At 72.5% G+C, this 461,373-nt stretch carries 406 protein-coding genes, 5 tRNA genes, 36 pseudogenes and 2 riboswitches (2 of these 449 running past the window's edge); of the genes and pseudogenes, 160 read left to right on the forward strand and 287 right to left on the reverse strand.

The features are described 5' to 3' along the window. Positions 1–621, reverse strand: partial view of an ATP-binding protein gene (locus tag J7462_RS15425; protein WP_219464680.1) — the 5' end (the start) only. The gene continues 645 nt to the left of window position 1, outside the view; only the first 621 of its 1,266 coding nucleotides appear in the window; it begins with the start codon at positions 619–621; its stop codon lies beyond the left edge, outside the window. A 168-nt stretch (positions 622–789) separates the two neighbouring features. On the opposite strand from J7462_RS15425, the pseudogene J7462_RS15430 reads away from it, so the two are divergent. The 3 genes and pseudogenes from J7462_RS15430 to J7462_RS15440 all read left to right on the forward strand — a co-directional run bounded on the left by J7462_RS15430 (position 790) and on the right by J7462_RS15440 (position 4,185). Beyond that, a pseudogene (locus J7462_RS15430) lies at positions 790–2,386 on the forward strand (PspC domain-containing protein). Continuing rightward, positions 2,383–2,619 (forward strand): annotated as a pseudogene (locus J7462_RS33315) (hypothetical protein); the annotation flags it as partial. The pseudogenes J7462_RS15430 and J7462_RS33315, both read left to right, overlap by 4 nt. A gap of 318 nt (positions 2,620–2,937) precedes the next feature. Further along, positions 2,938–4,185, forward strand: coding sequence for a phosphatidylserine decarboxylase (locus tag J7462_RS15440; protein WP_219464681.1), 1,248 nt, complete (start codon positions 2,938–2,940; stop codon positions 4,183–4,185). A 64-nt stretch (positions 4,186–4,249) separates the two neighbouring features. On the opposite strand, the gene J7462_RS15445 is transcribed toward J7462_RS15440, so the two are convergent. From J7462_RS15445 to J7462_RS15455, 3 genes are all read right to left on the reverse strand, one after another. Beyond that, on the reverse strand, positions 4,250–5,179 hold the full coding sequence (locus J7462_RS15445; protein WP_208567968.1) for a phosphatidylcholine/phosphatidylserine synthase: 930 nt from the start codon (positions 5,177–5,179) through the stop codon (positions 4,250–4,252). A gap of 348 nt (positions 5,180–5,527) precedes the next feature. After that, on the reverse strand, positions 5,528–6,547 hold the full coding sequence (locus J7462_RS15450) for an NUDIX hydrolase (protein ID WP_219464682.1): 1,020 nt from the start codon (positions 6,545–6,547) through the stop codon (positions 5,528–5,530). A 111-nt stretch (positions 6,548–6,658) separates the two neighbouring features. Next, the gene (locus tag J7462_RS15455) at positions 6,659–7,609 is read right to left on the reverse strand and encodes an NUDIX hydrolase (RefSeq protein WP_219464683.1); all 951 of its coding nucleotides are present in this window, start codon (positions 7,607–7,609) and stop codon (positions 6,659–6,661) included. A 144-nt stretch (positions 7,610–7,753) separates the two neighbouring features. Between J7462_RS15455 and J7462_RS15460 the strand changes: the two genes are divergently transcribed. Next, complete coding sequence (locus tag J7462_RS15460) at positions 7,754–8,182, forward strand: PspC domain-containing protein (RefSeq protein ID WP_219464684.1); 429 nt, start codon at positions 7,754–7,756, stop codon at positions 8,180–8,182. Between the two features lie 7 nt (positions 8,183–8,189). On the opposite strand, the gene guaA is transcribed toward J7462_RS15460, so the two are convergent. Next, positions 8,190–9,746, reverse strand: coding sequence for a glutamine-hydrolyzing GMP synthase (guaA, locus tag J7462_RS15465; RefSeq protein ID WP_219464686.1), 1,557 nt, complete (start codon positions 9,744–9,746; stop codon positions 8,190–8,192). A gap of 68 nt (positions 9,747–9,814) precedes the next feature. After that, a complete protein-coding gene (locus J7462_RS15470; protein WP_219464688.1) occupies positions 9,815–11,524 on the reverse strand; it encodes an FAD-dependent oxidoreductase in 1,710 nt (569 codons plus the stop codon). A gap of 123 nt (positions 11,525–11,647) precedes the next feature. Between J7462_RS15470 and J7462_RS15475 the strand changes: the two are divergent. Further along, positions 11,648–12,765 (forward strand): annotated as a pseudogene (locus J7462_RS15475) (LCP family protein). Between the two features lie 81 nt (positions 12,766–12,846). Here J7462_RS15475 and J7462_RS15480 read toward each other — a convergent pair. The 4 genes from J7462_RS15480 to guaB form a co-directional block, all read right to left on the reverse strand. Then, a complete protein-coding gene (locus J7462_RS15480) occupies positions 12,847–14,055 on the reverse strand; it encodes a hypothetical protein (protein ID WP_219464690.1) in 1,209 nt (402 codons plus the stop codon). Between the two features lie 634 nt (positions 14,056–14,689). Continuing rightward, a complete protein-coding gene (locus tag J7462_RS15485; RefSeq protein ID WP_219470375.1) occupies positions 14,690–16,144 on the reverse strand; it encodes a M1 family metallopeptidase in 1,455 nt (484 codons plus the stop codon). A gap of 135 nt (positions 16,145–16,279) precedes the next feature. Beyond that, positions 16,280–17,398 (reverse strand): GuaB3 family IMP dehydrogenase-related protein, encoded by a 1,119-nt coding sequence (locus J7462_RS15490; protein ID WP_208567960.1) that lies wholly within the window; start codon positions 17,396–17,398, stop codon positions 16,280–16,282. A 29-nt stretch (positions 17,399–17,427) separates the two neighbouring features. Then, on the reverse strand, positions 17,428–18,990 hold the full coding sequence (guaB, locus tag J7462_RS15495; RefSeq protein WP_219464692.1) for an IMP dehydrogenase: 1,563 nt from the start codon (positions 18,988–18,990) through the stop codon (positions 17,428–17,430). 195 nt (positions 18,991–19,185) lie between these two features. On the opposite strand from guaB, the gene J7462_RS15500 reads away from it, so the two are divergent. After that, positions 19,186–19,599, forward strand: coding sequence for a DUF5319 domain-containing protein (locus tag J7462_RS15500; RefSeq protein ID WP_208567958.1), 414 nt, complete (start codon positions 19,186–19,188; stop codon positions 19,597–19,599). A 144-nt stretch (positions 19,600–19,743) separates the two neighbouring features. Here J7462_RS15500 and J7462_RS15505 read toward each other — a convergent pair. Continuing rightward, positions 19,744–20,567, reverse strand: a pseudogene (locus tag J7462_RS15505) (response regulator transcription factor). A 254-nt stretch (positions 20,568–20,821) separates the two neighbouring features. Between J7462_RS15505 and J7462_RS15510 the strand changes: the two are divergent. Continuing rightward, the gene (locus J7462_RS15510; protein WP_208567956.1) at positions 20,822–21,205 is read left to right on the forward strand and encodes a WhiB family transcriptional regulator; all 384 of its coding nucleotides are present in this window, start codon (positions 20,822–20,824) and stop codon (positions 21,203–21,205) included. A 243-nt stretch (positions 21,206–21,448) separates the two neighbouring features. On the opposite strand, the pseudogene J7462_RS15515 reads toward J7462_RS15510, so the two are convergent. From J7462_RS15515 to groES, 4 genes and pseudogenes are all read right to left on the reverse strand, one after another. Next, positions 21,449–22,899: pseudogene (locus J7462_RS15515) on the reverse strand (non-reducing end alpha-L-arabinofuranosidase family hydrolase). A 180-nt stretch (positions 22,900–23,079) separates the two neighbouring features. Then, a pseudogene (locus tag J7462_RS33320) lies at positions 23,080–24,676 on the reverse strand (molybdopterin-dependent oxidoreductase). Positions 24,677–25,015: 339 nt separating this feature from the next. After that, positions 25,016–26,662, reverse strand: a complete 1,647-nt coding sequence (groL, locus tag J7462_RS15525) for a chaperonin GroEL (protein ID WP_208567953.1) — start codon at positions 26,660–26,662, stop codon at positions 25,016–25,018. Between the two features lie 72 nt (positions 26,663–26,734). Continuing rightward, positions 26,735–27,049, reverse strand: a complete 315-nt coding sequence (gene groES / locus J7462_RS15530; RefSeq protein WP_084261531.1) for a co-chaperone GroES — start codon at positions 27,047–27,049, stop codon at positions 26,735–26,737. Between the two features lie 376 nt (positions 27,050–27,425). Between groES and J7462_RS15535 the strand changes: the two genes are divergently transcribed. The 7 genes from J7462_RS15535 (at position 27,426) to J7462_RS15565 (ending at position 34,782) form a co-directional block, all read left to right on the forward strand. After that, entirely contained in the window at positions 27,426–28,694 is a 1,269-nt protein-coding gene (locus J7462_RS15535; RefSeq protein ID WP_219464693.1) for a methyltransferase domain-containing protein, read from the forward strand. A 9-nt stretch (positions 28,695–28,703) separates the two neighbouring features. Beyond that, positions 28,704–29,183 carry a Cys-tRNA(Pro) deacylase gene (ybaK, locus tag J7462_RS15540; RefSeq protein ID WP_219464694.1) on the forward strand — a complete coding sequence of 160 codons (480 nt, stop codon included), beginning with the start codon at positions 28,704–28,706 and terminating at the stop codon, positions 29,181–29,183. Between the two features lie 212 nt (positions 29,184–29,395). Continuing rightward, positions 29,396–30,496 (forward strand): sugar ABC transporter substrate-binding protein, encoded by a 1,101-nt coding sequence (locus J7462_RS15545; protein ID WP_219464695.1) that lies wholly within the window; start codon positions 29,396–29,398, stop codon positions 30,494–30,496. 119 nt (positions 30,497–30,615) lie between these two features. Then, positions 30,616–31,434 (forward strand): ATP-binding cassette domain-containing protein, encoded by an 819-nt coding sequence (locus J7462_RS15550; RefSeq protein WP_208567949.1) that lies wholly within the window; start codon positions 30,616–30,618, stop codon positions 31,432–31,434. Further along, the gene (locus J7462_RS15555) at positions 31,431–32,690 is read left to right on the forward strand and encodes a sugar ABC transporter permease (RefSeq protein WP_208567948.1); all 1,260 of its coding nucleotides are present in this window, start codon (positions 31,431–31,433) and stop codon (positions 32,688–32,690) included. The genes J7462_RS15550 and J7462_RS15555 overlap by 4 nt, the downstream gene beginning before the upstream one ends. A gap of 40 nt (positions 32,691–32,730) precedes the next feature. Continuing rightward, positions 32,731–33,912, forward strand: coding sequence for an ROK family protein (locus J7462_RS15560; RefSeq protein WP_219464696.1), 1,182 nt, complete (start codon positions 32,731–32,733; stop codon positions 33,910–33,912). A 132-nt stretch (positions 33,913–34,044) separates the two neighbouring features. Continuing rightward, positions 34,045–34,782, forward strand: a complete 738-nt coding sequence (locus J7462_RS15565) for a DUF4142 domain-containing protein (protein ID WP_219464697.1) — start codon at positions 34,045–34,047, stop codon at positions 34,780–34,782. A 163-nt stretch (positions 34,783–34,945) separates the two neighbouring features. Here the strand turns inward: J7462_RS15565 and J7462_RS15570 are convergent, their stop codons facing one another. The 4 genes from J7462_RS15570 to tsaB are packed head-to-tail and all read right to left on the reverse strand — an operon-like array spanning position 34,946 to position 37,568. After that, positions 34,946–35,200, reverse strand: a complete 255-nt coding sequence (locus J7462_RS15570; RefSeq protein WP_208567945.1) for a hypothetical protein — start codon at positions 35,198–35,200, stop codon at positions 34,946–34,948. Positions 35,201–35,213: 13 nt separating this feature from the next. Next, positions 35,214–36,260, reverse strand: a complete 1,047-nt coding sequence (tsaD, locus tag J7462_RS15575) for a tRNA (adenosine(37)-N6)-threonylcarbamoyltransferase complex transferase subunit TsaD (protein WP_208567944.1) — start codon at positions 36,258–36,260, stop codon at positions 35,214–35,216. After that, positions 36,253–36,729, reverse strand: a complete 477-nt coding sequence (gene rimI / locus J7462_RS15580) for a ribosomal protein S18-alanine N-acetyltransferase (protein WP_219464699.1) — start codon at positions 36,727–36,729, stop codon at positions 36,253–36,255. The genes tsaD and rimI overlap by 8 nt, the downstream gene beginning before the upstream one ends. Next, positions 36,726–37,568, reverse strand: coding sequence for a tRNA (adenosine(37)-N6)-threonylcarbamoyltransferase complex dimerization subunit type 1 TsaB (tsaB, locus tag J7462_RS15585; protein ID WP_219464701.1), 843 nt, complete (start codon positions 37,566–37,568; stop codon positions 36,726–36,728). The genes rimI and tsaB overlap by 4 nt, the downstream gene beginning before the upstream one ends. Before the next feature lie 333 nt (positions 37,569–37,901). On the opposite strand from tsaB, the gene J7462_RS15590 reads away from it, so the two are divergent. Continuing rightward, positions 37,902–38,609 (forward strand): helix-turn-helix domain-containing protein, encoded by a 708-nt coding sequence (locus J7462_RS15590; RefSeq protein ID WP_219464702.1) that lies wholly within the window; start codon positions 37,902–37,904, stop codon positions 38,607–38,609. Positions 38,610–38,800: 191 nt separating this feature from the next. Here the strand turns inward: J7462_RS15590 and ung are convergent, their stop codons facing one another. The 5 genes from ung to J7462_RS15615 form a co-directional block, all read right to left on the reverse strand. Next, complete coding sequence (gene ung, locus J7462_RS15595) at positions 38,801–39,502, reverse strand: uracil-DNA glycosylase (RefSeq protein ID WP_219464703.1); 702 nt, start codon at positions 39,500–39,502, stop codon at positions 38,801–38,803. A gap of 84 nt (positions 39,503–39,586) precedes the next feature. After that, a complete protein-coding gene (gene tsaE / locus J7462_RS15600) occupies positions 39,587–40,069 on the reverse strand; it encodes a tRNA (adenosine(37)-N6)-threonylcarbamoyltransferase complex ATPase subunit type 1 TsaE (protein WP_208568160.1) in 483 nt (160 codons plus the stop codon). A 58-nt stretch (positions 40,070–40,127) separates the two neighbouring features. Continuing rightward, positions 40,128–41,225, reverse strand: a complete 1,098-nt coding sequence (locus tag J7462_RS15605; RefSeq protein WP_219464704.1) for an alpha/beta fold hydrolase — start codon at positions 41,223–41,225, stop codon at positions 40,128–40,130. Next, positions 41,222–42,340, reverse strand: coding sequence for an alanine racemase (gene alr, locus J7462_RS15610; protein WP_219464705.1), 1,119 nt, complete (start codon positions 42,338–42,340; stop codon positions 41,222–41,224). Before alr ends, J7462_RS15605 begins: the two co-directional genes overlap by 4 nt. Positions 42,341–42,396: 56 nt before the next feature. Next, a complete protein-coding gene (locus J7462_RS15615) occupies positions 42,397–43,866 on the reverse strand; it encodes an NAD(P)H-hydrate dehydratase (protein WP_219464706.1) in 1,470 nt (489 codons plus the stop codon). A 285-nt stretch (positions 43,867–44,151) separates the two neighbouring features. On the opposite strand from J7462_RS15615, the gene J7462_RS15620 reads away from it, so the two are divergent. After that, on the forward strand, positions 44,152–44,448 hold the full coding sequence (locus tag J7462_RS15620; protein WP_219464707.1) for a hypothetical protein: 297 nt from the start codon (positions 44,152–44,154) through the stop codon (positions 44,446–44,448). Between the two features lie 568 nt (positions 44,449–45,016). Beyond that, the gene (locus tag J7462_RS15625) at positions 45,017–46,207 is read left to right on the forward strand and encodes an alpha/beta hydrolase (RefSeq protein ID WP_308290914.1); all 1,191 of its coding nucleotides are present in this window, start codon (positions 45,017–45,019) and stop codon (positions 46,205–46,207) included. 29 nt (positions 46,208–46,236) lie between these two features. On the opposite strand, the gene glmS is transcribed toward J7462_RS15625, so the two are convergent. Further along, positions 46,237–48,150: a glutamine--fructose-6-phosphate transaminase (isomerizing) gene (glmS, locus tag J7462_RS15630; protein ID WP_208568166.1), complete on the reverse strand. Its 1,914-nt coding sequence runs from the start codon at positions 48,148–48,150 to the stop codon at positions 46,237–46,239. 732 nt (positions 48,151–48,882) lie between these two features. Here glmS and J7462_RS15635 point away from each other — a divergent pair. Next, positions 48,883–49,377 carry a hypothetical protein gene (locus tag J7462_RS15635; RefSeq protein ID WP_219464708.1) on the forward strand — a complete coding sequence of 165 codons (495 nt, stop codon included), beginning with the start codon at positions 48,883–48,885 and terminating at the stop codon, positions 49,375–49,377. 91 nt (positions 49,378–49,468) lie between these two features. Continuing rightward, the gene (locus J7462_RS15640) at positions 49,469–50,665 is read left to right on the forward strand and encodes a pyridoxal phosphate-dependent aminotransferase (protein ID WP_219464709.1); all 1,197 of its coding nucleotides are present in this window, start codon (positions 49,469–49,471) and stop codon (positions 50,663–50,665) included. Positions 50,666–50,867: 202 nt separating this feature from the next. Here J7462_RS15640 and glmM read toward each other — a convergent pair whose 3' ends face one another. The 7 genes from glmM to J7462_RS15675 all read right to left on the reverse strand — a co-directional run bounded on the left by glmM (position 50,868) and on the right by J7462_RS15675 (position 56,483). After that, positions 50,868–52,223, reverse strand: coding sequence for a phosphoglucosamine mutase (glmM, locus tag J7462_RS15645; protein ID WP_219464711.1), 1,356 nt, complete (start codon positions 52,221–52,223; stop codon positions 50,868–50,870). Positions 52,224–52,338: 115 nt separating this feature from the next. Then, positions 52,339–52,812, reverse strand: coding sequence for a 30S ribosomal protein S9 (gene rpsI / locus J7462_RS15650; protein ID WP_091241865.1), 474 nt, complete (start codon positions 52,810–52,812; stop codon positions 52,339–52,341). 20 nt (positions 52,813–52,832) lie between these two features. Further along, complete coding sequence (rplM, locus tag J7462_RS15655; RefSeq protein WP_030489638.1) at positions 52,833–53,276, reverse strand: 50S ribosomal protein L13; 444 nt, start codon at positions 53,274–53,276, stop codon at positions 52,833–52,835. A gap of 211 nt (positions 53,277–53,487) precedes the next feature. Next, on the reverse strand, positions 53,488–54,801 hold the full coding sequence (locus J7462_RS15660; protein WP_208568316.1) for a nitrate/nitrite transporter: 1,314 nt from the start codon (positions 54,799–54,801) through the stop codon (positions 53,488–53,490). A gap of 330 nt (positions 54,802–55,131) precedes the next feature. Beyond that, entirely contained in the window at positions 55,132–55,425 is a 294-nt protein-coding gene (locus J7462_RS15665) for a type II toxin-antitoxin system PemK/MazF family toxin (protein WP_208568170.1), read from the reverse strand. Further along, positions 55,415–55,672 carry a DUF6364 family protein gene (locus tag J7462_RS15670; RefSeq protein WP_091241872.1) on the reverse strand — a complete coding sequence of 86 codons (258 nt, stop codon included), beginning with the start codon at positions 55,670–55,672 and terminating at the stop codon, positions 55,415–55,417. Before J7462_RS15670 ends, J7462_RS15665 begins: the two co-directional genes overlap by 11 nt. A 112-nt stretch (positions 55,673–55,784) precedes the next feature. Continuing rightward, positions 55,785–56,483: a class I SAM-dependent methyltransferase gene (locus J7462_RS15675; RefSeq protein WP_219464712.1), complete on the reverse strand. Its 699-nt coding sequence runs from the start codon at positions 56,481–56,483 to the stop codon at positions 55,785–55,787. A 150-nt stretch (positions 56,484–56,633) separates the two neighbouring features. On the opposite strand from J7462_RS15675, the gene J7462_RS15680 reads away from it, so the two are divergent. From J7462_RS15680 to J7462_RS15700, 5 genes and pseudogenes are all read left to right on the forward strand, one after another. Continuing rightward, positions 56,634–58,865 carry a molybdopterin oxidoreductase family protein gene (locus J7462_RS15680; RefSeq protein ID WP_219464713.1) on the forward strand — a complete coding sequence of 744 codons (2,232 nt, stop codon included), beginning with the start codon at positions 56,634–56,636 and terminating at the stop codon, positions 58,863–58,865. Then, positions 58,862–60,295: an FAD-dependent oxidoreductase gene (locus J7462_RS15685; RefSeq protein WP_219464714.1), complete on the forward strand. Its 1,434-nt coding sequence runs from the start codon at positions 58,862–58,864 to the stop codon at positions 60,293–60,295. Before J7462_RS15680 ends, J7462_RS15685 begins: the two co-directional genes overlap by 4 nt. Before the next feature lie 29 nt (positions 60,296–60,324). Continuing rightward, positions 60,325–62,891: pseudogene (gene nirB / locus J7462_RS15690) on the forward strand (nitrite reductase large subunit NirB). Beyond that, entirely contained in the window at positions 62,888–63,235 is a 348-nt protein-coding gene (gene nirD / locus J7462_RS15695; protein ID WP_208568175.1) for a nitrite reductase small subunit NirD, read from the forward strand. Before nirB ends, nirD begins: the two are co-directional and overlap by 4 nt. Continuing rightward, the gene (locus tag J7462_RS15700) at positions 63,235–64,323 is read left to right on the forward strand and encodes a uroporphyrinogen-III synthase (RefSeq protein WP_208568176.1); all 1,089 of its coding nucleotides are present in this window, start codon (positions 63,235–63,237) and stop codon (positions 64,321–64,323) included. Before nirD ends, J7462_RS15700 begins: the two co-directional genes overlap by 1 nt. A gap of 72 nt (positions 64,324–64,395) precedes the next feature. Here the strand turns inward: J7462_RS15700 and J7462_RS15705 are convergent, their stop codons facing one another. The 5 genes from J7462_RS15705 to J7462_RS15725 form a co-directional block, all read right to left on the reverse strand. Next, the gene (locus J7462_RS15705; RefSeq protein WP_208568177.1) at positions 64,396–65,019 is read right to left on the reverse strand and encodes an ATP/GTP-binding protein; all 624 of its coding nucleotides are present in this window, start codon (positions 65,017–65,019) and stop codon (positions 64,396–64,398) included. Then, positions 65,000–65,362: a DUF742 domain-containing protein gene (locus J7462_RS15710; protein ID WP_067313317.1), complete on the reverse strand. Its 363-nt coding sequence runs from the start codon at positions 65,360–65,362 to the stop codon at positions 65,000–65,002. The genes J7462_RS15705 and J7462_RS15710 overlap by 20 nt, the downstream gene beginning before the upstream one ends. Before the next feature lie 84 nt (positions 65,363–65,446). After that, a complete protein-coding gene (locus J7462_RS15715; protein ID WP_067313320.1) occupies positions 65,447–65,854 on the reverse strand; it encodes a roadblock/LC7 domain-containing protein in 408 nt (135 codons plus the stop codon). Beyond that, positions 65,851–69,198, reverse strand: coding sequence for a sensor histidine kinase (locus J7462_RS15720; RefSeq protein ID WP_219464715.1), 3,348 nt, complete (start codon positions 69,196–69,198; stop codon positions 65,851–65,853). Before J7462_RS15720 ends, J7462_RS15715 begins: the two co-directional genes overlap by 4 nt. Further along, entirely contained in the window at positions 69,195–69,356 is a 162-nt protein-coding gene (locus tag J7462_RS15725) for a hypothetical protein (protein WP_208568179.1), read from the reverse strand. The genes J7462_RS15720 and J7462_RS15725 overlap by 4 nt, the downstream gene beginning before the upstream one ends. A gap of 280 nt (positions 69,357–69,636) precedes the next feature. Between J7462_RS15725 and J7462_RS15730 the strand changes: the two genes are divergently transcribed. Then, entirely contained in the window at positions 69,637–70,818 is a 1,182-nt protein-coding gene (locus J7462_RS15730; RefSeq protein WP_219464716.1) for an ABC transporter substrate-binding protein, read from the forward strand. 72 nt (positions 70,819–70,890) lie between these two features. Here the strand turns inward: J7462_RS15730 and J7462_RS15735 are convergent, their stop codons facing one another. Together J7462_RS15735 and J7462_RS15740 are read right to left on the reverse strand one after the other, a co-directional pair. Further along, a complete protein-coding gene (locus J7462_RS15735) occupies positions 70,891–71,760 on the reverse strand; it encodes an ABC transporter permease (RefSeq protein WP_219464717.1) in 870 nt (289 codons plus the stop codon). Between the two features lie 100 nt (positions 71,761–71,860). Continuing rightward, entirely contained in the window at positions 71,861–72,889 is a 1,029-nt protein-coding gene (locus J7462_RS15740; RefSeq protein WP_219464718.1) for an ABC transporter substrate-binding protein, read from the reverse strand. Positions 72,890–73,151: 262 nt separating this feature from the next. On the opposite strand from J7462_RS15740, the gene J7462_RS15745 reads away from it, so the two are divergent. The 4 genes from J7462_RS15745 (at position 73,152) to J7462_RS15760 (ending at position 77,720) form a co-directional block, all read left to right on the forward strand. Beyond that, entirely contained in the window at positions 73,152–73,937 is a 786-nt protein-coding gene (locus J7462_RS15745; protein WP_208568183.1) for an ABC transporter ATP-binding protein, read from the forward strand. Between the two features lie 2 nt (positions 73,938–73,939). Then, positions 73,940–74,890, forward strand: coding sequence for an LLM class F420-dependent oxidoreductase (locus tag J7462_RS15750; protein ID WP_219470379.1), 951 nt, complete (start codon positions 73,940–73,942; stop codon positions 74,888–74,890). Further along, positions 74,887–75,195: a cupin gene (locus J7462_RS15755; RefSeq protein WP_145921730.1), complete on the forward strand. Its 309-nt coding sequence runs from the start codon at positions 74,887–74,889 to the stop codon at positions 75,193–75,195. The genes J7462_RS15750 and J7462_RS15755 overlap by 4 nt, the downstream gene beginning before the upstream one ends. 86 nt (positions 75,196–75,281) lie before the next feature. Beyond that, positions 75,282–77,720 (forward strand): hypothetical protein, encoded by a 2,439-nt coding sequence (locus J7462_RS15760; protein WP_219464720.1) that lies wholly within the window; start codon positions 75,282–75,284, stop codon positions 77,718–77,720. A gap of 1,295 nt (positions 77,721–79,015) precedes the next feature. On the opposite strand, the pseudogene J7462_RS15765 reads toward J7462_RS15760, so the two are convergent. The 8 genes and pseudogenes from J7462_RS15765 to thiE form a co-directional block, all read right to left on the reverse strand. Continuing rightward, a pseudogene (locus tag J7462_RS15765) lies at positions 79,016–80,112 on the reverse strand (IS701 family transposase); the annotation flags it as partial. A 511-nt stretch (positions 80,113–80,623) separates the two neighbouring features. Then, positions 80,624–82,216, reverse strand: coding sequence for a phosphomethylpyrimidine synthase ThiC (thiC, locus tag J7462_RS15770; protein ID WP_219464721.1), 1,593 nt, complete (start codon positions 82,214–82,216; stop codon positions 80,624–80,626). Between the two features lie 17 nt (positions 82,217–82,233). Then, on the reverse strand, positions 82,234–83,022 hold the full coding sequence (thiD, locus tag J7462_RS15775; protein WP_219464723.1) for a bifunctional hydroxymethylpyrimidine kinase/phosphomethylpyrimidine kinase: 789 nt from the start codon (positions 83,020–83,022) through the stop codon (positions 82,234–82,236). Continuing rightward, complete coding sequence (locus J7462_RS15780) at positions 83,019–83,666, reverse strand: thiamine phosphate synthase (RefSeq protein WP_219464725.1); 648 nt, start codon at positions 83,664–83,666, stop codon at positions 83,019–83,021. The genes thiD and J7462_RS15780 overlap by 4 nt, the downstream gene beginning before the upstream one ends. After that, the gene (locus tag J7462_RS15785) at positions 83,663–84,433 is read right to left on the reverse strand and encodes a thiazole synthase (protein ID WP_219464728.1); all 771 of its coding nucleotides are present in this window, start codon (positions 84,431–84,433) and stop codon (positions 83,663–83,665) included. Before J7462_RS15785 ends, J7462_RS15780 begins: the two co-directional genes overlap by 4 nt. A gap of 5 nt (positions 84,434–84,438) precedes the next feature. Then, entirely contained in the window at positions 84,439–84,639 is a 201-nt protein-coding gene (thiS, locus tag J7462_RS15790) for a sulfur carrier protein ThiS (protein WP_219464730.1), read from the reverse strand. 9 nt (positions 84,640–84,648) lie between these two features. Then, positions 84,649–85,719, reverse strand: a complete 1,071-nt coding sequence (gene thiO / locus J7462_RS15795; protein WP_219464732.1) for a glycine oxidase ThiO — start codon at positions 85,717–85,719, stop codon at positions 84,649–84,651. Further along, the gene (gene thiE / locus J7462_RS15800; protein ID WP_208568190.1) at positions 85,713–86,339 is read right to left on the reverse strand and encodes a thiamine phosphate synthase; all 627 of its coding nucleotides are present in this window, start codon (positions 86,337–86,339) and stop codon (positions 85,713–85,715) included. Before thiE ends, thiO begins: the two co-directional genes overlap by 7 nt. Then, positions 86,334–86,442, reverse strand: a riboswitch (TPP riboswitch). It overlaps the preceding gene by 6 nt. Before the next feature lie 338 nt (positions 86,443–86,780). On the opposite strand from thiE, the gene J7462_RS15805 reads away from it, so the two are divergent. Both J7462_RS15805 and J7462_RS15810 read left to right on the forward strand, forming a co-directional pair. Further along, positions 86,781–92,600 carry a ThuA domain-containing protein gene (locus J7462_RS15805; RefSeq protein WP_219464734.1) on the forward strand — a complete coding sequence of 1,940 codons (5,820 nt, stop codon included), beginning with the start codon at positions 86,781–86,783 and terminating at the stop codon, positions 92,598–92,600. Positions 92,601–92,675: 75 nt separating this feature from the next. After that, on the forward strand, positions 92,676–93,215 hold the full coding sequence (locus J7462_RS15810; RefSeq protein WP_219464735.1) for a hypothetical protein: 540 nt from the start codon (positions 92,676–92,678) through the stop codon (positions 93,213–93,215). A 70-nt stretch (positions 93,216–93,285) separates the two neighbouring features. On the opposite strand, the gene J7462_RS15815 is transcribed toward J7462_RS15810, so the two are convergent. The 61 genes and pseudogenes from J7462_RS15815 to J7462_RS16115 all read right to left on the reverse strand — a co-directional run bounded on the left by J7462_RS15815 (position 93,286) and on the right by J7462_RS16115 (position 143,461). After that, a complete protein-coding gene (locus tag J7462_RS15815) occupies positions 93,286–94,248 on the reverse strand; it encodes an aldo/keto reductase (protein ID WP_219464737.1) in 963 nt (320 codons plus the stop codon). Between the two features lie 76 nt (positions 94,249–94,324). Continuing rightward, entirely contained in the window at positions 94,325–96,004 is a 1,680-nt protein-coding gene (locus tag J7462_RS15820; RefSeq protein WP_219464738.1) for an ABC-F family ATP-binding cassette domain-containing protein, read from the reverse strand. Positions 96,005–96,045: 41 nt separating this feature from the next. Further along, complete coding sequence (locus J7462_RS15825; protein ID WP_219464739.1) at positions 96,046–96,651, reverse strand: class I SAM-dependent methyltransferase; 606 nt, start codon at positions 96,649–96,651, stop codon at positions 96,046–96,048. A 1,339-nt stretch (positions 96,652–97,990) separates the two neighbouring features. Continuing rightward, positions 97,991–98,821: a tRNA pseudouridine(38-40) synthase TruA gene (truA, locus tag J7462_RS15830; RefSeq protein WP_219464740.1), complete on the reverse strand. Its 831-nt coding sequence runs from the start codon at positions 98,819–98,821 to the stop codon at positions 97,991–97,993. A gap of 74 nt (positions 98,822–98,895) precedes the next feature. After that, positions 98,896–99,468 carry a 50S ribosomal protein L17 gene (gene rplQ, locus J7462_RS15835; RefSeq protein ID WP_219464741.1) on the reverse strand — a complete coding sequence of 191 codons (573 nt, stop codon included), beginning with the start codon at positions 99,466–99,468 and terminating at the stop codon, positions 98,896–98,898. 34 nt (positions 99,469–99,502) lie between these two features. Then, positions 99,503–100,525 (reverse strand): DNA-directed RNA polymerase subunit alpha, encoded by a 1,023-nt coding sequence (locus tag J7462_RS15840; protein ID WP_007073009.1) that lies wholly within the window; start codon positions 100,523–100,525, stop codon positions 99,503–99,505. 95 nt (positions 100,526–100,620) lie between these two features. Further along, positions 100,621–101,247 carry a 30S ribosomal protein S4 gene (gene rpsD / locus J7462_RS15845; RefSeq protein ID WP_067301470.1) on the reverse strand — a complete coding sequence of 209 codons (627 nt, stop codon included), beginning with the start codon at positions 101,245–101,247 and terminating at the stop codon, positions 100,621–100,623. Between the two features lie 14 nt (positions 101,248–101,261). Beyond that, the gene (gene rpsK, locus J7462_RS15850) at positions 101,262–101,669 is read right to left on the reverse strand and encodes a 30S ribosomal protein S11 (protein ID WP_030329919.1); all 408 of its coding nucleotides are present in this window, start codon (positions 101,667–101,669) and stop codon (positions 101,262–101,264) included. A 69-nt stretch (positions 101,670–101,738) separates the two neighbouring features. After that, positions 101,739–102,119, reverse strand: a complete 381-nt coding sequence (gene rpsM, locus J7462_RS15855) for a 30S ribosomal protein S13 (protein ID WP_091241981.1) — start codon at positions 102,117–102,119, stop codon at positions 101,739–101,741. Between the two features lie 264 nt (positions 102,120–102,383). Continuing rightward, positions 102,384–102,497: a 50S ribosomal protein L36 gene (gene rpmJ, locus J7462_RS15860; protein WP_012184307.1), complete on the reverse strand. Its 114-nt coding sequence runs from the start codon at positions 102,495–102,497 to the stop codon at positions 102,384–102,386. 92 nt (positions 102,498–102,589) lie between these two features. Next, positions 102,590–102,811: a translation initiation factor IF-1 gene (gene infA / locus J7462_RS15865; protein ID WP_007073013.1), complete on the reverse strand. Its 222-nt coding sequence runs from the start codon at positions 102,809–102,811 to the stop codon at positions 102,590–102,592. Positions 102,812–103,082: 271 nt separating this feature from the next. Continuing rightward, on the reverse strand, positions 103,083–103,718 hold the full coding sequence (locus tag J7462_RS15870) for a DUF1707 domain-containing protein (protein WP_255597744.1): 636 nt from the start codon (positions 103,716–103,718) through the stop codon (positions 103,083–103,085). A gap of 154 nt (positions 103,719–103,872) precedes the next feature. Further along, entirely contained in the window at positions 103,873–104,076 is a 204-nt protein-coding gene (locus tag J7462_RS15875; RefSeq protein WP_219464742.1) for a hypothetical protein, read from the reverse strand. 1,008 nt (positions 104,077–105,084) lie between these two features. Continuing rightward, positions 105,085–105,936, reverse strand: a complete 852-nt coding sequence (gene map, locus J7462_RS15880) for a type I methionyl aminopeptidase (RefSeq protein ID WP_219464743.1) — start codon at positions 105,934–105,936, stop codon at positions 105,085–105,087. A gap of 97 nt (positions 105,937–106,033) precedes the next feature. Then, the gene (locus tag J7462_RS15885) at positions 106,034–106,687 is read right to left on the reverse strand and encodes an adenylate kinase (protein WP_091241987.1); all 654 of its coding nucleotides are present in this window, start codon (positions 106,685–106,687) and stop codon (positions 106,034–106,036) included. Further along, positions 106,688–108,016, reverse strand: coding sequence for a preprotein translocase subunit SecY (gene secY / locus J7462_RS15890; RefSeq protein ID WP_208568320.1), 1,329 nt, complete (start codon positions 108,014–108,016; stop codon positions 106,688–106,690). It lies immediately after the preceding gene. 235 nt (positions 108,017–108,251) lie between these two features. Next, a complete protein-coding gene (gene rplO, locus J7462_RS15895) occupies positions 108,252–108,695 on the reverse strand; it encodes a 50S ribosomal protein L15 (protein ID WP_088646994.1) in 444 nt (147 codons plus the stop codon). Further along, the gene (gene rpmD / locus J7462_RS15900) at positions 108,695–108,877 is read right to left on the reverse strand and encodes a 50S ribosomal protein L30 (protein ID WP_067301451.1); all 183 of its coding nucleotides are present in this window, start codon (positions 108,875–108,877) and stop codon (positions 108,695–108,697) included. Before rpmD ends, rplO begins: the two co-directional genes overlap by 1 nt. Further along, on the reverse strand, positions 108,877–109,491 hold the full coding sequence (rpsE, locus tag J7462_RS15905) for a 30S ribosomal protein S5 (protein WP_088646996.1): 615 nt from the start codon (positions 109,489–109,491) through the stop codon (positions 108,877–108,879). The genes rpmD and rpsE overlap by 1 nt, the downstream gene beginning before the upstream one ends. Before the next feature lie 33 nt (positions 109,492–109,524). Then, positions 109,525–109,914: a 50S ribosomal protein L18 gene (gene rplR / locus J7462_RS15910; protein WP_208568202.1), complete on the reverse strand. Its 390-nt coding sequence runs from the start codon at positions 109,912–109,914 to the stop codon at positions 109,525–109,527. After that, positions 109,911–110,453 (reverse strand): 50S ribosomal protein L6, encoded by a 543-nt coding sequence (gene rplF / locus J7462_RS15915; RefSeq protein ID WP_208568203.1) that lies wholly within the window; start codon positions 110,451–110,453, stop codon positions 109,911–109,913. Before rplF ends, rplR begins: the two co-directional genes overlap by 4 nt. Positions 110,454–110,469: 16 nt before the next feature. Next, a complete protein-coding gene (rpsH, locus tag J7462_RS15920; protein WP_067301438.1) occupies positions 110,470–110,877 on the reverse strand; it encodes a 30S ribosomal protein S8 in 408 nt (135 codons plus the stop codon). A 96-nt stretch (positions 110,878–110,973) separates the two neighbouring features. After that, entirely contained in the window at positions 110,974–111,159 is a 186-nt protein-coding gene (locus J7462_RS15925) for a type Z 30S ribosomal protein S14 (protein WP_007073023.1), read from the reverse strand. A gap of 1 nt (position 111,160) precedes the next feature. Continuing rightward, complete coding sequence (gene rplE / locus J7462_RS15930) at positions 111,161–111,730, reverse strand: 50S ribosomal protein L5 (RefSeq protein ID WP_219464745.1); 570 nt, start codon at positions 111,728–111,730, stop codon at positions 111,161–111,163. Then, positions 111,730–112,050, reverse strand: coding sequence for a 50S ribosomal protein L24 (gene rplX, locus J7462_RS15935; RefSeq protein ID WP_208568204.1), 321 nt, complete (start codon positions 112,048–112,050; stop codon positions 111,730–111,732). Before rplX ends, rplE begins: the two co-directional genes overlap by 1 nt. Next, the gene (gene rplN / locus J7462_RS15940; RefSeq protein WP_007073026.1) at positions 112,047–112,415 is read right to left on the reverse strand and encodes a 50S ribosomal protein L14; all 369 of its coding nucleotides are present in this window, start codon (positions 112,413–112,415) and stop codon (positions 112,047–112,049) included. The genes rplX and rplN overlap by 4 nt, the downstream gene beginning before the upstream one ends. A 101-nt stretch (positions 112,416–112,516) precedes the next feature. After that, positions 112,517–112,798 (reverse strand): 30S ribosomal protein S17, encoded by a 282-nt coding sequence (gene rpsQ, locus J7462_RS15945; RefSeq protein WP_208568205.1) that lies wholly within the window; start codon positions 112,796–112,798, stop codon positions 112,517–112,519. Continuing rightward, positions 112,795–113,031, reverse strand: a complete 237-nt coding sequence (gene rpmC, locus J7462_RS15950) for a 50S ribosomal protein L29 (protein ID WP_013288628.1) — start codon at positions 113,029–113,031, stop codon at positions 112,795–112,797. The genes rpsQ and rpmC overlap by 4 nt, the downstream gene beginning before the upstream one ends. After that, positions 113,031–113,456 carry a 50S ribosomal protein L16 gene (gene rplP, locus J7462_RS15955; RefSeq protein ID WP_088647000.1) on the reverse strand — a complete coding sequence of 142 codons (426 nt, stop codon included), beginning with the start codon at positions 113,454–113,456 and terminating at the stop codon, positions 113,031–113,033. The genes rpmC and rplP overlap by 1 nt, the downstream gene beginning before the upstream one ends. A 3-nt stretch (positions 113,457–113,459) precedes the next feature. Continuing rightward, positions 113,460–114,332, reverse strand: a complete 873-nt coding sequence (rpsC, locus tag J7462_RS15960; protein ID WP_088647001.1) for a 30S ribosomal protein S3 — start codon at positions 114,330–114,332, stop codon at positions 113,460–113,462. Beyond that, on the reverse strand, positions 114,332–114,790 hold the full coding sequence (gene rplV / locus J7462_RS15965) for a 50S ribosomal protein L22 (RefSeq protein WP_088647002.1): 459 nt from the start codon (positions 114,788–114,790) through the stop codon (positions 114,332–114,334). The genes rpsC and rplV overlap by 1 nt, the downstream gene beginning before the upstream one ends. Before the next feature lie 40 nt (positions 114,791–114,830). Then, positions 114,831–115,112 (reverse strand): 30S ribosomal protein S19, encoded by a 282-nt coding sequence (gene rpsS / locus J7462_RS15970; RefSeq protein ID WP_088647003.1) that lies wholly within the window; start codon positions 115,110–115,112, stop codon positions 114,831–114,833. A gap of 12 nt (positions 115,113–115,124) precedes the next feature. Further along, positions 115,125–115,964, reverse strand: coding sequence for a 50S ribosomal protein L2 (rplB, locus tag J7462_RS15975; protein WP_091242024.1), 840 nt, complete (start codon positions 115,962–115,964; stop codon positions 115,125–115,127). Positions 115,965–115,976: 12 nt separating this feature from the next. Then, on the reverse strand, positions 115,977–116,279 hold the full coding sequence (rplW, locus tag J7462_RS15980) for a 50S ribosomal protein L23 (RefSeq protein WP_007465304.1): 303 nt from the start codon (positions 116,277–116,279) through the stop codon (positions 115,977–115,979). Further along, positions 116,276–116,956 carry a 50S ribosomal protein L4 gene (gene rplD / locus J7462_RS15985; RefSeq protein ID WP_208568206.1) on the reverse strand — a complete coding sequence of 227 codons (681 nt, stop codon included), beginning with the start codon at positions 116,954–116,956 and terminating at the stop codon, positions 116,276–116,278. Before rplD ends, rplW begins: the two co-directional genes overlap by 4 nt. After that, positions 116,953–117,618, reverse strand: coding sequence for a 50S ribosomal protein L3 (rplC, locus tag J7462_RS15990; RefSeq protein ID WP_208568207.1), 666 nt, complete (start codon positions 117,616–117,618; stop codon positions 116,953–116,955). The genes rplD and rplC overlap by 4 nt, the downstream gene beginning before the upstream one ends. Before the next feature lie 11 nt (positions 117,619–117,629). Then, on the reverse strand, positions 117,630–117,938 hold the full coding sequence (rpsJ, locus tag J7462_RS15995; RefSeq protein ID WP_007073037.1) for a 30S ribosomal protein S10: 309 nt from the start codon (positions 117,936–117,938) through the stop codon (positions 117,630–117,632). Positions 117,939–118,291: 353 nt separating this feature from the next. Next, positions 118,292–119,485, reverse strand: coding sequence for an elongation factor Tu (gene tuf / locus J7462_RS16000; protein WP_204924855.1), 1,194 nt, complete (start codon positions 119,483–119,485; stop codon positions 118,292–118,294). A 217-nt stretch (positions 119,486–119,702) separates the two neighbouring features. Then, entirely contained in the window at positions 119,703–121,799 is a 2,097-nt protein-coding gene (gene fusA, locus J7462_RS16005; RefSeq protein ID WP_208568208.1) for an elongation factor G, read from the reverse strand. 75 nt (positions 121,800–121,874) lie between these two features. Further along, positions 121,875–122,345 carry a 30S ribosomal protein S7 gene (gene rpsG, locus J7462_RS16010; protein WP_091242043.1) on the reverse strand — a complete coding sequence of 157 codons (471 nt, stop codon included), beginning with the start codon at positions 122,343–122,345 and terminating at the stop codon, positions 121,875–121,877. A 1-nt stretch (position 122,346) separates the two neighbouring features. After that, the gene (gene rpsL / locus J7462_RS16015; protein ID WP_007465318.1) at positions 122,347–122,721 is read right to left on the reverse strand and encodes a 30S ribosomal protein S12; all 375 of its coding nucleotides are present in this window, start codon (positions 122,719–122,721) and stop codon (positions 122,347–122,349) included. A 470-nt stretch (positions 122,722–123,191) separates the two neighbouring features. Continuing rightward, complete coding sequence (locus J7462_RS16020) at positions 123,192–123,614, reverse strand: hypothetical protein (protein WP_208568321.1); 423 nt, start codon at positions 123,612–123,614, stop codon at positions 123,192–123,194. Positions 123,615–124,133: 519 nt separating this feature from the next. After that, a pseudogene (locus J7462_RS16025) lies at positions 124,134–124,501 on the reverse strand (hypothetical protein). 134 nt (positions 124,502–124,635) lie between these two features. Beyond that, positions 124,636–128,526, reverse strand: coding sequence for a DNA-directed RNA polymerase subunit beta' (locus tag J7462_RS16030; RefSeq protein WP_208568210.1), 3,891 nt, complete (start codon positions 128,524–128,526; stop codon positions 124,636–124,638). Positions 128,527–128,645: 119 nt separating this feature from the next. Beyond that, complete coding sequence (locus J7462_RS16035) at positions 128,646–132,077, reverse strand: DNA-directed RNA polymerase subunit beta (protein WP_208568211.1); 3,432 nt, start codon at positions 132,075–132,077, stop codon at positions 128,646–128,648. A gap of 587 nt (positions 132,078–132,664) precedes the next feature. Beyond that, complete coding sequence (rplL, locus tag J7462_RS16040; protein WP_091276487.1) at positions 132,665–133,054, reverse strand: 50S ribosomal protein L7/L12; 390 nt, start codon at positions 133,052–133,054, stop codon at positions 132,665–132,667. Between the two features lie 54 nt (positions 133,055–133,108). Then, complete coding sequence (rplJ, locus tag J7462_RS16045; protein WP_088644793.1) at positions 133,109–133,657, reverse strand: 50S ribosomal protein L10; 549 nt, start codon at positions 133,655–133,657, stop codon at positions 133,109–133,111. 831 nt (positions 133,658–134,488) lie between these two features. Continuing rightward, positions 134,489–135,175: a hypothetical protein gene (locus J7462_RS16050; RefSeq protein ID WP_219464747.1), complete on the reverse strand. Its 687-nt coding sequence runs from the start codon at positions 135,173–135,175 to the stop codon at positions 134,489–134,491. Between the two features lie 541 nt (positions 135,176–135,716). Continuing rightward, positions 135,717–136,103 (reverse strand): annotated as a pseudogene (locus J7462_RS32265) (ATP-binding cassette domain-containing protein); the annotation flags it as partial. Between the two features lie 80 nt (positions 136,104–136,183). Then, positions 136,184–136,900: a 50S ribosomal protein L1 gene (gene rplA, locus J7462_RS16060; RefSeq protein WP_208568214.1), complete on the reverse strand. Its 717-nt coding sequence runs from the start codon at positions 136,898–136,900 to the stop codon at positions 136,184–136,186. A gap of 80 nt (positions 136,901–136,980) precedes the next feature. Next, a complete protein-coding gene (gene rplK, locus J7462_RS16065; protein WP_208568215.1) occupies positions 136,981–137,412 on the reverse strand; it encodes a 50S ribosomal protein L11 in 432 nt (143 codons plus the stop codon). A gap of 184 nt (positions 137,413–137,596) precedes the next feature. Then, a complete protein-coding gene (gene nusG / locus J7462_RS16070; RefSeq protein WP_219464749.1) occupies positions 137,597–138,319 on the reverse strand; it encodes a transcription termination/antitermination protein NusG in 723 nt (240 codons plus the stop codon). 38 nt (positions 138,320–138,357) lie between these two features. Further along, the gene (gene secE / locus J7462_RS16075; RefSeq protein ID WP_219464751.1) at positions 138,358–138,777 is read right to left on the reverse strand and encodes a preprotein translocase subunit SecE; all 420 of its coding nucleotides are present in this window, start codon (positions 138,775–138,777) and stop codon (positions 138,358–138,360) included. 213 nt (positions 138,778–138,990) lie between these two features. Next, a tRNA-Trp gene (locus tag J7462_RS16080) sits at positions 138,991–139,063 on the reverse strand. 127 nt (positions 139,064–139,190) lie between these two features. After that, positions 139,191–139,583, reverse strand: a complete 393-nt coding sequence (locus J7462_RS16085) for a MaoC family dehydratase (RefSeq protein WP_219464753.1) — start codon at positions 139,581–139,583, stop codon at positions 139,191–139,193. Position 139,584: 1 nt separating this feature from the next. After that, on the reverse strand, positions 139,585–140,031 hold the full coding sequence (locus J7462_RS16090) for a MaoC family dehydratase N-terminal domain-containing protein (RefSeq protein WP_219464755.1): 447 nt from the start codon (positions 140,029–140,031) through the stop codon (positions 139,585–139,587). Positions 140,032–140,164: 133 nt separating this feature from the next. Beyond that, positions 140,165–140,332 carry a 50S ribosomal protein L33 gene (rpmG, locus tag J7462_RS16095; RefSeq protein ID WP_091242082.1) on the reverse strand — a complete coding sequence of 56 codons (168 nt, stop codon included), beginning with the start codon at positions 140,330–140,332 and terminating at the stop codon, positions 140,165–140,167. A 132-nt stretch (positions 140,333–140,464) separates the two neighbouring features. Next, positions 140,465–140,537 (reverse strand) — tRNA-Met (locus J7462_RS16100). Positions 140,538–140,562: 25 nt separating this feature from the next. Beyond that, a tRNA-Thr gene (locus tag J7462_RS16105) sits at positions 140,563–140,635 on the reverse strand. 96 nt (positions 140,636–140,731) lie between these two features. Beyond that, positions 140,732–143,251: a bifunctional diguanylate cyclase/phosphodiesterase gene (locus J7462_RS16110; protein WP_219464757.1), complete on the reverse strand. Its 2,520-nt coding sequence runs from the start codon at positions 143,249–143,251 to the stop codon at positions 140,732–140,734. A gap of 63 nt (positions 143,252–143,314) precedes the next feature. Continuing rightward, a complete protein-coding gene (locus J7462_RS16115) occupies positions 143,315–143,461 on the reverse strand; it encodes a hypothetical protein (protein WP_169733070.1) in 147 nt (48 codons plus the stop codon). A gap of 481 nt (positions 143,462–143,942) precedes the next feature. Here J7462_RS16115 and J7462_RS16120 point away from each other — a divergent pair, with 481 nt between their 5' ends. The 3 genes from J7462_RS16120 to J7462_RS16130 all read left to right on the forward strand — a co-directional run bounded on the left by J7462_RS16120 (position 143,943) and on the right by J7462_RS16130 (position 145,759). Further along, positions 143,943–144,455 (forward strand): GyrI-like domain-containing protein, encoded by a 513-nt coding sequence (locus J7462_RS16120; protein WP_219464759.1) that lies wholly within the window; start codon positions 143,943–143,945, stop codon positions 144,453–144,455. Positions 144,456–144,643: 188 nt separating this feature from the next. Continuing rightward, the gene (locus J7462_RS16125) at positions 144,644–145,162 is read left to right on the forward strand and encodes a hypothetical protein (RefSeq protein ID WP_219464761.1); all 519 of its coding nucleotides are present in this window, start codon (positions 144,644–144,646) and stop codon (positions 145,160–145,162) included. Positions 145,163–145,312: 150 nt separating this feature from the next. Beyond that, complete coding sequence (locus J7462_RS16130) at positions 145,313–145,759, forward strand: hypothetical protein (protein WP_219464763.1); 447 nt, start codon at positions 145,313–145,315, stop codon at positions 145,757–145,759. Positions 145,760–145,932: 173 nt separating this feature from the next. Here J7462_RS16130 and J7462_RS16135 read toward each other — a convergent pair whose 3' ends face one another. Genes J7462_RS16135 through J7462_RS16145 form a run of 3 tightly spaced genes read right to left on the reverse strand, consistent with a single transcriptional unit; the run spans position 145,933 to position 147,230 of the window. Then, a complete protein-coding gene (locus J7462_RS16135) occupies positions 145,933–146,475 on the reverse strand; it encodes a DapH/DapD/GlmU-related protein (protein WP_255597745.1) in 543 nt (180 codons plus the stop codon). A gap of 52 nt (positions 146,476–146,527) precedes the next feature. Continuing rightward, on the reverse strand, positions 146,528–146,839 hold the full coding sequence (locus J7462_RS16140; protein WP_255597746.1) for a precorrin-4 C11-methyltransferase: 312 nt from the start codon (positions 146,837–146,839) through the stop codon (positions 146,528–146,530). Beyond that, positions 146,832–147,230 (reverse strand): hypothetical protein, encoded by a 399-nt coding sequence (locus J7462_RS16145; protein WP_219464765.1) that lies wholly within the window; start codon positions 147,228–147,230, stop codon positions 146,832–146,834. Before J7462_RS16145 ends, J7462_RS16140 begins: the two co-directional genes overlap by 8 nt. Before the next feature lie 446 nt (positions 147,231–147,676). On the opposite strand from J7462_RS16145, the gene J7462_RS16150 reads away from it, so the two are divergent. The 4 genes from J7462_RS16150 to J7462_RS16165 all read left to right on the forward strand — a co-directional run bounded on the left by J7462_RS16150 (position 147,677) and on the right by J7462_RS16165 (position 150,643). Then, a complete protein-coding gene (locus J7462_RS16150; protein ID WP_219464767.1) occupies positions 147,677–148,450 on the forward strand; it encodes a GntR family transcriptional regulator in 774 nt (257 codons plus the stop codon). Beyond that, a complete protein-coding gene (locus J7462_RS16155) occupies positions 148,440–149,342 on the forward strand; it encodes a DMT family transporter (RefSeq protein WP_219464768.1) in 903 nt (300 codons plus the stop codon). Before J7462_RS16150 ends, J7462_RS16155 begins: the two co-directional genes overlap by 11 nt. 154 nt (positions 149,343–149,496) lie before the next feature. Further along, positions 149,497–150,339, forward strand: coding sequence for a protein phosphatase 2C domain-containing protein (locus tag J7462_RS16160; RefSeq protein ID WP_255597747.1), 843 nt, complete (start codon positions 149,497–149,499; stop codon positions 150,337–150,339). A 25-nt stretch (positions 150,340–150,364) separates the two neighbouring features. Beyond that, complete coding sequence (locus tag J7462_RS16165; RefSeq protein ID WP_219464770.1) at positions 150,365–150,643, forward strand: hypothetical protein; 279 nt, start codon at positions 150,365–150,367, stop codon at positions 150,641–150,643. A gap of 225 nt (positions 150,644–150,868) precedes the next feature. Here J7462_RS16165 and J7462_RS16170 read toward each other — a convergent pair whose 3' ends face one another. The 9 genes from J7462_RS16170 to J7462_RS16210 all read right to left on the reverse strand — a co-directional run bounded on the left by J7462_RS16170 (position 150,869) and on the right by J7462_RS16210 (position 158,329). Continuing rightward, positions 150,869–152,308: a tyrosine-type recombinase/integrase gene (locus J7462_RS16170; RefSeq protein ID WP_308290917.1), complete on the reverse strand. Its 1,440-nt coding sequence runs from the start codon at positions 152,306–152,308 to the stop codon at positions 150,869–150,871. Further along, positions 152,305–152,502, reverse strand: coding sequence for an AlpA family transcriptional regulator (locus J7462_RS16175; RefSeq protein ID WP_208568231.1), 198 nt, complete (start codon positions 152,500–152,502; stop codon positions 152,305–152,307). Before J7462_RS16175 ends, J7462_RS16170 begins: the two co-directional genes overlap by 4 nt. Then, positions 152,483–153,790 (reverse strand): replication initiator, encoded by a 1,308-nt coding sequence (locus tag J7462_RS16180; RefSeq protein ID WP_219470387.1) that lies wholly within the window; start codon positions 153,788–153,790, stop codon positions 152,483–152,485. Before J7462_RS16180 ends, J7462_RS16175 begins: the two co-directional genes overlap by 20 nt. A gap of 130 nt (positions 153,791–153,920) precedes the next feature. After that, positions 153,921–154,610 (reverse strand): GGDEF domain-containing protein, encoded by a 690-nt coding sequence (locus J7462_RS16185; RefSeq protein ID WP_219464771.1) that lies wholly within the window; start codon positions 154,608–154,610, stop codon positions 153,921–153,923. An 87-nt stretch (positions 154,611–154,697) separates the two neighbouring features. Continuing rightward, positions 154,698–155,603 (reverse strand): hypothetical protein, encoded by a 906-nt coding sequence (locus J7462_RS16190; protein ID WP_219464772.1) that lies wholly within the window; start codon positions 155,601–155,603, stop codon positions 154,698–154,700. Then, the gene (locus tag J7462_RS16195; RefSeq protein WP_219470389.1) at positions 155,600–156,688 is read right to left on the reverse strand and encodes a cell division protein FtsK; all 1,089 of its coding nucleotides are present in this window, start codon (positions 156,686–156,688) and stop codon (positions 155,600–155,602) included. The genes J7462_RS16190 and J7462_RS16195 overlap by 4 nt, the downstream gene beginning before the upstream one ends. A gap of 383 nt (positions 156,689–157,071) precedes the next feature. Then, entirely contained in the window at positions 157,072–157,308 is a 237-nt protein-coding gene (locus tag J7462_RS16200) for a hypothetical protein (protein ID WP_219464773.1), read from the reverse strand. After that, entirely contained in the window at positions 157,308–157,583 is a 276-nt protein-coding gene (locus tag J7462_RS16205) for a hypothetical protein (protein WP_219464774.1), read from the reverse strand. Before J7462_RS16205 ends, J7462_RS16200 begins: the two co-directional genes overlap by 1 nt. A 419-nt stretch (positions 157,584–158,002) precedes the next feature. Further along, the gene (locus tag J7462_RS16210; protein WP_219464776.1) at positions 158,003–158,329 is read right to left on the reverse strand and encodes a hypothetical protein; all 327 of its coding nucleotides are present in this window, start codon (positions 158,327–158,329) and stop codon (positions 158,003–158,005) included. A 229-nt stretch (positions 158,330–158,558) separates the two neighbouring features. Here J7462_RS16210 and J7462_RS16215 point away from each other — a divergent pair, with 229 nt between their 5' ends. Beyond that, a complete protein-coding gene (locus J7462_RS16215; RefSeq protein ID WP_219464777.1) occupies positions 158,559–159,419 on the forward strand; it encodes a sigma-70 family RNA polymerase sigma factor in 861 nt (286 codons plus the stop codon). Between the two features lie 277 nt (positions 159,420–159,696). After that, positions 159,697–160,197 carry a hypothetical protein gene (locus tag J7462_RS16220; protein ID WP_219464778.1) on the forward strand — a complete coding sequence of 167 codons (501 nt, stop codon included), beginning with the start codon at positions 159,697–159,699 and terminating at the stop codon, positions 160,195–160,197. A gap of 520 nt (positions 160,198–160,717) precedes the next feature. On the opposite strand, the pseudogene J7462_RS16225 reads toward J7462_RS16220, so the two are convergent. Beyond that, positions 160,718–160,990: pseudogene (locus J7462_RS16225) on the reverse strand (hypothetical protein); the annotation flags it as partial. A gap of 199 nt (positions 160,991–161,189) precedes the next feature. Between J7462_RS16225 and J7462_RS16230 the strand changes: the two are divergent. Then, positions 161,190–161,420 (forward strand): GntR family transcriptional regulator, encoded by a 231-nt coding sequence (locus tag J7462_RS16230; protein ID WP_219464780.1) that lies wholly within the window; start codon positions 161,190–161,192, stop codon positions 161,418–161,420. Between the two features lie 192 nt (positions 161,421–161,612). Here the strand turns inward: J7462_RS16230 and J7462_RS16235 are convergent. Beyond that, a tRNA-Tyr gene (locus J7462_RS16235) sits at positions 161,613–161,696 on the reverse strand. Between the two features lie 148 nt (positions 161,697–161,844). On the opposite strand from J7462_RS16235, the gene J7462_RS16240 reads away from it, so the two are divergent. Further along, positions 161,845–162,339, forward strand: a complete 495-nt coding sequence (locus J7462_RS16240) for a YajQ family cyclic di-GMP-binding protein (RefSeq protein WP_219464781.1) — start codon at positions 161,845–161,847, stop codon at positions 162,337–162,339. Positions 162,340–162,453: 114 nt separating this feature from the next. Here J7462_RS16240 and J7462_RS16245 read toward each other — a convergent pair whose 3' ends face one another. Beyond that, positions 162,454–163,713 carry an MFS transporter gene (locus J7462_RS16245; RefSeq protein WP_219464782.1) on the reverse strand — a complete coding sequence of 420 codons (1,260 nt, stop codon included), beginning with the start codon at positions 163,711–163,713 and terminating at the stop codon, positions 162,454–162,456. Between the two features lie 189 nt (positions 163,714–163,902). Between J7462_RS16245 and J7462_RS16250 the strand changes: the two genes are divergently transcribed. After that, positions 163,903–164,073 (forward strand): hypothetical protein, encoded by a 171-nt coding sequence (locus J7462_RS16250; protein WP_219464783.1) that lies wholly within the window; start codon positions 163,903–163,905, stop codon positions 164,071–164,073. Continuing rightward, on the forward strand, positions 164,073–165,293 hold the full coding sequence (locus tag J7462_RS16255; RefSeq protein ID WP_219464786.1) for an MFS transporter: 1,221 nt from the start codon (positions 164,073–164,075) through the stop codon (positions 165,291–165,293). Before J7462_RS16250 ends, J7462_RS16255 begins: the two co-directional genes overlap by 1 nt. Positions 165,294–165,437: 144 nt before the next feature. Here J7462_RS16255 and htpX read toward each other — a convergent pair whose 3' ends face one another. The 7 genes and pseudogenes from htpX to J7462_RS16290 all read right to left on the reverse strand — a co-directional run bounded on the left by htpX (position 165,438) and on the right by J7462_RS16290 (position 173,224). Then, positions 165,438–166,316 (reverse strand): zinc metalloprotease HtpX, encoded by an 879-nt coding sequence (gene htpX, locus J7462_RS16260; protein ID WP_219464787.1) that lies wholly within the window; start codon positions 166,314–166,316, stop codon positions 165,438–165,440. 201 nt (positions 166,317–166,517) lie between these two features. Continuing rightward, positions 166,518–168,073 (reverse strand): annotated as a pseudogene (locus J7462_RS16265) (NADH-quinone oxidoreductase subunit N). 114 nt (positions 168,074–168,187) lie between these two features. Next, positions 168,188–169,717, reverse strand: coding sequence for a NuoM family protein (locus tag J7462_RS16270; RefSeq protein WP_219464789.1), 1,530 nt, complete (start codon positions 169,715–169,717; stop codon positions 168,188–168,190). A gap of 55 nt (positions 169,718–169,772) precedes the next feature. Further along, the gene (locus tag J7462_RS16275; protein ID WP_219464792.1) at positions 169,773–171,686 is read right to left on the reverse strand and encodes an NADH-quinone oxidoreductase subunit L; all 1,914 of its coding nucleotides are present in this window, start codon (positions 171,684–171,686) and stop codon (positions 169,773–169,775) included. Further along, positions 171,683–172,039, reverse strand: coding sequence for an NADH-quinone oxidoreductase subunit NuoK (gene nuoK / locus J7462_RS16280; protein WP_219464793.1), 357 nt, complete (start codon positions 172,037–172,039; stop codon positions 171,683–171,685). The genes J7462_RS16275 and nuoK overlap by 4 nt, the downstream gene beginning before the upstream one ends. A gap of 55 nt (positions 172,040–172,094) precedes the next feature. Further along, on the reverse strand, positions 172,095–172,637 hold the full coding sequence (locus tag J7462_RS16285) for an NADH-quinone oxidoreductase subunit J (RefSeq protein WP_219464794.1): 543 nt from the start codon (positions 172,635–172,637) through the stop codon (positions 172,095–172,097). Continuing rightward, positions 172,634–173,224 carry an NADH-quinone oxidoreductase subunit I gene (locus tag J7462_RS16290; protein ID WP_208568249.1) on the reverse strand — a complete coding sequence of 197 codons (591 nt, stop codon included), beginning with the start codon at positions 173,222–173,224 and terminating at the stop codon, positions 172,634–172,636. Before J7462_RS16290 ends, J7462_RS16285 begins: the two co-directional genes overlap by 4 nt. A 184-nt stretch (positions 173,225–173,408) precedes the next feature. On the opposite strand from J7462_RS16290, the gene J7462_RS16295 reads away from it, so the two are divergent. Continuing rightward, the gene (locus tag J7462_RS16295; protein WP_219464795.1) at positions 173,409–173,984 is read left to right on the forward strand and encodes a Uma2 family endonuclease; all 576 of its coding nucleotides are present in this window, start codon (positions 173,409–173,411) and stop codon (positions 173,982–173,984) included. Here J7462_RS16295 and J7462_RS16300 read toward each other — a convergent pair. After that, positions 173,965–174,387: an ester cyclase gene (locus J7462_RS16300; RefSeq protein WP_208568251.1), complete on the reverse strand. Its 423-nt coding sequence runs from the start codon at positions 174,385–174,387 to the stop codon at positions 173,965–173,967. The two genes, J7462_RS16295 and J7462_RS16300, sit on opposite strands and share 20 nt — an antisense overlap. 96 nt (positions 174,388–174,483) lie before the next feature. Between J7462_RS16300 and J7462_RS16305 the strand changes: the two are divergent. Together J7462_RS16305 and J7462_RS16310 are read left to right on the forward strand one after the other, a co-directional pair. Beyond that, a pseudogene (locus J7462_RS16305) lies at positions 174,484–175,529 on the forward strand (glutathione S-transferase family protein). Positions 175,530–175,880: 351 nt separating this feature from the next. Further along, complete coding sequence (locus J7462_RS16310) at positions 175,881–177,197, forward strand: S8 family peptidase (protein ID WP_219464796.1); 1,317 nt, start codon at positions 175,881–175,883, stop codon at positions 177,195–177,197. 51 nt (positions 177,198–177,248) lie between these two features. Here J7462_RS16310 and nuoH read toward each other — a convergent pair whose 3' ends face one another. After that, the gene (gene nuoH / locus J7462_RS16315) at positions 177,249–178,214 is read right to left on the reverse strand and encodes an NADH-quinone oxidoreductase subunit NuoH (RefSeq protein WP_208568254.1); all 966 of its coding nucleotides are present in this window, start codon (positions 178,212–178,214) and stop codon (positions 177,249–177,251) included. A gap of 154 nt (positions 178,215–178,368) precedes the next feature. Further along, positions 178,369–178,959: pseudogene (locus tag J7462_RS16320) on the reverse strand (NADH-quinone oxidoreductase subunit C); the annotation flags it as partial. Between the two features lie 221 nt (positions 178,960–179,180). Here J7462_RS16320 and J7462_RS16325 point away from each other — a divergent pair. Further along, positions 179,181–180,227, forward strand: a complete 1,047-nt coding sequence (locus J7462_RS16325) for a glucose 1-dehydrogenase (protein ID WP_219464797.1) — start codon at positions 179,181–179,183, stop codon at positions 180,225–180,227. Positions 180,228–180,243: 16 nt separating this feature from the next. Here the strand turns inward: J7462_RS16325 and J7462_RS16330 are convergent, their stop codons facing one another. The 6 genes and pseudogenes from J7462_RS16330 to J7462_RS16355 form a co-directional block, all read right to left on the reverse strand. Then, positions 180,244–181,560 (reverse strand): DUF2252 domain-containing protein, encoded by a 1,317-nt coding sequence (locus J7462_RS16330; RefSeq protein WP_219464798.1) that lies wholly within the window; start codon positions 181,558–181,560, stop codon positions 180,244–180,246. A 179-nt stretch (positions 181,561–181,739) separates the two neighbouring features. After that, positions 181,740–182,528: a hypothetical protein gene (locus J7462_RS16335; RefSeq protein WP_219464799.1), complete on the reverse strand. Its 789-nt coding sequence runs from the start codon at positions 182,526–182,528 to the stop codon at positions 181,740–181,742. Between the two features lie 124 nt (positions 182,529–182,652). Further along, positions 182,653–183,234, reverse strand: a complete 582-nt coding sequence (locus J7462_RS16340; protein WP_219464800.1) for an NADH-quinone oxidoreductase subunit B — start codon at positions 183,232–183,234, stop codon at positions 182,653–182,655. 171 nt (positions 183,235–183,405) lie between these two features. After that, complete coding sequence (locus J7462_RS16345) at positions 183,406–184,854, reverse strand: aminotransferase class V-fold PLP-dependent enzyme (protein WP_219464801.1); 1,449 nt, start codon at positions 184,852–184,854, stop codon at positions 183,406–183,408. 73 nt (positions 184,855–184,927) lie between these two features. Next, positions 184,928–186,460, reverse strand: a pseudogene (locus tag J7462_RS16350) (MFS transporter); the annotation flags it as partial. Between the two features lie 31 nt (positions 186,461–186,491). Further along, positions 186,492–186,806, reverse strand: a complete 315-nt coding sequence (locus J7462_RS16355) for an MGMT family protein (protein WP_088644748.1) — start codon at positions 186,804–186,806, stop codon at positions 186,492–186,494. 13 nt (positions 186,807–186,819) lie between these two features. On the opposite strand from J7462_RS16355, the pseudogene proB reads away from it, so the two are divergent. Further along, positions 186,820–187,976, forward strand: a pseudogene (proB, locus tag J7462_RS16360) (glutamate 5-kinase). 49 nt (positions 187,977–188,025) lie between these two features. Then, positions 188,026–189,267 (forward strand): glutamate-5-semialdehyde dehydrogenase, encoded by a 1,242-nt coding sequence (locus J7462_RS16365; protein WP_219464803.1) that lies wholly within the window; start codon positions 188,026–188,028, stop codon positions 189,265–189,267. Positions 189,268–189,332: 65 nt separating this feature from the next. Here the strand turns inward: J7462_RS16365 and J7462_RS32970 are convergent, their stop codons facing one another. The 7 genes and pseudogenes from J7462_RS32970 to J7462_RS32975 all read right to left on the reverse strand — a co-directional run bounded on the left by J7462_RS32970 (position 189,333) and on the right by J7462_RS32975 (position 197,355). Continuing rightward, positions 189,333–190,262, reverse strand: a complete 930-nt coding sequence (locus J7462_RS32970; RefSeq protein ID WP_219464805.1) for a prenyltransferase/squalene oxidase repeat-containing protein — start codon at positions 190,260–190,262, stop codon at positions 189,333–189,335. A 93-nt stretch (positions 190,263–190,355) separates the two neighbouring features. Continuing rightward, the gene (moeZ, locus tag J7462_RS16375) at positions 190,356–191,537 is read right to left on the reverse strand and encodes an adenylyltransferase/sulfurtransferase MoeZ (protein WP_219464807.1); all 1,182 of its coding nucleotides are present in this window, start codon (positions 191,535–191,537) and stop codon (positions 190,356–190,358) included. Positions 191,538–191,647: 110 nt separating this feature from the next. Next, positions 191,648–192,610: a DUF3152 domain-containing protein gene (locus tag J7462_RS16380; protein ID WP_308290918.1), complete on the reverse strand. Its 963-nt coding sequence runs from the start codon at positions 192,608–192,610 to the stop codon at positions 191,648–191,650. A gap of 97 nt (positions 192,611–192,707) precedes the next feature. Beyond that, on the reverse strand, positions 192,708–193,703 hold the full coding sequence (locus J7462_RS16385) for a DUF3152 domain-containing protein (RefSeq protein ID WP_219464809.1): 996 nt from the start codon (positions 193,701–193,703) through the stop codon (positions 192,708–192,710). Positions 193,704–193,900: 197 nt separating this feature from the next. Further along, positions 193,901–194,848, reverse strand: a pseudogene (locus tag J7462_RS16390) (alpha/beta fold hydrolase); the annotation flags it as partial. A gap of 45 nt (positions 194,849–194,893) precedes the next feature. Beyond that, positions 194,894–195,973, reverse strand: a pseudogene (locus tag J7462_RS16395) (hypothetical protein); the annotation flags it as partial. Between the two features lie 302 nt (positions 195,974–196,275). Beyond that, complete coding sequence (locus J7462_RS32975; RefSeq protein ID WP_219470890.1) at positions 196,276–197,355, reverse strand: hypothetical protein; 1,080 nt, start codon at positions 197,353–197,355, stop codon at positions 196,276–196,278. A 1,197-nt stretch (positions 197,356–198,552) separates the two neighbouring features. Here J7462_RS32975 and J7462_RS16405 point away from each other — a divergent pair. From J7462_RS16405 to J7462_RS16420, 4 genes are all read left to right on the forward strand, one after another. After that, positions 198,553–199,191, forward strand: a complete 639-nt coding sequence (locus J7462_RS16405) for a TetR/AcrR family transcriptional regulator (RefSeq protein WP_208568268.1) — start codon at positions 198,553–198,555, stop codon at positions 199,189–199,191. 65 nt (positions 199,192–199,256) lie between these two features. Beyond that, positions 199,257–199,484: a DUF3107 domain-containing protein gene (locus tag J7462_RS16410; RefSeq protein WP_091242202.1), complete on the forward strand. Its 228-nt coding sequence runs from the start codon at positions 199,257–199,259 to the stop codon at positions 199,482–199,484. Between the two features lie 380 nt (positions 199,485–199,864). Then, positions 199,865–201,613, forward strand: coding sequence for a DEAD/DEAH box helicase (locus J7462_RS16415; RefSeq protein WP_219464811.1), 1,749 nt, complete (start codon positions 199,865–199,867; stop codon positions 201,611–201,613). A 136-nt stretch (positions 201,614–201,749) separates the two neighbouring features. Next, a complete protein-coding gene (locus J7462_RS16420) occupies positions 201,750–202,919 on the forward strand; it encodes an SAM-dependent methyltransferase (RefSeq protein WP_219464813.1) in 1,170 nt (389 codons plus the stop codon). 6 nt (positions 202,920–202,925) lie between these two features. On the opposite strand, the gene J7462_RS16425 is transcribed toward J7462_RS16420, so the two are convergent. Beyond that, entirely contained in the window at positions 202,926–203,351 is a 426-nt protein-coding gene (locus J7462_RS16425; RefSeq protein WP_219464815.1) for a hypothetical protein, read from the reverse strand. 225 nt (positions 203,352–203,576) lie between these two features. Here J7462_RS16425 and J7462_RS16430 point away from each other — a divergent pair, with 225 nt between their 5' ends. Beyond that, positions 203,577–203,993 (forward strand): helix-turn-helix domain-containing protein, encoded by a 417-nt coding sequence (locus J7462_RS16430; RefSeq protein ID WP_219464817.1) that lies wholly within the window; start codon positions 203,577–203,579, stop codon positions 203,991–203,993. A gap of 263 nt (positions 203,994–204,256) precedes the next feature. Here J7462_RS16430 and J7462_RS16435 read toward each other — a convergent pair whose 3' ends face one another. The 4 genes and pseudogenes from J7462_RS16435 to J7462_RS16455 form a co-directional block, all read right to left on the reverse strand. Further along, positions 204,257–205,381, reverse strand: a complete 1,125-nt coding sequence (locus tag J7462_RS16435; protein ID WP_255597751.1) for a hypothetical protein — start codon at positions 205,379–205,381, stop codon at positions 204,257–204,259. 221 nt (positions 205,382–205,602) lie between these two features. Next, positions 205,603–207,902 (reverse strand): annotated as a pseudogene (locus J7462_RS16440) (DEAD/DEAH box helicase). A 133-nt stretch (positions 207,903–208,035) separates the two neighbouring features. Then, positions 208,036–208,316 (reverse strand): annotated as a pseudogene (locus J7462_RS16450) (hypothetical protein). An 85-nt stretch (positions 208,317–208,401) separates the two neighbouring features. Beyond that, positions 208,402–208,821: a DivIVA domain-containing protein gene (locus J7462_RS16455; protein ID WP_219464818.1), complete on the reverse strand. Its 420-nt coding sequence runs from the start codon at positions 208,819–208,821 to the stop codon at positions 208,402–208,404. 297 nt (positions 208,822–209,118) lie between these two features. Between J7462_RS16455 and J7462_RS16460 the strand changes: the two genes are divergently transcribed. Next, on the forward strand, positions 209,119–209,349 hold the full coding sequence (locus J7462_RS16460; protein ID WP_219464820.1) for a GntR family transcriptional regulator: 231 nt from the start codon (positions 209,119–209,121) through the stop codon (positions 209,347–209,349). A 181-nt stretch (positions 209,350–209,530) separates the two neighbouring features. Beyond that, positions 209,531–209,734 (forward strand): hypothetical protein, encoded by a 204-nt coding sequence (locus J7462_RS16465; RefSeq protein ID WP_219464822.1) that lies wholly within the window; start codon positions 209,531–209,533, stop codon positions 209,732–209,734. 165 nt (positions 209,735–209,899) lie between these two features. On the opposite strand, the gene coaD is transcribed toward J7462_RS16465, so the two are convergent. Together coaD and J7462_RS16475 are read right to left on the reverse strand one after the other, a co-directional pair. Beyond that, positions 209,900–210,370, reverse strand: coding sequence for a pantetheine-phosphate adenylyltransferase (coaD, locus tag J7462_RS16470; protein ID WP_219464824.1), 471 nt, complete (start codon positions 210,368–210,370; stop codon positions 209,900–209,902). A gap of 231 nt (positions 210,371–210,601) precedes the next feature. Beyond that, positions 210,602–211,723: a glycerophosphodiester phosphodiesterase gene (locus tag J7462_RS16475; protein ID WP_219464826.1), complete on the reverse strand. Its 1,122-nt coding sequence runs from the start codon at positions 211,721–211,723 to the stop codon at positions 210,602–210,604. A 216-nt stretch (positions 211,724–211,939) separates the two neighbouring features. Between J7462_RS16475 and J7462_RS16480 the strand changes: the two genes are divergently transcribed. Together J7462_RS16480 and J7462_RS16485 are read left to right on the forward strand one after the other, a co-directional pair. Beyond that, a complete protein-coding gene (locus J7462_RS16480) occupies positions 211,940–213,274 on the forward strand; it encodes a TrkH family potassium uptake protein (RefSeq protein WP_219464829.1) in 1,335 nt (444 codons plus the stop codon). After that, the gene (locus J7462_RS16485; RefSeq protein WP_244252651.1) at positions 213,264–213,932 is read left to right on the forward strand and encodes a TrkA family potassium uptake protein; all 669 of its coding nucleotides are present in this window, start codon (positions 213,264–213,266) and stop codon (positions 213,930–213,932) included. The genes J7462_RS16480 and J7462_RS16485 overlap by 11 nt, the downstream gene beginning before the upstream one ends. A gap of 167 nt (positions 213,933–214,099) precedes the next feature. Here the strand turns inward: J7462_RS16485 and J7462_RS16490 are convergent, their stop codons facing one another. The 7 genes from J7462_RS16490 to J7462_RS16520 form a co-directional block, all read right to left on the reverse strand. Next, a complete protein-coding gene (locus tag J7462_RS16490; RefSeq protein ID WP_219464830.1) occupies positions 214,100–215,734 on the reverse strand; it encodes a serine/threonine-protein kinase in 1,635 nt (544 codons plus the stop codon). 71 nt (positions 215,735–215,805) lie between these two features. Next, on the reverse strand, positions 215,806–217,359 hold the full coding sequence (locus J7462_RS16495; RefSeq protein WP_219464831.1) for a fused MFS/spermidine synthase: 1,554 nt from the start codon (positions 217,357–217,359) through the stop codon (positions 215,806–215,808). A 36-nt stretch (positions 217,360–217,395) separates the two neighbouring features. Next, positions 217,396–218,409: a hypothetical protein gene (locus J7462_RS16500; protein WP_219464832.1), complete on the reverse strand. Its 1,014-nt coding sequence runs from the start codon at positions 218,407–218,409 to the stop codon at positions 217,396–217,398. Positions 218,410–218,763: 354 nt separating this feature from the next. Further along, positions 218,764–219,570 (reverse strand): inositol monophosphatase family protein, encoded by an 807-nt coding sequence (locus J7462_RS16505; protein WP_219464833.1) that lies wholly within the window; start codon positions 219,568–219,570, stop codon positions 218,764–218,766. Further along, complete coding sequence (locus J7462_RS16510; protein WP_067310481.1) at positions 219,563–220,015, reverse strand: response regulator; 453 nt, start codon at positions 220,013–220,015, stop codon at positions 219,563–219,565. Before J7462_RS16510 ends, J7462_RS16505 begins: the two co-directional genes overlap by 8 nt. Further along, positions 220,012–221,886 carry an ATP-binding protein gene (locus J7462_RS16515; RefSeq protein WP_219464834.1) on the reverse strand — a complete coding sequence of 625 codons (1,875 nt, stop codon included), beginning with the start codon at positions 221,884–221,886 and terminating at the stop codon, positions 220,012–220,014. Before J7462_RS16515 ends, J7462_RS16510 begins: the two co-directional genes overlap by 4 nt. Next, entirely contained in the window at positions 221,883–223,127 is a 1,245-nt protein-coding gene (locus J7462_RS16520) for a PP2C family protein-serine/threonine phosphatase (protein ID WP_219464835.1), read from the reverse strand. Before J7462_RS16520 ends, J7462_RS16515 begins: the two co-directional genes overlap by 4 nt. Positions 223,128–223,368: 241 nt before the next feature. Between J7462_RS16520 and J7462_RS16525 the strand changes: the two genes are divergently transcribed. The 6 genes from J7462_RS16525 to J7462_RS16550 all read left to right on the forward strand — a co-directional run bounded on the left by J7462_RS16525 (position 223,369) and on the right by J7462_RS16550 (position 227,677). Continuing rightward, positions 223,369–225,765, forward strand: a complete 2,397-nt coding sequence (locus J7462_RS16525) for a M28 family peptidase (protein WP_219464837.1) — start codon at positions 223,369–223,371, stop codon at positions 225,763–225,765. Positions 225,766–225,847: 82 nt separating this feature from the next. Continuing rightward, on the forward strand, positions 225,848–226,063 hold the full coding sequence (locus tag J7462_RS16530) for a toxin HicA (protein WP_219464839.1): 216 nt from the start codon (positions 225,848–225,850) through the stop codon (positions 226,061–226,063). After that, positions 226,063–226,404 (forward strand): type II toxin-antitoxin system HicB family antitoxin, encoded by a 342-nt coding sequence (locus J7462_RS16535; RefSeq protein WP_145923058.1) that lies wholly within the window; start codon positions 226,063–226,065, stop codon positions 226,402–226,404. The genes J7462_RS16530 and J7462_RS16535 overlap by 1 nt, the downstream gene beginning before the upstream one ends. A gap of 63 nt (positions 226,405–226,467) precedes the next feature. Further along, the gene (locus J7462_RS16540; protein ID WP_204924793.1) at positions 226,468–226,917 is read left to right on the forward strand and encodes a GNAT family N-acetyltransferase; all 450 of its coding nucleotides are present in this window, start codon (positions 226,468–226,470) and stop codon (positions 226,915–226,917) included. Positions 226,918–227,036: 119 nt separating this feature from the next. Beyond that, positions 227,037–227,417, forward strand: a complete 381-nt coding sequence (locus tag J7462_RS16545) for a hypothetical protein (protein WP_219464840.1) — start codon at positions 227,037–227,039, stop codon at positions 227,415–227,417. Beyond that, positions 227,414–227,677 (forward strand): type II toxin-antitoxin system RelE/ParE family toxin, encoded by a 264-nt coding sequence (locus J7462_RS16550; protein WP_219464841.1) that lies wholly within the window; start codon positions 227,414–227,416, stop codon positions 227,675–227,677. Before J7462_RS16545 ends, J7462_RS16550 begins: the two co-directional genes overlap by 4 nt. Positions 227,678–227,683: 6 nt before the next feature. Here the strand turns inward: J7462_RS16550 and J7462_RS16555 are convergent, their stop codons facing one another. Both J7462_RS16555 and J7462_RS16560 read right to left on the reverse strand, forming a co-directional pair. Continuing rightward, complete coding sequence (locus J7462_RS16555) at positions 227,684–227,938, reverse strand: Smr/MutS family protein (protein WP_067315484.1); 255 nt, start codon at positions 227,936–227,938, stop codon at positions 227,684–227,686. Between the two features lie 68 nt (positions 227,939–228,006). Further along, on the reverse strand, positions 228,007–228,201 hold the full coding sequence (locus J7462_RS16560; protein ID WP_205789268.1) for an AlpA family transcriptional regulator: 195 nt from the start codon (positions 228,199–228,201) through the stop codon (positions 228,007–228,009). Positions 228,202–228,439: 238 nt separating this feature from the next. Here J7462_RS16560 and J7462_RS16565 point away from each other — a divergent pair, with 238 nt between their 5' ends. Beyond that, positions 228,440–228,610: a hypothetical protein gene (locus tag J7462_RS16565; protein WP_255597752.1), complete on the forward strand. Its 171-nt coding sequence runs from the start codon at positions 228,440–228,442 to the stop codon at positions 228,608–228,610. A 31-nt stretch (positions 228,611–228,641) separates the two neighbouring features. Here J7462_RS16565 and J7462_RS16570 read toward each other — a convergent pair whose 3' ends face one another. Next, positions 228,642–229,010 carry a M48 family metallopeptidase gene (locus J7462_RS16570; RefSeq protein WP_088644718.1) on the reverse strand — a complete coding sequence of 123 codons (369 nt, stop codon included), beginning with the start codon at positions 229,008–229,010 and terminating at the stop codon, positions 228,642–228,644. Between the two features lie 92 nt (positions 229,011–229,102). After that, positions 229,103–229,873 (reverse strand): ROK family protein, encoded by a 771-nt coding sequence (locus tag J7462_RS16575; protein ID WP_219464843.1) that lies wholly within the window; start codon positions 229,871–229,873, stop codon positions 229,103–229,105. A gap of 402 nt (positions 229,874–230,275) precedes the next feature. Here J7462_RS16575 and J7462_RS16580 point away from each other — a divergent pair, with 402 nt between their 5' ends. The 3 genes from J7462_RS16580 to J7462_RS16590 all read left to right on the forward strand — a co-directional run bounded on the left by J7462_RS16580 (position 230,276) and on the right by J7462_RS16590 (position 233,176). Next, on the forward strand, positions 230,276–231,913 hold the full coding sequence (locus tag J7462_RS16580; RefSeq protein WP_219464844.1) for an ABC-F family ATP-binding cassette domain-containing protein: 1,638 nt from the start codon (positions 230,276–230,278) through the stop codon (positions 231,911–231,913). Between the two features lie 37 nt (positions 231,914–231,950). Then, complete coding sequence (locus J7462_RS16585) at positions 231,951–232,265, forward strand: hypothetical protein (protein WP_208568292.1); 315 nt, start codon at positions 231,951–231,953, stop codon at positions 232,263–232,265. Between the two features lie 185 nt (positions 232,266–232,450). Continuing rightward, on the forward strand, positions 232,451–233,176 hold the full coding sequence (locus tag J7462_RS16590; protein ID WP_219464845.1) for a methyltransferase domain-containing protein: 726 nt from the start codon (positions 232,451–232,453) through the stop codon (positions 233,174–233,176). Positions 233,177–233,346: 170 nt separating this feature from the next. On the opposite strand, the gene J7462_RS16595 is transcribed toward J7462_RS16590, so the two are convergent. After that, positions 233,347–234,348, reverse strand: a complete 1,002-nt coding sequence (locus J7462_RS16595; protein ID WP_219464847.1) for a LacI family DNA-binding transcriptional regulator — start codon at positions 234,346–234,348, stop codon at positions 233,347–233,349. Between the two features lie 137 nt (positions 234,349–234,485). On the opposite strand from J7462_RS16595, the gene J7462_RS16600 reads away from it, so the two are divergent. After that, complete coding sequence (locus J7462_RS16600; RefSeq protein WP_219464849.1) at positions 234,486–235,997, forward strand: alpha-N-arabinofuranosidase; 1,512 nt, start codon at positions 234,486–234,488, stop codon at positions 235,995–235,997. 60 nt (positions 235,998–236,057) lie between these two features. Here the strand turns inward: J7462_RS16600 and J7462_RS16605 are convergent, their stop codons facing one another. After that, positions 236,058–237,551, reverse strand: coding sequence for an amino acid permease (locus J7462_RS16605; protein WP_219464851.1), 1,494 nt, complete (start codon positions 237,549–237,551; stop codon positions 236,058–236,060). 401 nt (positions 237,552–237,952) lie between these two features. On the opposite strand from J7462_RS16605, the gene J7462_RS16610 reads away from it, so the two are divergent. Together J7462_RS16610 and J7462_RS16615 are read left to right on the forward strand one after the other, a co-directional pair. Next, a complete protein-coding gene (locus J7462_RS16610) occupies positions 237,953–239,638 on the forward strand; it encodes a family 10 glycosylhydrolase (RefSeq protein WP_374197582.1) in 1,686 nt (561 codons plus the stop codon). A 171-nt stretch (positions 239,639–239,809) separates the two neighbouring features. Further along, positions 239,810–240,352 (forward strand): phospholipase, encoded by a 543-nt coding sequence (locus J7462_RS16615; RefSeq protein ID WP_208568298.1) that lies wholly within the window; start codon positions 239,810–239,812, stop codon positions 240,350–240,352. A 125-nt stretch (positions 240,353–240,477) separates the two neighbouring features. On the opposite strand, the pseudogene J7462_RS16620 reads toward J7462_RS16615, so the two are convergent. Then, positions 240,478–243,353, reverse strand: a pseudogene (locus J7462_RS16620) (NB-ARC domain-containing protein). A 187-nt stretch (positions 243,354–243,540) separates the two neighbouring features. Next, the gene (locus J7462_RS16625; protein ID WP_219464855.1) at positions 243,541–243,768 is read right to left on the reverse strand and encodes a zinc ribbon domain-containing protein; all 228 of its coding nucleotides are present in this window, start codon (positions 243,766–243,768) and stop codon (positions 243,541–243,543) included. 56 nt (positions 243,769–243,824) lie between these two features. On the opposite strand from J7462_RS16625, the gene J7462_RS16630 reads away from it, so the two are divergent. The 3 genes from J7462_RS16630 to J7462_RS16640 all read left to right on the forward strand — a co-directional run bounded on the left by J7462_RS16630 (position 243,825) and on the right by J7462_RS16640 (position 249,691). Continuing rightward, positions 243,825–245,189, forward strand: a complete 1,365-nt coding sequence (locus J7462_RS16630) for a lytic murein transglycosylase (protein WP_219464858.1) — start codon at positions 243,825–243,827, stop codon at positions 245,187–245,189. A gap of 72 nt (positions 245,190–245,261) precedes the next feature. Next, complete coding sequence (locus tag J7462_RS16635) at positions 245,262–246,278, forward strand: GNAT family N-acetyltransferase (protein WP_208568329.1); 1,017 nt, start codon at positions 245,262–245,264, stop codon at positions 246,276–246,278. Between the two features lie 140 nt (positions 246,279–246,418). Further along, positions 246,419–249,691, forward strand: a complete 3,273-nt coding sequence (locus J7462_RS16640) for a lamin tail domain-containing protein (RefSeq protein WP_219464860.1) — start codon at positions 246,419–246,421, stop codon at positions 249,689–249,691. Between the two features lie 56 nt (positions 249,692–249,747). Here the strand turns inward: J7462_RS16640 and J7462_RS33335 are convergent, their stop codons facing one another. From J7462_RS33335 to J7462_RS16675, 7 genes and pseudogenes are all read right to left on the reverse strand, one after another. Beyond that, positions 249,748–250,125, reverse strand: a complete 378-nt coding sequence (locus J7462_RS33335; RefSeq protein ID WP_308290920.1) for an XRE family transcriptional regulator — start codon at positions 250,123–250,125, stop codon at positions 249,748–249,750. 1,250 nt (positions 250,126–251,375) lie between these two features. Next, on the reverse strand, positions 251,376–252,359 hold the full coding sequence (gene hemB, locus J7462_RS16650; RefSeq protein ID WP_219464861.1) for a porphobilinogen synthase: 984 nt from the start codon (positions 252,357–252,359) through the stop codon (positions 251,376–251,378). Between the two features lie 19 nt (positions 252,360–252,378). After that, positions 252,379–253,959 carry a uroporphyrinogen-III synthase gene (locus tag J7462_RS16655; RefSeq protein ID WP_219464863.1) on the reverse strand — a complete coding sequence of 527 codons (1,581 nt, stop codon included), beginning with the start codon at positions 253,957–253,959 and terminating at the stop codon, positions 252,379–252,381. Beyond that, positions 253,956–254,924 (reverse strand): hydroxymethylbilane synthase, encoded by a 969-nt coding sequence (gene hemC / locus J7462_RS16660; RefSeq protein ID WP_219464865.1) that lies wholly within the window; start codon positions 254,922–254,924, stop codon positions 253,956–253,958. Before hemC ends, J7462_RS16655 begins: the two co-directional genes overlap by 4 nt. Continuing rightward, positions 254,921–256,305 (reverse strand): annotated as a pseudogene (locus J7462_RS16665) (glutamyl-tRNA reductase). The gene hemC and the pseudogene J7462_RS16665 overlap by 4 nt, the downstream one beginning before the upstream one ends. Next, positions 256,302–257,072, reverse strand: coding sequence for a redox-sensing transcriptional repressor Rex (locus tag J7462_RS16670; RefSeq protein ID WP_208568307.1), 771 nt, complete (start codon positions 257,070–257,072; stop codon positions 256,302–256,304). Before J7462_RS16670 ends, J7462_RS16665 begins: the two are co-directional and overlap by 4 nt. A 293-nt stretch (positions 257,073–257,365) precedes the next feature. Next, positions 257,366–257,620 (reverse strand): glutaredoxin family protein, encoded by a 255-nt coding sequence (locus J7462_RS16675; RefSeq protein ID WP_208568308.1) that lies wholly within the window; start codon positions 257,618–257,620, stop codon positions 257,366–257,368. A gap of 711 nt (positions 257,621–258,331) precedes the next feature. Between J7462_RS16675 and J7462_RS16680 the strand changes: the two genes are divergently transcribed. The 3 genes from J7462_RS16680 to J7462_RS16690 all read left to right on the forward strand — a co-directional run bounded on the left by J7462_RS16680 (position 258,332) and on the right by J7462_RS16690 (position 261,484). Beyond that, positions 258,332–259,408: an ECF subfamily RNA polymerase sigma factor, BldN family gene (locus J7462_RS16680; protein WP_219464866.1), complete on the forward strand. Its 1,077-nt coding sequence runs from the start codon at positions 258,332–258,334 to the stop codon at positions 259,406–259,408. A gap of 230 nt (positions 259,409–259,638) precedes the next feature. Beyond that, positions 259,639–260,502 carry a DUF5667 domain-containing protein gene (locus J7462_RS16685; RefSeq protein ID WP_219464867.1) on the forward strand — a complete coding sequence of 288 codons (864 nt, stop codon included), beginning with the start codon at positions 259,639–259,641 and terminating at the stop codon, positions 260,500–260,502. A 109-nt stretch (positions 260,503–260,611) separates the two neighbouring features. Then, on the forward strand, positions 260,612–261,484 hold the full coding sequence (locus J7462_RS16690; protein WP_219464868.1) for an HAD family phosphatase: 873 nt from the start codon (positions 260,612–260,614) through the stop codon (positions 261,482–261,484). Between the two features lie 108 nt (positions 261,485–261,592). On the opposite strand, the gene J7462_RS16695 is transcribed toward J7462_RS16690, so the two are convergent. The 5 genes and pseudogenes from J7462_RS16695 to J7462_RS16715 all read right to left on the reverse strand — a co-directional run bounded on the left by J7462_RS16695 (position 261,593) and on the right by J7462_RS16715 (position 265,536). After that, positions 261,593–262,450 carry a lysophospholipid acyltransferase family protein gene (locus J7462_RS16695; RefSeq protein ID WP_219470394.1) on the reverse strand — a complete coding sequence of 286 codons (858 nt, stop codon included), beginning with the start codon at positions 262,448–262,450 and terminating at the stop codon, positions 261,593–261,595. 245 nt (positions 262,451–262,695) lie between these two features. Beyond that, a complete protein-coding gene (locus J7462_RS16700; RefSeq protein WP_219464869.1) occupies positions 262,696–263,769 on the reverse strand; it encodes an NAD-dependent epimerase/dehydratase family protein in 1,074 nt (357 codons plus the stop codon). A gap of 120 nt (positions 263,770–263,889) precedes the next feature. After that, on the reverse strand, positions 263,890–263,991 hold the full coding sequence (locus tag J7462_RS16705; protein ID WP_007465623.1) for a 30S ribosomal protein bS22: 102 nt from the start codon (positions 263,989–263,991) through the stop codon (positions 263,890–263,892). Between the two features lie 233 nt (positions 263,992–264,224). Then, entirely contained in the window at positions 264,225–264,437 is a 213-nt protein-coding gene (locus J7462_RS16710; protein ID WP_091242358.1) for a helix-turn-helix domain-containing protein, read from the reverse strand. Positions 264,438–264,616: 179 nt separating this feature from the next. After that, a pseudogene (locus J7462_RS16715) lies at positions 264,617–265,536 on the reverse strand (proline dehydrogenase family protein). A gap of 135 nt (positions 265,537–265,671) precedes the next feature. Between J7462_RS16715 and J7462_RS16720 the strand changes: the two are divergent. Genes J7462_RS16720 through J7462_RS16730 form a run of 3 tightly spaced genes read left to right on the forward strand, consistent with a single transcriptional unit; the run spans position 265,672 to position 267,690 of the window. After that, complete coding sequence (locus J7462_RS16720; RefSeq protein ID WP_255597755.1) at positions 265,672–265,953, forward strand: hypothetical protein; 282 nt, start codon at positions 265,672–265,674, stop codon at positions 265,951–265,953. A 2-nt stretch (positions 265,954–265,955) separates the two neighbouring features. Next, a complete protein-coding gene (locus tag J7462_RS16725; RefSeq protein WP_219464870.1) occupies positions 265,956–267,122 on the forward strand; it encodes a glutathionylspermidine synthase family protein in 1,167 nt (388 codons plus the stop codon). A gap of 19 nt (positions 267,123–267,141) precedes the next feature. Beyond that, complete coding sequence (locus J7462_RS16730; RefSeq protein ID WP_208568315.1) at positions 267,142–267,690, forward strand: CGNR zinc finger domain-containing protein; 549 nt, start codon at positions 267,142–267,144, stop codon at positions 267,688–267,690. Between the two features lie 172 nt (positions 267,691–267,862). Here J7462_RS16730 and J7462_RS16735 read toward each other — a convergent pair whose 3' ends face one another. Both J7462_RS16735 and J7462_RS16740 read right to left on the reverse strand, forming a co-directional pair. After that, a complete protein-coding gene (locus tag J7462_RS16735; protein WP_219464871.1) occupies positions 267,863–268,669 on the reverse strand; it encodes a sugar phosphate isomerase/epimerase in 807 nt (268 codons plus the stop codon). Between the two features lie 76 nt (positions 268,670–268,745). After that, positions 268,746–269,689: pseudogene (locus J7462_RS16740) on the reverse strand (Ppx/GppA phosphatase family protein). 73 nt (positions 269,690–269,762) lie between these two features. Between J7462_RS16740 and J7462_RS16745 the strand changes: the two are divergent. Then, positions 269,763–270,575 (forward strand): hypothetical protein, encoded by an 813-nt coding sequence (locus J7462_RS16745; RefSeq protein WP_219464872.1) that lies wholly within the window; start codon positions 269,763–269,765, stop codon positions 270,573–270,575. An 18-nt stretch (positions 270,576–270,593) separates the two neighbouring features. On the opposite strand, the gene J7462_RS16750 is transcribed toward J7462_RS16745, so the two are convergent. Together J7462_RS16750 and J7462_RS16755 are read right to left on the reverse strand one after the other, a co-directional pair. Then, positions 270,594–271,277, reverse strand: a complete 684-nt coding sequence (locus J7462_RS16750) for a response regulator transcription factor (protein ID WP_091242387.1) — start codon at positions 271,275–271,277, stop codon at positions 270,594–270,596. A 21-nt stretch (positions 271,278–271,298) separates the two neighbouring features. Next, complete coding sequence (locus tag J7462_RS16755) at positions 271,299–272,582, reverse strand: cell wall metabolism sensor histidine kinase WalK (RefSeq protein ID WP_219464874.1); 1,284 nt, start codon at positions 272,580–272,582, stop codon at positions 271,299–271,301. A 211-nt stretch (positions 272,583–272,793) separates the two neighbouring features. Between J7462_RS16755 and phoU the strand changes: the two genes are divergently transcribed. After that, positions 272,794–273,447 (forward strand): phosphate signaling complex protein PhoU, encoded by a 654-nt coding sequence (gene phoU, locus J7462_RS16760; RefSeq protein ID WP_219464876.1) that lies wholly within the window; start codon positions 272,794–272,796, stop codon positions 273,445–273,447. 70 nt (positions 273,448–273,517) lie between these two features. On the opposite strand, the gene J7462_RS16765 is transcribed toward phoU, so the two are convergent. Beyond that, positions 273,518–274,285: a phosphoglyceromutase gene (locus tag J7462_RS16765; protein ID WP_208567913.1), complete on the reverse strand. Its 768-nt coding sequence runs from the start codon at positions 274,283–274,285 to the stop codon at positions 273,518–273,520. Positions 274,286–274,436: 151 nt separating this feature from the next. Between J7462_RS16765 and J7462_RS16770 the strand changes: the two genes are divergently transcribed. Next, positions 274,437–275,777, forward strand: coding sequence for an MFS transporter (locus J7462_RS16770; protein WP_219464877.1), 1,341 nt, complete (start codon positions 274,437–274,439; stop codon positions 275,775–275,777). Positions 275,778–276,583: 806 nt separating this feature from the next. Here J7462_RS16770 and J7462_RS16775 read toward each other — a convergent pair. The 3 genes from J7462_RS16775 to mshA form a co-directional block, all read right to left on the reverse strand. Beyond that, positions 276,584–277,441, reverse strand: a complete 858-nt coding sequence (locus tag J7462_RS16775; protein ID WP_219464878.1) for a hypothetical protein — start codon at positions 277,439–277,441, stop codon at positions 276,584–276,586. A gap of 76 nt (positions 277,442–277,517) precedes the next feature. Continuing rightward, complete coding sequence (locus J7462_RS16780; protein ID WP_208567910.1) at positions 277,518–278,033, reverse strand: YbjN domain-containing protein; 516 nt, start codon at positions 278,031–278,033, stop codon at positions 277,518–277,520. Between the two features lie 93 nt (positions 278,034–278,126). Beyond that, positions 278,127–279,491 (reverse strand): D-inositol-3-phosphate glycosyltransferase, encoded by a 1,365-nt coding sequence (gene mshA / locus J7462_RS16785; protein WP_219464879.1) that lies wholly within the window; start codon positions 279,489–279,491, stop codon positions 278,127–278,129. A gap of 182 nt (positions 279,492–279,673) precedes the next feature. Between mshA and J7462_RS16790 the strand changes: the two genes are divergently transcribed. Together J7462_RS16790 and J7462_RS16795 are read left to right on the forward strand one after the other, a co-directional pair. Continuing rightward, the gene (locus tag J7462_RS16790) at positions 279,674–280,441 is read left to right on the forward strand and encodes an SDR family oxidoreductase (RefSeq protein ID WP_219464880.1); all 768 of its coding nucleotides are present in this window, start codon (positions 279,674–279,676) and stop codon (positions 280,439–280,441) included. A gap of 52 nt (positions 280,442–280,493) precedes the next feature. Next, positions 280,494–281,290, forward strand: a pseudogene (locus J7462_RS16795) (class I SAM-dependent methyltransferase). Positions 281,291–281,707: 417 nt separating this feature from the next. On the opposite strand, the gene J7462_RS16800 reads toward J7462_RS16795, so the two are convergent. Continuing rightward, on the reverse strand, positions 281,708–282,799 hold the full coding sequence (locus J7462_RS16800; protein WP_219464881.1) for a UDP-N-acetylmuramate dehydrogenase: 1,092 nt from the start codon (positions 282,797–282,799) through the stop codon (positions 281,708–281,710). Positions 282,800–282,869: 70 nt separating this feature from the next. On the opposite strand from J7462_RS16800, the gene J7462_RS16805 reads away from it, so the two are divergent. From J7462_RS16805 to J7462_RS16835, 7 genes are all read left to right on the forward strand, one after another. Further along, complete coding sequence (locus J7462_RS16805; protein WP_219464882.1) at positions 282,870–283,631, forward strand: maleylpyruvate isomerase family mycothiol-dependent enzyme; 762 nt, start codon at positions 282,870–282,872, stop codon at positions 283,629–283,631. 326 nt (positions 283,632–283,957) lie between these two features. Beyond that, positions 283,958–285,265 (forward strand): ABC transporter substrate-binding protein, encoded by a 1,308-nt coding sequence (locus tag J7462_RS16810; protein WP_219464884.1) that lies wholly within the window; start codon positions 283,958–283,960, stop codon positions 285,263–285,265. 95 nt (positions 285,266–285,360) lie between these two features. Further along, positions 285,361–286,347 (forward strand): carbohydrate ABC transporter permease, encoded by a 987-nt coding sequence (locus tag J7462_RS16815; protein WP_208567903.1) that lies wholly within the window; start codon positions 285,361–285,363, stop codon positions 286,345–286,347. Then, on the forward strand, positions 286,344–287,177 hold the full coding sequence (locus tag J7462_RS16820; protein WP_204924754.1) for a carbohydrate ABC transporter permease: 834 nt from the start codon (positions 286,344–286,346) through the stop codon (positions 287,175–287,177). Before J7462_RS16815 ends, J7462_RS16820 begins: the two co-directional genes overlap by 4 nt. 120 nt (positions 287,178–287,297) lie before the next feature. Further along, positions 287,298–288,677 (forward strand): GH1 family beta-glucosidase, encoded by a 1,380-nt coding sequence (locus J7462_RS16825; RefSeq protein WP_219464885.1) that lies wholly within the window; start codon positions 287,298–287,300, stop codon positions 288,675–288,677. A 19-nt stretch (positions 288,678–288,696) separates the two neighbouring features. Then, a complete protein-coding gene (locus J7462_RS16830) occupies positions 288,697–289,704 on the forward strand; it encodes a LacI family DNA-binding transcriptional regulator (RefSeq protein WP_219464886.1) in 1,008 nt (335 codons plus the stop codon). Positions 289,705–290,143: 439 nt separating this feature from the next. Continuing rightward, entirely contained in the window at positions 290,144–291,157 is a 1,014-nt protein-coding gene (locus J7462_RS16835) for a GNAT family N-acetyltransferase (protein WP_219464887.1), read from the forward strand. 32 nt (positions 291,158–291,189) lie between these two features. Here the strand turns inward: J7462_RS16835 and J7462_RS16840 are convergent, their stop codons facing one another. Beyond that, positions 291,190–292,008 (reverse strand): EI24 domain-containing protein, encoded by an 819-nt coding sequence (locus tag J7462_RS16840; protein WP_208567898.1) that lies wholly within the window; start codon positions 292,006–292,008, stop codon positions 291,190–291,192. Positions 292,009–292,092: 84 nt separating this feature from the next. Here J7462_RS16840 and J7462_RS16845 point away from each other — a divergent pair, with 84 nt between their 5' ends. Beyond that, entirely contained in the window at positions 292,093–293,085 is a 993-nt protein-coding gene (locus J7462_RS16845; protein ID WP_219464888.1) for a YafY family protein, read from the forward strand. A gap of 22 nt (positions 293,086–293,107) precedes the next feature. Here J7462_RS16845 and J7462_RS16850 read toward each other — a convergent pair whose 3' ends face one another. Then, positions 293,108–294,025: an SDR family oxidoreductase gene (locus J7462_RS16850; protein ID WP_208567896.1), complete on the reverse strand. Its 918-nt coding sequence runs from the start codon at positions 294,023–294,025 to the stop codon at positions 293,108–293,110. A gap of 76 nt (positions 294,026–294,101) precedes the next feature. Between J7462_RS16850 and J7462_RS16855 the strand changes: the two genes are divergently transcribed. Continuing rightward, entirely contained in the window at positions 294,102–294,779 is a 678-nt protein-coding gene (locus J7462_RS16855; RefSeq protein WP_219464889.1) for a DNA polymerase beta superfamily protein, read from the forward strand. A gap of 48 nt (positions 294,780–294,827) precedes the next feature. On the opposite strand, the gene J7462_RS16860 is transcribed toward J7462_RS16855, so the two are convergent. The 5 genes and pseudogenes from J7462_RS16860 to J7462_RS33660 all read right to left on the reverse strand — a co-directional run. After that, a complete protein-coding gene (locus tag J7462_RS16860; RefSeq protein ID WP_219464890.1) occupies positions 294,828–295,385 on the reverse strand; it encodes an ester cyclase in 558 nt (185 codons plus the stop codon). 446 nt (positions 295,386–295,831) lie between these two features. Continuing rightward, positions 295,832–296,719, reverse strand: coding sequence for an alpha/beta fold hydrolase (locus J7462_RS16865; RefSeq protein ID WP_219464891.1), 888 nt, complete (start codon positions 296,717–296,719; stop codon positions 295,832–295,834). Then, the gene (locus J7462_RS16870; protein ID WP_091242743.1) at positions 296,716–297,030 is read right to left on the reverse strand and encodes a DUF2516 family protein; all 315 of its coding nucleotides are present in this window, start codon (positions 297,028–297,030) and stop codon (positions 296,716–296,718) included. Before J7462_RS16870 ends, J7462_RS16865 begins: the two co-directional genes overlap by 4 nt. A 69-nt stretch (positions 297,031–297,099) precedes the next feature. After that, a complete protein-coding gene (locus tag J7462_RS16875) occupies positions 297,100–297,882 on the reverse strand; it encodes a hypothetical protein (protein WP_219464892.1) in 783 nt (260 codons plus the stop codon). A 248-nt stretch (positions 297,883–298,130) separates the two neighbouring features. Next, positions 298,131–298,763, reverse strand: a pseudogene (locus tag J7462_RS33660) (helix-turn-helix domain-containing protein); the annotation flags it as partial. A 117-nt stretch (positions 298,764–298,880) separates the two neighbouring features. On the opposite strand from J7462_RS33660, the gene J7462_RS16885 reads away from it, so the two are divergent. Continuing rightward, positions 298,881–299,681 (forward strand): alpha/beta hydrolase, encoded by an 801-nt coding sequence (locus J7462_RS16885; RefSeq protein ID WP_308290921.1) that lies wholly within the window; start codon positions 298,881–298,883, stop codon positions 299,679–299,681. A gap of 63 nt (positions 299,682–299,744) precedes the next feature. Here J7462_RS16885 and J7462_RS16890 read toward each other — a convergent pair whose 3' ends face one another. From J7462_RS16890 to J7462_RS16905, 4 genes are all read right to left on the reverse strand, one after another. Next, positions 299,745–300,704: an asparaginase gene (locus J7462_RS16890; RefSeq protein ID WP_219464895.1), complete on the reverse strand. Its 960-nt coding sequence runs from the start codon at positions 300,702–300,704 to the stop codon at positions 299,745–299,747. 183 nt (positions 300,705–300,887) lie between these two features. After that, positions 300,888–301,715 carry a 3-keto-5-aminohexanoate cleavage protein gene (locus tag J7462_RS16895; RefSeq protein ID WP_219464898.1) on the reverse strand — a complete coding sequence of 276 codons (828 nt, stop codon included), beginning with the start codon at positions 301,713–301,715 and terminating at the stop codon, positions 300,888–300,890. 271 nt (positions 301,716–301,986) lie between these two features. Next, a complete protein-coding gene (locus tag J7462_RS16900; protein ID WP_219464900.1) occupies positions 301,987–303,099 on the reverse strand; it encodes a folate-binding protein YgfZ in 1,113 nt (370 codons plus the stop codon). Continuing rightward, positions 303,096–303,500, reverse strand: a complete 405-nt coding sequence (locus J7462_RS16905; RefSeq protein ID WP_219470400.1) for a Fur family transcriptional regulator — start codon at positions 303,498–303,500, stop codon at positions 303,096–303,098. The genes J7462_RS16900 and J7462_RS16905 overlap by 4 nt, the downstream gene beginning before the upstream one ends. A gap of 139 nt (positions 303,501–303,639) precedes the next feature. Between J7462_RS16905 and J7462_RS16910 the strand changes: the two genes are divergently transcribed. After that, on the forward strand, positions 303,640–304,482 hold the full coding sequence (locus tag J7462_RS16910; RefSeq protein ID WP_219464902.1) for an aminotransferase class IV: 843 nt from the start codon (positions 303,640–303,642) through the stop codon (positions 304,480–304,482). A gap of 252 nt (positions 304,483–304,734) precedes the next feature. Further along, positions 304,735–305,760: an IS110 family transposase gene (locus J7462_RS16915; RefSeq protein WP_219464903.1), complete on the forward strand. Its 1,026-nt coding sequence runs from the start codon at positions 304,735–304,737 to the stop codon at positions 305,758–305,760. Between the two features lie 398 nt (positions 305,761–306,158). Here J7462_RS16915 and J7462_RS16920 read toward each other — a convergent pair whose 3' ends face one another. Together J7462_RS16920 and mtfM are read right to left on the reverse strand one after the other, a co-directional pair. Next, entirely contained in the window at positions 306,159–306,746 is a 588-nt protein-coding gene (locus tag J7462_RS16920) for an FABP family protein (protein ID WP_208567886.1), read from the reverse strand. A gap of 114 nt (positions 306,747–306,860) precedes the next feature. Next, on the reverse strand, positions 306,861–306,965 hold the full coding sequence (gene mtfM / locus J7462_RS32980; protein WP_067315095.1) for a small membrane protein MtfM: 105 nt from the start codon (positions 306,963–306,965) through the stop codon (positions 306,861–306,863). 12 nt (positions 306,966–306,977) lie between these two features. Between mtfM and J7462_RS16925 the strand changes: the two genes are divergently transcribed. The 3 genes from J7462_RS16925 (at position 306,978) to J7462_RS16935 (ending at position 309,895) form a co-directional block, all read left to right on the forward strand. After that, positions 306,978–307,352 carry a DsrE family protein gene (locus J7462_RS16925; protein ID WP_208567885.1) on the forward strand — a complete coding sequence of 125 codons (375 nt, stop codon included), beginning with the start codon at positions 306,978–306,980 and terminating at the stop codon, positions 307,350–307,352. A gap of 111 nt (positions 307,353–307,463) precedes the next feature. Then, positions 307,464–307,841: an SCP2 sterol-binding domain-containing protein gene (locus tag J7462_RS16930; RefSeq protein WP_219464904.1), complete on the forward strand. Its 378-nt coding sequence runs from the start codon at positions 307,464–307,466 to the stop codon at positions 307,839–307,841. Next, a complete protein-coding gene (locus J7462_RS16935) occupies positions 307,841–309,895 on the forward strand; it encodes a glycogen debranching N-terminal domain-containing protein (protein ID WP_219464905.1) in 2,055 nt (684 codons plus the stop codon). The genes J7462_RS16930 and J7462_RS16935 overlap by 1 nt, the downstream gene beginning before the upstream one ends. A 180-nt stretch (positions 309,896–310,075) precedes the next feature. Here J7462_RS16935 and J7462_RS16940 read toward each other — a convergent pair whose 3' ends face one another. Together J7462_RS16940 and J7462_RS16945 are read right to left on the reverse strand one after the other, a co-directional pair. After that, positions 310,076–310,852 carry a hypothetical protein gene (locus tag J7462_RS16940; RefSeq protein WP_219470403.1) on the reverse strand — a complete coding sequence of 259 codons (777 nt, stop codon included), beginning with the start codon at positions 310,850–310,852 and terminating at the stop codon, positions 310,076–310,078. A 75-nt stretch (positions 310,853–310,927) separates the two neighbouring features. Further along, the gene (locus J7462_RS16945) at positions 310,928–311,428 is read right to left on the reverse strand and encodes a winged helix-turn-helix domain-containing protein (protein WP_308290922.1); all 501 of its coding nucleotides are present in this window, start codon (positions 311,426–311,428) and stop codon (positions 310,928–310,930) included. Between the two features lie 304 nt (positions 311,429–311,732). Here J7462_RS16945 and J7462_RS16950 point away from each other — a divergent pair, with 304 nt between their 5' ends. Beyond that, complete coding sequence (locus J7462_RS16950; protein ID WP_374197526.1) at positions 311,733–316,115, forward strand: S8 family serine peptidase; 4,383 nt, start codon at positions 311,733–311,735, stop codon at positions 316,113–316,115. Positions 316,116–316,316: 201 nt separating this feature from the next. Here J7462_RS16950 and J7462_RS16955 read toward each other — a convergent pair whose 3' ends face one another. Further along, entirely contained in the window at positions 316,317–317,171 is an 855-nt protein-coding gene (locus J7462_RS16955; protein WP_219464907.1) for a pentapeptide repeat-containing protein, read from the reverse strand. Positions 317,172–317,453: 282 nt separating this feature from the next. Continuing rightward, positions 317,454–317,693, reverse strand: coding sequence for a winged helix-turn-helix domain-containing protein (locus tag J7462_RS16960; RefSeq protein WP_219464908.1), 240 nt, complete (start codon positions 317,691–317,693; stop codon positions 317,454–317,456). Between the two features lie 434 nt (positions 317,694–318,127). Here J7462_RS16960 and J7462_RS33345 point away from each other — a divergent pair, with 434 nt between their 5' ends. Beyond that, positions 318,128–318,352 (forward strand): DivIVA domain-containing protein, encoded by a 225-nt coding sequence (locus tag J7462_RS33345; protein ID WP_374197527.1) that lies wholly within the window; start codon positions 318,128–318,130, stop codon positions 318,350–318,352. Continuing rightward, positions 318,349–318,597: pseudogene (locus J7462_RS16970) on the forward strand (hypothetical protein); the annotation flags it as partial. The gene J7462_RS33345 and the pseudogene J7462_RS16970, both read left to right, overlap by 4 nt. 131 nt (positions 318,598–318,728) lie before the next feature. Here the strand turns inward: J7462_RS16970 and J7462_RS16975 are convergent. From J7462_RS16975 to J7462_RS16990, 5 genes are all read right to left on the reverse strand, one after another. Next, positions 318,729–319,049, reverse strand: coding sequence for a DUF1416 domain-containing protein (locus tag J7462_RS16975; RefSeq protein ID WP_208567878.1), 321 nt, complete (start codon positions 319,047–319,049; stop codon positions 318,729–318,731). A 3-nt stretch (positions 319,050–319,052) separates the two neighbouring features. After that, positions 319,053–319,901, reverse strand: a complete 849-nt coding sequence (locus tag J7462_RS16980; protein WP_208567877.1) for a sulfurtransferase — start codon at positions 319,899–319,901, stop codon at positions 319,053–319,055. 204 nt (positions 319,902–320,105) lie between these two features. Beyond that, positions 320,106–320,234 carry an Ms5788A family Cys-rich leader peptide gene (locus J7462_RS33665; RefSeq protein WP_357538098.1) on the reverse strand — a complete coding sequence of 43 codons (129 nt, stop codon included), beginning with the start codon at positions 320,232–320,234 and terminating at the stop codon, positions 320,106–320,108. Between the two features lie 64 nt (positions 320,235–320,298). Next, a complete protein-coding gene (locus J7462_RS16985; RefSeq protein ID WP_219464911.1) occupies positions 320,299–321,078 on the reverse strand; it encodes a DUF2993 domain-containing protein in 780 nt (259 codons plus the stop codon). A gap of 163 nt (positions 321,079–321,241) precedes the next feature. Continuing rightward, positions 321,242–322,288, reverse strand: coding sequence for a hypothetical protein (locus J7462_RS16990; protein WP_208567875.1), 1,047 nt, complete (start codon positions 322,286–322,288; stop codon positions 321,242–321,244). 274 nt (positions 322,289–322,562) lie between these two features. Here J7462_RS16990 and J7462_RS16995 point away from each other — a divergent pair, with 274 nt between their 5' ends. From J7462_RS16995 to pstB, 7 genes are all read left to right on the forward strand, one after another. Then, on the forward strand, positions 322,563–323,279 hold the full coding sequence (locus J7462_RS16995) for a response regulator transcription factor (protein ID WP_088643167.1): 717 nt from the start codon (positions 322,563–322,565) through the stop codon (positions 323,277–323,279). 164 nt (positions 323,280–323,443) lie between these two features. Further along, the gene (locus J7462_RS17000; protein WP_374197528.1) at positions 323,444–324,334 is read left to right on the forward strand and encodes a polysaccharide deacetylase family protein; all 891 of its coding nucleotides are present in this window, start codon (positions 323,444–323,446) and stop codon (positions 324,332–324,334) included. A 48-nt stretch (positions 324,335–324,382) separates the two neighbouring features. Continuing rightward, a complete protein-coding gene (gene mshD / locus J7462_RS17005; RefSeq protein ID WP_219464914.1) occupies positions 324,383–325,306 on the forward strand; it encodes a mycothiol synthase in 924 nt (307 codons plus the stop codon). 326 nt (positions 325,307–325,632) lie between these two features. Continuing rightward, complete coding sequence (gene pstS, locus J7462_RS17010; RefSeq protein WP_219464916.1) at positions 325,633–326,736, forward strand: phosphate ABC transporter substrate-binding protein PstS; 1,104 nt, start codon at positions 325,633–325,635, stop codon at positions 326,734–326,736. Between the two features lie 45 nt (positions 326,737–326,781). Beyond that, a complete protein-coding gene (gene pstC / locus J7462_RS17015) occupies positions 326,782–327,876 on the forward strand; it encodes a phosphate ABC transporter permease subunit PstC (RefSeq protein WP_219464917.1) in 1,095 nt (364 codons plus the stop codon). After that, positions 327,873–328,961 (forward strand): phosphate ABC transporter permease PstA, encoded by a 1,089-nt coding sequence (gene pstA / locus J7462_RS17020; protein ID WP_208567871.1) that lies wholly within the window; start codon positions 327,873–327,875, stop codon positions 328,959–328,961. The genes pstC and pstA overlap by 4 nt, the downstream gene beginning before the upstream one ends. Positions 328,962–328,978: 17 nt before the next feature. Further along, a complete protein-coding gene (gene pstB / locus J7462_RS17025; RefSeq protein ID WP_208567870.1) occupies positions 328,979–329,755 on the forward strand; it encodes a phosphate ABC transporter ATP-binding protein PstB in 777 nt (258 codons plus the stop codon). 474 nt (positions 329,756–330,229) lie between these two features. On the opposite strand, the gene J7462_RS17030 is transcribed toward pstB, so the two are convergent. Continuing rightward, a complete protein-coding gene (locus J7462_RS17030) occupies positions 330,230–331,150 on the reverse strand; it encodes an NUDIX domain-containing protein (RefSeq protein WP_219464918.1) in 921 nt (306 codons plus the stop codon). A 235-nt stretch (positions 331,151–331,385) separates the two neighbouring features. On the opposite strand from J7462_RS17030, the gene J7462_RS17035 reads away from it, so the two are divergent. Then, positions 331,386–332,354 carry a Gfo/Idh/MocA family protein gene (locus J7462_RS17035; protein ID WP_219464919.1) on the forward strand — a complete coding sequence of 323 codons (969 nt, stop codon included), beginning with the start codon at positions 331,386–331,388 and terminating at the stop codon, positions 332,352–332,354. 54 nt (positions 332,355–332,408) lie between these two features. Here the strand turns inward: J7462_RS17035 and J7462_RS17040 are convergent, their stop codons facing one another. The 3 genes from J7462_RS17040 to J7462_RS17050 form a co-directional block, all read right to left on the reverse strand. Further along, complete coding sequence (locus tag J7462_RS17040; RefSeq protein WP_208567867.1) at positions 332,409–333,413, reverse strand: inorganic phosphate transporter; 1,005 nt, start codon at positions 333,411–333,413, stop codon at positions 332,409–332,411. Between the two features lie 4 nt (positions 333,414–333,417). Continuing rightward, on the reverse strand, positions 333,418–334,044 hold the full coding sequence (locus J7462_RS17045; protein WP_067311399.1) for a DUF47 domain-containing protein: 627 nt from the start codon (positions 334,042–334,044) through the stop codon (positions 333,418–333,420). Between the two features lie 119 nt (positions 334,045–334,163). Beyond that, entirely contained in the window at positions 334,164–335,165 is a 1,002-nt protein-coding gene (locus tag J7462_RS17050) for a PPK2 family polyphosphate kinase (protein ID WP_219464920.1), read from the reverse strand. A gap of 140 nt (positions 335,166–335,305) precedes the next feature. Between J7462_RS17050 and sigJ the strand changes: the two genes are divergently transcribed. Then, positions 335,306–336,262: an RNA polymerase sigma factor SigJ gene (gene sigJ, locus J7462_RS17055; RefSeq protein ID WP_219464921.1), complete on the forward strand. Its 957-nt coding sequence runs from the start codon at positions 335,306–335,308 to the stop codon at positions 336,260–336,262. A 48-nt stretch (positions 336,263–336,310) separates the two neighbouring features. Here sigJ and J7462_RS17060 read toward each other — a convergent pair whose 3' ends face one another. Beyond that, positions 336,311–336,817 (reverse strand): DUF402 domain-containing protein, encoded by a 507-nt coding sequence (locus tag J7462_RS17060; protein WP_219464922.1) that lies wholly within the window; start codon positions 336,815–336,817, stop codon positions 336,311–336,313. Positions 336,818–336,924: 107 nt separating this feature from the next. On the opposite strand from J7462_RS17060, the pseudogene J7462_RS17065 reads away from it, so the two are divergent. Beyond that, positions 336,925–339,150, forward strand: a pseudogene (locus J7462_RS17065) (ATP-dependent DNA helicase); the annotation flags it as partial. A gap of 64 nt (positions 339,151–339,214) precedes the next feature. Here J7462_RS17065 and J7462_RS17070 read toward each other — a convergent pair. Beyond that, positions 339,215–340,513 (reverse strand): AI-2E family transporter, encoded by a 1,299-nt coding sequence (locus J7462_RS17070; protein ID WP_219464925.1) that lies wholly within the window; start codon positions 340,511–340,513, stop codon positions 339,215–339,217. A gap of 234 nt (positions 340,514–340,747) precedes the next feature. Here J7462_RS17070 and J7462_RS17075 point away from each other — a divergent pair, with 234 nt between their 5' ends. Together J7462_RS17075 and J7462_RS17080 are read left to right on the forward strand one after the other, a co-directional pair. Further along, on the forward strand, positions 340,748–341,095 hold the full coding sequence (locus J7462_RS17075; protein WP_208567861.1) for a co-chaperone GroES: 348 nt from the start codon (positions 340,748–340,750) through the stop codon (positions 341,093–341,095). 229 nt (positions 341,096–341,324) lie between these two features. Continuing rightward, the gene (locus J7462_RS17080) at positions 341,325–341,492 is read left to right on the forward strand and encodes a hypothetical protein (protein ID WP_208567860.1); all 168 of its coding nucleotides are present in this window, start codon (positions 341,325–341,327) and stop codon (positions 341,490–341,492) included. A 46-nt stretch (positions 341,493–341,538) separates the two neighbouring features. On the opposite strand, the gene J7462_RS17085 is transcribed toward J7462_RS17080, so the two are convergent. Genes J7462_RS17085 through J7462_RS17095 form a run of 3 tightly spaced genes read right to left on the reverse strand, consistent with a single transcriptional unit; the run spans position 341,539 to position 343,654 of the window. Further along, positions 341,539–342,804 (reverse strand): glycosyltransferase, encoded by a 1,266-nt coding sequence (locus J7462_RS17085; RefSeq protein WP_208567859.1) that lies wholly within the window; start codon positions 342,802–342,804, stop codon positions 341,539–341,541. Between the two features lie 8 nt (positions 342,805–342,812). Beyond that, complete coding sequence (locus J7462_RS17090; RefSeq protein WP_219464927.1) at positions 342,813–343,439, reverse strand: tetratricopeptide repeat protein; 627 nt, start codon at positions 343,437–343,439, stop codon at positions 342,813–342,815. Further along, on the reverse strand, positions 343,436–343,654 hold the full coding sequence (locus J7462_RS17095; protein ID WP_219464929.1) for a hypothetical protein: 219 nt from the start codon (positions 343,652–343,654) through the stop codon (positions 343,436–343,438). The genes J7462_RS17090 and J7462_RS17095 overlap by 4 nt, the downstream gene beginning before the upstream one ends. 15 nt (positions 343,655–343,669) lie before the next feature. On the opposite strand from J7462_RS17095, the gene J7462_RS17100 reads away from it, so the two are divergent. Beyond that, positions 343,670–345,175 carry a hypothetical protein gene (locus tag J7462_RS17100; RefSeq protein ID WP_219464931.1) on the forward strand — a complete coding sequence of 502 codons (1,506 nt, stop codon included), beginning with the start codon at positions 343,670–343,672 and terminating at the stop codon, positions 345,173–345,175. 348 nt (positions 345,176–345,523) lie between these two features. On the opposite strand, the pseudogene J7462_RS17105 reads toward J7462_RS17100, so the two are convergent. Next, positions 345,524–347,002: pseudogene (locus J7462_RS17105) on the reverse strand (PrsW family intramembrane metalloprotease); the annotation flags it as partial. 67 nt (positions 347,003–347,069) lie between these two features. Further along, the gene (locus J7462_RS17110; RefSeq protein WP_219464933.1) at positions 347,070–348,335 is read right to left on the reverse strand and encodes an FUSC family protein; all 1,266 of its coding nucleotides are present in this window, start codon (positions 348,333–348,335) and stop codon (positions 347,070–347,072) included. Positions 348,336–348,387: 52 nt separating this feature from the next. Here J7462_RS17110 and J7462_RS17115 point away from each other — a divergent pair, with 52 nt between their 5' ends. Continuing rightward, positions 348,388–349,023: a metal-dependent phosphohydrolase gene (locus J7462_RS17115; protein ID WP_219464935.1), complete on the forward strand. Its 636-nt coding sequence runs from the start codon at positions 348,388–348,390 to the stop codon at positions 349,021–349,023. A 14-nt stretch (positions 349,024–349,037) separates the two neighbouring features. On the opposite strand, the gene J7462_RS17120 is transcribed toward J7462_RS17115, so the two are convergent. Continuing rightward, positions 349,038–349,313: a DUF4031 domain-containing protein gene (locus J7462_RS17120; protein ID WP_219464937.1), complete on the reverse strand. Its 276-nt coding sequence runs from the start codon at positions 349,311–349,313 to the stop codon at positions 349,038–349,040. A gap of 35 nt (positions 349,314–349,348) precedes the next feature. Between J7462_RS17120 and J7462_RS17125 the strand changes: the two genes are divergently transcribed. Continuing rightward, positions 349,349–350,749: an FAD-binding oxidoreductase gene (locus tag J7462_RS17125; RefSeq protein ID WP_219464939.1), complete on the forward strand. Its 1,401-nt coding sequence runs from the start codon at positions 349,349–349,351 to the stop codon at positions 350,747–350,749. Between the two features lie 38 nt (positions 350,750–350,787). Here the strand turns inward: J7462_RS17125 and J7462_RS17130 are convergent, their stop codons facing one another. Further along, complete coding sequence (locus tag J7462_RS17130) at positions 350,788–351,294, reverse strand: hypothetical protein (RefSeq protein WP_219464941.1); 507 nt, start codon at positions 351,292–351,294, stop codon at positions 350,788–350,790. 116 nt (positions 351,295–351,410) lie between these two features. Next, complete coding sequence (locus J7462_RS17135; protein ID WP_374197529.1) at positions 351,411–353,252, reverse strand: glycerol-3-phosphate dehydrogenase/oxidase; 1,842 nt, start codon at positions 353,250–353,252, stop codon at positions 351,411–351,413. 539 nt (positions 353,253–353,791) lie between these two features. On the opposite strand from J7462_RS17135, the gene J7462_RS17140 reads away from it, so the two are divergent. Beyond that, positions 353,792–356,266 (forward strand): S8 family serine peptidase, encoded by a 2,475-nt coding sequence (locus J7462_RS17140; protein ID WP_219464943.1) that lies wholly within the window; start codon positions 353,792–353,794, stop codon positions 356,264–356,266. A 108-nt stretch (positions 356,267–356,374) separates the two neighbouring features. On the opposite strand, the gene groL (J7462_RS17145) is transcribed toward J7462_RS17140, so the two are convergent. The 3 genes from groL (J7462_RS17145) to J7462_RS17155 form a co-directional block, all read right to left on the reverse strand. Continuing rightward, entirely contained in the window at positions 356,375–357,997 is a 1,623-nt protein-coding gene (gene groL, locus J7462_RS17145; RefSeq protein ID WP_208567850.1) for a chaperonin GroEL, read from the reverse strand. A 279-nt stretch (positions 357,998–358,276) separates the two neighbouring features. Continuing rightward, positions 358,277–359,002, reverse strand: coding sequence for a hypothetical protein (locus J7462_RS32290; protein ID WP_255597763.1), 726 nt, complete (start codon positions 359,000–359,002; stop codon positions 358,277–358,279). A 528-nt stretch (positions 359,003–359,530) separates the two neighbouring features. Further along, complete coding sequence (locus J7462_RS17155) at positions 359,531–359,734, reverse strand: cold-shock protein (RefSeq protein WP_067305333.1); 204 nt, start codon at positions 359,732–359,734, stop codon at positions 359,531–359,533. Positions 359,735–359,957: 223 nt separating this feature from the next. On the opposite strand from J7462_RS17155, the gene J7462_RS17160 reads away from it, so the two are divergent. Beyond that, complete coding sequence (locus J7462_RS17160) at positions 359,958–360,488, forward strand: GNAT family N-acetyltransferase (RefSeq protein ID WP_219464947.1); 531 nt, start codon at positions 359,958–359,960, stop codon at positions 360,486–360,488. Between the two features lie 431 nt (positions 360,489–360,919). Here J7462_RS17160 and paaN read toward each other — a convergent pair whose 3' ends face one another. From paaN to thrC, 3 genes are all read right to left on the reverse strand, one after another. After that, on the reverse strand, positions 360,920–362,593 hold the full coding sequence (gene paaN / locus J7462_RS17165; protein WP_219464949.1) for a phenylacetic acid degradation protein PaaN: 1,674 nt from the start codon (positions 362,591–362,593) through the stop codon (positions 360,920–360,922). A 52-nt stretch (positions 362,594–362,645) separates the two neighbouring features. After that, a complete protein-coding gene (locus tag J7462_RS17170) occupies positions 362,646–363,665 on the reverse strand; it encodes a GNAT family N-acetyltransferase (protein WP_219464951.1) in 1,020 nt (339 codons plus the stop codon). A gap of 248 nt (positions 363,666–363,913) precedes the next feature. Next, positions 363,914–365,200 carry a threonine synthase gene (thrC, locus tag J7462_RS17175; RefSeq protein WP_219464952.1) on the reverse strand — a complete coding sequence of 429 codons (1,287 nt, stop codon included), beginning with the start codon at positions 365,198–365,200 and terminating at the stop codon, positions 363,914–363,916. 9 nt (positions 365,201–365,209) lie between these two features. Further along, positions 365,210–365,345: riboswitch (SAM riboswitch) on the reverse strand. A 291-nt stretch (positions 365,346–365,636) separates the two neighbouring features. Here thrC and J7462_RS17180 point away from each other — a divergent pair. Continuing rightward, on the forward strand, positions 365,637–366,365 hold the full coding sequence (locus J7462_RS17180) for a hypothetical protein (RefSeq protein ID WP_219464954.1): 729 nt from the start codon (positions 365,637–365,639) through the stop codon (positions 366,363–366,365). A 55-nt stretch (positions 366,366–366,420) separates the two neighbouring features. Here the strand turns inward: J7462_RS17180 and J7462_RS17185 are convergent, their stop codons facing one another. Then, entirely contained in the window at positions 366,421–366,870 is a 450-nt protein-coding gene (locus J7462_RS17185) for a DoxX family protein (protein WP_219464957.1), read from the reverse strand. A gap of 871 nt (positions 366,871–367,741) precedes the next feature. Here J7462_RS17185 and J7462_RS17190 point away from each other — a divergent pair. Continuing rightward, complete coding sequence (locus J7462_RS17190) at positions 367,742–369,556, forward strand: hypothetical protein (RefSeq protein ID WP_308290924.1); 1,815 nt, start codon at positions 367,742–367,744, stop codon at positions 369,554–369,556. Between the two features lie 76 nt (positions 369,557–369,632). Here the strand turns inward: J7462_RS17190 and J7462_RS17195 are convergent, their stop codons facing one another. The 4 genes from J7462_RS17195 to J7462_RS17210 all read right to left on the reverse strand — a co-directional run bounded on the left by J7462_RS17195 (position 369,633) and on the right by J7462_RS17210 (position 373,282). After that, a complete protein-coding gene (locus J7462_RS17195) occupies positions 369,633–370,808 on the reverse strand; it encodes an ABC transporter permease (protein WP_208567933.1) in 1,176 nt (391 codons plus the stop codon). A 77-nt stretch (positions 370,809–370,885) separates the two neighbouring features. Next, positions 370,886–371,572 (reverse strand): ABC transporter ATP-binding protein, encoded by a 687-nt coding sequence (locus tag J7462_RS17200; protein WP_208567932.1) that lies wholly within the window; start codon positions 371,570–371,572, stop codon positions 370,886–370,888. 28 nt (positions 371,573–371,600) lie between these two features. Further along, positions 371,601–372,659 carry a peptidoglycan-binding domain-containing protein gene (locus J7462_RS17205; protein ID WP_308290925.1) on the reverse strand — a complete coding sequence of 353 codons (1,059 nt, stop codon included), beginning with the start codon at positions 372,657–372,659 and terminating at the stop codon, positions 371,601–371,603. A gap of 77 nt (positions 372,660–372,736) precedes the next feature. Next, complete coding sequence (locus J7462_RS17210) at positions 372,737–373,282, reverse strand: hypothetical protein (protein ID WP_208567841.1); 546 nt, start codon at positions 373,280–373,282, stop codon at positions 372,737–372,739. 125 nt (positions 373,283–373,407) lie between these two features. Here J7462_RS17210 and J7462_RS17215 point away from each other — a divergent pair, with 125 nt between their 5' ends. The 4 genes from J7462_RS17215 (at position 373,408) to J7462_RS17230 (ending at position 376,686) form a co-directional block, all read left to right on the forward strand. Next, positions 373,408–374,064, forward strand: a complete 657-nt coding sequence (locus J7462_RS17215) for a response regulator transcription factor (RefSeq protein WP_219464961.1) — start codon at positions 373,408–373,410, stop codon at positions 374,062–374,064. Then, positions 374,061–375,233: a HAMP domain-containing sensor histidine kinase gene (locus tag J7462_RS17220; RefSeq protein WP_219464962.1), complete on the forward strand. Its 1,173-nt coding sequence runs from the start codon at positions 374,061–374,063 to the stop codon at positions 375,231–375,233. Before J7462_RS17215 ends, J7462_RS17220 begins: the two co-directional genes overlap by 4 nt. A gap of 170 nt (positions 375,234–375,403) precedes the next feature. Further along, the gene (locus J7462_RS17225; protein WP_219464963.1) at positions 375,404–375,880 is read left to right on the forward strand and encodes a hypothetical protein; all 477 of its coding nucleotides are present in this window, start codon (positions 375,404–375,406) and stop codon (positions 375,878–375,880) included. 8 nt (positions 375,881–375,888) lie between these two features. Beyond that, entirely contained in the window at positions 375,889–376,686 is a 798-nt protein-coding gene (locus J7462_RS17230) for a hypothetical protein (protein WP_219464964.1), read from the forward strand. A 24-nt stretch (positions 376,687–376,710) separates the two neighbouring features. On the opposite strand, the gene J7462_RS17235 is transcribed toward J7462_RS17230, so the two are convergent. Beyond that, positions 376,711–376,935 carry a winged helix-turn-helix domain-containing protein gene (locus J7462_RS17235; protein ID WP_219464966.1) on the reverse strand — a complete coding sequence of 75 codons (225 nt, stop codon included), beginning with the start codon at positions 376,933–376,935 and terminating at the stop codon, positions 376,711–376,713. Positions 376,936–377,193: 258 nt separating this feature from the next. Between J7462_RS17235 and J7462_RS17240 the strand changes: the two genes are divergently transcribed. From J7462_RS17240 to J7462_RS17250, 3 genes are read left to right on the forward strand one after another with little or no spacing between them, the layout of a single operon-like run. Beyond that, a complete protein-coding gene (locus tag J7462_RS17240) occupies positions 377,194–377,790 on the forward strand; it encodes a hypothetical protein (protein ID WP_219464969.1) in 597 nt (198 codons plus the stop codon). Beyond that, on the forward strand, positions 377,787–378,050 hold the full coding sequence (locus tag J7462_RS17245) for a DivIVA domain-containing protein (protein ID WP_219464972.1): 264 nt from the start codon (positions 377,787–377,789) through the stop codon (positions 378,048–378,050). The genes J7462_RS17240 and J7462_RS17245 overlap by 4 nt, the downstream gene beginning before the upstream one ends. After that, a complete protein-coding gene (locus J7462_RS17250) occupies positions 378,038–378,298 on the forward strand; it encodes a hypothetical protein (RefSeq protein ID WP_219464973.1) in 261 nt (86 codons plus the stop codon). Before J7462_RS17245 ends, J7462_RS17250 begins: the two co-directional genes overlap by 13 nt. A 106-nt stretch (positions 378,299–378,404) precedes the next feature. On the opposite strand, the pseudogene J7462_RS17255 reads toward J7462_RS17250, so the two are convergent. Next, positions 378,405–379,345, reverse strand: a pseudogene (locus J7462_RS17255) (ABC transporter permease). Next, positions 379,345–382,215: an alpha/beta fold hydrolase gene (locus J7462_RS17260; protein WP_219464974.1), complete on the reverse strand. Its 2,871-nt coding sequence runs from the start codon at positions 382,213–382,215 to the stop codon at positions 379,345–379,347. Before J7462_RS17260 ends, J7462_RS17255 begins: the two are co-directional and overlap by 1 nt. 368 nt (positions 382,216–382,583) lie before the next feature. Between J7462_RS17260 and J7462_RS17265 the strand changes: the two genes are divergently transcribed. The 7 genes from J7462_RS17265 to J7462_RS17295 all read left to right on the forward strand — a co-directional run bounded on the left by J7462_RS17265 (position 382,584) and on the right by J7462_RS17295 (position 391,271). Then, entirely contained in the window at positions 382,584–383,771 is a 1,188-nt protein-coding gene (locus J7462_RS17265; RefSeq protein WP_219464975.1) for a hypothetical protein, read from the forward strand. Further along, entirely contained in the window at positions 383,758–386,574 is a 2,817-nt protein-coding gene (locus J7462_RS17270; protein ID WP_219464976.1) for a nitrate- and nitrite sensing domain-containing protein, read from the forward strand. The genes J7462_RS17265 and J7462_RS17270 overlap by 14 nt, the downstream gene beginning before the upstream one ends. After that, positions 386,571–387,041: a roadblock/LC7 domain-containing protein gene (locus J7462_RS17275; RefSeq protein WP_208567835.1), complete on the forward strand. Its 471-nt coding sequence runs from the start codon at positions 386,571–386,573 to the stop codon at positions 387,039–387,041. Before J7462_RS17270 ends, J7462_RS17275 begins: the two co-directional genes overlap by 4 nt. Continuing rightward, a complete protein-coding gene (locus J7462_RS17280) occupies positions 387,038–387,511 on the forward strand; it encodes a DUF742 domain-containing protein (RefSeq protein ID WP_208567834.1) in 474 nt (157 codons plus the stop codon). Before J7462_RS17275 ends, J7462_RS17280 begins: the two co-directional genes overlap by 4 nt. 132 nt (positions 387,512–387,643) lie before the next feature. Beyond that, on the forward strand, positions 387,644–388,246 hold the full coding sequence (locus tag J7462_RS17285) for an ATP/GTP-binding protein (RefSeq protein ID WP_219464977.1): 603 nt from the start codon (positions 387,644–387,646) through the stop codon (positions 388,244–388,246). 44 nt (positions 388,247–388,290) lie between these two features. Then, on the forward strand, positions 388,291–388,902 hold the full coding sequence (locus J7462_RS17290; RefSeq protein WP_219464978.1) for a hypothetical protein: 612 nt from the start codon (positions 388,291–388,293) through the stop codon (positions 388,900–388,902). 41 nt (positions 388,903–388,943) lie between these two features. Beyond that, entirely contained in the window at positions 388,944–391,271 is a 2,328-nt protein-coding gene (locus J7462_RS17295; protein WP_219464980.1) for an AAA family ATPase, read from the forward strand. A gap of 605 nt (positions 391,272–391,876) precedes the next feature. On the opposite strand, the gene J7462_RS17300 is transcribed toward J7462_RS17295, so the two are convergent. The 5 genes and pseudogenes from J7462_RS17300 to J7462_RS17320 all read right to left on the reverse strand — a co-directional run bounded on the left by J7462_RS17300 (position 391,877) and on the right by J7462_RS17320 (position 396,362). After that, complete coding sequence (locus tag J7462_RS17300; RefSeq protein ID WP_208567931.1) at positions 391,877–392,389, reverse strand: GNAT family N-acetyltransferase; 513 nt, start codon at positions 392,387–392,389, stop codon at positions 391,877–391,879. Positions 392,390–392,733: 344 nt separating this feature from the next. Continuing rightward, positions 392,734–393,264 (reverse strand): DUF3263 domain-containing protein, encoded by a 531-nt coding sequence (locus J7462_RS17305; RefSeq protein ID WP_219464981.1) that lies wholly within the window; start codon positions 393,262–393,264, stop codon positions 392,734–392,736. Between the two features lie 173 nt (positions 393,265–393,437). Continuing rightward, positions 393,438–394,451, reverse strand: coding sequence for an ABC transporter permease subunit (locus tag J7462_RS17310; protein WP_208567829.1), 1,014 nt, complete (start codon positions 394,449–394,451; stop codon positions 393,438–393,440). Continuing rightward, positions 394,448–395,458: an ABC transporter ATP-binding protein gene (locus J7462_RS17315; protein ID WP_255597767.1), complete on the reverse strand. Its 1,011-nt coding sequence runs from the start codon at positions 395,456–395,458 to the stop codon at positions 394,448–394,450. Before J7462_RS17315 ends, J7462_RS17310 begins: the two co-directional genes overlap by 4 nt. Positions 395,459–395,577: 119 nt before the next feature. After that, positions 395,578–396,362 (reverse strand): annotated as a pseudogene (locus J7462_RS17320) (DeoR/GlpR family DNA-binding transcription regulator). A gap of 197 nt (positions 396,363–396,559) precedes the next feature. Here J7462_RS17320 and J7462_RS17325 point away from each other — a divergent pair. Genes J7462_RS17325 through nagA form a run of 3 tightly spaced genes read left to right on the forward strand, consistent with a single transcriptional unit; the run spans position 396,560 to position 399,596 of the window. Further along, positions 396,560–397,489, forward strand: coding sequence for an SIS domain-containing protein (locus J7462_RS17325; RefSeq protein WP_219464984.1), 930 nt, complete (start codon positions 396,560–396,562; stop codon positions 397,487–397,489). Further along, positions 397,486–398,490 carry an ROK family protein gene (locus tag J7462_RS17330; RefSeq protein WP_219464986.1) on the forward strand — a complete coding sequence of 335 codons (1,005 nt, stop codon included), beginning with the start codon at positions 397,486–397,488 and terminating at the stop codon, positions 398,488–398,490. The genes J7462_RS17325 and J7462_RS17330 overlap by 4 nt, the downstream gene beginning before the upstream one ends. Continuing rightward, positions 398,487–399,596 (forward strand): N-acetylglucosamine-6-phosphate deacetylase, encoded by a 1,110-nt coding sequence (gene nagA / locus J7462_RS17335; protein WP_219464988.1) that lies wholly within the window; start codon positions 398,487–398,489, stop codon positions 399,594–399,596. The genes J7462_RS17330 and nagA overlap by 4 nt, the downstream gene beginning before the upstream one ends. A gap of 597 nt (positions 399,597–400,193) precedes the next feature. On the opposite strand, the gene J7462_RS17340 is transcribed toward nagA, so the two are convergent. Further along, positions 400,194–401,402 carry a DUF4032 domain-containing protein gene (locus J7462_RS17340; protein ID WP_219464989.1) on the reverse strand — a complete coding sequence of 403 codons (1,209 nt, stop codon included), beginning with the start codon at positions 401,400–401,402 and terminating at the stop codon, positions 400,194–400,196. Positions 401,403–401,600: 198 nt separating this feature from the next. Here J7462_RS17340 and J7462_RS17345 point away from each other — a divergent pair, with 198 nt between their 5' ends. The 3 genes and pseudogenes from J7462_RS17345 (at position 401,601) to J7462_RS17355 (ending at position 404,376) form a co-directional block, all read left to right on the forward strand. Further along, complete coding sequence (locus tag J7462_RS17345) at positions 401,601–402,371, forward strand: phosphatase PAP2 family protein (RefSeq protein ID WP_219464990.1); 771 nt, start codon at positions 401,601–401,603, stop codon at positions 402,369–402,371. 205 nt (positions 402,372–402,576) lie between these two features. Further along, complete coding sequence (locus J7462_RS17350; protein WP_219464991.1) at positions 402,577–403,092, forward strand: peptidoglycan-binding protein; 516 nt, start codon at positions 402,577–402,579, stop codon at positions 403,090–403,092. Positions 403,093–403,144: 52 nt separating this feature from the next. Further along, positions 403,145–404,376 (forward strand): annotated as a pseudogene (locus tag J7462_RS17355) (APC family permease). Here the strand turns inward: J7462_RS17355 and J7462_RS17360 are convergent. Then, complete coding sequence (locus J7462_RS17360) at positions 404,377–406,167, reverse strand: NAD-binding protein (protein WP_255597768.1); 1,791 nt, start codon at positions 406,165–406,167, stop codon at positions 404,377–404,379. Positions 406,168–406,278: 111 nt separating this feature from the next. Here J7462_RS17360 and J7462_RS17365 point away from each other — a divergent pair, with 111 nt between their 5' ends. After that, entirely contained in the window at positions 406,279–406,800 is a 522-nt protein-coding gene (locus J7462_RS17365; RefSeq protein ID WP_219464992.1) for an MSMEG_6728 family protein, read from the forward strand. Positions 406,801–406,858: 58 nt separating this feature from the next. Further along, positions 406,859–408,385, forward strand: a complete 1,527-nt coding sequence (locus J7462_RS17370; protein ID WP_219464993.1) for an FAD-dependent oxidoreductase — start codon at positions 406,859–406,861, stop codon at positions 408,383–408,385. A gap of 55 nt (positions 408,386–408,440) precedes the next feature. Here the strand turns inward: J7462_RS17370 and adhE are convergent, their stop codons facing one another. Both adhE and J7462_RS17380 read right to left on the reverse strand, forming a co-directional pair. Then, positions 408,441–411,014, reverse strand: coding sequence for a bifunctional acetaldehyde-CoA/alcohol dehydrogenase (adhE, locus tag J7462_RS17375; RefSeq protein WP_219464994.1), 2,574 nt, complete (start codon positions 411,012–411,014; stop codon positions 408,441–408,443). Positions 411,015–411,254: 240 nt separating this feature from the next. Continuing rightward, positions 411,255–411,704, reverse strand: a complete 450-nt coding sequence (locus J7462_RS17380) for a hypothetical protein (protein WP_219464996.1) — start codon at positions 411,702–411,704, stop codon at positions 411,255–411,257. A gap of 134 nt (positions 411,705–411,838) precedes the next feature. Between J7462_RS17380 and J7462_RS17385 the strand changes: the two genes are divergently transcribed. Further along, positions 411,839–412,201 carry a hypothetical protein gene (locus J7462_RS17385; RefSeq protein ID WP_219464997.1) on the forward strand — a complete coding sequence of 121 codons (363 nt, stop codon included), beginning with the start codon at positions 411,839–411,841 and terminating at the stop codon, positions 412,199–412,201. 520 nt (positions 412,202–412,721) lie between these two features. Next, positions 412,722–413,165 carry an HNH endonuclease gene (locus J7462_RS17390; RefSeq protein WP_219464999.1) on the forward strand — a complete coding sequence of 148 codons (444 nt, stop codon included), beginning with the start codon at positions 412,722–412,724 and terminating at the stop codon, positions 413,163–413,165. Positions 413,166–413,296: 131 nt separating this feature from the next. On the opposite strand, the pseudogene J7462_RS17395 reads toward J7462_RS17390, so the two are convergent. Continuing rightward, positions 413,297–414,052 (reverse strand): annotated as a pseudogene (locus J7462_RS17395) (enoyl-CoA hydratase/isomerase family protein); the annotation flags it as partial. A gap of 115 nt (positions 414,053–414,167) precedes the next feature. After that, positions 414,168–416,554: pseudogene (locus tag J7462_RS17400) on the reverse strand (M4 family metallopeptidase). A gap of 168 nt (positions 416,555–416,722) precedes the next feature. Between J7462_RS17400 and J7462_RS17405 the strand changes: the two are divergent. Then, a complete protein-coding gene (locus J7462_RS17405; RefSeq protein WP_219465002.1) occupies positions 416,723–417,310 on the forward strand; it encodes a hypothetical protein in 588 nt (195 codons plus the stop codon). A 187-nt stretch (positions 417,311–417,497) separates the two neighbouring features. Continuing rightward, positions 417,498–418,238: a hypothetical protein gene (locus J7462_RS17410; protein WP_219465004.1), complete on the forward strand. Its 741-nt coding sequence runs from the start codon at positions 417,498–417,500 to the stop codon at positions 418,236–418,238. A 10-nt stretch (positions 418,239–418,248) separates the two neighbouring features. Here the strand turns inward: J7462_RS17410 and J7462_RS17415 are convergent, their stop codons facing one another. The 5 genes from J7462_RS17415 to J7462_RS17435 all read right to left on the reverse strand — a co-directional run bounded on the left by J7462_RS17415 (position 418,249) and on the right by J7462_RS17435 (position 421,174). Then, entirely contained in the window at positions 418,249–418,671 is a 423-nt protein-coding gene (locus J7462_RS17415; RefSeq protein ID WP_219465006.1) for an ASCH domain-containing protein, read from the reverse strand. Positions 418,672–418,861: 190 nt separating this feature from the next. Continuing rightward, positions 418,862–419,281 (reverse strand): VOC family protein, encoded by a 420-nt coding sequence (locus J7462_RS17420; protein WP_091247537.1) that lies wholly within the window; start codon positions 419,279–419,281, stop codon positions 418,862–418,864. Positions 419,282–419,316: 35 nt separating this feature from the next. Further along, entirely contained in the window at positions 419,317–419,721 is a 405-nt protein-coding gene (locus J7462_RS17425; RefSeq protein ID WP_219465007.1) for an AraC family transcriptional regulator, read from the reverse strand. A gap of 109 nt (positions 419,722–419,830) precedes the next feature. Continuing rightward, on the reverse strand, positions 419,831–420,928 hold the full coding sequence (locus J7462_RS17430; RefSeq protein ID WP_219465009.1) for a hypothetical protein: 1,098 nt from the start codon (positions 420,926–420,928) through the stop codon (positions 419,831–419,833). 169 nt (positions 420,929–421,097) lie between these two features. Further along, positions 421,098–421,174 (reverse strand) — tRNA-Thr (locus J7462_RS17435). Positions 421,175–421,540: 366 nt separating this feature from the next. Between J7462_RS17435 and J7462_RS17440 the strand changes: the two genes are divergently transcribed. Continuing rightward, the gene (locus tag J7462_RS17440) at positions 421,541–422,632 is read left to right on the forward strand and encodes an ABC transporter ATP-binding protein (RefSeq protein WP_219465011.1); all 1,092 of its coding nucleotides are present in this window, start codon (positions 421,541–421,543) and stop codon (positions 422,630–422,632) included. 221 nt (positions 422,633–422,853) lie between these two features. On the opposite strand, the gene rlmB is transcribed toward J7462_RS17440, so the two are convergent. Both rlmB and cysS read right to left on the reverse strand, forming a co-directional pair. Next, positions 422,854–424,020: a 23S rRNA (guanosine(2251)-2'-O)-methyltransferase RlmB gene (gene rlmB, locus J7462_RS17445; protein WP_219465013.1), complete on the reverse strand. Its 1,167-nt coding sequence runs from the start codon at positions 424,018–424,020 to the stop codon at positions 422,854–422,856. Then, positions 424,020–425,435, reverse strand: a complete 1,416-nt coding sequence (gene cysS / locus J7462_RS17450) for a cysteine--tRNA ligase (RefSeq protein ID WP_219465014.1) — start codon at positions 425,433–425,435, stop codon at positions 424,020–424,022. The genes rlmB and cysS overlap by 1 nt, the downstream gene beginning before the upstream one ends. 62 nt (positions 425,436–425,497) lie before the next feature. Between cysS and J7462_RS17455 the strand changes: the two genes are divergently transcribed. Together J7462_RS17455 and J7462_RS17460 are read left to right on the forward strand one after the other, a co-directional pair. Then, positions 425,498–426,172 (forward strand): IclR family transcriptional regulator, encoded by a 675-nt coding sequence (locus J7462_RS17455; RefSeq protein ID WP_219465015.1) that lies wholly within the window; start codon positions 425,498–425,500, stop codon positions 426,170–426,172. Between the two features lie 299 nt (positions 426,173–426,471). Further along, positions 426,472–427,623 (forward strand): hypothetical protein, encoded by a 1,152-nt coding sequence (locus tag J7462_RS17460; RefSeq protein WP_219465016.1) that lies wholly within the window; start codon positions 426,472–426,474, stop codon positions 427,621–427,623. 198 nt (positions 427,624–427,821) lie between these two features. Here J7462_RS17460 and J7462_RS17465 read toward each other — a convergent pair whose 3' ends face one another. The 3 genes from J7462_RS17465 to J7462_RS17475 form a co-directional block, all read right to left on the reverse strand. After that, positions 427,822–429,513 (reverse strand): S8 family serine peptidase, encoded by a 1,692-nt coding sequence (locus tag J7462_RS17465; protein WP_219465017.1) that lies wholly within the window; start codon positions 429,511–429,513, stop codon positions 427,822–427,824. A gap of 89 nt (positions 429,514–429,602) precedes the next feature. After that, a complete protein-coding gene (locus J7462_RS17470; protein WP_219465018.1) occupies positions 429,603–430,292 on the reverse strand; it encodes an HAD family hydrolase in 690 nt (229 codons plus the stop codon). A 188-nt stretch (positions 430,293–430,480) separates the two neighbouring features. Beyond that, positions 430,481–431,443 (reverse strand): DMT family transporter, encoded by a 963-nt coding sequence (locus J7462_RS17475; protein ID WP_219465019.1) that lies wholly within the window; start codon positions 431,441–431,443, stop codon positions 430,481–430,483. 77 nt (positions 431,444–431,520) lie between these two features. Here J7462_RS17475 and J7462_RS17480 point away from each other — a divergent pair, with 77 nt between their 5' ends. Then, entirely contained in the window at positions 431,521–432,069 is a 549-nt protein-coding gene (locus J7462_RS17480; RefSeq protein ID WP_208567801.1) for a CGNR zinc finger domain-containing protein, read from the forward strand. Here J7462_RS17480 and J7462_RS17485 read toward each other — a convergent pair. The 4 genes from J7462_RS17485 to J7462_RS17495 all read right to left on the reverse strand — a co-directional run bounded on the left by J7462_RS17485 (position 432,026) and on the right by J7462_RS17495 (position 433,349). Then, a complete protein-coding gene (locus J7462_RS17485; RefSeq protein WP_219465021.1) occupies positions 432,026–432,607 on the reverse strand; it encodes a GNAT family N-acetyltransferase in 582 nt (193 codons plus the stop codon). The genes J7462_RS17480 and J7462_RS17485 overlap by 44 nt on opposite strands. A gap of 93 nt (positions 432,608–432,700) precedes the next feature. Continuing rightward, a complete protein-coding gene (locus J7462_RS17490) occupies positions 432,701–432,907 on the reverse strand; it encodes a DUF397 domain-containing protein (protein ID WP_219470419.1) in 207 nt (68 codons plus the stop codon). Further along, positions 432,904–433,065: a hypothetical protein gene (locus tag J7462_RS33670; protein WP_374197597.1), complete on the reverse strand. Its 162-nt coding sequence runs from the start codon at positions 433,063–433,065 to the stop codon at positions 432,904–432,906. Before J7462_RS33670 ends, J7462_RS17490 begins: the two co-directional genes overlap by 4 nt. Continuing rightward, entirely contained in the window at positions 433,002–433,349 is a 348-nt protein-coding gene (locus J7462_RS17495) for a multiprotein-bridging factor 1 family protein (RefSeq protein WP_374197530.1), read from the reverse strand. The genes J7462_RS33670 and J7462_RS17495 overlap by 64 nt, the downstream gene beginning before the upstream one ends. A 698-nt stretch (positions 433,350–434,047) precedes the next feature. On the opposite strand from J7462_RS17495, the gene J7462_RS17500 reads away from it, so the two are divergent. Next, on the forward strand, positions 434,048–434,296 hold the full coding sequence (locus J7462_RS17500) for a hypothetical protein (RefSeq protein WP_208567928.1): 249 nt from the start codon (positions 434,048–434,050) through the stop codon (positions 434,294–434,296). Between the two features lie 111 nt (positions 434,297–434,407). Here the strand turns inward: J7462_RS17500 and J7462_RS17505 are convergent, their stop codons facing one another. From J7462_RS17505 to J7462_RS17550, 10 genes and pseudogenes are all read right to left on the reverse strand, one after another. Continuing rightward, on the reverse strand, positions 434,408–435,808 hold the full coding sequence (locus J7462_RS17505) for a class II fumarate hydratase (RefSeq protein ID WP_374197531.1): 1,401 nt from the start codon (positions 435,806–435,808) through the stop codon (positions 434,408–434,410). 162 nt (positions 435,809–435,970) lie between these two features. Beyond that, positions 435,971–436,213 carry a type II toxin-antitoxin system RelE/ParE family toxin gene (locus tag J7462_RS17510; protein WP_219465025.1) on the reverse strand — a complete coding sequence of 81 codons (243 nt, stop codon included), beginning with the start codon at positions 436,211–436,213 and terminating at the stop codon, positions 435,971–435,973. Further along, entirely contained in the window at positions 436,210–436,509 is a 300-nt protein-coding gene (locus J7462_RS17515) for a type II toxin-antitoxin system Phd/YefM family antitoxin (protein ID WP_219465027.1), read from the reverse strand. The genes J7462_RS17510 and J7462_RS17515 overlap by 4 nt, the downstream gene beginning before the upstream one ends. Positions 436,510–436,791: 282 nt before the next feature. Beyond that, positions 436,792–437,034, reverse strand: a complete 243-nt coding sequence (locus J7462_RS17520) for a hypothetical protein (RefSeq protein ID WP_219465028.1) — start codon at positions 437,032–437,034, stop codon at positions 436,792–436,794. 608 nt (positions 437,035–437,642) lie between these two features. Further along, positions 437,643–438,356, reverse strand: a complete 714-nt coding sequence (locus J7462_RS17525; protein WP_219465029.1) for a hypothetical protein — start codon at positions 438,354–438,356, stop codon at positions 437,643–437,645. Between the two features lies 1 nt (position 438,357). Further along, positions 438,358–438,627 carry a DUF1778 domain-containing protein gene (locus J7462_RS17530; protein WP_219465030.1) on the reverse strand — a complete coding sequence of 90 codons (270 nt, stop codon included), beginning with the start codon at positions 438,625–438,627 and terminating at the stop codon, positions 438,358–438,360. 117 nt (positions 438,628–438,744) lie between these two features. Then, the gene (locus J7462_RS17535) at positions 438,745–439,308 is read right to left on the reverse strand and encodes a GNAT family N-acetyltransferase (RefSeq protein ID WP_219465031.1); all 564 of its coding nucleotides are present in this window, start codon (positions 439,306–439,308) and stop codon (positions 438,745–438,747) included. A 38-nt stretch (positions 439,309–439,346) separates the two neighbouring features. Further along, a pseudogene (locus tag J7462_RS17540) lies at positions 439,347–441,013 on the reverse strand (fumarate hydratase). A gap of 67 nt (positions 441,014–441,080) precedes the next feature. Continuing rightward, on the reverse strand, positions 441,081–442,523 hold the full coding sequence (locus J7462_RS17545) for a PQQ-binding-like beta-propeller repeat protein (protein ID WP_374197532.1): 1,443 nt from the start codon (positions 442,521–442,523) through the stop codon (positions 441,081–441,083). A 172-nt stretch (positions 442,524–442,695) separates the two neighbouring features. Further along, the gene (locus J7462_RS17550; RefSeq protein ID WP_219465032.1) at positions 442,696–443,184 is read right to left on the reverse strand and encodes an Lrp/AsnC family transcriptional regulator; all 489 of its coding nucleotides are present in this window, start codon (positions 443,182–443,184) and stop codon (positions 442,696–442,698) included. A 140-nt stretch (positions 443,185–443,324) separates the two neighbouring features. On the opposite strand from J7462_RS17550, the gene hppD reads away from it, so the two are divergent. The 4 genes and pseudogenes from hppD to hisC all read left to right on the forward strand — a co-directional run bounded on the left by hppD (position 443,325) and on the right by hisC (position 447,450). Beyond that, complete coding sequence (gene hppD / locus J7462_RS17555; protein WP_219465033.1) at positions 443,325–444,530, forward strand: 4-hydroxyphenylpyruvate dioxygenase; 1,206 nt, start codon at positions 443,325–443,327, stop codon at positions 444,528–444,530. An 11-nt stretch (positions 444,531–444,541) separates the two neighbouring features. Beyond that, on the forward strand, positions 444,542–445,279 hold the full coding sequence (locus J7462_RS17560; protein WP_219465034.1) for an RDD family protein: 738 nt from the start codon (positions 444,542–444,544) through the stop codon (positions 445,277–445,279). 40 nt (positions 445,280–445,319) lie between these two features. Then, a pseudogene (locus J7462_RS17565) lies at positions 445,320–446,350 on the forward strand (RDD family protein). Then, on the forward strand, positions 446,347–447,450 hold the full coding sequence (hisC, locus tag J7462_RS17570; protein WP_208567788.1) for a histidinol-phosphate transaminase: 1,104 nt from the start codon (positions 446,347–446,349) through the stop codon (positions 447,448–447,450). Before J7462_RS17565 ends, hisC begins: the two are co-directional and overlap by 4 nt. Positions 447,451–447,520: 70 nt before the next feature. On the opposite strand, the gene J7462_RS17575 is transcribed toward hisC, so the two are convergent. The 5 genes from J7462_RS17575 to J7462_RS17595 all read right to left on the reverse strand — a co-directional run bounded on the left by J7462_RS17575 (position 447,521) and on the right by J7462_RS17595 (position 452,111). Further along, complete coding sequence (locus tag J7462_RS17575) at positions 447,521–448,768, reverse strand: PQQ-binding-like beta-propeller repeat protein (RefSeq protein ID WP_219465035.1); 1,248 nt, start codon at positions 448,766–448,768, stop codon at positions 447,521–447,523. Positions 448,769–448,928: 160 nt separating this feature from the next. After that, positions 448,929–449,411, reverse strand: a complete 483-nt coding sequence (locus tag J7462_RS17580) for an SRPBCC family protein (protein ID WP_219465036.1) — start codon at positions 449,409–449,411, stop codon at positions 448,929–448,931. Between the two features lie 106 nt (positions 449,412–449,517). Beyond that, positions 449,518–449,727 (reverse strand): DUF397 domain-containing protein, encoded by a 210-nt coding sequence (locus J7462_RS17585; protein ID WP_208567785.1) that lies wholly within the window; start codon positions 449,725–449,727, stop codon positions 449,518–449,520. Between the two features lie 201 nt (positions 449,728–449,928). After that, positions 449,929–451,125 carry a fumarylacetoacetase gene (gene fahA / locus J7462_RS17590; protein WP_219465037.1) on the reverse strand — a complete coding sequence of 399 codons (1,197 nt, stop codon included), beginning with the start codon at positions 451,123–451,125 and terminating at the stop codon, positions 449,929–449,931. Next, positions 451,122–452,111, reverse strand: coding sequence for a hypothetical protein (locus tag J7462_RS17595; protein ID WP_219465038.1), 990 nt, complete (start codon positions 452,109–452,111; stop codon positions 451,122–451,124). Before J7462_RS17595 ends, fahA begins: the two co-directional genes overlap by 4 nt. A 95-nt stretch (positions 452,112–452,206) precedes the next feature. Between J7462_RS17595 and J7462_RS17600 the strand changes: the two genes are divergently transcribed. After that, positions 452,207–453,388 carry a homogentisate 1,2-dioxygenase gene (locus tag J7462_RS17600; protein WP_219465039.1) on the forward strand — a complete coding sequence of 394 codons (1,182 nt, stop codon included), beginning with the start codon at positions 452,207–452,209 and terminating at the stop codon, positions 453,386–453,388. A gap of 93 nt (positions 453,389–453,481) precedes the next feature. Here J7462_RS17600 and J7462_RS33675 read toward each other — a convergent pair whose 3' ends face one another. The 4 genes from J7462_RS33675 to J7462_RS17620 are packed head-to-tail and all read right to left on the reverse strand — an operon-like array spanning position 453,482 to position 456,603. Beyond that, on the reverse strand, positions 453,482–454,861 hold the full coding sequence (locus tag J7462_RS33675) for a tetratricopeptide repeat protein (protein WP_219465040.1): 1,380 nt from the start codon (positions 454,859–454,861) through the stop codon (positions 453,482–453,484). Positions 454,862–454,868: 7 nt separating this feature from the next. Then, positions 454,869–455,351, reverse strand: coding sequence for a 2-C-methyl-D-erythritol 2,4-cyclodiphosphate synthase (gene ispF, locus J7462_RS17610; RefSeq protein ID WP_219465041.1), 483 nt, complete (start codon positions 455,349–455,351; stop codon positions 454,869–454,871). A gap of 16 nt (positions 455,352–455,367) precedes the next feature. Next, entirely contained in the window at positions 455,368–456,063 is a 696-nt protein-coding gene (gene ispD / locus J7462_RS17615) for a 2-C-methyl-D-erythritol 4-phosphate cytidylyltransferase (protein WP_219465042.1), read from the reverse strand. Positions 456,064–456,117: 54 nt separating this feature from the next. After that, positions 456,118–456,603, reverse strand: coding sequence for a CarD family transcriptional regulator (locus tag J7462_RS17620; protein ID WP_013288937.1), 486 nt, complete (start codon positions 456,601–456,603; stop codon positions 456,118–456,120). Positions 456,604–456,931: 328 nt separating this feature from the next. Between J7462_RS17620 and J7462_RS17625 the strand changes: the two genes are divergently transcribed. After that, positions 456,932–457,663, forward strand: a complete 732-nt coding sequence (locus J7462_RS17625; RefSeq protein WP_208567779.1) for a hypothetical protein — start codon at positions 456,932–456,934, stop codon at positions 457,661–457,663. A gap of 92 nt (positions 457,664–457,755) precedes the next feature. On the opposite strand, the gene J7462_RS17630 is transcribed toward J7462_RS17625, so the two are convergent. From J7462_RS17630 to J7462_RS17645, 4 genes are all read right to left on the reverse strand, one after another. Then, a complete protein-coding gene (locus J7462_RS17630; RefSeq protein ID WP_219465044.1) occupies positions 457,756–458,319 on the reverse strand; it encodes a hypothetical protein in 564 nt (187 codons plus the stop codon). 239 nt (positions 458,320–458,558) lie between these two features. Continuing rightward, positions 458,559–459,620: a type III polyketide synthase gene (locus J7462_RS17635; RefSeq protein ID WP_219465046.1), complete on the reverse strand. Its 1,062-nt coding sequence runs from the start codon at positions 459,618–459,620 to the stop codon at positions 458,559–458,561. A 58-nt stretch (positions 459,621–459,678) separates the two neighbouring features. Then, complete coding sequence (locus J7462_RS17640) at positions 459,679–460,845, reverse strand: acyl-CoA dehydrogenase family protein (protein ID WP_219465048.1); 1,167 nt, start codon at positions 460,843–460,845, stop codon at positions 459,679–459,681. Between the two features lie 44 nt (positions 460,846–460,889). Further along, positions 460,890–461,373, reverse strand: the 3' portion of a protein-coding gene (locus tag J7462_RS17645; protein ID WP_208567775.1) for a bifunctional 2-polyprenyl-6-hydroxyphenol methylase/3-demethylubiquinol 3-O-methyltransferase UbiG. 275 nt of this gene lie beyond the right edge of the window; the window shows 484 of its 759 coding nt (coding positions 276–759); its start codon lies beyond the right edge, outside the window — the gene reads right to left on this strand; it ends in the stop codon at positions 460,890–460,892.

Genomic DNA, 461,373 nt, shown 5'->3' on the forward strand with positions numbered 1-461,373 from the left:
CACCCCGACGCCGACCAGCCCGACCAACGCGAAGATCACCCCGTTGACCACCGCGTCGAGGTTCTGCACCGGCGAGTAGACCGCCGCCACACCGATGATGCCCACGGCGACCAGTACCGCGCCCCCGGCGAAGCGGAGCACGAAGGCCCGCCGGTCGCTCTCCTCCACCACCGCGCCGAGCCACGGCACCGGCATCGACCCGCTCCACTGCCGGCGGCGCTCCGGCGCGGACTGGTGCCAGATCACCCCGGCACCGACCGCGATGATCGCCACCAGCCAACCGGCGGTGCCCGCCGCGCCGACCGAGTCGAAGACCAGCACCTGGACCAGCAGCACACCGAGGCCGATCGCCACGAACGGCAGCAACTGCCCGGGGTCCCGCCGGGGCGGGGTCGCGGTGTCACCCGGCCGCAGCGGCACCACCGCCCAGAACGCCGCGTACAGCAGCAGCCCCAGTCCGCTGAGCCCGAGCAGCACCATGAAGGCGACGCGTACCCGCAGCACCGAGATGCCGAGATGGTCGGCGATGCCGGCGGCCACACCGGCGGCCAGCCGGTGCTCGGGCGCCCGGTAGAGGCGCGGCGGCGGGGTCACGACGCTGATCGGAGGCTCCCAGGTCACGGTGGGTGGCGGACGGACACCCCGGAGTGCGGTGCCGCTCCGATCGTCACACGGGGGAGACGGTGCCGACCACGGGGACGCCCCGGACATCCGCCCACCGGGATCTCAGGGTGGGGTCAGGGTCGGTTCCGGAGGCGACTCGGCCCGGCGACGCCGCAGGATCGAGTCATGACCGAGGACCCTGCCCCGCCGCCGTACCCTCAGGTGGCCGCACCGGGTGGTATGCCGCCGCCCGGCTCCGCCGCCGGGCCGCCCCCGGCGCCCACGTCGCCCACGGGGGGCGACGACGCGCCGAACCCGCCCGGGGGGTATCCCCCGCCGTCCGGAGGTGCCAGCTTCACCTCACGGTACGGCCTGGTCCGGCCCCGTGACGGCCGCTACCTGGCCGGGGTCTGCGCGGCCATCGGCCGGGCCACCAACACCGACCCGGTGCTGTGGCGGGTGCTCCTCGCGGTGCTCGGGTTCTTCGGCGGGGTCGGCATCCTGGTCTACGTGGCCGCCTGGCTGATCATCCCGGGTGAGGGGGACAGCGCCTCGCCGCTGGAGTCGATGCTGGGTCGGGGCCGGTCGAGCATGTCCCCGATCACCGTGATCCTGCTGACCATCACGGTCGCGGTGGGCTTCGGTTACATCGTCACCGACGCGTTCCGGGCGGTGCTGCTGGGCGCGGCCATCCTCATCGGTGGTGCGCTGCTGCTCAACCGGGAGAGCCGCCCCGGCGTGCCGGCCGCCGCCGGTCCACAGCCCGGCCCGGCCGCCCCGCCCGGACCGGTCCCCCGGTCGGCTGGCCGGCCCCCTTCGCCCCGGTGGCGCCCGCCCCGCCGGCATCCCCGTTCCCGTCGGATCGTGGCGGGCAACCCGCGGGGTGGCCGGCGGCCCGCACCGGCGAACCGGCCGGCTGGCCGGCGCAGACCCGTACCGCACCGCTACCGGCCTGGCCACCGGCCGCGCCGATGGAGCTGGCGGCGACCCGGGCGGAGGCACCGGCCTGGCCGCCCCGGCCACCGCTGACCGGTGTGCCCGCCACCGCGCCGGTGACCGTCCCACCCACCGGTACGGGCTACCGGCCGCCGTTCGCGCCCCACGGCCCGTACGCCGGGGCCCTCCCCCACCGCCGCCGCCCGCACCCCGGGTCAAACCGCCGAAGAAACCGAAGGAACGGTCGGCGCTGGGTGCCGCGACCTTCTCGCTGATCTTCCTGGCCCTCGGCGTGGTCGCCATCCTGGACCTGCTGGACGTCTTCCCGATCGGCGCCGCCGGCTACTTCGCGGCGGTGCTCGCCACCATCGGGTTCGGGCTGCTGGTCGGCACCTGGTTCGGCCGGGCCCGCTGGCTGATCGCCCTCGGCCTGGTCGCCGCCGCCGCTCTCGGTGTCGCCACGGTCGCCGAGTCCTACGACCGGGTTCGGGGTGTCGACGGGGCGGTCACCTGGGCCCCGACCAGTTACCAGGAGCTGGCCGACCGCTACGAGAACAGCTTCGGTGACGCGACCCTGGACCTGCGTGCGGTGGACTTCGACAAGCGGGACACCGACCTGACCGTGGTGGTCAACTTCGGGGAGGCCACCATCGTGGTGCCGCCGAACGTGGACGTCACGGCCGTGACGAACGTCAAGGCCGGGGAGGCCACCGTCTTCGGGAAGAGCAGCTCCGGGTTGGACGGGCAGGGACGCCAGGTCACCGATCTGGGGCTGGACGGGGCCGGCGGCGGCACGCTGCGGCTCACCGTCCACGTCAACGCGGGCAATCTGGAGGTGATCCGGTGAAGGGCCATCGCACCGATCTGGTGTCGTTCGTCTTCGGGCTGCTCTTCGTCGGGCTCTCCCTCTGGTGGCTGCTCGCCCAGATCCTCGGGCTGGCCCTGCCCGCGGTGGGCTGGTTCCTGGCCGGCGCGCTGGTGCTCATCGGAGTGCTCGGGCTGGTCGGGGCGGTGCGCTCGGCCCGCACCCCGGACCGCCTGGTCCCGCCGGCCGACGGCGAGCCGGGCCGACAGCACGGCTCGGACCACCGACCCGAGCACGAACCGGCGGCCCGGTCCGACGACCAGGACGCTTCTCGGCGGCCGTCCGGCGACCTGGTGGACCCCCCGGTCACCGGCCCACCCGGGGCGCCCAGCTGACCGCACCGGTGCGGGCGGCGTCCGACGGCTCGTATGCTGGCCGGGGAGATCCCGCCTCCGCCGGCACGCGCCACGTCGTCGGGCTCCGCCGGTGCCTGCGCACCAGGTGCCCCGGCACCGGCCCGGATGCGCCTCGTCCGGGCGTCCGAGGCGGTCCCGCCGCGACGTCCGTCTCTACCCGTCAGGAGTCCGCCCGACATGACCCAGTTCCCCGCCGTGCGCCCCTCCGGTCCATCCGGTCCGGTCCGCATCGGCGAGCGTGCCGCCCGTACCCTCGTCGCCGAACTCGCCCGACGCAACGACCCGAAGGCAGCCCTGCTGGTGGGTGCGGCCCCCGGGGCCGCGGCCCTCGCCGCGGCGATCGACGCGCTGCTGCCGGGCGACACGTTGACCGTCGTGCCGGCCGCGACGACCGACGCCGCCACGCTGCGTGAGCACGTGACGGTCCAGGGCCGTTGGGTCGCCGACCGGGTCCGGGTGGTCGACTCCCTCGCCGAGGCGGACGCCGCCGAGCTGGTCATCGCCGCCGAGCCGTTCACCGGCACCGACGAGGAGACCCGCGACGTCGTCGACGGGCTCACCAAGTACCTGACCGACGGCGCGGTGCTCAGCGTCGCCGCACCGGTGTTCCGCACCGACGGGGCCGCCGCCGAACTGGACCGGATCGGGGTGCTGCACGGCGTCCGCACCGACCTGGTGCTGCGTAACTCCCCGCCGGTACGGGTGCACCACCTGCGGTTCACCCCGGCCGCCGCCGCCTCGGCCGCCCAACTGGCCCCGGCGTACCGGCCGTCGAGCGTGCCGCTGACCCGGGGCATGCACATCGACTCGAACGGGGTCACCGCGGCCGGCATCGCGCTCGGCCTGGCCGCCGTCGCCCGGGTCGTCCGGCCGAAGTCGAAGCTGTGGCTGGTGCCGGCACTGGCCGCCGCCCCGGTGGCCGCGTTCTTCCGGGACCCGCAGCGGGACGTGCCGGAGGACCCGTCCGCGGTGGTCGCCGCCGCCGACGGTCAGGTGCTGTCGGTGCAGCGGCTGCACGACGAACGGTTCGGCGACGGTGAGTGGCTGCGGATCGCGGTCTTCCTGTCGGTGCTGGACGTGCACGTCAACCGCTCCCCCGTGGCGGGCAAGGTGGTCGACTACTTCGTCGCCGACGGCGGCTTCGTCAACGCCATGAAGCCGGACGCCGAGCACAACGTCGCCGCCTACACGGTGCTGGACACCGCGCACGGCACGGTGGTGGTGGCGCAGCGGACCGGGCTGATCGCCCGCCGGATCGTGCAGCGGGCACCGGTGGGGGCGCTGCTGGCCCGGGGGGAGCGGTTCGGGCTGATCCGTTTCGGCTCCCGTACCGACGTCTACCTGCCGGCCGACGCCGCCACCCCGCTGGTCGGCCCCGGCGACAAGGTGGTCGGCGGTTCCTCGGTCATCGCCCGCTGGAGCTGAGTCGACACGAACGCGAACAGGGGCGCCGCGGTCGCGGCGCCCCTGTCGTGTAGCTGCGGACGGGTCAGGCGGTGCGGCGCTGGTGCAGCCAGAGCAGCGGACCGCTGACCAGGTAGCCCACCACCACGAGGGCGAAGGTGAGCCGGATGTCGACAAGCGCGCCGACGGCCGGGGCCAGCCACAGCCACGGCGGCAGTTTCACCAGCCGGGCCAGCTTGGCGTACGGGAAGCTGGAGACCATCGCGAAGGCCAGCAGCGCCACCCCGCCGATCTGCACGCTCGCCGGCAGCGGCAGCCCGATGGCCACGGTGAGGGCGAGCACCGCCGCCGCCATCGTGGTGGGCACACCGCAGAAGAACCGGCCGTCCTTGGGCGAGACGTTGAACCGGGCGAGCCGGATCGCGGCGCAGGACGCGACGAGGGCGGCCGCGACCGCCGCGGCGGCGGTGGGGGCCGATCCGGCCAGTGCGGCGTAGACCACCACCGGGGCGGCGAGGCCGAACGAGCACATGTCGGCCAGCGAGTCCATCTGGGCACCGAACGGGCTGGCCACGCCGAACTTGCGGGCGAGCGCGCCGTCGAGGCCGTCGAAGATGACGCAGGCGATCAGCAGGAGTGCTGCGATCCGGGTCTGGCCGTTCATGGCGACGAAGATGGCGTTGATGCCGAGCACCAGGCTGGCCAGGGTGCAGGCGTTGACCAGCGCGAACTTCATCCGGCGGGCGGGGGTACGCGCGCCGGGGAGCAGCGGGATCGCCATCGCGGGCGACTCGTCGACCGGCGCGGCGGGGCTGAGGGCCGGGCTGACCGGGGCGACCGCCGCGATCTCGGCACGGTCGAGGGTGACCCCGCGACGGTCGAAACCGTAACGGCGACGCTGCCGGTCGACGCGGTGCTCGGGAAGAACCAGGTCGGTGCCGTTGAGCTGGTCGCCATCCCGGCGACCCACCCGGACCAGCAGCACCTGGCGGGCGAATGTGCTGCTGCGGCGCAACCGGCCCGCCCAGCGACGCCCTGCGGGGCGCGGACTGTCAGTCGTACGACGCCGGCGCCATGGGGCTCTCGGCACGTTTTCCTCCATCACCGGATCGGCTGGCCGCCCGTGTGGGCGGGTGTCCGGCTGTCTCGTGCCGGACCGCTCTTGGCCCGGCAGCCGTTCGAGCGGAGTACACCATTGCACAGCGGCGTGGTGGTTGGCGATAGCTGCCGGCGGTACTGGTAACTACTCTTAACCGCGCAAACCGCTCGCTTATTCCCATCTCGGGCTTCATCGCCCGTTTTCTTCGCCAACCGCAGTGCCGACTTTACCGGAGCACCCCACAGTCGGCTCGTCGAGCGACCGTCATCCGACCGTCCGCCCGGTGGCCAACTCCGCGACGTCGGTCATCGCCAGGCCGCTGAGCTGGGCAGACGTGAACCAGGCGGCGGCCTGCGTCGATCCGCCGGCCGCCTCGGTGACCACTGGATCGGTGGGCTCGTCGACCAGCACCCGATAGATCACCCGCACTCCGTGCCAGTCCAACGGACGCCCTTCCGGGCCCAGCGCGACCGGATTGTGCAGATTGTCGGCCAGCATCAGCCGGTCGATCCGGCCCCGCTGACCCGACTCCTCCACCAACTCCCGTAACAGACCGTCAACCGGTTGCTCACCGTGATCGGTGCCGCCACCGGGCAGGTGCCACAGACCGGCACCCGGATAGCCGGGCGCGATCATCGTGAGCAGCACCCGTCCGTCGGGGTCGGTGACCAGCCCGTACGCGGCGAACCGCTGCCGTCGGTCAGCAGTGGGCTCCACCCCGGCGGACGTTACTTCCGCCGACCCCGCCTCTTCCGCCGACTCCGACCCGGCCGGTGAATCCGACGGGGCTGGCCCGGTCGGCGGTCCGGCGGCGGGCGGAGGTGGTGGCGGTCCAGGCGGTCCGGCGGCGGGCCGGGCGGGCAGGCCGAACAGTTCGGCGGTGAACGGCATCAGCGGCAGCGTGGCGGCCTGCTGCGGAGTGCACCAGGCCAGTTCGGCGGGACCGTCGGCGGTCGTTTGGTCACCGTGCGACGGCTGACCATCGAGGACCGTGACGTGGAACACCAACCGGTCGGTGTGCACCGGCACCTCGACCGCGCCGAGGCGGCGGGTGGACAGATCGGCGACGGCGGCGCGCAACCCGCCGACGGCGACGCCCAGCCCGGTCTCCCCGGTGAACCGGCGGACCACCGTGTCGGCCGGATGCTCCGCGTGCGCCACACCCCCACCGGGCAGCCGCCAGAGCCCCGGTGCCGGATCGGCTGCGGCCCCGCGCACCAGCAGCACCCGGCCGGTGTCGTCCGCACACCAGCCGTACGCCGCGATCCGTCGTCGCTCCTGCACGTGTACTCCCCCGCCCGCGTTCCGCCCCGTCGATCATGAGGCTAGCGGTCGCCCGAGCGGGGTGGGTGCCGTCGCACCGGCCTGTCCGGCCGGTGCGACGGGCGCAGCCGGTCAGGCGGTGAGGCGGGCGGCCTGGACCGCCTCGGCGGTGACCTCGGTGAGCCGGTCGGTGGGCAGGGCGCCCAACTCCTCGCGGCCGAACCAGCGGGCCTCGCAGGTGGAGCCGCCCACGTCGGTGACGGTGGGCGGGGCGGGCTGGTCGACCATCACCCGGTAGAAGGCCCGCACGCCGTGCCAGTCGATCGGGTAGCCCTCCGGGCCGAGCGAGGCGGCGTCGCGGTGGCTGGCCACCCCGAGCAGCTCGACCAGTCGCCCCGTCTGCCCGGTCTCCTCGACCAGTTCCCGGATCAGCGCCGCGCCCGGCTGCTCGCCGTAGTCGGTGCCGCCGCCGGGCAGGTGCCAACAGCCCGCGCCCGGGTAGCCGTCGGAGACCCGGGTGAGCAGCACCCGACCCGCCGGGTCGGTGGCCACCGCGTACGCGGCGAAGCGCTGCGCCCGGTGCAGCCCGTCCGGGCCGGGGACGGCGTAGAAGGAGGGGAACTCGGGGGCCTCGTCGGGGACCACGTCGGCGGAGGACGCCGGCAGCCCGAGGGCACGGGCGGTGAAGGCCCGCAGCGGCAGCTCCCGTGCCTCGTCGAGGGTGTACCAACGGGCCAGGTCGGTCGAGCGGTCGACCCGGTCGGTGAGGGTGCCGCCGCGCACCGACACCTGGTAGATCAGGCGGTCGGTGTGGATGGTGATGCGGCGCTCGGGCAGCGCGCGCATGTCGGCCAGCACGTCCGCCAGGCCGGCGACGGCGACCGAGAGACCGGTCTCGGCGGCGGTCTCCCGGACGACGGTGTGGTTCGGGTCCTCGCCGTGGTCGACCGCCCCGCCGGGCAGGGACCATACGCCGGGGGTGCCGGAGCGCTCCGATGCGCGGACCAGTAACACTCGGCCGACTGAATCAGCACAGACTGCATATGCCGCGATCCTGCGGAGCGGCTCCAGCAAGGTGGTCACGGGGCCAAATTCTCCCCGGGTCGCGTTACCAGTGCGGAAAAGAGTCGGATTCCTGACTCAGGGCTGGCCTCTCGGGGATCGATCAGGGTAGGGATCGGGGCAGTCACCGAGGTCGTCGGGGTGGTCGGCGCGGACCGTGGAGACATGACTTCGACGAGCACCCCTCACGCCCCGTACAAGCAGCTCCGCCGGCCGACCACCGACCGGATGGTGGCCGGCGTCGCCAGCGGTCTCGGCCGCTACTTCGCCGTCGACCCCACCCTGGTCCGGGTGTTGTTCGCGGTGGCGACCCTGGTCACCGGCGGTCTGGCCGCGCTGGCGTACCCGGTCATGTGGTTCCTGATGCCCGAGGAGCCGGCCGGCGCACCGGCCTGGCCGCACCCGACGGACCCGGCGGCGCAGCCGGCGACGACGGCTCCGACCACCTGGCCGCAGCCGACGGCCCCGACCACCGGACCCCAGCCGGGCGGGCCGACCACCTGGCCGCAGCGGGACGGTCCGACCGCCGGGCCTCAGCCGGGCGGGCCGGCGGTCGGGCCGCAGCCGCCGACGACCCCGCCGACGGCCGGCTGAGCCCGGCTCACTCCCACTCGATGGTGCCCGGCGGCTTGCTGGTCACGTCCAGGACCACCCGGTTGACCTCGGCGACCTCGTTGGTGATCCGGGTGGAGATCCGGGCCACCACCTCGTAGGGCAGCCGGGACCAGTCGGCGGTCATCGCGTCCTCGCTGGAGACCGGGCGCAGCACCACGGGATGCCCGTAGCTGCGCCCGTCACCCTGCACCCCGACGCTGCGCACGTCGGCCAGGAGCACCACCGGGAACTGCCAGACACCCCGGTCCAGGCCGGCGGCCGTCAGCTCCTCCCGGGCGATCAGGTCGGCGTGGCGCAGCAGGTCGAGGCGCTCGCGGTCGACCGCGCCGATGATCCGGATGGCCAGCCCCGGCCCCGGGAACGGGTGCCGCCACACCATCGCCTCGGGCAGACCCAGCTGGAGCCCGAGCGCCCGGACCTCGTCCTTGAACAGCGTGCGCAGCGGCTCGACCAGGGCGAACTTCAGATCCTCCGGCAGGCCGCCGACGTTGTGGTGGCTCTTGATGTTGGCGGTGCCGGTGCCGCCACCGGACTCGACCACGTCCGGGTAGAGGGTGCCCTGCACCAGGAACTCGACGTCGCCGTGGGCGGCGATCTCCCGGGCGGCGGCCTCGAAGACCCGGATGAACTCCCGGCCGATGATCTTCCGCTTCTGCTCCGGGTCGGTCACCCCGGCCAACGCGCCGAGGAACCGGTCGGCCGCGTCGACCACCTTCAGCTTGATGCCGGTGGCCGCCACGTAGTCCTTCTCCACCTGCTCGGCCTCACCGGCGCGCAGCAGGCCGTGGTCGACGAAGACGCAGGTGAGCTGGTCCCCCACCGCCTCGTGGACCAGCGCGGCGGCGACCGCCGAGTCCACCCCGCCGGACAGGCCGCAGATGACCTCCTTGTCGCCGACCTGGGCCCGGATCCGGGCCACCTGCTCGTCGATGATGTTCTGCGGGGTCCAGGTTGGCGCGATGCCGGCGATGTCGTAGAGGAAGCGGCGGAGCATCTCCTGCCCCTGCGCGGTGTGCCCCACCTCCGGGTGGAACTGCACACCGGCCCGCCGACCGGCCAGGTCCTCGAAGGCGGCGACCGGGGCCCCGGCCGACTCGGCGGTCACCGTGAACCCGGCGGGGGCCTCGGTCACCGCGTCGCCGTGGCTCATCCAGACCGGCAGGTCCGCCGGCAGGTCCCGCAGCAGCACGCCCGGGTCGAGCAGCCGGGGACGCAGCGGGGTGCCGCCGTACTCCCGGTTGCCGGTCCGGGCGACCGTGCCGCCGAGCGCCTGGGCCATCGCCTGGAAGCCGTAGCAGATGCCGAAGACCGGCACGCCCGCGTCGAACAGCCCGGCGTCGATCTGCGGGGCGTCCGGGGCGTAGACGCTGGACGGGCCGCCGGACAGGATGATCGCGGCCGGGTCCTTCGCCAGCATCTCGACGACCGGCATGGAGTGCGGGACGATCTCCGAGTAGACCTTCGCCTCGCGCACCCGGCGCGCGATGAGCTGGGCGTACTGGGCTCCGAAGTCCACCACGAGGACTGGGCGAGGCGTGCTCATGTGCGCAAAGCCTACCGACAGTCACACCCGCCCCGGGCACGGGCCGCCCCCGGGCGTGCCGCACCCGGTCAGCGCGGCCCGTGACGCAGCGCGCCGGGGGCGTCCGCCGGCACCGCCGGGTGCCGCGGCACCACCGCACCCACCCGGGTGTACGCCGACCCGAGCGGCGGCCGTGGGTCCGGTTCGCCCTTGTTCGGCCAGTACGACATGGCCCGCTCCGCCTGCGCGGTGATCGTCAGCGACGGGTTCACCCCGAGGTTCGCCGAGACCGCTGCCCCGTCGACCACGTGCAGTCCCGGATGGCCGTGCACCCGGTGCCACGGGTCGATCACCCCGTCGGCCGGGCTGACCCCGATCACCGCACCGCCGAGGATGTGCGCGGTCATCGGGATGTCGAACGGTTCGGTGAGCGCCCCGCCGGGGGTGCCGCCGATCTCCTCGGCGAGCAGTCGGGCGGCCCGGTTGCCGGCCGGGATCCAGGTCGGGTTCGGGGTGCCGTGCCCCGGCCCGGAGACCAGCCGCCGCCGGCCCAGCCACCCCCGCCGCCAGCGGGTGGTCAGCGAGTTGTCGACCGACTGCATCACCAACGCGATGACCGTCCGCTCGGACCAGTGCCGCACCGAGAGCATCCGGACGGCCTGCCCCGGATGCCGGGCCAGGCCGACCAGCCAACGCCGGAGCCGGTGCGGGCCACCGTCGACCAGCAGCGACTGGAGCAGCCCCATCGCGTTGGCGCCCCGGCCGTAGCGGACCGGCTCGACGTGGGTCTGCGGGTCGGGGTGGAACGAGCTGGTGATCGCCACCCCGTCGGTGAAGTCCAGCCCCCGCAGCCGGGCCTGCCGCCGGCCGACCGAAGCGCCGAGGATCGCCTCCGAGTTGGTGCGGGTCAGCTCGCCGAGGCGGTCCGACAGGCGGGGCAGCACACCGGTCTGCTTCATCTCGTGCAGCAGCCGTTGGGTGCCGAGCGCACCGGCCGCGAAGACCACCTGGTCGGCCCGGAACACCTGGCGACGGCGGCGCAGCCAGGCGCCGGTCCGTACGGTGTGCACCCGGTAGCCGCCGTCGGCGGCCGGCTGGACGGCGGTGACCGTCGTCAGCGGGTGGACCCGCGCGCCGAGCCGTTCGGCCAGCCACAGGTAGTTCTTGACCAGGGTGTTCTTGGCACCGTGCCGGCAGCCGGTCATGCACGAACCGCAGTGCGTGCAGCCGGTGCGCTCCGGACCGGCCCCGCCGAAGTACGGGTCCGCCACGCGTCGACCGGGGTGGCCGAGGTGCACCCCCACCGGGGTGGGCCCGAAGGTGTGCCCCACCCCCATCCGCTCGGCCACCGCCCGCATCGCCCGGTCCGCGCCGGTGTGCCGGGGGTACGTGGTGACCCCGAGCATCCGGGCGGCCTGGTCGTAGTGGGGGGCGAGTTCGGCCCGCCAGTCGGTGACGTCGCGCCACTGCGGGTCGGTGTAGAAGGCGTCCGGCGGCTGGTAGAGGGTGTTCGCGTAGACCAGGGAGCCGCCGCCCACCCCGGCGCCGGAGAGCACCAGCACACCGCCGCCGTGCTTCCGGTCGGCCGGGCGGAGCAGGGTGAGCCGTTGCAGCCCGTAGCAGCCGAGCCGGGGTGCCCAGAGGAACCGGCGCAGCCGCCAGGAGGTCTGCGGGAACTCGTCGTCGGCGAACCGCCGGCCCGCCTCCAGCACCCCGACGGTGTAGCCCTTCTCGGCCAGCCGCAGCGCGGTGACGCTGCCGCCGAAGCCGGAGCCGATGACGAGCACGTCGTACCGCATGAACGCATCATTACCGGCGGGTAGCCATCGCGCCAGTGCCGGATTTCGCGCGATCATGCTGACCGTCGCCGACCGCAACCCGGGGGGCCGGTCGACGCGTTGTGCAGACGGGGGTGGCGAGCGATGACTCAGGAAACCGGAACGGGACGCCCACGATGGGTGTGGGGGCTGGCCGCCCTGGTCGGTGTCGTACTGGTGGCGGTGGTCGCCCTGGTGGTGACCCGGCAGGTCCGCGACGACGGGCCACGGCGTACGGCCGGGCCGGTCGCCACGACCGCCAGCCCCACACCGAGCCCCACCCCCAGCCCGACCCCGCCCCCGGCGCGGCCATCACCGGCCCGCTCAACCTGCTGCTGGTCGGGGTGGACACCCGGGTCAGCGTGCCCGGCTGGGAACCGCACGGCGACTCGGTGCTGATCCTGCACGTGCCGGCCGGGCTGGACCGGGCGTACCTCTTCTCGCTCCCCCGCGACCTGGTGGTCGACATCCCGGCGTTCCCCAAGTCGGGCTACCAGGGCGGCCGGACCAAGCTCACCCATGCCATGAGCTACGGCAGCCGGGTGCCGGGCAAGCCCAAGAACCCGAGCGCCGCCCAGGGGTACGAGCTGCTGCGCAGCACCGTCGCCGGGTACACCGGGCTGCGCTTCGACGCCGGTGCGGTGATCACCTTCAACGGCTTCGACCGGCTGGTCGACACCCTCGGCGGGGTGGACCTCTACGTCGACCAGCGGGTCCCCTCCCTGCACCGCCGACCGGACGGCAAGTACCGCGACCCGGCCCCCGGTGGGGGCGGGTACACCGGCCCGCAGATGGTCTACGAGAAGGGCGAGCGGCACCTCAACGGCTGGCAGGCGCTGGACTACGCCCGGCAGCGGTACATCACCGGCGGCGACTACGCCCGGCAGCGGCACCAGCAGCAACTCCTCCGGGCGCTGGCCGCCAAGATCCTCAGCGAGAACCTGGCCCGGGAACCCGACCGGGTGGACCAGGTGGTGGCGGCGCTCGGCGACACCCTGGTCTATGCCGGCGGCCCGCGCATCGTCGACCTGGCGTACGCGCTGGGTGGGATGAGCGCCGACCGGATCACCCTGGTCGGGCTGCCCGGCGACGGGGTGGGCAAGGGCAGCAGCTACCGGGGTGAGCAGCTCACCAGCGTCGGCAAGGGCTTCCTGCCCGCGCTCAAGGCCGGCAAGGCCGAAACCTACCTCGACGCCCACCCCGAACTGCGGGTGAAGAACTAGCCGTCCTTGACGCCCGCAGATCAGCCAGCCGACGGGGCACCGGTTCCTGTCATCCGAACAGTGCCACGGCCACACGAGGCATCATCGACAAGAGTTCTCACGAGCGGGATACAGTCCTTCCAATCCCACGCCACACTCCGCCGCGCCCCTCACACTCGTCGTCCTGAAGAGTTTGCCGTCGGGCCCGGTGACCGAGGTCTGACCACTTCGACCTTCGGACAACCAGGAAACCACCACTCTCCAGCTGCAGTCGCACTCTTCTGTCTCCGAAACGACTCTGAAGTTCTCCACTTCGGTAGCCGAAACCTGGTAGGGGAACTTGATGGGCTGCACAACATGGGGCGGCAGGTTCAGTTCCGGGTCGATCGCCTCGGGGCTGAAGTACGGTTTCACACGCGGCGGGCGCACATCAAGGTCTGCCTCCAGGCCGCGGAACTCGCCCGGATCTCCGCAGGGCACGTCCAGCAGGGTCCCGCTCATCGGCGGACGGCGTTCTTCGACGCGGACCTCCACGTTCGTGATGGTCACCGGTGCGGAGCTCGTGCCTCGGACCTGAAGGTCCACAATCCCGGGGGCCGCCGCAACCCCACCTTTCCCCGGGGGCCACTCCTCCCACCGATTCACCCTCTCGACATCGAGTGACACCGACCCGAGCTGTCGGGGTGTCACCGGCACCACCCAGTTCGACATGCAAGGTTGGGTGATCACTTCTGCAGCAACCTCGATCGGGTCCGCACCGGATGGGTCCGCCCCGTTAGCCCGCTTGGGGAGGTCGGGGAAGAACAGCAGAAGCAGCAACAGGCTGACCGAGGCGGATACGTTCACGCCCATCCAGAAGCCCTTCAGGCTTACGTGCTCCGCGCCGGGCCGCATCTCGATCGGCTCGTCATCGGGGGGCACCGCCACAGCGGGTCGACTCGGACGGAGGGCACCCGCCTCCTCGGCAACAGCCGGGGAACCCGCCACCCGCGGGGCGGTGGACAGCGCCTGCCGCTCCTTCATCCGCTGGAAGTCACGCCCCCACTGATCCAGATCCAGATCGTCGCGCTTCCCGATCCGGTAGCAGGCTTGGACGAACTCCTTGACGTTCGGCCAGGTAGGCCTGGTCTTCCCGTTAATCAAGTCGTTGTAAGTCGATCGACCTCCCGCCGCGTAGTCCGCAATCTCCTTGAAAGAAGGTTCTCCTACCGCACGCTTCAAATCCTTCAGCTTCTCGACGAATTCGGCTTCCGGATCAGCGCCTTGGGGTCCGCCCTGTTCCCGTCCCACGCTGCGATCGTGATGCGACACCCGCGCACTCTAACGCCCCCGGACCGGCTTTGACGGCGCTCGGTGCCCCGGACCCGACCCCTCATTCGCGTCCGGATCCCATCCGGCCTTCGTCCGGAGCCTTGCCGGACGCCCTGCCGGACGGCAACCGTGGTTGTCGAACCCCTGATCACCGGAGGAAAGACAACCATGAGGTCTACCCTCGACACCGCGGCCGACGCGGTCAGGCAGTCGCTACCCGAAGTGGCAGTCGTGCTCCAGGTCATCAACGGACTGACGACCCTGACCCGCCTTATCGGACTAGCCATTCGCCGTTTGCGCAACGGCCGACCCCCAGCGGATCGCCAGATCCCCGAATGACCGCTTCTTGGGCGACGGCACGGGCCGTCGCCCAAGAAGCACCGGTCGATGACATCGCGGCCTTGGCGATCCAGTGACGCGGACAAGTGAATACCGTGGCGTGACGCAAGGCGAGGCGGTCACACCTACAGACAGGATCCGTTCTTTCGGCTGGTCGTCGATTCGGGCCCGCACCCCAGGCCATCAGGTCCCTCGGGGAGCGCGACATCGGCACCACGATTGTCTCAGCCGCAACTATCGCCCAGGATCGGAGACGACCCGTCTGAGCCGCCCGCAGATTCGACAGCTCGGAGGGTCACCCTGCCCGGGTCGGGGGCGGGGGACGCTCGGTGCCGTACAACCAGGCGGCGAAGAGGTCGTCGAGCTGCTGCCCGCTGACCCGCTCGGCGGTCGCCACGAACTCGGCGGTGGTGGCGTTGCCGTTGCGCTTCTCCGCCGCCCAGGTCTTCAGCAGCCGGAAGAACGCGTCGTCGCCGACCGTCACCCGCAGCGCGTGCACCGCCATCCCGCCCCGCTGGTAGACCGACTCGCTGAACAGGTTGGCCGCCCCGGGCGCGGCCGGCGGCACCCGCCACACCGCGTCGTCGGCGGTGGTGTACTCCTGGTCGAAGGTGGCCTGCGCGGTGTTCCGGCCCTCGTGCTCGGCCCACAGCCACTCGGCGTACGTGGCCAGCCCCTCGTTGAGCCAGATGTCCGCCCAGCGGGCCACCGACACGCTGTCGCCGAACCACTGGTGGGCCAGCTCGTGCGCGACTACCCCGGTGTTCTCACCGCCCCGGAAGAAGTTGGCCGAGTAGACCGGCCGGCTCTGCGTCTCCAACGCGTACCTGATCCGGGGCTCGTCGACCACCACCCCGCCGTACGCCGCGAACGGGTACGGCCCGAAGACGCTCTCCAGGTAGTCGGCGACCGCCACGGTGCGGGCGATCGAACCGTCAGCGGCCCCCCGGGGCAGGCTGCTGGCGACCGCGCTGAACACCGGCCGGCCCTGGTGCTCGCCGGTGCTGGTGCGGTACTTCCCGATCACCACCGTGCTCAGGTAACTGGCCATCGGGGCGGCCTCCGACCAGCGCCACGTGGTGAAACCACCGGCCGCCAGACGTTGCCCCCCGGGCACCCCGTTGGCGACCGCGACCAGCCCCTTGGGCACGGTGATCTCGAAGTCGTAGGCGGCCTTGTCGGAGGGGTGGTCGTTGACCGGGAACCAGGTGCTCGCCGACTCGGGTTGGCCGAGCGCGACCGCGCCGTCGGCGGTGTGCAGCCAGCCACCCTCGCCGATCGTCTCGTTGCGCAGCGGCACCGGCCGGCCGTCGTACCCGACCTGGACGGTGAAGGCCGCCCCGGCACGGACCGGCGCGGCCGGGGTGACCACCAGCTCGGTCCCCTCGCGGGTGTGCCGGGCCGGGACGCCGTCCACGGTCACCCGACGCACCGTCAGCCCGGCCAGGTCGAGGTGGAACAGCGGCAGGTCGGCCCCCGCGGTGGCCCGGACGGTGGCGTCGCCGCGCAACTCGTCGCTGGCCGGGTCGTAGCGGACCTTGAGGGTGTACCGCTCGACGTCGTACCCGCTGTTGCCGGCGGTCGGGAAGTACGGGTCGCCCACGCCCGCCGGTCCGGGGGTCACGCTCGGGGTCGCCCCGGGCGTCGGGGCCGACCGGGATTCCCGCCGGGGTGCCGGGTCGGCGGTGCAGCCGGCCAGGGCGAGCGCCCCGGTGACGAGCAGCGCGAGCCCGCGCCGGTTCCGGCTGATGGCCACCTTCGTCCCCCGTTCACCGCCGCCGTCCGCGCAGCCTACCGAGCCGGCCGACCCCGCGTGCCCGCAACGCCTGACGACGGTACGGCCGGCCGGCCCACGACGGGACCGGCCGGCCGGGACGGACCCGGGTCAGCGGTCGAGGACCAGGCCGACCTTCTGGAACTCCTTGAGGTCGCGGTAGCCGCACTTGGCCATCGCCCGACGCAGCCCGCCGAAGAGGTTGAGCTGGCCGTCCGGCTCGTCGGCCGGGCCGAAGAGCAGCCGCTCCATCGAGCCGAGCGGCTCACCGGCCACCTCGAAGGCACCGCGCGGCAGCGACGGGTGGCTGGCCGCCGAGTGCCACCACGCCCCGCCGGCCGGGGCCTCCTCGCACAGCGACAGCGGCTCACCGAGCATCACCGCGTCCGCGCCGCAGCCGAGCGCCTTGGCGATGTCGCCGGAGGTCTGCATGTCACCGTCGGCGATGAGGTGCACGTAGCGTCCACCGGTCTCGTCGAGGTAGTCGCGGCGGGCCGCGGCGGCGTCGGCGATCGCGGTGGCCATCGGCACCCGGATGCCGAGCACCGACTCGCTGGTCGACCAGTCGTCGCCGCCGATGCCGACGATCACCCCGGCCGCACCGGTACGCATCAGGTGCAGCGCCGTCTTGTAGTCGGTGCAACCGCCCACGACCACCGGAAGGTCGAGGTCGGCGATGAACTCCTTGAGGTTCAGCGGCTCGTCGGTGGTCGAGACGTGCTCGGCCGAGACGATGGTGCCCTGGATGACCAGGATGTCGACGCCCGCGTCCAGGATCACCGGGGCCAACGCCAGGGTGTGCTGCGGGGAGACCCGGACGGCCACCGTGCTGCCACCGGCCCGCAGCTCACGGACCCGCTCGGCGATCAGGTCGGGGCGGATCGGCTCGGCGTAGACCTCCTGGAGCCGCTTGGTGGCCCGGGCGTCCTCCCCCAGACCGGCCAGCTCCTCCAGGACCTTGGCCGGGTTCTCGTACCGGGTCCACAGGCCCTCGACGTTGAGCACGCCCAGGCCGCCGAGCTGACCGAGCCGGACCGCCGAGGCGGGGCTCATGGTGGCGTCCGACGGGTGGCCGACACAGGGGATGTCGAACTGGTAGGCGTCGAGCTGCCAGCCGGTGGAGACGTCGTCGACGTCCCTGGTCCGGCGGCTGGGCACGATGGCGATGTCGTCCAGGTGGTAACCGCGCTGCGCGGTCTTGCCCAGCCCGATCTCGACCACGTCACGCATGAGGGACTCCAGGTGGTTGGGGTGGTGGGTCAGCGGGTGTGGTAGTTGGGGGCTTCGACGGTCATCTGGATGTCGTGCGGGTGGCTCTCCTTGAGCCCGGCCGCGGTGATCCGGATGAGCTGGCCCCGGTGGTGCAGGTCGGGGATGTTCTCCGCACCGGCGTACCCCATCGCCAGCCGCAGCCCACCGACCAACTGGTGGGCCACCCGGGACAGCGGCCCCCGGTAGGGCACCTGACCCTCCACGCCCTCCGGGACCAGCTTGTCGTCGCTGAGCACGTCCTGCTGGAAGTAGCGGTCCTTGCTGTACGACTTGGCCTGGCCCCGGGACTGCATCGCGCCCAGCGACCCCATCCCCCGGTACGCCTTGAACTGCTTGCCGTTGACGAAGATCAGCTCGCCGGGGCTCTCCTCACAGCCGGCCAGCAGGCTGCCGAGCATCACCGAGTCGGCACCGGCCACCAGGGCCTTGGCGATGTCGCCGGAATACTGGATGCCACCGTCGCCGATCACCGGGACGCCGGCCGGACGGGCGGCGCGGGCCGCCTCCATGATCGCGGTCACCTGCGGCACGCCGACCCCGGCGACGATCCGGGTGGTGCAGATGGCCCCCGGGCCGACACCCACCTTGACGCCGTCGGCACCGGCGTCGACCAGGGCCTTCGCCCCGGCGTACGTGGCCACGTTGCCGCCCACGATGTCGATCGTGACGTCGGCCTTGAGCCGGCGGACCATATCCAGCACGGCCCGCTGGTGACCGTGCGCGGTGTCCACGATCAGCACGTCGACGCCCGCGTCGACCAGGGTGCGGGCCCGCTTGTAGGCGTCCTCGCCGACCCCGATGGCGGCGGCGACCCGCAGCCGGCCGGCGTCGTCCTTGGTGGCCTCCGGGTACTGCTCGCTCTTGGTGAAGTCCTTCACGGTGATCAGGCCGCGCAGCCGCCCCGACTCGTCCACGATCGGCAGCTTCTCGACCTTGTGCTGGCGCAGCAGCGCCAGCGCGTCGTCCTTGCTCACCCCGACCGGGGCGGTGACCAGCGGCGTCCGGGTCATGATCGCGTGGACCGGGGTGGCCGGGTCGGAGACGAAGCGCATGTCCCGGTTGGTGACGATGCCGACCAGCTGACCGTCGCCGTCGACCACCGGGACGCCGGAGATGCGGTAGCGACCGCACAGCTCGTCGACCTCGCGCAGGGTGTCCTCGGGGCTGGCCGTCACCGGGTTGGTGATCATGCCGGACTCGGAGCGCTTGACCAGGTCGACCTGGAGCGCCTGGTCCTCCAGGGACAGATTGCGGTGCAGCACGCCGATGCCGCCCTGCCGGGCCATGGCGATCGCCATCCGGGCCTCGGTGACGGTGTCCATCGCGCTGGACAGCAGCGGGATGGTCAACTCGACGTTGCGGGTGAGCCGGGTGCGGGTGTTCACCCGACTGGGCACCACGTCCGACTCGCCCGGCTGGAGCAGCACGTCGTCGAAGGTCAGCCCGAGCGGCACCACCCGCGCCGACCCGGCGGGCAGCTCCGGCAGGTGGCCGCCCCACTCGCCGCTGTCGACGCCGGCCGGAAGATCGGTGCTGGGCGAATTCTCCACGATTGCTCCCCTGAGCTGCTCGGACGGGATTCAGCGAGGCGGCGCGCGCGGCACCGGCGCACGCCGGGGTGACGGCGAGTCGTCTCATCGTACCCACTGAGCTGGGCGGCCCTCGTCGGCGACCGGCCGGCGTCGGCGAGGCCACAGCGACCGCCGGGGGGCGCGTGCGGCGAGGGTTGGGTCTACGGTGAGGGGGTGCACGACGAGCCCATCGACCCGTTCAACGGCGACCCGGCCGATCCGGCTGCGGGGCTGGACGATCCGGGCGACGACGCCCCGCTCGACCCGCTGACCGAGGTCGAGCGGCAGGACGTGCTGGAAGACCTCGCCGACCTGGAGATCTACCAGGCCCTGCTGGCCCCGATCGGCGTACGCGGGTTGGTCATCGAGTGCGAGGACTGCCGCGAGCCGCACTACTTCGACTGGGACCTGCTCCGGGGCAACCTGCGGCACCTGCTCAGCTCGGGCCGCCCCCGGGTGCACGAGCCGGCCTACGACCCCGACCCGGACCACTACGTCACCTGGGACTACGCCCGTGGCTACGCCGACGGGGTGCACGACACCCTGACCGAGTCCACCGGCGACGACGACCCCGACCCGGACGACTGACCGGCACGACAGACGCCCAGGCACCCAGGCCGGCACTCTGACGACCAGGCCGGTACGACGCCCAGGCCCGCACGACGATCCGACGACCAGGCCGGCACGACGCCCAGGCGACACGACGGTCTGACGACCAGGCCGATGCAGCGCTCAGGCGACCAGGCCGGCGCGGAAGCCGGCGGCCACCGCGTGCGCCCGGTCCCGGGCACCGAGCTTGCGGAACAGCCGTCGGGCATGGGTCTTGACGGTGTCCTCCGAGACGAACAACTCCCGGCCGATCTCCGCGTTGCTCTTACCCTCGGCCATGCCGAGCAGCACCTGGAGTTCACGCTCGGTCAGCCCGACCGAGGTCCGCCCGCCGCGCGCGCCGGGGCCGGCCGGGATACCCCACCGGCCGGGCCCGCCTCGACCGGGCCGGTCTCCGGTTCCTCGTCGACCTCGTCGTCACCACGCTGCACGGGCACCACCGACGGCGCTCCGGGCGGCCCCTCGGCCGCCGCCTGCGACCAGCCCGCCGTCGGCGTACGGCCGGTGGTGGGTCGGGGTGGTGCACCGACCGCCGCGGTATCCCGGGCGGGGTCGGCGACCCGGTGCCGGGCGGGCCGGCCGGGTGCGGAGAGCAGCAGCAGTGCCTTGGCCACCGCGCTGGTCAGGTCGTGGTCGGCACCCTGGATCAGGCCGCGCGCCCCGGCGCTGATGGTGGCCGCTGCGGCCTCCGACTCCTCGACGCCGAGCAGCAGCACCGCGGCATGCGGTGCGCGGGCCAGCACCCGGCGGACGAAACCGGCGCTGTCCGGCCGGGTGAGCGCCGTGTCGGCGAGCACCACGTCGACCGGGCGTTCGGCGAGGCGCAGCATCACCTCGGGATCGGAGACGGCCGTCCGGACGACCGCAGCCAGGCCGAGTCGCGACGCCGCATTGGTCAACTGCTGCGCGGCGGCCGGTGTCCGGACGCATACGAGAACGGTACGCACGGTGGTCTCCTCTCCGGACACGAGCAGACCATGACGGGGTCCACCGGGGAGGAGGTTCCGGGCAATCCTCCGAACTTTTCCGACATTTGGGTCATAGGCCGCAGCCGGCTCGGGTTTTCGATCTCATCACGTGTGAGTCGACGCGGGTTCGGGTACCGATGCTCCAGGCCGGAAGGCGGTACGCAGCGCGGACCACAGCCCGGACACCGGTTCAACGAGGATCTCCGCGGTGCCGCGCGGGAGGAGGGGTGCTGATGTCGAACGTACGCAGACTGCCCGGACCCATCGTCGACCTGTGGGACTGGCAGCGTCTCGGTGCCTGCCGGGGCCGCGACAGCGCCCAGTTCTTCCACCCGGACGGCGAGCGCGGTTCTTCGCGGCTGCGCCGGGAGTCCGGCGCCAAGTCCGTCTGCCAGGCCTGCCCGGTACGCGCCGAGTGCGCGGCGCACGCCCTGGCGGTCCGCGAACCGTACGGCGTCTGGGGTGGGCTCAGCGAGTCGGAGCGGCTGCGGCTGCTCGCCCTCGGCTGGGAGGACCTGGCCGACCGCCGGCAGACCCGGGTGGACATCGCCCGGATGGAGGCCCGCCTCGGCGCTCCGCACAAGACCGCCGTACCGGCCCAGCACAAGATCGCCTGACCGACCCCACACCTCGACGAGGCCGCACTCCGATCTCCGGAGCGCGGCCTCGTCGTTTCCCCGGCCCCTGGTCCCGACGCCGGGCCGGCCGACATGCACGAAGAGCGGGGCGGGCCCGGCATCGCCGGACCCGCCCCTCATTCCACCCGATCCCGCTCCGAGCCGTCCTACGGCTCACCCGGTGCGGCGTACGCCGCCGGTCGCGGGAGTCAGGAACAGCGGGGTCCCACCTGCATCACACCGTCAGCGCTGCAGGGTCAGCAGACCCGGCCGGTACGGCAGGAGGCCGTAGTCACCGCCCGAGTTCGTGGCGCGGCCCTGGTACAGCAGCTGCAGGTTGCACGGGTCGATCGTGTTCGTCTGGTCCGCGCTGGTGCGCAGCAGTTCACCGTGACTGATGTCGTTGGTCCAGGTGGCACCGCTGTTGGTCTTGCCCGCGAACGGGTTGTTGTAGGTCGTCGCGTTCGGCGTCCAGGTGCCGCTCAGGCTGGTCGCCGTGAACGAGCGGAAGTAGCGCTCCCAGGAGCTGGTCCTGGCCTCGATGATCATCAGGTACTGGTTGCGGCCCGCGACCTTGTAGACCTGCGGTGCCTCGAAGATGTTCTCCGAGGTGTCGCTCATGATCGTCGTGTAGCTGGAGCCGAAGCTGCCCGGGAAGTTCCCGATCGGCATGATCTGGCGGTAGATCTTGCCGTTGTCACCGGCGAAGAACAGGTACATGTTCTGGTCGTCGCCGATGATCGTCTGGTCGATCACGCCGGTGCCGGAGTCGGTGATCTTCGCGGTCGACAGGGTCTGCGCGGCCGACCAGCCGTTGGCGTTGGCCGGGTTGGTCGACGTGCGGTACGAGAACGACGTCGGGCCCCACTGGTGGGCGAGGATCCAGATGTTCTTCGGCGCGAAGTAGAACAGCGACGGCGCGACGGTGCTCTGGCTCATGGTGTTCTGGCTGGCCGAGCCGAGCTGGTTGAGGTTGTCGACCAGGCCGAAGTTCATCGAACCCCAGCCGCCGGTGGCGCTGCTGCTGTGGGTGGTGGCGTACACCAACTGCTTGCCCTGGTAGGGGGCGATGGTGAAGTCCTTGAGTGACGCCCAGCCGGACTTCGGCTGCGCCAGCGGGCCGGTCGACGACCAGCGGTAGGACGTCGGCAGGGAGCAGTTGCCCGGCGGCGGGGTGGTCGGCGGAGGCGTGGTCGGCGGCGGGGTCGTGGGGGGCGGCGTGGTCGGCGGCGGGGTCGTGGGGGCGGGGTGGTCGGCGGCGGGGTGGTCGGGTTCGGGCCACCGTTGCAGGCCACCCCGTTGAGCGCGAAGCTCGTCGGGACGGGGTTGCTGGACGTCCACGCGCCGTTGAAACCGAACGACACCGAGCCGTTGGTCGGGATCGCGCCGTTGTAGCTGACGTTCTTGGCGGTCACCGCCGAGCCGCTCTGCGTCACGGTCGCGTTCCACGCCTGGGTCACCGACTGCCCGGAGGCGAAGGACCAGGTCAGCGTCCAACTGCTCAGCGCGTCACCCAGGTTGGTGATGGCGACGTTGGCCCCGAAGCCGCCACCCCACTCCGAGGAGACGGCGTAGTTCACCGAGCATCCCGCCGCCGCCGCGCCTGCGGGCAACGCGGTGACGATCGATGCCGACGCCAGCAACGCGACACCGGCCGAGATCAGGCCGACATTGGCCGATCTGGATCTGGACATAAAACACCCTCCTGACGGGACGGAACGTGCACATTGGTGGTGGTCGTTGTTAGGTGAACGTTAACAGTCGCATCAGGGATGTTACGGGAGCGCTCCCACAGCCTCAACCCTCGACACCGCGGAGGATTTTCCAGTAATCAACATATCGATCATGGCTGATGACCGAGAGGTGGTGCGGAATCAGCGGACGGTGACTGTGACACTGTGCCAACCGGTGGCGCCGTCCGGGGCCACCGGGGCGGCCAGCGGGGTCTGGGTCTCGCCGTCCCGGTCGGTCGCCCGCACCTGGAGGGTGTGCTCACCCGGGGTCGCCGGCCACCGCCACGACCACTGCACCCAGGTGTCCACCGACACCGCCGGGGCGAGGGTCGCCTCCTGCCACGCGCCGCCGTCCACCCGTACCTCGACCCGGGCGATCCCCCGGTGCTGCGCCCAGGCCACCCCGGCCACCACCACCTCACCGGCGGTCAGCCGGTTGCGCGGGCGGGGGGTGTCGATCCTCGACTGGGTCTTCACCGGCCCCTGCGCCGACCAGCCACGTGGCACCCAGTACGCGTCGAAGTCGGCGAAGCTGGTCAACTCCAACTCGGTGACCCACTTGCAGGCCGACACGTACCCGTAGAGGCCCGGCACCACCATCCGCACCGGGAACCCGTGCTCGACGGGCAGCGGCTCGCCGTTCATCCCCACCGCCAGCAGGGCGTCCCGGCCGTCGCGCAGCACCGCCGTCGGGGTACCGCAGGTCCAGCCGTCGACCGAGCGGCCGACCACCTGGTCGGCCCCCTCCTCCGGTTCCGCCTCGTCGAGCAGTTCCCTGATCGGGACGCCCAGCCAGCGGGCGTTGCCGATCAGGTCCCCGCCCACCTCGTTGGAGACGCAGGCGAGGGTGACGTAGCGCTCCACCATCGGGCGGGCGAGCAGCTCGGCGAAGGTCAGCTCGATCGGCTTGCGTACCCGGCCATGGATGCGCAACCGCCAGGTCTCCGGATCGACCTGCGGCACCACCAGCGCCGTGTCGATCCGGTAGAAGCCACCGTTCGGCGTGGTGTAGGGGGCGAGCTGGGCCAGCGACAGGTCCGCGCCGGCCGGCACCGTAGGCGCCGCCGCCGACGGGGTGGGCAACGCGACCGCCTCCCGGGCCGCCGAGACCCCCGCCGCCCGGCGAGCCAATGCCCGCCCAGCCCCACCACGGTCGCCGCGCCCGCCAGCAGGCCGGCCCCCGCAGGAACCGCCGCCGGGACTCGGGGTCGGTCGACTCCAACGGTTCCCAGCCGGCCGGTGGCCCGGCGGCCGGGGGATCGCCCGACCCGACGGACCGCTCCGCCGCAGGCCCCGGGGTCGGCTCGCCCATCGACGTGGCGGACGACCCGACGGCTGCGGGCCCCCCTGCGGCCGGGGACGGGGACACCTCCGCCGCCGGGGACGGCCCGACGGACGGAGCCGGCTCACCGGAAGGAGCCGGCGCGGGGTGAGCCGCCGCGGTGGATGGCAGGGTAGTGGCTGGCAGGGCGGTGGATGGCAGGGCGGTGGGTGGCTGCCAGGGCCAGGGGTCGAGCTGCCACGGGCCGGCCACGAACGCCCAGAGCACCAGCGCACCCAGCCCTCCGCCGAGCAGGGCCGGAAGGGTGTCGGCAGCGTCCGCGCCGGCCCGGGTGAGCGCGGCGGCGGCACCGAGACCGGCGAACACCGTGATGCCCAACAGCCCCACGGCCAGCCGGCGCGCGGCGAGCACACCGATCCCGGCGGCGAACGCCGCCAGCAGCACCGCCGTACCCACCAGCAGGGCGATCTTGTCGTACCGGCCGAAGACGTCGATGGCGAACTGCTTGAGCGGCTCGGGGACCGTGTCGACCACCACCCCGCCGACCGCGATCAGCGGGGCGGAACGTGGGCCGGTGAGGACGGCGACCGGCTCGGCGACACCGATGGCCACCACGGCGGCGGTGACCCCGGCCAGTGCGGCGAAGCCGCGGGGGGTGGTGCTCATCCGGCCAGTGTCGTCGATCGACCGGGCCGGCCGCCAACCACGTCACCGATCCGTAAGCAGCCGGCCCCGGACGCGTCAGGGCGCACCGCCGAGGTACGACGGTGCGCCCTGAACAGGCGTACTACCGGGTCAGAAACCCGGGCCGTGCTGGTGGCCGTGACCGTGGCCGTGGCCGTGCCCACCGGCGGCGGCCGGCTCCGGCTGCTCCGGCTTCTCCACCACGAGGCTCTCGGTGGTCAGCAGCAGACCGGCGATCGAGGCGGCGTTGGTGACCGCGTTACGGGTCACCTTCACCGGGTCGATGATGCCGGACTTGACCAGGTCGACGTACTCGCCCTTGGCGGCGTCGAGGCCGTGGCCCCACTCCTTGCCGGCGACCTTCTCGACCACCACGTAACCGTCGTGGCCGGCGTTCTGGGCGATCCAGCGCAGCGGCTCGACCAGCGACTTGCGCACGATCGAGACACCGACCTTCTCGTCACCGGTCAGGCCGAGGTCGTCGTCGAGCACCGAACGGATCTGGGCCAGCGCGGCGCCGCCGCCGGGAACCGTACCCTCCTCGACCGCGGCCTTGGTCGCGGCGATCGCGTCCTCGATGCGGTGCTTGCGCTCCTTCATCTCGACCTCGGTCGCCGCGCCCGCCTTGATGACCGCGATGCCACCGGAGAGCTTCGCCAGCCGCTCGGCCAGCTTCTCCCGGTCCCAGTCGGAGTCGGACGCCTCGATCTCCTTGCGGATCTGGGCGACCCGGTCGGCGACCTCGGCGGACTGGCCGCCGCCGTCGATGACGGTGGTGTTCTCCTTGTCGACCACGACGCGCCGGGCGGTGCCGAGCGCCTCCAGGCCGACCTGGTCGAGGCGGTAGCCCAGCTCCGGGGCGACCAGCTCGGCGCCGGTCAGGATCGCCATGTCCTGCAGCATCGCCTTGCGGCGGTCGCCGAAGCCCGGGGCCTTGACCGCGCAGACCTTGATGGTCTTGCGGATCGCGTTGACCACCAGGGTCGACAGCGCCTGGCCGTCGACGTCCTCGGCGACGATCAGCAGCGGCTTGCTGTTCTGGAGGACCTTCTCCAGCAGCGGCAGCAGCTCCTCGATCGCCGAGATCTTCTGCGTGGTGATGAGGATGTACGGGTCGTCCAGCACCGACTCCTGCGACTCGGAGTCGGTGACGAAGTTGGGCGAGATGAAGCCCTTGTCGAACTGGAGACCCTCGGTCACCTCCAGCTCGGTGGTGAGGGTGGAGCCCTCCTCGACGGTGATGACACCGTCGCGGCCGACCCGCTCCATCGCCTCGGCGATCAGCTCGCCGATGGTGGCGTCCTGCGCGGAGATCGTCGCCACGTGCGCGATCGACTCCTTGTCGGCCACCTCGACGGCCCGGCCGAGCAACGCCTCGGAGACCTTGGCGGCCGCCGCGTCGACGCCCCGCTTGAGGCCGGCCGGGTTGGCCCCGGCGGTCACGTTGCGCAGGCCCTCGCGCACCATCGCCTGGGCCAGCACGGTCGCGGTGGTGGTCCCGTCGCCGGCGACGTCGTTGGTCTTCGTCGCCACCTCCTTGACCAGCTGCGCGCCGAGGTTCTCGTACGGGTTGGTGAGCTCGATCTCCTTGGCGATGGTCACACCATCGTTGGTGATCGTCGGCGCACCGAATTTCTTGTCCAGGACGACGTTGCGCCCGCGCGGGCCGAGGGTGACCTTGACCGTGTCCGCGAGGGCGTTGACACCGTGCTCCAGCAGGTGTCGGGCGTCGTCCGAGAAGCTCAGGATCTTCGCCATGAATGTCCCTTCGAAGCGTCGTCGCCCCGGCCCGGCGAGCCGGACCGGGGCGACGACACTGGAATCGGTTGGTTACTTCTCGATGACCGCGAGAACGTCGCGGGCGGAGAGCACCAGGTACTCCTCGCCGGCGTACTTGATCTCGGTGCCGCCGTACTTCGAGTAGAGAACGGTGTCGCCGACCTTGACGTCGAGCGGCACGCGGTTGCCCTTGTCGTCGATCCGGCCCGGGCCGACGGCGAGGACGGTGCCCTCCTGCGGCTTCTCCTTGGCGGTGTCGGGGATCACGATGCCCGACGCCGTGGTGGTCTCAGCCTCGTTCGCCTGGACCACGATGCGGTCCTCGAGCGGCTTGATCGCAACCTTGGTCGCGGTAGTCACGGGCATACCCTCCTGGGGTACTTGGTTTCGTTGCCGGCCGAGAGTCCGACCAGCGTCAATCTGCCACATGCCACCGGGCGGGGCCGTCGTCGCGGGTGCCGGTCCGCCTGGCGTTCAGCACCCGGACCAGGTGGCCCGGACGCTGGCACCCTCAGGGTGAGAGTGCTAATCGCAGGTTATTCCTCGGCTAGCACTCCGTCAAGGAGAGTGCCAATCCGCCGCCCTTCGTGTCGACCGGGCGGTGCCCGACCCGACGGCGGCGATCCAGCGGTGCGGACACCGACCGGAGGCCGCGACACCGACCGGAGGCCGCGACACCGACCGGAGGCCGCGACACCGACCCGACCGAGTCGGCCCGCCGGCCGGGCCGGACAATGAGGGCGTGGATCTCGACCAGTTCGCCGCGCTGCGTACCCCCGAGGGGTCGGTCGTGCTCGCCGCGGCGACCGAGGTGGCCGGCGGCGACCCGCTGGTCGCGGCGGCGGCGCTGCGGTCGCGTGGGGTGCCCCCCGGGCTGGCCGCCGCCGCGCTGACCCAGGCCGAGCTGCGTCGCCGGGCGGTCGGCAAGTTCGGCCCCGAGGCGGCCGGGATGTTCCTCACCCGCCCCGGCCTGGAGCAGGCCACCCGTCGGGTCGTCGCCGACCGGCGGGCCGGGCGGCTCGCCGCCGCCGGGGTGCGCACCCTCGCCGACCTGGGCTGCGGCCTCGGCGCCGACGCGCTCGCCGCCGCCCGCGCCGGCATCCGGGTGTACGGGGTGGAGGCCGACCCGGTCACCGCCGCGCTCGCCGCCGCGAACGCCGAGGCGGCCGGCCTGGCCGGGCGGTTCACCGTCGAGTGCGGCGACGCGACGGCGTTCGACGTGACCCGGGTCGACGCGGTCTTCTGTGATCCGGCCCGACGGCGGGCCGGCACCGGACGACGGATCTTCGACCCGAACGCCTACTCGCCGCCGTGGGACTTCGTCACCGGGCTGGCCGGCAGGGTGCCGCACACGGTGGTGAAGGTGGCCCCCGGCGTCGACCACGCGTTGATCCCGGCCGGGGCCGAGGCGGAGTGGGTCAGCGTCGACGGGGACCTGGTCGAGGCGGCCCTCTGGGGCGGCCCGCTCGCCGAGGTGCCCCGCCGGGCGACCGTGCTGAGGGCGGGGACCGCCGACCGGCAGCGCCCGGCAGACGGTTCTCCCACCTGCCGTACCGCCGACCGCGATCCGGTCGCCGCCCACCAGTTGACCGGCACCGGTGCGGCCGAGGCCACGGTCGGACCGGTGCGGCGCTACCTGTACGACCCGGACCCGGCGGTGGTCCGGGCGCACCTGGTCGCGGAGCTGGCCGGCACGCTCGACGCGACGCTTGCCGATCCGAGCATCGCCTACCTCTACGCCGACGCCCCGCGGCCGACCCCGTTCGGCCGGTGCCTGGAGATCGTCGACGTGCTGCCGTTCTCGCTGAAGCGGCTGCGCGCACTGCTGCGGGAGCGCCGGGTCGGCCGGGTCGAGATCCTCAAGCGGGGCTCGGCGCTGGTGCCCGAACAGCTGCGCCGGGACCTGCGGCTGGCCGGAGAGAACCCGGCCAGCCTGGTGCTGACCCGGGTGGCCGGGGCACCGACGGTGCTGGTCGGTCGACCGGTCGCGGACGGGGCCGGGCCGGGCTAGCGTGACCGCATGGCGGGACGGTCCACCGCGGCGACGGCGCTGCTGACCAGGCAGAAGATCACCCACAGCATCCATCCGTACGAGGTCTCCCCGGATGCGCCCCACTACGGCGCGCTGGTCGCGGCGGCGCTCGGGGTGCCACCGCAGCGGGTGTTCAAGACCCTCGTCGCCGAGGTGGACGGGGCGCTGACGGTGGCGGTCGTCCCGGTCACCGGCGAGCTGGACCTCAAGGCGCTGTCGGCGGCGGTCGGTGGCAAACGGGCCACGTTGGCCGACCGGGCCGTCGCCGAGCGGAGCACCGGGTACGTGCGGGGCGGGATCAGTCCGCTCGGTCAACGGCGACGGTTGCCGACGGTGGTGGACGTCTCCGCGCTGGACCACGAGACCGTCTATGTCTCGGCGGGTCGTCGGGGTCTGCAGCTCCAGCTCGCCCCGACCGACCTGGTCGCCCTCACCGGGGCCGGTACCGCGCGGATCGCCACCCGCTGACCAGCCCCGGCAGGGCGGTCGCAGACCGGACACGCAGCGTGATTGCGGGACGGGTGTCCTGCGGGTGACAACCGCGTTGCTGAATTGTTACCGCCGCCAACAAACTTCTGACCTCGGCAGTCTTGCGCCCGAGATGTGAGCGGGAATACGTTGCCGGACACAACAAAACACCGACCACTCCTTCCCCCACCCTCGAAAGGACCCGTGCAGACATGCGCAAGGGCTTCCTCACCTTCGCCGCCGTCGGCCTGCTCGCCACCGGCAGCATGGCCGCCTGTGGCGACGACTCCAGCAGCAACGACACCGGCGGCAGCGCCGCCAAGAAGCCGAAGATCGGCGTGATCCTGCCGGACAGCAAGTCCTCCGCCCGCTGGGAGACGGCCGACCGCCGGTTCCTCAAGGAGGCGTTCGACAAGGCCGGCGTCGAGTCGGACATCCAGAACGCGCAGAACGACAAGAACGCCTTCCAGACCATCGCCGACCAGATGATCACCGGTGGCGTCACCACCCTGATGATCGTCAACCTGGACTCCGGCACCGGCAAGGCCGTGCTGGACAAGGCGAAGTCGCAGGGCGTCGCGACGATCGACTACGACCGGCTCACCCTGGGCGGCTCCGCCCAGTACTACGTCAGCTTCGACAACGAGGCCGTCGGCAAGCTCCAGGGCGAGGGCCTGGCCAAGTGCCTGACCGAGAAGGGCGTCAAGAACCCGACGGTCGCCTACCTCAACGGCTCGCCGACCGACAACAACGCCACCCTGTTCAAGAACGGCTACGACTCGGTGCTCAAGCCGAAGTTCGAGTCGAAGGAATACACCAAGGGCCCCGACCAGGCCGTCCCGGACTGGGACCCGGCGCAGGGTGCCACCATCTTCGAGCAGATGCTCACCCAGACCGGCGGCAAGATCGACGGCGTGCTCTCCGCCAACGACGGCCTCGGCAACGCGGCCATCTCGGTGCTCAAGAAGAACAAGCTCAACGGCAAGGTCCCGGTGACCGGCCAGGACGCCGACGTGACCGGCCTGCAGAACATCCTCGCCGGTGACCAGTGCATGACCGTCTACAAGGCCGTCAAGAAGGAGGCCGACGCGGCCGCCGAGCTGGCCATCGCCGTGGCGAAGGGCGAGCGCAAGGAGACCGGGCAGACCGTCAAGGACCCGGAGAGCGGCCGGGACGTCCCGTCCGTGCTGCTGGAGCCGAAGGCGATCGACAAGTCGACCGTCAAGGACGTCGTGGCCGACGGCTACGTCGACAAGGCCAAGCTCTGCACCGGCGCGTACGCCGCGCTCTGCACCGCCAACGGCATCAGCTGACCCGTACGACGAGCGTCGTACCCCGCCGACGCGACGCCGCCCGGCACGGAACCTCGTGCCGGGCGGCGCTCGCCGCCGGACGGGTCCCGAGATCTTCCCTCCGTACGAAGGAGACCCCCGTGTCCGCGACCCCCCTGCTGGAACTGCGCGGGATCGACAAGAGCTTCGGTCCCGTCCAGGTCCTGCGCGACGTCGCCCTCGCCGCCCACGCCGGAGAGGTGACCGCACTGGTCGGCGACAACGGCGCCGGCAAGTCCACGCTGGTCAAGTGCATCAGCGGCATCTACCCGGCCGACGCCGGTGAGTTCCTCTTCGACGGCCGACCGGTGAGCATCAACAGCCCCCGCGACGCCGCCACGCTCGGCATCGAGGTCGTCTACCAGGACCTCGCGCTCTGCGACAACCTCGACATCGTGCAGAACATGTTCCTCGGCCGGGAGAAGCACAGCGGGCTGGTGCTCGACGAGCCGACCATGGAGCAGATGGCCGCGGAAACCCTGGCCGGGCTCTCCGTACGGACCGTGAAGTCGCTGCGCCAGCACGTCTCCAGCCTCTCCGGCGGGCAGCGGCAGACCGTCGCCATCGCCAAGGCGGTGCTCTGGAACAGCAAACTGGTCATCCTCGACGAGCCGACCGCCGCGCTGGGCGTCGCCCAGACCGCCCAGGTGCTCGAACTGGTCCGCCGGTTGGCCGACAACGGGCTGGCCGTGGTGCTGATCTCACACAACATGAACGACGTCTTCGCCGTGTCCGACCGGGTCGCCGCGCTCTACCTCGGCCAGATGGTCGCCCAGGTGAAGACCACCGACATCACCCACTCACAGGTCGTCGAGTTGATCACCGCCGGTCGTTCCGGCAATCTCGGTCTGACCGGCGAGCCGGTCACCGCCGGCAACGGCGCAGGACCCGCCGACACCACTGCAGGAGGCGTTCGATGACCACCACCGCCGTGCGCAAGGAAGGCCCGGCGGCGGTCACGCCACCGCCTACCGTCGGCAGCCACCTCCGCGGCTACTGGGGCCGGGTACGCGGCGGCGACATCGGCGCGCTGCCCGCCGTACTCGGGCTGATCGTGCTCTGCACGGTCTTCTCGGTCATGCGGCCGTCGTTCCTCACCGCCGGCAACTTCGCCAACCTGTTCACCCAGGGCGCGGCGGTCACCCTGATCGCCATGGGGCTGGTCTTCGTCCTGCTGCTCGGCGAGATCGACCTCTCGGCCGGCTTCGCCAGCGGGGTCTGCGCGGCCGTCCTGGCCAACGTCGCCACCAAGGCCGGCTACCCCTGGTACGTGGCGGTGCTCGCCGCGATCCTCACCGGCGTGGTCATCGGCACCGTGCTCGGCTTCCTGGTCGCCAAGATCGGCATCCCGTCCTTCGTGGTCACCCTGGCCGGCTTCCTCGCCTTCCAGGGCATCGTGCTGATGCTGATCAGCGGGGGCGCCAACATCTCGGTCAACGACGAGGTGCTGGTGGCGATCGCCAACCGCAACCTGCCGCCCACCCTCGGCTGGGCGCTGGCCGCCATCGCCATCGGCGGGTACGCGGCCGTGCAACTGCTGCGCCACCGCAAGCGGCTGTCCCGGGGCCTGACCACCGACCCGATGGCGGTGGTGCTCGCCCGCATCGGCGGGCTGACCCTGATCCTCGGCATCGCGGTCTACATCCTCAACCAGGAACGCAGCCGCAACGTCCTGATCAACTCGCTCAAGGGCGTACCGATCGTGGTGCCGGTCATCGCGGTGCTGCTGATCGTCTGGACCTTCGTGCTCCAGCGCACCAGCTACGGCCGGCACGTCTACGCCGTCGGCGGCAACAAGGAAGCCGCCCGCCGGGCCGGCATCAACGTCGACAAGATCCGCATCTCGGTCTTCGTGATCTGCTCGTCCATGGCGGCCATCGGCGGCATCGTCGCGGCCAGCCGGGCCAACTCGGTGGACCCGAACACCGGCGGCAGCAACGTGCTGCTCTACGCTGTCGGCGCAGCGGTGATCGGCGGCACCAGCCTCTTCGGCGGCAAGGGCCGGGTCCTCGACGCCGTGCTCGGTGGCGCGGTGGTCGCCGTCATCGACAACGGCATGGGCCTGATGGGCTACAGCGCCGGGGTGAAGTACGTCGTCACCGGCGTGGTGCTGCTCCTCGCGGCCAGCGTGGACGCGCTGTCGCGCCGCCGCGCCTCCGCCTCCGGCACCCGCTGATCCGCGTACGCCACCGGCGGGACATGGGGTGCCACCAACGATGCGGGTAGGACCGAGCCAGGACGAGATCCGGCGGCAGAACCTCGGGGCCCTGCTCCGGCACGTCCACGTGCACGGCGCCACCTCCCGCGCGGAACTCACCACCGCCCTCGGCCTCAACCGCAGCACCATCGGCGCGCTCACCTCCGACCTGGCCGGCGCCGGGCTGGTCAGCGAGGGCACGCCCAAGGAGACCGGCCGGGCCGGACGACCCTCACTGGTCGTCCGGCCCGAGTCGGCCCGGGTCTACGCGTACGCGTACTCGATCGAGGTGGACCGGCTGCGGGCCGCGCGGGTCGGTCTCGGCGGCGAGGTGCTCGACCGCCGTGAGCTGGACCGGCCGCGTGACCTGGACGCCGCGGAGACCGCCCCGATGCTGGCCGGCGCGCTCAAGCAGATGCGGGAACGGGTGGCACCCGGGTCGGTCTGCGTCGGCGCCGGGGTCGCCGTCTGCGGCATGGTCCGCAAGGCCGACGGGCTGGTCCGGCTCGGCCCCACCACCGGGTGGGTGGACGAGCCGATCGGCGCGGCGCTCGCCGCCGAGGTGGGCGTGGAGTTGCCGGTCACGGTCGGCAACGTGGCCGACGTCGCCGCCTTCGCCGAACACGCCCGGGGCGTCGCCGCCGGCTGCGACAACGTCATCTACCTCTACGGGGACGTCGGCGTCGGTGCCGGCATCATCGCCGGAGGCCGCCGACTGACCGGCCACGGTGGCTACGGCGGCGAGGTCGGACACATGGTCGTGGTACGCGACGGCACGCCCTGCGAGTGCGGCTCACGGGGCTGCTGGGAGACCCAGATCGGCGAGTACGGGCTGCTGCGGGCCGCCGGCCGCTCCGAGGCCCGGGGCCGCGACGCGCTGCTGGCCGTGTTCGACGCCGCCGACCGGGGTGACGCCCGCGCCCAGACCGCCGTACGGCACGCCGGTGACTGGCTCGGCTTCGGCGTGGCGAACCTGGTCAACATCTTCAACCCCGAGATGGTCATCTTCGGTGGCACCATGCGGGACCTCTACCTCGCCGCCGCAGCCCAGGTCCGCAGCCGGCTCAACGAGACCGGGCTGCCCGCCTGCCTGGAACACGTCCGGCTGCGTACCCCCAAACTCGGTGACGACGCGGCCCTGATCGGCGCGGCCGAGCTGGCCTTCGAACGGCTTCTCGCCGACCCGCTCGACGCCGCCTGAACGGATACTCCCCGACTCGTGCGCCACCCGGTGAACTGATCGGCCCGACAGTCCGTACCAGTGGACGGACGGGCAGCCGGCGGGTCGCTGCCCGGCAGGACAGGTCGGCCCGGATCGAGGAGGCACCGCAGCATGGCATCGCTGGATTCCGTACGTCGTCGGCGAGGGCACCGGACCCACCGGGTGGCGGTGTTGGTCGTCACCTTCCTGGCCGGGCTGGTCGTGCTACCCGGCATGGCCGTCGCCGCTCCCGGCGTCCAGATGAACGCCGCCGACGTGGCGCTGCTCAACGGCGTTCGACTGGCCGGCCTGTGGGAGATGCCGGCCGGCACGATGGCCGCCGACAAGGGCCAGTCCGCGCGGGTACGGGAGGTCGGCGCGGAGATCGCCCGGCAGCACGGCGTCCTCGACGAACTGGTGGTGCAGGCCGCCAACAAGCTGGGCGCGACGCTGCCGAGCGACCCCACCACCGAGCAGAAGGGGTGGCTGACCGAAATGCAGAACGCCTCCGGTGCTCAGTTCGACCAGATCTTCGTCACCCGGCTCCGGGTGGCCCACGGCAAGATCTTCCCGGTGATCGGCGCGGTCCGGGCCAGCACCCGGGACAACACCGTCCGCAAGCTCGCCGACGAGGCCAACAAGTTCGTCAACGACCACATGGCCATGCTGGAGAGCACCGGCCTGGTCCGCTGGCAGCAGATGCCGCCGGCCGCGATCCCGGCCGCGCAGCAGGACTCGCTGGTCGCCGCCGCCCAGGCCGGGGCCGCCGGCCCGTCGGTCGCGATCAGCACCACCGTCGTCTGGGCGGTCTTCCTGCTCGCACTCGGCGCGGGCGGCTACGCCACCTGGCGGATCACCCGCCGCAGCTGACCCCACGCACCTGACCCGACGGCCCGCAGGCGGCACCACCGCCGGCGGGCCGTCGGGCTGTCCGGGCCGGGGCGGCCGATTTTCCGGCCGGGGTGGCCGACTTCCGGGCGCACCGGGTTGGGGACGGCCGGCTGTCCGGGCGCACCGGGTTGGGGGCGGTCGGTCAGCGGTCGACCTGGGTGAAATCCCACGAGTGCGGGGGACGGGCGACCAGGGTGGCCGGCGGATCAGGCAACGCGCGGGGGTTGCTGCGCCACTTCGAGATGACCACCACCCGGTGGTCGGTGGACGAGAAGACCTCACTGGACAGGTGCAGCGGATCGTGCTCGAACTCCGGCAGCGCCGTCTCGCACACCCAGGTGATCAGGTCGGCGAAGCCGTACGACTCGGCCCGCGCCTCCCACATCCGTACGATCACGTCGCCCCTCCCGTCACACGCTGACCGTGGTCAGGGGCAACGCCGAGTCGGCGGGCAGGTCCAGCCGGCTCGGGCGTACCCCGGCGGCCACCAGGTGCGACCCGAGTGCGGCGACCATCGCCCCGTTGTCGGTACACAACCCCGGCCGGGGCACCCGGACCCGGATGCCGTACCGCTGCGCCCGCTGCTCGGCCATCGACCGCAGCCGTGAGTTCGCCGCCACTCCCCCGCCGATGACCAAAGTGTCCACCCCGTGTGCCCGGCACGCGGCGAGGGCCTTGCCGGTGAGCACGTCGCAGACCGCCTCCTGGAACGACGCGGCCACGTCGGCCACCGGCACCGGCTCACCGGAGCGCCGCCGGCCCTCCACCCAGCGGGCCACCGCCGTCTTCAGTCCCGAGAAGGAGAAGTCGTACCGGTGGGCGGCGAGATCCTTGGCGGCGGTGAGGCCGCGAGGGAAGGCGATCGACGCCGGGTCGCCGGACCGCGCCTCCCGGTCGATGTACGGGCCACCCGGGAAGGGCAGGCCGAGCAGCCGGGCCACCTTGTCGAACGCTTCCCCGGCCGCGTCGTCGATGGTCGCGCCCAGCGGGGTCACCCCCCGGGCCAGGTCGTCGACGAGCAGCAGCGAGGAGTGCCCACCGGAGACCAGCATCGCGATCGCCGGCGCGGGCAGCGGGCCGTGCTCCAGGGTGTCCACGGCGACGTGCGCGGCCAGGTGGTTCACCCCGTACACCGGTTTCTCGGCGGCCAGCGCGTAACCCTTGGCGGCGGCCACCCCGACCAGCAGGGCACCGGCCAGGCCGGGCCCGGAGGTGACCGCGATCGCGTCGATGTCGGCGATGGTCACCCCCGCCTCGCGCAGCGCCCGGTCCATGGTCGGCACGATGGCCTCCAGGTGTGCCCGGCTGGCCACCTCGGGCACCACCCCACCGAACCGGGCGTGTTCGTCCACACTGGAGGCGAGCGCGTCGGCGAGCAGGGTGTGCCCGCGCACGATGCCCACCCCGGTCTCGTCGCAGGAGGTCTCGATGCCGAGGATCAGCGGTTCGTCAGCCATGGTCCGTCCCGTCTGCGGCCGGTTCCGCGTCACGCCGCATGACCAGCGCGTCGGTGTTGCTCGGTTGGTAGTAGCCCCGCCGTACGCCGATCGGCTCGAACCCGTACGTCGCGTAGAGCCGCTGGGCGGGGGCGTTGTCGACGGCCACCTCCAGCAGGACGCTGCCGATCCCGCGCCGGGCCGCCTCGGCGAGCAGGTCCACCAGCAGCGCCCGGCCGATCCCGCGCCGCTGGGCGTCCCGGCGGACCGCGATGTTCTGCACCCACGACTCGCCGTCCGGGTCGACGGTCAGACCCGCGTAGCCCAGCAACGACCCGTCCGTGTCCAGGGCGACCCGGTAGTAGTGGCCGCTGGCCAACTCGTTCCAGAACATCGCCGGCGACCACTGCTCGGCACCGAACAGGTCCTCCTCGATCGGCAGCACCTCGGCGACGTGCCACCAGCGGAACCGGTCGATGCGTACCGTCACGGCAGCACCGACTTGCGGCTGGTCGCCGCGACCGCGTCCGGGCGGCGCAGATACAACGGGGTGAGCGTCTCGCCGGGGGCACCCGCCCGGATCCGTTCGGCGGCCAGGGTCACCAGCGCGACGGCGTCGGGGTAGCGGGGTTCGGCGCACAGCGGCAGGCCGAGCACGTCGGCGTAGCGGTGGGCACCGTCGCCGGCCGCGACGGTCACGGCCAACTCCCGGGCCCGGGCGGCGGCGACCGCCGGGGCGTCCACCTCCGGCCCGACGATCCGCTGGCCGTCGCCGTCGTAGACCGCCCAGTAGACCTCCTTGCGCCGGGCGTCGGCGGCGACCAGCACCCGCCGCTCCCCCGCCGCCGCGTCGCCGACCGTCGCCCCGCCTGTTCCGACCTGTCCGCCCGTGGCGTCGCCGGCTGTGGCCTGTCCAGCCGTGGCGTCGCCGGTTCCGGCCGGCCCGGCCGTGGCGCTGCTGGCTTCGGCCTTACCGGACACGGCGTGGCCGGGCGACGCATCCGCCGTGGTGGGGTGGGCGATGCCGTCGAGCGAGCAGACGCCGTACGTGGGGATGCCGAGCACCTGGCCCATGGTGGCGGCGGTGACCAGGCCGACCCGCAGCCCGGTGAAGGGACCGGGGCCGAGCCCAGCGACGATTGCGCCGAGGTCACCCGGTCGCGCGTCGACGTCGGTGAGCACCGCCTCGACCTGCGGGGCGAGTAGCTCACCGTGGGCCCGGGCATCGATCGTGCACCGGTACGCCCGCAGCGCGACGCCGTCCGCCGTGACCTCGACCAGCGCCGCGGTGACCGCGGGGGTCGAGGAGTCCACCACCAGTACGAGCACGGTAAGCCAGCCTAGCCGTCCGTCCGCGCCGCCCGCCCACACCCCGCCCGCCCACACCCCGCCCGCCAGTCACGCCCACGCCCGCCCCACCCCCGGTCGGGCAACGCCGGTGCCGCCATCGCCGGAGCCGGTCGTCGGGAGGGGCCGGCCGCAGGACGCAGGACGGTGGGGTGGGCCGGAACGGGGTGTAGACGGTGGGGTGGGCCGGAACGGGGTGTAGACGGTGGGGTGGGCCGGAACGGGGTGTAGCAGTCCGTGGTAACCGTTATGCCTCTCCGTCATTTTTATGACGCACAGGCATAACGGTTACCGCCATCACCTCATCATGCTGGGATGCCTGAGAGTGGTCGCCTCACCACAGAGATCGCCGCCCTGCTGCGCCGGGAACGCCATGCCGCCGCGCTCACCCAGCAGCAACTGGCGGATCGAGCCGGGACGAGTCAGAGCGCGGTGGCCCGCATCGAGCGCGGGGAACGGGTGCCGGCCCTCCCGTTGGTGGAGCGTCTCTTCGCCGCCCTCGGCCAACAACTCGCCGTTACCGCCGAGCCGCTCGACAGCCACCTCGACGCCCGGATGGACGCCCTTGCCGCACGGTCGCTCGACGAGCGGATCGACGAACTGGGGCTGGACCGGATGTTGGAGCGGCTGGGCGATCTGCCCCACCTGGTCACCGGCGGCACCGCCGCACTGCTCCAGGGCGCGCCGGTACCGGTCGACGCGGTCGAGATCGCCGTCCGGTGGCGCGACTCCGCCCGGTTCACGGCCTGGCTGGAAGCCGCCTACGGGCAGCGCTGGAACGCCAGGTGGCGGGAGTTCGGCGGACTGTACCTGGAGCCGGAGGAGCCGGGCGAGCACTACTGGATGACCCGGTACGGCGGGATCCGTGCCCAACTGTGCGACGAGTTCCCGGAGGCGATCGAGGTGCGACACGGGGGCCGCGGCTACCGGGTGGTCCCGCTGGTCATGGTGGAGCTGACCGACCCGCAGGCCGCCGCCCTGCTGCGCCGACACCGCCAACGCTCAGCCGCCGACCGCACCTGACTCAACCCACACCTCGGTCACCGGCCACCTCCCTGGGCAGCGGGCCGAAGGAGGTGAGCCAGGGAGGTGGCCGGTGACCGAGGAGGTGAGCCGGGCGACCGACAGCCGAGAACGGTGGGCCAGGTGGCCGCGAGGGGCGGGCCGGGCGACCGGTATGGCGGGCCGGGTGGGCGGGCGGCGGGGTGGGCGGGTCAGCCGGCCGTGCGCTCCCAGTCGATCGGGGGCGCACCCGCGTCGGCGAGGGCCTTGTTGGTGGCGCTGAACGGGCGGCTGCCGAGGAAGCCGCGCGGGTTCATCGGGCTCGGGTGGCCGGCCTCCAGCACGACGTGCCGGGTGTTGGTGACCAGGGCGGCCTTCTTGCGGGCGTAGCCGCCCCAGAGCAGGAAGACCACCGGCTCGTCCCGGGCGTCCAGGGCCCGGATCGTCGCGTCGGTGAACTCCTCCCACCCCCTGTTCGCGTGCGAACCGGGGCTGGCCTGCCGGACGGTGAGCACCGCGTTGAGCAGCAGCACACCCTGCGCCGCCCAGCCGTCCAGGTTGCCGCTGCGCGGCTTGGGCACACCGAGGTCCTCGCTCAGCTCCTTGAAGACGTTGCGCAACGACGGCGGCACGGACACCCCCTCGCGGACGCTGAAGCTCAACCCGTGCGCCTGCCCCGCCTTGTGGTAGGGGTCCTGGCCGAGGATCAGCACCCGGCACTGCTGCGGACCGCACAGCCGGTAGGCCGAGAAGAGATCGTCCAGCGGCGGAAAGACGGTCTGGGTGGCGTACTCGTGGGCGACGAACTCGGCCAGCGCCGCCGTCCGGGCCGGGTCCAGGTGCGGGGTGAGCACGGCACGCCACTCCTGCGGCAGCAGCGACAGCAGGTCGAGGGCGGGGGTGTCGTCGGGCATCGGCAACCTTTCACAACGAAGTCCACGGCACTCTAGGCAGCGGGTACGACAGCCCTCGGCGCAGGGCGGCCCTTCCGGAGCCGGTCAGCCCAACGCGGTCAACCGTCGCGACCAGTCCCCGCCCACCGGCTCCAACTCGACCACCCGGGTGTCGTCGTCGCGCCGGTCGATGCGGACCCGCAGGTGGGCGTCGGCGAGCTGCTCGACCAGCCCTTCGCCCCACTCGACCACGGTCACCGAGTCGTCCACCGAGGCGTCGAGGTCCAGGTCGTCGATCTCGGCGCGCGGGTCGGTCGCGTCACCCAACCGGTACGCGTCGGCGTGCACCAGGGCCACCGTGCCGCCGCGTGCCGGGTCGGGCCGGTGCACCCGGGCGATCACGAAGGTCGGCGAGGTGACGTCGCCGCGTACCCCCAGGCCGGCACCGAGGCCCTGGGTGAGCGCGGTCTTGCCGGCCCCCAGCGGGCCGGTGAGCAGCAGCAGGTCACCGGCGCGCAGCACCCCGGCGAGCCGCCGGCCGAAGGCGTGCGTGTCGTCGACCGTGGGTAGCGTGACGCGTACGGTCACCGGGCCACCCCGGGTCGGTCCGGTCCGCCGGCGACCGGCGCAGGAACGACGGACCAGCTCACAGCGCCTCCAGGAAGCGTTCCAGCGCGGCGTTGACCTCGTCGGCGTGTTCCAGCATCACCACGTGCCCGCTGTCTCGGATCTTCAGGTATTCGGCGTGCGGCAGCCGACGGACGATCTCGTCCGAGTGGACCACCGGCGTGATCATGTCCTTGTCGCCCACCACGACCAGCACCGGTGTGCCGCTCAGCGCGGCCAGCGCCGGGAACCGGGAGTGGGTGGCCAGGGTCCGCAGGTAGCGGGTCACCGTGTCGGCCGACGTGCGGGAGTTCATCCGTTCCACGTACGACACCAGGGCCGGGCTCGGTTTCGGGGTGCCGAAGCCGTACCGGCGGGTCAGCAGCCAGGCCACGTTGGAGGTGGACTTCCGGGCCCGGTCGATGACGAGCCCGCCGTACCGGGTGGTGGTGCTCATCATGAACAGCACCGGCGAGCCGACCCGGCCGAGTAGGGCCGGCGCCACCAGCTTCGTCTCGGCGAGCAACCCGCCCGACGTGGCCATCAGCACCGTGCCGACCACCCGGTCACCGAAGAACTCCGGGTACGCCTCGGCGAACGCCATGATGGTCATCCCGCCCATCGAGTGCCCGACCAGTACCAACGGCCCCTCCGGGGCGGTCCGGTCGATCACCCGGCGCAGGGTGTGCCCGAGCGCGGCGAGGTCGTACTCGCCGCTCTCCAACCGCCCCGACCGGCCGTGCCCCGGCTGGTCGTACGCGACGACCCGGTAGTCGCCCCGCTCGGCGAGCAGTTGACGCTGGAAGTGGAACGTCCCCATGTCCAGGCAGAAGCCGTGCACCAGCACCACCGTCGGGTGCCCCGGCACCGGCCGGGTCGGCTCGACCACCTCGACGTGGATGTCGGTGCCGTCCGGCAACTCCAGCCGGTACGCCTCGTCGTAGCGCTGCGCGCCGAAGTCCTCCCCCGCGTACGGGTCGGCGGGGTCGGCCTTGAGCCGGCGGACCAGGGCGCGTTCGGTGGCCACCCCGGCGGCCAGCCCGGCGGCGGCCACCCCGACCGCGGCCCCGACCACGCCGGCCACCCTGCCTGCGGCCGTCCTCGGCCGGGGCACCCGGAACCGGCTGACCGCGCTCACGGTCGCTCCCCGTCGTAGATCCGGGGCACCCGGACCCCGCCGAACCGGGTGACGATCTCGTAGTTGATCGTGCCGACCGCCTCGGCCCAGTCGTCGGCGGTGGGCATCCCGTCGTCGCCGCTGCCGAACAGGGTCGCCACGTCACCGGCGGCCACCTCGTCGGCACCGCAGTCGAGCACGAACTGGTCCATGCAGACCCGGCCGGAGATGGTGCGTCGTTTCCCGCCAAGTTGCACCGGGCCGACGTTGGAGGCGTGCCGGGGCACCCCGTCGGCGTAGCCGAGCGGCACCACCGCCAGGTTCGCCTCCTCCTCGGTGGTGTAGGTGTGCCCGTAGGACACGCCGGTGCCGGCGGGGACCCGTTTGGTGAGCATCACCCGGGCCCGCGCGGTCATCGCCCGACGCAACCCGAACTGCTGCCCGGCGATCGGTGACAGCCCGTACACGGCGATCCCGGGCCGGACCAGGTCGAAGTGGGTGTCGGGTCGGGTCAGGGTGGCCGCCGAGTTGGCCAGGTGCCGGTAACGCGGGCGCAGGCCGGCCCGGTCGACCATGGCCAGCCCCTCGTGGAACACCGCCAGCTGCCGGTCGGTCGTGGGGTGGCCGGGCGAGTCCGCGTACACGAAGTGGCTCCACACGCCGACGACCTCGACCAGGCCGTCGGCCTGGGCCTTCGCGGCGGCCTCCAGCAGGGTCGGCCAGTCGGCCACGGTGGCGCCGCCCCGGGACAGGCCGGTGTCGATCTTGAGGTGCAGCCGGGCGGGCCGGTCGGCGGCCCGGCCCGCCGCGACCATCTCGTCGAGCTGGGACAGGCTCGCGGCGGCCAGGTCCACCCCGGCCGCCACCCCCTCGTGCAGGGGCAGCCCCGGGTCGAGCAGCCAGGCCAGCACCGGCACGGTGATCCCGGCCCGGCGCAGGGTCAACGCCTCGTCGAGGGTGCACACCCCCAGCCAGTCCGCCCCCGCGTCGAGCGCGGCCCGCGCCGACGGGACCATGCCGTGGCCGTACCCGTCGCCCTTCACCACCGCCATCAGCTCGGCGCTGGTGCCCGACCGGAGTCGGGTCACGTTTGCACGGATCGCGTCCAGATCGACGCGTACCTCGGCCTGCCACATGCGCCCAGCCTACTGGCGTCGCTGATCACCGGCCGGTGGACGCCGACCCGGGCCGGTCAGAGCAGCGGGGCCACCACCGGGCGCAACGCGGCCACCACGTCCGGCGCGGTCACCGGGCCGCCCCGGGCCGCCTCCCGACCGGCCAGCCCGTGCAGGTACGCCGCGACGACCGCCGCCCGTTCCGGGGCCAGCCCGGCGGCGAGCAGCGAACCGAGCAACCCGGCCAGCACGTCCCCGGTGCCCCCGGTGGCCAGCGCGGGGCTGCCGGTCGGGTTGACGTACGCCCGGCCGTCGGGCGTCCCGACGACCGTGCGGTCCCCCTTGAGCAGCACCGTCGCGTTCATCCAGGCGGCCAGCCGCAGCGCGGCGGCGACCCGGTCGGCCCCCGGCTCCTCCCCGGAGAGCCGGCGGAACTCCCGGTCGTGCGGGGTGACCACGATCGGGGCGTCCCGGTTGCGCAGCCGGCCGGCGAGCGAACCGTCCACCAGCAGGGTCAACGCGTCGGCGTCGAGCACCACCGGCACCGGCGCGGCCAGCACCGCGCGCAGCTCCGCTCCGGCCTGCTCGTCGGTGCCCAGGCCGGAGCCGCAGACCCAGGTCTGCACCCGGCCGGCCCCGGCGACCCGGTCGGTGGCGATCACCGACGGGTGCTGCCGGACCACCTCGCCCCGGGCGCCACCGGCGTACCGGACCAGCCCGGTGGGGCCGGCCAGCGCGCCACCCACCGAGAGCACCGCCGCCCCCGGGTAGGTCCGCGACCCGGTGGCCACCCCGACCACGCCCCGGCTGTACTTCTCCGAGGACGCCCCGGTGCGGGGCCACCAGTCGCGCACGTCCGACCATTCGGTCACCCACGATGCAGGGGTGCCGCGCAGCCACGGCCCGAGCCCGATGTCGACCAGCTCGACCTGACCGGCGAGCGGGGCCGCCGGGCCGACCACCAGGGCAGGTTTGAGCGCGCCGAACGCCACCGTCACGTCGGCCCGGACGGCGCCGGGCCGACCGGACCCGTCCGTCGGCACGTCCCCGGTGTCCACCGCCACCCCGCTGGGCACGTCCACCGCGACGACCGTGGCCCGGCCGCCGTCGCGTCCCCGCAGCGCGGGCAGGCCGGCGACGAGGTCGTCAGCGGCCTCCCGCAGCCCACCGCTGCCCCCGATCCCGACGATCCCGTCGAGCACCAGATCGACGGTGGGCGGTGGGGCGTCGACCAGCCGGCCACCGGCGGCCCGCAGCGCCGCCAACCCGTCGGCGTGCGTCCGGCCGGGGGCGGTCGCCAGCACGGCGACCTGCGCGCCGCGCCGGGCCAGCCGCTCGCCCGCGTACAGCGCGTCGCCGCCGTTGTCGCCGGAACCGGCCAGCACCAGCACCCGCGCGCCGTAGACCCCGCCCCGGCCGGCGAGCAGCAGGGCGCAACGTCGGGCCAGCCCGGCCGCCGCCCGCTGCATCAGCGTCCCGGGCGGGAGGGTGGCCATCAGGCCGGCCTCCGCCGCACGTACGTCCGATACCCGCCACACCGGTCTCATGCCGTCCCCGTCCCTGCCGCCGGCCGTCTTCCCGGCCACGGCGTCCCGTCGCGGAGGGACGGCCGGTTCGACCCACGTCCCGGCTCCGTCGTGGCCGAGATCACCCTACCGGCGGCCGGGCGGCAGAGTAGCCACCGGCGACGCCCCGGGCAAGACCTGTGGACAACCCGGGGGTACGACCGCCGCCCGTCGTCCACAGGGCAGGTCCACCGGCTGCCCGTCCGCCTAGCGTCGGTGCGGCAGTCGGGCGGCGGGACCGACCACGGGGGTGGAGGAGGCGGGCGGGTGACGAACGAGCCGGTGGAGGTCGACCTGTCGGTGCTGCGGGTGGCGGCCGGTGGGTTGGCCGACGAGGCGTACGCGCTGGCCCAGGGGTTGGCGGGCCGACCCGGCCTGGTGCTGTCCGCACCGGGGTGGCGGGCCGGCTCTGCCCTGGCCGGGCTGGAGTCGGCGGTGCACGCGTGGCACGGGGCGCTCGGCGTCCGGGTGGCGGAGGCCGGCGCGGCCCTGCGCGCCGCCGCCGATGCGTACACGGCGGCCGACGACCGGGCCGCCGGGCGGCTGGTCGGCCGACCCCGATGATCGGGTACGCCCAGCTCTGGTCCGCCTCCCCGGGTGACTGGGACGCGGCGGGGGTGGCCTGGCGCGGGGTGGACGCACCGGTCGGGCGGCGACGGGCCGGGCTGGCCGACCGGGCCGCGGCGTTGCGGGCGGGCTGGGCCGGCGGGGCGGCGACAGCGGCCGGTGGGCGGCTCGACGGGCTCCGGTCGGAACTGGCCACCATCCTGCCGGCGCTGGTCGAGGTCGACCAGGTGCTCGCCGAGTTCGCCGGTCGGCTCCGGGTGGCGAAGGCCCGGCTCGCCGAGGCGGTGGCGCTGGCCGACCGCACCGGCGTGGCGGTGGACCGGCACGGCGGTGTCCGGGCGGCACCCCTGCTCTGGCGCGGCCCCGAGGCGGGTGAGCTCCCGGTCGGGGTGGGTGCCCGCCCTTCTCCGACGGGCGGTGGCGTCGGCGCGGGGGGCCAGGTCCGTGGTCCGGCCCGGACCCCCGCGCCGGTGGGAGCGCCGCCGGCGGCGGCGCGGGTGCCGGGGCGGCAACGGGGCGGCGGCTGCGGGCGCAGGCGGCGGGGCGGCGGGGGCGGGGCGGCGGGGTGGGTTCGCCCGTGGCGGTGGGGCAGGTGGCGGCGGCGCTGCGGGAGGCGCTCGCGCTGGCCGACGCGGCCGACCGGGAGGCGGCCTCCCGGCTGGCCGAGCTGTCCGGGGCGGCCCGCACCGGCTGGGTCGAGCGGCCACCACCGGGCCGACCGGCCGACGACGCCAGTGCGGCGACGGTCCGGGCCTGGTGGGCCACCCTCACCCCGGCCCAGCGGCGCTGGCTGGTGCTGCACGAGCCGACCCGGATCGGCCCGCGCGACGGGGTGCCGACCTCGGCCCGGGACCAGGCGAACCGGCTGCTGCTGGCCGGCCACCGGGAGGCGCTGCTGACCGCCCGCCGGGCGACGCCGGGCGGGCGCGGTCGGCGGCGGATCGATGCGGCGTTGGCCGTCCTGGACGGGCTCGCCGGTCGGCTGGCCGCCACCTCACCGCCCCGGGCGTACCTGCTCGGGCTCGACCCGCGCGGTGACGGCCGGGCGATCGTCGCGCTGGGCAATCCGGACCGGGCCGGCCGGGTGCTCACCTACGTGCCGGGGATGACCAGCGACCTCGCCGACGTCCCCGGTGAGCTGGGCCGGGCCGCCCGGGTGCAGGCCAGGTGCGCTGCCATCGCCCCCGGCGTGGAGACGGCGGCGGTGCTCTGGCTGGACTACGACGCCCCCGACTTCCTGCCCGAGGCGTCCTCGCCGACCCAGGCCCGGGACGCCGGTCCGGCGCTGCACCGTTTCCAGGAAGGGCTGCGCGCCACCCACGACGGGCCCCCGGCCCGGCAGACCGTGCTCGGGCACAGTTACGGCTCACTGGTGGTGGGCAGCGCCGCCCGGGACCACGGGCTGGCCGCCGACGCGCTCGCCTTCGTCGGCTCACCAGGAGTGGGGGTGGACCGGGCCGGGGCGCTCGGCCTGCCACCGCAGCAGGTCTGGTCGAGCACCGCCGACGACGACGTGATCAGGCTGGTCGAGCCGCCCCGGGAGCTGGCCGGCCGGGCGGTGCTGGCCGCCTCGCCGCTGGCCAGCGCCGCCTGGCTGCTACGCCCCGACGACCACCAACTGTGGTTCGGGCACGACCCGAGCGATCCGGGTTTCGGTGGCCGGACCTTCCCCAGCGGCCGGTACGGCCACACCGGCTACTGGGAGCCCGGCAACCCCGCCCTGGACGGGATGGCCCGGATCGTGCTCGGCCGGTGACCGGGTCACCGTCGGTGGCGCGGGGTCACCTACTCGACGGTGACCGACTTCGCCAGGTTGCGCGGCTGGTCGACGTCGTGGCCCCGGGCAGCGGCGATCTCGGCCGCGAACACCTGCAACGGCACGGTGGTGACCAGCGGCGCGAGCAGGGTCGGCGTACGCGGCACATAGATCAGGTGGTCGGCGTAACGCACCACCGCCTCGTCGCCCTCCTCGGCGATCACGATGGTCCGCGCACCCCGGGCCCGGACCTCCTGGATGTTGGAGACGATTTTGTCGTGCAGCATGCCCCGGCCGACCGGGGACGGCACCACGCAGATCACCGGGGTGCCCTGGTCGATCAGGGCGATCGGCCCGTGCTTCAGCTCACCGGCGGCGAACCCCTCGGCGTGCATGTACGCCAGCTCCTTGAGCTTGAGCGCGCCCTCCAGGGCCACCGGGTAGCCGACGTGCCGACCGATGAACAGCACCGTCGGCTCGGACTTCAGCTCCCGGGCCAGCTCCCGCACCGGCTCGATCCGGCCCAGCAGCTCCCGCAGCTTGCCCGGCATCTCCTGGAGCTGGGCCACCACCGCGCCGACCTCGTCGGCGAACTTGATCCCGCGTACCTGGGCCAGGTGCAGCCCGATCAGATAGCAGGCGACCAGCTGGGTGAGGAACGCCTTGGTGGAGGCGACGGCGATCTCCGGGCCGCCGTGGGTGTAGAGCACCGCGTCGGACTCGCGCGGGATGGTGGAGCCGTTGGTGTTGCAGATGGCCAACACCCGGGCCTTCTGCTCCTTGGCGTGCCGCAGCGCCATCAGGGTGTCCATCGTCTCGCCGGACTGCGAGATCACCACGATCAGGGTGGACCGGTCGAGCACCGGGTCGCGGTAGCGGAACTCGCTGGCCAGCTCCACCTCACAGGGGATCCGGGTCCAGTGCTCGATGGCGTACTTGGCGACCATGCCGGAGTGGTAGGCGGTGCCGCAGGCCACGATGAAGATCTTGTCGACGTCGCGCAGGTCCTGGTCGCTGAGGCGGACCTCGTCGAGGGCGATCTCGCCGGTCTCGGTGAGCCGGCCGAGCAGGGTGTCCGCGATGGCCTGCGGCTGCTCCTCGATCTCCTTGAGCATGAACCAGTCGTAGCCGCCCTTCTCGGCAGCCGAGGAGTCCCAGTCGATGTGGAAGTCCTTGCCGGTGGCCGGCTGACCGTCGAAGTCGGTGATCTCGATGCTGTCGGCGGTGATCAGGACGAGTTGGTCCTGCCCCAGCTCGACCGCCTCGCGGGTGTGCTCGATGAACGCCGCCACGTCACTGGCCAGGTAGTTCTCCCCCTCGCCCCGGCCCACCACCAGCGGCGAGTTGCGCCGGGCGCCGACCACCGCACCGGGAATGGCGGCATCGACGGCGAGCAGGGTGAACGCGCCCTCCAACCGCCGGCACACCACCCGCATCGCGGCGGCGAGCAGTTGCGGGCTGTCGGTCCCGCCGGCCGCCCGCAGCTCGGCGAGCGCGTGGGAGAGCAGATGGGCGGCGCACTCCGTGTCGGTGTCGCTGGTGAACTGGACGCCGTCGTCCTCCAGCTCGGCGCGGAGCTTGGCGAAGTTCTCGATGATGCCGTTGTGGATCACGGCGACCCGGCCGTCGGGGGCCAGGTGCGGGTGGGCGTTACGGTCGGTCGGGCCGCCGTGGGTGGCCCACCGGGTGTGCCCGATGCCGGTGGTGCCGTCGCCGATGCCGACCGGGCTGGCGGCGCAGTCGTCCGGGTTGGTGGCGGCCCGCTCGGACAGGACCTTCTCCAGGTTGGCCAGCTTGCCGGCCTTCTTCTCGGTGAGCAGCTCGTCGTCGCAGACGATCGCGACCCCGGCCGAGTCGTAGCCCCGGTATTCCAGCCGCCGCAATCCGTCGAGCACGATGCCGAGCGCCGGACGTGCGCCGGCGTAACCCACGATTCCACACATGGTTCGCAGCCTAACCCAGTTTCACTCACCTCGCGTGCGCGGAAGTCGGGCAATCAATCACCGAATTTGAGCGATCGGTCGGTGACGGGCGGCAATCGGACTACCGGCGCACCCGGCCGACCGGACGGGGTTGCGGGCGGCCCGGCGGTACGAGAGTCTCTCGGCGACCCCTGGAACGTCCCTGGGACGGCCCGCTCGCCCCTTTCCTCCACTTCCGTCCCGGAGCCGCCATGTCCGACGCGCCACCCCCCAGCGATCCCCCGCCCCCGCCCGGCGACCCGGCCCCGGCGGCGTCCAACGACCCGTCGCCCGGCCCGTCCCCCTGGACTCCACCGGACCCGTTCGCGGTCCCGCAGCCCTGGGCGGCCCCCGACCCGTGGCCCGGCGGTCCGACTGCCGGCAGCGCGCCCGCCGGGCCGGTCCCTCCCGACCCGCCGATCGACCCTGCCGGCGCACCCGCTCCCGGCTGGCCCGGCACACCCCCGCCCACCGGTTGGCCCGGTCCGGCGCCGGGACCCACCGGTTGGTCCGGTCCGGCCCCGGACCCACCGGTTGGCCCGGCGCGGCCCCGGGCTGCCCGGCGGCCCGCCCACCGGGTGGCCCGGCACGACCCCGGGAATGCCGGGCGGGCCACCCGGTCCCGGCTGGCCACCGCCGGGGTATCCGCCGCCGTTCGCCTATCCGGCCCACCCGTCGCCGGGCGGGCGGAGCTCCACCGGCACCGGTGCGGTGGTGGGCATCGTGGTCGCCGTGGTCGTGGTGCTCGTCCTCGTCGTCTGCGCCTGCTTCTGCGGGGGAGGTCGCCTGCTGGGCAGCTCCGGGCCGGACACGGCAACCGCGGAGCCCTACGACAACGGTTACTACGACGACGAACCCGAGCCGAGCTGGAGCCCGCCGCAGCCGCTCCAGCCGCCAGCGCCCGCCACCGCGCCGGCCGACGGCCCCGGCCGGTACCCGGTGACGTACGAGGTGACCGGGACCGGCTCCGTCGACCTCCAGTTCTATGACGGGGACGGCTACTTCATCCGACAGGACAAGGTGCGGCTGCCCTGGCGGATGACGCTGCGTGTCGACGATCCGACCCGGGTGCTGGTCAGCGCCACCCGCTCCGGCGGCAACCCGGGCGGGTTCCGGTGCACCACCACCGTCGGCACCCGGCCCCGGGTCACCGACGTGGCCGGCCCGGACGACTGGCAGGTGCAGTGCCACGCCAACCGGGTCCGCTGACCCGCCGGACCGGGGGAAGACCCCGTCAGGGGAAGAATGGCGGCGACCGGACCCGGTGGCAGGGGTGGTCGCGGGCCGTAGGCTGACGGGCGTGACGACGTCGACCGATGTGGACCCGCTGGTGACCCGGATGCGTCCGTTCGGGACGACGGTGTTCGCGGAGATGTCCGCGCTCGCCGTCCGGACCGGTGCGGTCAACCTGGGCCAGGGCTTCCCGGACACCGACGGGCCGCCGGAGATGCTGGCCGCCGCCGCCGAGGCGCTGCGCTCCGGGCACAACCAGTACCCGCCGGGCCCCGGCATTCCCGCCCTGCGCGCTGCCGTCGCCGCGCACCAACGGCGGTTCTGGGCGCTGGACTACGACCCGGACGGCGAGGTGATCGTCACCGCCGGGGCCACCGAGGCGATCGCCGCGAGCATCCTCGCGCTCTGCGAGCCGGGCGACGAGGTGATCTGCTTCGAGCCCTACTACGACTCGTACGCGGCGTCGATCGCCCTCGCCGGGGCGGTACGACGGCCGGTGACGCTGCGCCCCGGCGACGACGGCCGGTACGCCTTCGACCCCGCCGAGCTGCGGGCCGCGTTCGGGCCGCGTACCCGGCTGATGCTGCTGAACTCCCCGCACAACCCGACCGGGAAGGTGTTCACCGCGCCGGAGCTGGCCCTGCTCGCCGACCTCTGCCAGGAGCACGACGTGTACGCGGTCACCGACGAGGTGTACGAGCACCTCGTCTTCACCGACGCCGCCGCCGCGCACCTGCCGCTGGCCACCCTGCCGGGGATGTGGGAACGGACCCTGCGCATCTCGTCGGCCGGCAAGACGTTCTCCTGCACCGGCTGGAAGGTGGGCTGGGTCAGTGGCCCCGCCGCGCTGGTGTCGGCGGTGCTGCGGGTCAAGCAGTTCCTCACCTTCGTCAACGCGGCACCGCTGCAACCGGCGGTCGCCGTGGCGCTGGCCCTGCCCGACGACTACTACACCGGTTTCCGTGACAGCCTCCAGCGGCAGCGGGACCTGCTGATCGGTGGCCTGACCGACGCCGGTTTCGCGGTGCTCACCCCGGAGGGGACATACTTCGTCACCGCCGACATCACCGGCCTCGGCGGTCGGGACGGGTTGGAGTTCTGCCGGTCCCTGCCGGAACGCTGCGGTGTGGTGGCGGTGCCCACCCAGGTCTTCTACGACGACGCGGAGGCCGGCCGGCGGTTGGTCCGGTTCGCCTTCTGCAAGCGTCCCGAGGTGCTGACCGAGGCGGTCGCCCGGCTACGCGCCCTGTCCGACCCCCGCTGATCACCCGCGCGGGACTGGCGTCCGACGCCCGCTGACCACCCACGCGGGCCGGCATCGTCGCGCCCGCCAGCAGGGTCAGCCGGCACCGGCACAACCGGGGGCACGCGGTGGGGCAGCCACCGGGACGCTCCCTGGGCCCACCGGCGACGCCGGCAGCACAACGAGGGGTGGAGCAGGCGGGACCCGCCCGCAACGGGGACGGTCAGTTGGCGGGGCTGGCGGCGCTGACCTGGGCGGCGATCCGTTCGGCCACCGACCGGGCGGTCTCCTCGGTGCCGGCCTCGACCATCACCCGGACCAACGGTTCGGTGCCCGACGGCCGCAGCAGCACCCGGCCGGTCTCCCCCAGCTCCGCCTCGGCCCGCTCGACCTCGGCCTTGACGGTGGATGCGGTGGCACCGGCGGTGCGGTCGCCGACCGGCACGTTGATCAGCACCTGCGGCAGCTTGGTGACCACCGAGGCCAGTTCGGCCAGGGACCGGCCGGTGGCGGCCATCCGGGCCATCAGGTGCAGGCCGGTGAGGACCCCGTCGCCGGTGGTGGCGTGCGCGGGCATGACGAGGTGGCCGCTCTGCTCGCCGCCGAGGGCGAGGCCGGAGGCGCGCAGCTCCTCCAACACGTACCGGTCGCCGACCTTGGTCTCGACCAGCCGGATGCCCTGCGCGGACATGGCCAGCCGCAGGCCGAGGTTGCTCATCACGGTGGCGACCAGGGTGTCCTGGGTCAGCTCACCGGCGTCGCGCAGGGCCAGCGCGAGGACCGCCATCAGCTCGTCGCCGTCGACCTCCGCGCCGGTGGCGTCGACCGCCACGCAGCGGTCGGCGTCGCCGTCGTGGGCGAGGCCCAGGTGCGCACCGTGCTCGACCACGGCGGCCCGCAGGCTGTCGAGGTGGTTGGAGCCGCACTCGTCGTTGATGTTGAGGCCGTCCGGTTCGGCGTGGATCGCGATGACCTCGGCGCCGGCCTCCCGGTAGGCCACCGGGGCGACCTCGGCGGCGGCGCCGTTGGCGCAGTCGACCACGACCTTGATGCCGTCGAGGCGGTGCGGCACGGTGCCGACGAGGTGCTGCACGTAGTGGTCGGCACCGTCGAGCAGGTCGTGTACCCGGCCGACCCCCGCGCCGACCGGACGGTCCCAGGCGGTGGTGGCGTTCGCCTCGACGGCCGCCTCGATCCGCAACTCGATCTCGTCGGGCAGCTTGTGCCCACCGGCGGCGAACAGCTTGATCCCGTTGTCCGGCATCGGGTTGTGCGAGGCGGAGAGCATCACGCCCAGGTCGGCCTTGGCCTCGGCGGTCAGGAACGCCACGGCCGGGGTGGGCAGCACGCCGACCCGGACCACGCTGGCCCCGGCGCTGGTGAGCCCGGCGACCACGGCGGCCTCCAGCATCTCGCCGCTGGCCCGGGTGTCCCGCCCGACCACCGCCAGCGGCGGGTGGCTGCGGTCCGACTCGGCCAGCGTGTGCGCGGCGGCCACCGCCACCGCGAGCGCCAACTCCGGGGTGAGATCCACGTTCGCCCGCCCGCGTACGCCGTCCGTGCCGAACAACCGCCCCATACCCGCGAACCTCCGGTGCACCTGCGATGAGTGGAGAAAACGGAAACGGCCGGGCCGCCTCCCGTGGGGGAGGCGGACCCGGCCGTCCGTCAGAAGTACAACGCGCTGGTGGTGATCAGCGCTTCGAGTACTGAGGCGCCTTACGGGCCTTCTTGAGACCGTACTTCTTGCTCTCCTTGACCCGGGCGTCCCGGGTCAGGAAGCCGGCCTTCTTCAGGGCCGGGCGGTCGTCCGGCTCGTTGACGATCAGCGCACGGGCGATGCCCAGCCGCAGCGCACCGGCCTGGCCGGTGGTGCCGCCGCCACGCAGGTTGGCGATGACGTCGAACTGCTCCAGCTTCTCGGCGGTGACCAGCGGGTCCTTGATGAGCTGCTGGTGCACCTTGCTCGGGAAGTACGACTCGAGCTCCTGGCCGTTGCAGGTGATCTTGCCGGTGCCGGGGACGATACGGACCCGGACGATGGCCTCCTTGCGGCGGCCCACGGTCTGGATCGGCCGGTCACCACGAGGCGCGCGGGCGACGGGCGCGGGCGCCTCGGTGGCCTCAGGGGCTTCCGGGGCAACCTCGGTCTCGGTGATGTCGGTCATGCTGTTTCCTTCGCCCTCGCTCACTGCGCGATCTGCTTGATCTCGAACGGCACCGGCTGCTGCGCCAGGTGCGGGTGCTCGGCACCGGCGTAGACCTTCAGCTTCTTGATCAGCTGACGGCCGAGCTTGTTGTGCGGGAGCATCCCCTTCACGGCCAGCTCGATGGCCCGCTCGGGCCGCTTGGTCAGCAGCTCCTCGTAGCCGATCTGCTTGAGGCCGCCCGGGTAACCGGAGTGCCGGTAGGCGACCTTGGTCTGCCGCTTGTTGCCGGTCAGCGCCACCTTGCCCGCGTTCACGATGACGACGAAGTCGCCCGTGTCGACGTGCGGCGCGAAAGTCGGCTTGTGCTTGCCGCGCAGCAGCGTGGCGGCGTGGGTGGCCAGGCGGCCCAGCACGACATCAGAGGCGTCGATAACGTGCCACTGACGCTCGATCTCACCCGGCTTCGGGCTGTACGTACGCACAGGTCTACCTTGTCTCGTCGTCGGTCTGGGGTCGCGCGCCGAGGTGACCAGAGGCTTCCCGGCCGGACCAGCGCGCACGAACGACCAAGCGTACCTGAGCGGCACGCCTCTGGATGTCGTACAACAGCAGGCAACGATACCCGGCGCCCGGTCTGCTGGTCAAAACGGGGGGTCGGCCGGCGTGGCCTGCGGTTTCGGCGGATGACCAGGGTCACACGCCGATCAGCTTACCCGGGCCGGGCCGCAGGTAGACCACCCAGGTCACCACGAAACAGAGCGCGTACCAGCCGATGAAGGCCAGGTAGGCGGCGTCCGCGTTGCCCGAGGTGAGGAACGACTGCCGGAAGGCCACGTTCACCAGCACCCCGCCCGAGGCGCCGACCGCCCCGGCGATGCCGATCAGCGCCCCGGAGCGTCGCCGGGCCCGGCGCTGCGCCGCGACCGGGTCGCCGGTCAGCTCCGCCTCGGCCGCCGCCCGGACCCGGAAGATCGCCGGGATCATCTTGTAGGTCGACCCGTTGCCGATGCCGGAGAAGACGAACAACGCCAGGAACCCGACGAGGTAGAGCGGGAACGACTGCTCCCGGGCGGCGTAGAGCACCAGGCCGGCGCCGACGGCCATCGCGACGAAGTTCCAGAACGTCACCCGGGCCCCGCCCAGCCGGTCGGCGAGCTGACCGCCGAACGGTCGGATCAACGAACCGATCAGCGGCCCGAGGAAGGTCAGCCAGGCCGCGTCGACCGGGGTGGGGAACCGCTCGGCGAACTGGAGCTGGAGCACCTGGCCGAAGGCGAAGCCGAAGCCGATGAACGAGCCGAAGGTGCCGATGTACAGCAGGGACATCACCCAGGTGTGCCGGTCGCGGGCGGCCTCCCGCAACGCGCCGGGTTCGTTGTGGGCGTCCGGGATGTTGTCCAGCCAGCGGGCGGCGGCGAGCGCGGCCAGCACGATCAGCGGCAGGTACACCGCCGGCACCAGCCGGGGGTACGCGGCCCCGGCGGTGGCCAGCACCGCCAGCCCGACCAGTTGCACCGCCGGCACGCCGAGGTTGCCGCCCCCGGCGTTGAGCCCGAGTGCGCGACCCTTGAGCCGGTCCGGGAAGAACAGGTTGATGTTCGCCATCGACGAGGCGAAGTTGCCGCCGCCGACCCCGGTCAGGCAGGCCAGCACCATCAGCGTGGTGTACGACACACCCGGCTCCAGCAGCAGCGCCATCGGCACCGCCGGCACCAGCAGCAGCAGCGCGCTGACGATGGTCCAGTTCCGCCCGCCGAAGCGCGCCACCGCCAGGGTGTACGGCAGCCGCAGCACCGCCCCCAGCGCGGCCGGTACGGCGGTGAGCAGGAACTTCCCCGCCGGGTCGATGCCGTACGCCGGGCCGAGGAAGAGCACGGTGACCGACCAGAGGCTCCACACCGAGAAGCCGACGTGCTCGGCGAAGATCGACACCCAGAGGTTGCGACGGGCGATCGGCGCTCCGGTCGTCTGCCAGAAGGTCGGGTCCTCGGGTCGCCAGTCGTCGATCCGGTGCCGCCGCCCGGCGGGCCGGTCGGGTCCGGCGGCGGTGACAGCCGCGTCGGCGGTCGGCGGGACGTCGGTGTCGCCCGGCGGACCGACCGTGGCGGCGGCCAGCGGGTCGGTGGTGGCGGCCGGTGGATCGGCGGCGGCGTTACTGCTGCTGGCGAGCGTGCTCACGGCGACTCCTCCTCGTCGATGTGAGCAGGACGCTAGGCAGGGTCGGTTTCCCGGCGGTGCCCCACGTGGGTCGGGCCGGAAACGGAGACCGCACGTCGACCGGGAACCGGTGGTGAGGGGCCCACCGTTGCGGTGGGTCGCCGCTCCCGCCGGGGCGGGTCACAGCTCCTGGAGGATGCGCAGTGCGCGGGCCACCCGCTGCATGGTCTCGGTGTCGGCGACGTCCACGCACTCGGTGAACCACTTCTTCATCGGCGCCGACAGCCGGTCGGGCATCACCACGTTGGCACCCATCGGCACGGCGAGCGGGGAGTCGCGCAGCAGGGCGGTCTCGACCACCTCGGCGACGATCACGATCGGCACGTCGGTGGAGTTGTAGACGTCGGAGCTGATCACCAGGCCGAGCCGTTCCCGGGCGCCCTCGATGCGCCAGACCTCTCCCCTACGCAGCACGCGGGCGACCGCCGAAGAGCACGTCGGCGACCATGCCCACCTCGCGGGCGTCGGCGAGGGCGGCGGACTCCAGGTCGAGCCCGGCCCGCCCGACCGCCTCGGCGTGGGCGGTGAAGACCTCCCGCAGCGCCTTCTCCCGGGCGGCCTGGTCCATCCAGGCGGAGAGGGAGAGTCCTTCCCGCTTGGCGAACCGGCGGGCCTCCTCGATCGTCTCGTCGGAGAACGAGAGGGTCACCTTGGCAGTCATGCCTGCGATCCTACTCCCGGTATGACCGCCGGTCGTTCCGTTCGCCCGCCTCGACGAACCCGACAAACCGCCGTGTGCCACCGCCCGGCCCGCCCGCCGCAGGGGGTCCGGGTCAGGCGGGACGGCGACCGCCGAAGACCGCGAACCGCCACGCCTTGTAGAAGCAGTCCACGTCGACCAGGCCGGCGTCGACCAGCCACCGGCACTGGTCGGTCACCGACGCCGGGCGGTCGTGCCGCATCCGCTCCCGGGCGGCGGCGATCTCGTCGGCATCCGAGCCGCGCGCGGCGGTCTGGGCCAGCCAGACGTCGTCGTAGCGGCGGTCCAGGGTCGGGGTGGGGCCGGCCACCTGCTCGGCGTTGACGAACACCCCGCCGGGGACGAGCGCGTCGGCCGCCCGCCGGTAGAGGGCGCGCTTGCCGTCGTCGTCGAGGTGGTGCACGGCCAGGGCGGAGACCACCGCGTCGTAGCGGCCGGCGGGGAGCGGGTCGGCCAGGTCGGCCACGACGGTCCGGTGCGCCACCCCCCGGGCGGCCAACCCGTCGGCGGCCACCGCGAGCATCCGCGCGGCCCCGTCGACCAGGGTCACCCGCACCCCGGGCAGCGCCGCGGTGAGCAGCAGGGAGAGCAGTCCGGTGCCGGCACCCAGGTCGAGCACCTCGGGGGTACGCCCGGCGGCGAGCGCGGCCCGCAGCGGTGGGGCGGCCACCTCGACGGCGGTGCCGTAGAAGTCGTCGAAGCAGGGGACGAGCCGACGGCGGGCCCCGTCGTAGGAACCTGCCACCGCATCGAAGGCCGCCGTCACGTCCACGATCCACCCCTCTCACATATTAAGAAACTTGTCTCACATTATAGACCCCACCGACCGGTCCCCTGCCCCCGTGCGGTGTGAACCGCTCTTGACAGGACCGAAACAGAAGGGACCCCGGTCGGAAACCGCCCGGCGGCACGCTTTGCGGACATGACAGACGGTGCACGCGCCGCGACACGAACGGAGCCCCCGCCCCGGGAGACGGAAACGCACTGCCCGTACTGCGCGCTCCAGTGCGGCATGATCCTGCGGGACGCCGACGGCCGGATCGAGGTCCGGCCCCGGGAGTTCCCCACCAACCGCGGCGGGCTGTGCCAGAAGGGCTGGACCGCCGCCGAACTGCTCGACCACCCCGACCGGTTGACCACCCCGCTGGTCCGCGACCCGTCCGGCACGCTGCGCCCGGCCAGCTGGGACGTCGCGCTGGACCGGATCGCCGACGGGCTGCGCACCATCCAGCGGGCCCACGGCCGGGACGCGGTCGCGGTCTTCGGCGGCGGCGGGCTCACCAACGAGAAGGCGTACGCCCTCGGCAAGTTCGCCCGGGTGGCGCTGCGGACCCGGCACATCGACTACAACGGCCGGTGGTGCATGTCCTCCGCGGCGGCGGCCGGACTGCGCGCCTTCGGCGTCGACCGGGGGCTGCCGTTCCCGCTGACCGACCTGGGCCGCACCGGAACCCTGCTGCTGGTCGGGGCGAACCCGGCCGAGACCATGCCGCCGCTGATGCGCCACGTGACCGACCAGCGGGCCCGGGGCGGCCGGCTGATCGTGGTCGACCCCCGGCTCACCGCCACCGCCCGCCAGGCCGACCTGCACCTGCAACCGCTGCCCGGCACCGATCTCGCGGTCGCCAACGCACTGCTGCACATCGCGCTCACCGAAGGGCTGATCGACCGGGAGTACGTCGCCACCCGTACCGAGGGCTTCGACGCGGTACGCCGTACCGTCGCGGGGTACTGGCCGGCCGAGGTGGAACGGCTCTCCGGGGTGCCGGTGGCCGACCTGGAGGCGACCGCCCGCGCGCTCGGCACCGCCGACTCGGCGGTCATCCTCACCGCCCGGGGCGCCGAACAGCACGCCAAGGGCGTCGACACCGTCAGCGCGTACGTCAATCTCGCCCTCGCCCTCGGCCTGCCCGGCCGCCCACACTCCGGCTACGGCTGCCTCACCGGTCAGGGCAACGGCCAGGGTGGACGCGAGCACGGCCAGAAGTCCGACCAGCTCCCCGGCTACCGCAAGATCGACGACCCGGCGGCCCGCGCCCACGTCGCCGGGGTCTGGGGAGTCGACCCCGCCGAACTGCCCGGCCCCGGGGTGCCGGCCTACCAGCTGCTCGACTCGCTCGGCACCCCCGACGGCCCCCGGGCACTGCTGGTCTTCGGCTCCAACCCGGTGGTCTCCGCGCCCCGGGCGGCCCGGGTCGAGTCCCGGCTACGCGGGCTGGACCTGCTGGTGGTGGCCGACTTCCTGCGCTCCGAGACGGCCGAGCTGGCCGACGTGGTGCTGCCGGTGGCCCAGTGGGCCGAGGAGGACGGCACGATGACCAACCTGGAGGGTCGGGTGCTGCGCCGCCGGGCGCTGCGCCCACCGCCCCCCGGCGTCCGCACCGACCTGACCGTCCTCGCCGAGCTCGCGGCCCGCCTCGACGACGCCCCCGACGCACCGGCCCCGGCGACGACGCCGGACGGCCCGGCCCCGACCACCCCGACGACCACCCGGCCCGCCGTCCCGGCCCCGCGCACCCCTGCGGACCACGTCCCGGCCCCGCGGACCGCGCCGGACCGGTTCCCGACCGACCCGAGGGTCGTCTTCGCCGAGCTACGGCGGGCCTCCGCCGGGGGCGTCGCCGACTACGCCGGGGTCAGCTGGGACCGGATCGAATCCGCCGACGGGGTCTTCTGGCCGTGCCCCGACCCGGACGGGCCGGACTCCCCCCGGCTCTTCGCCGACACCTTCCCCACCCCCAGCGGCCGGGCCCGGTTCCACGCCGTGCAGCACCGGCCGGCGGCCGAGGAGGTCTGCGCCGACTACCCGCTGCACTTCACCACCGGGCGGGTGCTGGCCCAGTACCAGTCCGGCGCGCAGACCCGGCGGGTGGCCGCGCTGCACCGGGCCGCCCCGCACGGCTTCGTCGAGCTGCACCCCGACCTGGCCGACCGGCTCGGGGTGGCCGAGGGCGACGAGGTCCGGGTCGCCTCCCGCCGGGGTGAGCTGCGGGCACCGGCCCGGCTCAGCCCGACCATCCGGCCCGACACCGTCTTCGCCCCGTTCCACTGGCCCGGGGCGGCGCGCGCCAACTCGGTCACCAACGACGCCCTCGACCCGGTCTCCGGGATGCCCGAGTTCAAGATCTGCGCGGTCCGGGTGGAGCGGGCATGACCGGGCAGATCGTGATCGTCGGGTACGGGATGGCCGGCGCCCGGCTCGCCACCGAGCTGCACGCCCGCAACGGCGACCGGAAGGTCACCGTGCTCGGGGCGGAACCGCACCGGGCGTACAACCGGATCATGCTCTCCACCCTGCTGGCCGGCAAGGTCGACGAGCCCGACGTGGAGCTGGCCGAGGTCGCCGGGCAGGGCACCGACGTGCGGACCGGGGTGGTGGCCGCCGCGATCGACCGGGCCACCCGGACGGTGCACACCACCGACGGCGACCGGATCGACTACGACCACCTGGTCCTCGCCACCGGCAGCCGGGCCGTGGTGCCCCCGCTGCCCGGCCTCGACCCGGCCGCCCTGCCGCCCCGGGTCGCCGTCTTCCGCACCCTGGCCGACTGCCGCCGCATCCTCGCCACCGCCCGCACCGCCCGCACCGCGCTGGTGCTCGGCGGTGGGCTGCTCGGCCTGGAAGCGGCGCGCGGCCTGGCCGCCCGGGGGTTGGCGGTGACCGTGGTACACCCCCACCCGCACCTGATGGAACGCCAGCTCGACCCGGCCGCCGGGGAGGTGCTCGCCGCCACGCTCGCCAGGCTCGGCGTCACCACCCGACGGGGGGTGCCGGCGACCGGGTTGGCCACCGACGACGACGGGGTCCGCCTCGACGTGGCCGACGGCACCACCCTGCACGCCGACCTGCTGGTGCTCTCCTGCGGGGTGCGCCCCGACACCGACCTCGCCACCGCCGCCGGGCTGGCCGTCGACCGGGGGGTGCTGGTCGACGACCGGCTACGCACCGACGACGGGTCGATCTCGGCGATCGGCGACTGCGCCCGCACCGGCGGCCCGACCGGGCTCGTCGCACCCGCCTGGGCACAGGCCCGGGTGGTGGCCCGGCTGCTCACCGGCGAGGACCCGGCGGCCCGCTACCGGCCCCGACCGGTGGTGACCCGGCTCAAGGCCGCCGGGATCGACCTGGCCGCGATGGGCGACCCGACGGGCGGCCCCGGCGAGGAGTTGACCTTCGCCGACCCGGCCCGGGGAACGTACGCCCGGCTGCGTATCCACCACGACCGGCTGACCGGGGCGATCCTGCTCGGTGACAACCCGGCGGTCGGCACGGTCGTGCAGCTCTTCGACCGGGGCGCCCCGGTCCCCACCGACCGGCGGGCGCTGCTGCTCGGCCGGTCGCTCGGCAGCGCCCCCGCGACACCCGCCGCCTCCCCGGCGCTGATGCCGGACGCGGTGACCGTCTGCCAGTGCAACGACGTCGACAAGGGCACCCTGGTGCGCTGCTGGCGCTCCGGCGCCCGGACCGTCGACGAGGTGGTCGCCGCGACCCGGGCCGGGACCGGCTGCGGTGGCTGCCGGCAGGCCGTCGAGGGCATCGTCGGCTGGCTGTCCGAGGTGGACTCGGTGGGGACGACCCGATGACCGTGATGACACCACGAGGAGGTGACCCGATGACCGGTGGACGATTGGTCGTCGTCGGCAACGGCATGGTCGGCCAACGGTTCGTCGAGGCGCTGCGCGCCCGCGACCACGACCGGCGCTGGCAGGTGACGGTGCTCGCCGAGGAACCCCGCCCGGCGTACGACCGGGTGCGACTGTCGGCGTTCTTCGACGGGGTGTCCGCCGAGGAGCTCAACCTGCACACCCCCGACGAGGGGGTGCGGCTACACCTCGGCGAGCCGGTCACCGGGATCGACCGGGACCGGCGGGTGGTGACCACCGCGACCGGGGAGCACCCGTACGACGCGCTGGTGCTGGCCACCGGGTCGTACCCGTTCGTCCCGCCGGTGGCCGGCACGGACCTGCCGGGCGTCTTCGTCTACCGCACCCTGGACGACCTGGAGGCGATCCGGGAGCACGCCCGGGGCCGGGTGACCGGGGCGGTGATCGGCGGCGGCCTGCTCGGTCTGGAGGCCGCCAACGCGCTGCGGCTGCTGGGGTTGCGCACCCACGTGGTGGAGTTCGCCCCCCGGCTGATGCCGGTGCAGGTCGACGAGGCGGGCGGCGCGATGCTGCGGCGCTACGTGGAAGAGCTGGGCGTCACCACCCACCTCGGGGTGGGCACCACCGCGCTGCGGCCCGGCCCGACCGGCACGGTCGCCGCGTTGGACCTCTCCGACGGTGGCACGGTCGACGCCGACCTGGTGGTGGTGGCCGCCGGCATCCGGCCCCGCGACGAGCTGGCCCGCGCCGCCGGGCTGGGCCTCGGCCCCCGGGGCGGGGTGCTGGTCGACGGGAGCTGCCGCAGCGACGACGAGCGGATCTGGGCGGTCGGCGAGTGCGCGGCCGTCGACGGCACCTGCCACGGCCTGGTCGCCCCCGGGTACGCGATGGCCGAGGTGGTGGCCGACCGGCTGCTGGGCGGCGCGGCCACCTTCCCCGGCGCGGACAGCGCCACCAAGCTCAAGCTGCTCGGCGTCGACGTGGCCTCGTTCGGTGACGCCCACGGCACCACCCCCGGCTGCCTGGACGTCACGTTCACCGACCCGGTCACCCGCTCGTACGCGAAGCTGGTCCTCTCCGACGACGCGCGGACGCTGCTCGGCGGGGTGCTGGTCGGGGACGCGACCGCCTACCCGACGTTGCGGGCCAGCGTCGGCGGGCCGCTGCCCGCTCCCCCGTTGACGCTGCTGGCCCCGGCCGGCGAGGGCGGCGGCGGGGTGACCGCGCTGCCCGGTGCGGCGCAGGTCTGCTCCTGCAACGCGGTGACCCGCGACGACATCGACGCGGCGATCGCCGGCGGGGCGTGCGACGTGCCGGCGTTGAAGGCGTGCACCCGGGCCGGGACGAGCTGCGGCTCCTGCGTGCCGATGCTCAAGCAGTTGCTCGACGCGGCCGGGGTGCAGCAGTCCACGGCGCTGTGCGAGCACTTCGACGCCAGCCGGCAGGAGTTGTTCGACATCGTCCGGGTGCGCGGCATCCGGACGTTCTCGCAGCTCGTCGCCGAGCACGGCCGGGGCCGGGGCTGCGACGTCTGCAAGCCGGTGGTGGCCTCGATCCTCGCGTCGCTGGGCACCGGGCACGTGCTCGACGGCGAGCAGGCGTCGTTGCAGGACACCAACGACCACTTCCTGGCCAACCTGCAACGCGACGGCAGCTACTCGGTGGTGCCCCGGATCCCGGGCGGCGAGATCACCCCGGACAAGCTGATCGTGATCGGTGAGGTGGCCCGCGACTTCCAGCTCTACACCAAGATCACCGGCGGGCAGCGCATCGACCTGTTCGGCGCGCGGGTCGAGCAGCTCCCGCAGATCTGGCGGCGGCTGGTCGACGCCGGCTTCGAGTCCGGCCACGCGTACGGCAAGGCGCTGCGCACGGTGAAGTCCTGCGTCGGCGAGACCTGGTGCCGCTACGGGGTGCAGGACTCGGTCGGCCTGGCCGTCGCGCTGGAACTGCGTTACCGGGGGTTGCGGGCCCCGCACAAGCTCAAGTCCGCCGTCTCCGGCTGCGCCCGGGAGTGCGCCGAGGCCCGCAGCAAGGACTTCGGCATCATCGCCACCGACACCGGGTGGAACCTCTACCTCGGCGGCAACGGCGGTTTCCGGCCCCGGCACGCCGACCTGTTCGCCACCGACCTGACCACCGACGAGCTGATCACCCTGATCGACAGGTTCCTGATGTTCTACGTCCGCACCGCCGACCGGCTGCAACGCACCTCCGCCTGGATCGAGGCGATGGACGGTGGCCTGGAGCACCTCCGGTCGGTGATCGTCGACGACTCGCTCGGGCTCTGCGCCGAACTCGACGCGGCGATGGCCCGGCACGTCACGTCCTATTCCGACGAGTGGCGGGACGTGCTCGACGACCCGGAACGGCTGCGCCGGTTCACCTCCTTCGTCAACGCCCCCGAGGTGCCGGACCCGTCGATCACCTTCGCCGTGGAACGCGGCCAGCCGGTACCGACACGCGGCCCCGTCGCCGCCGGGGCCGCACCACCGGACGGGGCCGCCGCCCCGCCGGGGCACCCACCCGGCGTCGCCAGCCGGTCGTCCTCGGCCTGCCGGAGGTGCGGCGATGAGCGACACCGTCACCATCGGCTGGGCCCCGGTCTGCCCGCTGGAGAGGCTGGAACCCGAGCGCGGCGTCGCCGCCCTGGTCGACGGCGTCCAGGTGGCCATCTTCCGCACCGACGACGAGCTGTTCGCGGTCGACAACCTCGACCCGCTCAGCGGCGCGTACGTGATGTCGCGGGGCATCGTCGGCAGCCGGGGCGGGGTGCCCACCGTCGCCTCCCCCCTGCACAAGCAGGTGTACGACCTGCGAACCGGGCTGTGCCTGGACCTGCCCGGGGTGACCCTGCCCCGGTACGACGTCCGCTGCCGGGACGGCCTGGTCGAGGTGCGGCTGCGACAGGAGGAGTGATGCGGGACGAACTGGCCGGCTTCACCATCGGAGTGACCGCCGACCGGCGACGCGACGAGTTGGCCGCGTTGCTGGAACGGCGCGGTGCCCGGGTGGTGCTCGCCCCGGCCCTGCGGATCGTGCCGCTGGCCGACGACACCGACCTGCGGGACGCCACCCGGGCCTGCCTGGACCGGCCACCGGACGTGCTGATGGCCAACACCGGCATCGGGATGCGCGGCTGGTTGGAGGCGGCCGAGGGCTGGGGGCTGGCCGAGCCGCTGAAGAACGTGCTGTCCCGGGCCTACGTGGTGGCCCGGGGCCCCAAGGCGCGCGGCGCGATCCGGGCCGCCGGCCTGCACGACCAGTGGTCGCCGGCCTCGGAGAGCTGCGAGGAGGTGGTCGAGCACCTGTGCCGACGTGGGGTGGCCGGGCAGGTGATCGCCATGCAGCTGCACGGCGACCGGCAACCGGAGTGCACCGAGGCCCTGGAGGCCGCCGGGGCCACCGTGATCGAGGTGCCCGTCTACCGGTGGGCCCCACCGACCGACCCGGCCCCGCTGCACCGGCTGATCGACCTCGTCGCCGGCCGGCTGGTCGACGCCGTCACCTTCACCTCCGCCCCGGCGGCGGAGGCGCTGCTGCGCGCCGCCGGGGACCGTACCGAGACGGTGCTGGCCGCGTTGCGGGGCGACGTGCTGGTCAGCTGCGTCGGCGCGGTCACCGCCGAACCGCTGGTGCGGCGGGGCGTGCCGGTCAGCGCGCCGACCCGGGCCCGGCTCGGCGCGCTGGTCCGCACCATCGTGGACGAACTGCCCCGCCGAACCGTCACGGTCAAGGCGGCCGGGCACCTGCTGACCCTGCGTGGGCACGCCGCCGTCATCGACGGGGAGCTGCGGCCCCTGGCGCCCGCGCCGATGGCGGTGCTGCGGGCGCTCGCCGCCCAGCCCGGTCGGGTGCTGTCCCGGACCGAACTGCTGCGCACGCTGCCCCGGGGGGCCGACGAGCACGCGGTGGAGATGGCGGTGGCCCGGCTGCGGGTGGGGCTGCGGGCACCCCGGGTGGTGCAGACCGTGGTCAAGCGCGGCTACCGGCTCCGGGTGGAGTGAGCCGGCAGCGGACCACCGGTGGTGACGCCCCGGCCCGGAGGCTGCGCCGTCACCACCGGTGACCGTCCGCGCTCAGCCCACCGGCGTCGGGAAGCCCCGGCCGTGCTCGGCCTGGAGCCGGAGCATGGCGTGCTCCACCACCGTCACCAGGACCTGCTTGACCGACTCCCGGTCCCGGGCGTCGCACATCACCAGCGGCACGTCCGCCGAGATGGCCAACGCCTCGCGGACCTCGTCCGGCTCGTACAGGTCCGAGCCGTCGAACCGGTTCAGCGCCACCACGTACGGGAGTTTGCGGTTCTCGAAGTAATCCAACGGGGCGAAGGCGTCGGTGATCCGCCGGGTGTCCACCAGCACGGCGGCACCCACCGCACCCCGGATGATCTCGTCCCACATGAACCAGAAGCGGGTCTGCCCGGGGGTGCCGAACAGGTACAGGATCAGGTCCTGCGCCATGGTGATCCGGCCGAAGTCCATGGCGACCGTGGTGGTCTCCTTGCCGGGCACCTTCGACGGATCGTCGATGCCGACGCCGGCGGCGGTCATCAGCGCCTCTGTGGTCAGCGGAGTGATCTCGGAGATCGCCCCGACCAGGGTCGTCTTGCCCACGCCGAAGCCGCCCGCGACCACGATCTTCGCGGAGACGATTCCCCGGCTCTGGCGCGACCCGACGGGGTCATAGCCTGCGAAGTCCACTTAGCACCCTTCCAAGGATTTCCATTCGCTCCTCGAACCCCTCGGCGGGAGCGGCAGTGTGTAGCGTGAGCAGACCGTCGGCGACCAGGTCGGCGACCAGCACCCGGGCGACGCCCAACGGCATCCGGGTGTAAGCGGCGATCTCCGCCAGCGACTGCGCCCGGCCCTCGCAGACGGTGGCGATCCGGTACTTGTCGTGGCCGGCGAAGCGGGACTCGGCCACCTGGGTCGCACTGGAGGTGAGCACCGCCTCCAGTGCGATGTCCCGGCTCGGCTCGGTGCGGCCCCGGGTGACCGCGTACGGACGCACCAACGCCCCGCGCGGGTCCCGTCGGGGGTCCATGCCGCGATCACCTCCTTCCGCCCGGGTCCGGCCCGGATGCGTCGTCCCTCCGGCCGGACGCGGTCGCGCCCGGCCTCACCGGTGCTACGAACGCACGGCGTCCCGGGGCAGCGGCACCAACGCCGCACCCACCCGTTCGACCAGCAACGCCATCTCGTAGCCGACCTGACCCACGTCACAGCTGCGGGCGGCGAGCACCGCCATCGACGAACCGTCGCTGATCGACATGAGGAACAGGTAACCGCTGTCCATCTCGATCACTGTCTGCAGCACCCCGCCCGCGCTGAACATCCGGGCGGCACCCTCGGTCAGACTCACCACGCCGGAGGTGATCGCGGCGAGCTGGTCGGCCCGGTCGGTGGGCAGGTCCCGCGAGGAGGCGAGCAGCAGCCCATCCGCGGACACCGCCACCACGTGGGCGATGCCCGCCACGCTGTCGGCGAAGTTGGTGAGCAGCCAACCCATGTCCTGCATGGCAGCTGGCCTGTTCATCGGTTCGTCTCCTTGGTCGAGGTGCTGTTGAGGTCCGCGCCTGCGGTGCGTCCGCGCTGCACGCCGCGGTGGTAGGCCGAGAGCAGACCGCGTACTTCGTCGGGGGTGCGGCGGCTGCGGTCCCGGCCCTCCTTCGGCTCGATCCCGCCGGGGACGAGCTGCGCCTGCGGCACCCGCTTCGGCAGGCCGGAACGGGTGGTGCCGGCGTTGGCCGGTTCGGCCGCCTGGCTGGCCCGGGTCCAGCCCTCGTCGGCCGCTGTCCGCCAGGCGTCGGCGTCGGCGGCCGGTGGGCCTGCCGGCGCCTCGGGCGCGGCCGGCGGGGTGGTGCCGAATGTCGACGCCGTGGTGGGGGCGGCCGGCGCGGTGGTGCCGAATGTGGACGCCGCGGTGGGGGCCGGCGGTACGGGTCCGGTGGCGGCGGGCGCTTGCGGGGCCGCCGGGGCGGGGGTGACGGTCGGGGTGCCGGCGGCGGTGGGTGCCGTCGGTACCCGGGTGGGCAGCGGCGGGCGGGTCGGCTTGCTCGCGCCGTTGGACCGCGGCGGTGCGGCCGGCGGTTCCTCGTCGAAGCGGGGCCGGGTGAAGATCGCGGTGGCGTCGTCGCCGTGCGACCGGAACCACACCGCCTCCATCTCCCGGAAGATCGGCGAGTCGGCCGGCCGGTCCGGGCGGGCGACCACCGGTGCGGCCGGCGCCGGCGGGGTGTAGGACGCGGCCGGTGCGGTGTACGGCTGGGCGGCCGGTGCGGCGTACGCGGCCGGCTGGGCCGCCGGGGCGAACGCCGCCGCGGCGGCGGCCGGGGCGAACGGGGTGGCCGCCGGAGCACCCGCGTACGGGGTGGCGGCGGGCGCACCGGCGTACGGGGTCGCCGCCGGGGCACCGGCGTACGGAGTCGTTGCCGGGGCACCGGCGTACGGAGTCGTTGCCGGGGCACCAGCGAACGGCATGGCCGGCGCACCGTAGGACTCCGTCGGGGCGGGCGTGGCACCGGCGACCGGGCCGACCGGGAGCACCGGGGCGGACTCGCCCGGCGCGGCCCGGCGCGGCAGCGGGTCGATGGTCGGGTTCGCCACCGTCGGGCTGCCGGCCGAGAAGGCCCCGAACCCGGAGTCGGCCGACGGGGCGGGGACCGGCGCGAACGGTGGGGCGGAGACCGGGCCGCCGAACTGCACGGCGGGGGCGGTCTCCCGGGCGTCCACCGGCGGCTGCCACGGCGCGGGCGCCGGTGGGGCGGTGCGCCACTGGTCGTTCAACGTCGCCGCCGCGCTGCGGGCACCGCTGAAGGCGCCGCCGATGCCGGACGACGCGGGCGACGGCTGCTCGACCGCGAGCGGCTGGCGCGGGCGGCTGATCGCCTGGTCCCGGCCCCGGTGGGCGGGCAGGACCACGGTGGCGTTGGGCAGCGTCACCTGGGCGACGGTGCCGCCCTCGACGTTGCGGCGCAGCTCCACCCGGACGCCGTAGCGGCTGGCCAGCCGGCTGACCACGGCCAGACCCATCAGCCGGAACGCGGCCACGTCCACGGTCGGCGGGGCGGCGAGGCGGCGGTTGAGCGAGTCGAGCTGCTCGTCGGTGAGGCCGAGTCCCCGGTCCTCGATCTGGATCAGCACGTAGTCGCGGATCCGCCGGCCGTCGGCGACGACCGTGGTGGTCGGCGGCGAGAAGCGGGTGGCGTTGTCCAGCAGCTCGGCGACGAGGCGTACCACGTCGTTGACGGCGTGGGCGGCGACCGAGATGTCGGTGTCGACGGTGCCGAACTCGATCCGGTTGTAGAGCTCCACCTCGGACTGGGCGGCACGCAGCACGTCGACCAGCAGCGCGTCGTCGCGGCGCGGCACGGCCGAGTCGGCACCGGCCAGCACGAGCAGGTTCTCGTCGTTGCGGCGCATCCGGGTGGCGAGGTGGTCCAGCTCGAAGAGCTGGGCGAGCCGCTTCGGGTCCTCCTCGCCGCGCTCGATCGCGTCCAGTTCGCCGATCATCCGGTCGACCAGGGTCTGACTGCGGCGGGCCAGGTTGAGGAACATCGCCGAGACGCTGGTCCGCAGCGCCGCCTGCTCGGCGGCGACCCGGACGGCCTCCCGGTGGACCACGTTGAACGCCAGGGCCACCTGGCCGACCTCGTCCCGGTTGGTCAACCGGATCGGGTCCCGCACCTGGCGGACGATCTCCTCGACCCCGCCGTCGCCGACGCTGCCCATGTTCTGCAACCGCTTGACCGCGTCCGGCAGGTCGTGGTTGGCCACCGAGAGGGCGCCCTCCCGCAGCCGGCGCAGCGAGTGGTTGAGCGAGCGGGCCAGCACCACGGCGAGGGTGATCGCGACGATCAGGGTGAGCAGCACCAGCACCGTCTCGATGACGGCCTGCTGGATGACGTCGCTGCGGGCCTGCTCGGAGCGGGCGAGCAGGGTCTCCTGGAGCTGGATCTCGGTCCACCGCATCAGGTCGTTGACCGCGCCGATCGCGGCGCTGGCGTCACCGGCGCTGATCGGGCTGCGCTGGCCGACCGAGCGGGTGATGTCGGCGGCCACCCGGTCGGCGAGGCCGACGGCGTCACCGGAGACCGCGCTGAAGACCAGCGCACGTTGGGTGGGGTCGGCGGCGAGGGAGAAGCCGAGCAGTGCCTCCTGCTGACTGGTCAGGGTCGCCACGAACGAGGAGAACTGCTCCTCGTCGAGGCGTCCGCTGACCAGCGCGGTGTAGGCGACCGCCTCCTCCTCGGCGACGGCGGACTTGGCCCGGCTGAACGCGGCCACCGCGCGGCGGGCGTCCGCGAGACTCTCCTGGCCGGCCAGCTGGGCCAGGGTGTCGCCGTACGAGACCAGGTCGGTGAGGATCACGCCGTACCGCAGGGTGGCCTCGGCGACGGGCATCTGCCGGCGGTCGAGCACCTCCTGCCGGGTCGCGTCGAGCGTGCGCAGGTGGTCGTCGATCACCTTGAGCCGGTCCCGCACGGCGGCCGGGACCTCACCGAGGTCGGCCCGCTCGGCCCGGTAGGCGTTGATCCGCTCACCGGTGGCCCGGACCCGCAGGTTGTAGTCGTCCGGGAGCAGCTGCGGGTTGGCCAGGTAACCGGCGGCGGCCATCCGCTCCTTGTGCAGATCCTGCGTGAGCGCCGAAACGTCGATGGAGAGCGCGGTCAGCGAACGGATCTGGGTGGCGTCGACCGCACCCTCGGTAGTGGAGACGAGTCGGATTGTCGCCAGTGCGATGACCGCTGCGACCGGTACGACCAGAATGAGGGCGAGTTTGGAACGAATCCGCGCATCCCGCAGCCGGGGCAGTCGGCGCTCCCGTTCGGTTCCGGCGTTTTCGCCTGGCTCGGGCAGGGTCGTCGGTCCGGTGCTCACGACATCGCCTCCGTCGTATCTTCCACACGCCTGACCCGCCGACCCGCGCCTGGTGCGACGGACAGCGCCACGCGCGGCACGGCCGCGATTTCATCAGAGAAGATCCTGTTTGGGAAGCCGCGTTCGGACAGGAATCGGTCGACCAGCATGCTGATCACCGTTTTCCCTGCTTAGCAGGCCACCCCTGAACAGGGCATGTCACTCCAGAGTGTTCGTACGCCTCTGATGAGTGAGCATGGGTAAATATCTGATGTCCCCACAATGTGAGATTCGCGTCCCGAAACCGCCGACAGCATCCGCGCTTGACCGCACGCCCCGGCATTGGCAAGGTTTTGCAGGCTTTCGCGCACACCGTACGGCACACAATCCCGTTTCTCCACTGAGGACGGACTAGCGGCGGTGACCGGGCCCGTCCCGCGCCGCACCTGGAGGACTGAGTTGAGCCCCATCCGCTCCGCGACCATCGTGGCGCTCGCATCGGCCGTGCTGGCCACCACGCTCACCGGCTGCTCGTTCGGCGCGACAGAGGAGGACGACAGCCCGATCACGATCGCCGCCGATCTCGAACTCTCCGGCGTCGCCGCGCCGGTCGGCAAGGCGTACCAGCGCGCCCTGGATCTGAAGGTCGACCAGTTGAACTCCTCCGGCGCCCTGGGCTCCCGGAAGATCAAACTGGTGGTCAAGGACAACCGGTCCGACGCCAACGAGTCGCTGCGCAACATCGGCGACTTCAGCAACGACTCCACGGTCAACGCCATCATCATGGGCGGCTGCAACGAATGCGCCGTCGGTGCCGCGCGCACCATCAACGAACGGAAGGTGCCGACGATCGCACTCGCGCCGTCGGGCGCGGTCGCCAGCCCCGTCCCCGAACGCCGGTACGTGTTCAAGCTCGCGCCGAACGCGGGCGACAGCGCCGCCGCGCTCACCGCCGAACTGCGGCGGCGCGGGATCACCGAGGTCGGCATCCTGCACAGCGACGACGACTACGGCCGCGAGGGACTGACCGCGCTGGAGGGCGAGTTCCGCAAGGTCGGCATCAAGCGGGTCCGCGCCGAGGCGGTACGCACCACCGACACCGAACTCGCCGCACCGGTTCGCCGGCTGGTCGACCGGGACCCCACCGGGCTGGTCATCTGGACCCCGCCGGAGCAGGCCACCCTCGCCGCCACCGCCGCCGACCAGTCCGGTTACTCCGGGTCGCTCTTCCTCGACGCCGCCGCGGCCGGTGACCTCTTCCTGGGCGGCTCCGGCCGGGCCACCGAGCGGGCCACCCTGATCTTCACCCAGACCATGGTGATCGACGACGTCATCGCCACCACCCCGGCCAAGGCCGCCCGCCGGCAGTGGTTCCAGGACTACACGGCCCGGTTCGGCGGCTACAACGGCCTCTCGTCGTTCGCCGCCGACGCCGTCCAGCTGATCGCCGACTCGGCGGTACGGGCCGGCGGCCCGAGTGGCCGGGTCAACCGGGACGGCCTGCGGGACGTGCTGGAGACGTCCCAGTTGGACGGCCTGTCCGGGCCGATCCGGATGACCCCGGACAACCACTCCGGGCTGATGCCGCAGGCGCTGACCACGCTGGTGGCCCGGGGCGGCCGGTGGCGGCTGGCGAGCTGACCGCCCCCGACCGACGGGCCGGCCCCCGGGTGGGGTCGGCCCGTCGGTGCTTCGGGTCGGGTGGCTGCGGGGTCAGCGGGCCGAGGTGGTGGCCCGGACCCAGGGCAGGGCCAGCCGCTCGACCAGCGACAACGCCGAATAGAGCAGGATGCTCATCGCCGCGATCAGCACGATCGCCGCCCAGGCCGTGGCGGTGTCGCCGACCCCGTTGTACTGGAGGATCTGGTAGCCCAGGCCCGGCTTGTCGGAGTAGAACTCCCCGATCACCGCGCCGATCGCGGCCAGCGGCATCGCCACCTTCAGCCCGACGAAGATCTGCGGCAGGGCGGCCGGGAACCGCACCTTGCGGAACGACTGCCACCAGGAGGCGTTCAGCGACCGGGCCAGCTCGGCCAGGTCAGCCGGGGTGGTGGTCAGGCCGGTGGCGGTGGAGAGCACGATCGGAAAGAAGCAGAGCAGGAACACCATGGTCAGGATCGGCTTCGAACCCCAGCCGACCGAGACCACCAGCAGCGGCCCCAGCGCGATCTTGGGCACCGCGTTGATCGCCACCAGCAGCGGGGCGAACATCCGCTCGGCCCGCCGGGAGGCGGCCAGCGCCATCCCGATCAGCACCCCGGCGACCGTCGACAGCAGGAAACCGAGGACCGTCATCAGGGTCGTCGTGCCCAGCGCCGGGAAGAGCACGTCCGCCGATGCGGTCAGGGACGTCCAGACCGCCTGTGGTGGCGGCAGGGACGACGGGTGCACCAGGTGCAGCCCGGAGGTGACCACCCACCAGACGGCCACCGTGACCACCAGGCCGGCCAGCGGCAGGCCGACCGCCGCGGGGCGTATCCGGGACCAGGGTGACCGGGCGCGCGGTGGGGGCGCGGCCTGAACCGTGGGGGTCGGCGGTCCGGCCGATCCGGGTACGGGACGGGTCCGGATCGAGTCCGTCACAGGATCCTCCTCTCCTGCCGGCACGCTGGCCGGCACGCGAACGGGGGTGCGCCCACCGGTCGTCCCGCTGGGTCGCACCCCCGTGGCACCTCGGCGTCGATCAGGCCTTCGGGACGAGGTTGAAGTCGATGATCTGGTCCGGGGTGATGTTCGACTTGAGCGCGCCGGCGCCCTGGAGGATCGCGATGCTCTTGGCGACCCGGTCGCTGTCCAGGGTGCCGATGGCGGTGCCGGAGTTGCTGGAGCGCACGTAGCCGGCCATCAGCTGCAACTCGGCGGCGGCAGCTGCCGGGTTGGTGGTGTCCACGTTCTTCTTCAGGATCTCGGCCGCCTCCTGCGGCTTGGCCAGGGCGTACTCAAGCCCCTTGAGCAGCGCGGCGGTGAACTTCTTCACCTTCTCCGGGTTCTCCTTGGCGATCTTGCTGGAGGTGATCAGCGCGTTGCCGTAGAGGTCCTGCATCACGTTGCTGTACGGCAGCACGACGGGCTTCTTCTTGGTGACCGCCTCGACGGTCGGCTGACCGACGACGAACTGGCCGATGCCGTCGACCTGGCCGGAGGCCAGCGTGCCCATCAGGGTCTGCGCGTCACCGTTGACCCAGGTGACCTTGTTGTAGTCCACCCCGGCCATCCGGGCGTACGTCGGGAAGAGGTTGCGCACGACGGAGCCGGGGGTGTCGGCGAGCTTCTTGCCCTCGAGGTCCTTGGGCGTGGCGATGTTCTTGCCCTCGACCGAGACGATGGCGGCCATGGTGCGCTGCTGGATCGCGGCCACCGCCACGAAGTCCTTGGCCACCCCGTTGCCGACCTGGAGCAGGCCGCCGGTCAGGTCGATCGGACCGAAGTCGGCCTGGCCGCCGACGATGGTCTGGATGACCGCGCCGGTGCCCTGACCGGGCTTGATCTCCACCTCGAAGCCGGCCTCCTTGAAGAAGCCCTTGTCCTTCGCCACCCAGGCGTACGAGTCGCGACCGAAGTTGCCGAACGAGGTGAGGTAGGTCACCTTCTCCAGCGACTTGCCGTCGCCGGTCTTTGCGTCCGCCGAGTCGGACCCGCCACTGCAGGCGGATACCAGAGCGAGGGCGGTGGCCAGGGTGGCCGCGGCGACCGTGCGGGTCAGCCTTGTCATCTGTGCACCATGTCCTTTCCGACCGGGCGGTGTGCCCGGAGGGGGTTGTCGTTCCGGCGGGACGGCGTGAGGGGGCGCCGACGCAGCCGTCGTGAAGGGACTCTTCGCTGGCACAGCGTACGAGACACTTACCGTCACCACACCAGGCGGATCGGGTTGCGGAACGGAAACAACTCGACTCCACCCCGGACGGTGAGCGGCCGGCACGCTGGGGATATCCTTGTCGGATTCCTGACCGCCGACTCAGGGGAGACCGACGGCGATGATCAGACTGTCCGATGTGTCGCGCACCTTCGACGGCCGTTCCGGGCGGGTGGAGGCGCTGCGCGGGATCGACCTCGACGTGGCCGAGGGCGAGTTCGTCGCCGTGCTCGGCCGCTCCGGTTGCGGCAAGTCCACTCTACTCAGGATGATCGCCGGGTTGCTGCCCGTCAGCAGCGGCGAGATCACCGTCGCCGGCAGCCCGATCACCCGGCCCCGCCGGGACGTCGCGATGCTCTTCCAGAAACCCGCCCTGCTCCCCTGGCGCACGGTGCTCGACAACGTGCTGCTGCCGGCCGAGATCTTCGGCTGGAGCCGCGCCAAGCACCGCGAACGCGCCCGCCAACTGCTGGAACTCTCCGGCCTGGCCGGCTTCGAGAAGCGGCTGCCACACGAACTCTCCGGTGGCATGCAGCAGCGGGTGTCGCTGTGCCGGTCGCTGATCGGCGAACCCCGGGTGATGCTGATGGACGAACCCTTCTCCGCCCTGGACGCGCTCACCCGGGAGGAACTCTCCGGCGAACTGCAACGGGTGCACATGGAGACCGGGGCGACCGTCGTCTTCGTCACCCACTCCATCGACGAGGCGGTGCTGCTCGCCGACCGGGTGGTCGTGCTCAGCCCCCGCCCCGGACGGATCCGCAAGATCGTCGACGTGGACATCCCCCGCCCCCGCACCCTCGGCCGCAACGCCCACCTGGCCGACGTCGCCCGGGTCAGCGCCGACCTGCACGAACTGCTGATGGAACGGGAGACACCGGCGACCGCCGGGGTGGAGGGACGATGACCGTGCGAGTGGCGATCTTCACCGAGCCGCACCGGGGCGCCAGCTACGACGACCAGCTCCGGTTCGCCCAGCTCTGCGAGGCCGGCGGCTTCGACGGGTTCCTCCGGGCCGACCACTACCGGGCGATGGGCGACGAACCCGGGCTGCCCGGCCCCACCGACGCCTGGCTGACCCTGGCCGCACTCGCCCGCGAAACCTCCCGCATCCGGCTCGGCACCCTGGTCACCTCGGCCACCTTCCGGCTGCCCGGCCCGCTGGCCGTGATGGTCGCCCAGGTCGACCAGATGAGCGGCGGCCGGGTCGAGCTGGGCATCGGCGCCGGGTGGTACGAACGGGAACACACCGCCTATGGCATCCCCTTCCCGAAGGTCGGCGAACGCTTCGACCGGCTCGCCGAGCAGCTGGAGATCGTCACCGGGCTGTGGCGCACCCCGGTCGGCGCGACCTACAGCTGGGCCGGCGAGCACTACCAGCTCGTCGACGCCCCGGCCCTACCCAAGCCGGTCCAGCAGCCCGGCCCGCCGATCATCATCGGCGGCCGGGGCCCGAAACGCACCCCCGACCTCGCCGCCCGGTACGCCGACGAGTTCAACATGCCGTTCAAGTCGGTCGAGGAGACCGCCGAGGCGTACGACCGGGTACGGGAGGCGTGCGACCGGACCGGCCGGGACGGGACGGGACGGGCACCGCTGGTGCTCTCCGCCGGGATCGTGGTGGCGATCGGGCGTACCGACGCGCAGGCCCAGCGCCGGGCCGCACCGCTGCACGTCAAGAGCGCCCTGCCGCCGGAAGACCCGGTGGTCGGCTCCCCCGCCCAACTGGTCGACCGGATCGGCGAGTTCGCCGCGATCGGGGCCACCCGGGTCCACCTGCGGTTGATCGAACTCGATGACCTCGACCACCTGGAGCTCATCGCCGCCGAGGTGCTCCCCCAACTGGACGGAACCCGATGACCGACGTGACCCACGACCTCGAACTCGGCCCGGTCGGCCAGGAGATCGTCTTCGAGAACGACCGGGTCCGGGTGTGGCACATCCGGCTCGCCCCGGGTGAGCGGCAGCCGCTGCACCGGCACGACCACCCGTACCTGGTGGTGGCGATCGAGGGCGCGAAGAACGTGGTCCAGACGATCGACGGGACCCGGATCGACGCCGACGAGCCCACCGGCGGGGTGGTCTACCGGGACCCGGGTGCCGTCCACATGCTCACCAATGTCGGGGACACGACCTATCTGGCCCGCCTGGTGGAACTCAAGTAGTCGCTGGTAGCGCTTGGGTAACAGCTGGTCCCGGCCGCGCCGCGCCACAGTGGCGATCGGGCGCACCGGGCCGTAACGTGCGCGACATGGCCTTTCGGACGTGGGGCAAACTGCTGCTCACCGCACTCGGGGTGAGCATGTTGGCCGGGGCCGGCCAGCTCGGCATCGCGTACGGCTTCGGCATCGTCCGACTCACCGGCGACTTCACCGACGTCAACCGGTGGCCGGCCCAGCTCGCCTGGGTGGGTTGGTTCGCGGTGACCGCCGCCGTGGTCGGCGCGGTCCTCACCGGCCGGCTCGTCCGCCGTGAAGGGCTGCCGCAGGACACCCCCGTGCAGCTGGCGATCTCCGGGGCCGCCGCGCTCGGCGCGCTGGTCGTCGCCCCGCTGTGCATGCAACCCGCCCGGGCCGCCGAGCTGAGCGCCGTCGACCCGGTCTGGGCGGTCGGCATCTGCGCGGTCGCCGGGGCGGTGGTCGGTGCGGCTGCCGCCTCGGCCGTCATGCTGCGCCCCCCGCTGGGCTGGAACGTCGCCCTGATGGGCGGGGCGGTCTGGCTGGTCGCGCTCGTCTCGGCCGCACCGGGGGTGCTCTCCACCGAGCCGCTGCGCACCGTACGCCTGGGGGTGCTGGAGCCCTCCTGGCTCGGGGCGGACCGGGCACAGCGGCTGGCGATGCTGCTGCCCGTGATCGCGCTGGTGGCCGGCGCGGTGACCGGCGGGGTGGCCCGGCGACGGGGACACCCCCGGCTGACCGGCGGGGCCACCGGGGTCGCCGGGCCGGTGCTGCTCGCCTTCGCCTACCTGACCGCCGGGCCGGGTGACCAGGTGGACCGGTACCAGCTCGCCCCGTACTACGGCGTGGTGATCGCGGTCGTCACCGGCGCGCTCGGCTCGGTCGCCGCCACCCTGCTGCGCTGGCCGCTGCTGCCCGCCCGCGCCGCCCGCCGCGACGGCGAGGCGGCGATCGAGCCGACCGACATCCTCGCCCCGCTGCCGGCCGTGGCCGACCCGGCCCGCACCGCCGCTGCCGGCTCCGGCCCGGACCGGACCGGCCTGACCGGCTCCGAGCTCACCGGCTCCGAGCTGGCCGGCATCGGCGCGGACGAGCCGGTCACCGTGGACCTGAGCGCCGCCACCCGCGCCCTCCGCCCCGACCGACCGGACGCCGCCCGCTCCCGCGCCGCCGACCGGCCCGCTGCCGCCGCCTCCGCGATGGCCTCCGGGTCCTCGGCCGACATCGCGTCGGGGGTCGGCGGGGTGCCGGCGATACCGGGCACCGGCCCGGGGTGGCCGTCGCCTGACGCGCCGGGCACCGGCCGCCACCCGGCCCACTGGGACTGGCCGGACCCCGCCGCCACGGTCGCCGACCGGCACGCCTCCCGCACCACCCCACCCCCGACCAGGCCCGAACCGAGCCGGACCGGCGCGGCCCCGGCCGCTCCGGCCCCGACCGGCCTGACCACGACCGGGGTGAGCACGACCGGGGCGGCCTGGAGCGGCTCGACCCCGATCGAGCCGGCTCCGAGCCCGAACCGGCCGGCCCCGACCGGGCCGGACCCGGCGGCAGCCACCCCGGACGGGCCGGCCGGGGACGCACCGGGTGCGACGTCGTCCGCGGGGGCGGGAGCTGGTCGGGCCGGGTCGCCGCGAAGCCGCTCAGGCCAGCGGAAGGCGGCAGCCGCCGAAGAGGCGGGCAGCGAGGTCGGCGCAGTGCGGCCGGCAGCAGGTGCCGGGCCGGCCACCGGGGAGGAGTCCGTGGCCACGCCCAAGCCCCGGGCGAAGCGGGCCAGCCGCGCCCGGTCCACCGCGACCGGAGCTGCGGCCGTCCCCGCCCGCCCCGAACCCTCGCCCGTCGCAGAGACAGGCGGTACCGGGGAGGACCGACCGGCCGGCTCCGGCCCGACCGGCAGCCCGACACCGGATGACGTCGACGCCGCCCCGGTCGGCACGACGGCACCGGAAACCACCAGCCGGGGCGGCACCGCTGCGGCCACGCCGATCACCGAGGACGTGCCGCCGGTGGCCGGCGTACGGCACGTTGCGCCGGGTGGCGTCGAGGCCACCCCCCGCCCCCGCCACCACCTGCCGGATCTCGGCGGTACGGGTGGCCCGGCCGGTGCCCACCGACCCGCACCGGCCCGGGCCGCCCTGCCGTTTCCCGAACCGGGTGCCACCGAGCAGACGGACGCCCCGAAGCCGATCAGTCTCCGCTGGGAGCCGGAGAAGTCCAGCGGCACCGCGCCGGTGAACGGTCCGACCGTCGACCCTGACCAGTCCGATCCCACTACCGACGACGGCAGCGCGCCGGAACAGACCGGAAAGACCAAGAGTCGACGGGGACTGTTCCGGCGCAACCGCTCCCCACAGGACGCCCCAATGGACGAAGTCGACCCGAAGTCGGCGACGCCGGACGACGAGTACGTCGACTGGGTCACCGGCCTGGGCAAGCCCTTGGCTGACAACGAACCGGACCGGGACAGCGGCCGACGCTCCCTGCGCACCAGCGGCCGCCACCACCGCGACTGACCCACTCGCCCCCGGTTTGCATCGGTGATTAAGAGGTTCGCGTCAACCCATCATGCAAACCCCTTGGCCACCAGCCCACACCCAGCAGGCAAGACACCCAGTAACCCGGGCACGCCCCAGCTAGGGGCAGGGCGTTCGGGGACCTGCGGCACCGTCTGGACGCAAACCCTGCTCCTGCACGGTGAACTCGCCGCGCGGAGCCGAAGAAACTGCGCTACCGGACAGATGAAAGGTCGAGGGTGGAGCTATAGATCAAACCAGGCGCCATTGCAGCGGACACTGCAGCTTGCGGCATCAGTTAGAGACTGTGGGGCTGGGGAAGGTGCCACTGCCCGCGCTGACCCAAACCGAGCGGAACGAGCCGCCGGAGTTCCAGTTGTTGGTGAACCCGCAACTCTGGCCGGCCGGCCACTGGCCGCTGCAGCCCGTTTGCACCAGGTTGCTACCCCTGTACATCTGGAGGCTACCGCTAACGTAGGTCCCAGACTTGACTTTGATGCTCGCCCTCCCTTGGACCCCGCTGATTCTCTCGACGCAGACGTCAAACGATACGCCACCGCTGACGTAGCCGATACATTGCGGGGCCGCCCACGCCGGGGACGCCGGGATGAGAATGGCGGCGGCAGCCAGGCCCGCCGCAGAGGCCGCAAGCGTGACCCTTTTCACAATACGAGGACTTTTGATTGGCACTCGAATCTACCACCTTTACGAATGGAGTGCATCCAGAGATATGCAACAACAAGGGGAGGTAAAATTATGCAAACCCAATTCCCGGGAATTTGATGTGAGCCTATCTCATAAGTTCAATCCTTTCAAGGTCGTTGCCTCAGTTTGCGGTCTCTCCGAGGTTGAGCACGGCGAGCTCGTCACCGTCGGCAGCCGTAATCATCCGAATTCCCGGCCGCAACAGCGACGCAGCGTTGTCGGCGATCAGGCTCGATCGCGGCAGCGATCATCTGCCCGGCCAGGCAGGCTTCGTCGCGAACCTGATCTCCTCAGGTACGCCGGCGGCGGTGAGCCGCTCGGGCCGCTGGGACCAGGTCACCTCCGGCAGAGAGCGTACGATCGATCAATGCCGGCCCAAAGGGATGACGCAGGCAGGAACACCTCGACCTAGTACTCCAGCCGCACCTGGTGAAGTCAGTGTCTTCGCTGGTAGTGGGCCAGTTTGGCGCGGTACTGGTGTCGTCGTCGCTATCGTGACCATCGATGGATGTGGTCGAAGGGGCGGGTGGTGGTGATCAGGTGTGCCAGGAGACGGCGGACCTCGCCGAGGGTGAGGGGGATGAGGCCGTCATCGGGTTCGGTGCCCCCTTTCTAGCGTGGGCGGCGGTGACGGTGAGGTAGGCATGGGCGCACAGAACGAGAGTTATGTGCCGGTACCAGGCGTCGTACCGACGCACCTGGTAGTGGTCGAGGCCGATCTCGGTCTTGGCGGTCTGGAAGCACTCCTCGATCGCCCAACGGGTCCCGGCGATGCGGATCAGCTGCTCGTCTTGGGTGCCTGCAGATCGGTGGGGTTGGTGATGCTGCGTCGGATCAGCAGCCAGTGGCCGGATCCGTCGCCCGTACCGGGCAGGGAGGCCACGGCCCAGTCATTGAGTCGCGGTCCCTTGGCGCCGTCGCCGCAACTGCGCCGCTTCCACACCAGGGCCGGCGCGTTCGCGGCGAGGACGTCCGGGCGGGAGCTGCCCACCGTGGTCGGGACCCGCTGGTTGCGGGGCACGGCGAGCACGTAGCCCATCCGGTGCTGCTGCAGCCACGTCCGGAACTTGGAGTCCTGTCCGTAGGCCTCGTCCGCGGTGACCCACCTCGCCTGTAGGCCGGCGGTGACGGCGCGTTCAAGCATTCGCAGGCCAAGCACGGGTTTCGTGGCAAACCCGACGCTGGCCGCGATGCCGGCTTCGGCGCGGCGGGCGGGGTCGTCGCACCAACCACGGGGCAGATACAACTCCCGGTCGATCAGCGTGCGCCCGGCTGGGCTGGCGTAGGCGAGGAACACCCCGAGCTGGCAGTTCTCCGTTCGTCCAGCCGTGCCCGAGTACTGGCGCTGCACCCCGGCCGACTTGATTCCCTTCTTCAGGAACCCGGTCTCGTCGACGATCAGCACCCCGTCGTCATCGCCGAGGTGCTCGGACACGTAGGCGAACAGGTCATCGCGGACCGACTCCGGGTCCCACGCCGACCGGTTGAGCAGCCGCTGCATCCGATCCGGCGTCGCGTCGCCGGCAGCCTCGGCCAGGGTCCAGCCGTTCTTGCTGGCCAGGGGTGACAGCAACCCGACCAGGTAGGTCAACGCCTGCCGGCGCGGCTCCGCCCGCCCGAACCGGTGCGCGAACCGCGCCAACAGATCATCCAGACCCGCCCGCCAGCCCACAATCTCATCGATCAGCACAAGCCCGAGAGCCTGCCCCCACGGCGACTGGCCACAACAGACAGACAGTGCGATCACGGAACCACCGACCGAATAGCATCGACACAAGCAGCTACGTGATGGGCTCAACCCCGACATCGATCACGCCAATGAGCTGCCCAAACTCCAGATGAGGCAACTGCGGCTGGAGTACTAGCTGTTCTCGATCCGTCCGGCTCGGAGTGACCGAGCTGCTCAATCGACCACGCGCGCAAGTCGCTGGGGAGTGCGTAGATTTCGACGCACTCCCCAGCCCGCCCCGGTCGAACCCGCCGATCGCAGGCTGACGCAAACCTCTTGATCGCCAAGCCGCAAGCCACCCGCCCAGGCAGACATCAGGGCGCGGTGATCAAGAGGTTTACGTCATCCCCCGACCACACCTAATGCAAACCTCTTGATCACCGGGGCGGACCCGAGGCGCGGCCAAGCGCCGCCGACCCGCGCAGCCGCCCGAGCCGGTGCCCCCGGACAGCCACCGAGGCAGGCCAGTTCAGGCGAGGGGAAGGTAGACGCGGTTGCCGGTGGAGCGGAATTCGGCTGACTTGGCCTGCATGCCCTGGGCGGCGTACTCCTTCAGCTCCTGGGTGATCTTCATGGAGCAGAACTTCGGGCCGCACATGGAGCAGAAGTGGGCGGTCTTCGCCGGCTCCGCCGGGAGCGTCGCGTCGTGGTAGGCGCGGGCGGTCTCCGGGTCCAGCGACAGGTTGAACTGGTCTTCCCAGCGGAACTCGAACCGCGCCTTGGACAGCGCGTCGTCCCAGGCCTGCGCGCCGGGGTGCCCCTTGGCCAGGTCGGCCGCGTGTGCGGCGATCTTGTACGCGATCACGCCGGCCTTCACGTCGTCCCGGTCGGGCAGGCCGAGGTGTTCCTTCGGGGTGACGTAGCACAGCATCGCGGTGCCGAACATGCCGATCATCGCGGCCCCGATCGCCGAGGTGATGTGGTCGTACGCGGGCGCGATGTCGGTGGTCAGCGGGCCGAGGGTGTAGAACGGGGCCTGGTGGCACCACTCCTGCTGGAGGTCCACGTTCTCCTTGATCTTGTGCATCGGCACGTGGCCGGGGCCCTCGATCATCACCTGCACGTCGTACTCCCAGGCGATCCGGGTCAACTCGCCGAGGGTGCGTAGCTCGGCGAACTGGGCCTCGTCGTTGGCGTCGGCGATCGAGCCGGGTCGCAGCCCGTCGCCGAGGGAGAACGTCACGTCGTAGCGGGCGAGGATCGCGCACAGCTCCCGGAAGTTGGTGTAGAGGAAGTTCTCCTCGTGGTGCGCCAGACACCAGGCCGCCATGATCGAACCGCCCCGGGAGACGATCCCGGTGACCCGGTCGACGGCCAGCGGCACGTACGGCAGCAGCACCCCCGCGTGCACCGTCATGTAGTCGACGCCCTGCTCGGCCTGCTCGATGACGGTCTCCCGGAACACCTCCCAGCTCAGCTTGACCGGGTCGCCACCGACCTTCTCCAGCGCCTGGTAGATCGGCACGGTGCCGATCGGCACCGGCGAGTTGCGCACGATCGCCTCCCGGGTCTCGTGGATGCGCTTGCCGGTCGACAGGTCCATCACGGTGTCCGCGCCCCACCGGGTGGCCCAGGTCAGCTTCTCCACCTCCTCGGCGACCGACGAGGTCACCGCCGAGGTGCCGATGTTGGCGTTGACCTTCACCAGGAACGCCTTGCCGATGATCGCCGGCTCGCACTCGGGGTGGTTGACGTTGAGTGGCAGCACCGCCCGGCCGGCGGCGATCTCGTCGCGCACCAGCTCCGGCGGCAGCCCCTCCCGGATCGCCACGAACTCCATCTCCGGGGTGACCACCCCGGCGCGGGCGTACCAGAGCTGGGTGGGGCGTTTGGCGTCGACGCCGGCCAGCGGGGTGCCCGCGCCCCGGACCGGCGCGACGTCGCCCCGCTCGGCGATCCACGGTCCGCGCAGCGGCGGCAGCCCCACCTCCGGGTCCGAGCCGGGGCCGGAGGTGTCGTAGAGGCGCAGCGGCGGGTTGTCCCCGGCCAGCTCCACCTCGGCGAACGGCACCCGGACGTCCGGCCGGGACCCCTCGACGTAGACCTTGCGACGTGCCTGCATGACAGCCTCCCTGTTGGTCATCGGGACCAGCCGAAGTGGTCCAGCGGGCCGCGTCCCGCGCCCAGTTCCCAACCCCGCGCGCCGGTCAGCGCACGGGTGACGTACTCCTTGGCGGTGGCGACCGCGACCGGCACCGGGTCGCCGGCGGCCAGCCGGACGGCGATCGCCGCCGAGAACGAGCAGCCGGTGCCGTGGCTGTGCCGGGTGTCCACCCGGGGGGCGCGCAGCAGGGTGGTCGTTGCGCCGTCGGCCAGCACGTCGACCGACTCGCCGGCCGCGTCGACGTCACCGCCGGTGACCACCACGTACTCGGGGCCGCCGGCCGCCAGGGCCTGCGCCGCGGCGACCATCTCCTCGACCGTGGTCACCGGGCGTCCGGTGAGGGCGGCGGCCTCCGCGCAGTTCGGCGTCGCCACCCGGGCGTACGGCAGCAGCCGCTCGACGGCCGCGACCACCCCGAGCCGGTGTCCGCTGGTGGCGACGAGCACCGGGTCGACGACGAGGTGCGGCAGCCGGCCCGCCTTCGCCGCCTCGGCCACCGCGTCGGCGACCGCCGGGGTGCCGAGCATCCCGGTCTTCACCGCCCGGACCGCGAAGTCGCCGAGCACGCTGTCGAGCTGCTCGGTGACGGTGCGTGGGGGTAGCGGCAGCACGGCGTCCACGCCCCGGGTGTTCTGCGCGGTGACGGCGGTCAGCACGCTGGTGCCGTACGCGCCGAGGGCGGCGAAGACCTTCAGGTCGGCCTGGATGCCGGCGCCGCCGCCGGAGTCGGAGCCGGCGATGGTGAGCACGGTCGTGGGTGTCATGTCGTCTCCTCGGGCCACGCGTCGGTGCTCGGGGTGCGGGGGAAGGCGCTGGTGAGGGTCGTCGCGGCCCCGGTCGGGTCGGCGGCCCGCATGATCGCGCCGAGCACCGCCACCCCGACCGCGCCCGCGTCGACGCAGGCCGTCACCTGCTCCGGTGTCTCGACGCCGCCCAGGGCGAGCACGGGCACCGGGCTGCGCCGGATCAGGTCGCGCAGCCCGTCCGGGCGCAACGGTGGGCCGTAGCCGGGTTTGCTGCGGGTGGCCCAGACCGGTGAGAGCGTCACGTAGTCCTCGGTGGTCAGTCGGGCCAGCTCCGCCGTGTCGTGGCAGGACCGGCCGACCAGTCCGACGGCCGGCGGCGGGTACGGCCCGGCGGCGGGCAGGTGGACGGCGTCCCCGTCCAGCGGGTCGGGGCCGGCCACGATCAGGGTGCCGCCGGCCTGCGCCAGGACGGCCCGCAGGTCGACGGCGATCGCCGCCCGTTCGGCGCGGGGCAGGTCCCTCTCCCGCAGCACCACCCACCGCACCCCACCGCCTACCGCCCCCGCGACCACGTCGACGAGGTCGCCGCGCGCCACCAGCCGGTCGGTCAGCAGCACCACCCCGTCCGGCCGGAGGAGGGGTGGGGCGGCCGGGCGGGTCACAGGTCGGGTCTTCCGTCGTCGGGGGTGGAGGCGAGGGCGTGGAAGCGGCGGGGTATCCGCCCGGCGTTGTACGCGAGCCGCCCGGCCCGTACGCCGTGCCGCATGGCGGTGGCCATCGCCGTCGGGTCGGCGGCCCGGGTGACGGCGCTGGCCAGCAGCACCCCGTCGCAGCCCAGTTCCATGGCGAGGGCCGCGTCGGAGGCGGTGCCGATCCCGGCGTCGAGGATCACCGGCACGTCGACGCTCTGCCGGATGATCCGGATGTGGTGCGGGTTGGTGATGCCCAGTCCGGAACCGATCGGCGCACCGGCCGGCATCACCGCCGCGCAGCCGACGTCGGCCAGCCGGCGGGCCAGCACCGGGTCGTCGGAGGTGTACGGCAGCACGACGAAGCCGTCGGCGACGAGTTCCTCGGCGGCCCGCAGCAGCTCCACCCCGTCCGGGAGCAGGGTGCGTTCGTCGCCGATCACCTCCAGCTTGACCCAGTCGGTGTCGAACGCCTCCCGGGCCAGCCGGGCCACCTTGACCGCCTCGGCGGCGGTGTAGCAGCCGGCGGTGTTGGGCAGCAGCCGCACCGCGCACCGGTCGAGCAGGTCGAGCAGTCCCCCGGCGGTGCCGGGGGCGGTGTCGACGCGGCGCAGGGCGAGGGTGACCAGTTCGGTGCCGGAGGCCCGGATCGCCTGTTCCAGCACGTGCAGGTTGGCCGCGCCGCCGGTGCCGAGGATGAGCCGGGAGGTGAAGGTCTGTCCGGCGATGGTGAGGGGCATCCGGGTCACCCGCCCTGGGCGGCGCTGAGCACCTCGACCCGGTCGCCGTCGCGCAGCTCGGTGGCGGGCCAGCCGCCCCGGGGGACCACCTCGCCGTTGACCGCGACGGCGATTCCGCGCCGCTGCCCGGTGACCGTGGCGACCAGGTCCGCGACGGTCGTGCCGCCGGCCAGCTCGCGTCCGACGCCGTTGACGATCAGTCGCACGTGTCCTCCTCAGTGGAACCGGTCGGCGGTGAAGGGGGTGAGCAGCGGGTCCGGCTGACCGGTGACGATCAGGTCGGTGATCAGGTCGGCGGTGACCGGGGTGAGCACGATGCCGTGCCGGTGGTGGCCGGTGGCGGCGAGCACGCCGGGGCGGCCGGGCAGCGGGCCGAGGATCGGCGCGTTGTCCGGGGTGCCGGGGCGCAGCCCGGCGGTGGCCTCGGTCAGCGCGTACTCGGCGAGTTCGGGGACGAGGTCGACGGCGGCCCGGAGCAGCCGCAGCACCGCCCCGGTGGTCACCTCGGTGTCGGCGCGTTCCTCGACGGTCGCCCCGAGCACCACCTCGCCGTCGTCGCGGGGGACGAGGTAGACCGACTCGCCGTCGGCGTACCCCCGGATGACGTGCCGGAAGCCGGGCGGGCGCTGGTCGGGCGCGCGCAGCCGCAGCACCTGGCCCTTGACCGGGCGGACCGGCAGCCCGGTCAGCGCGGCGGCGCCGCAGCCGGCGGCGACCACGACGACGGGCGCGTCCACCTCGGCCAGTCGGGTCACTAGGCCGGGCAGCAGGGTCGCGCCGGCCCGCTCGGCGGCGACCCGGAGCGCGTCGACCAGCCGGCGCGGGTCGACCTGGTGGTCGCCGGGGGCGACCGCTCCGCCGCGCAGCCGGGGGGTCAGCGCCGGTTCGCGCTCCCGCAGCTGCGACGGGCGCAGCGCGCTGATCGGCAGCCCCAACCCCTGCTGGTACGACCAGAGCCGGCGGGCTTCGGCCAGGTCGTCCCCGGTGAGCCCGACGACGAGGGTGCCGTCGGTGCGGTAGCCGAACTCCCTGCCGGTGGCGGCGGTCAGTTCGGCGGCGAAACCCGGCCAGCGGGCGGCGGACGCGGTGAGCAGCCCGGTCAGTTCCCGTTCCCCGAAGTACGCCTCGGCGACCGGGGCGAGCATCCCGGCGGCGACCCGGGACGCGCCGGAGCCGGGGGCCGGGTCGTGCACGGTCACCCGCAGGCCCCGGGTGGCGCAGCGCCAGGCGATCGCCAATCCGACCGGCCCCGCGCCCACGATGGCGACGTCGGGCCGGGTCAGCACGTCAGTGCCGCGATCAGTTCGGCGGTGGCCCGGCCCGGGTCGGCGGCGGTGGACAGCGCCCCGACCACCGCCACGCCGTACGCCCCGGCGGCCCGCAGCGCCGGCACGGTGGCGGCGGTGACCCCGCCGATGGCGATCACCGGCACGGCGACGGCGGCGACGACGGCGTGGATGCCGGCGGGGCCGATCGGGTCGGGCAGGCCGGTCTTGGTGGCGGTGGGATGGCACGGGCCGACGCCCAGGTAGCTGGCCCCGGCGGCGACGGCCCGGGCGGCGGCGTCCGGTTCCCGGGCGGTCGCGCCGAGCACGGCGGCGGGGCCGAGGACCCGGCGGGCCGCCGCGACGGGCAGGTCGTCCGCGCCGACGTGGCCGCCGTGGGCGTCCACCGCGAGGGCGACGTGCAGCCGGTCGTTGACCAGGCAGGTCGCCTCGTACGGCACGCAGAGCGCGCGTACCCGTCGGGCCAGGTCGTACGCCTGCCGGTCGGTGGTGTCGTCGGTCACCCGGACCTGGACGACGAGGTCGGCGCGGGCCACCGGGAGGGCGGCCCGTACGACGGCGAGCGGGTCGCACCCGGGGCGGGTGTCGGTGATCAGATGCAGTCGGCCGAGGGACGGCACGGCAACTCTCCTCCCTGCGCCGGCATTACCCGGATCAGGTTCGACGGTCGGGGGCTCTCAGCCCCCCTCTCAGCCCGGTGTACCGGGCTCCCGTGGGTCACGTGCCTGTGACCGTACGACAGATCCGCTGATCCGCCAAGGGGTGTTAGATTGATCCAGGACTATCAATGCGTACGGTTGTGGGCTTGTATCCACATAAGCCGGAAAAGCGAGTCGCCGATACCGAATCGTTACATGCTCATGCCTTGCCGGAAACCAATCCAGCGGCGCTAATTTGTTCAACCGATCGACATTATTCCGGTGCGGAGCCTCGGCGTGGCCCGCACCTGATCGCCACTGGTGCGGACCTCGGCGGGCCCACACCGATCCGACCGGGGACGGTCTGCGGCGAGTCGTCCCCATGCCCCCACCACTGTCCAGCACGGACAAAAGGAGCATGGAGTGTCTCCATCCCGCCATCGCCGCGCCCGTCGCGGCCCACTGGGTGCCGGTCTACTGGCCCTCTCCCTACTTGCCAGCGGCCTGATCGGCGGCACCGCCGCCCAGGCCGCTCCCGTCGCGGCGGCCCAGCCACAGGCCGCACCGGCACCGGCGGCAGCCGCCGCCGAACCCTTCTCGGTCCTGGTCTTCTCCAAGACCGCCGGCTTCCGGCACGACGCCATCCCGGCCGGCATCGCCGCGATCCAGAAGCTCGGCACCGACAACGGGTTCACCGTCGACACCACCGAGGACGGAGCCGCCTTCAACGACACCAACCTGGCGAAATACCAGGCGGTGATCTGGCTCTCCACCACCGGTGACGTGCTCGACAGCACCCAGCAGGCCGCGTTCGAGCGCTACATCAAGGCCGGCGGCGGCTACGCGGGCGTGCACGCCGCCTCCGACACCGAGTACGACTGGGCCTGGTACGGCGACCTGGTCGGCGCGTACTTCTCCGGCCACCCCGCCAACCAGCAGGCCACCGTCAAGGTCGAGGACCACGCGCACCCGTCGACCGCCGACCTGCCGGACCGCTGGTCCCGGTTCGACGAGTGGTACAACTTCCGCACCAACCCGCGCTCCAAGGTGCACGTGCTGGCCAGCCTGGACGAGAAGTCCTACAGCCCGGGTGCCGGCGCGATGGGCGCCGACCACCCCACCGCCTGGTGCCAGGACTACGACGGCGGTCGGTCGTGGTACACCGGCGGCGGCCACACCCAGGCGTCGTACACCGAGCCGGAGTTCCTCAGCCACCTGCTCGGCGGCATCCGCACCGCGGCCGGCGTCGAGAACGCCGACTGCGGCGCCTCCAAGACCGCGAACTTCGAGAAGGTCACCCTCGACAGCAACACCAACAACCCGATGGAGCTGGACATCGCTCCGGACGGCCGGGTGTTCTACGCCGAGCGCGACGGCCGGGTGCAGATCGTGAAGCCGGACACCGGCAACACGGTCACCGCGACCCGGCTGGACGTCTTCACCGGCAACGAGGACGGCCTGCTCGGGCTGCGCCTCGACCCGGACTTCGCCACCAACAAGTGGATCTACCTGTACTACGCACCGGCCGGTGGCGCCCCGCGCAACTACCTGTCCCGGTTCACCGTCAACGGTGACACCATCGACAAGGCCACCGAGAAGGTCATCCTCCAGGTCGACACGCAGCGCAACACCTGCTGCCACGCCGGCGGCAGCATGACCTTCGACTCGCAGGGCAACCTCTACCTGGCCACCGGCGACAACACCAACCCGTTCGAGTCGAGCGCCTTCACCCCGATCGACGAGCGGGCCGGCCGGCAGGACTACGACGCGCAGCGCAGCGCCGGCAACACCAACGACCTGCGCGGCAAGGTGATCCGGGTGCACCCGGAGGACGACGGCACCTACACGATCCCGACGGGCAACCTGTTCGCCCCGGGCACCGCGAAGACCCGTCCCGAGATCTTCGGCATGGGCTTCCGTAACCCGTTCCGGATCGGCGTCGACCAGAAGACCGACACCCTCTACGTCGCCGACTACGGGCCGGACGCCTCGACGGCCAACCCGAACCGGGGCCCCGAGGGCCTGGTGGAGTGGAACATCGTCGCCACGGCCGGCAACTACGGCTGGCCGTACTGCACCGGCAACAACAAGGCGTACAACGACTACACCTTCCCGTCCGGGCCGAGCGGGGCGAAGTTCGACTGCGCCGCGCCGGTCAACGACTCGCCCAACAACACCGGCCTGACCAACCTGCCGCCGGCCATCGCGGCGACGGTGGACTACGGCTACGCGGGCGACCCGCGCTTCCCCGAGATCGGTGGCGGCGGTGCCCCGATGGGCGGCCCGGTCTACCGCTACGACGCCGACAGCACGTCGGGCCGCAAGTGGCCGGCGTACTACGACGGCAAGGCGCTGCTCGGCGAGTGGAACCAGTCGAAGATGTACACGATGCAGGTCAGCGCGGACGGCAAGACGCTGGTCGACATCAACCAGCTGCTCACCGGCATGCCGATGATCCGTCCGATGGACTTCGAGTTCGGTCCGGACGGCGCGCTCTACATGATCGAGTGGGGCACCGGCTTCGGCGGCAACAACGACGACTCCGGGGTCTACCGGATCGACTACACCGCCGGTGACCGCGCCCCCATCGCCGAGGCCAGCGCCGACCCCACCTCCGGGGCCGCGCCGCTGACCGTGAACTTCTCCAGCGCCGGGTCGCGTGACCCGGACGGCGGCACGCTGACCTACGCGTGGAAGTTCGGTGACGGCCAGACCTCCACCGAGGCGAACCCCACCCACACCTACACCGCGGCCGGCGACTACACCGCGCAGCTCACCGTCACCAACCCCAAGGGCCGCACCGCCGTGGCGAACGTGCCGGTGACGGTCGGCAACACCGCCCCGACGGTGACCATCGAGTTCCCGCCCAGCGGCGGTTTCTTCGAGTGGGGCGACCAGGTCAAGTACACGATCAAGGTGACCGACCCGGAGGACGGCACCGTCGACTGTGACCGGGTGCAGCTGCAGGTGCTGCTCGGCCACGACGAGCACGCCCACCCGCTGGAGCAGCACACCGGCTGCACCGGCACCGTGCAGACCTCGCTGGCGTCGGGTCACGGCGCGGAGGCCAACGTCTTCGCGGTCTTCGAGGCCACCTACACCGACGACGGCGGCACCGGCGGCGCCGGCCCGTTGACCGGTCGGGCGATCGAGATCCTCCAGCCCAAGCGCAAGCAGGCCGAGTACTACACGGCCACCGGGCGGGCCCCGGGCAGCACCGGCGGCGGTGACCCGGGCGTGCAGAAGGAGACCACCACCGACCCCGCCGGTGGCGGCCAGAACATCGGCTTCATCGAGGACGGCGACTGGTGGTCGCTCGTCCCGGCCAACCTGACCGGGGTCGAGCAGATCCGGTTCCGGGTGGCCTCCGAGGTCCAGGGCGGTCGGATCGACGTGCACGCCGGTGCCGTCGACGGCCCGGTCGTGGCCACGGCCACCGTGCCGAGCACGGGTGGCTGGCAGCAGTTCGTCGACGTGACCGCGCCGGTGACGGCCGGTGCGGAGGGCGCGCTGTACTTCGTCGCCAAGGACCCCGCCGGTGGCGCGGGTTCGCTGTTCAACGTCAACTGGATGGACTTCATCGGACGGGGCGTCACCGACAACGCGCCGCCGCAGGTGACGGCCACCGCCACCCCGGCGACCGGCACCGCGCCGGTCACCGTGACCTTCACCGGCACGGCCACCGACACCGAGGGTGACACCCCGCTGACGTACGCCTGGGACTTCGGTGACGGCGGGACGGCGACGACCCTGAACGCCACCCACACCTACACCACCCCGGGCACCTTCACCGCCACCCTGACGGTGACGGACAGCCGGGGTGCGAAGTCCTACGCGACCGTCCCGGTCAAGGTGGACGCGCCGACCAACTCGTGCCTCGGCGCGCGGTCGGACGAGTTCCTCGGCAACAGCCTCGACAAGGACCGCTGGTCGGTGGTCCGGGAGAACCAGCTCTACTCGGTCTCCGGTGGGGCGCTGCGGCTGCCCACCTCCTCGGGTGACCTGTACGGCTCCCGTAACGACGCGACCAACCTGGTGCTCCAGCCCGCACCCAGCGGGGCCTGGCAGGCCACCACGAAGGTCACCGTGCCCGTCACCGCCGACTACCAGCAGGCCGGCCTGCTGATCTACGGCGACGACGACAACTACGCCAAGGTGGACCTGCTCTACGGCGGTTCGCGCAAGGTGGAGTTCATCCGGGAGACCGCCGGGACTCCGCGTAACGACGCGGCCGACGCCGTGGCCGCCCCGGCCGGTGACACCATCTGGCTGCGGCTGATCAGCGACGGCACCAACCTGACCGCGCAGTTCTCGACCGACGGTGTCACGTTCACCCCGGTCGGCCGGTCCGCCGCGCTGGCCGGCATCACCAACCCGCGCATCGGCCTGCTCGCCCTCAACGGTGGCACCACCGCCCCGGTGGTGGACGCGGTGTTCGACTCGTTCCTGGTCTCGCCGGACGCCCCGGCCGGCCCGGTCACCCCGTCGGACGAGTTCACCGGCACCACGCTCGACAAGTGCCGGTGGAACGCGGTGCTCCGTGAGGACCCGGCCGGTTACCGGGTGGTCGACGGTGCGCTGAAGATCGACGTGCCGTCCGGTGACATCTACGGCACCAACAACACCGGGCCGAAGAACTTCATCCTCCAGACCGCGCCGAGCGGTGACTGGACCCTGGAGACGAAGGTCGACGGCAGTGCCCTGGCCGAGCAGTACCAGCAGGCCGGTCTGATCGTCCACGCCGACGACGACAACTACGTCAAGTTGGACTACATCGTGGACAACCAGGCCGGGCAGGCGGTCTCCCGGCGGATCGAGTTCCGTGGCGAACTCGCCGGGGCGACGCAGAACCCGCAGCCCCAGGTCTCCAACCTGACCTCGGGGGTGTGGTACCTGCGGCTGGCCCGCGCCGGTGACACCTTCACCGCGTCGTACTCGGCGGACGGGCAGGAGTGGACCACGTTCGAGACGGTGACGAACACCGCCGTCGGGGCCACCCCGAAGATCGGTCTGTTCACCCTCGGCGCGAACGCGGCCACCTCGAAGACGGCCTCGTTCGACTACTTCCGGCTCTCCACCAGGGCGGCCGACACGACCGCCCCGGTGACCACGGCCACCGTCTCCGGCACCCCGACCGAGGGTTGGCACACCGGCCCGGTCACCGTGACGCTGGCGGCGGCCGACGAGGCCGGCGGTAGCGGGGTGGCGAGCACCGAGTACCAGCTCGACGGGGCCACCACGTGGACCGCGTACACCGAGCCGGTGCAGGTCAGCGGGGACGGCACCCACGAGGTGCGGTTCCGGTCGACGGACGCGGCCGGCAACGTGGAGGCGACGAAGAAGGTCGCCGTGAAGATCGACGCCACCGCGCCGGTCAGCTCGGCGTCGTTCGCCCCGGCCAACGACGACGGCTGGCACAACGGCACCGTCCCGGTGGTGATCACCTCCACCGACGCCGGTTCCGGGGTCAAGAAGCTGGAGTGGTCGCTCGACGGTGGCGCCTGGACGGCGTACACCACGCCGGTGGAGGTGACCGGGGACGGCACGCACGAGCTGCTGTACCGGGCCACCGACGCCGCCGGCAACGTCGAGGCGCTGAAGTCGGCGGTCGTCAAGATCGACGGCACCAAGCCGACGTTGCTGGTCTCCGGCATCGCCGACGGCCAACTCTACGGTGACAGCCAGGACGTCCGGATCTCGTGGCAGGCGGTCGACCCGACCTCCGGCATCAAGACGACCTCCGGCGTGCTGGACGGTCGGGCGTACGCCAGCGGCACCCTGCAGGCGCTGTACGAGCTGCCGCTCGGCCTGCACGAGCTGACGGTGACCGCGACCGACAAGGCGGGCAACTCCACCACCTCGACGGTCCGGTTCTTCGTCACCACCTCGTTCCGGGACATGCAGAACCTGCTGGACCGGTTCAAGGCGACCGGACGACTCTCCACCAAGGCGCACCGTCAGCTGTCCAACAAGCTGGACGCGGTACGGGAGTCCGAGGCGGCGGGCAACGACAAGCGGGCGGTGCAGCAGTTGACCGCCTTCAAGGCGTTGGCCACCGACCCCGCGGTGGTGACCGACACCGACGTGCGGGACGTGCTGGTCCGGGACGCCGACGCCATGATCGTCCGGCTCGGTGGCGCGGCCACCAAGGCCGGCGTCAAGGCGAACGCCAACAAGTCGGTCAACGGGGCCGGCCGGCTCGGTGCCGACCCCACCCGGATCGCCAAGGGCGGTTCGCTGTAAGGAGCACCACGGGGCCGCTCCCACCGTCGACACCGGCGGTGGGGGCGGCCCCTCCACATAGCAAGGGAGACGTCGATGCGTACCTTGAGAGCCCTCGCCGCGCTGGTCGTGGCGGCCCTGGTGACCCTGCCGGCGGGTCCGGCGGCGGCGCACGGCGGAAAGGTCAAGCTGACGGTGGCCGGTGACGGCGCCGGTGGGGTGACCGTGATGGCCGTGTACGCCGACGGGCACCGGCTGGACCAGCCGGTCCGGCTCACCGTGACAGCCGAGGGTGAGGGGGGCCGGACGGCCGGGCCGGTGCAGATCGAGCCGTCCGGGGAGGGGCAGGGCTTCTACAGCAGCGGCCCGCTGCTCTCCCCCGGCGACTGGCGGGTGACGGTCCGCGCCCCCGCCCCCTACCAGAGCACGGCGACCGCTCAGGTGCAGGCCCGGGTGGCCCAGTCGCCGTCGCCGGTCGCCGCCACGCTGCCGCCCACCGGCGGGGACGCCGACGACGGCTTCGGCGGCTGGCCGTGGCTGGCCGGTGCGCTGGCGGTGGTCGTCGTCGCCGGGTCGACGCTGCTGTGGTGGCGTCGCCGGGCCCACCCCGGGGAGCCGACCGGCCTGGCCGGCTGACGACCTGGTACCCGATCGGGCCCGGACACCGCGACGGTGTCCGGGCCCGACCGCGTCCGACCCGGGCCGGTCAGAGCAGGGCGTCCAGGGCGTCGAGGTCGTCGTCGGTGGGCTGCCAGGTGCCGGCGGCGGCGTTCGCCCGGACCTGCTCGGCGGTGGTGGCCCCGGCGATGACGGAGGCCACCGCCGGTCGGGCGGCCAGCCCGCCGATGGCCACCTGGAGCAGCGTCAGCCCCCGCTGCGCCGCAAACGTCTCCAGCGCCTCGATGGTCTCCCAGCGGGCCGCGGCGAGCCGCTCGGCGTACCGGCCACCGCCGGAGAGGCGGCTGCCGGCGGGTGGGGCGGTGTCGCGCCGGTACTTGCCGGTGAGCAGCCCGTTGGCGAGCGGGAAGAACGGCAGCAGGCCCAGGCCGAACCGCTCGCAGGCCGGAATGATCTCGACCTCGGCGTCGCGGTGGAGCAGGTTGTAGTGGTTCTGCGCGCTGACGAACCGGGTCAGCCCCCGGGTCTTCGCCGTCCAGTCGGCGTCGGCGATCTGCCAGCCGGAGAAGTTGGAGTTGCCCAGGTAGCGCACCTTGCCGGCGCGGACCAGGTCGTCCAGCGCGGCGAGCGTCTCGTCGATCGGGGTGTCCGGGTCGGGTTCGTGCAGCTGGTACAGGTCGATGTGGTCGGTGCCGAGCCGGCGCAGCGACGCCTCGACGGCCCGCACCACGTACCGCCGGGACCCGCGTACCCCGAAGTCGCGGCCGTTGCGCCCGCCCATCGACATGCCGAACTTGGTGGCCAGCACCACGTCGTCCCGGCGGCCCTTGAGGGCCTGCCCGAGCAGTTCCTCGGAACCCCCCGGGGGCTCGCCGTAGATGTCGGCGGTGTCGAAGAAGGTGATCCCGGCGTCGAGCGCGGCGTCGACCACCGCCCGGGTGCCGTCGATGTCGAGCTTGCGGCCGAAGTTGTTGCAGCCGATGCCGACCACGGACACCACGAGCCCGGAGTCGCCCAACCGGCGGTAGGTCATCTCAGTCACGAGATCCACCCTATGCCGCCCGGACCGGCCCCGACCCCGCCCGACGACCGGCCGGGGTCGGCACCTCACGGTCCGCGTGGGTGACTCAGCCCACGTCCCAGACCGGCTCCGGGGTCTCCACCACCTCACCGTCCCCCCGGAACAGCACGAACCGGTCGAACGAGCGGGTGAACCAGCGGTCGTGGGTGACCGCGACGACCGTCCCGGCGAACGCGGCCAGTCCCGCCTCCAACGCCTCGGCCGAGGCCAGGTCGAGGTTGTCGGTCGGCTCGTCGAGCAGCAGCAGGGTCGCCCCGGACAGCTCCAGCAGCAGCACCAGGAACCGGGCCTGCTGACCGCCGGACAGGGTGCCGAAGCGCTGGTCGCCCTGGCCGGCCAGCTCGTAGCGGCTCAGCGCCGCCATCGCCGCGTGCCGGTCCATTCCGGCCCGGTGCTCGTCGCCCCGCCACAGCGCCTCGACCAGGGTCTTGGCCATCAGCTCCGGCCGGTCGTGGGTCTGCGAGAAGTGCCCCGGGCGGACCCGGGCACCCAGCCGGACCACCCCGCCGTGTGCCACCGGGGCCAGCGCGGCGGCCCCGTCGACCGGGCCGTTGGCCGGGTCGGGGTCGGTGCCGCCCCGGGCCAGCAGGCGCAGGAAGTGCGACTTGCCGGTGCCGTTGGCCCCGAGCACCGCCACCCGGTCGCCGTACCACAGCTCCAGGTCGAAGGGGTAGGTCAGGCCGTCCAGCTCCAGCTGCTCGCAGATCACCGCGCGCTTGCCGGTCCGCCCGCCGGCCAGCTGCATCCGGATGTCCTGGTCCTTCGGCGGTACGGGTGGCGGCCCGGCCTCCTCGAACTTGCGCAGCCGGGTCTGCGCCGCCTGGTAACGGGAGGCGAGCCCGTCGTTGTACGCGGCTTTCTGCTTGTACATCAGCATCAGCTCACGCAGCTTCTGGTGCTCCTCGTCCCAGCGGCGACGCAACTCGTCGAGGCGGGCGTGCCGGGCGGTGCGGGCCTCGTGCCAGCTGGCGAAGCTACCCGGGTGCACCCAGGCGCTGCCCCCCTCGACGGCGACCACCCGGTCGGCGGTACGGGCCAGCAGCTCCCGGTCGTGTGAGACGTACAGCACCGACTTGGTGGACTCGCGCAGCCGTTGCTCCAGCCAACGTTTACCGGGCACGTCGAGGAAGTTGTCCGGCTCGTCGAGCAGCAGCACCTCGTCGGTGCCCCGCAGCAGCAGCTCCAGGGCGAAGCGCTTCTGCTGGCCACCGGACAGGGTCCGCACCGGGCGGTCCCGGGACGCGTCCCAGGGCAGGTCGAGCACGGTGGTGGTGACGGTGTCGAAGAGCACCTCGGCGTCGTACCCGCCGGCCTCGCCCCAGGCGGCCAGCGCGTCCGCGTACGCCAGCTGGGCCTTGCCGGCGGCGGTGCTGTACTTGCCGCGCAGCTCGGCGGCGCGCATGGCCTGTTCGGTGTCGACGAGCCGGCGGCCGGCGTCGCGCAGCGCCGGCGGGGCCAGCGACAGGGCCAGGTCGGCCAGCGTCGACTCGTCACCGATCATGCCGATGAACTGCCGCATCACGCCGAGCCCGCCGGCCCGCGCGACCGCGCCGGTGCGCACCGGCAGGTCCCCGGCGACCATCCTCAGCAGCGTCGTCTTGCCGGCGCCGTTCGGCCCGACCAGGGCGACCTTGGCCCCCTCACCGACCCGGAACGACACGTCGGCGAAGAGTTCCCGACCGTCCGGGAGGATGTGCCCGACCGCTGCCACGTCCACGTATCCCACGCGGGCATCCTGCCCGAGGCGTGGGGCCGGAGGACACCGGATTACCGGGTGACCCGCAGCACCCGGTAGCCCTTCTGGCTGGCGTGCCGGGTCACCGCGAAGCCCTCGTCGAGCAGCCAGCGGTGCAGCGAGTCGCCGCCGAGGTGGCGGGCCACCACCAGCCAGCCGACGCCGTCCGGGGCGAGCCGGGGCAGCCAGCGGCGCAGCAGTCCGTGCAGTTCGGGTTTGCCGACGTGGATCGGCGGGTTGGACCAGACCTGGGTGAAGGTGACGTCGGCCGGCACCTCGTCGGGGGTGACCGCGTGGACCCGGTCGGCGGCGTCGATGCGGGCGGCGTTCGCGGCGGTCAGTGCGCGGGCCCGTTCGTTGACGTCGACCGCCCAGACGGTGGCGGTCGGCGCGAGGTCGGCCAGCACGCAGCTGATCGGGCCGAACCCGGAGCCGATGTCGAGCAGGTGGCCACCGGTGGCGGCGGTCGGCAGGTCGGCCTTGCGCAGCAGGACGGCGGTGCCGGGGTCGAGCCGGGTGGCGGAGAAGACCCCGCTGGCGGAGGCGAGTGTGTAGTCGCGCCCGGCGACGTGGAACTCCACCTCGCGGGGGTGGGCCGGGGCGCTGGGCTCCGCGGTGAAGTAGTGGTCGCCGGTCACCGGGGCATTGTTCCACCGGTCCGGAGCGGGGCTGCCGTCGGCCGGCGTCCCCGCCCGACGCGCCACAGACCGTATTTCCTGTTATTACCCCCTAAAGGGGCAATGAACCCTACTCTGGGCGACATGGTATATCGGTACGAGTCCGCTGAGGACGCATTCGAGGAGAACCCGCGGCCCGACGCGGACCTGCCGCTGTTCCAGCCCCCGCCGACCACGGCGGCCGGGCCCTCCCCGTCCCGCTTCCCGGCACCGTCGCTGCCCCGGGTCAACCAACCGGCACCGCCGACGGTCGACCCCGTCCCGATCCGGTCCGCCGTCCAGGTGCCCGGCGCGACGTCCGCACCGGACCGCGCCAGGTCCCGCCGCTCCGGCGACGGCCGGGGCCGCCGGGGTGGCCGCGGCTGGCAGATCGTCGTCGGCGGGGCCGCCGTGCTGATGCTGCTCGGCCTCTGCGGGCTCGGCGGGGCCGTCCTGCTCATCGACCGCACCCCGACCGACGACACGTCGCCGAACGGGCAGGCCGCGCCGACGGCACCGGGCACCGCCACCCCCGACGACCAGGCCGACGGGCCACTGGACTCCCGGGAGGTCGACCGGCAGCCGTTGACCGCCAAGGAGGTCTTCCCCGGCAGCAAGCTGGTCATCGGCGTCGACCGGCACGAATACCAGGTGCTCAAGACCCAGTCGAACGCCAGCTGCGCCGTCGCGGCCACCGGCGAGATAGCCGACCTGCTGGTCACCCTCGGGTGCAGCCAGGTGGTCCGGGCCACCCTGCGCTCCCCCGACGAGGACCACCTGGTCACCGTCGGCCTGCTCAACCTGACCGACCTGGCCACCGCGCAACGCGTCCGGGACCGGATCCGCCCACTGCTCGACGACCGGCGCGGCCGGTTCCGGGGCATGCCCGCGGGGGAAGACACCGAGTCGGTCGCCACCGCCGCCGCCCGCGTCGCCTGGCAGGTGCGCGGCCACTACGTCGCCTACTGCCTGGTGACCAGGGACGACGCCGGTGCCGTCCCGGCCGGCGACCAGACCGTCCGCGAGATCATCTACGACCTGGTCGAACTGCACCTCGACAAGGGCGTCCTGGACCGCCGGGCGGCCGGCGTCAGCGTCGACCAACCCACCGCCAAGGCCACCAGCCCTCGGCCACCCCGCACGCCGGGAACCGGAAGACCCCACCCCCACCGCGACCCCCCGCGCCGGCGACCCGGACACCGACGAGCTGCCCGGCGACTGACGACCACCGACGCAGGCCCGGCCGGCGCGGCCGGGCCTGCGTCGTGCCCGGCCCGGAGGGAACGGGATCCGCCGCCCGGGACCCGACCGTCCCCGGCCCTCAGGACTGGACGGGGAGCCGCAACCGGCGGGTACGGTCGGCGCGGTCGGCGTACTCGGCCGGGTCGTGTGGATAGCCGACGGCCACCAGGGTCAACCCGTGCGCCGGCGCGACCGTCACCTCGCTGGAGCGTTCCCGCCGGGCCAGCAGCCCCGCCGGCCACTCGACCGGACGTCGACCGTCCCCGGCGGTCAGCATCGCCCCCACCAGGCTGCGCACCATCGCCTGGCAGAACGCGTCGGCCTGCACGGTGGCGACCAGAATGCCGTCCGGGTCCCGCCGCCAGTCCAGCCGGGTCACCTCGCGCACGGTGGTGGCGTTCTCCTTACGCCGGCAGTACGCGGCGAAGTCGTGCTCCCCCACCAGGCCGGCCGCCGCGACGTTCAGGGCGGCCAGGTCCAACGGTCGGGACCAGGCGAGGATGTCCCGCCGTCGCAACGGCTCGACCCCCCACGGCGCATCGGTCACCCGGTACTCGTACCGACGGAAGGTCGCCGAGAAGCGGGCGTCGAACTCGACGGGCACCTCGGTCATCGCCCGGACCCGCACGTCACCGGGGAGCAGCCGGGCCAGCCGGCGCAGCAGCCGCCCCCGGTGCTCCGCCCAGACGCCGACGGGCACGTCGAGGTGGCAGACCTGCCCGGTGGCGTGCACCCCGGCGTCGGTCCGGCCGGCCACCGTCAACCCGGTGACGGCACCCGCCCCGAGCACCAGGTCCAGCGTCTCGACCAGCACCCCGGCCACGGTGCGCCGGGCCGGTTGGACCGCCCAGCCGGAGAAGTCGGTGCCGTCGTACGAGACGTCCAGCCGCAGCCGGGTCCGCTCGTCCACCTCGTACCTCCCGTTCACGGCGTCGGGCCCGGCACCCCAGGAAGGGATGCCGGGCCCGACGATGCTGCTGGTGCTCAGGCCTTCTTCTCGGTGGCCTCGTCGGTCTCGGTGGCCTCGTCGCTGTCCTCGCGGGCGGCGGCGGTGTCACCGGACGCCGAGACCGGCGCCTCGGAGTCCTGGTCGGCCGGGGCCGCCGGGGTCTCCTCGGCCGGGGCGAGCGCCTCGACCTTGTCCTGCTGGGCGGCCTTGCGGGCGGCGGTCTTCTTGTTCGCCTTGGGCTCGGCGACCTGAAGCTCCTCCACCAGCTCGATGATCGCCATCGGAGCGGCGTCACCCTTGCGCGGGCCGGTCTTCACGATCCGGGTGTAGCCACCGTTGCGGTTGGCGTACCGGGGCGCGATCTGGTCGAACAGGGAGTAGACCACGTCCTTGTCCTTGACGACGCCCAGCACCCGCCGCCGCGAGGCGAGGTCGCCCCGCTTGGCCTTGGTGATGAGCTGCTCGGCCAGCGGACGCAGCCGCCGGGCCTTCGTCTCGGTGGTCTGGATCTTGCCGTGCTGGAACAGCGCGGTGGCCAGGTTGGCCAGCATCAGCCGCTCGTGCGCGGGGCTGCCGCCGAGGCGGGGGCCCTTGGTGGGCGTGGGCATGCTTGGTGCTCCTCAGGTGTGGCGGCAGCGCGGACTAGAGCTGCTCGGTCTCGCGATAGTCGTCGGTGTCGTAGTCGGCCTCACCGAAGGCGTCCACGACGTGTGCCGGGTCGAAGTTCGGGGCCGAGTCCTTCAGCCCCAGACCCATCCCGGCGAGCTTCATCTTGACCTCGTCGATCGACTTCTGGCCGAAGTTGCGGATGTCGAGGAGGTCGGCCTCGGTACGCCCGATCAGCTCACCAACGGAGTTGATGCCCTCGCGCTTGAGGCAGTTGTAGGAACGGACCGTGAGGTCCAGCTCCTCGATCGGCAGGGCCAGGTCCGCCGCCAGCTGGGCGTCCTGCGGGGACGGCCCGATGTCGATGCCCTCGGCGGTCTCGTCCAGCTCCCGGGCCAACCCGAACAGCTCCACCAGCGTCGAACCGGCGGAGGCCAGCGCGGTACGCGGACCCATCGACGGCTTGGTCTCGACGTCGATGATCAGCCGGTCGAAGTCGGTCCGCTGCTCGACGCGGGTCGCCTCGACGCGGTACGTCACCTTGAGCACCGGCGAGTAGATCGAGTCGACCGGGATCCGGCCGATCTCGGCGCCGGCCTGCTTGTTCTGCGCCGCCGTCACGTAGCCGCGACCCCGCTCGACGGTCAGCTCCATGTCGAGCCGGCCCTTGCCGTTGAGGGTGGCGAGCTTGAGGTCGGGGTTGTGCACCGAGACACCGGCCGGGGGCTGGATGTCGCCTGCGGTGACGTCGCCCGGACCCTGCTTGCGCAGGTACATGCTGACCGGCTCGTCGTGCTCGGAGCTGACGCAGAGCTCCTTGATGTTCATGACGAGCTCGACCACGTCCTCCTTGACCCCGGGGATCGTGGTGAACTCGTGCAGCACACCGTCGATCTTGATCGAGGTGACCGCGGCACCCGGGATGGACGACAGCAGCGTACGCCGCAGCGAGTTACCCAGGGTGTAGCCGAAGCCGGGCTCCAGCGGCTCGATGGTGAACCGGGAACGGGTCTCGTTGATCGACTCTTCGGAGAGAGACGGTCGCTGGCTGATGAGCATCTTTTCTCTTCTCTTCCGGGACGCCCGCTATATGACGTCCACGACACGAACTGTTCCGGTGGCCCGCCCCGCAGGACGGGCCACCGCAACGGGCCCTACTTGGAGTAGAGCTCGACGATCAGCTGCTCCTGGACCTGGGTGTCGATCACCTGACGGGCCGGGAGCGAGTGCACCAGGACCTTCATCTGGCTCGGGATCGCCTCCAGCCACGCCGGAACGGTCTTCGAGCCGGCCTGGGCCTGCGCCACGATGAACGGGGTGAGCTCCTTGCTCTTGCCCCGGACCTCGATGATGTCGTGCTCCTTGACGCGGTACGACGGGATGTCGACCTTCTTGCCGTTCACGGTGAAGTGACCGTGCTTGACAAGCTGGCGGGCCATGTCCCGCGAGTGCGCGTAACCGGCCCGGTAGACCACGTTGTCGAGGCGCGACTCGAGGATCTGCAGGAGGACCTCACCGGTCTTGGCCTGCTTGGCCACGGCCTCCTCGTAGTACCCGCGGAACTGCTTCTCCAGCACGCCGTAGACCCGACGCGCCTTCTGCTTCTCGCGGAGCTGGAGCAGGTACTCCGTCTCCTTGGTGCGGCCACGACCGTGCTGCCCGGGCGGGAACGGCCGGGACTCGAACGGGCACTTCGGGCCATCGCACTTGCTGCCCTTGAGGAACAGCTTCATCTTCTCCCGCCGGCAACGGCGGCAGTCAGCACCGGTGTAACGAGCCATCTCTCTCTAACCTCTCAGACCCGGCGACGCTTCGGCGGACGGCACCCGTTGTGCGGCTGCGGGGTGACGTCGGCGATCTGGCCGACCTCCAGCCCGACGGCCTGCAGCGAGCGGATGGCGGTTTCCCGGCCGGAGCCGGGGCCCTTGACGAACACGTCGACCTTGCGCATGCCGTGCTCCATCGCCCGACGCGCGGCGGCCTCGGCGGCCAGCTGCGCGGCGAACGGGGTCGACTTGCGGGAGCCCTTGAAGCCAACCTGGCCCGCGGAGGCCCAGGAGATGACCGCACCGGTCGGGTCCGTGATGGACACGATGGTGTTGTTGAACGTGCTCTTGATGTGCGCCTGCCCGTGGGCGACGTTCTTGCGTTCCTTGCGCCGGACCTTCTTGACTGCGGCTCCGGCACGAGCCTTAGGTGGCATAAGTCTTCTGCGCTCCTGTATGGGTTCTCGATCGACTGCTGGCTCTTCGCCTGAATCCCGGCTGGGAAGTTACTTCTTGCCGGGCTTCTTCTTGCCGGCCACGGTCCGCTTCGGGCCCTTGCGGGTGCGGGCGTTGGTCCGCGTCCGCTGGCCACGCACGGGCAGGCCCCGGCGGTGCCGGATGCCGGCGTAGCAGCCGATCTCGACCTTGCGGCGGATGTCAGCGGCGACCTCGCGGCGCAGGTCGCCTTCAACCTTGTAGTTCGACTCGATGTGGTCGCGGAGCTGGACCAGCTCCTCGTCCGTGAGGTCCCGAGCGCGCTTGTCCGGCGAGATGCCGGTAGCAGCGAGCGTCTCCTGGGCACGGGTGCGACCGACCCCGAAGATGTAGGTGAGCGCGATCTCCATCCGCTTTTCGCGGGGGAGATCCACGCCGACTAGACGTGCCATGTGCGGGCGTACTCCTCGTGATGTGTGGCGGAGGTGTGGACCCGTCCCACCCCGCTACCGACCTGTCCGACTCCGACGCGGTGTGCGCCGGCGACCGAACGGCCGCTGCCCGAGCGGGCCCCGGCCTCCGACCGGGGGTTGGCCACGAGAAGGTACGCGTGCGTACGTTCCGCGGCTGGGACGAGCTGGTGACGTGTTGTCGTCGGATCTGCGCGACCCGGACCGGTCCGCCGCCCTCCGTTCGTCACGGACGGCGGAATCGGATCAGCCCTGGCGCTGCTTGTGGCGCGGGTCGGTGCAGATCACCATGACCCGGCCGTGCCGGCGGATAACCCGGCACTTGTTGCAGATCCTCTTGACGCTCGGCTTGACCTTCACGGTTGCCTTACTTCCCATCTGGCCCGGCGACGCGATGACCGCGACTCCGGACGTCGAAGACGGACACGGGGACTTCCCGGCCGCCGTCAGGCTTACTTGTAGCGGTAGACGATGCGCCCGCGGGTCAGGTCGTACGGCGAGAGTTCGACGACGACCCGGTCCTCCGGCAGGATGCGGATGTAGTGCTGCCGCATCTTGCCGCTGATGTGAGCCAGCACCTTGTGGCCGTTCGCGAGCTCCACCCGGAACATTGCGTTCGGCAGAGGCTCGATGACCCGACCCTCGATCTCGATGGCTCCGTCTTTTTTCGGCATGTACTCCGCTGTCCTGACGTCGGTTGCTCCGGACGGCCCACAACGCCTTACACGGACCTCCCGATGGTCATCGGGGGCCCGCGCCAGCCGCGGCTCCGGACTCCCACCGAAGCGCGGGGTGGGCATGCCGGAGTGGACGCTGTGCGCCGATCTGAAAGTGTACGCCCGCCCACTGGTGGTCGCCAAACCGGCCACCAGTGGTGTCACCCAACCGGACGAAACTGGGCACACCCTCCCACGCAACGCCCGGCTGTCGGCGGTCGTTGCGGCGCTACTCGCGGCGCTTGCGCCGCCGCGTGTCGCGCGCCACCCGCCGGCGGTCCCGCCGGGCGGGAGCACCGCCGGCGAACCCGCCAGTGGTACGCAGGAGCAGCAGAACCCCCCACGGGCCGAGCGCCCATGCCGGCCAGTAGAACAGCAGTTCCCGGCTGCCGACCGAGGAGATCGCCCAGATCACGGTGAGCAGGGCCGCCACCCGCAGCCAGGGCACCCACACCTCGACCGGCCACCGGCGGGAGCCGACACCCACGGGCACCGGCTCACCTACTGCGGTGCCCCCGGTCACCGGCGGCTCCGGCGTCACCTCCCGGTCGGGCTCCGACGCCCCGGAACCGGACACCGGCGGGGCCTGCGGGCCGAGCGGGGCCAGCGGGCCGAGCGGGGCCAGCGGGCCGAGCGGGGCCAGCGCGGAGCGCTGCGCGGACGCCGGTGCCGGCAGATCAGCCAGGACGGTGTCCAGTTCCGCGTAGGTCTTCGCCCCGTACGTCTGTTGCAGGCGTTCGTCGTACTCGTGCAGGTCGAGCCGGCCCTCCTCCAGGGCGACCCGGAGCCGTTCCGCCGTCGCCTCCCGGTCGGTGTCCGCCGCCCGCATCCGGTCCCGCTCCTGCTTGCCGGCCCGCCTCTCCATGCCGGCAAGCATGACACCACGGGTCCACCGCCACCGAACCCCGTCACCGCCCACCGGGCCACAGGTCGGCTGCCGGACCAGAGGCCACACCGCCACCGCCCCGCGACCACCGCCAAGACCACCACCTCGGCCACGGCCACCACCACCACGACCATCACCACGGCCACCGCCACCACGGCCCCGCCACCACCTCGGCCACGGCCACCGCCACCACCAAGACCACCGCCACGGCCACCACCACGGCCCCGCCACCGCCACGGCCACCACCACGGCCCCGCCACCACCACGGCCACGGCCACGGCCAGCCGGATGCTCGTCCGGCTACGACGCCGGCACCGGCCAGCGCGACCGATGCCACCGGGCGGTTCCTCCGGTAGCGAGCCCATGCGGTCGACGGGTCGCCCCGAATCTCCACTCGAGGGGCCGCCCGTCCGCCCACCGGTGACCGCCCTCCCCCACCGCATCTGTCCTCGGGCCCTTTCGACCTGATGACATCAGCGATTCAGCCAGCACCCCCACCTCGGTCAGGAGGGGATCGGTCAGGAGGGGACCGGTCAGGAGGGGACCGCCGCCGCGAGGTCCTCTCCCTGCTCAGGCTGACACTCGACGTTCATGTGCTTCCCCCTACCGACGGTTGAGTCGTCAACGCCATCAGCTCGAAAGGACCCGGGGTGGTCAACTGGCACCGGCCCGTCGGGCCCGGTACGACAGCCAGCCACGCAGCGGCAACGGCGACAGGGGCGACAGCGGACGGCGACAGCGGCGGGCGGCGGCAGCGACAGCGGCGGGCGGCGGCAGCGACAGCGGCGGGCGGCGGCAGCGACAGCGGCGGGCGGCGGCAGCGACAGCGGCGGGCGGCGGCAGCGACAGCGGCGGGCGGCGGCAGCGACAGCGGCGGGCGGCGGCAGCGACAGCGGCGGGCGGCGGCAGCGACAGCGGCGACAGCGGATGGCGGCAGCAGCGGGCGACAGCGGCGGGCGGCGGGCGACAGCGGCGGGCGGCGGGCGACAGCGGCGGGCGGCGGGCGACAGCGGCGGGCGGCGGGCGACAGCGGCGGGCGGCGGGCGACAGCGGCGGGCGGCGGGCGACAGCGGCGGGCGGCGGGCGACAGCGGCGGTGTGACCCCTGGTTCGGCAGCTACCCTCCGTAGACGGACCACGGCGGCGTGAACCGCCGAGACGAGCACAGCTCGGCACCGCGCCGTCCGGACACCCCCATCCGGACACGCCCCGACCGGGTCGGCGACGAGGGGGCGCGGACGAGGCTGCCAGCGCCCGGCAGGGGGCGGGCCCGGACGCTCCTCAGCGGGCCTTACTCAGGGGCCCGCAGGGCAGAGAGCCGCAGGGCAGAGAGGCCTGATGACCGGTCAGGTGGCCGGGGAATCGGCAGGCTGCCGGGCGGTCACCAGGTCGCCGAGCCGCGCCCGTCCGCCGTCGAACGCGGTCAGCACCCAGACCCCGTCCTCCAGCAGCGCCATCGAGTGCTCGACGTGCACCGCCATCGACCGGTCCCGGGTGACCACCGTCCACCCATCGGACAACTCGACGGTACGTGGGGAACCCATCGTGATCATCGGCTCGATCGCCAACGCCATGCCCGGCACCAGCCGGGGACCCTTGCCGGGGCGGCCGTGGTTGAGCACGTGCGGGTCCTGGTGCATCTCGGTGCCGATGCCGTGGCCGCCGTAGCCCTCGACGATGCCGTACCGGCCACCCCGGCGGACCGCGGTCTCGACGGCGTGCGAGATGTCGGTGAGCCGGCCCCGGCCGTTCGCGGCACCCCGGGCGGCGGCGGCGATCCCGGCCCACATGGCGTCCTCAGCGACCGACGCCATCTTCAGCAGCGCCGGGTCGACCTCGCCCACCCCGACGGTGACCGCCGCGTCGCCGTGCCAGCCGTCCAGCACCGCGCCGCAGTCGATCGAGATCAGGTCGCCCTCCCGGAGCACCTGGTCCGCTGCCGGGATCGCGTGCACCACCTGCTCGTTGACCGACGAGCAGATCGAGGCGGGAAAGCCGTGGTAGCCCTTGAACGAGGGGACCGCGCCCGCCTCCCGGATGGTCGCCTCGGCGATCGCGTCGAGGTCGGCCGTACTGACCCCGGGGGCGACTGCCGCGCTCATCCGACGCAGGGCCTCGGCGACCACCAGGCCGGCGGCGCGCATCTTCTGAATCTGGTCAGGGGTCTTCAGCTGGATGTCCAGCTGGGCACGGCGCATGGAGCAGTCACCTTTCGTTGCCGATTACACAGCGCAACAGCGGGGTACGTGGCGTACCCCGCTGTTCGCACTCTATCCGCCGGGCTGCGGCGGGCGGTCAGCCGCCGTACGAGCGCAGCGCGTCGATGGCCCGGACGGTGACGTCCTCCACCGGGCCGGTCGCGTCGATCCCGACCAGCTTGTTCTGGGCGCCGTAGTAGTCGACCAGCGGCGCGGTCTTGTCGGCGTACTCCCGCAGGCGGGCCGCGATGGTCTCCGGCTTGTCGTCGTCGCGCTGGAACAGCTCGGCGCCGCACCGGTCGCAGATGCCGTCCTTGGTGGTGGCGTCGAACTCGACGTGCCAGATCTTGCCGCAACCCCGGCAGGTGCGCCGACCGGAGAGCCGCCGGATCACCTCGTCGTCGTCGACCACCAGCTCCAGCACCAGATCCAGGGCGGTGCCCAGGTCGGCGAGGAGCTTGTCCAGCGCGGCGGCCTGCGGCGTGGTGCGCGGGAAGCCGTCGAGCAGGAAACCCTCGGAGGCGTCCGGCTCGGCGAGCCGGTCCCGGACCATGTTGATGGTCACCTCGTCCGGAACCAGCTTGCCCGCGTCCATGTACCGCTTCGCCTCGACCCCCAGGGGCGTCCCCTGGGAGACGTTGGCCCGGAAGATGTCACCGGTGGAGATCTTCGGCACCGAGAGGTGTGCGGCGATGAACTCCGCCTGTGTGCCCTTGCCCGCGCCCGGCGGGCCAACCAGAACGAGTCGCATCTACCGCAGGAACCCTTCGTAGTTCCGCTGCATGAGTTGGCTCTCGATCTGCTTCACGGTCTCCAGACCGACGCCGACCATGATGAGCACAGCGGTGCCGCCGAACGGGAAGTTCTGGAACTGCTGGCTGTTCAGCCAGATGAAGAAGAAGTTCGGCAGGACCGCCACGATGCCCAGGTAGAGCGCGCCCGGCAGGGTGATCCGGCTGAGGATGAAGTCGAGGTAGTCGGCGGTCGGCTTGCCGGGGCGGATGCCCGGCACGAAGCCGCCGTACTTCTTCATGTTGTCCGCGACCTCGGTCGGGTTGAACGTGATCGAGACGTAGAAGTACGTGAAGAAGATGATCAGCAGGAAGTAGATCACGATGTGCAGCGGCGCGTCGGCCTGCACGATGTTGTTCTGGATCCAGGCCTGGGTCTTTCCCGGGTCGGTCTGGTCGAAGAACTGGAGCGCCAGCTGCGGCAGGTAGAGCAGCGACGAGGCGAAGATGACCGGGATGACACCGGCCTGGTTCACCTTGAGCGGGATGTAGGTGGAGGTGCCGCCGTACATCCGCCGGCCGATCATCCGCTTGGCGTACTGCACCGGGATGCGGCGCTGCGCCTGCTCGATGAAGCAGACCGCGGTGATGACCACCAGGACCAGGGCGAGCACCAGGGCGAACTTGCCCCAGCCCTCGTTGGTCTTGATCTTCCAGCCCTCGCTGGGGAGCCGGGCCGCGATCGAGGTGAAGATCAGGACGGACATGCCGTTGCCGACGCCCCGGTCGGTGATCAGCTCGCCGAGCCACATCACCATGCCGGTGCCGGCGGTCATCGTCATGACCAGGATGCTGAGGGTCAGCCAGTCCGGGATGCCGGTGCCCTCGGGCACGATCGGGAACTGGTCGCAGCGGTTCTGGAACAGCTGGCCGGAACGGGCCAGCGCCACGAACGCCGACGACTGGAGGATGCCCAGGCCGAGGGTCAGGTAGCGGGTGTACTGGGTGATCTTCGCCTGGCCGGCCTGGCCCTCCTTGCGGAGCTGCTCCAGCCGGGGGATGACCACTGTCAGCAGTTGCAGGATGATCGACGCGGTGATGTAGGGCATGATGCCCAGCGCGAAGACCGAGAGCTGCAACAGCGCGCCGCCGGAGAACAGGTCGAGCAGGTTGAGCACGCCCGTGTTCTGGCCCTGCAGACTGTCGAGACACTTCTGCACGTTGCCGTACGAGACGCCGGGGCTGGGCAGAGTGGCGCCGAGCCGGTAGACCGCGATGATGCCTACTGTGAACAGCAGCTTCTTGCGCAGGTCAGGCGTACGGAACGCACTGAGAAAGGCGGACAGCAACTTCTTCCTCCTGCGCGCGGGCCGCCCGGTGGTGGTCCCTGGCGGGTCGGGGTGGGTGCCGGGCGAGTGCCCGATATCCATGGCTGGGAAGGGACTCTAACAGCCCGATCCCGCTCCGGGCAGGTGTGCCCGGCTACATAAACCGAATCCGATGTTACCCGGCGCACAGGCTCCGGGGAGACCAGGGCGCCCGCCCAGTTACGGAGAACTGAGCGGGCGCCCTGGTTTGCCTGTCCTACAGCTCGGTGACCGAGCCGCCGGCGGCGGTGATCTTCTCCTTGGCCGACGCGCTGAACGCCTGCGCCGACACCTGGAGGGTCACCCCGCCGAGATCGCCGGTGCCGAGGATCTTGACCGGGTGGCCCTTGCGGACCGCGCCGGCCTCGACCAGCTCCAGCGGGCCGACCTGGCCGCCGTTGGGGAACAGTTCGGCGAGCCGGTCCAGGTTGACCACCTGGAAGACGACCTTGAACTTGTTCTTGAAGCCCTTCATCTTCGGCAGGCGCATGTGGATGGGCATCTGCCCACCCTCGAACGCCGCCGAGATGTTCTTACGGGCCTTGGAGCCCTTGGTGCCGCGACCGGCGGTCTTGCCCTTGGAGCCCTCACCGCGACCCACCCGGGTCTTCGCGGTCTTGGCGCCCGGGGCCGGACGCAGGTGGTGAACCTTGATCGTCATTACTCGACCTCCTCGACCTTCACGAGGTGGCTGACCGCGAAGATCATGCCCCGAATCTCGGGACGGTCCTCCTTGACCACCACGTCGTTGATCCGCTTCAGGCCGAGCGAACGCAGCGAGTGCCGCTGGTTCTGCTTACGCCCGATCGCGGACCGGAGCTGGGTGACCTTCAGGCGTGCCATCAGGACGCCACCCCCGCCCGCGACGCCAGCATGGCGGCCGGCGCGACGTCCTCGACCGGCAGGCCACGACGGGCCGCGACGGCCTCCGGGGACTCGAGCCCCTTCAGCGCCGCCACCGTGGCGTGCACGATGTTGATGGGGTTGGACGAGCCGAGGCTCTTGGAGAGCACGTCGTGGATGCCCGCGCACTCCAGCACGGCACGCACCGGGCCACCGGCGATGACGCCGGTACCGGCGGACGCCGGCTTGAGCAGCACGACGCCGGCCGCGGCCTCACCCTGGATCGGGTGCGGGATCGACTGACCGATCCGCGGCACCTTGAAGAAGTGCTTCTTGGCCTCCTCGACGCCCTTGGCGATCGCCGCAGGCACCTCCTTGGCCTTCCCGTAGCCCACGCCGACCGTGCCGTCGCCGTCGCCCACGATCACCAGGGCGGTGAAGCTGAAGCGACGACCACCCTTCACGACCTTGGCGACGCGGTTGATCGCGACGACCCGCTCGAGGTGCGGGGTCTTCTCGACGGGCGCGTTTCCGCGGCCGCCCTCACGGCGGTTGTCGCGGCGACCACCCTCGTTGCCACCGGACCCGCCGCCACGGCGCTGTTGACCTGGCATCAGCAGCCTTCCTTATCTCTCGTGACGGGGTTTCTAGAACTCGAGCCCGGCTTCGCGGGCGGCGTCGGCAAGCGCGGCGACCCGCCCCGCGTACCGGTTGCCACCGCGGTCGAAGACGACCTTGGACACACCGGCCGCCTTGGCCCGCTCGGCGAGCAGACCGCCGACCTTGCCGGCCAGGGCGCTCTTGTCGCCGTCCGTACCGCGCAGCGACGCGTCCAGGGTCGAGGCCGACGCCAGGGTGTGACCCTTGGTGTCGTCGACGATCTGGGCGACGATGTGCCGCAGGGAGCGGGTGACCACCAGGCGGGGACGCTCGGCGGTGCCGCTGACGTTCTTGCGGACCCGGAAGTGTCGACGCGCACGGCCGACGGCGCGCTTGGCGGCGACGCCGCGGCGGCGCTTGAGCAGCGTGGCGCTCACTTCTTACCTGCCTTTCCGGCCTTGCGGCGGATGACCTCGCCCTGGTACTTGACGCCCTTGCCCTTGTAGGGCTCCGGCGGGCGGATCTTCCGGATGTTGGCGGCGACCTCACCGACCTGCTGCTTGTCGATGCCGGCCACGTGGAACAGGGTCGGCCGCTCCACCGTGAAGGTGATGCCGTCCGGCGCGGGGACCAGCACCGGGTGCGAGAACCCGAGCGCGAACTCGAGGTCCTTGCCCTTGGCCGTGACCCGGTAACCGGTGCCGGCGATCTCCAGGCTCTTGCGGTAGCCCTCGGTCACGCCGACGATCATGTTGGCGACCAGGGTACGGCTCAGGCCGTGCAGTTCCTTGGCCTTGCGCTCGTCGTTCGGCCGGTTGACGTGCAACTGGCCGTCCTCGCCCCGCTCCGCCTTGATCGGCTCGGCGAGCGTGTGCGACAGCTCGCCCTTGGGGCCCTTGACCTTGACGGTCTGGCCCTCGATCGTGATGTCGACGCCGGAAGGCACCGGGATCGACTTACGTCCAATACGCGACATTTCTACCTGTCTCCCGTTACCAGACGAAGGCGAGGACTTCCCCGCCAACGCTCCGCTTGCGGGCCTGCCGGTCGGTGAGCAGCCCCTGGGACGTCGAAATGATCGCCACGCCCAGCCCGCCGAGCACCCGCGGGAGCCCGTCCGACTTGGCGTACACCCGGAGACCGGGCTTGGACACGCGCTTGATGCCGGCCAGGCTCCGCTCCCGGTTCTGGCCGTACTTCAGCTCGACGACCAGTCGCTTGCCGACGGCACCCTCTTCGGGCTCCTCGACCAACCAGGTGGCGATGTAACCCTCGGCCTTGAGGACCTCGGCGATGTTCGCCTTGATCTTCGAGTAGGGCATCGTCACCCGGTCGTGGTACGCCTGGTTGGCGTTACGCAGACGCGTGAGCATGTCTGCGATCGGGTCGGTCATCGTCATGAAATTCGTCAACCTTTCTCGCCGGGGTTCCCCGGGCACGGCCCGGGGCCTACGGCGAAGAGACAGTTCAGCTGACGCGCGAAGCGCGCCGGGCTATTACCAGGAAGCCTTGGACACGCCGGGCAGCTCACCGCGGTGGGCCATCTCCCGGATGCACACCCGGCAGAGACCGAACTTGCGGTAGACCGCCTTCGGACGCCCGCACCGCTGGCAGCGGGTGTACGCGCGAACCGAGAACTTCGGCTTCGCGGCGGCCTTGAGGATCAGCGCCTTCTTGGCCATCTCAGTTCTCCTTGAACGGGAAGCCCAGGAGCTTGAGCAGCGCCCGGCCCTCGTCGTCGGTCGTGGCGGTCGTGACCACCGTGATGTCCATGCCCCGCTGGCGATCGATCCGGTCCTGGTCGATCTCGTGGAACACCGACTGCTCGGTCAGGCCGAACGTGTAGTTGCCGTGCCCGTCCAGCTTGCGTCCGTCGAGGCCGCGGAAGTCACGGATACGCGGCAGCGCGATCGACAGCAGTCGGTCCAGGAACTCCCACATCCGGTCGCCGCGCAGGGTCACCTTCGCGCCGATCGGCATGCCCTCACGCAGCTTGAACTGCGCGATCGACTTGGTGGCCCGCCGCACCTGCGGCTTCTGGCCGGTGATCGTGGCCAGGTCGCGCACGGCGCCGTCGATCAGCTTGGCGTCGCGGGCGGCCTCGCCGACGCCCATGTTGACGACGATCTTGACCAACCGCGGCACCTGCATGGGGTTGCCGAAGTTGTGCTGCTCCTGCAGCTTGGCCACGATCTCGTTGCGGTACCGCTCCTTGAGGCGCGGCGGGGTCTTGGTTTCGGTAGCCGTGGTCATCACAGGTCCTTACCGGTGCTACGCGCGATGCGGACCTTCTGGCCGTTGTCGTCGAAGCGGTAACCGACCCGGGTCGGCTTCCCGTCGGAGTCCAGGACCTGCACGTTCGAGACGTGGATCGGGGCCTCCTGGGTGACGATGCCACCGGTCTTGGCGCCACGCTGGGTGGTGCTGATACGGGTGTGCTTCTTGACCCGGTTCACGCCTTCGACGAGGACCTTGTCCTGCCGTGGGTAGGCCGCGATGACCTTGCCCTTGGCACCCTTGTCCTTGCCGGCGATGACGATGACCGTGTCGCCCTTCTTGACCTTCACGGTCACAACACCTCCGGCGCGAGGGAAATGATCTTCATGAACCGCTTGTCCCGCAGCTCACGACCCACCGGGCCGAAGATACGGGTCCCGCGCGGGTCCCCGCCGTCCTTGATGATGACGGCGGCGTTCTCGTCGAAACGGATGTACGAGCCGTCCGGCCGCCGCTTCTCCTTGGCGGTGCGGACGACGACGGCCTTGACGACGTCGCCCTTCTTCACACCGGCACCCGGGATCGCGTCCTTGACGGTGGCCACGATGACGTCGCCGATGCTCGCGTAGCGCCGACCGGAGCCACCGAGAACCCGGATGCACAGGATCTCCCGGGCACCCGTGTTGTCGGCGACGCGCAGTCGCGACTCCTGCTGAATCACGTCTATCTCCTATGTCTGCCGGTTCTCCGGCCGCCCGTCGAGGGCGGCCGGAGCCTGGCGGAACCTGCGCCCGACCGAAACCGGCCGAGCTCGAGCCTTCGCTACTTGGCCTTCTCGAGGATCTCCACGATGCGCCAACGCTTGGTGGCGGACAGCGGCCGGGTCTCCATGATCAGGACCCGGTCGCCGATGCCGGCGGCGTTCGGCTCGTCGTGCACCTTCAGCTTGCGGGTACGACGCATGATCTTGCCGTACAACGCGTGCTTGACGCGGTCCTCGACCTCGACCACGACGGTCTTGTCCATCTTGTCGCTGACCACCAGGCCCTCACGAACCTTACGGCGGGCCCGCACGTCGGCGGTGGTGTTCTCGGTCTCGCTCATGATGCAGTCACCTCAGTCGGCGCGGCCGAGAGACCCAGCTCGCGCTCACGCATGATCGTGTAGATCCGGGCGATCTCCCGACGGATGACCTGCAACCGCCGGTTGTTGTCCAGCTGACCGGTGGCGGCCTGCACGCGGAGGTTGAACAGCTCCGCCTTGGCCTCGCGCAGCTTCGTGACCAGCTCCTCCTCGGAGAGCTCACGCAGCTCGGAAGGCTTGACGCCCGCTGCCATCAGGATTCACCCACTTCGCGCGTAACAATGCGGCACTTCATCGGGAGCTTGTGGATCGCGCGACGCATCGCCTCTCGCGCGATCTGCTCGTTGGGGAAGGACATCTCGAAGAGCACCCGCCCCGGCTTGACATTCGCGACCCACCACTCGGGCGAGCCCTTACCGGAACCCATCCGGGTCTCGGCCGGCTTCTTGGTGAGGGCCTGGTCCGGGAAGACCGTGATCCAGACCTTGCCACCACGCTTGATGTGCCGGGTCATGGCGATACGTGCCGACTCGATCTGCCGGTTCGTCACGTACGCCGGCTCGAGAGCCTGGATCCCGAACTCGCCGAACACCACCCGGTTACCGCCCTTGGACGCGCCGTGGCGGTCCGGGTGGTGCGGCTTGCGGAAGCCCTTCGGGGGCTTGCGCGGCATCAGCATCTGTCAGCCCTCCTGCTGCGTTTCTGCCGGCTGGGTGGCGGCCGCGGCGACAGCGGAACTGTCGACGGGCTCGCCACTCGGCGTCTCGGCCTGCTGCGCGATGGTGGTCGCGGCAGCCCGGCCGGCCTCGGTACCGCCGGCGGTCGTACCGGACGAACCCGACCGGCCACGACGCGGCCGCTCGGGCCGGTCGCCACGCTCACCACGACGCGGGCGGGACGGACCGGCCTCGGCCGGGGCCTCCCGGCCCGGGACGGCGTCGCCCTTGTAGATCCAGACCTTCACGCCGATCCGGCCGAAGGTGGTACGGGCCTCGAAGAAGCCGTACTCGATGTTGGCCCGCAGCGTGTGCAGCGGGACCCGACCCTCGCGGTAGAACTCCGTGCGGCTCATCTCGGCGCCACCGAGGCGGCCCGAGACCTGCACCCGGATGCCCTTGCAGACGGGGTTCTTCATCGCCGACTGCATCGACTTGCGCATGGCCCGACGGAAGCTGACCCGGCTGGAGAGCTGCTCGGCGACACCCTGGGCGACCAGCTGCGCGTCCGACTCGGGGTTCTTCACCTCGATGATGTTCAGCTGCACCTGCTTGCCGGTGAGCTTCTCCAGCTCGCCGCGGATCCGGTCGGCCTCCGCACCCTTACGGCCGATGACGATGCCCGGCCGGGCGGTGTGGATGTCGACCCGGACGCGGTCCCGGGTGCGCTCGATGTCGACCTTGGAGATGCCGGCGCGCTCGAGCCCCTTGGACATCATCCGGCGGATCTTGACGTCCTCGCCGATGTAGTCCTTGTAGAGCTTGTCCGCGAACCAGCGGGACTTCCAGTCGGTCGAGATGCCGAGCCGGAATCCAGTGGGGTGAACCTTCTGACCCATTACTCGGCACCCTCCGTCTTACTTTCGGTCGCCGCGGGCTCGGCCTGCTGCGCCGGTGCCGCCTTCTTCGCCGCGGACTTCTTCGGCGCGGCCGGCGCGACCGCCTCGACCGCCACGGTGATGTGGCAGGTGCGCTTGCGGATCCGGTACGCCCGGCCCTGCGCCCGCGGCCGGAACCGCTTCATCGTCGGGCCCTCGTCGACGAACGCCTCGCTGACGAGCAGCGCGTCGGGGTCCAGCCGCTCGTTGTTCTCCGCGTTGGCGATCGCGCTCGCGAGCACCTTGTACACCTGCTCACTCGCCGCCTGCGGCGCGAACTGCAGCACCGTGAGCGCCTCCTTCGCGGGCAGGCCGCGGACGAGGTTGACCACCCGGCGCGCCTTCATCGGCGAGATGCGCACGTGTCGCGCAACCGCCCGCGCGCCCGGAAGCACCGGAGCGTCGCCCTTTCCTGGCATCGCTGTAACCCCTTGTTCCTCTATCCGTATGCCCGCGGCGTCAGCGCCGGCGGCTCTTCCGGTCGTCCTTCTCGTGACCCTTGAACGTGCGGGTCAGCGCGAACTCGCCGAGCTTGTGCCCGACCATGGCCTCGGTCACGAACACCGGGACGTGCTTGCGTCCGTCGTGCACGGCGATCGTGTGCCCGAGCATCTCGGGGATGATCGTCGAGCGGCGCGACCAGGTCTTGATGACGTTCTTCGAGCCCTTGTCGTTCTGCGTCTCCACCTTCTTGAGCAGGTGGTCGTCGATGAACGGGCCCTTCTTCAGGCTGCGAGGCATGCTCTATCTCCCTCAGCCGCGCTTACGCGTGGCGTAGCGGCGGCGGACGATCAGCCGGTCGCTCGGCTGGCCCTTACGACGGGTGCGGCCCTCGGGCTTACCCTGCGGGTTCACCGGGTGACGACCACCGGAGGTCTTACCCTCACCACCACCGTGCGGGTGGTCGACCGGGTTCATCGCGACACCACGGACGGTCGGGCGCTTGCCCTTCCAGCGCATCCGGCCGGCCTTGCCCCAGTTGATGTTCGACTGGTCGGCGTTGCCGATCTCGCCGATGCTGGCGCGGCAGCGCACGTCGACCCGCCGGATTTCACCGGACGGCATCCGGAGGGTCGCGTAGACGCCCTCCCGGCCGAGCAGCTGGATGCCGACGCCGGCCGAACGGGCCAGCTTGGCGCCGCCGCCCGGACGCAGCTCCACGTTGTGGATGGTGGTACCCACCGGGATGTTGCGCAGCGGCAGGTTGTTGCCCGGCTTGATGTCGGCGCCCGGACCGGACTCGACCCGGTCGCCCTGCTTCATGTCCTTCGGCGCGAGGATGTAGCGCTTCTCGCCGTCGGCGTAGTGCAGCAGCGCGATGCGCGCGGTGCGGTTCGGGTCGTACTCGATGTGCGCGACCTTCGCCGGCACGCCGTCCTTGTCGACCCGCTTGAAGTCGATCAGGCGGTACTGCCGCTTGTGACCGCCGCCGTGGTGCCGGGTGGTGATCCGGCCGTGGGCGTTGCGGCCACCCTTCTTGGGCAGCGGAGCCAGCAGGGACTTCTCCGGCGTGGACCGGGTGATCTCGGCGAAGTCGGCGACGCTGGAGCCGCGTCGGCCCGGCGTCGTCGGCTTGTACTTACGGATAGCCATTGTCTACACCCCTCAGCTGACCGGGCCGCCGAAGGCCTCGATACGGTCACCGTCAGCCAGCTTCACGATCGCCCGCTTGGTCGCCTTGCGCTGACCGAAGCCGGTCTTGGTGCGCTTGCGCTTGCCCTGGCGGTTGAGCGTGTTGACCGTCAGGACGCGGACGTTGAAGATCTGCTGGATAGCGATCTTGATCTCGGTCTTGTTCGCGTCCGGGTGCACCAGGAAGGTGTACCAGTTCCGGTTCAGCTCGCTGTAGCTCTTCTCCGAGACGACCGGCGCGACGATGATGTCCCGCGGGTCGGCGATCGTGCTCACTTGCCACCCTCCTCGGTGGTCTCGGCGGCGGACTCGGCCGCAGGGCCGTCCTCCGCGGGCACGCCCAGGAACTCGTCCAGGGCGTCCTTGGTGAAGACCACGTCGTCGGCCACCAGCACGTCGTACGTGTTGAGCTGGCCGGACTCGATCAGGTGCACCCGCGGCTCGTTGCGCAGCGACACCCAGTTCAGCTCGTCGGTGCTGCTCAGCACGACCAGGACCCGACGGGCCTCGGTCAGCTTGGCCAGCGTCGCCAGGGCCGCCTTGGTCGACGGCTTCTCGCCCGAGACGAACGCCTCGACGACGTGCACCTGGCCGGCGCGGGCCCGGTCGGAGAGGGCGCCACGCAGGGCGGCGGCCTTCATCTTCTTCGGGGTCCGCTGGCTGTAGTCGCGCGGCGTCGGGCCGTGGACCACGCCACCGCCGGCGAACTGCGGCGCGCGGATCGAGCCCTGCCGGGCCCGACCGGTGCCCTTCTGCTTGTACGGCTTCTTGCCGCCACCGGCGACCTCGCCGCGGGTCTTGACCTTGTGGGTGCCCTGCCGGGCCGCCGCGAGCTGAGCCACCACGACCTGGTGCATCAGCGCGATGTTGGCCTGGACGTCGAAGATGTCGGCGGGCAGCTCGACGGAGCCGCTCGTGGCGCCTTCGGCGTTGCGGACGTCAACGGTGGTCACTTGGCCACACCGCCCTTCTTCACCTTCGTCTTGGCCGCGGTGCGGACCAGGACCAGCGCGCCCTTGGGGCCGGGGATGGCACCACGGACGAGCAGGAGGTTGTTCTCGGTGTCGACCGCCTGGACGGTCAGGTTCTGGACGGTGTAGCGCACGCCACCCATCCGGCCCGCCATCCGGGTGCCCTTGAAGACGCGACCCGGGGTCGCGCAGGCGCCGATGGAGCCCGGCGAGCGGTGCTTGCGCTCGACACCGTGGCTGGCGCGCAGGCCGTGGAAGCCGTGCCGCTTCATCGGGCCGGCGTAGCCCTTGCCCTTGGTCTTGCCGGTGACGTCGATGGTCACGCCGACCGGGAACTCCTCGACCGTGACCTCCTGGCCCAGCGAGTAGTCCGCGGCGTTCGAGGTGCGCAGCTCGACGATGTGCCGGCGCGGCGCCACGTCCGCCTTGGCGTAGTGCCCGGCGAGCGGCTTCTTGGCCTTACGCGGGTCGATCGTGCCGTAGGCGAGCTGGACCGCGGAGTAACCGTCCTTCTCGGCGCTACGCACCTGGCTGACGACGCACGGGCCGGCCTGAACCACGGTCACGGGCACAACCTTGTTGTTGTCCCAGACCTGGGTCATACCGAGCTTGGCGCCCAGGATCCCCTTGACTTGCCTGTCCATTTGTCCGGTCCCTACAGCTTGATCTCGATGTCGACGCCAGCCGGCAGGTCGAGGCGCATGAGCGAGTCGACCGTCTTCGGGGTCGGGTCGATGATGTCGATCAGCCGCTTGTGCGTACGCATCTCGAAGTGCTCGCGCGAGTCCTTGTACTTGTGCGGCGAGCGGATGACGCAGAAACGGTTGATCTCCGTGGGCAGCGGCACCGGGCCCGCGACCTGCGCCCCGGTGCGCGTCACCGTCTCGACGATCTTCCGCGCCGAGGAGTCGACGACCTCGTGGTCATAGGCCTTGAGCCGGATGCGGATCTTCTGTCCCGCCATGGTGGCTTCTGTTCCTTCTCTCGATGCCGCTGTGTTGCGGGTGCCTGTACCGGCTGGCACAGGACCGCTTCGCCGACCCCCGCGGTCGGGCGTGTCGCGCCCTCGGACCAGGCTCCGCCCCGGGTCTCCGGAGCAGCTATCTGGTCACCCGGTGGGTCTGGACGCCGATCGCATCACAGCGATCTGGACGCCGTGCGAGGGTGGTTGACCGCCAGGGGCGATCAACCACCCTACGCGCGATTGTCAGTGTCCCGGAGGTCCAACTTACGCCGGACACGGGCGACTAACCGTCGTTACGCAACCTGACCAGTATGCCGCACGACCGGCGGCAACGCTAATCGGGGTTACCTAGTTCACTTGATGATCTTGGTGACGCGACCCGCGCCGACCGTACGACCACCCTCGCGGATCGCGAACTTGAGGTTGTCCTCCATCGCGATGGGCTGGATGAGCTTCACGGCCATCGTGGTGTTGTCGCCCGGCATGACCATCTCGGTGCCCTCGGGGAGGGTGACGACACCGGTGACGTCCGTGGTCCGGAAGTAGAACTGCGGACGGTAGTTCTGGAAGAACGGGGTGTGCCGGCCGCCCTCCTCCTTGGAGAGGATGTAGACCGTCGCCTCGAACTCCGTGTGCGGGGTGCTGGTGCCCGGCTTGACGACCACCATGCCGCGCTCGACGTCCTCGCGCTTGATGCCACGCAGCAGCAGACCGACGTTCTCGCCCGCGCGGGCCTCGTCGAGCAGCTTGCGGAACATCTCGATGCCGGTGCAGACCGTCTTCTGCGACTTCTCGCGGATGCCGACGATCTCCACCTCCTCGTTCGGCTTGAGGATGCCGCGCTCGGCGCGACCGGTGACGACCGTGCCACGACCGGTGATCGTGAAGACGTCCTCGATCGGCATCAGGAACGGCTTCTCGGTCTCACGCTCGGGCTGCGGGATCGCGGTGTCGACCGCGTTCATCAGCTCCAGCAGGCGACCGGTCCACTCGGGGTCACCCTCGAGGGCCTTCAGCGCCGAGACCCGGACGACCGGCAGGTCGTCACCCGGGTACTCCTGCGCCGACAGCAGCTCGCGGACCTCGAGCTCGACGAGCTCCAGGAGCTCCTCGTCGTCGACCATGTCGCTCTTGTTGAGCGCCACGACGATGTACGGCACACCGACCTGACGGGCCAGCAGCACGTGCTCGCGGGTCTGCGGCATCGGGCCGTCGGTCGCCGCGACCACCAGGATCGCGCCGTCCATCTGCGCGGCACCGGTGATCATGTTCTTGATGTAGTCGGCGTGCCCGGGGCAGTCGACGTGCGCGTAGTGCCGCGCCTCGGTCTGGTACTCGACGTGTGCGATCGAGATCGTGATACCGCGGGCCTTCTCCTCCGGCGCCTTGTCGATCTCGTCGAACGGCGTGTACGGGTTGAGGTCCGGGTACTGGTCGTGCAGGACCTTGGTGATGGCCGCCGTCAGCGTCGTCTTACCGTGGTCGATGTGACCAATGGTGCCGATGTTGACGTGCGGCTTAGTCCGCTCGAACTTAGCCTTCGCCACTGGTGTCCTCCTGTGGACTTCTTGGTTCGCGCCCCGGCGCGCCGGACGGCGCTTAGGACTCTGTCGACAGCCTTTCCGGCCTGCGGCCGGAGAGCTTGGTGGGTTCTGCGGCGATGAAGCCTACAGGCCCGGATTCATCCAACCCGACCGAGGTGGTCGCGGGCGGGATTCCCGCCCGCGACCTGCCCCGACTCACCGGATCAGCAGCGGATGAGCGTCACTCACCCGTCGCCTTGGCGATGATCTCCTTCGCCACGCTCTGCGGAACCTCGGCGTAGGAGTCGAACTGCATGCTGTAGCTAGCCCGGCCCTGGGTCTTCGACCGCAGGTCGCCGACGTAGCCGAACATCTCCGACAACGGCACCAGGGCCCTCACGATGCGGGCGCCACTGCGCTCCTCCATCGCCTGGATGATGCCGCGGCGGGAGTTGAGGTCGCCGATGACGTCACCCATGTTCTCCTCAGGAGTGGTGACCTCAACGGCCATCATCGGCTCGAGCAATGCCGGGTCGGCCTTGCGGGCCGCGTCCTTCATCACCATCGAGCCGGCGATCTTGAATGCCATTTCCGACGAGTCGACCTCGTGGTACTGGCCGTCCAGCAGGGTCAGCTTGACGCCGACCAGCGGGAAGCCCGCGAGGATGCCGTACTGCATGGCGTCCTGCGCACCGGCGTCGACCGACGGGATGAACTCCCGCGGGATACGACCACCGCTGACCGCGTTGGCGAACTCGTAGGTCGGCGACTCGTTGTCCAGCGGCAGCGGCTCGATGCTCACGATGACGCGGGCGTACTGGCCGGAGCCACCGGTCTGCTTCTTGTGCGTGTACTCGACCTTCTCCACCTTGCGGCGGATGGTCTCGCGGTAGGCCACCTGCGGCTTGCCGACGTTGGCCTCGACGTTGAACTCGCGACGCATCCGGTCGACCAGGATGTCCAGGTGCAGCTCGCCCATGCCGGAGATGACCGTCTGGCCGGTCTCCTCGTCGAGCCGGACCCGGAAGGTCGGGTCCTCCTCGGCCAGCCGCTGGATCGCGGTGCCGAGCTTCTCCTGGTCGGACTTGGTCTTCGGCTCGATCGCCACCGAGATGACCGGCTCCGGGAAGGTCATCGACTCCAGGATCACCGGGTTCGCCGGGTCGGAGAGCGTGTCGCCGGTGGTGGTCTGCTTGAGACCCTGCACCGCGATGATGTCGCCGGCCTGCGCCGACGGACGCTCTTCCCGCTTGTTGGCGTGCATCTGGTAGATCTTGCCGATCCGCTCCTTGCGGTCCTTGGTGGAGTTGACCACCTGGGAGCCGGACTCGAGCAGGCCGGAGTAGACCCGGACGTAGGTGAGCTTGCCGAGGTGCTTGTCCGTCTGGATCTTGAAGGCGAGACCGGAGAACGGCTCGTTCTTCGACGGCTTACGCACCATCGGGGTCTCGCCGTCGGTGGCCGTACCCTCGATCGCCGGGACGTCCAGCGGCGACGGCAGGAAGTCGACCACGGCGTCGAGCATGGGCTGCACGCCCTTGTTCTTGAACGCCGAGCCGCACAGCACCGGGTTGGCCTTGCTGGCGATGGTGGCCCGCCGGATGGCGGCCTTGATCTCCTCGACGGAGATCTCCTCGCCCTCCAGGTACTTCTCCATCACCGCGTCGTCGACGTCGGCCAGGGTCTCCATCAGCTTCTCGCGCCACTCGGCCGCGGAGTCGGCCAGGTCGGCCGGGATCTCCTCGATCGCGTAGTCCTCACCCTTCTGGGTCTCCCCGCGCCAGGTGAGGGCGCGCATGCCGATCAGGTCGACGACACCGATGTGGTCGCCCTCGAGCCCGATCGGGATCTGGAGCACCAGCGGGGTGGCGTTGAGCCGGTCGATCATCATCTGCACGCAGCGGAAGAAGTCCGCGCCCGTACGGTCGAGCTTGTTGACGAAGCACATCCGCGGGACGTGGTACTTGTCGGCCTGCCGCCAGACGTTCTCCGTCTGCGGCTCCACGCCGGCCACGCCGTCGTAGACCGCGACCGCACCATCCAGCACCCGCAGCGACCGCTCGACCTCGACCGTGAAGTCGACGTGACCGGGCGTGTCGATGATCTGGATCGTGTGGCCCTTCCACTCACACTTGGTGGCAGCGGAGGTGATCGTGATGCCACGCTCCTGCTCCTGCTCCATCCAGTCCATGACGGCAGCGCCCTCGTGGACCTCACCGATCTTGTAGGTGATACCGGTGTAGAACAGGATCCGCTCGGTGGTCGTGGTCTTACCGGCATCGATGTGCGCCATGATGCCGATGTTGCGTACGTTGGCGAGCGCGTCTGCGGCGGCCACTTCAATCCCTACTTATCGTCGTCTCGACTCGACCGATGGCGGTTCCGGCGCCGGTCCGGCGCCGGAACCAGGCTGTTACCAGCGGTAGTGCGCGAAGGCCTTGTTGGACTCCGCCATCTTGTGGGTGTCCTCGCGCCGCTTGACGGCGGCACCCAGACCGTTGCTCGCGTCCAGCAGCTCGTTCATCAGCCGCTCGATCATGGTCTTTTCGCGGCGGGCCTTGGAGTAGGTCACCAGCCAGCGCAGACCGAGGGTGGTCGCGCGGGCCGGGCGGACCTCGACCGGCACCTGGTAGGTGGCGCCACCGACCCGGCGGCTGCGCACCTCCAGGGTCGGCTTGACGTTGTCCATCGCCCGCTTGAGGGTGACGACCGGGTCGGTGCCGCTCTTCTCGCGGCAGCCCTCCAGGGCCGCGTACACGATGCGCTCGGCGAGCTGACGCTTACCGCGCATCAGGATCTTGTTGACCAGCTGGGTGACCAGAGGCGAGTTGTACACCGGGTCAGCGACCAGCGGCTTCCGCGGAGCGGGTCCCTTACGCGGCATGTCAGCTCTTCTCCTTCTTCGCGCCGTAACGGCTGCGCGCCTGCTTGCGGTTGCGGACACCCTGGGTGTCCAGCGAACCGCGGACGATCTTGTAACGCACGCCGGGGAGGTCCTTCACCCGGCCGCCGCGGACGAGCACGATCGAGTGCTCCTGCAGGTTGTGACCCACGCCCGGGATGTAGGCGGTCACCTCGATCTGGCTGCTGAGCTTGACACGAGCGACCTTGCGGAGCGCCGAGTTCGGCTTCTTGGGGGTGGTGGTGTACACGCGGGTGCACACACCGCGCCGCTGAGGGGATCCCTTCAGCGCCGGGGTCTTGGTCTTGGTCGTCTTGGCCTGGCGGCCCTTTCGGACCAGCTGCTGAATGGTGGGCACCGGGTTTCTCCGCTCCCTTCGGCCGCTCACGCGACCGCGCCGTCTGCTCGTTAGCCGACCTGATGGCCGACTCTCCTACATTCCGACCGGGACCACCTCACGGAAGTCCCGGCACCCGCGGTCGGGCGTGTCGCCCGATTCACGGTTCCAGCGCGGTCGCTCGCGCGCGCACCGGATTTCTGTCACCGGCGCGTGGTCGTCCGCACGCCGGGTCCTGGGCTGTGTCGTACGGCCGCGTGATCTCCGGACCGATCCGGATCCCGCGCACGCACGAGTTGCCCGGGCATGCCCGGGCGCAAGGGGAAAGAGTACCTACCACAGCCTCGCAGGTCAAAACGGGCTGGTCCGCCGGGTCTCAGATCCCCGTCGGCCACGCCGTACGCCCTGGCTGCTCGCCCGTGGCGGGCCCCTAGGACCTCCAGTGTACCGGCTGCCGCGTGCCGCAGCCCGTCACCCCCGGGCGACGGGGGTCACGCCAGCTGCACCAGCAACGCCAGCCCCAACCCCAGCAGGCTGAGCACCAGCCCCACCCCGCCACAACTGATCCCGGCCGTGGCCAGGCCCCGACCGGTGAACCGCACCGCCGGCGGTGGCGCGGCCCGACGGATCTGCCGACGGGCCAGCAACCCGGCGACGATCGCCGCCGCGCCGGCCAGCGCGCCCGGCACGGTGAACGCGCCGGCCGCCCAGGCCCCGCCGAGCTGCGCTCCCCCGACCCCGAAGCAGATCACCAGGAACGACACCAGGATCGACACCACCCCGGCGATCAGCGACCCCACCGCCGGGCCGGAGGTGACCGCCGGAACGTCGAGGTGGACCACCGCGAAGGGTGTGCCGGGGACCGGTTCGACCCGCTTCGGGGGGCGCGGGGCGTCCGGTGGCGGTGGGGGCAGCGGCCCGGGTTGGTGCCCCGAGGGCGCCGGCCAGCCCGCCCCGGCCGGCTGTCCCGGGTACGACCCGGGCGACATCCCCGACGACCCCGCCCCGGGATACGACCCACCCGGCCCCGGGTAGGCCCCGCCCGGCGGTGGGTGGGACAGCGGGCCCCGCAGTGATCCGCCAACTGCCGGAAACGGCCCGGCGGCGGAGGGGGCTGGCTGGGCCGGCGGTGGGGCGTACCCGATCGGAGCGGCCTCCGGCGGGATGCCGGTGCCGTGGACGGGCCCGGGGACCGACGGTGCCCCCCAGGGGCCGACGGCCCAGGGATCGCGCCGGTCGGGTGCCCCGGCGTCGTTGCCGGGACCCGGGGAGCCGGCGGGCGGTCCGCCCGGGTCGCCTCCCGACGGCGGCGCCGGTTCCGTCACGGGGTCCTCCTGTCGCGATGTGGGGTCCACCGTCACGCGACGGACACCGGCCAGGCTACCGCCGCCGCGCACCGCGGGTGCCCCCTGCCGGATCATCACCCCGACGGGTCAGTCGACGTTCGGCGCGAAGTCCTGCCCGTAGGGGGACCCGGCCAGCCGGACCACGCCGATCACCACCAGCGTCACCACCGCGACCGCGACCAGCACCAGGCCCGCCCAGGCCAACCGCTCCCCCGCCGCAGCCAGGCCGCGCCGGTGAGGAAACCACCCGAGGCGTACGCCTCCCGGCGGGCCTGCCGGGCCAACTGGAGGGCGATCGTGGCGGGCACCACCCCACCGACGAAGAGCCCGGTCAACGCCCCGATCAGCCCGAGCGCGAAGACGGCCCGCGCCTTCGTGGCGCGCACCGGGTCGGGGTCGAGTGGATGACGTGGCGGCTGGTGCGCCACCGGCACCTGCCCCGCAGCGGTCGTCATGCCCACCATCATGCCCGGCCGACGGCCGTACCGGGCACTCCCCCGGCGGGCCCGGACCCGATGGCGGGTCCCGCCGGGCCCCGGAAACGACGAAGGCCCCCGGCGTGTTGCCGGGGGCCTTCGTCAGAGCTTGCTCAGCGGTACGACCCGAAGTCGAAGTCGTCCAGCGGAACTGCCTGGCCGCTGGCCGGCCCGAAGCCGTAGTCGGTCTCCGGGTAGCCGGTCATCGAGTAGACCTTGGCCTTCGCCTCCTCGGTCGGCTCGACCCGGACGTTGCGGTACTTGCTGATGCCGGTACCGGCCGGGATGAGCTTACCGATGATCACGTTCTCCTTGAGGCCGACCAGCGAGTCGCTGCGCGAGTTGATCGCCGCGTCGGTCAGCACCCGGGTGGTCTCCTGGAAGGAGGCCGCCGAGAGCCAGGAGTCGGTGGCCAGCGAGGCCTTGGTGATACCCATCAGCACCGGACGACCGGCGGCGGGCTCGCCACCCTCGCCGACGAGCCGGCGGTTCTCCGACTCGAACAGCGCCCGGTCGACCAGCACGCCCGGCAGGAACTCGGTAGAGCCGGAGTCGATGACCGTCACCCGCTTGAGCATCTGGCGGATGATGATCTCGATGTGCTTGTCGTGGATGAGCACACCCTGCGAGCGGTAGACCTCCTGGACCTCCTGGGTCAGGTGGACCTGGACCGCCCGCGGACCCATGATCCGCAGCAGCTCGTGCGGGTCGATGGTGCCCTCGGTGAGCTTCTCGCCGACCGCGACGTGGTCCCCGTCGTGGGTCCGCAGCCGGACCCGCTTGGAGATCTTGTCGTAGACGATCTCCTCGCTGCCGTCGTCGGGCACCACGATGATCTTGCGGGACCGCTCGCCGTCCTCGATCCGGACCCGACCCGGGGTGTCGGCGATGGGCGCCTTGCCCTTCGGGATCCGGGCCTCGAAGATCTCCTGCACACGCGGCAGACCCTGGGTGATGTCCTCACCCGCGACGCCACCGGTGTGGAAGGTACGCATCGTCAGCTGGGTACCCGGCTCACCGATCGACTGGGCGGCGATGATGCCGACCGCCTCGCCGACGTCCACGGTCTTGCCGGTCGGCAGCGAGCGGCCGTAGCACGCACCGCAGACGCCCAGCTTCGACTCGCAGGTGAGCACGCTGCGCACCCGGACCGTCTCCACCCCGGCGGCGACGATCTTGTCGACCCCGATGGAGTTGATGTCCTGACCCCGGTGGGCCACCACGGTGCCGTCCGGCCCCTTGATGTCGTCGGCCAGGGTACGGGCGTGCACGCTGGTCTCGGCGTGCTCGTGCACGACCAGCCGGCCACCCTCCAGACGCTCGCCGATCTGCATCGGGATCGCCCGGTCGGTGCCGCAGTCCTCCTCGCGGATGATCACGTCCTGCGAGACGTCCACCAGACGACGGGTCAGGTAACCCGAGTCGGCGGTACGCAGCGCGGTGTCGGCCAGACCCTTACGGGCACCGTGGGTGGAGATGAAGTACTCCAGCACGGACAGACCCTCCCGGTAGCTGGCCTTGATCGGCCGCGGGATGATCTCGCCCTTCGGGTTGGCCACCAGACCACGGATCGCCGCGATCTGCCGGAGCTGGAGCAGGTTACCGCGGGCACCCGAGTTGATCATCTTCCACAGTGGGTTCTCCTGCGGCAGCGCGGTGTCCATCTCCTTGGCGACCTCGTTGGTCGCCTTGGTCCAGATCTCGATGAGTTCGCCGCGACGCTCCTCGGCGGTCATCAGACCACGCTGGTACTGCTTGTCGATCCGGTCGGCTTCCGCCTCGTACTTCGCCAGGATCTCCGCCTTGCGCGGCGGCGCGATGACGTCCTCCATGCCGATGGTGACGCCGGACCAGGTGGCCCAGTGGAAGCCGGCCTCCTTGAGCCCGTCCAGGGTGGCGGCCAGCGCCACCTTCGGGAAGCGCTCGGCGAGGTCGTTGACGATCGCGGAGAGCTGGCCCTTGCGGATCTCGTAGTTCACGAACCGGTAGCCCTGCGGCAGCGTCTCGTTGAACAGGACCCGGCCCAGCGTGGTCTCCACGGTCAGCGGCTGACCCTCGACCCAGCCCTCGGGGGCGACCCAGGGCTCGCCGCCGTTGCCGTTGTCGACACCGATCACGTCCCGCAACCGGATCTTGACCGGGGTCTGCAGGTGCAGCTCGCCCGCGTCGAAGGCCATCCGCGCCTCGGCGTCCGAGCTGAACGCCCGACCCTCACCGATGCCACCCGGGGTCAGGTGGGTGAGGTGGTAGAGACCGATGACCATGTCCTGGGTGGGCATGGTGACCGGCTTGCCGTCGGCCGGCTTGAGGATGTTGTTCGACGACAGCATCAGGATCCGCGCCTCGGCCTGGGCCTCGGCCGACAGCGGCACGTGCACCGCCATCTGGTCACCGTCGAAGTCGGCGTTGAACGCGGTGCAGACCAGCGGGTGGATCTGGATCGCCTTGCCCTCGACCAGCTGCGGCTCGAACGCCTGGATACCCAGGCGGTGCAGGGTCGGCGCGCGGTTGAGCAGCACCGGGTGCTCGCCGATGACCTCTTCCAGCACGTCCCACACGACCGGGCGCTGCCGCTCGACCATCCGCTTGGCGGACTTGATGTTCTGCGCGTGGTTGAGGTCGACCAGCCGCTTCATCACGAACGGCTTGAACAGCTCCAGCGCCATCTGCTTGGGCAGGCCGCACTGGTGCAGCTTCAGCTTGGGGCCGACCACGATGACCGAACGGCCGGAGTAGTCGACGCGCTTGCCGAGCAGGTTCTGCCGGAACCGGCCCTGCTTGCCCTTGAGCATGTCGGACAGCGACTTGAGCGGGCGGTTACCCGGACCGGTGACCGGCCGGCCCCGACGGCCGTTGTCGAACAGCGCGTCGACGGCCTCCTGGAGCATCCGCTTCTCGTTGTTGACGATGATCTCGGGGGCGCCGAGGTCGATCAGCCGCTTGAGCCGGTTGTTCCGGTTGATCACACGGCGGTACAGGTCGTTGAGGTCGGAGGTCGCGAAGCGGCCACCGTCGAGCTGCACCATCGGGCGCAGGTCCGGCGGGATGACCGGGACGCAGTCCAGCACCATGCCCAGCGGCGAGTTGCGGGTGTTCAGGAACGCCGCGACGACCTTCAGCCGCTTGAGCGCGCGGATCTTGCGCTGGCCCTTGCCGGAGCGGATGGTCTCGCGCAGGCTCTCGGCCTCGGCGTCGAGGTCCATGTTCTGGACCAGCGCCTTGATGGCCTCGGCACCCATGCCGCCGGTGAAGTACTCGCCGAACCGGTCACGCAGCTCGCGGTAGAGCAGCTCGTCGGTGACCAGCTGCTTCGAGTCGAGCTTGCGGAAGGTGTCGAGGACCTCGTCGAGGCGGTCGATCTCGCGCTGGGCCCGGTCGCGGATCTGGCGCATCTCGCGCTCTCCGCCCTCCTTGACCTTGCGCCGGACGTCCGCCTTGGCACCCTCGGCCTCCAGCTCGGCCAGGTCGGCCTCGAGCTTCGCGGCCCGCTTCTCGATCTCCGAGTCGCGGCTGTTCTCGGACTGCCGCTTCTCGGCGAGGATCTCGTTCTCGATCGTCGAGAGGTCACGGTGACGCGCCTCGGCGTCCACGCTCGTCACGACGTACGAGGCGAAGTAGATGATCTTTTCGAGGTCCTTGGGGGCGAGGTCCAGCAGGTAGCCCAGCCGGCTCGGGACGCCCTTGAAGTACCAGATGTGGGTCACCGGAGCGGCCAGCTCGATGTGCCCCATCCGCTCACGGCGGACCTTGGACCGGGTCACCTCGACGCCACAGCGCTCACAGATGATGCCCTTGAACCGGACCCGCTTGTACTTACCGCAGTAGCACTCCCAGTCCCGCTGAGGGCCGAAGATCTTCTCGCAGAAGAGCCCGTCCTTCTCCGGCTTGAGGGTGCGGTAGTTGATCGTCTCAGGCTTCTTGACCTCACCGTGCGACCACTGGCGGATGTCATCCGCGGTCGCGAGGCCGATACGCAGCTCGTCGAAGAAGTTGACGTCGAGCACTATGTCCCCTATGTCGTCGTCTGTACAGCTAGATCACGGGCGGGGGTGGGGGCCGGCCGACTCGCGTCGGACTCACGCCTGACCGCCCGAACGAATCGGCCGACCCCCACCGCCACCACCTACACCTCTTCGACCGAGCTCGGCTCGCGCCGGGACAGGTCGATGCCCAGCTCCTCCGCGGCCCGGAACACCTCGTCGTCGGTCTCGCGCATCTCCAGGGCCACCCCGTCGCTGCTGAGCACCTCGACGTTCAGGCACAGCGACTGGAGCTCCTTGAGCAACACCTTGAACGACTCCGGGATGCCCGGCTCGGGGATGTTCTCGCCCTTGACGATCGCCTCGTAGACCTTGACCCGGCCCAGGACGTCGTCGGACTTGATGGTCAGCAGTTCCTGCAGGGCGTAGGCGGCGCCGTACGCCTGCATGGCCCAGCACTCCATCTCACCGAAACGCTGGCCACCGAACTGCGCCTTACCACCCAGCGGCTGCTGCGTGATCATCGAGTACGGACCGGTCGAACGCGCGTGGATCTTGTCGTCGACCAGGTGGTTGAGCTTCAGGATGTAGATGTAACCGACCGCGATCGGGTCGGGCAGCGGCTCGCCGGAACGACCGTCGAACAGCTGCGCCTTGCCGGAGGAACCGATCAGCTGCTTGCCGTCCCGGTTGGGCAGGGTCGACGAGAGCAGACCGGAGATCTCCTCCTCGCGGGCACCGTCGAAGACCGGCGTGGCCACGTTGGTGTCCGGCTCGGACTCGTGCGCCTCGATCGACCGGAGCTGACGCTTCCAGTCGGTGTCGTCGCCGTCCACGCTCCAGCCCGTCTTGGCCACCCACCCGAGGTGGGTCTCCAGGACCTGGCCGATGTTCATCCGGGACGGCACACCCAGCGGGTTCAGCACGATGTCGACCGGGGTGCCGTCCTCCAGGAACGGCATGTCCTCGATCGGCAGGATCTTCGAGATGACACCCTTGTTGCCGTGCCGGCCGGCGAGCTTGTCGCCGTCCTGGATCTTGCGCTTCTGGGCGACGTACACCCGGACCAGCTCGTTGACGCCCGGCGGCAACTCGTCGCCGTCCTCGCGGGAGAAGGTCCGCACCCCGATGACCGTGCCGGTCTCGCCGTGCGGCACCTTCAGCGAGGTGTCCCGGACCTCACGCGCCTTCTCGCCGAAGATCGCGCGGAGCAGCCGCTCCTCCGGGGTCAACTCGGTCTCGCCCTTCGGCGTGACCTTGCCGACCAGGATGTCGCCGGGGACGACCTCCGCGCCGATCCGGATGATGCCGCGCTCGTCGAGGTCGGCGAGCATCTCCTCGCTGACGTTCGGGATGTCCCGGGTGATCTCCTCCGGGCCGAGCTTGGTGTCCCGGGCGTCGACCTCGTGCTCCTCGATGTGGATCGAGGTGAGCACGTCCTGCTGCACGAGGCGCTGCGACAGGATGATCGCGTCCTCGTAGTTGTGGCCCTCCCAGCACATGAACGCCACCAGCAGGTTGCGTCCGAGCGCCATCTCGCCCTCGTCGGTGCACGGACCGTCGGCGATGACCTGGCCGGCCTCGACGCGGTCGCCCTCGAAGACGACCGGCTTCTGGTTGACGCAGGAGCCGGCGTTGGAGCGGCGGAACTTGTGCAGCAGGTACGTCCGGCGGTGGCCGTCGTCCTGGTGGATGGTGATGTAGTCGGCGCAGAGATCCTCGATCATGCCACCGACCTCGGCCACCACCACGTCACCGGCGTCGACCGCGGCACGGTATTCCATGCCGGTGCCCACCAGCGGCGACTCCGCCTTGACCAGCGGCACCGCCTGACGCTGCATGTTGGCGCCCATCAGCGCGCGGTTGGCGTCGTCGTGCTCCAGGAACGGGATCATCGCGGTCGCGACCGAGGTCATCTGCCGCGGCGACACGTCCATGTAGTCGACGGCACCGGGGACCACGTCCTCGGTCTCGCCACCCTTACGGCGACACAGCACCCGGTCCTCGGCGAACGTGCCGTCCGCCTTGAGCGGCGCGTTGGCCTGCGCCTTGACGAACCGGTCCTCCTCGTCCGCGGTCAGGTAGTCGATCTGGTCGGTGACCCGACCCTCGACGACCTTCCGGTACGGCGTCTCGATGAAGCCGAACGGGTTGACCCGGGCAAAGGTGGACAGCGCGCCGATCAGGCCGATGTTCGGGCCTTCCGGCGTCTCGATCGGGCACATCCGGCCGTAGTGGGACGGGTGCACGTCACGGACCTCGAAGCCGGCCCGCTCCCGGGACAGACCACCCGGGCCGAGCGCGCTCAGCCGCCGCCGGTGGGTCAGGCCCGCCAGCGGGTTGGTCTGGTCCATGAACTGGGACAGCTGCGACGTACCGAAGAACTCCTTGATCGCCGCCACCACCGGGCGGATGTTGATCAGGGTCTGCGGCGTGATCGCCTCGACGTCCTGGGTGGTCATCCGCTCGCGGACGACCCGCTCCATCCGGGAGAGACCGACCCGGACCTGGTTCTGGATCAGCTCGCCCACGGTACGCAGGCGACGGTTGCCGAAGTGGTCGATGTCGTCGGCCTCGTAGCCGTCCTCACCGGCGTGCAGCCGGCAGAGGTACTCCACGGTGGCGACGACGTCGTCCTCGGTCAGCGTGCCCGTGGTGATCGGCACGCTGAGCTCGAGCTTCTTGTTGAACTTGTAGCGCCCGACCTTGGCGACGTCGTACCGCTTCGGGTTGAAGAAGAGGTTGTCGAGCAGGGTCTGGGCGTTCTCGCGGGTCGGCGGCTCGCCAGGGCGGAGCTTGCGGTAGATGTCGAGCAGGGCCTCGTCCTGGCCGGCGATGTGGTCCTTCTCGAGCGTGGTCATCATCAGCTCGGACCAGCCGAACTTCTCGCGGATCTGCTCGGCGGACCAACCGATGGCCTTGAGCAGGACCGTGACGGCCTGCCGGCGCTTACGGTCGATGCGGACGCCGACCGTGTCACGCTTGTCGATGTCGAACTCCAGCCAGGCACCCCGGCTGGGGATGACCTTGACGCTGGAGAGGTCGCGGTCGGAGGTCTTGTCCGGCTCCTTGGAGAAGTACACGCCCGGAGACCGGACGAGCTGGCTGACCACGACGCGCTCGGTGCCGTTGATGATGAAGGTGCCCTTGGGCGTCATCATCGGGAAGTCACCCATGAACACCGTCTGGCTCTTGATCTCGCCGGTGGTGTTGTTGGTGAACTCCGCCGTCACGAACAGCGGGGCGCAGTAGGTCAGGTCCTTCTCCTTGCACTCCTCGATCGAGGCCTTGACCTCGTCGAAGCGCGGTGCCGAGAAGGACAGCGACATGGTGCCGGAGAAGTCCTCAATGGGACTGATCTCGTCGAGGATTTCCGCGAGACCCGAGCGTGCGTGCGGGTCGTCCGCCGACCGGCCCTGCCAAGCCTCGTTGCCGACGAGCCAGTCGAAGGACTCGTTCTGGATGGCAAGGAGGTTGGGGACCTCGAGGTGTTCGGTGATCCTGCCGAAAGAAACTCGGCGGGGAGCGAAAGCGCTCGACGTACGACTGGTCTTCGCAGGGCGGGAAGCTGCCAAGATGCGTCCTTCCGAGGACCGGTGCTGCAGAACGGCTGGTACGCGTGCACTCCAATGACCCCACCAGAAATATCCGTAACCGGACATTTCCGAGCAGGGGTCAAGTCGGAAGGCAGCGCAAACTAGCAGTGTAGCCGAGAGGCTAACCGCTGTCCAGCCCATCCCGCAGGTCGTCGCGGAACGTGCCTCGGCACCCCGGAAAACCGGGGTCGCACCGGCCGCTCGGAACGCGAGTTCCTGTCGGGCCGCTCGGATGCAGCGGCTGCTGGTACTGCCGCAGCCAATACCCAAGAGGTGGCCGTCGCAAGCGCGGAAGGTCTTGCTGGTGTCAGCGTGCCTGGCAGGTCGGGGCCACGTCAAGAGCCTGCTTCCGGCTGCTCGGCGGGTTTCCCACGGACGGGCTACCCGCCAGAGTCCCCACCGCATCACGCACCGGGTGCGAACACCCTGCTCACGCCACTGATACCCGGAGTCACCAAGCATGACGGGCGGTGATCCGTTGTCGGATCACCGCCCGTTCAGTTTGCGGTGTGCCACGGCTCACGTGAGCCGGCCCCCGCCAAGGTCGACCCGAGGTCGACCTCAGGTCACTTGAGGGTGACCTTGGCGCCTTCGCCCTCGAGCTTGGCCTTGGCCTTCTCGGCGGTCTCCTTGTTGACCTTCTCCAGGATCGCCTTCGGGGCGGCCTCGACCGCGTCCTTGGCCTCCTTGAGGCCCAGGCCGGTCAGCTCACGCACGACCTTGATGACCTGGATCTTCTTGCCACCGTCGGCCTCGAGGACGACGTCGAACTCGTCCTTCTCCTCCTCGACCGGAGCGGCGGCGGCGCCACCGGCACCACCGGCAGCGGCAACCGCGACCGGGGCGGCGGCGGTGACCTCGAAGGTCTCCTCGAACTGCTTCACGAACTCAGAGAGCTCGATCAGCGTCATCTCCTTGAACGCGTCGAGCAGCTCGTCGGTGCTGAGCTTCGCCATGTCTGGCGTCCTTTCTCGCAATGAAAATTAAGAACGTGGTGCGCCGGGAGGGCCTCAGGCCGCCTCGGCGCCCTCCTGCTCGCGCTTCTTGTCCGCCAGGGCGGCCGCCGCACGGGCGGCCTTGGAGAGCGGTGCCTGGAACAGGGCTGCGGCCTTGCTCAGGTTGCCCTTCATCGCGCCGGCCAGCTTGGCCAGCAGCACCTCACGGGACTCCAGGTCGGCGAGCTTCGTGACCTCGGCCGCGGAAATGGCCTTGCCCTCGAAGACACCGCCCTTGATGACGAGCTTCGGGTTGGCCTTCGCGAAGTCGCGAAGACCCTTCGCCGCCTCGACGACGTCGCCCGAAACGAAAGTCAGCGCGGTAGGACCGGTGAACAGCTCGTCGAGGCCGGAGATGCCCGCCTCGGTCGCGGCACGCTTTGCCAGCGTGTTCTTCGCGACCGTGTAGGTGGTCTCCTTGCCGAGCGAGCGCCGCAGCTGGGTGAGCTGGGAAACCGTCAGACCACGGTACTCGGTGAGCACCGCAGCGCCCGAGGTACGGAAGCTCTCGGTCAGCTCAGCGACGGCCGTGGCCTTGTCGGCCCGGATCGGCTTGTCCGCCATGTCCCTCCTCTCTCGTTACTCGGAGCTGGTCGCCGTCGGGGAGCACAAGGCCCTGCGACGGCGCCGAAGGCGTCACGACAACGAAAAAGCCCCGGCGCAGGGCGCGCGGGGCGAGGACCGGAGCGATCACCATGGTCGGCAGACCACGGGGAGGAACCGTATTACGCTTACCGCCCTGCGCGGGTCGCCCGTCGTCGCGGAGCCTTCGACCGTGCCGGAGCACGGTGACCAGCGGTCTCTGGGTGGAACTACCGGCCCAGGTTACGCGACACGTCCACCCATCGCCAAATCGCCCCCACCCGCCCTCTCGCCCCACCCCCACCCCCAGCCCCACCCCCACCCCCAGCCCCACCCCCAGCCCACCCCCAGCCCCAGCGCCAGCGCCAGCGCCAGCGCCAGCGCCAGCGCCAAGATCGTGCAGCTTCCTGGTTGTAGTGGTCTCGCGCGGCGGGCGCTGAGGCCACTACATCCTGGATTGAGCACGATCTTGGCGAGCCCGCGACTGTTGCCGGCAGGTCGGGAGCAGTGCGGGGTCGAGCAGCAACGGCCCGACCAGACCGAGCCGATCAGGAGAAGGCCGCGCCGAGCCAACCACGTCAGGCCACGTCGAGCCGGATCAGGACAGGGCCGCGCCGACCCCAGCCACGTCAGGCCGCGTAGGCCGGGTGAAGCCATGACACGCCGGACCAGATCGGGCCCCACCCCGCACGTCAGGCCGCGTCGGACCAGGCGGAGCCATCACACGCCGGACCAGATCGGACCCCACCCCGCCCCGCCACGGTGGGTGGGTGGTCGGCGGACGGCCAGGGGATCGCTGCCTCCAGGTCCGGGTCAGGGGCGGGTCCGCCGCCACCAGGCGTAGCCGGTCAGCGCCACCCCGGCCCAGGCGAGCGCCCAGCCGGAGAGCAGCAGGGCGGTGCCGGCCGGCAGGGAGCCGGCGAGCGCCCGGGCAGTGGTCAGCACCGGCGGCACCAGCCAGGGCGCCACCGAGCCGCGCAGGCCCAGTGCCAGGGTGCCGACCGCACCCACCGCGAGCACCGCGACGCCGTACCCGGCGGTGCGGGTCAGCGCCCGGCTCGCCAGCGCGCCCAGGGCCACCGCCGGCAGCAGGGCGAGCAGGTGGGCCCAGAGCCCGAGCGCCAGCGCCGCCACCACCGGCAGGTCACCCGGGCCCGGCGTGGTCACCCCGCCGACCAGCCACGGGAATCCCAACGCCACCAGCACCGTGCCCACCCCGGCGACCAGGGCCGCGAGCAGCCCGGCGATCCACTCGCGGGCCGGCCCCACCGACACCGTGGCCAGCCGGCGCTGCACGTCCGGTTCGACGTCCAGCAGGATCTTGGCCTGCCAGGCCAACACCGGAAAGAGCACCACGGCGCTGACGCCGTACGCCTCCGCCGGCCGGGCCCGGCCGCCGCCGTACAGGATGCCGAGGGTGAGTAGGCCGGCCAGCACCGGTGCCAGCGCCCGTCCGGTACGCAGGAAGCCGGCCAGCCGCATCCGGACCAGCGCGCTCACCGGGCCACCTCCCCGGGCCGGCCACTGCGCGCCGGGTCGGCTGTCGACCCGGCGTCAGGAGGCGGGGCTCCCACGGACGGCTCCGCCGCCCCCGCAGGCCCACCGGTGGCCGGGGCCCGGCCCGCCCCGGAGACGGGTCAGCCACCGACGAGGACGGGACGGGTGTGGGCGGCACGAGCACCGGCGTGGGCGGGTTGGCGGGTTCACGTACCCGCAGGATGTGGTGGCCGTCGGCGCGCAACCGGGCGACGGTGCCGGCCACCCGCGCGGCCGGCACCGCGACCTCGACCACGGCGACGGCCGCATCGCCGGTGGCCGCCTCCTCGGTGACCAGTCCGTCGGCCACCGTCCAGTGCCGGGCGCCGGGGAGCCGGACCGTCTCACCGCGGTGGTCACTGACCAGGACCGCTCCCCCGTCGGCCAGCACCTCGTCGATCAGCTCGGGCACCAGGCCCCGGGCGGCCGAGTCCAGCCCCTCCCAGGGCTCGTCGAGCACCAGCAGGCCCGGGGTGCGCAGCATCGCCTGAGCCAGGCCCACCTTCTGCGCGGTGCCCTTGGACAGGTCGGGCAGGCGGACCTCGCGGAACGGGGTCAGCCCCAACCGGTCGGTCCACCGGTCGACGGCCCGGTCGGTGTCGGCCCGGCCGAGGCCGGCGACCCGGCCCATGGCGGTCAGATAGCGGGTCACCGTGCAGGGCTGGTCGGCGGGGAACCGCTCGGGCACCCAGCCGACGTGCCGGGGCCGGTCGACCACCCGGCCCCGGGCCGGCCGCAGCACCCCCGCGCAGAGTTGCAGCAGGGTCGACTTGCCGGCCCCGTTGCGGCCGAGCACCACCGCCACCTCGCCCGGGTCGAGCCGGGCCGTGACGCCGCGCAGCACCCACGGGCCGCCCCGGCCGTATCGAAGCCGGACGTTCTCCAGTCGCATGGGAGGAGCCTGCCACAGTGCGACATGCGGAAGGGCCCCGCCACTGTCCGTGGCGGGGCCCTTCGCGGGAGAAGCCGGGCTCAGCCCTCGGCGCCGGTCTCCTGGAGGTTCTTCACCACGTTCGGGTCGACCGGGACACCCGGACCCATGGTGGTGGCCAGGGTGACCTTCTTGAGGTACTTGCCCTTGGCCGCGGACGGCTTGGCGCGCAGGACCTCGTCGAGCACCGCGGCGTAGTTGTCGATCAGCTGGGTCTCGGAGAACGAGGCCTTGCCGATGATCAGGTGGAGGTTGGAGTGCTTGTCCACCCGGAAGGTGATCTTGCCGCCCTTGATGTCCGAGACGGCCTTGGTGACGTCCATGGTCACCGTGCCGGTCTTCGGGTTCGGCATCAGGCCGCGCGGGCCCAGGATCCGCGCGATCCGGCCGATCTTGGCCATCTGGTCCGGAGTGGCGATCGCCGCGTCGAAGTCCAGCCAACCGCCCTGGATCCGGGCGACCAGCTCGTCCGTGCCCACCTCGTCGGCACCGGCGGCGACGGCCTCCTCGGCCTTCGCGCCGGCGGCGAAGACGATCACGCGGGCGGTCTTACCGGTGCCGTGCGGCAGGTTGACCACGCCGCGGACCATCTGGTCCGCCTTGCGGGGGTCGACGCCGAGGCGCATGGCGACCTCGACCGTGGCGTCGAACTTGGCGCTGGTGGTGTCCTTGGCGAGCTTGACCGCCTCGGCCGGGGTGTAGAGCTTCGACTTGTCGACCGCCTCGGCGGCCTTGCGGTACGTCTTGCTGCGCTGCATCTCGGGTTACTCCTGTGGTCTCTGGCGGGCCGCGGGTGACGCGCGCCCTCCCACGAACTGATCTTGGGGACCGACCGGGGTCAGTCGTTGACGACGATGCCCATCGACCGGGCGGTGCCGGCGATGATCTTCGCAGCCTGGTCGATGTCGTTGGCGTTGAGGTCGACCATCTTCTTCTCGGCGATCTCGCGCACCTGGGCCTGGCTCACCGAGCCGACCTTCTGGCTCTGCGGCACACCGGAACCCTTGTCGACGCCGGCGGCCTTGAGCAGCAGCCGGGCGGCGGGCGGGGTCTTCAGGACGAAGGTGAAGGACCGGTCCTCGTACACGCTGATCTCGGCGGGGACGATGTCGCCCCGCTGGGCCTCGGTCTGCGCGTTGTAGGACTTGCAGAACTCCATGATGTTCACGCCGTGCTGACCGAGCGCGGGGCCCACCGGCGGAGCCGGAGTCGCCTGGCCCGCCTTCAGCTGAAGCGTGAACGTCTTGACGAGCTTCTTCTTCGGAGGCATGTCACTTCCTGGGGCTTGGAACTGGGAAAGGTGCCGGCCACGGGCGCGCACGGTCAGCGCGGTACCACAGCGACGACGTTCAAGAGTAGCGCAGCGCCCGACAGCGCCCCGCGCCGAGGTCCGCGCCGGGGGTAACGACGTCGCCGGCGGCGGGCTGCTGCCCCACCGCCGGCGACGAACGTCGTCAGATCTTGGCGACCTGGTTGAAGTTCAGCTCGACCGGGGTCTCCCGGCCGAAGATCGACACCAGCACCTTGAGCTTCTGCTGGTCGGCGTTGATCTCGCTGATCGTCGCCGGCAGCGAGGCGAACGCCCCGTCGGTGACGGTGACCGAGTCGCCCACCTCGAAGTCGAGGACCCTGATCTCGGGCTTGGCCTTCTTCTGCTCGGTCTCCACCGCCGGAGCCAGCCACTTGAGCACCTCGTCGAGGCTCAACGGTGCCGGCCGGTCGGCCCGGTCGGTCGCCCCCACGAAGCCGGTGACCCCCGGCGTGTTGCGCACACACGAGTAGGACTCCGCGGTCAGCTCCATCCGGACCAGGATGTAACCGGGGAAGACCTTGGCCTGGATCTGGGAACGCTTGCCGTTCTTGACCTCGACCTCTTCCCGGGTCGGCACCTCGACCTGGTAGATGAACTCCTCCATGTCGAGGGAGGTGATCCGGGTCTCGAGGTTGGTCTTGACCTTGTTCTCGTAACCGGCGTACGAGTGCACCACGTACCAGTCGCCGGGCGCGTAGCGCAGCTTCTGGCGCAGCTCGGCGACCGGGTCGTAGTCCTCGTCCGGCTCGGGCTCCGTGGTCGGGAACTCCGGCTCGCTGGCGGCCTCGACCGACTCGTCACTCGCCGCCGTCGCGACCGTGGACTGGTCGTCCGTGGTCCCGGCGGTCTCGTCGTACTCAGGCACGCTTGCTCACTTCCGTCACTATCGGCTCAGTCGGCCGGTCAGCTGGGGCTGCCGAAGACCCACAGCACGCCCTTCGCGAAGGCGAAGTCGAGAAGGCCCACGATCGTCAGCATCACCGCGACGAAGGTGACCACCACGGCGGTGTAGGTCAGCAGTTCCTTGCGGGTCGGCCAGATGACCTTACGCAGCTCGGCGACGACCTCGCGGAAGAAACGCGCGATGCGGGCGAACGGCCCCACCCGGTCGGTCTCGGACCGGGTCTTCGGCTTGCTGTCGGCAGCACCCGCACGGGTCCGCGACCGGGTCGCGGTACCGCCCCGGGATACCGGCTCGTCCGCGTCGGTGGCGTCGTCGTCGGGGGCGTCGTTGTCGGCGGTCACCTCGTCGACGACCTCGTCGCGCTCGTCGCGCAGACCGTCGTCGCCGGCGTCCTCGCCGCGCCGCTTGCTCTCGGCCACTTCGCCCTCCGTCGCGGGATGTCGGTTCGTACGCCGGGAGGCGTACGCGGCGCTGGTCACGCCGGCCGGACCAACCGTCCCGCGACGGGCCGCGGCCGGCGGACCGGACGAAGGGCCCCGGGTCGCCCCGGAACCACCCCGCCGATGCCACCACCACGGGCCGGACGCCGCCTTGCGGCGGCGCGACCCACGGGAACGGTCAGGCCTGAGGCGCAGGGGTGACAGGACTTGAACCTGCAGCCTGCGGTTTTGGAGACCGCTGCTCTGCCAATTGAGCTACACCCCTGTGCGGCAACGCTCTCCCCACCCGACCTGCACGGCCGGGCAGGGGTCACTTGCCCCACGGCGGACCAGTGTACGGGTAGCGCCCCGACTTTCCCAACCGGTCCCGCCCGGTACGTTTCGACAGGCCGTCAGCCGGTCGTCCGCACCACTGCCCGCGCCTGCGAAAGGATCTTCTCCTCACCGCACCGGGCGGTCACATCGAGCCTGGTCAGCCCGGCTTCGGTGACCTCCTTGACCACCGCGTCCACGGTGATCTCGGTGCCCTCGTCGTCGTCCGGGACGACCACCGGCCGGGTGAAGCGCACCCCGAACTCGACCACCGCGTCGGGTGCGCCGGCCCACTCGGTGACCGCCCGACCGACCAGCGCCATGGTGAACATGCCGTGGGCGATCACCCCGGGCAGACCCACCCTGGTGGCGGTCCGGTCGTTCCAGTGGATCGGGTTGAAGTCGCCCGAGGCGCCCGCGTAGCGGACCAGGTCCGCCCGGGTCACCCGGAACGTCCGGGTCGACAGTTCCACGTCAGGACTCCCCACGTACGACGAGCTTGGACCAGACGGCGACCACCGGCTCACCGGCCGAGGTGGTCACGTCGGTGCGGGTGGTCAGGAAGGCGTGCCCACCCCGGTTGCTGATCTCCTCGATGGTGTTCACGCAGACCAGCTCGTCCCCGGCCACCACCGGCCGGGTGTACGCGAAGCGCTGGTCGCCGTGGACCACCCGGCTGTAGTCGACCCCGAGCGCCGGATCGTCGACGATCTGCTGGCTGGCGGCCATGGTGATCAGGACCGGGAAGGTGGGCGGGGCGACCACGTCCGGGTGGCCGAGGGCACGGGCCGCCGCCGGGTCGTGGTGGGCCGGCTCGGTCGCTCCGATGGCGGTGGCGAACTCGCGGATCTTTTCTCGGCCCACCTGGTAGGGGGCGGTCGGCGGATACGTCCGGCCGACGAAGGACGGGTCCAGGGACATGCCGCCGAACCTACACGGGACGCACGAACGCCGACCCGTACGGGCAGGCGGCTGTGAAGGCCGCGCCATCCGTGCGGATCGGCGTCCGGGTTGGTCGCTTGCGGACCGGGCTGGCCAGGTGGCCGACCGAGGGTCAGCGGGTCTCGCGGTGGGCGGTGTGCTTGCCGTCCCGGGGGCAGAACTTCTTCAGCTCGATGCGGTCCGGGTCGTTACGGCGGTTCTTACGCGTGATGTAGTTGCGCTCTTTGCACTCCACACACGCCAAAGTGATCTTCGGCCGGACATCGGTCGCCTTCGCCACGGCGGAGTGCCTTCCTCGCTACGGATATCAACTACAGCGCATCAGCCTACGCGGAAGATGCCTGGACATGCAAAGTGGGCGCCTGTGGCGCCCGTCCCACTCACCACCGGGGATGAGCCCGGAGGACGAGAGTAGCGGTGGCCGGAATTGAACCGGCGACACAGCGATTATGAGCCGCTTGCTCTGCCATCTGAGCTACACCGCCGAGGCGGATCCCAAAGGACCCTCTGAGCCCCCTTACGGAATCGAACCGTAGACCTTCTCCTTACCATGGAGACGCTCTGCCGACTGAGCTAAGGGGGCCTACCCGATCACCCCGGAGGGCGTCGCGCAGGGGATACATTACACGGCACCGCGCCGGGGGTGAAATGGGATCCCCCGATACCGCGTCGGCACAGCTCAGGGCACTACGCGGAGCCTCGGCAGCTCATCCGCGCCGGTCGCCTCCTGGTCCGCCTGGGCACCGAACCAGGCCTCCAACCGCTCGTACGGCAGCGGCCGGCTGAACAGGAAGCCCTGCCCGATCTCGCAGCCGATGTCCTGGAGAAGTTCGAGGGTCAGCTCGCTCTCCACCCCCTCGGCCACCACGGACAGGCCGAACTGCTGGGACAGCGACACCACCGCGTTGACGATCGCCAGGTCCCCGGGGTCGGTCGCCATGCCCTGCACGAACGACTGGTCGACCTTCACCTCGTGCACCGGCAGCCGGCGCAGCTGGGCCAGCGACGAGTTGCCGGTGCCGAAGTCGTCGACCGCCAGCCGGACGCCGAGGTCCCGCAGCCGGCGCAGGGTGGGGATGGGCCGCTCGGTGCCGTCCAGCACCGCCGCCTCCGGGATCTCGACGGTCAGCAGCTGCGGCGGGACGCCGTACTCGGTCAGCAGCTCCCCCACCCGGTCCGGGAAGTGCCGGTCGGTCAGCGAACGGGCGGCGATGTTGACCGCCACCGCCAGCGGCTGCCCGGTGTGGCTCCAGTCCCGGCTGCGGCGCAGCCCCTCGCGCAGCACGAACTCGGTGAGCCGACCCAGCTGGCCGGTGTGCTCGGCCACCGCGACGAAGTCCTCCGGGGAGACCGTGCCGTGCGCCGGATGCTCCCAGCGGGCCAGGCACTCCACCCCGAGCAGGCGACGGTCCCGCAGGGTCACCTTCGGCTGGAAGTAGACCTCCAGCTCCCCCTCGTCGAGAGCGCGACGCAGGTCACCGGCGAGCCCGAGCCGGCGCAGCGACCGCGACTCCAGCGCCGGGTTGAACAGCTGCACGCTGCCCGGCACCGCCTTGGCCGCGGTGGCCGCCAGGTCGACCCGTTGCAGCAGCACGGCGGCGTCACTGCCGTGATCCGGATGCACGGTCACCCCGACGGCGGTGTCCACGTCGAGGGTGAGCGCGTCGAAGACCATCTCGTCGCGGATCTGCTCGCGGAGCTGGCCGGCCAGCTCCAGGGCCGCCTCGGCGTTCTCCAGCCGCAGCGTCACCAGGAACTCGTCGCCCCCGGCCCGACCCACCAGGGCCGACGACGGGGCGCAGGCGCGCAACCGCTCGGCCACCTCGACGAGGACCTTGTCCCCCGCCGCGTGCCCCAACGACTCGTTGACCTGCCGCAGCCCGTCCACGTCGAAGAGCAGCACGGCGACCACCTCGCCCGGCGCGCGGATCTTGACCGCCTCGGCCAGCGCGGCGGTGATCCGCCGCCGGTTGGGCAGGCCGGTCAGCGCGTCGTGGTAGGCGTCGTGCCGCAGCCGGTCGACCAGCCGGGAATTCTCCAGGGCGACGGCGGCGTGCGCGGCGACGGTCTCGAAGACGGGGATGTCGCTCGTGGTGAAGTGGCCGATGTCGCTGAGCCGGTTGGTCACCTCCAGGGTGCCGATCACCGCCTGGCCGGACCGCAACGGCACCACGATGGCGTCCTTGACCTGCTGGGCGCCCACCTCACGACGCAGCGCGGTGTCGTCGCCGAGCAGTCGGCCGATGGACAGCGTCTTGCCCAGCTCACGGGCCTGTTCCCGGAAGACCGTCGGGGTGGGTGCGACGTCGAGCAGGCCCGGGGTGTCGACCCGGGCGGTCAGCAGCACCTCGGGGTGCCGGCGCTGGGCGGGCAGCCAGAGGGTGGCGTACTCGGCCTGCATCAGGCCCCGTACCCGGTCCAGGAGGATGTCGGCGATCGCCCCCTCGGCGCTGTTGGTGAGCAACCGGGTCAGGTCGTACATGCCGGTGAGGGTGCGGTGCTGCCGGAAGAACTGCGAGTAGGAGCGGTAGACCTGGAACAACGCCGCGAACAACGCGGCCAGCAGCAGCGCCGACCACCAGGTGGTCTTCAACGCGATCAGGACGAGCAGGCCGACCGAGGCGTTGATGGAGGTGGTGAGGAAGACCGACGGCGCGGTACGCAGCGCCTCCCGGCCGGCCTGCCAGCCCTGGAGCAGTACGTGCACCCCGGCCACCGAGAGCAGACTGACCAGAGTGATGGTGTTGACCGCCAGGAACAGGCTGCCCCAGGTCCCCGGCCCGACCCCCTTGATCGGGGGCAGGGCCAGCAGGAGCAGCCCGGCCAGCGAGGTGGCCGCCGCCGCTTTCGCGACGTTGAACCACAGCTTGGCCGGAGCGAACCGGTGCGACGCGCTCCAGATCAGCACGGAGAGCGTGTAGATCAGCACCACCGTCAGCGGTGGCAGGAAGAAGAGCGCGACGACGAGGGGCACCTCGGTCAACGTCACCCCGACCGACTGCCGCCGGACGATCACGTTGAGAACCGGGATGCTGATCCCCGTCATCGCCACGAAGAGCACGAACGCCAAGCCCCACTCCCCGAACTCGGGAAGCAGGACACCGATCGCGGTGCTGAAGACGATGGCCAGCAAGGCCAAGGGGGCGGTGATGAACCAGGCGCGTTCGGTGGACTTACGCCGCTGATCTCGGCTGGCCATGCGCCACCCTCTCCCTGAGAGACGTCACCCCCAGGACACCGGGAGCGGGGACGACGCGGGGGCTTAGCGCGCGCCGCCCATCGTCCAGACGACGTCCGCCATTTGCGCGCTGCCGTCGATGGACTGAACGCCGGCTACGGCGAGTCCACCGAGGATGGTGGCGAGCACGAGGAGCGAGCCAAACAGCCGGCCCAGCCTTCGACCAGACATGATTGCTCCTGTCGAGAGAGTGTTCACGGGGGATGGTGGAGGTTCCACGATCGTGCCACACCTCGGGTACCCAGAAAAGCGGGGAGAGCGGCGCTGGTCCGAGCAGCGGAGAGGTTCCGCCGTTCGGACCACCGCCGTCACCTCCCCGTGCCAGATCAGCGGCACCAGGACGGGTAACAGCCTCCACGAATCGCCCAATGTCACTATCGACGCAAACCCGATCTTTAACGGCGCGGGGCCGCTGCCCGGGCGGCAGGGCGACCGTCGTATTCGAGGGTCGCGACGACTGCTCCCGGAACCGTCACATCGATCACCATAGCTCATTTCGTCAGGTACGGAAGCGGCCTGTCGGGAGTCGACGGACTCCGCACCAGATCAACGACAAAACGCGCTAACGGTGGCGAGCTGGCGCGAGCAGGCGAAACACCCGCCAGAGGCGGTCGGACCCCGTGATGTCGCACCCCGATGGTGTCGTGAATCCATGACATCGCAGACACCGGTGACGCCGGTGATCGAGGAACGGGCGGTCCAGCCCTACGTGGGGATCCGACGCACGGTGACGATGGGGACCATCGGCGATGCCGCGGACGCCCTGTCGGACCTGTTCGGCTGGCTGGCGGCGCAGGGGATCGCCCCGGCCGGCCCGGACTTCCTGCGCTACCACGTGATCGACATGGCGCGGGAGCTTGAGGTCGAGGCGGGCGTACCGGTCCCGGCCGACGCGCAGATCACGGTCGAGACGCCCATGCGGACCGGCGTGCTGCCGGCCGGCCGCTACCTCACCACCACCCACGTCGGCGACCCCGACGAACTGGTCGCGGTGACCGGGGCGTTCCTGGAGTGGGCGGAGCGCAACGGGTTGCGCTGGGACGTCAGCGACACCGGGGCGGGCGAGCGCTGGGGCTGCCGGCTGGAGATCTACCACCTCGGCCCGGACGACGACCCGGACCGGAGCACGTGGAAGACGCAGCTGGCCTTCCGACTGGCGGACTGACGAGGACGGGCGGACCATTCGTACGCCATCCGCACAGCACCACTGCTATCAGGCAATTTGCAGTATCTGCCGCTTTACTTGAATTTCGGGCCAGGGTTTTCAAGTACGGCGAGCTACTGCGAGAAGCGGATGGCTCGCCGGGTGGTTATCCCGGAGACAACGTCGGCGTGACGGCGGACCATGTGCCGGTGCAACCAGACGATGTGCTCACCCGCCTCCAGGAGGCCGCCGTCCTGTGGAGCGTCGGGTCGGGCACGCCGGCCGAGGTGGTCGAGGCGGCCTGCGACTGCCTGATAGCGGGGGTGGACAGCCCGACGCTTCGGATCCTTGCGGGCATTTCGGCCGATCCAGGCGGCGAGAGCGACGAACTACGTCGGTGGCTCGGGGATACGCTGGCGGAACTCTCGCTGACCTTCTTCCCGCAGGGCAGCCGGGCGGGTGAGGACGAAGCCGTCCGGATCATGGCCCGCCGGTTGCTCGACCGGACGATCACCGCCCGCGCCCTCACCTCCTGGGCGTACGGGTTCATCACCCGGGACGGGACTCCGCTGGCGGCCGGGCTCATCGACCTTGAGTACGCGTACGAGATCGTCGAGGCCGTCGTCCACGACGGGCAGCCGTACCCGGACGATGCGGCTGCCGGAGTCGATGCGGACGTGGTCGCCGAAGCGCGGCGGCTGATCGGCGGCACAGCGGAGAACGACTGAGCCACCGCCGTCAGCCGAGTTGCCGCCTCGACGTCCGTGGTGTTCCGGCCGCCAGGGACTCCGCCCGGCCGCGCTGCTCGCACCGCGACCAGGGGATACCTGGGATGGTTTGGGGGTATGTCGGGGGTTATGGTAGGTCAGAACGGTGCGATGGACGAGGAGCACGCGCGGCCGGCGGGAGTCGACGACGCGACGGTCGAGGCGTTGGGCAAGCTGAGTGAGGCGTTGGAGACGATCCACCGGGTGCGCGGGCACCTCTACTCCGCGCACCAGCTCGTCGGCGGCGCGGATCTCACCCTGGACCGGGTGGTGGAGTTGCTGCGCGGGGCCGGGCACGACGAGGTGGCCGACCGGGTCGAACACGAGCTGCTGGGGCGCAACCTACTGCCCGGCCGGTGGACGTTCCAGATCGTGGAGGAGTTCGACGACGGCTACTACGCCACGTTCCAGGAGATCGAGCGGGACGCCCGGGAGAAGCTGGCCGGCGGTCGGCGGCACCTCTACGAGGCCGAGATGAAGCAGCGGCGGCGTACCCACGGCATGCCCGGCCACGAGGCCACGCCGGAGTCGGCGCGGCCCGACCGCGACGGCCGCTGACCGACCCGGTCGCGACGGGCTGCATAACGGAACCGACGGCGCCGGGCGGAGCGGGACGCACGATCGACTCAGGGGAGGCGACGTAGCGGTGTCCGGCCAGCCTGAATACCGCTACATCGGCCCCCGGGCGAGGCGGGTGAGGTCATCCCGGCCCACCGGCAAGGCGGGTGGGGTCACCACTGGCGGCGTACCGTCGCTTTGGGGCCGGTGACCAGGGTGGCGGGCGGGATGTCGTCGGCGACCACCGCGCCGGCCGCCACCACGGCGTCCCGGCCGATGCGGACGCCGGGGAGGATCGTCGCGCCGGCCCCGATCCAGACGTTCTCCGCCACGTCGATGGGCGCACCGGTCAGCCACTCCCGCCGCTGCACGGGGTCGACCGGGTGGCCGAGGGTGATGAAGGTGGCCTTCGGGCCGACCATGACGCCCTCGCCGAGCCGAATGCCGGCGTAGTCGAGGAACGTGCAGTTCTGGTTGATGAACACCCGCTCCGCGATCTCCAGGTTGAGGCCGTGATCGGTGTAGAACGGCGGATAGATGGTCACCCGCGCCGGCAGCGGCCGGCCGAGGAGCTGCGCCAACAACTCCGCCCGGCCGGCCTCGTCGGTGAAGGGCAGCACGTTCAGCCGGGAGGTCAACTCGGTGGCCCGCAACACCCTCGCGGCCATCGCCTGGAACTCGGGGCTGTGGATGCGCATGAAGCGCTCGTCGGACATCCCGCGATCCTCGCCGACGCCGCCGCCCCGGGGCGCTGCGGGCCACCGCCGTTCACCGCCGCTCCCCCGCCCGCCCCGGCGGGCCGACCGGTGCCCGCATCAGCCGCCGCGCCTGGGTCAACTCCTCGATGAGCCGGTCCACCTGCCCGCTCGACAGCAGCACCGCCTGGGTGCCGCCGTACCGGGTCGCGTCCAGCTTGATCGACGGTTCGCGCCTGATGAACCGGTCGACGAGCAGTTGCAGGCTCACCCAGCCGGTCCGCTCCCGCCCCACGGTGGCGAGGAACCCCCGGTGCATCGGGTCGTTCGGCCCGCACCCCCGGCACCACACCGGACAGACGACCGGCCGACCACCCTCACTCATCGCCGACCCCCGGACGGCCGTCACCCTGACCAGCGACCCGATCGGCCCCCGACGGGCCACCGTCGCCCCGGCCCGGATCGCCCTGGTCGGCCGCCTGGGTCAGCAGGTCGCGCAACTGGTCCGCCAGCTCGGCAGCCTGAGGCAGGGACAACTCGGCCCAGGCATTGCCGGCCCGACAGGTCGCGTGCACCCCGACGAGCGGCGCACCCGGGACTTCCGCGCTGATGAGGTACGTGACGACGAGGCCACTCGCCCGACTCTCACCGACCCGCAGCATCGGGCCACGGTGCCGGCGGGCCATGTGCGGCATCACCGGCGGAACCAGGAAACCGCACCGCTCGGGGGTACACCACGGCGGGTGGGTGGTGGTCGGCTTACCGGTACGGGTCATCGCCGCCACCGCCCACCGTTACCCCGACGTGCCTGGCCCACCGTCAGCAGCGGGGCACACCGCAGGGTGGGCAGTTCGCGGGTCACCTCGACCGACCACCATGGCGTGGCGAGCGGAGGTGCAGTGGACGGGCCCGGCGGGGCGTTGCGGCGGACAGGTCGTGACGGTGAACGCCTTCGAGACCGCCAGGACGAGAACCAATCGCATCGACGATGAGTGCCGGACATCACACCTCCACAGGTAACCGGGGCGAGGACCCCGGGTTGCTTGGCTGCCAGCGGCATGGCCTGGCCCTCCGAACGGCCTGAGTCCAAGACCGGCTCACGACAGGACCGACATTGGCGGCAACTGGCTTAAGCCAGCTTCGATGAAGGGTGGCAGGCTGTCAATAGCTGGCTTGAGCCAGTTGCGCTAGCCTGGATACCACCTTGAGGAGTGGTGATCCGATGAGTGACCAGCAGGAGCGGCAGCCTCCGAGCCGCCGCATCGCCGAGGAGCTACGGGCCGCGATCATGCGCGGTGACCTCGGCGACGGCGACCAACTACCTTCCGAACGCGATCTGGCAGCCAGATACGCCACGGCCCGCAACACCGCCCGGGAGGCATTGGGCATCTTGCAGGCCGAGGGCCTTGCCCAGGCGCAGCACGGCCGAGGCGTGTTCGTACGCCTGCGGCGTCCGCTGATGAGGATGGGTCGCGACCGGTACTCCCGCCGGGCGCGGAACGAGACCGGGCTTTCGCCGTTCCGCATCGAGGTGGAGCGGCAGGGACGGACCCCGCACACGGAGTGCCGGTCGGTGACCACCGTGCAGCCGCCCGCCGAGGTCGCCCAGCGGCTGGGGCTCGCCGCCGGCCAGGAGGTCATCCGGCGGGAGAACTGGTACTTCGCCGACGACGAGCCTATGCAGGTCGGAGTGACCTACATCCCGACCACGGTGGTCGAGGGATCACCACTGGCGAGTGAGAAAAAGCTCGGCCGAGGCAGCATCTACCAGCGGTTCGAGGATCTGGGTTACCCGATCGCGCGTATCCGGGAGGAGGTGAGCGCCCGGATGCCGACGCCGGACGAGGTGAAGGGGCTCTCGATGCCGCCGGGCGTGCCCGTGATCGAGTTGCTGCACACGAGTCTCGATGGTGATGGACGAGCCTTCGAGGTGACCCGGTTCGTCATGCGCGCCGACGTGAACGGCCTGGACTACGACATGCCCGTTGAGGACTGACCACCGGCGGGTCAGCCGGGCAGGTATCGCCCGGGTGGCCGGTCTCGCGCTGCTGTGGGGGTCCGGCTTTCTCTGGATCAAGCTCGCGTTGCGCGGTTTCAACCCGGTGCAGATCGTGTTCGCCCGGCTCCTGCTCGGCTTCCTGGTCCTGACCCCGATCGCGCTGTCCCGGGGACTCCGCTTTCCATGGCACAAGCGACTCTGGGGTCACCTGTTCGTGGCCGCCATGGTCGCCAACGCCGTGCCGTACCTGTTGTTCAGCATCGCGGAGGAGACGATCGGGTCGAACGTGGCAGGGGTGCTGAACGCGACCACGCCGCTGTGGACGCTGCTGCTGGCATTCCTCGTCGGCGTCGACCGGGCCGTCACCGTCAAGAAGGCCGCCGGCTTCGCCCTCGGGTTCCTCGGGGTCGTGGTCATCTTCTCGCCGTGGGAGTCCGCGAGCGAGATCGCCAGTTGGGGCGGCCTCGCCTGCCTCGCCGCAGCCGCCAGCTACGGGCTCGGCTACGTCTACATGGGCCGGTTCCTGTCCGGGCGCGGAATCCCGCCGCTCGTGCTGTCGGCGGCCCAGCTCGGCGCGGCCACGGTTCTGCTGGTGCCGGCGCTGCCGTTTGCCGGATTGGAGTCGCCGGTGTGGCGGCTCGACGCGTTGGCGAGCCTGCTCGTCCTCGGGGTGCTCGGCACCGGGGCCGCCTACGTCCTGAACTACCGCATCATCGACGACGAGGGGCCGACCGCCGCATCGGTGGTCACCTACCTGCTGCCCGTCGTCGCAGTGGTCCTCGGATGGGTGATCCTCCGCGAGGCTGTCACGACCGTGATCGTGGTCGGTATCGCCCTGGTCCTCGCCGGAGTCACCCTGACCCGGCGACGGTCCACCGAAATCGGATAACCCACACTTCACATCGATCAGCAATCCTCGTACCCGGGTGGTGCGGATGGCCCGCCCGTCCTGATGGTCACCGAGTCGAAGCCGGCCACCGACGCTCCCCGCTGAATCGGATCGTCGGCTCTGAACCGCGTGGAGGACGCTGATGCAGGTCGTCATGGCAACCCGCCCGGCCAAGCCCGACCAGCCCAACGAAGACTTCACCGGTGCCGTACCGAATGCCGTCGTCCTGCTCGACGGTGCCGGCCTGTCCGGCACCACATCTACCTGTCTCCACGGCGTCGCCTGGTACACCCGCCGGCTCGGCGGGGCGCTGCTCGGCCAACTGGCGGCCGACGACGGCCAGGATCTCACCGCCATCCTCGGCCAGGCGATCGTGGAGGTTGCCGACGCGCACCGGGACACCTGCGACATCAGTGATCCGAGCAGTCCGTCAGCAACCGTCACCATCTTTCGGATCGACGACGACCGCGCCGATTACCTCGCGCTCGCCGACTCCGTGCTGGTCCTCGACCACGCCGGGGACGTTCCCGAGGTGATCACCGACGGGCGGGTGGACGCCGTGGGCAGCCGCTACCGCGCCGCGATGGACGCCGCCCCGAACGGAACTGTCGAACACGACCGGGCGCTCCGCGAATACATCGAAGCCCTCCGCGCCCACCGCAACCAGCCCGGCGGGTTCTGGGTCGCCGCCGACGATCCGGGGGTGGCGGCGGAAGCGCTGACCGGAAGCCGGCCTGTGTCAGGACTTAGGGGTGCCGTCCTGCTCAGTGACGGGGCCAGCCGCATCGTGGACCAGTTCGCTCTGGCGGATTGGCCGGAAGTTCTCGCGCTCATCGCCGAGGAAGGGCCGATTGAGGTGATCCGGCAGGTCCGGGCGGCAGAGACCAGCGATCCTCAGGGCAGAAGGTGGCCGCGCGCCAAGGCGTACGACGACGCCACACTGGCCGTGTGCACCCGGTTTACCGCCCGACGTACGCCCGCAGGGCCGGGGCGATAATCGTCACTCATAGAAGGGGATCAGCATGGAGACTTGGCGAGTCCTCGCGGGCGCTGCCATGAGCGTGGCCATGTGCCTCTTGGGCGTCGCTCTTGCCAGCAATTTTCGTGGCGTGACTGAATGGCACGTGCAACGGTCGATGTCCGCCGCGAGCGTGAGCCGGCGGGTTCCGCCGTGGCGTTGGCTGCCTGACGTCTCGCACGATAAGCGCCTGGCACGATTCATCCTGCTGGAACGGGTGATTGGCGGTGCTTTCGCCGCGGTCGGTCTCGTGTTCCTGACAGTCCTCGCCAGAACCGCCTGATCGAGCGAGACTCACGAAAGCGGCCCCTGACCGGCGTTCTCGCTGGTCAGGGGCCGCTTTGTGCACCTGGTGGCGGGTAGAGGATTCGAACCTCTGTAGCTTTCGCGACGGATTTACAGGGAACGCACGATCTTGGGAACCACACCCCCTCCGACCAGCTACTTTGCGTCGATCATGAGGACTCAACCCCCCGCGTTCCCGTGATGCTCCCGCAGCGGGAACGTCTCAGCTGAGCGCCTTGCCGATCCGGTCGTTAACCCCGTCCTCTCCCCCGTCGATGCAGTTGGCGTAGACCCGCAGCAGCACGGCGACGCTGTGGCCCAGCCGGCGAGCGACCTCGGTAGCCGGGACGCCAGCGTTCAGCCAGAGCGAGGCAGCCGCGTGGCGCAGGTCGTACGGGCGGCGTGCCAGAGGCGAAGCGGCCTGAGCGGGGGTTAGCGCCTTCTCCCGCGCGAGCTTCCACCACCGGTCATAGACGGACTCGGACAACGGCCCGCCGTGCAGACCTCGGAACAGCCGGCCGTCCGGGGCTGTGCCGTACTCGGTGATGTGTCGATGCAGGAGCGCGACGAGCGGCGGTGGGATCGGCACCGGACGGGTGTCGTTGCGTGCCCGATGCTTAAGGCCGCGCCGCTCGTGAGGCTGTCCATCGTCGGTCCACGCCTTGCCGGCCCTGGGAGCAGTACCGCTAAGGGTGATCCTGCCCCAGCCATACTCGATCTTCTCGTGCTGGCACGAGCCAGCCGGCAAGGCGGTCACGTCGACCAGGCCGTCACCGCAGATGACGCAACGGCCCGGCAGCTCACAATCAGAACGGCGCAGGTCGGCGGCTTCCGAAGGACGAGTACCCGCGTAGTAGAGGCAGCCAAAGAAGGCGGTCACCCGATCGGCCCGGCTGCCGAGCGCCGCCACCGCCGCGAAGAGCGCAACGACCTGAGCCGGGTTGGCGACCACCCGCCGATCGACGGCTGAGGCAACCTCAGGGGCAGTCCACTGAATACGATCGATCGGGTTCGCGTCCAGACGACCCAGCTCGACCGCGTACCCGATCGCGTTGTAGAGGATCGCCCGCTTACGGCGGACCGTGCTCGCAGCCGCAGGTTTACCGTCGAGTCTGAGGCACAACCCGTCGAGAACACGGCGCACCGTGGCCGGACTTTCCAACTCGGTGACGAGCAACGAGGAACGCTCGATCCAGGCCAGAGCGTCAGCGTGTGACGCGGGCACCTCTTCAGTCCAGTTCCGAGGAATCAAGGCGTAGCGGTATAGCGCCTCGCGGAGCACGGCCATGTCGGGACGGTTGCGCCGTTTCGACCCGACCAGGAGGAGCGTTACATCGGTGAGCGCTTCGACCGTCCCTCGACGTGACTTCGCGGCCAAGCGAGGCCATTTGCGGCCCATGTACTCACGGACGTGCACGTACCAGGTAACAGCGTTACGTGCCCGCACCTCAGCCAGCGGCCGACCAGTGTCGGTGTCGAACGGCTGGCCGTCATTAGCAGCCTTGACCAGCTCTGCGCGGAAGGAGCTAGCAAGCGCCTTCTTTTGAAACAGCTCCTCGAACGGTCGGGAAGCACCCTGCACCGTCCAACGAACCCGGTACCACACCTTTCCCCGGATCGTGCGCTTGCCAATGTCCCAGATCCGAACCTCGAAGCTCTTCACGCCGCTTCGCTTTCCAAGTCACTCAGCCAGGCTTCAAGCACCGAGCGACGTACCCGCAGCTCACCATTCGGCAGCTTGTAGACACGCGGAGCCCTGCCGGTCTGTCGCCACAGGTACCAGGTTGAACGCGGAATCCGCAGCTCCTTCAGCACCTCAGATACCGTCAGCAAACTGTTATCGACTCCCATCACCATCGTCCTTTCTGGTTTGCTGTCGGGCCGTGCGGATGCGGTCACCGATCGCGGAGGCGAGTTCGAGTTGCTCGGGGGTGTCGTAGCCGATGCCGAGGATCTGCCAGTCGTTGGCGACCAGGACGTGGGTGTCCTCGGGCAGGCCGGCGTCGGTGAGCGCCGTGCGGAGCTGGTGGGCCTGACGCTCCGCCCGCAGGTTCTTGAAGGTCGTCGAGTAGATGCGCGACTTGGTGAGGAAATGGCCCCGGAAGCCGAGCATGTGCGCCCAGTGGCGCAGCTTGAGTTCGGTGTACTGGTCGAGGCCGCCGAGGTCCCAGGCGGTTTGGATCATGGCCCGGTGGTGGTCGGACACCCGCAGCAGACCGATGTGCGCCTGTGAGCGAATGCGCCGGTCACCGGTTTCGGTGGCCCCGGTGCCCTTGGTGGCGTACTTGGCGATGTAGCCGGCGAGCCGGGTGTCGTTGACGACCTGGTCGCCATCGTCGCCGTCGTTGGTGACGTCGATGTCGGTGGCGGTGATGTCCTTGACGTCGACCTGCTTGCCCCACTGGAGGACCAGCGCGGTTCCGTCGGGTCGTGCGGTGTCCAGCTCGACGGACGAAGCCGCGGTACGGACCGCGTCGGTCAACACGTCCGGGGTGAGCCAGGCCGGAGGCATCGAGTCCGGGCCGGAGGGTCCGTCGGCGCGGATGACGGCGTGGAAGTGGACCAGGCCGCGCCGCTGGTACTCGGCAACCTTCGCGTAGGAGATCCGCAGGTGCGCCCCGGACGCGCGGACGGTGAGGCCACCGGCGGCGGCGACGGCCCGGCGGAGGGCGATGGTGAACCGGTGCCAGAGTTGCCCGCTGTGTGCCTGCCACAGCACCGCCCCGATGTAGTCGTAGGTGCCCGGATCGAGCGGGCTACCCAGCAGCGGATGCCCTTCCGGGTGCCAGCGCCCGCAGGAGCAGGGCCGCTTGCCGGGCCGGTTGTGGACCGCGCCGAACGACGGAGCGGTGAGGGTCACGAACAGTCGGGTTGACCGGGCGACGGTGTCGGGGACGCCCTTGCCGCCGTTCATGCCCGCGTGGATGAGGTGCCAGGCGTCGGCGGCGTACCGGTCGGCGCAGGTCGGGCAGACCGCAGCGCGGCGGGTGCCGCAGGAGGCCCACACCCGGCCCTGCCGCGCGGCGATCAGGTCCCCGGTGCCGAGGTGGCGGACCTCCCACTTGCCGACGAGGCGGACGGGCTGGAGGCAACCACGAACCGACTCGACGCCGGCCCGCCATTCCTTGTACGCCGGCGACCGCATCCACCGGGTCAGGGCCGCCTCAGGGTCGTGCACCCGTTGAGGTGCACGGGGTGGTGATGGCATGAGGTTCCTTCGGAGGCAGGGCCCGCCGCGCTCCCCGGGATCGAGGAGCACGGCGGGCCAGGGTGAGTCAGAGAAGGTCGGCGGGGCTGGTGACCGTGATGGGGTTCAGGTCACGGACCCGGACGGCGGGTCGGATGTCCGGGGTCGGGGTGGTGTGGTCGTCCCGATGGGGGTCGAACATGGCCACTGCGGCCCGGGTGGTCTTGGCCCGGTACATGGCCGCGTCGGCGTCCGCGAGTGCGGCGGGTAGGTCATCGGCGGTCCGGGCGAGGCCGATGCTGGCGGTGACCGTGACCGTGATGCCGGTGGGCAGCGGGATCGGAGCCGCGATTGCTCGGGCGAGCCGGTCAGCGACGCCGGCCGGGTCGGGGCCGTCGATCAGGGCCGCGAACTCGTCTCCGCCGAGTCGGGCTGCCGTGGTGGTGATGGTGCGGAGCCGGCCGGCGACGGTGGTCAGCACCAGGTCTCCGGCGGCGTGGCCGTGGGTGTCGTTCACGGGCTTGAACCCGTCGAGGTCGATCACCGCCACGTGCGGCCGGGTGGGGGCGAGGCGTATCCACGCCTGGGTGAGCCCGGCCCGGTTCGCTAGACCGGACAGCGGGTCACGCAGCAGGGCTTGCCGGAGGGTGGTCAGCTCGGTGTGGAGGGCGGTCACGCGGACCACGGTTCGCCGGTAGCGCGTGAGGACCAGGACCAGGACGAGAGCGACGGCCAGGAGCAGACCGAGCGCGAGCGTAAGCGACGGGAGGTAGGACACGGCAGGTCTCCGATCAGGGGGCCGGTGGTCCTGCCGCGCCCGCAGAAAAGGAGCGCGGCAGGACCAGAGGGAACCGGTGGGAGAAGGTCAGTGCGTGTAGCCGTTGGCGGTGACCGGGGTGAGCCGGTCGACCACCCGGGCCGCGATCGGCAGCGGTAGACGGGTGACGCGCTGGACGTCGACGGCGGTTACCGGAGTGGGCGAGTCCGCGACGAGTTGCCGGATCTGCGCCTGCATTCCGGCCGGGATGCCCAGCCCCTCCAGCTCCACCACCGCAGCCGGAACCGGGGGCAGGGGCGGGGGCGGAGTCTCCGCCCGAGGGACCGGGGCCGGGGCCGGGGTGGGGGTGGTCTGCTGGGGCATGACCGGAACGGTCGGGACGTTGACCACCGCAGCCGGAGCCGACACGGTCGGTTCGGTCACCTTGGCGTCAGGCTTGGTCAGGACGATGGCCCGGCGTGCTTGGGTGCAGCGCGCCTGGACGATGGGCATGACTTCGGCGAGGAAGAACACCAGGACCGGCACCATGATGTGCGCGGCGAGCATCCCCGCGCTGATCGAGCCTTCACGCGGCCACAGCGCCGGTACGACGTTCATGACGAGGGTGGAGCCGAGGAGGAACCGTTTGAGCCAGTCGACGGCCCCGGAGTCGATGTCGATGCTCCGGGCGATCATCGCGGCTTCCCATCGCAGGATCGTGATGAGGATGCCGACCAGGCACGGTTCGACGCCCCAGCAGCCCCACCACACCGGGTCGGCCGGGGTGAGGTGACCGGCCAGGAAGTCCTGAACGCCGGTGGTGGTGAACACCGACCCGACCGCCAGGAACACCCACAGCGACCGGGTCACCGACACCCGTAGGCGTTCGATGTCGACGATGTCGAGCGCGGCGGCGTCCTGCTCCAGGTCGTGAAGCTGCCGCGCCACGTCCAGCCGGCGGGACAGCTTGCGGACCGGCCGAGGCGGTTTGGCGCCCTGCCGCGTGTCGCTCATCGCTGGCCCGTCGCGGCGAGTTCGGATACCGGCCAGCCGGCGACGCGGACGAGTTCGGCGATGTCGGAGTCGTCGCAGTACGCGGCCCGGACACGCACCGGGGTACGGGAACGCTGCTTGACGACGAACCCGATCCCGGCCGACTCCGGCACGTTCGGGATCTCATCGGCCAGAGCGCCCCGGCGGCGCATGTCCTCACCGAGAACCATGTCGACGTGCCCGGACGACGTGGTCCGCAGGCACACCCGCAGGGAGAACAGATCCCTTTGCGGGATGACGTCCTTGGTGGGTTCCTGGAGCGCGCCGATCACGGTGCCGCCCAGCGCGCGAGCCTGCGACAGGATCAGCGGCAGGACGGCCTGAGCGCCCTTGGTCAATGACCGGTCGCCGTACCCGGTCACCGCGCCCAACTCATCGAGGACCAGGACGTCCAGTGGGGTGTCCCGGGACATGGTGAAGGTCCGCCGGCCCTGCTCTGCCAAGGTGCGTTTACGTTCCTGCATCGTGGTCCAGAAGCCCTGGATGACCTCGACGATGTCGCCGTCGGTCTCGGCGTACCGGTACGACACCGGCTGGAGGGCGTTGAGTTCGGTGCCCTTGGGGTTGACCACGTGCAGGCGGACCAGGCCGTCACGGATCAGCGGCGCGCACGCCCGCAACGCCATCCACGTCACCGAGTTCTTCCCCGACCCGGAGGCCCCACCAACAAGCCAGTGCTGACCCAGCAGCGGCGCGACCCAATCGGTGCCGTGTTCGGTCTCACCGAGGTACACCCGGGACAGGTCCACCGCATCGGAGTCGCCCAGGAGGTCCGGCGGGATGATCGGTTGCGTGAACGGCTCCGACCGCTGCACGACCAACGCGATCACCTGGGGGCGCACCCGCTCGACGCCCACCCGCTCCGCCTGCAACGCGACCGCCAGAGCCTCAGCGGCTTCCTCCCACATTTTCGGCGTCTGCCCCAGCAACAGCCGCACGTAGACGGTTTCCGTGGACGGGGAGTGCGAGCGGATGCGGATGATCCGGGGCACGTTGATCACACCCGTCGTGCGGTGGACCGTGACCAGGTTGCACGCCTCCACCACCCGGCTCCACCACGGCCCGAGGTAGGCCCGCGACAGCCACCGCCGCCGCACCGCCCGCAACCGAGGTGCCGCCACCAGCTCCCAGGAGTCCGGGTGACCCCGGTACCAGCCCACCCCGGCAGCGACCGCACCGGCCATCACACCGCCCGTGGTCGCCGGCCCGAACTCCAGCATCCCCGCGCCCAGCACGGCCGGAGCCGCCACGAACCCCGGGTGCCTGGCAGCCCACCCCGCCACACGCCATTCCCAACCCCGAACGCGCTTACCCATCTCCCGCACCTACCTTCATCAAATCGGATGCAATTCCATTACTGATGTTCTGGGCATGGAAAAGGCCCGGATCGGATTACCAACCCGGGCCTTCTCCGTCGAACAACTGTCGGTCAGCGGACCGCTTCGAGCATCTTCTTCGCGAGCGTCGTCGCCCGTTTCGCCTTGTCGGTTTCCTCCAGCCACGGCGTGGCCTCTTCGAGGAGAATCAGCAGCACCGCCACCGATCGACGCAACTCGTCGTAGTGCTTCATGTAGCGGTACCGCTCCGGCATTCCCTTCATCGACCTGCGCAGCAGACGCATCGCCTGATCAACCCCGTCATAGGTGTCAGTGACCCGGTACGACATCAATTCACCTTCCACGGCTTAGCGATCAGATCCGCCTCATACGTCTTGACCCGCACGCTGAACGACCGCAGCGACTCCACCGCCTGACGGTGCGCCTCCTCCAGGTCCTCGATCCGGGCGGCGAACTGGTACAGCGTCCCCGGCGGCGGCTCACAGGACTTGATCAGGCTTTTCACGCCGTCGAGGAGCAACGCCAAGCCCTGCACGTTGCCGACCAGCGCCTCATACCGCCGCCGGCCGGTCATCGACTTCACCATCTCCGGCACCAAATCCACACCTGCTCCTTCCGGTCACGGAAGCCCACACGATCGGTGGACACCACCCACCCCCGGGAACCCGCACCCAGGAGGGATGGAAACCACCGACCAGGCGGTCACTCCCGGCCCGTCAGACGCCACACCCGCCGCCACCGACGCGTCTCACGACGAATCAGCCCGAAGTTCACCGAAACCGAAAGAATCAGCAACCCGATAAGCGTCAACTCAAAATCAGACATAGCAACCTCCCCTCAATTTGTCGAATAGTGATATCAACCTGTTTTAGGCAAGGTTCTATCCACTGTGTAATTCTCAATGAACATGCTGCCGAGGATGGACCGATCAACGGCCCATTGCCTCGACAAAGTGCCCCGACCCGACTCGAACGGGTCACCCACCAGACAGGGGCGGGGCGAACGATCAGAAACGCGCCCGACTCACCGCGCAGTCTTGAGGCCCTGCGCCTTCCACGTCAGACCCGACCGGCCGTCCCGCTCCCAGTGCGACACCGTCGGCCCGATCAGCTCCACCAACTCGCCCTCCTCCACCACGCCCGGTTCGGTCGAGAGGGTGACCTTCAGTTCCTCGCCCTTGCCCCGGTAGCCGTCCTCGGTCGCTACCGGCTTGGCGAACACCGCCACCGTGTAGAGCGGGTCGTTCGTGCCGTAAGCCGTGAGCACCTTCCCCTCCTGATCCGCCTTGATCGACGGCTCCTCCACCACCCGCAGCTTGTAGCCGGACAGGTTCACAGGAATGTTCCGCATCTGGGCTTCTCTCCTTCGGTCGACCCTCAGGTGGTCGGACGTCGTTGCCTTAGGTGGGTCCGAGTAGGGCGGACACAGCGGTCCCCAGCCTCGGAGGGGTCTGGAGTTGCCTCCGTAACCCCCCTTACGCCACAACCGTAAGTCGGGCTTCCGCCTTCGTCAAGGGGCCACTCTAGGTTTCCGTAACCCCCCTTACTAGACTGGCCTCACCACCCCGGAGGGAGAGTCTGTGGAAGAGCTACAGAGGGTCAGAGACACCCCGGACCCGCTGGATCGGGTTCGGCTGGCGACTGAGGCGATGGCCGACTATCAGGCTGCGATCGCCGAGTTCGGCAAGCTGCGCCGGGACGCCGTGGACTACCTACGCAGCCAAGGTATGACGTTGGCGGAGATTGCCGACAAAGCAGGCGTAAGTCGCGCACGGCTGTCACAGCTCAGCGCCGCGCCGAAGAGAGCCCCGGAGCGCATCCTGTTCTCGGAGGGGTCGACCGTGACGTTCGCAGTCGATACCAAGCAGGAGAGCGGGTCTGGGCGTCCGGTCGTGCACCAGGAGCACGCGGCTGCGATCGAGATCCTTAACCGCACCGTTCGCCGAACTGGCTTGGAACCCGTCGAGGTCGAGTACATCGTTCCTCCCGGCCTAATTGATCTCAACCGCGAGGGGTTGGTGGTGATCTGTGGTCCGCGACGGTCGCCACTAATCGCGCAGATGCTAGCGGCGGACGAGCGTTACGGGTTCGAGAAGGATGCCGATGGTTGGTATCTGCATGATAAGGCGACCGGGCGTCAGTACCGTTCCCCGGAGGATTCGGGCAAGCCCGGTGACTATGCCTATCTGGGTCGCCTACCGAGGCCGGACGGGCGGGGTTACTGGCTTTACATGGCTGGAATCCATGCGCCAGGCGGTCAGGGTGCGGCAATGTATCTCGAACAGGAGCTAAGCGACCTGTATCGGGACGTGAAGGCTACTCGTTGGTCATGTCTGGTCGAATGCGAGTGGGACCCCGAATCGCGCCAGATCCAGCGCGCGGAACTTCTGGCACCAATCCATCAGCCCGGGAGGAAGAGTGCACGTAAGCGTAGCCAGTGAATCCGGACGTCCCGATGGCAGGAACGAGGATTGGGCCGGAGCCACGACGAGCGTTGCCGTTGTCCTTGACGGACTGTCAGAGGCGTCCGAGACGGGCTGTGTCCATGGAACGCCCTGGTACGTGCACCAGCTTGGAAGCAAGCTGTTGTGGCTTGCGGGCAGCTCTGGTCGTGGCTTAGGGGAGGTGTTGGCAGAGTCCATCGACGCTGTAGCGGCCATGCATCGCGACTCCTGCGACCTCGCCCATCCGGGCTCCCCGTGCTCGACGGTAGCCATAGTGAGAAACGTCGGAGAATCGCTGGAGTATCTTGTTCTCTCGGACTCCGTCATAGCGCTTGATCGAACCAACGGTGAGCCGGTAGTGATACAGGACAAGTCGGTCAACGCCTACGCTTCAGATAGCGCACGGGCCGCCAGTTCCGGCAAAGACAAGAGTGACAAAAGCGCGCTCTTCACGCTGATTCGTGAACAGCAACAGGTGAGAAACCAGCCCGGCGGCTACTGGGTAGCGCAGGTCGACCCGTCGGCGGCCGATCATGCGATGTCCGGACTTGTAGAAGAGGTACGCGGCGCTGCCCTGCTGTCGGATGGTGCCGCTCTTCTGGTGACCGACTTCAAAGCGATGGATTGGCCCGCACTACTGGCCTTCTCCTACGAACAGGGCCCATCCGCCTTGATCGCGGCCACTCGGGAGTATGAGGACCGTGATCCGGATGGTTTGATCTGGCCAAGGTACAAGCATCGGGACGACGCCACGGCGGTGATCTGTCGGCTTTAGCGCGTGGTCCGGGCGTAGCGTGTTCAGACTTTCTTTACTTGGTCAAGGGCGGGCCTGCGGCCCGCCGCCGTGTCGCGCCGGGGCGCGCGTGCGGCCTGGCGGCCGGTCACGCCCCGGCGCACGGCGTAGCAAGAGGAGCGATCGACAGCCGCAGCCGGGCGGGCCGGACGCACGCGGGATGCCGGGGCACGCGCAGCGCCCGACGCCTGCCGGACAACCCCGTGTACCCCGGCGCTACGACGGGCCGCCGCCGGAGCTGGGCTCCGAGAATGCCGCGCGGGGGAGGACCGGCAAGCCCCAAGCATGGGGGCGGCGGTCACGGTGCCCCGGCTGGTGACCCCCCGTGCCAGCTCCTACCGCTGTCCAGGTCAGTTCAAAACCGGCACCTGGGAAGGGGGTGGGGGCCGCCGTGGGCGAGGTAGTCGACCAGGGGCCGGCTGCGTTGCTGGTCCGGGTCAGGTCAACGGCGCTGCTGTGGCGGTGTCCACCGGGTGTTCGGCCGTGACACGAAAGCCGAGCCCGACGTCAGGCGCCCATCAGAACGACGGACCCGCTTGAGGCCCGCCAGCCGTACGAAGATCTCCCGCTTGGTGACGGCCTGGCCCTGGCCGTCGAGCTGGTAGCCGGTCACCCACGCCCAGCCGTCATAGGTGGGCCGGGGGCAGACCGAGATCACCCGGAACACGAAGGCCGGTGTCCGCGCGAACTGCACCGACGCTTCCCGGCTGATCAGCAGTTCCTCACCCGGCGTCGGGGGCTGGAGACGGGGAAGGCCCCGTGCCTCAAGAGACATGATCTCCCCTTCCTGCGGTGGCCCTGCCCGACCGGTGTCGGAGGAGACCGGCCGGGCAGGGGTACCGCCGCACCGGGGCGGGTTCGGGTCCTCCACGACCAGCACAGCGGGATAGCCGCACCCTATCCCAACCGGTTTATGGTGGTCCATGGTCTACCAAGCCTGACCAGCGTCCTCCCTGCCCACCTACCGTCAAGACGTGATTGACCCCGAAGGGCCGGTGCCGCTGTATCAGCAGTTGGCGGCAATCCTGCGCGAGCGGATCGAGCGCGGCGACCTGGTGCCCAACCGGCCGATCCCGAGCGTTGCCCGGCTCCAACAGGAATACGGCCTGGCGCGCGGCACCATCCTGCACACGGTGCGCGTGCTGGTGGAGGAAGGCTTGATCTACGTGGTGCCCGGCAAAGGCGCGTTCGTCAAGGAGCGTTGAGCCGGTGCCCGCTCAGTAGCGATCAACGCGGACGTAGCCGCCGCACCACGGATAGACACCGGACCATGATCAGCGTTCCCGCCATGTTCCCGTGGAGGCTCGTAGACGGCTAGACCGCACTGGACTCGGCTAGATCAACGAGAACGGCCCTGTGGTCAGCGTTTCCGCTGTTCACAGGGCCGTTCGTGCACCTGGTGGCGGGTAGAGGATTCGAACCTCTGTAGCTTTCGCGACGGATTTACAGTCCGCTCCCATTGGCCGCTCGGGCAACCCGCCAGGGCACACCACCGCGTCGCAACGCGGCAGCGGAGCAAGGATAGCGGTCGCCCCCGGGGGGATGGCAACCGGGTACCGTCAGAGGGTCGTGGGGCTGGTCAGCACCGCGACGACCCTGACAGACCGCCGGACAAGCAGGAGCATCAGCATGGCAGCGAACCCGTCGTTCGACATCGTGAGCAAGGTCGACCGGCAGGAGGTCGACAACGCCCTCCGCCAGACGGAGAAGGAGCTTGCCCAGCGGTTCGACTTCCGTGGCACCGGCGCCGAGATCTCCTGGTCGGGAGAGGAGGCGATCAGCCTCCAGGCGGAGACCGAGGAGCGGGTCGCCGCCGCGCTCGACGTTTTCAAGGAGAAGCTGGTCAAGCGGAACATCTCGTTGAAGTCCCTGGACGCCGGTGACCCGCGTTCCTCGGGCAAGATTTTCAAGATCGACGCCAAGGTGATCCAGGGCATCGAGTCGGACAAGGCCAAGGCGATCAGCAAGAAGATCCGCGACGAGGGCCCGAAGGGCGTCCAGGCGCAGATCCAGGGCGACCAGCTCCGGGTGACCGGCAAGAAGAAGGACGACCTCCAGGCCGTCATCACGCTGCTCAAGGGCGAGGACTTCGGGGTGGCCCTCCAGTTCACCAACTACCGCTGACCCGCTAGCCGGGCTCCACCCGACCGGGCGGTCGTCCCCCACGGGGACGGCCGCCCGCCGCACAAACCCCGGAAGACGGCGGGGCCGCGTACACCCGAGGGGCGCGCGAGGTGGTCAGACGGTGACGGGGTGTTCGGCGCGGACGGCGGCGGCCTCGGCGCGGGCGATCGGGCCGCCGGGCAGGGCCGCGACGGCGGCCCCGACGCCGACCGCCCCGGCGGCGAAGAGGAACGCCCAGGGCACCCCGCCGGCGTGGTCGACGATCAGGCCGGCGACCGCGCCGCCGGCCGCGCTCGCCGCCACCGACATGGTCACCACCCAGGTGTACGCCTCGTTGAGCATGCCCGTCGGGGTGATCCGCCCGACCAGGGTGTTCTCCAGGGTCAACGCGGGGGCGATGGTGGCCCCGCCGATCACCAGGGCGATGCCGAGGGACACCGGGCCGGGCATCACCGCGAAGATCGCCAGGGTGCCGGCCACCGCCGCGAGCAGCCAGGCGAACTGGCGGGTCATGTTGGCCGCCGGGCGGCGTACCCCGAACCAGAAACCGCCTGCGGCGCTGCCCACCCCCCAGACGGCGAGCAGCAGGCCGGCCAGGCTCTCCGGGTCGTCGGTGGGCTGGTTGCCGGCGAACGCCGGCACGATCACCCCGGCCGCGCCGAAGGCGATGCCGAGGCTCGCCACGCAGACCAGCAGCGCCGGGAATCCGCCCACCCGCAGCGGGCCGAGCCCCCGGGCGTGGTGCTCACGCGAGTGGGGCCGCCAGCCGCGCATCACCCGGCCCAGCGCCACCCCGGCGGTGCCGACCAGGGTCACCACGGCCGCGCCGAGCAGTGCGGCGGCGGCGTCGGCCAGCAGGACGAACCCGGCCACCAGCAGCGGACCGAGCACGAAGACGACCTCGAACAGCGACGTCTCGGCGGCCAGCGCGGTGTTGCGCAGCTGGTACCGGCCGCTCGCCGGGGCGGTCAGGTCGTTCCAGGCACCCCGGATGGCGGCGGTCAGCGGCGGGTAGGTGGCCCCGGCCAGACCGGCGGCCAGGTAGATCAGGCGCAGGTCGGCGTTGTCGGCGCGGCTCGCTCCGAGCAGCCCGAACAGGGCCAGCGGGTGGGCAACGGCGGTGACCAGCAGCACCGGGGTGGGGCCGACCCGGTCGGCGATCCGGCCGGCGACCGGGCTGAGCGCGGCACCGGACAGCGCGTAGATGCCGCCGGCCACGGCGGCGAGGGAGTACCGGCCGGTGACCTGCTCCACGACCAGCAGCAACGCCAGCGGCGTCATCCCGATGCCGAGGCGACCGACGACACCGAGGAGCAGCAGCAGCGGCGCCCCGGGAATCCGCCAGACGCCCAGGTACTGGCGCAGTGCGGCCACGGTGGCACCTCCCAGGAGACGATCAGGTAACGACTCAGAACCCTGTAGACCCTAACGCCGCAGGTCGCTCCAGGAATGGTCGATTCACTCACACCCCGGGCCGCTGACCCGGTGGCGGCGAGAGGGTAACTTGCTGATCGACCCAGATACATACACCGCTGAATCGCCCCCGACGCCGTAGGAGGTCCGATGGTCGGCACCACGATCGAGCACCGCCGGCCCGGCCCGGCGCCCCGCGACAGCCAGCGCCGATCCGGCCCGGCCGGCCGCGACGGCCAGCGCCACCAGCCGACCCGGGTGCTCCGGGAAAGCAGCCGTCACCGGCAGAACGGGGTCGAGGAAGCGAACCTGACGACCTGATGACCGACGCCGACGAGCGGCTCTCGCCGACACCCGGTTACCTGGCGCTGTTCCGCCACCCGGTGGCTTCCCGTCTGGTCACCGCCCGGGGCATCTCCGAGCTGGGCGACTTCGTGGGGCTGGCCGCGCTGCTGCTGCTCGCGTACGACCAGACGCAGTCGGTCCTCGGGCCCGCCGCCGTGTACGCCGCCCGAGCCCTGCCCGCCCTGCTGGTCGCCACGGTGTTCAGCGGCTGGCTGGACGTGCCGGCCCGCCGTACCCTGCTGGTCTGGCTCTCGCTGGCCGGCGCGGTGCTGATCGCGGTGCCGCTCGTGTCGCCCCGGCCGGTGCCGGCGATCATCGCGGCGGGTCTGCTCGGCGCGGTCCGGGCCGCCTACTCCAGCGTCAACGTGGCGGTCGCCGCCGAGTCGGTGGACGCCCCGCTGCGGCTGCCGCTGTTCGGCCTGTCCGCCTTCGCCAACCAGGTCGGCCAGGTGGTGGGGCTGCTGGCCGGGGCCAGCATCACCGTGGCCCTCGGCCCCCGGGTGGCGCTCCTGATCGACCTGGTCTCGTTCCTGCTCGCGGCGGTGGTGCTGGCCGGGCTGCCGACCGGGCAGCAGCGGCGGCGCGGGCCACGCCCACCGGCCACCGCCGGCATCCGGACCATCGCCGGGCACCCGGTGCTGCGCGGCGTCGCCCTGCTCACCCTCGCCACGGTCGTCTCCGGCGCGCTGCCCGAGACCCTCACCCCGGACCTCGCCGACGGGGCCTGGCGGCCCGTGGTGCTGGCCTCGTCGGCGTTGGGCGGCGCGGTCTTCGTGCTGGTGCTGGGGCGGGGCACCTGGCTGGGCCGGCTGACCGGGCAGGTCACCGTGGCCGCCGCCCTGGCCGGGGCGCTGCTGCTGGCCGCCCTGCTGGTCGCCACGCACGCCCCGGTGTGGGCGCTGGCCTGCGCCAACGCGTTGATCGGCGCGGGTGGCGGGTGGCTGATCGGCGCGCAGGCCACCTTTGCCCGGCTGGCACCGGTGGAACGGATGGGGCAGGTGGAGGCGACCATCGTGGCCGCCAACATCGTCGTCGCCGGCTGCGGGATCTTCCTGCTCGGGTCGGCCGCCGCGTTGTTCGGGCCGGCCGTGGCGTACCTGCTGGCCGGGGTGCTGCTGCTGGTCGTGGTGCTGCTGACCCGCCCCGACCGGCTGCCGGCCGACGCCGGCCCGCAACCGACCGTTTCCCCGCACTGACGCCCTCCGGCGGCCCTGCTCCCGGCGGGAGGCAACGCACCGGCCCGCTGACGGGACCACCGCGCCCGTGGTCCCGGCGGAGGTACCGCGCAGACGCCCGCGCCCGCGTCCGGGACGTGGACGCGGGCGCGGGGTCGGTGCGGGTCAGCGCTGGAACTGCACGGGGCCGGAGTTGCGGGCCATCTGCTCCAGCCGGGCCACCCGCTCCTCCATCCGGGGGTGGGTGGAGAAGAGCGCGGCGATGCCGCCGCCCCGCTTGAACGGGTTGTCGATCATCAGGTGGGCGGTGCTGGTGAGCTGCCCCTGGGCGGGCAGCGGCCGGGCCTGAGTCCCCAGGTGGATCTTGCGGAGGGCGCTGGCCAGGGCCAACGGGTCCCGGGTGAGCTGCGCACCCGACGCGTCCGCCTGGAACTCCCGGCTCCGGCTGATCGCCAACTGGATCACGGTGGCCGCGATCGGGCCGAGAATGATGGTGAGCAGCAGCACCGCCGGGTTCGGGCCGTCCTCGTCGTTGCTCCCACCCAGCGGGATGAAGAACGCCAGGTTCGCCAGCATGGTGATGATGCCGGCCAGCCCGGCCGCCACGCTGGAGATCAGGATGTCCCGGTTGTAGACGTGGGACAGCTCGTGGCCGATCACCCCGCGCAGCTCGCGGTAGTCGAGGATCTCGGTGATCCCGTGGGTGACGCAGACCGCCGCGTTGGCCGGGTTACGACCGGTCGCGAACGCGTTGGGCTGCGAGGTGGGGCTCACGTACAGCCGGGGCATCGGCTGCCCGGCCTCGGTGGCCAGCTCCCGGACCATCCGGTACAACTCGGGGAACTGGGCCTCGGTGACCGGTTGCGCCTTCATCGAGCGCAATGCCAGCTTGTCGGAGAAGAAGTAGGTCACGCCGTTCATCAGCAACGAGACGACGACGGCGACGACGAGGCCACCGCTCCCACCGAACCAGTAGCCGACCGCGAGGATCAGCGAGGTCAGCAGGCCCAGCAGCGCTGCGGTCTTCAGACGGTTGTGATGCACGATCGCTCCTTCGGTGCGCGGGTCGCGCGGGACCCGCTGACCGGTACAACGTCACCGGTACCCGTCAACCATCCAGCTCATGACTGGCAGTTGACTGACAGAGGCTGGGAACCCGCTGAACGGACCGGACACCGGGGACGACCCGGGACACCAGCTCAAGGGGTATCCCGAGGCGCCCGGGTCAGGAGCTTCGGCGGCTGCTCAGCGGGACGCGAGGTCCAGCACCCACTGCGGGGCGAAGCCGATCACCACGGCCAGCGCGGTCGCCCCGGTCAGCGCCACGGTGACCGGCCAGGCCACCCGACCGGACCCCACCCCGGGTGCGACGGCCGGCCCGGCGGGGGCGTGACGGCCGATTCCCCGGAAGGCGTCAGGGCGGTCGACTCCCCGGGGTGCGTCGGGGCGGCCGGCAGTGGGGTCGGGTCGGCGTAGAGAGTCGCGGCGATCCGCAGGTAGTAGGCCAGGCCGATGACCGCGTTCAGCGCCACCACCAGGGCCAGCCAACCGGCCCCGCCGTCCAGCAACGCCCGGACCACGGTCACCTTGGCGAACAGCCCCGCCAGCCCGGGAGGCAGGCCGGCCAACCCGACCAGGGCCAGCGCAAAGGCCGCCCCCGCCCAGGGCCGCCGCCGGGCCACCCCACGCAGGTCCGCCAGCGTGCCGCCGTCCGCACCCGCTGGCCGCAACGCCACCAGCGCCGCGAACGCCGCCAGCTCCACCACCACGAAGAAGACCGCGTACGCCACCACGGCGGCGTACGCCCCGGCCCGGACGTCGTCGACCCGGCCGGCGGCCAGCGCCAACACCCCCAGCGGGGCCAGGATGTAACCGGCCTGGGCCACCGACGACCAGGCGAGCAGCCGGACGGCACGCCGCTGGCGCAGCGCCACCAGGTTGCCCACGGTCATGGTGAACACCGCCAGCAGGGCCAGCACCGGGCCGGTCACCTCGGCCGGCAGCGCCCGCTGCACCACCGCCAGCAGGGCCACCACCCCACCCAGCTTCGACGCGGTGGACAGGTAGGCGGCCACCGGCAGCGGCGCTCCGTCGTAGGTGGCCGGGGCCCAGGCGTGGAACGGCACCGCGGCGACCTTGAAGGCCAGCCCGAGCACCAGCAACGCCACCGCCGCCGGAATCAACGGCAGGTCGGGCGCGTCGGCCAGCAACCCGCCGAGCCGGCCCAGGTGCAGGCCGCCGGTCGCCGCATAGAGCAGGGCCGCGCCGAGCAGGGTGACCGTCGTGGCCACCACGCTCACCACGAAGAAGGTGACCGCCGCCTCCGCGCTGGCCAGGCTGCCCCGACGCAGGCCGACCAGCACGTACAACGGCAGGGTCAGGGTCTCCAGGGCGACGATCAGGGTGATCAGGTCACCGGCCGCGCCGAGCACCACGCCACCGGTCATCGAGCAGGCCAGCAGGAAGCAGTACTCCCCGACCGGCGTCGGGCCGCCGCGCAGCAGCGGCCCGGACAGCCCGAGCACCCCCAGGGTGAGCAGGGCGAACACCCCGGCGACCAGGGCCGCCCGGCCGTCGAACACCCACGAGCAGTCGGCACCAGCACAGAAGGTCCGCCGGGTGCCGGCCGCGCCCACCACCACCGCACCGACCCCGGTGGCGACGACGCCCGCGCAGGCCACGGCCACCGTCGCGCCGGCCCGGCCGACCAGCAGATCCGCCAGCAGCACGAGTACGGCGGTGCCGGCCGCCAGGTACGCCGGCAGCAACGCCACGTTGTCGACGCTCTGCACGAGACTCACCGGTGCTCACCTCCGTTCGCGACTGCGGGGCTCCGCTGCGCTGCACTCCTCGCGCTCACCGCACCCGCCCTTCGCTCGCGACTGCGGGGCTCCGCTGCGCTGCACTCCTCGCGCTCACCGGAGCACCGCCACCAGGGCGTCCACCGGGCCGCTCGCATAGCCGAGCACCAGGGTGGGTGCCAGGCCGACGGCGAGGGCGAGCAGGACCAGCGGAACCCAGGCGGTCAGCTCCACCCCGGCCAGGGCGGGGGTGAACCGGCCCACCACCGGGCTCGGCCGACCGTGGGTGACCCGACGCAGCAACCGCAGGAAGTACGCGGCGGTGAGCGCCCCGCCGACCGCCGCCAGCACCGCCAGCGTGGTCCACAGCGGTCCGCCCCGCTCGACGGCCGCGACCACCGCGAACGCCTCACCCCAGAAACCCGCCAACCCGGGCAGGCCGAGCGAGGCGACCGCCGCGAAGCCGAGCAGACCGGCCAGCCGGGGTGCGGTCTCCCGCAGCCCGGACAACTCGGCGAGCGCCCCGGTGTGGGACCGGTCCTTGACCGCCCCGGCGAGGAAGAACAGCAGCCCGGTGATCACCCCGTGGGCCACGTTGCCGATCAGCGCCGCCTGGATGCCGGTGGCGGTCAGCGTCGCCACCCCCAGCAGCACGAACCCCATGTGCCCCACGCTGGAATAGGCGATCAGCCGCTTCAGGTCCTCCTGGGCCAGACAGACCAGGGAGCCGACGAGGATCGCCGCGACGGCCAACACCCCGAGGATCGGCGCGGCCCAGCGGGCACCCTCCGGGGCCACCCCGACGGCAACCCGGATCAGGCCGTACGTGCCCATCTTGAGCAGCACCCCGGCGAGGATGACGCTACCGACGGTGGGTGCCTGGGTGTGCGCGTCGGGCAGCCAGGAGTGCAGCGGCCAGAGTGGGGCCTTCACCGCGAACGCCAACCCGAGTAGGGCGAACGCGGTCAACTGGGTGCCCCGGGACAGCCCCACCCCGCCGGTCAGCGCGACGATGTCGGCGGTCCCGGCGGCGGCCACCACGACGAACACGCCGACCAGCAGCAGCACCGAGCCGAAGAGCGTGTAGAGGGCGAACTTGCGGGCCGCCGCCCGGGCCGCGTCCCGTGCTGGCAGATCATCGCCGGTGCCGCCCCAGCCGGCGATGATCGCGTACATCGGCAGCAGGACGACCTCGAAGAAAACGAAGAACAGCACCAGGTCGAGGGCGAGGAAGGTGCCCAGGATGCCCACCTCGACCACCAGCAGCAACGCCACCAGCGCCCGGCCGCTCCCCCGACCCTCGGGCACCCGGCGCACGGTGTAGCCGCAGCAGAGCAGGGTGAGCAGGGCGGTGAGCACCACCAGCGGCCAGGAGATGCCGTCGACCCCGAGGTGGAAACGCAGGTCGAGACCGGGCACCCAGGGCAGGTCGACCTCGTGCCAGGGCTGCACGGCGGGGGCCGGGCCGTAGCCGAACCAGCCGTGGTCGCCGAGCACCAGCAGCACCGCCCCGACCAGGGCCAGGCCGGCGACCGCCGTACCCAGCAGCCGGGCCGCCCGCTCCCCGGGGAGCACGGCCACCAGCGCCGCCCCCACCGCCGGCAGCACCAGCAGCGCAACCAACAGCACCTGTCCCAGGCTCACCGCCGACTCCTCGCACTCGCGACTGCGGGGCTCCGCTGCACTGCACTCCTCGCGCTCATGAGGAGACTCCGATCAGGGCGGCGGCCAGGCCGATCAGCAGGGCGCCGGCCAGCACCGCCGCCGTCGCGCGGGGCAGGGCCGCCCGGTGCAGCGCGGCCAGCCCGGCACCGAGCGTGGAGGTGCCCCGGCCGACCCCCTCCACCAGGCCGTCCACTCCGACCTCGTCACCGGTACGCGTCACCCGGGCGAGCGTCGTCGTGGGGCGTACCACGAGGGTGTGTTGCAGGTCGTCGAGGCGGAAGGCGCGGGCGAACACCGGCCGCAGCGGACCCAGCGCGCGGGCCGGATCGGCGGCCGGGTCCCGCCGCCAGCCGGCCCAGGCCAGCCCCGCCCCGACCACCAGCAACGCGAGCGGCAGCAGCACCGCCGGGGCGAGGTGGACCAGCTCCACGTCGGCGTCGGTGCCCCGCAACCGGTCGGTGAACGGCGGCCAGAACGCCGCCAGCCCGAGCAGCGCCGCCGGTACGGCCAGCAGCAGCACCGGCCAACGCATCAGCGCCGGCGGGTCGTGCGGGTGCAGCAGCGGTAGCCGGGCCTCGCCGAAGAAGGCGCGCAGCAGCAGCCGGGTCGCGTACGCGGCGGTGAGCAGCACCCCGAGCAGCCCGGCCAGCCAGACCAGCCAACCGACCCAGGCCGGGGCGGGACCGGTGCCGTCGAGCGCGGCGGCCTCGGCGGCGGCGAGGACGCCGTCCTTGCTCCAGAAACCGGACAGCGGTGGCACCCCGGCCAGCGCGCCGAGGCCGATCAAGGTGCACCAGAAGGTGACCGGCATGCTGCGCCGCAGCCCACCCATCCGGGACAGCAGGGTGGTGCCGACGGCGTGGATCACCGCACCGGCGGCGAGGAACAGCAGCGCCTTGAACGCGGCGTGGGTGAGCAGGTGGAACAGCGCGGCGGCCGGGGCACCGACGGCGAGCGCGCCGGTCATGTAGCCGAGCTGGGAGACCGTCGACCAGGCGAGCACCCGTTTCAGGTCGTCCTGGGCGGTGGCCGCGAGCGCGCCGAGCAGCAGGGTGACCGAGGCCAGCACCCCGAGCACCGCCAACGTCACCGGGGCCCGGGTGAACAGCGGGTAGAGCCGGGTCACCGCGTACACCCCGGCGGCGACCATGGTCGCGGCGTGGATCAGCGCGGAGATCGGCGTCGGGCCGGCCATCGCGTCCGGCAGCCAGGTGTGCAGCGGGAACTGGGCGCTCTTGCCGGCCACCCCGGCGAGCAGCAGCAGGCAGGCGGCGGTCAACGTGCCGGTGGAGTGGTCGTGGGCGAGCACGTCGGCGATCCGGAAACTGCCCGCCGAGACGCCGAGCAGGGCGATGCCGAGCAGGAACCCGACGTCACCCACCCGGGTGACCAGGAACGCCTTCATCGCGGCGGCGGGCGCCTCGGGCAGCCGACGGTCGTGGGCGATCAGCAGATAGGAGCAGAGGCCCATCACCTCCCAGCCGACCAGCAGCAGGATCAGGTCCCCACTGACCACCACCAGCAGCATCGCGGCGGTGAACAGGCTGATCTGCGCCGCGTAGGGCGGATAGCGGTGGTCCACCTCGACGTCGTCGTGCGGGCCGCGCCGCAGGTAGGCCACCGAATAGACCTGCACCGCCAACGCCACCGCCGTCACCGCGACCGCGACCAGCGCGGCGACGCCGTCCAGCCGCACCCCGAGGGTGACCCGCAGCCCGCCGAGGTCGATCCAGCTGGTGCTGGTCTCCACCGGGTCGCCGACCCGCACCAGCAGCAGCACCGCGACCAGCAACGCACCGGCCGCACCGGCCACCCCGAGGCCGATCGCCGCCCGCCGGGCCGCGCTCTCCCCGGTGGTCGCCCTCTGCGGTGCCGGCGGCAGCAGCAACCCGAGCAACCCGGCAACCAGGGGTACGACCGGCAGCGCCGCCCCGAGCACCCCGGTCACCGCCCGGCCTCCGCCCGTGCGCCGGCCGACCCGGCCCGGTCGACGGCCGGTTCGGTCAGCGGCACGTCGTCGACGGTGACGCTGGCCCGCAGCCGGTAGAGCTGGAGCACGATGGCCAGCCCGACGCCGATCTCGGCGGCGGTCAACACGATCACGAACAGCGCGAAGACCTGCCCGGAGTGCGGCAGCACCGCCCGCACTGTGGTGTCGGCGGTGACCAGGATCAGGTTGACCGCGTTGAGCATCAACTCCACCGCCATCAGCACCAGCACCGCGTTGCGTCGCCGCAGCACGCCAAAGACGCCCAGGCCGAACAGCAGCGCGGCCGTGACGTACGGGATGACCGGCCTCACCGGATCACCTTTGTTCGCGACTGCGGGGCTCGCAAGACCGGCTCACTCCTCGCGCTCACCGGATGGCCTCAGCTTGCGACGACGACGCGGCGGCGTCGGGGCGGCGGCCGATGTCCGGGCGGGACAGGATGATCGCGCCGACCAGGGCGGCCAGCAGCAGCACCGACAGCACCTCGAACGGCAGCACCCAGGAACGGAACACCTGCTCGCCGATGCCCTCGGCGGTGCCCGCCGCCGGCAGCTCCACCGTCGACCAACGGAACGCGTCGACCAGCAGCGCCGTCAGGCCCAGCCCGGTGCCCGCCCCGATCAGCGCGGCCGGCCAGCCCGGCCGGTCCAGGTCGTCGGAGGCCCCGATCGGCGCCCGGGTCAACATCACCGCGAACAGCAGCAGCACCACGACCGCGCCCACGTAGATCAGCACCTGCACCCAGGCGACCAGTTCGGCGGTGAGCACCAGATAGTCGCCGGCCAGCGCGCCCAGGCAGAGCACCAGATAGAGGCCGGCCCGGACCAGGTGCTTCGTGGCGACCACCAGCACACCCGACCCGACCGCCACCGCGCCGAGGGCGAGCAGCAGCACGTCCGCACCGGTCACCGGGGGGCACCTCCGTCGGCGGGGCCGGGCTCGGGGCGTACCACGGTGGGGCGGGCGGCGGAGCTGGTCGGGGCGGCGGCCTTGCGCGCGGCGGTGGTCTCCTCCTTGGCCGGCTCGCCGTGCGGGTCGTGCGCGGGCGGCGGCGGCACCGTGGCCATCCACTGGCCGAGGTGGTCCTTGTCGTGCAGCAGGTCCTTGATGTCGTACTCGGCGTACTCGAACTCCGGCGACCAGTAGAGGGCGTCGAACGGGCAGACCTCGATGCAGATGCCGCAGTACATGCAGAGTGAGAAATCGATGTCGAACTTGTCGAGGACGTTGCGCTGGCGGGGCCGGGCCGCACCGGCCACCGCCACCTCCTCCTTGTGCGAGTCGATGTAGATGCACCAGTCGGGGCACTCCCGGGCGCAGAGCATGCAGACCGTGCAGTTCTCGGTCAGCAGCGCGATCACGCCCCGGGAGCGGGGCGGCAACTCGGGGGCGACGTCCGGGTACTGCTGGGTGGTCGACCGGCGGGTCATCGTCTTCAACGTGACCGCCAGCCCCTTCACCAGCCCCTCGCCGGGGACCCCGCCGCGCTCGCTCACGGCGTCGCCCCGCTGCGCTCACCCACACCGTGAGATGCCGCCGCACTGAGCCGGCTGGCTCGCCCGCTGCGCTCGCTCATGGGGTCATCCTGCCCTGTGGCCACGGCGCGCGCGACCACCACCCGGGGTTTGCCGGCGCTACCGTGACGGGCGGGGAGAACGACGCACCGGGAAGGACCGACCGATGACTGCTGCGTTGCAGAGCGACCATCCGCCCGAGGGCGGTTGGACGACCGACGATCTGGACGCACTGCCCGAGGACGGCCGCCGCCGCGAACTTCTCGATGGAGTGCTGATCGTGCCCGCCTCCCCCACCCGTGTCCACCAGACCATCGCGATGCGACTCGGCGTCGCGCTCGAAGAGGACTGCCCCGACGACTACGACGTGACCCAGGCGGTTGAGGTACGCATCAACCGGACCCGCTCCTTCATCCCCGACGTGCTGGTGACCACGTCCACCGCCGCAGCCCGCGAACCGTCCCGCTACGAGGCGCACGAGGTGGTGCTGGCCGTCGAGATCGTCTCCCCCAGCACCCGGTCCATCGACCGGGTGCTCAAGCCGACCCTCTACGCGCAGGCCGGCATCCCGTTCTACTGGCGGATCGAGGTGGAGGACGACGGCCTGGTCGTGCACACCTACAAGATCGACGCGGTGAACGAGGTCTACCTGGAGACCGGGCGGTGGACGAAGTTCGTCGACACCGGTGAGCCGTTCCCGGTGAACCTGTCGATCGACCGGATCACGCCCCGGCGTCGGTGAGCGGCGGCAGCATCTCCACGCCCAACTGTTGCAACAGTTGGAACAGTTCGTTGACGCTCCACACGTCGACGATCCGGCCGGCGGCGTCGAACCGCAGGAACGTCGCCCCGGAATAGCTGACCACCTGCCCGGTCGGCGGCACCGGGCCGAACTGTCCCGCCTGGGTGCCGGCGGCCCGCCAGCGCAGCGCCACCCGGTCCCCGGTCGCCACCACGTCCACCAGCTTGTAGCGCAGGTCGGGGAAGGCGGCCCGGCGGTCCCGGTGCCAGGCCAGCACCGCCGCCGGGCCGGTGCCACCCAGCCCCGGGCACTCCTGCGCCACCAGCTCGTGCGCCGACTCCTCGTGGCCGGCGTTCCACACGTCGGACACGAACCGTCGGGCCACCGCCGCCACGTCGATCATGCGGGCAGCCTAGGCGGACCGGCCCGGACACCGTTGTGCTGCCCCGGGGCGGAAGAACCGCCATGATGGGAGCCGAAGCGGACGAAGGGCGACACCATGGCGGAGAGCAACGGCACGACGGCGACCCAGAGCGGCGGCAAGTACGTCGAGCCGGGCGGCGAGTTCACCCGGGACCAGCGTTACATCGCCACCCGGATCACCGTCGACGGGCGGGACGGCTACCCGGTCGAGCCGGGACGCTACCGGCTGGTGGTCAGCCGGGCCTGCCCGTGGGCCAACCGCATGATCATCGTACGGCGGCTGCTCGGGCTGGAGGAGGCGCTGCCCATGGCGGTGGCCGGGCCCACCCACGACGCCCGGAGCTGGACGTTCGACCTGGACCCGGGCGGGCGGGACCCGGTCCTCGGCATCGAACGGCTGGCGGATGCGTTCTTCGCCCGGTACCCCGGGTACGAGCGCGGGATCACCGTGCCGGCGATCGTCGACGTGCCGACCGGGCAGGTGGTCACCAACGACTACGCGCAGATGACCCTGGACCTGTCCACCGAGTGGACGGCACACCACCGCGAGGGCGCCCCGCAGCTCTACCCGGAGCACCTACGGGCCGAGATCGACGAGGTCAACAAGGTCGTCTTCGCCGACGTCAACAACGGGGTGTACCGGTGCGGTTTCGCCGGCTCGCAGGAGGCGTACGACAAGGCGTACCGACGGTTGTTCGACCGGCTGGACTGGCTCAGCGACCGGCTCGCCGACCAGCGCTACCTGGTCGGGGACACCATCACCGAGGCCGACGTGCGGCTGTTCACCACGCTGGTCCGCTTCGACCCGGTCTATCACGGCCACTTCAAGTGCAACCGGCAGAAGCTCAGCGAGATGCCGGTGCTGTGGGCGTACGCCCGGGACCTGTTCACCACCCCCGGCTTCGGCGACACCATCGACTTCGACCACATCAAGCGGCACTACTACGAGGTGCACCGCGACATCAACCCGACCGGGGTGGTGCCGCTGGGCCCGGACCTGGTCAACTGGCTCAGCCCGCACGGGCGGGAGGCGCTCGGCGGCCGGCCGTTCGGCAACGGCACTCCCCGCCGCCCCCGCTGCCGGCCGAGCAGGTGCCGCCGGAGCACACCCCGATCGGCTGAGTCGCCACCGACCACGCGCCCCTGCCCGGCCTGCCGGGCAGGGGCGCGCTGCACGTCACCCGGGCACCGCACCCCCGCACCGCGCCACCGTGCCGCGCCACCGCACCGTGCCACCGCGCGCCCCGGGCACCGTGGTGGCGCGCGCCAAGGGCACCGTGCTGACGTGCCCGGAGGTGCCGAAGCCACCGTCGATTACGGACACTGAGAGCTGTCACACATTCACCTTCAGTGTCCAAGAGTTAACACGATGGTCAATATGACCTGTTCGACTAGGGGTGTCCGTCGCCGCAACTTCCGTCGACGGCGGGCTGCCAGTCCACTACGGACTCCCCTCTTGAGGAGGATCAAGCCTTGCGCAAGCTGGGTAGCAGGACCGCACGTCTGGGCGTACTCGCCGGTGTTCTCGCCGGTGCGCTCGCCACCACCACCAACGCCGCCGTCGCGGCCCCGGCCACCCCCGGCCCGGGGCGGACCGCACCCGCGCCGCTGCTGGCCGGCAGCGCGGAAGCCGCGCCGGACCGGTACATCGTCGTCCTCTCCGACAAGCCGGTCAGCAGCGAGCGCACCGCCCGCCTCGCCCGCACCACCCAGTCGGCCGCCGTCGCCGAGCGGGCCGGCGGCACCGTGCTCAACCGCTACACCCAGGTCCTCGACGGGTACGCGGCCGTGCTGCCGCCGGCCGCCCTCGCCGCCGTCCGCAACGACCCGGCCGTGCAGTACGTCGAGCGGGACACCCGCATCCAGGGCGGGCTGACCAGCACCACCCCGGACCGGACCGGCCCGACGACGGCCCGGACCGGGCGGGCCCAGGCCGGCGGCGTGTCCGTCCAGGCGGTGCAGAGCAACCCGCCGTCGTGGGGGCTGGACCGCATCGACCAGCGCAACCTGCCGCTGAGCAACAGCTTCGGCTACACCTCGACCGGTTCCGGGGTGACCGCCTACATCGTCGACTCCGGCATCCGGGCCACCCACGTCGACTTCGGCACCCGGGCCGCCGGGGTCTACGACGCGGTCGGCGACGGCAACGGCACCAACGACTGCCACGGCCACGGCACGCACGTCGCCGGCACCATCGGCGGCACCACCTACGGGGTCGCCAAGTCGGTGACCCTGCGCGCGGTCCGGGTCCTCCAGTGCGACAACTCCGGGTGGAGCACCGACCTGATCGAGGGCGTCGACTGGCTGGCCACCAACCACGCGGCCGTCTCGGTGGCGAACTTCAGCCTCCAGGGCTACGGCACGTCGGCGAACACCTCGATCGAGAACCTGATCGACCACGGTGTGTACCCGGTCTTCATCGCCAACAACTTCAACACCGACGCCTGCACCAACGGCCCCCGGTCCAGCCGGGGCATCACCGTCGCGGCGACCGACATCAGCGACAACCGGGCCTCGTTCTCCAGCTACGGGACCTGCGTCACCATCTTCGCCCCGGGGGTGGACATCACCTCCGCCGGCATCGCCTCGAACACCGCAGTGGCCAGCGGCTGGTCCGGCACCTCGATGGCGGCCCCGCACGTCACCGGTTGGCTGGCCCGCTACCGGCAGACCAACCCGTCGGCGACCCTCGCCACCGCCAAGAGCGCGCTGATCACCGCCGCCACCACCGGCAAGGTGGTCAACCCGGGGGTCGGCTCCCCGAACCGTCTGCTCTACGCCGCGCCGTGAGCGTGCCGGAGGGGCCCCGGGGAGTGTCCCGGGGCCCCTCCGGGCCGGCGCTCAGTTCAGCGTGAGGCGTACGGCGGTGGTGAGGACCAGCTGGGCCAGCGCCGCCGGCACCAGGACCAGCCAGCACAGCCGCTGGAGCTGGTCCTCCCGCAGCCGGGGGAACGACACCCGCAGCCAGATGATCACGAACGAGACGGCGAAGACCTTCAGCAGGGTCCACAGCCACCCGAGCTGGGCGTCGGCGAACGGGCCCTGCCAACCACCGAGGAACAGCACGGTGGTCAGCGCGGCGATCACCACGATCCCGACGTACTCGGCGAGCAGGAAGAACGCGAACCGCAGCCCGGTGTACTCGGTCATGTAGCCGAACACCAGCTCGGAGTCGGCAACCGGCATGTCGAACGGGGGGCGCCGGATCTCGGCCAGCCCGGCCACGAAGAACACGATCATCGCGGGGGCCTGCCAGAGCAGCCACCACGGCTGCCACGCCTCGACGATCCCGCCGAGGCTCAGCGTCCCCGCCGCCATCGCCACCGAGGCGGCGGCCAGCACCAGCGGCAGCTCGTAGCCGAGCAGCTGGGCCGCCCCGCGCAGCCCGCCGAGCAGGCTGTACTTGTTGGCCGACGCCCACGCCGACATCAGCACCGCCACCACGCCGACGCCGACCACCGCCAGGACGAAGAACAGGCCGATGTCCAGCGGCTGCCCGACCAGGTCGTCCGGGCCGAGCGGGATCACCAGCAACACCAGCAGGTAGGGCACCAGGGCCACCACCGGCGCGAGCCGGAACACCGCCCGGTCCGCCTCGCGCGGGGTGATGTCCTCCTTCTGGACGAACTTGATCCCGTCGGCGACGAGCTGCGCCCAGCCGTGGAAGCCACCGGCGTACATCGGACCGAGCCGGCCCTGCATGTGCGCCATCACCTTGTGCTCGGCCTGACCGACGATCAGCGGCAGGGTGAGGAAGGCGACGAGCACCCCGCCGATCCGGATCACCAGCTCCAACCAGGTCGGCATCAGGCCGTACCCCCCTGGTCGCCACCCTGGTCACCGCGCGCCGGGCCGTCGCCGGCCGCGCCGGAGCGGGGGTACGCGGCGGACGGGCCCCCGCGGCGGGCCGGGCCGGCCGCTCCCGGGGCGCGCGGGCCGGAGCGCCCTCACCCACCGTCACCGGGCCGGCCGGGGCCGGCACCGCGCCCCACTCCCCCGGGGCGGGCACCCCGGGCGGGCGGACCGCCCGACGACCACCACCGGCCTCGGATTCGCCCGGTTCCTTCGCCCCCGGCCACGGTTTGGCCACCCGGGAGGCGAGCACGAACTCCTTGCGCAGCGGATGCCCCTCGAACTCGGGCGGCAGCAGCAGCGGGGCCAGATCCCGGTGGCCGGTGAAGTCGACACCGAACATCTCGTGGGTCTCCCGCTCGTGCCAGGCCGCGCCCGGGAACACGTCGACCACCGACGCCACCGTCGGCGACTGTCTCGGCACCCGGGTCCGCAGCAGCACGCCGTGCCGGTGCCGGGTCGACCACAGGTGGACCACCACGTCGAAGCCGGCGGCCAACTCGTCGACGGCGGAGAGCCAGTCGAAGAAGTCGCAGGCCAGCTCGACGTCGTCGCGCACCGCGCGGAGCGTGTCCGCCCAGGCCACCGGGGGTACGTCGACGGTGGCCCGGGCGTGGGCCTGCCCGCCGGACACCGACGCGGTCGCCTCGACCGGCGTGAGCAGCGCGACCACCCGCCGACCGACCTCTTCCGGAGTCATGCGGTTGATCCTATGGCCGCCGCCCCGACGCCGGGCCCGCCCGCCCGGTCGTACGCGCCCGGCGGACACCTGGATGAGGTGAACGGACGACCCAGCGCCCCGTCGTACGACGGTTCCGGCGGGCGTCGTCCGGCGGGCCCGGCGGGCCTCGTCCGGCGGGGCGGGGCGGGCATCTGGCACTTTGGCCGGCGGGGCGGGGCAGGGCGGGGAAAGATGGGGCCGTGCGCGCTGTGACGGTGACTCCCGGGGTCCGCGACTCGCTGCGGCTGGTGCAGGACTGGCCGGAGCCGCCGGCCGAGGAGGGGGCCATCCTGGTCGAGGCGGTCGCCGTCGGCATCTGCGGCACCGACCAGGAGATCATCGCCGGGGACTACGGGGAGGCCCCGCCCGGCCAGCGGGAACTGGTGCTCGGCCACGAGTCCCTCGGCCGCGTGCTGGAGGACCCGTCCGGCACTCTGCAACCCGGCGACCTGGTGGCCGGCATCGTCCGCCACCCCGACCCGGTGCCCTGCCCGAACTGCGCCGTCGACGAGTGGGACATGTGCCGCAACGGGCGGTACACCGAGCACGGGATCAAGGGGCTGACCGGCTTCGCCCGGGACCGGTGGCGGGTTCAGCCGAAGTTCGCCGTCGGGTTGGACCCCGTCCTCGCCCCGGTCGGCATGCTGCTGGAGCCGGCGAGCGTGGTGGCGAAGGCGTGGGACCACATCGCGCAGATCGGCACCCGGGCGGAGTGGAAGCCGCAGACCGTGCTGGTCACCGGGGCCGGGCCGATCGGGCTGCTGGCGGCCCTGCTGGCCGTCCAGCGTGGCCTGTCGGTGCACGTGCTGGACCGCAACACCACCGGTCCCAAGCCGGACCTGGTCCGGGCGCTCGGGGCGACGTACCACACGGTGCCGGTCGACGAGCTGGACTTCGAGCCGGACGTGGTGGTCGAGTGCACCGGCGCGCCGACGGTGGTGCTGGAGGCCATGTGCAAGGTCGGCCCCGCCGGGATCGTCTGTCTGACCGGGGTGTCCAGCGGGGGGCGGACCATCGACTTCGACGCCGGGGCGCTCAACCGGGCGTTGGTGCTGGAGAACAACGTGGTGTTCGGCTCGGTCAACGCCAACCGGCGACACTGGGACCTGGCCGCCCGCGCGCTCGCCCGGGCCGACCAGTCGTGGCTGAACGCGCTGATCACCCGCCGGGTGCCGGTGTCGGCGTACGCACAGGCGTACGCCCACGCCGACGACGACATCAAGGTGGTGCTGGAGTTCGGGGCGTGACGCCCGACGGGCCGGCTCAGACGCCGGGCAGCCGGCCGTTGCGGAACAGGTCCACGAAGAGCTGGTGGTCGGTGCGGGCCCGGACGCCGTACGCGTGGGCGAACTCGACCAGGTGCCCGACGAAGCCGTCGGTGTCGTCGCCGATCGCGGCGACGATCGCCTCCTCGGTGGAGTAGTCGACCAGGTCGTGGCTGGACTCGTCGTCGGCGACCGAGTGCATCCGGGCCACCGCCCGGCCCAGGTCGGCGAGCACCCCGGCCAGCTCTTCCGGCTCGTTGACGTCCGACCAGTCCAGGTCGGCGGCGTACGGGGAGACCTCGGCGACGAGCTGACCGGCACCGTCCAGCTCGGTGAAGCCCAGCCACGGGTCGGCGTGCGCCTGCAACGCCCGCTGCGACTCGGCCGTGCGGTGCCCCTGGTGCCGGAAGTAGCCCCGGACCCGCTCGTCGTCGATGTGCCGGGCCACCGCCGGCACCTGCGCCTGCTTCATGTAGATGACGACGTCGTTCTCCAACGCCTCGGTGTGCCCCTCCAGCAGCAGGTTGTACGACGGCAGCCCGGCCGAGCCGATGCCCACCCCCTTGCGCAGCACCACGTCCTTGATCTGGGTGGCGACCGGTCGCAGCCGGGCCGTCGAGGGGGGCAGGGTGTCCAGGTACCCGGTGAACGCGGCGCAGACCTTCTTGCGGGTCTCCGCATCGATCTCGAACACCCCGTCGCCGAGGGAGAACCGCCGCTCGTAGTTGTCGACGGTGGTCTGCGCGGCCAGCAGGTCGACCCGGGTGTTCAGCCGGGCCTCCTGGAGCACCCGGCGCAGCACCCCGTCGGCGTTGTCCAGGGTGATCGAGCCGATCGCGTCGTCCCCACCGGCGGCGATGGCCCGCAACTCGGTCAGGTACGACCGGGCGAAGCCGGTGACCAGCTCGCCGATCGCCCGGTCGGACAGGGCCTTGGCGTAGCCGATCAGGGCCACGCTGGCGGCGAGCCGCTTGAGGTCCCAGGAGAACGGCCCGACGTACGCCTCGTCGAAGTCGTTGACGTTGAACACCAGGTGCCCGGAGGCGTTCATGTAGGTGCCGAAGTTCTCGGCGTGCAGGTCGCCGTGGATCCACACCCGGCTGGTCTGCTCGTCGAGGAACGCGTCGTCGGCGAAGTCACCGCGCTGGTCGGCGTAGAACAACGAGGCGCTGCCCCGGTAGAAGGCGAACGGGGAGGCGGCCATCTTGCGGAACTTCCGGCGGAACGCCGCCGGGTCGAGCGCCATCGACGCGCCGAACTCCTCGGTCAACACGTCGACGATGAAGGCGGACCGTCGGTCCACGGAGTCGGTCATGCCCCGCACGCTAACCCCCACCCGCCACCTCTCCGCCGAGCCACCACCCCCGGTTCGCAGCGTGGCAGGCGAGCACGGCCGGACGGTCCCGCACGCCCGGCAGCGCCAGGTGGGTCGGCTCGGCGCAGGTTCCGGCACTTTCACGCCGGCAAGGGACCTACCCATCGGGAGGGGACGGGTCAGGAGTCCCCTGGCGGGGTCCAGACCGTGACATGGGCGGTCACCTGGAAGGAGTCGTCCGGATAGCGGGTGACCTTGAACATGGCGACGTGGTCCTTGTTGGTGGTCAGGCAACCGATTCTGCCGACCGGGATGTGAACCCGCTCCGCGCCGTGCGTGGAGACGCGCTCGGCGCATTGCTGCCGCGAGGGCGTGCCCGGCCCCGGCCACAGGGCGAGCTGTCCCCATTCGGCGTGCAACCCGTCATCCGCGCTCGCCGAATCCCGACTGAGGTCCGCGTCGGTCGACCAGTACCTCTGCACCGTCGCAGGCACGGTGTCGAGATCGACGCCGTAGGTGGCGAACCGTACCTCGCCGCTCCACCGGACCCCGCCGTCGGACGGGGCGGCCGTGATGGGGCCCGGCTCGGTCGACGGAACCGCCGTAGGGCTCGGGATGGCCGTGGGACTCGGCCAGGCCGGTGAAGTCGGCACCGGCGGGGCGTCGGCAGGGCTACTCGCTCCGGCACTCGGCCTGGCATCCGGTGGCGCGTTCCTGTCGTCGCCCCTGGTCCCCACGTAGATCGCCACTACAGCCCCGAGCAGGGCTGTCACCAGGCCGATGAGTGCGCTCAGCACGGCTCCCCGGCCGCTGCCGTCCAGCCTCTCATTGTAGTGGCGGCTCAGGCGTCGCCGCAGGGTCGGCCGCTCGTCGGGACTCTGGTTCCTCGGCACGTCCTCTGGCACTACCACCGCGGTTCCCTCCTCGCCTCGGGCCGCTGGCGTGCCGCCCGGAACATCGAGCTTCACCATGGTTGATTATGCCGGAGCAGGGCACGCGCAAACCGGGCCCGGACACGGTGTCCTGCCGACGCCCGCAGCCGTCACGCGCGCCCGATCAGGGCGTCGCGGCGGGACTCGACCGGGCGGCGCCTCAGTCGGGGCGGTGTACCGGTGGGGCGGTCAGCGACTCCACCGAACGGGAGGACGTGTCGCCGGCCGGTGGTGCACCGGCGTCGGCCGGGGAGGCCAGCGGGTCGGTGCGGTCCACGCCGCCGACGCCTGACTGTTCGGCGGCGATCTTCTCCTGGAGGCGGAGGATGCCGTGCAGGAGCGCCTCCGGCCGGGGCGGGCAGCCGGGCACGTAGACGTCGACCGGGATGAGCTGGTCGACGCCCTTGGTCACCGAGTACGAGTCCCAGTACGGGCCACCGCAGTTGGCGCAGGACCCGAAGGAGATGACGTACTTCGGCTCGGGCATCTGGTCGTACAGCCGCTTGATCGCCGGGGCCATCTTGTCGGTCACCGTGCCGGAGACCACCATCAGGTCGGCCTGCCGGGGGCCGTGGGCGAACGGGATGACGCCGAGCCGGATGAAGTCGTGCCGGCCCATGCTGGTGGCGATGAACTCGATCGCGCAGCAGGCCAGGCCGAAGTTGAACACCCAGAGCGAGTAGCGGCGACCCCAGTTGAGGACGAACCGGATCGGCTCGCCGAGCACTCCCGGCAACTGCACGACCGCCTCCCGTCTCCGCCGACCCGCTGTCCGCCCACGGACAGTCAACCACAGCCGCCCGGTGCACCCGCCGGTCCGGCCGGGGCCGTCCCCGCGTCCCGGCGGAGACCTTCCGACGACGCCGCCCCGCCACCGCGACCGCCCGTCCCGGCCGCCGGCCGGAACGCAGGGTCACCAGGTGGGGCGTTGCAGCAGGCCGACGAACTCCACCAGCAGCCGTTCCCGCAGCGCGGCGGGGGCGGCGTCGAGCAGGGTGTTCACCACCGCCATCCGGTCCGGTGGCCCGGCACCGAGCCCGAGGCCGGCGGCGAGTCCACCGATCAGCTCGGGGGTGAGCGCCTCCGGGGTCAACGACCCGGCCAGGGCGACCAGTTCGGCCGGCAGCTCGACCGGCCCGGCCCGGCGGGCGGCGGCCACCGCGGCGGCCAGGTCCGGGCCGAACTCGGCCACCCGGGGGGCCACCGAGGCGGTCACCGTGAGGTGCACGCTGGCGGGCAGGTCGGCGTACCGCAGCTGGGGTTGGGTGTGCCAGCCCCGGGCGGTCAGCTCGTCGACCAGGATGAACAGGTCGAGCGCCGGGTCGGTGCTGGTGAAGCAGACCACGGTGGACTCCGGTTCGGCCATCAGCCGCAACCCGTCAACCCCGCGTACGGCGGCGGCCAGGGTGTCGACCGCGTCCCGGGTGGTTGCGGCCAACCGCAGGTAGCCGTCGTCGCCGAGGTGCCGCAGGGTGGCGTACGCGGCGGCGATCGGGCCACCCGAGCGGGTGGAGGCGAGCACCGGGTTGACCATGGTGTAGCCGGGCCAGCCGGCGTACGCGAAGAACTGCGGGGAGCGCAGCGTCGCGTCCCGGTGCAGCAGCACCGACACCCCCTTCGGGGCGTACGCGTACTTGTGCAGGTCGACGGAGATCGAGGTGACCCCGTCGACGGTGAAGTCGAACGGTGGCACCGGCACGCCGAGGCGACGCAGGTAGGGCAGGGTCCAGCCGCCGAAGCAGGCGTCCACGTGGCAACGCACCCCGGCCGCCGCCGCCACCTGCGCGATCCCGGCCACCGGGTCGATCACCCCGTGCGCGTACGACGGGGCGGAGCAGGCCACCAGCACCGTCTCCGGGCGGATCGCGGTGGCCACGTCGGCGACCGACGGGCGCAGGGTGACCGGGTCGACGGGAACCGTGTCCAGGGTGACCCGGAGCAGGTGGGCGGCCTTGGCGAAGGCGGCGTGCCCGCTGGCCGGCACCACGATCCGGGGTGCGGTCAGCTCCGGGTGGGCGTCCCGGGCGGCCTTGACGGCCAGGATCAGCGACTCGGTCCCGCCGCTGGTGACGCTGCCGACCACGTCCGGCGCGGCGCTGCCCGGTCCGCCGCCGAGCAGCCCGCCGGCTGCCCCGACGAGCCAGTTCTCCATCGCCAGCAGGGACGGAAAGGCGGTCGGATCGAGCCCGTTGACGTGGGCGCTCTCCGCGTGGGCCGCCGCCCCCAACGCGTCGAGCCCGCCGACGCCCGGGTCGTACACGTAGGCGAACAACCGCCCCCCGTGCACCGGCCGATCCCCCGCCCTGAGCTGCCGAATCTCGTCCAGCACCCGCTCGGCAGGCACCCCGTTCTTGTCGATCATGGACTTGTGGTGGCCTTTCCGTAGGTTTTCGCGGCTTTCGCCCCCGCCACAACTCCATGATCGACGAGGTGGGTGGGGGCGGGAGGTGGGGGAGGTGGTAGGGGTGGGGGCGGAGGAGGAGGGTGGCGGGGGCGATGAGGAGGGCCGGGACGAGGGTGAAGCCTAGGAGGACGCCCAGGCGGGCGGTGGGGGTCTGGGGGGCGGCGGTGCCGGTGGCTGAGGAGACGTAGCCGGAGAAGGCCAGGACCAGGCCGTAGAGGCCGGGGCCGAGGGCCAGACCGAAGGTCTCTCCAGCGGTCCACAGGCCGGTGAAGACGCCAGCCTGTCGGCGACCGGTGCGCGCGGTCGAGGCGGCCACACAGTCGGGCAGCAGCGCCAGCGCGAAGACCTGCTGCCCGGCGTACCCGACGCCGAGGAGCGCGACCACCGCGTAGACGGCGGCGGCGGGCAGCACCGGCGCGGCCACGAGCGTCGCCGCACCGGCGGCCAGCAGCAGCGAGGCGGCGACCAGCGCGGTCTTCTTGCCCAGGCGCGTGCCGAGCCGGGTCCACAGCGGCATCACCAGCAACGCCGGCCCGACGAAGCAGGCGAACAGCACGGTGGGCCCGGTGGTCGGGTCCCGCAGGATCTGGGCCGCGAAGTAGCTGACCCCGGCCAGGATGGTCGCCACCCCGGCGGACTGGATCACGAAGCAGAGCAGCAGCGCCCGGAACGGCCGGTCCGCGGCGACCACCGCGAGTTGGGCGCGAAGCGTCGGCTCGGTGGCGGTCACCGTGCCGGTCGCCGCCGACCGGGTGCCGAGGAACGCGCCGAGCGCGCCGAGCGCGATCAGCGCGGCGACGAACACCCCCATCCAGCGGTGCCCGGCCACCCCCTCGCCACCGGCGGTCACCACCATCGGGGCCACCGCCCCGGAGATCAGGATGGCCAGCGCCAGCACCGCGACCCGCCAGCCCATCAGCCGGGTACGCTCCGCCGCGTCGTCGGTCAGCTCGGCGGGCATCGCCACGTACGGAACCTGGAAGAAGGCGAACGCGGTGGCGGTGGCGAGGAACGCGACGGCCACGTACGCCCCGGCGGCCGGCCCGACGCCGAAGGGCGCGGCGAAGATGGCGGCGAAGAGCACCGCCAGGGCGATCCCGGCACCGAGCAGCCACGGCCGGCGTGGCCCCCACCGGGAGCGGGTCCGGTCGGAGATGCGCCCGGCGACCGGGTTGACCAGCACGTCCCATGCCTTGGGCAACAGCACCAGCAGGGCGGCCAGCCCGGCGGCCACCCCGAGCGTGTCGGTCAGGTAGGGCAGCAGCAGCAACCCGGGCACCGTGCCGAACGCCCCGGTGGCCAACGAACCGAGCGCGTAGCCGGCATGCACCCGACGCGGCAACCCGACCCCGTCGGCACCGGCCGACCGGGCCGACCCGCCGGCCGACTCGGACACCCCGGCAGCTGGCGCGGGCAGGCCGCCGGCCGACGCAGATACCCCGGCGGCCGACGCGGACACCCCGCTGGCCGACGCGGGCAGGCCGGCGGCCGACGCGGACACCCCGGGGACCGGCGCGGGCAGGCCGGCGGGTGGGGAGCCGGGCTCGGCCGGTGGCACGTCCATGCGGCCGAATGCTACTCACGTTACCGCCTGGTCACCGCCCCTCATCCGGCCACCATTTGGCGGCATCCAGATCCACCCCGGCACCCCGCAACGGGCAGCCCTCGGCGCGCAGCAGGGCCCGCGCCCGCACCTCGTGCCCGGGTGGCAGCCGACCCGCCGCGTTCACCACCCGGTGCCAGGGCACCCCGCCGCCGTGCCGGGCCATGATCGAGCCGACCAGCCGGGCCGAGGCCCGCCCGGACCGCTCGGCCAGCGCGTCGGCGATCGCCCCGTAGGACATCACCCGGCCCGGCGGTATCCGCTCGACCAGCGCGAGCACCGCCTCCACGTACTCCTCAGGCGTCACGACCGGCCAGGATATGGGAACGCGGCGGGGTCCGTCGGGACCGACCACGCAGAATGGGCGGGTGCGTGAAGCAGTCACCCAGGCCCGGCGGATCGTCGTCAAGATCGGTTCGTCCTCGCTGACCACCGCCACCGGCGGCCTGGACGAGACCCGGGTGGACACCCTGGTGGACGCCCTCGCCGCGCTCGCCGCCGCCGGCCGCGAGGTGGTGCTGGTCTCCTCCGGGGCGATCGCCGCCGGGCTCGCCCCGCTCGGGCTGCCCCGCCGCCCGCGTGACCTGGCCACCCAGCAGGCCGCCGCCAGCGTCGGCCAGGGCCTGCTGATCGGCCGGTACGCGGCCGGTTTCGCCAGGCACCGGCTCACCGTCGGGCAGGTCCTGCTCACCGTCGACGACGTGACCCGGCGGGCGCACTACCGCAACGCGTACCGGACCCTGCGCAAGCTGCTCGACCTGCGGGCGGTGCCGATCGTCAACGAGAACGACACGGTCGCCACCCAGGAGATCCGGTTCGGCGACAACGACCGGCTGGCCGCCCTGGTCGCCGCCCTGGTCGACGCCGACCTGCTGGTGCTGCTCTCCGACGTCGACGCGTTGTGGACCGGCGACCCGACCCGCCCCGGCAGCACCCGGATCACCGAGGTACGCGGCGAGGCCGACCTGGCCGGCGTCGACATCGGCGGGACCGGCCGGGCCGGGGTCGGCACCGGCGGCATGGTCACCAAGGTGGAAGCGGCCCGGATCGCCACCGGCTTCGGCATCCCGGTGGTGCTGACCGCCGCCCCGCTGGCCGGCGACGCGCTGGCCGGGCAACCGGTGGGCACGTTCTTCCACCCGGCCCGGCGACGCCCGGCGGCCCGGCTGTTCTGGCTGGCGCACGCCACCGCCCCCGGGGGCGGCTGCACCTCGACCCGGGCGCGGTGCAGGCCGTGGTGGGCCGGCGCAAGTCGCTGCTGCCGGCCGGGATCACCGCCGTGGACGGCACCTTCACCGCAGGCGACCCGGTGGACCTGGTGGACGTCGACGGGGCGTCGGTGGCCCGGGGACTGGTCAACTACGACGCGGTGGAGCTGCCCGGCCTGCTCGGCCGGTCCACCGGGGAACTCGCTGCGGCGCTCGGCCCGGCGTACGAACGTGAGGTCGTCCACCGCGACGACCTGGTGCTGCTGTGACGTCAGGCGTCCCGCACGGGCGCCTCCGGAAGATCCGAAGGAGTACGCAATGAGCGTCGTCGAGCAGGCCCGGCGGGCCCGGGACGCGGCGGAGGCCCTCGCCGTGGCCACCCGTACGGTCAAGGATGGCGCGCTGCACGCGATGGCCGACGCGCTGGTGGCGCGTACGCCGGAGATCCTCACCGCGAACGCGGCGGACCTGGCGGCCGGGCGGGAGGCGGGGCTGAGCGCGGCCGTGCTGGACCGGCTCGCCCTCGACGCGGGTCGGGTGGCCGGCATCGCCGACGCGCTGCGCGAGATGGCCGCACTGCCCGACCCGGTGGGCGAGGTGGTCCGGGGTTCGACCCTGCCCAACGGGCTGGAGCTGCGGCAGGTGCGGGTGCCGTTCGGGGTGGTCGGCATCATCTACGAGGCCCGGCCGAACGTGACGGTGGACGCGGCCGGCATCTGCCTGAAGTCCGGCAACGCGGCGCTGCTGCGCGGGTCGTCCTCGGCCGCGCACTCCAACGCGGCGTTGGTGGCGGTGCTGCGTGACGCGGTCGCCGGGGCGGGGCTGCCGGCCGACGCGGTGCAGTTGCTCGACGCCGGCTCCCGGGAGTCGGTCAAGGAGCTGATGCGGGCCCGGGGCCTGGTCGACGTGCTGATCCCGCGCGGTGGCGCGTCGCTGATCCGCACCGTGGTCGAGGAGTCGACGGTGCCGGTGATCGAGACCGGGGTGGGTAACTGCCACGTCTACGTGGACGCCGCCGCCGACCAGGCCAAGGCGGTGGCGATCGCCCTGAACGCCAAGACCCAGCGGCTGAGCACCTGCAACACCGCCGAGTCGCTGCTGGTGCACGCCGACGTCGCCGACGCGTTCCTGCCGGTCGTGCTGGCCGCGTTCGCCGAGGCCGGGGTGACCGTGCACGGCTCCCCCGAGGTCGTCGCCCACTCCCCCGCCGTGGTGCCGGCCACCGACGAGGACTTCGCCACCGAATACCTCAGCGCGGACATCTCCGTCGCCGTGGTCGACTCGCTCGACGCGGCGGTCGCGCACATCCGCCGCTACGGCACCGGGCATACCGAGGCGATCGTCACCGACTCGCAGGCCGCCGCCCGGGAGTTCGTGGCCCGGGTCGACGCGGCGGCGGTGATGGTCAACGCCTCCACCCGGTTCACCGACGGCGGCGAGTTCGGCTTCGGTGCGGAGATCGGCATCTCCACCCAGAAGCTGCACGCCCGGGGGCCGATGGGGCTGCCCGAGCTGACCTCCACCAAGTACGTGGTGACCGGCGACGGTCACCTGCGCTGAGCGGACCGCCCCGGCCCGGCTACGCCCGGGGCGGTCGCCCGCAGCCGGGCGCTGCGGGCCCGGGGTCACCAGGTGCCGGGCTCGTCGTCGGTCGGCGGGACCACGCGGGCCCGGCGCACCACCGGTGAGCCCGGCGGGGCGACCGGTGAGCCCGGCGGCAGGACCGGCCCGATCGGCCGGCAGGCACGGATCGCGGTCAGCGTGGTGTGCACGTCGAACTGGTGGCCGTCGTCGCTGTCCCAGCCGCCGTCGCTGCGCTGGGTCTCGGCGAGCCGCCTGCGGGCCGACACCAGCACCCACTGCTCCTCGCCCACCTCCACCCGGCGCAGGGTGGCGGCCAGCGCGGCGGTGTCCGCCGGGGACAGCTGCGGCATCCGTTCGGCCAGCACCGCCTGGATCCGGGCCGACTCGTAGTAGAGCTGCTGGCGGTGCAGCACCGCCGCGCTCAGCCAGCCGGCGGCGAGGAAGGACGGCCAACTGCCGTCCGGGGCGAGCTGCCCGGCCAGGGCCTGCGCCGCCGCCTGCACCACCCCGGCGTACGCGCCGCCGACGCGGTTGTCCAGCGGGCCCGCGGCACGGGCGTCCCGACCGGCGACGCTGAGCCAGAACGCGGCGTTGGCCGAGAGGTAGAGCCGGGCCTCCGGGTCACCCGGGGTGGCCCACTCGGGGGCGCTACCGGCCAGCCGCGGGTCCTCGTCCCAGCCACCGTCGGGCAGTTGCCGGGCGGCCAGCCAGTCCAGGGCGTGCCGGGCGGCGGGCCGGCCGAGCGCGCCGAGATCGTCCAGTTCGGCCAGGCGGAAACAGGTGGCGTCGATGGACGGGACCTCACCGCCGAGCACCGCCGGCCAGCCGCCGTCCACGGTCTGCCCGACCTCGGCCGCGTCGAGCAGGTCGGGGGGCACGGGCGCACCGGTGCGCAGCCGGGACAGCCGGGCGCGGTCCACCGCGTCACCGTGCGCCACGACGAAACCTATCGCCGCATCCAAGTCCACCACGGCGCAGACGCTACCGGCGCGGACGCGATCCCGCCTCGGGGAATCGGTCGGGGCCGGGGGCGGTTCGTCGCCGCCCCCGGCCCCGGTCACCGGTCAGTACGCGGGCAGCGAGGGATCGATCTGCTTGATCCAGGAGAGCACCCCGCCCTGGACGTGCACCGCGTCGCGGAACCCGGCGGCCTTCAGCGCGGCGAGCGCCTCGGCCGAGCGGACCCCGGACTTGCAGTGCAGCACGACCTGCTTGTCCTGCGGGAGCTTCGCCAGCGCCTCACCGGAGATGATCTCGCCCTTGGGGATCAGGGTGGAGCCGGGAATCCGGACGATCTCGTACTCGGCGGGCTCCCGGACGTCGACCAGGAAGATGTCCTTGCCGGCGTCCTGCCACTCCTTGAGCTCGGTGGCGGTGATGGTCGAGTCGACGATCGCCTCCTGGGCCGCCTCGGAGACCGCGCCGCAGAAGTCCTCGTAGTCCTCCAGCAGGTCGGTGACCGTGGGGTTCTCGCCGCAGAGCACGCAGTTCGGGTCCTTGCGGATCTTGATCTTGCGGTATTCCATCTCCAGCGCGTCGTAGACCATCAGCCGGCCGACCAGCGGCTCGCCGATCCCGGCGAGCAGCTTGATCGCCTCGTTGACCTGGATCGAGCCGATCGACGCGCAGAGCACGCCGAGCACGCCACCCTCGGCGCAGGACGGCACCATGCCGGGCGGCGGGGGCTCCGGGTAGAGGCAGCGGTAGCAGGGGCCGTGCTCGGCCCAGAAGACCGACGCCTGACCGTCGAACCGGTAGATCGACCCCCAGACGTACGGCTTGCCGAGCAGCACCGCCGCGTCGTTGACCATGTAGCGGGTGGCGAAGTTGTCGGTGCCGTCGACGATCAGGTCGTACCGGGCGAAGATGTCCCGGACGTTCTCCCGGTCGAGGGCGGTGTTGTGGATCTCCACCTGGACCAGCGGGTTGATCTCGCGGATCGACGCGGCGGCGGACTCGGCCTTGGACCGGCCGATGTCGGAGACCCCGTGGATGATCTGGCGCTGGAGGTTGGACTCGTCGACGGTGTCGAAGTCGATGATGCCGAGCGTCCCGACCCCGGCGGCGGCCAGGTACATCAGGGCCGGCGAGCCGAGACCACCGGCACCCACACAGAGCACCCGGGCGTTCTTCAACCGCTTCTGCCCCTCGACCCCCACATCGGGGATGATCAGGTGACGGGAGTAACGACGGATCTCGTCAACGGTCAGCTCGGCGGCGGGTTCGACGAGCGGGGGCAACGACACGGTGGACTCCCCGGTGATCGGCTGATGGCGAACCGAGCCATTGTCGCTCGGCCGACCACCCCTCGGCCATGAGCAGTGACACCCCGTCCGACATACGGGAGGGGAATAACTCAGGCGCCGGGGATCAGCTCGCCCGAGTAGCGGGAGCCGTCGACGTACGGCCAGGCATTGGCCACGCAGCCGTCCAGCCCGTACGTCTGCTGCTGCATCACCGGGGCCGGCTCGCCGACCCCGGGGCAGGCCTGGTGTTCCTCGCCGAGTTCGTGCCCCACCTCGTGGTTGACCACGTACGTCCGGTAGACCGACAGCGGCGCCCCGTAGTCCGGCACGGCGTCCATCCAGCGGGCCAGGTTGATGACCACCCGACCGGGCAGCCGGCAGGAGGTGTAGCCCTCGGTGTCCAGCCCACCTTCCGCGCAGATCCGCTCGGAGGTGGCCGGGGTGGCGAGATAGATGGTGAAGTCGGCGGCGGCCACCTCCGGCACCCGCTGGAACCGTAGTTCGCCGGAGCGGATCCAGCTGTTCGGGTCACCCAGGGTGGCGTCCACGGCGGCGGCGAACGCGTCCACGTCCTGACCGGTGCCCTGTTCCACCTCGATCCGGTAGCGGTGCAGCGGGCCGTCGGAGCCGTACACCTCGGAGCGGCCGTCTGCGGCGGTGAAGCGCCCGGGTCCGCTGCGCGGGTAGCCGGTGGGGGGTTGCCCGCCGTCGGGTCCACCGGTCGGTCGTCCACCGCCCGTCCCGTCGGCCAGCCGCCCGGCGACCGGCGCGGGGTCTCCCTGGGGGTCGTCCGGGTAGAGGCCGACGAACCCGCCCGCGCCGAGCAGGACCAGGCCGAGCAGCACGGCCCGGCGACGCCGACGCCGCAACCGACGACTGCGGTACGACCCTCTCCGCCCCTCCGTGGTGTGGCTCGGCCCGCCGTGGCTCGGCCCGCCGCGGCTCGGCTCGGTGTGCGGGTCGCGGTGGCGCTGGTCGGCGGGCTGCGACGCGGTGCGGTCGCATGGGCGTGGGTCGGGTGGGCCGGCGGCCGGCGGCTCCGGACGCCCGGCGGAGTCGGTCGGGGTGGTCACCCGTCCAGCATGGCAGACTAATCGGGCATATCAGCGTTATTGCCACTTCTTACGAGAGGATGTTTCACATCCACCGGAACGACCCGCCCCGGCGGGTTCAGCGCGCCGGGCCGGCGTACCGACGCCCACCCAGGTACGGCCACGGGTTCGCCGTGCACCCCCGCAGGAACAACGACTGCTGCTGCATCACCGGCGCCGGCCGGCCCACCCCCGGGCACCCCTCGTGGCGGTGCCCCAACTGGTGCCCCACCTCGTGGTTCACCACGTACGTCCGGTAGAGCGCCAACGGCACCCCGGCCCGGACGAAGTGCGGCACCGACGTCCGCCACCGGTCCAGGTTGACGATCACCTTCCCCGGCGCGCGGCACGACGTGAACGGCACCCCACCGACCCGGATGTCCACCCCACCGGCCCGGCACAACCGACCCGCCGTGTTCCGGGTCGCCAACTGGACCGTGAAGTCGTACGGCGCGTCCCCCGGCACCCGGCGCAGCCGCAACCGCCCGCCGTCCACCCAGCTACCCGGCCCGGCCAGCGCCGCCTGCACCTGGTCGGAGAAGTCCCGGACGTCCTCACCGGAGCCGACCTCCACGGCCACCCGGTACCGCCGCAGCACACCGGACCGGCCCAGCGTCGCCCCGGCCCGGTCGTCGTAGGCGAAGGTGCCCCGGCCCGTCGCCGGGACCGGCCCGGACAACGCCAACGGCGGCACGGCCGTGGTCGGGCCACCCACGCCGGCCTGCTCCGCCGACGGCACCGCGACCGGCGGCACCGGCCCGGCCGCACCCTGCGGACCCGCACCGTCGGCGGGCCCGGCCCGCCCGAAGTCGCCGGCCGACCCCACGGCGTCCGACGCGTTACCGGTCGCGGCCGACCCGCCGGGTGGCACCACCGGCCGGGCGACCAACCGACCGGTGCCCGACCCCGCACCCGTGGTCACCGCCAGCCCGCCGGAGACCACCACCAACAGCAGCACGGTCGCCGACAGCGCCGGACGCGACCGGCCGGTGAAGACGAACGGACGGCGCAGGACCGTCCCGGGGCGGCGGATGCCACGGGCCCATCGCAGGCCGTGGCGCAGGAGGGCAGTCATCCGGGTCAGGATGCCACCCCGGGCCGCCACGCCACGTCACCACCGGACTCCGGCGCGTCGCCCCCGCCGAACTCAAGCGCGGCACCGGCACCGGCCGACGGCACGTCCGCCCCACCGCCGGTCGTCGGCGCCGCGTCCCCGGCAGACGTCGGGTCCGCACCGCCGGCCGGTGGCCTGCCGGGCCGGGCGGGCGGCGGGGACCCCGTCGTCTCGGCGAGCAGGTGCAGCACGGCGCGGGCCACCGTACGCGGCACCTCCAACTGGGCCACGTGCCCGACGCCGGCCAGCATCATCAACCGGCTGTCCGGGATGATCCGGGCGGTCTGCGGGGCCACCCGGACGTCCACCAGCCGGTCCTTCATGCCCCCCACCACCAGGGTGGGCGCCTCGATCGCGGCGGCGATCCGCCACAGCGACCCCGGCCCCGGCAGGTACGACCGCAGGAAGCTGGCCACCAGCCCCCGGAACGTCCGGACGTACGCGGCGGCGTAGTGCGTCGCCTCGTAGCGGACCCGGATCTCCTCCAGCGCCTCCTGCCGGCGCTGGTCGCTGATCCGGCTCAGGTCGGCCACGCACGCCTCCATCGCCTGCCGGGCCATCACCTCCGGGGCGAGCTGGGCGAGCCGCCACGCAGCCAACCGCTCCCCCCGCGGGATGGCCAGCAGCGGCAGCATCCGCCCCTGCAACGAACGCCCGAAGTTCAGGAACGGTAGGGCCGGCGAGATCAGCGTCAGGGTCCGCACCAGGTCCGGCCGGCGACCGGCGACGTACACCGAGACCGCCCCGCCCAACGAGTTGCCGAACAGGTGCACCGGGCCCCGGCCGGAGTGCTCGATCCAGCGCACCACCCGGTCGGCGAACGCCGGGATGGTGTAGCGCAGCCCCGGCTCGCTGCGCCCGAAACCGGGCAGGTCGATCGCCTGCCCGTCGAGGCGGCCGGCGAGCAGGCCGGCGAGGTCCGTCCAGTTCTGCGACGAACCACCCAGCCCGTGCACGTACAGCGCCGGTTCCGCGTCCGGCCCGGTGGCCGGGGTGTCCCGGACGTAGGTGACCGTGCCGTCGAGGCGTACCGCCCGGCCGGGCCACGGTGGGGGCAGCCGGTGCGGGGGCAGGTGCTCCTCGGGCCAGAGGGCGGCGCGCTTCATACCGGCAGTGTTACCGCCCCGACCCCTCGCCGACAACGTGCCAGGTCAGGCGAGCAACGCTTCGAGGCGTCGGTTGACCGCCGCCAGGGTCGCCCGGACCACCGCCTGACGCGGATCACCGGCGACCAGCGCCGACCCCGCCAACTGCTCCACCCAGCCGTCGCAGACCAGCAGCACCACCACGGTCGCCACCTCGCAGTTGCCGAACGGCACCACGGCGGCGTGCTCGACGAAGCAACGTCCCCGCTCGGCGGTGCGCTCGGCGTGGCGCAGCAACTCGTCCACGGCCGCCGCGGCGGCCACCGCGCACAGCCGCAGCACGTACCCGTCCACGGCCGGCCCGGTGGCGTGACCGGCGGCCGGCTCACCGGCGGTGAGCAGGCGTACCTCGACGTTGGCGTCCAGGCCGAAGGTGCTCACCTGGACGTGGTCGATCACCACCCGGGGCCCCGGCACACCGCCGGTGTCCAGCGGTCGCGACGGCGCGGTCTCCGTCGTGGTCATCTGCCCACCGGAGTACGACGCGTTGAGCGTCGCCGGGCTGCCGGTCGGCACCAGCAGCGCCCCCGGGGGTGCCTCCTCCACACTGGCCCGACCCCGGTGGACGGGCTGCCGACGTCGCCGGGGCACCCCGGACGCGGTCGGCGACTCCTCGGCGGGGTGCTCCTCGCCGTCCCAGGCCGGACCGTCGGCGCGGGACACCCCGTCGGCACGGGCCGCAGCGGTCGACCTGGCCGTCGGCTCACCCGCCGGTCGGGCGGGGTCACCGACCGGGCGCTCCTCGACCGGGGACGACGCGACGACGGGCGGTGCCGCAGCGGATGGGGAGACCACCGGCGACGCGGCGGGTGGCTCGACGGCGCGGGCCCGGCCGGTCGGGGCACCGCCCCGGTTCGGATCCCGCCGGTCGGCCGGGCCGAACTCGTCACGGCCCCGGGCGTCACCCGGGCGCTCGCCGGCAGCCGGACGCGGCTCACCGGTACGCCGACGCAGCGGCGGCGGCACCGGGGCGCTGGGTTCACCGGACAGGTTCTGCGGCGCGGCGGCGAGGCCCATCCGTTCCTGGAGCAGGCGGGCCACCAGTCGGCTCACCTCCGCCGGGTCCGCCCCGTCGGACAGGTCGAGGCGCAGGCTGTGCGCCCCGGCGGGGGTACGACGCAGCGCCGCGTCCCGCACCCCGGCCACCTCCCGTACGGCGTCCAGGATCGCGTTGACGTCGAAGCCCTCGGGGCGTTCCCGCAGCGGGGCGGGCTCGTCGTCACGACGCAGGTGGGTGGCGATTCGGGCGAGCTCCGGGGTCTCTGCGGGGGGCTCCACGGCTGGCGGCTCCGGCACGACGGGCACGTCCGGTTCGGCGGGGACGCGCTGCGGCAGCACCGCCGTGCCCCGGTCCGGCTGCCGTTCGTCCACCACCGGCTCGGTGGCGGTCAGCGGGTCAGGGGCGGATCGGCGGGCCGCGTAGGGGGGAGCGCTCGTCGGGACGGGCGCGGGGGAATCCGGTCCAGGCGGTGTGGCCCGCTCGTGGCGGGGGCACCGACGGCGGAGACGGGAGGCTCCGGCGGGTGGCCGGGAAGATCGGTGGGGGTGGCCGGCTCGGTCGGCACCGACCGGAGTCGGAACGGCTGGTCGGCGCGGCCGACGGGACGGGCGGCCGGCTCGTCGCGGGGGAGTCGGAACGGCTGGTCGGCCCGGACGGCGGGCGGCAGTCCGGTGCCCCGTTCCGGGCCGGAGGCGGCCACCGGCCCGACCGGTTCGGGCCCCGGCAGGGCCGGCACGGCGGGCGGCTCGGCCCGCGAGGCGGGCGACAGACCGGCCGGCTCGTCGCGGGGCAGGCCGGCGAACGTCTCGGGGGCCGCCGGGGGTGGGCCGGTGAACGTCTCGGGGGGTACGGGTGGCGCGTCGGCGGGCGGGCCCACCGCCCAGGGGCGTCGCTCGGCCGGTCGGTCCGGCGTGGGCGACCCCTCGATGGCGGACTCGCCGGCCGGCCGGCCGCGGTCGGGCCGCTCGACGGGCTCCGGCCAGTCCCGCCCGGACCGGTCGGTCCAGTCCCGGCCGGACCGGTCCTGCTCGGGGCGGTCGGTCCAGTCCCGCTTCACGGGGGCGGTCCAGTCCCGCTCGGAGCGCTCCGCTCGACCGCTGCGGTCCACCTGGTCCGGGAAGTCCCGCTCGGACCGGCCGGAGAAGCCGCCCTCGGGCCGGTCGGTGCGGGTCGGGAGGTCCCGCTCGGACCGGCCGGTACGCCCGGACCAGTCCCGCTCGGGCCGGTCGCGGTCGTGACCGGTGCGGTCGGACCAGTCGGGCTCGGGGTGGTCGGTGCCGGGGCGGCCCGGGGCGACCCGGTCGACGACCGGCGCGACGGGCGGCTGGTCCCGGCCGGGCCGGGCGACCACCGGCGGCGCGGGCTCCGGCAGCGCCGGTGGGGTGACCGGCTCGGAGCGGGTCAGCTCGTACGGGCGGGGCACCTCCGAGCGCACCGGCTCGTACGGCCGGGCGGGCTCGGCGCGCACCGGCTGGTAGGGGCGGGCGGGTTCGGCACGGACCGGCTCGTAGGGGCGGGCGGGCTCGGCCGACCACTCGGCCGTCCGTTCGGCGCGGGTCGGTCGGCCGGCGGGCGGCTCCTCGTCCCGTGACCAGGCGGGTGCCCAGCTGCCGCCCCAGCTGGGCCGGTTCCAGCTCGGGCCGGACCAGTCGGGCTCGTCCGGTCCGGGGGCGGGCCGACGCCCCGCAGCGGACTGCTCCCCGCTGTACTGCCCGGCACCACGCGGCTCGATGCCGTACGGATCGGCACCACGCGGCTCGGTGCCGTACGGATCGGCACCGGGCTGCTCGGTGCCGGCGGTGGGCTCGGTGGGGGCGAACCGGCCGGCCCCGCGCGGGCCGCCCTCGGCGGGCAGCCGGTTGCTCCAGTCGCGGGGGCGTCGGTCGGCAGCGGCCCGGCCTCGCCCCGCTCGGGGGCGTGGAAACCGGGGGGCACCTCGAACCCGGAGGCGGCGGTGCCGACCGGCGGGACCTGCACGGCCGGCGGGGCGGAGGTGGGCAGGCCACTGTCGGGCCAGTGGCCGCGCCGGGGCGCGGCGGGATCGTCCGAGGAGTGCCGGGCGGACTCGGGATCGTGCGGTGGCTCAGCCGGGGACGCCGGCCGCTGGGCCGGCACGACCAGCCGGTCACCGTCGGTGAATCCGGGGTCGTCGGCGGGGTGCCCCGGCCCGCCGGGCGGGGCGCTCACCGGGCGACGCAGCGGGGCCGGGAATTCCGGTGCCGAGTCGTGACCATTGCGGTGGGCCCGCCCGTTGCGGGGGACCTCGTCGCCGGCCGGGGGAACGGGGAACGGCGCAGGCAGGTCACCGTGCCGGGACGGCTGACCACCCCAGCCGGCGGTGGGATCGGTCCGGTTCCACGGTGAGGCCGACTCCCGGTAACCCGGGGCGTCGGTTCCGCCGGACCACCCGGTCGCAGGTGCCCACCCGTTGACGGAACGGGCCAGGTCGTCCTGCTGACCCGTACCGTCGTCATGCTCTCCCGGGGTGGCGGCACCGGGTTGCCCTGATTCACTCACCGCGCGCTCCTTGGTCGCCCCCGCTGAGGCTACCGTGTGGTGACAGTGGCGATAAGTTACAGCGGCGGGCCAATTCCGGGGCCGGGGTGAGTGCCCTGACCGGTACGGGGTAAAAGTGCCGGCTGGATGACGAAACTCGGAGGTTCCCATGACCGCTGTGGGGAACGGTGCGCAGACTACCGGCCGGCCCACCCGGCTGCCCCGCTCAGCACGCCGTAAGCAGCTACTCGCGGCGGCTCAGGAGGTGTTCGTAGCCCAGGGGTACCACGCCGCGGCGATGGACGACATCGCCGAGCGGGCCGGGGTTTCCAAGCCGGTGCTGTATCAGCACTTCCCCGGAAAGATGGATCTCTACCTGGCGCTGCTCGACACGCACTGTGACGCCATCGTCGCCAAGGTGCACGATGCGATGCGGGGCACCAACGACAACAAGGAGCGGGTCGGCGCGTCGGTGCGGGCCTACTTCGACTTCGTCGACCACGAGAGCGAGGCGTTCCGGCTCGTGTTCGAGTCGGACCTGCGCAACGATCCGGCGGTCCGGCAGCGGGTGGAGCGGGTGGAGCAGGGCTGCATCGCGGCGATCACCGACACCATCATCTCCGACACCGGGGTCAGCCGGTCGCACGCCGAGCTGCTCGCCTCCGGCCTGGTCGGTGCGGCGGAGACGGCGGCCCAGTTCTGGCTGGCCGGTGGCCGGCAGGTGCCGAAGGCCGAGGCCGAGGCGCTGGTCGCGGCGTTGTCCTGGCGGGGCATCGCGAGCTTCCCGCTCCAGGGTGAGTCAGCCTGAACATCCCGCCCCGAGATCGGATAGCCTTCGGACCGGCGGCTATCTCGCCCACCTGAGGAGGCACAGTGGAGGTCAAGATCGGCGTGCAGTACGCGCCGCGCGAGCTGGTACTGGAGAGCGCGCAGTCGCCGGCCGAGATCGAGCAGATCGTGACCGACGCCTTCGCCAAGGTCGAGGGGACGCTGTCCCTGACCGACGAGAAGGGTCGACGGGTCATCGTGCCGGTCGGCAAGGTCGCCTACGTCGAGATCGCCGAGGCGTCTCCCCGTTCGGTCGGGTTCACCGTCCGCTGAACCGGTCCGGCCCCTGCGGCGGGTGACCCCGTCGCAGGCCGGGCCCGGTGGGCGGCGGGTCACCGACCGTGTCGAATCCGGTCGCCGCGCTGGCCCACCCCTGTGCCGTCGGCGTCACCGACGACATTAACGGTGACTCAGGTCACAATTCCCACCCCCGGCGAAAAGCCGTGGGTCCAGGTCAGGAGCGTGTGCCGACCTGCTCGGGTAGGATGAGGTAGTTGCCGTGGGCGCCGATCTGATCGAAGTCCTGCCCACGGCGCGCGTGCGGCCCGGTCCGGCGCGGCGATTCTCCGCCGCCGATCGCGTGGCCCGCGTCACACCGAACGCGCCCTGAGGACAAAACGGGGCGCACCACGAGAGGGCACCCCCAGATCCAGATGAGCGAACAGATTCTCGACCAACTGGAGGGCCAGGAACTGGTCCCCACCGCCCCGGTCCGCCCGGAGGCCCCCACGTTCGCCGCGCTCGGCGCGCGGCCCGAGACCGTCGAGGCCCTGGCCGCGGCGGGCATCACCCGCGCCTTCGCGATCCAGGAGTACGCCATCCCGATCGCGCTGCGCGGCACCGACATGATCGGCCAGGCCCCGACCGGCACCGGCAAGACCCTCGGCTTCGGCGTACCGCTGCTGGAGCGGGTCCTGGCGCCGGCCGAGGGCAGCGACGGCGTGCCCCAGGCGCTGGTCGTCGTACCCACCCGCGAGCTGGGCATCCAGGTCGCCAAGGACCTCGCCGCCGCCGGGCGGACCCGGGGCGTGCGGGTGCTGCCGATCTACGGCGGCGTGGCCTACGAGCCGCAGATCGACGCGCTGCGCAAGGGCGTGGAGATCCTGGTCGGCACCCCCGGCCGGCTGATGGACCTGCAGAAGCAGAAGCACCTGCGGCTCGACCGGGTCCGCGCGCTCGTGCTCGACGAGGCCGACCGGATGCTCGACCTGGGCTTCCTCGACGATGTCGAGAAGATCCTGGCGATGCTGCCGGACGACCGGCAGACCATGCTCTTCTCGGCCACCATGCCGGACCCGATCGTCACCCTCTCCCGGCGGTTCCTGCGCCGGCCGGTGACGATCCACGCCGGGCACACCGCCGAGACCGGCCCGTCGCCGCAGACCCAGCAGCTGGCGTACCGCACCCACTCGATGAACAAGATCGAGATCGTGGCGCGGATCCTCCAGGCCGAGGGGCGCGGGCTCACCATGATCTTCACCCGCACCAAGCGGGCCGCCGACCGGGTCGCCGAGGATCTCGACTTCCGCGGCTTCGCGGTGGCCGCGGTGCACGGCGACCTGGGCCAGGGCGCGCGGGAACGGGCGCTGCGCGCGTTCCGGGCCGGCAAGATCGACACGCTGGTCGCCACCGACGTGGCCGCCCGGGGCATCGACGTCAGCGGCGTCACCCACGTCATCAACTACGACTGCCCCGAAGACCAGGACACCTACACCCACCGGATCGGTCGTACCGGTCGGGCCGGGGCGACCGGCGTCGCGGTCACCTTCGTCGACTGGGACGACATGCCCCGGTGGCGGATCATCGACAAGACGCTCGGCCTGGACATGCCGGAGCCGCCGGAGACCTACCACACCTCCCCGCACCTCTACACCGACCTGGACATCTCCGCCGAGATGACCGGCACCCTGCCGACCGCCGAGCGGACCCGGGCCGGGCTCTCCGCCGAGGTCGAGGAGGACCTCGGTGGCCGTTCCCGCCGGGGTGAGAGCGGCGGCGGCCGGGGCTCCCGACGCGGCGAGGGCCGAGGCCGCGGTGACAGCGGCGGTCGGGGCGCCACCGGCGGTCGCGGCGAGGGCCGACGGGGCCGCCCCGACACCGATGCGCCGGGCGCCACCGAGACGCCCGTGGAGTCCACCGACGAAGGCCCCCGTACCCCGCGCCACCGGCGTCGCCGCCGGGCCGGCGAGGTCGTCGTGGGCGAGCCGACCACCGTGACCGGTGGGGAGTCCACCGACACCCCGACGGGTACGGCGGGCGAGCCGGCCGCCGCAGCCTCCGAGCCGGCAGTCGCAGCCTCCGGGCCGGCCGGCGAGGGCGAGTCGACCCGGCCCCGTCGTCGGCGGCGTCGCCGTGGTGGCGGTTCCGGCACGGACACGCCGGCCGAGGCCACCGCCGACTGACTGGCACCACCGACATCCCCCGGCCCGTACGGACGGCCCGGGGGATGTCGCGTGTCCGCCCGGTCACCACGGCGGTTCGGGTCACCCCGCGTCCGCCCGCTCGCGGGACCGATCGGCCGGGAAGGATGATGGAGCGATGCCGGAACCCTTGGACGCCGCCCTCACCGAGGTCCGGGCGTTGCTGCTCGACCCCGCCCTGACCCGCGCCGTCGCCGCCGGTCGACGCCGTGGGCAGCGCCCCTCCCTGGTCCGGGCCGAACTACGCCCGGTGGCCCTCAAGACCGGCCCCCGGTTGCAGATCTCCACGTCCGACGGCGTCCGGCCGTACACCCGGAACGTGTCGCCGGGCGCGGAGGCCGACGCGGCGGTCGACGCGCTGCTCGCCGAGCCGTTCGGCAACTGGCACGTGGAGACCGCCGGGGCGACCCTCCAACTGCGGGTGACCAAGTCCGGCGAAGCCCAGGTGCACCGGGCCACCGCCGACCGACCGGCGGCCGGGCCGGAGGGCCACGACCGGGTGAAGGACTACCTGCTCGATCCGGGGGACCCGATCTTCGCGACGATCGGCGGCAACGCGGCCAAACGGCGCCAGGTCGACGCCTTCCTCCGCGCGCTGGCCGCCACCCTGCCCGACGATCTCACCGGGCGGCTGCGGGTGGTCGACCTGGGCTGCGGCAACGCCTACCTGACCTTCGCCGCCTACCGGTACCTCACCGGTCGCGGGCTGGACGTGGAACTGGTCGGGGTGGACGTCCGGGAAGATCAACGGCAGCGCAACAGCGAACTGGCCGCCCGCCTCGGTTGGGCCGACCGGGTCTCCTTCGTGGCCGGTACCATCGCCGACGCGGTGGTGGAACCCGCCCCCGACCTGGTGCTCGCGCTGCACGCCTGCGACACCGCCACCGACGAGGCGCTGGCCCGGGCGGTGCGCTGGGACGCCCGGTGGATCCTCGCCGCGCCGTGCTGCCACCACGACCTGGCGGCACAGCTGCGTTCCCGGCCGACGCCGGCCCCGTACGAGCTGCTGACCCGGCAGGGCATCCTGCGGGAACGCTTCGCCGACGTGCTCACCGACGCGCTACGCGCCGGGCTGCTGCGGGTGCACGGCTACCGGGCCGAGGTGGTCGAGTTCGTCGACTCCCGGCACACCCCCCGCAACCTGCTGATCCGCGCCCGCCGCACCGGGTCCGGCACCGACACCGGGCCGCAGCGGGCCGAGTATCAGCAGCTGGTCGACCAGTGGCAGGTCACCCCGCGCCTGTCGATCCTGTTGGACGACCGGCCCGCACCCGTCGGCGGGGCGTGACCAGGCTCAGCGACGTCGCCCGCCGGGCCGCTCCCCCGGCCCCCGGGCGAAGACCGTAGGGACCCGATCACGCTCCCCACGCTCGCCCTCGACGGACGTGGTGGGGAACGGCACCACCGTGCCGGCCGACTCGGCGTTGCCGGCGGCGGCGAAGGCGTTCCACGAGATGTCGACCAGGAGCCGCTTGAGTTCGGCGTGCCGGGCGGCGGCGCTGCGTTGCAGGGCCAGCCGCACGCCGAGCACCACCCCCACCAGCGTGGTGGTGACGGCACCGGCGGCGGCCAGCACGTGCCCGCCGGTCGCCCCGTCACCGGTCAACACCAGCACCAGCAGCCAGCTCCAGAAGCCCAGGGCGAACACCCCCGCCTTGGCGACGAAGAAGAGGCTGACCGCACCCGGGCGGTGCGGCACCGGACGGTCGGGCTCGGCCATAGCTGCTCCTCCTCGGCGTACGGGACGGGGCGGGGGCCCCACCGACCGTCCTGGGTTGGTGACAACTGCGGCAGTCCGCACCCGCCCGCCAGCTGCCCCGGGTGCGGCGACGCCGTCGGCGCGGAAGGGACGGACTGTCGGGCAATTGTCACGACGTCCCGCCGTACTACCCTCGAAGGGCGCACCGGACACCCGACTCCCACCGGAAGGGACGATCTCACCGGCATGGGTTCGACAGAGGTATCACCCCAGATGGCGTTCGCACGGTTCGTGCGACGGGCCATCGACGACGCCCGTGACGAGCGGGGTTGGACGGTGAGCGACCTCGCTGCCCACACCGGGGTCGGTCGATCCACCGTTTTCCGCTGGCTCGCCGGTGACTGGCAGGACTATCCCGAGCTGGCCAAGGTGCGCGGTTTCTGCGCCGCCCTCGACCTGCCGGTGGCGGCGGCCTTCCGGGCCCTCGGCCTGCCCGACGCGGGACCCGTCCCCCGCCGCCGCGCCGACGACGGCCCGGTGGAGGCGGACGTCCGGGTGATCCTCGACCGGCTGGCCGATCCGACGGTGCCCGCCGAGGAGAAGCACCACATCCGCGACCTGCTCCGCTACCTCGCCCGCCGCCCGATCCGCCGGGCCGGCTGACTCCTCCGGCTGCCCCTCGCCGGCTGAGGCCCTTCGGCTGGGACCCTTCATCGGGCCGGGCGGCCGCTCCGGCTGAGCCGGCCGAGCACGCGGCGACGGCAGCGCCTCGCCGAGTAACCACGCAGGGACGGCAGCGCCTCGCCGGCTGGCCAAGCAGGGACGGCAGCGCCTCGCCGGCTGACCAGGCAGGGACGGCAGCGCCTCGCCGGCTGACCAGGCAGGGACGGCAGCGCCTCGCCGGGCCGGGTGGAGGTTGCCGGGGGTCAGCGGACCGTGAGGGTGAACTCGGCGGTCCGCACCACGCCCGCCACCTGGAAGTCCAGGTACATCCGGTAACTGCCGGGGCCGGGCGCGGTCAGCCAGAACGTCACCGTGTCGGTGGCCGGCCCGGGTCCCGGGTGCACGTGCAGGTAGCCCAGGTCCCCTTCACGCAGGGCGACCAGGTGCCCGTACGCACCGAGGTAGCGCTCCAGGGTCGCCGGCTGTCCCGCCCCGTCCCGGACCCGGAACCGCAGCGGTACGGCGGCACCCACCTGCGCCGTGCCCTCGTAGTCGACGGTGAACCCGGCCACGGTCGCCCGGGTGGCCGGGGCCGGCAGCGGGCGGGGCGTGTAGTCCCCCGGAGCGACCAGGTCCACGCCCAGCGTGGCCGGGGTCTGCTGGCCGTCGTCGGCGAGCGCGGTGAAGTCCGTGTACGCCCGCCAGACGCCCGGCTCCGGCAGGGTCAGCGGGATCGACCAGGTGCCGTCGGCGGCCATCGTCGGGTGCAGGTGCTGGAAGCCGGTGAGGTCACGGCGGACCACGACCAGGTGCATCGGCTTGTCGTGCACGATCGCGAACCGGGTGACCGGCCGTCGCTGGGCGTCCCGGATCTGGAACCGCAGTTCGCCCGCCCGCCCGGCGACGAACTCCCCACCCGACGGGGTGAGCGTGTAGCCGCCGGAGGTGACCGACAGGCCGGTGGCCGCGTCGCCGCCCGACTGCCCGGCGGTGCCGTCGTGCTGGTGCGCCCCGGTGCCCGGAGCATGGGTGTGGTCACCGGCGGCGGTGGCGGCGGTCGCCGTCGTACGGTCGGTGGGCCGCCCGTTGGCCCGGCCGAGGCCGAAGCCGAGCAGGACGGCCAGCACCAGGCCACCCACCACCAGTGCCAACCGCAGGGTGGCCCGGTCCGGTCCGACCGCCGACGCCTCGTCCCCGGCCGAGGTCCCCCCGGCGGACAGCACCCATCCGCCGGGCTCCGCGTCGCCACGTCCCGGCCGGTCCCCCGGTTCCGCGTCGGGGGTACCCCGGTCCTGCCGGTCCACCGGCTGCGGGGTGCCCCGGTCAGTGGCCGGGCCGCCGCTACCTGCCGGGCCGGCGGGCCGGGTGACGGATCGCTGGTCGGCCATCCGCCCACCGTACCGTCGAGGCCCTCGGCACCGGGGCGACGGCCGGGCACCGTGGCGGCGGTCGCACTACGGCCGGCCGGGGAACCATCTCCGGTGGGCCCGCTGGTCGGCTGGGCCCGCTGGTCGGCTGGGCCCGCTGGTCGGCGTGGCGACCCGAGCTGGCTCAGCCCGTTGTCGGCCGCCTGCCGAGGCCGCCCGCCACCGGCATCGGCCCGGCCGGATCAGCCGGCGACGGCGAGGGCCAGCGGGAGGACGTCGGGGGCACCGGCGCGGCGCAGCAGCCGGGCGGCCATCGTCATCGTCCAGCCGGAGTCGACCAGGTCGTCGACGAGCAGCACCGGGCCGTCCAGCCCGGCCAATGCGCCGGCCACCTCGTCGGTGACGGTGAAGGCGTCGTGCAGGGTGCGTACCCGCTGGGCGCTGTTGCCGCGCGGCCCGCCGGCCCCGGCCGGGCCGGTGGGGGTGACCAGGCCGAGCAGCGGCAGCCGGCCGACCGTGGCGATCCGCTCGGCGAGCGAGGCGACCAGGGTCGGGTGGCTGCGGGAGCCGACCGCGACCACGCCGGCCGGGCGGCGCGGCCACGGGTCGTCGCCGTGGGCCCACGCCTTCAGCACCTCCACCACGGCCGCCGCCACGTCGTCGGGGACCGGGCCGTCGGCCGTGTCCGGGCCGACCAGTGCGCGCAGCCGGCCACCCCAGCCCAGGTCGGACAGCCGCCCCACCGCCCGACCGGGCAACGCCTGCTCCGCCGGGGCAATCCGCCCCTTCAGTGGTACGCCGACCGCGTCGAGGCCGGTCGGCCAGAGCTTCTTGGGGGCGATCTGCACCCCGGGGCGGCCGAGGAAGGTCTGCGCGGCGGTCAACGCGGGACCGGACACGTCGGCGGTGAACAGCGGCGCGGCACAGCGGTCACACCGGCCGCAGTCGCCGGCACCGCTGTCGTCCAGGCAGTCCCGCAGGTATCGCATCCGGCAGCCGGGCGTGCTGGCGTACTCGCGCATGGCCTGCTGCTCGGCGGTGCGGGCCTCGGCGACGCGGCGCAACCGGGCCTCGTCATAGGTCCAGGGTTCGCCGGTGGCGAGCCAGCCACCACGGACCCGGCGGACCGCGCCGTCGACGTCGAGCACCTTGAGCATCAACTCCAGGCGGGTCCGGCGCAGGTCGACGATGGGTTCCAGGGCCTGGGTGGAGAGCGGCCGGTCGGTGTGCAGGGCGGCCAGCACGGTGCGCACCTGGTCCTCGGGCGGGAAGGCGAGCGAGGCGAAGTAGCGCCAGATGGCGGCGTCCTCGACACCGGGCAGCAGCAGCACCTCGGCGTGTTCGACGGCGCGACCGGCGCGGCCGACCTGCTGGTAGTAGGCGATCGGCGAGGGCGGCGCACCGAGGTGCACCACGAAACCGAGATCGGGCTTGTCGAACCCCATCCCGAGCGCGCTGGTCGCCACCAGCGCCTTGATCTTGTTGTCGAGCAGGTCCTGTTCGGCGGCGCGACGGTCGGCGTCGTCGGCCTGACCGGTGTAGGAGGCCACCGACCAGCCGCGCCCGCGCAGGAACTCGGCGGTCTCGGTGGCCGCCGCGACGGTGAGTGTGTAGATGATCCCGGAGCCGGGCAGCGCGTCCAGGTGGTCGGCGAGCCAGGCCAGCCGGTGCGCCGGGCTGGGCAGGTCGAGCACGCCCAGCCGCAGCGACTCCCGGTCCAGGGTGCCCCGCAGCACCAGCACGTCGGCCCGCCGGCCACCGGCGTCGGCGGGCGACGCGGCAGGATCGGCGGGCGACGCGGCAGGATCGGCGGGCGACGCGGCAGGATCGGCGGTCAGTGCACTCCCGTCGGCGCGAGGTGCGGCGGGCGACACGGCGCGGTCGGCGGAGAGTTCGGCGCGGGGGCGTGGCGGTCGGCGGGGGGTGCGGTGGGTTCGGTGCCGAGTTGCTCGGCGACGTCCCGGGTCACCCGCTCGTTGGCGGTGGCGGTGGTGGCGAGCACCGGGGTCCGCTCGGGCAGGTTGCCCAGGAAGGTACGCAGCCGGCGGTAGTCGGGCCGGAAGTCGTGCCCCCAGTCGGAGACGCAGTGCGCCTCGTCGACCACCAGCAGACCGGTGGTGGCGGCCAGCCTCGGCAGGACGGTGTCCCGGAAGTCGGGGTTGTTGAGCCGCTCGGGGCTGATCAGCAGCACGTCGACCGCCCCGGCGTGGATCTCGGCGGTGATCTCGTCCCACTCGTCGAGGTTGGCCGAGTTGATGGTGCGGGCCCGGATGCCGGCGCGGGCCGCCGCCTCCACCTGGTTGCGCATCAGCGCCAGCAGCGGCGACACGATGACCGTCGGGCCGTGCTCGCCACGCTCACGCAGCAGCGCGGTGGCCACGAAGTAGACCGCCGACTTGCCCCACCCGGTGCGCTGCACGCAGAGCACCCGCCGCTGGTCCACCACCAGCGCCTCGATGGCCCGCCACTGGTCCTCACGCAGCCGGGCGTGCTCACCGGCCAGCCGGCGCAGCACCCCCTCGGCCCGCTCCCGCACCGCCACCCGGTCCTGCTCTACCCGCTCCCGCACCTCCACCCGCCATTCCTACCACCCCGGCCGGACACCCCGACCTCCCATGCAGTTGATCAAGAGGTTTACGTCATGATCCGCCCCCCAGGTGACGCAAACTTCTTGATCACCGGGGCGACCGGGAGGGAGGGGCGGTGGGGTGGGGGTGGGGGGTGCAGGCGTCGGGGTGGTCGGCGGGCGGGTGCAGCGCCGGGCGGGTGCCAGCGGTCGGTCGCAGTAGACCCAGTGGCGTACGGACTGGGCGTCCTCGCGGGACAGGGTGGTGCCGCCCCGGTCGACGTCAGGCAGGAAGCCGAGTGCCCGGGTGATCGCCCGGGCGAGTCCCTGGGCGGAGACCAGGTCGTCGGCGGTCACGGGCAGGTGGACGACGAACCGTTCCCGGCTCACCGCCGCACGCCCGGCTGACCGACCGTGAAGCCTGTCCGGCTCACCGCCGTACGTGCGTGCTGCTCGGCGGCGAAGCCCGTCCGGGTCACCAGCGCACGTCCGAGGTGAAGTGGGTTCGCCAGGAGCGCAACGCGCGCTTGATCCGTTGGTTCTCCTCCCTGGTCAGGGCCAGGTCACGCCGGGCTGCCGCCAGGTCGGCGGCCACCCGGTGCAGGAAGGCGTGCACCTCCACCGGGTCGAGACCTCGTTTGACCAGGCCGAACTGTCGTTCCTCGACCTGCCGGGCGGTCAGCGGCCGACACGCCTGCGAGCGGTACCAACCACCGTTCGGCGGGCGCTCCGACCAGCGTCGTCCCGCCCGGCGACGGTGCGGACGAGGTTCCGGGCGATGCCACAGGGGGAGGGTAAGGCCGCGCCACGGGCGGTAGAGGGTAAGGCCGCGCCACGGACGGTGGCCGGATCGACCGAGCCACGGGCGGCGGAGCAGGGACAGCAGGGTGCGCATGGGTCACCTTCCGGGTCGCGTTCCATTCGGTGCAGTGGAAGGTGACCCGGCCCGCCGATAGGGGACGCGGACCGGGTCACCGGCCTCGGGACCGCAGCCCTGTTCGGCGGTACGGCCCCGGAGCCAACCCTTGGTGTCCGCCCCCGAGGTCTGCCGAACCAACCGGAACCGGACATCCACAAGATACCCAAAATGTTTGTGTAGGTCGACCCCCTGTGGCGGCGACACGACAACTTGTTGCAGTTACTGGTGCAGGCCCGGCATGATCAGAGACGCCGAACCAACCGGAGTCTCACCATGCCTACAGCCGAAGCCCCATACCGCCAGATCGCCAACGAACTCGCCGCGAAGATCAAGAGTGGCGAACTCAAACCTGGCGACAAACTGCCGTCCACCCGCGAGCTTGCCGAGGCATACCAGGTGCACATGAACACCGCCTCGCGTGCGCTCTCACTGCTGCACGACCGAGAGCTGATCACCGGTCAGCCCGGCCGGGGCACCTACGTCACCGAGCCTGCGACGCGCTGACCCGCCCTGCGGCAAACCCGCGCCCGGCCAACTGGCGTGCACGGCAAACCGACGTGCACGCATCGCCGGCCACCGGACCGGCGCACCCGCCAGCGTGGAGAACCGCTCCGCCGCCCTGTCGGTGGTCCTTGACCTGGGGGTCCACCCTGGGTGGCAGAGTCCTCACCCATTGGAGGCAGACATGCGCTGGCTCATCATCCTCATCGTCGTACTCGTGGCCCTCGCAGCCGTGGCATGGTGGCGTCGTGGCCGCCGGCCGGTGACCGACGGGGACCGGCAGGTACGGGACCTGGCGGCATCGGAGCAGGCCCGCCGCCGCCTGGACGACCACCGGAACCCGACGGACGGCAGCAACCTCCGCAGCAGCGGGGGCGGAAGTCTCTGATCGGAACTCCCGAGCCCGAGATCCTGGGTCACGCCACTCTCCTGAACCGATGGAGCGGTATCCGGCCGGCCTCCCCACCCGTGCCGTTGGATTGTGGAGAGTTGTTGCGGCCCAGGCGACAACAACTCTCCACAGTCGGAGCGCCCCGGCCGTCCGGTGTCCGCGCTACCCCGGTCGCGGCAGCGACTTCCCCAGCGTGCGTACGGCGGTCGATGACATCGCCGCCAGCTCGGGCTGGGCGGGCAGGAAGACCGTGGGGACGCCCAACGACTGGTTCATCGCGGCGAGCCGGCATTCGGTCTGGAGGTCGGTGGTGTTCCGCACGCCCCGGACGATCACTCCCGCCCCGTGGCGGAGGCAGTACTCGGCGGTCAACCCACGCCACGGGGCGACGGTGACGGAGGTCCATCCCATCGGCAGGCTCGCCCGGACAGCGGCGGCCCGCTGCTCTTCGTCGACGCCCGGCTGCTTGCTGCCGTTGACCGCGACGAGCACGACCACCTCGTCAAAAAGGGTGCGCGCCCGGCCCACCACGTCCAGATGCCCGGCGGTGAAGGGGTCGAAGCTGCCGGGGTAGACGGCACGCACGCGTACCCGACCGGGAGTTCCTGCCGGCGGTGGCCCGTCGATGCCCATGGCCCGACTGTAGGTTCCGGCCGTCACCACGTGCCAGCGAGACCAGGTGTACGCGGCCGGAGCGACTCCTGGCCGGTCCGGGATCGCGCCTGGGCGATTGATCCACTCCCGTGGGCCGAGGTAGCGGTGTCCCGGGCGACGGGACACCGCTACCTCGGCGACATTGAGTTGATCAAGCGCCCGACCGGACCCGACCGGACCCGACCGGGCGCGGGCGGGTCAGCGGGCGGGTCAGCGGGTGGACAGGCCGGCGCGGGCGGCGACGGCGGTGTCCGGCTGGTCGGCGAAGACGCCGTCCAGGCCGAGACCGAGGAAGAGTTCGTACTCGGCGGTGATGTCGCCCCGGGCGTTCGGGTCGGTGCCGATCCGGAAGTCGACCGGGAGGAACTGGTTCTCGGCGCGGAACGTCCAGGCATGCACCACCAGCTGGTGCCGGTGCGCGTCGCGGATCACCGTGGTCGGGGCGAGCAGCTTCCCGGTGGCGTCCCGGGGGACGATCAGGTTCTTGTTCAGGCCGACCCCGTCGGCGTACCGGGCGATCCCGCGCAGGCCGGCGGCGGTCGCCAGGTCCTGATAGGTGCGCGGGTCACCGGCGGCGGCGAGGTCGTACGGCTGGCCGGTGGCGTCGAGGAGCTGCACCAGCGGCACGTCGATCATCCGGTCGAGCTTGCGCAGGTTGCCCGTCTCGAAGGACTGGATGAAGACCGGGTCGTTGCGGTGGGTCAGCTTGTTGCGGCGCAGCACCGCGACCAGCGGCTCCTCCAGGGGCAGCCCGATCGAGGCGAAGTAGCTGGGGTGCTTGGTCTCCGGGTAGACGCCGATGGTGCGGCCCCGCGCCTTGGACTCGGCGCGGGCCAGGTCCAGCACCTCCTGGAAGGTGGGCACCTCGAACCGGCCGTCGAAGGCGGTGTTCGCCACCCGCACCTGGGGCAGCCGCTCCTTGGCCCGCAGCGTCTTCAGCTCGGCCAGGGTGAAGTCCTCGGTGAACCAGCCGGTGACCGGTACCCCGTCGATGGTCTTGGTGGCCTTGCGGCCAGCGAACTCGGGGCGGGCCGCCACGTCGGTCGTACCGGAGATCTCGTTCTCGTGCCGGGCGACCAACACCCGGTCCCGGGTGGAGACCAGGTCCGGCTCGATGTAGTCGGCGCCCATCCGGATCGCCAGCCGGTACGCCTCCAGGGTGTGCTCCGGGCGGTAGCCGCTGGCCCCCCGGTGGCCGATCACCAGGGGCCGGTGGGTGGCCCGGTCCGCACGGTCGGCGTCGTCCTCGCGGGCCGAGGCCGCGCCGGGCACGGCGACGGCCACGGCGAGCAGCGCGCCGGCCACACCGAGGGCGGAAAGGGTACGTCGCAACGCGGTCTCCTTCGTCGGGGGGCACCCCGGTCGAAGCCCGGGACGCCCCGGCAGGTGCCGATGGGGCGATGCCAGCAGACCGGGCGCGGCTGACCGCCAGTTGGTCGTCGACTGGCCGGCAGGTGAACCCTGCGGGGAGACGAGCGCGGAAGCCGGCACCGGCCCGGGATACGCGATTCACCGGCCCGGTCGCGCCGTAGTCGACAGGATTGTGTGGTGCGCCGGTTCCTTCGTCACCCCGTCCGGCTGGTGCCGTTCGGTTTCCTGGTGACGATCGCGATCGGCACCGGCCTGCTGATGCTGCCCTGGGCCACCAGCGAACACCGCTACACCCCGCTGGTGACCGCGCTGTTCACCGCCACCTCGGCGGTCTCGGTCACCGGCATGGCCGTCACCGACACCCCGAACTACTGGAACGGGTTCGGGCTGGTGATGATCACCGTGCTCACCCAGGTCGGCGGGCTGGGCATCCTCACCGGTGCGGCCCTGGTCAGCCTGGCGGTCACCCGGCAGCTCGGGCTGCGCAACCGGCTGCTGGTGCAGGCAGAGACGGCCGAGTACGGCTCCGCCGACCTGCGTCGCCTACTGATGCGCATCGCCGGCACGGTGCTCGGCTGCGAGCTGGTGATGACCGCGGTGGTGACCGCCCGGCTCCGGCTCGCCTACGACTACCCGCCGGGCCGGGCGCTGTGGTCGGGGACGTTCCACTCGGTCCAGGCGTTCAACAACGGCGGCTTCACCCTCTACACCGACGGGCTGGTCGGTTTCGCCCGTGATCCGTGGGTGGCGCTGCCGCTGGCGTTCGGTGCGATCGTCGGCGGGCTGGGCTTCCCCGCGCTGTTCGAGGCGTTCCGCCGACGCCGCCGGCCGGCCCGTTGGGCGGTGGCCACCAAGCTGACCATCTGGGGCAGTGTGGTGCTGGTGGCCGTGGGGTTCGTCGGGCTGCTCGCCGCCGAGTGGGACAACCCGTTCACCATCGGCACCTACGACACCCCGGGCAAGCTGCTCGCCACCTTCACCCAGGTCGCGCTCAGCCGTACCGGCGGATTCGACGTGATCGGCGTGGCCGCGTTGCGCGAGGAGAGTTACCCGCTGCTCGTCGCCCTGATGTTCATCGGCGGTGGCAGCGCCAGCACCGCCGGTGGGATCAAGGTCTCCACGTTCTTTCTGCTCGGCTTCGTCATCTGGGCGGAGTTGCGCGGCGAGCCGGACGTCACCGTGGGTCGCCGCCGGATCGCGGTGGCCAGCCAACGCCAGGCGCTGACGGTGGCGCTGCTCAGCGTCGCACTGGTGACGGTCGGCACGCTCGGCCTGACCGTGCTCACCACCGACGTCCGGGCCAACGAGACGCTGTTCGAGGTGACCTCGGCGTTCAGCACCGCCGGCCTCACCGTCGGGCTCACCCAGCACCTGCCCGCGTCGGGGCAACTGGTGCTGACCGTGCTGATGTACATCGGGCGGATCGGCCCGCTCACCCTCGGCTCGGCGATCGCGTTGAACACCCGGCACCGGCTGTACCGCTACCCGAAGGAGCAACCCGTTGTCGGCTAGGGGTGAGGGCGACGGCGACATCGCCGTGATCGGGCTGGGCCGGTTCGGCTGCCACCTGGCCGGGGCGTTGACCCGGCTCGGCCACCAGGTGCTCGCCGTGGACCGCGACCCCGACCGGGTGCAACGCTGGTCGGCGTCGCTGGACCGGGTGGTGCAGGCCGACGCCACCGAGGAGCAGGCACTACGGCAGCTCGGCGTCGGCGAGTTCTCCCGGGTGGTGGTCGCCATCGGCGCCTCGGTGGAGGCCAGCGTGCTCACCGTGCTGGCGTTGACCGAGGTGGGCGTACCGCAGGTGTGGGCGCGGGCCACCTCCCGCAAGCACGCGAAGATCCTGGCTTCGGTCGGCGCCCACCACGTGGTCTTCCCCGAGGCGGAGACGGGGGAACGGGTGGCCCACCTGATCGTCAGCCGGATGCTCGACTTCATGGAGTTCGGCGACGACTTCGCCATCGCCAAGGTGCCGGTCCCCCCGCCGCTGGTCGGTCACCGGCTGCGGGACCTGGCGGTGCAGGAACGCTACGGGGTGATGGTGGTCGGCGCGAAACCGGCCGGGGAACGCTTCCGGTACGCCGACCCGGACACGGTGCTCGGGCCGGGCAGCATCCTCGTCGTGGAGGGCGGGATCGCCCAGGTGCAGCGGTTCGCGGCCCTACGCTGACCGCACCGTCCGCCCGCCGACCCGGCCGGCCGCAGCACCCGGCCGCCGCCGCAGAGCCGGCACCCCCGGTCAACGCCCCGGAGCCGGTGCCCGGCCTCAGCCCCGGTGTCCCTTGCCGGGACCGCCACCCGGGCCGCCGCCACCTGCGCCCTTGCCTCCCTTCCCCGTCACTTTCCCGCTTTTCCCTTGGCCGCACCCGCCCCCTTGCCCGGCCCCTTGCCGGGCTTCTCGGACTTCGGCTTGGGCTTCGCCGGGCCGGCCGCGCCGGACCCACCCTTGCCGGACGTCTTCGCCGGTTTCTTCGCCGCCGGCTTCTTCACCGTCGGCGGCTTCACCACGGGTGCGCTGCCGGCCACCCCGGAGACCCGCACCCCGCAGCTCGAATCGCCGACGGAGAACTCCAACGGCAACGGGTTGCCGCCGGTGTACCGGCCGGTCAGGGCGAGCTTCTCCGACGCGCCCGGGGCCAGCGCGGCACGGCCGGCCGCCGCGGTGACCCGGACCAGACGCCCCTCCTGGCGCACCTGGGGCGTGGGCCCGGTGACGACCTGCTGGCCGGGGAAGGCGAAGCTCACCGTCCAGTCCCGCAGTTCCCGGGGACCGGTGTTGGTCAGCGTGAGCTGGGCGGCGAAGTCCTTGCCGGAGTCGGTGCGCAGCGCGTACTCGACCTCGCAGGGGATGGTCTCGGGCAACCCCATCCGGGCCTCGGTGGGCGGGTCGACGCCGCCGCTGGCCGGGCTGCGCGAGGTCACCCCCCAGATCGCCGCGGTGACGGCGACGAGGCTCGCGGCGGCCACCCCGGCCTCGATCCGGCGGCGGCGGGTGGCGGCGCGGCGGCTCCGGGTCCGTCCCGAGAAGGGCAACGCGTCGGTGTCGGCCGACCAGGGCAGGATCGTGGTGCCGGCGTTGGCGAGCAACGCCGGGTCGAGCCGCCCGGGGGCCGGGGACACCGGCACGGCCGCGACCATCCCGGCCGCCGAGGCGAGGGTACGCGCCACCTCCGAGGTCGCCGGCCGGTCCTCCGGGCGTTTGGCCAGGCAGCGGCCGACCAGCTCGACCACCTCGTCGGGGAGCCCACGTACCGGGGGCATCGGCTCCGGGTCGTGGTACATGTGCGCCCGCAGCATCTGGGTAGTGGTGCTGGCCTGCCAGGGCAGCCTTCCGGTGAGCATCCGGTAGAGCAGCAGCCCGACGGCGTACACGTCGGTGGCCGGGGAGACCTGGCCGTTGTCGAGGCGCTCCGGGGCGAGGTAGGCGGGGGTGCCGAGCAGGGTGCCGTCCGGCCCTTTCTCGCTCTCGCCGACCAACGCCGAGATGCCGAAGTCGACCACCTTCACCCCGGTCCCGGTCAACATGACGTTGCCGGGGGTGACGTCGCGGTGCACCACCCCCCGGGCGTGCGCGGTGGCCAGTGCCGAGGTCACCTCGGCCCCGATGGTCACCGCCTCCCGCCAGGGCAGCTGCCCGTCGCGGCCGAGCCGCGCGGTGAGCGGACCGCCGTCCACCAGCTCCATCACCACGTACGGCACGGTCAGCCCGACCTGCTCGGACTCGCCGTAGTCGTACACGTTGGTGATGTTGGGGTGGCAGAGCCGCGCGGCGGCCTGCGCCTCGATCCTGATCCGGTGCCGGAAGGCCCGGTCGGTGGCCAGCCGGGAGGCGAGCACCTTCACCGCGACCTGCCGGCCCAGCACCTGGTCGTAGCCGCGCCACACCACGGACATGCCGCCCGCGCCGAGCTGCTCGATCAGCCGGTACCGCTCACCGAGGAGCTGGGCTGCGTTCCGGACTCCTGCACCCATGGTCGACCGAGTTGCCCGGGACGGCCCGACCTACACCTCGATGGTCGTAATCGGTCAGGAAAGTCACCCGATCAGGCGGTCGCGAGCAGTTGGTCCACCGGGGCGTAGTCGTCGGTCAACACCAGCGCCCCGTCGACGAACCGGGTCACCTCGCTGCCGGCGACCATGTCGGGGATCTTCGCCACGGTGCCCAGCCGGGTCCGCAGCGCGTCCAGCGGCAGCGGCGCGTCCGAGGCGACGATGAGGAAGTTGCTGCCCTGCCGCCCGGCGATCGCCTCCGGCGGCGCGACCAGCGCCACGTGCTCGAACTCGGCGGCCACCGTGGCCAGCTCCGAGCGGATGAACCGGCCCGGCGGGTAGTCGATGACGTTCTGCACGTAGATCCCGCCGGGGCGCAACACCCGGTCGACCTCCGCCGCCATCTCCCGGGTGGCCAGGTGCCACGGCACCACCAGGTGCCCGAAGGCGTCCCCGACGACCAGGTCCCGGCTGTCCGCCGGCTCCCCACCGACCAGCATCCGGGCGTCGCCCACCGCCGCCCGCAGCCCCGGCCCGGTGCGGACGCCCAACTCGCGCCGGTCCAGCTCGACCAGTTCGCCGTCGATCTCGAAGACCACGTTGTCGGTGCCCGGCCGGGTGGCGCTCAGGTAGCGGGGCATGGTGAACCCGCCCCCGCCCAGGTGCAGCGCGTCCAGCCGCTGCCCCTTCGGGGCGGCCACGTCGGCGACCGCGCCGATCCACTGGGTGTACTCGTACTCCAGGTGGGTCGGGTCGTCCAGGTCGACGTACGAGTGCTGGGCCGAGTTGAGGTAGAGGGTGCGCCCACCGTCGCGGGCCGGATCACGCTCCACCCGGGCGCAGTGGTATGCGGTCTCCACGTCGCACGGGTTCGGTGCGACCGCGCTCAGCCCCGCCGCGACCAACCCGAGCACCGCCAGGGTGGCCTTCAGCCGGGCCGGACCGGGCAACCCCGCCGCCTCCTGCCGGCGCAGGTAGACCCCGAGCGCCAGCCCGACCACCCCGAGCGCCGCCGCCAGCCCGATCAGGATGACGGTGCTGGGCAGCGCCGCCACCAGTACGAACCCGGTGAACAGGGTGGCGGTGATGCCGCCGAGGGTGCCGATGCCGGACAGCCGCCCGACGACCTGACCGGTGCGCCGCAGGTCGGCCAGTTGCAGCTTCACCACCAGCGGGGTGACCGCCGACAGCAGCGCCGCCGGCACGAACACGGCCAACGCGGTGAGCAGCAGGATGCCGCTGACCGCACCGCCGCGCAGCAGTTCACCGGCGTACCGGACCACGGGCAGGGTGACGGCGGCGGCGATGCCGGCCAGGATCAGCGCCGGGGCGAGCAGCCCGCGCGGGTCCCGCCGGTCGGCCAGCCAGCCGCCCGTCCACGCCCCGTACGCGATGGCGGCCAACGCGATGCCGATCACCGAGCTGGTCACCTGGAGGGTCACCCCGACGTACGGGCCGACGAGGCGCAACGAGACCGTCTCCAACACCAGCACCGCACCACTGGAGAAGAAGACCAGGAACGCGGCGAGCCCGTTGGGCAGGGCGCGGGAGGAAACCGGCGCGGGAGGCGTCGGAGCGGTCACGACGTCGGACGATGAGCTGCTCACCGTCGCGATGCTACGTCCCGTTCCTGGGCCGGACGGTCAGTACATCGAAAGATGAACATGGTTTGTGTGGTCGGCGGCCGGGCTGCCCGACCCGCTGTACGCCCGCCAACCCGTGTTCGGCATCCAGATCTGCCGGTACCAGATCACGTAGAGCACGCCGAGCCGGTTGGCGTTGTTCTTGAAGTAGTTGGCCAGGCTGTCGCCGTACGCCTTGTCCCCGCCGGTGGCCGTCTCGTCCTTGAAGCCACTGGTGGCGGCCGAGAAGTCGCAGGCCCGGCCCTTCGGGTGCTCGCCGCCCCCGCCACTGCGGTGGCAGGACACGAACCGCTTGTATCCGGCGGCCTTGGCCTGCTGCATGGCGTGCAGGGTGCGCGGGGTGATGCAACCGGAGGTGGTCGGGTCGTTCACCGAACACGACTCGCCCGGCCACGACCCGTCGGAGTTGCGCGGGGCCGGCGCGGCCGAACTCGACCCGCCGCTGAAGCCGGCGCTGCTGCCCGAGCTGACGGTGGCCAGGGCACGCTCGGCGTCCCGCTTCTTCTTCGCCAGCGTGGCGAGCTGCTTCTGCTGCTCGCGGACCTCGGCGTTGATGTCGAGGGTGGCCTGGGCGGCTGCGTGCCGGGCCTCGGCGAGCGCGCGGAGCTGCTTGCCGTCCCGCTGGGCCATCATGTCCAGGTCGGCGGCCCGCTTGAGGAACGCCTCCGGGCTTGCCGTGTTGAGCAGCATCGACGTCGGCGTCAACCGGCCCACCCGGTAGGACTGCGCGGCCACCTCGCCCACCTGGGCGGTCAGCTCACCCAACCGGCCCTCGATCACCTTCAGCTCGGCGGCCAGCGCGGTCTGCCGCCGCTTGGAGCTGTCCAGCTTGGCCTTGGCCTCGATGTGCCCCTTCGCCGCCGCCGTCAGCGCATCCTTGAGCTGCTTGGTGCCACCCTCACCGGGCTCCGCCGAGGCGGGCACCGCGCCGACACCGAGCAGCAGCGCCAGTGCGACGAGCAGCACGGTCAACGGCCGACGCACGCGTGGCCGGGTCAGGCTGGTCCTGGGCACGGAGGTTGTCCTTCCCTCTGCCGCCGACGCCCGCCACAGGGCCGGTACGGCGGCGGTCCCGCCGGCCCCGGTTGGCGGCCTGGGGGCGGAGACCGCCGGTCACACTACCGCAATCACGCCCGGTGACCAGGCCCGTGACGACACCGGACAGCAACGCTCGACACGGCGTGCCGAGCCCGTCGCCGAGAGTCCATCTCGTCGATCCCTCAGCCGCCCCCCGGGGACGGCCCACCGCCCGGCTCGACCGACCCCCGCCACACCGGCCGGGCGGCCCGTCCGTCCCACGCCCGGCGACCCGCACGCCGGCCGGCCGGTCCACCGACCGGCACCCACGAACGTGCAGGCGGCGGGCGGTCAGTCGCCGAGCAGCGCGGCGCGGACCTCGTGCCAGGTCTGCTCGTCGGAGGCGACCAGCAGCCCGTGCCCGTCGTCGGCCGGGTGGTAGTCGGTGCCGTCGAACCGGCGGGCCACCCCACCCGCCTCGCGGACCAGCAACGCACCGGGCACATGGTCCCAGGGCAGGGTCCGCCAGAACATGACGAACTGCTGGTCACCGGTGAGCAGGTCGAGGTACTCCCGGCCGGCGCAGTGCTGGCCCGCGAGCAGCTCCCCGATCCGGCCCTCGCCCGCCGCCACCCGGTCCCGGGTGGCCCGGGGCAGGTACTGGACCATCGCGGTGCCCCGCAGCCGCTCCGGCGGCACGACCGGGGTCTTGCGTACCGGCCGGCCGTCCAACCGGGTCCCCGCCCCGGCCCGGGCCACGGCCATCGTCTCCGCCAGCGGGTCGAACACCCACGAGGCGACCGGCTCACCGTCGGTGAGCAGGGCCACCATCAGCGCGAACGGCCGACGGCCGGCGGCGAAGTTGCCCGTACCGTCGACCGGATCGACCACCCACACGTCGCCGCCGCCGCGCAGGTGCCGCAGCAACGACCCGTCCGCGGCCACCGCCTCCTCGCCGACGACCAGCGACCCCGGCAGCAGTCGGCGCAACTCCGCCGAGATCCGCTCCTCGGCCCGCTGGTCGGCGACGGTGACCAGGTCACCCGGTGCCTTCTCGGTGACGTCGGCGTCGTCCAGCTTGCGGAACAGCGGCAACACCACGTCCGCCGCGGTCTCCCGCAGCAGCGTGCCGACGTCGGCGAGCAGTTGGTCAGCCACGAGGCGGCAGCTTCACCACGCTGACGAAGAACTCGTCGATCTGACGGACCACCGAGATGAAACGTTCGAAGTCCACCGGCTTGGTCACGTAGGCGTTGGCGTGCAACTGGTAGCTGCGCAGGATGTCCTCGTCGGCCTGGGAGGTGGTGAGCACCACCACCGGGATGCGGCGCAGTTGCTCGTCGTTCTTGATCTCCTCCAGCACCTCCCGGCCGTCGCGGCGCGGCAGGTTCAGGTCGAGCAGGATCAGGTCCGGGGTCACCGCGTCCGCGTACCGGCCCTCGCGCCGCAGGTAGGCCAGCGCCTCGGCGCCGTCGGAGACGACGGTCAGCCGGTTGCGGAGCTTGTGCTCCTCGAATGCCTCCTGGGTCATCAGCACGTCACCCGGATCGTCCTCGACCAGCAGGACCTCGATCGGGCTCTTGCCGTCCGCCGGCGCGGTCATCCCACCCCCTCCTTCGTGCCACCCGTGGTGCCGTGCCCCGGCGGCCCGCCGGGTGGGTCCTCGTCCTGCGTGCCGCCCGACTGTCGGCCGACCGGGATCGGCCGGTCCGCCGGCGCGGGCGTCCCCCCGGCCGGGCGGGACGCGTCGTCGTCGGACGTCGTCGCCGCGCCGTCCCCGTCGGGCGCTGCCGTGGCGTCACCGTCGGATCCTGCCGGGGCGTCTCCCTCGGGCGTCACCGTGGCGTCCCCGTCGGGCCCTGCCGGGGCGTCCGCACCGGTTGCCGCCGCCGGGCCCGCCTCGGCGGCGGCCTTCGCCGCCTCGACGTCCTCCGGCCGGGCCGGGAGGGTGAACCGGATCGCGGTCCCCTCGGCCCGGTCGGTGTCCACCCAGACCCGACCGCCGTGATATTCGACGATCTTCTTGACGATGGCCAGGCCGATGCCGGTGCCCGGGTAGGCGTCCTTGGCGTGCAACCGCTGAAAGATCACGAAAATCTTGTCGGCGAACTCGGGCTCGATGCCGATGCCGTTGTCCTCGCAGGTGATCTCCCACTCGGCGTCGACCAACCGGGCCGAGACCCGCACCTTCGGCGTGACGTCCGGGCGGCGGAACTTCACCGAGTTGCTGACCAGGTTGACCAGCAGGTTGGTGAGCAGCGGCTCCTCGCCCCGGATCACCGGCAGCTCGCCCCAGGTCAGCTCGGCGTCGGCGTACTGCCGGCCCGGCTCGGTCTGGCTGGCCACGTCGCCCATCGTCCGGTTGAGGTCGACGTCGACGAAACCGGTGGTGAGCCGGCCGATCCGGGAGAACGCCAACAGGTCGTTGATCAGGCGCTGCATCCGCTGCGCGCCGTCGACGGCGAACGCGATGTACTGGTCGGCCCGCTCGTCGAGCTGCCCCGCGTACCGCCGCTGGAGCAGCTGGCAGAAGCTGGCCACCTTGCGCAACGGCTCCTGCAGGTCGTGCGAGGCGACGTAGGCGAACTGCTCCAGGTCACGGTTGGAGCGGGTCAGCTCCTCGGCCTGCTTCTGCAACTGGCTGTTGACCCACTCGATGTTCTCCCGGGCGGCCCGCACCTCCGCCAGGTCCTTCGCGATCTTCTGCCGCATCACGTCCACGTCGTCGGCGAGCCGACGGAACTCCGGCGGCCCCGTCCCGGCGATGTGGTGCTGGTAGTCACCGGCGGCGACCTCCCGCACCTGCTGGGCCAGGCCGGTCAGCGGCCGGATCACCATCCGCTCCAGGGAGAGCAGCATCAGGGTGCCGGCGAGCACCACCACCACCGCCGCGACGATCAGCAGCATCACCAGCATGTTGCCGGTCCGCTCGATGTCCCGAGCACCCTTCTCCCGCTCGGCCAGGATCGCCGTCTGGAGGTCACCCACCGACGCCCGGATCTGGTCGAACTCCTGCCGGGCCTGGGCGGTGATCAACGCCTGGCCGGCGGCCGTGCCGCTGCTCCCGGTGGTCGCGATCACCGGCTCGGCCACCGTCCGCCGCCAGTCCGCCGCCTGCTGCTGCGCGGTGCGCAGCGCACCGGCGACCGCCGGGTAGTCACGGCTCAGGTCGGCGATCGTGGCGGCCACGTCACGCTCCTGCCGCACCCCCTGCTCGTACGGGGCCAGGTCGGCACGGTTGCCGCTGACCGCGTACCCCCGGATGCCGGTCTCCTGGTCGAGCAGTGCGTTGAGCAGCTCCTGCCCCTGCACCCGAAGCGGGCCGGTGCGGGTGAGCACGGCGTCGGTGTAGGCGCGGTTCTTCGCCGCCACCACCGCCTCGGCCACGGCCAGCCCGACCAGCAGCACGCCGACCACGGCCAGCAACGCCAGCACCCGACGACGCAGGGTCCACCCCCGGTGGTACGTGTTCACCGGCCACCGCCCCGGCTGACCAGCAGCATGGCGACGTCGTCGGCGAGCGGCCCCCCGTTGATCTGCTCGGCCCGCCCGACCAGCCAGGCGGGCAGCTCGGACAGCGGCACGGCGTGGTTGGCGCGCTCCTGGAGCAGACCGGTCAGCCCGTCGACGTCCAACCGGTCGTCGCCGTCACCCACCCGCCCCTCGATCAGGCCGTCGGTGTACATCAACAGGGACCAGTCATCGGTGTCGAACTCCAGGTCGAACGCGACGGGACGGCGGGGTCGTACGCCGAGCAGCAGGCCCCCACGGGCCGGGACGGGCGCGACCTTGCCGCCGGACAGCAGCAGCGGCGGCGGGTGACCGGCCAGCCGGACGGTGGCCCGGTTGGCGGCCAGGTCGAGTCGGACGGTGGCGACGGTGGCGAAGATCTCCTGGAGCCGGCGCTCGCTCATCAGCACCTGTTCCAGGGCGGGCAGCACCTCGTCGTCGGGCACCCGGGCCAGGATCAACGCCCGCCAGGCGACCCGCAGTTCGACGCCGAGCGCGGCCTCGTCCACCCCGTGTCCGCAGACGTCGCCGACGATCAGGTCGACCCGGTCCGGCTGGGTCTGCACCACGTCGAAGAAGTCCCCGCCGATCAGCGCCGCGTGCCGGCCCGGCCGGTAGAAGGTGTGCACCGCCACCTCGTCGGTGGTCATCAGCGGCTGGGGCAGCAGGCCCCGTTCCAGGCGGGCCGACTCGGCCTGGCGCAGCTCGACCTCGCGCAGCCGGCGGGCGTTCTCGTCGGCCCGTTTGCGTTCCACCGCGTAGCGCAGGGCACGGGTCAGCAGCACCCCGTCGACCTGCCCCTTGACCAGGTAGTCCTGGGCGCCCTCGGCGACCGCGACGATGCCGAGGTGCTCGTCGGAGCGGCCGGTCAGCACGCAGACCGCCGCGCCGCTGGACATCTCCAGCACCCGGCGCAGCCCGTCGAGGCCCTGCGCGTCGGGCAGCCCGAGGTCGAGCAGGACGCAGTCGACGCCGGCGATGCGCCGCCGGGCCTCGCTGAGGCTGGTGGCGACCAGCAGGTCGATCATCGAGTTGGTCTCGGCGAGCAGCTCGCCGACCAGGAAGGCGTCGCCCTCGTCGTCCTCGACCAGCAGCACCCGCAGCCGTTCACCCGGCGGCAGGTTGGGGTGGGGCCCGAGCCCGCCGTGCGGGTACGGCGCGACGGAGGACCCGGCCAGGCCAGGCCCCCGGTGCGACCGGGTCACCGCCGCGAGACGCGGGAGTTCGCTGGTGATGTCGGGCTCCTTCCGAGTGCCCTGCTGATCCTGTATTAGACAACGGTCGCACACAACACGGTCCGTCCGGTCCGGGCGTACCCAGGCAGGGTCGTCACCAGGTGAGCGTCCAGTCGGCGCGGCGCGTCACGGTTCGGTTCCGGTACGCCCCGGCTGCGCCCCGCCGGGGCAGGATGATCCCCACCCCCGCACCACCCCCCGAGGAGTTCCCGTGGGCGCACCCCCCGTCTCCGCCGCCGACCGGGCGCTGGCCCGGCCCCGGCGTCGTCCGCTCGCCGCCCTGGCCGCCCTGCTGGCGCTGGTCGCGGTGGGTGCCGCGATGCTGGTCACCCTGGCCACCCCGACGCCCCGACCGGCGGACGCCCCGGCCGGCGAGTTCAGCGCCGGGCGGGCCTACCGGACCGTGCAGACGGTGGCGCAACGCCCGCACCCGGCCGGCAGCGCCGCCAACGACCAGGTCCGCGAGCACCTGGTCGGGGCGCTGCGCGGGCTGGGCCTGGAGACCGAGGTGCAGGACACCGTCGCCCCGGAGGCCGGGCAGCTCAGCGGGGCGGCCGGCGGGGCCACCGTCGCCCGGGTCCGCAACGTGGTGGCCCGGCTGCCCGGCACCGCCTCCACCGGCCGGGTCTTCCTGGTGGCGCACTACGACTCGGTGCAGACCGGCCCGGGTGGCAACGACGACGCGGCCGGCACCTCCACCGTGTTGGAGGTGGCCCGCGCGCTGGCCGCCGGCCCCCGCCCCCGCAACGACGTCGTGTTCGTGCTGACCGACGCCGAGGAGGCGTGCCTGTGCGGCGCCGCGGCGTTCGCGGCCAGCCACCCGCTCGCCGCCGACGGCGGGGTGGTGCTCAACCTGGAGGCCCGGGGCTCCACCGGGCCGGTGATCATGTTCGAGACGTCCCGGAACAACGCCGAGCTGGTGGCCGCCTTCGGCCGGGGCGCCCCGCACCCGGTGGGCACCTCGTTCGCCGTGGAGATCTATCGGGCGCTGCCCAACGACACCGACTTCACCGCGTTCCTCGACAACGACTTCGTCGGGCTGAACTCGGCCTACATCGACGGGGGCGCGATCTACCACACCCCGCTGGACACCCCGGCGGCGATGGACCGGGGCAGCCTCCAGATGCACGGCGACAACGCGCTCGGGCTGGCCCGGGAGTTCGGCCGCACCGACCTGACGGCGCTGCGCGCAGGCCACGACGCCAGCTACTTCCCGGTGCCGGGCGGGCTGGTCCGCTACCCCGGCTGGCTGACCTGGCCGCTGGCCGCCCTGGCGGTGCTCGGGGTGCTGGCCCTGGGCTGGCTGGTCCGGCGCACCGGCCGGGCCGGGACCGGTCGCCTGTTCGCCGGGTTCGGGCTGGCGCTGGTGCCGGTCGTGGCCGCCCCGGTCGCCGCCCAACTGCTCTGGGCGGGGATCACCGCACTGCGCCCCGGCTACGCCGAGCTGCTCGACCCGTACCGGCCGGTCTGGTACCGGCTGGCGGTGGTGGCGCTCGCCGCCACGATCCTGCTCGCCTGGTACGCGCTGGCCCGCCGCTGGGCCGGCCCGGCCGCGCTGGCCGTCGGCGGGCTGGGCTGGCTGGCCCTGCTCGGGGTGGTGCTGGCCGCGCTGGTGCCCGGCGGTGCCTACCTGGCCACCCTGCCGGCGCTGGCCGGGGCGCTCGCCGGCCTGGTGGCGCTGCGCACCCGGATCGACGGCCCGTGGCCGGTGGTCGCGGTGACCCTGGCCGGCGCGGTCGCCGTGGTGATCCTGCTGCCCACGGTGGTGCTGCTCTTCCCCGCGCTGGGGATGGCGATGGGCGGGGTCGCGGCGCTGTTCGCGGTGCTGCTGGGGCTGGCCGCGCTGCCGGTGCTCGACCTGCTGCACCCGGCCGCCGGCGGCCAGCGCGGCCTGGTCGCCGCCCGCGCCCGCCGGCTCGGCGCGCTGCCGGCCGTCGCCGCCGCGCTCGCCGCCACGGTGTTCGCCGGGGTCGGCCTGGCGGTCGACCGTTTCGACGCCGACCACCCGGTCCCCACCCACCTGATGTACGCCCTGGACGCCGACACCAACGAGGCGCAGTGGCTCACCCGGGAATCCGACCCGCAGCCGTGGACCGACGGGTACGTCGACGGCCCCGCCAAGATCGACGGCTTCCCCGGCCTGGGCGATCCGGACCTGCGCGGCGGCCAGGCACCGGCGGCGAACCTGCCCGCGCCGACGGTGCAGGTGCTGGCGGACACCACCGCCGGTGGACTGCGCACCCTGCGGCTGCGGCTGCTCCCCCAACGGACGGTGAGGCTGGCCACCCTGCACGTCGACGCGACCACCGCCGAGGTGACCCGGGCCGAGGTGGCCGGGCGTGAGGTGCCGGTCGGGCGGCAGCCGGGCGTCGAGGAGGCTTCGCTCGACCGGTGGGGCTTCGGGATCGTGTTCCACGCCCCGCCAGCGGAGGGCGTCGAGATCACCCTGACCGTGCGGCCCCGGGCAGCCAAGGTGGCGCTGCGGGCGATGGACGCGAGCGACGGGCTGGAGGGTCTGCCGGGGTTCCGGAAGCGGCCGGCGGGGGTGGGGGTGGTCGGGTCGCACACCTCGGAGATGCTTGCGGTCGCCCGCACCTACCCGTTCTGACGTCGCGCCTGAAGCGTTGGCCGATAGCACTGCCGGTAGTACCATCGAGCGTGTGTCTTCGGTAAGTCGAATCATGGAAGCGATGCGAACCAACCCTCAGGGCGTCGCCTACAACGACCTGAAGCGGGTGTGCGAGCACTACTTCGGGAAGCCGCGGCAGGACGGCACCTCGCACGCGGTGTTCAAGATGCCGTGGGCCGGAGACCCACTCGTGAACATTCAGAACGACAAAGGCAAAGCCAAGGCGTACCAGGTACGGCAGGTTCTCAAGGCGATCGAGAAGAAGGAGGCCTTGTGATGCAGGATGTTCGCCCCGAGGTGAGTCACTACTCCTATCGCGTCACGTGGTCGGCCCAGGACAACGAGTTCGTCGCCACCTGCGCCGAGTTTCCCTCGCTGTCCTGGCTGGCCCCCTCTCAGATCGAAGCCCTGCAAGGGCTTCAGGACCTGCTGAGCGAGGTGGTCGCGGACCTGGAGCAGCAGGGCGAGGAAGTACCGGAGCCGTTTGCCGATCGGAGCTACTCGGGCAAGTTCAACGTGCGCGTCGGCGAAAGCCTTCACCGCGAGTTGGCCATCCATGCCGCAGAAGACGGGATGAGCCTCAACCAGTACGTCGTACGGAAGCTGTCGGCTGCCTGAACAGGGCGGGATGGCCCGGATAACCGGTCGCCAGCGCCGGCGGGGTGGACTACGGTCCGCAGGATGCGGCTGGAGAAGGTCACCCCGGAGAACTACGAGGCAGCGCTCAAGCTGTCGGTGCGCCCCGATCAGGAGGATCTGGTCGGGCCGGTGGTCAAGTCACTGGCCGAGGCATACGTCTTCCCGGACATCGCCTGGCCGAGGCTGATCTTCGACGGCGACCGGCTGGTCGGCTTCCTGATGGCCTTCCTCGACTACGCGTGGGGCGACAACCCCGATGACGTCCGGTCCGGCCTCTGGAAACTCAACATCGCGGCCGACGCCCAGGGCAAGGGTTACGGGCGGTTCGCCGTCGAGGCGGTGTGCGCGGAGATCCGCGCCCGGGGCGGCAACCGGGCGTACGTCACCTGGGTGCCCCGCGAGGGCGGGGCGGAGGGCTTCTATCTGAAGCTGGGCTTCCGGCCGACCGGCGAGCAGAGCGAAGGGGAGACGGTCGCCGTCCTGGATTTCTGACAGTGCTGATGTGGGAACGGGCCACCCAGCCGGCCCGCGTCAATCTCTGACGGATCCTGGCCGACACCGCCTCAGCTGGTTGTCCGGCTGCGGGATTCTTCAGCGCTAACATGACCCTCATGACCGCCGCACACGCGTTCGAGTATGAGGTTCCGCCTCATGCCGGTCCGCCGCCTGAAGCTGTCGAGGCGGCTGAGGAAGGCAACGTCGTCTACCTGACTCGCCAGGGGCAGCGGGTGGCGGCGATGGGACCACCGACGTCGCTCGATCCGCAGGGTCTGGAGAAGATCAGGCAGTCGCTGGAAGCGATAGCCAGAAACCCGAACCGGACGGACGCTTCCCGCGCCTTGGCTCGTGAGCAGCTGACGCGGCTTGACGAGATCATGGAACAGGTGATCAACGAGGAGGACGCCCAGGCGTGCGACGACGCACTGGCGTCGATGCGTGCTGGTGAGTCGACGCAGCCGTGGAGCGCGGTCAAGCGGGAGCTGGACCTGTGACATGGAAGGTTGAGCTCACCAACGCTGCGGCGCGCGAACTGGCCAAGCTTGATCGCTCCACCCAGGTCCGCATCGGTAACGCGATCGATCAGCTGGCAGTCGACCCTCGGCCTGCTGGCTGCGTGAAGCTGTCCGGTGGGGATACCAAGTGGCGAATCCGGGTGGGTGATTTCCGGATCGTCTACCTGATCCTGGACGACCAGGTCCTGATCGCAGTCGTGCGAATCGCTCACCGCAGAGAGGTGTACCGGTCCTTTTAGGGAACGTCACTTCCAGCGGAAGTGGACGAAGAGGCGGCCGAAGTTCTTGGAGTCCTTCTCGACCCGGTGATAGAGCTGCTTGACGTCCTTCTGATCGAGGAAGCGCAGCACCTTCTTCTTGAGCTGGCCGGACCCCTTACCGGGGATGATCTCGACCAGGGTGGCCTTCTTCGCCACCGCCTCGTCCATGATCCCGCGCAGGGCACGGTCGATGTCGTGACCCTTGTTGAAGATGTCGTGCAGGTCCAGCTTGAGCTTCATCCCGCCTCCCCCACCTGCGCAGCCGCCATGGCAGGCCCATCGTAGGCCGACAGGCGTCGGGGCGAGGCTCAGGCTTCGTCGGGCAGGTTCGGCCGGTGCTCGCGGATCCAGGCCTCGATGTCCTCGGTACGCCAGATCCGACCGGTGGCGAGCGACTCATAGGGCTTCGGCCAGTCGGGGCGCTTCATCAACTGCTCGACGCGTTGCCTGCTCACGCCCAGCCTCATCCGGATCTCGTACGCGCCCATGAGATTCCGGCCCATGAACGGGAGGCTAGACACGTCCCCACTGGGCGAGGCCCTAGTTGGGCGACACCCTACTAGGGCCTTGACTAGGGGGTAGCGTAGCGGCCACTCTGAGACGGTGAAACCGCTGAACGTTTCCCGGGTGCATGCCCGCCCCGGCGGGGCCGTGCGGCCACACGTACCGATGCGGCCTCTCTGGTTGTGCCGGGTATGCGCCGCCCCCTGGCCGTGTCAGCCCGCCCGCCTGATGCTGACCATGGACTACCGGGGGGACCGCGTCGGGCTGTCCGTCTACATGGCCGGGCGGCTGTACGACGCCACCGGCGACCTGGTCACCCTCAACCCGAACGCCGTCCCGGCCCCGGCGGAGCTGTTCGACAGGTTCCTGGCCTGGACCAGACGCGGACCCGGGCCGGGAGAAGGGTAGGAACCCGCCCCCGGCCCGGCGTGATCAGGACTCAGCGACCGTTGCCGACCCGGCTCTCCACCCGGCGCAGCGCGGTCACGTAGTCGTCGTTGGTCGAGTGCATGGCCGCCGCGATGCGCAGGTGCCGCAACGCGTCCGGGTAGCGGTTGAGCCGCTCCAGCGTCCGGCCCAGCACGTGGTGGGCGTAGTGGTCGCTGGGGTCCCGGTCGACCAGCTCCCGCAACTGCTCCTCGGCGCGGCCGAGCTGGGCGGTCTGGAAGTACGCCCGGGCCAGCAGCTGACGTACGGAGGAGTTGCCGGGCTCGGCCGCCACGATCGGCTCCAGCAGCCGGACCGCTCCGCTCGGGTCACCCATCTCGAAGTACATGGTCGCCCGTCGGTACTCCGCCAGAAGATCCATCCCGACCCACCCCCTCGCGTCACGTCGCCATTGCTCCGACGCTGGCACAACACCGGGCGTACCGCGAGTGTTCCTGGGGGTGGACTTGTGGCTCAGGAGGCCGGGTCGTCCCGTTCGCCGGTCAACTGCCAGGCCCGGACACCGCCGACGATTCCGGCCGTGTTGGGCACGATCACCACGTCGTCGCCCATCCGGGCCACCTGCTCGGGCCGGATCAGCCGCGAGTTGCCGCCACCGAGATAGAGCCGGTCCCAGCGGAACACCGGGCGCAGCCCGTCCACCACCTGCCGGATGCGCCGGGACCAGAAGGCGTCGCCGAGCCGCCGCCGCTCCGGCTCCCCCACGTACGTGTCGTAGGTGGTGCCCCAGCGGACCGGGGCGTGCGACAGCTCCAGGTGCGGGGCGAGCCGCCCGCCGTCGAACAGCGCGCTGCCCAGCCCGGTGCCGAGGGTCAGCACCAGCTCGCAGCCGGTGCCGGCGACCACCCCCGCACCGTGCACCTCGGCGTCGTTGAGCACCAGCGCCGGCATCCCGAACGCCTCGGTGACCGCCCGCCGCGCGTCGTACCCGGACCACTCGGCGAGCAGATCGGGGTCGACGCGGCTGCGCGGCCCGGAGCGGGTCACGTAGTGCGGCGTGGCCACCACGACCCCGTGCCGGATCATGCCCGGCATCCCCACCGTGACCCGGTCGGCCGAGGGCAGCCGCCCGGCCAGCTCCAGCAGCGTCTTGACGAACAACTCGGGCGGCAACGGGTACGGGGTGTCCACCCGGATCACCGGTGCCCGCAGGTTGCCACCCCCGTCCAGCACCGATCCCTTGATGCCGCCGCCCCCGCAGTCGATCGCCAACGTCAGTCCCACACCCCCACCTTGCCCCACCCGCACCCGTTCCTCCCGCCCCTCCCCCACCTTCCGCCGACCGGGGCCGGCAGCCCGACCCGCCGACCCGCCGCCGGCCCGGGAGACCTGACGACGATGGTGACGGGTGGCGGTGATCGGCGGGAGCCCAGGATTGTGGAGAGTTCTTGTCGCCATAGCCGCAAGAACTCTCCACAATCTGGCGCACGCATGGACCGCCATCCCCGCACAGAGCACCCCCACCCGGGCGGCCCCGGACCGGCCACCGAGGCGGCAGTGGGCCGGCAGCCGGGGCGGCAGTGGGCCGGGCAGTGGGCCGGCCACCGAGGCCGGCAGGCGGGCCCGACGTGGGCCGGGCCGCGTGGCGTCCCCGCCCGGATCGACGGGCGATAGGCTCGGGGCCTCATGAGCGCCACGATGATCGCCAAAGGACTTGCCGCCGGGCACGGGGAGCGGATGCTCTTCAGTGACCTCGACCTGGTGGTCGCACCCGGGGACGTGGTGGGGCTGGTCGGGGTCAACGGGGCGGGCAAGTCGACGCTGCTGCGCACGCTGGCCGGGGTGCAGCCGGTGGAGGAGGGCAGCCTCACGCTGAGCCCGCCGGGGGCCTCGGTGGGCTACCTGCCGCAGGAGACGGAACGGCGGGCGGGCGAGACGGTCCGCGACTTCCTGGCCCGCCGGACCGGGGTGACCGGGGCGCAGACGGCCCTGGACGCCGCCGCCGAGGCGCTCACCGCAGGCACGGCCGGGGCTGACGACGCGTACGCCGGGGCGTTGGAGCGGTGGCTCGACCTCGGCGGGGCGGACCTGGAGGAACGCGCCGAGCAGGTCGCCTCGGAGTTGGGACTGACGGTCGACCTGGACCACCCGATGACCGGCCTGTCCGGTGGTCAGGCGGCCCGCGCCGGGCTGGCCTCGCTGCTGCTCAGCCGGTACGACGTCTTCCTGCTCGACGAGCCCACCAACGACCTGGACCTGGCCGGTCTGGACCGGCTGGAACGGTTCGTCACCGGCCTGCGTGCCGGCACGGTGCTGGTCAGCCACGACCGGGAGTTCCTGACCCGGACGGTGACCCGGGTGCTGGAGCTGGACCTCGTGCAGCAGCAGGTGCGGCACTACGGCGGCGGTTACGGCGCCTACCTGGAGGAGCGGGAAGTGGCCCGCCGGCACGCCCGCGCCGACTTCGAGGAGTACGCCGACACCCGGGCCGCGTTGGAGAACCGCGCCCGCACCCAGCGGGCCTGGATGGAGAAGGGTGTCAAGAACGCCCGCCGCAAGGCCACCGACAACGACAAGATCGGCCGGAAGTTCCGGGCCGAGGCGACGGAGAAGCAGGCGGCCAAGGCGAAGCAGACCGAGCGGCTGATCGAACGCCTCGACGTGGTCGAGGAGCCCCGCAAGGAGTGGGAGCTGCGGATGGAGATCGCCGCCGCGCCCCGGGCCGGTGCGGTGGTGGCCTCGCTGCGCGACGCGGTGGTCCGCCGGGGCGACTTCACCCTGGGGCCGGTGAACCTCCAGATCGACTGGGCCGACCGGGTGGCGATCACCGGGGCGAACGGTTCCGGCAAGACCACCCTGCTCGGCGCGCTGCTGGGTCGGCTGCCGCTCGACGCCGGGCACGCCGCGCTCGGGCCGGGGGTGGTGGTCGGCGAGGTGGACCAGGCCCGGGGGCTGTTCCTCGGCGACCAGCCGCTACTGGAGGCGTTCGGGGCCGCCGTACCGGAGATGGCACCGGCGGATGCGCGGACGCTGCTGGCCAAGTTCGGTCTGCGGGCCGCGCACGTGCTGCGGCCGGCGGCGACGCTGTCGCCGGGCGAGCGGACCCGGGCGGCGCTGGCGCTGCTGCAGGGCCGGGGGGTCAACCTGCTGGTGCTCGACGAGCCGACCAACCACCTCGACCTGCCGGCCATCGAGCAGTTGGAGTCGGCGTTGGCCGGCTATCCGGGGACGCTGCTGCTGGTCACCCACGACCGGCGGATGCTGGAGGCGGTCAGCGTGCACCGGCGGCTGCGGGTCGCCGACGGGCGGATCGCCGAGGACTGATCCGTGCCGCCCGACGACCGCCGGGTGACAATGGGTCATGCTCAGATGGGAGTACGCGCTGCTGGTGCGCCGTCGCCAGCCGACCGCCTCCGACCTCAGCTGGGAGGTCGTCTTCGTCTGGTACGGCCCGGACGGCTCGATGACCGACGTGACCGCCTACGGCGACACCGCGCTGGCGCACCTGAACCGGGCCGGTGACCAGGGCTGGGAACTTGTCGGGATGAGCGAGGACCCGTCCCTGGAGGGCCACAACGAGCTGCACCGTTACCACCTCAAGCGGCCGAAGGCGGCCGGTGCGCCCCGGCAGCGCATCCGGGCCGTCGGCCGGCCCACCCGCCGCACCGGCGGCTGACCCACGGGTACGCGCTCCGCGCGCGGAGCCATCGCCCGGCTGGACGGTCACGGTCACGGTGGGGTCCGCCCCGGGCACCGGCTCGGCGATGGGCAGCAGAGCGGCGATGGGCAGCAGAGCGGCGAGAGTTGGCGGCGACTGGTGTGCGGGACCGGAGAGCGGGTAACGGCCGGCGGGAGGTGGCCATGGTCGCGTTGGCGCAGGCACCGCCCTCGGCCGAACGGCTGCGGGCGCTCGACGGGTTCCTCGAAGCGGCCTGGGCCGAGCAGGCCCGCCACGACGAGCGGTTACGTGGGCTCCCCGTCGAGGTGCGGTTCGACCGGGGGGTCGCCCACCTGAGCGGGGAGGTGGCCGAACCGGATCAGTTGCGGCTGGTCCGCGAGCTGGTCGGCCGGCTGGCCGGGGTGTACGGCGTGTGGGGGCGGGTGCGGGTCGACGGCCGGGACCCGGTGGTGGTGGACCTGGGCTGCGGCGGCCAGAAGCAGTACCCGACGAACCTGGGGTTGGACATCTTCCCGGCCCCCGGGGTGGACGCGGTGGCGGACCTGTCCGGGTCGCTGCCGCTGGCCGACGACTCCGTCGACGTCATCTTCACCGTGCACATCCTGGAGCACCTGATCGACTTCCTGCCGCTGCTGGACGAGTGCCACCGGGTGCTCCGCCCGGGTGGCGTGCTGCACGTGATGAGCCCCTGGTGGGGGCACGTCAACGCGGTGGCGGACCCGACCCACGTCCGGCTGCTGGACGTACAGACGATCAAGGGGGTCTGCGGTCAGCGCCCGCCGGGCACCCCGCGCTGGCATCCGCTGCACGCCGGCTGCGACGGCGCGTCCATCTTCGCCGATCTGACCCCGCTGCCCGCCGACGCCCCACCGCCGGCACCGGCCCACCTGGCCCGCTTCTTCGACTGACAGCCGGCCGGGCCACGGCTCCGGCCAGCGGCCCGTTCCTGCCCAACGGGCAGATCCGGCCTCAGCGGACCGGTCCGGCCCAGCCGGCAGGTTCGGCCCGGACGGCAGGTTCGGCCCGGACGGCAGGTTCGGCCCGGACGGCAGGTTCGGCCGAGCGGGCAGGGCGGGCGTCAGGCGGTGCTCTCCCGGGGGGTCAGGCGGTGCGGGGCGGTGAGTTCCCGGGGTGGCGCGTCCCGGTCCCCGCCCAGCCGGCCGGCGAGCAGGTCCACGGCGAGCCGGGCGATCCGTTCCTTGTCCGGGGCGACAGTGGTCAGGGTGGGGACGCTGAACCGCCCGTCCTCGATGTCGTCGAAGCCGGCGACGGCGACGTCGGTGGGGACCCGCAGGCCGGCCTCGTGCAGGGCGCGCAGCGCGCCGAGGGCGAGGGTGTCGCTGAAGCAGAACACCGCGTCCGGGCGGGTTCCGGAGGCGAGCAGGTGGCGCAGGGCGGCGGCGCCGTCGGCGCGACGCCAGGCCGGGGTGGCGGCGACGAGGCGTTCGTCGTACCCGATGCCGGCCTCGGTCAGGGCGGCGGTGTAGCCGGCCAGCCGCAGGCGGGCGCCGGCCCCCTCGGGGGTGGGTTGCGCGCCGACGGCGGCGATCCGGCGACGGCCGAGGCCGATCAGGTGGGCGGTCACCTCCCGGGCGGCGGTCACGTTGTCGATCACCACGTGGTCGGCGGGGCCGTGGTCCACCCGCTCGCCGAGCAGCACCATCGGTACGCCGTCGAGGTCGGTGAGGTCGTCGGCGGTCAGCGACAGCGGGCTGAAGATCAGACCGTCGATCAGGTGGTCGCCGATGCCGGCGGCGGCGACCCGTTCCCGTTCCCGGCCACCGCCGGTCTGGTCGATGAGCACGGTCCAGCCGTGGTCGGCGGCGGCGGCCACCACGTGCCGGGCCAACTCGGCGAAATAGGGGATGTCCAGCTCCGGCACGGCGAGGGCGATCACGCCGGTACGGCCCTTGCGCAGGTTGCGAGCCGACAGGTTGGGCCGGTAGCGCAGTTCGGCGAGGGCCGCCTCGACCCGGGCCCGGGTGGCCGGCCGGACGTGCTGGTAGCCGTTGACCACGTTCGACACGGTCTTGACCGACACCCCGGCCCGTTCGGCCACGTCCTTCAGTCGGTGCCGCACGTGGGCTCCTTCCCGCGTCCGCCACCGGACCGAATCGCGCGAGAGATCCTTTACAACGTTGGCGACAACGGTATACAAACGCGGAGCAGCGCATCGACCGTAGTCGCTCCGAGCAGCTCAGGGGAAGAGGTGGGCCCGTGCGTGCAGCACGGTTGACGATCGACCCGGCCTTCACGGTCGGCCCGGTGGACCGCCGGCTCTTCGGCTCCTTCGTCGAACACCTGGGCCGCTGCGTCTACGGCGGCATCTACGAGCCGGGGCACCCTGGGGCCGACCCGCTCGGCCTGCGCCGCGACGTGCTGGAGCTGACCCGGGAGCTGGGCGTCTCGATGGTCCGCTACCCCGGCGGCAACTTCGTCTCCGGCTACCGCTGGGAGGACGGTGTCGGCCCGGTCGACGACCGCCCCCGCCGGCTGGACCTGGCCTGGAAGACCATCGAGACCAACGCGTTCGGCCTCGACGAGTTCATGGCCTGGGCCACCGCCGCGCAGGTCGAGCCGATGATGGCGGTCAACCTCGGCACCCGGGGCGTCCAGGAGGCGTGCGACCTGCTGGAGTACGCCAACCACCCGGGCGGCACCCGGCTGTCCGACCTGCGTCGCGCACACGGCGCGCAGCAGCCGTACGGCGTGCGGTTGTGGTGCCTCGGCAACGAACTGGACGGCCCGTGGCAGGTCGGCCACAAGACCGCCGAGGAGTACGGCCGGCTCGCCGCCGAGACCGCGCGGGCGATGAAGCTGATCGACCCCTCGATCAGCCTGGTCGCCTGCGGCAGTTCCGGCCGGGGCATGCCCACCTTCGCCTCCTGGGAGGCGACCGTGCTGGAACACACCTACGAGCAGGTCGACTACATCTCCGCGCACTCCTACTACGACCCGACCGACGGCGACCGGGCCAGCCTGCTCGCCTCCGCCGTCGACATGGACCAGTTCATCACCGAGGTCGTCGCCACCGCCGACCACGTGGCCGCCCGGCTGCGCCAGACCCGCAAGCTGAAGATCTCCTTCGACGAGTGGAACGTCTGGTACCAGTCCCGCGTCCAGGGCGACCTGGACGCGCGCGGCTGGGTCGAGGCACCCGCGCTGCTTGAGGACGACTACACCGCCGTCGACGCGGTGGTGGTCGGCGACCTGCTGATCACCCTGCTCCGGCACGCCGACCGGGTCGGTGTCGCCGCCCAGGCGCAGCTGGCCAACGTGATCGCCCCGATCCGTACCCGCACCGGCGGGCCGGCCTGGCGGCAGAGCATCTTCCACCCGTTCGCCCTGACCGCCCGCCACGCCACCGGCACCGTGCTGCGCACCGAGCCGGTCTCGCCGCACTACGCCACGAAGCGGTACGGCGACGTGCCGATGTTGGACACCGTCGCGCTGCACGACGAGGAGTCCGGCGGGCTGACCGTGTTCGCGGTCAACCGGGGCACCGACGCCCTCCCGGTGGAGATCGACCTGCGGGGCCTGTCCGGGCTGCACCAGGTGCAGCACCTCAGCCTGGCCGCCGGGGACGACCCGGACGCGATCAACACCGAGGCGGAGCCCGACCGGGTGACGCCCCGGGAGTTGCCCACCGCCACCGTCGACGGCGACCGCTGCTCCGTACGCCTGCCGGCGATCTCCTGGAACCTGCTGCGCTTCGCCCCCCGACCCTGACCACCCCGGGCCACCGGAATGACCGACCGGCGGCCCGGGGTGGCCGGCACCCCCGGGTCGTCACGCCGGGGCACGCTCCTTGGCCCGGTCCTCGGCTTCACCGGTGGCGAGACGGTTGCGGCGGTAGCCGTAGCCGAAGTAGATGATCCCGCCGAGCGCCATCCAGATGAGGAACCTGATCCAGGTCTCGATCGACAGGTTGAGCGTGAGGTACAGGCAGGCCAGCGCGGTGAAGATCGGCAGCACCGGGGAGAACGGGACCCGGAACGGCCGCTCCAGGTCGGGGCGCTTACGGCGCAGGATCGGCACCGCGATGGCGACGATCATGAAGGCGCAGAGCGCGCCGATGCTGACCAGATCGGCCAACGCGGACAGCGGCAGGAACCCGGCGAGCAGCGCCACCACCACCGTCATCACGGCGGAGATCCGGTACGGGGTCCCCCAACGCGGGTGGATCTTGGCGACGGCGGGCGGGATCAACCCGTCCCGGGAGATGGCGAACCCGATCCGGCCCATGGCCACCAGGTCGACCAGGATCACGCTGGTCAGGCCGGCCACGGCCGCGATGGAGACCAGCACCCCGGCCCAGCTCGCACCGACCGCGTTGAAGGCTGCGGCGATCGGGGCACCCCGGTCGATCTCGCCGTACGGCACCATGCCGACCACGACCAGCGAGACGCCGACGTAGAGCGCGGTGGAGATCAACAGCGTGCCGAACAACCCCAGGGTCAGGTCCCGCTTGGGCCGCCTGGTCTCCTCACCCAGGTTCGCCACCGCCTCGAACCCGGTGTACGCGAAGAAGACCACGGCGGCGGCGCTGAGCACCCCGACGAAACCGAAGACGGACGGCTCCAGCCCGAAGAACGCCTGCACGACCGGCTGCTTGATGCCGTCGTCACCGGCACCGGCCGGCTCGGCCGGCGGGATGAACGGGCTGAGGTTGGCGGACTTGACGAAGAACAACCCGGCGACCACGACGAAGATGCAGATGGCGACCTTTACCAGCACCAGGATGTTGGTGATCCGGGCGGACTCGCGGATGCCGATGATGGCGACCACACCGAGCAGCAGCACGATGCCGATCGCGCCGAGGTTGACCACGCTGCCCTCTTCGGCGAACCAGGTGCTCGGCAGGCCGAACAGCTCGGCCAGGTAACCGGACCAGCCCCGGGCCACCACCGCCGCGCCGAGCGCGAACTCCAGCAGCAGGTCCCACCCGATGATCCACGCGACGATCTCACCCATCGTGGCGTACGCGTAGGTGTACGCGCTGCCGGCGGTCGGCACGCTGGACGCCAACTCGGCGTAGCAGAGGGCCGCGAGCAGGGCGACCACCCCGGCGATGGCGAACGAGATCACCACGCCCGGCCCGGCGCTGTCGCGTGCCTCGATGCCGGTGAGGGTGAAGATGCCGGTGCCGATCACGATGCCGATGCCGAAGCCGGTGAGGTCGCGGGCACCGAGCCGGCGTTTGAGACCGGGGCTGCCGTCGCTGCCGTCCGCGTTGCCCTGGGCAACCACATCCTTGATCGGTTTGGTTCGCAGCACAGACACCGTACTCACCCCTCCCACCACCGCGACCGCCCTGCTGGCGACCGGTGCCGCGCGTTGCTACCCACCCACACCGACCACCAATCGCCCCCTCCCCACCACCAAAACATCAACCCCGTGTCCCCCAACGACCACTTTCGGTCACCCCACCCCCATCACCCAACCGCCCCACCCACCACCCGCCACCCCTTGCGCCCACCCACCCCAATATGAAACTTTCCCCCCACCCCCACCCCCACCCACCCCACCCCTCGCCCCGGTGATCAAGAGGTTTACGTCAACTTTCGCGCGCTGGATGACGCAAACCTCTTGATCACCGGGGCGGGACGAGGTGGGACGAGGCGAGGTGGGGGTGGGGGTGGGGGTGGGGGGTGGGATGGGGAGATGGTGAAGGGATGTGGAGTGTGAAGGTGGCTCGGGTCGGTGTGGTGGGGTTGATACTGGGGCTGGTCGGCGGAGTGGGGTGGGGCGGGCCGGTGGGGGCGGTCGACGCGGCCGGGGCCGGGTTCGGCGGCGGGGGCGGCACCGTCGGCGGGGGTGGTGTCGTCTGTGCGGTCGATCCGGCGGTGCCGAAGCGGCAGTTCCGGGCGATGTGGATCTCGTCGGTGGTGAACATCGACTGGCCGAGCGCGGCCTCCCGTACCGCCCCGGACCGGATCGCCGCCCAGCAGGCGGAGTACCGGGGCTGGCTCGACCTGGCGCAGCGACTGCACCACAACGCGGTGGTGGTGCAGGTCCGGCCGACCGCCGACGCGTTCTGGCCGTCGCCGTACGAGCCGTGGTCGGAGTACCTGACCGGGGTACGGGGGCAGGACCCGGGCTGGGATCCGCTGGCCTTCCTGGTCGCCGAGTCACACCTGCGGAACCTGGAGTTCCACGCCTGGTTCAACCCGTACCGGATCTCCATGCCGGCACCCGGGGGCGCGGGTGCCGACCTGGGACAGCTCGCCCCGGACCATCCGGCCCGGCAGCATCCGAAGTGGACCTTCGCCTACCCGCCGGCCGGCGTCGCGGGCAGCCGGCTCTACTACGACCCGGGCGTCCCGCAGGTCCGTGAGTTCGTCCAGACCGCGATACTCGACGCGGTCCGCCGGTACGACATCGACGGCGTGCACTTCGACGACTACTTCTACCCGTACCCGAGCGGCACGTACCCGGTGCCGGACGATGCGACGTTCGCCGCGTACCACCGAGGGTTCACCGACCGGGCGGCCTGGCGGCGGGACAACATCGACCTGCTGATCCAGGAAATGGGGGTCAGGGTCAAGGCGGTCAAGCCGTGGGTGAAGTTCGGGGTGAGCCCGTTCGGCATCTGGCGCAACGCCAGCGCCGACCCGGACGGCTCGGACACCACCGGCAGCCAGTCGTACGACATCATCTCGGCCGACACCCGCAGGTGGGTCAAGCAGGAGTGGATCGACTACGTCGTGCCGCAGCTCTACTGGTACATCGGCCAGTATCCGGCCGCCGACTACGCCCGACTGGTGCCCTGGTGGGCGCAGACGGTACGCGGCACCCGGGTGCAGCTCTACATCGGCCAGGCGGACTACAAGAGCGGCGACCCGGCCTACGGCACGTACTGGATGAACCCGCAGGAACTGTCGGACCACCTGACGCTGAACCGGGCGTACCCGGAGGTGCTCGGCAACGTGCACTTCTCGGCGGTGCAGGTGCGGGCCGACCGGCTCGGCGCGACGAGCCGTTACGCCGCCGCGCACTACTCCCGTCCGGCGCTGGTGCCGACCATGGCGCACCTGCCGGCCAAGCCGCTGCTGCGTCCGGCACTCACCCGGGCCGAGCGGACCACCGAGGGGGTACGTCTGCGTTGGCGGCAGCCGGCCGACGGGACGGGCCCACTCGGCACCGCCACGTCGTACGCGGTCTACCGCTTCGACGGGCCCGGCCCGGTCGAGGGGTGCGGGCGGGCCGACGCGGCACACCTGGTCGGCACGGTCCGGGCCGCCCCGGGGCAGCCGCAGTCCTGGGTGGACGGCACCGCCGAGCCGGGTCGGGCGTACACCTACCAGGTGACCGCGCTGGACCGGTCGTGGAACGAGAGTGCCGCCTCGTCGGCGCGGGTGGTGCGCTGATCGTCCTCGGACGCCCCGGGTGCTCCGGCACCCGGGGCATTCGTCTGTTTCGACGTATGTCACCAATACGTCGCCTCCACCACGCCCCACCGACGGGACATTGATCGAGACTGATCTAACTCCGGTGACCAACCGGTGACACACCGTACCGCCCATCCCGCGGAGGAAAACTTGTCCCGTCGTCTCGCCACCGCCCTCGCCGCCGGCACGTTCGCCCTGCTCAGCGTGCTCGGCGTCGGCTCACCCGCATCCGCCGCGGTGAGCACCTCGCAAAAGCTCAGCGTGCTGAGCAGCTGGACCCAGACCAGCGCCAGCAGCTACAACGCCTGGAACTCCGGTCGCCTCAACCAGGCCGCCTGGGCGGACTACGGCTTCGACTGGTCCACCGACTACTGCTCGTCCAGCCCGGACAACCCGCTCGGCTTCACCTTCAACCTCTCCTGCTACCGGCACGACTTCGGCTACCGCAACCACAAGGCGATGGGGATCTTCTCGGCCAACAAGGCCCGCCTGGACAGCGCCTTCTACGAGGACCTCAAGCGGGTCTGCGCCACCTACAACTCAGTCGTCCGCCCGGCCTGCACCAGCCTCGCCTGGACGTACTACCAGGCGGTCAGCATCTTCGGTTCGGTCGCCGCCGTCTCGCAGGCCGACCTCGACCGGGCCGCCCGGATGAAGGCCGACGCCGAGCGGGCCGCCGCCCGACGCGGCTGACCCACCGGCAGCCGGGCGTCCGGCGGCGCGGCCCGCGCCGCCGGACGCCCACGCCCACCGGTCGGTCTGTGCGCCGCGCTCATGTCCGCCGGATCGCCGCCGCGCCCGTCGGACGGCGCGGCGGGTCAGGCCCACTCCTCCCGACGTTCCGCATCGCGGCGGGCCAGCGGTCGAGGGGTGACCGCGCCGGCCGGCCGGGGGGTGGCCGTGCCGGTCGGTCGCGGCGTCACCACACCGGTCGCCCGGAACCGGACCGAGTCCGCCGCCAGATCCGGGTGCTCCACGGCGAACGCCAACGCCGCCGCCTCCTCCAGACCCAACTCGCCGCCCTCGCCGTAGGCCGCGTCGAAGGCCGCGTCGCCGAGGGTGCGCCGCAGCTCGACCTGCCGCTCCTGCCAGTACGTGGCGAAGATGCCCGGAGTGCCCCGCAACCGGGCCCGGGTGGCCTGGGCCGCGCCGAACAACCGGGCCGCCGTCACCGGCTCCCCGCCCAGCGCACACCGCACCGCCACCGCGTTCACCGTGTCGCAGGCCCGCCCGTGGTAGCCGTGCCCCATCCGGGCCCGCAGCGCCACCAACAGGTGGTCGTGCGCGGCCACCAGGTCGTGCCGGGCCAACGCCACCATGCCCAGCAGCATGTCCACCGACCGGTAGCCCCGCTCCACCGGCCGGGCCGCCTCCGCCGGGCGGGCCGCCCGAGCAGCTCCGCCGCCTCCGCCAACGCACCCCGCCGCCACAGCAGCTCCGCCAGGTTGTAGACGGCCAGCAGGGCGTCCCCGCTGACCTCCAACTCGCCCGCCCAGTCGATGACCTCCCGGCAGACCCGCTCCGCCTCGGCGAACTGCCCCATGTCGACCAGCGGCGCGGCCCGCCCGGCGAGCACCCGGGCCAGCAGCCCCGCGTCACCGGCCTGCCGGGCCGCCGCCTCCGCCCGCTGCGAGAACCGCAGCTCCTCGGCGAACTCGCCGTCCGCACCGGCGTGCAGCGAGTGCAGGTGGTACGCCGCCGCCAGCTCCGCCTCGGGGATCGCCTCCCCGGTCTCGGCGATCCGCCCGTACAGCCGGAACAGCCACAGCCGGGCCTCCCGGGACAGCCCCCGCTCCCGCCACCACTGGTCCAGCCCACCGGCCAGCAGCAGCCCGGCCCGCGCACTGCCCCCGGTGGCCGACCAGCGCAGCGCCGCCCGCAACTCACGGGCCAGCGGGTCCACCGCGTACAGCGACAGGGTGACCGGCCGGCCGTCCGCCCCGAGGTGGGCCCGGTGCAGCGCGTGCTGGGCCCAGGCCACGTGCCGGTCCCGGGCAGCCTGCTCCTCGCCGGTCTCGACCAGCCGACGCGCCGCGTACGCCCGGATCGGGTCGAGCATCCGGTAGGTGCTGCCGGAGGCGTGCGGCTCGGCCAGCACCATCGACTTGTCCACCAGCACCGACAGCGGATCGAGCGGGTCGTCGGCGAACAGCCACTCCACCGTGGCCAGGTCCACCGGCCCGGCGAAGACCGCCAACCAGCGCAGCAACCGGGCGGACCGGGGCCCCAACGTCCGGTACGACCAGGTGACCGTGGCCTGCATGGTGAGGTGCCGCTCGGTGGCGGAACGCTGCACCGCCCGGTGCGCAGGGCTCGGCGGCGTCTGCCCGGAGGCTGCTGCGACCAGGTCCACGGTGTCCTGCTGGTTGCCCGCCCAACCCCGCTCGGCGGGTGGCTCCGGGGCGTCCCGCCCGGCGTCGAGAGTGCCCAGCATGTCGTCCAGCCGGGCGGCCAACTGACCGGCGGAGAGCACCCGCAGCCGGGCCGCGGCCAACTCGATCGCCAACGGCAGCCCATCCAGCCGCTGCACCACCCGGCGCAGGTCGGCGGCCTCCGTCCACTCCGGCGGGCGACCGCCCCGGGCCGCCGCCGTCCGGTCCAGCAGCAACGCCACCGCGTCGCTCTCGGTACGCCCCGGCTGCGGGTCGACCGCCAGCGGCGGAATCCGCCACACCACCTCACCGAGCAGGCCGAACGCCTCCCGACTGGTGGCCAGCACCCGCAGTCCGCTGCCACCGGCGAGCAGCCGGGAGATCACCTCGGCACAGGCCGCCGGCTGGGCGTCACAGGTGTCGAGGACCACCAGCATCCGCCGGACGGCCGCGTACTCGACCAGGGTGTCCAGGATCGGGCGGCCCGGTTCCGGACGGGCCCCGAGCACGGCGGCGATCGCGAACGCCACCAGCCCCGGGTCGGTGACCGTGGCGATGTCGACGAACCACACCCCGTCCGGGTACGCCTCCACCTGGCCGGACGCCACCTCGACGGCGAGCCGGGTCTTGCCGGCGCCACCCGCACCGACCACGGTGACCAGCCGGTGCCGACGGATCAGCAGATCCAGCTCGACCCGTTCGGTCTCCCGGCCGACGAACGAGGTGACCTGGGTGGGCAGGTTGTGCGCCAACGCCTCGGCGGTACGCGGGCGGGGGAACTGCCGCCCGAGCCCCGGCGCGACGAGTTGGAACAGCCGTTCCCGGTCGTCGAAGCCCCTGAGCCGGTGCAGGCCCAGGTCGATCAGGGTGGCCCCGGTGGGCAGCGGTTCGGCCAGCCGCGCGGTCGACGCCGAGCAGAGCACCTGCCCACCGTGCGCGGCGGCAGCCACCCGGGCGGCCCGGTGCACCTCGGGGCTGGCGTACTCGCCGTCGCGGGGTTCCGCGTATCCGGTGTGCAGTCCCATCCGCACCTTCGGGGCTGCCTCCGGGTTGGGCCACTCGTGGGTGGACAACGCCCGCTGCGCGGTCAGGCAGGCGGTCAGCGCCGCCGACGCGTCCGGGAAGGCCAGGAAGAACGAGTCCCCCTCGGTCAGCAGCTCCGCGCCGTCGGTCTCGGCCAGCGTGTCGCGCAGCAGGCGACGGTGCTCCCAGAGCACCGGGCGATAGTCCGACCCGAGCAGTTGGGCCAGCCGGGTGGAACCCTCGATGTCGGTGAACACGAAGGTCACCCAACCGCTCGGGAGGTGGATCCGTGGCGACATTCGTGGCACCTCCGCCCTGACGTCGGGGTTCATGCTGCCCTATGGTCAACCGGTCACGCATCGTGAGAACGGTTGGGCGATATCGGACCCAAGGGGGTCACTGATCCTGGCGCACCGACGCGCCACACCGTTACATCGGGTCGTTTCCGACCCGGTCACCAGCCGGTCCGGTCGCCGGACGATCCGGTCAGCAGCCGCAGCCGCCCCCGCAACAACCGCCACCGGAGACGGGACCCGCAGGGGCGCCACCGGAGCCGGAGCCGCCACCACGGCCGGTGACCGCCACGGTGGACAGGAGCTTGACCGTGTCGGCATGCCCCTGGGGGCAGTCGGCCGGCGCACCGGCCTCGGCCATCGGCCGGTTGACCTCGAAGGTGTCGCCGCAGGCGCGGCAGCGGAACTCGTACCGGGGCATGCCCCCACCCTACGGCCGGACCTGACTCCCTGGCCGACATGGGTGATACTCAAACAGTGGTGAGCGGCGAAGATTCGACGGTACGGCCCCTGCGGGCGGCGACCCCACCCGAGGACGTACCCCCCGCTCCACGGCGCGGCTGGATCCCCCGGCCCCGCCGACCCCACCGGGCCCCCTCGTCCACGCCGGCCCCTACGGCCCCCGTCTCCCCGACGGCCGACGCCGCCGCTCAACCCCGGACCCCCGAGGTCCGGCCGCAGCCGACGACGCCCGAATCGCAGCCGACGACGCCCGGGTCGGAGCCGACCCCGACGACCGGCACCGACGGCACACCCGAACCGGCCGTGAAGACCGACGCCGAACCGGCCGCGAAGACCGGTCCCGGTGACGAGGGCGGGTCGGCCGCGAAGGGCGACGGGGACGACGAGGCCACGCCGGGTACGCAGCCGCCGGCGGGTGGCGGCGCGGTGGCGGGTCGGCGGCGGCGGATCCCGTTCGCGCACGCCGTCCGCCTGCCGCCACCACGGCAGGCGGTGGGGGCCGCGACCCGGGCCACCCGGGCCTGGTCCCGTCGTCCCAGCGGCCGGCTGACGTTGCCCGCCCTGTTCCTGTTCGCGCTGGTCGCGGCGACCGCCGCCGTCGGCGCGGTGGTGGTGCCGGGCGCGGTCCGGGCACCCCGACCGGTGGCGGTGGACGACCCCGCCACCACCGGCTCCGGGTTGCCGTCGGTCGCCACGACCACCGGGATCCCGGTGCTCCCGGGCGGAGGCGTCCCCTCCCTGCCGCCGGCCGGCTTCCCACCGGGCGGGGTCGCGCCGACCGGACCGGTCGCCCCCACCGCCGCCGGCCGGCCCGCCGACGCGCTGGGTGACTGGGCCCGGGTCACCGGCACCAAGGTGGCCGTCTCCCCGATCGCCATGCAGGCGTACGGCTACGCCGAGCTGGTGCTCGCCCGGACGAACCCGAGCTGCCGGCTGAGCTGGACCACACTCGCCGCGATCGGCTACGTGGAGTCCCGGCACGGGCAGGCCAACGGCGCGACGCTCGGACCGGACGGCCGGGCCGTACCGGAGATCATCGGTGATCCGCTCGACGGCAAGGGCGGGCGGTCCCTGATCCGGGACACCGACGGCGGGCTGTTCGACCGGGACACCGTCTACGACCGGGCGATCGGACCGATGCAGTTCATCCCCACCACCTGGGAGCAGGTCGGGGCGGACGCCGACAACGACGGCCGCAAGGACCCGCACGACCTGGACGACACCGCGCTCGCCGCCGGCAACTACCTGTGCCAGGGCGGCCGGAACATGACCATCCCCGGCGACTGGTGGGGGGCCATCCTCTCCTACAACGACGTCCGCCGGTACGCACAGGACGTCTTCGACAAGGCCCACGAGTACGGGCGCGCAAGCCGTACGTGAGGTGATCGTTCGCATACATTGGCGGACCGGACACTTCCCCCGAAGAGCCGTTGACGGCAAGCTAGACGCGTGATGGTGCGCGAGTGGGATCCCCGAACCGCGTCGTCCGCCGAGATCGGCTCCGTACTGGACACGCTGAACGCGGTCCTCGCCGCCGATCTCCCGCAGGACCCGCCCTGGCGGGAGGATTCCCTGCGGGAGTACCTCTCCGAGGTGATGCCCGGCGAACGACGCATCTCCTGGGTGGCGGAGGACGATCCGCCGGCCGGAGGCGGCCACGGCACCATCCTCGGGCACGTGCACGTGCTGCTGCTCGGGGACATCGGCGTGCTGGAGGTCCTGGTGCACCCGGCGGTGCGCCGCAGCGGGCTCGGCCGGGAGTTGGTGCGCACCGCCGCCCGACGGGTCTACCAGGAGGGCTTCCAGTCGATCGGGGTCGAGGTCGTCGGGGACACCCCCGCGATCGGCTTCTACTCGTCGCTGGGCTTCACCCGCGAGTACGTCGAGACCCGCAGCGTGCTCGACCTGGGCACGGTCGACTGGACGGCGCTCACCGAGATGGCGGCCGGCGTCGACCCGGGTTACCACCTGGAGTTCTACCCGGGTGGGCCGTCCGACGACCTGATCGAGGCGTACGCGCGGGCCAAGGCCGAGGTGCGCGACGTCGACGACGGCGAACTGCGCCCCAGCTCGTACGATCCGCAGCGGCTGCGGGACAGCCTCGACACGCTGCACCGCCGGGGCATGAAGCCGTACATCGTGCTGGCCCTCCAGGAGCGCACCGGCACGGTGGCCGGCCTGACCGAGGTAGTGGTGCCGGTCCAGCACCCCACCCGCGCCGACCAGTACGACACCATCGTGGTGCGGGACCACCAGGGCTACGGCATCGACCGGGCGATCAAGGCGCGGATGCTGCTGGAGCTGCGGTCCGCCGAGCCGGAGCTGACCGAGGTGCAGACCTGGAACGCCCAGGCCAACGAGGCGATGCTGAAGGTCAACGCCGAGTTGGGCTACCAGGCCGACCGGGACTGGTGCGAATACAGCGTGGACGTCGCCGAACTGGTGCACCGGCTCGACGCCCAGCGCTGAGCAGGGCGGCCGGCGGCGTCCGATCGGGGGTGTCGGGCGGCACTGTCGCGAATTCACCACATCGCCCCCGGGGGGATGGACGGCGGACAGCGACGCACCTTAACGTGCGTTGGTTCCCGTCCACCCATCGTGGAGGCCCCATGCGCCTGCGCCGCAGATTCGCCGCGCTCGCCACCGTCGCCGTCGTCGCCGTACCGGTGCTCGGCGTCGCTCCCACCGCGGCCACCGCCGCGCCCACCGACCTGTTCATCTCCGAGTACGTCGAAGGCTCGTCGAACAACAAGGCGATCGAGCTGTACAACGGCACCGGCGCGGCGGTCGACCTGACCGCCGGTGGCTACCAGCTCCAGCTCTATTTCAACGGGGCCACCACGGCCACCACCATCGCCCTCACCGGTACCGTCGCCGCCGGGGACGTCTTCGTCTTCGCCGCCGCCTCGGCCGGGCCGGCGATCCTCGCCCAGGCCGACCAGACCACCGGCGCGAGCCTGTTCAACGGCGACGACGCGATCGTGCTGCGTCGGGGTGCCGTCGTGCTCGACGCGATCGGGCAGGTGGGCGTCGACCCGGGCAGCGAGTGGGGCAGCGGGCTGACCAGCACCGCCGACAACACGCTGCGCCGGCTGCCGGCGGTGTCCAGCGGGGACACCGACCCGTCGGACGCGTTCGACCCGGCCGCCCAGTGGGCCGGGTTCGCCACCGACACCTTCGACGGGCTGGGCGCGCACACCCTCGACGGCGGCGGCCCGGTCGACCAGCCGGCCGTGCTGACCTGCGGCGGGACGTTGACCATCGAGGCCGGCGCGACCGGCACCCGGGAGGTGACCGGCACCGACCCGGACGACACGGTCGTCGACCTGGCGGTCACCGCGGTCACCCCGGCCCCGGCGGGCGGCTCGATCAGCCGTACCGCGTTCACCCCGGCGACCGCGCCGGGGGGCACGGCGACCGCGACGGTGACCGCCACCGGCCTGCCCGCCGGCACCTACACGGTCACCGTGACCGCGACGGACGCCGACGGCGGCACCGCCAGCTGCCCGCTCACCGTGCAGGCCAACGGGGTGCTGTCGGTGGGCCAGGTGCAGGGCCCGACCCGCGACGACGAGAACCCGCGCACCGACCGGTCGCCGCTCGCCCCGCCCTCCGGCACCGGCACCAGCCCGCTGCTGTACGACGTGCGGGGCGTGATCACCCAGAAGTCGCTGACCCGCACCTCGGCCGGTGCCGACCAGTACGGCTTCTACCTGCAGAGCCGTACCGGCACCGAGGACGGCGACCCCCTCAGCTCGGACGGGATCTTCGTCTTCATGGGCGCGTTCACCACGCTGATCGGCGGCTACGCGCCGACCGTCGGCGACGAGGTGGTGCTGCGCGGCCGGGTGTCGGAGTATTTCGACCAGACCCAGCTCTCCGGTGCCTCGCTGGTCCGCCGGCTCGACACCGGACTCGACGTGAACACCGCCGTGACGGTGGACGACGCGGTCCCGCCGGCCGACGCTTCGGCGGCCGACCGGTTCTGGGAGCGGCACGAGGGGGCCCGCCTGCGGGTCCGCAGCGGCTCCGGCGTCACCGGCCCCCGGGACGTGTTCGGCTCCACCGCCGACTCCGAGGTGTGGGTGGTGGACCGCGCGGATCCGCTGTTGAAGCGGGCCGACCCGTACGCCCGCCGGGTCTTCCGGGACGCCCACCCACTGGACGACGTGCCGGGGCAGCTCTTCGACAACGGCAACGGGCAGCGCATCCTGCTCGGCGGTGGCGGCGTGAAGGCCACCGCCGGTGACTCGACGGCGCTGCTCCCGCCCGCGCGTACCTTCGACACCCTCACCGCCGACGCGTTCGGTGCGGTGTCGTACGGCTTCAGCAAGTTCAGCGTGCAGCCGGAGTCGCTGGCCCTGACCGCCGGGGTGGACCCGGCGGCGAACAACCCGCCGCGCCCGGCGGACCGGGCCCGGGAGGTCGCGGTGGCGACCTACAACGTGGAGAACCTGTACGACTTCCGCGACGACCCGTTCGACGGTTGCGACTTCACCGGCAACGCGGGCTGCCCGGGGGTGTCCCCGCCGTTCGACTACGTGCCGGCGGGCGAGGCCGACTACCGGGAGCACCTGTCCGAGCTGGCCGCGCAGATCCGCACCGACCTGCACGCCCCGGATCTGATCCTGGTGCAGGAGGCCGAGGACCAGGACATCTGCTCGGTCTCCGGCAGCAGCCTGGTCTGCGGCACCACCGACAACGCCGACGGCGCTCCGGACACCCTCCAGGATCTGGCGCTGGCGATCCGGGCCGCCGGTGGTCCCGCCTACGCGGCGACGTACGACCGCACCGGCGCGGACGCCCGGGGCATCACCTCGGCGTTCCTGTACCGCACGGACCGGTTGTCGCTGGCCGGGGCGAGCGCCACCGATCCGTTGCTGGGTTCCGCGCCCACGGTGCAGTACCGGTCGGCGGGGCTGGCGTCCAACGCGGACGTGCAGAACCCGAAGGCGCTCAACGCGGTGCTGCCGGCCGACACCGACACCTCGACGGGCAAGGACGGCAACAACGTCTTCACCCGGGCCCCGCAGCTGGGCAAGTTCGTGGTGCGGGCGACCCCCGGCGGATCGGAGTCCTACCTGCTGTACGCGCTGAGCAACCACTACTCGTCCGGGCCGGACAGCCGGGTCGGGCAGCGCACCGAGCAGGCCGCGTACGGCGCGGCGATCGTCACCGCGATCGAGGCCGCCGACCCGGACGCCCGGGTGGTGTACGGCGGGGACCTGAACGTATTCCCCCGCCCGGACGACCCGATCGCGACCGGCGCGAACCCGACCCCGTCGGACCAGCTCGGGCCGCTCTACCGGGCCGGCCTGCACAACCTCTGGGACGACCTGGTGGCCGACGTGCCGTCGGCGGCGTACTCGTACAGCTTCCAGGGGGCGGCGCAGACGTTGGACAACCTGTTCGTCAACGACGCGCTGCACGCCGACCTGGTGCAGATCCGGGCGGCGCACGTCAACGCGGACTGGCCGGCGGAGTTCACCGGGGACGGCACCCGGGGGGCCAGCGACCACGACCCGCAGGTGGCCCGGTTCCGCAGCCAGCCGTCGCTGCGGGTGGCCGACGCCACCGTGGTGGAGGGAGACCAGGGTGGCAGCACGATGACGTTCCAGGTCACCGTGTCCCGTCCGCTGTCCCAGCCGACCACGCTCTGCGCCGCCACGGTGGGGCTGACCGCGACGGTCGTGCTGGACTTCACCCCGTACGTCGGCTGCCGGACCCTGCCCGCCGGGCAGACCTCGCTGGCGTTTCCGGTGACCGTGCGCGGTGACCGGAAACGGGAGGCGGACGAGAAGATCGCGTTCGCAGTGGCCGGCCCGTTGAACCTGCGGTTCGCCGATCTGCTGGCGACGGGCACCATCACCGACGACGACTGACGGTTGCACACCTCCGACGGCCCGTCGGTCCGGCTTCCCGCCGGATCGGCGGGCCGTCACCATTGTGGGCGCACCACGCGGGGCGGCGGTGGCACGTTGCGGTACTTCGCCACCCGCACCTCCCACTGGCTCCGGCGTCGCATCGCGTCCCGGACGGCCCGGTTACGGCGGAACGTCTCCGGCGGTCGGGCGAGCCCGTAGACGTCCGCCCACCACTCCCCCGGTTCAGGGTCGAGAATCGTGTCGAGGTGCGACGGGTAGCGGCGCTCGGCACCGTCCCGGGTGTCGTCGCGGTCCCGCATCGGGGTGAGCACCCGGCCGAACTCGTCGACCACGGCCAGCCGGAAGCCGGCCGCCGCGATGATCCGGCGTAGCAGGGCGATGCTCGGGGTGAGCGCACCCGCCTCGATCCGCCCGACCGTGCCGTGGTGCACCCCCGCCCAGCGGGCCAGTTCCCGTTGACTCGCGTCGGCACGCCGCCGGACCGCCCGTACGATGCCCGCCGCCGGCCAGGGCAGGTCGAACGGCCTGCTGAGGAAGGTCGGCGGCTCGTCCCCTTTCCCCTCCGGAGCGGGAGAGGGGGCCGCAGCCGGGGCGGACGGAGCTGCAAGAGCCGGAGCGGACGGGGCCGGAGCGGGCGACGCCGGAGCGGACGGCGCCGGAGCGGACGGGCCGGAGCGGACGGGGCCGGAGCGGACGGGGCCGGAGCGGAGCCCAGGACGGGGTGGGACGCCGAAGCCGGGCCAGAGCCCGAGGTGGGATGGGCAGCGGGTTCGGGCGGCAGTGCGGGGTCGGTCATGGCGCCACCGTCGCGCCCGGCCAGGCCCTGCCGCAACCCCGCCGTCGTCACCTGTGGACAACTCCGCGACCTGTGGAAAACCCGCATCCTCCACAGACCCCTTCCGATCACGCTGGGTTACTCGGTCGCCTCATCGCCTCAATTACTTTGGGTAACGCAAGCCTGGACGACCCCACCGCCCCCCCAAGATCCATCAGAACACCGTGAACAGCAAGAACGTCTAACCCCTCTCCACCCCGCCCCACTGCCCCACCGACGCTTTGCTCTGCTGCCCCATCCGCGACAGGCACCCAGAGCGAGCGTCGCGCGGATGGCAGCAGAGCAAAGTGCGCGAATGAGGGTAGGTGGAGGGAGGCCAGAAAACGCGGAGAGTAATCAAGACGGCTGCCCGCCGACCGGACGGTGCCGCCGAATTTAGACCCAGCATCGCCAGCGACAGCAGCTCACCGACGGCAGGGCGGGGGACCTTGGGCCGGGGACCTTGGGCCGGGGACCTTGGGCCGAGGGCCGGATCCCGGACGGGGCGGGGTGTGGACCGGGGTCGAGGCCGGAGCGGGGACCGGGTCAGGAGAGCGGGACCGGGTGCCGTGGCGAGGACCGGGAGGCCCCAGGTCAAGGAACGAGGGGCCAGATCAGGGAACGGGAGGCCAGGTCAAGGAACGGGGGCCGGAGCAAGGAACGGGGGCCACAAGCCCAGAGGTCAGGGCAGGGAACGAGGAGCCAGGGCAGGAAACAGGGGGCCAGGTCAAGGAACGGGGGCCGGAGCAAGGAACGAGGGCCACAAGCCCAGAGGCCAGGGCAGGGCACGGAGGGCGGACCGGGGGCGGGGGACGCCGACGAGGGTGGGCCACGGCGCTCGCGGCACGGACCAAGCCGCCCCGGGAGTCAGTAACGCTGACGGAGCAGCGTCGCGGCTTCCACCGCCCAGTAGGTGAGGATGACCTGCGCGCCGGCCCGCCGGATCGAGGTGAGCGTCTCCAGCATCACCCGCTCGCGGTCGATCCACCCGTTCGCGGCAGCCGCCTCGACCATCGCGTACTCGCCGGAGACCTGGTAGGCGGCGACCGGGACGTCCACTGCGGCCCGGACCGCCGCCACCACGTCGAGGTAGGGCAGCGCGGGCTTCACCATCACCAGGTCGGCGCCCTCGGCCACGTCCAGCTCGACCTCGCGCAGGGACTCCCGCAGGTTGGCCGGGTCCTGCTGGTAGGTGCGCCGGTCGCCGTCGAGCGCCGACTCGACGGCGTCGCGGAACGGGCCGTAGAAGGCGGAGGCGTACTTCGCCGCGTACGCCAGCACCGCCACGTCGGCGTGACCGGCGGCGTCGAGGGCCCGGCGGACCACGCCCACCTGACCGTCCATCATCCCGGACGGGCCGACCATGCCGACCCCGGCGTCCGCCTGCGCCACCGCCATCTCGGCGTACGCGGCCAGGGTCGCGTCGTTGTCCACCCCGCCGTCGGGGGTGAGCAGCCCGCAGTGCCCGTGCGAGGTGAACTCGTCGAGGCACAGGTCGCTCATCACCACGGTGGCGTCGCCGACCTCGGCCACCACGTCGCGGATGGCGACGTTCAGAATGCCGGCCGGGTCGATGCCGCCGGAGCCGGTCGGGTCCCGCTGCTCGGGCACCCCGAACAGCATGATCCCGCCGACCCCGGCCTGGACCGCCTCCACCGCCGCCTTGCGCAGCGAGTCCCGGGAGTGCTGGAGCACCCCCGGCAGCGACGCGATGGCCCGTGGCCCGGTCAGCCCCTCCTTGACGAACATCGGCACGACCAGCTCCGCCGGGTCGACGCGGGTCTCGGAGACCAGCCGCCGCACGGCCGCGTTACGGCGCAGCCGGCGGGGCCGGATCTCGGGGTACGGCATGAGGGGCCTCCCAGTACGACTAGCGGAACCTGAGCGCGGTCGGCCCCTGCACCTTCGAACCCCGACGCTGCTTCGCCGGCATCGCGGCGAGCTTCTCGCGCAGTTCGACGGCGTAGGCGGCGAGCGCCTCGACCAGGTCGGGCACCGAGGCGTGCGGCGGCTGCACGTCGACCCGCAGGCCGAACTCCGTCGCGGTCTCCGCCGTCTTGGGCCCGATGACAGCGACAACGGTACGCGCGTGCGGCTTCCCCGCGATACCGACGAGGTTGCGCACCGTGGAGGAGGACGTGAAGAGCACCGCGTCGAACCCGCCCGACTTGATCGCGTCCCGGATCTCGGCGGGTGGCGGGGCGGCGCGGACCGTCCGATAGGCGGTCACGTCGTCGACCTCCCAGCCGCGCTCGGTGAGCCCGGCGGCGAGCGTCTCGGTGGCGATGTCGGCGCGCGGCAGCAGCACCCGGCCGACCGGGTCGAGGATCTCGTCGTGCGGGGAGAACTCGGCCAGCAGCCCCTCGGAGGACTGCTCCCCGGCGGGCACCAGCTCCGGCTGGATGCCGAAGGCGCGCACCGCGTCGGCGGTGGCCTCACCGATGCAGGCGATCTTGACGCCGCCGAAGTGCCGGGCGTCCAGCCCGTGCTCGGCGAACTTCTCCCAGACCGCCCGGACCGCGTTGACCGAGGTGAAGATCACCCAGGCGTACCGGCCGTCGACCAGCCCCTTGACCGCCCGCTCCATCTGCGCCGGGGTACGCGGCGGCTCGACCGCGATCGTCGGCACCTCGCACGGGATCGCCCCGTACGCGCGCAGCCGGGCGCTCATCGCCCCGGCCTGCTCCTTCGTCCGGGGGACCAGCACCTTCCAGCCGTACAGCGGGCGGTTCTCCCACCAGCTCAGCCGGTCCCGCTGGCCGACGCCCTCGCCGACGGTGAGCACCACCCGGCCGGTGAAGCCGAGCGCCGCCGCGACGAACGAGTCCACGCTCGACGTGGTGGTGTACTGCGTCTCGCCGGTGCCGTCGCCGGTCACCCCGACCCCGGTGGTGCCGTCCACCCCCGCGGCCAGCAGGCCGTCGCGCACCGCGGCCAGGTCACCGGCGTCGACCGCCAGGGCCAGCGAGCCCCGGGCGACGGCGGCGGCGAGCGCGTCGAAGTCCAGCGTGCCGACGTCCTCGACGTCTGCGGCGGTGCGTACCCCGGGCAACGGCACCCCGGCGTAGGTGGCGACGCCCTCGGCCTGGCCGACGCCCGGCACCACCTCGAAGTGCGCGGCGGTCCGCGCGACGGCCTGCACCTCCTTGACCACCGAGTCGTGGCCGAACGGGTCACCGGCGACCAGGTGCACCGCGTTGAGCCCGGAGCGGGCCGCGCTGATGAGCATCTTCGCCACGTCGCCCGGTACGCCCTCGGCGGGGCTGAACTGGGCGTCGGCCCGGGCCTGGGCGCGCACGACGTCGAGCAGCGACTCGGGGACTCCCCGGTCGTACACCACCTGGTCGGCGTCGGTCAGGGCGTCGTGGGCCCGGCGGGTCAGTAGGCCCGGGTCACCGGGTCCGGCGCCGACGAACGCGATGCGGCCGACGGGCTTACGGGTGCGGGTCATTCTGTGCTCCCAAATTGCTGGGTCCCCGGGCCGGTGCTTCCTTCGTGGCCGAGGATCGAGTCGGCGCCGAGTTCGAGGAGTTCGGCGGCGAGTGCCTTGCCGATCTCCGCCGCGTCGGCGGGCGTTCCGGTGCGGGACAGCCGGAGGTCTCGGGAACCGTCCGGGCTGATCACCGCCCCGCGCAGGTAAATCTCGTCACCGTTCTCACCTTCGGCGAGTTCGGCGTAGGCGGCGACCGGGGCGGAGCACCCGGCCTCCAGGGTGGCCAGCAGCGCCCGTTCCGCGACGACCGCGGCCCGCGACGGTGCGTGGTCGAGCACGGCGAGCAGCTCGACCAGGTCGGAGTCGTCGGCCCGGCACTCCACGGCCAGCGCGCCCTGGGCGGGCGCGGGCAGCATCAGCATCGGGTCGAGCGTTTCGGTGATCACGTCGGTCCGGCCGAGCCGGGCCAGCCCGGCCCGGGCCAGCACGACCGCGTCGAGGTCGGCGTCCGGGCCGAGCACCCGGCCGAGCCGGGTGTCGACGTTGCCCCGGATCGGGGTGACCTCCAGTTGCAGGCCGAGGGCGTGCAGCTGGGCGATGCGGCGCAGCGCGCCGGTGCCGACCACGGCCCCGGGCGGCAGCTCCGCGAGGGTACGACCACCGGTGGCGACCAGCGCGTCACGCGGGTCCTGCCGGGGCGGCACCGCCGCGACGTGCAGCCCACTCGCCTCGGCGGTGGGTAGATCCTTGTAGGAGTGCACGGCGAGGTCGATGGTGCGGGCGGTCAACGCGTCGCGCAGCGCCGAGACGAAGACGCCGACGCCGAGGCGCTGCACCGGCGCGGACGACCGGTCCCCGGCGGTGACCACCTCGACCAGCTCGACGGCGCGGCCGGTCGCCGCGGTGATCGCCTCGGCGACGTGGCCGGACTGGGCCATCGCCAGGGCGCTGCCCCGGGTGCCGAGGCGCAGGGGGGTACTCATCGCTCACCTCCGGTGGGCGGCTGGTCGGAGTCGGTCGTCGGCACGTCGGCGACCTCGAACGATCCATGGCCGGTCTCGACCACGTCGGGCACCGAGTCGACCGGCGAGGTCTGCGGCACCTGCAGGTCGAACAGCTCGCGCAGCAGCGCGGCGTACTGGTCGCCACCCGGTTCGGCGGCGAGCTGGCGGACCTTGACGGTGGGCTGGTGCAGCAGCCGCTGCACCACCCGGTGCACGGTCCGGGCGACCTCGGCGCGCTGCTCGTCGCTGAAGTCCGGGCGACGCTGGGTGAGCCGACGCAGCTCGGCGGTCACCACGTCGTCGGCGCGTCCGCGCAGGGCGGCCACGGTGGGTGCCACGTCGGCGCCGCGCAGCCAGCTCAGGAACGCCTCGACCTCGGTGGCCACGATCCGGCCGACCTCGGCGGCGTCGGCGGCGGCCGGGCCGTCGGCGAGCAGGGTGGCCATCCGGTCGATGTCGATCACCTCGACGCCGGGCAGCCCGGCCACCTCGGGTGCGACGTCGCGGGGGACGGCGAGGTCGAGCAGGACCAGCGGCCCCGGTCGGGGTCGCGGCGGGCGAGCGCACCGGTCACCACGTCGACGGTGAGGACCGGTTCGGTGGCGGCGGTGGCGGCCACTACGATGTCCACTGTGGAGAGCGCGGGGACGAGTCCGGCGATCGGGACGGCGTTCGCCCCGTACGACTCGGCCAACCGGACCGCCCGGTCGACGCCCCGGTTGGTGACGGTGAGCGGGCCGGCGTCCCGGCGGGACAGCGTCGCCACGCTCAGCGCGCCCATCGCACCCGCGCCGACCACCAGGGCCGGCCGGCCGGTGAGGCCACCGTCGAGCAGCTCGGCGGTGAGGTCCAGGGCGGCGGTGACGACGCTCTGCCCGGCCCGGTCGATGTTGGTCTCGGCGTGGGCCCGTTTGCCGACCCGCAGCGCCTGCTGCATCAGCTCGTGCAGCAGCCGCCCGGCGGTGTCCGCGCCGGAGGCCCAGTGGTAGGCGTCGCGGAGCTGGCCGAGGATCTGCGCCTCGCCCACGACCATCGAGTCCAGTCCGGCGGCGACCCGGAAGACGTGGTCGACGGCGGCGGCGTCGTAGTGCACGTAGAGGTGGTTGGCGAACGCGGCGGGTGGGGCGCCGGCCTGCTCGGCGAGGACCGCGCAGATGTCGCCCAGGCCGCCGTGGAAACCGGACACGGCGGCGTAGACCTCCACCCGGTTGCAGGTGGAGACGAGCACCGCCTCGGCGACGTACGGCTGGGCGACCAGGCGGTCCAGGGTGCGGGTGAGGTCGGCGGGGGCGACTGCCAACTGCTCCAGGGTAGCCACGGGAGCGGTGCGGTAGGACGCGCCGACGACGAGCAGCTTCACGTGCCGATCGCCTCCTGGGTGTCGGGGGTCGTGAGCCCGCCGGGCAGGGCGGTGAGGGCGGAGCCGCCGGTGGCGGGCAGCGCGGTCAGCGACGCCTTGCGGTGCTCGTGGAAGGACAGGATCTGCAGCTCGATGGCGAGGTCGACCTTGCGCACGTCGACCCCGTCCGGCACCGAGAGTACGCACGGCGCGAAGTTGAGGATGCTCGTGACGCCGACGGCGACCAGTTGCTCGGCCACCGCCTGGGCGGCCGGGGCCGGGGTGGCGATCACGCCGATCGAGATGGCCTCCTCGGCGGCGACCCGGGGCAGCTCGTCGACGTGCCGGACGACCAACCCGTTGATCATCTCGCCGACCCGGGACGTGTCGGCGTCGAAGAGGGCCGCGATCCGGAAGCCCCGTCCGGCGAAGCCGGCGTAGCCGGCCAGGGCGTGACCGAGATTACCCACCCCGACCAGGGCGACGGCCCGCCGTTGGGTGAGCCCGAGCACGAACTCGATCTGGTCGATCAGCAGGGCGACGTCGTAGCCGACGCCCCGGGTGCCGTACGAGCCGAGGTGGGAGAGGTCCTTGCGGAGCTTGGCGGAGTTGACTCCGGCCGCCCCGGCCAGGCCCTCGCTGGAGACCGTCTCGTGGCCGGCGTCGGCGAGGTTGTGCAGGGCGCGGAGATACTCGGGGAGCCGCGCGACGGTCGCCTCCGGGAGGTCCGGGAGCGCCGGTACGGCACCGGCGCGGCCGGGCACGCCAGGGTGACGGTGCTGACTCATGAGACTCCGTGCGGTGCGATCCTCGGCCGGCTCCGGTGCCCGCCCGTTGGGGGACCCCCGCCGGTGGCCGGGTGAGCCGGCCGTGCTAGCAGGGCGCGTCGAAACTACAGAGTAGGCGCTTGTGAAGACGTGCACAAATCGCGATCTTGCTGAATCGCGGCACTCCTCCACCAGCTCCCCCATCCCGCAAGATCGATCCGGCACGCCAAGGGTGCCGCCGCGCGATTATTACGCAATCCCGACTTCCCTCACCAATCGCGCGCGACTGCTGACCCACCGTGATCCGCGCCACCCTAGAGCTGGGGAGTGGTCAGATCCTTGAGCAACCGCTCCTCCTCCACCCGCCAGTACCCGTGCTCCTTGCCGTCGAGCAGCACCACCGGCAGCCGGTCGCCGTACTCGCGCTCCAGCTCGACGTCGCCGGTCACGTCCTTCTCGACCCACCGGTCGCCGGTGACCGCCACCACCCGCTCCAGGGCGGCCTTGGCGTCCTCGCACAGGTGACAACCGGGTCGGGTGATCAGGGCGAGCCGGGCGGCAGTGGACATCGGGACCTCCGGGTACGGGGCGGCCGAACTCGGCCGCGACGGGGATGCGCGCGGTGGACGGACCGGTGCGCACGGGTGCCGGATGCCCGGCGACACGCGCCGGGCACGCCCGCCCAGTCTCGCCCGTCCACCGGTGCGCCACACCCGGGACGGCCGAGCCGGTCGCGCAGTGGCCGAGTCTGGCACGCCCCCGACCGCCCGGCCAGGCCCACACACCGTACGGTCACGCAGCGTCAACGGGCCCGCCCGAACGGAGGGCCGATCCGGGTCCCCGACCGCGCCGGGACGGGGCCGGGAACACCGGTGAACGGACCGGCGCCACGGCGTGTCGTCGACCGCCGACCACCCCACTGAGCTGCAATTTCCACCCCAGATCAAGTCGCGACGTGAAAGTCAACCGACCACGACGGACAACCGGTCCGCCAAGGCTGTGCGGCCCCGGCAAATACTTTGGCCCTGTGTAACGGACTTGGCACACACGGGTGACGTTGGCCCTATCATCACTCGGGTCGGCTCACCCCATTTGCCGTGAGTCGACACCCCTCAGCCCGAGGAGGCCCCCGTGCCTGTGCGCGCATTGGACCAGCACCTCAAGGGGATCTGCCGCGCGTCGGCACCCCACCACACGGCCCTGTCCGACAGGGACAGACCCGGCGCGGCGGCTGCCCGCCGCCGTCCGGGCCCGGCCGTGTCGCGCCCTCGGGAGGCCCGATGACCGCCTTCGGCTACCCGGATCATCCCACCGGGCTGACCGGGCCGACGCCCCGCGCATCGGTGAACGAACGGTTGGACCCGGCCCGCCCGGAGGCGGCGTCCCGCCGGGTGCACCAGCGTCCACACCCCAACGAGGCGGCACCCCGGCCCGCCGCGCCCGGTGGCAACGCCACCCCGGCCGGCCGGGTGACCTCACCCGCCCGGCCACCCACCATGCCCACGCAGAGCCGCCGGGTCGGCGACCCCCCCGCCGTGACCGATCCGACCGGCGGGGAGACCGCCGTCATCCCGGCCGTACCGGCCGACGACACCGCACTGATCCCGGCCGTACCGACCGACGACACCGCACTGATCCCGGCCGTACCGACCGACGACACCGCACTGGTCCCGGCCGTGCCGACCGACGACACCGCACGCCCGACGGCCCCGGCCCCCGCCCCGGCCGGCACCACCGCGACGCCCACCGGCACCCCGCCCACCGGCTTTCCGAGCCGACCCGACCCGTCCGACCCGGCCACCGAGGTCTGGACGCTGGTCGAACGGGCGCAGGCCGGCGAGGCCGAGGCGTTCGGACTGATCTACGACCGGTACGTGGACACGGTCTTCCGGTTCGTCTACTTCCGGGTCGGCAACCGCCAACTGGCGGAGGACCTCACCTCGGACACCTTCCTGCGCGCCCTCAAACGGATCGGCAGCTTCACCTGGCAGGGTCGCGACCTGGGCGCCTGGCTGGTCACCATCGCCCGCAACCTGGTCGCCGACCACTTCAAGTCCGGCCGCTACCGGCTGGAGGTGACCACCGGTGACGTACTCGACGCCGACCGGGAGGACCGCGGACCGGAGGGCAGCCCCGAGGCGGCGGTGGTCGAGCACATCACCAACGTCGCGCTGCTCACCGCCGTCACCCGGCTCAACCCGGAACAGCAGGAGTGCATCGTGCTCCGCTTCCTCCAGGGCCTCTCGGTGGCGGAGACGGCCCGGGCGATGGGCAAGAACGAGGGAGCGATCAAGGCGTTGCAGTACCGCGCGGTCCGCGCGCTGGCCCGTCTGCTACCCGACGGTTTCCAGCCCTGACCTGCGGCAACGATCACTCTTCGTGATTTCGCTGCCGGCCGCCCCGTAACCGGTGCCCGGCACGGAGCGTTTCTCCGGGTGCGGCCGGTGGTTGTCCCGGCGCCCCCGGATCCGTCCCGGTCCAGGGCAGCGCCGCCGACCACGACCCTGGTACGACGGTGCACGCCGCCGCCGGTCGCTGGGAACCACCGCGGCCGACCGGCCGTGACCAGCGAGAGGGGGTGCCTGCGGTGGACAGCGACCTTTTCTCCCGTCGTCGGGCCGTACGCTTCGCCCAGCTTCTCGACGAGGCCAACGGCGGCCGACGCCACCACGTCCGATCCCGCGCCGACGACCAGCTCACCAGGCTCGTGGCGGTCGGGCAGCGACTCGTCGCCGAGCGACCTGACATCCACGTGGACGTCGAGTTCCGCGCCGGCCTGCGGGCCATGCTGGTGGCCGCCGCCGAGCGGGAACACACCACCGACCCGGCTGCGGCCGGCACCCCGCAGGCCACCGGCCGGAGTTCGCTGCTGGGCGGGGCGACCGCCCGCCGGGCCCGGGCCCGGGGCGCCATCCTGGTGGGCATCGCGGCCGGGGCGATCGCCGTCTCCGGCATCTCCGCCGCCAGTGAGAACGCGGTGCCCGGCGACGCCCTGTACGGCATGAAGCGTTCCACCGAACGGGCCCAGCTAGCCCTGGCCAAGTCGGACCTCAGCCGCGGGCAACTCTTCCTCGACTTCGCCCGGACCCGGCTCGACGAGGCGGCGACGCTCCGCGACGACGCGACCGGGTTCAGCGCGGTCCTCGACGACATGGACGCCGACACCCGGCAGGGCGTACGGCTGCTCACCACCGGTGCCGCGCAGCACACCGATCCGGCGGCGCTGGACGCGGTGAACACCTTCGTCACCGGGCAACGTCGGGCGGTGGCCGGCCTGCTCGACGGGGCCGGCTCCGCCGAGCGGGAACGCACCCGGCAGTCCCTCGCCCTGCTCGACGCGATCCGCAAGCGCTCCGACGCGCTGCGCGCCGCGATCAGCTGCGCGTCACCCGCCCCGGTCGACAGCGACGCCCTCGGCCCTGTCCCGGCCGGCTGCCCGATCGACCGCTGACCGGCGGCAGAGTCACCCGCCACAGTTCCTGCGTGGACCGGTCGACCGGCGTCCCGGCCCGACTAGGCTCGTCAACGAAGGCACGCTCGACGGCGCGGGAGGAGGTGCGATGGCCGACACCCGCAAGGTGACCGTCAGCACCGACGCCCACGGGCACACCGCCGGCTGGGCGGACGCGACGCCGACGCTCGGGCCCGCCCCGGCGGATTCCCTCGCCGCTGCGTTCTTCGACGTCGACAACACCATGATGCAGGGCGCGTCGATCTACTGGTTCGCCCGTGGGCTCGCCGCCCGCCGCTACTTCACCACCGGTGACCTGGCCCGGTTCGCCTGGCAGCAGGCCCGGTTCCGGTTGCTGGCCACCGAGCACGCCGGTGACATGTCGAAGGCCAGACAGGCCGCCCTCGCCTTCGTCGAGGGTTGGCGGGTCGGTGACGTCGAACGGCTGGCCGAGGAGATCTTCGACGAGTTGATGGCACCACGGATCTGGGTCGGCACCCGACGGCTCGCCCAACGCCACCTCGACGCCGGCCAGCGGGTCTGGTTGGTCAGCGCCGCGCCGGTGGAGATCGGCCGGGTGATCGCCGCCCGGCTCGGCCTGACCGGCGCGATCGGCACCGTCGCCGAGGTGGTTGACGGCGCGTACACCGGCCGGCTGGTGGGTGACCTGATGCACGGGCCGGCGAAGGCCGAGGCGGTCCTCCAACTCGCCACGGTCGAAGGGCTGGAGCTGGCCCGCTGCACCGCCTACAGCGACTCCTGCAACGACCTGCCGATGCTCGACGCGGTGGGCCGGGCGGTGGCGGTCAACCCGGACGGCGCGTTGCTGCGTACCGCCCGGGAGCGGGGCTGGGAGGTCCGGGACTTCCGCACCGGGCGCCGGGCCGCCCGGATCGCCGTACCGTCGACGGCGGCGCTGGGGCTGCTGGCCGGCGCGGTCTCCGCCGGCCGGGCGCTGCACCGACGCCGCCACCCGGCCTGACCCCGGCGCCACCCGGACCGCAGCCGACCCGCCGGGCCACCGCGCCGCACCCTCCCCGGACCGGGCCACCGCGCCACACCCCCGCGCCGGGCGGCCGGAGACGCAGGCTCAGGGGCCGAACGGGTCGGGGCGGCGTTCCAGCAGCTGGTGCAGGGTCTGCTGAATGGTCTCGCGGACCTGGTCGGCGAGGTTGAACACGACCAGCGGGTCGTCCGCCGAGTCGGTCAGGTGGGCGGTCGGGATCGGCGGGCAGAACTCGATCAGCCACTTGCTGGGCAGCGGCACCATGCCCAGCGGCCCCAGCCACGGGAACGTCGGGGTGACCGGGAAGTAGGGCAGCTTGAGCAGCCGGGCCAACGGTTTGATGTCGGCCAGCATCGGATAGATCTCCTCGCCGCCGACGATGGCGACCGGGACGATCGGGGTGCCGGTGCGCAACGCCGCCGAGACGAAACCACCCCGGCCGAAGCGTTGCAGCTTGTAGCGGTCGGAGTAGAGCTTGCCGATGCCCTTGAACCCCTCGGGGAAGACGCCCACCACCTCGCCGTTGCCGAGCAGCCGCTCGGCGTCCGGGTTGCAGGCGACCGTACCGCCGGTCTTGCGGGCCAGCTCGGAGACGACGGGCATCCGGAAGACCAGGTCCGCGCCGAGCAGCCGCAGGTAGCGGCGGGCGGGGTGCTGGTCGTGCAGGGCGGCGGAGAGGATCAGCGCGTCCAGGGCCACCGTGCCGGAGTGGTTGCCGACCACCAGGCCGGCCCCGTCGGTGGGCACGTGCTCCAGGCCGGTCACCTCGGTGCGGAACCAGTCGCGGTAGAGCAGCCGCAGCAGCGGATGGAAGACCGCCCCGGTCAGCTCCGGATCGAACCCGAACTCGTCCACCTCGTACTGGCCGGAGAGGCGGCGGCGCAGGAACGCCAGGCCGGAGGCGACCCGACGGTCCCACTGGTCACCGGGCCGGTCCGCCACCGAAGGGCCGGCCGCGTCAGGCTCGGCGGGCGCGGGCGCGGGCGCGGACTTGGGCGCGGGCGCGGGCGCGGGCGCGGACTTGGGCGCGGGCGCGGGCGCGGGCGCGGACTTGGGCGCGGGCGCGGGCGCGGACTTGGGCGCGGGGCGGGCCAGGTCGGGGGCGGTGGGCTCGGGCCGGGCCCCGTTGCGCGACGGCGGGGCGGGGACGGGCGGCGTGGTGAGCCGACGGTGGCCGTTCTGCTCGGTCACGTACGGTCCCGGACCGCGGAACGGACCTGCCGGATGCTCTCCAGCACCATCTGCTCGGCCATGGCGAGCTGGTCCCGGCTGAGGACGGCACCACCGTGGTGGGCGCGGATGAAGTCGTCGAACGCGACGGCGGTGGAGCGCGGGGTGAAGCCGTACTCCCGGGTCAGCCGGCGGGTGTCGACCACTCGGCCGTGCACGATCAGGTCGACCTGGTCGAGGCCGTAGCGGCCGAAGCCGAGGTTACGGGCGATCGCGGCGGCCCCGGACAGCCCCGGCTCCCACACCGGCACGGCCACCCGACCGGCCCGGCGGATCGCCTGGGACAGCGAGAGCACCCCCGGCCCGGCGACGTTGTACGTGCCCGGGTGGTCCTCGGCGACCGACCGGTGCAGCACCTCCAGGGCGTCGTCGAAGTGCACGAACTGGAGCCGGGGATCGCGGCCGAAGACCGTGGGCACCACCGGCTGGGAGAAGTACCGGGTGAGTGTGGTGTCGGCGGTGGAGCCGATGAACGGGGCGAAGCGCAGCACCGTCGCGGTCACGTCGGGTCGACGGCGACGGAAGCCGCGCACGTACCCCTCGATGTCGAGGATGTCGCGGCCGAAACCGCCGCGCGGCACCTCGCGGGGCTCGGTCTCCTCCGTGAAGACCGCCGGGTCGCGGAAGGACGCGCCGTAGGCGGCGGTCGACGACCGGACCACTAGCTTGCGCAGCCGGGGTGCCCGCTGGCAGGCGGCGAGCAGCTGCATGGTGCCGATGACGTTCTGTTCCTTCATCCCCGACCGGCCGCCCTGCTGCGGGTCGGGGGCGGTGACCAGGGCGAGATGGACCACGGCGACGACGTCGAGGTCGGCCAGCAGGCCGCCGAGCGAGTCGAGGTCCAGCCGGATGCGTTCCACCCGGTCGAGCAGGCCGGCGAACTCGGGGCCGGGAGTGGCCGGGTCGACGCCGATCACCCGTTCGATGCGGGGGTCGGCGGCGAGCCGGGCGGCGACGTGCGCCCCCAGATAACGACCGACCCCGGTCACGACGACGACCCCCGGAGCACCTGGGGTGCCACCGGGGGTCATCGCGCACGCCCTGACCGGCAGGCGAGATCGAGCCGGGATGTCCGCGGCCTGATCACCTGAGCCTCCGGGGGTCGACAGATGGCAAGTGGTGCCGGACGCCGGGTGGTGACCCGGCGTCGGTCACTTGCCGAGACGGCGACGCTGGACGCGGGTCTTGCGCAGCAGCTTGCGGTGCTTCTTCTTAGCCATGCGCTTGCGGCGCTTCTTGACCACCGAGCCCATACGACAGCCTTTCGATGCAACGTTCGGCACGGACGCCCGGCGTCGAGATGGTGACGCCGGTGGCCGCTCTGCGGACAACGGACCTGGACCCAGCCTGGTGGCGGCGGGGCACACCGGCGCACGGTTCAGGATCGGCTCCAGGGTAGCCGGAGAGCGTCAGCAGGACCAACGCGCCCCCAGCCGATGCCCGTTACGTCGCGATCGGTGCGGTCGTACGGCCGCGACCGGCGCGATCAGGCGGTCTCCTGGAACGCCCCACGCAGATAGTCGTGTACGGCGTGCTCGGGCACCCGGAACGAACGGCCCACCCGGACGGCGGTGAGTTCACCGCTGTGCACCAGGCGATAGACCGTCATCTTGGACACCCGCATCACCGCGGCGACCTCGGCGACCGTGAGGAACCTGACATCCGACAGCCGACCGTCGGAGGACTGCGACCCGGCCATGGCTCACCCGACCCATCCCATGCCCGGCGCGCGCCACCCGACGGAGCTTCCGCACGGGCCGGCAACGCGCGTGTTACCAGTACGGTAGCGGGGCGGCTGTGACCTGCGCGATCCCTTCCCACAACTCATCGCGCACCGGGCGTCGTTCACCCGGTCGTGACCTGGTGTTCCCGGATGGCCTACTTCTTCGAGGCCAGGGCCCGACCGAAGAAGACCAGGTTCGCGGGGCGCTCGGCGAGGCGGCGCATCAGGTAGCCGTACCAGTCCTCCCCGTACGGCAGGTAGGTGCGCACCGTGTAGCCCTCACCGGCCAGCCGGGCCTGCTCGTCGGGGCGGATGCCGTACAGCATCTGGAACTCGAACTCGCCGGGGCCCCGGTCGAACCAGCGGGCCCGGTCCTCGCCGATGGCGATCAGGCGCGGGTCGTGGGTGGCCAGCATCGGGTAGCCCGCCCCGGACATCAGCACGTTGAGGCAGCGCACGTACGACTTGTCCACCTCGCGGGCCGACTGGTACGCCACCGACTCCGGCTCGGCGTACGCGCCCTTGCACAACCGGACCCGCGACCCGGCACCGGCCAACTCCCGGCAGTCCGACTCGGTCCGCCGCAGGTACGCCTGGAGCACCGCCCCGGTCGACGGGTGGTCCTTACGCAGCTTGACCAGCGTGTCCAGGGTCGAGTCGGTGGTGGTGTGGTCCTCCATGTCCAGGGTGACCGTGGTGCCCGCCTCGTCGGCCGCCGCGCAGATCGCCCGCGCGTTGTCGTAGGCCAACTGCTCGTCGAAGCGCTGACCGAGGGCGGAGAGCTTGACGCTCACCTCGGCGGCCGGGGTGAGCCCGGCGGCGTCGAGCGCCCGCAGCAGGGCGAGGTACTCGTCCCGGGTGGCGGTGGCCTGGTCGGGGGTGACGGTGTCCTCGCCGAGGTTGTCGAGGGTGACCGTCAGGCCGTCGGCGACGAGTTCGCGGGTCGCGCGCAACGCGTCGTCGGTGCCGGTGCCGGCGACGAACCGGCGGACGACGTCCCGGGTGAGGGGGCCGTCGCGACGAGCCGCTCGACCTGGGATGACCGGGAGGCGGCGAGGATGACGGAACGGAGCATGAGCCGAGCGTAACGCCCGACCGTGGGACCGCGCCCGGCGGCGGGGCGGACCGCGCCCGGCGGCGGGGCGCACCGGTTCCGGCCACGGTACGGGCCGGTCAGGGGACGCGCCGGTGGCGTGGATCAGTTACAACCATGAGCGTGGAACGACACCCCCGCCGCCGGCTGCGGTCGGCCTCCGTGCAGATCGGCGCGCTCACCGCGCTGGCACTCGCCCTCTCCGGCTGCAACCTCACCTCCGACGACGACGATGACGACTGCGCCCTCGGGCCGGTCGGCGGCGGGGACACCGTGGCACTCGCCATGCAGGTGCCGACCGTCGGCATCGCCCCCCGGGCCGCCGCACCCGACCCGGTGGCCGGCGCGCTGCCGGAGCGCGGCGGCTTCGGCACCCATCTCGCCTCCTGCGGCGGCTGACGGTGCGCCGGGAGCGGGTCACCCCCCGCCCGGAGTTCGACGCGGTGATCCGCACCCAGGGCCTGGTGTACGTCGACACCGAACTGCCCGACGGCGAGATCATGTCGTACTGGGACGAGTCCGCCGCGTACGTCTTCGACCTCGACGAGGTGCTCCGGCTGGAGGAGGCGACCGAGGAGTTGCACCGGATGTCGGTGGCCGCCGCCGAGCACGTGGTGGCCCGCAACCGGTACGCCGAGTTCGGCATCCCCGACTGGGCGGCACAGGCGGTGGCCCGGTCGCTGCACGAACGCCCACCCACCCTGTACGGCCGGTTCGACCTGGCCTACGACGGCTCGTGGCCGCCGAAGTTGCTGGAGTACAACGCCGACACCCCGACCGCCCTGGTCGAGGCGAGCATCGTGCAGTGGTACTGGCTGGAGGACACCCGCCCCGACGCCGACCAGTGGAACAGCCTGCACGAGCGGCTGGTCGGGGCGTGGGCCAAGATCGGAGCGGGGCTGCACGACCGGCGGGTGCACGTGTGCTGGTCCAACGAGGAGGAGTCCGGCGAGGACCAGATCACCGCCGGTTACCTGGCCGAGACGGCCCGGCAGGCCGGGCTCGACGTGACGCTGCTGCCGATCCAGCACGTCGGCTGGGACGGCCGGCGCTTCGTCGACGCCGCCGACCGGCCGGTCACCACCTGCTTCAAGCTCTACCCGTGGGAGTGGATGCTGGCCGAGCCGTACGGCCGTCCGGCGTTGGAGCCGGGCACCCCGACCACCTGGATCGAACCGGCCTGGAAGCTGCTGCTGTCGAACAAGGCGCTGCTGGCGGTGCTCTGGGAGCTGTACCCGGGGCACGAGCTGCTGCTCCCGGCCTACCTGGACTCACCGCGCGGAATGCCGGAGTACGTGGCGAAGCCACTGCTCGGCCGGGAGGGCGGCTCGGTACGCATCGTCACCGGCGACACGGAGATCAGCAATCCGGGGATCTATGGTGACGAGGGCTTCTGCTATCAGGAGTTCCGGGCGTTGCCGCAGTTCGACGGGGGTCGGATGGTGCTGGGCAGCTGGATCGTCGACGGCGGGTCCGCAGGCGTCGGCATCCGGGAGAGCGAAAGTCTGATCACCGACGGTTACGCGCGCTTCCTGCCGCACTACATCGACGCGCCGCGTGCCGCATGAGTCGTCTACCGTTGGTCGGGTGAACTTCGACGCGTACGCCAGGACCGGGGTTGACCTAGTCAACGCCCACCTGGACGACCTCGACGACCTGCGGGCCCTCTTTCCGGACGACAACGCGTGGATGCGCGACGAGGTCGCCGACCGGGACCTGGCAATCTTCCGGCGGGCGCAGAAGCGGTTGCGCGACGTCTTCGAGTACGGCACCTCGGGGCGCGACGCCCAGGCGGTGGCCGAACTGAACGCCATGCTGGAGGCGTTCCCGGTGCAGCCGCGCATCTCGGGTCACGACTCCAGCGACTGGCACATGCACGTGACCAGCCGGGGCGCGTCGGTCAGCGCCGAATACCTGGCCGGCGCGGCGTGGGGCCTGTCGGTGTGGCTCTGCGAGTACGGCAGCGCCCGGTTCGGGGTCTGCGCCGACGAGCGCTGCCGCAACGTCTACCTGGACACCTCGTCCAACTGCTGCCGCCGGTTCTGCTCGGAGCGCTGTGCCACCCGCTCCCACGTCGCCGCCCACCGCGCCCGCAAACGCGCCGCCGAGCAACCCACCCTCACCCCGGTCCCCTGACCCCTCCCCCCGCCCTCTCCCCCCTTCCGCCCCGCTCGCCCCGCCCCGCCCCGGTGATCAAGAGCTTTGCGTCAGTTGACCAAGAGCTTTGCGTCAGATTCGGGCTCGGACATGACGCAAACCTCTTGATCACCGGGGCGAAGTGGGGGTGGGAGGGAGGGGAGGGGGTGGGTTAGGCGTTTAGGGGGGTGGGGGCGGTCAGGTGGGCGCGGGCGAAGGTGAGGGAGTCGCGGAGGTCGGCTTCGCGGACGGCGCGGCTCTTGGCGCCCCGGGTGGTGACCTCCACCGCGACCGAGCCGGTGAAGCCGCGGCCGGCCAGGGAGCGGAGCAGCTCGGCGCAGGGTTGGGTGCCCCGGCCGGGGACCAGGTGCTCGTCGCGGCCCTCCCCGGTGCCGTCGCCTAGGTGGACGTGGGCCAGGCCGGTACCCATCCGGTCGGCCATCGCCAGCGGGTCGCTGTGCGACGCGGCGCAGTGCGACAGATCGAGGGTGTACGCGGGATAGCCGACGTCGGTCGGGTCCCAACCGGGCGCGTACGGGACGAACTGCCGACCGGCCATCCGCACCGGGTACATGTTCTCCACCGCCAGGTGCAGCCCGGTGAACCGGGCGGCGATGGTGCCCAGCCCGTCGGCGAAGGTCCGGGCGTAGTCGCGTTGCCAGGTGAACGGCGGGTGCACCACCACCGTCGGGGCCTCCAGCGTGTCGGCCAGCTCGGCGGCCCGCCGCAGCCGCTCCCACGGGTCGGGGCTCCACACCCGCTGGGTGACCAGCAGGCAGGGGGCGTGCACCGACAGCACCGGGACGCCGTAGTGCTTGGCGAGGCCACGCAGCGCGCCGGCATCCTGGCTGACGGCGTCGGTCCAGACCATCACCTCGACCCCGTCGTAGCCGAGTGCCGCGGCGAGCTGGAACGCCGCCGCGGTCCGCTCAGGAAAGACCGAGGAACTGGACAGGAGCACCGGGACGCGGGAAGTCACATCCCCGAGGGTAGCCCGGCCCGCCACCACAGTTCCGGACGAGCAACCGCAAAAGCCGCGCAACCACCGGCGTACGTCACATCGGTGCCAGCTGATCCAACCGTCTGAGGATGACGCCCTCACGCAGCGCCCACGGGCAGATGTCCACCGCCGGCACATCGAACCGGCGCAGCACCGCCTCGGCCACCACCGCCCCGGCCAGCAGTTGGTGGGCCCGCCCGGCGCTGACCCCCTCCAGCTCGGAGAGCTTGCCCGGTGGGATGTGCCGGACGAACCCCAACACCTGCCGCAGCCCCGTCCGGGTGAGGCTGCGCCGCGCCCACAGCCCTGCCGAGGAGGGGGCCGCCCCGGCCAACCGGGCCAGCGTCCGGAAGGTCTTCGAGGTGGCGACCGGCCGTTCCCAGCCCACCCCGGCCAGTTTCTCCACCACCGGGTCGAGCTGCGCGTCGACGTACTCCCGTAACTCCTCCACGGCCTCGGCGGTCGGTGGGGTCAGCCCCGACGGGTCGACGTGCAGCCGGTCCCGGCTCAACCGGCCGGCCCCAACGGCAGCGACACCGCCACCTCCGGGTCCTCGTCGATGCCGGCCGCCAACTCCAACGAGCCGCCGCCGATGTCCATCGCCAGCAACCGCCCCGCCGACCAGCCGAACCACCGTCGCACCGCGAGGAACGTCGCCCGCGCCTCGTCCGCACCGGAGAGCACCTCCAGCCGTACGCCGGTCTCCTCCCGCACCCGGGTCAGCACCTCGGCCGCGTTGGTGGCCTCCCGCACCGCGCTGGTCGCGAAGGCCAGCAGGTCGTCGGCGGCCAGCGCGGTGGCCGACGCGCGCGCCGCGCCGACCGCCTCGACCAGCCCGTCGGCGCCGGCCCGGGTGAGCGCGCCGTCCGGGCCGATCTGCTCGGCCAGCCGCAGCACCACCTTCTCGGAGTGCGCCGCCCACGGGTGCGCGCCGTGGTGGGCGTCGACCACCAGCAGATGAACCGTGTTGGAACCGACGTCGAGCACACCCAGCCGCATGGGAAGACCCTAGGGCCACCGGGTTTCGGTGGCACGCCGGCCGGCCGCACCGGGCGCGCGTACGCTGGTCCGGGTGACGAGCCAGGTGGAGCTGCACGTGCTGGTGGACGACCCCGGCGACCCCCGCAGCCGGGAGGTCGGGCTGGACTTTCCCCGGGAGTGGATCGAGTTCGTCGACCCGGCCGACGAGCGGCACCTGGTCCGCGCCGACCTCACCTGGCTGCTGTCCCGCTGGACGTGCGTGTTCGGCCAGGGCTGCCACGGCATCGTCGCCGGCCGGGCCGCTGACGGCTGCTGCTCGCACGGCGCGTTCTTCACCGACACCGACGACGAGAAGCGGGTCCGCGCGGCCGTCAAGCGGCTCACCCCGCAGACCTGGCAGCACTTCCGCAAGGGTACGAAGAACTGGACCGCGACCGACACCATCGACGGCAAGAATCCGGCCCGGCGTACCGCCACCCGGGGTGAGGACGCCCCGTGCGTGTTCCTCAACGACGCCGACTTCCCCGGCGGAGGCGGGTGCGCCCTGCACGGCCAGGCGTTGCGCGACGGCGTGCACCCGCTGGAATACAAGCCGGACGTGTGCTGGCAGTTGCCGATCCGCCGGGACCAGGAGTGGACCAAGCGGCCCGACGACACCAAGGTGCTGGTGTCGACGCTCGCCGAGTTCGACAGGCGGGGCTGGGGTTCCGGCGGGCACGACCTGGACTGGTGGTGCACCTCGTCGACCGACGCGCACGTCGGCACCGAGCCGATGTACCTGTCGTACGGCCCGGAGCTGACCGCGCTGATCGGCGCACCCGCGTACGCGAGGCTGGCCGAGCTGTGCGCGGCCCGGCTGGGCCAGGGTCAGATCGCCCCGCACCCGGCCAGCCCGCAGGGGTGAACGCCGTGCACCGCCGGCCTACGGCTCGAACTTGTAGCCCAGCCCGCGCACGGTGACGATGAACCGGGGCGCGGACGGCTCCGGTTCGATCTTGGATCGCAGCCGCTTGACGTGCACGTCCAGGGTCTTGGTGTCACCGACGTAGTCGGCACCCCAGACCCGGTCGATGAGCTGCCCCCGGGTGAGCACCCGGCCGGCGTTGCGCAGCAGCAGCTCCAGCAGCTCGAACTCCTTGAGCGGGAGCTGCACGGTCGTCCCGTCGACGGTCACCACGTGCCGCTCGATGTCCATCCGGACCGGGCCGGCGGCCAGCGTCGGCGCACCCGACTCGGTCACCTCGGGGCTCTGCCGGCGCAGCACCGCCCGGATCCGGGCCACCAGCTCCCGGGGCGAGTACGGCTTGGTGACGTAGTCGTCGGCGCCGATTTCCAGCCCGACCACCTTGTCGATCTCGCTGTCCCGGGCGGTCACCATGATGATCGGCACGTGCGAGCGCTGTCGCAGCTGCCGGCAGACCTCCGTCCCGGACATCTCCGGAAGCATCAGGTCGAGCAGCACGATGTCCGCGCCGGTCCGGTCGAACTCGGTGAGGGCGGAGGTGCCCGTCGCGGCGACGGAGACCTCGAAACCCTCCTTGCGGAGCATGTACGACAAGGCGTCGGAGAACGACTCCTCGTCCTCGACCACCAGTACGCGGCTCAACGGGGTGTTTCCTTCCTACGGTCAGGACCGGCGCAGTTCGGCCGGGCCGGGCTCGATCCCAGCGGACGGCAGTATCGTCTCCAGGGCGTCCGGCGGGCCGGCGGGTAGCCGGAGGGTGAACGTCGAGCCCCCTCCCAGGGTGCTCGCCACCTCCACCCGGCCGCCATGGTTGCTGGCGATGTGTTTGACGATGGCCAGGCCGAGGCCGGTGCCACCGGTGGCGCGGGACCGGGCCTGATCGGCCCGGTAGAACCGTTCGAAGATCCGGTCGACGTCGGTGGGGGCGATGCCGATGCCCTGGTCGGTGACGGAGACCGTGACGTGGTCGTCGTCCGCCCGGGTGGTGACCCGCACGGTGGTGTCCTCGCCGGAGTAGGTGATCGCGTTCTCCACCAGGTTGGACACGGCGGTGGCGAGCTGGCTGTCACTGCCGTACGCGGTCAGCCCCCGCTGTCCTTCGGTGATCACCTGGACCCGGCGGGCGGCGGCCGAGGTGCGGGTCCGGTCGAGCACTTCGGCGATCACCCAGTCGACCGCGACGGGTTCCGGCGCGGGTTGCGGCTCGGCGCCCTGGAGCCGGGTCAGTTCCAGCAGCTCCTGCACCAGCCGGCCGAGCCGGGTCGACTCGTGTTGGATGCGTTCGGCGAACCGGCGGGCGGCAAGCATGTCCTCGGAGAGGTCGGGTGCGCCGTCGGCCGGTTCGGTGGCGTCGACGAGGGCTTCGGCGAGCAGTTGCAGCGCCCCGATCGGGGTCTTCAGCTCGTGGCTGACGTTGGCCACGAAGTCCCGCCGCACCCGGGCCAGCCGGTGCGACTCGGTGACGTCGGCGGCTTCGACGGCGATGTACCCGCCGCCGATGCCCATCGCCCGCAGGTGCACGCCGAGCGGGTTCTCCCCGGCGTTGTCGCGACCCCGGGGCAGGTCCAGCTCGATCTCGCGCCGCACCCCGGTCCGCCGGACCTGCCCGGCGAGGGTACGGATCAGCGGATGGGCCGCGATGGTGCCGGGGGTGGCGCCGGTACGGAGCAGTCCCATCGCCCGGGCGGCCGGGTTCACCAGCACCGGCACGTCGTCCGGGCCGAGCACCACGACACCGGCGCGGAGTGAGTCGATGGTCTTGCGGCCGAGCCCGGTCAGCCCGCCGGACTGGTCGTCGGGAATCGCACGCCTCCCCAGGTTCCAGCGGGAGCCCTCGCTCCCGGACGACGCCGCACGGCGTCGCCAGTCGTGGACGGTTCGCGACAGCAGCAGCCCGGCGACCAGTCCGGTCCCCAGGGCCACCACGATCGCCACCGCCCACTCCACCCGGCGATCGTAGGGTCATTGTTAACCTGGCTATCGCCCATAACAGGACGAACCACACTCGCTTTGGGAGAAATTCACTCCCGGGCCCCGCGTCGTTCACCCGGGTTCATCTGCGGTCCGTCGCCCCCGCCTACGGTGGGTCCCGCACCTGCTCAACCCGTACGCCGACGGTCCTCGGGGCTGCCGGCGGCACCGACCCCAGGAAGTGACGATGCGCGACGAGTTCCGGGCCGACCTGCAGATTGTCAGCCAACTGCTGGTGGACATGGCGGAGGGGGTGCGCGCCGCGATGCGCCAGGCCACCCGCGGGCTGCTCACCGCCGACCGCGAGGCGTCCGAGACCGTGATCGCGCGGGACGCCGAGATCGACGACCTCTACCAACACGTCGAGGAGCGGGTCTGCGACCTGCTCGCCCGGCAGGCGCCGGTCGCCTCCGACCTGCGCGCGATGATCACCGCCCTGCACGTCGCGGCCGACCTGGAGCGGATGGGCGACCTGGCCGACCACGTGGCGAAGACCGCCCTGCGCCGGCACCCGTCCCCGGCGGTGCCGGCCGAGCTGCGACCGGTCTTCACCGACATGGCGTCGGTCGCCGACCGGATGGCCGAGAAGATCGGCAAGGTGCTGGCCAACCCCGACGCCGACATCGCCGCCGAGTTGGACCGCGACGACGACGTCATGGACGACCTGCACAAGAGCCTGTTCGGCATGCTGCTCGGCGACGGGTGGCCGTACGGGGTGGAGACGGCGATCGACGCCACCCTGCTCGGCCGGTTCTACGAGCGGTTCGCCGACCACGCGGTGAACGCCGGCGAGCGGGTGGTCTACCTGATCACCGGGGAGACCGTCCCCGCCACGAGCTGACCCGCACCGCGCGACGGGAAGTGCTCCCCGCCCGGCGACCTCCGCCGGGCGGGGAGCACTTCACTGCGGGTCAGCGGCCCTGGTTGGCGACCGCGGCGGCGGCCTCCTTGGCGGCCGTCGGGTCGAGGTAGGCCCCGCCCAGGGTGATGGGGCGCAGCTGCGGGTCGAGGTCGTAGCGCAGCGGGATGCCGGTGGGGATGTTCAGCTTGGCGATCGCCTCGTCGGAGATCTGGTCGAGGTGCTTGACCAGGGCGCGCAGCGAGTTGCCGTGCGCCGCCACCAGGACGGTGCGGCCGGCGAGGATGTCCGGCACGATCGAGTCGTACCAGTAGGGGAGCATCCGCTCCACCACGTCCTTGAGGCACTCGGTGCGCGGCATCAGCTCGGTCGGCAGCAACGCGTACCGCGGGTCGCCCACCTGGGAGAACTCGTCGTCGTCGGCGATCGGCGGCGGCGGCGTGTCGTACGAGCGACGCCAGAGCATGAACTGCTCCTCGCCGTACTCGTCCAGGGTCTGCTTCTTGTTCTTGCCCTGCAGGGCGCCGTAGTGCCGCTCGTTGAGCCGCCACGACCGGCGCACCGCGATCCAGTGCCGGTCGGCGGCGTTCAGCGCCAGCTCGGCGGTGCGGATCGCCCGGCGCATCACGCTGGTGTGCACCACGTCCGGCAGCAGGTCGTGCTCCCGCAGCAGCTCGCCGCCACGGCGGGCCTCCGACTCGCCCTTGGCCGTCAGGTCGACGTCCACCCAGCCGGTGAAGAGGTTCTTCGCGTTCCAGTCGCTCTCGCCGTGCCGCAGCAGGACCAGCGTCCCGACGGTGGGTCCCTCGCTCGCAGTCATGCCGATCATCCTGCCGCACGCGGCGCGGGGACACGCGGGCAGTGGTGGTGACGACCACCACGTGGAAAACCGGGTGACCGGTGTCAGACCCCGGAACTAGGTTGTAAGGCGCTACGAGGGCAACAGTCATTACCTGAGCGGGGGCGCGGGCGTGCGGACGGTACGGGGTTGGTTCCGGGACACCACAGGCGGGCTACCGAGGACCTTCTGGTACCTCTGGACCGGCACCCTGATCAACCGGCTCGGTTCGTTCGTGCTGGTCTTCCTCGCCATCTACCTGACCCAGGCCCGCCACTTCTCCGCCGCCCAGGCCGGCCTGGTGATCGGCCTGTGGGGGGTCGGCGGCGCGGTCGGCACCACCGTGGGCGGCACCCTGGTCGACCGGTGGGGGCGGCGGCCGACCCTGCTCACCGCCCACCTGGGCGCGGCCACCATGATGCTGTCGCTCGGCTTCGCCCGGCCCCTCTGGGCGGTGGCGGTGGGTGCGCTGCTGCTCGGCACGTTCGCCGAGGCCGCCCGGCCGGCGTTCGGGGCCATGATGATCGACGTGGTGCCGGAGCGGGACCGGTTGCGCGCGTTCTCGCTCAACTACTGGGCGATCAACCTGGGCTTCGCCTGCGCCGCAGTGCTCGCCGGCCTTGCCGCCGAGGCCGGCTACCTGCTGCTGTTCGTGGTCGACGCGGCCACCACCCTGGCGACCGCGCTGATCATCTTCGTCAAGGTCGGCGAGACCCGCCGCGCCCCGACGACCAGCGCCGTCAAGGGTGCGACGAGCGGCCCGCCCCGGGTGGGTGCGCTGCGCACCATCGCCGCCGACCGGGTGTTCCTGGGGTTCGTCGTGCTCAACCTGTTCGGCGCGCTGGTCTTCCTCCAGCACATCTCGATGCTGCCGATCGCGATGGGCGACGCCGGGCTCTCCCCCGCCACCTACGGCTCGGTGATCGCGCTCAACGGGGTGCTGATCGTGGCGGGCCAACTCTTCGTCCCCCGGCTGATCCGGGGCCGGAGCCGCTCGCACGTGCTCGCCCTCGCCTCGGTGGTGATGGGCGTCGGCTTCGGGCTGACCGCGTTCGCCGACGCCGCCTGGTTCTTCGGGCTCACCGTGCTGATCTGGACGCTCGGCGAGATGCTCAACTCCCCGTCCAACGCCACCCTGATCGCCGAACTCTCCCCGGCCGAGCTGCGGGGCCGCTACCAGGGTGTCTTCTCGCTGTCCTGGCAGGTTGCCGGGGCGGTCGCCCCGGTGCTCGGCGGGGTGGTCCGGGAACACGCCGGCAACGGCGCGCTCTGGCTGGGCTGCGCCGCGATCGGCATGGCGACCGCGCTGGCCCACCTGCTCTCCGGGCCGGCCCGGGAACGTCGGGCGGCCCGCCTGCGCCACCCCGGGGCCCCGGTCGTGCCGGTCACCGCCGTCCAACCGCCTCCCCCGCAGTCGGCCGAGGCCGCCGCGACCGCACCCGCCGAGCCGGTCGGCGCCCGCACCCCCGCCTGAGTACGACACCAGCGCGCCCACCCGAGCCGGCCCGAACACGGCGGCTCACCCGGGTGGACGACCCGGACCCGCCCGGGACCGCACCGGGCAGTCGCGAGAGCGTAGGCATACCCCATCAGCGTCCTTTGGAGCTGATGACGCAAACGACTCACCTCACCGGGAGGTGTGTACCCGCATCGGGCAGGCGGACCACGTGGGTGAGGTGCCACCGCCCCTGAATCGTCAACGGCATCAGCTCGAAAGGACGCACCCGGGGCTACCCGCACCCGGTCGACGGCCCGGCAACACAGGCCCAGCGATCTCGTGGGGCAGGTCATCTGCTCGCTACCCGCGCCGGACCTGGCACCGCCCGCCCACACGGGTCCGGCGGACACCACGACGTGGCGCTACCCGCCCACCCGGGCCTGGCACCGCCCGCCCACGAAGGAACCGGCAACGGCAGAGCGCCCACCGCGACCGGAAGTCGCGGTGGGCGCTCGTACCGCCTGCCCGGCGGCGGCGGGCGACCCTCACCCCCGTAAGCGTCGCCCGCTCGCGCCGCCGGTTCCCGGGTGGCACCGTCCCCCAACGGTGTGCTCCACCCGATGCGCGCCTCGCCCGGTGCACGGATCTGATCGATCCGCCGCTCCCCCGAACGTTTCCGAGCGTGACGCGGTGCAATAAAGTTAGTTCGCCCAGATTCCGGATTCAACCCGCGAGCACTGTTCCGCCGGTCACAGCACCGGCCGTCCCAGCTGCGCTGACGCCGTTTCCGGGTCTCGTGACTGCCAACACGCGGCTACCCGGCAGCGATTCCCGCAAACCCCTCACCCGTCTTCCCGATCGGGTGATTCGGTGCGGAAGAAGTTGCTCTGCCGGCCGTCCCGCAGCTGCTCCTGGAAGATCAGGTTCAGCCTGCGGCTGTCGAACGTCCGGAACCAGTCGTCCCAACTGACCACCCGCACCTGCCGGCTCTGCCGGTAACCCGGAAGGTCGAACGTGAGGACCCCCGGCCGGCCCGCCCGCTCGGTGCCGACGATGGTGGCCGGCCTGGCCCCGCGTGCCGCGGCCCAGTTCCGGATCACCTGGTGGTTGGTGGTGACCAGGCTGCGCCCCGGGCGTTCCGGCCGGTCCGCCGGGGAGGTGATGAGCTGCGAGGACCGTACCGACCGCGAGGTGGCCCGCCCGGTACGCACGCCCGCAGCGCGGGTGGCGGCCCTTGCCGGTGCCGCCTTCGCTCCCGGCCGCGACAGGGCGGCTCGTCCCGACCGGGACACCGCCGTCGCCTTCGCCCGGGACGGGGCTGACGTCTTCGCCCTGGACGCCGCCGGCGTCTTCGCCCGTGCCGAGGTCCCCCGTCGGGTGGAGGTGCCCTTACCGGCACCGGTCGCCCCGGCGCTCTTCCTGGCCGGCGCCCGGCCGGACGGGCCGGTGCTGCGTCGGGCGGCACCGCCGGCCCGACCCTCCGCGCGCAACGTCCGCGCGAGCGTCTTCACCAGGTCCGGCTTGCGCAACGCGGAGATCCCGGAGACTCCCCTGCGGCGCAACTGACCCCGGATGTCGTCGACCCTCATCCGGGAGATCTCCGACTCGGAGATGCCCGGCGTGTTCGGGGTCTGGTTGCCGGCCTGACGCGTGGTCCTGGTCGCCGACGCGCCGCGACCTGAGCTGTTCCGCTGAGCCATGACACGCTCCTCGACAGTCCGTCCTCGGCCTGCGGCGGGTCCCACACTGCCGCACCGCAGCGGTGCGGCATACCCGTCAGGACCGGTCCGAACCTCCCGAGGACGGGGTGAAGAGGTGGGCGAAGGCGGCGAGGTTAGCGGTCGACTCGCCCCGCTTGACCCGCCACTCCCACTCCCGGCGGATCGAACTGCCGAAGCCGATCTCCAGCATGGTGTCGAAGGACTCGTCGGCATAACTGAGCACCGCACCGAACAACCGGTCCAGCTCGTCGGCGTCGACGCCGGACGGGTTGACCCGGCCGGTGAGGTAGACGTCCCCGACCGCGTCGATCGAGAACGCGACGCCGTACATCCGGGCGTTGCGTTGCAACAGCCACGCCCACAGCTCCTCGCGCCGCTCGTCGGGCTGGCGCATCACGAACGCCTCGACCCGCAGCGCGTGCTCGCCGACGATCAGGTTGCAGATCGTCTTGAGCTTGTGGGTGCCGGGCAGGGTGACCGCGTACGACCCCTCGCCGGTGGCCTCCCACTCCAGCTCCCGCTCGGTGCAGACCGCCTCGATCAGGGCCGCCAGCTCGCTCTTCGCGCTCATCGGACCCACTCTACGGCCGGGGTGACGAACCCACCGGACAGCGCCCGGTCACCGCACCCCCGGTCCGGTGACCGCGCCACGGATCCGGCCCGGTCACCAGGATCCGGTCAGGGCCGGCCCCTCGGCCAGCCGGGCCGCCAACCGTGCCCGGTGACCGGTGACCGCCTCGCCGTACACGGCGAGCAGCCCGGACACGGTGCGTTCCCAGGAGAAGCTGCGGGCGTGCCGGGCCGCCCCCCGACCCAACGCCTCCCGGCCCACCCGGTCGGGCAGCAGCCGGGCCAGCGTACGGGCCCAGTCGGTCGGGTCGTGGCCGTGCACGAGCACGCCGCTGACCTCGTCCCGCACAGCGGTCACCAGGCCACCCACGGCGGCGGCCACGACCGGGGTGCCGCAGGCCTGCGCCTCCAGGGCCACCAGCCCGAAGGACTCGTTGTGCGAGGGCACCGCCACCAGGTCGGCGGCCCGGTAGAGGGCGGGCAGGTCGTCCCCGGTGCGCGGCGGCAGGAACCGGACCCGGTCGGCGACCCCCAACGAAGCGGCCAGCTCGATCAGCGAGGTGGGCCGGTCCAGGCCGCTGCCGCTCGGGCCACCACAGATCACCACGGTCACCTGCTCGGCGAGGGCCGGATCGCGCTCGCGTAACGCCGCGACCGCACGGACCAGCACGTCGGGGGCCTTCAGTGGCTGGATCCGGCCGACGAACGCGACGACGTACCCCTCGGTGGGCAGGCCCAGCTGGCGGCGGGCGGCGCGGGTCGCGGCGGCCCGGTCCCCGACGGCGGGACGGAACCGGTCCAGGTCCACCCCCGGTTCGACGACCGCGACCCGGGCCGGGTCGGCGGCGTAGCGGTCGATCAGGTCGGACGCCTCCACCCGGGTGTTCGCCACCAGCCGGTCGGCCTCGGCGACGACCTGCTCCTCACCGATCACCCGGGCCTTCGGCTCCGGCCGGTCACCGGCCGCGAGCTGGGCGTTCTTCACCTTGGCCAGGGTGTGCGCGGTGTGCACCAACGGCACCCCCCAGCGCTCCTTGGCCAGCCAGCCGACCTGCCCGGACAGCCAGTAGTGCGAGTGGATCAGGTCGTAGTGCCCCGGTGGGCGGGCCGCCTCGGCACGCAGCACCCCGGCGGTGAAGGCACACAGCTGACCGGGCAGCTCCTCCTTGGTCAGCCCCTCCAGCGGGCCGGAGGTGACGTGCCGGACGTGCACGCCGGGGGCCATCTCCACCACCGGTGGCAGGTCACCCGAGGTGGCCCGGGTGAAGATCTCCACCTCGACGTTCGCCTCGGCGAGCCGCCTGGCGACCTCCAGGATGTAGACGTTCATGCCGCCCGCGTCGCCGGTGCCCGGTTGGTGCAGCGGCGAGGTGTGCACCGACAGGGTGGCGATGCGACGGGGCCGGGGCCACGGCAGGGCACCTCGCTGACGACCGACACCGATGTGCTGATCCGCCACGTCCGCTCCCTCTGTCACGGTTGATGCCGTCCCGCACGACCGGCGCTCCTCGGTCAACCTTCACGCCGGATGCAATCTTCCCCATCGGGCTTCGGAAATACCTCGCCCCGGGTCGCGGGCGTGACGGACCTCATCACGGGACCCGGGGCGGCCAGCCCCGCTGCCAGGGTGAGAATGGCCGGATGACCTCTGTCGCGATCGTCACCGGGGCGTCCAGCGGGATCGGCGCGGCCACCGCCCGCCGGCTCGCCGCCGAGGGTTTCCACGTGCTCGCCGCCGCCCGCCGCACCGACCGGCTCGCCGACCTGGTCGCCGAGATCGCGGCGGCCGGCGGCAGCGCCACCGCCGTGGCCTGCGACGTCACCTCCGACGAGTCGGTGGCCGGGCTGGCCCGCGCCGCCGCCGACGCCCCCGGGCCGGTCACCCTGCTGGTCAACAACGCCGGTGGGGCCCGTGGGCTCGACCCGGTGGAGTCCGGCTCGGTCGCCGACTGGCAGTGGATGTACGACGTCAACGTGCTCGGCACGCTGCGGGTCACCCAGGCCCTGCTGCCGGCCCTGGAGCGCTCCGGGACCGGGACGGTCGTGGTGGTCTCGTCCACCGCCGGTTTCACCGTCTACGAGGGTGGGGGCGGCTACAGCGCGGCCAAGCACGCGCAGACCGCCGTGGCGGGCACCCTGCGGCTGGAGCTGTGCGGCCGACCGGTCCGGGTGGTCGAGATCGACCCCGGGATGGTCCGCACGGACGAGTTCAGCCTGAACCGGTTCGGCGGGGATGCCGGGAAGGCCGACGCCACCTACGCCGGGGTCGCGCAGCCGCTGGTGGCCGAGGACGTCGCCGAGTGCATCGCCTGGTGCGCCACGCTCCCCCACCACGTCAACGTGGACCGGTTGGTGGTCCGCCCGCTGGCCCAGGCCGCCCAGCACAAGGTGCACCGGGTCGGGCAGTGACCCGGGATGGCTGACCGGGGCCGGCAGCGGCCGGTGGGGTTGGTGACCCGGGATGGCTGACCGGGGCCGGCAACGGCCGGTGGGGTTGGTGACCCGGGGGACGACGAACCCGAACCGGCTCCGCCGGGTCGACAACTGGATCGTCGAGACCTGCGGCGACCGGTTACGGGCCGCCGCCGACCCGCTGGTGGTGGACCTCGGTTACGGTGCCACCCCGGTCACCGCCGTCGAGCTGCGCGACCGGCTGGCCGCCCGGGTCCGCCCCGACGTCCGGGTGGTCGGCCTGGAGATCGATCCGGTACGGGTGGCCGCCGCCGCACCGGCCGCCGACCCACCGGGGTTGACGTTCGCCCGGGGCGGCTTCGAACTGGCCGGGTTACGGCCCACCGTGGTCCGGGCGTTCAACGTGCTCCGCCAGTACGACGAGCGCGAGGTCGCCGACGCCTGGCGGACGGTCACCGACCGGCTCGCCCCCGGCGGGGTGCTGGTCGAGGGCACCTGCGACGAGTTGGGCCGGCTGGCCGGCTGGCTGCTGATCGACTCCACCGGCCCCCGGACGCTGACCCTGGCCGCCCGGCTGGCCACGCTGGAGAGCCCGGCCCGGTTGGCCGAGCGCCTACCGAAGGCGCTGATCCACCGCAACGTGCCGGGTGAAGGCATCCACGCCCTGCTCCGCGCCCTGGACGACGCCTGGCACGCCGCCGCCGGGCTGGCCCCGTTCGGCCCCGCCAACGCTGGCTGGCCGCCGTCCACACCCTCCGGTCCACCGGCTGGCCCGTCCTAGACCGCCCCCACCGCTGGCGCCACGGCGAACTAACCCTCCCCTGGCCCGCCATCACCCCCACCTGACCACCCCACCCGCACCCCCACACCCCACACCCCACCCCGCGCCCCCGCCCCCGCCTGCCCGTGTTGATCAAGAGCTTTGCGTCAAAATCCGCCAACGGCATGACGCAAACCTCTTGATCACCCGACCAGTCGGCCCGGCCCGCCCCGCCCCGACGGGGCGGCACCGGTGATCAAGAGGTTTGCGTCAGCCGGCCGCCCGAGAACGACTCCAACCTCTTGATCACGCCCACCGGCACCGGCCACCCGCGACGCGCGCCGCCCCGCGGGGATGGGCTCGGTGATCAAGAGGATTGCGTCACGGGGGCGGGCGAGGATGACGCAAACCTCTTGATCAACACGGGCAGAGCGGGTGGGGGTGGGGGCGGGGTGGGGGCGGGTGGGGCGGGGTGGGGGCGGGGTGGGGGTGGGGCAGGGGGGTCAGAGGGTGCAGTTGATGAGGACGGGTTCGGGGTGGAGGGGGACGGCGAAGCGGGTGTGGACGCCGTCGCGGATCTCGCGGGCGAGGGCGATCAGGTCGGCGGTGCGGGCGGTGCCGCTGTGGTTGGTCAGGGCCAGGGTGTGCTTGCCGGAGATGGCGGTGCCACCGGGGCCGGGGTGGCCCTTGGCGAAGCCCGCCTTGTCGATCAGCCAGGCGGCGCTGACCTTCACCAGGTCACCGGGGCAGGGCCAGGAGGGGGGGTCACCGAGGTCGGCGGCGCGCTCCCGCAGCAGGTCGTACGCCGCCCGGTCGAGCACCGGGTTGGTGAAGAACGAGCCGACCGACCAGGTGTCCGGGTCGGTGGGGTCGAGCACCATGCCCTTGCCGGCGCGCAGGGTCAGCACCGTGTCCCGGGCGGCGGCCAACGGCACCCGGTCACCGACGTCGACCCCCAGCGAGCGGGCCAGTTCGGCGTAGCGGACCGGCCCGGACAGCGGCGAGCGGTCCAGCCGGAAGTCGACCGAGAGCACCACCCAGCGGTCGCTGTACTTGAAGATGCTGCCCCGGTAGGCGAACCCGCAGTCCGGGGCGGCGACGGTGGTCAGCCGGTCCTCGGCGCGGTCGTACACCTGAACGGCGGTGATCCGTTCGGCGACCTCCTGGCCGTACGCGCCGACGTTCTGGATGGGGGTGGCACCGGCCGAGCCGGGGATGCCGGAGAGGCACTCCAGGCCGGACCAGCCGTTGCCGACGGTGGCGGCGACGAGGTCGTCCCAGGGTTCGCCGGCTTCGACCCGTACGGTGACGGTGTCGGTGTCCTCGGCGACCACGGTGTAGCCCCGCGACCGGATCAGCACGACGGTGCCGGGGAAGCCGGCGTCTCCGACGACCACGTTGCTGCCACCGGCCAGGACCAGCACCGGTTCGTCGCGGCGGTGCGCCTCGCGGACCCGGCGGACGATCTCGTCGGCGCTGGTCGCGGTCTCCAACCGGGCGGCGGGGCCACCGAGGCGCAGGGTGGTGTATTCCGCCAGGGCGGCCGGATCGGCGGGTTCGGCGCTCGTTGTCGGTTTGGCGTAGACGTCTGACACGCCTTTCACCCTAGGCTGAGGGGTAGCCACGGCACCCACTGGTCGCCGGGTCACCCCGGGGAGGATTGCGATGAGCAGACTGCACGCCACGAAGGACTTCTGGTTGGGAGCGCTCCGGGTCGACGGCCCGGCGTTCGCCGCGGCCGTGGCCGAGGCCCCGCCGGAGACACCTGTGCTGTCCTGCCCGGGGTGGACGGTGTCCGATCTCGCCCTGCACCTGGCCGGCCTCTACCACTGGGTGCACTCCTTCGCCGGTGCCGGTGACACCGCCCAGCCGGCCCGCCGCGACGAGACCGCCGAGCTGCCCGCCGGGGTGTCCCCGCTCCAGCTCTGGCAGCACGAGTACGACCAGCTGGTGACCCTGTTCGACGCGCTCGACCCGGAGGCCCCGGCCTGGAACCCGATGCCGCAGCCCAAGAAGGCCGGTTTCTGGCCGCGGCGGGTGGCGCACGAGACGGCGGTGCACCGGTGGGACGCCCAGCTCGCCATCGCCGCCGGTGACCCGATCGAGACGAAGCTCGCCGCCGACGGGGTGAGCGAGGTGCTGGACACCTGGCTGCCGTCCGGCCGTCGGCGCAACCGGGGGCAGTGGCAGGGGGTGGTGCACCTGACCGCGACCGACGCCGCCCAGGACTGGTACCTGCGGATGCGCGGCGAGGGGGTGGCCCTGCTGGACACCGCGACGGTCTTCGGGCACGACGACCACCACGCCCGGGTGCAGGTCACCGGCTCGGCCAGCGACCTGCTGCTGGCGTTGTGGGGCCGGGTCAGCTTCGACACCCTCGGGGTGGCAGGGGACCGTTCCCTGCTGGAGGGCCTGCGCGTCGGCTGACGCCCACCCGCCACCACATGCCGTGTACCGAGAGCGGCCGTCCCGGCTGGGACGGCCGCTCTCGGCGTTCCCGGCGTGGATCGGGGTCGGTTGCGCACGGCGTAGCTGCGGGACGGCCGCTCTCGGGGTCCCCGGTGTAGCTCGGGCGGTCGGCCCCGCGGTTCGGCGACGACCCGAGAGAGCGCTCTCTTGACAGGAGTCCATCGACCCACCACCCTGTCGTGAGAGCGCTCTCTCACAGAGATCGAATCCGGGCCGACGATCCGTACGGCCCGCTCATACGCAGGTCCACACCCCACCACCCGACCTGAGAGGGGTCCCGACCCATGGGTGTCTTTACCCGCCGCCGTCTCGCGGCGATCGCCCTGGTGGCCACCACCGCACTGCTCACCACCACCGCCTGCGGCGGCGACGACGAGGCCGCCGACGGCGGACCGGTCACGCTGACCGTCGACGTGTTCGGCCAGTTCGGCTACGAGAAGCTCTACCGGCAGTACGAGGCCGACCACCCCGGCATCAAGATCGTGGAGCGGGGCACCGGCGGCAACCTCGACGAGTACTCCCCCAAGCTCACCCAGTGGCTCGCCGCCGGCAAGGGCGCCGGTGACGTGGTCGCCATCGAGGAGGGGCTGCTGGTCGAGTACAAGGCCAACCCGCAGAACTTCGTCAACCTGCTCGACCACGGCGCCGCCGACCTCAAGGGCAACTTCCTGGAGTGGAAGTGGAACGGCGGGCTGACCGCCGACGGCAAGCAGCTCATCGGCCTCGGCACCGACGTCGGCGGGATGGCGATCTGCTACCGCAAGGACCTCTTCGCCGCCGCCGGCCTGCCCACCGACCGGGAGGCCGTGTCCAAGCTCTGGCCCACCTGGCAGGACTACGTGCGGGTCGGCGAGCAGTTCAAGGCCAGGAACACCGGCGCGGCCTTCCTGGACGCCGCCACCAACACCTTCAACACCATCCTGTTGCAGACCGCCGGCAACACCACCGGCTACAGCTACTACGACACCGCCGACAAGCTGGTGGTCGACAGCAACCCGGCGGTACGCCAGGCGTACGACACCACCGTCGACATCATCGACTCCGGCCTCTCCGGCCGGTACGGGGCCTGGTCGGAGGAGTGGGTGTCGGCCTTCAAGCAGGCCAAGTTCGCCACCATCGCCTGCCCGGCCTGGATGACCGGGGTGATCGAGGGCAACGCCGGCCCGGACGCCAAGGGCAAGTGGGACATCGCCCAGGTGCCCGGCAGCGGCGGCAACTGGGGCGGCTCCTACCTGGCGGTGCCGAAGCAGAGCCGGCACCAGGCCGAGGCGATCGAGCTGGCCAAGTTCCTGACCAGCGCCAAGGGCCAGATCGGCGCGTTCCAGGAGAAGGGGCCGCTGCCGTCGTCCCCGCAGGCGCTCGACGACCCGGCGGTCGTCAGCTCGACCAACGCGTACTTCTCCGACGCCCCGGTCGGCAAGATCTTCGCCGCCGGTGCGAAGAGCCTCAAGCCGGTCTACATGGGCCCCAAGAACCAGGCCGTCCGCACCGAGGTGGAGAACGCCGTGCGCACCGTCGAGCTGGGTCAGCGCAACCCCGCCCAGGGCTGGACCGACGCCACCACCAACGCCCGCAAGGCCGCCGCCAAGTAACCCCGTGCGGGGCGGGGTCACGGGTTCACGCCGTGGCCCGCCGCCGGACGGGCGGGCAGGTGCAGGCCGGGACCACGAGAGGAAGAGCACGGGAGATGGTTGTTCAGGTCGACGGTCCGCCGCCGGGGGCGGTACGGACCCGGAGCAGACGGCCCGAGCGGGAGCACCGGTTGGCCCGGCTCGACGTCAGGTACTCGCCCTACCTGTACGTGACGCCGTTCTTCCTGCTCTTCGCGATCTTCGGGCTCTATCCGCTGGCGTACACGTTCTGGGTGTCGCTGCACGACTGGGACCTGTTGGGGGTGGACCCGGCCTTCGTGGGCGCGCAGAACTACACCCAGTTGCTGGCCGACGCCGACTTCTGGAACTCGGTGGTGAACACGCTTGGCATCTTCGTCCTCTCCACGGTGCCGCAGCTGCTCGCCGCCCTGTGGCTGGCCAACCTGCTCAACCGCCGGCTGCGGGCGCGGACCACCTGGCGGATGGCGGTGCTGGTGCCCAACGTGACCTCGACGGCGGCGGTGGCGATCGTCTTCGCGGTGCTCTTCGGCCGCGAGTTCGGCATGATCAACTGGCTGCTCGATCTGGTCGGCGTCGACGCGATCGACTGGAAGGCGAACCGGTTCGCCGCCTGGACGGCGATCTCCGCCATGGTCGACTGGCGGTGGACCGGCTACAACGCGCTGATCTTCCTGGCCGCGATGCAGGCCATCCCCCGCGACCTGTACGAGTCCGCCTCGATCGACGGGGCCGGCCGGGCCCGGCAGTTCTGGTCGATCACCGTGCCACTGCTCAAACCCACGATCATCTTCGCGGTGATCATCTCCACCATCGGTGGGCTGCAACTGTTCACCGAGCCCCGGCTGTTCAACTCCGGCACCAACGCGATCCGGGGCGGGCCGCTGCGCGAATCCCAGACGATGACCATGTACATGTTCGAGAACGCCTTCGCCCCGCACTACAACTTCGGCTACGGCTCGGCCGTCGCCTGGCTGCTCTTCGCCCTGATCGCGGTGGTCGCGGCGATCAACGTACTGATCCTGCGCCGGCTCGGCGGCGGCGCCCGCAAGGGGGACCGATGACCCGCATCTGGTCGGCCGGCCGACTCACCTACCCGGCATTGACGCTCACCGCCCTGCTGTCGATCTTCCCGATCTACTGGATGTTCGTGGTCGCCAGCCGCAGCAGCGACGCGATGGGCCAGGTGCCGCCACCGCTCACCCCCGGCGGCAACCTCGGCGCGAACATCACCCGGCTCTTCGCCAACCCCGACGCGCACTTCCTCACCGGCCTGGTCAACTCGACGATCGTCGCGGTCAGCGTCACCTTCTCGGTGGTGCTCTTCTCCACCCTGGCCGGGTTCGCCTTCGCCAAGCTGCGGTTCCGGGGACGCAACGCGCTACTCATGATCATCATTGCCACCATGATGGTGCCCACCCAGCTCGGGGTCATCCCGCTGTACCTGCTGATGACCAAGCTGAACTGGAACGACCGGCTGCCGGCGGTGATCGTCCCGGCCCTGGTCACCGGATTCGGCGTGTTCATGATGCGCCAGTACGCGGCCCAGGCGGTCAGCACCGAGCTGATCGAGGCGGCCCGGGTCGACGGCTGCCACACGCTGCGGATCTACTGGAACGTGGTGCTGCCCGCGCTGCGGCCCGCCGCCGCCGTGCTCGGCCTGCTCACGTTCATGACCACCTGGAACGACTTCCTCTGGCCGTACGCTGTGCTCAACGACCCGGAGAACCCGACCGTGCAGTTGTCGCTGCGGGCCCTCTCCGACGGTTACTACCAGGACATGTCGCAGGTGTTCACCGGCACGGCGATCGCGACGCTGCCGCTGCTGCTGGTGTTCGTCGTGTTCGGCCGCCAGATCATCGGCGGCATCATGGAAGGTGCGGTCAAAGCGTGAGCGCGAGGAGTGAGCCGGTCTTGCGAGCCCCGCAGTCGCGAACGAAAGGAAGCACCGCGTGAGCGCGAGGAGTGAGCCGGTCTTGCGAGCCCCGCAGTCGCGAACGAAGGAGGTAGCCGCGTGAATGAGGTTCGATTTCCGGAGGGCTTCGTGTGGGGCGCGGCGACCGCCGCATACCAGATCGAGGGCGCGGCCCGGGACGACGGTCGCGGCGAGTCGATCTGGGACACCTTCAGCCGTACGCCGGGCAAGGTGTTCGCCGGGCACACCGGTGACGTCGCCTGCGACCACTACCACCGGTACGCCGACGACGTGGCGCTGATGGCCGAGCTGGGCCTGGCCGCGTACCGGTTCTCGGTGGCCTGGCCCCGGATCAGGCCGGACGGCACCGGCCCGGTCAACCCGCGCGGCCTGGACTTCTACGACCGGTTGACCGACGCGCTGCTCGACCGGGGCATCGACCCGATCGTCACGCTCTACCACTGGGACCTGCCCCAGGGTTTGCAGGACCGGGGCGGTTGGACCAGCCGGGAGACCGCCGAACACTTCGCCGACTACGCCCTGGCCGTGCACGCCCGGCTCGGTGACCGCATCCGCACCTGGACGACGCTCAACGAACCGTGGTGCTCGGCGTACCTCGGGTACGGCAACGGGGTGCACGCCCCCGGTGAGCAGGACGCGGGGGCGGCGTTCCGGGCCGTACACCATCTGTTGCTGGGGCACGGCCTGGCGGCGCGGGCGCTGCGGTCGGCGGGCGCGCAGACGGTCGGGATCACCCTCAACCCGGCGGACGTCGCACCGGCCGACCCGGACAGCGCCGCCGACGCCGCCGCGGTACGTCTCGTCGACGGCCTCCAGAACCGGATCTTCCTGGACCCGCTGACCGGGGCCGGCTACCCCGCCGACGTGCTCGAACACGTCGCCCGGATGGTGGAGCCCACGTTCATCCGGCCCGGCGACGAAAAGATCATCGCGGCGCCGCTGGACCTGCTCGGGATCAACTACTACGCACCGACCTATGTCGCGGGACGCCCGGACGGGGGCGGCAGCAGCGCCTACCCGGGCACCGAGGGGGCGGTGGAGTTCCTGCCGGCCAGCGGGCCGGTGTCCGACATGGGCTGGCAGATCGAGCCGGCCGGGCTGACCCGGCTGCTGGTGCGGATCGGCACCGACTATCCCGGGCTGCCACTGATGATCACGGAGAACGGCGGCGCGTTCCCGGACGACAGTGCCGGCCACGACGCCGACGGATCGGGCCGGATCGACGACACCGACCGGATCTCCTACCTGGACGGGCATCTGCGGGCCGCGCACGAGGCCATCTCCCGCGGCGTCGACCTGCGCGGCTATCTCGTATGGTCGTTGCTGGACAACTTCGAGTGGGCCGAGGGCTATCGGAAGCGGTTCGGGATCGTCCACGTCGACTACCTGAACCAGCGGCGCACGCCGAAGTCGAGCGCCCGGTGGTACCAGGAGGTGATCTCCCGGAACGGGCTGTGACGAGGCGGTGGTAACGGGTATGACGGCGGCACAGCGGCCCACCCTGGAGGAGGTCGCCCGGCAGGCCGGCGTGTCCCGGGCGACGGTGTCCCGGGTGGTGAACGGCTCCACCACGGTCGCCGAGCCGATCCAGGAGGCGGTCCGTCGGGCGGTGGCCGAGCTGGGGTACGTGCCGAACCTGGCCGCCCGCAGCCTGGTCACCCAGCGGACCGACTCGATCGCCCTGGTGCTGCCGGAGGCCGCCACCCGGGTCTTCTCCGACGACCAGGTCTTCCCCGGGCTCATCCGGGGTGCGGCCCAGGAGTTGGAGGCCGCCGACAAGCAGCTGGTGCTGATGCTGGCCGGCTCGCCCGCCGGGCACGACCGGGTCACCCGGTACACCACCGGCCGGCACGTCGACGGGGTGCTCTTCGCCTCGCTGCACGGGGAGGACCCACTGCCCGGCCGGCTCGCCCGGCTGGGGATACCGGTCGTGTGCAGCGGCCGACCGCTGGACGCGGCCGACGTGCCGTACATCGACGTGGACCACATCGGCGGGGTGGCCGCGGCGACCCGTTACCTGATCGACAACGGTCGCCGCCGGATCGCCACCATCGCCGGCCCGCAGGACATGGTCGCCGGCATCGAACGGCTCGCCGGCTACCGGGACACCGTGGTCGCCGCCGGCCTGCCCCAGATGATCGAGTACGGCGACTTCACCCGCGAGTCGGGGACCATCGCGATGCGTCGGCTGCTCGCCGCGTACCCCGATCTGGATGCGGTCTTCGCCGCCTCCGACCTGATGGCGCACGCCGCCCTGCGGGCGTTGCACGAGGCGGGCCGGCGGGTACCGGAGGACGTCGCGGTGATCGGTTTCGACGACATCGAGACGGCTGCCTACACCGAGCCGCCGCTGACCACCGTGCGGCAGCCGATCGTCGAGTTGGGCCGGAAGATGACCCGGCTGCTGCTGGCCCTCGCCGACGGTGCGGAGGTGGAGCGGGCGGTGGTGTTGCCGACGGAGCTGGTGATCCGACAGTCCGCCTGACCCCTGCACCGGCCTGCCCCGCCCGGTTTCCGGCCTGGCCGCACGCCCCGGCCACGTGAGCCGGGCCGCCCCTGCCCACCGGGCACCCACACGCGACGGCTGAACGTCGACCGCGACCGTCACCCTCAGCAACATTTCGTCGACCCCACCCCACCCAGGTTCACCCCCTTTGCTCTGCTGCCATCCACGCGACAGGCACCGAGGGTGACCGACTTGACGCCACATCCGCCCGAGCCATAAATGTGCATTAGCAGCTCAAATGCCTGTCGCCTCCATGGCAGCAGAGCAAAGGGGGCGAGGGTGATAGGGCAGGGGTCGACCGTGGATTACGGAGAGTGGGAAAGTCGCAACCAGAGAGAGGCGTTACCCAGAGTCATCGGCATGGCGGTTGGGGAAAAGGTGTGGCTGTGGACTCCGGCCGGTGCCTACGCTCGCGGGCATGCCTGACGCCGTTGCACCGCAGCCCGTGCCGACCAGCACCGAGCGGCAGCGCCGGCACCAGTTGCCGCCCGCCCGCGACCACACCGCGCGGTCCACCGGCCAACCGGGGGTGGGGTGGCGCATCCGCACCGCCCAGCCCGACGACGCGCCCGGGGTGGTGGCGCTGCGGTCCCTGGTCCATCCGTACCTGGTGCGGGGCATCGCGTCGACCCGGCAGATGATCGCCCAGCCACCACCCGAGGAGAAGTGGGCGGCCTGGGTGGCCGAGGCGGACGGCCAACTCGTCGGCTGGGCCTCGGCGTACCGGAACACGCAGACCTCAGTGCCCGACTTCGGGGACATCTCCATCCTGCACGTGCATCCGGATCACCGGGGCCGGGGCACCGGCACCGCACTGCTCGCCGCCGCGCTGGCCCACCTGGAATCCCTCCGGATCCGCCGGGTGCGGACCTGGGCGCAGACCGACTCGCTGCCGTACGCCCGCCGGCACGGGTTCGCCCCCAGCCGGGAGCTGCGCTACTCGGCGCTCGACCTGCACCCGGCCCCACCGATGCCCGAGCCGCCCGCCGGGGTACGGCTGCTCCCGCTCGCCGGGATCGATCCGTACCAGGTCTACCTCCTCGACGCCGTCGCCTCGACGAGCGAGCCGGGCGACGTGCCGGTGGACGCGATCAGCTACTCCCACTGGCGCTCCGAGTGTTGGGAGAACCCGGGATTGGACCGGGACGCCAGCACGGTCGCCGAGGTCGACGGCACGTTGGTCGCGCTCAGCCTGGTCAAGCGGGACGGCGACCGGATGTGGTCCGACTTCACCGCGACCCGGCCGGAATACCGGGGTCGGGGGCTGGCCCGACTGACCAAGCAGGTCGCGCTGCACCGGGCCGCCGGTCGCGGAGTACGCACGGCCTACACCTCCAACGACGAGGCCAACGCGCCGATGCTGGCGGTCAACACCCGCCTCGGCTACCGGCCGGTGGCCACCGCCTGGTCCTGCCTGCGCGAGCTGCGCTGAGAGGCCCGACCACGACCGGCGGGCCGCCATGGTCACGCCGTCGGCCGGCCGCCGGCTCGGCTCTCCTCGATGTGCTGGCCCAGCGAGCGGCGGGCGAGCAGCGCGGCCCCGGCGACGGCGGCCGGCATCACCAGCACCGCACCCAGCGGGATCAGGAAGCACAGGAAGACCGCCACACCGAAACCGAGCGAGGTGGCCCGGTCCGCCTTCAGCCTGGCCCGCCGGTCCGGCAGCCGCAGCCCGCGCCGGGAGAACGGCGCACCGACCAACTCCACGGCGAGCAGCCAGCCGCCCACCGCCGCGCCGACCACCGGCACCACGGTCTGCCCGACCACCGGGATGAACCCGGCCGCGAAGAGCGGAATGCCGAACAGCACCGAGAGCCCGACCAGCCGCAGCGAGTCGACGATGCTGCGCCGCAGCGACGCCCCGAACGGCACCTCCACCGCGCCCGGGGTGCCGCCGAGCCGGTCCTCCACCCGCTCGGAGATCTTCTCGTAGAACGGGTCCCCGATGACCAGGGTGACCGCGGTGAAGCCGACCACGGTGAGCAGCCCGCCCAACCCGAGGAAGGCCAACCCGGCGATCACCCGGACCAGGCTGCGCGGGGTGTCCGACCAGTCGTCGGCGAACGGGGTCACCCACGCCGCCAGCTCGTCCACGAAGTAGACCAGGGTGGCGAACGCGGTGACGAAGAGCGCGGCGGACAACAGCGCCGGCACCACGCCGAGCAGCATCAGCCCCGGGCTGCGGACATACAGGCCGAGGCCACGCACGAGCAGGCCCACGCCGCCGAAGAAGCGGCGGGTGGCACCGGTGACCGGCGCGGCGAGGGTACGGGGTCCGTTCACGACCGCAGAGCCTACTGGCCGGGGGCCACCGCCACCGGGCACCCGACGGCACCGCCCGACGGGTCGGGCCGGCAGGATACGGGGGTGCGCGCCGCCCGGTTGATCTCCCTGGTGCTGCTGTTGCAGTCCCGCGAGACGATGACCGCCGCCGAACTCGCCCGTGAGCTGGAGGTTTCCGAGCGGACCGTCTACCGGGACGTGGTGGCGCTCTCCGCCGCCGGGGTGCCGGTCTATGCCGACCGGGGGCGGGCCGGGGGTTACCGGCTGCTCGGCGGCTACCGGACCCGGCTGACCGGGCTGACCCGGGACGAGGCGGAGGCGCTCTTCCTCACCGGACTGCCCGGCCCCGCCGGTGACCTGGGACTGGCCGACGCGGTGGCGTCCGCCGAGCTGAAGATGCTCGCCGCGTTGCCACCGGGCCTGCGTGACGCCCCGGCCCGTACCGGCCAGCGGTTCCACCTGGACGTCCCGGGCTGGTTCCGCGAGTCCACCCCGCCGCGCTGGCTGACCGAACTGGCCCGGGCGGTGTGGCGGGACGGGGTGGTCGCCCTGCGGTACCGGCGCGGCGACCGGGAGGTGACCCGCCGGGTCGAGGCGTACGGGCTGGTGCTCAAGAGCGGCACCTGGTATCTCGTGGGCCGGGTCGACGACACGATGCGCACCTACCGGGTGGACCGGGTGCTCGACGTCGTCGCCGACCCGGCGACCTTCACCCGGGACGACGGCTTCGACCTGGGCGGCTACTGGCGGGAGCAGGCCGAGGCGTTCCTGCGGGACATGCTCGCCGCACGGGTCACCGTGCGGCTCAGCCCCGCCGGTCTGCGCCAGCTCCGCTTCCTCGCCGACACCCCCTTCGCGTACGACGAGGCAGTGGCCGCCGCCGGCACACCCGACGGGCAGGGTTGGGTGGTGACCGAGCTGCCCGTCGAGTCCGTCGAGGTGGCGTACCCGCAACTGCTCGGCCTCGGCCCCGAGGTGGAGGTGCTCGACCCACCGCAGCTGCGTGCCCTGCTCGCCGACGCGGCGGCCCGCTCGGCCGCCCGCTACGGCGTCGGCCCGGACCACCCGACCCGCTGACGGCGACCGGGCCGACGAGCCGTCAGCGGTAGCCGGTGACGTCGGCGGGCCGGTCCGTCTCGACCACCTCGGTGAGGTAGCGGAAGGCGTCCGGCCGGCTGCCGTCGAGGTCGGTGAAGCCGTACACCCGGGCCAGTTCGCCGGCCGAGACGGACGCCTGGTTCCAGCGGGCCCGGTCCTCGTCGGCGGCCAGTGCGGCGACCGCCCGCCCGACGAAGGCCGGGGTTTCCGAGATGAGGAAGTGCGGGTCCGTCGCCGCGCCGTCGCGCCAGGTCTGCTCGGTCACCCCGAAGTGTTCCAGCATCGCCTCGGAGCGGATCCAGCCGGGGGTGAGCGCCACGGCGGTGCACCCGTGCGGCGCCAGCTCGTGCCCCCAGCTGTACGCGAGCCGGGTCACCGACACCTTCGCCAGGTCGTAGAAGACGGACAGCCGGTAGTGCGTGTCGTTGTACGCCCGGGTGCCGTCGCCGATCTCGACGACCAGGCCGCCGGGGCGGCGGATCAGCAGCGGCAGCGCGAAGTGGCTGGTGACGATGTGGGTGTCCACCGCCAGCCGCAGGGTGCGGAACCCGGCGTCCAGCGGCTGCTCCCAGACCGGCTTCTCCCAGGTGATCAGCGGGTCGGCGCCCCACACGTCGTTGACCAGCACGTCGAGCCGGCCCTGTTCGGTGTCGATCCGGGCCACCAGGTCGCGTACCTGCTCGGGCACCAGGTGGTCGACCCGGACCGCGATGCCGGTGCCTCCGGCGGCGGTGACCAGCTCGGCGGTCTCCTCGATGGTCTCGGCGCGGTCCAGCTCGGAGCGGCCGGCCCGGCTGCTGCGGCCGGTGGCGTAGACCGTCGCCCCGGCCGCGCCGAGCTGGACCGCGATCTGCCGGCCCGCGCCCCGGGTCGCGCCGGCCACCAGCGCGACCTTTCCTTCCAACGGTGTCGTCGTCATACCGTCGAGGGTGGCAGTGATACCTGACAACCGAAGTCCGGTTTCGCGGAGCGGTTCGGTCCGGCATGCTCCCGGCATGCACCTGCTGCTCTCCGGGATCGTCGGCTCGGTCGCCTACGGGCTGGCCGGCCCCGGCTCCGACGTGGACCGGATCGGCGTCTTCGCCGCCCCGACGGTGGCCTTCCACGGCCTGCGGCCGCCCCGGGAGTCGGTGGTCACCACCGACCCGGACGTCACCCTGCACGAGGCCGGCAAGTACGCCCGGCTGGCGTTGAGCGGCAACCCGACGGCCACCGAGCTGATCTGGCTGCCCGACGACTGCTACGAGACCCGTACGGAGCTCGGTGACCGCCTGATCGCCATCCGGTCGGCGTTCCTCAGCGCACCGCGTGTCCGCGACGCCTACCTCGGCTACGCGAGCCAGCAGTTCCGCAAGCTGACCACCCGCGACTCGACGGTGGGCGGCCGGCGCCGCTCGGCCAAGCACGCCCGGCACCTGGCCCGGCTGCTGCACCAGGGGCGGACCCTCTACGCCACCGGCGTGCTGGAGATCCGGCTGGCGGACCCGGCGTGGTTCCGGGCGTTCGGTGAGCGGGTCGCGGGCGGCGCGCTCACCGAGGCGGAAGCGCTGGTCGCCGAGGCGGAACGGGACTTCGACCGGCTCCGCACCCCGCTGCCCGACCGGCCCGACGAGGCGACGGTGGAACGCTGGCTGCGTGCCGTCCGCGCCGCCCACCTGCCGCCGCCTGACTGACCCACGGCAGCCGTTGCCGGGGTCCGTGCCGGGCCCGCGACGAGGCGATCAGACTGCTTCCACCCCGAGCTGGGTGGTGAGCAGCAGGGTGTCGGCGTTGAGCCAGTAGTCGGTGATCAGGCCGTGCCTCGTCCGCAGCGTGTCGGTGCCCGTGAAGCGGACCGTGGTGCCGGGCGCGGCTGTCGCCCCGGGGAATCCTCCGCCGTACGTGCCGTCGGCGACCCACCGCACGACCACGTGGCTGCCGTCGATGATCGGGCCGACCTCGACGGTGAAGCGCAGGTCGGGGAAGGCTCCCCGGATCTGGCCGATCAGGTCGACCATGCCGGCCGGGCCGTGCACGGCACTGCCGTCGCCGCCGTCGAGCAGCGCGGCCCGGACCCGGACGTCCGGCGCGATGAGGTGCTCGGCCAGCGCGTAGTCGCCGTTCCAGAGCTGGACCCAGTCGCGGGTCACCTGCTGCTGCGTCCGGCGGGTGTCGTCGGGCCCGTCGGGCCGCGTGTGGGTGGTGGCGGTGCCGCCAGCCAGCGCGGGAACGCTGCTGCCGGTCAGCACGCCACCGGCGATCAGGAGCGCGGTGAGGGTGACGGTGGACCTGCGGTTCATGATGACTCCTCCATGAATGAGATCAGCTCGCTTTAGTTATAGCCTATAACTACAGTGATTTGACGTCAACACGAGCGGAGTAGCGGAGTGGTGGCGGGGCGATCGCGGGCCTACCAGTCCGGGCAGACGGACGGCAACGGCGGCAGGCGGGCCGCACAGGCGGCAGGCCGAGCCGGGGGCAGCCGGGCCGGGGCAGCCGAGCCGGGCGGGCGGGCCGGGCCGGAGGCGGGCGGGCCGGAGGCGGGCGGCCGGAGGCGGGCGGGCCGGAGGCGGCGGGCCGGAGGCGGGCGGGCCGGAGGCGGGCGAACGCCTGGAACGAGTTTGCCGGGGCCGGCACCGGGGACATCCGTCCACACCGGACTGCCAGCTCGGATCCGGCGGTCCGCCGGATCCCGACCGGGCGGAGGCCACGGGCGGACAGGACGCGTCCCGGGCCCGGCCCGGGGCTAGTCGTTGAGGAAGGTGGAGATCCGGTCCCGCAGGTCGGCGCGGTCGGTCCAGGCGAACCCGGGACGGTCGTAGACGTGCAGTGTCGCCTGCGGCAACGCGTCGGCCAGCTCGGCGGCGATGTGGGTGGGGTGCAGGTCGTCGCCGACGCAGCCGATCACCAGGGCCGGTGCGGTCACCCCGGCCAGGGCGGCGAGGTCGGCCAGCGGGGACTGCTCCGGCAGGTCGGACAGACCGGCGGCGAGCCCGTCCCGCAGCAGCTGGTCGAGTCGCTGACGCAGGTAGGCCCAACCGGCCGGGGTGTTGCGGACCGACGGCGGCAGTTCCAGGGCGACCACGTCCGCCACGGCCGAGGCGTCGCCCCCGGCGACCGCGTCGAGCAGGTCGGCCAGTCGTTGCCGGGCGACCGGGCCACGCGGCCGGTCGAGGACGGCGGGCAGCAGGAAGACCAGTTTCTCGAACCGGTCCGGGCTCTCGACGAGCAGCCGGCAGAGCGCGCCCGCGCCGAGGCTGGCGCCGAACGCCCGGGTGGCGCCGCTGAGGTCCGCCACCGCCCGCAGGTCGCGGGCCAGGTCGAGGTAGCTCCACGGGCCGGGCGGGGCGTCGGAGCGGCCGTGCCCCCGGAACTGGAAGAAGACCCGTCGGCCGGTGACGGCGCTGCCGAACGGGCGGGTGGTGGCGATGCCGTTGCCGAATCCGTGGGCAAACACGGTGACCGGGTCACCGACGCCGGTGACCAGCCGTTCCAGCTGTACGTCGTGCGGGGTGGCGACCAGCTCGGTCTCCGGTTCCGGCAGGGCGGGTCGCCCGGTACGCGGTGCGCCGGGCCCGGGCCCCCAGGTGCGGGGTCCGCCGTCCGGCGGTGGCGGCCAGCGGAAACCCCTCACCAGAACCCTTTGCCGTCGTGCAGGTCACGCAGCCCGACCCGGACGTCCAGCAGGTAGATCAGGCCGGCCGCGATGCCGATCAGCCCGAAGATGCTCAGCGCGCCGAAACCAAGCAGGGTGAGCAGCATGCAGACGGCCAGGATCGCGATCCAGCCGCCCTTGGGGAGGGTGCCGATGGCCGGGAAGGCGTCCGAGCGCTGGGTGAACGCGTGCACCAGCGAGATGCCCTGCACAGCCAGGGCGAACACGAGCAGGATCAGATCGATCACGTAGACGAGGTGGAACACGAAGATCGGCGCGGCGATGGCCATGCCGGCCAGCATATGCCGACGGCCCCGGAAACGTCCGTCAGGACGCCCCGGGGCCGGTGTCGGCGACGGTCACTCGGCGGCCGGGCGGGTCCGCTTCGTGGTCTTCGGCTGCTTCGCTGTCGGGTCGGTGGCGACGGGCTTGGCGGCGACCTTGGTCGCGGCCGGCTTGGTCGCGGCCTTGGTGGCCCGGGACCGGGTGACCTTGGCTGCGGCCGGCTTGGCCTCGACGACCTGCGCCACGTCCGCCGGGGTCGGCGGGTGGTCCGTGTCGGCCTGCGCCACGGCAGCCGGGGTCGGGGTGCGGTCCTGGTCGGTCCCGGCCTGCGCCCCGGCCGGGACGGTGGCGTCGGTCGCCTCGATGTCGGCGTTGACGGTCTCGGCGGCCTCCAGCACCCCGGCACCGACCACCCGCTCACCCCGGGCGATCAACGCGCCGTACGCGGCCAGTGCCCGTTCCTGGGCCGCCTGCGCCCCGGCGAGCACCACGGCGGCGTTGCGGGTGGCGGCACCGCGCAGCTTGTCGAGGTCCAGCTCGGCGCGGAGCTTGTCCAGGTCCAGCTCGGCGCGGAGCTTGTCCAGGTTCAGCTCGGTGGGCGTGGCCTTCTCGCGCAGGCCGGTGGCGGTCAGGTTGGCGGTACGGAAGGTCTCGGTGGCCTTCTGGCGTAGCTCGAACCCGGTCACGACGGCCTTGCCGCCCCACTCGGCGGCGACCTTGGTGCCGTCGGCGACGACCCGGTTGCCCAGCTCGCTCACCACGGTCGGCAGCTTGCGCAGCTGCTGGATGGCCAGCTCCCCGGCACCGGCGGCGGCGTAGACGGGGGCCGGAATGCGGTTGGTCTTCGGCTGGGTCATGACAACTCCTCCTCGGCCGCTCCGGCGGCCTTGTCGTTGCTGGTCGTGGGCGCGGCATCCGCCGTGCCGTCATGGGTGCCGGCGGCGGGCGCGGTGCGCGTCCCGCTGGCGGTGGGCGCGGTGCGCGTCTCACCGGTCGCCGGTGGGGTCCCCACCCCACCGGTGGTGGGTGCGGTGCGCGTCTCACCGGTCGCGGGGGCGGGGGCGGTGCCCGCCTCGGTGACGGCGACCGATTCGAGGACGGCCTCGGTCGGGGTGCCCTCCGGGGTGACCGGTCCGGTGGCGGCCGGCGTCACCGTGGCCGCCGCCTCCGTCGGCCCGGTCGGCGTCGGTACGGCGTACGCGGAGGTCGGCGCGGCCGGTCCGGGGCCGGCGTCCGGGCGGTCCACCGCGGCGGCGGTCCGATCGGTGACGACCGGTTGATCCGTGCCGGCGACCCCGTCGGTGACCGTCTGGTCGGTGCCGGGGCGGTTCGTGCCGGCCGGCTCGTCCGTGCCGGGTTCCGCCGGGGCGGAGTGGTCGGCGGTGGCCTCGGACAGCCGGGTGTTCTCCCGCCGGAAGGTCTCGTATATCTGGCTGAGCGACTGTTTCTGCGCCATGTTCAGGTCGGGGTCGACCGCGATGGCGGCGAGCACTCCCTGACCCTCCTTGTCGTCGAGCAGCCCGGCCCGCAGGTACATCGCCGGGGTGGAGACCCGCAGCGCGCTGGCGAGCTGCTGGAGCACCTCGGCGCTGGGCTTGCGCAGGCCCCGCTCGATCTGACTGAGGTAGGGGTTGCTCACGCCGGCCTGCTCGGCGAGCTGGCGGAGCGAGATCTTGGCGTTCCGCCGCAGGTCACGGATGAATCCGCCGACGTCGGGTAGATCCTTGGGTGCGGCCATACCCCAACGGTAGTCCGCGCTGCTAGCTCCAGCAAGCAAAACGCTAGCCAGAGTTAGCAAGGTAACAGGAGGCAAAGTACGTTGCGGCCCGGGATGTCCGGTCGTAACTTGCACGGCGTGACCCAACAGATCGCTGTCAACGGCACCACCCTCGGCTACGACGAGGTCGGCACCGGCACGCCGGTGCTCCTGCTGCACGCGGGCATCGCCGATCGGCGGATGTGGCGCGAGGTGTGCGCCGCCCTCGCCGACCGGCACCGGACGATCGCGCTGGACCTGCGCGGCTACGGGGACTCGGCGCTGCCGCCGGAGTCCTTCGCCCACCGCGACGACGTGGTGGCGGTGCTGGACGCGCTCGACATCGACCGGGCCGCCCTGGTCGGCTGCTCCTTCGGCGGGGCGGTGGCGATCGACACCGCGCTGGCGTACCCGCAGCGGGTGTCGGCCCTGGCGCTGTTCGGCACCGCCGTCTCCGGGCACGAGTGGTCGCCGGACACCGAGGAGTTGTGGGACCGGCTGGTCGGTGAGGTCGACGAGGAGGACCTGGCGGCGAGCGCGGCCGGCGAGGTCCGGTTCTGGGTGGTCGGCCCGCACCGCCGTCCGGAGGATCTCGACCCGGCGCTCATCGCCTTCGCCGAGGAGTCGGACCGGCGGGCCCTCGCCGCCGAGCAGGCGTTGAGCGCGGTCGACGTCGTCGACCTCGACCCGCCCGCCATCGGCCGCCTCGACGAGTTGGACCTGCCGGTCCTCGTCACCGCCGGTGCCGTCGACATCCCCGACATCATCCGGCTGGCCGACCGGATCGCCGCCGAGGCCCCCCGGGCCGTCCGCCTGCCCGACATCCCCGAGGCCGCGCACCTGATCCCGGTGGAACGCCCCACCGAGGTGGCCGAGGCCCTCCGCGCCTTCCTGCCCTGACCGGCCCCGCACCCCGGGCCCGTCCCGCACCCTGGTGCGGCCCGGCCACGGATCGCCCGCAGCTCACCAGACGGGACGCACTCCACCGACCGGAAGAGCACCGCCGAGCAGGGGAACCTCCGCGTACTCGGTGAGGACGGGGGCCCGCACACCGAGCCGGCGCAGCGCGGAGACCAGCACCGGCATCCGGGCGCGGGTGGCACCGTCGTCGATCTTGAGGGTGACCGCGCCGACGCCGGGCAGCGCCGCCGCGATCACCCCCTCCGCGCCGATCTTGGCCAGCATTCCGGGTACGCCGCGCATCAGGCGGGTGTCGTCCGCCACGGTGCCGCCGACCACCTCCGGGTACGCCCGCATCGCGTCCGCCACCGTGCGCTCCGGGGAGCCGGGCTCGGCGGCCACCAGCCGCAGGTAGGCCCGGGCCAGCCCGGTCAGCGAGACCGCCAGCACGGGCGCACCACAACCGTCCACGCCGACCGCCGCCGCCGGCTCGCCGGTGAACTCCTCGATCGTGGCGGTCAGCCGCTGCTGCAACGGGTGCTCCGGCCGCCAGTACCCGTCCACCGGCCAGCCGGCCGCCAGGCAGGTCAGCAGCATCCCGGCGTGCTTACCGGAGCAGTTCATCGCCAACCGGCTCGGGCCACCACCGGCCCGCAGCACGGCCTCCCGGGCCGCCTCGCCGAACGGCAGGTCGGGCGGGCAGTGCAGGGCCCCCGGGTCCAGGCCCGCGGAGCCCAGCAGCGCCGCGACCCGGGCCAGGTGGAACTCCTCACCGGCGTGGCTGGCCGAGACCACCGCGACGTCGGCGGGGTCGGTCACCGCGAGCCCGGCCCGGAGCATCCCGAGCGCCTGCAACGGCTTGCTGGCCGAGCGGGGAAAGATCGGCGGGACGCCGTTCCCGGCACCGGCCACCGGCGCACCGGCGGCGTCGAGCACCACCACCGAGCCCCGGTGCACACCCTCCACGAACCCGGACCGGACCACCTCGGCGAGCGGCTCGCCACCCTCGTACGTCTTGGACACCTGGCGAAGGTACCGACGGGGGCCGGCACCCCGACACCCGGGTGACCTGCGACGTCGACCACCGGCGTACAGGAGTGCCGGGGCAGGCGCGGCTTACCGGGCGGACCTGCCCCGGCCGGGCCCACGGCGGGCCCCGACCCGGAACCGCAGCACCGGCCGGACCGGTCCGGCCCGCCGGGCGGGCTAGCGGAACAGCAACTGACGGGCTTCGGTGGTGGTCAGCGGGGGGCGCTGGGCGAGCTGCGCGAACCCGACCGCGCGGGCCACCAGCTGCATGTTGGACTCCACCGGGCGACCCTTGGTGTACGTCACGGTGTCCTCCATACCGACCCGCAGGTGACCGCCGGTGGAGAGCGAAGCCAGCAGCACCGCGATGGTGCTGCGACCGACGCCGGTGGCCGAGAAGGTGGTGCCCGCCGGCAGGTCACGCAGCATCTGCTGGGCGGCGACCAGGGTGGCGGTGGTGCCCGGCATCCCGCCCGGCACCCCCATCACGAAGTCGACGTGCACGTGCCCGCCGTACGGCAGGCCGTGCCGGTCCAGCAGGCGTTGCAGGGCGGTGAGGTGACCGAGGTCGAAGATCTCGTACTCGGGGAGGATGCTGCGCTCCTGCATCCGGGTGTGCAGGTCGACGATGAACTCCCACCGGTTGAGGAAGACGTCGTCGCCGAAGTTGACCGTGCCCATGGTGCAGGAGGCCATGTCCGGCGCGGCGTCCAGCACGGCCAGCCGGTCGGCCTCCGGATCGGTCACCGCCCCACCCGAGGAGAGCTGCACGATCAGGTCGGTGCTCTCCCGCAGCGCCGCCACGGTCTCCCGCAGCCGCCCCTGGTCGAGGGTGGGCCGGGCCTGGTCGTCGCGGATGTGGACGTGGATCACGGAAGCGCCGAGCGCCTCGCACTCCTTGGCGGTGAGCAGCAACTCGTCGAGGGTCACCGGCAGCGCCGGCACCTGCTCCTTGGCCGACTCCGCGCCCGTCGGGGCAACCGTGATCAACGTCCCTGTCGTCATGCCGGCGATGGTAGCCGCCCCGGCCGCCCCCGGTCGACGCCGCAGGCCGGCCCGACAGGAAGAACCGCACATCAGGAGAGAGAGACGCGAAGAAATTCCCGCCGAATCGGCTAGCGGTAGGCATCCTTACTTCGCCGACGAGCACAACCGGAGGCGGACCCACCGCCCGGGCGACGCCGGGAAGCACGGACCCACCGCCCGGGCGACGCCGGGAAGCACGGACCCACCGCCCGGACCATGCCGGAAAGCGCGACCCACTGGCCGGGACGGGCTACTCCGGGTCGATGGCCGCGGCGGTGTCGCCCACCGACAGCCGGGCGTCGTCGGCGAGGTTGCGTTTGACCACGGCGAGCGCGACCTGACCGAGCTCGTAGTGGTGCACGGCGGTGCCGACGAAGCCGACCGTCCGGCCGTCCAGGGTGACCGGGGTGCCGGACGCCGGCAGCTGGTCGGTGGTCACCCCGTCCAGGTGCAGCAGGACGAGCCGACGCGGCGGCCGGCCCAGGTTGTGCACCCGGGCGACGGTCTCCTGCCCCCGGTAGCAGCCCTTGTCCAGGTGCACCGCCGGGGCGATCAGGCCCGCCTCGGCGGGGATCGTCCGGTGGTCGGTGTCCACCCCGACCCGGGCCCGTCGGGCGGCCACCCGCACCGCCTCGTACGCCCACAGGCCGGCCGGGGGGACGCCGTGCTCGCGCAGCGCGGCGACGACCTCGTCCAGGGCGGGCCGGGGCACCAGCAGGTCCACCCCCAGCGGGACCCGACGGGCCCAGCCACCACCGGTCAGCGGCTGGACGTCGTACGAGACGGTGGGGCGGGGGGGCAGCTCGCCGGAGCGGAACTTCGGACCCGGCACCGCGAGCACCTCGGGGGCGGTCAGGCCGGTGACGCCCAGCGTGGCGACGGCCTCGGTGGCCTGCGGCCCGACCAGCGACAGCAGCGCGTGGCCGGCGGTGACGTCGCGCGGCTCGACCTGGCTGAAGAACCGCATCTTCTCCAGGTACGTCAGCAGGTCGGCGGTCATCCCCGGCTCGGTGTCCAGCCAGGTGGTCGTGCCGTCCTCGGCGACCATGGCGTGCTGCTCGACGTGCCCGTGCGGGCTGAGCACCAGCAGCTCGGTGCCCTGGCCGGGGCCGAGCGCGGCGAGGTGCTGGCTGGTCAGGGTGTGCAGCCAACCGATCCGCTCCGGGCCGGTGACGGCGACGACACCCCGGTGCGAGCGGTCCACCAGGCCGACCCCGGTGGCCAGGGTGCGCTGCTCGCGCATCGGGTCGCCGTAGTGCGCGGCGACGCCCCGCACCCCGGCCGCCCGGTGCCCGGCGTCCGGCTGGTCCCGGCTGGCCTCGTCGATCGCCTCGACGGCCACCGCTCCCGCGATGTCGATCATGTTGGTTCCCCGTCCTCACAGTTGCCGCAGACGCCGAAGAGCGCCACGTGCCCGATGTCCACCTGGAAGTTCCGCTCGGTGGCGAGCCGGTCGGCCAGCGGGCGCATCAGCTCCGGGTCGATCTCGTCGACCGCGCCGCACTCCCGGCAGACCAGGTGGATGTGCTGGTGCTCACCCGCCGCGTGATAGGTCGGCGAGCCGTGCGACAGGTGGGTGTGGGTCACCAGGCCGAGCCGTTCCAGCAGCTCCAACGTCCGGTAGATGGTGGTGATGTTGACCCCGGCGGCGACCTCCCGGACCGCCGTGTGCACCTGCTCGGGTGTGGCGTGCCCCAGGTCGAGCACGGCCTGCAGGACCAGTTGCCGCTGCGCCGTCAGTCGCAGCCCACGCGAGCGGAGCATTTCCGCCAGGGAGGATTCGGACACCGTCCGATCATAGTTCGGCCCGCGCCGGTCACCGCCCGCCCGCCACCGGGCCGCCGGGCGGGTCACGTCACCGGGCTCGGGGGTGCGACGGGTCACGCCGTTAGGCTCGGCGGTCATGGTGGCATCGAGGGTCGCCGTGCTCGGTCGGGGCGTCGTCCCCGCGACGGAGCCGGTGCTACGCGGGAACGACCTGGGTGTGCTGCGCGGGGACGGGCTGTTCGAGACCATGCACCTGCGCGGCGGAAACCCCTGGTTGCGTACCGCCCATCTGGCCCGGCTGCGGGCCGGGGCCGCCGCCCTGGAACTCCCGCTGCCCCCGGACGGGGCGCTTGTGGAACTGCTGGACGGCATCGCCGCCGGCTGGCCCACCGAGGTCGAGGGCGCATTGCGCCTGGTCTGCACGCGGGGGCCGGAGGGGGGTGGGCTGCCCACCGTGTACGCCACCCTGACCGAGGTGCCGGCCGCCGCGAAACGGCTCCGCGACGTCGGGGTCACCGTCGCCACCCTGCCCCTCGGGGTGCCGGCGACCGCCCGCCCCGAACTGTCCTGGCTCCCGGCGGGCATCAAGTCGATCTCGTACGCGACCAACAGCGCCGCCCGCCGCTGGGCCGCCCGCAGCGGGGTCGACGACGTGCTCTGGGTCTCCACCGACGGCTACGTGCTGGAGGGGCCCAGCGCGAACGTCGTCTGGCTGGACGGCGACACGCTCTGCACCGTCCCGGCCGCGCGTACCGGCATCCTGCCCGGCACCACCTGCGGCTGGCTGCTCGACCACGCCGCCGGGCTGGGCCTGGGACGGGCCGAACGGATGGTCACCCCGACCGGGCTGCACGCCGCCGCCGGGATCTGGCTGACCTCCTCGGTACGCGGTCTGGTCGAGGTCAGGTCCCTCGACGGCACCGGCCGCCCACCCGCCCCGCACACCCCCCGCCTCCAGGAACTGCTGGGCTTCGCCTGACTGTGAGCATGGCGGGGTCGGTTCATCAGTGGTGAGCTGATGGTCGGCAGTAGCAGGTGTGACCCTTCGCCTGACTGGTTTCGTGCCTTCGGCCGGACTTGTCCGTCTGCTACTGCCGGCGTCCGACCCGGCGGGAGACGTTTGGCCTGATCAGGAGCTTGACCGCCAGTTAGCGGCTGGCGTGTCTCATCACAGTCCTGCCATCTCCGCACCGGACCGGACCCTTGCGTCCCCACGGTTTGGAGAGAACGCATGTCCATGCTGGCAGATCTGGTCGAGGTCGTCATCGGCGTCGACACCCACAAAGACACCCACACCGCCGCCGTGCTCGACACCCGCACCGGCGGGGTCCTGGCCAGGGTCACGGTGAGCACCGATCCCGACGGCTACGCTGAGCTGGTGGCCCTGGCCGATGGGCAGTCGGGGTTGCGGGCCTGGGCACTCGAAGGCACCGGCGGCTACGGCGCCGGCCTTCACCGCCACCTGGCCGATGCCGGTGAGCTGGTCATCGAGCTGGACCGCCCGAAGCGGCCCGCCCGCCGGGCCGGGGCGAAGTCCGACCCGATCGACGCCGAACGCGCCGCCCGCGACGCCCTGGCCCGCACCACACTGGCGCAGCCCAAAACCGGGCCTCAGCGGGCCGCGTTACAGATGCGACTGACCGCCCGCAGAGCGGCTGTCGAAGCCGCCACCGCCGCACAACGGCAGCTACACGCGATGGTCATCACCGCCCCGGAGGCAGTACGCACCCGCTTCCGCGGGCAGAGCACCCGCGCGATGATCACCACCGCCAGCCGGCTGCGACCCACCACCACCAGCGGTGACATTGAGGCCACCACCGCGCTGACAGTGCTGCGTGACCTCGCCCGACGCATCCGGACACTGGAAGCAGAAGCCGCCGGCCACGAAACGGCGATCCGCGCGATCGTGCGTTCCTGGCGGCCCGACCTGCTCGACCTCACCGGCGTCGGACCAATCGTCGCCGCTACCGTACTCACCGCCTGGTCCCACCCCAGACGCTGCCGCAACGACGCCGCGTTCGCCATGCTCGCCGGCACCGCCCCGATCCCCGCCTCCTCCGGCAAGACCACCCGTTACCGCCTCAACCGCTCAGGCGACCGGCAACTCAACCGCGCACTACACACCGTCGCACTGTCCCGACTGCGCTACGACGAACGCACCCGCGCCTACGCCGACCGCCGCCGAGCCCAAGGCAAAACCGACCGAGAGATCAAACGCTGCCTCACTGGACGTCTTGTTCACGTTACGTCTGATTAGCCCGACCATACAACTGAAGATCATCGACCGGCCTGCCGGTTTCATTGCAGTTCCGCCCTGATCGACAGCATTCGCGAACGTCCAGCTTTAGCGCTTTTGCTACGCCATGAGTGTCTGGCTGGATTTTGTCCGCAAGTCGCTAACAGCCGGCACACTGCAGGGGCCGTCGCACTCATGTATTGCCCGGCTGGCCCACCCATATAGGGCCAAGGGCCTCAAAACGGCAAACGTGAATCAGGATCAGACGTCCTCTCAAGCGCTACATCGCCCGAGACCTCTACCGACGCCTCGAAAACCCACCCCACCCACTTGACACGCCATAGGAGCGTCCGGCCCGACCGGCGGATTGGCGGAGGTCAGCCGCCGGTCGGCTGAGTCCGGTGGCCGGTGGCGGAGGGTCAGCCGGCGACCCGGACCAGGCGGGCCGACAGGTGCGGGGAAAGGCTGTGACCCACACCCGCCATCTCCTGGGCGTAGAGCAGTGCCCCCTCCACGATGCCGAAGAGCCGGGCGCCCGCCGTCACCTCCTTGGCCGTGGCGGTACGCACCACCGCGTCGGTGGCGAACTCGATCTGGGTGCCCGTGCGCTTGCCGATGTGCAGCTCCATGATCCCCGTCGGGGTGGTCATCAGCGCTTCCAACTCGTCGGTGACCCGCTCACCATCCAGCACCGGACGCCACCAGCCCACCTCGCGCCCGGCCGGACGGATCGGACGGCTCTCCTCGTCGAGCAGCCACGCCCGCGACTCGTAGAACAGGAACGGCCGGCCGTCGTGGCTGATCCGGATCTCCTGGGCGTAGTCGAAGTCCTCGATGGTGGGGAACCCGCCCCGACCCCGACCCCGCCACACCCCGACGTACGGCAGCAGGCCGTCCAGCGCCGGGTGCAGCTTCGGACCGACCCGCAGGTCATGGCTCTCCTGGTAGGGGTACTCCTCGACCGGCGGCGCGTTCAACCACGGCGGCTGAAGGGGATTCTCGCTCACCGGCTCTCCTTCGTTCGCGACTGCGGGGCTCGCAACCCCGGCTCGCTCCTCGCGCTCACCCGGCCACCTTCGTTCGCGACTGCGGGGCTCGCAACCCCGGCTCGCTCCTCGCGCTCACCATTTACCTCTCGACAGGCGTACGGCCAGGTAGACCAGGCCACCGGCGAGCGCGCCGAGGCCGGCGACCAGCAGGCTGACGAACCCGATCTCGGTAACCATCATGGTCATCCTATGCTGGGTCCCATGGGCCGCACTCTCGTCGTCAAGGCCACCGCCGGAGCGGACGCCCCGGAGCGGTGCGCGCAGGCGTTCACGGTGGCCGCCACGGCCGCCGCCGCCGGGGTGCCGGTGTCGCTCTGGCTGACCGGTGAGTCCGCCTGGTTCGCCGTGCCCGGCCGGGCCGAGCAGTTCACCCTGCCGCACTCCGCGCCGCTGGCCGACCTGCTGGGCGTCATCCTCGCCACCGGGCAGGTCACCGCCTGCACGCAGTGCGTCGCCCGGCGGGACATCGGCCCGGACGACGTGCTGCCCGGCGTCCGGATCGCCGGGGCGGCCGTCTTCGTCGAGGAGGCGATGGCCGAGGGCGCGCAGGCGCTGGTCTACTGACAGCCGGCTGCGGAACGCACCCGCCTCCACCGTTCGGCCACACCGTTCGCCCGTTGTACGCGCACTGCCGATCCTGAACCCAATTGTCGTTTTGCTGCCTACCATTCGGGGGTGAGCCAGGCGACGGAGGAGTTCTTCGCATCGTTGCCGGCGCGCGCCCCGGCGATCCTGCGCGCCCCGGTCACCGGCACCCTCCAGATCGATCTCACCACCGACAACCGCACCGACCACTGGCTGGTACGGCTCAGCCCCGGCAGGGCCGTGGTGGACCGGGCCCGGGGCCCGGCGGACGCGGTGTGGAGCAGCAGCGCCGACCTCTTCGAACGGCTGGCCACCGGCACCGCCCAGAGCATCTCGGCGGTGCTGCGCAACGAGTCCACGTTCAGCGGGAACGTGATGCTGTTCCTGGTCTTCCGGCAGTTCTTCCCCACCCCACCCGGCGTCCGCGACCCCCGGGAGACCGCCCGCGAGCAGACCGGGCGGGCCTGATGCAGCAGCGGGTGAGCATCCTCGACGGCAACACCTTCCTGGTCTGCGACAGCAGCGGGGACGTCGAGCCGTCGTTCGACTTTCCCACCGGGATGTTCTCCTTCGACACCCGGTTCCTCTCCACCTGGCTGCTCACCCTCGACGGGGAGCGCCTGCACGCCCTCTCGGTCGACGACGCGCACTCCTACCAGACCCGGTTCTTCCTCGTCCCCGGCGAGCCGACGCACTACCTCGACGCCAAGGTGTCGATCATCCGCAGCCGGTCCATCGGCGGCGTCTTCACCGAGGAACTCACCGTGCTCAACCACTCCGGCCGGGAGGCGCGGTTCCAGTTGCGGCTGGAGATGGGCTCGGACTTCGCCGACCTGTTCGAGATCAAGCACCAGCGGCCGAAGAAGGGTCGGACCAGCGCGGAGGCCGGTGAGAACAAGCTGCGGCTGACCTACCGCCGCGAAGCCTTCCACCGGGAGGCGCTGATCGTCAGCAGCACCGACGCCCACGTCGACGAGCGCGGGATGACCTGGTCGATCACCGTCGAGCCGCACTCCGGGTGGAGCACCTGCGTGACCGTGACGCCGATCATCCACGGGGCCCGGGGCGAGGACGTCCGGGCGATCACCGCGCTGGGCGCCGCGCGCGGCCCGGCCGTCATCCGTGACGAGCAGGAGGCGCTGGTCGGTCGGGCCCCGCAACTCGGCTGCGACTGCGAACCGCTCGCCGGGGCGTACCGGCAGAGTCTGCACGACCTGGCGGCGCTGCGGTACGAGTCGATCACGTTGGGCGTCCGGCTGCTCGCCGCCGGTCTGCCCTGGTTCATGACCCTTTTCGGGCGGGACAGCATGCTCACCTCGTTGCAGGTGCTGCCGTTCCTGCCGGAGCTGGTCCCGCCGACGATCCTGATGCTGGCCGGGCTCCAGGGTTACCGGCTCGACGACTTCCGCGACGAGGAACCCGGCAAGATCCTGCACGAGCTGCGGTACGGCGAGACCGCCGGCTTCGAGGAGCAGCCGCACTCCCCCTACTACGGTGCGGCCGACTCGACCCCGCTGTTCGTCATCCTGCTCGACGAGTACGAGCGCTGGACCGGGGACGCCACGCTGGTCAAGCAACTGGAAACCCCGGTCCGGGCCGCGCTGCACTGGATCGACACCTACGGCGACCTGCTCGGCACCGGTTACGTCTGGTACCGCAGCCGCAACCCGGAGACCGGCCTGGAGAACCAGTGCTGGAAGGACTCCTGGGATGCCATCTCCTACGCCGACGGCCGGCTGCCCGGCTTCCCCCGCGCCACCTGCGAGATCCAGGGGTACGCCTACGACGCCAAGCGGCGCGGGGCGCGGATGGCCCGGCTGTTCTGGAACGACCCGGAGTACGCCGACCGGCTGGAACGGGAGGCGAAGGCGCTCAAGGAACGCTTCAACCGGGACTTCTGGATTTCCGAGAAGAACCACTACGCCCTCGCCCTGGACCCGGACGGCCGGCACGTCGACTCGCTCACCTCCAACATCGGTCACCTGCTGTGGAGCGGCATCGTCGACGAGCCCCGCGCCGCCCTGGTCGCCGAGCACCTGCTCGGCCCCCGGCTCTTCTCCGGCTGGGGGGTCCGCACCCTGGCCACCGACGAGGGCCGCTACAACCCGATCGGCTACCACGTGGGCACGGTGTGGCCGTTCGACAACGCCTTCATCGCCTGGGGTCTGAGCCGGTACGGCTTCCGTGAGGAGGCCGGCCGGATCTGCGAGGCGATGATCAACGCTTCGCGGTACTTCGACGGGCGGCTGCCCGAGGCGTTCGCCGGTTTCGACCGCACCCTCACCGACTATCCGGTGCAGTACCCGACGGCGTGCAGTCCGCAGGCGTGGTCGGCCGGCACCCCGCTGCTGCTGTTGCGGGTGATCCTCGGCCTCGAACCGCAGGGCGAGCATCTGATCATTGATCCGTTGGTGCCGGAGGGGATGGGCCGGGTCGAGCTGCTGGACATCCCGGGCCGGTGGGGTCGGGTCGACGCCCTGGGCCGCAGCCGCACCCCGCACGACCACGATCACCGCGACTGACCCGGCAACGGACGGACCGGCGGGCGGGGCGGGCCACGGCCCGATCAGGTGGGGCAGGCGTCGGTCCGATCAGGCGGGGCGGGCGTCGGCCCGATCAGGTGGGGCAGCCGGGCAGGGGTCGACCGGATCAGGCGGGGCAGCCGGGCGGGCGTCGACCGGACCAGGCGGGCAGCCGGGCGGTCAGGCGGGGCAGCCGGTAGAGGCGGAGAGCCGCAGCTGCGCGCCGGTGCCGTCGGCCAGCACGGTGGTCGGGCCGCTGCGGTAGGCGTACACCTCGGGGAGGTCGACCACCGGGGGGCCGGCGGCCAACGGGCGCAGGCCGGTCAGCGCGGCCGGTGCGGCCCCGGCCGTGACGGCGACGGTACGGGCGGTGCCGCCGCCCGGGCAGGGGGCGGTGACCGGTTGCGGGGCGGTCTGCGCCGCGCGGCCCAGGGCCGCCAGCGCGGCGTCCAGCGTCGGATCGGCCGACGCAGCCGGGGGTTGCGGATAGCCGGCGCCGACCGGGCGGCAACCGGTGTCGGCGGTCAACCGGACCCGGCCGCCGCTGGTGACCCGCCCCTGCACGGTGACGAACCCCCCCGCGTCGGCGCGCAGCCGGGGCCCCGCCGAGCCGGAGCGCACCCCGGCCTGCCAGTCGGCCGGCAGCCGGTCGGCGACCCGGTCCAGCAACGCCCGCTCGCCACCCTCGGCCACCAGCACGTCCAGCCCCCGGCTCAGGGTCGCACCGGCGGACATCGGGGTGATCCGGCAACCGCGCTCGACCTGTGGCCCGGTCAGCGCCCAGGCCCCGTCGCCGACCGCCACGACGAGTCGACCGAGGGCCCGGTCCACCACCGGGCCGGCTTCGGCGAGGGTGCGCTGCTCCCGCACGGTCGGCGCGTCGTTGCGCGCCGACCACCAGGTGAGCACACCCAGCAGCACCGCCCAGGCCACCGTCACCACCAGCAGCCAGCGCAACCGGCGGCGCGGCGCGGACGGGCCGGGCGGTGGGGCGTACCCCGGATGGACGGCACCACTCACCGGATCATCGTGTCACGGCCCCACCGCAGGCCGGCCGGGCGGTACGCCGAGCCGGTAGCCGACACCGCGCACGGTCTGCACCTGCGGGCAGCCCGGCACCGCGCGCAGCTTGCGGCGCAGCCGCTTGACCGCCGAGTGCAGGATCGCCGCGTCGCCCAGCCAGGCACCGCCCCAGACCGAGCCGAAGATCCGTTCGTAGCTCCAGACCGCCCCCGGGTCACCGGCCAGCCGGGCCAGCAGCTCCCGCTCCAACCGGGTCAGCGCCAACGGCTCCCCCCGCCAGGTGACCAGGTGACCGGCCGGGTCGACGACCAGGTCGCCGCAGCGCACCGGGGTCGGCCCGGTCGGTGGCGCGGCGGACGCCGGCGGGGTCGGGAAGAGCATGGCGCGTAGTTCGGCCAGGTCGGCACAGATCACCACCGGGCCGAGGTCGTCGAGCCGGCGGACCACCCGCTCCCGGACCGAGACGTCGGCGCTCACACAGACCACGAACGGGATGTCGACACCGGTCACACGTCCTCCCCAGGAGCGCACCTGCCGCCCGCTGCCGACGGTCCCGTCCGCCCACGACAGGTGCCGACGCGGCTGGAGTCAGCCTAACGGTCAGCGTGGCGCCTGGTTACTGACCAAATACTGACCGACCCGATCCATTGATCAGTATGGTTCTCCGGCTGAGCATGATGCACAGCGGCCGTGGGGGGCCGGCCCTCCAGCACCCACCACCGGCCGTCTCCCCCAGCCGCTCCGCGTGGCCACCACCACGGCACACGCGGCCGGGTCCGAACCGATCGGGCCCGACGACGTGGGGAGGAACAGCGTGCTCAGACGACCGACCGGACGACCGTCCCGGTGGCGATTGGTGGCCGCGCTCGCGGCCGGACTGTTGGGCCTCACCGCCCAGCCCGCACTACCCGCCGGTGCCGCACCGGCCGCGCCCCGGGCCACTGTGGACCAGCAGGTCCTCGACGGGCTCGCCGACGGCACCGAAACCTTCCTGGTCTACCTGCGCGAGCAGGCCCCGCTCGCCGACGCGGCCCGGCTGCGCAGCCCGGACGCCCGCGCCGGTGAGGTGCACCGACTGCTCACCACCACCGCCGAGCGGACCCAGCGCGACCTGCGCGCGGTGCTCGACGACCGCAAGGCCACCTACACCGCGTACTGGATCGCCAACGCGCTACGGGTGACCGGCGACCGGGCGCTGCTGGACGTCGTCGCCGCCCGTCCCGAGGTCGCCCGGATCTCCCCGACCCGCAGCTACCCGCTGATCCGCCCGGTCCGCAGCACTGACGCGCGGGCCGGCACCGACGCCGTCGAGTGGGGGTTGACCAACATCGGCGCACCCCGTGTCTGGGACGAGTTCGGCGACCGGGGTGAGGGCCTGGTCGTCGCCAACATCGACAGCGGCGTCCAGTTCGACCACCCGGCGCTGGTCAACTCCTACCGGGGCAACCTCGGTGGCGGCACCTTCGACCACAACTACGACTGGTACGACCCGGCCAACGTCTGCCCGCAGGACGCCCCCTGCGACAACAACGACCACGGCACCCACACCATGGGCACGATGGTCGGCACCGACGGGTCCGCCAACCAGGTCGGGGTCGCCCCCGGCGCGAAGTGGATCGCCGCCAAGGGCTGCGAGTCCAACAACTGCTCGGACGCCTCACTGCTGGCCGCCGGCCAGTGGGTGCTCGCCCCGACCGACCTCAACGGCCAGAACCCCCGCCCCGACCTGCGCCCCGACATCGTCAACAACTCCTGGGGCGGCGACGGCGGCGACCTGTGGTACCAGCAGACCGTGGCCGCCTGGCGGGCCGCCGGGATGTTCCCGGTCTTCTCCGCCGGCAACGACGGCCCGGCCTGTGGCAGTGCCGGCTCCCCCGGTGACAACTCCAACGCGTACGCGGTCGGCTCGTACGACGTGAACAACAACATCTCCGGCTTCTCCGGTCGGGGCAACGCCACCGACCCGGCCGGCTTGAAGCCGAACATCGCCGCGCCCGGCAGCAACGTGCGCTCCAGCGTCCCCGGCAACGGGTACGCGTCGTTCAACGGCACCTCGATGGCCGCCCCGCACGTGGCCGGCACGATCGCCCTGGTCTGGTCGGCCGCGCCCAGCCTGCGTGGTGACATCGCCGCCACGGAGGCACTGCTCGACCGCACCGCGACCGACGTCGACGCGACCACCTGCGGGGGCACCGCCGCCGACAACAACGTCTTCGGCGAGGGCCGGCTCAACGCGTACGAGGCGGTCCGGCAGGCCCCGCGCGGGCCGGTGGGCCAGGTCAGCGGCCGGGTCACCGACGCGGCCGGCGGCGACCCGGTGGCGGGTGCCACCGTCGCCACGGGCGAGCGCAGCGTCACCACCGGCACGGACGGCCGGTACACGCTGACCGTGCCGGCCGGCGAGACCACGCTGACCGTGTCCGCGTACGGCTTCCGGACCGCGACCGGCACCGTGACCGTCCCGGAGGACGGCACGGTCACCCGGGACTTCGCCCTGACGGCGACCCCGACGGTCACCGTCTCCGGTCGGGTCACCGACGGCTCCGGGCACGGCTGGCCGCTGTACGCCAAGATCGAGGTCGCCGGCCGGCCCGGCGCACCGGTCTTCACCGACCCGGTGACCGGCCGGTACTCCTTCACCGTGGCCGGCAACACCGACTACAAGCTCACCGTCACCGCGAAATACCCGGGCTACCGGACGGTGACCAAGGACCTGACCGTCGGCGCGACGGCCACCACCGCGGACATCCCGGTCCCGGTCGAGGCGGCCTGTGTCGCCGCCGGTTACACCGGCAGCCTCAGCGCGCCGCTGTTGTCGCAGAGCTTCGACGGCACCACCGCACCGGAGGGCTGGTCGGTGCGCAACCGCACCGAGAAGGGCGGCTGGGTCTTCAACGACCCGGGTGCGCGGGGCAACCTGACCGGCGGCACCGGCGGGTTCGCGATCGTCGACAGCGACAAGCTGGGCACCGGCAACACCCAGGACACCGACCTGATCGCCCCGCCGGTCGACCTGTCCGCCTCGGCCGCTCCGCTGCTGCGGTTCCGCAGCGACTGGCGGGCGGTCGGGATCAGTGACACCGCCGACGTGGACGTCTCCACCGACGCCGGGGCGAGCTGGACGAACGTGTGGCACCAGACCGCCAGCCGGCGGGGCCCCCGCGTCGAGGAGGTGCCGCTGACCCCGGCGGCCGGCGCGACCGGGGCGCTGGTGCGCTTCCGGTTCAAGGGCACCTTCGCCTGGTGGTGGCAGGTGGACGACGTCCAGCTGGTCAACCGGGACTGCACCCCCGTGCCGGGTGGCCTGGTGGTCGGCAACACCACCGACCGCAACACCGGCGCGGCCGTCAACGGGGTGACGGTGACCAGCGTCGACCGGCCCACCGACACGGCCGTCTCGGCGGCCACCCCGGACGACCCGAACCTGCCGGACGGCTTCTACCACCTCTTCTCGGGGCTGACCGGCGCCCACCCGTTCACCGCGTCCCGGCCGCCGTACACCCCGGTCACCCAGCAGGTGACGGTGGTGGCCGACAGCACCCGCCGGGCCGACCTGGCCCTGGCCGCGGGGCGGCTCACCGTCAGCACCACCACGATCGAGGCCCACCAGCCGTACGGCAGCACCCGCAACGCCAAGGTGACGGTCCGCAACACGGGCTCCGCCCCGGCGACCGTGGAGCTGCTGGAACGCGGTGGCGGGTTCGAGGTGCTGTCCACCGGCGGCGCACCGCTGCGGGAGCAGGTGGTCAAGGGGATCAGCACCGGCCGTACCGGTGCCCGGTACGGCGGCGGGAACGCCGACGCCGCGCCGCAGGCCGACGACGCCTGGACGCGGATCACCAACCTGCCCGCCGCGATCTACGACAACGCGGCGGCCAACCTGGACGGCAAGGTCTACTCGGTCGGCGGCGGTGGCGACACCGGCAACGAGCGCAAGGCCTGGGTGTTCGATCCGACCACCGGCGTCTGGACGGCGCTGCCCGACCTGCCGCACGCCCGTTCCAAGCCGTCCGCCGTGGGCATCAGCGGCAAGCTGTACGTGCTCGGCGGCTGGGGCGACGGCACCGGTGCCGAGCCGACGGTGGACGTCTTCGACCCGGCCAGCGGTTCGTGGAGCACCCTGGCCGGGGCGGTCAACCCGGCCCCTGCCGCCGCAGCCGGCACCGCCGTGGCGGGTGGCAAGGTGTACCTGGTCGGTGGCTGCGTCGACACCACCTGCACGGAGAGCAACAAGCTGGTGGTGTTCGACCCGCGTACCGGGACGTTCCGGGCCGGAGCGGCCTACCCGCACCCGGTCTCCTGGCTGTCCTGTGGCGGGATCGGTGCCCAGGTGTACTGCGCCGGTGGCGTCGCCGACGACGAGTACACCGACGCCTGGCGGTACGAGCCGGCGTCGGACACCTGGAGCCCGCTGCCGAACCTCCCGGTCGACCTGTGGGGCTCCCAGTACGCGTCGGCCGGCGGCATGCTGGTGCTGGCCGGCGGGGTGACGGGCGGCTCGACGTCGGTCACCAACCGGACGGTCGGCTTCGACCCGGTCGCCGGGGCGTGGCGGAACCTGCCGAACGCCCAGTTCAACAGGTACCGGGGCGCTGCCGCCTGCGGGGCGTACAAGATCGGTGGTTCGCCCAGCTCGTTCGTCGGCTCGGCGGACAGTGAGCGGCTCGGTGGGCTGGAAGGCTGCGCCGACGCCAGTGACCTGCCGTGGCTGTCCACCGCACCGACCAGCTTCACGCTGGCTCCGGGGGCGTCCCAGACGGTCACCGTCACGCTGACCGCCACGGCGGCGGCCGGGGTGCTCCAGCCCGGGGCATACTCGGGTGAACTGGGGATCACCTCGGACACGCCGTACCCGGTGTCGTCGGTCGGTGTCGAGATGAACGTCTCGCCGCCGAACAACTGGGGCAAGATCCAGGGCACGGTGACCGGGGTGACCTGCGGCGGCCAGACCGTCGGCGTCCCGGCCACGATCCGGCTGAACCTGGTCGGCTCGACCACCGGCACCACGCTCACCGCCGACGCCCAGGGCCGCTACGCCTGGTGGCTGCCGAAGGGCAAGTACGAGGTGATCGTGGCGAAGGACAGCTGGGTGCCCCAGGTCCAGCGGGCCGTCGTGGAAGCAGGCATCGTCGGCACGCTCGACTTCCGCCTGGCTCCGACGTCGACCTGTGCGGGCGCACGGGCCTCCGGCCTGTAGACCGGCTGACCGGCCCCACCCGGTGGCCGTCGACCCCGCCCGGGGTCGGCGGCCACCGCCATTCTCTCCCCCCGCCCTTTGGGCGGCGTCCGTCGTGATCCATCGCTATTGGGCCGATGTAGCGGTATCGGAGCGGGCGGATACCGCTACATCGGCCCAATGGTTGAGCTATCCCAGTGTGTGCGGCGGTGACGCCGCTCATCAGGAGCACGATTTCGGACGGACCACTCCTGCCGGCAGCCGGGTGTCGTCATTCGTTCTGGCACATCCCAAACGCGCGTTGCGCAGTCCGGTACCCCTCAGATCCGCCCCGAACAGGTTCGCGCCGCTCAGGTCCGCGCGGATCAGGTGAGCGCCGCCCAGGTTCGCGCCGCCCAGGTACGCACCCCTCAGATCAGCATGTTCCAGGATCGCGCCATCCAGATCCGCCCGGAGCAGGACCGCATCCCGCACATTCGCGTGGCCCAGGTCCGCACCTTTCAGGTCCGCCTCACCCAGATTCGCGTTGGCCAGATTCGCGTTACTCAGATCCGCGCCGAGCAGGTGCGACCCTTTCAGGTTGGCGCGGAGCAGGTCCGCGCCGCTGAGGTCCGCGCCGCTCAGGTCCGCGCCGGAGAGATTCAACCGGCGGGGACTCGGGTCCTCGTCACCCGCACCGACAGTGCCGTCGCGGGCGCTGTCGCGGCGGCCGAGCACGGTCAGCGCGGCCTGGATGTCAACCGGCGGGTTGGACCGGGCCAGGGAGCCTCGCGGGGAGCGGGAGGGCGTCGGAACGGCCGTCGCGGGGGCGTGGACCCGGACGAACGTGGCGAGAATGTCGACGACCGCGGGTTGGTCCGCAGCCGAGTCACGCATGATGCGTTCCAGTGCATAGATCGCGCCCAGTCGTACGTCGATCTTCTCCGCGCCGGCCTGGCCGAGTTGCTCGATGGCCTTGGAGAACCGGTCGGTGATCTGCCCCTGCGCGGTGAGCCGCTGCTGTTCCCGGTTGGCTTCGTTGGTGAGGTAGAGGCCGATGGCCACGAACAGAACCGACAGGATGCTGCCGACAGCCACCAGCCGCTGCCACGGGTCAGCTACGACGTCGATCTTTCCGGCTGGGACGAGTTCCAGCCGGGTCGTCGTAGGTCGGGAGGGACGTAAAGCCCTGTTCCTGGTCGGTGGCTGACCCGCAGCCCGCCATGGCCGTCTCGATGCGGGCACACCACTGTGTGGACCTCGCGCAGGCGGTTGATCGGCATCCGTGGACACAGGCACCATTAAACGCGGTGTGGGCCACTCTCCGAACACATGCGATCACCCTGCCACGGCGGTGGTAGCTGAACCGTCAGCTAGCGGTCAGGGCTTGCGCAGCCAGGTCGCCGGGTCGGTGATGTAGATGCCCTTGCCCTGGTGGCGGCTGATCACTCCGAGCGCCTCCAGCCGCACGTTGACCAGGTTGATCGTCGACGGACTGACGTTGAACCGGCTGCACTGCTCGCTGATCGAGGGCAGCTTGTCTCCCGGCTTGTACTTACCCGACCTGACGTCGGCGACGATCTCGTCGGAGATCCGGAGGTAGTCCGGGGTCGCAGGCATGGCACTCCTCGCGTGGCACCCGCGATTCGATCACGCTCTCATCACGGCGTGCAACTACGCGCTGCAACCGGTCGTTGACTCTTTCAAGTTCCTCAAATAAGTTGGTCGGCGAGCGCTCCTCGCGTGGCAACGAGCAGGGCTCTCCCCCGGCCGGGGTGGGTGCAGTGGAAGGGAAACCGCCCGCCCCGGCCACCTTCCACGGCAGCACGATCCCCCGCTGCCCCCTGCGGAGAGGTGGTCCCATCGTGTGCAGGTTCCTCCGGCTGTTCCGCCGGAACCGTTCGACGGCAACCGACCGACCCCCGACCAACCAGGTCCCGACCAGCCGTGCCGCGAGCAGCCGGACCGGCAACCGTCCCGTCAGGCGGTCCGGGCCGTCGGGGCGGCAGAACACCGGGCACCATCACGGTCCGGCGGCCCACCACCACCGACCGGTGGGGTACCGGCCGCTCTGCACGAGCCAGCTGCGGCAGCAACGGTTCCGGCGGTCCCGGCACGGGCTGGACCCGGCCGAGGTGGACGGCTTCCTGCACCGGATCGCCGACGAGCTGGCCGAGCTGCACGCCGAGCTGGCCCGTACCCGTGAGGAGAACGCGCGGATCAAGGGTGCGCTGCGCGACTGGCAGTCCCGGTTCGCACCCCGGGTGGTGCGGACGTGACCGCCGCGACCGGGCGCGAGCGGTTCGTCGTACACCTGACTGTCGCTGCCGACGACCTGCCGGCGGCGCGGCTGCTGGCCCGCGCGATCGGCCGGTCCCTGGCGTTCCTGCCGGAGCTGGTGCTCGGCGAGACGACCGTCTCCGAGGAGGGCGGGTCGGAACCGCAGCACCAGGTCTTCTGCGACCGGCGGCTCGGTGGGCGTCGCCGCTGCGTCCGGCGGATCGACCACCAGGGCGGCTGCACCTCGTGACGCGCCCGCCGGACGACCCGGGCGACTGCCGGGGCGGTGCCGACGCGAGGTGCCGGAGAGGGCTACGGCGCGGGGCCGGTCACCCCGGATGGGGTGACCGGCCCCGGGCCGATCGTGAGCGTGGGTCAGGCCACCGTGACGGAGACCTCGTTGATGCCCCGGTTGGCGGTCACGGCGGTGTCGCCGTTGCCGTGCCGGGACAGCGCCCGCAGGGTCCAGTTGCCCGGCGCGGCGAAGAACCGGAACTGCCCGGTCGGCGAGGTGACGACCTCGGCGGTGAACTCGCCTGTCGAGTCCAGCAACCGGACGTACGCGCCGGGCACGACGTCGCCCGACTCGGCCAGCACCTGGCCGGTGATGACGGTTTCCTTCTCCAGGTCCAGGCTGGCCGGCAGAGGCGCGGACTGGTCCGGCGCGGCGCAACCGGCGGCGGTGGGAGCGGTCATGGCTCAGGCCTCCCCGGGCTCGTCGCCGAGCGCCACCGGCACACCGACCAGCGAGCCGTACTCGGTCCAGGAACCGTCGTAGTTCTTCACGTTGGGGTGGCCGAGCAGCTCCTGCAGGACGAACCAGCTGTGCGAGGAGCGCTCGCCGATCCGGCAGTAGGCGATGGTCTCCTTGCCGTCGTCCAGCCCGGCGTCGGCGTAGATCTTGCGCAGCTCGTCGTCGGACTTGAAGGTGCCGTCCTCGTTGGCCGCCTTGGACCACGGCACGCTGATCGCGGTCGGGATGTGCCCGGCCCGCTGCGCCTGCTCCTGCGGCAGGTGCGCGGGGGCCAGCAGCCGGCCGGCGAACTCGTCGGGGCTGCGCACGTCGACCAGGTTCTTGGTGCCGATCGCGGCGACGACCTCATCGCGGAACGCGCGGATCGAGGTGTCCGGCTCCTGCGCGACGTACTGGGTGGCCGGGCGGGTCACCGCGTCCTTGACCAGCGGACGGGCGTCCAGCTCCCACTTCTTGCGACCGCCGTCGAGCAGCTTGACGTCGCGGTGGCCGTAGAGCTTGAAGTACCAGTACGCGTACGCGGCGAACCAGTTGTTGTTGCCGCCGTAGAGGACCACGACGTCGTCGTTGCCGATGCCCCGCTCGGAGAGCAGCGCCTCGAACTGGGCCTTGTTGACGAAGTCCCGGCGGACCTGGTCCTGGAGGTCGGTCTTCCAGTCGAGCTTGATGGCACCGGCGATGTGGCCGGTGTCATAGGCGGAGGTGTCCTCGTCGACCTCGACGAAGACGACGCCCGGGGCGTCGAGGTTCTTCTCGGCCCATTCGGCCGAGACGAGTGCGGTGTCGCGACTCATCAGATCACTCCCTGGTGAGGATGGGTGGTGAGCCAGCGCGGGTGGTGGAGATCGGTGATGTCGCACCATGCGCGGGACCCATAGAGGAACGGATCACGGGTTCGTGCGACGGCGCCGCTGCCGGGCGTTTCGGAGGGTGGGCACCGCAGGATCAGTGGGACCCCGGGTGCAGTGGCCGCTGGGCGGCCGGAGACAGCCCCGCCGTCAGATGACGGAGCGACACAGGCAGGTGGCCACGCGGCACAGGTCGACCGCGCGCCGTTTGGTGAGGTGCGTCCCCATGGTTTCGGAGCCTACCAGCCGTCCCGGAGAGTGCCAGGGGCCGACCACCATACGGGACGCGACCCGGCCGGCAAGGGACCCCGGGGCCGGGCCGCGTTCAGAACTGAGCGGTGGGTCAGCTTGCCGAGTTGATCGGGACGTCCTTCGCGTCGGCGGTCACCGTCAGCCCCTCCGGGCGCGGCTCGACCTTGCGCACGTTGAGCTGGAACGGCAGCGCCGGCAGGGGCACATCGACCGAGATACCCCGGGCGTAGTTGTTCAGCAGGGTCCGGGCCAGCGCCACGTTCGGCAGCCCCTGGGCATTCAGGTCGCTGAACTTCAACGCCACCTTGCCGCCGTCCGCCACGGTCACCTCGGCGGTACCGGTGACGGTGAGCTTCTGGCCGAGGATGTCGACCGGCGCGGTGACGGCCAGCTTGCCGTTCTGCTCACCGAGCTTGAGCCCCGGCCGGTCCAGCAGCTTGGCCAGGCTGTCGTAGGTGACCGTGCCGGTGCCGGCCACCGTCTCGGCCACCACCTCACCCTGCCCCGAGCGGATGGTGTCCAGCGAGGCACGCACGTTGCGGGCGTCCACGTCGAGCCGGGGCAGGCTGACCGCGTTGCCCTCCACGGAGCCCTTGACGTCGGTCAGCACGATCGAGATCCGCTCGTACCGGCCGTCGACCACCTGGGTGAGGAACGGGAACCCGCCCACGTCCACCTGGGGCGGCGCGGAGCTGGCGTTCTGCTTGGCGACCTCCTGGGTGACCTGGTCGGCGATGGCCCGTTCGGCCAGGCCGGCCGCCACCCGGTCGGCCACCACCAGCAGCCCGCCCAGGATCAGGACCAGGACGACCAGTACGACGAGCCACCTGCGCCCGCGCCGCCGGGGCCGCTCCTCGTACGTCTGCGCCACGCCCGTCTCCGTCCGTCGTCGCCGTCGCCGTCGCGCGACGTGCCGTCGTGGCCGTCGCGGTCCCGCGACGTGCCGTCATCGATGCCGCCGCCCGCGGCGCACCGCTACTACCCGAGCGCCGTCGCGCCCAACCGCGCCGCGCGCCCACCGCCGTCGACCGGCGTCAGAGAAAGAGCACACACATGGCGTACGCCGCAGGAGCGGCCAACGCGAAGCCACCCAGCGGGCCCTGCATGTGCCGGGCGATCCACATGGTGGGTGGTTCGCCCGCCATCAGCCGGCCCGCCTCGGCGTAGCCGACGGCGAGGTCGGCCAGCACGGCGGTGGCTGCGGTGACCAGCCCGATCAGCGCGGCGCTGGTCGGGGTGAAGCCCACCAGGTAACTGCCGAGCAGGGCGCTGGTGAGGGTGCCGGCCATCGCGCCGACCACCACCCCGGCGGCACCCCGGGGCACCTGCGGCGCCAGCCGGGGCCAGGCCAGCACGGCGTCGGTGAGCCGGGCCACGGTGAGCGCGACGCCGGTGGCGACCAGGCAGACGGTGATCGCCTGGGTGCCGGCGGGAATCCGGCTGAGCGTGATCAGGGTGGCGAACGCCACCACGCCGACCACGATCAGCAGCGTGGTGCCGAGCGAGTCGGTCACCCGGACCCGGTCCACCCGGCGGACGAGTTGACCGAGCACGCCGAGCAGGAACCCGCCCAGCGCCACGAACCCGAGCGGGGCCAGCCCGGCGACGTCGGTCTGCACCGCGGCGACGTCGGCCGCCGCGGCGACCACGCCGCTGGTCAGCGCGACCAGCAGCAGCGCGGGTGGGCGCATGGCCATGGTCCAGGCCAGCACGAAGAGCAGTTGAACGCCGAACACGATGACCGCGAACGGCAGCCGGTGTCCGGGCCCGGCGGTCTGCGCACCGAGCACCAGGCCGACGCCGAGCAGCGCCGCGAAGCCGGCGACGGTCAGCGAGAGCGGCCGGTGCACCTCGACCGGCTCGATCGGCTCCTCGTCCGGCTCGACGTCGTCGTCCTCGCTCCGGCGCGGGGCACCGCCCTTACGGAACCGGCGCGGGCCACGCTCGCGGCGGCTCCCGGTGTCGTCGTCCGGGGCGGGGCGCGGCCCGGGTGCGGGTCCGCCGGCCGGGCCGGCGGGCCCGTCGGGGGCGCCGTCGGCCCACGGGTCACGGCCGGTGTCGGGCGAGGTGGAGGGAAACACGCCCCGATCGTGCCAGACCGACGGGGTCCGGCGGGGATCACGGGGCGTCCGGCGGGGGATCACGGTTTCGGCGACGTTAAAACCTGGGCGGTGATCACGGGCAGATCCGACAAACAGGAAAGGACGCCGGGGCGACGACGGGGCGATCGGTTACGCTCAAGCCGTTACCCGCCCGTCAGCGACGCCGGGACCCACGCAAGTTCTCAGCGCCCCGCCCACCGGCGGGTCAGCTGGTCGCGTGCGGCCATTGAGCCGCCGGGACGGAGGTGATCGTGTGGAGCTCCTGCTGCTGGTGACCGCGCGTGCAGGTGAGCCCTCGGCGGTGCTGCCGGCACTCGACCTGTTGCCGCATTCGGTGCGTACCGCGCCGCGCGACGTGCGCACCCTGGTTTCCGGGCCCAGCCCGGACGCGGTGCTGGTCGACGCCCGGTCGGAGTTGAGCGAGGCCCGTGCCACCTGTCGTATGTTGCACGCCACCGGCCTGGGTGTGCCGCTGGTCGCGGTGGTCACCGAGGCCGGCCTGATCGCCCTCAACGCCGACTGGGGCGTCGACGACGTGATCCTGGCCGGTGCGGGCCCGGCCGAGGTGGAGGCCCGGCTGCGGCTCGCGGTGGGCCGGCTGAGCAACGCCACCTCCGGGGCCGGCGGTTCGATCCGGGCCGGCGAGCTGAACATCGACCCGGACACCTACGCCGCCAAGCTCAAGGGCCGGCCGCTCGACCTCACCTACAAGGAGTTCGAGCTGCTGAAGTTCCTGGCGCAGCACCCGGGCCGGGTGTTCACCCGGGACCAGCTGCTCCGCGAGGTCTGGGGCTACGACTACTTCGGCGGCACCCGCACGGTGGACGTGCACGTCCGACGACTGCGGGCCAAGCTTGGCTCGGAGTACGAGTCGATGATCGGCACCGTGCGCCAGGTGGGTTACAAGTTCGTCGTCCCGCCGTCGTCCCGGTCCCTGCCGGAGTCCGAGCCCGCGCCGCTGCCGGTCTGATCCCGGTCCGCAGCACCACCGGCCGAGCGCACTGTTTCCGATACGCCCCTTTTGCACCTGTTGTCGGCTCTATTCTTATTGCCGTAATCAGCAGGAGTGAAAGGGGCGACGGTGCGTGCACTGACCACGGGGGCGACGAGAGGGCCGTCCCGTCATCCTGACCGGTGGGGGCACTGATGCGCCCCCGGTCCACCGGCGGGACCGTCGGCGTCGTCACCCTGGTGCTGGCCGCCCTGCTCGGGTCCACCTACGCCCTCGGGCGCAGCATGACCCCGGGCCCACCCCGGCAGCCGACCGGCGCGTCGACGCAGATCGCCGGCGCCCAGTACGGCGAGCAACCCGCCGACCCGGACGCTGCACCGACCGGCCCGGACGGCACCGGCCCCACCGGCGCCCCCACCGCCGACGGGACCGATCCGGACTCGGCCCAGCCGGCCAGCGGCGGCGACGGCCCGTTCGGCAGCCACGCCAGCACCGGCACCGGCGAGGTCGCGCTGACCTTCGACGACGGGCCGGACCCGACGTACACACCGCAGGTGCTGGACGTGCTCCGCGCGTACGGGGTCAAGGCGACGTTCTGCGTGGTCGGCGAGAACGCCCAGGACCATCCGGAGCTGCTCCAGGCGATCGTCGCCGACGGGCACACCCTGTGCAACCACTCGTGGCACCACGACGTGCTGCTCGGCAAGCGCTCCCCCGCCCTGATCCGGGCCGACCTGATCCGGACCAACGAAGCCATCCACGCCGCCGTGCCGGACGCCCGGATCAGCTACTTCCGGCAGCCCGGCGGGGCCTGGACGTACCCGGTGGTGTCGGTCGCCGAGGGGCTGGGGATGACCCCGCTGCACTGGACCGTCGACCCCAACGACTGGCAGGTCCCCGGTGCCGCGAAGATCACCACGGTGGTCACCCGGGACACCGGGCCGGGCGCGGTCGTGCTCATGCACGACGCCGGTGGTGACCGGCAGGGCACCGTGGACGCGCTGCGCCGGATCCTGCCCGACCTGCTCGCCCGGTTCGGCCTGGAGGCGCTGCCGCCCGGCGGGGCCAACTGAACCGATCGACGGGCGGGACGATCGGGCGGATCCCGCTACGGTGATCACATGAGCAGCGGCGAGTCGACGACCGACCGGTTGACCCAGAGCGACCGGCTCACCCCGGCCGAGGTGACCGAGGTGCTGGCCCTGGCCCGCCTCGCGGGCGACACCGACGGAGCCGACCCCTTCGACGAGCACACCCTGCTGCGGCTGCGCGACCCGCAGGCGGCAGCCCGGCACCTGACCATCCACGCCCTCGACGGCACCCTGACCGGGTACGCCCACCTGGACACCACCGACCCGACGTCCGGTGTCGGGGTGGAGCTGGTGGTGCGCCCGGGTTTCCGGCGGCGGGGCACCGGACGGGCGCTGGCCCGGGGCGTACTCGCGGCGACTCCCGGACCACTGCGGGCCTGGGCGCACGGCGACCACCCGGCCGCCGCGGCGCTCGCAGTCGACCTGGGCTTCGCGCGGGCCCGGGTCCTCTGGCAGTTGCGCCGCTCGTTGACCGACCCGGTGTCGGAACCCCACCTGCCCGCCGGGGCGACGCTGCGTTCCTTCCGCCCTGGCGAGGACGACGACACCTGGCTCGCGCTCAACGCCCGCGCCTTCGCCGGGCACCCGGAGCAGGGCCGGTGGACCACCGACGACCTGCGGGCCCGACTGGCCGAGCCGTGGTTCGACCCGGCCGGTTTCCTGCTCGCCGTCGACGCCGCCGGGCGGCTGCTCGGCTTCCACTGGACCAAGGTGCACGAGCGGCCCGGCTCGGCCCGCATCGGCGAGGTCTACGTGGTGGGGGTGGACCCGGACGCGCACGGTGGCGGCCTGGGCCGGGCACTCACCACCGCCGGGCTGGCCTACCTGCGGGACCGGCGCGGGCTGGACCGGGTGATGCTCTATGTCGACGAGTCGAACACGGCGGCCGTCTCGCTCTATGAGCGGCTCGGTTTCGCCCGCTGGTGCGGGCACGTCAACTACCACCGGGGCTGACGCTCTCCCGTCCGCTCCGCCCCGGCCGGGGCCCGGCCGGGGCACGACAGGTGCGGTCTCCGTGCGGTAACGGCGGGGCCACGCCCGGATAACGGCTGCCCGGATATATCGCATCAATGCGGATACCGGGACGGCAGTTCACCTAACGGACAACCCTCCCTCAGGCAGCGGTCACCTTCCCGGCCGGGGCTGTTCATGCCCCGTTCACTTCCGACCGGCGAACCGTCTACCTGGCACTTCTAGCTTTCGTGTCAGCCGGTCAGCGCGCCGGCACTCGGGCCCCAATCCGGGCGACCTGACCAAAGACGTGAAGGGAAACCCCTCAGGTGAAGCTCCAGCGGCACGGCGCCATTGCCTGCCTCGCTCTTACCGCGGTCCTCGGCCTCAGCGCCTGCGGCTCGGACAACAACGAGCCGGCCAGCGCCTCCGCCTCCGGCTCGGCCAGCGCGGCCGACTGTGGCAAGGGCACCCTGAACGCGCAGGGCTCCTCCGCGCAGAAGAACGCCATGGCCGAGTGGATCAAGGCCTACCAGCAGAAGTGCGCCGGCACCACGATCAACTACGAGGCCAGCGGCTCCGGCGCGGGCATCCAGGCGTTCATCGCCGGCACCGCCGACTTCGCCGGCTCCGACTCCGCCCTCAAGCCGGAGGAGCAGCCGCAGGCCGACGCCAAGTGCACCGGCGGCGCGGCACTCAACCTGCCGATGGTGATCGGCCCGGTCGCGGTCGTCTACAACGTCGGCGGCCTGGACAACCTCCAGCTCAAGCCGGCCACCCTGGCGCAGATCTTCGCCGGCAAGGTCACCAAGTGGGACGACCCGGCGATCAAGGCCGACAACCCGAACGCCACGCTCCCCTCCACCGCGATCCAGACGGTGCACCGCTCCGACGAGTCGGGCACCACCGACAACTTCACCAAGTTCCTGTCGAAGACCGCCGCGACGGACTGGACCTTCGGCAACAACAAGGCGTGGAAGGCCCCGGGCGGGCTCGGCGCCCCCAAGTCCGACGGTGTCGCCGCCAAGGTCAAGAGCACCGAGGGCACGATCAGCTACGTCGAGTGGTCGTACGCCGAGAACTCCGGCCTCAAGAAGGCCAAGGTGCAGAACGGTGCCGGCGAGTACGCCGAGCTGACCGCCGAGTCGGCCGGCAAGACCATCGCCGGGGCCAAGATCGAGGGCCAGGGCGACGACCTCAAGATGTCGATCGACTACGCCACCAAGGAGGCCGGGGCGTACCCGATCGTCCTGGTGACCTACGAGATCGTCTGCAGCAAGGGCCTCGCCGCCGACAAGCTGCCGCTGGTCAAGGGCCTGCTGGGCCACGCCGCCAGCACCGAGGGCCAGGCCGAGCTGGTGGAGCTGGGCTACGCCCCGCTGCCCGACTCGGTCCGCACCAAGGTCGAGACCGCAGTCAAGAACCTCGGCTGACCCTCCCGAGCGACAACACCTCCTCAAGTCGAAGCGAGCGAGCAGATGGGTGAAACCCCTCACCGCTCGGCACACGCCGGCACCGGTGGGCATGCCGTGACCCAGGGTCACGAGCGGTCCGCCGGTGCCTCGGCGCGTGTGGCCGAGGCACCAGTCAGCACCCGTACCCCCCACGACGACGACCACGGCCTGGGCGGGGGCGGCGGGCTGCCCCGGGCCCGCGCGTTCGGCGCGGAACGGGCGTTCCGTGGCGTGACCCTGGCCGCCGGTGTCACCGTGCTGGTCGTCATCGCGGCCATCGCGGTCTTCCTGGTCGCCAAGGCCGTGCCGGCGCTGCGGGCCAACAGTGCGAACTTCTGGACCTTCGAGGGCTGGTTCCCCAACGACGATCCACCCACGTTCGGCATCGGCGCGCTCGCCTTCGGCACCCTGCTCACCGCGCTGCTGGCCCTGCTGGTCGCGGTGCCGGTGGCGCTGGGCATCGCCCTCTACCTGTCGCACTACGCGCCGCGGCGGCTCGGCACCGCCCTGGGCTTCGTGATCGACCTGCTGGCCGCCGTGCCGAGCGTGGTGTTCGGCCTGTGGGGGCGGGACTACCTGGTCGGGCCGGTCGCCGACCTGTCGGCCTGGCTGAACCGGTACTTCGGCTGGATCCCGATCTTCGGCGACGGCCCGTACGGCAACTCGATCCTGCTCGGGTCCCTCGTCCTGGCGATCATGGTGCTGCCGATCATCACCTCACTCTCCCGCGAGGTGTTCCTCCAGACCCCGACCGCCAACGAGGAGGCCGCCATCGCGCTGGGGGCCACCCGCTGGGAGATGCTGCGCACGGCGGTCCTGCCGTACGGCCGGCCCGGCATCATCGCCGCCGTCATGCTCGGCCTCGGCCGGGCGCTCGGCGAGACCATCGCGCTCGCGCTCACCCTTGGCTCGACGTACGCCATCTCGTTCAACATCCTCGCCAACGGCGGCAACAGCATCGCCGCGAACATCGCCAACCGGTTCGCGGAGGCCAACGAGACCGGCCGGGGTGCGCTCATCGCGTCCGGCCTGGTGCTCTTCGCCATCACGCTGGTCGTCAACATCACCGCGCGGGCGATCATCTACCGCCGCCGCGAGTTCACGGAGTCGGCCGCATGACCACCACGCTCACCCCCCGCCGTTCCCGCCCACCGGCCCAGCCGGACAGCCTGCGGGCGAAACGCCTGCCCGGGTACGCCGCCCCCGCCCTGGCGGTGCTGGCCCTGCTGGTCTCCGCCGGCCTCGTCTACGGCGTTGACCTCGGCGGCCCCGTCCTGGTCGTGGTGCTCGGCGCGCTGCTCTACCTGGCCGGCCTGTTCGCCGCCGCCAACGCGGTGGAGGGCCGCCGGTCGGCCCGCAACCGGTTCTGGAGCGCCCTGATCCACTCCGCCCTGGTGCTGGCCGTGCTGCCGCTGGCCTCGGTGGTGTGGACGCTGTTCAGCAAGGGCACCGCCCGGCTCGACGGCGACTTCTTCGGCAGCTCGATGAACAACATCGGGGCCCGCGACGCCAACGGCGGCGCGTACCACGCCATCGTCGGCACCCTGGAGCAGGTCGGCATCGCCACCGCGATCACCGTCCCGCTCGGCGTGCTCTGCGCGATCTACATCGTCGAGTACGGGCGGGGCCGGTTCGCCTTCACCATCCGGTTCTTCGTCGACGTGATGACCGGCATCCCGTCCATCGTCACCGGCCTGTTCGTACTGGCCTTCTGGGTGCTGATCGTGTCCCCGTGGTTCAACGACGGCCAGCCCGGTTTCTCCGGCTTCGCCGCCGCGCTCGCGTTGAGCGTGCTGATGCTGCCGACGGTGGTCCGCTCCACCGAGGAGATGCTGCGGCTGGTCCCCGCGCCGCTGCGCGAGGGGGCGTACGCCCTCGGCGTACCCAAGTGGAAGACCATCCTGCGGGTGGTGCTGCCCACCGCGCTGCCCGGCATCGTCACCGGCATCATGCTCTCCATCGCGCGGGCCGCCGGGGAGACCGCCCCGGTGCTGCTCGTCGCCGGTGGTGGTGCGGCGATCAACTTCAACCCGTTCGAGAACAACCAGTCGTCGCTGGCCCTGTTCGTCTACCAGCAGGCCGGCGAGGCGTCGAAGTACTCACCGGCACGGGCCTGGACGGCGGCGTTGACCCTGGTCGTCCTCGTGCTCGTGCTCACCGTCGCCGCGAAGCTGCTGGCCCGCCGCAACCGGCTCGGCCGATGAACCCCGGAGGTACCACCATGGCCAAGCGCATCGACGCCACCGACGTGACCGCCTACTACGGCGGTTTCAAGGCGATCGAGAACATCAACCTGACGGTCGAGCCGAAGACGGTCACCGCCCTGATCGGCCCGTCCGGCTGCGGCAAGTCGACCTTCCTGCGGTCGATCAACCGGATGCACGAGGTGCTGCCGGGCGCCCGGGTCGAGGGCAGCCTGACCATCGACGGTCAGGACGTCTACGACCGCGACGTCGACGTGACCGCCGTCCGCCGCATGATCGGCATGGTGTTCCAGCGACCGAACCCGTTCCCCACCATGAGCATCTTCGAGAACGTGGTGGCCGGGCTGCGGCTCAACGGGGTGCGCAAGAAGTCCATCCTGGACGAGGCCGCCGAGAAGGCGCTGCGCGCGGCGAACCTGTGGGACGAGGTCAAGGACCGCCTCGGCAAGCCCGGCGCGGGCCTGTCCGGTGGTCAGCAGCAGCGGCTGTGCATCGCCCGGACCATCGCGGTCGAGCCGCAGGTGGTGCTGATGGACGAGCCCTGCTCGGCGCTGGACCCGATCTCGACGCTGGCCATCGAGGACCTGATGTTCCAGCTCAAGGACAAGTTCACCATCATCATCGTCACCCACAACATGCAGCAGGCGGCCCGGGTCTCCGACCGCACCGCCTTCTTCTCGATCGAGAAGACCGGCGACCCCGGCCGGCTCATCGAGTACGACAACACCCAGAAGATCTTCAGCAACCCCAGCCAGAAGAAGACCGAGGACTACATCACCGGCCGCTTCGGCTGACCCCGGCCGCTCCGCTGCACCGGCCGCTCAGCTGCGCCGGGGCGTGCGGGGGTGGGGGTGGGGCGTGCGGGGTGGGAGTCCCTGCGGGGGCGACCGCCCGAGCAGTGGGGGCGGGGGTCTCGGAACACTCCTTCGGGCCCTGTCGAGCTGATGACGTCGACGATTCACCCGCCCGGCGACGTCACCGGTACCACCCCTGACGAGGGTCACGCCCCGGTGCCATGGCGAAATGCCCGCACCGGCGGTGCTGGTGAGCCGCCAGCGTCATCAGCTCGAAAGGGCCCGAGGCGGACCTACACGGGGTGGAGGCGCAGCGGCACCAGCTGCGGCGGGAACCGGCTGCGGCGGGAACCGGCTGCGGCGGGGCACAGCGGCACCGACCCGCACCGACCGGAGCAGACTGGCCCACACCGACCAGCTGCGGTGGAGGTCGGCAGCCGCTGGACCGCCCGCCCGACGCGGAACGTGGCCGGGTCAGGCGAGGGTGAAGTGCGGGGTACCGTCCTCGGGGACGTGGAGGCGGGGGGTCACCGGGGTGGCCGCGTCCCGGGCCGCCGAGGCACGCGCCACCGCAGCAATGCAACGGGCACCATCACCGGCGGCAGCACCGGTGCCGGCACCGGCACCGGCAGCGCCGTCGGCAGCAGCAGCGGCGGCCACCTCGGCCAGGGTGACCAGGGTGGGCGGGAGCATGGTCAGCTCACCGGCCCGTGCGCGGGCCAGGGCGTCCGCCGGGCGGACCCACATGGTGTGGTCGGCCTCGCCGGAGACGTCCCGGGTCCGCTGCCCCTCGGGCAGCAGAGCAACGAAGAAGTACGTGTCGAAGCGACGCGGCTCGAACTCCGGAGTGATCCACCGGCTCCAGGGCAGCAGCAGGTCGGACCGGAGGGTGAGCTGCCGCTCGGCGAGCAGCCCGGCGAAGCCCCGTCGACGTGCCTCCAGATCCTGCCGCGCGGTCTCCCAGTCGTCCCCGCTGACGTCGCCCACCACCGAACCGCCGACGTCGCCGGTCACCGGGCCGCCGCCGGGTCCGGCCAGCAGCACGCCGGCTTCCTCGAAGACCTCCCGTGCGGCGGCGCACACCACCGCCTGCGCGGCGTCGGGAGTGACGCCCAGCCGTCCCGCCCAGGCCGCCGGATCGGGGCCGGTCCAGTCCAGGTGCGCCTCGGAGTCCGACGGGTCGACGCCACCGCCGGGGAAGGCGTACACCCCGCCGAAGGCCATCGCGGCGACCCGGCGGATGACGTACACCTCGAAGTCGGTGCCGGCCGGGCGGAGCAGCAGCACGGTGGCCGCGACCCGGGGCGTCACCGGGGTGGCCCCCTCGGCGTGGAACCGACGGGCGTGCTCGACCAGGGCCGGCGGGGCGGGAAAACCGGGACTGTCGATCGTCATGGGCCGAGCCTAGCCCCGACACACCGACCACCCCAGGGCCGACGACCCCCGGTGGTACGCCGCCGCCGGGCGGGCCAGCGACCGGGCCGCAGCCGGGGTGACGGTTGGGCGGACAGCGACCGGACCAACGGCGGCGAGCGGGCAGACGACGGCCAGCGGGCGGGCCGGGGCGACAGCGGCGGGCGGGCCGGACAGTGGCGGCGGGCCGGCCTGGGCGGCGGGTTAGCGTGAACCCATGACACGTTGGGGGATTCTGTCCACCGGCCACATCGCCGGCCGGTTCGCCGAGGACCTACGGCTGGTGCCCGGGGCCGAGCTGGTCGCGGTCGGCTCACGGACGACGGAGAGCGCCGAGCGGTTCGCCACCCGGTACGGCGCCGGCCGGGCGTACGGCTCCTGGGCGGAGCTGGCCGCCGACGACGAGCTGGACGCGATCTACGTGGCCACCCCGCACGCCGCCCACCACGAGGCCGCCCGGGTCTGCCTGGAGGCCGGGCGGGCGGTGCTGCTGGAGAAACCGTTCACCCTCGACCTGGCCACCAGCACCGAGCTGGTCGACCTGGCGCGGGCCCGGGGGGTCTTCCTGATGGAGGCCATGTGGATGCGGACCAACCCGCTGATCCTGCGCCTGGTCGAGCTGGTCCGGGCCGGGGCGATCGGCGAGGTGACCGGTGTGCGGGCCGACTTCGGGGTGGCCGGGCCGTTCCCGCCGGAGCACCGGATGCGCAATCCGGTGCTGGGCGGCGGTGCCCTGCTGGACCTGGGCGTCTATCCGGTGAGCCTGGCCCACCTGCTGCTCGGTGCGCCGCAGCACGTGCATGCCTGGGCGAAGCTCAGCCCGGAGGGGGTGGACGAGAACACCGGCATCGTCTTCGGGTACGACTCGGGTGCGGTCGCCACGCTCGGCTGCGGCATGGTGGGGGCGACCCCGCTGACCGCCGCGATCACCGGCACCACCGGCCGGATCGAACTGCCCGAGCCGTTCTTCCGCCCCGGGTCGGCGGTGCTGCACCGGGCCGGGGCCGAGCCGGAGACGCTCACCGACGACCCGGCCGGCGGCGGCTACCAGTACGAGGCCGCCGAGGTGCAGCGTTGCCTGGCCGCCGGGCTGACCGAGAGCCCGCTCGTGCCGCACGCGGTCACCCTGGAGGTGATGGCCCTGCTGGACGACATCCGGGCCCGGATCGGCGTCGACTACGCCTGAGCACGGCGTCGCCGAGGGGCGCCCCGGGACCGGGGCGCCCCTCGGCGACGGCGGTCAGAACAGCGGGCGGACCACCAGGTAGGTGAGGCAGGCGATCAGCGCGGCGGCCGGGAAGGTGATGATCCAGGCGAGCACGATGTTGCCGGCCACGTTCCAGCGCACGGCGGAGAGCCGCTTGGTGGCGCCCACCCCCATGATCGCGGAGGTGATCGTGTGGGTGGTGGAGATCGGGGCCTTGAGCACCAGGGCGTTGAAGTAGAGCACCGCGCTGGCCACCGTCTCGGCGGCGAAGCCCTCCGGCGGGCCCAGGTCGATGATCTTGCGACCGAGGGTCCGGATGATCCGCCACCCACCGGCGTACGTGCCGAGCGCCAGCATCGTCGCCGAGGTCCAGAAGACCCAGCCCGGGATGTGCGTCTTGTCGTCCTGGAAACCGCCCGTGTAGAGGGCCAGCACCACGATGCCCATGGTCTTCGCGGCGTCCTGCATGCCGTGGCCGACCGACATGGCCGCCGCCGAGGCGGTCTGCGCCCAGCGGAAGCCCCGGTTGAGCTTGCCCGGCTGCCCCTTGCGGAACGCCCACAGGATGGCCAGCATCAGCAGGTAACCGAGGGTGAGGCCGACGATCGGCGACAGGACCATCGGCAGGATGACCTTCTCGCCGATGGTGACCCACTGCACCACACCGCCGGTGGAGAGCAGGGTCGCCCCGACCAACCCGCCGAACAGCGCGTGCGAGGACGACGAGGGCAGGCCGAAGTACCAGGTGATCAGGTTCCAGGCGATGGCACCGAGCACCCCGGCGAAGACCACTCCGAGGCTGCCCACCCCGGTGGGCAGGGTGACCAGGCCGTCGCCGACGGTCTTGGCCACGCCGGCACCGAAGTGCGCGCCGACGAAGTTGCCGACCGCGGCCAGGCCCAGGGCGAGCCGGGGGGTCAGCGCCCGGGTGGAGACGCTTGTCGCGATCGCGTTGGCGGCGTCGTGGAAGCCGTTGGTGTAGTCGAACGCCAGGGCCACCGCGATCACCGCCAGCACGGCGATGAGTTCGGGACTCACAGGATCAGGACTCCTTGACCGCGATGGTCTCGACGGTGTTCGCCACGTGCTCGAAGGCGTCGCAGGCGGCCTCCAACTCGTCGGCGACCTCCTTCATCTTCAGCACGGTCAGCGCGTCGTACTCGCCGGAGAAGAGCCGGACCAGCAGCATCCGGTACGCCTGGTCGCCGTCGTTCTCCAGCCGGTTGCACTCGATCCAGTAGTCCTCGAGATCCTTCATCGACTTGAGCCGGGGCATCGCCTCGGCGGTCAGCTTCGCCTGGAGGTCGAGCACGTTGACCAGCTCGTGCAGCTCGCGCGGCAGCGACGGGAGCTTGGTGAGGCCGTAGAGGTAGAGCAGGTTGCCGACCGCCTCCAGGTGGTCCATCACGTCGTCGAGCAGCGAGCCCAGCCGGTAGATGTCCTCCCGGTCGAACGGGGTGATGAAGGTGGAGTTGATCTTCTTGTAGAGATCGTGGGTGATCTGGTCGCTGTCGTGCTCGACCTCGGTCAGCCGCTCGCTGACCGACTGCACGTCGACGCCGGGCAGGGCCAGCTCGTTGAGCAGCTCGGTGCCCTTCACCAGATTCTGCGCGGCCCTGGTGAAGAGCTCGTAGAAAGCGCCCTCGGTGGGACGGAAGGAAAACTTCACAGCACGGACCTCGTCGTGTCGGTGGAAGGGTGGCCGCCGCCCCAGGGGGCGCCCGCTGAAGCATGCTAGGTACCCCACCGGAGTGGGCCTCCGTCGGCCCACCCCTGGTCAGACCCGATTCACCGCTCGTTCATCTGCTGTTCACCTCGGCCGCCACCGCCGCCACTCGCCAACCGCTGGCGCTCCCGCTCCACGTCGAAAGCCGCAGCGGGATACCCCAGATCAAGACCCTCGAACGTCTCCCGCAGCAGATGCGCCACCGCCCAGTCCCGGTACCACTTACGGTCCGCCGGCACCAGGAACCACGGCGCGGCATCCGTGTCGCACCGCCCCAGCGCCTCCGCGTACGCGGCCTGGTAGTCGCCCCAGCGGGCCCGGGAGTCGAGATCGCTCGGCTGGTACTTCCAGAACTTCGTCGGGTCGGTCAACCGATCCGCCAACCGCCGCGCCTGCTCCTGCGGGGAGATGTGCAGCATCACCTTCACCAGGGTCACCCCGCCGTCGGTCAGCTCCCGCTCGAAGGCGTTGATCCGGTCGTACCGGGCCCGCCAGGTCTCCTCCGGCACCAGGGCGTCGACCCGGGCCACCAGCACGTCCTCGTAGTGCGACCGGTTGAAGACGCCGACGTACCCGGGTGGGGGCAGCGCCCGGCGGATCCGCCACAGGAAGTCGTGCCGCAGCTCCTGCCGGGTCGGCGGGCCGAAGGACCGGATGTGCAGGCCGAGCGGGTTCATCGCGCCGGCCACCCGCTTCACGGTGCCGTCCTTGCCCCCGCAGTCCATCGCCTGGAGCACCAGCAGCAGCCGCCCCGGCCGCCCCGGCCGCAGCTTCGACCCGCCACCGGTCGGAGCCGAGGTGGGCGCGTCCGGCTCACCGGCCGCCTTGGCGGTGGCGAAGAGCATCTCCTGCTGCCGGGCCAACCCGGCACCGATCAGCTCGACCTGCCGGCGGGCCCAGGGCTTACGGTCCTTCCCCCCGCCCGCCGCCGCCGGCAGACCCGGGGTGGACCGGGGGTCGACCGCCCCCAGGTCGACCGGTCCGTCGCCGGAGGGCACCCGCAACAACTCCCGCACCGTCCCACCCTCGGGTGCGACGATCTCCGTCTGCTCGTCTGCGCGCATCCCCCGATCCTCGCCCACCACCGCACCCACCGCCTCCCGGGCGTGGCCGGGGGCGGTGTCACATCCGCCGTCGCCGGCCCGTCCGGTGGGTGGGGGAGAATCCGCTCGACCCCGGGGAGGTTGTGGTGACGGTGGACCTGGTGACGGAGTTCGAGGCCGAACGCGGGCGGCTCACCGCGGTGGCGTACCGGATGCTCGGCAGCCGCAGCGAGGCGGAGGACGCCGTCCAGGAAACCTGGCTGCGGTACTCGGGGGCGCTCGCCGACCCGGCCGACCGGGCCGAGATCAGGCACCTGGGCGGCTGGCTCACCACCACCTGCGCCCGGATCTGCCTCGACGTGCTCCGCTCGGCCCGGGTCCGCCGCGAGACGTACCCGGGGCAGTGGTTGCCGGAGCCGGTGGTCACCCCGCTGGGCGGTGGCGTGCCGGGACCGGACGGTTTCGCCCCCGACCCGGCCGACCGGGCCGTCCGGCGCGACCAGCTCGGCACCGCCCTGCTGGTCGTCCTGGAACGGCTCAGCCCCGAGCAGCGGGTCGCCTTCGTCCTGCACGACGTGTTCGCGGTGCCGTTCGCCCGGATCGCCGAGGTGCTGGCGAGCACCCCCGAGGCGGCCCGCCAGCACGCCTCCCGGGCCCGTAGGGCGGTCACCGCCGACGACGTGCCCCGGCACACCGCCGACCCCGCCGAGCAGCGCCGGGTGCTCGCCGCCTTCGCCGCCGCGACCGAATCCGGCGACCTCGACGCGCTCGTCCGGGTCCTCGCCCCGGACGTGGTGCTGATCGGCGACAGCGGAGGGCACTTCCCGACGGCCCGGCGACCGATCGTCGGCGTCGACCCGGTGGCCCGCTTCCTGCTCGGCCTCTTCGCCCGGGCCGGCCGGTACGGCCAACGCCTGCGCGCCGCGCCGGTGCTGGTCGACGGGGTGCTCGGCCTGCACCTGGAGACGGTCCAGCCCGACGGCCGGCTGCTGCGGATGGTCACCGGGTTCGCCGTGCACGACGGCCGGGTCACCGGCCTGTTCCACCAGCTCAACCCGGACAAGCTCCCCCGGCTGCCCGAGCTGGCCCCCGACGCCACCTGGCCACCGCGCTGGTGACCCGCCCCCGTCGACCGACCGGCCCCGGGCGGACCAGCCGGCCCCGGATCAGACCACCAGGGCCAGCCACTTCCGGTACGCCGAGGCGAACGGCTCGGTGCCGTCACCGAGAGCGGTGAGCAGCCGGGCCGCCGCCGCCTGGGCCTGCGCCACCACCTCGTCCGGATAGCCGAACCGGACCCGGTGCTCGGCGAACTCGTCCTCGTCGCGCAACTCCACCAGCCCGGTGCCCCGGCGGCGCACCACGTCCAGGTCGAGGTCGATCAGGTGCACGGTGTCGTCGCCCTCCCAGCGGGCCGGGGTGGCGATGTCGCAGTAGACCTCGCTGGTCCGTGGCGGCGGGTTGAACATCCCCGTCCACCAGGCCCGGTGCGGCACCAGCAGGACGAAGGGGATCCGCTCCACCGAGGGGCGGCCGTGGTAGACCGACTCGGTGCCCTCGGTCACCCCCAGCCACACCCCGAGGTCGTCCTCGGCCAGCCGGCGGGCCGGGTAGTCACGGTGGGCGCTGCCGTCGTACTTGCGGTAGATCACACGGATCGTGTCGCTCGGCATGAGTCGCACCCTAGCCGATTCCACCCACTCGTCGCCGTAGGGAATTGACCGGTACGGGGTGGCGACAATCCGGACGGTGACCGCGCCACGCGGGGGGCAGCGGCGCGTCCACTGTCGGCGGCGGCGGGTACCGTCGCACGGTGACTCCGCCCCGTACCGCCGCCGGCCCCAGCACCCCGTCGGCCCGCTCCGGCCGACGGCGCGGTGGCCGACCGAGCGGCACCGAACTGCTCGCGGCGGCGGTCGGCGCGGTCCCCGGCGGCGCGACCCGGCCGGGCCAGCAGCAGATGACCGAGGCGATCGAGCGCAGCGTCGCCGCCCGCGAGCACCTGCTGGTGCAGGCGGGCACCGGCACCGGAAAGTCGCTTGCCTACCTGGCCCCGGCGTTGACCGTGGACGGGCCGGTGGTGGTCTCCACCGCCACCCTGGCGTTGCAGTCCCAGCTGGTCGAGCACGACCTGCCGCGGCTCGCCGACGCGGTCGAGCCGCTGCTCGGTCGCCGTCCCACCTTCGCCGTGCTCAAGGGCCGGCACCACTACCTCTGCCTGGCCCGGTTGGACAACTCCACCGAGGACGAGCCGGAGGACACCCTCTTCGACGCCCCCGCCGCCCGTCCCGCCGGCGGGACGAAGTGGCTCGGCGAGGCCGGCCGGATGGGCAAGCAGATCCAACGGCTGCGCGACTGGGCCGAGAAGACCGACACCGGCGACCGGGACGAGCTGGACCCGGGGGTCGACGACCAGGCGTGGCGGCTGGTCTCGATGCCCGCCCGCGAGTGTGTGGGGGCGTCCCGCTGCCCGTTCGGCCAGGAGTGCTTCGCCGAGGCGTCCCGGGCCCGCGCCCGGGAGGCCGACGTGGTGGTCACCAACCACAGCCTGCTCGCGGTGGACATGCTGGCCGGCCGGCACATCGTCCCGCCGCACAAGCTGCTGATCGTCGACGAGGCGCACGAGCTGGCCGACCGGGTCTCCTCGGCCGCGCAGGCCGAGCTGGTGCCGGAGCTGATCGACCGGTCCGCCCGGCGGGCCCGCCCGCTGCTGCGACCGGACGTCGCCGACCGGCTCACCGAGGCCGGTGACGCGCTCGCCGTCGGGCTGGCCGAGGCACCCGCCGGTCGGCTCACCGGTGGGCTGCCCGGCCCGTTGCGCGAGGCGTGCACGTTGCTCGACGCGGCCACCCGGGCCGCGCTCGACGCGATCGGCGACGTCAAGGCCGACGACCCGGACCCGGTCCGTAAGCAGCAGGCCAAGGCGGTGCTCGACGAGCTGTCGACCACCGCGCAGCGGCTGCTGGAGGAGGGTGACCACGACGTGGCCTGGGTGGAGAAGCCGGACAACGGCAGCCGCCGGGCGCTGGTGGTCGCGCCGCTGTCGGTCGCCGGCACCCTCGCCACCCACCTGTACGACGAGCGCACCGTGGTCGCCACCTCGGCGACCCTGGCGCTGGGCGGCCGGTTCGACACGGTGGCCCGGGCGTTGGGCCTGGACGCGCCGCCGCCCGCCCCACCGTCCCCGGCCGCCGCCGCGTTGGCCACCGCCGCCGCCGGCCGGTCGACCGGCGTCGTCCCGGGGGGCACCGCGTCCGCCGCACTCCAGGCCGGTGGGGTCGCCACCACACCGGGCAGCCGGGCCGCCACCGGCGTCGTACCGGCCACGTCGGGGCCGGGCTGGTCGTCCCTCGACGTCGGCTCACCGTTCGACTACGCCCGGCAGGGCATCCTGTACGTCGCCGCGCACCTGCCCCGGCCCAGCGTCTCCGGGCTGCCCGAGGCGGCCGGCGAGGAGTTGCTGCGGCTGGTCGGCGCGCTCGGTGGTCGTACCCTCGGATTGTTCTCCTCCCGGCGGGCCGCGCAGCAGGCCGCGGAGCTGGTCCGGGCGCGCACCGACCTGCCGGTGCTGCTCCAGGGCGAGGAGGCGTTGCCGCTGCTGGTGCGCCGGTTCCGCGAGGATCGGTCGAGCTGCCTGTTCGGGGTGATGTCGCTCTGGCAGGGGGTGGACGTGCCGGGCGACGCGTGCCAGCTCGTGGTGATCGACCGGCTACCCTTCCCGCGCCCCGACGAGCCGCTGGCGGCGGCGCGGGCGGCGGCGGTGGACGCGGGCGGCGGTTCCGGCTTCTCGGCGGTCAGCGTGCCGATCGCCGCGGTCCGGCTGGCCCAGGGCGTGGGTCGGCTGATCCGGGCCACCGGCGACCGGGGGGTGGTGGCGGTGCTCGACTCGCGGCTGGAGACGGCGCGCGGCTACGGCCCGTTCCTGCGCCGCTCCCTCCCACCGTTCTGGTACACCACCCGGCCCGAGGTCGCCCAGGGCGCCTTGGAGCGCCTCGCCAAGCTCTGACCACGCGGCAGCCGCCCGCCCCCACAGGGGAACGGGCGGCTGCCGGGGTGTCGTCGGTCTGTGGTCAGGGAGCCTGGGCGGCGACCACCACGGCGTCGGGCGGGGTGTCCGGCACGCTGCGGGCGGCGAGCCGGCGGACGGCGGTGTTGAGCACCGCGATCAGCGGCACCGCGACCAGCGCGCCGGTGATGCCGGCGAGCACCACCCCGGCGGCGATCCCGATGATCACCGCGAGCGGGTGGATGGCCACCGCCCGACCCATGATCAACGGCTGGAGCAGGTGCCCCTCGACCTGCTGCACACCGATCACCACACCCAGGATGATCAGGGCGGTCACCGGGCCGCTGTCGACCAGCGCCACCAGCACCGCCACCACCCCGGAGAGGAACGCGCCGACGATCGGAATGAACGCCCCGAGGAACACCAGGGCGGCCAGCGGGAACGCGAACGGGACGTCGAAGACCACCAGGAAGATGCCGATGCCCACCGCGTCGATGAACGCCACCAGCACGGTGGCCCGCACGTACGCGCCGAGCGTCGCCCAGGAGGCCCGACCGGCGTCGTCGACCTTCCACCGGGCGGCGACCGGCAGCAGGCGGACCAGGAACCGCCAGATGCGGCTGCCGTCACGCAGGAAGAAGAAGGTGGCGAAGAGCACCAGGACGGCACCGGTGAGCAGCTCGGCCAGGGTGGTGGCGGTCGCGAGCGCCCCGCTGGTGAACTTCTCGGTGTTGCCGTTGATCCAGGTCTGCGCCTCTTCGATGTAGCGGTTGAGCTGGCTGTCGGACAGGTGCAGCGGGCCGGTCTTGAGCCAGTCCTGGATCTGCCGCACCCCCTGCGACGACTTCTCGCTCAGCTCCGGCACACCCTGGATGAACTCGTTGACCACCAGGGTCAGCGTGCCGAAGACCGCGACCAGCCCGCCGACCATCACCACGGCGGTGGCCAGCGAGCGGGGGAACCGGGCCCGCAGCAGCCAGCCCACCGCCGGGGCGAGCAGCGCGGAGAGCAGCAGCGCCACCGCCAGCGGGATGACCACGATGCTGATCGTCCCGACGATCCTCAGCAGCGCCCAGGTGACCACGCCGATCACGATCAACCGCCACGACCAGGCGGCGGCGATCCGCAGCGCGTGCGGCACGTCCGCGTCGTCGCGGCTGGAGGTGGAGTTGTGCATGGCCGCCGGAGGCTCGACCCCGACCACCGTCGCCGACGGGGCGGCCGGCGGGCCGGGCGACGCGGGGGTGGCCACTGCGGCGCCCTCGGGTACGTCGACCGGGTCGGCACGCCCCGCGCGGACCGACTCCCGTCCGGACTCGTACGCGCGGCGGAGCCGGCCGCGTACCCGCTCGAAGCGGCTCAAGCGCACCTCCTGAAGAACGACGCCGGATCACCGACGGCGACGGCCCGGACAGGGTACGCCCGGATGCCCGCCACCGTAGGGCAGTTCCGCCACCCAATGCCCCGCGCGGCACCGGCTCAACCTGCCCGAACCGCACCATCTCCAGCCACCCGCGCCCGCCTCGACCCCACCGCCCGCACCCCGTCGGCTCCACCACCAGGTGGACGCCGCCGCAGCACACGGTAGCGTCTTGGCGTGACCGTCGACCCGAACCTCGACACCGGCCTGCCGATCCGCCTGCTGCACGACCGGGTGCTGGTGAAGGTGGACGGCAGCGAGGGCGAACGCCGTTCCACCGCAGGCATCGTCATCCCGGCCACCGCCGCCGTCGGAAAGAGACTGTCCTGGGCCACCGCCGTGGGGGTCGGCCCGCACGTGCGGGCCGTGGTGGCCGGCGACCGGGTGCTCTTCGACCCCGACGACCGCTCCGAGGTCGAACTGCACGGCCGGGGGTACGTCCTGCTGCGCGAACGGGACGTGCACGCGGTCGCCGCCGAGCGGGTGGAGAGCGAGTCCACCGGCAGCACCGGCCTCTACCTGTAGGACGGCCCACCGGCTCGACCGGCCTCCCCGGTTCGTCGCGGCCCCCGACCCGGCCTGCTTCCCGGTTCGTCGCGCTCTCCCCGACCCGGCCTGCTTCCCGGTTCGTCGCGGTCTCCCCGACCCGGCCTGCTTCCCGGTTCGTCGCGGTCTCCCCGACCCGGCCTGCTTCCCGGTTTGTCCGGCTTCCTGGCGGGAAGCCAGGCACATCCAGGTGCCCTGGGGAGGGACGATGCCGGTTCTCGTGAAGAAGGTGCTGCTCTGGGGCAGCGTCGCCTTCCTGATCTACTTCATGGCGTTCCGCCCGGACGGGGCGGCGCAGTTGTTCAAGGGGATCGGGGCGGCCCTGATGGCGATGGCCCAGGGCCTCGGCGACTTCCTCACCACCCTGATGACCTGACCGGTCCCGGCCGGGCACGACCCGATCGCCGGCGCGGGACGCGGGGTCAGATGTTCAGCAGGCCGCCGTTGCGCAGGGCGTCGTCCTTGATCGCGATGAGGTTCGCCGAGACGTACGGGATGTTGTGCGCCTGGTGCCATTCGCTGGGGAAGTACGTGACCAACCGCGACGCCTGGAATCGGCACCGGATCTCCGGCACGAAACGGGAGTAGTTGGCGTCCGTGAAATACCAGAACGAGTTCTCGTTGTAGAACGCCACGTGTGTCGGGTCCTGGTAGGCACCCCGGCCGTCGGTGCTGGGGGTCAGCGACAACAGCATCCCGTTCGGGGCGAGCAACCGGTACAGCTCGTTGAAGAGCGCGATCTTGTCCGGGATGTGCTCCAGGAAGTCCACGGCCCGAATGACCCCGACGCTCCCGTCCGGCAGGTCGACCCCCTTCGTCACGTCGCCAACCAGGTCGACGCCCGGCCCGTCGCGACAGTCCAGGCCGAGATAGCCCTCCGGCTTGTTGTGGGCCGCACCCAGGTCGAGTGCCAGAAGTCCTTGTCGCCGCGACCAGGCCAACGCGTTGTGTTGGACGTTCCGGTCGTAGATCTCGACCGTACGCTGCTGGATACGGGCATTGAACTCCGGCATGCGCTGCGTGTTCTTGGCGTGCATGCGCTGCAGGTAGAGACACTTCTGGATGTGGTGGAACTCGCTCACCTGGTAGATCCGAGCCATCAGGTCGGCGTCGTCCGCGACGTCGAGCGACTCGTCGTATCCGCCGACCTTCTCGTAGATGTCCCGACGGAAGGCCCGCACGTGGTTCGGCGCGTACCAGATGTAGCTCACGTTGTGCGGCGTCGGCGGCAACGCTCGGCAGACCAGCACCTCGCGGCCATCCACCTTCTCGTCGTAGTGCCGCCAGCCGAACGAACTCGCGAAGCGGTCCTCACAGCGACCACCGTCCTCCTGGATCTGGGCGGTGTCGCTGTAGACGAACCCCACCTCCGGGTGGGAGTCGAAGGCCTCGACGATCTCCTGCAGGCAGTCGCTGCTGAGCAGATCGTCGTCGTCGAGTTCGACCAGGATGTCCCCGACGGCCTCGGCGCAGGCGAACCCCTTCACGGCACCCACACCATTGAGGTCGTCCTGGACGATGAGCCGGATGCGATCGTCGTGAGTCTCGGGCCGCCACCGGGACCCCTGGTTGAGAACGACAACCCACTCCCAGTCGGTGAAGGTCTGCGCCACCAGCGAACGGAAGCACTCGTCGATGAACCGGGTACGGTTGCTCCCGGTGAAGACCGTGACGCGCGGTGTGTGCATCGGGTCAGTCACCTGCCCGCCGGCGTGGAGGCCCGAGCCGTCGGGGCCGGCCGGTACTTGGCCGGAACGGCAGAGGTGAGCCGCTTGTCCAGCCGGATGGCCGCCTTGAAGGCATCCCGCGCCGCCGCGTCGTCACCGGACTTGGACAGCAGCACGCCCAGTCGGAGATAGGCGGTCGACGCCTTGTCGTCGATGGACACGACCTTGCGGTAGATCTCCATCGACGTCGTCGGCGCACTGCCCTCCAGAACGATGGCCTTGTTGTAGAGGGCCGGCTTGTATTCGCCGTCGGCCGACAACGCCTTGTCGTAGTTGCTGATCGCCTCGTCGGCCTGGTTGCGCGACTGGGCGATGAAGCCCAGGTTGAACCAGGCGAACTTGTTGTCGGCCTCGGCGGCCAGCACCTTCTCGAAGCTGGTCTTCGCCGCGTCGTAGTCACCGGCCTGGCCCTGCTCGACACCGAGTTTCAACAGATCAGCCGCAGTGGTTCCGGTGGGGGAACCGCCGTTCGCACTGTCGCTGCTGCCGGAACTGCTGACCTGCGGCTTGTCGTCGGGTTTCGCACTGCATGCCGGGACTCCGGCGAGCAGGACCGCACCACAGGCGAGTGAACCCAGGATCTGACGTGTGCTCATTTCTCCTCCTTGACGGAACCGGGGCGGTCCGACTTGCGGTTCGGCCGGCTGGTACGGCTGCTGTCCGCCGTTGCCCGATCCGACCTGTCGGCGGTAGGGGCAAACGCCAGCGGGGTGCTGGGCGAGATGCAGGACACCCAGATGTCGGCACCCCCGCCGGTGAAGGTGAACTGGTAGCCACTGATCGAGAGCGGCTGGATCAGCACCGGATTCACGCCCGCACCCGACAGTTGGTATCCGGTGCCGACAGCGATGTCTCCGGGCACACACCCGAAGTCAACGGGCGTGTCCGCGATCACGGTCAGCGGGCCCTGGATGTAGGCCGCCTGAATTCCGTTACCCGCCGTTCCCTGCGCGCCCTGCGCGCCCTGGACGCCCGCGTCGCCCTGCGGTCCCTGAGCACCCTGCGGGCCCACGTCGCCCTGGGCACCCTGAACGCCCTGGGGGCCCTGGATACCCTGTGGACCGATATCGCCCTGCGGTCCCTGAGCACCCTGCGCGCCGGCGTCGCCCTGGAAACCCTGCGCACCCTGCGCGCCTGCCGCACCCGCGACACCCTGCGGACCCTGGGCACCCGTCTCGCCCGCGACACCCTGCGGACCCTGCACACCCGCGACACCCTGCGGACCCTGCACACCCTGCGGCCCCTGCACGCCCGCATCGCCCTGCGGCCCCTGAGCACCCTGCGCCCCTGCATCACCCTGCGGCCCCTGAGCACCGGTCGCACCCTGAGCACCGGTCGCACCCTGAGCACCTGCGTCGCCCTGAGCACCCTGGAAACCCTGTGCGCCCTGCGCACCAGCCGCGCCCTGAGGCCCCTGAGCACCGGTGTCACCCTGAGCACCCTGCGCCCCCGCATCACCCTGCGGACCCTGAGCACCGGTCGCACCCTGAGCACCTGCGTCACCCTGAGCACCCTGGAAACCCTGTGCGCCCTGCGCACCAGCCGCGCCCTGAGGCCCCTGAGCACCGGTGTCACCCTGAGCACCCTGCGCCCCCGCATCACCCTGCGGCCCCTGAGCACCGGTCGCACCCTGAGCACCGGTCGCACCCTGAGCACCTGCGTCGCCCTGAGCACCCTGGAAACCCTGTGCGCCCTGCGCACCAGCCGCGCCCTGAGGCCCCTGAGCACCGGTGTCACCCTGAGCACCCTGCGCCCCCGCATCACCCTGCGGCCCCTGAGCACCGGTCGCACCCTGAGCACCGGTCGCACCCTGAGCACCGGTCGCACCCTGAGCACCGGTCGCACCCTGAGCACCCTGAGCACCCTGCGCACCAGCCGCACCCTGAGGCCCCTGAGCACCAGTGTCACCCTGAGCACCCTGCGCGCCGGTGTCACCCTGCGCCCCCGCGTCACCCTGGGGGCCCTGGGCACCGGTCGCACCCCGGGGACCCGTATCGCCCTGAGGACCTTGGGCACCCTGGGGGCCCTGGGGGCCCTTCTTCGGGCCAGGCGGGTAGTGGCCCTTGCCCCCGTCGTGCCCACCCCACGGTCCCTGCCAGCCCTGCGGGCCGCAGTCCGCCGGATCGTCGGGGTAGCTCTCCCAGGAATCATCAGGTCCGACACCGTCCTGGCGGACCGTCGACCGGGACGCCGGCCACCCGCCGTACTGGCCCAGCGGACCGGGCGTGCCGGTACGCACGCCCTGCGCGGACGGCGTGGTCTCCAGGGGTGGCGCCGCGACCGCGGGCCCACCCGTCATCCCGACCACGATCAGGGCGGAACTCAGCCCTGAAGCGGCGCGACCACGCTTCAGTCCTCGCCGCAGCCGTCGGCTGTTACTCATGAACCCCTCCAGAGAGCCACCCAGATACCCAGAGTTACCCTTCTGCGACCTAAGGACGCTTACGGGCGAGTTGTAGCTTATTCGACCCATTCGTCCAATAAGAGGGGTTTCCGCTAAAGCGGGAGGCATTCAGGAAAGGCGGACATTCTTCGTGAAGCTACGGCACGATCCCCGCACCCGAACGTGCCCCGATCGTGGTGCGGCCGGCGGTGGCAACCGGCGGCGATGCGCACACGCCGACGGAACCGTCCGCCTCCGGCGATCGAGGGCGGGTCGGTCTCGACCGGAGTTGGCCGCTCAGTACCGGCCGGGCGGCCACGGGGCGGCCGGGCGGGGGCCGTACCAGCCGGGCGGGCCGTAGCCCGCCGGGTAGGCCGGGGGCGGCGGTGGGGTCAGCACCACCGGGATCGGCACCACCGGCGAGTCCGGGGCGTCGACCGTCCGCTGGCTACCGTCCGGGAACCGCAGGTGGTAGCGCTGACCGTCCCAGACCCCCACCGGCGTCTGCGGGTCCCGGCCGACGAAGAACGACCGGTACGCAGCGATCGTCTCCAGCAACTGCCGTTCCTCCCGCAGGGTGCGCTCCCGCTCCGCCGGCTTACGGTCCAGCCCGCGCCGCATCCCGTCGCGCAACAACGCCAGCCGGGTCGCGGCGAACTGGTAACCGCGCATCGCCCGCAACCCGGCGTCCCCACCCACCCGCCGGGCCCAGGTCCGGGCGGCGTGCCGGCGGGCCAGGCTGCCCAGGGCGGCCACCTCGGGCGGGCTCAACCAACCCGCCCGCACATAGTCCGGCAGGGTCCGCTCGGTGAGCCGCCCCTCCCAGGCCCGCAACCAGACCGCGAAACCGACCATGCCGAAGAAGATCGGCACCATCACTGCGACCATGCCGTAGAAGAAGATCACCGCCTGGCCGGTGGCCTGCACGAGCGTCGGGATGAGGTTCCAGGTGCCGTGCAGCATCATCGCCAGCAGCAGGCCGGCGATCGGGGCGAGCACCCGGATCCGCCGGTCGGCGGTACGGGCGGCGATGCCCAGCCCCACCCCGGTCATCGAGGTGAACAGCGGGTGGGCGAAGCCGAAGAAGAGGATCCGGGAGATGAAGATGACGATGACGTTGCGGACGCCGGTGGCCGGCCCCCACTGGTCGACGCCCGAGGCGTAGCCGAGGCCGCCCAGGTAGAGGATGTTCTCCACCATGGCGAACCCGACGGCGGAGAGCCCGCAGTAGACCAGACCGTCGGTGATCCCGGACCACTCCCGGCGGCGGAAGATCAACAGCAGGATCGGGCCGAGCGCCTTGGTCAACTCCTCGATGAACGGGGCCACCAGCACCCCGGTCAGCGACGACGACACCCCCCACTCCTTGAACAGGGCGGCGAAGCTGTTGTTGACGGTCAGCGAGGCGGCGGTGGAGACGAACGCGCCCCAGGCGAAACAGAAGATCAGGTACTTCAGCGGCTCGGGTTCGTACCGGTCGAGCCAGAGGAAGCAGGCCACCAGGACCGGCACCGGCAGGATCGCCGCCGTCACCCCGACCAGCAGCGCGTCCAGGCCCAGGTTGGAGCCGAGCGTGTAGAGCATGTAGACCGCGCAGGCCGCGATCAACAGCACCACCCCGGCCAGCGCCAGGACCCGCCGCCAGCCGAGGCGGCGCAGCGGCATCCGGGCCGCGGCGGCGTCCGGCGACGGTACGGCGGGCGCGGGCAGCGGGGCCCGCCGGGCGGGGTGTCGGCCATGCGGATCAGCGTAGTCATCCCCGGCCCGTTCGGCCGGGCTCTCCCGGTGCGCGGTGGGCCGGTCCGGCCGGCGCTGCGGGCGGGTCGGCCCGGTCCGGGCCGGGTCAGCCCAGCGGCGGCGCGGCCGGGGGTTTCGGGGTGGCATGCTGCTCGGCCGGACTACCGCCCGGTTTCTCCTTGTCGCCGAACGCCTGCCGGATCAGCCGGTTGGCGTCCTCCTGCTCGATCCCCGAGGCGACCAGCAGGTCACTGGCGGTGGTCCGCACCTGGGCGATCACCACGCTGCCGGAGAACCCGACCCCCTGGTCGTACGCCCGGCCGGCCTCGCTGACCGCGCGCAGCGACCGCTCCCGGGCCCGCTCCGGCTCGTCCCCGACGGCGAACTCGTGCCGCAGCAGGCGGACCGCCTCGGCCAGGTGGGCGACCGCGTCCGGCATCGGCTCCGGCACCGGCTCGTCGTCCTCGATCATGGTGACCGACCGGCGGATCAGGGTGCCGCTGTTGCGCATCGCCCGGTCGATCGGGTCGGCCGCCTCGGCGTAGTGGGTCAGTTCGCTGCGCCGGTGCCACCGGGCCGGGGAGAGCGTGCTGGTCTCCTTGGCTCCCTCGATCGCTTCGGTGAAGGTGGCCAGTTCCTCCTTGTTCTCCCGGAGCCGGTCCAGCGCCCGCTGGGCGGCGCCCCGGTCCCGGTCGCGGAGCGCCTGGGCGCAGACGTCGAGCTGGCCGGCGAGCAGGTCCAGCGCCGGCCGGGCCGCCCGGTTGATCACCCGGAGCGGGTTGAGCGGCAGCAGGATAGCGGTGACCAGGAGGGCGATGCCGCCGCCGACGAACGCGTCGACGAACCGGGGCAGTTCCAGATCCTCGGTGGACGGGCTCAGCGTGACGATCAGCACGGCCGTCGCGGCGGCCTGGATCACCACCGCGACACTGGCCCCGAAGAAGGTGGTGAGCACGATGGCCGCGGTCACCACCAACCCGAGCTGCCAGCCCCCGGTGCCGAGGAAGTAGATCAGCACGTCGCCGAGGAACACCCCGACCGCCACCCCGACGATCAGCTCCACGGTCCGGCGCAGCCGCTGGCCCACCGAGGCGGCCAGGGTGCCGACCGCCGAGATCGGCGCGAACACCGGTTGCGGGTTGCCCAGCAGGTGGTGCGACACGATCCAGGCCAGCGCGGCGGCCAGGCCCGCCTGCACGGCCAGGCCCAGGGCCAGGTGCACCTGGTGCAGCCGGTCGTGCAGGGTGGCCCGGCCCCGGGTGCGCAGGTAGGCCATGGCACCGGCGATCCGCGCGGTGTCGACGTCGTTCCCGGCGTCACGCAGCCCGGCCCGACGCAGCAGCGACGGTTGTCGGTCCCGGGCCAGCGCCATGGCGGGGACTACCCACGTCGCACCGGTTCATCCCTGCGGCACAATCGTCCGGGTGACCGGACTGATCGACAGGTGGGTGGCGGCGGCGCTCGCCTGCGGGGCCGTCGACGGGCCGGCGCTGACCGCCGCCGGGGTCGACCTGCTGGCCCGCTGGCGGGAACCGCACCGGCGCTACCACACGGAGCGCCACCTGCGGGCGGTGCTGGACGTGGCCGACCGGCACGCCGACCTCGCCGACCGGCCGGAGCGGGTCGCGCTCGCCGCCTGGACGCACGACGCCGTCTACGACCCACGCGCGGCCGGGGACACCAACGAGCAGGCCAGTGCCGCGCTGGCCGGCACCCTGCTCACCGGGCTGGGGGTGCCGGCCGCCACGGTGGCCGAGGTCCGCCGGCTGGTGCTGCTCACCGCCGGGCACCGGGTCACCCCGGGCGACCGCGACGGCGCGCTGCTCTGCGACGCCGACCTGGCGATCCTGGCCACACCCCCCGAGGTGTACGACGGGTACGCCGCCGCGATCCGCGCCGAGTACGCGCATGTGCCCGAGGCGGACTTCCGTACCGGCCGGGCGCGGGTCCTCGACGGGCTGCTCGCCCTGCCCGCCCTGTTCCGGCTGCCCCCGCTGGCCGCCCACTGGGAGGAACCGGCCCGCGCCAACCTCCACCGCGAGCTGGCGTCTCTGCGCTGATTAACCGTCCGGCGTCACCGGCGCCCCGGGGGGTTGAGGTGTTTGGGGCGGCGCAGGCCGGCGGCGTACAGCAGGCGGACGATCTCCCGGCTGGGCACCACCCGGGCGCCGAGCCACACCGCCACGGCGAACCGGTCGGCGGGGATGTCGTAGTGGTCCCGGTCGAACCCGCGCCGGGGCACCCCCAGCGTCTCGGCGAACACGTGCAGCTCGGCCGGGGAGACGTCGCTGATCAGGTGCGACCAGAGCCGGCCGCGCCACGGCCAGGCGGGCCGGTCCAGGTAGAGCATGGCGGCCAATCTAGCCGCCGGTTAGCCTCGGCCGCATGGCTGGCTCCCCCCTCCTCGACGACCTGCGGGCGGCCCTCGGCGACGAGGCCGTCCTCACCGACCCGGACCTGCTACGGCTGCACCGGCGCGACGAGGCGGACCTCTGCGCCGCCGGTACGCCGCTGGTGGTCGTCCGCCCCCGGGACACCGCACAGGTGGTGGCCGTGGTCCGGGCGGCGGCCCGGCACGGCGTACCCGTGGTGCCGCAGGGGGCGCGGACCGGCCTGGCCGGCGCGGCGAACGCGGTGGACGGCGCGGTGGTGGTGAGCACCGTCGCGATGACCGCGATCCGGGAGATCGACCCGGTGGCCCGCATCGCCGTGGTGCAGCCGGGCGTGGTGAACGCCACACTGGCCCGCGCCGTCCGGCAACAGGGCCTGTACTACCCGCCCGACCCGGGTTCCTGGGAGTCCTCCACGATCGGTGGCAACGTCTCCACCAACGCCGGCGGGATGTGCTGCGTCAAGTACGGGGTGACCACCGAGTACGTCCTCGGGCTGGAGGTGGTGCTCGCCTCCGGCGAGGTGCTGCGCACCGGCCGGCGTACCGCCAAGGGGGTTGCCGGGTACGACCTGACCCGGCTCTTCGTCGGCGCGGAGGGCACCCTCGGGGTGATCACCGAGGTCACCGTGTCGCTGCGGCCGGTGCCCGAGGAGTCACTGACCATGGTGGCGGTCTTCGGCTCGACCGCCGGGGCGGGTACGGCGGTGGCCGGGATCGCCGCGCGGGGGCTCACCCCGAGCCTGTTGGAGCTGCTCGACCGGACGCACCTGCGGGCGATCGAGGCGTACCGGCCGATGGGGTTGCGGACCGACGCCGAGGCGCTGCTGCTCGCGGCCGCCGACACCGGCCCCCGGGCGGCGGCGGACCTGGCCCGGATCGCCGAGGTCTGCACGGCGGCCGGCGCCGCGGAGGTGTATGCGGCCACCGACGCGGTGGAGGCGGCGGCGCTGCTCCAGGCCCGGCGGCTGGCCCACCCGGCGATGGAGAAGTTCGCCGCCGACACCTACCCGGACGGCAACGGCGGCCTGATCATCGACGACGTGGCGGTGCCCCGGGGGGCGCTCGCCACCCTGCTGGACGGGGTGGCCCGGATCGCCGTCGAGTGCGGGGTGCCGATCGGGGTGGTCGGCCACGCCGGGGACGGCAACCTGCATCCGAACATCGTGGTGGACCGGGCCGACCCGGCGAGCCTGGAGCGGGGCCGACTGGCCTTCGACGAGATCATCCGGCTCGGCCTGGAGTTGGGCGGCACCTGCACCGGTGAGCACGGCGTCGGGCTGCTCAAGCGGGACTGGCTGGCCCGGGAGATCGGCCCGGTCGGCGTCCGGGTGCACCAGGCGATCAAGGCGGCGCTCGACCCGGCCGGGCTGTTCAACCCGGGCAAGGTGCTCTGAGCCGACCCGCCGGACCGGGCGTGGCGGGCCCGGATCGCTCAGCGGGTGGGTTCGGCGGGGGTGGCCTGGGTGAGCAGGAGCAGGATCTCCCCGGCCACCGCCGGTCGTTCCTCGCCCGGGCAGTCCTGCGAGGTGACCAGACCGGTCGTGGTGAGCAGGCTGGAGGTCAGCGCGTCGATGCAGCTCGCCCGGTATCTGCGGGCCTGGTCGGTCTCCTGGGCCAGCCGCGGGTCGGCGAGCAGCTTGTGCAACCGCTGCACCTGCTCGGCGTCGAGGGAGCCGGTCGAGGTGACCCCGTCGCCCGCACAGTCGTCACACTCCCACCGGCCGTCCGGCTCGACGGTCAAGGACCGCAGTGGACCGTCGTCGCCGAGTTTCTGCACCAGGCTGACCCGGTTGGCGGTCACCCCCGGGGATGTCGTCCCGCCCCGGCCCTCCGCTGTGGAACCGCCGTCCCGGTCGGCCATCGCGCAGCCGGCCAGGGTGACCGTCAGGGCGGCGACGGCGGGGACGGTGAGCGCACGCGACCACTGAGGGGGAACCACGCGCGGAACCTATCCCACCCCGGGTGCCGTCCGGAACCGGCCGACCGGACCGCCGCCAGCGGGTGGGACCGCCCACCGCCGGCCCGGCATCGACGGGTGCCGCCGCCCGGGACCGGTCAGCGGGTGGACGTCGGGAGTCCGACGTGGCCACCCTCGACGCCGTCGACGCCCCGGTCGGCGGCGAAACCCCGGACGTCGGGCGCACCCAACCGGGCCGCGTCGGCGGTCGCGTCGTCCGGCATGAGCTGGGACTCCCGCTCCGCCTCGACCCGGGCCCGGTAGTGCGCGATCTCCCGGTCCCGGGTGGCCGCGTCCCAGCCGAGCACCGCCCCCATCAACTCCGCCGTGTGCCCGGCCGAGTCGAGCCCGCGGTGGGTCGTCTCGAAGGAGATCCGGGTACGCCGGGTCAGCACGTCCTCCAGGTGCAACGCCCCCTCGGAGCGGGTGGCGTAGGTCACCTCGGCGGCCAGGTACTCGGGGGCACCGGCCAGTGGTGAGGCGAGCAGCGGGTCGGCGGCGATCAGCGCCAGCAGTTCCAGGGTGAGCGTGCCGTACCGCTCCAGCAGGTGCTCGACCACACCGACGGGGACCCCGTGCCGGCGGGCCAGGTCGGCCCGGTCCCGCCACATCGAGGCGTACCCGTCGGCACCGAGCAGTGGCAGGTCGGCGGTGCGCGAGGGGCGTACGCCGCCGAGCCGGTGGGCGGCCCGGTCGACCACGTCGGTGGCCATCACCCGGTACGTCGTGTACTTGCCGCCGGCGACCAGCAGCAGCCCGAGCATCGGCTCGAAGACCGCGTGTTCCCGGGAGAGCTTGGAGGTGGAGTCGGCCTCACCGGCCAGCAGTGGGCGCAGCCCGGCGTAGACGCCCTCGATGTCCGCACTCGACAGCGGCCGGTCCAGCACCAGGTTGACCTGGTCGAGCAGGTACTGGATGTCGCGGGCGGAGGCGGCCGGGTGGGAGCGGTCCAGCCGCCAGTCGGTGTCGGTGGTGCCGATGATCCAGTGCCCGCCCCAGGGGATGACGAAGAGCACACTGGTCGCGGTCCGCACGATCAGCCCGGTCTCGCCGGTGATCGCCGAGCGGGGCACCACCAGGTGCACCCCCTTGGACGCCCGGACCCGGATGCCGGGGCGCAGCCCGACGTCGTTGAGCATCCGGGACATGTCGTCGCTCCACACGCCGGTGGCGGCGATGACGGTGCGGGCGCGTACCTCGAACTCCGCATCCGGGCTGCCGGGGGGTGCCTCCAGGTCGCGGACCCGGACCCCGGTGACCTCCCGGGCCTGCCGCACCAGCCCGACGGCGCGGGCGCTGGTCACCACGGTCGCGCCGAGGCTGGCGGCGGTGCGGGCCAGGGTCACCACCAGCCGGGCGTCGTCGACCTGGCCGTCGTAGTAGCGGATCGCCCCGGCCAGCGCGTCGGCCCGCAGGCTGGGGAAGACCCGGCGGGCACCCTCGCGGGTCAGGTGCCGGTGCAGCGGCATTCCCCGGCCGGTGCCGAAGAGGCCGGCGAAGGCGTCGTAGGCGGCCACCCCGGCCCCGTAGTAGGAGCGGCGGAACAGCCGGGCCGGCAGGTCGCGCAGCCCCCGGCCGGCGGGGAGCGGGATGAGGAACGGGACCGGTCGGACCAGGTGCGGGGCGAGTCGGGTGGCGAGCAGCCCTCGCTCGGTCAGCGCCTCGTGGACCAGGTGGAACTCCAACTGTTCCAGGTAGCGCAGGCCGCCGTGGATCAGCTTGCTGGACCGGCTGGAGGTGCCGGCGGCGAAGTCGCGGGCCTCGACCAGGGCGACCTTGAGCCCCCGGGAGGCGGCGTCCAACGCGGCACCGGCACCGGTCGCCCCACCGCCGATGACCAGCACGTCGAATCGCTCGGACCGCAGCCGGCGCAGGTCGGCGGCACGGCGCTCGGGCGAGAGTTGACCAGCGGCGGATCGGGTCACATTGGGGTCACGCACCCGTCCACCGTAACCCGCCGGGTCCCACCCGCAGCAGGCCTGGAGCCCGCCGAGATCCGCACCGCCGATCCGGTGACACTGAGCAAGACTCCTCCGGATCGCCTCGATGACTCTCCGTAATCAGCTTCTCGCCGACCCCTCCGCCCCTCACACCGCCTCCCCATCGCCGTGACCAGCCCGATCGCCGCATCCCCCGCCCATCCCCCACATCCCTCCCTCGGATCCTTTGCTCTGCTGCTCTCCACGCGACGCGCACGTTCCGTGACCGGTGCGTCCAGGGCAGCAGAGCAAAGGATCCGAAGGTGGAGGTCCACACCCCCACCTTCCGTCACTTTCCGTGACCACGGAACGGTGCCGGCGACCGGGGAGAAGCGACGGAACGCGGGAGGTGGACGCAGCGGCGGACCGGGCGGAGCCGAGCCCACGCGAGGGCGGGGACCGCGCAGGTCCGCGTTTCCCCGGGTCCACCGGCGACGGGCGGGGACGGTCGTCGGACCGGCAAAGCCGTCGGACGGCGACGTGCGTCGTACTGTTTCCGGATGTTGGCCGACACACCACCTCCGCCGGGCTACGGCCCACCATCGGCCGCCGGCCGTCCGTCGAGCCCGTGGCCGGTGGTGGCGGCCGCACTGGCCGGCGGCTGGACGGTCGTGCTCGCCGTCCTGCTCCAGGCGGTCGGCTGGTCGGTCGAGCAGTTGCAGGTGGCCGCGGGATGGGACCGGCAGGCGTGGCTCTGGCCGGCCCTCAGCCTGGCCACCGCCCTGCTGGTCGGCCTACCCGCCCTGCTGCTGGCCCTGCTCCCCCGCTCACCCCGGGTACGGGCCACCGGGTGGGGTTGGCTCGGCGCGGCGCTCGCCCTGCTCGCCCTCGGTTCCCTGCGGGCGCTTCCCCAGGTACACCACGAGCTGTACCTGGCCGCGCTGGCCGTCACCGCGACCCTGCTCGCGCTGCTGACCGCCCGACTGTCCGGCCCGGCCGCCACCACCCCACCCCAGCCCACGGGCACCGCCACAGCCACGGGCACCCCCACCCCCACCCCCACGGCCACGGCCACGGCCACGGATCGTGCCGGCCGACCCAGGGCGGTCACCCTGTTGGCCATCGCGGCCGGACTGGCCCTGCTGCTGCCGTGGGTGCGGTTCGGCGCGCTGGGCGGTCTGCTGGAGACCGCGCTCGCCGCGCTCGCCGCGACGGCGGTCGGCCTGCTGGCCGCAGCGCTGCTGGGCGACCGGTTCTGGTCCCCCTTCACCGGCGACGGGCCACCCCGGGCCGCCCGTACCGTGCTGGTCGGCGGCCTGGTCGCCGGGGTGGTCCTGCTGCTGGTCGTCGCGGGCACCGGCCACTCCGGCGCCCAACTGCCCGGGTTGCTGTTCGTCCCGCCACTCGGTTTCGTGCTGGGCGCGTGCCAGGTGGCGGCCCGCCGGGCCGGCGCACCGGCCGGTGCCGCGCCGGTCCGGTGGCTGGTCGGTCTGGCGGCGTTCGGCCCGTTGGCGCTCGCCGACCCGGAGGAGATCTCGGTCCTGCTGGCCACCACCCGCGACGTCCCCTACTGGGTCGCGGTCGCATCCGGCGTCGGGTTCGCCGTCGCGGTCGTGCTGGCCATCGGGTACGGGGTGCTGCTCGCCCGGCCACGCGGGCGCGCACCGCGCCGGCTGGTCGCCGCGTCGAGCGCAGCCGTCCTGCTGCTCACCCTCGGCGTGGTCGACGTGGTCGCCGGCCAGCCCGGCCTGCACGGCGAACGGCTGCTGGTGGTGCTCCGCGAGCAGGCCGACCTCACCGGCATCCCCGCCGGTACGCCAGGTCGCGCCGGCCGGGAGGCGCGGACCGCCGAGGTCTACCGCCGACTGGTGTCCACCGCCGAACGCACCCAGGGGGCGTTGCGCCGGGACCTGACCCGGCTACACCTCGACCCGACGCCGTACTACCTGGTCAACGCGATCGAGACCGACGGCGGGCCGGCGGTGCGGGCCTGGCTGTCCGGGCGGCCGGAGGTGGCCCGGGTGCTGGTCAGCCAGCGGCTCCGACCATTGCCCGCGCCGGCACCGGCCAGCCGGGGTGACCGGCCCGCGCCGACCGGGCCGGAGTGGAACATCCGGATGCTGGGCGCCGACCGGGTCTGGTCGGAGTTGGACGTCACCGGGGCCGGGGTGGTGGTCGGCAGTTCGGACTCCGGGGTCGACGGCACCCATCCGACCCTGGCCGCCAACTTCCGGGGCGGCGACGACTCCTGGTACGACCCGTGGGACCACACCCGCGCCCCCACCGACTCCGGCGGTCACGGCACCCACACCACGGCCAGCGCGGTGGGACGCGACGGCATCGGGGTCGCCCCCGGAGCCCAGTGGGTGGGCTGCGTCAACCTCGACCGCAACCTGGGCAGCCCCGCGCACTACCTGGACTGCCTCCAGTTCATGTTGGCCCCGTTCCCGGCCGGCGGTGACCCGTTCACCGACGGTCGGCCGGAGCGGGCCCCCGACGTGCTCACCAACTCGTGGGGGTGCCCACCGGTCGAGGGCTGTGATGCGGGTGCGCTGCGCCCGGCCACCGCCGCGTTGACGGCCGCAGGCATTCTGGTGGTGGCCGCCGCAGGGAACACCGGACCCGACTGCGGGTCGATCGTCGACCCGCCGGCGCCGTACCCCGATGTGCTGACGGTGGGCGCCGTGGGCCGCGACCGGCGCGTCACGGAGTTCTCCAGCCGGGGGCCCGCCGCCGGTGGGGCGGCCAAGCCGGACCTGGTCGCCCCCGGCGCGGAGGTCCTCTCCGCGATGCCCGGCGGCGGTTACGCCGCCCTGGACGGCACTTCGATGGCCACCCCGCAGGTGGCGGGAGTGGTGGCACTGATGTGGTCGGCGAACCCGGCGCTGGTCGGTGACCTGGACCGGACCCGGAACATCCTGCGGGACACCGCGCAACCCGCCGGACCCGCCGACCTCAGCTGCGGCCCGGTGGCGGCGTCGACCGGGGCCGGTCTGGTCGACGCGTACGCGGCGGTGCGGGCGGCCCGCCGCTGACCGGCCCCCCGGTCGCCGGGGTGAGCCGGCCCGGCTGGGTACGGTCCTCGGACACGGAACGGGGCGGACCGCTCGCGCGGCCCGCCCCGTTCGGCGTTGGAGCTGGACTCAGAAGTCCATGTCCCCGCCACCCGGGCCAGCCGGGGCGGCCGGGGTCTTCTCCGGCTTGTCCGCCACGACGGCTTCGGTGGTGAGGAAGAGCGCCGCGATCGACGCGGCGTTCTGCAGCGCGGACCGGGTCACCTTGGCCGGGTCGATGATGCCCGCGGCCAGCAGGTCGACGTACTCACCGCTGGCGGCGTTGAGGCCGTGACCGGCGTCCAGGTTGCGGACGCGCTCGACGACCACGCCACCCTCCAGGCCGGCGTTGACGGCGATCTGCCGCAGCGGGGCGTCCAGCGCGATCTTGACGATCTGCGCGCCGGTCGCCTCGTCGCCGGCCAGGTCCAGCTTGTCGAAGGCGGTCTTGCCGGCCTGCACCAGCGCGACGCCACCACCCGGGACGATGCCCTCCTCGACGGCGGCCTTCGCGTTGCGGACGGCGTCCTCGATGCGGTGCTTGCGCTCCTTCAGCTCGACCTCGGTGGCCGCGCCGACCTTGATCACCGCAACGCCGCCAGCCAGCTTGGCCAGCCGCTCCTGCAGCTTCTCGCGGTCGTAGTCGGAGTCGCTCTTGTCGATCTCGGCCCGGATCTGGTTGACCCGGCCCTGGATCTGGTCGGCGTCGCCGGCACCGTCGACGATGGTGGTCTCGTCCTTGGTCACCACGACCTTGCGGGCCCGGCCCAGCATGTCGAGGCCGACGGCGTCCAGCTTGAGGCCGACCTCCTCGCTGATGACCTGGCCACCGGTGAGGATGGCGATGTCGGCGAGCATGGCCTTGCGGCGGTCACCGAAGCCCGGCGCCTTGACGGCGACCGACTTGAAGGTGCCCCGGACCTTGTTGACGACCAGGGTCGCCAGGGCCTCACCCTCGATGTCCTCGGAGATGATCAGCAGCGGCTTGCCCGACTGCATGACCTTCTCCAGGATCGGGAGCAGGTCCTTCACCGAGGAGATCTTGCTGTTGACGATGAGCAGGTAGGGGTCGTCGAAGACGGCCTCCATACGCTCCGGGTCGGTCATGAAGTACGCGGAGATGTAGCCCTTGTCGAAGCGCATGCCCTCGGTGAGCTCCAGCTCCAGCCCGAAGGTGTTGCTCTCCTCGACGGTGATGACGCCTTCCTTGCCGACCTTGTCCATCGCCTCGGCGATGATCTCGCCGACGGTGCTGTCACCGGCGGAGATGGAGGCGGTGGAGGCGATCTGCTCCTTGGTCTCGACGTCCTTGGCGAGCTTGGACAGCTCCTCCGAGACGCTGGCCACGGCAGCCTCGATGCCCCGCTTCAGGGCCATCGGGTTGGCACCGGCGGCCACGTTGCGCAGACCCTCGCGCACCAGGGCCTGGGCCAGGACGGTCGCCGTCGTCGTGCCGTCACCGGCGACGTCGTCGGTCTTCTTGGCGACCTCCTTGACCAGCTCGGCGCCGATCTTCTCGTACGGGTCCTCGAGCTCGATCTCCTTGGCGATGCTCACACCATCGTTGGTGATGGTGGGGGCACCCCACTTCTTCTCGAGCACCACGTTGCGGCCCTTGGGGCCGAGGGTCACCTTTACGGCGTCGGCGAGCTGGTTCATGCCCCGCTCGAGGCCGCGGCGAGCCTCTTCGTCGAACGCGATCATCTTGGCCATACGGCGTTGTCCTCCTGGACACTCACGGGCCACCCGGGGGTTGTGTCCCCGGACGGGCCGCCTGGTGTACGCACCTTGGGGACGTCGCCACCTGGCGACGACGACGTCCTCCTCGGTCGGGCCGGACAGCCCGCGACGACCGGCCATGTGCCACCCGACGCCATCGAGACGCCGATGTGACCGTGGCCCTACCGCCCCGACCATTGGCACTCACCGTATGCGAGTGCCAATGACCTGTTTAGCACTCTCCCCTGCCGAGTGCAAGCACGATGGGGCCGGTCAGCCGAGTTCCGCCACCAGTCGCGCGACGTTCACCGGCCCCTCCTGCGCGCGCTGCTCGGCGTACGTCACGACCAGGCCGACCAGCTGCACCAGGTAGACCGGCACGACCAGCACCGCGCTCACCAGGATCACCGCCACCGCACCCACGGCGGTGCCGGGCGCGGTGAACGGGTCGGTGCCGAACGGCACGGTGCCGACCGACTCCACCACCCCACCGAGCACGCTGCCGAGCAGCACCGCCAGTGCGACCAGCGCCACCCGGCCGAGCACCATGCCCAACCGGTCGTGGAACATGCGGAACGAGCGCCCGATCGGGTTCTGCCCCTCGAACAGGTAGACCGGGCCGGCGAGGGCGAGGGCGAACGCCAGGTAGATGCCCGGCAGCAGGCACAGGCAGAAACCGACGCCGATGAGCAGGCCCAGCACCAGCATCCAGCCCCACAGGCCGAGGCAGCGGCGCGCGCCGTAGCGCAGCGCGCCGGGCAGGTCGGCCGGCTGGCCGGCGGCCTGCCGGGCCACCACCCAGGTGCCACCCGCCCAGCCGATGCCCTGCACCACCCCGAAGGCCAGCGCGACCAGGAACACCGAGACCCCGTAGATCACCAGGTCACTGAGGTAGCCGTCGGGAATCGAGCCGTCGGCGGGCAGCGGGGCGGCGTCGGGCCCCGTGCCGAGGGAGAGCAGGGACACCGCCACCGCCGGCACGACCTGGGTGAGCAGCATCAACGGCAGCAGGGTCCGCCAACTTCGACGCAACGCTCCGGTGCACCGGGCGAACCAGCCTTCCAGCCCGGCGTACGGCGGATTGACCAGCGGGTCCGCCGGCCCCCAGGAGCCGCCCCCGGCGACCGGCGGATGACCCCCGAGCGGCGGATAGCTCCCGAGCGGCGGGAAACCGCCGTCGGCACCCGGGGGATAGCCCGGGTACGGGCCACCGGGAGCCGGATAGCTCCAGCCCGGCGGCCCCGCTGCGGACGGATCCCACGACGGCGGACCCCACGAGGGTTGGCCCGACGGCGGCCCCCCGGGCGGCGGACCCCACGAGGGTTGGCCCGACGGCGGGCCCCCCGGCGGCGGGCCCCATGGTCCGCCCGGCGACCCGGCAGCGGGGCCGGGTGGACCCGGAGGTGACTGGTCGGACATGAACCCTCCTCAGCGAGGACGCCTGGACGGTTCACGATCTTTCCCCGCACCGACCCCCGCCGCCAACCGTCCCACGGGTGGCCCGGCGGGTGGGACCCGCAGGACAGGTCAGGCGATGACGCGGACCCGTTCGGCCTGCGGCCCCTTCTGACCCTGGGCGATCTCGAACTCCACCCGCTGACCGTCGTCGAGCGCCTTGTAGCCGTCCATCTCGATGGCGGAGAAGTGGACGAAGACGTCCTGCCCGCCGTCGACGGCGATGAAGCCGTAGCCTTTTTCGGAGTTGAACCACTTGACGGTGCCCTGTGCCACGGTGCACTTCCTCACTCTGCGCGGCGTTCCACAACCCCGGGATGCCGGCGGGCCGACAGCGGAGAACCACCGTTTCGGCGATCGGTGAAGGCCGCTGAATCGGTGACCGAAATCGCACGCTACACGAGGAGTGACGACCGCGCACGACCTCAAATCGGCCTAAATCGGACGGGTATCGACCCGGTTACCCATCGGCGTTCATCGCTGCGGTATGCATGCGCACATGACATCTGCCCCGGCCCCACCGGTGACCCGGACGGCACCCGTGCACCGGGTGCGCCCGCAGGACGCCGCCCGGATGCGGGCGCTGCGGTTGGAGATGCTCGCGGATGCGCCGCTGGCCTTCCTGGAGACCGTCGCCGAGGCCGCCGCCCGCCCGCACGCCGACTACGCGGCCCGGATCGCGTACGTGTCCCAGGGGTGCCACACCGCCCAGTTCGTGGCCGATCCCGGCGGCCGGCTGGTCGGCCACGCGGGCGGCACCGTCGCCCCCGACGAGCCGGACCTGACGGTCGTCTACGCGGTCTACGTGAACCCCTCGTGGCGGGGCACCGGCCTGCTCGGCGCGCTGATCGACGAGGTCGCCGCCTGGTCGCGCGCCTGCGGCCGACCACAGCTCATGCTCGAGGTGGTGGTCGGCAACGACCGTGCCTACCGGGCCTACCACCGTCTGGGCTTCACCGACACCGGCGTCCGCGTCCCGCACCCCAAGATCCCCGCCCTCACCGAACTCCAGATGCGCCGCCCCGCCTGACCCCCACCCCAAACCCCAGGCCGGGCCGGGCTGGGCCGCGCCGCGCCGGGCCGCGCCGGGCCGGCCGCGCCGGGCCGGCCGGGCCGCGCCGGGCCGGGCCGGGCCGCGCCGGGCCGCGCCGCGCCGGGCCGCGCCGGGCCGGGCCGCGCCGGGCCGCGCCGGGCCGGGCCGCGCCGGGCCGGGCCGGTGATCAAGAGGTTTACGTCAAATCAGCCACTCAGGCTGACGTAAACCTCTTGATCACCGACCACGGACCACCGACGGCCGACCACCGACCACCGACCACCGACCACCGACCACGGACCACGGACCACCGACCACGGACCACCGACCACGGACCACCGACCACGGACCACCCCCGCCCGCAGCCGGAGCGCGGACGGGGGTGGGGGTGGTGGGGAAGGCGGGGGCGTGGGAAGGGGACGGTGGGGTCAGGCGGGGCGGCGGGACTGGACGATGCGGAAGCGGTTGGCGACGTAGGCGCCGTCGGTGAGGGCGGCGTTGGCGGCCGGGTTCGCGCCGCTGCCGTGGAAGTCCGAGAAAGCGGCGGACTGGTTCACGAAGACCCCACCGGTGAGGTTGGCCGACAGGTGCACCCCGACGTCGATCGCGGCGGCCTCGACGGCGTCCAGCACCGCCTCGTCGGTGGAGTAGACGGCGGCGGTCAGCGCGCCGGACTCTCCGACGGTGGACCGCAGGATCTCGATGCTGTGCGCGGTCGAGTCGGTGGCGATGACGAAGGAGATCGGCCCGAACCACTCCCGGCCGTAGACCTCGGTGTCGGTGGCGGCGAGCTTGACGATGGTCGGCGTCCGGACCACCGCGTCGGTCAGCGCGGGGTGCGTGACGGTACGCGACTCCAGCACCGCCTCGCCGACCTTGGTGACCTCGTCGAGGCGTTCCAGCACTCCGTCGTTGACGATCGCCCCGGTCAGCTCGACGCCCCGGGCCGGGTCGGCGGTGAGCTTGCCGACGGTGGCGGCGATGCCGGCGGCCACCTCGTCGAAGCTCTTGTGCCCCTGGTCGGTGGTGATGCCGGCGGCGGGGATGAGGATGTTCTGCGAGGTGGTGCACATCTGCCCGCTGTAGAGGGTCAGCGTGAAACCGAGGTTGCGGCACATGCCGGCGAAGTCGTCGGTGGAGTCGATGACGACGGTGTTCAGGCCGGCCTTCTCGGTGTAGACCGTCGCCTGCCGGGCGTTGGCCTCCAGCCAGTCGCCGTACCCGGTGGAGCCGGTGAAGTCGACGATCTTCACGGCAGGGTGCAGGGCGAGGGTCGAGGCCAGCTTCTCGCCGGGGGCCTCGGGGGCGAGCAGCACCAGGTCGGGGTCGAAGCCGGCCTCGGCGAGCACCTCCCGGGCGTACCGCACGGTGATCGCCAGGGGCAGCACCGCGCGGGGGTGCGGCTTGACCACGACCGGGTTGCCGGTGACCAGTGAGGCGAACAGCCCGGGGTACGAGTTCCAGGTCGGGAAGGTGTTGCAGCCGATCACCAGGGCCACCCCACGCGGCACCACGTGGAACGTCTTGGTCATCCGCAGCGGGTCGCCCTTGCCGGCGGCCTTCTCCCAGCTGGCCGTCCCGGGGTGCCGGGTCATCTCGGCGTACGCGTAGGCGATCGCCTCCAGGGCCCGGTCCAGCGCGTGTGCGCCGCCGGCCTGGAAGGCCATCACGAACGCCTGGCCGCTGGTGAACTGCACCGCGTTGGCCAGTTCGAAGACGTGCTTGTGCAACCGGTCGAGGATCTCCAGGCACACCCCCGCCCGGGTCTGCGGGCCGGCGTCGCGCCAGGCCGGCAGGGCGGCGGAGGCGGCGGCGACCACCTCGTCGGCGCCCGGGTGCGGGTAGCGCACGTCCAGGGCCACCCCGAACGGGCTCGTCTCGGTGGCGACCCGGTCGGCCGTGCCGGGCTGGTCGAGCGGAAAGTCGCCACCGAGGTACGCCTCGAAGGCGGCCTTCCCGTCGGCGGCGGCGGTCTCGCCGTACACCCGGGGGCTGGGCGATTCGGGGTAGGCGGACCAGTACCCGCGTTCGGTGATCGCGGTCAGCGCGCGGTGCAGGGTGTCGGCGTGCCTGTCGTACAGCGGGTGCGGGGTCTCCGTCATGCCCGCCATCATGCAACAGATGCTGACCAGATCAGTAGGGGCGTGTCACAGATCAGATGGTCGACTGCCACTCCGTGGACCCGGCCACCGGCCGGAACCCGAGCAGCTCGTTGATCGCGATCATGTGGGTGTTCGCCGCCGCGTTGTAGGTGTCGACCACGCTCAGCTCCGGCTCGTACGTCAGGGTGTGTTCGAGGTTCTCGGCCTTGCAGAGCAGGCCGAGCCGGTGCCCCCGGTGGGCCGGGTCGACGATGGTGAGCTGCTGCCAGGCGTGCCGGGTGGTGTTCGCGGCCAGGCTGAGCACGGTCCACGCGACCAGCCGGCCGGACGCCTCGTGCACGGCGGCGACGCTGTAGCGGCGGACGCCCCGCGCGTCCAGCGCCCGCTCCATGCCCTGGATGCGCTCGGCGTCCATCCGCTCGGGTTCCCACTCCAGGTCACCCAGGGGTGCGTCGGTCATCATCCGGCCCTCCAGGTAGGCGAGGTCGGCGAGGTGCTCCGACGGCGGGTGCCCGTGCCAGCGGACCGTGCGGTAGCCGGCGACGGCCGAGCGCGCCCCGGCCCGCAGCGCCGCCAGCCGGTCCCGGTCGAGCGCGGTGACGTCGAGTCGACGGCGGACGTCGACCAGCGCCGCCTTCGCGCCGAGCGCCGCCGCGAAGGCCGCCCCGGGCAGTTGTCCACCCGGCTCGCCGGGCAGCGCGGCCACGGCGGAGCCGACCATCCGCTTGCCGCCGGCCGCCCGCAGCTGCTCGCGGGCGTGCGTGAACAACGCCCGCCCCACTCCCGCCCGCCGGTGCGCCGGGTCCACCACCAGCTCGACGCTGGCGTTGTCGGTGTTGTCCAGGAGGTGGAGGTTGAGCCGGACCCAGCCGGCGACCACGCCGTCCAGTCGCGCCACCGACCAGCGGGTGTCGATGCCGGGCATCGGGTGCCGCAGCGGCGCCTCGAACCGGCGACGGCACAGCGGCGGCAGGTCGGGTGACTCCGTCGCTTCGACCGTGGCCGCGATCCGGTAGGCCGCATCGAGGGCCGGCTGGTCGGTCGGATCGATTGCTGCGATGTCCACGGTCACGCCGGGAGTCTTCCTGTCGACGACGAAGGGGGCCAGCGGATTTCCGCTGGCCCCCTTGCACGTTGGTCGGGAGGGACGTTCGCACAACGCCTCCGGCGTTGGGTCGCAAGAACTTGAAAAGTCTCCGGCGAAAGCCCTCCCGCACGGAGCATCTTGCGCCGCCCGGTTCCTGCCGTCAAGTCCTTCCCGGCGGGTTTTCGCCACTCACCGCGAAATTCCGGTCACTCGGAGATCCACTCCCCGGGGGATCAGGAGAGGAGGCCGGCGTCGCGGGCGGCCCGCAGGGACGGCTTGATCCGGTGGGTGGGGCCGACCTGGCCGGCGACGGCGTCGATGGTCTTCAGGCCCTCGCCGGTGTTGAAAACGACCGTCTCGGCGGTCGGGTCGAGCCGGCCGGACTCGACGAGCTTGCGCAGCACCGCAACGGTCACCCCGCCGGCCGTCTCGGCGAAGACCCCGGTGGTGCGGGCCAGCAACCGGATGCCGGCGCGGATCTCCTCGTCGTCGACGTACTCCATCCAGCCGCCGGTCCGCCGCACCGCCTCCAGGGCGTACAGGCCGGCGGCCGGGTCGCCGATGTTGAGCGACTTGGCGATGCCGGTCGGCCGGACCGGGGTGATGGTGTCGGTGTCCGCGTGCAGGGCGGCGGCGATCGGGTTGCAGCCGGCCGACTGGGCGCCGAACACCTTCCAACCCCCGGCGGGCGCCTCGACCAGCCCGATCTCGACCAGCTCGGAGAACGCCTTGTCGATCTTGGTGAGCAGCTCGCCCGAGGCCATCGGGACGACCACCTGGGCCGGGATACGCCAGCCGAGCTGCTCGGCCACCTCGTACCCGAGGGTCTTGGAGCCCTCGGCGTAGTAGGGCCGGACGTTGACGTTGACGAACGCGGTGTCCTCGAACTCGTCGGTCTCCACCAGCTCCCCGCAGAGCCGGTTCACGTCGTCGTACGAGCCGTCGATGGCGACCAGGTCGCCGCCGTAGACGGCGGTGGTGATCACCTTGCCCTGCTCCAGGTCACCCGGGATGAAGACCACCGAGGGCGCTCCGGCGCGGGCCGCGTGGGCGGCCACCGAGTTGGCCAGGTTGCCGGTCGAGGCGCAGGCGAACCGGGTGAAGCCGAGCGCCTTCGCGGCGGTCAGCGCCACCGAGACGACCCGGTCCTTGAACGAGTGGGTCGGGTTGGCGCTGTCGTCCTTGACCCACAGCGGCGCGCTGATGCCCAGTTCGGCGGCGAGGTTCGGGGCCGCCACCAGCGGGGTGAGCCCCGGGTCGAGGGTGACCCGGGTGGCCGGGTCCTGGCCGGCGGGCAGGAGGGCGGCGTACCGCCAGATGTTCTGCGGGCCGGCCTCGATCTGCTCCCGGGTGACGGCGGCCAGTGCGGCGGCGTCGTAGTCGACCTCCAGCGGGCCGAAACACTCGTAACAGGCGTGCTGCGCGGCGAGCGGGTAGCGGGCGGAGCAGGCGCGGCAGACCAGGGCGCGGGCCGGGCTGGCGGTGGTGTCGATACCGGGGGCGGCGAGCGTCGACGTCATGGCGGATTCCTCTCATCTTTCCCCGCATCGCACCCTGCGGCGGGGACGGAATTGGCACCTGCCCCGCGGGACGCTCAGCGATGAGCGCGCGGGGTGGTTGCCGGGGCGTCGTCGGGCCGTATCCCTCAGCCCCTCTGGATGAGGTATGCAGTTGTGCCGTCGAGTCTAGGCAGCTTCGCCGCCATCGCCCAGTCTGCTTCCCACGGTGTGAACCACCTGCCGGCGGGGCGTGCGCCGGCCGCACCGGAAGCCATTGATGTTTCGGGCAAGTTTCCAGCTCAGTACGCCCTTGTGCGGATCCGCGCACCGGCCCTCCGGTCGGCCCCTGACCGCGCTCCGACAGGCCGGTGGGGGGCCGGCCGACGAGCCGATGACCGACATTGCCATCGATCAGTACGGTGCGGGAGACCTGACGTCGAGAGAGGACCCCCCGCCCATGCGACGGATTCCGTCGAGCCTTGCGACCCTCACCATGGTCTGCCTACTGACCGCCGCCTGCGGGGGTGAGCAGGGCGGGACGGACGAGGCAGCGTCCACCGTCGGCCCGTCCACCGGGCCCTCCACCGCCTCGGTGCTGAGTCAGGTCTCCCCCGAGGCGACTCCCACCAGCGAGGCTCCGTCGCCGGAGGTGAAGAAGGCCGCCCCCACCACCCCGCCGGCCGCCGCCCCGACCACCACCGCCGCCGCGCCGGTCAAGGCACCGTTGACCTGTGCCCATCTGGCGGAGGCCCGGCTCGGCAGCAGCAAGACGCCCTACAACGGCTACCCGGACTACCTGCCGCTGGCCGGGGGGCAGTGGTCGGGCGAGGACGGGGCCACCGTGACGCTCCAGAAGCCCTGCGGCATCGGTGACCTCGACGGCGACGGCGCGGAGGACGCGGTGGGCGCGGTGGCGATCAAGACCGGAGGCAGCGGCACCTTCTACACGCTCGCGGCGTGGCGCAACAGCGGTGGCCTGCCGGTGTTCCGCGCGCTGACCGACCTCGGCGACCGGACCCCGGTCGTCTCGATCAGCGTGGCCGGGCGCAAGGCCACCGTGGTCTGGCTGACCCGCAGCCCCAGCCGGGGCATGGCCGAGCTGGACATCAAGCGGACGTCGGTCTACAAGCTCTCCGGCAGCACCCTCGCCGAGGTGAGTCACACCGACGCGCCGTACAACCCCTGACCGCACGCGTCGCCGGAGCCGCCTCGTTGCGGCTCCGGCGACGCCGGTCAGTGCGTCAGGCAGGCACCGAGCTTCGCTCCGCCACCGGTGCCGACGGGGCGTCGGCGCTGCGGCGGGCGAGCAGCGTGTCCAGCGCCCAGGAGCCCGGGCCGAGCACCGCGATCAGCAGGAACGACCAGCAGAAGAGCGCCGACAGCTCGCCTCCGTTGCGCAGCGGCAGCAGCCCTTCCGGCTGGTGCACCACGAAATAGGCGTATGCCATCGAGCCGGACGCGAGGAGCGCGGCGGGCCGGGTGAAGAGCCCGGCCAGCACCAGCGCACCGCAGACGAGCTGGATCAGTGCGGCCCACCAGCCGGGCCAGGCACCGACCGGGACAGCCTTGCCGGTCACGGGGTTGCCGCCGAACAACCCGAAGACCGAGGACAGGCCGTGCAGCATGAACAGCAGGCCGATGACGATGCGGTACAGCGAGAGGGTCGGCCCGCCGAGCCGAGACACGTTCATGGGAACCTCCATGGAAGGGATTACGTCCCCTCATGATGAGGCATCGAAGCAGTTAAATCGATAAATTCTTTGTTACTGGGAAGGTCTCGGTGCGAGACATTACCCCACCCCGACGTCCCGGTGTCACCCCTACGTCGCGTCGGGAGCGATCCCGGGCCCACGCACCCGCGACCACCACCACCGGCCGACCCCGACCACCTCCCCGCCGCGAGCCGGAGCGGCTCGGAACGTAATGATTGTTAACTATGAATTAACTGTCACGAAGTTCATACGCCGCGTTTATGGAAAATGAATATGCACGCAATTCGCGCGGGAAGCCACCGGGAGGTCACCGGGAAACCCCGACCGGGCCCGGCCCACCCGACCAGCGGCGAGGGGCCTGGCCCCGACACCGCCGCCAGCGCTAGGTGTCCGCACTGTGCGCCAACTTCGGACGACAGCAGGCGGTTGGCGCGGTTTACCCGCGACACCCGGAACGCCCCACCCGTCAGCAATTTTCACGAGGCCCGGCCGCGGCACCCAGCGCCACGCCTCGACATCGACTCACGGCAGTAGCCGGCACGGCCGCCAGTTCAAAAATCCTTAACAACTTTTCCGGTGATAACGGGCTGCGTAATACGTTAGCCTCGGCACCACGTTGCCCCCGGAACTGCGACAACCACCCTCGGAATCACCCGCCAAAACCACCCCACCGAGCCGGCCCGTAACCTCGCGCCGGCAATTTGCCATTCCCGTCGACCGACGCGATCCGGCAACCTGCACCACCCCTCCGGGTGCACCGCCGATTACCCATCTCCCCTGGTCGAGAGCGATCCAGCCCACCCGTCCCGGCTATCGCCAGCCCGACCGTTTGTTCACGGAAAGGACCACCGTGCGACGTCGACCACCCCTACCGGGACGACTGCTGCCCGCATTTGCCACCCTGATCCTGCTGCCCTTGCTCGCCACTCCGGCCCACGCCGACATTCGCCCCGAAACGGTACGACTGCTCGCCAAGGCAGCCGCTGACGAGTGTTTTGCCGGCGTCGGCGTCGACTATCCACCCGGACCGCCCTGCACCGTGGGACAGCCCAAGGTCAACCAGTCGTACGTCTGGGGGCTCGCCCAAGCCGGCCGCCGACTCTGGTTCGGCACCGGGGCGAACGTGCTCTGCCTGAAGCCCGAGGGCTACCAGGTCCGCGAACCGATCCTCAACGACGACTATGTCTGCGAGTTCGGTCAGAGCCAGCCGGCCCGGGGCAACCCCGCCCTGCCCGCCACCCTCGGCGACCACCGCACCCCCGAGGTCTACACCTACGACCTGGCCACCGAACGACTCACCGAACGCACCGCCGACATCACGTCCGCATCCCCGGCGGACGCGAACCTGCTGAACACCACCGCCGGCCTGCGTAGCGCCGCCGCCCACCAGGGCGTCGTACTGCTCGGTGGCCCGAGCGTGGTCGGCGGGGTGAACGTGTTCGCCTTCGACACCGTCACCGGCCGTTACCTCGGCTCGACCAACCTCACCGCGTACGAGAACATCCGGCACTGGGTGGTGGCCGGCGGCGTGCTCTACGCCGGGGTCGGGCTGGGCGCCAACGGTGGCGAGGCCGGCCGGGTGCTGCGCTGGACCGGCGACCGCACCGACCCGTTCGCCTTCACCGAGGTCGCCGACCTGCCCACCCAGGTCGCCGACCTCACCGAGCACCAGGGGCGGCTCTACGTCTCGACCTGGCCCAAGGCGATCGTCGACGGCTCGGTGGCCGAGCGCGCCGCAGCCGGCATCCTCCCGACGCCGCCCCCGGTCGGCCCGTCGTACTCCGACGTGGGCGAGCAGGCACCGCGCGCCGTCGGCGCCCTCCCGGCGGCGGGCACCGGTGACGGCACCGACCCGGCCGACCTGGCCGGTATCTGGATGAGCCCGCCGCTGACGGCCGGCGCACCCGGACTCAACCCGGAGGACGCCGGCAACTGGTCGCAGGTCTGGTCCGCCGCCGACTACGAGCCCGACCCGGTGGTCCGCCGGGCGTACGCCCTCGGTGGTCTCGCCTCCTACGGCGGCCGGCTGCACTGGGGGACCATGCACGTGCCGTTGCAGGCGACCGCCCTGCACCTGTCGGTGTACCCGCCGCGCAGTCAGGCGCAGCTCCAGGCCACCGTGCAGAACACCCAGCGGGCGTTCGCCGTCTTCCGCGGCCAGGACCTCGGTGGCGCACACGAACGGATCGAGACGCTCTACGGCGAGTCGACGCTGCCGGCGTACGACCCGACCGCGAACAACGGCGTCGGCGCGTGGGCCCCGGCCCCGACCGGGGCGACCCCGGTCTACGGCGGCTCCGGCTTCGGCGACCCGTTCAACCTGTACGCCTGGAAGATGGCGGTGGCCGGCGGCCGGCTCTACGTCGGCACCATGGACTTCGCCTACATCTCGCTGGAAGGTGAGATGCCGACGCCCCCGGCCGGCACGACGCCCAGCCCGCCGACCTTCGGGGCGGACCTCTGGTCGTTCGACGCGCCCGGCCGGCCGGCCCGCGCCGTCGACACCGGCGGCTTCGGCAACCCGCTCAACCAGGGTGTCCGAACCATGGTCGTGGACGGCTCCACGCTCTATCTCGGGATGGCGAACCCGATGAACCTGCGCACCGACCCGACGCCCGGTGTCCCGAAGGGCGGCTGGGAACTGATCCGGGTGAGCCGACGTTGAGCCGGCCCGGCTGATCGTGGTCCGGCGGCCGGTGAGGTCCCCCACCGGCCGCCGGGCCACCCGTCGGGCGGGGCGGTCAGGGGGTGGCGAGAGCCTCGGTGGGGGCCAGCCGGCTGGCCCGGATCGCCGGGTAGAGCCCGGCCAACGCACCGATGCCGATCGTCGCCCCGATGCCGCCGGCCACCACCCACAGCGGCACCACCGTCGGCCACCCCTGCGAACCGGCGTAACCGGCGGTGACCAGGCCACCGAGCAGCACCCCGCCCAGCCCACCCAGGGCGGACAACAGCAGCGACTCGGCGAGGAACTGGGTACGGATCTGCCCCCGGGTGGCACCCAGCGACCGCCGCAACCCGATCTCGGCCCGCCGTTCGATCACCGAGATGACCATGGTGTTGGCCACCCCCACCCCGCCGACCAGCAACGCCACCGCACCCAGCCCGAGCAGCAGACCGGTGAACGCCTCGTCGGTGGCCTGCTGGGCGGCGAGCGCATCGGACGGCCGGGAAACCTGGATCTCGTTGGACTGCTCCGGGTTGGCCGTCGCCGCCAGCACCGCCCGTACCGCCTCGACGTGCTGCTCGGCCGAGCGGGTGTAGATCCGGGTCGGGTGCCCGTCCAGGCCCAGGTAGGTGGTCGCGGCCGACCAACCGACCAGGGCCGACGAGTCGAGTTCCGGGGCGAGCGGGACCGGTCGCAGGATGCCGATCACGGTGAACCAGCGCCCGTCGAGGTAGACCCGGATGTCCGGCCCGGCCGCGCCGAGGCCGAGCCGCTCCGCGGCCACCGACCCGAGCACCGTGGCCGGATACCGCCCGGTGGCCTCGTTGAGCCAGGTCCCGCTGGCCAGTGAAGCGCCGACGGTGTCGAGCAGGTCCAGCTCCACCGCCTGGGTGCCGAGGCCACCGGTCTGCGCCGCCGGGATCCGGTCCGACCGGTAGACCGGCATGTCGGCCAGTTGGGCGGTCGCCGACACCTGGCGTACCGGGCCGATCCGGCTGATCATGCCGACCGCCTCGACCGGCAACTGGGCGTCCGCACCGAAGAGGGTGCTCCCCGGCGCGACGGTGAGCAGGTTGGTGCCCAGGGCGGCCAGCGTCCGGTCCAGGTCGGCCCGGGACGACGAGGAGATGCCGACCACGCTGATCATCGCGGCGATGCCGATGGCGATGCCCAGAGCGGACAGGAACGCCCGCAGCGGCCGGGTCCGCAGCCCCACGCCACCGACCCGCAGCACGTCCTGCGGGCTCATCCGGGCCGGTCGCAGCAGCTCCGGTCGCCCCGCACCGCTTCGCCGGGCCGCGCCCGTCGACCGCAGCGGCGTGGTGGTCATCGCAGCACCCCCTCGGTCAGGGCGGCGGAGTCCGCCACGATCAGCCCGTCGCGCATCTGCACCTGCCGGGGCAGGCTCGCCGCGATCTCCCGGTCGTGGGTGATCACCACGATGGTGGTACCGGCCGCGTGTAGCTCGTGCAGCAGCTCCATCACCCCCGCGCCGGAGCTGGAGTCGAGGTTGCCCGTCGGCTCGTCGGCCAGCAGCAGCGGCGGTTCACCGACCACCGCACGGGCGATCGCCGCCCGCTGCCGCTCCCCGCCGGAGAGCTGGTGCGGCCGGTGGTCCAGCCGGTGTCCCAGGCCGACCCGTCGCAGCGCCGCCTCCGCCCGCCGCCGCCGCTCCCGCCGGGGCACCCCGGCATAGAGCAGGCCGTCCGCCACGTTCTCCACCAGGGGTACGCCGGCAGCCAGGTGGAACTGCTGGAACACGAAGCCGATCCGGCTGGCCCGCAGCGCGGACAGTTCCCGGTCGGACAACCGCGCGGCGTCGTACCCGTCGATGTGGACCGCGCCCGAGGTGGGCCGGTCCAGGGTGCCGATCACGTTGAGCATGGTGGACTTCCCCGAGCCGGACGGGCCGACGATGGCCACCAGGGCCCCCCGGTCGACGCTCATCGACACCCCACCGAGGGCGGCGACCGTGTCGCCGTAGCGTTTCGTCACGTCACGCAGCTCGACCACGTGGTCCGGGTGGTCGGCCCGGGGCGGCTCAGTCACCGGGCATCCCCACGGTCAGCCCCTCGGTGACCGCGTCGCCGGAGACCTCCACCCGGCCGTCGGCGAACAGGCCGGTACGCACCGCGACGATCCGGGTGCCACCCTCCTCGACCACCTCCAGCCCGTAGCCGCCCTCGGCCAGGTTGAGCAGTGCCGCGACCGGCACGGTGAGCACGTCGGCGCGTTCCGAGGCGACGAGGCCGACGTCCACCGCCGCCTTGTCGTAGCCGGCCAGCGCCTTGGCGTCGTCCCCGGTGACGGTCACCTCGATCTTGGTGTCGGTCTCCGACTCCTTGCCCGTCGTCGCCGCCGAGGTCTGCACCACCGTCTCGACCGTGTCGACCTTGCCGGTGCTGCGGGTGCCGTCGGGCAGCGTGATGGTCACCTCCGCGCCCTTGCGGGCCAACCGCTGGTCCTCCACGTCGAGGGTGCAGGTGACCAGGCGGGTGGTACCGGTGGTCGAGAGGACCACCTTGCCCGCACCGACGGTGTCGCCCACCTCCACGCCGTGGCTCTCCACCCGGACCTCACCGGGGGCGTAGACGATCCGGCCCGGCTCGACCTGCCCGGTCTCCGGCAGACCCAGGTCCTCCTGCCAGTCCCGGACCGCGTCGGCGGTCGCCGAGGTGAAATCCTCGTCGACGGTGAAACCGTCGTGCCCGAGCGCGGCGAGGTTCTGCTCGAACTGTTTGACGTCGGTGCCGCTGACCCCGGAACGCAGCACCCGGTACGCGGGCAGGCCACCGTAGAGCAGCACCACCGGTTCGTCGTCGATCCGGTAGAGCGTCTTACCCCGCTTGACCGTCGCGCCGCCCTCGGCGAGCCAGGTGACCGTCCCGCTCAGCCGGCTGTCCCGGGCGCGCGGGGTGCCGTACCCCAGCTCGCCGTTCTTGGTCTCCCGGTCGACCAGGGTCTGCCGGGTGACCTTGGCGGACGACGGCGGCCTGCGGTCGGACGACGTCGCACGGTCGGCGTGGCCGTCACTGGCGAAGGTGACCGCCGTTGCCGCCACCGCCACCACGAGCAGCCCCGCCGCCCCGAGCAGGAACACCGGTCGCGGGCGTCGCCGCCGGACCGCAGACGCAGCCGGGCCGGTGACGGACGGGTCAGCGGATCGGGATGCGCCGGTCATGACGTCCCCCGACGTTCACCGAGGTTGGGCACGGTCTCCCGGCACTTGTCGAACGCGGTCCGCACCGCCGGGTCCTTCAGGTCGATGTCGGCCCGACCGGGCTGGATGCGGCCGTCGGCGGCCGGGTCCGGGAAGTTCGGCACGCCGTTCTCCCGCATGCACCGGGCCAGCTTGCGGACCTGCTCGACCTGGCCCGCGTCGAGCTGCCGGGGCTGCCCGCCGTTGGGGGCGAACTCGCGGCACTGCTGCAGCGCCGACTGCACCTTGGCCGGGTCCACGTCCGACCCGCCGTTGAACCGGGGCCCCTTCTGCCCCGGCTGCGGGTCCGGCACGTCGAGCCCCTGTTCCCGCAGACACGTGGTGAACTTGAGCTGGCGTTCCTCGTCGCTCATCGCCGCAGCGGCGGAGAGCGAGGGCTCCGCGCCGCCACCACCGGCGCTGGCCACCCCGGAGTCGTCGGCGGCATCGGACTGACAACCGCTCAGGGCGAGGACCGCCACCACGGGCAGGGCCAGGAGCAGGCTCAGCTGATTTCGTCGCATCGTTGGTCTCCCTTCCGACCGGCAGACAGCCGGCATTAGGGATAACTCAACTCCTGAGGCGGTATCCAGGGCGTAAACGGCAACGTTAACGCGGTGGTTATCCCGGCATAGGCGAGGATGGAACGGTGCGCGTACTGGTGTGCGAGGACGAGAAACTGCTCGCGGACGCGATCGCCGAATGGCTCCGCCGGGAGTCGTTCGCGGTCGACGTCGCCTACGACGGCGACGCCGCCCTGGAACGCATCGGCGTCAACGGGTACGACGTGGTCGTGCTCGACCGGGACCTGCCGGTCGTGCACGGCGACGACGTCTGCCGCGCCCTGGTCAGTGCCGAACGGGACACCCGGATCCTGATGCTGACCGCCGCCGCCGCCGTCCGGGAACGGGTCTCCGGCCTGGCCATCGGCGCTGACGACTACCTCACCAAACCGTTCGCGTTCGTCGAGCTGAGCGCCCGGGTGCACGCGTTGACCCGACGCACCCGCCCCGCCGCCCCACCGCAGCTGACCCGGGCCGGGATCGTCCTCGACCCGTCCCGGTTGCAGGTCACCCGGGACGGGAACTTCGTGCCGCTGTCCCGCAAGGAGTTCGGCGTGCTGGCCGAGCTGCTACGCGCCGACGGCGCGGTGGTCTCCGCCGAGGACCTCCTCGAACGGGCCTGGGACGAGCACATCGACCCGATGACCAACGTGCTGCGGGTCACCGTGATGAAGCTGCGGCGCAAGCTCGGCGACCCACCCGTCATCGAGACGGTGCCCGGGGTGGGATACCAGATCCGATGAGGAAACCGACCATCCGGGCCAGGCTGACCCTCATCTACGGTGGCCTGTTCCTGCTCGCCGGCACGGTACTGCTCGCCGTGACGTACGTGCTGGTGGACCAGCGGCTCGCCCACGGTCTCGGGTTCAACCTGCGCGGGACCGGTGGCAAGGAGTCGATCTCGCTGCCCCAGGGCACCCAGATCAACGCCAACCAGGCCGAACACCTGCGCGCCATCGTCCGCCAGGTGCAGGACGACGCCCGCCGGGACGCCCTCGACTCGCTGCTCACCCAGGGCGGAGTGGCCCTGGCCGTGGTGACCATCGCCGCGGTCGCGTTCGGTTGGCTGGTCGCCGGCCGGGCGTTGCAGCCGTTGCAGCAGATCACCGGCACCGCCCGTCGCATCGCCGGAGCCGACGGGGCCGGCCGGGGACTACACGAACGGATCGCCCTGGCCGGGCCGACCGACGAGGTGAAGGAGCTGGCCGACACCTTCGACCTGATGCTCGAACGCCTCGACCGGTCCTTCGACGGGCAGCGGCGCTTCGTCGCCAACGCCTCCCACGAGCTGCGTACGCCCCTGGCGATCAACCGGTCCCTGGTCGAGTTGGCGATCACCCGCCCGGACGCCCCGCCCGAGCTACGACAGCTCGGCGAGACCCTGCTGGCCGTCAACGAACGCCACGAACGGCTGATCGACGGGCTGCTCACCCTCGCCGACTCGGAGAACGCGCTGGCCGAACACACCGAGGTGGACCTCGCCGAGGTCGCCGGTCACGTCGCGGAGCAGACCGGCCGGTCCACCACGCTCGCCGTCACCCGCGAACTGGCCCCGGCGCGGACGGCCGGCGACCCGGTCCTGCTGGAACGGCTCACCCAGAACCTGGTGGAGAACGCCGTCAGGCACAACGTCGACACCGGCGGCTGGCTCTCGGTCGCCACGGCCGTGGTCGACGGTCGGGCCACCCTGACCGTCAGCAACAGCGGGCCGGTGGTGCCCGGGTACGAGATCGAGACGATGTTCCTGCCGTTCCGCCGGCTCAACCGGGAACGGGTCGCCGGTCAGCGGGGCTTCGGCCTGGGGCTTTCCATCGTCCGGGCGGTGGCGCGGGCGCACGGCGGAACGGTGCGGGCCGTCCCCCGCCCCGACGGCGGCCTGGTGGTCACCGTCTCCCTTCCCACCACCGGCTGACCCGGCTCCGCGCCCGACCACTGGTATGAGGGCCCGGGCACCAATGGCAGGTCGTGACTCGACACGAGCGCTGCTACTGCATCCATGGCCGCCGTCTCCGATAGTGTCCGGCCCGACACAGAGCGAGGTGGTCTCACATCGTCACCTCTGGAGGCAGGAAGGCTGCGATCGTGAGTCGGCAGGTGTCCCCCCTGATCACGGCCGCCAATCTGGGTACCCTGCTGTCACCGCTTGCGGCCGCGACCACCGTGGGCGGCATGACGTGGACCGCCAGGAGCCCCGTGATCAAGCAGGGCCTGATCCGGGTCGTCACCGGCATCGAAGCGCTCGCTCCGTGCCGGCTACGGATGACCGTCAACGAGCTGAAGCCGAGCGAGCCGGCGCTTCAGTATCTCGCCGGCGAGGGTCGCCTGGGCTTCTCCGCTCGCCGGCTCTGCCTGAACGCCCCGCATCCCCCGTTTCCCGGTACGCACAAGCACCGCAGCGAGCCCGGTGGCGGTGAAGAGGGCGCCTACGAACCAGACGACATCCCCACCGTTCCGCTGCAACCGAGGGTCGCACCCGGCACGTACCGTGCGATCCTGGAAGCGTTCGCTGCGGAGTGTTTCATCGCGATCGGGGACGACTTCATCTGGCGGGAGCCGTGAGGAGGGAGATGACCGTGGACGCCGCGACCGTCATCGGTGCTGTCCTCCGGGCCGTCAACGACAACACCGTCGTGCACCCCTACGGAGACGGTCTACTGGTCGATCTGCCGCTGACCTATGGCGACGGCGACGGCGTACGGGTGCTGGTCGAGCCGATGGGCTCCGGCTACCGGGTGACCGATCGTGCAGCCGCCGCTTCCCTGTTGGCCATGGCTGGCGTGAACCTGTTCGCCGGCCGCGCTGCCGAGGCATTTCGCGAGATCATGGCTGGAGGCGGCCTCAACGGGGTGAATGCGGCACCCGGTGAAATCACCACCTTCGGGGCCGCTGACGATCTGGGCAGGCTGGTGCTCGACGTCGCCCAGGCTTCCCTCCGCACCGATCAGCTGCGCTGGCTCGCCCCACGGCAGGCGGGGATGAGATTCGTCGATCGGGTCGCAGACCGGGTCACCGTCTGGGCTGGGCGTGGCCGTCAGCTTCAACGGGACGCTCCGATTCCGCTGGAGTCAGGACGGAACCGGCCGGTCACCCTGCGGGTCGCCAACGACAGTAAGGCGGCCTATGTCCAGGCTGTCAGCCTGCGCGACCCGGACCAGGCAGCCGAGCACTGCTACCACGTCTTCGGCCTGTCGACGATCGCGCGAGAGAGCCGGGTCGCGGCGCTGGACGGCTCGGCGCGCGACTGGCCGGCAGCGATCGTCGCCGAGTTGCGGACCGTCAGCGACGTCGAATTCTTCGATGACCCGCTCAGCCTCGAACGGCAACTCGACAAGGTCGTACCGCCCCCGCAGGCCGCGCTGCGATAGTGGGTGGGAGCGGTTCGCGGCCACTCACCCGGTACGACTCCGCACGTAGACCCCGCGCCCCTGATGCCCCTCCACCAGCCCTTCGGCACGCAACGTCAGCATGACCGAGCGGATGACCTGAGTGGAGACGCCGTACTGCGCACACAGTTGGGCGATTGACGGCAGCTTGTCGCCAGGTTGGAGGTCACCCGAGGTGATCCGTTCGCGGATCTCGTCGGAGATGCGTACGTAGTAAGGCGTCACGGACATGGCGGTGCTCCCTCGTCGGCACCACCATCTGACCACCGTTCCCTTATGACATCAAGTTCTAAGCGTGTCAGGGCTTGCACCTCTAACACTAGGCATCATATGTTGGGGACGAGCGGCCCTCGTCGGCAAAACAGGGTCGACTCATCCCCCGGGTCCCGCACCCGGACAGGGCCGGGGCAGCGCGTACGGATCGGCTGGAACCCCCTTCCAGGTTGGTCGGCGCGCTGCCCCGGCACCCACGTAGGCAGAGGAGACACGGTGGAGACGAGTACGGAGGTGCCGGTCGCCAGCGCGATACGGGCGGCCGAGCAGGTCGCCGCCGAGCTGCGGGAGACGTACCTCGAGGTGGCCGCCGGGATGGTGCTGCTGGAACGCGTCGGCGGGGGATGCACCCACCCGGCGCTCCGGCTGGCCCGACGCAGCGGCGGTGACGCCCTCGACCTGGCCGCCGAGGTCGATCAGCAGGTCACCGACGGGGTACGCCGGCTGCGGGTCGCCGCCGGGCACGTCGAGCCGGGCACCATCGGCGACCTCGTCGAGACGCTGGATACCGTCCGTGGCCGGTGGAGTGCGGCAGCCGGTCGGATTCGGCAGCTCCCGGGCCGGGTCACCGCCGCCGGCCAGCAGCTCCGCGACGCGGCCCCCGCCGAGGCCGCGCCGACCGACCCCACCGGGGTCACCACCCCACCGGGGCGGCACGACACCGAGACGACCGCGCGGCAGTGGCGGTGCGCCGCCGAGCAGCTCGACCTGATGGCCGAGTGTCTGGCCGCTGCCGTCGCCGCACTGGGGTCGTACACCGACGGGTTGTCAGGTGCGGCACCCCGACCGGCCAGGAAGGGCGAGACAGGATGATCTATCGAGCCGGGCGGCGGCTGCTGCCGCAGCACGTCCGCACCGTCACCTTCGGCACCCGTCGGTGGCGCGGCCTCGACCCCGAGCAGGTGTACGCCTTCCTCGACCAGGTCGCCGACGAGCTGGAACGGGTCACCCGTGACCTGGCGACCGCCACCACCGAGGGTGAGCGCATCCGGGTGGCGCTGCGGCGGTGGGGATCGGGGCACGCCGACTGCCGCCGGACGAGAGCGGCCCGGAACAGGTGGTGGCCACGGTGACCGACCCGTGCTGGATCATCCACCTGCCGACCAGGCTGACCAGTGTCGACGAGGTCGCCGCCCTGGCGATGGCGTTGCGTCGTTCGCTCGGGCACGTGCTCGCCGTCGACTTCGGCGAGACGACCCTGTCGCCGGAGGACCGGCAGTCCGTGCGTACCCGGATCTGGTGCGACGCCCCGCTCGGCGGCCCCGGCCGCTGCGGTCGCACCGCCGGCCACGACGGCGGGTGCGCCCTGACGACGGAATGATCGACTCAACGGGGCCGATGGTGCGGTGTCCGACAGCAGTGATGGCGCACTATCGGCCCGCGAGCCGCCCGACTGCCCCGCCCGCCGGGCCGGGTCAGACCGGCCGTCAGCTCGTGACGTCCTTGCGGGTGAAGCGCCAGAAGGCCAGCCCCCAGAACAGGGTGGCGTAGCTGATCGCCGAGATCGCGCCCCGGACCACGTCGTCGGTCTGCATCGGGGTGGACAGCAGGCCCAGCCAGGCGCTGCTGTAGTGGGTCGGCAGGAAGTCGCGCAGCGCCCCCAGCGCGGTGATCTGATCCAGGATGCTGGACAGGATCCACAGCAGCACCGCGCCGCCGACCGCGCCCAGCGCAGCATCCGTGATCACCGACAGCAGGAACGCCAGCCCGGCCACCACCAGCAGGACCACCGCCAGGTAGCCGAGCACCGCCAGCAGCCGTACCAGCCCCTCGGTCGGGGTCAGCTCGGCGGCGACCTGGCTGGTCAGCGGCGACCAGCCGTAGCGCAGGGTGCCGGCGAGCAGGGCCGTGCCGGCCAACAACAGCAGGGCCAGCCCGGAGTACGCCAGCGCCACCAGCAGCTTCACCGTCAACAGTCGGGCCCGGGCACCGGCACCGCCAGCAGGTAGCGCAGGCTGCCCCAGCTCGCCTCGCTGGCCACCGTGTCACCGCAGAACAGCGCCACCACCACGACCAGCAGGAACGACGCCGACACCAGGATCGAGAAGAGGGTGAAGTTGAGCCCGCCCGAGGTGGCCAGGTCGGCGAGGCTGGAGAACTCGCCGCGCCCGCTGCCGTCGTCGTCCCCGGACTCGAACTGGAACGCCACCAGAATGATCAACGGCAGCAGCACCATGAAACCGAGTGCCAACTGGGTACGCCGCCGCGACGCCTGCCGGCGGAACTCCGCCCCGAACGGCAGGGTCGCCCCCGGCCGGTACCCGACCGCCGCCCCACCCGGCCCGAACGCCCCCGTCGCGGTCCCGTCCGGGGCCGCGCCACGCGCGGCCGCGCCGCCCGACGGGGAACCCGCCGCAGAACCTGCCATCACCGGTCACCGCTTCCCCGAGAGTTCTCGCCCACCAGGGCGAGGAACGCGTCCTCCAGGCGACGCCGTGGCACCACCCGGTCCACCCCGATCCCGGCCCGGACCAGCTCGGCCACCACCTCGCTGCGGGCGGTCCCGTTCGTGTCCACCACCAGCCCACCGGCGTCGTCGGCGGTCAGCACCTGCACCGCGTCGAGGCGACTCAGCACCGCCCGCGCGGCGGCCTGGTCGGTCACCTCGAACAGGGTGCTCGGCGACTCGCCGACGATCTCCTCCACCGGGCCCGAGGCGACGATCCGGCCCTTGTTGACCACCACCGCGTGCGTGCAGGTCTGCTCCACCTCGGCCAGCAGGTGACTGGAGACCAGCACCGCCCGGCCGTCGGTGGCGTACCGCTGGAGGACCCGGCGCATCTCGGCGATCTGCGGCGGGTCGAGCCCGTCGGTCGGCTCGTCGAGCACCAGCAGCTCCGGCAGGCCCAGCATGGCCTGCGCGATGGCCAGCCGCTGCCGCATGCCGTGGCTGTAGTTCTTGGTCCGCCGGTGCACCGAGTCGCCCAGGCCGGCGATCTCCAACGCCTCGTCGAAGTGCGCGTCGGCCCACGGCCGCCCGGTCGCCCGCCAGTACGCCCTCAGGTTGTCCAGGCCGGACAGGTGCGGCAGGAAACCGGGCCCCTCCACCAGCGCGCCGATCCGCGACAGCACCGGCGAGCCGGGCACCAGCCGGTGTCCGAAGACGTAGATTTCCCCGGCGGTCGGCTGGGTCAACCCCATCAGCACCCGCAGGGTGGTGGTCTTGCCGGCGCCGTTCGGGCCGAGCAGCCCCATCACCTGGCCGGGGTGCACCTCGAAGTCCACCCGGGACACCGCGACGAAACCGTCCGCGTACTCCTTGCGCAGGTCACGGACGGCGAGCGGGATGCCCGCGTACTCGGGATGGACGGAGTCGTCCTGGCGGCGGTGCCGGCGGCGGACCACGGCGACGACCACGACGAGCCCGATCAGGATCGCGGCCAGCAGGCCGACCAGCACCCAGCGCCACACCGTGGCGGTGGTCGGGATCGGGGTGGCGGTGACCGTCGGCAGGCTCACCGCCCCGTCGACCGCCACCGTGTAGACGGCCGGCTCGGCAGGTGTGGTGTACGCCTGGTCGGCGGTGGCCAGCACCACCCGCAGCCGGTGCCCGGCCTCGACCCGGCGGACGATCGCCGGCAGGGTCACCTGGACCGGCTGCGCGGCGTCGATGGTGGCCGGCAGGCCGGTCAACCGGATCGGGGCGACCAGCCCGTCGGGCAGCGTCGCCGCACCGGCCGGGTCGACGTCGTAGAGCTTGGCGAACAGGACCGCCTCGCCGGTCGCCGACGCGGCCCGGACGGTGACGGTGGGTGCACCCACCACGTCCACCGCCTCGGTCAGCGGTGTCGACTCGAACCGGGCGTGCTGGCCGGGTACGTCGCCGGCGACCCCGTCGAGCAGGGAGCCGAGCGACCCGGCGAACGGGATCGCCGAGATCGCCGCCGGGTTGCCGTTGGGCGGGTTGGCGACCGGTTGGGCCGACCCGGTGACCGGCACCTCGCGCCGGGCGTCCCCGGTCACCCCGGGATAGTCGGCGGTGCGGTAACCGGTGGCGACGAGGCCCCGGTCGAGGGCGTCGAAACCGGCGATCCGGGAGAACGTGAAGTCGTCGCCGGGGGCCGCGCCGGTGCCCTTGACGTAGTGGTCCAGCCACTGCACGGTCAGGTACTTCACCCGGTCGGAGTCGCTTGTCGGGCCGGTGCCGCCGTCGTGGCCGCCGGTGAACCAGGCCACCCGCACGGGGGTGCCGGCGGCGGCGATGCCGCGTGCGTTGGCGTCCGCCTCGGTGAGCGGGAAGAGGGTGTCCGCCTCGCCCTGCACCAGCAGGGCGGGGGCCTTGATCCGGCCCAGCACGTCGGCCGGGGAGGAACGCCGGAGCAGGTCCACCGCCGCCTGGTCGGCCCGCCCGGTGGTGGCGATCCGCAGGTACGCGGCGCAGACGTCGGCGGCGAACCGGCCACAGGACGGGTCGGCGGCGGCCCCCGGGGCGCGCGACGATCCGCTGCCCGGGCCGCCACCGGGCCGAGGGCTGGGCGCACCGGCCGACGCGGGTGCCCCTTCCGGCTGGGCCGCGGCGGTGTTGCCGGACAGCCCGGCCGGCCCGGAACCGGCGCTGCCGCCACCGCCGAAGAAGATGCCGGCCCAGCCCTTCTTGAACACGCCCTCGGTGGCCGGCTTGCCGGTGTTCTCCGGCAGGAAGGCGCGGGACAGGTCGTTCCAGGTGATCATGGGGACGATCGCGTCGACCCGGGGGTCCTGCGCGGCCAGCAGCAGGGCCAGCCCGCCGCCGTACGAGCCGCCGACCACCCCGACCCGGGGGTCACCGGCGGCGTCGGTACGCACCTCGGGGCGGGCGGCCAGCCAGTCCAGCAGCCGCTGGGCGTCGCGCACCTCGTAGTCGGGGCTGTCCAGGTGGATCTGCCCGCCGCTGCGGCCGAAGCCCCGCGCCGTCCAGGTCAGCACCGCGTAGCCCTGCCCCACCAGGTCCTCGGCGTCGGCGCGGACGGAGTCCTTCGTACCGCCGAAGCCGTGCGCCAGCAGCACGGCCGGGACCTTCCGGTCGGCCGTAGCGCCGCGCGGCAGGTAGAGCGTGGTGTCCAGGTCGACGGGCTCGTCGCCGCCGGGCCCGGAGCGCACGGTGAGCGCGGTCGACTCGGTGCGGAAATCCGGCCGGTCCGGCCAGACCGCCCAGCCGACGACCCCCGCCAGCAGGACGACGCCCACCGACGCGGCGACCGCGCGGCGACCGGTGGGCAGGGCACGGCGGAGCCGGGCAGCCGACAGCGGCGATTTCATTCGGCTCACGGTACGGCCCGGAACCTGAGCGTTGGCTGAGATCCGCCGTACGTCCGTCCTGGTCGGCCAATCGTCGGCCGGACAGGTCAAACGCACAAGGTCACCCGGCGTTCACCCAGAACGAGTTCGGACTCCGTGAATTCACGCTTAATGCGCTATATCACAATGGAAACGAGCATGTCACTCCGACAACAGTACGGAGCGTGTCGGGAAGGTTGATGTCGCGTCACATCACTCGAAGTGACGCAAAACTGACCGGTGCAGACCTCCGGCCAGGGATCGCCCTTCGATTAGGTTCCGGTCCGACGCACGGGACCGAAGTTCCACGCCATCCCCGACCCCCTGCGCCGCCGCCGGAGGAGACCACCATGACCGTTCCCGCCTCGCGGGTCCGTCGACGGCCCAGGACACCGGGCCGCCTGTTGCCGTTGCTACTCGCCACCGCGCTGTTGCTGCCGGTGGCGTTCCTCGTCGTGCGGGGTCACCAGTTGGTGGACGCCGACCGGGAGCTGGCCGAACGGGAACGCCTCGGCGTCGAGTACCTGCGCGTCCTCGGCCCGGTCACCGAGGCGCTGGTGAACGTGCAGACCGCCGCCGTCGCCGGCCGTTCGGTGCCCCGCGACGCCCTGGACCGGGCGGTGGAGGCGGCCGCAGCGGTCGACACCCGCATCGGCGGCGAGCTGCGCAGCACCGAGCGGTGGGCCGGGCTGCGGGCCAAACTGGAGGGACTGCCGAGCCGGTCACTCACCGACCCGGAGGTCGCCTTCACCGCGTACGGCGAGGTCACCGATCTGCTGTTGGCCCTGCACGGCAAGATCCGGGAGACCTCCGGCCTGATCCGGGACCCCGGCTCCGACTCGTACTTCCTCCAGGACGGCGTCGGCGAGGAGATGCCGGAGGCCGTGGTCGCCGCCGGCCGGCTCGTCGACCTGGCCGTGCTGATGCCACGACGACCCGCCGCCGAACAGGCCCGTTCCCTGGGCCAACTGGCGACCCTCCGGTTCGCCGCCCTGCAACCGGCGGGCGACCTGGTCGACGACCTCCAGACGGTGGTGGAGACCTCGGAGAGCGCCGGCATCGGCGCGGACGTGCTCACCCCGTTCGACAACTACCAGCGGGCGGTCGAGGCGTTGGCGGCGCTGTCCCAGCCAGACAACCGTACGCAAGCGGTCGACCTGACGAAACTCACCGCTGCCCGGAGCCAGGCGCAGACCGCCGCCCGGGAACTCCAGCCGGTCATCCTCGACGAACTGGACCGGCTCCTCCGCCAGCGCATCGACCAGCTCGACCGCGACGACCTGCTGATCCTCGCCGCCGGCGGGGTGGCCGTGCTGCTCCTGGCGGCGCTCGGCGCGAGCGGTTGGCTGCCGCGCCGCACCGGCACCCCGCCCGGCCGGGACACCGCACCCGGCGACCCGGCCGAAACCACCGCCGCCACCCGGTGGGAGCCGCCGACGCGGTCCGGTCGGCCACCGGCCGGACCGGTGCCGGTGCTCCAGCCGGTGGGCCAGAGCTCCGAACCCGACCGGTGGAGGCCCTTCGATGCTGCTCGGTAGGCTCCGGATCCGGGGCAAGCTGGCCCTACTGCTGATGGTCCCCCTGCTCTGCATGGTCGGGCTCACCGTGCCGGTGGTCTGGGACCGGGCCACCGTGGCGCAGCGGGCCGGCGACCTCGCCGACCGGGTCCGGATCGCCAGCCGGGTCGGCACGATCCTCCAACACCTCCAGCAGGAACGCCTGCTCGCCATCGGCCTGCTGCTCAAGCAGGTCGAGCGCACCGACCTGGTGCAGAAGGTCGCCGAGGTGGACGACCGGATCGCCGACCTGCGCGCCGAGTTCGGCGACGCCCTGCCGGCAGAGGTCGACACCGCCCTGGACGGGGTACGCCAACTGGCCGCCCTGCGGACGGCGGCGGTGGCCGGGCAGACCGGCCCGGACCAGCTCATGGCCGGATACGGGCCGGTGAACACCGCCCTGATCAACTCACTTCAGCTCCGCCTCAACGCGGACACCCGCACCCCGACCGGGCGGCAGGTGCTGGCCCTGGACGGCCTGCTGCGCACCGGTGAGAGCCTCAGCGCCGGCGCCACCCTGATCGTGCTGGTCGCCGCCCGGCCCAGCGCCCAGACCGTCACCGCCTACGTGGCGAACTTCGCCGTCCTCTCCGACGAGAGCGCCCGGCTCCAGGCCCTGGTCACCCCCGAGCAGCTCGACCTGCTCACCCTGGAGGAAGTGGCGGTCGCCAACCGCACCGGCCCGAACTTCATCAACCAGAGCGCCCTGGACCCGGCCACGGCGATCGGCTCGCTGGACGTGGCGACCCTCTTCCCCACCGTCTCCTCGATGATCACCCTGGGCCAGTTCGTGGAGAAGAAACTGGCCGCCGACGTCACCGCCGAGGTGCGCGCCGACCGGCAGGTGGCGCTCGCCGGGGCGTACTGGGTGACCCTGCTGATCGTCCTGGTCCTGATCGCGGTCATCCTGCTCACCATCGCGGTCGGCCGGGCGGTGGCCCGGCCGCTCACCCGGCTCACCCGCTCCGCCGACCGGGTCGCCCGGGTCGCCGAGTCCGAGCTGGTCCGGGTCGCCGACGACGAGTCGGAGACCGTCCCACCGGTCCGCCTCGACCCGGTCGACGTGGGTGCCCGCGACGAGATCGGCGACCTGGCCCGCGCCTTCGAACGGGTGCAGAACACCGCCGCCCGGCTGGTGGAACGGCAGGTGGCGAGCCGACGCAACGTGGCCCAGATGTTCGGTCACGTCGGCCGACGTACCCAGAACCTGGTCGGCCGGCAGATCGCCCTGATCGACCGACTGGAGCAGCAGGAGACCGAGCCGGGCCGGCTGGAGCACCTGTACCGGCTCGACCACATCTCCAGCCGGCTGCGCCGTAACGCGGGCAGCCTGGTGGTGCTCTCCGGCGCGGCGGGCGACGACGCACACGTCGCACCGGTCCCGGTGGCCGACGTGGTCCGGTTGGCGCTCGGTGAGATCGAGGACTACACCCGGGTGGACGTGCGGGTCCCCCCGGAGGTGGTCGCCGTACCGGCGATCATCGGCGACCTGGTGCTGGCCCTGGCCGAGCTGATGGAGAACGCCACCGTGTTCTCCCCGCCGCACACCCGGGTCGTGGTCACCGCCGAACCGACCGACGACGGTGCCCGGTTGGCCGTGATCGACCAGGGCATCGGCATGAGCGAGCAGCGGCTGGCCGAGGAGAACGCCAGGTTCACCCGCCGGGAACGGCTGGACCTGGCCCCGTCCGAGGTGCTCGGGCTCTTCGTGGTGGGTCGGCTGGCCCGCCGGCACGGCTGGGCGGTGGAACTCACCCCGACCGCCGGTGGTGGGGTGACCGCCAGCCTGGTGCTCCCCGGTTCCGCCCTGGTGCGCGCCACCACCGGGCGTCACGGGGAACCCGTCGCCCGCGCCGCCCTGTCCTCCCGGGACCGGCCCACCACGGCCGGCCCCGCCGTACTCCCGTCGCGGGACCGGGCCGGGACCACCGCCGCGCCCGGTGTCGACGGACCGGCCCGGACCGGCCGGACACCGGCCGTGCTCGACGCGACGCCGAGCCGGCCACCCGTCGACGCGGCGCCGACCCCACCCCCCGCCTGGCCCGTGATCGACGCGGAGCCGACGCGGCCACCCGTCGACGCGGCGCCGAGCCGGCCGCTGGTGGAGGCGGGGCCGACCTGGCCACTGGTCGACCCCACGGCATTGCCCGGATTCGATCCGACGCTGCTCAGCAAGGCGACCCGCAGCATGGAATCCGCCGGCCCTTGGGACGCGTTCGGCACCGTGCCGGCCGACCCGCAACCGGCCGCGCCCGCCGACACCGACCCGGTCGTCGCCGGGGCGGCCCCGCCGGTCCGGGGCACCGCCACGGTGACCCCGGCAGACGCCCAGCCCCGTACGACGGTCCCGCAGGCCACCCTGCTCCCCACGGTCGCGCAGGCCACCCCGCTCCCCACGGACCGGCCCGCCCCGCCGCCCGGGATCCGGCAGCGGGTTCCCGGGGCCAGCCTGCCGCACACCGCCCCCGTCGTCGGCCCGGTGGACGGCACCCGGGCCGACCCGGCCGCCGCCCGCGCCCTGGTCGAGCAGTTCCAGTCCGGGGTACAGCGGGCCGAACAGGCAAGGCCCGCCGCCGCACCCCCAGCCGAGCCGGCGACACCCCGCCTGACCCGACGGGTACCGGGCGCCAACCTGGCCGTCTCACCCCCTCGGCAACCGCCCAGCCAGCATCCGGGAGATCCCGGCGAGGTCCGCGATCTCATCAACGCGTTCGAGACGGGCGTCGCCCGGGCTCTACGCGAAGTCCGTCCCGACCACCGCACTGAAGAAGGAACGACACGGTGACCAGCCCGCACGTACACGAGAACGTCGACTACCAGAACCACCCGGCCGGGGATCTCAGCGCGGAGGCGCGCACCTTCAACTGGCTGTTGGACTCGTTCACCTCCAGCACCGCCGGTGTCCTGGAAGCCATCGCGGTCTCCTCCGACGGGCTGCTGATGGCCATGTCGTCGATCAAGGACCGGTCCAACGCGGAACGCCTCGCGGCCGTCGTCTCCGGCATGACCAGCCTGGCCGGCGGTGCCGCCAGCTGGTACGCCCTCGGCGGGCTCAACCGGGTGATCGTGGACATGGCCGACGGTTACCTGCTGATCACCGCGATCAGCAGCGGCTCGGTACTCGGCGTGATCGCCGACCGGTCGGCCAACCTGGGCACCGTCGCGTACGAGATGACGCTCTTCGCCGGCCGGGCCGGCGGGGCGCTGACACCGAGACTCATCGCCGAGCTGAAGAACGCCGTTCAGCAATGACCCGGGACGCCGCCGGTGCGGAACCGGAACCCGAACCGTCGGTCCGGGTCCGCCCCTACCTGCGCGCCCCGACGGGGGACGGGACAGCGACACCGGTCCCCGCCCCCGAACCGCAGACCGACCGACCGGCCAGCCCCCGCCCGTTCGTACTGACCGCTGGACGGGTGGCCGGCGCGGACCCGGCCATCGGCCTGGAGACCCAGGTCACCGCCCGGTCCGAGCCGGCCCGGGCGGCGCTGCTGTCGGCCCTGCTCGCCCCCGAGCTACAGGCGATCGTCGCCCTGTGCGCTGAACCGATCTCGGTGGCCGAGATCTCCGCCCGGATGCGGCTACAGCTCGGCGTGACCCGGGTGCTGGTCGGTGACCTGCGGGCCGCCGGCCACCTCGACGTGCACGTCGGCGCCGTCGACGACGCATTTGACCCCGACCTCATCCTGCGAGTGATTGATGGACTCCGTGCGATCTCCTGAATGGCCGGTCGCCCCGCTCGGCGGGCTCGCCGCGAACAGTGCCTCCGCCCGCTACGGGCAGCCGGTGGGCGGCCCCCGACGGCACCGCCGCACCCGTCGCCGCCACCGGCGTACCGACCGGCGGCGGCGACCGTGCCCGCGCCGGACACCCGTACCGGGACCGGGCCGGCCGTCGCCCCACCGATCCCGGTCAAGCTCCTGATCGCCGGCGGTTTCGGGGTGGGCAAGACGACCACGGTCGGCGCGATCTCCGAGATCGCCCCGCTCACCACCGAGGCCGAGATGACCAGCGCCGGCATCGGCGTGGACGATCCGGGGACCCGCAGCACGAAGACCACCACCACGGTGGCGATGGACTTCGGCTGCGTGACCATCGACCGGAGCCTGAAGCTCTACCTGTTCGGCACACCGGGCCAGGACCGGTTCGGCTTCATGTGGGACGACCTGGCCCGGGGGGCGCTCGGCGCGCTGGTGGTGGTGGACAGCTCCCGGCTGGACGACTGCTACCCGGCGATCGACTTCTTCGAGCGGGCCGGCCTGCCCTTCGTGGTCGGGGTGAACACCTTCGACGGTCGGCTGACGCACGAGCTGGGCGCGATCCGGTGGGCGCTGGCGATCGGTGACCACGTACCGCTGGTGCAGTTCGACGCCAGGGACCGGCTCTCGGTGCGGGACGCCCTGCTGGTCGTCCTGGACCGGGCACTGGACCGGGCGGTGCGGGAGAAGGGCATCTGAACGAATCGGCGCTCGGGGCCGTTTCCACGGGAGAGGGGGACGTCATGAGAGGTGGTCTGGACGAGACACTGGCCCGGCTGGCACGCCGTGAGGAGGCCCGCCGTCGCCGGTCGGCCGACCAGGGCGCGGAGGCCGACGACGGCGGGTCGACCCTGGCCTTCACGACCACCGGCCGGGCCACGACGGAACCGGTGCACCCGGCGACGGCACCGACCGGACCAGCGCACCCGGTGGCACCTGCCGGTCCGGGGCGCCCCGGTGCCGCGCCGGCGGAACTGGTCCGGGCCGGGCCCGGTTGGACCGGGCCGGGGGAGCCCGCCGCCGGCGGGTCCGACCCGGTCGAGGAGGTGGCCGAGGCGGTACGTCGGGTGGTCGCCGCCCACCCCGGGCTGACCGTGGCGCTGCGGGTCGAGTACGCCGGGCGGACGTACCCGCTGCGGATCGAACGGACCGAGCCCGGTGCCCGCAACGAGCGGGCGGAGCCCGGGGTGCAGGGCGGCAGCGACCCCCGGAACACCCCACCGCCTGCCTGGCCGCTGGCGGAGCGGACCCCACCGGCCTGGACGCCGGCCCGGGAGATGCCCGGTGTCGACCCGGCGGCCCGGCTGGCCGAGCTGATCCGTCGCGACCCGACGTTGCTCGACCACGACGGCTGACCAGCGGACCGTCCGCTGCGGCGGGCGGCTACTGTCGGGCGATGCCCGAACCGGACCTGACCCTGACCGCCAGCCTGCGCCCGGCCGCGCTGGACGCCCGACGCGGCATCGTCCGGCTGCACCCGGAGGTGCTGACCGCTCTGGCGCTGCGCCCGGGTGACCCGGTACGGCTGGCCGGCAGGCGGGTGACCGCCGGGATCGTCGCGCCCGCCGAACCGACCACGAGCGCCGCCCTGCTCTACGCCGACGATCTCACCCTGGGCAACCTGGGGCTGCGCGACGGCGGCCAGGTGACGGTCGCGCCCGCCCCGGTCACCCCGGCCCGGCGGGTGACCCTGGCCGGCCCGGTGGCGGTGGTCGCCGCGGTGTCCCCGGAGATGCTGCGACTCGCCCTGCTCGGCAAGGTCGTCACCGAAGGTGACAACGTCTCCCTGCTGCCCCAGGACGTCCTCCCCGACGCCTCGGTGCGCGGCCTGGTCGAGGCCGCCCGGCGCAGCCTCGCCAACACCGTCGGGTACGCCTGGACGAGCACCCTGCTGACCGTGGTCGCCGCCGAACCGGAGACCGGCGCCCTGGTGACCATGGACACCGTGGTCGGCTGGGAACACGGCCACGTCACGCACGGCTCCTCCGGCCCGGCCCGACCGCACCGGGATACCACCGCAGGTGCCGACCGTCCCCGGCCCGGCGGCCGGACCACCGACACTTCGGCGGCGGAGACCTCCGTTTCGGCGGCGGGGACCCCGACCGGTCCGACGGCCGGTGGGCCGACGGCCGGCACCGTCACCGAGGCGGCGGACGACGACGTGCCACACGTGGACGAGCTGCCCGGGTTACGCGCCCAGGCCGAGGAACTGACCGAACTGCTGGACCTGGGTTTCCACCACGGTGAGGTGCTGGGCCGGCTGGGCACCACGGTCTCGCTCGGTGTGCTGCTCAGCGGGCCGGCCGGATCGGGCAAGTCGGCGCTGGTCCGGGCGGTGGCCAGGACGGTCGGGGCCCGGGTCCGCCCGCTGTGGGCCCCGGAACTCGCCGCGCTGACCAACGACGCGGCGGCCCGCCGGTTGCGCGAGACCGTCGCCGACCTGGCAGACGGCGGGCCGGCCGTGTTGCTGGTCACCGACGTCGAGGCGCTGGCCCCGGCGGAGGACGCCGGCCCGTTGGCCACCGTGTTCCGGCAGGTGCTCGCCGGGGCCGTCCGATCCGGTACGGCGGTGGTGTGCACCACGTCCCGCCCGGAGTCGGTCGACCCGGGGTTACGCGCGCCCGACCTGCTGTCGCTGCGGATCACGGTGCCGTTGCCCGACCCGGCGTTGCGCCGGGAGCAGTTGACCGTACTGACCCGGCAGGTGCCGCTGGCCGAGGACGTCCGGCTCGACGAGGTGGCCGGGCGTACCCCCGGGTTCGTCGCCGCCGACCTGGCCGCGCTGGTCCGGGAGGCCGGGGTGCGGGCGGCGCTGCGGCAGAAGACCGCCGAGACACCGACGGTGGCGATGGCGGACTTCTCGGCGGCGCTGGAGGTGGTCCGACCGACCACCATGGCGGCGTCCACGCTGGAACTGGCCACGGTCACCCTCGACGACGTCGGCGGCCTCGGTGAGGTGAAGCAGACCCTCACCGAGTCGGTGCTCTGGCCGTTGACCTACCCGGACACCTTCGCCCGGTTGGGGGTGCAACCACCCCGGGGGGTGCTGCTCTACGGGCCGCCCGGGTGCGGCAAGACCTACCTGGTGACCGCCCTGGCCGGGACCGGCCGGGCGAACGTGTTGTCGGTGAAGGGCGCCGAGTTGCTCTCCAAGTGGGTCGGGGAGAGCGAGCGGGCGGTCCGGGAGCTGTTCCGCCGGGCCCGCGAGGCCGCGCCGACGCTGGTGTTCCTCGACGAGATGGACGCGCTGGCCCCGGTGCGCGGCCAGGCCACCGACGGCGGTACGACCGACCGGGTGGTCGCCGCCTTGCTGACCGAGTTGGACGGGGTGGAGGCGCTACGCAACGTGGTGGTGATCGGGGCGACCAACCGGCCGGACCTGGTCGACCCGGCCCTGCTGCGCCCCGGCCGGCTGGAGCGGCTGGTGTACGTGCCGCCGCCGGACGGCCCGGCCCGCGCGGAGATCCTCCGGGCCGCGTCCCGCGCCGTGCCACTCGCCGAGGACGTGGACCTGGCGACGCTCGGCGAGGAGCTGACCGGATTCTCGGCGGCGGACTGTGCGGCGCTGGTGCGGGAGGCGGCGCTGGCCGCGATGCGGGAGTCGCTGTCCGCCGCCACGGTCACCGCCGCGCACGTGGCCACCGCCCGCGACCGGGTCCGCCCCTCCCTGGACCCGGCGCAGGTCGCCTGGCTCGCCGCCTACGCCGACAAACACGCGGGCTGAACAGGGCCTGCTCCGGGTCGGCGGGCTTGGCGTGGTGGGCCGGCGGACTTCGTACGGTGGGCCAGGCCGGGGGCCTGCGGGCGGTGAGCCGGGCCGGCGGACTTCGCACGGTGAACCGGGCCGGCGGACTTCGCACGGTGGACCAGGCCGGCGGACTTCGCACGGTGAACCGGGCCGGGGCCTGCGGGCGGGAAGGTGCAGACCTCCGGGCTGGACAGCCGGCCGCCGGCCTGGCCGACCGGGTGATGCCTGGCGGCTTGGGTGTCTGGGCCACCCGTTCGGGCGTGTCGCCGCGGACAAGTAGATCCTGCAATGAGCGGTATGCCTGAGCGGCATAAGTATGCCAGCCTGGCATATCACTGATCGTGGAAGCATGGGTGTCGTGCAGGCCGCACCGCCGCTTCACCGCACCGCCGCTTCACCGCACCGCCGCTTCACCGCACCGCCCCTCCGGCGCTTCGGCTGACGCATTCCGTATGCCACAAAGACCACGGGCCGCAATCGAAGCGCTCCGTCGTCGCCCGGTGTGACACACCGGCCGCGTCGCGTTCGCCCGCGACCAGCGCTCCGCTGCCCGCGCCGATGGTGCTCCCGACGGAAGCGGGTCAGCCGGCGGCGGGCGGGGTCGCGTCGAGCGAGATCTCCGCGTACACCTTGCCACCGCTCTCGCGCAGCTGCGCGCCGCAGTTGCGCAGCACCGCGATGGCTCCCCCGTTGTCCGGGGTGGTGTCCGCGACGACCGAGTGCATACCAGCGGCCGCCGCGACGTTGAGCAACTCCCGCAGGGCCGCCGCGCCGAGGCCCTGGCCCCGGGCCGACCGGCCGAGCCACATCCCGGTCTCCGCCACCCCGGGGGTGTCGCAGCGGGCCATCCGCACCATGCCCACCACCTCGCCGCCGACGCACACGGCGAACATCAGGGTGCGGGTCGGCCCGTCCAGGCCACCGAAGCTGGCCCGGTGGAACTCCCGGAACGCCTCCCGACGAGCGTGCGACCAGCCGGCAGGGGCGTCCACCGGGGGCATGACATCACTCGGCTCGGCCTCGGCCGCCGCTACGGATAGCAACGACTCCAGGTTCGTCTCGTCGACCGGTTCCAGTCGTACCGCGCCTACCACGTGCCGCAGTCTGCCGCCCCTGCCGGCTGTCGTCCACCCCTTTGGGAGGTGACTGTCGGTCTGGTCGTAGGTCTCGGCCGGTCGTCCCATCAGCGCAGCTCACCTCACGCTCCGCTGTCAGGAGCGTCCGCCACACCCCTTCCACGCACCGGTCGACGAAGCGGCGTCACACCGCCGCGCGACCCGGCAGGCGCGACCCCGACCCGTGCGGCCCGGGAGCGGGGACCGGCCACCATGCGGCCGGGTGGCGGGACCGACCGCCGTGCGGCCCGGGGGGGCGACGGGACCGACCGCCGGCCGGTGGGGCGTTACGCCGTCTCGATGGGCCATCGGTGTCCCGGGGTTCAGCGACGTCGGTTGCGGGCCCGGGAGGCGCGCAGTCGACGCAGGCGGCCGATCAGCAGCGGCTCGGCGACCAGGGCGGCAGGGCGGTCCAACAGCCCGTTGAGCAACTGGTAGTAGCGAGTGGCGGAGAGCCCGAACGTGTCCCGGATGGCCTGCTCCTTCGCTCCAGCGTGCCGCCACCACTGCAGTTCGAAGGCGAGGATGCGCAGCTCCCGCTCGGACAGCTCGTCGACATCGACCGACGGTCGCGCACCGGCACGCACGGCACCGGCCGGCTCGTCGCCGTCAACCGACGCTTGCCCACCAGTCGGCTCGGCGGCCGGGGCCGACGCCCGCTCGGCCGTCGGGGCCAACGCCCGTTCAGCGGCCGGGGCCAACGCCCGCTCGGCGTCCGGGATCGACGCCCGTTCGGCCGTCGGGGCCAACGCCCGCTCGGCGGCCGGGGCCGACCGCGGCGAGGGCACCTGCGGCGGCGTGTCGACCGGCTCCGGTGACGGGTCGGACCGGGGAACGGCATCGGCGGGCGGCATGGCGCTCCTCGGCAGGGTGGGCGGCTGGGCGGGGTAAACCCAGCTTAACCAGGGTGGGTGACGCTCCACCCGCAACGGGCGAGGCACCGCAGACGACGGGCGGGCCCGTGTCGACCGTCGGTCGACACGGGCCCGCCGCGTCGGGATGCCGCCCGAACCGGGCGGCACCCGGCTCAGGTGATGTCGCGCCGACGCATCATCCAGAACGCGGCCACCATCACCACGGCGGTGCCGATGCCGAACACCAGGGCCGAGTCCTGCCAGGTCACCAGCATTTCCTTCGGCGTGCACTCGCCCTGGACGAGCTCGCAGGAGCGGTAGTCGACCAGCGTCCACTTCTTTTCGAACCAGGCGAGCGCATAGGTGGACAGCACCCAGCGGTCCCCGAACCGGACCCCGGCGATCGTCATGGCGATCCGGATGCCGATCTCGCTGACCACTCCCACGCCGACGGCCACGCCGAGCGCCATCGCGGTGTGCCGGCCCAGCGAGGCCAGCGCGAAGGCCACCGCGCCGACGGCGAGGATCAGCCCCCATGCCCGCAGACCGCTGATCCCGGCGGACTGCCACACCCCGGAGGTGACCTTCTCGGTGGTCCCCCGGTTGGAGGCGATCAGCCAGAAGGCCAGGGTCCACAGCGCGCCGAGCACCACGGTCACCCCGGTCAGGGTGGTGAGCACGGCGGCCAGTTTGGTGCCGAGCACGGTGAGCCGTTTCGGCCGCCACAGCAGCAGGTTCATCATCCCGCCGGTGCTCCACTCGGCCCCCACGAAGGAGGCACCGATCAGGAAGGCGAACAGCGCCACCGCCCCGGCGAAGACGGCGATGAAGACCCCGAACTCGGCCCGGAAGTCGAACTGGTAGGGCAGGTTCCACTTCGGGTCGAACATCTCCGGGGTGGGCTTCCAGTCCCGGCCGCAGTTCGGGCCGTACCGGTCCTCGGTCTGCTCGCCCCGGGCCTTGGCCGCGTCGCAGTCGGCGATCGAGCGTTCCCAGTCCTTGACGGCGTCGCGGAAGTTCGCGTCCGACTCTGCCTGCGCCTGGGCGATGACCGCAGGCGAGAGCTTGTGGCTGGAGAAGGCGAAGGCGGTGACGATGCCGGTCAGGCCGAGTACGAGCAGGACCAGCATGACCCGGGTGAGCCGGCGCTTGGCCAGCCGACGCAGTTCGGTGACGTACAGGCTCATGCGCCCCACCCTCCCGTGGTGCCGCCGGCGTGGCCGGGCTCGCCGATCTTGGCGGACTGGTCGACCTGCCGGTGCTGACCGGGGACCGGCGCGGTGGCGGTGATCTCCAGGAAGACGCTCTCCAGGTCCACCGCGACCGGGGCCAGTTCGCTGACGTACAGGTGTTGTTCGGCGAGCAGCCGGCTGACCGCGGCCGGCTTGTCCACGCCGGCCAGCATCAGGTGGTCGGGGTGACGGGTGACCGCGACACCGGCCCGGCCGAGCAGTTCGGCGGCGGCGGCGAGGTCCTCGGCGGCGTCCAGGCGTACCCGTACGCCACCGTGCGAGTGTTGGGCCAGCACCTGCTCCACCGGACCGGCGGCAACCCGACGGCCCAGCGAGATGATGGTGACCTCGTCGCAGATGAGCTGGATCTCGCCGAGGATGTGGCTGGACAGCACCACGGTCATCCCGGATTCGGCGAGGGTGCGCATCAGGGTGCGCATCTCCCGGATGCCGCCCGGGTCGAGGCCGTTGGCCGGCTCGTCGAGGATCAGCAGTTTGGGGTTCTTGAGTAGGGCGGACGCGACGGCGAGCCGCTGCTTCATGCCGAGCGAGTACGTCTTGACCCGCTCACCGGCCCGGTCCCGCAGCCCGACCAGTTCGAGCACCTCGTCGACCCGTACGGCGGGGACGTCGCCGGCCCCGGCCAGCAGGGACAGGGTGTCCCGGGCGGAGAAGTGCGGGAAGAACTGCGGGCTCTCCACGATCGCGCCGACCTGGCCGGCGACGGTGGGCAGTGCGCCGGGCACCTCGTGGCCGAGGATGGCCATCCGCCCGCCGTCGGGCTGGATCAGCCCGAGCAGGGTGCGCAGGGTGGTGGTCTTGCCCGACCCGTTGGGGCCGAGGAAGCCGTGCACCTGACCGGCCTCCACCCGCATGTCGAAACCGTCCAGCGCGTTGCGGACACCGCGCCGACGGCTTTTGTACGTCTTACGTAGACCTTCGATCTCCAGGACAGCCGACAAGCTGCGCCTCCCCCGATGGTGGCTGATGACAGCGGTCACCATACTCGGTATACCCGCCAGGGCAATACCCGGTATGCATCGGTGCGCAATTCACTACCGACGGTGCATCAACGGGTCACTCAGGCGCAGATGACGGCCACTCCGGCGGCGCGGAACGCATCGACCAGTTCCGGGCCGCCCCGGAGTCGGTCACCAGGGTCTCCACCCGCTCCACCGGGCAGATCCGGGCGAACGCGTGACCGCCCAGCTTGGACGAGTCCGCGATGATCACGACCCGCTTGGCCCGCGCCACCATCAGGTTGTTCATCGCCGCCTCCCCCTCGTGGTGGGCGGCGGCACCCAGCTGCGGATCGAGCGCGTCCACGCCCAACAGGGCGACGTCGAGGGTGACCTCGCGCAGCAACGCCCCACCCAGCGGCCCGACCAGCTCGAACGACTTCGGCCGCACCACACCCCCGGCGACCACCACCTTCATCCGGGAGCGGACCAGCAGCTCGTTGGCGATGTTCAGCGCGTTGGTGACCACGGTAAGCTGGGCGCCCTCGGCGCTGGTGTTCAGGTCGGGGCGGACGGCCAGGGCGCGCGCCACCTCGGTGCTGGTGGTGCCGCCGTTGAGGCCGACCACGGTGCCCGGGGCGACGAGCGCGGCGGCGGCGGCCCCGATCCGCTGCTTCTCGGCGGAGTGCTTGGCCGTCTTGTAGCGCAGCGGCAGGTCGTAGGAGACGCCGTTGGCGACCGCGCCACCCCGGGTCCGGGTGATCATCTGCTGCTGGGCGAGCTGGTCGAAGTCGCGTCGGATGGTGGCCTGCGAGACGTCGAGCCGCTCGGCGGCCTCCTCGACGCTGACCCGCCCGCTGCCGGTGAGCATTTCGAGCAGAGCGTTCCACCTGGCGTACCGGTCCACGGGGGGCCTCCGACTCTGCACGAAGGGTGATCGATGGCGTGCACAGTAGTGCGCGAAACTCCCGGTGCGCAAAACCCGCCTCTGCGCGGTCCCGGGGCAGGTTGCCACGCGCACCCCGTTTCGCGCAGAATAACGCGCGAAAGACGGTAGTAATGAGCCGTATTGCGCACCTCCCTCCCCTGTGCGAGGAGTTCCCCATGGCGTACGTCGACGCGGAGATCGCCAGCCAGCCCGACTGCTGGCGGGAGGCCGCCCGGCTGGCCGGCACCGTCGCCACCAGCCTCCCCCGCCCCGGCGAGCGGGTCGCCGTCGTCGGTTGCGGCACGTCGTGGTTCATGGCCATGGCGTACGCCGGGCTACGCGAGCGCGCCGGCCACGGCGAGACCGACGCCTTCCAGGCCAGCGAGTTCCCCGCCGACCGCCACTACGACCGGCTGATCGCGGTCACCCGCTCCGGCACCACCACCGAGGTCCTCGACCTGCTCGCCGCGCTGCGCGACCGGACCCCCACCACCGTCCTGGTCGGTGACCCCGCCTCGCCCGCCGCCACGCTGGCCGACACGGCCGTGCCGATGCCCTTCGCCGACGAACGTTCGGTGGTGCAGACCCGGTTCGCCACCAGCGCCCTGGCGCTGCTGCGCGCCCACCTCGGCGACAACGTCGAGGCGCTGGCCGCCGACGCCGAGGTCGCCGTGCGGGCCCCGCTGCCGCTCGACCCGGCCCGCATCGACCAGGCCACCTTCCTCGGTCGCGGCTGGACGGTCGGGCTGGCCCAGGAGGCCGCGCTGAAGTGCCGCGAGGCGGCCACGTTCTGGGCCGAGGCGTACCCGGCGATGGACTACCGGCACGGCCCCATCTCGATCGCCGGCCCCGGCCGGCTGGTCTGGGCCTTCGGTGAGCTGCCCGACGGGCTGCCCGAGGACGTCGCGGCCACCGGGGCGGCGTTCGTGCACAGCCGGCACCACGGGTGCCACACCGTGCTGGGCAGTTGGGCGGCCGGCCGGACCCCGGTCGACCCGATGGCCGACCTGATCCTCGCCCAACGCTTCGCGGTGGCCCTGGCGACCAGCCGGGGGCTGGACCCGGACGCGCCCCGGCACCTGACCCGCTCAGTGGTGCTGGCATGACCGACGGGTCGACGGGCGACGACCGGATCGTCGTCGCGTTGGACGTCGGCGGCACCGGCATGAAGTGCGCCCTGGTCCGCCCGGACGGCAGCGTGGCGCACGCCGAACGGCACCCGACCGACGCCGGGCGCGGCCCGGACGCCGTGGTGCAGACCGTCCTGGCCGTCGCCGAAGGGCTGGCCGACCGGGCCCGCGCCGCCGGGTCGACCCCGGTGGCCTGCGGCGTCGCCGTGCCCGGGGTGGTCGACGAGGCCGCCGGGGTGGCGGTCTGGTCGGCCAACGTCGGCTTCCGGGACGTACCGCTGCGCAGGCTGGTGGGTGCACGGCTCGGGCTGCCGGCGGCGCTCGGCCACGACGTGCGGGTGGGCGGGATCGCCGAGGCCCGGCTCGGCGCCGGCCGGGACGCCCGGCACGTGCTCTTCGTCGCGATCGGCACCGGCATCGCCGCCGCGCACGTGGTCGCCGGGTCGGCCGCCGTCGGCGCACACGGTGCGGCCGGCGAGATCGGCCACATCCTGGTACGCCCCGACGGCCCGCGCTGCGGTTGCGGCCGGCCCGGCTGCCTGGAGGCCGTCTCGTCCGCCTCGGCCATCGCCCGCCGCTACGCCGAACTGGCCGCCGGTACACCCCCCGACCCGCCCGCGACCGACCCCGTGGCAGTCCCGACCGGCACCATGCCGGCCCGGGGCGCGGCGAGTGCGGCCGACGTGGCCGGGCGCGCGGCGGCGGGGGAGGAACTGGCCGGGCGGGTGTGGCGGGAGGCCGTCGAGGCGCTCGCCGACGGGCTCGCCACCGGGCAGGCCCTCTACGACGTGGACACCATCGTCATCGGTGGCGGCCTGGCCCGGGCCGGCGAGCAACTGCTCGGCCCGCTCCGCGCCGCCCTGCACGACCGGATGACCTTCCATCGGGAGCCGCGCCTGGTCGCGGCGGCCCTCGGCGACGAGGCCGGCTGCCTCGGTGCCGCCCTGCTCGCCCTCGACACTCTGGAGAGACGATGACCCAGCGGGTGACCGGCAAGGTGGTGACCCCGACCGGCGTGGTCCGACAGGGGTGCGTGGAGCTGGACGGCGAGCGGATCACCGCGGTCGCCGAGTACCCGGCCAAACGCGACGGGCACTGGATCGTGCCGGGTTTCGTGGACATGCACACCCATGGCGGGGGCGGGCGCACCTTCACCACCGGTGACGCCGACGCCGCCCGGGAGGCCGCCGCGTTCCACAGGCGACACGGCACCACCACCCTGCTGGCCAGCCTGGTCAGCTCCCCCTTCGACCTGATGCGCACGGCGACCGCCGCCTTCGCGCCGCTGGTCGGCGAGGGTGTGCTGGCGGGCGTCCACTTCGAGGGCCCGTACCTGTCGGCGGCCCGGTGCGGCGCGCAGAACCCGGAGTTCCTCCGCGACCCGTCCACCGAGGAGCTGGAGCAGCTCATCGCCGAGGGGGCGGGGACGGTCCGTATGGTCACCCTGGCCCCGGAGCGCCCCGGCGCGCTGGACGCCATCAAGCTGCTCACCTCGCACGGGGTGGTCGCCGCCGTCGGCCACACCGACGCCACCTGGGAGCAGACCCGGGCCGCCGTCTCGGCCGGGGCGAGCGTCGGAACCCACCTGTTCAACGGGATGCGCCCGCTGCACCACCGCGAACCGGGCCCGGTGGTGGCCCTGCTGGAGGCCCCGAACGTGGTCTGTGAGCTGGTCGCCGACGGGGTGCACCTGCACGACGGGATGCTCACCTTCGCCACCGCCGTGGCCGGCCCGGAACGGGTCGCGCTGATCACCGACGCGATGGCCGCCGCCGGCATGCCCGACGGCGACTACGAGCTGGGCGGCCAGGCCGTCGCCGTGGCCGACGGGGTGGCCCGGCTGGCCCGCGACGGGGCGATCGCCGGCAGCACCCTCACCATGGACGCGGCGCTGCGGCACGCCGTCACCGCCGGAATCCCGATCACCGACGCGGTACGCATGGTCGCCACCACCCCGGCCCGCGCCATCGGCCTCGGCGACCGGGTCGGTGCCCTCCAGGCGGGTCTGCGCGCCGACCTGGTGGTGCTCGACGACGAGCTGAACGTCGTCCGGGTGATGCGCGCCGGCACCTGGCTCGACTGACCGCTCCGCCGCGCCCGCCCAGCTGGTGCGACACGGCGACGCGACGCGACGGGCCTGGGCGGGGACCCCGGTCATCCGCCACTCCGTGACGCGGCCCGCTGGCTCCTCGACGACCTGCTCACAGGTGCGGACCGGCGAGCACCGGGGGTGCGGTGCACGTCCTTTCGAGCTGATGACGTCAACGGTTCACGGGGCACCCGAAGGCGCCGGTGCCCGAAGGCGCCGGCACCCGAAGGCGCCGGTGCCCGAAGGCGCCGGCACCCGAAGGCGCCGGTGCCCGAAGGCGCCGGCACCCGAAGGCGCCGGTGCCCGAAGGCGCCGGTGCCCGAAGGCGCCGGTGCCCGAAGGCGCCGGTGCCCGAAGGCGCCGGTGCCCGAAGGCCGACGACAGCGGACCGACGCATCGAACCCGGTGCGGCGAACGCGCCGCACCGGGTACCCGAGTCGTCTACGTCATCAGGTCTAAAGGACGCGCAACACACATCCTGACCGGCGGAGGTGTTGGCGGCGGAGGTGTTGACGGAGCCGGTGTTGCGGTGCCAGCCGGCCGGTCATCCGGTCGACGCAGTACCGTCCCCCGGCCGGAACGCGGGACGGGTCAGGCGGTGGGGACCTCGACGCCCAGGACGGCCTGCTCGTCGGGGCGGTGCACCAGCACGTCGGCCAGGTACGACTGCACCGCCGGGCCCATCCCCACGTCCCGGCGGGCCCGCTCGGACAGCAGCCACTTGTGTTCGATGATCTGCGCGAAGATCTCCTGCGGCTCCAGCTTGTGCCGCAGGTGCGCGGGGACGGCCCGGACGACCGGCTCGAAGACCTCGGTCAGCCAGCGGTGGGCCGCCTGCTGCTCGTCGGTGAGGTCGCTCTCCACCCGGTAGGCGTCCAGGTCGTTGAGGAGCCGACGGGCCTGGTTCTCCTCGGCGTCGAGGCCGGTGAGCCGGATCAGCCGCCGGGTGTGGTAGCCGGCGTCGACGACCTTCGGGCGGACCAGGTAACGCCCGTCGTCGACCGTCGACAGGGCCACCTCGGCCACGTCGAAGCCCAGGTCGTTGAGGCGGCGGATCCGGCCCTCGATGTCGTGCCGGGCCTCCCGCTCGACCTGCTGCTCGTAGGTGATCTCGTGCCAGAGCCGCTCGTAGCGCTGCACGACCTCCTCGCACACCACCTCCGGGTCGATCGACTCGTGCAGCAGCCCGGCGGCCTGGAGGTCCAGCGCCTCACCGAAGATGTTGACCCGGGCGATCTCCAGGTCCTCACCGCGCTGCCCGTTGGACAGCGTGCGGTGCAGCGCACCGGTCTCCGCGTCGACCAGGTAGGCGGCGAACGCCCCGGCGTCCCGCCGGAACAGGGTGTTGGACAGCGAGCAGTCGCCCCAGAAGAAGCCCGTCAGGTGCATCCGGACCAGCAGCACGGCGAGAGCGTCGAGCAGCCGGCCCATCGTCTCCGGGCGCAGCGTGCGGGAGAACAGCGCCCGGTAGGGCAACGAGAACTGGAGGTGCCTGGTGATCAGCACCGGGTCCAGCGGGGTGCCGTCGTCGGCCTGCCGGTCGGCCACGATCGCGATCGCCTCCACCGACGGGAAGTCGATCCGTTCCAGCGCCCGCAGCAGGTCGTACTCGCGTTCGGCGACCCGCTCCCCGGTCTCCTTGACGGCGTACACGTAGTCGCCGAGGCGGACGAACCGGACGATGTGCCGGGAGATGCCCTGCGGCAGTGCCACCAGGTGCCGGGCAGGCCACTGCTCCAGCGGGGTCGACCAGGGAAGGTCGAGCAGCGCCGGGTCGACGAGGGCCGAGGTGATCCGCACGGGGACAAGTGTGCCGGGTGCTCCCCGGCGTGCGCCTCCCTTCGTGGTTCGACACACATCGACCGGGGCCGCGCCACCACCCGCCGGGGGCCGTACCACCACCCGCCGGGGCCGCGCCACCGTCCCACGCGGGCCCCGGCGGGGCTGGCCACGCCCCTTGCCACCACGGCCCCGGTGGTCGGCCGGTAGCGTGATCGCGTGCGGGAGCGAACCACGACGGTACGCGGCGGGGTACGGCTGCGGCCGGTCCGCCCGGCCGGCTGGTGGTTCGACCTGCTGCTGCTCACCGCCCTGGTCGGCCTGACGTGGGCGCTCGCCGCCGGCCACCTGTTCGGTGTCGACCGGGCGGTCGCCGACTGGGCCGACGCGCACCGGCCGACCGCCGCGTACTGGGTGGCCCGGGTGCTCAACCTGCTCGGCCAGGGCACCCCGTTGACGCTGTTGGCCGCCGCCCTGGGGGTGCTGCTGGCCGTCCGGCTCCGCTCGGTGCGCCCGATGCTGCCCCCCGTGGTCGCCTTCGCGCTCACCAATCTGACCATCGGGCCGCTCAAGGTGTGGACGGCCCGCCCGGCCCCGAGCGCCAGCGTCAAGGAACCCTTCCTGTCACCGGAGCAGACCCTGCCGCTGTTCCAGCACGACCTGCCGGTCCGCTACGCCCAGTCGTACCCGTCGGGGCACGTGGCCAACGCGATCGTCTGGTACGGCGTGCTCGCCCTGCTGCTCGTCCCACTGCTGCGCACGGTGGGCCGGCGGATGCCCACCCGACTGGTCACCGCCGTGCGGGTGGTGCCGCCGCTGGTGGTCCTGTGCACCACCACCTACCTGGGCTGGCACTGGTTGACCGACTCGGTGGCCGGGCTGCTGCTGGGGCTGCTGCTGGACCGGCTGCTGCGCCGCGTCCCCTGGGACGACCTGCCGTTACCGGCCCGGTTGCGCGGCCGGGACCGTCCGTTCACCGCCGACGCCTAACTGGGCCGCGCTGTCGTCCGGTTGCGGACCCGACGCCTCGCCCCGGCAGAGCGGAGCGGGGGATACGAGGATGGTCGCCCCACCCGGCCCCGGGCCAGCTGTCCGCTTCCCGCCTTCCTGACGACGGAAGGCTGCCTGACAACGGACGAGAAATCGTCAAGCCTGTGTCCAGCGGAGCCCGTCCGGCAGTCAGAGGGGGATACCCATGTTTCTGCGCATCAGGGTCGTCGCGACGGCGGTGGTCGTCGCCGTGCTCGGCGCTCTCGCCATTTCCGCAGCGCCGGCGTCGGCTTCCGTCAGCCAGGGGTACGTCGCGGGTGCGGGGGCATGGGCGGACGACTGGGCGGATGAGGGCCCCGTCTCCGCCTCGACGCGCCCGCACAGCAACGTCGTCGCCATGTGGCAGATGATCCTGTGGGCCGACGGCTATCTCGACCGCTCCGGAATCGACTGTCGGTTCGGGCCGGTCACGACCTCCGCCACGACGAAGTGGCAGAGCGACCGGGGCCTACGCAGCGACGGCGTGGTCGGCTCCGGGACCCTGGCCAAGGCGGCAACCCGCCTCAGCGTCTACGAGTCGTGGTTCTACTACGACGGTGCCGGCACCAACTTCATCTACTTCGATCGCCGCGCCGACGGCAGGTGGGACATGAGCCTCGGCCCCGACCTGGAGTGGCAACTCCTCTCGTACACCTACGCGAACTTCAGCATCTGCTCCTGACCGGCTGCGCGCCGGGTACCACCCGTTCACCTCCGGTCTCTAACCTGCGCTGGTGGATCGACTGAGCCGGCGGTTGGGCGTACCCGATGCGGTGGTGGTCGGGCTCGGGGCGATGCTCGGCGCGGGCGTGTTCGTGGTCTTCGCCCCGGCCGCCGCCGCAGCCGGTGGGGCCGGGCTGCTGGTGGCGCTGGCGCTGGCCGGGTTCGTCGCCTACTGCAACGCGACCAGTTCGGCCCGGCTGGCGGCCCGCTACCCGGAATCGGGCGGCAGCTACGTCTATGGCCGGGAGCGCCTCGGCCCGTTCGCCGGGTTCCTCGCCGGTTGGGGTTTCGTGGTCGGCAAGACGGCGAGCTGCGCGGCGATGGCGTTGACCATCGGGGCGTACCTGTGGCCGGGCAGGCCCGGCTGGTCGCGGTCGGCGCGGTGCTCGCGGTGACCGGGGTGAACCTGCGCGGCGTCACCCGCACGGTCGCCGCCACGAAGGTGCTGGTGGTCGTGGTGCTGGCGGTGCTGGCCCTGGTCGCGGTGACCGGCCTGACCGCCGGGGACGTCCGGTTCGACCGGCTCGCCGAGGGCGGCGGTACGGCCCGGGGCGTGCTCACCGCCGCCGGGCTGCTCTTCTTCGCCTTCGCCGGGTACGCCCGGATCGCCACCCTCGGTGAGGAGGTCCGCGACCCGGCCCGCACGATCCCCCGGGCGGTGCCGCTGGCCCTCGGGGTGGTGCTGGCGGTCTACCTGGTCCTCGCCGTGGTCGCCGTCGGCGTGCTCGGCCCCGACCGGCTGGCCGCCTCCGTCGCGCCGCTGGCCGACGTGGTGACCGTCGCGGGGCTGCCCGGCCTGGCCTGGGTGGTCCGGGCCGGGGCCACGGTGGCGGTGACCGGGGTGCTGCTCTCCCTGCTCGCCGGGGTGGGTCGCACCCTGCTGGCGATGGCCCGCCGCCGGGACGTGCCGGGGGCGCTGGCCGCCGTACACCCGGTGCACTCCGTCCCGCACCGCGCGGAGCTGACCGTGGCCGCCGTGGTGGTCGCGGTGGTGGCGCTCGGCGACGTCCGGGGCGCGATCGGCTTCTCCAGCTGCACGGTGCTGGTCTACTACGCGATCACCAACGCCGCCGCGTGGACCCTGGGCCCGGACCCGACCCGACGGGTGCCCGTCCGGGCGCTCGCCGCGCTGGGGCTGGTCGGCTGCCTGCTGCTCGCGGTCAACCTGCCGGCCGCCAGCGTCCTCGCCGGTTTCGGGGTGCTCGCCCTCGGCGCGCTCTGGTACGCCCTGCGCCCCCGCTAGTCACTCCTGCGGATCACGCGAGGCCGGCACCCCGGCGGACGGCGGCGGGGCCGGTGGCGGCGGGGTGGTCTCGCGGAGCAGGGCGGCCAGCCCGGCCCGGCGGGCCACCACGGTCAGCCGGTCCCCCGCCGAGATCACCATCCGGGGGTCCGCCCGCCAGTCGGTCTTCTGCCCGACCCGGGAGTGGGCCAGCAGGCGCACCTCGCCGGGGCGGGCCACCGCGCCGAGCGGGCGGCCGTCCAGCGCGGCACCGGCCACCACCGGCACCTCCACCACCAGCAGGGCGTGCCGGTCGACCGGGATGGTGGCGATGACCGCCCGGTCCAGCAGGGCGGCGGCGAAGGACGGGGCAGCCAGGTAGGACACGCTGCGTGAGATGCCGATGCCGAACGCCCGCTGGATGCGTTCGGCGAAGTCGCCGTCGAAGAGCCGCAGCACCACCCGCAGCTCCGGGTTGAGCGCCCGGCCGTTGAGCGCGGCCCGCAGGTTGACCCCGTCGTCGGTGGAGACCACCACCAGCGCCTGGCAGTGTTCCACCGAGGCCGAGAGCAACGTCTCCTCCCGGGCGGCGTCCCCGACGATCAGCGGTACGCCCAGCCGCCGGGCCAGCGCCGCACCCCGCGCCTCGGCACTGCGGTCGATCGCCACCACCTCGACGCCGAAGTCGTGCAGTTGCGCCATCACCCGGGTACCGATGTTGCCCAGCCCGACGACCACCACGTGCCCGGCGCGTTCCGGCTGGATGCGCCCGGCGTGCAGGGCCAGCCGGGCGTTGACGATGCCGTCGACCACCACGGCGGTGATCAGCGGGATCAGCGCCAGCCCGGCCAGGTTGAGCACCACCTGCATGATCTGGGCGGCGGCCGGTTTGGTGACGTCCGGGTCCTGGCCGCTGAGCGTGGTGACCAGGGTCAGGTAGAGCGCCTCCGTCCAGCTCACCGCGACCGCACGGGCGTTGAGCCAGCCGAGCAGGGCGATCACCCCGAGCAGGGTCAGCACCGCGATGCCGATCTTGCGGGTGGCGAAGCTGCGGACCGCCCGCAGCAGCACCGCCAGGGGTCGGCGGCGACGTCGGGCCCGGACCAGCCGGCGGGCCGCCAGCTCGGTGCCGGCGGGCTGCCCGGTCGCCTCGGCGAGCACCACGTCGGCGGCCTTCTCGTCGGCGGGCAGCACCCGGACCAGGTCCGGATCGGTGGTGACGGCCAACCCGCAGACCACGTCGGCGGGGCGGACGTCGGCGCGGCGGGCCACGTAGAGCGTGCGACCGCCGTGCCGGAAGTGGGTCGGGGCCACCTCACCGAGGGCGGCGGCGACGAACGCCGGGGCGGCCATCGAGGCGTCGGAGAGGACCGCCGAGTCGGGGAAGAGCTGCCGCAGGCCGTTGGCGAGGCTGGTGTTGAACATCCGGACCACCAGGCGCAGCCGGGGCTCCACCTCCTGCGCGCAGAGCGCGGCGTGCATGTTGCCCACGTCGTCCTGGTGCAGCAGGGCCAACCCGTCCGCCCCGGCCAGGCCGGCCCGGTGGAAGGTGGCCTCGTCGAGCCGGTCGGCCCGGATCACCTGCACCCCGTCGACGTCCCGCCCGTCGGGGCCCTCCGAGCGGCGGCGCTCCGGCACCACCAGGGTGATCCGCACCCGGCCGTGGGCCAGCTCGGTGCCGAGCAGCGCCCGGACCACCCAGTACGCCAGCGGGTCGTTGCCGCAGACCACGTAGTGCGGACGGGTGTCGCCGTTCATCCGTAACCGCCAGCCGGTCGCGCGCCGGGCCCGGTCCCGCAGGGGTTCGGCCATGCCCGGATGGTAGCCAGCCGGTCGCCGGGGACGCAGCCCTGGTGCGCGCACCGGACGGTACCGGTCGGTCAGGCAGGCATGGTGGGCGTGGCGGCGGGTAGAGCAGCGGGCGTGCAGACGTTCCTGCCGTACCCGGACTTTCTGGCCAGCGCGCGGTCCCTCGACCAGCGGCGGCTGGGCAAGCAGCGGGTGGAGGCGCTCCAGGTGCTGCGCGGGCTGACCCGGCCGGGGTACGGCTGGCGCAACCACCCGGCGGTGAAGATGTGGGCCGGCTACGAGGAGGCGCTGACCCGGTACGGGCTGGACGTGTGCGCGGTCTGGGCGGCGGCGGGCCGGGCGGACACCTGCGCGTCGACCCTGGTCACCGACCTGACCGCCGCCCGGGGCGACGGCCGGGTCCGCAGCCAGGCCGAGCTGGCCGCCGCCGGTGAGTTGCCACCCTGGCTGGGTCGTGAGGACCTGCACCGCAGCCACCGGTCGGCGCTGCTGCGCAAGGACCCGGAGCACTACCGCCCGCAGTTCGGCGACGTGCCGTCCGATCTGGAGTACGTCTGGCCGCCGTCCGACCGTCCCCCGCTCGCCGCCGCCAGCCGACCCGCCGACGCCTCCGGTGGCGGTGCCGCACCGTCCTGACCGGGCCGGATCGGGCCTGGTCGGGCAGACTGGGGGTCCCTCGGGTCGGAAGGTGCACATGGCGCTGTCGCAGAAGCTGGGCCGGCTCATCGGCGTACGCGAGCATGTGGTGGACCCGGGCGGGGGTGGCGCCCCCCGGGTGGTCCGGCCGACCACGGCCGTGGTGGTGGGCGGCGGGATCGCCGGCATGTCGGCGGCGGTGGTGCTCGCCGAACGCGGGGTGGACGTGACGGTGCTGGAGGCCGCGCCGACGCTGGGTGGCCGGCTCGGCGCGTGGCCGGAGGCGCTCGCCGACGGCAGCCAGGTCAACGAGCACGGCTTCCACGCGTTCTTCCGGCAGTACTACAACTGGCGGTCGATCCTGCGGCGGGTCGATCCGACGCTCGGTTTCCTCAAGCCGATCCCCGGCTATCCGATCCTGTCCGCGCAGTGGCCCACCGAGGAGTTCGGCCGGCTGCCCCCGGCCCCGCCGGCCAACCTGCTCGCGTTACTGCTGCGCAGCCCCAGCCTGCGCCTGGCCGACCTGCGCACCATGGACCGGGACGCCGCGCTGCCGCTGCTCAGCTACGACCCGGTGCGCACCTACGCCGAGTTCGACGACACCACCGCCGACGCGCTGCTCGCCTCGCTGAAGCTGCCGGACCGGGCGCGGGCGATGCTGTTCGAGGTCTTCTCGCACTCGTTCTTCAACCACGAGACCGAGATGTCGGCCGCCGAGATGATCGCCCAGTTCCACTTCTATCTGCTGGGCAACCCGGAGGGGTTGGCGTTCGACTGCCCCGACGAGGACTACGCCACGGCGATCTGGCAGCCACTGACCCGGTACGTGGAGCAGCACGGCGGCCGGGTGCACACCGCTTCGGCGGTCGCCCGGCTGGACCGGGAGCCGGACGGCTGGCGGGTGACCACCGCCGACGGCACGGTCCACCCCGCCGGGCAGGTGGTGCTGGCCGTCGACCCGCCCGCGTTGGCGGCGCTGGTCGACGCCTCCCCCGGCCTGGTCGCGGTGGCGCCCGAGCTGGTGGCGCGGATGCCCGCGTTCGGTCGGCCCGGCCCGCCGTACGCGGTGGCGCGGTACTGGCTCGACGGGGACGTCCGGGCCGACCGGGCGGTGTTCAGCGGGGTGTCCCGCCAGCCCACCCTGGACTCGGTGACCCTCTACCACCGGTTGGAGAACGAGTCCCGGCGCTGGGCGCAACGCACCGGCGGCGCGGTGGTGGAGCTGCACGCGTACGCCTGCGACGAGGGGGTGCCGGCCGAGGAGCTGGCCGAACGGATGCGCACCGAACTGGTCACGCTCTGGCCGGAGGTCGCCGGGTTGGGCGTCCGTGAGCTGCGCGCCCGGGTCGAGGCGCAGGCCCCGGCGTTCACCCCGGGCAGCCACCCCGGCCGGCCGGGGGTACGCACCGACGCCGAGGGCCTCTACCTGGCCGGGGACGGCATCGGCACCGACTTCCCCAGCGCGTTGATGGAACGGTCGGCGGCGACCGGGATCATCGCCGCCAACCACATCCTGCGCGCCGCCGGGGCCGCCACCGAGCCGGTCCGCTCGATCCGCCCCCGGGGACTGCTCGCCGGGAAGTGAACCGCCCGCCGAACCCGCCCGGTCCCCTGGCCGGGCGGGCTGTCGGGCCACCCGGTCAGCGCGACGTGCCCTGGTAGGCGTCCCGCATGAGCTGCTGCATGTCGTCGAGCATCGGCATCCGGGGGTTCGCCGGGGCGCACTGGTCCTCGTAGGCGTTGAGGGCCTGCTGTGGCAGCGCCGCCTCGAACGCCGCCCGGTCGACACCGATCGCGGCGAACGACGGTTCGATGCCGACCGCGTCGCGCAGCCGTTCCACCGCCTCGGCCAGCGACGCCACCCCTTGCGCCGGGGTGCCCGCCGGCAGGCCGAGCAGCTTGGCGATGTCGGCGAACCGTTCCGGGGCCCGGTAGCTCTCGTAACGCGGCCAGCCGGACAGCTTCGCCGGGACGGTGCCGTTGTAGCGGATCACGTGCGGCAGCAGCACCGCGTTGGTCCGGCCGTGGGCGATGTGGAACGTCGCACCGAGGGTGTGCGACATGGCGTGCACGATGCCGAGGAAGGCGCTGCCGAACGCCATCCCGGCGATGGTGCCCGCGTTGTGCATCCGTTCCCGCGCCTCGGGGTCGGCGTCGACCACCGCCCGTTCCAGGTTGCCGAAGATCAGCCGGATGGCGTGCAGGGCGAGCCCGTCGGTGAAGTCGTTCGCGTACACCGACACGTACGCCTCGATGGCGTGGGTGAGGGCGTCGAAGCCGCTGTCGGCGGCGATGGTCGCCGGCATGCTGGCGGTCAGCACCGGGTCGACGATCGCCACGGTCGGGGTGAGCGCGTAGTCGGCCAGCGGGTACTTCTTGCCGGTCCGGTGGTCGGTGATCACCGCGAACGGGGTCACCTCCGCGCCCGTGCCCGACGTGGTCGGTACGCAGACCAGCCGGGCCAGCGCGCCGAGGGTGGGGAAGGTGAAGGCGCGCTTGCGGATGTCGAAGAACTTCTCCCGCATGTCGTCGAAGACCACGTCCGGGTGCTCGTAGCGCAGCCACATCACCTTGGCCGCGTCCATCGCCGAGCCGCCGCCGAGGGCGACGATGGTGTCGGGGCGGAAGGCCCGCATCAGCGCGGCCCCCCGGTCGACGGTGTCGACGCTCGGCTCGGGTTCCACGTCGTCGATGATCTGGAGGGCGATCCGCTCGGGGCGGCGTTGCAGCACCCGGTTGATCCGGTCGACGAAGCCGAGCCGGGTCATGGTGGCGTCGGTGACCACGGTGACCCGGTGCACGTCGGGCATCTCGGCGAGGTAGCGGATCGCGTTCGCCTCGAAGAAGATCTTCGACGGGACCTTGAACCACTGCATGTTGTTGTTCCGCCGGCCGATCCGCTTGATGTTGAGCAGGTTCACCGCCGAGACGTTGTCCGACACCGAGGTACGCCCGTAGCTGCCGCAGCCCAGCGTCAGCGACGGCAGGAACGCGTTGTACATGTCGCCGATGCCGCCCTGCGAGGCCGGCGAGTTCCAGATGATCCTGACTGCCTTGACCCGGCGGCCGAACTCCTCCACCAGCTCCTCGTCGGCGGTGTGGATGACCGCGCTGTGCCCGAGCCCGTGGAACTCGACCATCTGCTCGGCGTACCGTAGGCCCTGCTCGCGGCTGTCGGCGCGCAGCACGGCCAGCACCGGGCAGAGCTTCTCCCGGGTCAGCGGCTCGTCGGGGCCGACCCGGTCGACCGCGACCAGGATGATCGAGGTGTCCGGGGCGACGGTGATCCCGGCGGCGTCGGCGATCCAGGCGGCCGTCCGGCCCACCACGTCGGGGTTGAGCTTCCCGGCGGGGAACAGCAGCGCCTCCAGCTTCTCCTTCTCCGCCGGGGTCGCCAGGTGGGCGTGCAGGGTGCGGAACTCGTCGATGGCGGCGTCGTGGATCGCCGCGTCGAGGATGACGGCCTGCTCGGAGGCGCAGATCATGCCGTTGTCGAACGACTTGGACAGCACGATGTCGTTGACCGCGCGCTTGAGCTTGGCGCTCGCCTCGATCCAGGCCGGCACGTTGCCCGCGCCCACACCGAGCGCCGGCTTCCCCGCCGAGTAGGCGGCCCGGACCATGGCGTTGCCGCCGGTGGCGAGGATGGTGGCGACCCCGGGGTGGTGCATCAGCGCGGTGGTCGCCTCGACCGACGGCTCCTCGATCCACTGTATGCAGTGCTCGGGCGCTCCGGCGGCGACCGCCGCGTCGCGTACCGTGCGGGCGGCCTCGACGCTGCACCGCTGCGCCGCCGGGTGGAAGGCGAAGATGATCGGGTTGCGGGTCTTGAGCGCCAGCAGCGCCTTGAAGATGGTGGTCGAGGTGGGGTTGGTGACCGGGGTGATCCCGGCGACCACGCCCACCGGGTCGGCGATCTCGACGATGCCGCTGATCTCGTCCCGACTGATCACCCCGACGGTACGGGTCTTCGCCATGCTGTGCGTGACGTGTTCGCAGGCGAAGATGTTCTTCACCGCCTTGTCCTCGAACACCCCCCGACCGGTCTCGGCGACGGCGAGCTGGGCGAGGGCGGCGTGCCGGTCCAGCGCGGCCACCGACGCCTTGCGGACGATGTGGTCGATCTGCTCCTGGTCGTACCGGTCGTAGTCGGCCAGGGCTTTGAGGCCGGCGGCGACCAGGGCGTCGATCGTGGTGGCGAGTTCGGTCGACATGTTTCACCTCGGCGGTTGGCGGCGTCTCGGACACCCTCAGCATCCATCGACGGCCGTCTCGGCGGTGGGGCGCAAGGACCCGTCCGACGGTGGCCAAAGGTCCCGTCGTCACGCCGTCCCGGGTGCCTCCGGTCGGCCGAAGGTCCCGATGTCACCCGGCGAGCACGCAGCGTCGCCTACCCGACACCGTGTCCCGTCGCCCCCGGCCACCATGATTCGCATGACGGGACCGCGAAAGGCCTACACGTTGCTCACCGTGGCCGCCATCGGGGTGGCGGTGCTGGCCTGGCGGATCGGGGTCGACAAGGCCAATGCCCTGGTGGGCCTGGCCGGCGTCTTCGCCGCGAGCGCGCTCGGGCTGTTGTCCCTGTTCAGCGCGATCGACCCACGGCTGTCCCGGGCGGCGGCGGACGCCGCCGCCCTGCCGCCGGGGCCGACCCCGCCCGCGTCCGACGCACCGACCGGAGCAGACCCCACTCCGTCGGCACCGGGGTTGCGCCGCCGCTGGCGACGCTGGCGGCTGCCGGCGGGGATCGCCGCGCTGCTGCTGGTGATCGTCGGTACGGTGGCCGTGTTCTCCTGGCCGACGGACCGCACGCCGGACGCGCGCAGCGCCTCCCCCACGACCTCCGTCGACGCCTCGTCGGCCGACCCCAGCGTCACGGCGACCCCGGTCGGGCCGACACCCACCGTCGATCCGTCCGGGGCGACGCCCACCACCACCCCGGCGATCCCGACCCCGGGCCGGACGGGCCCACGGCCGGCCCGGCCCGACCCCCACGACCCGGCCGGCGCCCACCCCCGGGCCGGTCGGGCCGGACTGGGTGCCGCCGAAGGACGCGCCGCACTGGAAGCTGCTCGACGGGGACTCGGTCTACTTCCTGCCGAAGCCCCGACTGGCGAAGGGCACCGGTGCGGGCACCCTGATCTTCCAGGGGAAGGACCACCAGCTCGCCCTCTACAACTGGACCGACGACCCGACCGACCTCAGCTATGAGGGCTGCCGCAACCCGAAGGCGCAGCGGTATTCGAGCATCGACCTCGAACAGCTCGAACCCACCCCGGTCACCTACTGCCAGCCGGACCCGGGCGACCCGACGGTGGTCAACTACGTCCGGATCGACCACAACCGCTACCAGGCGCAGCCGGCCTCGGTCGACGTCACCGTCTGGTCGGTCCGCTCGTAACCTGCCCACGGCATCGACCGGTCTGCACATGGCCGCCCCGGCACCGCCCGGTCGACCTGCCCGTAGCCGTCGGCGGGGTCGCCGCGTGGGCGCGCGGCCGCCCCACGGCGGGGTGGCAGCAGGGCGGGGCTCCGGTCGACCCGCGTCGGGTGCGGGGCCTGGAGCAGCCTGGGCATCGAAATGCGTTGCCCGCCCTCAGCGCCACGCCTACCGTGGTCCGCGCAAGGTCAACCAGTCGAACCGGGAGCACGCCATGACGTCGCCGCACCACACCAGCGCGTGGTCGACGCTACCCATCGACGGTTACCGAGCCGAACACCCCCGGGACGGGAATCCCGACTGACGCGTGCCCGTACGCGCCGGCCGCCCCGTCCCACCTGAGGACCGGGCGGCCTTCGTCGTCCGGGGCCGACACCAGGACCCGGCAGTGGGCCCGTCCGACCCGGTCCCACTCCGGACGGGCGGCCCCGCCGACCGGCCCGACAGACCGATCGACCGCCGACCGTGAGGGGAGAGCCCGGTGGACGCCGTCCTCGTCATCAACGCCGACCTCGGCCCGCTGCACCGGGTCACCGTCCAACATGCGATCCGGATGCTGTGCCGTCGGGTCGCCGAGATCCACGAGGCCGAGCCGGACCGGGTGATCGGGGTCTTCCCCGTCCCCCGGGTGGTCCGCCTCGTCCGGTACGTCGTCACCCGTTGGCGGTTCAGCGCCGGGCCGGCCTGGTCCCGGGCGGGGGTGTTGCGCCGCGACGGTGGGCGGTGCGCGTACTGCGGCGGGCTGGCCGGCACCGTGGACCACGTGCTGCCCCGCTCGCGCGGCGGCCGGAACACCTGGCGGAACACCACCGCCGCCTGCTACGGGTGCAACCAGCGTAAGGGGGACCGGACGCCAGCCGAGGCCGGCATGCCGCTGCGGCGGGAGCCGGCGACGCCGAGCTGGGCGAGCCTCGCCGGGCGGTGACGGGACCGGCCGGCGGGCACAGGGGGTCGCGTCGGGTACGCCCCGGCGCGACGCCCGCCGGCCCTCACCACCCCACCGGCCTCACCACCCGCCGTTGGCAGTCGGGGTGACTGACGGTCAGTGAACGCCGTCGGGGACCAGGGGAAGTCGGGTGGGCGGCGTTCGTGGTGGGCGGCGACGCCCTCCCGGGCCTCGCCGCTGTCCTGCACCTTGCGGTGCCACCAGGCGATCCTGGCCGGTCCGGCCCGGTCGTCGATGATCTCCTTGGCGGCGGCGACGCTGAGCTGGGAGCGCGCGGCGATGGCGGCGGTGATCGCGGTGACCCGGCCGGTCAGGTCGTCGGCCACCTCGTCGGCCAGGCCGACCCGCAGCGCCCGTTCGGCGTCGATCAACTCGGCGGTGAAGATCAGGAACTTGGCCGTGGACGGGCCGACGAGCCGGGTCAACCGTCGGGTGCTGGGTGCCGGATAGACCAGCCCGAGCCGGGCCGGCGGCACCCCGAAACGGGCGTCCGGGGCGATGATCCGCAGGTCACAGGCGACCGCGAGCAGACAACCACCACCCACACAGGGGCCCTGCACCGCCGCGACGGTGGGCTTGGCGAACGCCGCCAACCGTTCCTCGGCGGCGACCGCGTCGCCCACCTCCCCGTTCGCGTCCAGCAGCTCGTCGAGGTCGCCGAGGTCGGCGCCGGCGCAGAACGCCCCGTCGGCACCGGTGAGCACCAGGGCGCGCACGGCCGGGTCGGACTCCAGCCCGTCCAGCAGCACCGGCAGCCGACGCCACATGGCCGGGGTCATCGCGTTGCGCCGGCCCGGGTTCCGGATCGTCACCGTCGCCACCGCGCCGGTCACCCCGACGGTCAACTCCGCGTCCGACACCGCCACCACCCCTCTCGTCGCCGCACCGGCACGTGCCGCGTCGGTGCGGCGACCATAACGGCGCGGGCCCGACGACCACCCGGGAGGGGTGGCCGTCGGGCCCGCTGGCACGACGATCAGGTCAGGAGACGTCGAGCGCGGTGTCGTCGACCACGAAGGACGTCCGCAGCGAGGCGTCCTCGGTGCCGGTGAACTTCAGGGTCACGCTCTGGCCGGCGTACGCGGCCAGCGAGAACGAGCGCTGGGTGTACCCGGTGGCCTTGTTCAGGTTCGAGTAGGTCGCCAGGGTCGCCAGCACGGTGCCGGAGGAGTTGAGCACCTGCACGGTCAGCTTGTCGTACGCGGTGGTGGAGCTGACCTCCCGGGTGTCGATGTGCAGCCAGAAGCTGAAGTTGTACGTCGAGCAGCCGGCCGGCACGCTCACCGACTGGGAGAGCGTCTCGGTCAGGGTGCCACCGGTGCCGCCCAGCCAGGCGTTCCAGGTGCCACCGTGGGTGGGCTGGCTGGCGCCGTTCTGCCCGATGACGCCCGTGCTGGCCGCCCAGACCGTGTTGCCCGACTCGAAGCCGGGGTTGCCCAGGAGCTGGCCGGCGGTGCAGCTGCCACCGACGCTGCTCACGATCAGCGTGTAGCTGGCCGAGTGGGCCACCGCGCCGGTGCCGGTGACCGTCACCGGGTAGCTGCCGGCCGGGGTGCTGGCCGAGGTGGCGATGGTCAGGGTCGACGAGGCGCCCGAGGTCACCGAGGCCGGGCTGAACGACGCGGTCGCGCCGGTCGGCAGGCCGGACGCGGAGAACGTCACGGTCTGCGCGGTGCCGCTGGTGGTCGCGGTGGCGACGGTGGTGGCGACCGAACCGCCCGCGGTCACCGAACCGGAGGTCGGGGAGAGCGAGACGGAGAAGTCGTTACCGGTGGAGGAGCAGGGGGCGTCGCTGCCGGCGACGTTGACCGCGGTCCACGCCGCCTGGACGGCCTTGTACTCCGTGGAGCAGCTGCCGTACAGGTCGGTCGCCGCCTTGAGGCTGTACGCGCGGGCGGTGTTGGCCGGGGTGCTGGTGTTGACGTACGACGTGTTGGAGGTGAAGTACACGTCCAGGGCGCGGAACCAGATCTTCTCGGCCTTCTCCCGGCCGATGCCGGTGACCGCCGGGGCGGAGCCGCAGACCGGCGAGGTGCCGTACGACGTGGCACCGGTGCCCTCGGCGAGGTTGAAGAAGAAGTGGTTGCCGACGCCGGAGGAGTAGTGCACGTCCTTGTTCTTGGTGCTGGTGCTCCAGCACGAGTCGGACGAGCCGTCCAGCGACGGGTTGTACATGTAGCGCAGCGGGGTGCCGTTGCCGTTGATGTTGATCTTCTCGCCGACCTGGTAGTCGCCCGGGTCGCTCGGCGCGGCGGCGTAGAACTCGACCATGTTGCCGAAGATGTCGCTGGTGGCCTCGTTGAGGCCGCCCGACTCGCCGGAGTAGACCAGGCCGGAGACGGCCTCGGTGACGCCGTGGCTCATCTCGTGGCCGGCCACGTCGAGGGAGACCAGCGGCCGGGAGTTGCTGGCGCCGTCGCCGTAGGTCATCTGGGCGCCGTCCCAGAAGGCGTTGACGTAGTTGCGGCCGTAGTGCACCCGGCTGGGCACACCCGTGCCGTTGCCGAAGATGCCGTTGCGGCCGTGCACGTTCTTGAAGTAGTCGAACGTCTTGGCCGCACCGAAGTGGGCGTCGACGCCGGCGGACTGCCGGTTGGTGTTGGTGCCGTCGCCCCAGGCGTTGTCGGCGTCGGTGAACGTGGTGCAGGTGCTGGTGCCGTTGTTCATGTCGCAGGTGCGGCCGTTGCCGTGCGACGGGTCGATCATCTGGTAGGTGCTGCCGGAGAGCGTGGTGTCGATGCTGACCGAGCCGGTGTAGATGCCCTGGCCGCTGCCGACCACGGACTCGATCTCGTCGTGCGCGCCGATGACCCGGCCGGTGCTGGCGTCGGTGATGACGTGCAGCTTCGACGGGGTCTGCTGGTCGGCCTTCCAGCCGGACAGCACGGTCTCCCAGGCGAGCCGGCCCTTACCGGAGGTGGCGTCGACGAACAGTTCCGGCGTACCCACCTCGGTGATCTTGCCGGAGAACGCCTTGCGGGCCGTCGCCTTGGCCGCCGCCGGGCTGATCTTGGCGGTGGTGCCCAGGGCGAGCGGAGCGGACAGGCCGACCGAGGTGCCGGCGAGGGTCCCGTTGGGCGCGGTGTGGATGACGAAGTCACCGCCGTACACCCGCAGACCCTGGTAGGTGCGGGTGTAGCGGACGTGCGCGGCGCCGTTGGCGTCGACCTTGGTGCGGACGGCCTGGTAGGCCTCTCCGCTGGCGCCCTGCACGGCACCGGGGTTGCTGCGCAGCAGACTCTCGGCGCGGGCGGCAGGGGCGGTGTCCGGAGCGGGGCGGCCGGGGCCGCCTGCGCTGCGGTGGCGACGCAGGTCAGCAATCCGCTGGTGAGCAGAGCTGTGCTGACGGCGGCGAGGGGTCTTTTCACGTGCCCTCCTGGCAAGGGAAAGATGTGACGGGGGTGGTCACGCATGTAGATATAGCGATACATCGAAGAAAAGAGAAGGGATGGAACGGTTCCATGACACGACACTGGCCGAACGGAGGAGGCACCTTGCCCAGGGAACCGATTGACGTCGATGCGCGTCGGAACGGCATGAGATCATCCGCCCTGGTCCTGACCACGATCACGGTTTCCCTCGGCCTGCTGACCGGCTGCTCAGCGAGTGACCCGGGCTCACCCGCGACGCCGTCCACCGCCCCCACCGGGACGGCCACCACCCCCGGCACCCCGACCACCACCACCCCCGCCGCTCCGACCGCCGCAGCCGGTGGCGTCACCCCGGGCGCGACGACCCAAGCCGGCACCACGCGGGGCCCCGGGGGCACCGGGTCCGCCACCACCGTCGACCGGGTCACCCTGACCCGCTCCGGAGGTTTCGCCGGGAACCGCGACACGGTGACCGTCGAGCCCGACGGTCGGTGGACCACGACCGACCGGGCCGGCACGACCCGTACCGGCCAGCTCACCCCGACACAGCTCGACCAGCTCCGGACGCTCACCGGCCCGGCCACCCGCAGCCGCGGCGGCCCGCCCGACGGCCGCTGCGCGGACACCTACTCCTACCAACTCACCGTCGGGACCCGCATCGTCGAGTGGTCCGACTGCCCGAGCGGTCCGCAACCGCCGGCCGCCGCACCCCAACTGGCCGCCCTGCTGCTGAAGACCACCACGACCGGCTGACCACCGACGCGGTGGCCGTCGACCCTCCGAGCGGGCACCGCACCCGACCCCGGGTGCGGTGCCCGACCACACCCGATTCCGCCGCCCCGGACCGGAGAACCGCCCACCGCGAAATCGGGGGACCGACGACAAACCGGGGCGACACTGGTCGGATAACCTACCCGCTCCGATTCCCGCGAGGAGCGTTGTGCCGAAGAGACGACCCGCCGGTCCGCGCCGCCCGCTCGACCCGGCCGATCCGCGCCGCCCGGCCAGCCCGGCCGGTGCGCGTCGACCGGTCGGCCCGGCCGAGGTGCGCCACCAGGCCGGCCCGCGTCGACCGGTCGGCCTGGCCGGGGTGCGTCACCAGGCCGGTGCGCGTCGACCGGTCGGCCTGGCCGGGGTGCTGCCGGCGGTGGTCGCCGCCGTCCTGGTCTCCGGTTGCGCGGTGGCCGACGCCGGGCAGCCGGCGGACCCCGCCCCGACAGCGGCGGCACGGACGCTGCGGACCCCGGACACCCTGCTCGGTCTGCCCCGCTCGGGTGCCCCGCTGCCGGCCGGACTGCCCCGGTTCCGGCTGAACGAGTTGGCCCAGGAGGCCAGCCCGGCCACCAGCACCGTCGAGAGAACGTACGGCCGGGGCCGGAACGGCCCCGAGACGATCATCGTGAGCGCCGTCTCGGGCCGGATCACCGACCCGCAGGCCACCCTGGCCCGACTACTCAAGCCGTACCGGATTCCGAAGCTCAGGACGGTGGAGTTCGGCCGGTTCGGCGGCGAGGCCCGCTGCGGGCGGGGCCGGACCGCCGACGAGGGTCATCTCACCGCCTGCGCCTGGGCCGACCCGGAGATCGCCGGGGTGGTGGTCTTCCTGACCGCCACCAAGCAGCCCGACCGCAAGGAGGACTTCCTGGCGGTACGCGACGAGCTGGAACAGCCCACCGGCTGACCGGCCAGCCTCACCCGACCACCCGGAAACGCTCGGCCACGGCGACGGTGTCGTCGTCCACCCGGAACCCGGGGTCACCGAGCCAGCCCAGATAGTCCGACCCGTGCCAGTACCCCTCATGGCCGGCCCGCCAGGCCGCCACCGAGTCGTACCCCTCGCCCTCGTCCCGGGCGTGATCGAGGTCGACGTCACCGAGCCGGACCAGCCGTACCTCGGTCAACTCGATCACCGCGACCGGACGGTCGGCGGAGTCGACCACCACCGCCCGGTCACCCACGACGGGCAACGGCTCACCGTCACGCTCGTAATCCTGGAGCAGCCCGGTGGTGGAGGTCTTCTCCCCGCTGAGCACGGCGGCGACGAGCTGGTCGCGCAGCGGACCGGGAAAGGCGAACTCACACTTCGGCAGATCGGGAAAACTCGGCGTGGTCATCGGGCGACGGTAGCCGCCGACCACGCCGCCCACACCCGGTATTCCGGCGGCCCCGGGCGCAGCGCCCACCGTCGGCCGCACGACCCTCCTGCTCGCCGTGCCGGGCCAGGTAGAGCAGCCGCACACCCGTCGCCACCTCGTCAGGCTCGGGAGGCGCGAGCGTAACCCGCGCTTCCCGACCACGCCGCCCTCAGGCCCGGGGGAACATCTGGCCGATGCGGATCCGGTTGCCGAACGGGTCCCGGATGCCGAAGTCGATGCCGTACGGGCGCTCGGTCGGCTCGTCGGTGATGTCGACGCCCTTGCCGACCAGATCCTCGTACGTCTTGTGGGCGTCGTCGGTGGTGATGCTCAGCCACCCGCCGATCGCGCCCTTGGTCAGCAGCTCCCGGACCTGCTCGGCGGTCGCCGGGTCCAGCGCGGGCGGGCCGGGCTTCTCCAGCAGCACCTCCCGCTGCGGATCGCCGGGCACGTTGACCGTCAGCCACCGCATGAAGCCCAGATCCTGGTCGGTATTGACCTCGAAGCCCAGCTTGCCGACATAGAAGTCGAGCGCCTCGTCCTGGTCGAGGACGTAGAGCTGGGACCGGGTGATCGCGTTCATCGTCATGCCGGGAACGCTATGCCAGGCCCCTGACCTGCTGCTTATCCAAAACTGCTGGGCCTGGTCCAGGCCTTGGCGAAGCAACTCGGCACCGGCCCGTCGCCCGCCGACCGGCTGCTGCGGTATCCGGTGGGCGACTCGCCGACGATCTGCCGGAAGGTACGGCTGAACGAGCCGAGACTGCTGAACCCGACGGCGTAACAGATCTCGGTGACGTCCCGGTCGGTCTCCACCAGCATCGACATCGCCCGTTCCACCCGACGTCGTTGCAGGTAGCGGTGCGGGGTCTCGCCGAAGGTGGCCCGGAAGGTGCGGATGAAGTGCGCCTCGGAGACCAGCGCGATCCGGGCCAGCGCCGGGATGTCCAGTGGTTCGGCGTACGCCCGGTCCATCGCGTCCCGGGCCCGCAACATGGCCCGGTTCGACTGCTCCACCGCACGACTCATCGGCCCCCGCCCGTCGTCCTAGCCCCGCGCCGACCAGGCTACCCAGCCGGACCGACCGGCGGGCCCCGCCGCGACCGGCGACGATGCGTCCTGCGGAGATCCGGACCGCTCAGCAGCCGCTCCACCGGACCGGGAAGGAGACCTGCCGGCCGGCGGCCCGGCCGACGACCAGACCGTTGTCGGCGATCGCCTCGGCGACGACGCGGGTCACCGGGTCCGAGACGACGCTGCGCAGCGGCACCCGACGGTCAAGGTGATCGACCACCGAGTCGGAGAGCAGTCCACCGGATGCGTTGACGCCCGTCATGGCGATCAGTCCCGGTCTGACCGGCGTCGCCACCCCGGTGCGCAGGTCCCAGCGCACCATCTGCCCGTACTGCCCGTCCGCCGTGTCGGCGACCTGGCCGACCGCCCAGTTCCCCCGGGCCACCCGCACCGTCGACTTCACCGCGCCGGGCGCGGTGAGCCGGTCGACCCGTCCGTCGGGACGACGCACCCAGGCGACGGGCGGCGGGGCGACCCCGCGCTCCCCGCCGGCACCACGCGCACCGGGACCACGCACTCCGGGACCGTGCGCTCCGGGACCGTGCGACGAACGGTCCTCCTCGCCGGGGACCTCGCCGACGATGGTGCCGTCGTCGAGGATCGCCACCGGGAGGCCGCCGGGCTCGAGAACCTCGACGGTGTCCGGCCGGTCGACCGGCCAGCGCAGGGTCACCGGCTCCTCCAGGTAGCCGCCGAAGCCGACGATGTCCCCCCGGCTGTTGACGGCCGTGACATAGCCGCCGATCCCGCTCGGCGGCAGGGGCAGCCACTCCACCCGGCCGTCCCGGAAACGCCACGGTCGGTTGCCGGCACCGGTGGAGCTGTCACCGACCAGGACGCCGTGCCGGTTGACGGCCACCAGCAGCCCGGGTGATCTCGTCAACACGGTGACGCGGGGACCGTCCCACCGCACCAGCACCGGCTCCTGCCCCTGGTCGGTGGCCCGCCGACCGGTGCCGACGATGAACCGGCCGGCCGGGTCGACGAACATCGCGTCCCAGGCCAGGCCCCCACCGGCCGGCAGGGGCAGCGGATGCATCAGGCAGGCCGGGACACTGCCCGTCCTCGGCGCGGCCATGGCGACGCCGGGCGCGAGCAACGTCGCCGCCAGCAGACCGGCGGTGAGGATGGTGCACAGTCGACGCGGGGCGATAAGGATCATGAGGCAGCCCGTCTCAGCCGGTGGGGTGGGTCCTTCCACTCAACCAGCTCGATTCATCCACCGGAAGTGACCATTCGGTCACGCAGGGCGGAGGTGGCGGCAGGAGCGTGCCCGGCGGGTGTCGACGGATCGACAGGCGGCAACGCCAATGGCGGCCGTGCTGTGGAATTGGAGCCCCCGGCCGGGATCGAACCGGCGACATCTCGCTTACAAGGCGAGTGCTCTGGCCAGCTGAGCTACAGGGGCGCGTGGTGCGACGTCAGCATAGCGACTGACGTCGGGAAATCCCGGCCGGCAGGGTCCCCGAGCATGGAAAACGTCAATCTTCCGCCCGTCCCACCGACGAATCGGCGTACCGCACGCCCGTCAGGCGAGGGGATTGATGCCCGGCCGTGCCCGCCTGACCGAAATGCGTATGCCGTCCGTCCCACTCGATGTATCCCGTCTTGGCACGGCTGGAAATCCCGTTTACCGTGCAGTGACACGGATGACACCCGGGGTCGGCTGCGACTGCCTCCCGGAGGTGGTCCGTGGGTCGGCACCGTGGGTGCCGACAGCTCCTTCACTCGGATCGTCCGGCACGTTCCTGCCGGTGAAAGGAAGCGCACCACCATGGCTACGGTCACGTACGCGAAGGCCTCCCGGATCTACCCGGGCACCGAACGCCCCGCGGTCAACCAGCTCGACCTCCAGATCGGCGACGGGGAGTTCCTCGTCCTGGTCGGTCCGTCGGGTTGCGGCAAGTCCACCAGCCTGCGGATGCTCGCCGGCCTGGAGGACGTCGACGACGGCGCGATCTACATCGACGAGCGGGACGTCACCCACCTCCCGCCGAAGGCCCGCGACATCGCGATGGTCTTCCAGAACTACGCCCTCTACCCGCACATGTCGGTGTACGAGAACATGGCGTTCGCCCTCAAGCTGCGCAAGACCCCCAAGGCCGAGATCGACCGTCGGGTCAAGGAGGCCGCCGGCCTGCTCCAGCTGGAGGAGTACCTCAGCCGCAAGCCGAAGGCGCTCTCCGGTGGTCAGCGCCAGCGCGTCGCGATGGGCCGGGCGATCGTCCGCGAGCCGCAGGTCTTCCTCATGGACGAGCCGCTGTCGAACCTCGACGCCAAGCTCCGCGTGCAGACCCGTACCCAGATCGCCTCGCTCCAGGCGAAGCTCGGCATCACCACGGTCTACGTCACCCACGACCAGGTCGAGGCCATGACCATGGGCCACCGGGTGGCGGTCATGCTCGACGGCGTCCTGCAGCAGGTGGACACCCCCCGGGCGCTCTACGACACCCCGGCCAACGTCTTCGTCGCCGGTTTCATGGGCTCCCCCGCCATGAACATCAAGACCGTTCCGCTCAACGAGCGGGGCGCGGCCTTCGCCGAGCTGCACATCCCGCTGACCCGCGAGCAGGTCGAGGCGGCCCGGGGCGAGGGTGGCAACGACAAGGTCACCGTCGGCTTCCGGCCGGAGGACTGCGACCTGGTCAGCCCGACCGAGGGCGGCATGCCGGTCGTGGTCGAGCTGGTCGAGGACCTCGGCTCGGACGCCAACGTCTACGGTCACGCCGCGCTGGAGGGCCACGAGGAGCGTTTCGTGGTCCGCACCGACCGGCGGACCATGCCGAACATGGGTGACACCGTGTTCGTCAAGCCGCGTGCCGGCCGCAACCACGTCTTCAACGCGGCCACCGGCCAGCGCATCTGATTCCACCACGCGAAAGGGGCGGTCCGCTTCGGCGGACCGCCCCTTTCTTCGTCTGTCGTCCCCCGGCCGTGCCGGCGGGTGACCGCCCCGGGACGGCCGGGTTCGCACCGGAGCCAGCGGCCGGTCTACCCGGCCGGGTTCGCACCGGAGCCAGCGGCCGGTCTACCCGGCCGGGTTCGCACCGGTGCCGGCGGCCGGGTCGCACCGGTGCCAGCGGCCGGTCAGCCTTCCGCAGCGCGGCGGCGGGCCACCTCGGCGAGGGTGACGGCGGCGGCGACGCTGGCGTTCAGCGACTCCACTTCGGAGATCATCGGGATGCTGACGGTCAGGTCGCAGGTCTCCCCGACCAGCCGGGACAGGCCACGCCCCTCGGAGCCGACCACCACGACCAGCGGACCGACGGCCGCCTCCAGGTCGTACAGGTCGGTGTCGCCGTCGGCGTCCAGGCCGACCACCATGAAGCCGGCCTCCTGGCACGCCTTGAGCGACCGGGTCAGGTTGGTGACCTGGGCGACCGGCACCCGCGCCGCCGCACCGGCACTGGTCCGCCAGGCGGTCGCGGTGATCCCGGCGGCCCTACGCTCGGGTACGAAGACACCCTGCGCACCGAACGCGGCAGCCGACCGGATCACCGCACCCAGGTTGCGCGGGTCGGTGACCCCGTCCAGCGCGACCAGCAGCGGAGCAGCCTGCTCCAGCGCGACGGCCACCAGGTCCTCGAAGGTCTCGTAGGCGAACGGCGGCACCTGGAGGCCGACGCCCTGGTGCAGCACACCGCCGGTCATCCGGTCCAGCTCGGCCCGGCTGATCTCCAGGATGGCGATGCCCCGGTCGGCGGCCGTCCGGGTGATCTCGTTGATCCGGTCGTCGGCGTCGATGCCCTGCGCGGAATACAGCGCGGTCGCCGGCACCTGGGCGCGCAACGCCTCCAGCACCGGGTTCCGGCCGACGAGCAGCTCCGGGGTGTCCCGGGACGGGTTCGACTTACGCCCCGGCGCGACCCGGGGACCACCACGGCCCGTACCCGCGCCGGCCCGACCGCCTGCGCCACCGCGACCCGTACCCGCGCCACCGCGACCGCCCGCGCCGGCCCGGACCGGGGCCATCCCCCGGGTGCCCTTGCCCCAGGTGGTGTCCTTGGTGCCGGGCTGGCCGATCTTGGGGGCCCGGCCCTCCTCGACCGCCGCCCTGCGCTCCTTGTCCTGCTTCCAGGCGGTGCGCTGGGGCAGCTTCTCGGTGCCCGAGTACGCCTTGTGCCAGGGTCGCTCGTCGGCGGGCAGGGTCTTGCCCCGACCCGCGAGGGAGTCCTTGTTCTTGCCACCGGAGCCCTTGGGGGCACCCGCCTTCGGCGTCAGTCGCCGGCCACGGCGCTGCGAGTTGCCGGCCATCAGTCCTGCTCTCCAATAGTCCAACGGGGGCCCTGGGGGGTGTCCTCGACGACCACGCCGGCCAGCTTGAGCTGGTCGCGGACAGCGTCGGCGGCAGCCCAGTCCTTACGGCTGCGGGCCTGCGCGCGCTGCTCCAGGGCCAGCGCGATCAGGGAGTCCACCACGCCGCGCAGGTCGTCGGCACGGCCGCCGCCGGCCCAGGCCGGGTCGAGGGGGTCCACACCGAGGATATCCAGCATCGCCCGGGTGGCGGCGAGGGTGGTGCGGACGGTCACATCGTCCCCCTCGGCCAGCGCGGTGTTGCCGTCACGCAGCGTCGCCTGGAGGACGGCCAGTGCGGCGGAGGTGTTGAGGTCGTCGTCCATCGCGGCGACGTAAGCCGCCGGCAGCTCCCCGAACTGCCCCGGGCCGACCCGCTCGACGGCCCGCTGGACGAACCCCTCGATCCGCCGGTAGGCCACCGCCGCCTCGCGCAGCGCGTCCTCCGAGTAGTCGATCCGGGACCGGTAGTGCGCCGCCGCGTAGTAGTAACGCAGCTCCACCGGGCGCACCCCGAGCGAGTCGACATAGCTCAGGTCGAGGGCGTTGCCGAGCGACTTGCCCATCTTGGCGCCGCCGATGCTGAGCAGCCCGTGGTGCACCCACCAGCGGGCGAAGGGCAGCCCGGCGGCCTGCGACTGGGCGATCTCGTTCTCGTGATGCGGGAAGATCAGGTCGAGCCCACCGCCGTGGATGTCGAACTCGGCCCCGAGGTAACGCTGGCACATCGCCGAGCACTCGATGTGCCAGCCGGGGCGGCCCCGGCCCCACGGGGACGGCCAGTAGGCGTCGGCCGGCTCGTCCGGCTTGACGCCCTTCCACAGCGCGAAGTCCCGGGGGTCCCGCTTGCCCCGCTCGGGGGCGTCCCCGGCGGACTGCATGTCGTCCGGCGACTGACCGGACAGCGACCCGTACGCCGGCCAGGAGGCCACGTCGAAGTAGACGTCGCCGGAGCCGTCGGTGGCCGGGTAGGCGTGCCCGGTCTCGATCAGCCGGGCGATCAGCTCGTGCATCTCCGGGATGTGCCCGGTGGCCCGCGGCTCGTACGTCGGCGGCAGCACGTTCAGCGCCCGGTAGGACCGGGCCAACGCCAGCTCGTTGGCGTACGCGATGGACCAGAACGGACGGCCCTGCTCCTGCGCCTTGACGAGGACCTTGTCGTCGATGTCGGTCACGTTGCGGATGAAGGTGACCTCGAAGCCGGCGGCCGACAGCCAGCGCCGCAACACGTCGTAGTTGACACCGGAGCGAAGGTGACCGATGTGCGGCGGGGCCTGGAGGGTGAGACCACACAGGTAGACCCCCACCTTGCCGGATTCCCGCGGGACGAAGTCCCGCACCGATCGGGTGGCGGTGTCATACAGGCGTAGCGTCACCGTACAAGGGTAGCTGTCCGTGCTCCCCGGGGTCTGCCCGAGCCGGGTCGTACGCTCCTGCTGTGGAGACGACGGCCCCCGGCGAGCCGGGCAACCAGACGCCTGCGGGTGGCGAGACGGCGCAGACCCTGGACCGGGGCCTGCGCCTGCTGCACCTGGTCGCCGACGCGTCGACCGGGCTGACCGTCACCGAGGCCGCCCACCGGCTCGGCATCGGCCGGGCCGCCGTCTACCGGCTGGTCGGCGCGCTGACCGGGCACGGGATGCTGCGCCGGGGCGGTGACGGTCGGTTGCGTCTCGGTGTCGGCGTGCTGCACCTGGCCCGGCGGGCCCAACCGCTGCTCGCCGAAGGGGCGCTGCCCGCGCTGCGGCGGCTCGCCGAGCAGACCGGGGCGACCGCGCACCTGACCGTGGTGGAGGGCGGCGAAGGGGTGGCCCTGGCCGTGGTCGAGCCGAGCTGGACGTCGTTCCACGTGGCGTACCGGCCGGGGACCCGGCACCCGCTGGAACGCGGGGCCGCCGGGCGGGCCGTCCTCGCCGGGCGGGCCGGCCTCACCGCCCCGGTGAGCACCGCCGGGGAACTCCAGGCCGGGGCGTACGGGGTGGCCGCGCCGGTGCTCGGGGTGCCCGGCCTGGAGGCGAGCGTCGGGGTGATCTCGCTGGCCCCGCTGCCGGTCGACACCGTCGGCCCGCAGGTCACCACCGCCGCCCGGACGATCGCCACCGCCCTGTCCTGACCGCCCGCACCGTCGGGAAGAGCGAGGATGATCGACTCACGTGGGCCTTGGTAGCGGTCTCCCGCCGAGTCTCACCCCGCAACTTCGGCCCAGGTGAGTCGATCAAGACGCGCCATCGCCGGCCGCCCACCTGTCCGCGCGACGGAAGGGGGCGGCTGGATCGTGGGCGGCGGATCGGTTGCGCCGCCTTACCACATGGCACGGTGTGAGGGGGCTTGTCCACAGGGGCGGGGGGCGCGGGCGGGCGCGGTTGTCCACAGGGGTGTCGCCGGACGGCCGGGCGGCCCGAGGCTGGTGTCATGCCACCTCAACCGCATCGGCCGGAGGCCCTCGCCTGGCAGGTGTTCCGCGGCTCGGACGCGATCCGGCGTGGCCTGCTCACCCGACACCAACTACGCGGGGCAGCCTGGCTCCGCCTCGGTCACGACGTGTACGCCGACGCCCGCCTCGACCGGGACCACGCCCTGATCTGCCGCGCCGCCATCCTTCGGATGCCCGCCGGATCGGTCATCGCCGGCCCGTCGGCGGCGTATCTGCACGGGGTGGAGCACGCCGCCGGCTTCGGTGACGAGGTGCACGTGCTCGTGCCCCGGGCGGCGCGGGTCGGCTCCCAGGGAGCCACCACGGTCACCTCCCCCGGTGGGGTCCGGCTCGGCTCCCCCGGTGGGGTCCGGCTCGGCTCCCCGGGTGGTATCCGGGTGCACTCGGTAGCCGACCCCGGCGGACCGGCCGGGTCCCGGCAACCGCCCCCGTCCGACCATCACCCTGAAGCCACCCCACTCGACCTCCCCGGGACCGCCAGGCACGACCTCCCTCGGACCACCAGGCTCGACCTCCCTCGGACCACCAGGCTCGACCGCTCTGCAGCCGTCCCACCCGGGCTGCCTGCGGCCACCACGCTCGGCCCGCCTCCGATGCCGCTCAGCCCGCCCCGGTCGTCTCCTGCGCTCGCCGCCTGGGAGACAGCGGCGTGGCTGGAGCCGGTCCGCGCGGTGGGGATCGTCGACGCACTGCTCGGTGGCGGCCTGACCAGCCCGGCCGCGCTCGCCGAGATCGCGCAGCGGTTCGCCGACCGGCGGGGCGGTCGACGGGCCAGCCGGGTCTTCGCCCTGGCCGACCCGGCCGCACAGTCGCCACCCGAGTCGCACCTGCGGGTCCGGCTCGTGCTGGCCGGCCTACCCCGGCCGGTCGCCCAGCATGCCGTACGGCTGCCGTCCGGTCTGGTGTTGCATCCCGATCTGGCGTGGCCGGAGTTCGGGGTGGCGGTGGAGTACGACGGCCACTGGCACACCGACCCGGACCAGATGCACCGGGACCGCCGCCGGCTCAACCAGTTGATCGCTGCCGGCTGGGTCGTGCTGCATGTGACCAGCCGTCGCCTGCGGGACGACTTCCCCGCCGTGCTCCGCGAGGTGCGCGACGTCCTCGCCCAACGGGGTTGGCGCCGATGATCCACTCCCTTGGGCCGATGTTGCGGTATCCCGCCCACCCCGACACCGCAATATCGCCCCCCCTTGAGTCGATCATCGACGGACCACGACCGGCCAGGGCGGGACGCGGAGGGGCCCGGACGACCTCCGTCGTCCGGGCCCCTCCTGGGAACGTCGAGCGTCAGCCCAGGTGTCGGGCGTCAGCCGGGGTGCCGCGCGTCAGGGAGCGACGTTCGGCTTGAGCGGGCTGCGCACCGCGGCGTTCGCGTCCACGATGCCGTACCCGTAGAAGCCGTTGAAGTTCAGCGACCCGGCGCAGTACGCGTCGAACTCGGTCGACCGGCCCTCGTTGGCGTAGCTCTGCAGGCGCGGCTCCGGGCAGGCGTGCTCGGCGGCGGTCCGGTAGAGGTGCTGCTCCACCTTGGCCGGCGCCAGGCCGTAGCCGTCCTTCCCCTCCTTCTTGCCCCACTTGCTGACGATCAGCGCGGCGACCCCGCTGACGTGCGGCGACGCCATCGAGGTGCCCTGCAGGTAGGTGTAGTAGCCACACTCACCGGCGGTGGTGCACTGCTTGAACACCGAGTTCTCGAAGCCCGGCACGACGTTGCCGTTCTCGTCGACCGAACCCTCCTCCTGGAGCACCTTCTTCGGGTACGTGGAGAGGATCATGTTGGCGTCGGTCCGGTAGGTGTCGGTGCCGAAGCCGTCGCGGAACCAGCCACCCGGCGCGGCGACCGAGATCTGCTCGGTGCCGTAGTTGGAGTAGTCGGACTTCTTGCCGGACGGGCCGACGGCGGACACGCCGATCACGTGCGGACCCTCCACCGGGAAGTCCCAGCAGCTGTCGTTGTCGATCGGGCGCGGGTACGGGTCGGCGCCGTAGTCCGGGCTGGACACGTCGGTACGGGGTGCGCCGAGGTCCTCGTGGTTGTTGCCGAGCGAGCCGACCAGGGTGACGCCCTTGTTGTGGGCGAAGTTCAGGGCCCGCTTCATCGCCTTGATGACGGCCCGCTGCTCGGCCTGCGACTCGGGCGAGTCGGCCGGGTTGGCGGTGCAGTTGTAGAGCCACGGGTCGACGTAGAACGACATGTTGACCACGTCGAGGCCGGACTTGCCGGCGTGCACCAGGGCGTTGACGACCGGGTTGAGGAAGAAGTATCCCGAGTCCTGGCCGCCCTTGAGCTCCACCAGCGAGACGTTCGGGGCGACACCGGACAGGCCGAAGCCGTTGGCCGCCGCACCGATGGTGCCGGCGACGTGGGTGCCGTGCCCGCCGTCGTCGGTGCCGACCGGGTCGAGGCAGCTCGCCACCTCGCACGGGCCGTCGACGTCGGCGATGTCCGGGGCGAAGTTGCGCGACAGCGCCCAGTTGAAGTTGGGCGCGAGGTCGGGCTGGCTGGCGTCGACGCCGGTGTCCAGGATGCCGACGGTGACCCGCTTGTCGCCCGGCATGACCTTGCGGGCCTTGTCGGCCCCGATCATGCCGAGGCCCCAGAGCTTGTCGTCGAGCGGGTCGAGCTTCTTGCCGTTGGCGTTGCCCTTGGCCTTGACCGCCTGCTTGGTCTGGGTCAGCAGGTTCTCCTGCGCGACCCGGTCCAGCTTGGGCTTCCGGCCGATGGCCCGCTGCTCGGCCGCGCCGACCAGCGCGGAAGCGGCGGTGACCCGGCCGGCGAAGTCGGCCCGGTCGCTGGTGACCTGGAACAGACCGACGTCGTCCGTACGGGACACGACGGTGCCACCGGCGGCGCGGATCGCGGCGATCGCCGCGTCCGCCGAGACGCCGTCCTCGGCCACCACGGTGAACGTACGGCTGGTGGTCGGCCCGGCGTTCGCCGGGACGGTCAGGCCGGTCACCGTAAGTGCCAGGGCCGCCGCGGTCGCGACGGCTCCGGCGGTGAAGCGCTTGCTCACCACATCAGATCCTCTCGTTGAGGGACGTGGCAGCCATCCCATAGCACCGGCGACGATTCCGCCAGATACAAGTCGGATTTGGCCTCGCATCAGGCATTCGTCGGTTGCAGGCTGCGCAGCGCCGCCGGCAACTCGGTGAGCGTGCCTACCTCGGCGTCGGGGCGTACCCCTTCGGGGAGAGGAAGTCCGAGCCGGTTGAGCCAGATGCCGCGCATTCCGGCCTGCTGGGGGCCGAGCACGTCGTGGGAGATCGAGTCGCCGACGTACGCGATCCGTTCCGCCGGCACCCCGGCGGCGGCGACGACCGCGGCGTAGAACGCCGGGTCGGGCTTCTTGGGCAGGCCGCCCTCGTGGGCGTACAACTCGAAGGCGAACTCCCCGGACAGGCCGCAGCGTTCGGCCCGGCTGTTGCCGTTGGTGGCGTACCCGAGGGTGAAGTCGGCGCGCAGGGCGGCCAGCGCCGGCAGGGTGTCGGGGTACGGGTGGCTGAGCGCGTAGCGCCTGGTGAAGAAGAGTTCGGCGAACTCGTCGAGCTGGCCGACCAGCCCGGCCCGGTCGAGGGACCGGGCCAGCGCGGCCCGGCGGATCTCCATCACCGGTGCGGCGGTCATCGACCCGAAGACCGCCTGCCAGTCGGACTCCACCTCGGCGAGGGTCACCCCGGCCGCCACCGGGGTCCGGCGACGCATCTCCTCCAGTACGGCCACCAGGGCGCCGGTGACCGCCGGCCGCAGGTCGATCAGGGTCTCGTCGGCGTCGAACACCACCACGCTGAGCATGCCCGACACCCTCTCATGTTCGTCGCACCCGGCCACGCCGAGCGGGCCGCCACCCGGTCACGGCAGCGCCGATCCACCCGACTCAGTTCAGCGCCGCGTGACCGCCCCGGCCCAGGTCATCGCCGCGTGACCGCCCGGCCCAGGTCAGTGCCGGCTCGCCCACCCGGATCAGGGCCCGCTCGTCCGGCTCAGGTCAGAGCCGGCTCGTCCGTCCGCTCCGCCGCCCGTTCGATGCGGCCCTCGCGCAGCTCGTCGAGGCGGACCAGCGCCACCCCGGCGACGATCAGCGCACCCCCGGCGAGCTGCACCGGCACCGGCAGCTCACCCAGCACCAGCCAGGCGATGAGCACCGCGAACATCACCTCGGTCAGCCCGACGAACGACGACAGCCGGGCCCCGAGGATGCGGGTCGCGGCGATCCCGGTCAGGTAGGCCACCACGGCGGCGATCAGTGACAGCCCGGCGATCGGGACGAGCCAGCTGGTGCGCTGCCCGGCGAAGTCGACCGCGCCGAAGGTGGCCCGCAGCGGCAGCACCCCGACCAGGCCGAGCAGGGCCAGCACGGCTGCGCCGACAGCCATCCCGCCGCTGGCCATGGTGACCGAGGGCAGGTCGGCGTCGACCCGCGCGGCGAGGACGAAGTAGCCGGCCAGCCCGACAGCCGCGCCGAGACCCCAGAGCACGCCGACCGGGTCGAGCCGGCCCGCGCCGGTCAGGTCGAGCACCAGGACGAGCCCGGCCAGGGCGGCCAGCGAGCCGACCACGGTGAGCCGGCGGGGGCGCTGCCCGTGCACCAGCCACAGCCAGCCGACCACGAGGATGATGCCGAGGTATTCCAGCAGCAGGGCCACCCCCACCGGCAGGTAGCGGACGGCGTTGAAGAAGCATGCCTGGGCGGTGGCGACGCCGAGCAGACCGAAGACGGTGACCGGGCCGAGGTTGCGGCGCAGCACGCCGGCCCGGCCGCGCAGCGCGAGCACGGCGGGGACGGCCAGCACCAGGGCGGCCAGGCCGACCCGGGCGACCACGACGGCCTCGGCCGACCAGCCGGCCTCGATCAGCGAGCGGGCAAAGGTGCCGGAGGTGGCGAACGTGACGGCGGAGAGCAGGGCGAGCGCCAGCCCGGTGCCGGCGGTGGATCGGTGCGGCATCGGGGCTCCTCGGGCGTGACATCAGCAAAGTAGGATTACGCCGGTGACGCTAGCGGCCGACTACGACAGGGGTCAAGTTGCTTTTCGCTCATGACACGGAGTGCGGGCTGACCGCCGCTGCCGCACTGGTCAACACCGACAACCGGGACGGCGAAGGGTTGCCCGACATCGCCGCACTGGACCGCTTCGTCGCCGCGAACCGGTGGACCGGGCGACACGACCGCACCGGGGCCGAGCTGCGCGCCGTCCGGGCGTTACGCCCCCGACTGCGCCGGCTCTGGGACGACGACCCGGACACCGTCGTCACCGTGGTCAACGACCTGCTCCGCGAGTCCCGGGCACTGCCGCAGCTCATCCGGCACGACGACCAGCCCTACCACGTGCACGCGGTGCCCCGGGACGCCCCGCTGGCCACCCGGATGGCCGTCGAGGCGGCGATGGCCGTCGCCGACCTGGTCCGCGGCGACGAGCTGGGCCGGCTGCGGCACTGCGCCCACCCGGAGTGCGCCAACGTGCTGGTCGACCTGTCCAAGAACCGGTCCCGCCGATTCTGCGAAGCAGGCTGCGGCAACCGGGTCGCGGTCAGCGCCTACCGGGCCCGGAAGGCGGCTGGTAGTCGCCCCTGAGCAGCTCGTACTCCACCTCGCCGTGCTCCGTTCCGGCGATCGGGTCGGGCCAGTCGGCGTGGAAGGTGCGGACGTACCGCAGGCCGGCCTTCGCCAGCACCGCCCGGGACCGCACGTTGACCGCCATCGTCTGCGCCCACACCCGGCGTACCCCAGGGGTGTCGAAGGCGTGGCCGACCAGCGCGCGGGCCCCCTCGGTGGCCAGGCCCCGCCCCCAGGCCGCCCGGCGCAGCCGGTAACCCAACTCCGGCCCGGTGCCGTCGTCGGACGGGTCGAGCGCGAACCAGCCCAGAAAGGTGCCGTCGACAGCATCCTCGGCAGCCCACCGACCCTGCCCCGGGTAGCGGTCGTAGCCGGCGAGAAGCCGGGGCAACTGCTCGTCCCGCACGGTGGCGAGGGGGGTGGGCCGGCCGCCGGTGAGGAACCGCATCACCTCCGGGTCGCTGTCCAGCTCGACCAGATGCGGCACGTCGTCTTCGGTGAAGCGGCGCAGCCGCAGCCGTGCCGTCGTCAGCAACACCCCGCCCAGGCCCGTCACGACCCGGATCATGCCGCCCGCGAGCCGCCCGGTCGACCGGTTATCCCGGCGGTGACCGGGCCAGCGGCGACCGTCCACCGCGAGCCGGTCCCGTCAGCGCGGGGGCGCCGCCACGAAGACCCGCCAAGAGTACGCCGGGAAGGTGAGCACCGGGCCTGCCGGGTCCTTGCTGTCCCGCACCCCGACCATGCCGACCAGATTCGCCACCTCGACACAGTCGTGGTTCTGACTACTCCGGGTGCTCTTGCGCCAGACCGGGCCGGTCGGCCCGGGAACCGCGCGACCTGCCGCGCCGGTCAGTTCCACGACTCCGCCACCTGCCGCATCAACTCGATGGACTCCGCCGGGGGCAACGCCTCACCGAGAGTCGACTCCCAGACCTCCCGCATCCGGGTCAGGACGTCGGGCTCGCTGAACTCCTGGGTACGGACCTGCCCGCCGACACATCCCAGCTCCATGCCGTCGGGCAGGGTCGCCAGCCGAGTTGCCACACCCGGGCCCGGTCGAGGGCGACCAGATCGGTGAGCATCCGGCTGAAGATGCCGCCGGTGTCGAGGGCCCTGTCGGCCAGTTCGAGGTATTTCGCGGTGGGTGGCTGCTGGCCCAGCTCTATCGCGCTGACCATCGACGCCGAGTAGTTCACCGCCTTGGCGAGGTCGTCCTGACTCCAGCCCCGCCGGGTCCGGGCCCGCCGTAGCTCCGCGACGAGGAAAGCCGCCGCCGTCATCCGCCCGTCCGTCATCTCCAGCAGCCCTCCACCGCCCCGACGATCGACTCCGACACCACGCCGACCAGGAAAGTCGCAGACACAGGACAAGACCGGAAGCCGACAACAACCCTTCACACCGTAGTGGTTTCATCAGCAGACTGTGAAGTGCGACATCGACCGCCCACCCCTCCGGGCGGGCGGTGTCGCGGTGGGACAGCCCGCACCCCGGCCGGCGGTCCCACCGCCGGGGGAGACGACCAGCCGACCCACCATGGAGGCGACGCGATGCCCCGGCTCACCTGGCGACACCGGCTTGCCCGCAGGCTCTGCTCCACCCGACGCCCCGACGCAGCCCCACCCGAGATGCCCCACCCCCTCGGCCGGGCCGACGAACCCATCCTCGGCCCGAGCGGGAACCCGGGCGACCGGCGAGCCGCCGGCCACCACCCGGCCCGGCCCGGAACCCACCCGGGCGGAACACCCGCTATCCGCCCTGACGCCGGGTCGGCCGCACCACCCACCGCCGGGTCGGCTCCGCCCGGGTGGGAGGACACCACGGTGTCGTTTCCGCGAGTGGGCCGGGTCGGTTGGCTCACGCTGGCCCAGGAGTGGCGGGCCAACCGGGGACGCCGATGAGCCCGGCGGTCACCCCGGGCTCATCACCCCGTCCCGGCGGACCACCTGACCCGGCCGGCCGGAGTGGGCCGCGCCAGGGAACACCGCGCCCGCACCTGCCGCTGCGCCCACTCTGGCTGTGTCGGGTGTGCGCCGCGCCGTGGCCCTGCGGGACCGCCCGACTCACCCTCGTCTCCGAGTACGCCCACGACCGGGTCGCGCTCAACATCTACCTGTGCACCGTGCTGCACGACGCCGCCGCCGACCTGTACCGGCTCTATCCCGACACCGGCCCCGACCCGGCGACCCTCTTCGCCCGTTTCCTCGCCTGGGTTCCCCGCGCCCGCCCACCGACCGAGCCATGATCGACTCATGGGGGCCGATGTAGCGCTGTCGAATCCGTCTGACACCGCTACATCGGCCCACAGGAGTCGATCAAGCCGGGCCGGGCCGCGCCGGGCAGGGGCCGGGGTGGGTCAGGGGTGGGTCATCCGGAGCAGGTCGAGGGCCTCGTCGAGCTGGGTCTCGGTGAGTTTGCCGGAGTCGACGTGCCCCCGGGAGAGCACCACCTCGCGGATGCTGACCTGCTTCGCCAGCGCCTCCTTGGCGATCGAGGCGGCCTCGTCGTACCCGAGGTGGCGGTTGAGCGGGGTGACGATCGACGGCGACCCCTCCGCGTACGCCAGGCAGACCTCGGCGTCCGCGACCAGGCCGGCCACCAGGCGGTCGGCGAAGATCCGGCTGGACGCGGAGAGCAACTTGATCGATTCGAGCAGGTTGCGGCCCATCACCGGGAGCATCACGTTCAGCTCGAAGTCGCCCTGGCTGCCGGCGAACGCGACCGCCGCGTCGTTGCCGATCACCTGGGCGCAGACCTGCCGCACCGCCTCGGCGACCACCGGGTTGACCTTGCCCGGCATGATCGACGAGCCGGGCTGGAGGTCGGGGATGTGCAGCTCCCGCAGGCCCGCCCGGGGGCCGGAACCCATCCAGCGCACGTCGTTGGCGATCTTGTAGAGCCCGACCGCGACGGTACGCAACTGGCCGGACGTCTCGACCAACGCGTCCCGCGCCCCCTGCGCCTCGAAGTGGTTGCGGGCCTCGGTCAACGGCAGCCCGGTCGAGGCGCGCAGCTTCTCGATCACCTTGCCGGCGAAACCCAGCGGGGTGTTGATGCCGGTGCCCACGGCGGTGCCGCCCAACGGCAGCTCGGCCAGCCGGGGCAGCGCCGACTCCAACCGCTCGACGCCGTAGCGGACCTGAGCGGCGTACCCGCCGAACTCCTGCCCCAGGGTGACCGGGGTGGCGTCCATCAGGTGGGTACGCCCCGCCTTGACCACCGTCTCGAACTCGGCCGCCTTCGCCTCCAGCGCCTCCGCCAGGTGGCGCAGCGACGGCAGCAGGTCCTCCACCACGAACTGGGTGGCGGCCAGGTGGATCGACGACGGGAAGACGTCGTTGCTGGACTGCGAGGCGTTCACGTCGTCGTTCGGGTGCACGTCCCGGCCCAGCTCCCGGGTGGCGAGGGTGGCGATCACCTCGTTGGTGTTCATGTTCGACGAGGTGCCCGAGCCGGTCTGGAACACGTCGATCGGGAACTGGTCGTCGTACCCGCCGTCGGCCACGTGCGCGGCGGCGGTGGCGATCGCCTCGGCGACGTCCGCGCCGATCACCCCCAGCTCGCTGTTGACCAGGGCGGCGGCCCCCTTGATCTGGGCGAGTGCCTTGATCTGGGCCGGTTCGATGCCCCGGCCGGAGATCGGGAAGTTCTGCACCGCGCGCTGGGTCTGCGCCCGCCACAGCGCCTCGGCGGGCACCTCCACCTCGCCCATCGAGTCGCGTTCGATCCGGTAGCCCGCTGCCTCTGGAGTCGTCACCCGTCCCATCCTGCCCCGCGCTCCCCCTGCTCGCAGCGGGGCTCGGGAGAAAACGGGCGGTAGGGCAAGATCGTGCTCGATCAGGGAAAGAGTGGTGTCACCCGCCGCCCCAGGTTGGCCACTTGACTGTTGCAGCCGGGCAAGGTCGCCGGAGCTGGGTGCTTACGAGTAGACGTCCTTGCGATGCCCGACGTCGTGGACGGTCAACTCGTCGCCGTCCAGGCGGTAGAGGACCCGGTAGTCCCCGACACGCAACCGACGCCCGGACCCATCGCGCATCTCGGTCGAACTCTGCGGCACCGGGTCGGAAACCAGGCCGAGGATCGCGCTCAGGACAGTCAGGAACACGTTACGCGGCTGTTTGTGCAGCCAAACCAACACATCCCGGTCGATCTGAACCTTCACGCCGCCGCACCGCCGGCCCGGTCGGCCAACAGCGCTTCCACCTCGAGGGGATCAACTCCGAGCGACTCCAGAGCCGCCGACAGCGGCACGAACTGCCCCTCGGCACGAGAACGAGCGATCACCGCCGAGTCCCTGCGGTCTCGGAACGCCTCGATCTCCTCCCACTCGTCGATTCCGAGCAACACGGCGACGGGCCGCTCGTACTTGGTGATGATGACCGGCTCCCCGGTGCGCTCGACCCCGTCCAACACTCGGCCCGCGCCATCGCGGAACTCCCGCAGGGTAATCTTCATCATGTACCAACCGTACCACGCGGTACCCCGCTGCGCAGGGAGCAACTCCATACCCCCGAGGGGATCTCCACCCCGGGTGGTGCACGCAGGAGTACGCCACCAGCCATCGACCGGTCTTCCATGACCACAGGCCCGACGGTGCGCCAGAGCAGGCATCAGAGTTGTTCGAGGTAAGGGTCAACTACAACTCGGGCAGGCCGACCTCGATCGCCTTGCGCAGGATCACGGCGAGTTGCCGGTATCGCGGCACCGGCAGCACCGGGTCGATCTCGGCGGTCATGCCAGTCAGTCTTCTCCGTTGCGGATGATCTGCCGGATTCGCTCCCGGCTGTAGCCGGTGGCCGTCACGATGTCGACCTGGCGTGTGCCGTCCCGGTCAGCGGCCCGGATCGCCTCGGCCAGCTCGACACGCGCAGCTTTCACCTGGGCGCGGGCTTCAGCGATGAGCTTGGCCGCCCGCTCCTCGGCGCGGGGCACGCCAGCCTGCGCCGCGCGCAGCTTCCGTACCGCTGACTCCAGGTTGGCCACTCATCCATCGTCCCTGGCCGGAGAGTAGGCCAACCTATGCATCCAGCAACTAGGCCAATAGAATGACTTGAAGTTGTGCCAACTTTATCGTCTACCGTTTGGCATGAAGACGCATGCTGCAGGAGGAGCCTCCATGCCAAGATCCGAAGTTCTGGCGGTGGGACCGCGTGAGCTACCCGAACACGGAACCGTGCAGGTCTGGGTAGACGCCGGCAGTGGCGCAACCGGACAGCACGTCGTGGCCGCCGTGAAAGATCTCCGAATTGCCGGGCAGGACCGAGGGGAGGGCGCGACCGCGCTCTACGCAGTCCGGACGCGCTACCGCCAGGGCTGACCCGCATGCCCGGCGCCTCTACTACCGGGCATGCGTCCGCGAGTCGGCTAGCGCAGAAGAGCCTGCGGCACCACCTGTAGGAAGTGAGCCCGGCAGCCTTCCGGACGGTGGGTGGGCCGGGTTTCGCGCTACGCAAGACCCGGGGCATCGACCCGACTCGCGACTGCTGTAGCAACTGCACCGAAACGAGAACCGGTGAGGCTCGCCCCCCGCCACATGGGCACTCAATCACGACTGCCGGGTCCCTGCCTGGCAGCATACGAGGAACCAGTTCTCAGACCTCGCTGAAGGGATCCCTACCGAGCGCCACCTTGATGGCCTGTCGCAGGGAATCCATGGTGAAGGGTTCCGTGAGGTCGGCGCGATTCTCCAGCTCGCTGGCGATCGCCCGTAGTTCGTCCGGCGAAGCGACGACCGACGCCGCCTCACCGCGCGGGGTGGACAGGACGATTCCTGCCACACCCAGACCGCCACCGGCGCTCACCGTCATCTTGCCCGTGCTCAGTGCCCGCTTGGCTGTCTCGACCTTCATGACCAGCCGCAGGGCGTCGCCCTTGATCGGTTGAAAGCCCCGCTGCTGATAGTAGGCCGCCACCCGGCTGTTGATCGCGTCGACAACGATCAGACGACCGCCGGCTACACTCGTCGCCCTGATGATGACCTCTACGGCGTCCAGCAGAAGATCATCGCTGAGGCCCTGTCCCTGAATGGAGCGATCAAGGGCGAACCGGGTCAGCAGGTAGGCGGGAACGACGCTGAAACCGCCCGCCTGCCCACCGGTCAAGCCGGCCCGTTCGACCTGCGTCGGCGCAATCGAGTAGTAGGCCACCACGTCGTCGCTGCCCTCCGGGGTCCAGACATAGGTGCGGGACGTCCCGGCGCGCTGAGCACGGCGGGCCTGCTCGGCAAGCCAGATGTTCAGCGACGGCTCGCCACAGTCGAAGCAGGCGAGCTGGTGTTGGTCTTTAAGCCGGCCGGAAAGAAACAACTCACACCCGCCGGAAACGCCGGGGGCGGTTGGCGATCTCGGTAAGCACCGGCGCCTCGTCAGGTTCGTCGAGTGCCGCGATGAGCAGGTCAAACTGCCCTGCGGGCATAATGGTCCGTTCCGCCCTTGCGAGTACTTTGTCCGCCTCCGCACGGGCAGAACGCACCATGAAGGCCGACACTGGTTCGCCGAGCATCTCGGCCGCCTCGGCGATTCGCGACTTACTGGCCTCGTCCGCTCTCACCTCGATGCGCTCAGTCTTGGCGCTCATCTGAGACTCCATCCGGTCGTGTGCCGCTCCCGAACCTACTGTACGGCGAATGTACGGCATCGCACACCAGGTGCGGCAACCTCGCACATCACGGCGAAGAAGTCGTCAGCAGTCCCATCAGCCCCGTAGCGCACGTAGGCTCCACTCGCGCGCCAGGATGGCGTAGACGAGCTGGTCGGCCCACTCGCCTCGGAACAGATAGCTTTCGACGTGGTGCGCCTCCTGACGCATGCCGAGCCGGGCCATCAGACGGGCGGACGCAGCATTGCGCCCGTGACACCGGGCATAGATCCGGTGCAGTCCGAACTCGGTGAACCCCCAGTCCAACAGCGCCGTGGCGGCCTCCGTAGCCAACCCGCGACCTCCCCGGTCGGGATGGAAGACGTACCCGAGTTCAGCCGTGCGGTCGGTCTGGCTGCGCCAGACCAGCTCCACCGTCCCGATGACCTCGACGTCGGTGACCACGGCCAACGTCAGGCAGTCCCCCTCGGCGCGGAGCGCGTCCTCGCCCGCCATGGCGACCACCGACGATCGCGACTCCTCGCGGGTACGCGGCCCGCTGAGCGTCCAGCGGAAGACCTCCGGTCGACACTGCCAGGAGCACACGTCATCGAGATCGTCCAGCGTGACCGGACGCAGGGTGAGCCGCGCAGTACGAATCGGGTACGTCGGTCGGAACATCAAGCGATGTTAAGGCGTGTGCGTGGCGAGTTGACTCGTCAGCGGCGGCCCACGGTCAGCACCGGCTTGGTGACCTCGGCGAAGAAGTCGTTGCCCTTGTCGTCGACCACGATGAAGGCCGGGAAGTCCTCCACCTCGATCTTCCAGACCGCCTCCATGCCCAGCTCGGCGTACTCCAGCACCTCGACGTGCTTGATGCAGTCCTGGGCCAGCCGGGCCGCCGGGCCGCCGATCGAACCGAGGTAGAAGCCGCCGTGCTGCTGGCAGGAGCGGGTCACCTGGCCGGAGCGGTTGCCCTTGGCCAGCATCACCTGGGAGCCGCCGGCCGCCTGGAACTTCGCCACGTAGGCGTCCATCCGGCCGGCGGTGGTCGGGCCGAACGAGCCGGAGGCGTAGCCCTCGGGGGTCTTGGCCGGGCCGGCGTAGTAGACGGCGTGGTCGCGCAGGTACTGCGGCATCGGCTCACCGGCGTCGAGCCGCTCGGCGATCTTGGCGTGGGCGATGTCCCGGGCCACCACCAGCGGGCCGGTCAGCGACAGCCGGGTCTTCACCGGGTACTTCGACAGCTCGGCCCGGATCTCGGCCATCGGCCGGTTGAGGTCGACGCGCACCACCTCGGAGGCGTCGAGGGTCTCGTCGGTGACGTCCGGCAGGAAACGCGCCGGGTCGGTCTCCAGGCGCTCCAGCCACACCCCCGACGGGGTGATCTTGGCGACCGCCTGCCGGTCGGCCGAGCAGGACACGGCGATCGCCACCGGGCAGGACGCGCCGTGCCGGGGCAGCCGGACCACCCGCACGTCGTGGCAGAAGTACCGGCCGCCGAACTGCGCGCCGATGCCGAAGTTGCGGGTCAGCTCCAGCACCTCGGCCTCCAGCTCCAGGTCCCGGAAGCCGTGCGCGCTCATCGAGCCGGAGGTGGGCAACGTGTCGAGGTACTTCGCCGAGGCGTACTTGGCGGTCTTGAGGGCGTACTCGGCGGAGGTGCCACCGATGACGACCGCCAGGTGGTAGGGCGGGCAGGCCGAGGTGCCGATCAGCCGCAGCTTCTCCTCCAGGAACTGCATCATCCGCGTCGGATTGAGCAGCGCCTTGGTCTCCTGGTAGAGGTAGGACTTGTTGGCCGAACCGCCGCCCTTGGCCATGAACAGGAACTTGTACGCGTCGGGGTGGCCGTCCGGGTCCTCGGCGTACAGGTCGACCTGGGCGGGCAGGTTGCTGCCGGTGTTCCGCTCGTCCCACATGGTCAGCGGGGCGAGCTGCGAATACCGCAGGTTCAGCCGCGTGTACGCCTGGTAGACCCCACGCGAGATCGCCTCGGCGTCGGAGCCGTCGGTGAGCACGTGCCGGCCCCGCTTGCCCATCACGATCGCGGTGCCGGTGTCCTGGCACATCGGCAGCACGCCACCGGCGGCGATGTTGGCGTTGCGCAGCAGGTCCAGCGCGACGAACCGGTCGTTCGGGGAGGCCGCCGGATCATCGATGATCGACCGGAGCTGGGCCAGGTGCGCCGGCCGCAGGTAGTGGGCGATGTCGTGCATCGCCTCGGCGGTCAGCGCGGTCAGCGCCGCCGGCTCCACGGTCAGGAAGCGGCGCCCCCGGGCCCGTGGACGACGTCGACGCCCTCGTCGGTGACCAGGCGGTATTCGGTCTGATCCGGACCGGTCGGCAGCAAGGGGGCGTACGAGAACGCGGCGGCACTGCTCATGTCGGAAAAGCCTAGGGCAGACCGGTCGATCGGTGACACCCGCCGGGTGGGTCGTGGGACGCCGCTCTCACCCGTCGCCGTTGGCGCAGAGTTCCCGCTTCGGTCCGCAACTGTCCTCGACGTCCGGTACGCCACCGGTACGCCCCGGGCCGGGCCCGCCTTGACCGTCCGACCCGGCCGGTGGCGCGGCGGGTGGCGGCGCACCGGCACCCGCGCCGAACCGGACGTACCCGATCTCCCGCCCCTCGCCGACGACCATGCCGTTGCGGCCGACCGCGAGCGCATTGGCGCTGGTCCGCAACACCACCAGTTCCTTACCGGTACGCGGGTCCACGGCGACCAGCCGACTCGGCTTGTCCCCGGTCAGCACCGCCGCGTACGGGGTCAGCGCCGCACCCGCCTTCGCCCCGGCCGGCCGGGTCCAGCGGGCCTTGCCGGTGCCCAACTCCCGGGCGATGACCGAATCCTTGTCGGCGCTGCGCACCAGGGCGTACCGGTCGTCGACGGCGAGCAGCTTCTCCCCCTCGGCGTTCACCAGCAGCACCCGGCCGTCGTAGCCGTCGAGGACCGTCTCCCGCCCGTCGGGGCCCACCCCGATCAGCACGCTGCGGGCCCCCTGCGGGTCCTCCCGCTGCACGCACCCGGCACTGTCGGCGGTGCGCAGGTTGAGCCCGGTGCGCCGCCACACCTCCTGCCCGGTGGCCGGGTCCCGGGCCGAGACGGCGTACTGGCAGCTGCCGTCGACCGACACTGCGGTGATCTTGAGCATCCGGCCGCCGACGACGGACAACCGCTCGTCGCGGCCCGGCTCGACGTTCTGCACGACCCGGCCGGTGGCGGTGTCCACCACGTGCACCCGGCCGTCCACCGGGAACCCGAGCAGCGGCGGCACCGCCTCCGGCCCGGCCACCCCCTCGTCGATCCGCAGCGCGGTGAACCGCCGGGTGCCGAGCAGGCCCGGGTTGTCGGCGAAGAGCCCGGTGCTGACCCCGGGCAGGAAGGCCGTCCACAGCGGGCTGTTACCGCGCGGGTCCCAGGCGCTCAGCGTGCAGTCGGTGGCGGCCACGCACCGGGCGTCCAGCAGCATGTTCCGGTACGTCCAGACGGCCACCGCGTCGCCGTCACGCCGACGTACCGCCCCGGTGGTGGGATCGAGCAGCTCGTACCCCTTGACCAGGAGCTTGCCCACGGCGACGACGGCGTCGCGGTCGCCGCCGGCCACCGCCGACCAGTCCGCCTTGCGCTCCCACAGCGGGGCGCCGGTGGCGAGGCTGCGCACCTCCGTGCGGGTACGTTGCTCGACCACGACGGTGTCACCGACGATCGTGACGCTCTTCGGGGTGCCGCCGACCCGCTGCTGCCACAGCACGTCCGGTTCGGAGATCGGCTCGCTGCGGTCGACCCAGTCCCACACCCCGGGGAAGGGGTTCCACACTCCGGTGACGGCGAGCGCGATCACGACGACGAGCCCGAGCAGCAGCCCTCCCCGCACCCCGCCAAGGCCCTTCACACCGCACACCGTAGCGACGTTCACCTCCCCGCCCAGCCCCCGCGCCGGAGTGTCGCCCCGCTTTCTCCCTGGCGGGGGACGCACCCGGCGGGCAGACCGGACGCATCACAACATCGCCGAAATAGCGTCCACAGAGCCTTCGAATACCGCTATATCAGCCCAATTGCCCTGATCACGACCCGGCGGCGGACCGCAGCAACGGCAGCGTGCGGTAGGGGATCTGCTCGGCGAGCGCGATGATCGTGGAGGCCCGGCGGATCGCCTCGGACGAGACGATCTGGTCGATGACCCGTTGCAGGTCGGTGTTGGAGCGCGCCACGATCCGGCAGAGCAGGTCGCTCGCCCCGGTGATGGTGTGCGCCTCCAGCACCTCGGGGATCGCCGCCAGGTGCGCGGTGACCGTGTCGTGGCCGTGCCGCTGGCTGATCTCCAGCGTGACGAAGCTGGTCACCGCGAAGCCGATCGCCGCCGGGCGGATCTCCGGCCCGAACCCGCCGATCACCCCCCGGTCGACCAGCTTGTCCAGCCGGGCCTGCACGGTGCCCCGGGCCACCCCGAGCCGACGGGAGCATTCCAGCACCCCGATCCGGGGTTCGTCGGCGAGGAGCTGGACCAGCCTGCCGTCCAACGCGTCGAGCTGTGCACCCTGTGCAGCGTTCATGGCTTGACACCCTACCGATTGCGCAACCTGACCAGGGTAAAACGTGAGTGTTGCCCAGTGGACGGGCCCACCGCGATGCTGCCTGCAAGAGCTGACGGACCACCGGCCCACGACGCCGGCCACAACCGAGGGAGGCCACCGTGACCCAGGCGATCGACCGACCCCAGTCGACCGAGGACATCGACGTCGACACGCTCGTCGGCGCAGTCGACCACGACATCACCCGTGACCCGTTCCCGGTCAAGGGCCTCGACCACGTGCACTTCCTGGTCGGCAACGCCAAGCAGGCCGCGCACTACTACTCCACCGCGTTCGGCATGACCTGCGTGGCCTACCGGGGGCCGGAGCAGGGCTACCGCGACCACGCCGAGTACGTGCTGACCAGCGGCTCGGCCCGGTTCGTGCTGACCGGCGCGGTCCGCCCCGACGCGGCCGGTGCCGAGCACGTCGCGAAGCACTCCGACGGGGTCAGTGACATCGCGCTGGAGGTGCCGGACGTCGACGCCGCGTACGCGCACGCGCTGACCCAGGGCGCCACCGGCCTGGTCGAGCCGCACGACGTGACCGACGCGTACGGCACCGTCCGGCTCGCCACCATCGCCGCGTACGGCGACACCCGGCACAGCCTGGTCGACAGGTCCCGCTACACCGGCCCGTTCCTGCCCGGCTTCGTGGCCCGGGGCCCGATCGTCGACCGGCAGCCGATGATCGCCGCCGGCCTCCAGCCGAAGCGCTTCTTCCAGGCCGTCGACCACGTGGTCGGCAACGTCGAACTCGGCCGGATGGACGAGTGGGTGGAGTTCTACAAGCGGGTGATGGGCTTCTCCAACATGGCGGAGTTCATCGGAGACGACATCGCCACCGACTACTCGGCGCTGATGAGCAAGGTCGTCGCCAGCGGCACCCGGAAGGTGAAGTTCCCGCTCAACGAGCCGGCGGTGGCCCGCAAGAAGTCGCAGATCGACGAGTACCTGGAGTTCTACCAGGGCCCCGGCGCACAGCACATCGCGGTCGCCACCAACGACATCCTGGCCAGCGTCGACGCGATGCGGGCAGCCGGCGTCGAGTTCCTCGACACCCCGGACTCCTACTACGACGACCCGGAGCTGCGGGCCCGGATCGGCAACGTACGGGTGCCGATCGAGCAGCTGAAGTCCCGCAAGATCCTGGTCGACCGGGACGAGGACGGCTACCTGCTCCAGATCTTCACCAAGCCCGTGCAGGACCGCCCGACGGTCTTCTTCGAGCTGATCGAGCGGCACGGCTCGCTCGGTTTCGGCAAGGGCAACTTCAAGGCGCTGTTCGAAGCCATCGAGCGCGAGCAGGAAGCGCGCGGCAATTTGTAACACTGTCTCGCGTGACGCAACCTCCGAGCTACCCGACACCGCCGGCCGGTGGGCCTGGGCCCGCCGCCGGCGGCTTCGCCCCGCCCGCCGGCCCACACCCGCAGGGGTACGCCGTGCCGCCGCAACCCGGCCCCTACGCCGCCCCGCCCGGCGGCTACCCGCGACCCGGCCCGTACGCCGGGATGCCCGGGTACCCGCCGCCGGGACCCGGCATGCCGCCGCCCGGTTTCCCCGGGATGTCGCCGCGTGGGCTGCCGCTGGCCAGCTTCGGTGACCGGCTGCTCGCCCTGCTCATCGACGGGGCGGTGCTCGCCGCGGCCAGCATGGTCTTCATCGTGCCGGCCTTCATCGTCTTCTTCCAGATGGTCCTGCCCGACCTGACCACCACGGCAGACGGCACGCCCACCTCCGACCCGTTCACCAACTTCCTGATTCCGATGCTGGTGTTGCAGGGCGTGATCTTCGTGGTGGCGTTCGCCATGAGCTACGTCTACCAGGTCGAGATGATGTACAAGACCGGGCAGACCATCGGCAAGCGGGTGATGAAGATCCAGGTGGTGCCGCTCGACCCGGCCGCCACGCTGACCCGTACGGCCGCGGCCAAGCGGTGGGCCGCCGCCCAGATCGGCGGGGCGATCATTCCCGTCTTCAGCTACCTCGACGGGCTGTGGCAGCTCTGGGACAAGCCGTGGCAGCAGTGCCTCCACGACAAGTTCGCCGGCACCATCGTCGTTAAGGTTGCCGGGTGAGCGAGCAGAGCGACCGTACCGGACAGCGCAGGGCGAAACCGTGAGCGTGCAGCCAGGGTGGTACGTCGACCCGGCCGAGCCGACCACCCGACGGTGGTGGGACGGTGAAGGCTGGATCGGTGCCCCGATCCCGGTCGACGCCACCCCGCCGGACGGCCCGCCACCGCCCGAGCCGGAGCCCGCGGCCGAGCCGCCCGCCCCGACCTCCCCGCCGACGCCCCGCCGACGGCCGGCCGGCACCCGTCGGCCCCGGCCGCTCCCGGCACCTCACCGGGCACCCCCGGCCCGCCCTGGACCGGGCAACCCACCGCAGGCCAACCCTGGACCGGGCAACCGGGAGCGGGCCAGCCCGGACACCCGTGGGCCGGGCAGCCGGAGGGTCACGGGGCCGGGCAGCCCGGCGGGCCGCCGCCCGGCTGGCCGTACCCGACCTGGCCGGGGCGTCCGCCGGAGCCACGCCCACACGGTGTGCCGCTGGCCGGCTACGGTGCCCGGCTGCTCGCCCGGCTGATCGACTTCGGGGTCGTCTTCGGGCTCAACGCGGTGGTCAACGGCTGGTTCGTCTGGCGGTACTTCGAGGAGACCGCGCCCTACCTGCGGGAGGCGGTCCGGCGGGCGATGGCCGGCGACTCCTCCCGGGATGGGCTGCCCGCCATCGGTGAGCAGGCCGGCGGCCTCCAGATCGCCATCCTGGTCATCGCGACCGCGCTCTGGTTCGCCTACGAGGTGCCGACGATGGCCTCCGGTGGGCAGACCCTGGGCAAGCGGCTGCTGCGCATCCGGGCCGTGCCGGTCGACGCCGACCAGCCGCTCGGCTTCGGTCGGGCCACCCGGCGGTGGAGCACCATGGGCATGCCCACCCTGCTCTGGTTCTGCTGCGGCTTCGGTCTGCTGCTCCAGTTCGTCGACGCGGTATCCGCGCTGTTCGACCACCCGCTGCGCCAGGCGCTGCACGACAAGCGGGCCCAGACCGTCGTGGTGCAGGTGCCGCGCGCCGACCACCCCGACACCCCCACCGACGACACCGCCACCGACCGCACCGACCCCGAGCCCCCGGGAGACACCCCATGACCGACACCGGACGTCACCAGCCCCCGCTGCGGCTGACCCGCGCCGACCTGGACGCCCTGCCGACCTACGTCCCCGGGCGCAGCCCCGCCGACCTGGCCCGCGAGCTGGGGCTGGCCGAGGCGATCAAACTCGCCAGCAACGAGGTGCCGTACGGGCCGCTGCCCGGAGTGGTCGAGGCGGTCACCGAGGCGGTCACCGGTTCGCACCGCTACCCGGACATGGGCGTGGTGGCGCTACGCACCGCACTCGCCGAGCGGTACGGCGTGGACCCCGACCGGATCGCCACCGGCTGCGGGTCGGTGGCGCTGGCCGAGCACCTGGTCCGGGCCACCTGCCTGCCCGGCGACGAACTGCTCTACTCGTGGCGCTCGTTCGAGGCGTACCCGATCATCGCGGCGACCAGCGGCGCGAGCAGCGTGCGGGTGCCCAACGACGCCGGCCACGGGCACGACCTGGCGGCGATGGCCGCGGCGGTGACCGACCGGACCCGGATGGTGCTGGTCTGCAACCCGAACAACCCCACCGGGACGGCGGTGCGCAAGCCGGAGCTGGACCGGTTCCTCGACGCCGTGGGCGACGACGTGCTGGTCGTCATCGACGAGGCCTACCGGGAGTTCGTCACCGATCCGGCGGTGCCGGACGGCCTCACCTACCTGGACCGGCCCAACGTGGTGGTGCTACGCACCCTGTCCAAGGCGTGGGGGCTGGCCGGGCTGCGGATCGGGTGGCTGGTCGGCGCCCCCGAGGTGGCCGCCGCCGTGCGCAAGGTGGTCACCCCGTTCTCCACCAGCACCGCCGCCCAGGCGGGCGCACTGGCCGCGCTGGCCCAGGCCGACGAGGTCGAACGACGCTGCGCGCTGGTCGTCACCGAGCGGGACCGGGTCACCGAGGCGCTGCGCAAGTTCGTCCCCGACGTGCCGTCCAGCCAGGCCAACTTCGTCTGGTTGCCGCTGGGTGAGCGGGCCGTGGCGTTCGGCCGGGCATGCGAGGCCCGTGGCGTGATCGTCCGGCCGTTCGCCGGGGACGGGGTGCGGGTCACCATCGGCACCCCGGCCGAGAACGACGCCTTCCTGGCCGCCGCGGAGGCCGCCCTGTCCTGAGTTCGCCGGGGCGCGGGGCGGGGCGGTCCCGCCGGGCCCGCAGTCAGGTCAGGGCCCGCCGGGGCCGGGGTCAGGTCGCGGCGAGCACCACCGGCTCGGCCGTCAGGAAGTACGCCTGGTCGTCGTCGTCCGGGTCGGCGCGCTCCCGCAGCCGCTCCACCGCGACGTAGCCGCCGGCCGCGTACGCCCGGCCGGGTTTCCAGCCGATGCCGTCCCGGCCGGGGGTCATCGGGAACCGGGAACGCTGGGCGCCGGTGACCGGGTCGAGGGTGACCAGTTCCCGGCGTTCGGTCAGCACGTAGAGCCGACCGGCCTCGGTGGCGAGGACGGTCACCGGGCCCAGGTCACCACGCTGCCAGCGGCCCTTGCCGCTGCGCGCCTCCCAGCCCTTGAGCACCCCGCCGTCGTCGCCGACGGCCAGCTCACCGACCAGGGTGGTGCCGGCGGCGTCCAGGGCGGGGGCGGCCATCGGCGCACCCGGGCCGACCTGCCAGCCCCGACCACCGGAGCCGCCGTCGGTGCGCAGTGCCCGACACTGCGACCGGGGGGTGAGGCAGCCGACCGGGGTGACGGTGAACCGGTCGGGGGCGTCCGGCGGTCGCCAGCGGGTGGTGACCGTGCCGGTGGACACGTCCCGGAACTCGACCGTCGTCGGGCCGGCGCAGGAGTCGACGGAGAAGACCTGCCCGGCGGCGGTGGTGCCCAGGTCGGTGCGGCAGTCCCGGTCGCCGTCGACCCGCCAGAGCGCGCGCCCGTCGGCGAGGTCGTAGCCGCGCAGGCCGCCGACCCCGGAGACCACCAGGACCGTCCGGCCGCCCGGGGCGGGGGCGACGGAGATGCCGCGCGGGTCCCAGACGGTGGCCGCCCCGGTGCGCCGGGCGGGTGGGGTGTCGGCCGGCGTCGGCCCGTCGGCCCGCCAGGCGACCCGGCCGGTCAACGCGTCCAGGGCCACCAGCTGCCCGTCCGACCAGTGGCTGAGCACCGTCGTGCCGGCCGCCAGCATCCCGTCGAGGGTGGCCGGCCAGCGGCGGTACGACCAGAACGGGGTGACCCGGTTGCGGCCGTCGGCCGGCTGGTCGGCGTAGAGCTGACGCTCGGCGGCGTAGACCCGCAGCCGTCCCGCCACCACCAACGGTGCGGCCGGCAGCCGACCCACCACCCCGATCGCGGGGGTGCCGGCGGGCGGCGGTGCGCCCCGGGCGGGCGTGACGACCTCGGCGGGGGCGAGCACCCGGTAGCCGATGCCGGCGACCGCCGCGAGGGTGAGCAGCGTGGTGGCCGCGACCACGAGTCGCCGCCGTCCCTTCGGGAATCCCATGCCCACCTCCGCCCGGCACCCTACCCAGGCGTCCCCCTCGGGACCGGTCAGGTCGCGTCGCGTCGTGCGAAGGATTCCGCCGACCGGTTCCGGTGCGGCGCCACCGCCCCCGGCCTGCGGACGGCGCGGGACGCGCCACGCGGGGCGGGCGGGAACGGGGTCAGGCGGCGGTGGCCCGGCCGGTGCTGTGCACGGTGGTGGCCAGTGCGGTCAGGTCACGCCGGATCGCGCCCTCCACGGTGCGGGCCGCCAGACCGCCGAAGAGCAGCGCCATCATCCGACCGTACGGGGCGGTCGGCACCGCCCGGTGCTCGACGGTGACGGCGGTGCATGCGCGGCGACGGCGCTGGACGGCGCGCAGGGTCCAGGTGATCCGGTAGTCCACCCCGATGCCGGGGGAGCTGAGCACCAGCCGGTGCGGTGGCTCGGCGGCCAGCACGAGGAACTCCTCCGCCTGGTCGCCGCCGTCCGGCCGGGTGCGGGTCTCCCGCCACGCGGTCCCCGGGCCGAACGGGCCCGGGGTGAGCGGCTCGACGGCGCTGACCGTGCAGAGCCAGTCGACGCGGACCGGCAGGTCGGTCAGGAGCGCCCACACGTCGACGACCGGCGCCTCGATGAAATCGGTGACCGCAACCGTCGACATGACACCTCCCGTGTCGTCCACCGTACGGCGGGTGAGCGGCCAGCGGGGGACCGGACGGTGAAATTTCCGTCACCGGTGCCCCGGCGGGGCACCGGTGACGGGTCGATCAGGGCCGCAACAGCCCCGCCCGGACGGCATCGACGAACGCCGTCCAGCCCGGGGGGCCGATGACCAGGGCCGGGCCCGACGGGTCCTTGGAGTCGCGTACCCCGACCACTGCCCGGGTACGGACGAGATTGTCCGCCACCTCCACGCAGAGCCCCTGGTCGTTCGAGCGGCTGCTGGTGCGCCACACTGCGCCGACGAGATCGTTCATGCTCCTACCTCCTGTCCGCTGGGACGTTTCACGCCGACGCACCCCGCGCCGCCGACGGGGGCGGGCGGCGCGGGGTGTGCCGACGGAATCCGGTGGAACAAACGCGGCAGGAGACGCCGAAGATCGGACAGCCGGTGCGACCGGCGCGACCCGGTGCCGGGCGGCCGGTCGGTGCCCGGCGGTCCCGACCCGGACCGGTGCTCAGCGGGCGGGCAGGATCTGCCCGGTGACCTCGCCGAGGGCGATGGTGGTGCCGTCCGGCCCGGGGGCGGTGGCCCGCAGGGTGACGGTGTCGCCGTCGGCGAGGAAGGTGCGGGTCTCTCCGCCGACGCTGACCGGTTCGGCCCCACCCCAGGTCAGCTCCAGGAACGAGCCGACCTGCCCGCGCTGGGGGCCGGAGACGGTGCCCGAGGCGTACAGGTCGCCGGTCCGCAGGGACGCGCCGTTGACGGTCAGGTGGGCCAACTGCTGGGCGGGCGTCCAGTACATCCCGGCGAACGGCGGCTCGGTGACCCGCTCGCCGTTCCACTCGACCGCGAGTCGCAGGTCGAGGCCCAGGTGCGGGGTCTGCCGCAGGTAGTCCTGCACCGGCGGGTCCTGCTGCGGGGCGGGCACGAACGCGTCGGCCAGGGCGTCCAGCGGGGTCACCCAGGCGGAGACGGAGGTGGCGAAGGACTTGCCGAGGAACGGTCCGAGCGGCTGGTACTCCCACGCCTGGATGTCCCGGGCCGACCAGTCGTTGACCAGCACCACCCCGAAGACGTGGTCGGCGAAGTCACCTGTGCTCACCCGGTCGCCGAGCGCGCTCGGTACGCCGACCACGAAGCCCACCTCGGCCTCGATGTCGAGGCGTACCGACGGGCCGACGGTGGGGCCCTCGCCGGTGGCGCGCTGCCCCGACGGGCGGACGACCGGGGTGCCGGAGACCACCACCGTGCCGGCCCGGCCGTGGTAGCCGATCGGCAGGTGTTTCCAGTTCGGCAGCAGCGGCGGCTGGCCGGGGCGGAAGATCTGCCCGACGTTGCCGGCGTGGTGCTCCGAGGAGTAGAAGTCGACGTAGTCGGCCACCTCGAACGGCAACAGCAGCTCGACGGCGTCCAGCGGCACCAGCAGCGGCTCGACGGCCGGCCGGTGCGCCGGGTCGCTGAGCAGTTCGACGAGGCGCTGCCGGACCGAGGTCCACTGCGGGCGGCCGAGCGCCATGAAGGCGTTGAGGGTGGGCCGGCGCAACGCCCCGGCGGCGAGGACCAGCCCGGCGTCCTCCGCCGCCGCCAGGTCGAACACCACGTCGGCGACGCGTACGCCGATCCTGGGCGGCTGCCCGTCGTGCCGGAACACCCCGTACGGCAGGTTGGTCACGCCGTACGGCGAGCCGTCCGCGCCCGTCACCCAGCTCATCGGTCGAATCCCCCGTTCACCAGCCCCAGCCGGATCAGATCGGTCAGTGGTTCCCGGACGCTGCACGAGCCGAACCCGACCCACAGCGGGCGGTCGGCGTCGCGGGCCGCGCGGGCCGGCTCGACCAGCCGCACCGCGTCGGTGTCGGCGAGCAGCGCGGCGACGACGTCCACCTCGGCGTCGGCAGCGGCGGCGAGGGTGGCGACCAGCACGTTACCGAAGCCGTGGTGGGTGAAGCCGGTCTCCGGGTCGAGGTGGCGCACCGCGTGGTGCAGCCCGGCGGTCAGCTTGAACGGCAGGTCCCGGTCCCGGCAGGCGCAGATCACCGCGGCCAGTTCGACGGGGGTGGGGAAGAGTTCGGCGGCCAGCCCGCCGGTGCGGAACTTCGCGGCGATCGGCACGCCGGTCGCGCGGGCCTCGGCGAGGGTGTCCAGCGCGGCGCTGAGGCCGAAGGTCAGCGGCAGCTCGGCGTACCAGGCGACGGCCGGCCCCTCGGAGCGGGCCGGCTCCCGGTCGGGGTGGTCCCCGGCGATCCGGAGCAGCTCGGTCAGGCCGGGCTGCGGGTCCTCGCCACGTCGGGCGACCGCCACCTCGACCTGCCGGACCACGAGGCCACCGGCGGCGAGGCGGGTCAGCGCGGCGGGCAGCCTGGCGATGCCGGTGTCACCGATCAGCCCGACCTCGAAGCCTGCGGCCTGGTCGGCCTGGTCGGTCTGGCCGGTCTGGCCGGCCTGGTCGGTCTGGCCGGCCTGGTCGGTCTGGCCGGCCTGGTCGGTCTGGCCGGCCTGGCCGGCCTGGTCGGTCAGGTCGGTCAGCGTGTCGGCGGCGGAGGCGGGCACCAGCAGCGGGCCGACCAGGTCGGCGTACCAGGAGGCGCGGTGCTCGTGGTGTGCGGTGACCGCGTCGGGCAGCGACGCGCTGCCGGGCGGGAAGACGGCGGCGTCGTCGACGAGTCCGGCGAGGAGGCGGGGGACCTGCGTTGACACGAGACAAGAATCTACGGGACGCTGTCAAGGAGCGGACAGCAACGTCCGGCTATCGGACGCCACCGGCCGCATATTGGGACAATACAGGAGGCAACATGCCGCACTACCGCAGCGTCGGCGAGGTGCCCCGTAAGCGGCACACCCAGTTCCGCCAGCCCGACGGCACCCTCTACACCGAGGAGCTGATGGGCCAGGAGGGCTTCTCCGCCGACTCGTCCCTGCTCTACCACCGGCACCCGCCGACCGCGATCGTCGCCGCCGAGGCGTTCACCCCGCCCGGGTACACCCGGCTGCCCAACCACCCGCTCAAGCCGCGCCACCTGCAGACCCACAAGCTCGACGGCGCGGGGGCCGACCCGGTGCTCGGCCGGCGTCACCTGCTCGCCAACGACGACGTCCGGATCGGGTACGCGCTGGCCGACCGGCCGTCCCCGCTCTACCGCAACGCCACCGGCGACGAGTGCCTCTACGTCGAGGCGGGCACCCTGCGGTTGGAGTCCACCTTCGGCGCGCTCGACCTGGTCGCCGGCGACTACGTGGTCATCCCCACCTCGACGGTCCACCGGCTGGTCCCCACCGGCGACACCCCGGTCCGGCTGCTGACCATCGAGGCCACCGGACACATCGGCCCACCCAAGCGCTACCTGTCGGTACGCGGCCAGTTCCTCGAACACTCCCCCTACTGCGAGCGGGACGTCCGGGGGCCGGACGCGCCCCTGCTGGTCGACGACACCGACGTGGAGGTGCTGGTCCGGCACCGCTCCCGGGCCACCGGCACCGCCTGGACCCGGCACGTCTACGCCCACCACCCGTTCGACGTGGTCGGCTGGGACGGCCACCAGTACCCGTGGGCGTTCTCCATCCACGACTTCGAGCCGATCACCGGCCGCCTCCACCAGCCGCCGCCGGTGCACCAGACCTTCCAGGGCCCCAACTTCGTGATCTGCTCGTTCGTGCCCCGCAAGGTCGACTACCACCCGGATGCGATCCCGGTGCCCTACCACCACCACAACGTCGACTCCGACGAGATGCTCTTCTACACCGGCGGCAACTACGAGGCCCGGCGCGGCTCCGGCATCGGGCAGGGCTCGATCTCGCTGCACCCGTCCGGCTTCACCCACGGCCCGCAGCCCGGCGCGGCGGAACGCTCGATCGGCGTCGACTTCTTCGACGAACTGGCCGTCATGGTCGACACCTTCCGCCCCCTCGACCTCTGCGACGCCGCCGTCGAGTGCGAGGACCCGGGCTACGCCTGGACCTGGAACCGCCAGCCCTGACCCGCCGGGTGCCGCGATCAGGCACCGCTGAGCAGCGGCCTTCCCGGCGCGTCGGGTCACCCAGCCGTCGTCGGTCGGAGGTGGGACGCGAGGCTAGGCGACGCCCGCACGGGTGGCGGCGATCAGGGTGGCCGGCACCGCGAGGGCGATCGCGAGCACCAGCGGCCACGGGCTGCCCACCAGGGCGAACAGCAGGAGCAGGGCCGGCCCGGCCGGGACGGCGTACACGGCGAACGCCAACGCGCGGTCCTCGCGGCGCAGCGCCGGCAGGACCACCCGACCCAGCTCGGGCACGCGCCGGGACAGCTGCCAGGCCAGCAGCGCACCACCGGCCGCCGCCAGCACCGCCACCACCCGGCTCGCCCCCGCCCCGCCGGCGGCCAGGAACGCGAGCAGCAGGCTGGCGACCAGCGACCAGCCGCTGCCGACCAGGACGAGCCGGCGCAGCCCGGTCCACAGCGGCAGCTTCTCCGCCCGCGCCGGCTGCACCGGCGCCAACGCGGCCACCTGCTCCAACGCCAGCACCCAGCGCCGCCGCTCCAACCGCAGCACCCCCGGGTCGTGCCGCGCCTCGGCCAGCTCCGGATCAAGCCGTAACGCCTCCCGGTAGGCCCGCTCGGCCAGGTCGAACAACTCCAGCCGGCCGGCGACCAGGGCCAGCACCAGGTGCGCCTGCGGCTCGTCGGGGGCCAACTCCACCCCACGCCAGGCCGCGTTCAGCGCCGGCTGGCCGTTGCGCGCCTCGGCCAGGATCGCCGCCGCGCTCCGCTGGGCGTACGCGTCGGTCGGCCCGGCCGCCAGGATCCGATCGGCGGTACGCGCCGACTCGGCGTACTCCCCCAGGTCGGCGAGGGCGATCGCCCGGACGACCAGTGCGGCGGCCGGCACCCTCGCCGGGGCCTCCCCCGACGGGCCGAATTCGCCGGCCGGGGCGGGTACACCGGCCGGGCCGGGGAAGGAGGGTGCCCCCGGCTGGTCGGAGCCGAGAGGCGGTGCGGGCCGGTCCGGCGACGATCCAGACGGGTCGGGCAACGTCGGAGGGCCCGCCTGTCCCGACGCCGCCCATGATCCGGTAGGGCCGGCCGGTGCCGGCCCACCTGACCGGTCAGCCGGGCCCGAGGGCGCAGCCGGGCCTGGGGGAACAGCCGTACCAGGCGGCGCAGCCGCACCAGGCGGCACAGGCGGGCCTGGGGGCACAGGCGGGTGCGGCGGTCCGGGGAGCGGTGGGGTGTCGGGGCGGGGTGAGGTGTCGGGGCGGGGTGGGGCGATCGCCGCGTCGGCGGCGGCGAGCGCCTCGCCGGGGCGGCCGGCGGCGAGGTGCAGCCGGGCCAGCAGCGTCAGCGCGGCCGGGTCGGCGGGGGCCAGGGCGAGCGCGAAGCCCAACTCCTCGGTGGCCTCGTCGTGGCGGCCCAGCTCGGCGAGGAGCTGGGCCCGCTGCCGGTAGCCGTCGAGGGGCGACTCGTCGTCGGTCATCGCGGCCCTACCCGGCCGCCGCGTCATAGACCAGGGCCACCGCGATACCGGCGAGGCCCTCGCCGCGCCCGGTGAAACCGAGGCCGTCGCTGGTGGCGGCGGTGACGGTGACCGGTGCGCCGACCGCTGCGGAGAGCACCCGCTGCGCCTCGTCGCGCCGTGGCCCGATCCGGGGCCGGTTGCCGACGACCTGCACCGAGACGTTGCCGATCGCGTACCCGGCGGCGCGGACCCGACGGGCGGACTCGGTGAGCAGCGCCAACCCGGAGGCGGCGGCCCACTCCGGCTCGGCCACCCCGAAGTTCGCCCCGAGGTCACCGAGCCCGGCGGCGGAGAGCAGCGCGTTACAGGCGGCGTGCGCGACCACGTCGGCGTCGGAGTGCCCGGCCAGGCCGTCCTCACCGGGCCAGTGCAGGCCGGCCAGCCAGCACGGCCGGCCGGCGGCGAAGGCGTGGATGTCGGTGCCGACGGCGACCCGGGGAACGATCATGGATCGAGGGTACGCGTCAGTGGCCGGCGGCCAGCAGGTGCTCGGCCAGGGTCAGGTCGAACGGGCGGGTGACCTTCAGCGCGTACTCGGAGCCGGGGACGCAGAACACCGGTACGCCCTGCTGCTCGACCAGTCCGGCATCGTCGGTGAGCGGGTCGCCGGCGGCGGCGTGTGCGGCGGCGAGCACCGCCCGGCGGAACCCCTGCGGGGTCTGCACGGCCCGCAGGGCGGACCTGTCGACGGTGGCGAGGACGACGCCGGCAGCGTCCACCTGCTTGATCGTGTCGCTGACGGGGAGGACCGGGATCACCGCGTCGTGCCCGGCCCGGACTGCTGCCGCCACCGCCTCGACGAGCGCGGGTGGGGTGAGCGCCCGCGCCGCGTCGTGCACCAGCACGATGTCGGGGCCGGACGGCACCGCCGCCAGTGCGTTCGCCACCGACGCCTGGCGTTCGGCACCGCCCGCCACCACCAGGACCGGGGCGACCGGGGTCAGCAACTGCCGGACGGCGTCGACCTCGGTGGCCGGCGCGGCGACGACGACGGTGTGCACCGACGGGGCGGCGGCGATCCGGCGTACCACGTGCACCAGCAGGGGTTCACCGCCGAGGAGCCGGAGCGCCTTGGGACCGCCCGGACCGAGGCGTACCCCGGCACCGGCCGCAGGAACGAGGACCGCGACGTCGCCGCGCGGATTGAGCTGCGCGGTCACGTCGCGGTCCTCGGGAATTCTTCGCTGCGGGGTGGGTACGACGATGCGGTCGGATCAGGCCTCGGTGAGGACCTTGTCGAGCAGCGTCTCCGCCTCGTCCTTGGTGCTCTTCTCGGCCAGCGCGACCTCGCCGACGAGAATGTCGCGGGCCTTGGCGAGCATGCGCTTCTCACCCGCGGAAAGGCCCCGCTCCCGCTCCCGACGCCACAGGTCGCGGACGACCTCGGCGACCTTCAGCGGGTTGCCGGAGGCCAGCTTTTCCAGATTCGCCTTGTAACGCCGCGACCAGTTGGTCGGCTCTTCGGTGTGCGGTGCACGGAGCACGTCGAAGACCTTTCCCAGGCCCTCTTCGCCGACCACCTCGCGCACACCCACGATCTCGGCGTTCTCGGCGGGCACCCGGACCGTCAGGTCACCCTGTGCGACCCTGAGGACCAGGTATTCCCTGGGCTCACCCTTGATGACCCGAGTCTCGATTGCCTCGATGAGTGCGGCCCCGTGGTGGGGGTAAACAACGGTCTCGCCGACGCTGAAAACCATAGGTTCGAAACCCCTTTCGCTGTGTCTAGGGTAACACGCTCAGGCACCAATGTCCCGCTGCCGTCCTGACCGTTGGCGCAGCTCAGGGGCCCTGTGAGAGGTGTTGCTTCGGCTTGACAGGCGGCCAAACCAGTGGTTCAAACACGCTCCGTGAGCAGCGGATGACAACCCGGTACGGGTGATCGGAGCGTGGATTTCTCGGGCTATGCGCTCTTCCCATGGTAGCCCGCGGGCGTCCGGACCGCCCAGGTCTAGCGGCAGGAGGGTCCGTGCGGGACGCTGGAGGGGTACCGCACACCGCTCGCCGCACCGCTTACCGGGGGGTCCGATGGGCAAGCCCGACGCCGAGGGACAGGGTCCGTCCGAGGAACTGCCCGACCTGCCGCCGGAGTGGGGCCGGGTGGTCGTGCCGGACGACGCGTCGGCGCTGGCCGAGGAGGCCGCCCAGCTCCGTCGCGAGCTGCGCCGACGCACCTCGGCCACCCGGTGGCGACGCCGGCTGGGGCTGACCGCCCGCCCCGACGGCCGGCCACCGCTCGGGCTGCCCCTGCTGTTGCTGCTGGTGGCGGTGCTCGCCACCAGCGTCGGCCTGGTCACCGTCACCTGGCCCCGCTCGTCGCGGGGCACCGACCGCCCCACCGTTCTGCCGCAGTCGGCCACCCCGGCACCCCTGGTCGGGCGGTCGCTGCCCGCGCTGGACCTGGTCGACGTCGACCAGACACCGGTGCCGCTGCGCGGCCTGCTGCCCGCGATGATCGTTCTGGTGGACGGCTGCGCGTGTGCCGCGCAGGTGGCCGCCGCCGCCAGCGCGGCACCCGACGGCGTGCAGGTGGTCACCGTCGCCGGCGGACGTGAGGTGACGCCGGCCCCACCGGTCGGCGGTCCGGTCCGCGCCCTCGCCGACCCCGCCGGGGAACTACGCGCCGCGCTGCACCTGACCGCCCGGCCCGACACCGCCCCGGCCCTGCTGGTGGACCGGGCCGGCACCGTGGTCCGGGTGTTACCCGAGCTGGGTGCCGCCGCCGACTACCGGAACGACCTGGTCCGGCTCGCCGGCTGACCCGGGGCCGCCCGCCCAGGACGCAGGGCCACCCAGGACCCGGGGCCGCCCGGAACCCGGGGCCGCTGCCAGCGGCACGTCGACCGGCCCGCTCAGGGCAGCGCGACGACCTGCGCCTCCAACTCGACCGAGCCGGGGCCCACCGCCGAGAACTCCAACCGGGTGCCACCCAGCGGGCCGGTCAGCTCCCAGGCGACCAGCTCGCCGTCGCAGGCCGCCTGCCGGCGCTGCGGCGGATCGTCGTGCAGCACCGAGACCAGCAGCGTCCCGTCGCCCGAGCAGCGGTACTGGAACAGGTGCCGTGCGCCGTCGGGGGCCGACTCCCGCAGGACCGGCGCCCGGCCGGACACCAGGGTCATCCGTTCCCGCCACATGGTGTCGGTGAACGTCGGCAGCCCCACGTCCGGGTCGCCGGAGGAGCCGGGCAGTTCGGTCGAGCCCAGCACCCGCCCGGTGCGGCTGTCGAGCACCACCACCCGCCGGGTGGCCGCCGCGAGTGCCGACGGTGCCGGGGACACCGTCCCCGCCGACCCGACCGGGTCGACCGCAGGGGCGGCGGCCGACCACCACCAACCGCCCCCGACCAGGGCGAGCAGGGCCGCGCCGGCCAGCACCGCACCGCGCAGCCGATCACTGCCGCCCCTCTCGACCCCCACCCGGCGAGGGTAACCAGGAGCCGACGACGACGCTCGGCGCAGCGCCGACCACACCCTCCCTGACCAGGTCATCTGCCCACACGCCGGCACCCCGGGCCAGCCGTCCGCCGGCCCGGACGCCGGATCCGCAGGCATCTCCGGGGCGGCACCGCCCGGCTCCGGCCACCCCGGGACCGGGGCTCCGGACCGGGGGCGCAGCGCGACTCAGGGCCGGCGTACAGGTCAGGCCGGCGGTCAGGTCAGGGTCGGCGTTCGAGGAGGGCGGCGTAGAGGGTCAGCCCCGGGCCGAAGGCGAGCAGCACGACCCACCGGGGCGGCACCGCCGCCCGCAACAGCCGATCCAGGATCAGCAACACCGTCGGCGACGAGCAGTTGCCGTGGTCGTCGAGGACCGCCCGGGAGGCCGCCAGCGCGTCGGCGGGCAGGGCCAGTTCCCGCTCCACCACGTTGAGGATGCGCGGCCCGCCCGGGTGCACCGCCCAGCCGTCCACCTCGGCGATCGTCGTGCCGTGCCGGGTCAGCAGACCGTCCACCAGCCCCCGGACGTGCGCCGAGAGCACCTGCGGCACCTTCGGCGACAGGCCCATCCGGAAACCGGTGTCGGTGACGTCCCAGGTCATGTGGTCGGCCGTCGAGGTGTCGGTGACCGAGGCGACCTCGCGCAGCGCGTACCCCCGGTCGGTGGTTTCGGTCCCCGGGACCAGCACGGTGGCCACCGCGGCGTCGGAGAACAGGGCGTGCGAGACGATCTGCTGGGTGTCCATCCGGGCCGACGCCGGCTGGATGTGCAGGCTGGTCAGCTCGGCACAGAGCAGCAGCGCCGGCCGGCCCCGCGCGGTGACGAAGTCGCCCGCCGCACCCAACCCGGGCAGGGCCGCGTAACAGCCCATGTGCCCGACGAACATCCGCTGGGTCTCCGCAGCCATGCCGAGGTCACGGGCGAGGAGGATGTCCAGCCCGGGGGTGGCGTAACCGGTGCAGGAGCAGACCACGAACAGCCCGAGGTCGCCCGCCGCGAGGCCGGCGTCGGTCAGCGCCCGGCCGATCGCCTCCTTGCCCAACGGCAGCGCCTCCACCTGGTAGCGCCGCATCCGCCGGTCGGTCGGCCAGTCGGAGACGTCCTCCAGCAACGGGTTGACCGCCGCCTGCCGGTGCGACACCCCCGAGTTGGCGAAGATCCGCTCGGCCAGGGCCCGGGTGGGACCCGAGAAGTGCTCCGCGAAGTAGCCAGCCCAGAGTTCGTCCTGCCGGGCGCCGGGCGGATGTGCCGCCCCCAGCCCCGCGATCAACGGCACGGCCATCTGTCCCCACCTCTCGTCCACACTGCCCGTCCGGCGGCCACGCCGACCTCCGTCACCCTCACCAACGAGGGGCCGTTCCGTCGCGGTCCGGGTCACCCCCGAGCACCGCCACCCCGAGCCAGTCGGCGCACACGTCCGAGGTCGCCGGATGCAGCGAGCCGCAGCGGGCGTCCCGGTAGAGCCGTTCCAGCGGGTGCCCCCGCCGGGTGGCCGAGGTGCCGGCCGCCTCCAGCATGGACGCCGCCACCTCCGCCGCCGTGGTGCCGGCGAGCAGCTTGGCCCGCCACACCCACCGGTTCGTCTCGGCGTCGCCGGGGGCGTCGTCGACCCGGCGGGCCGCCTCGGCCACCACCAGCTGCGCCGCCGCCACCGCCGCGTCGGCCCGGCCGAGCCGGGCCCGCACCGCCGGCAGGCCACCGAGGTCCCGCGCGGTGAGGTGCTCGGCGGCGGCGTCCACCGCCGCCCGGGCCACCCCCACGTAGACGGCGGCGTAGCTGGCCACCAGCCAGTGCGGCATGAGCTGGGCGACGACCAGGGCCAGCCCCTCCACCCCACCGAGCAACCGGTCCGTCGGCACCGTCACGTCCAGGTGCAGATCATGCGACGAGGTGGCCCGCATGCCCAGCGCGTCCCAGGTCGGCTCCACGGTCACCCCGTCCCCGGCGGGCACCAGGAACTGGGAGACCACCGACGGGTCGGCGGCGCTGCGGGCGGCCACCAGGTAACCGTCGGCGTGCCCCGCCCCGGAGCAGAACGTCTTGCTCCCCTTGATCCGCCAACCGCCGTCGACCGGCTCGTAGACCGTGCTGAGCCGGGACAACCGGGCCCCCGCGCCGCGCTCGCTCATCGCCACCGCGTACCAGGCGCCCTCGGCCGCCGCGCACAGCAGCCGGTCCCGGGCGACCAACGCCTCGTCCGGGACGCCCAGCGCCTCGGCCAGTTCCTCGGTGACCGCGCCGAGCGCGCCGGTGACCGAGGCATGCATGTTGAACACCAGCGCGGTCGCGCCGTTGCCCCGGGCCAGCTCGGTGGCGACCGCCGCGTACCCGGCGAAGGAGGCGTCCGCGCCGCCCAGCCCGGCCGGGACCATCAGCCCGAACAGCCCGGACTCCCGCAGGTCGGCGAAGTCGTCGGCCGGGAACGTGCCGTCCCGGTCGTGCCCGGCCGCCCGCGCGGCGAACCTCGGCGCCAACCGGCAGGCCGCCGCCAGAGCGTCCACAGTCATACGGTCCCCTTCCTGGGTGTTCCTGGTACCCCGAACCGGGGCGGCTAGCCGTGCCGGACCCCCCGACCCTGGTAGAGCACCGCCGTCGACCAGGTCGGACGGATCGCGGGCCCGTCGTGGGAGACGTCGCGGGCGGCACCCCCACGGGTACGCCGCACCAGCCAGCCCAGCGTCGCCCGCAGCCCCGGCCGGACCCCCCGTACCCGCAGGGCGACGCCGTGTCTGGCGCACTCGACGACCAGCGCCCGGTCGTCCACGAACAACCGTGGGTCGTGGATGCCCCGGGGCACGGTGGGCAGGCGTTCACCCAGCTCCACCGCGACCAGCCGGGCCAGCAGCGTGTCGTTGAGGGTGTCCAGCACGAGCAGTCCACCGGGGCGCAGCAGGCGGCACGCCTCGGCGACCGCCGCCCGCCAGTCGGGCACGTGCTCCAGCACCTCACCGGCGGCGACCACGTCGGCGCACCCGTCGGTGAGCGGCACCGCCGTGACGTCACCGGCGAGCGCGGTGACGCCGTGCGCCGCCGCC

This window comes from Micromonospora sp. RL09-050-HVF-A (assembly GCF_019374995.1).
In the GTDB taxonomy this organism is placed as follows: Bacteria; Actinomycetota; Actinomycetes; order Mycobacteriales; family Micromonosporaceae; genus Micromonospora; species Micromonospora antibiotica.

Bases quoted from the DNA above. Each gene is read 5' to 3' on its own strand.
- nuoH (WP_208568254.1), bottom strand. From the start codon at position 178,214: ATGCCGACCTGGTTGGAGCTGGTGATCCGGATCGGCGGGGTGCTCGTC.
- J7462_RS17305 (WP_219464981.1), bottom strand. From the start codon at position 393,264: ATGCCGCCCGCCGATGCCGTTCCCCGGTCCGACCCGTCACCGGAGCCG.
- hisC (WP_208567788.1), top strand. From the start codon at position 446,347: ATGACCGACACCGGACGTCACCAGCCCCCGCTGCGGCTGACCCGCGCC.
- J7462_RS16145 (WP_219464765.1), bottom strand. From the start codon at position 147,230: ATGACCCGTACCGGTAAGCCGACCACCACCCACCCGCCGTGGTGTACC.
- rpsH (WP_067301438.1), bottom strand. From the start codon at position 110,877: ATGACGATGACCGACCCGATCGCAGACATGCTCACGCGTCTGCGTAAC.
- J7462_RS16345 (WP_219464801.1), bottom strand. From the start codon at position 184,854: ATGATCGACAAGAACGGGGTGCCTGCCGAGCGGGTGCTGGACGAGATT.
- J7462_RS16405 (WP_208568268.1), top strand. From the start codon at position 198,553: ATGACCGCTGTGGGGAACGGTGCGCAGACTACCGGCCGGCCCACCCGG.
- J7462_RS15700 (WP_208568176.1), top strand. From the start codon at position 63,235: ATGCGGGACGAACTGGCCGGCTTCACCATCGGAGTGACCGCCGACCGG.
- J7462_RS16530 (WP_219464839.1), top strand. From the start codon at position 225,848: ATGCGAACCAACCCTCAGGGCGTCGCCTACAACGACCTGAAGCGGGTG.
- J7462_RS17090 (WP_219464927.1), bottom strand. From the start codon at position 343,439: ATGAGCACACGTCAGATCCTGGGTTCACTCGCCTGTGGTGCGGTCCTG.
- J7462_RS16535 (WP_145923058.1), top strand. From the start codon at position 226,063: ATGCAGGATGTTCGCCCCGAGGTGAGTCACTACTCCTATCGCGTCACG.
- rplQ (WP_219464741.1), bottom strand. From the start codon at position 99,468: ATGCCCACGCCCACCAAGGGCCCCCGCCTCGGCGGCAGCCCCGCGCAC.
- adhE (WP_219464994.1), bottom strand. From the start codon at position 411,014: ATGTCGACCGAACTCGCCACCACGATCGACGCCCTGGTCGCCGCCGGC.
- alr (WP_219464705.1), bottom strand. From the start codon at position 42,340: ATGTGGCAGGCCGAGGTACGCGTCGATCTGGACGCGATCCGTGCAAAC.
- J7462_RS17530 (WP_219465030.1), bottom strand. From the start codon at position 438,627: ATGAGCGCCAAGACTGAGCGCATCGAGGTGAGAGCGGACGAGGCCAGT.
- J7462_RS17585 (WP_208567785.1), bottom strand. From the start codon at position 449,727: ATGAACGATCTCGTCGGCGCAGTGTGGCGCACCAGCAGCCGCTCGAAC.
- rplC (WP_208568207.1), bottom strand. From the start codon at position 117,618: ATGGACAGGCAAGTCAAGGGGATCCTGGGCGCCAAGCTCGGTATGACC.
- J7462_RS16540 (WP_204924793.1), top strand. From the start codon at position 226,468: ATGCGGCTGGAGAAGGTCACCCCGGAGAACTACGAGGCAGCGCTCAAG.
- J7462_RS16870 (WP_091242743.1), bottom strand. From the start codon at position 297,030: ATGGCCATCGCCGCGCCGATCTTCGTGTTCCACCTCGTCTACGTGATC.
- J7462_RS16905 (WP_219470400.1), bottom strand. From the start codon at position 303,500: ATGCTCCGCTCGCGTGGGCTGCGACTGACGGCGCAGCGGCAACTGGTC.
- J7462_RS16775 (WP_219464878.1), bottom strand. From the start codon at position 277,441: ATGGCTCAGCGGAACAGCTCAGGTCGCGGCGCGTCGGCGACCAGGACC.
- J7462_RS16895 (WP_219464898.1), bottom strand. From the start codon at position 301,715: ATGACGACAGGGACGTTGATCACGGTTGCCCCGACGGGCGCGGAGTCG.
- J7462_RS15840 (WP_007073009.1), bottom strand. From the start codon at position 100,525: ATGCTCATCAGCCAGCGACCGTCTCTCTCCGAAGAGTCGATCAACGAG.
- J7462_RS16110 (WP_219464757.1), bottom strand. From the start codon at position 143,251: ATGGCCAGCCGAGATCAGCGGCGTAAGTCCACCGAACGCGCCTGGTTC.
- rplO (WP_088646994.1), bottom strand. From the start codon at position 108,695: ATGACGATCAAGGTTCACCACCTGCGTCCGGCCCCGGGCGCCAAGACC.
- J7462_RS16850 (WP_208567896.1), bottom strand. From the start codon at position 294,025: ATGACGACGACACCGTTGGAAGGAAAGGTCGCGCTGGTGGCCGGCGCG.
- rpsK (WP_030329919.1), bottom strand. From the start codon at position 101,669: ATGCCACCTAAGGCTCGTGCCGGAGCCGCAGTCAAGAAGGTCCGGCGC.
- J7462_RS17515 (WP_219465027.1), bottom strand. From the start codon at position 436,509: ATGATGAAGATTACCCTGCGGGAGTTCCGCGATGGCGCGGGCCGAGTG.
- J7462_RS15885 (WP_091241987.1), bottom strand. From the start codon at position 106,687: ATGCGACTCGTTCTGGTTGGCCCGCCGGGCGCGGGCAAGGGCACACAG.
- J7462_RS17635 (WP_219465046.1), bottom strand. From the start codon at position 459,620: ATGGCCGTGCCGTTGATCGCGGGGCTGGGGGCGGCACATCCGCCCGGC.
- J7462_RS17580 (WP_219465036.1), bottom strand. From the start codon at position 449,411: ATGTCGACGGTTGCGGTCACCGATTTCATCGAGGCGCCGGTCGTCGAC.
- J7462_RS16690 (WP_219464868.1), top strand. From the start codon at position 260,612: ATGGCCGACACCCGCAAGGTGACCGTCAGCACCGACGCCCACGGGCAC.
- J7462_RS15685 (WP_219464714.1), top strand. From the start codon at position 58,862: ATGACCGGGCAGATCGTGATCGTCGGGTACGGGATGGCCGGCGCCCGG.
- J7462_RS17185 (WP_219464957.1), bottom strand. From the start codon at position 366,870: ATGAACGTGTCTCGGCTCGGCGGGCCGACCCTCTCGCTGTACCGCATC.
- J7462_RS16490 (WP_219464830.1), bottom strand. From the start codon at position 215,734: ATGGGTGCAGGAGTCCGGAACGCAGCCCAGCTCCTCGGTGAGCGGTAC.
- J7462_RS17050 (WP_219464920.1), bottom strand. From the start codon at position 335,165: ATGCGCGCAGACGAGCAGACGGAGATCGTCGCACCCGAGGGTGGGACG.
- J7462_RS16960 (WP_219464908.1), bottom strand. From the start codon at position 317,693: ATGCCTGCGACCCCGGACTACCTCCGGATCTCCGACGAGATCGTCGCC.
- ung (WP_219464703.1), bottom strand. From the start codon at position 39,502: ATGCCCGACGACACCCCCGCCCTCGACCTGCTGTCGCTGCTGCCGCAG.
- J7462_RS16090 (WP_219464755.1), bottom strand. From the start codon at position 140,031: ATGTCCCTGGACCCGTCCTTCGTCGGCCGGACGTATCCGCCGACCGCC.
- J7462_RS16175 (WP_208568231.1), bottom strand. From the start codon at position 152,502: ATGGTGATGGGAGTCGATAACAGTTTGCTGACGGTATCTGAGGTGCTG.
- J7462_RS16585 (WP_208568292.1), top strand. From the start codon at position 231,951: ATGCTCAGATGGGAGTACGCGCTGCTGGTGCGCCGTCGCCAGCCGACC.
- J7462_RS17270 (WP_219464976.1), top strand. From the start codon at position 383,758: ATGCTGCTCGGTAGGCTCCGGATCCGGGGCAAGCTGGCCCTACTGCTG.
- map (WP_219464743.1), bottom strand. From the start codon at position 105,936: ATGCGCCGTGCCCAGCTGGACATCCAGCTGAAGACCCCTGACCAGATT.
- J7462_RS16835 (WP_219464887.1), top strand. From the start codon at position 290,144: ATGCCTGACGCCGTTGCACCGCAGCCCGTGCCGACCAGCACCGAGCGG.
- J7462_RS17030 (WP_219464918.1), bottom strand. From the start codon at position 331,150: ATGACGATCGACAGTCCCGGTTTTCCCGCCCCGCCGGCCCTGGTCGAG.
- pstB (WP_208567870.1), top strand. From the start codon at position 328,979: ATGGCCAAGCGCATCGACGCCACCGACGTGACCGCCTACTACGGCGGT.
- rpsJ (WP_007073037.1), bottom strand. From the start codon at position 117,938: ATGGCGGGACAGAAGATCCGCATCCGGCTCAAGGCCTATGACCACGAG.
- J7462_RS16860 (WP_219464890.1), bottom strand. From the start codon at position 295,385: ATGAACCGCAGGTCCACCGTCACCCTCACCGCGCTCCTGATCGCCGGT.
- J7462_RS16980 (WP_208567877.1), bottom strand. From the start codon at position 319,901: ATGAGTCGCGACACCGCACTCGTCTCGGCCGAATGGGCCGAGAAGAAC.
- J7462_RS17080 (WP_208567860.1), top strand. From the start codon at position 341,325: ATGCCGGTTCTCGTGAAGAAGGTGCTGCTCTGGGGCAGCGTCGCCTTC.
- J7462_RS15740 (WP_219464718.1), bottom strand. From the start codon at position 72,889: ATGACAAGGCTGACCCGCACGGTCGCCGCGGCCACCCTGGCCACCGCC.
- rpmD (WP_067301451.1), bottom strand. From the start codon at position 108,877: ATGGCACGCCTGAAGGTCACCCAGCTCCGGTCCGCGATCGGGCGTAAG.
- rpsI (WP_091241865.1), bottom strand. From the start codon at position 52,812: ATGACCGACATCACCGAGACCGAGGTTGCCCCGGAAGCCCCTGAGGCC.
- J7462_RS17330 (WP_219464986.1), top strand. From the start codon at position 397,486: ATGACCGACGGGTCGACGGGCGACGACCGGATCGTCGTCGCGTTGGAC.
- J7462_RS16160 (WP_255597747.1), top strand. From the start codon at position 149,497: ATGGCAACCCGCCCGGCCAAGCCCGACCAGCCCAACGAAGACTTCACC.
- J7462_RS16900 (WP_219464900.1), bottom strand. From the start codon at position 303,099: ATGATCGACATCGCGGGAGCGGTGGCCGTCGAGGCGATCGACGAGGCC.
- rpsE (WP_088646996.1), bottom strand. From the start codon at position 109,491: ATGCCAGGTCAACAGCGCCGTGGCGGCGGGTCCGGTGGCAACGAGGGT.
- nirD (WP_208568175.1), top strand. From the start codon at position 62,888: ATGAGCGACACCGTCACCATCGGCTGGGCCCCGGTCTGCCCGCTGGAG.
- J7462_RS16655 (WP_219464863.1), bottom strand. From the start codon at position 253,959: ATGACCCGCACCCGTAAGCCCGTCGGCCGCATCGCGTTCGTCGGCGCC.
- J7462_RS17495 (WP_374197530.1), bottom strand. From the start codon at position 433,349: ATGACGGACGGGCGGATGACGGCGGCGGCTTTCCTCGTCGCGGAGCTA.
- thiD (WP_219464723.1), bottom strand. From the start codon at position 83,022: ATGACACCCACGACCGTGCTCACCATCGCCGGCTCCGACTCCGGCGGC.
- J7462_RS17230 (WP_219464964.1), top strand. From the start codon at position 375,889: ATGACCGTGGACGCCGCGACCGTCATCGGTGCTGTCCTCCGGGCCGTC.
- J7462_RS16625 (WP_219464855.1), bottom strand. From the start codon at position 243,768: ATGCCCCGGTACGAGTTCCGCTGCCGCGCCTGCGGCGACACCTTCGAG.
- J7462_RS17085 (WP_208567859.1), bottom strand. From the start codon at position 342,804: ATGCACACACCGCGCGTCACGGTCTTCACCGGGAGCAACCGTACCCGG.
- J7462_RS16830 (WP_219464886.1), top strand. From the start codon at position 288,697: ATGACGGCGGCACAGCGGCCCACCCTGGAGGAGGTCGCCCGGCAGGCC.
- J7462_RS16330 (WP_219464798.1), bottom strand. From the start codon at position 181,560: ATGACCGACTCCGTGGACCGACGGTCCGCCTTCATCGTCGACGTGTTG.
- J7462_RS17295 (WP_219464980.1), top strand. From the start codon at position 388,944: ATGCCCGAACCGGACCTGACCCTGACCGCCAGCCTGCGCCCGGCCGCG.
- J7462_RS17125 (WP_219464939.1), top strand. From the start codon at position 349,349: ATGGCTGGCTCCCCCCTCCTCGACGACCTGCGGGCGGCCCTCGGCGAC.
- J7462_RS16705 (WP_007465623.1), bottom strand. From the start codon at position 263,991: ATGGGCTCGGTGGTCAAGAAGCGCCGCAAGCGCATGGCTAAGAAGAAG.
- J7462_RS17620 (WP_013288937.1), bottom strand. From the start codon at position 456,603: ATGGTTTTCAGCGTCGGCGAGACCGTTGTTTACCCCCACCACGGGGCC.
- J7462_RS32290 (WP_255597763.1), bottom strand. From the start codon at position 359,002: ATGCTGCTCACCCAGGTCGTGCCGGCGGTGGCGGTGTCCCTGCTCTCC.
- paaN (WP_219464949.1), bottom strand. From the start codon at position 362,593: ATGACGGAGACCCCGCACCCGCTGTACGACAGGCACGCCGACACCCTG.
- pstC (WP_219464917.1), top strand. From the start codon at position 326,782: ATGGGTGAAACCCCTCACCGCTCGGCACACGCCGGCACCGGTGGGCAT.
- rplJ (WP_088644793.1), bottom strand. From the start codon at position 133,657: ATGGCGGACAAGCCGATCCGGGCCGACAAGGCCACGGCCGTCGCTGAG.
- J7462_RS16765 (WP_208567913.1), bottom strand. From the start codon at position 274,285: ATGACTGCGAGCGAGGGACCCACCGTCGGGACGCTGGTCCTGCTGCGG.
- J7462_RS16565 (WP_255597752.1), top strand. From the start codon at position 228,440: ATGGACTACCGGGGGGACCGCGTCGGGCTGTCCGTCTACATGGCCGGG.
- J7462_RS17470 (WP_219465018.1), bottom strand. From the start codon at position 430,292: ATGCTCAGCGTGGTGGTGTTCGACGCCGACGAGACCCTGATCGACCTG.
- rplF (WP_208568203.1), bottom strand. From the start codon at position 110,453: ATGTCGCGTATTGGACGTAAGTCGATCCCGGTGCCTTCCGGCGTCGAC.
- J7462_RS16130 (WP_219464763.1), top strand. From the start codon at position 145,313: ATGGACGAGGAGCACGCGCGGCCGGCGGGAGTCGACGACGCGACGGTC.
- J7462_RS16385 (WP_219464809.1), bottom strand. From the start codon at position 193,703: ATGACTGCCCTCCTGCGCCACGGCCTGCGATGGGCCCGTGGCATCCGC.
- J7462_RS16555 (WP_067315484.1), bottom strand. From the start codon at position 227,938: ATGAAGCTCAAGCTGGACCTGCACGACATCTTCAACAAGGGTCACGAC.
- glmM (WP_219464711.1), bottom strand. From the start codon at position 52,223: ATGGGGCGGTTGTTCGGCACGGACGGCGTACGCGGGCGGGCGAACGTG.
- J7462_RS16300 (WP_208568251.1), bottom strand. From the start codon at position 174,387: ATGATCGACGTGGCGGCGGTGGCCCGACGGTTCGTGTCCGACGTGTGG.
- J7462_RS16465 (WP_219464822.1), top strand. From the start codon at position 209,531: ATGCGCTGGCTCATCATCCTCATCGTCGTACTCGTGGCCCTCGCAGCC.
- J7462_RS17535 (WP_219465031.1), bottom strand. From the start codon at position 439,308: ATGTTCCGACCGACGTACCCGATTCGTACTGCGCGGCTCACCCTGCGT.
- rpsC (WP_088647001.1), bottom strand. From the start codon at position 114,332: ATGGGTCAGAAGGTTCACCCCACTGGATTCCGGCTCGGCATCTCGACC.
- J7462_RS16780 (WP_208567910.1), bottom strand. From the start codon at position 278,033: ATGAGCGCGAAGAGCGAGCTGGCGGCCCTGATCGAGGCGGTCTGCACC.
- J7462_RS16165 (WP_219464770.1), top strand. From the start codon at position 150,365: ATGGAGACTTGGCGAGTCCTCGCGGGCGCTGCCATGAGCGTGGCCATG.
- J7462_RS15760 (WP_219464720.1), top strand. From the start codon at position 75,282: ATGGCCTTTCGGACGTGGGGCAAACTGCTGCTCACCGCACTCGGGGTG.
- J7462_RS15470 (WP_219464688.1), bottom strand. From the start codon at position 11,524: ATGCGGTACGACGTGCTCGTCATCGGCTCCGGCTTCGGCGGCAGCGTC.
- rplV (WP_088647002.1), bottom strand. From the start codon at position 114,790: ATGCCAGGAAAGGGCGACGCTCCGGTGCTTCCGGGCGCGCGGGCGGTT.
- J7462_RS16815 (WP_208567903.1), top strand. From the start codon at position 285,361: ATGGTTGTTCAGGTCGACGGTCCGCCGCCGGGGGCGGTACGGACCCGG.
- J7462_RS15810 (WP_219464735.1), top strand. From the start codon at position 92,676: ATGCGTACCTTGAGAGCCCTCGCCGCGCTGGTCGTGGCGGCCCTGGTG.
- pstA (WP_208567871.1), top strand. From the start codon at position 327,873: ATGACCACCACGCTCACCCCCCGCCGTTCCCGCCCACCGGCCCAGCCG.
- J7462_RS15565 (WP_219464697.1), top strand. From the start codon at position 34,045: ATGGCATCGCTGGATTCCGTACGTCGTCGGCGAGGGCACCGGACCCAC.
- J7462_RS15545 (WP_219464695.1), top strand. From the start codon at position 29,396: ATGCGCAAGGGCTTCCTCACCTTCGCCGCCGTCGGCCTGCTCGCCACC.
- infA (WP_007073013.1), bottom strand. From the start codon at position 102,811: ATGCCGAAAAAAGACGGAGCCATCGAGATCGAGGGTCGGGTCATCGAG.
- J7462_RS17600 (WP_219465039.1), top strand. From the start codon at position 452,207: ATGCCGCACTACCGCAGCGTCGGCGAGGTGCCCCGTAAGCGGCACACC.
- J7462_RS15680 (WP_219464713.1), top strand. From the start codon at position 56,634: ATGACAGACGGTGCACGCGCCGCGACACGAACGGAGCCCCCGCCCCGG.
- J7462_RS15755 (WP_145921730.1), top strand. From the start codon at position 74,887: ATGACCGACGTGACCCACGACCTCGAACTCGGCCCGGTCGGCCAGGAG.
- J7462_RS16805 (WP_219464882.1), top strand. From the start codon at position 282,870: ATGAGCAGACTGCACGCCACGAAGGACTTCTGGTTGGGAGCGCTCCGG.
- J7462_RS15555 (WP_208567948.1), top strand. From the start codon at position 31,431: ATGACCACCACCGCCGTGCGCAAGGAAGGCCCGGCGGCGGTCACGCCA.
- J7462_RS17575 (WP_219465035.1), bottom strand. From the start codon at position 448,768: ATGGGATTCCCGAAGGGACGGCGGCGACTCGTGGTCGCGGCCACCACG.
- J7462_RS15745 (WP_208568183.1), top strand. From the start codon at position 73,152: ATGATCAGACTGTCCGATGTGTCGCGCACCTTCGACGGCCGTTCCGGG.
- J7462_RS17195 (WP_208567933.1), bottom strand. From the start codon at position 370,808: ATGAGCCCGCAGGACGTGCTGCGGGTCGGTGGCGTGGGGCTGCGGACC.
- rpmC (WP_013288628.1), bottom strand. From the start codon at position 113,031: ATGGCAGCGGGCGTCAAGCCTTCCGAGCTGCGTGAGCTCTCCGAGGAG.
- J7462_RS16430 (WP_219464817.1), top strand. From the start codon at position 203,577: ATGGGTTCGACAGAGGTATCACCCCAGATGGCGTTCGCACGGTTCGTG.
- coaD (WP_219464824.1), bottom strand. From the start codon at position 210,370: ATGGGCATCGACGGGCCACCGCCGGCAGGAACTCCCGGTCGGGTACGC.
- J7462_RS16675 (WP_208568308.1), bottom strand. From the start codon at position 257,620: ATGTCCACTGCCGCCCGGCTCGCCCTGATCACCCGACCCGGTTGTCAC.
- rplA (WP_208568214.1), bottom strand. From the start codon at position 136,900: ATGCAGCGCAGCAAGACGTACCGCAAGGCCGCCGAGGCGGTCGACAAG.
- J7462_RS15510 (WP_208567956.1), top strand. From the start codon at position 20,822: ATGTCGAACGTACGCAGACTGCCCGGACCCATCGTCGACCTGTGGGAC.
- groES (WP_084261531.1), bottom strand. From the start codon at position 27,049: ATGCCCGTGACTACCGCGACCAAGGTTGCGATCAAGCCGCTCGAGGAC.
- J7462_RS17350 (WP_219464991.1), top strand. From the start codon at position 402,577: ATGTTTCTGCGCATCAGGGTCGTCGCGACGGCGGTGGTCGTCGCCGTG.
- rplL (WP_091276487.1), bottom strand. From the start codon at position 133,054: ATGGCGAAGCTCAGCACCGACGAGCTGCTCGACGCGTTCAAGGAGATG.
- J7462_RS17550 (WP_219465032.1), bottom strand. From the start codon at position 443,184: ATGAACGCTGCACAGGGTGCACAGCTCGACGCGTTGGACGGCAGGCTG.
- J7462_RS16140 (WP_255597746.1), bottom strand. From the start codon at position 146,839: ATGAGTGAGGGTGGTCGGCCGGTCGTCTGTCCGGTGTGGTGCCGGGGG.
- J7462_RS17420 (WP_091247537.1), bottom strand. From the start codon at position 419,281: ATGACGATGAACGCGATCACCCGGTCCCAGCTCTACGTCCTCGACCAG.
- J7462_RS16925 (WP_208567885.1), top strand. From the start codon at position 306,978: ATGCTGGGTCCCATGGGCCGCACTCTCGTCGTCAAGGCCACCGCCGGA.
- J7462_RS15670 (WP_091241872.1), bottom strand. From the start codon at position 55,672: ATGACTGCCAAGGTGACCCTCTCGTTCTCCGACGAGACGATCGAGGAG.
- J7462_RS15460 (WP_219464684.1), top strand. From the start codon at position 7,754: ATGACTTCGACGAGCACCCCTCACGCCCCGTACAAGCAGCTCCGCCGG.
- J7462_RS17440 (WP_219465011.1), top strand. From the start codon at position 421,541: ATGGCTACGGTCACGTACGCGAAGGCCTCCCGGATCTACCCGGGCACC.
- J7462_RS17035 (WP_219464919.1), top strand. From the start codon at position 331,386: ATGACACGTTGGGGGATTCTGTCCACCGGCCACATCGCCGGCCGGTTC.
- ybaK (WP_219464694.1), top strand. From the start codon at position 28,704: ATGGCGGGACGGTCCACCGCGGCGACGGCGCTGCTGACCAGGCAGAAG.
- J7462_RS15615 (WP_219464706.1), bottom strand. From the start codon at position 43,866: ATGAGACCGGTGTGGCGGGTATCGGACGTACGTGCGGCGGAGGCCGGC.
- J7462_RS16680 (WP_219464866.1), top strand. From the start codon at position 258,332: ATGACCGCCTTCGGCTACCCGGATCATCCCACCGGGCTGACCGGGCCG.
- J7462_RS17110 (WP_219464933.1), bottom strand. From the start codon at position 348,335: ATGGCGCTGGCCCGGGACCGACAACCGTCGCTGCTGCGTCGGGCCGGG.
- J7462_RS16810 (WP_219464884.1), top strand. From the start codon at position 283,958: ATGGGTGTCTTTACCCGCCGCCGTCTCGCGGCGATCGCCCTGGTGGCC.
- J7462_RS17430 (WP_219465009.1), bottom strand. From the start codon at position 420,928: ATGATCCTTATCGCCCCGCGTCGACTGTGCACCATCCTCACCGCCGGT.
- J7462_RS16560 (WP_205789268.1), bottom strand. From the start codon at position 228,201: ATGGGCCGGAATCTCATGGGCGCGTACGAGATCCGGATGAGGCTGGGC.
- rplE (WP_219464745.1), bottom strand. From the start codon at position 111,730: ATGACCACGGCTACCGAAACCAAGACCCCGCCGCGCCTCAAGGAGCGG.
- J7462_RS15785 (WP_219464728.1), bottom strand. From the start codon at position 84,433: ATGCCCCTCACCATCGCCGGACAGACCTTCACCTCCCGGCTCATCCTC.
- groL (WP_208567850.1), bottom strand. From the start codon at position 357,997: ATGGCCAAGATGATCGCGTTCGACGAAGAGGCTCGCCGCGGCCTCGAG.
- J7462_RS16190 (WP_219464772.1), bottom strand. From the start codon at position 155,603: ATGAGCGACACGCGGCAGGGCGCCAAACCGCCTCGGCCGGTCCGCAAG.
- rlmB (WP_219465013.1), bottom strand. From the start codon at position 424,020: ATGGCCGGCAACTCGCAGCGCCGTGGCCGGCGACTGACGCCGAAGGCG.
- J7462_RS15870 (WP_255597744.1), bottom strand. From the start codon at position 103,718: ATGGAGAGGCGGGCCGGCAAGCAGGAGCGGGACCGGATGCGGGCGGCG.
- J7462_RS16640 (WP_219464860.1), top strand. From the start codon at position 246,419: ATGCGCCTGCGCCGCAGATTCGCCGCGCTCGCCACCGTCGCCGTCGTC.
- J7462_RS17160 (WP_219464947.1), top strand. From the start codon at position 359,958: ATGACATCTGCCCCGGCCCCACCGGTGACCCGGACGGCACCCGTGCAC.
- hemC (WP_219464865.1), bottom strand. From the start codon at position 254,924: ATGAGTACCCCCCTGCGCCTCGGCACCCGGGGCAGCGCCCTGGCGATG.
- J7462_RS17220 (WP_219464962.1), top strand. From the start codon at position 374,061: ATGAGGAAACCGACCATCCGGGCCAGGCTGACCCTCATCTACGGTGGC.
- thrC (WP_219464952.1), bottom strand. From the start codon at position 365,200: ATGACGTCGACGCTCGCCGCCCCCGGTATCGACACCACCGCCAGCCCG.
- tsaD (WP_208567944.1), bottom strand. From the start codon at position 36,260: ATGGCTGACGAACCGCTGATCCTCGGCATCGAGACCTCCTGCGACGAG.
- J7462_RS17210 (WP_208567841.1), bottom strand. From the start codon at position 373,282: ATGCGACGAAATCAGCTGAGCCTGCTCCTGGCCCTGCCCGTGGTGGCG.
- J7462_RS16935 (WP_219464905.1), top strand. From the start codon at position 307,841: ATGCAGCAGCGGGTGAGCATCCTCGACGGCAACACCTTCCTGGTCTGC.
- J7462_RS16570 (WP_088644718.1), bottom strand. From the start codon at position 229,010: ATGGATCTTCTGGCGGAGTACCGACGGGCGACCATGTACTTCGAGATG.
- J7462_RS16425 (WP_219464815.1), bottom strand. From the start codon at position 203,351: ATGGCCGAGCCCGACCGTCCGGTGCCGCACCGCCCGGGTGCGGTCAGC.
- ispF (WP_219465041.1), bottom strand. From the start codon at position 455,351: ATGATCGTTCCCCGGGTCGCCGTCGGCACCGACATCCACGCCTTCGCC.
- rpsS (WP_088647003.1), bottom strand. From the start codon at position 115,112: ATGCCTCGCAGCCTGAAGAAGGGCCCGTTCATCGACGACCACCTGCTC.
- J7462_RS33670 (WP_374197597.1), bottom strand. From the start codon at position 433,065: ATGGAGCTGGGATGTGTCGGCGGGCAGGTCCGTACCCAGGAGTTCAGC.
- rplP (WP_088647000.1), bottom strand. From the start codon at position 113,456: ATGCTGATGCCGCGCAAGCCCCCGAAGGGCTTCCGCAAGCCGCACCAC.
- J7462_RS16510 (WP_067310481.1), bottom strand. From the start codon at position 220,015: ATGACCGCGCCGGCGGACGGCAAGAGCCCGATCGAGGTCCTGCTGGTC.
- fahA (WP_219465037.1), bottom strand. From the start codon at position 451,125: ATGAGCTGGGTGACGGGCGCGGACGGCTCGCCGTACGGCGTGACCAAC.
- J7462_RS17140 (WP_219464943.1), top strand. From the start codon at position 353,792: ATGTTGGCCGACACACCACCTCCGCCGGGCTACGGCCCACCATCGGCC.
- phoU (WP_219464876.1), top strand. From the start codon at position 272,794: ATGCGCGACGAGTTCCGGGCCGACCTGCAGATTGTCAGCCAACTGCTG.
- J7462_RS17460 (WP_219465016.1), top strand. From the start codon at position 426,472: ATGCCACCTCAACCGCATCGGCCGGAGGCCCTCGCCTGGCAGGTGTTC.
- J7462_RS17060 (WP_219464922.1), bottom strand. From the start codon at position 336,817: ATGCCGAGCGACACGATCCGTGTGATCTACCGCAAGTACGACGGCAGC.
- J7462_RS16790 (WP_219464880.1), top strand. From the start codon at position 279,674: ATGACCTCTGTCGCGATCGTCACCGGGGCGTCCAGCGGGATCGGCGCG.
- J7462_RS16670 (WP_208568307.1), bottom strand. From the start codon at position 257,072: ATGAGTCAGCACCGTCACCCTGGCGTGCCCGGCCGCGCCGGTGCCGTA.
- J7462_RS16115 (WP_169733070.1), bottom strand. From the start codon at position 143,461: ATGTCTGGTCGAAGGCTGGGCCGGCTGTTTGGCTCGCTCCTCGTGCTC.
- J7462_RS16150 (WP_219464767.1), top strand. From the start codon at position 147,677: ATGAGTGACCAGCAGGAGCGGCAGCCTCCGAGCCGCCGCATCGCCGAG.
- J7462_RS16820 (WP_204924754.1), top strand. From the start codon at position 286,344: ATGACCCGCATCTGGTCGGCCGGCCGACTCACCTACCCGGCATTGACG.
- J7462_RS17475 (WP_219465019.1), bottom strand. From the start codon at position 431,443: ATGCCGCACCGATCCACCGCCGGCACCGGGCTGGCGCTCGCCCTGCTC.
- J7462_RS16855 (WP_219464889.1), top strand. From the start codon at position 294,102: ATGCACCTGCTGCTCTCCGGGATCGTCGGCTCGGTCGCCTACGGGCTG.
- J7462_RS16255 (WP_219464786.1), top strand. From the start codon at position 164,073: ATGACCGACGCCGACGAGCGGCTCTCGCCGACACCCGGTTACCTGGCG.
- groL (WP_208567953.1), bottom strand. From the start codon at position 26,662: ATGGCGAAGATCCTGAGCTTCTCGGACGACGCCCGACACCTGCTGGAG.
- J7462_RS16915 (WP_219464903.1), top strand. From the start codon at position 304,735: ATGTCCATGCTGGCAGATCTGGTCGAGGTCGTCATCGGCGTCGACACC.
- nagA (WP_219464988.1), top strand. From the start codon at position 398,487: ATGACCCAGCGGGTGACCGGCAAGGTGGTGACCCCGACCGGCGTGGTC.
- J7462_RS17280 (WP_208567834.1), top strand. From the start codon at position 387,038: ATGACCCGGGACGCCGCCGGTGCGGAACCGGAACCCGAACCGTCGGTC.
- J7462_RS16545 (WP_219464840.1), top strand. From the start codon at position 227,037: ATGACCGCCGCACACGCGTTCGAGTATGAGGTTCCGCCTCATGCCGGT.
- mtfM (WP_067315095.1), bottom strand. From the start codon at position 306,965: ATGGTTACCGAGATCGGGTTCGTCAGCCTGCTGGTCGCCGGCCTCGGC.
- J7462_RS16975 (WP_208567878.1), bottom strand. From the start codon at position 319,049: ATGACCGCTCCCACCGCCGCCGGTTGCGCCGCGCCGGACCAGTCCGCG.
- glmS (WP_208568166.1), bottom strand. From the start codon at position 48,150: ATGTGTGGAATCGTGGGTTACGCCGGCGCACGTCCGGCGCTCGGCATC.
- J7462_RS16200 (WP_219464773.1), bottom strand. From the start codon at position 157,308: ATGTCGTACCGGGTCACTGACACCTATGACGGGGTTGATCAGGCGATG.
- J7462_RS16240 (WP_219464781.1), top strand. From the start codon at position 161,845: ATGGCAGCGAACCCGTCGTTCGACATCGTGAGCAAGGTCGACCGGCAG.
- J7462_RS16210 (WP_219464776.1), bottom strand. From the start codon at position 158,329: ATGCGGAACATTCCTGTGAACCTGTCCGGCTACAAGCTGCGGGTGGTG.
- J7462_RS17245 (WP_219464972.1), top strand. From the start codon at position 377,787: ATGATCTATCGAGCCGGGCGGCGGCTGCTGCCGCAGCACGTCCGCACC.
- J7462_RS15590 (WP_219464702.1), top strand. From the start codon at position 37,902: ATGCCTGAGAGTGGTCGCCTCACCACAGAGATCGCCGCCCTGCTGCGC.
- J7462_RS16295 (WP_219464795.1), top strand. From the start codon at position 173,409: ATGACTGCTGCGTTGCAGAGCGACCATCCGCCCGAGGGCGGTTGGACG.
- mshD (WP_219464914.1), top strand. From the start codon at position 324,383: ATGAGCAGCGGCGAGTCGACGACCGACCGGTTGACCCAGAGCGACCGG.
- J7462_RS17425 (WP_219465007.1), bottom strand. From the start codon at position 419,721: ATGAGTCGTGCGGTGGAGCAGTCGAACCGGGCCATGTTGCGGGCCCGG.
- J7462_RS17290 (WP_219464978.1), top strand. From the start codon at position 388,291: ATGAGAGGTGGTCTGGACGAGACACTGGCCCGGCTGGCACGCCGTGAG.
- guaA (WP_219464686.1), bottom strand. From the start codon at position 9,746: ATGAGCACGCCTCGCCCAGTCCTCGTGGTGGACTTCGGAGCCCAGTAC.
- rpsG (WP_091242043.1), bottom strand. From the start codon at position 122,345: ATGCCGCGTAAGGGACCCGCTCCGCGGAAGCCGCTGGTCGCTGACCCG.
- J7462_RS17120 (WP_219464937.1), bottom strand. From the start codon at position 349,313: ATGCTCTACCTGGACCGGCCCGCCTGGCCGTGGCGCGGCCGGCTCTGG.
- J7462_RS16135 (WP_255597745.1), bottom strand. From the start codon at position 146,475: ATGTCCGACGAGCGCTTCATGCGCATCCACAGCCCCGAGTTCCAGGCG.
- J7462_RS16710 (WP_091242358.1), bottom strand. From the start codon at position 264,437: ATGGCCGGGTCGCAGTCCTCCGACGGTCGGCTGTCGGATGTCAGGTTC.
- J7462_RS15560 (WP_219464696.1), top strand. From the start codon at position 32,731: ATGCGGGTAGGACCGAGCCAGGACGAGATCCGGCGGCAGAACCTCGGG.
- J7462_RS17360 (WP_255597768.1), bottom strand. From the start codon at position 406,167: ATGGCCGAACCCCTGCGGGACCGGGCCCGGCGCGCGACCGGCTGGCGG.
- J7462_RS17625 (WP_208567779.1), top strand. From the start codon at position 456,932: ATGGGCAAGCCCGACGCCGAGGGACAGGGTCCGTCCGAGGAACTGCCC.
- J7462_RS16700 (WP_219464869.1), bottom strand. From the start codon at position 263,769: ATGACCCCCGGTGGCACCCCAGGTGCTCCGGGGGTCGTCGTCGTGACC.
- hemB (WP_219464861.1), bottom strand. From the start codon at position 252,359: ATGCCGTACCCCGAGATCCGGCCCCGCCGGCTGCGCCGTAACGCGGCC.
- J7462_RS17265 (WP_219464975.1), top strand. From the start codon at position 382,584: ATGACCGTTCCCGCCTCGCGGGTCCGTCGACGGCCCAGGACACCGGGC.
- J7462_RS16875 (WP_219464892.1), bottom strand. From the start codon at position 297,882: ATGACCCAGCCGAAGACCAACCGCATTCCGGCCCCCGTCTACGCCGCC.
- rpsQ (WP_208568205.1), bottom strand. From the start codon at position 112,798: ATGAGCGAGACCGAGAACACCACCGCCGACGTGCGGGCCCGCCGTAAG.
- rpsD (WP_067301470.1), bottom strand. From the start codon at position 101,247: ATGGCTCGTTACACCGGTGCTGACTGCCGCCGTTGCCGGCGGGAGAAG.
- rplK (WP_208568215.1), bottom strand. From the start codon at position 137,412: ATGCCTCCGAAGAAGAAGCTCGTCAAGACGTTCACGCTTCAGCTGAAG.
- rplB (WP_091242024.1), bottom strand. From the start codon at position 115,964: ATGGCTATCCGTAAGTACAAGCCGACGACGCCGGGCCGACGCGGCTCC.
- J7462_RS15715 (WP_067313320.1), bottom strand. From the start codon at position 65,854: ATGAACAGGCCAGCTGCCATGCAGGACATGGGTTGGCTGCTCACCAAC.
- J7462_RS16580 (WP_219464844.1), top strand. From the start codon at position 230,276: ATGAGCGCCACGATGATCGCCAAAGGACTTGCCGCCGGGCACGGGGAG.
- J7462_RS16365 (WP_219464803.1), top strand. From the start codon at position 188,026: ATGAGCGTCGTCGAGCAGGCCCGGCGGGCCCGGGACGCGGCGGAGGCC.
- J7462_RS16435 (WP_255597751.1), bottom strand. From the start codon at position 205,381: ATGGCCGACCAGCGATCCGTCACCCGGCCCGCCGGCCCGGCAGGTAGC.
- J7462_RS17310 (WP_208567829.1), bottom strand. From the start codon at position 394,451: ATGAGCCTGTACGTCACCGAACTGCGTCGGCTGGCCAAGCGCCGGCTC.
- rpsM (WP_091241981.1), bottom strand. From the start codon at position 102,119: ATGGCACGTCTAGTCGGCGTGGATCTCCCCCGCGAAAAGCGGATGGAG.
- J7462_RS33675 (WP_219465040.1), bottom strand. From the start codon at position 454,861: ATGACCGACGACGAGTCGCCCCTCGACGGCTACCGGCAGCGGGCCCAG.
- J7462_RS16910 (WP_219464902.1), top strand. From the start codon at position 303,640: ATGGTGGCATCGAGGGTCGCCGTGCTCGGTCGGGGCGTCGTCCCCGCG.
- J7462_RS17325 (WP_219464984.1), top strand. From the start codon at position 396,560: ATGGCGTACGTCGACGCGGAGATCGCCAGCCAGCCCGACTGCTGGCGG.
- J7462_RS15490 (WP_208567960.1), bottom strand. From the start codon at position 17,398: ATGCGTGACGTGGTCGAGATCGGGCTGGGCAAGACCGCGCAGCGCGGT.
- thiC (WP_219464721.1), bottom strand. From the start codon at position 82,216: ATGCAGGCACGTCGCAAGGTCTACGTCGAGGGGTCCCGGCCGGACGTC.
- J7462_RS16120 (WP_219464759.1), top strand. From the start codon at position 143,943: ATGACATCGCAGACACCGGTGACGCCGGTGATCGAGGAACGGGCGGTC.
- J7462_RS16415 (WP_219464811.1), top strand. From the start codon at position 199,865: ATGAGCGAACAGATTCTCGACCAACTGGAGGGCCAGGAACTGGTCCCC.
- J7462_RS16455 (WP_219464818.1), bottom strand. From the start codon at position 208,821: ATGCGCACCCTGCTGTCCCTGCTCCGCCGCCCGTGGCTCGGTCGATCC.
- J7462_RS16250 (WP_219464783.1), top strand. From the start codon at position 163,903: ATGGTCGGCACCACGATCGAGCACCGCCGGCCCGGCCCGGCGCCCCGC.
- J7462_RS17235 (WP_219464966.1), bottom strand. From the start codon at position 376,935: ATGTCCGTGACGCCTTACTACGTACGCATCTCCGACGAGATCCGCGAA.
- J7462_RS16635 (WP_208568329.1), top strand. From the start codon at position 245,262: ATGGTGCGCGAGTGGGATCCCCGAACCGCGTCGTCCGCCGAGATCGGC.
- J7462_RS15925 (WP_007073023.1), bottom strand. From the start codon at position 111,159: ATGGCCAAGAAGGCGCTGATCCTCAAGGCCGCCGCGAAGCCGAAGTTC.
- J7462_RS33665 (WP_357538098.1), bottom strand. From the start codon at position 320,234: ATGGTGGTCGGCCCCTGGCACTCTCCGGGACGGCTGGTAGGCTCCGAA.
- J7462_RS16720 (WP_255597755.1), top strand. From the start codon at position 265,672: ATGAGCGTGGAACGACACCCCCGCCGCCGGCTGCGGTCGGCCTCCGTG.
- J7462_RS17405 (WP_219465002.1), top strand. From the start codon at position 416,723: ATGAGATCATCCGCCCTGGTCCTGACCACGATCACGGTTTCCCTCGGC.
- J7462_RS17260 (WP_219464974.1), bottom strand. From the start codon at position 382,215: ATGAAATCGCCGCTGTCGGCTGCCCGGCTCCGCCGTGCCCTGCCCACC.
- J7462_RS16460 (WP_219464820.1), top strand. From the start codon at position 209,119: ATGCCTACAGCCGAAGCCCCATACCGCCAGATCGCCAACGAACTCGCC.
- J7462_RS16420 (WP_219464813.1), top strand. From the start codon at position 201,750: ATGCCGGAACCCTTGGACGCCGCCCTCACCGAGGTCCGGGCGTTGCTG.
- J7462_RS17640 (WP_219465048.1), bottom strand. From the start codon at position 460,845: ATGACTGTGGACGCTCTGGCGGCGGCCTGCCGGTTGGCGCCGAGGTTC.
- J7462_RS16180 (WP_219470387.1), bottom strand. From the start codon at position 153,790: ATGCGGTCGCCGGCGTACAAGGAATGGCGGGCCGGCGTCGAGTCGGTT.
- J7462_RS17415 (WP_219465006.1), bottom strand. From the start codon at position 418,671: ATGACCACGCCGAGTTTTCCCGATCTGCCGAAGTGTGAGTTCGCCTTT.
- J7462_RS16590 (WP_219464845.1), top strand. From the start codon at position 232,451: ATGGTCGCGTTGGCGCAGGCACCGCCCTCGGCCGAACGGCTGCGGGCG.
- J7462_RS17180 (WP_219464954.1), top strand. From the start codon at position 365,637: ATGCGACGGATTCCGTCGAGCCTTGCGACCCTCACCATGGTCTGCCTA.
- J7462_RS15440 (WP_219464681.1), top strand. From the start codon at position 2,938: ATGACCCAGTTCCCCGCCGTGCGCCCCTCCGGTCCATCCGGTCCGGTC.
- J7462_RS17370 (WP_219464993.1), top strand. From the start codon at position 406,859: ATGGCGCTGTCGCAGAAGCTGGGCCGGCTCATCGGCGTACGCGAGCAT.
- J7462_RS15710 (WP_067313317.1), bottom strand. From the start codon at position 65,362: ATGGACCCCCGACGGGACCCGCGCGGGGCGTTGGTGCGTCCGTACGCG.